The organism is Streptomyces sp. NPDC101393, from assembly GCF_044767385.1.
Taxonomy (GTDB): Bacteria; Actinomycetota; Actinomycetes; order Streptomycetales; family Streptomycetaceae; genus Streptomyces.
The window spans coordinates 1-459053 of record NZ_JBIWNU010000008.1 but is presented as its reverse complement, the minus strand read 5'-3'; the positions used below and the strand labels follow the sequence as shown (position 1 = coordinate 459053).

Genomic DNA, 459053 nt, shown 5'->3' with positions numbered 1-459053 from the left:
CGTCTCGGCCGCGGCATCCGGCTCCGCCACGCCCCAGAAACCCTCCGCCTCCTGCTGACCCTCACGGGCCTGGCGGAGGCGCTGCCCCTGGAGCATCCGCAGGAAGGCGAGCGCTAGGGCCTGTCGTCGGTATCAGGCCTGGCCCTCGTACCGCAGCGGCAGCCCGAACAGCGGGAACAGCCGGTCGGTGTCGAGGAATTGGTTCAGCGCGGTGATCCGGCCGCCCGCCATCTCGATGACCTGGATCCCCCAGGGCTCGCCGTCGGCGCGGTACTGCGCGAACGCGGGGCGGCCGTTCGCGGTGAGGGGCACCAGACGCGACCCCTCGCAGCCGTGGCCCGGCCCGAGCATCCACTTGACGATGTCGTCAGGACCCTGCAGCCACAGTTCGTACGGCGGCATGGAGAGCGTCGAATCCTCGTGCAGCAGCGCGGTCAGCGCCTCCATGTCGAAGCGTTCGAAGGCGTCGACATAGCGGGCGAGCAGCGCCTGCTGCGCCTCGTCCAGCGGCTCGGCCGCCGCCGTGGCGTGCGTGTCGCCGTCGGCGGCGAGGGTGGCGCGGGCGCGTTGCAGTGCGCTGTTGACCGAGGCGACCGAGCTGCCGAGCAGCTCGGCGACCTCGCTCGCCTGCCAGGCCAGCACCTCCCGCAGGATGAGCACCGCCCGCTGCCGGGGCGCGAGCCGCTGCAGGGCGGAGATGAAGGCCAGCCGGATCGACTCCCGGGCGACGGCCGCCTCGGCCGGGTCCCCGGCGGCCGCCAGCACCCGCTCGTCGGGCACCGGACCGATCCAGGTGGCCTCGGGCAGGCCGTTGCCGACCGGCGTTTCGACGCTCCAGGGGGCGCTGAGGTCCATCGGCCGGGCCCGGCGGCTGCTGCCCTTGAGCAGGTCGAGGCAGACGTTCGTCGCGATGCGGTAGAGCCAGGAGCGCAGCGAGGACCGGCCCTCGAAGCGGTCGTGGCTGCGCCAGGCCCGCACCATGGTCTCCTGCACGGCGTCCTCGGCCTCGAAGGCGGAGCCGAGCATGCGGTAGCAGTAGCCGGTGAGCTCGGTGCGGTGCGATTCGAGGCGGTCCACCAACTCCGGGGACTCCGTGTCCCCTTCGCCGCTCCGTTCGCCCCTCTGCTCGGTGCCGCTGCGCGGCGCGTTGCCCACTTCGCTCACCGAGGACCGCTGCATCGCACTCATCGAGGACCGCCCATCCGACGTCTGCCGACCACCGGCACGCGTGCGTAGAAGGTACCGGAGCCTCCGGCACCAGTCTGCTCCTTCGGAGACCGGTCCGCAGCGGGTGCGGGACGGGCCCGGCAGGCCCGGTGAGCCCGGCGGGCGCTACCCCCGTACCGCCGACGCCGACCGCCGCTCCGACAGCCGCGGCGCGCACAGGATGCGCTTGCGCCGGACCCGGCGGCCCTCGATGGCGGCGACGGCCAGGCGGGCGGCCTCCTTCGCGATGTCGGCGAGGCCCCAGTCGAGGGTGGTCAGCGGCGGGGTGAGGACGCGGGAGACGGGGTGGTCGTCGAAGCCGACCACGGACAGGTCCCGGCCGATGACGAGGGAGGCCTCGGCCGCCGCCGCGTAGACGCCGTAGGCGATGGAGTCGGAGAAGCAGAAGACGGCGGTGGGGGTGGGGTGCGGCGCCCCGTCGCCGGGCCCCTGTCCGTCCCTCGCCCCGGCCAGGACGCGCCGGGCGACCGCCGTCGCCTCGCCCAGCTCCTGTGCGCAGGGCAGCACCTCGACGTCGATGCCCAGGCGGTCGGCGGCCTCGCGGACGTACACGTCGGCGGGCCGGTCGGGGGTGGAGGGGCCGGTGGGGGTCAGGACGGTGACGCGGCGGTGGCCGAGGCCGCGCAGGTAGTCCAGGACGGCGTCGATGCCGGCGCGGTTGTCGAAGAGCACCTCACCGGCGGTACGGGCCCGGCTCAGCGCGTCGCCGATGGAGACCACCGGCACGGCGTCGGCGATCTTCGCCCAGCCCTCGGCCGACGGGTCGACGGGGGACACCAGCAGGCCGTCCACGCGCTGGTCGCGCAGCTGCTTGGCGAGGGCGAGTTCGCGTGCGGGGTCGCCGCCCGCGTCGAGGATCAGCGCATAGCGGTCGCCCGCCAGCAGCTCGCGTCCTATCGCCGCCATCAGCTGCTGCTGCCACAGGTCCTGGAGGTCACCGGCCAGCACACCGACCATGCTCGTGCGGCCGCTGGCGAGGGCGCGGGCGATCGGGTCGGCTTCGTATCCGAGGTCGGCGGCGGCCTTGCGCACCCGCTCCTCGGTCTCCTTGGAGACGTGCTTGCCGCGCAGCGCGTAGGAGACGGCTGCGGTGGAGAGTCCGGTGGCCTCGGCCACCTCGCGGAGGGTGGTGCGCTTGTGGGGCCTGGCCATGCCCGAAAGCCTACCCAAGGCGGCCGGGCCGCCCGCCCCACCGTGCGGGCCGGAGGCGGGCCGGATGCGGACCGGAGGGCGCGCGGCGGCGTACGGCGGCGTACGGCCGCTGCCGCGACCTTGACAGGCCGAGCTGTTAACCGCTTCACTTAACCGCATCAGTTAACCGGTTAAGTGAACGGCCGCGCCTCCCTGGCGCCCGGTTCACCAGCACCCGCCACCACGGAGGAGGCCCGTGCCCACCGACGTCCACCAGCACCTCTGGCCGCCCGGCTTCCTCGCCCTGCTGCGCGCCCGCACCACACCGCCCCGGCTCGACGGCTGGACCCTGCACCTGCCCGGCGAGGCGCCCTACGAGGTCGACCCCGCCGACCACGACCTCGCGGCCCGCGTCCGGCTCGCCCGCGCCGACGGCCTCGACCTGGCCCTGGTGTCGCTCTCCAGCCCCCTCGGCATCGAATATCTGCCGCCCGCCGAGGCCACGCCGCTGCTCACCGCCTTCCACGACGGGGCGCTGGACCTCCCCGCCCCGTTCGGCGTCTGGGCCTCCCCGTGCCTGTCCGCGCCCGAGCCGGACCCGGCGGCGCTGCGCCACGAACTGGCGCGTGGCTGCGCCGGCCTCCAGCTGCCGGCCACCGCCCTGCTCGACGCCGCCGGCTGGGCCCGCTGCGCACCGCTGCTGGACGTCGCCGCCGCGCTGGACAAGCCGCTGTTCGTACACCCCGGCGCGGCGCCCGCCGCCCCCGAGGGAACGCCCGCCTGGTGGCCCGCCCTGGTCCCGTACCTCCAGCAGATGCACGCCTCGTGGTTCGCCTTCCGCGCCTTCGGCCGGCCGCGCCACCCGGATCTGCGGGTCTGCTTCGCCGCGCTGGCCGGCCTGGCTCCCCTGCACGGCGAGCGGCTGACCGCGCGCGGGGGCGGCCGGGACCGCGGGCGGGTCGACTGCGACGCCTTCTACGAGACGTCCTCCTACGGCACCCGCGCGGTGGACGCGATGGTCCGCGCCGTCGGCATCGACGTCGTCGTCAGCGGCAGCGACCGCCCCTATGCCGACCCCGTCATCCCCGACCTGGGCGCGGACGCCGCCGCCCACGCCCTGCGTACCGCCAACCCGGCCCGCCTGCTGGGCCCGACGAAAGGAGCCCGCTCATGACGTACCGCACCTCCCAGGCCCCCACCGCCCGCGAGGTCCAGGACGCCGCAGCACCCCGCACCGCACCCACCGCACCCGAAACACCGCAGCCCTCCGAGCCGTTCGACGCGCTCCCCGAACGCACCCTCGACAAGCGGGAGTTGCGGGCGCTGGTGGACGGGCTCGCCGCCCGCCCCGGCCTCTGGCGCGAGGAGGTCGCGTTCTCCGACACCGACCGCCACTACGCGTCGCTGTACCGCGACGAGTACGTCGATGTCTGGCTGCTGTGCTGGACCCGGCAGAACGACACCGGCTGGCACGACCACGACATCTCCTCCGGGGCGGTCCGCGTCGTGCAGGGCGTGCTGACCGAGTCCAACCCGCGGATCGGCGGCGAACACCTGGCCACCGCCGTCGGCGCCGGCGCCTCGTTCGCCTTCGGACCGGACCACATCCACCGCCTCACCGGCGCCACCGACGACGCCGTTTCGGTGCACGCCTACTCACCGCCGCTGTGGCGCCTGGGCCAGTACGACATCACGGAGGACGGGCTGATGCGCCGGATCTCGGTCTCGTACGCGGACGAGCTGCGGCCGCTGGACTCCTCGGAGACGGCCGCCTGACCTGCGCGGACACCACCGCCGACGCCGCTGCCGACAGTGCGCCGGGCCGCCCCTGCGAGCTACCGGCCGGCCGGTCGGGAGCTCGCAGGGTAACCAGTGATTCACTCCCTGCCTATTGACCTTCCATTCATCGACCACCCATCCTGCATGGATTCATACAGTGAGGTGGCGCACATGGCAGGCCTGGTGGAGAAGCGCTCGATCGACGTCGTCCCCGATGACGAAAGGCACGGCAGCGCCGTCAGCCAGTTCACGCTCTGGCTGGGCGCCAACCTCCAGATCACCGCCGTCATCACCGGCGCGCTCGCCGTCGTCTTCGGGGCGAACGCCTTCTGGTCGCTGATCGGACTGCTGCTCGGCAACCTCCTGGGCGGCGCCGTGATGGCCCTGCACTCGGCGCAGGGCCCCCGCCTGGGACTGCCGCAGATGATCACCTCGCGCGCCCAGTTCGGGGTGCGCGGCGCGGTGGTCCCGCTCGCCCTCGTCATCGTCATGTACATCGGCTTCTTCGCCAGCGGCAGCGTGCTGGCCGGCCAGGCGGTCGGCGAGCTGACGCACCTCGGCGCGACGCCCGGCATCATCATCTTCGCGGCCGTCACCGCCTTCGCGGCGGCCGTCGGCTACCGCCTCATCCACACCCTCGGCCGGGTCGCCGGCCTGGTCTGCGCGGCGGCCTTCGTCTACCTCGGCATCCGGCTCCTGCAGCGCGCCGACCTCACCGACCTCCTCCACGACCGGGAATTCGGCCTGCCCGTCTTCCTGCTCGCCATCTCCCTCTCCGCCTCCTGGCAGCTCGCCTTCGGCCCGTACGTCGCCGACTACTCGCGCTACCTGCCGCGGCACACCTCGACGCGTGCCACCTTCTGGTGGACGCTGTCCGGCACGGTGCTGGGCTCGCAGTGGTCGATGACCTTCGGCGCGCTGGCCGCGGCCGCGGCGCCCGCCGCCTTCGTCGGCCACGAGGTGACATACATCGTGGGGCTGGGCGGCGTCGGCCTGATCGCCTCGGTGCTCTACTTCGTCATCGCCTTCGGCAAGCTCACCATCAACATCCTCAACACCTACGGCGGCTTCATGTCGCTGGTCACCAGCGTCAGCGGCTTCCGTGGGCAGCGCACGCTCTCGCCGCGCGCCCGGACCGCCTACATCACCGGAATCATGGTGGCCGGCACCGCCGTCGCCCTGCTGGGCAAGGACTCCTTCCTCACGTCGTTCAAGGACTTCCTGCTCTTCCTGCTGACCTTCTTCACCCCCTGGTCGGCGATCAACCTGGTCGACTACTACCTGATCTCCAAGGAGCGGTACGACATCCCGGCCCTCAGCGACCCCGCCGGCCGCTACGGCTCCTGGAACGTCCGCGCGCTGACCGTCTACACCCTCGGCGTGCTCGCCCAACTCCCCTTCCTGGCCACGCACTTCTACACCGGCCCCGCCGTCGGCCCGCTCGGCGGCGCCGACATCTCCTGGCTCGTCGGCCTCGCCGTGCCCGCCGTCCTCTACTGGGCCGTCACCCACCGCGACACGGCCCGCACCGCGGATCCGGACGCGTCGGACGGGGCACCCGCCCCCGCCGAATTGGGGGGTTAGCCCCACCGCGCGGCCCGCTCGGCGCCCGTAATCTCAGCAGCATGGCGACACATGACCCCGAGCTGCGGAAAGAACTCGACGCGACCCTCCAGACGCGCAAAGAACTGGGGTCGGAGTACGAGTCGGAACTGGTGGAGTCCTTCCTGGAGAAGCTGGACAAGGACGTCGACCGGCGGGTCCGCCGGCAGCTGGCCGAACAGCAGATCCAGGTGGCCCGCGGCACCCGGCCGACCCGCCGCGACGCGAGCGGCGGCCTCACCCCCGGCGGCTTCGGCGAGCGCTTCGGGGTGGCGATCGCCTCGATGGTGCTGGCCGTCCCGCTGTCCGCCATCGCGTCGGTGAATGCCGGCCTGGTGGGCCTGCTGGTGTGCTGGGTGGGCATCGTCGGCGTCAACGCCGTGCACAGCGTGGGCTTCCGCGCCCTGATAGGCCCCCGCGGGTCGCGCGAGCGGCGCGACGGCGAATGGGAGTGAGCGGGCGGGCGATCCAGCCGGCAGACCTGGATGTTGCGGGGACCGCCGCACCCCGGCCGGAGCCGGGGGCGGGACGACGGCGGTCCCCGCAAGGGAGGTGGCCCGGGTCAGAGCCGGTCGTCACCTCCTGGCGATCGTGAAAGTCCGGGAGCCGCTCCGGAAGTCCTTATCGCCGTGTCACCACTGTGACCGACCCGTGTTAAGCCCGTGCTGCGAGCAGATGACGCATACGTACACCTTGCGCGGACGGGCCGTTTTTGACGCCTGCCTGACGGAGCGTCGTGCCGCGCCACGCGGTATCGCGCCGGGCCGTGCGTGCTGTGCCGTGCTGTGGCCCTGCCCTGCCGCCGGCAGCACCCGCACGACGCGCGACGCCCCGTCCGGCCCGCGCTGCGCCGGGAGCGCGCCGGGGCGGGGAAGAATCGGACCGAGTCCCGCCCCGACCCGAAGGAGACCCCCGTGCCCACCACCCCGCTGACCGGTGCGGAACTGGATTCGGCCCTGACCGGCCTGCCCGGCTGGTCCGTGCAGGCCAGCAGCCTGACGGCGACGTTCAAGGCGGACCGGTCGGCCGTGCCCGGTCTGTACGCGGCCGTCGCCGCCGCCGAGGACGACGCCAACCACCACGCCAGGATCGAGATCCTCTACGGGACGATCAGCTTCGCGCTGAACACCCACGACGCCGAGGGCGCGATCACCGCGAAGGACACCGCGCTGGCCGCCCGCATCTCCGCGCTGGCCGCCCAGCAGGGTGCGCAGAACGCGGCCGGCTGACCCGCCCCGCCCGCGAAGACACCTACGGCCGGCCCCAGGACCTCGGGCCGGCCGTACGCGTCATCCGCGCTCCGCGCTCCGCTACTTGGCGACGCCGCGCGCCAGGTAGGCCAGCAGGTCCTGCCGGCTCACCACGCCCGTGGGCTTGCCCTCGACGAGGACGATCGCCGCGTCGGCGCCTTCCAGGACCGCCATCAGGTCGGCGACCGGCTCGCCGGAACCGACCTGCGGCAGCGGCGAGGACATGTGCTTCTCCAGCGGGTCGGTGAGCGAGGCGCGCTGGGTGAACAGCGCGTCCAGCAGCTCCCGCTCGACGACCGAGCCGATGACCTCGGCGGCCATCACATCCGGGTGGCCCGCGCCCGGCTTGACGATCGGCATCTGCGAGACGCCGTATTCGCGCAGCACGTCGATCGCCTCGCCGACGGTCTCCTCCGGGTGCATGTGCACGAGCGAGGGCAGCGCGCCCTCCTTGTACTGGAGCACCTCGCTGACCCGGGCGGCGGTGCCGTCCTCCTCCAGGAAGCCGTAGTCGGCCATCCACTCGTCGTTGAAGATCTTGGAAAGGTAGCCGCGGCCGCTGTCCGGCAGCAGGACGACCACGACATCGTCCGGGCCCAGACGGGAGGCGACCTCCAGACCTGCCACCACCGCCATCCCGCAGGAACCGCCGACCAGGAGGCCTTCCTCCTTGGCCAGCCGCCGGGTCATCTGGAAGGCGTCCTTGTCCGAGACCGCGACGATCTCGTCCGCGACGGTGCGGTCGTAGGCGGTCGGCCAGAAGTCCTCACCGACGCCCTCGATCAGATACGGGCGCCCGGATCCGCCGCTGTAGACGGAGCCCTCCGGGTCGGCGCCGATGACCTTGACCCGGTCCTCGCTGGCGTCCTTCAGATAGCGGCCGGTGCCGCTGATGGTGCCGCCGGTGCCGACGCCCGCCACGAAGTGGGTGATCCGGTGCTCCGTCTGCTCCCAGAGCTCGGGGCCGGTCGTCTCGTAGTGCGAGCGCGGGTTGTTCGGGTTGCTGTACTGGTCGGGCTTCCAGGCCCCGGGCGTCTCGCGCACCAGACGGTCGGAAACGTTGTAGTACGAGTCCGGGTGGTCGGGGTCCACGGCGGTCGGGCACACCACCACCTCGGCGCCGTAGGCACGCAGCACATTGATCTTGTCCGTCGACACCTTGTCGGGGCAGACAAAAATGCACTTGTAACCCTTTTGCTGGGCCACGATCGCCAGCCCCACGCCGGTGTTCCCGGACGTCGGCTCGACGATGGTGCCGCCCGGCTGCAACTCGCCCGACTGCTCGGCGGCCTCGATCATCCGCACCGCGATCCGGTCCTTGACCGATCCGCCCGGGTTGAAGTACTCGACCTTCACCAGGACGGTTGCCTGGATCCCTCGAGTGACGTTGTTGAGCCGCACGAGCGGGGTGTTGCCGACAAGCTCAATCATCGATTCGTAAAACTGCACGGTGGTCTCCGCGGTCGGGGGCACGCTCTCCTGCGCCCGTACGGCCAGCCTATTGCCCGTATCCGTTCGAGGCCCGCGTTGTGTTCCGTGCGCGACGGGGCAACAACCTGTTGTACGAGTTTGTTGTTGTTTCAGGAGCGCGTCGTCCGGCCCGCGGGGCCGCGGCGCGCACGCACTGCACGGGGAGGTGCCCGGCCTATGCCGATGACGATGTCCAGGGCGAGAGTGGCACGGCGGATCGCGACCGCCGCCGCGGTCGGCGGCGGCGGGATCGGCCTGCTGGGCGTCGCCACCGTCGGGGTGCTGCTGACCGAGGTCCGGCTGGCCCGCCGTACGGTCGGCGGTTCCAGCGACATCCCGCCCTGCGCCGACGGCCGCTACGGCGCCGCCTTCGGCCAGGGCACCGACCGCCCGCCGCTGCAGCTCGGCTTCCTCGGCGACTCCACCGCCGCGGGGCAGGGCGTCCACCGCGCCCGCCAGACCCCGGGCGCCCTCCTCGCCTCCGGCCTCGCCGCGCTCTCCGAACGGCCCGTCGACTTCCGCAACGTCGCCCTGCCCGGCGCCCGCTCCGACGACCTGGAACGCCAGGTCGATCTGCTGCTGGCGGACGGCGAGGCGCCGCCGGACGTCTGCGTCATCATGATCGGCGCCAACGATGTCACCCACCGGATGCCGCTCACCGAGTCGGTGCGCCATCTGTCCGAGGCGGTGCGCCGGCTGCACACATCGGGCTGCGAGGTCGTCGTCGGCACCTGCCCCGACATGGGCACGATCGAACCCGTCTACCAGCCGCTGCGCTGGGTGGCCCGCCGGCTCTCCCGCCAGCTCGCGGCCGCGCAGACCATCGGCGTGATCGAGAGCGGCGGCCGCACGGTCTCGCTGGGCGATCTGCTCGGCCCCGAGTTCGAGGCGCACCCGCGGGAACTCTTCGGCCCGGACAACTACCACCCGTCGGCGGAGGGCTACGCCACCGCCGCGATGGCCGTGCTCCCGACGCTGTGCGCCTCACTGGGCCTGTGGCCGGAGGCGGACCACCCGGAGCCGTCCCGCCGCGAGGGCATCCTGCCGGTCGAGCAGGCGGCCGCCCAGGCGGCTTCCGAGGGCGGTACGGAGGTCACGGCCTCGCGCGCCCCCTGGGCCCTGCTCAAGCACCGCAGGCGCCGCCAGCTGCCCACCACGGACGAGACCGAACGGCCGCCCGTCGCGCAGTGAGCACCGGGCGACGGGGCCGGGAGAGCGGGGCGCAGGCCGGCCCCGGGATGCGGGAGGGCGGGGAGCAAGGCCGGCCCCGAGGGTGCGGGCGGGAGGAGCCGGCGCCCCTCCCGCATCCCCATAAGCGCCCGCTTAGAAAAGAGGCCCTCATCACAGCGCGCACCCCGTGACCTCAGCACTACGTACAGGTAACTTCCCTCACAGTTCCGCCCGTCCGCCACCACTCGCCCTCATGGAGCCGTGATGCCCGAAGCCGTGATCGTCTCAGCCGCCCGCTCCCCGATCGGCCGCGCCTTCAAGGGATCGCTGAAGGACCTGCGCCCCGACGACCTGACCGCGCGGATGATCGAGACCGCCCTCGCCAAGGTCCCCGAGCTCGACCCCACCGACATCGACGACCTGATGCTCGGCTGCGGCCTCCCCGGTGGCGAGCAGGGCCACAACCTCGGCCGCATCGTGGCCGTCCAGATGGGGATGGACCACCTCCCCGGCTGCACCATCACCCGCTACTGTTCCTCGTCCCTCCAGACGACCCGCATGGCGCTGCACGCCATCAAGGCCGGCGAGGGCGACGTCTTCATCTCGGCGGGCGTCGAGACCGTCTCCCGCTCCGTCAAGGGCAGCTCCGACGGCATGCCCGACACCCATAACCCCCTCTTCGCCGACGCCGAGGCCCGCACCGCGGCCCGCGCCGAGCAGGAGGGTGCCGACTGGCACGACCCGCGCCAGGACGGCCTGATCCCCGACGCCTACATCTCCATGGGCCAGACCGCGGAGAACCTCGCCCGCCTCAAGGGCGTCACCCGCGCCGACATGGACGAGTTCGGCGTACGGTCCCAGAACCTCGCCGAGAAGGCGATCAAGGACGGCTTCTGGGAGCGGGAGATCACCCCCGTCACGCTCCCCGACGGCACCGTCGTCTCGAAGGACGACGGTCCGCGCGGTGGCGTCACCGTCGAGGGCGTCTCCGGCCTCAAGCCGGTCTTCCGCCCCGACGGCCTGGTGACGGCCGGCAACTGCTGCCCGCTGAACGACGGCGCCGCGGCCCTGGTGATCATGTCCGACACCAAGGCGCGCGAGCTGGGCCTGACCCCGCTGGCCCGCATCGTCTCCACCGGCGTCTCCGGCCTCTCCCCCGAGATCATGGGCTACGGCCCGGTCGAGGCGTCCAAGCAGGCACTGTCGCGCGCCGGCCTGTCGGTCTCCGACATCGACCTGGTCGAGATCAACGAGGCGTTCGCCGCCCAGGTGATCCCCTCCTACCGCGACCTGGGCATCGACCTGGACCGCCTGAACGTCAACGGCGGCGCCATCGCCGTCGGCCACCCCTTCGGCATGACGGGCGCCCGCATCACCACCACCCTCATCAACTCCCTCCAGTGGCACGACAAGCAGTTCGGCCTGGAGACCATGTGCGTGGGCGGCGGCCAGGGCATGGCGATGGTCCTCGAGCGACTGAGCTGAGCTGTAGCGGAGGGTAGGGGTCGCCCGACGAAGGAGGGCGGCACCTGCCCGTAGCGGAGGCGAAGCTCAGTGCGACCGGCAGGCACGAGCGACTGAGCTGAGCTGTAGCGGAGGGTGGAGGTCGGGTGCGAGGAACGAGTGCCCGGCACCTGCCCGCAGCGGAGGCGAAGCTCAGTGCGACCGGCAGGCACGAGCGACTGAGCTGAGCTGTAGCGAAGGGTAGGGGTCGCCCGACGAAGGAGGGCGGCACCTGCCCGTAGCGGAGGCGAAGCTCAGTGCGACCAGCTGGCACGAAGCTCAGTGCCACCGGCAGGCACGAGCTCAGTGCTCAGCCCGATCCGGCGCACCAGCTCACCCCGAACCAGCGGTCCGGCTGACCCCGCCGCGTCGCCCAGACCCACCCGCCCCACCCCGCCGGACCCCGTCCCTCCGCAGTCGTGATCGCAGCGCTCGGGCCGGGGCGGCCGTCCAACTCCCGCTCCGCGCGCACCCTTCGTCCCTGGTCAGGCACGCACAGCAACATCGCGTGACGTGGGTCACCTGATAACAAGATCGCGACCCAATAGCTCCCTGGATTGTGACCAACACCCCGCCCGCGCATGGTTCTTGCAGGTCAGTAGGGGCTCACCCGAACGTACGAGGCCCAAAGCACCTTCCATTTCGGGACATAGCGCACTGGGAACGGTCGCCGACGACCCGCACCCTGATGTAGGAAGTCGGGGGACATTCTGCTATCGGGAGTACGCCAGTGAGCGAGCGCAGCAAGGGGGTCACCCCGGCCGCCGGTCGGGTGCAGTCCATGAACACGTGCGCGCCCCGCGAATACGGGGTCGCCGAGCGAAGTGGGGAGGACGCATGAGCGTCATCACCTTCGTCCTGCTGCCGGTCGCGGCCACCGCGGTGGCGCTGGGCGCCGCCGCCCTGCACACCGCCCGCGGCCTGCGCCGCCAGATCGCCGAGCTGCACACCGAGCTCGTCGCCCGTACCGACGCCACCACCGTCACCGAGGCGGCAGGCACCGCCTCGATCCCGGCCGCCCGTGCGGCCACCCCGGCCGCCGAGACGCCGCTCGCGGCCATACGCGCCGCCGTCGCGGACGCGCTCGCCGAGGAGCGGGAGCGCGAGCTCGCCGAGGCCCGCGCGTTCTGGGCGGCCCAGGAGGCGCGGGACGCCGCCGACGCCCCGTCCCTGCTGGGCGGGATGGTCGGTCTCGGCGAGGAGAGCGTGCTGGATTCGCGTGCGGAGCAGCGCGAGCTGCCCGAGCGTTTCGACCTCCCCGAGCGTTTCGACTTCGACCGGCTCGACACCCAGCCGTTCCTGCCCCGCCAGGCGGACCTGGCCGGTCTGGAGCCGCTGCTGGGCCAGGATCCGCTGGAGCCGATGGGCACGCTGGAGCCCGTGGAGGCTCTGGAGCCCCTGGACACACCGGAGTTCGAGATCGTCGAGGAGACCGAGTCGGCCGAGCTGGCCGCCGCGCGTCGCCGCCACCCCTCGCACCCGGACTTCACCCCGTCCCCGGCCATCGGCGATCACGAGCGGACCGTCGCGCGCCTGGAGGAGCTCGCGGATCAGAGCACTCCGCTCGCGGACGTACGCCCCGGCCCGCTGGGCACCCTGGACGTCTACGTCTTCGCCGACGGCACCACGCTGTGCCTGACGCCGGGCCACCGTGAGACCGCGGAGAGCATCGCCGGCGCACTGCGCGCGGGCCACACCCCGGTGCTGCTGGGCGGTTCCGGTATCTCCGGCGCGTACGCCCTGACCTTCTCCTGGGGCGAGGGCCACCAGGAGAGCGTCTACATCCTGGCCGACCGCGTCATCGCCTCGCTCTGACCCGACCCGCGTCCCACCGCTTGACCCGCCCGGCCGCCGGAGCGCCCCTACCAGCGCTCCCGCGCCGCCCGCAGCAGACTCACGGCCTCCGCCAGCTCCTCGGCGGGGGCCCCTTCCGCTTCTGGGGCCGCCGCGCCCGCGGCCCGCAGCGCTTCGACGAGGTCATGACCGGCCACCGCCAGTTGGTCGCCGGCGGCGAACATCCCCGCGTCCGGAAGCACGTACGGCTCCTGCGCCGGGCGCTCGATCCGCTGCGCGCGCCGGGTCAACTCCTGGGCCAGCGCGAGCCCCTCGGCGGCGGCGCCGCGGCGCAGGGCGCTCTGCGGCAGCGCCCGGAGGCGGTCGGCGAGGGCGTCAACGGCACTCTGCAAAGGCATCACGTCAAGCACGCCGTGAGCCTATGCGCCACTCCCGGGTGGTTGCCAACGCCCCAACGCTCAGGCACGGTGTGCTGAAGAACCAGCATCGACCGCGTCCGGAGGCGCCGATGTCTCAGCTCTTCTCCGAAGAGACCCACCGGAACATGCTCTCCCGTATCCCGCACTGCACCGGCCGGGAAATCTCCGACTGGCTCCGCACCGTTGAAGAAGGACCGTCCCTCTTCCGCTTTGACGAAAAGGTCAGCTGGCTCCGTGGCGAGCACGACCTCGCCTACGGCCATGCCAAGGCGATCGTCCACGAATACGACCTGAGGCGCGCGGCCCGCAAGCTCTGACCGCCTGCGTCTCTCCGCCGGTAACCTCAACTCAACGCCGAGGGGCCCGTGGGCACTTGCCCACGGGCCCCTCGTATGCGCCGGCGCGCCGGCGTCAGTCGCCGCGCAGGATGGAGATCAGCCGCAGCATCTCCATGTAGATCCACACCAGCGTCAGCGTCAGACCGAACGCCGCCAGCCAGGACTCCTCGCGCGGAGCGCCGTAGGCGATGCCGTCCTCGACCTGCTTGAAGTCCAGGGCCAGGAACAGCGCGCCGAGGACCACGCCCACGACACCGAAGAGGATGCCGAGGCCGCCGCTGCGGAAGCCGAGGCCCTCACCCCCGCCGAACACCATGAACATCAGGTTGACCATCGACAGCAGCACGAAGCCGATGGCGGCGATCATCACGAAGCGGGTGAAGCGGGCGTTGACCCGGACGATCCGCGTCTTGTAGGCGATCAGCATGGCGACGAACACCGCCATGGTGCCGAGCACCGCCTGCATCGGGGCGCCGCTCAGCTTCGGGATGTTGTTGATGTAGCCGCTGAGCGCGCCGAGGAAGAGGCCCTCCAGCGCCGCGTACGCCAGGATCAGCGCGGGCGACGGCTTGCGCTTGAAGGACTGGACGAGCGCCAGCACCATCGCGACGAGACCGGCGCCGAGCGCGAAGCCGAGCCGTTCGGTCAGGAAGAGCCAGCCGACGGTCGCGCCCGCGATCACCGTGCCGAGCGTCATGCCGGTGCGCGTGACGACGTCGTCCATCGTCATGGGGCGCGTCTGCGGGGTGTACTGCGGCGGTGCCTGGGTGACGTCCTGCTGGACTCGGCCCTGGGGGTCGGTCACGGGCTGCGCGTAGGGGTTGCCGCCCTGCGCGTACGGGTTGGCTCCGGCGTAAGGGTTCGCTGCGGGGCCCCCGGCCTGCGGCGGCGCGTTGAAGCCCGCGTAGCCGGTGTCGCGGCTGAACCCCCGTCGCGAGAAGACCGGGTTACTGCTCCTCATCTCACTCCTCCATGGCCGCCCTGCGCGGCCTTGACGCAAGCGTAATGGCTTGGCAAAGACACGTCCCTAGTTCTTGAGCAGGATCTTCCCCCGTATCTGCGGACGATGCGCGCACCGGGTCCCTGCACGTGAGGGAGTACGTACGGGAGGCCTCAGACGTGCCCGGGAGGGGCGGGCGGGCCGTCCGGACCGGTGGCCCGCCCGCATCTGACGCCCTCTCCGCCTCTCACCCGTCGGATGGTTGTTCACCGCGCGGCAACAAATCCGCCGGCCCGTCGGCACGGGTTACGCGGAAAACGAACTCAGACCGTCGTGATCGAACTGTCATTTCCTTCCGGGGAAACCGATAAATGTCTCATCGCAACAGAAGCGGCAGGCAACCGAATGGCCGGAGCAGCCGTCTTCCCTGGTAGCCGGAACCTGCCCCGACGGGCCGGCACGGCAGTCACCGTCCGTAGCGTTCCAGGTGCGAGCTGTCCGCAAACCGAGGGTGCAGATGGGGCTATTCTGGCGGGAAACAGTAGCGAAAGAGGGTTGAGGTGCCTGTGCCTGACGTCTCCGTAGTCGTGATTGTCTACAACGACGCCGACCGGTTGCCGACCGCAGTCCAGTCCGTACTGGATCAAACGCTCCGGGACGTCGAGGTGGTGATCGTCGACGATTGCAGCACCGACCGTTCTTTCGATGTGGCACAGCAACTCGCCGCCGAGCACCCGGGCCGGGTCAGAGCCTTCCAGTTGCCGGAGAACAGCGGCGCGGGCGGCGAGCCCCGCAATGTCGGAATCCAGCACACGGCCGGGCAGTACGTCATGTTCCTGGACAGCGACGACGTCCTGGAACTCAATGCCTGCCGCAATATGCTGGAGGCTGCCGAAGAGACCGGCTCGGACATTGTTTCCGGCCTGTGCGTCCGGCTGCACAAGGACACCCGGAACCAGAAGCGCGACGAGTGGTACGCCTGGATGTACTCCGCCACGCGCACGCTGGAATCCGTCACGGAATACCCGGACCTCTTCGTCTGGGACACCTTGTCCACCAATAAGTGCTATCGCCGTGAATTCCTCATCGAGAACGACCTCCGGTTCCCGAAGGGCATGTTCTACGAGGACCTGATGTTCATCGCGGATGCCTATCTTGCGGCACGTCGCATCACGCTGATCCCGAACCAGGTCTACTTCTGGCACGTATACGAGCGGGCCGCCGTGAAGTCGGTGACGAACCGGCGCCACGAAATGACCAACTACGCCCACCGGCTGGAGATCCACCGCCGTATCGACGCGTTGCTGGCGGAGCGCGGGCTGAGCGAAATGAAGCTCGCCAAGGACGTCAAATTCCTCAAGCATGACCTGGTGCTCCATCTGCGGGACCTGCCGTTCCGGGACGCGGCCTACCGTGCGGAATTCGCCGAGCTGTCCAAGGAATACCTTTCGAGCATCGCCCCGGAGGCGTACGAACGCGTTCAGCCGATACAGGCCATCTGCGCGTACCTGCTGCAGCAGGGCGACTGGGAGAATCTGATCCCGGCGGTCGACACCCTCATCAACCGCGACAAGCTCTCCTCGCCGCTCGCCGAGCACGACGGCCGGATCTATTGGTGTGACGGCCATTTCGACGACGCGTTCGGGCGTGGCGTGCTGGATGTGACCGATATCGGTTACCACGAGAAGCCGGTCAACAAGCTCTTCCTGCGCAACCAGCTCAGTACGTTCTCCGAGTCCGGCACCGTCGTGTCGCTGACCGGCCGGATCACCAACCCGCTCGGCGTCATCCCGGCCGACGCGCAGCTGATCGGCCGGCTGGAGTTCAGCGCCCGCCGGCGCAGCCTGCAGTCCTTCGAGTTCCCGGTGCGTGTGGTGCGCCATGAAGGTGACGCGATCCACTGGGAGGCCGCGGCGGACCTCACCGCGCGGCTGCGCCCCCTGGGCATCGTCGACACCATCTGGGACGTACGGCTGTGCCTGGAGGTGGACGGCGTGCCGACCACGACCCGGCTCACCGTCGCGGACACCGAGCTGGCCGGCGGGCCGCTGCCGGTGCGGCCGCGGCTGACGCGGATGGTGGCCGACCACATCGAGCCGCACGTCTCCGCCAAGGGGCACCTCGCGTTCCGCCTGGTCAGCGAGAGCGGTAGCGGCGATCGGGTGCAGCAAATGATCACCCGCGGGGTGCACGGCAGGCCGGGGCGGCTGGCCAAGACCGGCTACCGCAAGGCGAAGGCGCTGCGCAAGAACCTCGTCTCCGGGGACAACAAACTCCGCGTGTACCACGAGGTGTTCAGCCGGCTTCCCGTCAAGAAGCGGACGGTCGTCTTCGAGAGCCATCTGGGAAAGCAGTACAGCGACAGCCCGCGCGCCCTCTACGAGGAGATGCGGCGGCAGGGCCTGGACTTCCAGGCGTTCTGGTCGTACTCGGGGTCCCCGAAGGATTTTCCCAAGGACGCCACGCTCGTACGGCGCTGGTCGCTGCCCTATCTCAAGGCCCTCGCGCAGGCGGAATTCTGGGTGGACAACCAGAGCTATCCGCTCAAGCTGACCAAGCGCCCGGAAACCACCTATATCCAGACCTGGCACGGCTCGGCGCTGAAGAACATGGGCTTCGACCAGCCGGCGCAGAAGGCGCTGACCCGGCAGCAGCAGGCCGACCAGCAGCGTTCGCTGGACCGCTTCGACCGTTTCCTGGTCCGGTCCGAGCACGATGTGCACACCCTCGCCAAGGCATTCCGGCTCCAGGAGAAGACGCTGCTGCGGGCGGGCTATCCGCGCAATGACGCACTGGTCCGCTCCCGGCTGCGGGAGGAGGCGTCCGGGAGTCGTGAACGCGGTGCGCTCGCGGCCGAGTTGGGAATTCCGGACGACCGGACCGTGCTGCTGTACGCACCGACCTTCCGCAAGGCGGGGGGCCGGCACGGCCGCTTCGAGCTGCCTTTCGACGTGGAGCGTTTCGCCGAGCAGTTCGGCGACCGCTATGTCCTGCTGGTGCGCTCGCACTACCTCAATCACGTCGTCCTGCCGCCGACGGTGCAGGGCCGGGTCATCGATGTGTCCGCCCGCCATGACGTGACACCCGTTCTCGAACTCGCCGACGGTCTCATCACGGACTACTCCTCCGTGATGTTCGACTACGCACTTCTCGACCGGCCGCTGGTGTTCTTCACCTACGACTACGACGCATACGTCCACGAGGGCCGCGGCACCTACTTCGACCTGCTGGAGCACGCCCCGGGCCCGGTGGTCCGTACAGAGGAGGACTTCTTCGGCGCCATCAAGTCCTTCGAGACACATTCCCTGGAATTCGCCGCGGCCCGACGGGAATTCGTCGCCAAGTTCGGAGAATACGACCGGGGCGACGCCGCACAGAGCATCGTCGATCAGTTCTTCGCGCAGTGGAGCCGTTGATGACCAAACCGCACGCAGCAGCCGAGCCACGGGACATCTTCTTCGTCTCCAACAGCGTCAACGAGCTGGGTGGCATTGCCAGTTGGTCGCACCAGATGGCGCGCCTGTTCAGCGAGCGCGGCCATCGGGTGCACATCATCGGTGTGACCCCGCCGCCGGAGGGGCGGGTCCACGAACTCGCCGCCGACCTCCCCTACCGCACCACCACGCTCTATTCGGAGCATCCGCCGACCGTCCGGCCGGTGCGCGGCTTCAAGGACAAGCTCAACCTCGTCGAGCAGCGCCGCCGGGCCGCCCGCGAGGCCGGGATGCACGAGCAGGCGGCGAAGCTGAGCGCGCTGTTCCGGGCGGCGAAGCCGGGCGGCATGATCATCGTCACCCAGGTGTGGGCGATGGAATGGGTGGCGCTCGCCGACACCGCGGGCCTGCCGGTGATCGGTATGAGCCACGAGTCGTTCGAGACCGCCCGCAAGTCGTCCCGTTTCGGCCGCGTGCAGCGGTTCTACAAGGACGTCGACCGGATGCTGACCCTCACCCGCGAGGACGCCGACCGCTGGATCAGGCAGCGGCTCGACAACGTCGGCTTCATGCCCAACCCGCTGCCGTTCTTCCCCCACGTCCCCTCCGACCGCTCCCGCAAGTGCGTGACCAGCATCGGCCGGCTGCACGAGGAGAAGGGCGTCGACCTGCTCCTGGAGGTCTGGGCGAAGGTCGCGCCGCGGCATCCGGACTGGACGCTGCGGATCTACGGCTCCGGCGCGGAGGAGGAGGCCTTGCGCAAGCAGGCCGCCGAACTCGGCGTCGCGTCCACCGTCGAGTGGATGGGGCGCACCGGCGACGTCCCCGGCGCGCTGCGCGAGAGCGCGGTGTTCGCCCTGAGCTCCCGCGGCGAGGGCTTCCCGCTGGCCCCGATGGAAGCCATGGCGACGGCCGTCCCGTGCGTGGCGTTCGACGTGGCCCCCGGCGTCCGCGAGATCATCACCGACGGCGAGGACGGTCTGCTGGCGCCCCCGGGCAACATCACCGAATTCGCCCGCCATCTCGACACGTTGATGTCCGACAAGGCCGTGCGCGACACCATGGGCGAAAAGGCCCGCGAGAACATCCAGCGGTTCTCCACCGACGAGATCGTTGGCCGCTGGGAGGCGCTGTTCGCGCTCGTGGAGCGCTGAGGGCGGGAGCGACGCGAGGGGAAGGGCCGCCGGGAGGACTCCGGCGGCCCTTCCGCCTGACGGCCCCGGCCCGCCGCGGGCACCCGGGAAGCTGCGGGTGGCCCGGCCGTCACCCCGCGCCGACAACCGGCGCCCGAGGCCGACACCGGTGCGGCAAGGGCCAGTTGACGCCCTGGCTCCGTTTTCTCCGCTCCGCGGGCGGTGTGATGGAATGCGCTCGCATGTCACAGTCGCACCGCCGGCGGAGCCGGGACCGGGCCGACGAGAAACGGCCCGGCCGTACCGGGCCCCGCGCGCCGTGGAGCGGCGGCGGATGAGGGGACGCAGGGTGCAGCAGACGGAAGAGATACGGCGGACGCCGCTCGCGGACGGCGGGCGGATGCGGGAGACCGACCTGGACGAGGTCTTCGACACCGACTACGAATACTTCATGAGCTCCGGTCACGACAGGGAGTTCAACCGCGCGGAGGCGGATATCGCGGTACGCGCCGGGAGGATGAAACCCGGCATGCGGGTGCTGGACGCGGCATGCGGCTACGGACGCATCGGCCTGGAACTGGCCCGCCGCGGCATCCACGTGCACGGCGTCGACCGCAACCCCGCGCTGGTGGCCTCCGCCCGCACCCGGGCCGGCGAGCAGCGCCTGCCCGCCGTCTTCGACGCCGCGGACCTGCGCGAACTGGATGCCGATGGCGCCTATGACGCCGCGTTGGTGTGGTTCACCTCCTTCGGATACAGCAGCGACGCCGACAGCCGTCTGATCCTGAGCAATCTGCGCGGCGCCCTGCGCCCCGGCGGCCGGCTGCTGCTGGACATCCTCAACCCGGCGCACCAGCGGGCCCTGGGAAGCTCCGGACGCCCGCAGTTGGGGCTCCAGCGGGTGGGGCCCGATTTCATGCTCGACGAGGTCACCTTCGACGCGGCCCGCAACCGGCTCGAATCCCGGCGCACGGTGGTACGCGACCGGATCCTGCGCGAATGCCGCTGGTCGCTGCGCATGCTCACACCGGACGAGATCGAGCAGTGGCTGCGCGAAGCGGGCTTCACCGACGTGCAGTTGCTCGGTGACGGCGGCCTGCCCTTCGAGCCCGCGCACCGCCGCATGCTGGCCGTCGCCCGGACTCCGGGCCACTCCCCGGCGGGTGCCGGGTCAACGGGCTGAGGCTTCCCCCGGCCCGGGGCGTACGCTGCCGCCACGACCGGAGGGACGGGTGGCGTACCGCGCTCCGGGGTACGCGGCAAAGGCGCCGGGGCGCATGCACGGGTGGATCCGCGGGGCGGGATGCACGAGGCGGATGTACGCGGCGAATGGACGAAACCGAGCGATATCGATTTCGGCGCGGTGAGCCGGGAAGCGCATTTCCTGCCGCATTCACCGGGCGCCGAAAAAATCCAAGATTCAAGCTCTTTTTGGTATCCGCAACGCGCCCGCGCGGCGAAGTCGCGGTGCGGTAGCGCCCCCGGACTCCGTCACACCGCTTGTCGAGAGGAGTGCCCGGAGCCGGACTTGAACCGGCACGGCCCGTAGGCCAGCGAGGTTTAAGCTCGCCGTGTCTGCATTCCACCATCCGGGCCTGGGATCCCCCATGCCACCTCAAAGAGGGCAGCACGAGCGTAGCCCGCAGGGCACCACGTAGATCGGCCGCTCTTCCCGAGGTTGTCTTATTTTATTGGCAACTGAGGGTGCATCAGTCACCGGGATGGGCCTTCGGCACATGCCTGAGCGCACTTCGCCGCCGGAGAACGCCGGGGCGAAATTCCTGCCCGAATTGACGGAAACTCGACGTCCGGTCGAGGCCCCTGCCGTGGGCCCGCCCTGACCCCGTCTCCGCACCCTTCCGTACCGCGTCCCGCGCCCCGTCCCGGGGGCCGGGCGCGGTACGGACGTCAGGGTTCGTCTCCTCCCCAGGTAGGAGCGGGCGGCGTACGGCTACGCCCAGGGGGTCGTGCAGGACGGTCACAGGGGTTGACGTCCGGGCCCGTTGCCGGGCTGACGATGGAAGCCGTCCGCTTTCCGCGGCCGGCCGGGCCACCGCGGCCCGGCCGGCCGACCGGATCCGCCGGCTCAGCCGGTCCGCCGTCCCGACAGGAGCTCCCGCCCGTGACCACCACCCACTCCGGCGTCTCGACCGCCACCCGCGCCACCGCGGTGGCCGCCCGCGCAACGGACCTGACCAAGGTCTACGGACAGGGCGAGACTCAGGTGGTCGCCCTGGACGCCGTCTCCGTCGACTTCCACCAGGCCCAGTTCACCGCGATCATGGGCCCCTCCGGGTCCGGCAAGTCGACCCTGATGCACTGCATGGCGGGGCTGGACGCGATCTCCGGCGGCTCCGCCCGGATCGGTGACATCGAGCTGACCGGGCTGAAGGACAAGAAGCTCACCCAGCTGCGGCGGGACAAGATCGGCTTCATCTTCCAGGCCTTCAACCTGCTGCCGACGCTGACCGCGCTGGAGAACATCACCCTGCCGATGGACATCGCGGGCCGAAAGCCCGACCGCGCCTGGCTGGACCGCGTCGTGGAGACCGTCGGACTGGCCGGCCGGCTCAAACACCGTCCCAGCCAGCTCTCCGGCGGCCAGCAGCAGCGCGTCGCGGTCGCCCGCGCGCTCGCCTCCCGGCCGGAGATCATCTTCGCCGACGAGCCCACCGGCAACCTCGATTCGCGCTCCGGTGCGGAGGTGCTGGGCTTCCTGCGCAACTCCGTGCGCGAGCTGGGCCAGACCGTGGTGATGGTGACGCACGACCCGGTCGCCGCCTCGTACGCCGACCGCGTCATATTCCTCGCCGACGGCCGGATCGTCGACGACATGCCCGATCCGACCGCCGACATGGTGCTGGAGCGGATGAAGGGTTTCGACGCCAAGGGGCGCACGAGCTGATCAGGCCCGACGCGACCTGACCTCGGCCCCCTCTACTCCGGACCTCACCTCCAGGACTGACTACCTCATGTTCCGTACCGCCTTGCGCAATGTGCTCGCGCACAAGGCCCGGCTGCTGATGACCGTCCTCGCCGTCATGCTCGGCGTGGCCTTCGTCTCCGGCACCCTGGTCTTCACCTCGACCATCTCCGACGCCTTCCAGTCCAGCTCCCAAAAGGGCTACGACAACGTCGACGTGGCCATCCAGCCGCACAGCTCCGACAAGGAGACCGGCCGGCCCGGCGCCGCCTCCAAGCTCGACCAGAAGCTGCTCGACAAGGCGGCCGCCGTGCCCGGCGCCGCCTCGGCCACCGGCAGCGTCTCGGGCTTCACCGCGGTCGCCGACAAGAGCGGCAAGCTGATCGGTGACGGCTTCTCGACCCGCGGCGGCAACTACTCTCCCGCCAAGGACGGCAAGGACGCCCGCTATCCGCTGCACGACGGCGTCGCGCCCCACGGCGCCCACCAGTTCGCGCTGGACGCGCACACCGCGCGGAAGGCCGGCTACAAGGTCGGCGACACCGTCCGGCTCTCCGTCGACGGCCCGGTCCGGGAGACCCGGCTGACCGGCATCTTCTCCACCGACGACGGCACCGTCGCGGCCGGCGGCAGCCTGGCGCTGTTCGACACCGCGACCGCGCAGAAGCTGTTCGCCGCCCCCGGGCAGTTCGACGAGATCGACGTGAAGGCGGCCGCGGGAACGTCCCAGAGCGCGCTGAAGGACGCCGTCGACAAGGTCCTGCCCAAGGACGGCGCCGAGGCCACCACCGGCAAGAAGCTCGCCGACGACCAGGCCGAGCAGATCGCCAAGGGCATGGACGGGATGAAGACCGGGCTGCTGGCCTTCGCCGGTATCGCCCTCTTCGTCGGCATCTTCATCATCGCCAACACCTTCACCATGCTCGTCGCCCAGCGCACCAAGGAGCTGGCGCTGATGCGCGCGGTCGGCGCCAGCCGCCGCCAGGTCACCCGCTCGGTGCTGCTGGAGGCGTTCGTGGTCGGCGCGATCGCCGGTGTCGCCGGGCTCGCGGCCGGTATCGGCATCGGCGCGGGGCTGCGCACCCTGATGAACGGCACCGGGGCGACGGTCCCGGACGGCCCGCTGGTCGTCGCGCCGTCCACGATCGTCGTCTCGCTGCTCGTCGGCATCGTCGTGACGGTCCTGGCCGCCTGGCTGCCGGGCCGCCGCGCCGCGAAGATCCCGCCGGTCGCCGCGATGAACAGCGTGCACGCCACCGCCACGACGAAGTCGCTGGTGGTCCGCAACTCCCTCGGCGCGGTCCTCGCCGGTGCGGGCGCCGCCGGTGTGCTGGTCGCCACCGGCATGGACGACGGCAAGGCGCTCATGGGCCTGGGCGCGGTGCTGCTGCTGATCGGCGTGTTCGTCCTGACGCCGCTGCTGTCCCGCCCGCTGATCGCGCTGGCCGCCCCCGTCCTGCGGATGTTCGGCATGCCGGGCAAGCTCGCCCGGCAGAACGCCGTCCGCAATCCGCGGCGTACGGCCGCCACGGCCTCGGCGCTGATGGTCGGGCTCACCCTCATCACGGGCCTCACGGTCATCGCGGGCAGCGTCCAAAAGGGCATCGACAAGATGGCCACCGCCTCCCTGAAGGCCGACTACGTCGTCTCCATGGCCGGGATGACGCCGCTCTCCCCGGACGTCGCGAAGAAGATCAGCGGCCTGGACGAGGTCACCGCCTCCAGCCCGCTGCGCAACTCCCCTGCGCGGATCGGCTCCGGCACCCAGTACCTCACCGGCGTCAATGGCAAGGACTTCGGCAAGCTCACCCAACTCGACTTCGCCAAGGGCTCGCTCGGCGATCTGCGCGGCGGCGGCGCCGTCGTGGACGACAGCATCGCCAAGGAGAAGGGCTGGAAGGTCGGCTCCCGCCTCCCGGTCACCTTCGAGGACGGCAAGAAGGGCACGCTGACGGTCTCCGGGGTCTACACCGGCAACCAGATGATCAAGGGGATCATCCTCGACAACTCCGTCCTGGCCCCGCACCAGAAGCAGATCACCGACATGCAGGTGATGGTCAAGACGAAGGACGGCGCCACCGACGCGACCAAGGACTCCCTGGTCAAGGCGCTGGGCAAGAACCCCGCGATCTCCGTCTCCGACAAGAAGGACGTCTCGGACGACATCGCGAAGATGTTCAACCTGATGCTGAACATGCTCTACGGCCTGCTGGCCATGGCCGTGATCGTCGCCGTGCTCGGCGTCATCAACACCCTGGCGATGTCGGTCTTCGAGCGCTCGCAGGAGATCGGCATGCTGCGCGCCATCGGCCTGGACCGGCGCGGCATCAAGCGCATGGTGCGCCTGGAGTCGCTGGTGATCTCGATGTTCGGCGGGGTGCTCGGCATCGGCCTGGGTGTGTTCTTCGGCTGGGCGGCCGGTGAGCTGATCGGCGGTTCGCTCGCGACGTACGAACTGGTCCTGCCGTGGGGCCGGATGGGCCTCTTCCTCGCGCTGGCCGCGGTCGTCGGGGTGCTGGCCGCCCTGTGGCCGGCCCGCCGCGCGGCCCGGCTGAACATGCTGGAGGCGATCAAGGCGGAGTGAACCGGCCCGACCCGCCGGACGGACCGGGGCCCGTGCCACGACATGGTCGTGACACGGGCCCCGGCCTTTGCGGACGGCGCTCTCAGCCCTGCCAGGCCCGCGGCCGCAGCGGCAGCCCGGCCGCCCCGGACTCCGGGGTCCGCACCGCCAGCACCTGGTTGATCCCTATCTTGTTGCGCTCGAAGGACAGCGCGGACGCGGCCATGTAGAGCCGCCACACCCGGGCCCGCCCGGGGGTGGTGAGCTTGACGGCCTCGGCCCAGTGGTTCTCCAGGTTGGCGACCCAGCGGCGCAGCGTCAGCGCGTAGTGCTCCCGCAGCACCTCGACGTCCCGCACCTCGAACCCGGCGTCCTCCAGGGCGCCCGCGGTACGGCCGATGGGTGCCAGCTCGCCGTCCGGGAACACATACCGGTCGATGAACTCGTCGACGTGGTAGGCCTCCTCGTCCTCCAGCGGGCGGCGGGCGATCTGGTGGTTGAGCAGCCGGCCGCCGGGCTTGAGCAGGGCGTACAGCGCACTCGCGTACTCGGCGTACAGCGACCGCCCGACGTGCTCGGCCATGCCGATGGAGGAGATCGCGTCGAACGGCTCGTCATGGATCTCGCGGTAGTCCTGCACCCGGATCTCGATACGGTCGGCGAGCCCGGCCTCGGCGATGCGCTTGCGGGCGTAGGTGGCCTGCTCCTCGGAGAGGGTGATGCCGACGGCCCGTACGCCGTATTCGCGCGCGGCGTGCAGCACCATCGAGCCCCAGCCGCAGCCCACGTCCAGCAGCCGCTGGCCCTCCTTGAGGCCGAGCTTGCGGCAGATCAGGTCGAGCTTGTCGCGCTGGGCGTCCTCCAGGGTGCCGTCAGGACTCTCCCAGTAGGCGCAGGAGTAGACCATCGACGGGCCGAGCACCAGCGCGTAGAAGTCGTTGCCGACGTCGTAGTGGTGGCTGATGGATTCCTTGTCGCGGAGCAGGGTGTGCAGCGGGCCGCGGCGGCTGCCGGCCTCCTCCGCCGGAGGCGCCGGCGGGAGCGGCAGACCGGACAGGCTCAGCAGTTCCCGGGCGGCGGAGCGGACCTCGGGGCGGGCCAGGGCGCGGAGCGCGGCCGCGCGCCGGGGCTTGGGGGCGGCGGTGCCGCGCTCCCAGATCAGTCCGGCCAGCACGTCGAGTGCGGCGTAGAGGTCGCCCTCGATATCGATGTCGCCGGCCACCCAGGCGCGGGCCAGGCCCAACTCGCCCGGCTTGAACAGCAGACGGCGCAGCGCCCGGCGATTTTTGATCACCAGGGTGGGTGCCCCCGGAGGCCCCGACTCGCTGCGGTCCCAGGCCCGGATGCGTACCGGGAGCGGGCATCCCAGCACCTCCTCGGCGAGCTTGGTGAGCCGTCCAGCGGCGTCGGCCATGTCGCACACCTCCGTGGTGAGAGCGTTGACGCGTGGGGCAAAGAAGTTTCACCCACCACGTAAACGCCAATTGGGCGCCGATATAGTCCCGTTCCTTCGTAAGGGAACAGCAAAGCGCCCACCGCCCGCCAGAGCGGACACGCCAAAGGGCGCCCGCCCCACGGATGGCGGACGCCCTTCGGGCTGGTCGGCGTAAGCCGACCGGAGGTTCAGGCCGAGGTCACCGGCCGGTCGTTCAGGAAGCCTTGGCCTTCGGCTTGTCGCCGGAGCCGGCCGCGGCCGGCGCGGGGGCCGGCTTGGCCGCCTCGTAGAACTCCTCGCGGGGGTTCTCCATGGCGCCGAGCGAGACGACCTCGCGCTTGAGGAACATGGCAAGGGTCCAGTCGGCGAAGACCCGGATCTTGCGGTTGAACGTCGGCATCGCCATGCCGTGGTACGCGCGGTGCATGTACCAGGCGAGACGGCCCTTGAGCTTGATCTTGGTCTTGCCCAGGACGATCATCGCGACGCCCTTGTGCAGGCCCAGACCGGCGACCGCACCCTTGTTGGCGTGGCTGTAGTCCTTCTGCGGGAAGCCGCGCATCCCGGAGATGACGTTGTCGCCGAGGACGCGGGCCTGCCGGAGCGCGTGCTGCGCGTTCGGCGGGCACCAGGCGTTCTCATTGCCGGCCTTGCGGCCGACCATGTCCGGGACCTGGGCGTTGTCGCCGGCGGCCCAGATGTAGTCGGTGCCCTGGACCTGGAGCGTCGTCTGGGTGTCGACGTGGCCGCGCGGGCCCAGCGGCAGACCGAAGCGGGAGAGCGCCGGGTTGGGCTTGACGCCCGCGGTCCACACGATGGTGTTGGAGTCGACCTCAAGGCCGTTGTTGAGCACGACGTGACCGTCGACGCAGGAGTCCATGCCGGTCTTGAGGTAGACCTCGACGCCGCGGCCTTCGAGGTGCTCCTTGCCGTAGGCGCCGAGCTTGGGACCGACCTCGGGGAGGATCTTGTCGGCGACGTCGACCAGCAGGAAGCGCATGTCCTCGCGCTTGACGTTGGTGTAGTACTTCGCGGCGTCGCGGGCCATGTCCTCGACCTCGCCGATGGTCTCCGCACCCGCGAAGCCACCGCCCACGAAGACGAAGGTCAGCGCCTTGCGGCGGACATCCTCGTCGGTCGTGGAGTCGGCCTTGTCCAGCTGCTCCAGGACATGGTTGCGCAGGCCGATGGCCTCTTCCACGCCCTTCATGCCGATGCCGTTCTCGGCCAGACCGGGAATCGGGAAGGTGCGGGAGACCGCGCCCATCGCGATGACCAGGTAGTCGAAGGGCAGCTCGTACGCCTCGCCGACCAGCGGGGCGATCGAGGCGACCTTGCGGTCCTGATCGATGGTCGTGACCCGGCCGGTGAGAACCTCCGCCTTGGGCAGCACGCGTCGTAGCGGAACCACGACGTGGCGGGGAGAGATGCTGCCGGCCGCAGCTTCAGGGAGGAAGGGCTGGTACGTCATGTACGAGCGCGGGTCGACGACCGTGACAGTCGCCTCGCCGTACCGCATCTTCTTGAGGATGCGGCGTGCCGCGTACAGGCCTACGTACCCACCGCCTACAACGAGGATCCTGGGACGCTCCGTGGTGCTCATGCAATCGAGTATCCACCCCCACATGGGGGGTCGCTCGTGAGCCCCTTCACAAGCACTGAGGGGGTATCTGCTACACTCCGCCGGCTTCGTGACCGACGCCATAGCGCGCCCGGGGAACCACCGTATAAGGCGAAGCGTTGGGAACCCCCACTGATCAGGGATTGTGGGCGCGCGAGCGACCGAACCAGGCCCCGCACAAGGGCGGCTGTAACGCCCCTGAAACCCCGCAATTTCCGGGCGCGAGGGGCCTAGGACCTTCGATTGAGGGCCAGAAGACGAGTTTCTTCGGCCAACAGGCGCCTTTTTCATGTGAAGGATTTCACGAACTTGGTCGCCGGACCCGGGTGCCAGGCCCTCCCAAGGCCCCCACGGAGCGCTCAGACGACACCCACCCCCGCTCAGAAGTCCGTGGTCAGCGGGGCGATTCGGGGCTCGGCGGAGGGGGCCGGACACGGGAAAACGAAAGGGCCGGCGCGCCTCCCGGGGATGCCCCCTGGCAGCGCGCCGGCCCCTGCCCGTTCACCGGCCCGTATCCCTCAGGCGATGCTCCAGGCGATCCCGTCCAGGATGTCGTGCTCGCTGACGACGACCTCCTCGGCGCCCGTCCGCTCCATGATCGACAGGAGGACGAGGGCGCCCGCGGCGATGACGTCGACCCGGCCCGGGTGCATGACGGGGTTCGCCGCCCGCTGCGCGTGCGTGGACGCCACCAGGTCGCCGGTGATCTCGCGGACCCTGGCCAGCGGGATCCGGGAGTGGTGGATGGCCTCGGAGTCGTAGCCCGTCAGGCCCAGCGCGATGGCGGCGATCGTGGTCACCGAACCGGCGAGGCCGACGAGGGTGGCGGCCTCGGCCAGCGGCACCGCCTCCTCGGCGTGGTCCAGCGCCCTGGCGATGTCGGCCTTTATGGCGGCGATCTGGTCCGGGGACGGCGGATCGGTGATCACGCCGTCGCGCAGCAGATGCCGCTCGGTCATCCGCACGCAGCCGACGTCCACCGAGCGGGCGGCGCGGACCGCGTCGCCGCCGAGGACGAACTCGGTCGAGCCGCCTCCGATGTCCACGACGAGGTACGGGAGTTCCAGGTCGGCGCGGCCGGTGAGTTCCTTGGTGGCGCCGGTGAAGGAGAACTCCGCCTCCTGGTCACCGGTGATCACCTCGGGCTCGACACCCAGGATGTCGACCACGCCGCGGACGAAGTCGTCGCGGTTGTCCGCGTCCCGCGACGCGGACGTCGCCACGAAGCGGACCCGCTCGGCGCTCAGTTCCTTGATCACCGCGGCGTACTCCCGGCAGGCCGCGAAGGTGCGCTCCAGCGCCTCGGGCGCCAGCCGGCCGGTGCGGTCCACGCCCTGGCCCAGCCGGACGATCTGCATCCGGCGGTCCAGGTCCTTCAGCTCCCCGGTCTCCGGGTCGGCGTCCGCGACCAGCAGCCGGATGGAGTTCGTACCGCAGTCGATGGCGGCGACCCGCTTCACTTGGCGTCTCCTTCGGCGGTGTCCTGGCAGAGGGTCACGCAGGGCCCCTTCCGCCACCACTCCGGCAGCATCGCGATCGCCTCGTCGCCGAGCGGGTTGACGCCCGGTCCGGCCGCGAGGGAATGGCCGACGAGCACGTGCAGGCACTTGACCCGGTCGGGCATCCCGCCCGCGCTCGGGAAGCCCTGCAGCACATCGATGGCGTCCCGCCGCCGGATGTAGTCCTCGTGGGCCGCGCGGTAGGCGGCGGCCAGCTCGGGGTCGCTCGCCAGCCGCTCGGTCATCTCCTTCATCACGCCGTTGGCCTCCAGCGTGCCGATCGCGGAGGCCGCGCGCGGGCAGGTGAGGTAGTAGAGCGTGGGGAAGGGGGTGCCGTCCTCCAGGCGCGGCGCCGTCTCGACGACGTCCGGCTGCCCGCAGGGGCAGCGGTGCGCGATGGCACGCAGCCCGCGCGGCGGGCGGCCCAACTGCTGCTTGAAGGCGGCGATGTCCGCGGCGGTGGGCTCGGTGGGCTCGGTCTGGGGCGGGGCGGTGTCCATGTGCGCTTTCGGTGAGGTGAGTGGTGCGGAGGGGGCGGGAGTGCGGTGCGGAATCCCGGCGTACGGGCTACCGCTTGTCGGCGGAGTCGACGCCGTCCCACAGGTTCTCGTACCAGGGGCGCTGTGCCGTCGGCGGCCCCTTCTTCGCTGTGGCCGTGCCGGAACCGTCCTGGACGATGTATCCGGTCTCCCCCGGCGCGACGAAGTGCAGATGCCGCCGGGCCTGCTGCCGGACGTACTCCGGATCCTGCCAGCGGGACTTCTGGTCGCGCAGCCGGTCCAGCTCCCGGCCGGCGGTCTCGGCTTCGCGACGCTGGTCGGTGATGTCCGAACGCTGCGAGATGTACTGCCTTATGGGATAGGCGAGCGCGACGACGAGCGAGCACATCACCATGGCCAGCAGCGCGGCGCGTCCGGTGAGGCGGTTGCGGCGGGGCTGCCGGGCACGGTAGACCCGGGCGGCCGCCTGCTCTCCGAGCGCCTTGAGCCGGGTCGCGGTCGAGAACCGGTCCGCGGGCACATCGCCTCCCCTGTGTCGCCGGCTTGAGAACCTACGCGGGGGCCCTGCTCCGTGCCGAGCTCTTCGGAAGCAAAGCCGTCCCCGGCAACGGTACGGGACCGTTGCCGGGGACGCTTCGAGGTGCGGCGGAGCCGCTGCCGATCAGCTCTTGAAGCGCGGGAACGCGGAGCGGCCGGCGTAGACCGCGGCGTCGTCGAGGATCTCCTCGATGCGCAGCAGCTGGTTGTACTTGGCGACGCGCTCGGAGCGGGCCGGGGCGCCGGTCTTGATCTGGCCGCAGTTGGTGGCGACGGCGAGGTCGGCGATGGTGACGTCCTCGGTCTCACCGGAGCGGTGCGACATCATGCACTTGAAGCCGTTGCGCTGGGCCAGCTCGACGGCGTCCAGGGTCTCGGTCAGCGAGCCGATCTGGTTGACCTTCACCAGCAGCGCGTTGGCGGAGTTCTCCTCGATGCCGCGGGCCAGGCGCTCGGGGTTGGTGACGAAGAGGTCGTCACCGACGAGCTGCACCTTGGCGCCGAGCTTCTCGGTGATGACGTTCCAGCCGGCCCAGTCGTCCTCGAACAGCGGGTCCTCGATGGACACGAGCGGGTAGTCCGCGACGAGGCCCTCGTAGTACTCGGTCATCTCGGCGGCCGAGCGGTTCTTGCCCTCGAAGGCGTACGAGCCGTCCTTGTAGAACTCGGAGGCGGCGACGTCCAGCGCGAGCGCGATGTCCTGGCCCGGGGCGTAACCGGCCTGCTTGATGGCCTCGAGGATCAGGTCGAGGGCCTCGCGGTTGGAGCCCAGGTTCGGGGCGAAGCCGCCCTCGTCGCCGAGACCGGTGGAGAGGCTGCGCTCCTTCAGGACCTTCTTGAGGGTGTGGTAGACCTCGGCGCCCCAGCGCAGCGCCTCGGAGAAGGACTCCGCGCCGATCGGGGCGATCATGAATTCCTGGATGTCGACGTTGGAGTCGGCGTGCGACCCACCGTTGAGGATGTTCATCATCGGGACGGGCAGGACGTGCGCGTTCGGGCCACCGAGGTAGCGGAACAGCGGGAGGTCACTGGCCTCGGAGGCGGCGTGCGCGACGGCGAGGGAGACGCCGAGGATGGCGTTGGCGCCGAGCGAGCCCTTGTTGTCCGTGGCGTCCAGGTCGAACATCGCCTGGTCGATCAGCCGCTGCTCGGTCGCGTCGTAGCCGACGAGCTCCGGGCCGATCTGCTCGATGACGGCCAGGACGGCCTTCTCCACGCCCTTGCCCTGGTAACGGCTCGGGTCGCCGTCGCGGAGCTCGATGGCCTCGAAGGCGCCGGTCGAGGCGCCGGACGGCACGGCGGCACGGCCCGTGCTGCCGTCGTCGAGGCCGACCTCGACCTCGACCGTGGGATTACCTCGCGAGTCGAGAATTTCGCGGGCTACGACGACGTCGATGGACGGCACGTTGTCTCCTTCGTGGGTGTCTGGAGTTGCAGCACGAGCCTAACGGGCTCGGGCCGATCCGCTTGCCCTCGGCCCGCTCAGCGGGACGAAAAGAGGCCCAAAGGCCCAGTTCACAGGGCGTATGGCGCATTGTTCGCGGAACGGGAAATCTCGAACTGAGCGGCCGGTCACGGGGCTGCGGGGCGCGCGGCCCGGGGAACGGAGAAGCCCCGCCCGGCGCGTCGGGGGTCGCGCCGGGCGGGGCCGTCTCACGGGGTCCCGATGAGGGGGACGACGGCTCAGACGTTGAGCTGCTGGCCGGGGAAGATCAGGTTCGGGTTGCCGCCGATGACGGACTTGTTCTCCGAGTAGACGGACTTCCAGTCCTTGCCGTGCGCCTTGGCGATCTTGGCGAGGGTGTCGCCGGCCTTCACGGTGTAGTTGCCGGAACTGTTGGACTTCTTCGGCGCGGGGGTCCGCTCGGGCGCCGGGGCCTCCTTGGCCTCGGGCTTGGCCGGGGCCTCCTGCTTCGGCGCGGAGTCGGTCTTCGCGTCGTTGCCGGAGGTGTCGACGTCGGCGGCGGGGCCACCGGAGGTCAGGTTGCCGGCGCCGGCGCAGGACCAGGCACCCGGGCCCTGGATGGCGAGGAGCTTCTCGGCGGCGGCTATCTGCTGGCTCTTGGTGGCCAGGTCGGCGCGGGCGGCGTACTGGGTACCACCGGCGGCGGCCCAGCTGGAGTTCGAGAACTGCAGGCCACCGTAGTAGCCGTTACCGGTGTTGATCGACCAGTTGCCGCCGGACTCGCACTGGGCGACCTGGTCCCAGGTGGAGACGGAGGCGGCGGAGGCGGAAGTGGCGCCCATCAGCGGGACGGCCACGGCGGCACCGGCGATACCCGCGAGGGTGGCGACGCGGACGGCCTTGGACGGACGACGGTGCTTGCCCTTGATGATCAGCATGGTTCGTTCGTTTCCTCACCGACGCCTACGAGGTGAGCTGTCGGGTTCGGGCCATGTGAGTTGCCCGGCCGTGTGTGCATGACACATGGCTTCACCCCAAGCCGGTTGACCCGCTTTCGCGGGTGGGGCCGGCACTTACCTTGGGTCCCCCGCTCCTGCCTTCGGCGCTTGCGCGTCGACTGCCTCCGACCGCCGGCAGGATTCGGCGATGCGATCGAAGGGCCCGCTTTGGCGAGCGGTCCTGACGTTAAGCAGGAACCCCCTTGGTGTTCAAACCCCACCTTCTGAACCAAGTTGACCCTTTTTGATCACGGGTTGCTCACATTTCCGCAGGTGGCACCCGGTATCGAATCGGGCGGCAGGTCGGACACCACGCCCCGGAACGAGATCCATGTCTCACTTTCCTCAAATGGGGCGAAGGTGTCCGAACTCCCCTTCTCAGTTCCCCAGATTGAGCAGCTGCCCCGGGTGGATCAGGTCCGCGTCGTCGCCGACGACGTCCTCATTGCGGTCGTACAGCGCGGTCCACCCGCCGGCCAGCTCATGGCGCTCGGCGATGGCTGACAGGCTGTCACCCGCACGCACGGTGTACTCGCCGTCGGCCGGCTCCGTGCGGTGCGCGTCGTCGCCGCGCGAGGCGTGCCGGCCCGACGGCCGGTCCTCGTCGCCCGAGCCGCCCGCGTCCGCGTCGCCCCGGCCGGCGCTCTTGCCGTCGCTCTTGTCCTCATCGGCGTCGTCGCTGCCGCCGCGGTGCTTGCCCTTGGTGGGTGTCTCGCTCGGCTCGCGGTCGGCGGAGCCGGAGTCGGAGGGCGAACCGCTCTCCCCGTCACCACGACCGCTGTCTTCCCCGCGGTCGTCCCCGCGGTCGCTGCCGTCGGTCCGGTCCCCGCGGTGGTCGCCCTCGTCGTCGCCCGGCGTCGCGGAGTCGGAGGGCTCGTCCGCCTCGGGCGCGTCGGAGGAGTCCGTGGGGTCGGTCGGTTCGAACGGGTCCGAGGCCTCCGGCGCGGGCGTCCCGTCGGAGGTGTCCGACGGGTCGGGGTCGTCGGACGACGAACCGGACGGGTCCCAGGGGTTCGAGGAGTCGTCGGTGTCCGAGGACTCCGACGGGTCGGGACGCGGGCTGCTGGTGCCGCCCGGGTCGACGCTCGGCGCGCGGCCGTCCTGGGTCAGCCCGGCGTTCACCGCGCAGCTCGGCCAGGCATCGGGGCCGAGGTCGTCGAGGATCGCCTCGGCCACGGATATCTGCTGGGAGCGGCTGGCGTAGTCGGGGCGCGAGGCGTAGGTCGCGCCGCCGTGGTCGTCCCACATGTCCTGCGTCAGCTGCAGGCCGCCGTAGAAGCCGTTGCCCGAGGCCGAGCTCCACACCCCGCCGCTCTCGCACTGGGCGACGCGGTCCCAGGTGGCGGTGTCGGCGGCGTGTGCGCTGCCCGCGCCGAGCAGGGGCAGCGCGATGGCCGAGCCGGTCACTCCCGCCGTGACAAAGATGGCCGGTGCTTGACGGGGGCGCCGGTGTCGGCCGTTCCCGGAACGCATGCGGTTGCCTTTCGAGCGGCGGTTGAGTTGTCCGTACGCCGATGCGCGGAACGCACCGTTGGACGGGTGCATCGTGCCATCGCTTCGGCCGATCGGGTGAAGCATGTCGATCGTGGGTGGAAAGGTAGCCGGGGTTACGGGTAGTCACAAGCCGGTGTAGTGGAGATCACGTAAAGGTCACGCGTCAGGAGGTTTGCCTGATGGCGCATCAGTCGTCGTCGGTCTGCGGGCCCCTCGGCGCGGGGGTGAACTCCACCGGCAGTGACCGCAGTCCGCGCATGATGAGCCCGCCGCGCCAGCGCAAATCGTCCGGATCCGCCGCAAGCCGGAGGTCCGGGAGCCGGGTCAGCAGCGTCGCGAGGGCGGTCTGCCCCTCCAGCCGGGCCAGCGGCGCGCCGAGGCAGTAGTGGATGCCGTGTCCGTATCCGAGGTGCTGGTTGTCGCGCCGGGTGAGGTCGAGGGTGTCCGGCTCGGCAAACCGCTCCGGGTCGCGGTCGGCGGCGGCCAGCACCACCAGGACCGGGTCCCCTTCGGCGATCCGCTGCCCGCCGAGCGTCAGGTCCTGGGTCGCGAACCGCCAGGTCGCCAGCTCGACGGGACCGTCGTACCGCAGCAGTTCCTCGACGGCGGTGGCCAGCAGCTCGCTGTCCCCCGCCGCGATCGACTTCTGCAGCAGTTCGCGCTGGGCGGGGTGGCGCAGCAGCGCGTAGGTGCCGTTGCCGATGAGGTTGACGGTGGTCTCGAAGCCGGCGAAGAGCAGGATGAACGCCATCGCGGCGACCTCGTTCTCACTGAGGTGCTCGCCGTGGTCGGAGGCCCGGATCAGGGCGGAGATCAGGTCCTCGTCGCCGTCCGCCCGCTCGCTCAGCGTTTCGCGCTTACGGTGGATCAGCTCGGCGAGGTAGCCGCGCATCTTCTTCACGGACTTCGCCACGCCGCCGCGCGGACCGCCGCTCTGCCCGGCCTTGGTGTGCCGCAGCATCATCCCGGCCCAGTCCCGGAAGTCGTCCTGGTCCTCGCGCGGGACGCCGAGCAGATCGCAGATCGCGTAGATGGGGAGCGGGAAGGCGAACTCGTGGAGGAGGTCGGCCTCGCCCCGTTCGGCGAAGCCGTCGATGAGGGCGTCGGTCAGCTCCTGTACGCGCGGCGCGAAGGCGGCGACCCGGCGCGGGGTGAAGGCCTTCGCCACCAGGCGGCGCAGCCGGGTGTGGTCCGGCGGGTCGATGTTGAGCAGGTGGGTCATGAGGTTGGCGCTGCGTTCGCCGGGGATGCCGACCTTGCCCTTGCCGTGGGCCGCCTCGCTGTGGTGCACCGGGTTCTTGGAGAGCCGGGCGTCGGCGAGTGCCTGCCGCGCGTCGTCATAGCGGGTCACCAGCCAGGCCTCGACGCCGCTGGGCAGCGCGGTGCGGTGCACCGGCGCGTGCTCCCGCAGCCAGGCGTACGCCGGGTACGGGTCGGTGGCGAACTCCCAGGTGAAGAGCTCGGGGGCGGGCGGGACGTGCGCGGCTGCGGGGCAGCTCGCGGGGGTGGCGGAGGGGGCTTCGGCGGGGCCGTCCGCAGGGCAGGTACCGGGCTTGTCGTGCACCTCCCGACCGTAACCGCCCGCCGCGCTCCGGCGTACCCGCGGACCTCACGGCGTACGCCGGGCCGCACCGGAGCCGTTGCCCGGTCCGTCTACCCGGGGGCCACCCCCAGCTGCTCCAGGAACGCCGCGGCCGCCGGCGACGGCCCGAGGCCGCTCCACACCAGCCGCTCGGTGCGCTCGGGCGCGGGCCGGACCCGCAGGGTGTGCAGCCCGGTCAGTTCGGAGGCGATGGCCTCGGGGACCATGCCGACACCGAGCCCGGCGCGCACCAGCTTCGCCAGGAACTCGACGGTGGTCACCTCGAACGCCACGTCCGAGGTGAGCCCCGCCGCGCGGAACGCCTCGTCGCGCTGGCGGCGGGCCGCCGACCCCGCGGTGAAGTCGACAAAGGTCTCCCGGGCCAGCCGCGACAGCCGCGTCGTGCGCTGCCCGGCCAGCGGATGCCCCGGTGCCACCACGGCGACCAGTTCGCCGCGGGCCAGCTCCTTCTCCCGCACCCCGGCGGTCCGGGCGCCCGGCACAAGACCGACGAACGCGACGTCCAGGGTGCCCTGCCGCACCTGCTCGATGAGCGGGTCGCTCATCTCCATCTGCAAGCTGATCCGCACCTGGGGGTGGGACGTACGGAAGACGCCCAGCTCCCGGGCGAGATCGACGGCGGAGACGGTCGAGATCGCCCCCACCGCGAGCCGCCCGCGTACCTCGCCGGTCGCCGCGGCCACCTCCGCGCGGGCGCGTTCGGCCGCCTGCAGCGCCTGCCGGGCGACCGGGACGAAGGCCTCGCCCGCGACGGTCAGCCGGACGCTGCGGCTGGTGCGGTCGAAGAGCCGCGCGCCCAGGTCCTTCTCCAGCCGGGCGATCTGGTGGCTGAGCGCGGACTGCACCACATGGCAGCGCTCCGCGGCCCGGGTGAACCCACCGGTCTCGGCCACCGCGACGACGTACCGCATCTGCTGGAGATCCATTCCCCGAGCGTAGCCATCCATCTCGATTCACGATCGATGCGATGAAAACGATGTGTTGGACTCATCGCTGCGCCGGCACGCAGGCTGGGGGTGCCCACGGTCACGACGGCGGCGGGCACCACGAGGGAGGGCATGTCATGGAGCAGGGGCAGGGACCGGCGCGGAGCCGGCTGGGGCGCGGCACGCTGCTGCTGATGTCGACCGCCACCGGCCTGTCGGTGGCCGGAAACTACTTCGCCCAGCCGCTGCTGGACGTCATCGGCCGCGATCTGCACCTGTCGTCGGCCACCGCCGCGCTGGTCGTGACCGTCGCCCAGGTCGGCTACGGCCTCGGGCTGCTGCTGCTCGTGCCGCTCGGCGATCTGCTGGAGCGGCGCCGGCTGGCCGTGGTGCTGACCACGGCGACCGCGGCCTTCCTGACCGTGACGGCGAGCGCCCCCAATGGCGCACTGCTGCTCATCGGCACCGCACTGACCGGCCTGACCTCGGTCGCCGCCCAGGTCGTGGTGCCGTATGCGGCGACCCTCGCCGCGCCGTCCGAGCGCGGCCGGACCGTGGGCACCGTCATGACCGGGCTGCTGCTGGGCATCCTGCTGGCCCGCACGGCCGCCGGGCTGCTCGCCGAACTCGGCGGCTGGCGCACCGTCTATTGGGTCAACGCCGCGCTGATGCTGCTGATGGCGCTGCTGCTGCGGCTCCGGCTGCCGACGCTGCGCACCACGGCGGGACTGCGCTATCCGGCGCTGCTGCGCTCCACGCTGGCGCTGTTCGCGCAGGAGCCGGTGCTGCGGTGGCGGGCGGCGCTGGGCGCGCTGGTCTTCGCGGGGTTCAGTGTGCTGTGGACGGCGATGGCGTTCTTGATGTCCGGTCCCGCCTACGGCTGGCAGGAGTCGGCGATCGGGCTGCTGGGGCTGGTGGGCGCGGCCGGTTCCCTGTCCGCTTCGGCGGCCGGCCGGCTCGCCGACCGGGGGCTCGTCCACCGGGTCACCGGCGTCGCGGCCTTCCTGCTGCTGGGTTCCTGGGGGCTGCTGGCGGCCGGCGGGGCGGGCGGCGCCTGGTCGCTGGCGGCGCTGCTGACGGGTGTGGTCGTGCTGGACGGGGCCGTGCAGGCGGTGCACATCAGCAATCAGAACCAGGTCTACGCGATCCGCCCCGAGGCTCGTAACCGGCTCAACTCCGCCTACATGACCAGCTACTTCGTCGGCGGCGCGGTCGGCTCCGCGCTGACGTCGGTGGTCTGGAGCGCGGCGGGCTGGGGCGGGGTGTGCACCCTGGGCGCGGCGCTGGCGGCAGCGGCGGTCGCGGTCTGGCTCGCCGACCGGCTCCGCCCCGGGAGCCGCAACGGGGACGGGACGGAGAACGGGGACGGGACAGCGCCGGGGACGGCGAAGCGGCTGGGGAGGCGGGCCGGGGGGCGGAAGGCACCCGCCGGGCCCGCGGCCGAACCCGACCCCACGGCTCAGCCCTCGTCCGCCTCTTCCTCCACCGCATCGGCGTCGTCCACCGCGTCCTCGTCGTCCGCCGTCTCCGCCGCGTTCCGCCGGCCGGCCGGAGGCAGTCCCTCCGCGGCCCGGATCGCGTCGCGGTAGGTGCGGGCGGCGGCGCGCAGCGCGGTCTCCGGGTCGAGGCCGGCGGCCTCGGCACGGACGGCGAGCGCCAACAGCTCATAGCCGATGCCGTCGCCCGCCGGGACGGCCTCGATACCGGCCGTACGGGCGCGGCCGGCGAGCTTGCCGGCCAGCGCCAGGGCGGGCTGGCCGAGCGGCACGCCCTCGGTCACCGAATCCCGCTGCTTCTCGACGGCCTTCGTCCGCAGCCAGTGGGCCTTCACGTCCTCGGGGGTCGTGGCGGTCTCGTCGCCGAAGACATGCGGATGGCGGTGGATCAGCTTCTCGACGAGGGTGGCCGCCACATCGTCCAGCGAGAACGGCTCGTCCGGGTCGTCCTGCGCGATACGGGCGTGGAAGACGACCTGGAGCAGCACATCGCCGAGCTCCTCGCGCAGCTCCTCGCGGTCGCCGTCCTCGATGGCCTCGACCAGCTCGTGCGCCTCCTCGATGGCGTACTTGGCGAGGTCCTGGTGGGTGCGGACACCGCTCCAGGGGCAGTCGGCACGGATCTGGTCCATCACCTGGACGAGATCCAGCAGCCGGGCGCCCGGCAGGTCGTAGGACCCGGGCAGCAACTCCAGGTCGGGCATGGACTCGCGGCCGGAACCGGCCAGCCGGGCCAGGCCGTCGGTCAGGGCACTCTCGCCGTCGGCGGAGGTCAGCACGACCGCGGTGCGGGCACCCGCGAGGCAGTAGTCGACCAGCTCACGCGCGCTGGGCGCGGCCCCCTCCACCTCGATGCCGGCCTCGCGCAGATACGGCAGCTGCGGATGATCCGCGTCGGCGCACAGCACCCGCCCGGCCGTCCGCAGCGTCTGCCAGGCCGGCCAGGACAGGAGTCCGGGCGCGACGCGGTGGCTGGTGGTGAGCAGGACCAGGCGTCCGGTGCCGTCGCCCTCGGGGCGGGCTTCGGCGCCGGCGTCGGCAAAGGAGGCGTCAGCGTTCACCCGTCGAACGTAACGCACCCCACCGACAACGCCCGGCGCGGGCGGTACGGACGATCTGCGGCCGGCACGTACGACCCGCGGGCGGTACGTACGACCCGCGGGCGGTACGTACGACCCGCGGGCGGTACGTACGTACGACCGGCGGGCGGCACGGACCCGGCCGTGGAACCGCCCGACAGCCCCCGTGATCCAAACGACCGGCCCTAGGCCTGCTGCTGCTTCTCCGCGGGGGCGGTGGTGATCCACGGGTCCTTGGTCTGGCCCAGGATGACCTCCTTGTCGTCCCACTCGCCGAACCGCGGGTTCACGTCGATCCCCATGGAACGCGAGGTCTTGGACAGCGCCTTGGCGAGCTGCTGCTGGCCCTGCGGCTGGGTGCGGTCGGCGCCGAGGCGCTTGGAGAGGCCGTCGAGCAGGAGCTGGTTGCGGACCATCGCGTCGATCTCGTCGGGGGCGATGGCCTGCTGGAGCCACATCGCCTTCAGCCGTGCGGCGCCGCCCGCCCGCTTCTCGGCCTGCGCCCGCCACTTCTGCACGTCGTTGCGGGTGACCGTCACCCCGGCGTCCTTCGCGCTGCGCGCCAGCACCTGGTCGAAGATCATGCCGTTGAGGGTGGCCAGGCTGAGCCGGCCGGTGTTCATGATCATCTGCCCGCCCTGCGGGGACTTGCCCTGCGCCTCGCGCACGTCCTTCACCCTCGCCTGCAGCTGCGAGACGCTGATCCGCTTCCCGTCGACGACGGCCGCGGCACCGGGGTGCGCGTCGCTGCCGCAGGCGGCCAGCAGCGGGGTCGCGGCCAGCAGGGCGGTGGTGGCGGATACGGAGAGCGCTGTCCTACGGCGGAACACTTGGCCTCCCGGCGGATGGTGCGACGGAGTCTCGACCTTGAGTGATCGATGTTATGGAGTCGGCGTGGCCTGGGCCACACCCTTGGCCAACAACGATCCGCGCCGTCGGCAGTTTCTCCGCACCCGGCGGGGCCCCCGCACGGCCTCTCCGACGACGCCCCGACGCCCGTCAGCCGCCGCACTGCCGCAGCATCATCCGCTTGTCGGGGGACGTCACCGGCAGCCGGTACTTGAGGGAGACCTGCGCGAAGCGCACCGCGTACGCGCACCGGATGGTCCGGTCCGGCGGGAGCCAGGACGCCGGACCCGAGTCGCCCTTGGAGCTGTTGGCCGGGCCGTCGACCGGAAGCAGGTTGAGCGGGTCGTTGGCGATCTGCTCCCGCTTGCCGGTGTCCCAGCGCGCGGCGCCCATCTGCCAGTCGTACGACAGCGGCATCACATGGTCGATCTGCACCGCCGTGGCCTTCGCCTTCCGCCACCGCAGGGTCGTGCCGGTATAGGGGTCGCGCAGGGTCATGGACTCCACGACGCAGGTCGATCCGGCGCGGTGGCGCAGCGCGTCGCCGTCCCGGGCGAGCAGGTCGTTGCGTGTGTCACATCCGTTGCGGGCCAGCGGTATCCCGTCGGCCGTGTCCTTCCAGGCGTAGCCGAACTTGTCCCGCTCGTAGCCGGTACGCGGTCCGCGGCCTTTCGTCGCCACCTGCCCGATGAGCGCACGGGCGCGGCTCAGCTCGGTCTTCGAGGTGAGGGCGGCCAGCCCGGGTTTCGTGCCGTCGGGGTTGTCCAGCGGGCTCACCGCCCGGCCCGCGCCGCCCGGCGGTGCGGGAACGGACGGGCGCGACTCGGCGTCTGAGTCGTTGCCCCCACTGCCGATGCCATGGGGGGTGCAACCGGTGAGCGTGAGCAGCGCGGCCAGCGCCGTGGCGGAGGCGGCGGCGAGGGGGCGGGCGGGGAGTGCGGTCCGTATCAAGTCGGTGTCCTGTCCGGGAGCCTGGGCCGGTGTGCCGTTTCGCGTATCTTTTCGGATCGGAGTGGAGAGTGAGGACCCCGATGGAAACGGCCGCAGCAACGGCAGCGAGCTCCCGTCCGGGAACGCCGGCCGCCACCGGCCCGGGGTCCCGCGTCCCGGAGCCCGCACGGCGGGCCGCACACCGGCTGCGGGAGCGGACCGCTGACCTGCGCGCGCCCCGCTTCGACCCGTACTGGATCGCCGGGTTCCTCTTCGTCGCGTTCGCCGTGCTGTCCTACAGCCGCTTCCGCACCCTGTCGATATCGTCCTGGGACCTGGGCATCTTCGAGCAGGCGGTACGCGGCTACGCGCACTTCCGGGCGCCGGTGGTCGACCTCAAGGGGCCCGGCACCAACATCCTCGGTGACCACTTCAGTCCCGTACTGATCGTGTTCGCCCCCCTCTACCGCCTCATCCCCTCCCCGGTGACCCTGCTCACCGCGCAGGCCGCGCTCTTCGCGGTGTCCGCGGTCCCGGTCACCCGCGCCGCCGCCCGCCACCTCGGCCGCGGTCCGGGCCTGGCCCTCGGCATCGCCTACGGCATGTCCTGGGGTGTCCAGAAGGCCGTCGACTTCGACTTCCACGAAATAGCCTTCGCGCTGCCGCTGATCGCCTTCTCCCTCGAAGCGGTACTGCGCGGCCGCTGGACCGCCGCGGTGTGCTGGGCCCTGCCGCTGGTGCTGGTCAAGGAGGACCTGGGGGTGACCGCGGCGGCCATCGGGGCCCTCGCCCTGATCCGCACCCGCCGCGCGTCCCCGCTGCCCATCGGCCTGGTCGCCTTCGGCATCACCGCCACCGCCGTCACCCTCGGCCTGATCATCCCCGGCTTCAACGGCAGCGGCTCGTACGACTACTGGAGCAAACTCGGCGGCGACGGCGGCGGGGCCCCCGGCATACCGCCCGGCACCGTCCTCCACACCCTCCTGTGGATCCTGCTGCCCACCACCGGCCTGCTCGCCCTGCGCTCCCCGCTGCTGCTGGTCGCGCTGCCCACCCTGGGCTGGCGGTTCCTCTCCCGCGAACCCCACTACTGGGGCATCGACTGGCACTACAACGCCGTCCTGATGCCCGTCGTCTTCCTCGCCCTGATCGACGCCCTCGCCCATACCCGCGTCTCCCCCCGCCCCTGGCTGCGCGCCTACGCCCTGCACCTGCCGACCGCCGTACTGGCCGCCGCCCTCGCGCTGACGACGACGCTCCCGCTGTCCCGCCTCACCGAGGACGCCACCTACCGCAAACCCGCGCCCGTCACCGCCGCCGAACACCTTCTGGACAAGATCCCCGACGGCGCGAGCGTCGAGTCCGACATCCGCCCGCTGAGCCGCCTCACCAGCCGCACCCGGGTCTTCTGGATGGGCGACACCCGCGGCATCGCCCCCGACTACATAGCCGTCCAGCTCCGCGACGGCCGCACCCCCCAACAGGCCCTCGCCGACGCGGCCCACCGCCACCCGAAGTCCACCTACGTCCCCCTCGGCGGCGCCGCGGATCTCGTCGTATTCCACAGGACATCCGCGCGCTGACTGCCTACGGTGACGCGATGACGACACACGTGATCGCCCTCAACGGCGGGTCCAGCTCCGGCACCTCGACCCTGGCCCGCGCCCTCCAGGACACCCTCACCGCCCCCTGGCTGACGTTCGGCGTCGACGCCTTCATCGCCGCTCTGCCGCCCCGCCTGCTGTCCTCCCCGGACGGCCTGCTGCTCGGCGCCGACGGACAGGTGTCGGCCGGCCCGGCGTTCCGCTCCCTGGAGACCGACTGGCGGCACGGCATCGCGGCGACCGCCCGCGCGGGCACCGGCGTCATCCTCGACGAGGTCCTCCTCGGCGGCCGCGCCGGCCAGGACGGCTGGCAGTCCGCCCTGGACGGCCTGAACGTGCTGTGGGTCGGCGTACGCTGCGCCCCCGAGATCGCCACCGCCCGCGAACGCGCCCGCGGCGACCGGGTGACGGGCATGGCCGCGGCCCAGGCCCACCTCGTCCACCAGGGCGTCCGCTACGACCTTGAGGTCGACAGCGGCCGCACCTCCCCGGCCGACTGCGCACGCGAGATCGCGGAGTGGGTGCGGTGAGCGCCCGGCCCGCACGGCGGGCACCAGGCACCTGGGCACCCCGCTCCCCCGGGCCGCCGGACGACGCCCTCTACGCCGCCTCCGGTCTCCGCCTCCCCTACGACCCCACGATCGTCGTCAGGAACTCCCCCACCCAGGACAGCAGTTCGCGCCCGACCAGCGGCTTGCCGCCGATCTTGCCGGTGGTGGGGCGGGGCACCAGGATCTGCCGGGTGGCCGGCTTGAGGACCGTGCGCGGGTGCAGCCGCTTGAGCCGCAGCTCCTGCGATTCACGCAACTCCACCGGCCCGAAGCGGACGTTGGAGCCCTGCAGCGTGATGTCGGCGACGCCGCAGGCGCGGGCCAGCATCCGCAGCCCGGCGACCAGCAGGAGGTTCTCGACCGGCTCCGGCAACTTGCCGTAACGGTCGGTGAGTTCCTCGCGGACCGCCGCGATGTCCTCCTCCGTCGAGGCGGAGGCGATGGCGCGGTAGGCCTGCAGGCGCAGCCGCTCACCGGGGGCGTAGTCGTGCGGGACGTGCGCGTCGACCGGCAGCTCGATCTTGACCTCCAGCGGCGGCTCCTCCTCCACACCGCCCTCCAGCGACGCCCGGTAGTCGGCGACCGCCTCACCGACCATCCGGACGTAGAGATCGAAGCCGACGCCCGCGATGTGGCCGGACTGCTCGCCGCCCAGGAGGTTGCCCGCACCGCGGATCTCCAGGTCCTTCATCGCGACGTACATACCGGCGCCCATCTCGGTGTGCTGGGCGATGGTCGCCAGCCGCTCGTGGGCGGTCTCGGTGAGCGGCTTCTCCGGCGGGTAGAGGAAGTAGGCGTAGCCGCGGTCCCGGCCGCGGCCGACCCGGCCGCGCAGCTGGTGCAGCTGGGAGAGGCCGAAGTTGTCGCCGCGCTCGACGATCAGGGTGTTGGCGTTGGAGATGTCGATGCCGGACTCGACGATCGTGGTCGAGACCAGCACATCGAACTTCTTCTCCCAGAAGTCGACGACGACCTGTTCGAGGGCCGACTCCCCCATCTGCCCGTGCGCGGTCTGGATGCGCGCCTCCGGCACGATCTCCCGCAGCCGGGCAGCCGCCCGGTCGATGGACTCCACACGGTTGTGGATGTAGAAGACCTGGCCCTCGCGCAGCAGTTCACGGCGGATGGCCGCACCGATCTGCTTCTGCTCGTACGGCCCGACGAAGGTCAGGACGGGGTGCCGCTCCTCGGGCGGCGTGGTGATCGTCGACATCTCGCGGATGCCGGTGACCGCCATTTCGAGCGTACGGGGAATGGGGGTGGCGGACATCGTCAGGACATCGACGTTGGCGCGGAGCTTCTTCAGCTGCTCCTTGTGCTCGACGCCGAACCGCTGCTCCTCGTCGACGATGACCAGGCCCAGGTCCTTGAACTTGGTCTCGGACGAGAACAGCCGGTGGGTGCCGATGACGAGGTCGACGGAGCCCTCCCGCAGCCCTTCGAGGACGGCCTTGGCCTCGGTGTCGGTCTGGAAGCGGGACAGTGCCTTGACGTTGACCGGGAACTGGCCGTACCGCTCGGTGAAGGTGCCGAAGTGCTGCTGCACCAGCAGCGTCGTCGGGACCAGCACGGCGACCTGCTTGCCGTCCTGGACGGCCTTGAAGGCCGCCCGCACCGCGATCTCGGTCTTGCCGTAGCCGACATCGCCGCAGATCAGCCGGTCCATCGGGACCGACTTCTGCATGTCCTCCTTGACCTCGGCGATCGTGGTGAGCTGGTCGGGCGTCTCCGCGTACGGGAACGCGTCCTCCAGCTCCCGCTGCCAGGGCGTGTCCGGCCCGAAGGTGTGACCGGGCGCCGCCATCCGGGCCGAGTACAGCTTGATGAGGTCCGCGGCGATCTCCTTGACCGCCTTCTTCGCCCGCGCCTTCGTCTTCGTCCAGTCGGCGCCACCGAGCCGGTGCAGCGTCGGGGCCTCGCCGCCCACGTACTTGGTGACCTGCTCCAGCTGGTCGGTGGGGATGTAGAGACGGTCGCCCGGCTGACCCCGCTTGGCGGGCGCGTACTCGACGAGGAGGTACTCGCGGGTGGCTCCCTGGACCGTGCGCTGCACCATCTCGATATAGCGGCCGACGCCGTGCTGCTCGTGCACGATGAAGTCGCCCGCCTCAAGGGTGAGCGGGTCGATGGTCTTGCGGCGGCGGGCCGGCATCCGGCCCAGTTCCTTGGCGGCCGCCTTCTGCCCCGACAGATCCGTCTCGGTCAGCACCGCCAGCTTGAGAGACGGGTCGATGAAGCCGTTGTCGAGCGAACCGCAGGCGACATGGACCAGCGCCGGGGAGATCTCCGCCAGCTCGGCGTCCAGCCGGGCGGCGATCCCCTCGCCGCCGAGCACCTCGACCGTACGGGCCGCCGGGCCGTGCGCCTCGGTGACGAAGACCGTGCGCCAGCCGTCGGCCAGCCACTGCTTGGTGTCGGCGAGCGCCCGCGCGGTGTCCCCGCGGTAGGTGTCCGGGGCGTGCATCCCCAGCTTCAGGGTGTCGCCCGCGTCCTCGACGGTCTCCTCGTCGGCGGCGAACTGGCTCACCGACCACCACATCATGCCCAGCTCGCGCGCCCGCTCCCGGACGTCCGCGATCCCCCGCAGCGACGCCGCGCCCACATCGATCGGCGCCTCGCCGCCGCCCGCACTCGCCGCCCACGACGCCTGCAGGAACTCCTGGCTCGTCGCCACCAGGTCGGCGGCCCGGGTCCGCACCCGCTCCGGGTCGCACACCATCGCCATGCTGCCCTTCGGCAGCACGTCCAGCAGCAGCTCCATGTCATCGACGAGGACCGGCGCGAGGGACTCCATGCCCTCGACGGCGATGCCCTCCGCGATCTTCCCCAGCAGCTCGCCCAGCTCCGGGTGCTGCTCGGCGAGCGCCGCCGCCCGCTCCCGCACCTCAGCGGTCAGCAGCAGCTCACGGCACGGCGGCGCCCACAGACCGTGCTCGGCGACCTCCAGGGACCGCTGGTCGGCGACCTTGAAATAGCGGATCTCCTCGACGTCATCGCCCCAGAACTCCACCCGCAGCGGGTGCTCCTCGGTCGGCGGGAACACGTCCAGAATCCCGCCGCGCACCGCGAACTCGCCGCGCTTCTCGACCAGTTCGACCCGCGCGTAGGCGGCCGCCGCCAGCCCGTCGACGATCTCCCCCAGGTCCGCGCTCTCCCCCGTCCGCAGACTCACCGGCTCCAGCTCACCCAGCCCCTTGACCTGCGGCTGCAGCACCGAACGGATCGGCGCGACCACGACCGACACCGGGCCCGCCGTCGGATCGTCCTCACGGGGGTGGGCCAGCCGGCGCAGCACCGCGAGCCGCCGGCCAACGGTGTCCGAACGCGGCGACAGCCGCTCGTGCGGCAGCGTCTCCCAGGACGGGTACTCGACGACGGTGTTGTCCTCGCCGGCCGGCATCAGCGTGCGCAGCGCGGCCGCCAGATCCTCGGCCTCCCGGCCGGTGGCGGTCACCGCGAGCACCGTACGCCCGGACTCCCTCGCCAGCGCGGCCACCGCGAAGGGGCGAGCGGCGGGCGGCCCCACCAGATCGATGTGCGGGCGGTGCCCGTCGGCCGCGGCCTGCACCGCTTCGGCGAGCGCCGGGTCCCGTACGACGGCGTCGAGCAGACCAGTCAGGCTCATGAGAAAGATCCGTTCCCAGCGAGGCGGCGCCGCCCCGGCGGGGGACAACGCGAGCGGCCCGACACGTGGTACGGGCCGGGGTCCCCACGATACGGGGCCCTGGCGGGGGCCGTCTCCCACGTTGTCGGGTGGCCCCGCCGTGCCTCATCTGTGGTCTTTTCCCGCCTGGCGGCGGGGGCGGGGTTTGTTGTGGGCCGGGCGCCCTCGGTGTGCTTGGTGGGTGCGGTGCCGGGCCTCCGGGACTGCGTCCCTGCGGCCCGGCCCCTCCTGTGAGCCGTGCGCCCGCCCCTGGTGGGGGGGTGGGGAGCGGTGGGGGTGACGGTGGTGCCGTACCCGTCGGCCCGGTCTTGGTTCTTTCACCCTCCCCCCACGGGGAGGGCGAGCAGGGGCGGGTGTGACGATGATCCCGCACCCGTCGGCCCGCCCCTTTTTCTTTCACCCCTCCCCCCACCGGGCGGAGGCCGTGCGCTCCGGGCGGGAGGCGGGGCTCCGCAGGGACGCAGTCCCGGAGGAGACCCGCCGCACCCACCACCAAGCTGACACGTCGGCCCCCGCCGCCGGAACCCCCCTCGTCAGCCCCCGCCGCCGGAACCCCCCTCGTCGGCCCCCGCCGCCGGAACTCCTCCCGCCGCCGGAACTCCCCGCGCCGCGGGCACGGACGGCGTCTCCGTCTCCAGGGTGTCCTCGTTGTCGGGATCGCCTTCGGGGCCACCCGACCCCGTCAGTGCCGCCAGGCTGTGGCGTACGTGTGTCATATGGGCCTGGACCTCGTCCCGCTCCTCCCTGTGCCGGGAGAGGGCCCGGTCCGTGGCCCGTTCGATGCGCTCGACCTCGACGGCGGCCTGGGCCAGGAGTTCGGCGGCCCGGTCCTCGGCGTCCTCCTGGCGGTGCCGGGCCGCCTCCTCGATCTCCGCCTGGAAGCGCTGCCACTCGGCCAGGTCGGCCCGCGCACGGGCCTCCCGGTCCACCAGACGCTGGTCGAGGTCCGACTCCAGCTCGGCGAGTTCCCGGCCGACCGCGTCCCACTCCTCGGCCTGCCGCTTCTCCTGGTCCATCAGCAGCTGGGTGGTCCGCCGGCTCGTCTCCTCCAGGGCGGCCACCGCTTCGCCGCGCCACTGCCCGGCGTCCGCGACCGCCGCCGCTGCCAGGCCCTCGGCCTCGCCCCTGGCACTCTCCTCGGTACGCCGCGCACGCTCGTCCGCCTCGGCACGGAGCGACTGCGCGGCCCGGTCCGCCTCGTCCCTGGTCCGCGTCGCGTGGGCGGTGGCCTCGGCGTGCGCCTGCCCGGCGGCCTCCTCGGCCTCCGTCCGCAGCCGAGCCGCCTCGGATTCCGCCGTGGTCAGGATCAGCCGGGCCTCGTTGCCGAGGGACTCGTACGTCTGGGGCGGCAGCTGCGCGGCATACGCGCGCAGCTGCGTCAGCTCCGACTCCATTTCCTGGGACAGGGCCGTGAGCCGCCCGGCCCGTTCCCAGCAGGAGTCACGGTCCACCGAGAGGCCCTCCACCCGCCGGTCCACGTCGTCCGGCCGGTAGCCACGTCCTCGTACGGTCTCGAACCCGTGAGGCGAAACCGATGTACTCATCCCTCAAGCCCCTCTCCGCCGCGCACAGCAGGAGCGCGGACCCGGACGGACAGTTCCGCACAGTCCCGCGCACATCTTCCGGATCGCCACGAAGCATTCTCATCGCGACGCTTCGCACGATCTCCCTCCAGGATGCGTCAATTAGTGCCGGAAGTCGGAATTGGATCATCGTCGCGCAGGGCACGGAAGAGTCGACCCGCCCGGGTTTCGTCCCACAGCAGCACGTCACCGGCGCCGGCGATCGTCACGCCAGGGGTGGAGACCGGGACCGTAGTCGCCGTCCCGCCGGCCCCGGAGACGTCCTTCATCGACCAGCCCAGGCCCACCAAGTCGCCCACCCCCGCGCCGTTGTCCACGGTCAGCGCCGACAGTGAGGCGTCCAGCACCGGCACCAGCCGGAACGGGTTGAGGAGCACCCCCGGGCCCAGCATCTCGGCGGAGACCGCACTGATCAGCTGCCGCTGCCGTTTCACCCGACCGAGGTCTCCCGCCGGGTCGCTGTAGCGGGCGCGTACGTAGGCGAGCGCCTGGGTGCCGTTCATCTCGCGGCAGCCCGCGGCGAAGTCCGCCCCCGACTTCTCGTCCTTGATCGGCTTGTCCACACACAGCTCGACCCCGCCCAGCGCGTCCACGACCTGCACCAACCCCAGGAAGTTCACCTCGCCGTAGTGGTCCACGCGCAGCCCGGTGGCCTCCTCCACCGTCCGGGTCAGCAGCTTCGGGCCACCGTCCGCATACGCCTCATTGATCTTCCCCTTGCCGTGCCCAGGGATCGGCAGATAGCTGTCCCGCGGCAGGCTCACCAGGTACGGGCCGTTGTCACCGGAGTGCAGCACCATGATCGTGTCGGTCCGCCGGCCCACGTCCTTGCCGACGTGCAGCTCCTTGCGCTGCGCGGGCGTCAGCCGCGCACGGCTGTCCGAGCCGACCAGCAGCCAGTTCGTGCCCTTGCCGGCGGCGGGCCGCCCGGCGTAATCGCCCAGGGCGTCCACATGGCGCACCTGCCTCCCCGCCCACACGTACAGCCCCACCCCGCCGGCCACCACCAGCACGACCAGCACCAGCAGCGCCACGAGGATCCGCCGACGCCATGACCAGCGAGGCCGCGGCCGTGCACCGCCCGGCCCACGCCGCTTTCGCCACCACGGCGTCCGCCCGGCGCGGTAAAGCGTCGTCGTGGACGGGGACGGCGACGGCGACGGCTGACGCGGCTGGCCCATAGAGGCATCGTCAGGGCGCCCGGTCCGGCCCGCAGCTCGAAGCGCGGACGCCGTCCGCCGGATGAGCCGCACCGGGAGCGGTCAGCCCACGGACCTGGGCCGGGCCGGCGTCTGGCCCGGTCCGGCGTCCGGGCCGGGCCGGCGTCGCCGTTCCCGTCGCCGCCGGACGGGCGGACCGGCCGACGGGCTCCACGCCTCGCGACGGGCAGGGCCGCCGAGGGGCAGCCGAACCCGGGCGGCATCCCCGGGCCTCAGGCGGCCCGGGGATGCCGCCCGGGGATCACGTCACAGCAGGCCGTCCCACATCTGTTCCAGCAGGACCGACCACCACGTCTCCGGCGAACCGAGCGCCGGCGGGTCCAGGGCGACCAGCTGCGCCTGGAAGTCGACGGTCCAGCGGCCCGCCTGCTCTGGCGTCAGCCCGAACCGCAGCCGCCACATCCGCCCCAGCATCGCGAGGCAGCGCACGAACTCCGGCAGCCCCGAATTCACGAACTGCGGCGTCGCGGGCTGCCCGCCGGGGCCGCCCTCCATCGGGATCGCCACGATGTTCGCGGTCCCGTACTGCACACACAGCTGACGGCCGAAGTCGTTGCCCATGACGAGATACGAGCCCGCGTCGGCGGCCGGCTGCACACCCCGCTCCGCCGCCAGCTCCGCGAGCGTCGGCACCGGACGTCCCGGCTGCGCCTGCGCCCAGAAGAACGGCCCGAAATCGACCGGCAGTCCGGCCCACACCAGCGTCTGCGCGACCACGTCCGGCACACCGTGCCGGGAGACCGCCCGCTGGTCGAAGCGGAAGATCCCCTGCTGTCCGAAGGACTGCTCCAGCTCCTGCCCGAACACCTGCGGCGGCACCGGAGGTACCGGCTGCACCTGCGAGGGGTGCGGCAATGGCACCCGCACCGGCGCGGGCCGCGCCGGACCGTCCGCGACCTGGTGCAACTCGCCCTGGTGCTCGACGAGATGACGCACACCCTGCTGTCGCGACGCATGGTCCCTGCCGTACGCGGCGGTGTGGCTGATCCGCACCTGCGGCCAGTTCTCCCGCACCATCCGGGCGCAGTAGCCGCCCGGCAGATCGCAGCTCTCCAGCTCGGTGTGCAGCTCCAGCACCTGCTGCGGCGGGATGTTCATCCCGCGCAGCTCGTGCAGCAGCTGCCATTCCGGATGCGGCGTGCCGGGCGCGGAGCGGCGCACGATCTTCTGCTCCGAACCGTCCGGTGCCCGGTAGCTCAGCACGGCCATGTAGCCGGGGCCGACGGTCGGCTGACCGCCGGGCGCCTGCGGATAGCCGTACGCACCCGGGCCACCCGGCCCCGGCGCGCCGGGCGGGCCCGTCGGCACACCCGGGGGCGGCACCGGCGGACCGGCGGCCGGCGGGGCCGCGGGGCCGGGGCCGCTCGGGCCCGGCATGTGGGCCTGCAGGGACGCGCCGTCGGCGAGCATCGTGGCGGCGGCGTGCACACCGCCGCCGGCCGCGGCCGGCGGGGCGGACGGCGGCGGGGGCGGCCCGCTCTGCCCACCGGAGCCACGGTGCGCAGCGGCCGCGGCGCCCGCGCCGGGCACCCCGGGAGGCTTGGGCGCACCCGGCACACCGGGCGGCGCGGGCGGCGGCGGCACGCCCGGCCCGCCGGCAGCGCCCGGACCGCCCTGGCCCAGGCTCGCCTGCAGGGCAGCGCCGTCGGCCATCATCGTCGCCGCGGCGTGCACACCCCCACCGGGAGCACCGGGAGCGTGGGGGGAACCCGTACCGCCGGGGCCCTCCGCACCTCCGGACACCTGCGCGTCGCCGGACGGACCGTCCACCGCGCTGAGATCCAGCTCCGCCGCGTCCAGCTGCGAGACCAGCTGCGTCGGCACATAACCACCCGCCGGCGCACCGGGCGCACCGGGGCCGGACGCCGAAGGCCCGCCGGGCGGCTGTACTTGGGCGCGGCTGGTCGCGGCATCCGCGATCCGCGCCGCGTCCTGCTGCTGCCCGGCACGGCCCGCGCCGGGCGTACCCGGCGCACCGGGAGGCGGCGGAGTACCGGCACCGGGCCGGCCGGGCGGGCGGGGTCCTCCAGCCGGCGGCGGACCGGGAGCCGGCGGCGGACCGGGAGGCGGCGGCGGACCGCCGGCGTTACCGGGCAGCGCGGAGCCATCGGCGAGCATCGTGGCGGCGGCGTGCACACCCCCGCCACCGGGGCCGGGCACACCCGGCACCGCGCCCGCGGGCGGCGGCACATCGGTGGCCGGCGGGCCGGACGGCGGCGGCAGATCCGGCAGCCCGGCCGCTGCACCGGCAGGCGGGGCGGGCGGCGCCGGGGGCGGCACCGGCAGTCCACCGGGGCCACCGGCCGGCGGCGGACCCGTGCCGTCGGACGCGTCGGGGTCCGGCAAGTCCAGTGCCGGTGCGACCTGCGTACGCGGCAACTGACTGCCGCCGCGCAGGAGTTCGGTCTTCGCCTCGGGCCGCACCCGCGGCGGCGCCGACGGGACGTCCTCCACCTCGTCGAACTCGGCGAGCGGCGGCGCGAAGACCGTCGCGGGCAGTCCCACCGACCGGTCCTCGGGGCCGTCGCCGGTCGTGTCCGTCCCGGCCCACGGCGTCTCATCGGACCTACCGGCGGTGCCACCCGGCACGCCCGCGGCCCCGGCGGCCGTCGCCGCGTCCGGGTCCCCGCCTACGGCAGAATCCCCGAACGGCACCGGAGGCACCTCTTCCGGGGCGGCCACCCCGGAAGGATCGGCACCCGCGCCGTCGGCACCGTTCACATTCACCTCGGCCCAGGCGTCGGAAGCCGATGCCGGAGCGCCCGCCGCCGACGCCGGGGCCTCGGCGGCCCGCCGCTCCGGAACGCCGATCGAGTCCGCCGCCTCCTGCAACCACTCGGGCGGCGTCAGCAGGAACGACGTGGCCTCCAGATCGATCCGCTGCGCCGGCTCCGGCGCGCCATGGCCCGCCTCGGCCACCGCGCCGTACTCCTCCTCGTACCGGCGGATCACCTCACCCACCGGCAGTCCCGGCCACAGCGTCGTCTCCCCGCTGTCGCGCGCGATCACCAGCCGGCTGCGGCCGCCGTCACTGCGCGGACCGTTCTCCCGGTCCTCCGCCCAGGCCACGAAGCCCAGATCGAATTCCCGCACCCGCACCTCGCGGTGCTGCGGCGCCGGCACCTCGCCGTTGACCCAGCGCTCCGCGCGCTCCTGCGCCTGCGCGAACGTCACCACCGCGCTCACCCCTCCACCGGAACGGCGGACGCGAATCCGCCGTCCACCATCAGGTTCGCCACCGTCTCCAACTCCGGCGGATTGCCCGCCAGCCGCTGCAAGAAGTCGTCGAAGTCCGCACCACAGGGCAACAGCAGCCGCTCCACCCGCTCCTGCACCGACCAGCCGTCCTGGTCACGCGCGTCGTCATACGGGCAGAACCACACCGTGCCCAGACCCTCGCCGCGCACCTTCACGGCGAGCACGCCCCCCTGCACGAACGCCACACCCAGATAGTCCTTGGTGAAGTGATCCCGCAGGCACTTGTTCACATAGACGAGATCGTTGACCGCCACGTCATCACGCACCGTGAAGAACGGCTGGTCCACCAGCAGCCCGAGATCCGCGTCCAGCGCCGCGCCCACCGGCGCGCACCCGCCCGCCGCCTTCAGGAACGAGCGGTACGCACCCGGCAGCCGGTAGCCCAACGACTCCTCGGCCTGCGCCACCTGGTCCTCGCCCACCGACAGATCGCGGTGCGGCAGCCCGAAGTGCGCCGGCCGTGTCTCCTGCAACGGCCGCGTACCGCGCTTGTCGTGCGCCACCTGAGCCGTCGCCAGCCCGCCGTGGTGCCGCAACAGCGCCTTCACCTCGACCGGAACCAGCTCCATCCGCCGGGTCCCGGCGACGTGATGCCATGTCCAGCCGTGCGGCGTCGCCACCGCCGGCACGTCCACCCACAGTTCATGGCCCTGCGCGTGCAACGCGGCATTCGCGGACACGTAGTCCGTCAGCCGCAGTTCGTCGACGCCGAAACCCTCCGGCGGCTCGGCGATCTCCGCGGCCGCCCTCGCATACGGCGAGAAATCCGGAAAACCGTTCCCGTCCATCCGCACACCCGCGGGATAGCGCGCCGCACGCACCGGGTCCGGGAAGTGCACGACCTGCCCGGCATAGGCCGTGTTCGGTGGCGCGGCCTGCTGCCCGAGCCGACCTGTCGTCATCGCGGTTGCCCCCTGGCTGAATCTGGGTTTGGGCACAGCCTATGCCGTGCCGCAACACCGTCCGCCCGCCCCCGGCCACCCTCGTCAGCTCACCGACACGCCATGGTCACCCCCTCAGCACCGGCCCGCACCGCACCGCCACACCACCCCGCCGACCAGGCCCGTTGCGCCCCCGCCGAGGAACTGTCACCCACCAGTGACATCGCCGACAGCACGTCCGACTACCGCAACACCCAGCACATTTGGCAGGCTGACCCACGCAACCGGGGGATTGCAGGGAGGGAAGCACCACCATGAACGCCACCGCACACCACACCACCGCCACGGGCGACCCCCGCATCGGCTGGACCGGCACCGCCGACACCGACCGCGCACCGGTCCTCCGGCACCGCCGCGACGGCATCCTCCCGACCGTCGGCGCCGCCCTGTCAGTACGCGGACAAACCCTCACCTGTACCGCCGGCAAAGGGGAGCAGCCCCCCGCCCTGCACCCCCTCGTCCAGGACTTCCTCGACACCCTCAACACCGCACAGCGCGAACGCTTCACCGGACGCTGCCCCGAAGCCGTCCTGCTCTCCCGCCACCTCGACTCCGTCGAGGTCAACCGCGGAAAACGCGCCTCCCGCAAACCCCTCACCAACGGCGAAGCCCGCCGCTCCCTGAAACACTCCAAGATCACCGCACGCCACATCCGCGAGGACGGCGACCCCCGGCACGGCAGTTACGCCCCGCCCTGCCGCTCCTGCGACGCGCTCCTCGCCCATTTCGGCGTCATGCCCGTCGGGGACACGACGCCCACAGGGAGCTGACCGCCACCATGCCGCCCGAGGCCACCGCCGCACCCACCACCGGCCCCACCCACGACCGCGCCGGCTCCACCCGCTTCTCCGCCGGCGTCGACGTCGCCCTCCAGGAAGCCGGCTGGCAGCCCGGCCGCTGGGACATAAAGCAGGCCGAGCACTGGGCCGACACCCTCCGCGCCCACGCCTCCCCCGCAGGCCACCGCCACACCGTCTTCCCCGCGGCCGTCGAGGCCTGGGCCGAATTCGGCGGCCTGCGCATCACCGGCCCCGGCCCCGGCCGCCACATCGCCCCCACCCCGTTCGTCATCGACCCGCTGCACGGCCTCCACCTCGCCCGCACCCTCGGCGACCTCGGCCGCGCCCTCGACACCCACATCGCCCCCCTCGGCCAGGAAGAAATCCCCACCGCCAACGGCACCACCACCGGCCAGGCCGTCCTCGCCATCGACGCCGAAGGCCGCGTCTACAGCCTCGACCACACCGGCGACTGGTACCTCGGCAAGGACATCGACCACGCCCTCGGCACGTTGGTGCTGGGCGCACGGCCCGGCCGACTGGTGGTTCCGGCGGCGGGGGGTTCCGGCGGCGGGGGCCGATGAGGGGGGTTCCGGCGGCGGGGGCTGACGTATGCGCCCGGTGGTGGGTGCGGCGGGTCTCCTCCGGGACTGCGTCCCTGCGGAGCCCCGCCTCCCGCCCGGAGCGCACGGCCTCCGCCCGGTGGGGGGAAGGGGGAAAGAAAAGGGGCGGGCCGACGGGTGCGGGATCACCGTCACACCCGCCCCTGCTCACCCTCCCCGTGGGGGGAGGGTGAAAGAACCAAGACCGGGCCGGCGGGTACGGCACCACCGTCACCCCCACCGCTCCCCACCCCCCCCCGGGGCGGGCGCACGGCTCACAGGAGGGCCGGGCCGCAGGGACGCAGTCCCGGAGGCCCGGCACCGCACCCACCCACACACCCAGGGCGCCCGGCCCACAACAACCCCCGCCCCCGCCGCCAGGCGGGTCCACAAACCACAGACGAGGCACGGCGGGTCACCCGGCAACGTGGGAGGCACCCGACAACGTGGGCGTCAGCCGACGACGTCGGAAGCAGGCACCACCGCTGAGACGCGAAAGCCCCCCGCCTCCGTAGGCCCCGATACGAACACTCCGCCCAGCGCGGCGACCCGTTCCCGCATGCCGACCAGGCCGTTGCCGCCGCTCGGCAGCCCCGCGTCCGTCGCGCCGCGGTCCGACGGGCCGTTCTCCACCTGGACGGCGATCTCACCGGCGCGGTGCGCCAGCCGGACCCGCGCCCGCGCGCCCGGCGCGTGCTTGTGGACATTGGTCAGCGCTTCCTGCACGACGCGGAACACGGTCTGCTCCACCCGCGCCGGATAGCGCCGCCCGGCCACCTCGGCCGTCTCCGCACCGGCCTCGTCCACCGAGAGTTCGACGGCCATTCCGGCGGCCCGCGACTGGCCCACCAGGTCCCCCAGATCCGCCAGGCACGGCCCGTCCGCTTCGGCATCGTCCGGCTTCACCGCCGTCGGACCGTGGCCCGCGGCGGGCAGTCCGCCGGAGCCCGCCGTACCCGTACCCGGCGCCCCGACCGCCGCGGAGGGCCCGGACGGCCCGGACGGATCCTCCGACGACACCGACCGCTTGGCCTTGGCCGCCACCGCGGCCAACCGCTCCGGGGCATCCGACGCCGGCACCCCGCGCACCGCCGCCCCCTCAGCCGTACGCAACACCCCCAGCATCTCCCGCAACTCGGTCAGCGCCTGGCGGCCCATGTCCCCGACCAGCGCGGCATTCTTCGACGCCTTCTCCGGGTCCTTCAGCGCCACCGCCTGCAGCGCCGCGGCGTGCACCACCATCAGGCTCACCCGGTGCGCGACCACGTCGTGCATCTCGCGGGCGATCCGTGTCCGCTCCTCGTTCCGGGCCCACTCCGCCCGTTCCTCGGCCCGGTCCGCCAGCAGCGACAGCTCCCGCTCCAGACCGTCCGCCCGCTCCCGCAGGCTCTCCACCAGCCGCCGCCGGGCCCCTACGTACAGACCCCACAGCACCGGCGGCGCGGTCAGCACCAGGCCCAGCGCCAACGCCGTCACCGGCACGAACCAGCCCGGCGGGTTGAAGTCCGGATCGGACGCCAGGTCCTGCCGCATGGTCAAGAACGTCGTGACCAGCGTCCCGACCACCGTCAGCGACGCCAGCAGCGCCGTCACCCGGCGCGGCACGTCCGAGGCGGCGAGGGTGTAGAGGCCCACCACGCTCAGCAGCGCGCCCATCTCCGCGGGCATCACCGCGAGCGAGACCAGCACCACGACGATCGGCCACCGCCGGCGCACCAGCAGCACCGGGCCCGCCAGCACGCCGAGCAGCACCCCGACCGGCACCGGCAGTCCCGCCTCGTGCGCGAACGGCACGCCCTCGAAGGCGCACTCCACGCCGGACGCGAACGCCAGCAGCACGTCGAGTACGGCGCTCCGTCGCCGGGTCCACCACCACGGGCCGCCTCTGGGCGCGCCCCTTGCCCCCGCTTCCGCACTTGCCCCCGTAGCACTCATACCGACCAGCCTACGGGCGCCGGCACACGATCTTCAGAGGCCTGCGCAGCACGTACCGGACCCGTTACGAACCCTTACCAACGGTCATCCTTCGAAGCTTTGCGTCGCCGGCACGGCCGTCCTCCCGCGCCGGTCGGGAGAGGGGCACCACGCACGCCCGGCGGTTCGGGTGCTACAAAGTGCGGAGCTGTACCGTCGCATCGAAGGCTGGTGGTACGGCATAGTGTTGGGGGCCAAGCGCCGGCATAAAGAAATGTCCGTTTCGGACGATTTCGCCATCCCCTGTGGTGTAATCGGCAGCACTGAGGCTTTTGGTGCCTTAAGTCCGGGTTCGAGTCCTGGCGGGGGAGCAGCGCACACTCCGGGTCCTGACCGATCGGTCAGGACCCGCCCGCGTTTCGGCAGCAATACGCACCGGTATCCTTCGGGTGACCACCACCCGAAGTAGCCAAGAAGCCGAAGGGCATCCCCGTGAGCGCCAACCGCCCGGCAGCCGTCGTCGTTCTCGCAGCGGGTGAGGGTACCCGCATGAAGTCGGCGACCCCCAAGGTCCTGCACGCGATCTGCGGCCGCTCCCTCGTCGGACATGTCGTCGCCGCCTCCCGTGATCTGTCCCCCGAGCACCTCGTCGTGGTCGTCGGCCACGCCCGTGAGCAGGTCCAGGCGCATCTCGCCGACGTCGATCCGAGCGTCCGCACCGCTGTGCAGCATGAGCAGAACGGCACCGGACACGCCGTCCGGATGGGCCTGGAGGAGCTGAGTGCCGACGGCGCCGCCCTCGACGGCACGGTCGTCGTGGTGTGCGGCGACACCCCGCTGCTGACCGGCGAGACGCTGCGGAAGCTCAGCGAGACGCACGCCGCCGAAGGGAACGCCGTCACCGTGCTGTCGGCCGAGGTCCCCGATTCGACCGGTTACGGCCGGATCGTGCGGGACGCCGGCGGCGCGGTCACCGCCATCGTCGAGCACAAGGACGCCACGGACTCCCAGCGTGCCATCCGGGAGATCAACTCCGGGGTCTTCGCCTTCGACGGCCGGCTGCTGACCGACGCCCTGGGGAAGGTCCGTACGGACAACAGCCAGGGCGAGGAGTACCTGACGGACGTGCTGGGGATCCTGCGGGAGGCCGGGCACCGGGTCGGGGCCGCGGTCGCCGACGACCACCGGGAGATCCTGGGGATCAACAACCGGGTCCAGTTGGCGCAGGCGCGGCGGCTGTTGAACGACCGGCTGCTGGAGCTGGCGATGCTGGCCGGCGTGACGGTGGTGGATCCGGCGACGACCTGGATCGACGTCTCGGTGGAGTTCGAGCCGGACGCGGTGGTGCAGCCGGGGACACAGCTGCTGGGTGCGACGCGGGTGGGCGCGGGCGCCGAGGTCGGGCCGAATTCGCGGCTGTCGGACACCGTGGTCGGTGCGGACGCGGTGGTGTCGTTCACCGTGGCGGACGGCGCGCGGGTCGGCGACGGCGCGAGCGTGGGTCCGTACGCGTACCTGCGGCCGGGTTCGGAGCTGGGCCCGCGGGCCAAGGCGGGCACGTACGTCGAGATGAAGAACGCGTCGATCGGTGAGGGCACGAAGGTGCCGCATCTGTCGTACGTGGGGGATGCGACGATTGGTGAGTTCACCAACATCGGCGCGGCCAGTGTCTTCGTGAACTACGACGGCGAGGCCAAGCACCACACGACCGTCGGTTCTCACTGCAAGACGGGGTCGGACAACATGTTTGTGGCTCCTGTCACGATCGGGGACGGCGCGTACACCGCGGCCGGCTCGGTCATCACCAAGGATGTGCCCCCGGGTTCGCTGGCGGTCGCGCGTGGCCAGCAGCGGAATATCGAGGGTTGGGTCGCGCGCAAGCGGCCCGGGAGCGCCGCCGCGCAGGCCGCTTCGACCGCTCGCCAGGAGTCCGAAGGCGAGCGGTGACCGTGCACTGGGTACGCCGTGCGGGGCGTTACCGTGATAAGCGCACGCAAACAGGGATTCGAGGAGATTTGCTGTGACCGGGATCAAGACGACCGGCGAGAAGAAGCTGATGCTCTTCTCCGGCCGCGCCCACCCCGAGCTGGCCGAGGAGGTCGCGCACCAGCTGGGTGTCGGCCTGGTCCCGACGAAGGCGTTCGACTTCGCCAACGGTGAGATCTACGTCCGTTATCAGGAGTCGGCGCGTGGTGCGGACTGCTTTTTGATCCAGAGCCACACGGCTCCGATCAACAAGTGGATCATGGAACAGTTGATCATGATTGATGCGCTGAAGCGAGCCTCGGCCCGCAGCATCACCGTGGTCGTTCCCTTCTACGGCTATGCCCGCCAGGACAAGAAGCACCGCGGCCGGGAGCCGATTTCGGCCCGGCTGATCGCGGATCTGATGAAGACGGCGGGTGCGGACCGTATCGTCACCGTCGATCTGCACACGGACCAGATCATGGGCTTCTTCGACGGACCGGTGGATCATCTGTTCGCCCTGCCGGTGCTTGCTGACTACGTCGGCGCGAAGGTGGACCGGGACAAGCTGACCGTGGTCTCGCCGGACGCCGGCCGGGTGCGGGTGGCGGACCGCTGGTGCGACCGTCTGGGCGCGCCGCTGGCGATCGTGCACAAGCGGCGCGACAAGGACGTGGCCAATCAGGTCACCGTCCATGAGGTCGTCGGCGACGTGAAGGACCGGGTGTGCGTCCTGGTCGACGACATGATCGACACCGGCGGCACGATCTGTGCGGCCGCGGACGCGCTGTTCGCGAACGGCGCGTCGGACGTGATCGTGACGGCGACGCACGGCGTGCTGTCGGGTCCGGCGGCGGACCGGCTGAAGAATTCGAAGGTGAGCGAGTTCGTGTTCACGAATACGCTGCCGACGCCTTCGGAGCTGGAGCTGGACAAGATCACGGTGCTGTCGATGGCGCCGACGGTGGCGCGGGCGATCCGTGAGGTCTTCGAGGACGGTTCGGTCACGAGCCTCTTCGAAGAGCAGTGACGCGGCCTCGCGCACGGTGTGACGTAGGTCGGCATTGATCGACTTTGGGGCGGCCTCCCGGCCGGGTAGACTCACGGAGTTGCTCGGCGAGGGAGGCCGCACTTCTTTGTGCGGTGAGTCCGTTATCGACGCGCTCTTCGTAGCAGGTCTGTCGTGGGCCGGGTAACGGTCAGCAGTTTCCTGAGATACGAGGAGTGCCGTCATGGCTGAGGTCAAGCTCACCGCCGAGATCCGTAACGATTTCGGTAAGGGTGCCGCCCGTCGCGCCCGCCGCGCGGACCTGGTCCCCGCCGTCATTTACGGCCACGGCGACAAGCCGCAGCACGTTGCCATTCACAACCACTCGCTGATGATGGCCCTGAAGACGCCGAACGTCCTGATCCGCCTGGACGTGGACGGCACCGACGCGCTGGTCATCCCGAAGGCCGTGCAGCGTGAGGCCATCCGTGGCTTCCTGGTCCACGTGGACTTCCTGGCCGTGCGCAAGGGCGAGAAGGTCACCGTCGAGATCCCGATTCTCACCGAGGGCGACCTGGCCCCGGGTGCGAACATCCTTGAGCACCTGCTCAACACCCTGCCGGTCGAGGCCGAGGCCACCCACATCCCGGAGTCGGTCACCGTCTCCGTCGCGGGCCTGGACGCCGGTGACACGGTCCTGGCGAAGGACATCAAGCTGCCGGCCGGTTCGACGCTGGCGATCGAGGACGACGTCGTCGCCCTGCAGGTTGTCGCGGCGCAGGCCGAGGCGCCGGCCGAGGAGTCCGCCGAGGGCGAGGGCGACGCGGCCTCCGAGGCCTGAGTCGCTGAGCGCGGCGGGCCCGCCCGCGGGTCGTCGTCGCGTTGAGGTGCTGTCCAGCCGCTGCCGCGCACTTTCGGGTGCGGGGCGGCGGTTGGGTTGTTTCCAGGCCAGTTGTTCGGTGACCGGTGGTGGAGTGCCGGCGGATGTGGGAGAGACGCAGAGATGACGGACGCTGACCCGTGGCTTGTGGTGGGGCTGGGTAATCCGGGGCCGGAGTACGCGGCCAATCGCCACAATGTGGGATTCATGGTGGCGGATCTGCTGGCGGAGCGGATGCGCGGCCGCTTCAAGGCGCACAAGGCGCGGGCGCAGGTGGTGGAGGGGCGTTTCGGTGCACCGGGGCTTTCGAGCCGCCGGGTGGTCGTGGCGAAGCCGTTGTCCTTCATGAACCTGTCGGGCGGTCCGGTCACCGCGTTGCGGGATTTCTACAAGGTGCCGGTGGCCAACATCGTGGCGATTCATGATGAGTTGGATATCGATTACGGTGCGCTGCGCTTGAAGCTGGGCGGCGGCGACAACGGCCACAACGGCCTGAAGTCGATCACGAAGTCGCTGGGTGCGGATTATCACCGGGTGCGGTTCGGCATCGGGCGGCCGCCGGGCCGTATGCAGGTGGCGGACTTTGTGCTGAAGGACTTCGGGTCGGTGGAGCGCAAGGAACTGGATTACTTCGTCGACCGGGCGGCGGACGCCGTGGAGACGTTGGTCGTGGACGGTTTGGAAAGGGCGCAGAGCACGTACAACACGTGAAGAGGACAGCCTGGGGCAGGCTCTGACGAATGGTGGGCGGAGGTTGACCGGGCGCTGTGGGATGGCCAAGTATCGCCGCCATGCCCAGAAGCAGTACGCGCACCAGTTCGGTCAGACGCAGCCGCACCCGGCGGGTCGGTGAGAGCGCCGTAGGAGCGCTGCTTGTTGCCCGGGTGGCCCTGATGGGTGCGTTGGCGCTGCTGTTGTTGGTGGCGGGTGTGTGGACGTCGTGGAGTTCGGCGCAGTACGCGATGCTCGTCAAGGCGCGGGAGCGCGGCACGATGACGGTGGTGTCGTGCCGGGGCGAGCGGTGCACGGGCCCGTATGTGCCGACGGGTGGGGACGGCGAGCGGCGGCCGAAGGTGTCGATAGCCGAGGCGGCGGCGCCGGACAAGGGTGCGGTGGTCGAGGTGACCGTGAAGCCGGGTACGGCGCACGCGGTGCGGACGGGGCCGGCCGGGATCCTGCACGCGTGGGTGCCGTTCGCGGGGTCGTTGTTGCTGGCGGCGCTGGTGGTGGCCGGGGGCATGCGGTTGCGGCGTACGGCGTGGGTGATGGGTTTGATCGGTGCGGTGCTGCTGGGGGCGGCGTTCGCGGCGCTGTAGGTACCCCGTACACGAAAAGGGCCCGCCCCTTCTCCGGTGTTCTCCGGTGAAGGGGCGGGCCGCTTTTCGTGTGCCGGGTGATCAGCCGGTGTTGCGCAGACCGGCGGCGACGCCGTTGACGGTGAGCAGCAGGGCGCGGGCGAGCACCGGGTCGGCCTCTTCACCGCGGGCGGCGGCTTCGCGCTGGCGGGCCAGCAGTGAGACCTGGAGGTAGCTGATCGGGTCGAGGTAGGCGTCGCGGATGTGGAAGGTCTGGCGCAGGACGGGGTTGGAGTCGAGGAGGGCGTCCTCGCCGGTGATGCGCAGCACTTCCTGGACGGTGAGCTCGTGTTCGGCCTTGATGACGTCGAAGACGTGCTTGAGGTCGTCGGGGACGAGGGTGTCGACGTAGTGCTGGGCGATCCGCAGGTCGGTCTTGGCCAGGGTCATGGCGACGTTGGACAGGAAGTTGCGGAAGAAGTGCCAGTGCTCGTGCATTTCGTCGAGGACGCTGTCGAGTCCCGCCTCGCGTGCGGCCTTGAGGCCGGTGCCGACGCCGAACCAGCCGGGGACGATCTGGCGGGACTGGGTCCAGCCGAAGACCCACGGGATGGCGCGCAGTCCGTCGAGTCCGGCGCCGCTGTCGGGGCGGCGGGAGGGGCGCGAGCCGAGGTGGAGTTCGGCGAGCTGGTCGACGGGTGTGGAGGCGAAGAAGTAGGCGGGCAGGTCGGGGTCCTCGACGAGCCGGCGGTAGGAGCCGTGGGCGGCGTCGGAGACGGTTTCCATGGCCGCGTCCCAGCGGGCGAGGGCTTCGTCGGACTGGCGGGGCCGGGTGTGCAGGGCGGAGGCCTGCAGGGTGGCGGCGACGGTCAGTTCGAGGTTCTCGCGGGCGAGGGAGGGGACGAGGTACTTGTCGGAGATGACCTCGCCCTGCTCGGTGACCTTGATCTCGCCTTCGAGGGTGCCGTAGGGCTGGGCGAGGATCGCGTCGTGGGAGGGGCCGCCGCCGCGGCCGACGGTGCCGCCGCGGCCGTGGAAGAGGCGCAGGCGTACGCCGTGCCGGTGGGCGACGTCGCGCAGCAGTCGCTGGGCGCGGTGGATCTCCCACTGCGAGGTGGTGATGCCGCCGAACTTGGAGGAGTCCGAGTAGCCGAGCATGACCTCCTGGACGTCGCCGCGGAGGGCGACCAGGCGGCGGTAGGACGGGTCGGCGAGCATCTCGTCGAGGAGCTGGTCGGCGATCTTCAGCTCGTCCGTCGTCTCCAGCAGCGGCACGATGCCGACCTTGGCCCAGCCGGCGTGCAGGTCGATGAGACCGGCTTCGCGGGCGAGGACCGCGGCGGCGAAGACGTCGTCCGAGCCGGCGCACATGGAGATGATGTACGACTCGATGACCTCGGGGCCGAAGGTGTCCTTGGCCTTGAGGATGGTGCGGAAGACGCCGAGGGTCTTGGCACCGGCTTCGTCGAGGGGCGCGGGGCTGGGGGCGAGCGGCCGGCGGGAGCGGAGCTCCTTCGCGAGGAGCTTGCGGCGGTAGTCGCGCGGCATGTCCACATACCGCCAGGACTCTTCGCCGAGGCGGTCGAAGAGCTGGCCGAGGGCGTGGTGGTGGGCGTCGGCGTGCTCGCGGACGTCCATGGTGGCGAGCTGCAGGCCGAAGGCGGCGATGGTGCGCAGGGTGCGCTCCAGGCGGCCGTCGGCGACCAGGCCGCCGCGGTGCTCCCGCAGCGAGGTCTGGATGAGGGCGAGGTCGTCGAGGAGTTCCGCGGTGCCGAGGTAGTCGCGGCCGGGGACGTGCGGGGTGTCGCCGGCGAGACGGTCGCGGGTGTTGACGAGCTTCTGGCGGACGCAGGTGGCCTTGAGGCGGTAGGGCTCTTCGGAGTTCAGGCGCTTGTAGCGGGGGCTGATCTCCGGGAGGAGTTCCAGGTCGTTCTGGAGGGAGGCGAGGAGCTCGTCGGTGGCGCCGCAGTTGCGGATGGAGTTGGAGAGGGCGCCGCGCAGGTCGTCGACGTGCTCAAGGGCGTCGGTGATGCCGTGCTCGTGCTGGAGGATCAGCACGTCCCAGGTGACCTGCGGGGTGACGTTGGGATTGCCGTCGCGGTCGCCGCCGATCCAGGTGCCGAAGGTCAGCGGGCGGGTGCCGGCGGGCAGCTCGGTGCCGGCGCGCTCCAGCTCGGCGGCGAGGTCTTCGAGGACATCGCCCACGGCGCCGCGGCCGAGCTCGTCGAGGTAGTAGATGGCGTTACGGGCCTCGTCGGTGGGCTCCGGGCGGGCAACGCGCAGCTCATCGGTCTGCCAGATGAGGTCGATGCTCTCGGCGAGGCGCAGGTCGGTGCGGCGGCGCTCGGTGGTGTCCGTGTGGTCCAGGAGCTCGGCGACCTTGCGGAGCTTGGTGAGGACGGAGCGGCGGGCTGCCTCGGTGGGGTGTGCGGTGAAGACGGGACGTACGCCGAGGTTGGCGGCGGTCTGCCGCAGGTGCTCGGGGTCCGCGTCCTTGAGCATGTCCGCGGTGCGGGCGAGGATGCCGCCTTCTTCGGCGCGGCGGGTGCGCAGCTCGCGGCCACGGTGGACCTGCTCGGTGACGTTCGCGAGGTGGAAGTAGGTGGAGAAGGCGCGGACGAGCTTGGTGGCGGTGGCGAGGTCGGTGTCGCCGAGGAGCCGGGCGGCGGCTTCGCCGTCGGAGCGGGTCAGAGCGCGGACCCGCTCGACGAGGTCCAGGAGATCTTGTCCCTCTTGGCGCACAAGGGTCTCGCCGAGGAGGTCGCCGAGGCGGCGGATGTCGGCGCGCAGGGCGATGTTGTCGCTCGCGTTGCCGTCCGTGGTGTCGGCGGTCGCGATCTCGGCGGAATTGTCGGCAGTGCTCACAGGTGCGGCTCCTTGCAGCTATAGCAGCGTCGCGCAGCGGCCCGGTTCCTACGGCGGGGTGGGCGACGCGTGGGCACGTCTGATTTGCGGGCGGGTTGCGGACCGCGCTGTCCGACGCCCCAAGGATAGGTCTCCCCACTCACAGCGGATCACACCGTCCGATTGCTGGGAATCCACCCCGTCCGACCTGGTATGCGGCCTGTGACAGTGGTCTCGGTGGGGAGTGCCGGCGAAGGTTCTGGCGCCGGGGGCGTGGCGCCGCCGCGGCGCTCTTGGGACGCTGCCGTACGACCCGCGCGACGGTGTCACGGCCTTGCCCGTGACGGCGTCGCTGCCATACTTACGAAACCGTAGGTTACGGTCCCGTAGCCGTAGCCGTTCCCCCGAGCCCCCCGACGAGGGACACCCACATGACCGCTGGTCCTGAAGCCGTCGAAGAGTCACCGGTTCCTGCCGATTCGCCGCAGCCGTTGGCGACGCTGGGCGGTGACAGCAAACGCTCTCTGGAGCAGATCACGCTGCTGTTGTTCATCACCGTGCCCTTCCTGGCGCTGCTCGCCGCGGTGCCGCTGGCCTGGGGCTGGGGGGTGAGCTGGCTGGATCTGGGGCTGATGGTGGCGATGTACTACATCGGCTGCCACGGCATCACGATCGGATTCCACCGCTATTTCACCCATGGCGCCTTCAAGGCGAAGCGTCCGTTGCGCCTCGCACTCGCGATCATGGGCTCGCTGGCGGTCGAGGGACCGCTGGTGCGCTGGGTCGCCGATCACCGCAAGCACCACAAGTTCTCCGACGCCGAGGGCGACCCGCATTCGCCGTGGCGCTTCGGTGAGACGGTGCCGGCGCTGATGAAGGGCCTGTGGTGGGCGCACATCGGCTGGATGTTCGACGAGGAGCAGACGCCGCAGCACAAGTACGCACCGGATCTGATCAAGGACCCGGCGATCCGCGCGATCTCCCGCCAGTTCATCGCCTGGACGGTGGTGTCGCTGGCGATTCCGCCGCTGGTCGGTGGCCTGGTGACCTGGTCCTGGCAGGGCGCGCTCACCGCGTTCTTCTGGGGTTCCCTGGTCCGCGTCGCCCTGCTCCACCACGTCACGTGGTCGATCAACTCCATCTGCCACGCCGTGGGCAAGCGCCCCTTCAAGTCCCGCGACCGCTCCGGGAACGTCTGGTGGCTGGCGGTCCTGTCGTGCGGCGAGTCGTGGCACAACCTTCACCACGCCGACCCGACGTGCGCCCGGCACGGCGTACTGAAGGGGCAGCTGGACTCCAGCGCCCGTTTGATCCGCTGGTGCGAGAAGGCCGGCTGGGCGTACGACGTCCGCTGGCCGAACACGGAACGCATCGACGCCCGGCGCAAGGACACGGCCGCTTCCGGGGTGCCGGGGAAGGCATGATTGACGGGTGGCGATCGACGGCAGCAGCGTGAGCAGCAGCAAGGGCAGTTCTTCCTCCGGCGCGGGCAACAGGCGGACCCGACGGGTCCGGATGACCGGTGCGGAGCGCCGTGAGCAGCTGCTGGACATCGGTCGCACGCTCTTCGCCGAGCGTGGTTTCGAAGGCACGTCGGTGGAGGAGATCGCGGCGAAGGCCGGGGTCTCCAAGCCGGTGGTCTACGAACACTTCGGCGGCAAGGAGGGGCTGTACGCGGTGGTCGTGGACCGCGAGATGCGCCAGCTGCTGGACATGGTGACGGGCGCACTGACCGCCGGCCACCCCCGCGAACTCCTCGAACAGGCCGCCTTCGCCCTCCTCGACTACATCGAGACCTTCACGGACGGCTTCCGCATCCTGGTCCGCGACTCCCCCGTCGCCCAGTCCACGGGCACCTTCGCCTCCCTGATCAGCGATATCGCCACACAGGTCGAGGACATCCTGGGCCTGGAATTCAAGGCCCGCGGCTTCGACCCGAAGCTGGCCCCGCTCTACGCCCAGGCCCTCGTCGGCATGGTCGCCCTGACCGGCCAGTGGTGGGTCGACACCCGCAAACCGAAAAAGGCCGAGGTGGCCGCCCACCTGGTCAACCTGGCCTGGCACGGCCTGGGCAACCTGGAGGCGAAGCCGCGATTGATAGGGCACCGGAAGAACTGAGCGCGGGGTCGCGGGACGGCGGCTGGGACTGCGTCCCGCGGCTTCGGCTTCGGCTTCGGCTTCGGCTTCGGCTTCGGCTGAATCGACGTCGCGGGGCGTCGTCCGGCAACGGTGGTTGGCCGACTGGCCGACTGGCCGACTGGCCGACTGGCCGACTGGCCGACTGGCCGACTGGCCGACTGGCCGACTGGCAATTCTCGCCCCGGTCGGTCCGCGAGGAATTCGCACCAAACATCTTCCGCTACGTGTTCTCCCGACCCGGAATATCACCCGCGCCGCAACTCCGAGGACACCAGGGGCTCCAGCAACTCCAAGGCCTCCAGGCACTCCAAGAACTCCAACCGGTTCCCCGCCGGGTCCGTCGAGTAGAAGCGTCGGCGGCCCGGCAGGTCGTGGTCCCAGGTGACCGGGGCGCCGGCTGCCGTCAGGCGGGCCGCGAGGGCGTCGATCGAGGTGACGCTCAGGCCCGGGTGGGCCTTGGCCGAGGGGTGGTGTGCGGGGTCGGTGCCGAGGTGGAGGTGGGCCGTGCCGGCCTCGAACCAGCAGCCTCCGCGGGCCGCGAGGGGTGCGGGCTTGAGGGTCTCCGTCATGCCGAGGACGCCGACGTAGTAGGCACGCAGGGCGTCTTCGGTGCCGGGAGGTGCGGCGAGCTGGATGTGGTCGAGGCCGGTGATCACGGCGGTCGCCTCCGGGGCCGGTGTCAGGACAGGGGTTTGTGGGCCACCGCGAAGATCCGGCGGAACGGGAAGACCGTGCCGTGGCGGCCTGTGGGGTAGGCCTGGCGCAGCAGGTCGCGGTATTCGGCGAGGAAGGCGCTGCGGGCCTCGGGATCGTGCTCCAGGGCGGTCAGGACGGGGCGCAGGGCGGTGCCCTTGACCCAGTCCAGGACGGGGTCGTCGCCCTGGAGGAGCTGGACGTAGGTGGTTTCCCAGGCATCGGTGGCGCAGCCGAGGTCGGTGAGGCGTTCCAGGTACTCGGCGGCGTCGAGGATGTGGACGAAGCGGCGGCCGTGGGTGTCGAGGCGTTCGCGCCACTGGGGGGCGTCGCACAGTTCGCCGAGGAGGGCGTGGCTGGGGGAGGTGAAGTTGCCGGGGACCTGGAAGGCGAAGGTGCCGCCGGGGGTGAGGGCGTCGATCCAGCGGGCGAAGGAGTCCGGGTGGTTGGGGACCCATTGCAGCGCGGCGTTGGAGACGATCAGGTCGTACGGCTCGTCGGGCGCCCAGTCTGTGGCGTCGGCGGGGGCGAAGTCGAGGTGGCCGCCCCCGGGGGTGGGCCCGGCGTAGGTCTCGGCTTCCTTCAGCATTTCCGGGGAGCTGTCGTAGCCCGTGATGTGCGCGTCGGGCCAGCGGGCGGCGAGGTGGACCGTGACGTTGCCGGGGCCGCAGCCGAGGTCGGCGATGCGGGCGGGGCGGTCCTGCGACGGCAGGTCGGGTATCCGGGTGAGCAGGTCGAGGAACGGGCGCGTCCGGTGTCCGGCGTGCCGGAGGTACTGCTGCGGATCCCAGATTGCTGCGTCGTGCATGTGCGAAACCCCTTTGCTGATGCAGGGCTGAGACTGTGCGTACGAGGAGCTGGTTCGGGCCACATCGATCCGGACCACATCGAATGGAACGTGAGCTTCCCTCCGACGATGCCCGCTACTCCGGATGGTCCAGGAAAATATATCTCGACGTCAAGAGACTTCACGTCGACAGACCCTTTACACTGATCGTCATGGAGGACGAGGTCGACCGACTGGTCGCAGCATGGCGCCGGGAGCGCCCGGACCTCGACGTGGAACCACTTGAGGTCCTCAGCCGGGTATCCAGGCTGGCCAGACACCTCGACCGGGCCCGCCGCATCGCCTTCTCCGAGGTCGGCCTGGAGCCCTGGGAGTTCGACGTGCTCACCGCGCTGCGGCGCGCGGGCGAGCCGTATCAGCTCTCCCCCGGCGCGCTGCTCACCCAGACCCTGGTCACGTCCGGCACGATGACCAACCGCATCGACCGGCTCGCCAAGAAGAACCTCGTCGAGCGGCTGCCCGACCCCAGTGACCGGCGCGGCGTACTGGTCCGGCTGACCCCCGAGGGCCGCGACAAGGCCGATGAGTCGCTGGCCGGGCTGCTGGCGCAGGAGCGCGCGATCCTCGCCGAGCTGTCCCGCCAGCAGCGCGGCGAATTGGCCGGTCTGCTGCGCAGGTTGACCGGGCCTTTCGACAACATTCCCGGCTGAGCCCCGACGGCCCTCGGCCCGTGCCCGGCGGCCCCGCCGGCAGGCGCGTGGCGCCCCGGCAGGAGCGCGCGGCCGCCCGGACGTCCCCTTGCCGGGTGCCGCGCCGTGGGCTTGGATCGCGGCATGAGCCAGCAGCACCCCGAGCGCCGGCAGCAGCAGTCCACCCGCCCCCTGCCGGGCGGTCCGCGACCCGCGTTCGGCGAGCCGTACGGCAGACGGTTCGAGGGGCGGACGGTCCTGGTGAGCGGGGCCGCGGCCGGCATCGGGGCGGCCACCGCGGACCGCCTGGCGGCCGAGGGCGCCGCCGTGCTGCTGCTCGACATCGACGACGGGCGGGGCGAGCACATCGCGCGGCGGATCCGGGCGGCCGGCGGCCGGGCCTCCTACGAGCACTGCGATGTGGCGCGCGAGGACCACTGGTCGGCCGCGGTCGACGCGGCCCGGCAGCGCTACGGGCCCGTCGACGGGCTGGTCAGCAACGCCTTCCTGCCGTACGTCGCGGCCGCCGGGGACACCCCGCTCGCGGACTGGGACCGGCAGCTCGCCGTCAACCTCACCGGCTCCTTCCTCGGGGTGCGGGCCGCGCTGGACGATCTGCGGGGGCACTCCGGCGCGGTGGTGCTGACCTCCTCGGTGCATGCGCTGATCGGGCTGCCGGGGCGCCCCGCCTACGCCGCGGCAAAGGCCGGACTGACCGGGCTGGGGCGGCAGTTGGCCGTCGAGTACGGCCCCGCGGTGCGGGTCAACAGCGTGCTGCCGGGGCCCGTGCTGACCGCCGCCTGGGACGGCGTCAGCGAGGAGGAGCGGCAGGCCAGCGCCGCGGAGACCGCGGCCGGGCGGCTGGGGCGGCCCGAGGAGGTCGCCGCGGCCATCGCGTTCCTGATGTCCGCCGAGGCGTCGTACGTCACCGGTGCGAGCCTGGTGGTGGACGGCGGCTGGAGTGTGTACAAGAACTCGTCATGAGTCTGTCCGTGTCCGGTTAACCCCTGGGGGATCCGATGGGCATCCAATTCGGCGGCGACTACAACCCCGAGCAGTGGCCCGAGGCGGTGTGGGCCGAGGATCTGAAACTGATGAAGGCGGCCCACGTCACGACGGTCACCGCGGGGATCTTCTCCTGGGCCAAGGTCGAACCCCGGCCCGGCGTATGGAACTTCGGGTGGTTCGACCGGGTGATGGACGGGCTGGCGGGCGCCGGGATCGATGTCTGCCTGGCGACGATGACCGCCTCGCCGCCGCCCTGGCTCAGCCGCGCGCACCCCGAGATGCTGCCCGAGGGCCCGGACGGGCAGCGCCGCTGGCCAGGCGGCCGTCAGCACTACTGCCCCTCCAGCCCCGTCTACCGCAGCCACGCCGTACGCCTCGTCGAGCAGCTCGCCGCCCGCTACGCCGGGCACCCCGCGCTCACCATGTGGCACGTGGGGAACGAGTACGGGTGCCATACGCGGCAGTGCTTCTGCGAGGTCTCGGCCGCCGACTTCCGGCGCTGGCTGCGCGAGCGGTACGAGAGCGTCGACGCGCTCAACGACGCCTGGTCGACGGCCTTCTGGTCGCAGGCGTACGGCGACATCGACGAGGTGCTGCCGCCGCGCGCGGCCCCCACCTTCCCCAACCCCGCCCAGCAGCTGGACTACCTCCGCTTCGGCGACGACGCGCTGCGCGCCTGCTACCTCGCCGAGAAGGCGGTGCTGGACCGGATCACTCCCGGCGTGCCCGTCACCACCAATCTGATGCCGCAGCACAAGCCGGTCGACGCGTTCGCCTGGGCCGCGCACATGGACGCGGTGGCGCTGGACTTCTACCAGGACCCGCACGCCGCCGACGACCACATCCGGGCCGGATACGTCTTCGACCTGATGCGCTCGGCGCGCTCCGGGCAGCCGTGGCTGCTGCTGGAACAGGCCCCGGGCGCCGTCAACTGGCGCCCCCGCAACGGCCCCAAGCCGCCCGGCGCGATGCGGCTGTGGAGCTGGCAGGCCGTCGCCCAGGGCGCGGACGCGGTGCTGTACTTCCAGTGGCGGCAGTCACTGGGCGGCGCGGAGAAGTTCCACTCGGCGATGCTGCCGCACGGCGGCACCGACACCCGCATCTTCCGCGAGGTCGCCGCGCTGGGAGCGGAGTTCGCCGCGCTGGGGGACATCGCCGGGACCCGGTCACGCGCCGAGGTGGCACTGCTGGCGGACTGGCACAGCTGGTGGGCGCTGGAGCTGGACTCCAAACCGTCGACCGCGCTGGACCACTCCCGGATCGCGCTGGACCACTACCGGCCGCTCTTCGAGGCCGGCGTGCCCTGCGACGTGGTGCCGCCGGACCGCGACCTGTCCGGCTACCGCCTCGTCGTGGTGCCGAATCTGTATCTGCTGACCGCGCGCGACGCGGAGCGGCTGGCGACCTATGTACGCGGCGGCGGCCGGCTGGTGGTGTCGTTCTTCACCGGGATCGTCGACGAGCACGACCGGGTGCACCCGGGAGGCTATCCGGCACCGCTGCGCGAGCTGCTGGGACTGCGGATCGAGGAGTTCTGGCCGCTGGACCAGGGCGTCGCGGTGGCGGTGGGCGAGGGGGGCACCACCCCTCACCGGCGCAACCGAGAGCCCGGGGGACCCTACAGCGGGCGCGCCGACCTGTGGTCGGAGGTCATCGGCCTCGAAGGGGCCGAGGCGCTGGCGCACTTCACCGACGGTGAGCTGGCGGGCCGCCCCGCGGTGACCCGGCACTCCTACGGGCAGGGCGCGGTGTGGTACCTCGGCACCCGGCTCGAACCGGCCCTGATGCGCGCCCTGTTGGACGACGTACGGGCCGAGGCGGGGGTACGGCCGCTGCTGCCGGGCCTGCCGGAGGGCGTCCAGGCGACCGTCCGGGCGGGCGCCGAGGGGCAGTTCCTGTTCCTGCTCAACCACGGCGACGCGGCCGTGGAGGTCCCCCTGCCCGCCGCGATGACCGACGCGCTGGCGGCCGCCACGGACGCGGAAGGGGGCGCGGGCCCCACGGACAGCGTCACCCTGCCCGCCCGCGGCGTCGCCGTACTGACGGAGCCGGCGGCCGGGACGGCGAGCACCCCGGCGGAAGGGTCCTAGGGGGTGTCCGCACGGGCCCGTCGTCCGCGCGGGGCGGACGCGCCTAAGGCACCGGCAGGGAGGCGGCCACCACCGGGGCCGCCTCCAGCTCGACCGGCCCCACCCCGGCCCGGCGGGCCAGGGCCACCGCGGCGAGCGTGGAGTGCACGCCGAGCTTGCCGAGCACGTTCTGCATATGGGTACGCACGGTGTGCGGGGAGAGGAACAGCCGCTCGGCGACCGCCTTGCGGCCGAGCCCCGCCACCATGCAGCGCAGCACCTCCCGCTCGCGCGGCGTCAGCGACTCCACCAGCCGCTCGCTCTCCGTACGGTGCTTGCGGGCCGCGGTCAGCTCCCGCAGCACGCCGGTGAGCAGCGCGGGCGGCAGATGCGTCTCGTCGCGCAGCACCCCGCGGATGACGGACAGCAGCCGGGAGAGCGAGCAGTCCTTGGCGACCCAGCCGGAGGCACCGGCCTGGAGGGCGGCTGCCGCGCGGCGTGGGTCGTCGCGCTCGGCGAGGACGACGGTGCGCAGGGCCGGATGGCCGCTGCGCAGGGCGGCGACCAGGGCGATGCCGTCGGCCGGGCCGCCGCGCGGTGCGCCGTCGCGGGCGGACGCCTGCGCGGGCACGGCGCTGAGCGGTGCGCCGGTGGCGCCGAGGTCGGCGTCGGCCAGCAGGACGTCGAAACGACGGCCCTCGGCGGCCGCCCGCTCCAGATTGCGCAGGGCGGCCGGGGCGCTGCCCGCCGCGGCCACCTCCACGTCCACCTCGGCCGCGAGCGCGGCTGCCAGGGACTCGGCGAAAATGCGGTGGTCGTCGACCACCAGAACCCGGATGCGTTGCACAGAGACCCCCTGTCTCGGTGAACGGACCATAGCGGGCACGACGCCCGGATTGTAGATCGCCTCGGCCGCACGGCCGCCGCCGTGCCCGCCTGACTCCCCCACCCGGAGCGCCGTGCCCGACGGTCTCGCCCCCTGATCGACACCGGCCCCCACCGGTGCTGAGCTCAGAGTACGGACAGGGTCCGGCGGGGGCAGCGGATTGGCGAAACTGCCGTGGCAGTACGGGCGGGACCGCGCGGAATGCCGTCCTGCGCCTCCTACTTCAGGCGGCGGGCGCCCGCGCTCGGTACGGCGGTGAAGACGCGCGGCGCGGCGTGGCCGGCCGCCGTGAACGCGTCGGTGACGGCGGTGGTGACGGCCGCCGCGTCGGCCTCCTCGACCAGCACGATCGCCGAACCGCCGAAGCCGCCGCCGGTCATCCGGGCCCCCACCGCGCCCGCCGCGTTGGCGGTGTCGACGGCGAGGTCGAGTTCGGCGCAGGAGATCTTGAAGTCGTCGCGGAGCGAGGCGTGTCCGGCGCTCAGCAGCGGGCCGATGGCGCGGGTCCGGCCCGCGTCGAGGCGGGCGATGACCTCCTCGACGCGCTGGTTCTCGGTGACGATGTGCCGCACCAGTGCCTGGACGACCGGTTCCCCGGACAGCTTTTCCAGGGCCTCGGGCAGATGCGCGTACGGCACGTCGCGCAGCGCGCGCACGCCGAGCGCCCGCGCGCCGCGCTCACATCCGGCGCGCCGCTCCGCATACGCGCCGTCCCCCAGCTCGTGCTTGACGCGGGTGTCGACGACCAGCAGCCGCAGCCCCTCCCCCGCCAGGTCGAACGGGACCTGACGCCGGGTGAGGTCGCGGGTGTCCAGGAACAGGGCGTGGCCGTCGGTGCAGCAGGCGGCGGCGGTCTGGTCCATGATTCCGCAGGGCACGCCGACGAAGGCGTTCTCGGCGCGCTGCGCGAGCTGCGCCAGCCGCTGCGGGGCCAGGCCCAGCGCGTAGAGGTCGTTGAGGGCGAGCGCGGTGACCACCTCCAGGGCGGCCGACGAGGACAGTCCGGCGCCGGTGGGCACCACGCTGTCGTAGTGCAGGTCCGCACCGCCCACCGGCAGGCCTGCCTCCCGCATCGCCCAGACGATGCCGGCCGGGTAGGCGGCCCAGCCGCCGTCGGGGGCCGGCCGCAGGTCGTCGACGCGCAGTTCGACGACGCCGCCGTCGGCGCCGCCGGAGTGCAGGCGCAGCACTCCGTCGGTGCGGGCCGAGGCGGCGGCGAGGGTGGTGTGCGGGAGGGCCAGCGGCATCACGAAGCCGTCGTTGTAGTCGGTGTGTTCACCGATCAGGTTGACCCGGCCGGGCGCCGCCCAGACGCCCGCGGGGGCGGCCGCGTACACCGCGCGGAAGTCCTCTTCGGTGCGGGCGGCGCTGTGTTCGCGCGCGGCGGTCGGGGTGACGGCTTCGTGAGCGGACATCAGGACTCCTTTGTCCCTTCGAGGTACTGCGCGAACTTCCAGGCGTCGGCGACGATGCCGGCGAGGTCGGCGCGGCTGGGCTGCCAGCCGAGCTTGTCGATGGCGGTCCGTGCGGAGGCCACCAGGACGGCGGGGTCGCCGGCCCGGCGGGGGGCGGCGATCTCCGGGACGGTGTGCCCGGTCACCTTGCGGACGGTCTCGATGACCTCGCGGACGGAGAAGCCGTTGCCGTTGCCGAGGTTGCAGATGAGGTGCTCGCCCGCGGTGGCCTTCTCCAGGGCGAGGAGGTGGGCCTGTGCGAGGTCCGCGACGTGGATGTAGTCGCGTACGCAGGTGCCGTCGGGGGTGGGGTAGTCGTCGCCGTAGACGGAGATGGCGTCGCGCTTGCCCTGGGCGACCTGGAGGACGAGCGGGATGAGGTGCGACTCGGGGTCGTGCCGCTCACCGCTGCTGCCGTAGGCGCCGGCGACGTTGAAGTAGCGCAGGGAGACGGCGGCCAGGCCGTGTGCCGTGGCCTCGCCGCTGATCATGTGGTCGACGGCGAGCTTGCTCGCGCCGTACGGGCTGGTCGGCGCGGTGGCGGCGGCCTCGGTGATGGGGGTGACGGTGGGCTCGCCGTAGGTGGCGGCGGTGGAGGAGAAGACGAGCGTGCCCACGCCCGCGGTGCGCATGGCGGCGAGCAGGTCCATGGTGCCGCCGACGTTGTTGCGCCAGTACTTCTCGGGGTCGGTGACGGACTCGCCGACCTGCGAGAAGGCGGCGAAGTGCAGCACCGCGTCGTACGAGGAATCCAGCCACCCGGCGCCGCTCGCGTCGGCGAGCGACTGGATGCGGCCCTCGATGAAGCGGGCGCCCGCGGGGATGCCCTCGCGGTGGCCGGTGGACAGGTCGTCCAGCACGGTCACCTCGTGTCCGGCCTCCAGCAGATGTGCCGCGACGACGCTGCCGACGTATCCCGCACCGCCTGTTACCAGGTACTTCTTGCTCACTCGCTCGCTACCTCTCGCAGTCGCTCGGCCGCGTCTTCCGGCGGCACGTCATTGATGAACACATTCATGCCAGATTCCGAACCCGCAAGGAACTTCAGCTTGCCGGAAGTGCGGCGAATGGTGAAAAGCTCAAGGTGAAGTGCGAATTCGGCGCGGTCCGCGGCGTTCACGGGCGCCTGGTGCCAAGCGGCGATGTAGGGAGTGGGTGTTTCGCCCTGGCCGGGCGTGCGGGCGCCGCCCGGACCGAAGATCCGGTCGAACCTCCGCAAGACTTCCAGGTAGATCTGTGGAAACTCTGTGCGCGCGGCGTCATCGAGCGCGAGCAGGTCGGGAACCCTCCGTTTGGGGTAGAGGTGCACCTCGTACGGCCAGTGGGCGGCGTACGGGACGAAGGCCGTCCAGTGTTCGCCGTCGAGGACGATGCGGCGGCCGTCGGCCTGCTCGTCGGCGAGGACGTCGTCGAAGAGGTTGCGGCCGCCGGTGCTCTCGCGGTGCGCGGCGAGCGAGGTGAGCATCCGCTCGGTGCGCGGTGTGACGAAGGGGTAGGCGTAGATCTGGCCGTGCGGGTGGCCGAGCGTGACGCCGATCTCGGCGCCGCGGTTCTCGAAGCAGAAGACCTGTTCCACACCCGGCAGTTGGGACAGTTCGGCGGTGCGGTCGGTCCAGGCGTCCAGGACGAGCGCGGCCTGCTCCTCGGTGAGGTCGGCGAAGGACGCGTCGTGGTCGGAGGTGAAGCAGACCACCTCGCAGCGTCCGCTGTCGCCGGCGAGCGAGGGGAAGCGGTTCTCGAAGACGGCGACGTCGTAGTCGGCGGCGGGGATCTCGGAGTGCCGGCCGTCGCGGGAGGGGCACAGCGGGCATTCGTCGGCCGGCGGGTGGTAAGTGCGGCCCTGGCGGTGCGAGGCGATGGCGACGCGGTCGCCGAGCAGCCGGTCGTGGCGGATCTCGGAGGCGGTGGAGACCGGGTCGAGGGGCCGCGGGTCGCTCGCGTCGCGGACGGTGTCGTCGCGGGAGTCGTAGTAGATGAGCTCCCGGCCGTCCGCCAGCCGGGTCGTCGTCTTCTTCACGCGCGAGCTCCTCATCACTCCGACCAAACATAAACAAACACAATGAAGCACAAGCAAACAGAGACGTCAACGCCTGGAGCGGGAGCGAGCAATCACAGGCAGTAGCGGGCACTCAGGGGGTATGCGGTCCGACATTCCCGGGCAAAACGACATCCGAGATCATGATCCAACAAATAGAACCAACAAAAGTGTTCAGTTTCTGATGGACCGCGCGTACGTTTTTGTTCGTTCAGATCGAGCACAACGCTGTGTCCTCTGGGGGGCCACCCCTCAGATCCTCGAAGAGAGTGCCCCATGATCACCTTGGCCGAAGGGCTCCGGCTCCCCACCAACGGGCTCGACTACACCATCCTGGCCATCTACTTCGTCGTCGTTCTCGGCATCGGATTCGCGGCCAGGCGCAGTGTGAAGACGAGCCTGGACTTCTTCCTCTCCGGCCGGTCGCTGCCCGCTTGGGTCACCGGTCTCGCCTTCGTCGCCGCCAACCTCGGCGCCACCGAGATCCTCGGCATGGCCGCCAACGGCGCGCAGTACGGCGCCTACACCGTGCACTGGTACTGGATCGGCGCCATCCCGGCGATGGTCTTCCTCGGCCTGGTGATGATGCCGTTCTATTACGGCTCCAAGGTCCGCTCCGTGCCGGAGTTCCTGCTGCACCGCTTCGGCCCCTCCTCCCACCTCCTCTCCTCGATCATCTTCGCCGTCTCCTCGGTGCTGATCGCGGGCGTGAACCTCTACGCCATGGCGATCGTGCTGCAGGCGCTGCTCGGCTGGCCGCAGTGGGTGGCGATCGTCATCGCCGGCTTCTTCGTGCTGGCCTACATCACCATCGGCGGCCTCTCCTCGGCGATCTACAACGAGGTGCTGCAGTTCTTCGTCATCCTGGCCGCGCTGATCCCCCTGACGATCGTCGGCCTCAAGCGCGTCGGCGGCTGGGACGGGCTGACGGACTCACTGTCGTCCTCGCACGGCGACGCGTTCCTGACCGCCTGGAAGGGCACCGGCATCGGTGAGGCCAACCCGCTCGGCGCGAACTGGCTGACCATCGTGCTCGGCCTGGGCTTCGTCATGAGCTTCGGCTACTGGACGACGAACTTCGCCGAGGTGCAGCGCGCCCTGTCGGCGAAGAATCTCTCCGCCGCCAAGCGCACCCCGCTCATCGCCGCCTTCCCCAAGATCTTCATCCCGCTGGTCGTCGTCGTGCCCGGCCTGATCGCGCTGGTCATGGAGCCGTCGCTGGGCAAGACCAAGGACGGCCTGCAGTACAACGACGCCATCCCGGTACTGATGCGCGACCTGCTGCCCAACGGTGTGCTCGGTATCGCCGTCACCGGCCTGCTGGCGGCGTTCATGGCGGGTATGGCGGCCAACGTGTCGTCCTTCAACACCGTCTTCACCAACGACATATGGGGCGCCTACCTCAAGAAGAACCGCCCCGACGCGTACTACCTGAAGACCGGCCGGGTCGTCACCGCCGTCGGCGTGCTGATAGGCATGGGCACCGCCTTCATCGCCTCGTCCTTCAGCAACATCATGAACTACCTCCAGACGCTGTTCTCCTTCTTCAACGTCCCGCTGTTCGTGGTGTTCATCATCGGCATGTTCTGGAAGCGGACCAGCGCCGCGGCCGGATTCTGGGGTCTGCTCTCCGGCACCGTCGCCGCGATGATCAATTACTTCTGGCTCTACAAGCAGGGCATCATCGCCATCCCCTCCGAGCAGGGCGCCAACTTCGTCTCCTCGATCGTCGCGTTCGTCGTCGGCGCCGTGGTGATGCTGATCGTCACCCTGGTCACGAAGCCCAAGCCCGCCGAGAAGCTCGCCGGACTGGTCTACGGCACCCGGTCGCCCGAAATGGAAGAGCTGCCTGCCGAGGGCGACGACGCCTGGTACCGCAAGCCGGCCCTGCTGGGCTGGGGCGCGGTCGTACTCGCCGCCATCTGCTACATCCCCTTCTCCTTCTGAGCCTGTCGAGGAACGCACCATGAGCGACTACCAGCACGAAGTCGAGGAACTGGAACGCGAGTCCGCGACCGCCGCGCGACTCTTCGACGTACGGCGCATCATCGGCGGCCTGTTCGTCGTCTACGGCGTGATCGTCACCATCGCGGGCATCACGGCCTCCGACGCGGACCTCAAGAAGGCCCAGGACATCAACATCAACCTCTGGACGGGCCTGGGCATGCTCGCCCTCGGACTGTTCTTCCTGGTCTGGCTCAAGCTGCGGCCGACGGTCCCGCCGACGGCCGAGGAACTCCAGGAAGCGGCCAAGCCGGCGGAGTGAGCCCGGGGCCGGGCAGGCGGTTCACGACGGCGGTGCCGGCAGGTCCGGTGCCGCCGCCGGGTCGTCCCCGGCGCCGTCGCCCCGCGCCTGCGCAGGCACCCGCGCCGCACGGTCCAGCAGGCCCGTACGCGCCGCCAGCGCCGTGGCCTCCAGCCGCGAACCGACCTCCAGCTTCATCAGCACCCGCTGCACATGCGTCCGCGCGGTGCTCGGCGCGATCGCCATCCCCGCCGCGATCAGCCGGGTGTCCTCACCGTCCGCGACCCGCATCAGCACCTCCGCCTCGCGCGGCGTGAGCAGCGACAACAGCCGCGCGCCCTCGTCGTCCGGCTGGGCGGCAGGGTGCAACAGCTCCTCGAAGGCCTGCTGCAACAACAGCGGCGCGACCGCCGCCTCCCCCGCCCGTGCCTTGAGCATGGCGCGTTCCACACCCTCGATCCGCTCGTCGTGACGGACGTAGCCGGAGGCCCCCGCCGCGAAAGCCGCCGCGATACCGCGCGGATCGGGCACCGGCCCCAGCACCACCACCGCGATCTGCGGACGCTCCTGCTTGATCCGTACGACGGGGTCGAAGGCGCCCGGCCGGGCCGGCGACGCGGTCCCCAGCAGGCACACCTCCGGCGCCCGGCTCACCACCAGGTCCGCTGCCCCGGCGCACGGCGCGGCCGCGGCCAGCACACGGTGCCCGCGCAACTTCAGGGCCGAGGCGAGCGCCTCGGCGAGCAGACGGTGATCGTCGACCACCATGAGCCGCACGCCCATCGAACCCCCTCACTCCCGGCGGACCCCGCCCCCGGCCCCCGCCGGGCCCCTTGTCCCCGATCGTCCCCGGAAGCTACACGCTCGGCTCCCCCCGCGCGCCCCCTACCGGGGAGAAGCCCCCCGGAATGCTGGAATCCCGGCCATTCGGGGCCGGTTGGCGAGGGCGGACCCGCGCCACGACGGCGGCGAGACCACTTCGTGAGGGGCGCCGGCCGTCGTGGTTCGCTGCCACGAAGGCTGACGGACTCGGCAGCCCCTGCACATCAGCCCCACAAAGAACCATTCCGCTCCCCCAATGATTGAACACAAAAAGACAATTGGGAAGGTTTTCGCGACCCGGAGCCCGAAGCAGCACTGTCAGTGCCATATGTCATGGTGGTGTCAGATCGAGGGGATCAGGGGAATCGGGGGAGGGGCCCGCTGTGTCATTGGCCGAAGAGGTAGCAGCAGTTCACGAAGGGCGGGCAGATCCGGCCGCCCTGGTGGGGGAATTCCGGCGCACGCACGTCTTGATGCCCCTCACCAACGATGCATTCATGTCAGCCGAGTTGAATGGAATCCGGTGGCTGTACGCCTTCACCGACGAGGAATCTTTGTCCCGGTTCGCAAGGGTTCGCGGCGGCGATCCGGGCGCGGAGTGGCAGTACATGACGATGGCCGGCGCCCGCGTCCTTGACGTGCTGATTCCAGCCATCGAGGGACCGACGGGCGTGGCGCTGGACGCGGGCAGCGAACAGGGGATGCTGTTTCCGCCGGTCACCGGCATCGTCCCGGACGAGGCAGCAGTGGACGCAGCACAAACGACGATGTCCGGGGGAATGGCGTAGTGGGCCTGTTGGGCGGGGACGGGTACAAGTTCGAGGCCGAAGCCTTCGAGCAGATCACCAACGGAATCAAAGCGGCGACAGCCGAGCTGAAGGAACTGGGATTCGATGTCGAAGCCCAACTGGGGCGTGGTTTCGACGAATTGGCGCTGGACAGCATGGAATGCGGCGACGACGCAGTGGCGTCCGCACTGGATTCCTTCTGTGAACGCTGGGGCTGGGGCGTGCGCACGATGATGCAGGACGCCAACGAATTCTCCAGGAAGCTGAATCTCACCGCCGGCCTCTACTACGAGCAGGAGCAGTACGCCTCCACCACGCTCAAGGTGGCGACCAACGCGGCGATGGGCGATCCATCACTGTCGGCAGAAGAAATCAAGAAGAAGTCCTGGGGCGATATCGGCGCGGACAACCCGTTCACCCAAATCCGTGACGCGGACTGGGACCCGACGTCGGCAGAGTCGCTGGAGGCGGGTGCACGCGTGGCCAAAACAGCTCATGACCTCGGACAGGATGTCGCCTCCGTGCCCGACCGGTTCGAAAACGGCGGCGAGGACCCGGCCGGCAAGCAGACCACGCTCGGCTCACCGAGGCCTGGCCACACCGGCGGGGGCGATGACAAGTAATGTGCTCAGTCAGGGCGCCGGTGAGATCGCCGAACACGGCTCCGACCTCGCCGGCGACGCACTCGAACTGGTCGGCGCGGACGACGCCGCACAGTCCGTACGCAAGGGCGGCGCCGACCTCGCCGGCGCCCTGGGCGCACACGTCAACGAGCGCCAGCTGGACGAGACCGACGACCCGAAGCAGCTGATCCATGGCGAGGCGGCCAAGATCCACGAATCAGCCTCGCACCTGAAGGACTTCTCGAAAGCCTTCGACCGGGTCGCCGACGGGATGCAGAAGATCGGCTCCGACCGGGGCTGGAGCGGCAAGGCCGCCGACGCCTTCCGTGAGAAATTCGAGATGCATCCCAAGCAGTGGATGCACGCCGCCGATGCCTGCGACGACGCGTCAAAGGCGCTGAAGTCCTATGCGGAAACCGTGACATGGGCGCAGGGCAAAGCAGTCGACGCCATCGACAAATACCGCAAGGCGAAGGACGCCAGCGAAAGGGCCGCCGACGCCCACGCGGCTGCGGTCGACACCTACAACTCCAAGGCCGGCGGCTGGAACGCAGCAGCGAAACTCGGAGGCGACCCCGGCCCCAAACCGCAAAAGCCCGCCGACTTCGTCGACCCGGGCACAGAGGGCCGCGAGGCCGCACAGGACATCCTCAAGAGTGCCCGCAGCCAGCGCAACGAAGCGGCCGAGCGGGCCTTTCGCGCCCTGACCAAGGCCACGGCCCACGCGCCCCAGAAGCCGGAATTCACCGACCTGGCGAGCGCAGCCCTCAAGGACGGCGCCACCGGGGCCGCCGTCGAGGCCACGCATCTGGCCGGAGGCGCCCTGCGCGGTGCCTCCGAAACCCTGAAGTTCGCCCGCACCGTGAACCCGCTCGACCCCTACAACCTCACCCACCCCTGGAAGTTCGCCGCCAACGTCTCCACCACCCTCATGGGCCTGGCGAACATTCCCCTCCACCCCATCGAAACCGCCAAAGGCATAGCCGGCGCCGGCTGGAGCAAAGACCCCGCCGACGCCCTCGGTGCCCTGATCCCCAACCTGCTCGGCGGCAAAGGCCTCGGCGGACTGGGAAAGAGCGCAGCACGAGCAGGCGCGAAGGACATAGCAAAGGGAACGGCTCGCAACGCGGTAGAAGAAGGCGGCAAACGCACCGTCCGCGACCGCCTGCGCACCGCCTGGTGCAAGACCTTCGGCAACGACCCGATCGACATGGCCACCGGCCGGATGATTCTGCCGCAGACCGACGTCGCCCTCCCCGGCAGCCTCCCTCTCTCCTTCACCCGCACCTTCGAATCCTCCTACCGGACAGGCCGTTGGTTCGGGCCCACGTGGATGTCCACCGTCGACCAGCGCCTGGAGATCGACGCCGAGGGCGTGATCCTCGTAGGCGAAGAAGGCAACTTCCTTCTCTATCCGCATCCGGCCGTAGGCGTCCCCACCGTTCCCGTAGAGGGCGAGGGCCGCCCACTCGAACGCACCCCGGACGGCGACTACGTCCTCACCGACCCCGCCACCGGCATGCGCTGGTACTTCACCACCTACACCGACGGCCTCGCCGTCCTCGACGAGATATCCGACCGCCGCGGCAACCACCACACCTTCGACTACACCGAAGACGGCACCCCCACCGCCATCACCCACAGCGCCGGCTACCGCCTCCTCCTCACCACCGAAGACGACCGCGTCACCGCCCTCCACCTCGCAGGCGCCGCCCCCGACGGCAGCGACCAGCTGCTGATGGCGTACGGCTACGACGACTTCGGCAACCTCACCACCACAACCAACTCCTCCGGCCTGCCCCTGCGCTTCACCTACGACGAAGTCGGCCGCATCACGTCCTGGACCGACACCAACAACAGCAGCTACACCTACGTCTACGACGGCGATGACCGCTGCACCTCACAGGGCGGCATCGACGGCCACCTCCGCGCCCACTTCACCTGGGGCGAGCCGGACCCCGTCACCGGCCTACGTACCAACCTCTTCCACAACTCCCTCGGCCACGTCACCGCGTACCAGGTCAACGACCGCCATCAAATCGTCGCGGAGACAGACCCCACCGGCGCCACCACCCGCACCGTCCGCGACGCCAACCACCGCATCCTGTCCACGACGGACCCTCTGGGCCGCAGCACCCACATCACCTACGACGACGAGGGCCGCCCCACCACCGTCACCCTCCCCGACGGCAGCACCTCCACCACCGTGTACGACGCCGACGGCCATCCGGTGAGCATGACGGGCCCCGACGGCACCACCTGGACCCAGACCTACGACACCGCCGGCAACCGCACCTGCACCGCCGACCCCACCGGCGCCACCACCACCTACAACCACGACCACCGCGGCCACGTATCCGCCGTCACCGACGCCCTCGGCAACACCACCCAGGTCTACTGCAACGCGGCCGGCCTCCCCCTGATGGTCACCGACCCCCTCGGTGCCGTCACCCACTACCGCCGCGACACCTTCGGCCGCGTCACCTCGATAACCAACCCCCTGGGCGAAACCACCCACATGCTGTGGACGGTGGAAGGGCAACTCGCCGCCCGCATAGACGCCCTCGGCGCGACCGAGCAATGGACCTACGACGGCGAGGGCAATCGCACCACCCACACCGACGCCATCGGCCAGACCACGTCCTTCGAGTACGGCCACTTCGACCTCCTCACGGCCCGCACCGACCCGGATGGCGTCCGCCACGAATTCACCCACGACACGGAGCTCCGCCTCGCCCAGGTCACCAACCCTCAGGGGCTGACGTGGAGTTACGTCTATGACGGTGCGGGGCTCCTGGCCTCCGAGACGGACTTCGATGACCGTGTTCTGACGTACACGCACGATGCGGCGGGGCAACTCGCCACCCGCACCAACACCATCGGCGAGGTCACGGCTTACACCCGCGACCCCCTCGGCCGCATCACCGAAAAGAACGCCGCAGGCCTGCTCACCACCTACGAGCACGACACCGCCGGCAACCTCCGCCAAGCCGCCAACGCCGACGCCACCGTCACCTACACCCGCGACATCCTTGGCCGCGTCACCGCCGAAACCGTGAACGACCGCACCATGACGTTCACCTACGACTCCCTCGGCCGCCGCACCTCCCGCACCACCCCCACCGGCCACACCACCACCTACACCTACGACGCTGCCGGCAACCGCACCGCCATGGACATCGCCGGCCACATCCTCACCTTCGACCACGACGCCGCAGGCCAAGAACTCACCCGCACCATCGGCGACCACCTGCAGCTCGCCCACGGTTGGGACCCAACTGGCCGTCTCACTACGCAGTCCCTCACCGCAGCAGCCACCGGCGCTGTGCAGGCGTCCTCTACCGGGGCGCTCCAGCCACAACACGCCGCCACCAACGCAGCACAGCGAGTCCTCCACCGCGGCTACACCTACCGCCCCGACGGCAACCTCACGTCCATCGATGACTCCCACACCGGCCGACGTACCTTCGACCTCGACCGCGCCGGCCGCGTCACTGCCGTCCATGCCGTCGACTGGACCGAAACCTACGCCTACGACGAAGCCGGCAACCAAACCCACGCAACCTGGCCTGACCGCCACCCGAGCCGCTCAGCCCGCGGCGAGCGAGCCTATACAGGCGCCCGCATGACCAGAGCTGGCGCCATCCGCTACGAACACGATGCCCTAGGCCGGGTGACCGTCCGCCAAAAGACCCGCATCTCCCGCAAACCCGATACCTGGCACTACACCTGGAACACCGAGGACCGACTAGCCACCGTCACCGCCCCGGACGGCGCTACCTGGCGCTACTTCTACGACCCCCTGGGACGCCGAATAGCCAAAAAACGGCTCGCCATTGCTGCAACCGCGATTGTTGAGCAATTTCACTTCACCTGGGATGGCCTCACTGTCACCGAACAAGCCAGCCATACTCGAGATAGCCCCGAATCTATCACGCTCACCTGGGACCACAAAGGACCAACCCCTATTTCCCAAACCGAACGAAAGATTCGTACCACAGCTTCCCGCGCTTCGCGACGCGAAATAGATGAACGCTTTTTTGGGATAGTCGCCGATTTGGTGGGCTCACCAACGACCCTCGTGTCAGAAAATGAAGGAATCTCATGGAACGCACAACGCACAATCTGGGGCACAACCACATGGAATAGCGACGCCACTGCCTACACACCACTGCGCTTCCCTGGTCAATACTTCGACCTGGAGACACAGCTCCATTACAACTTTTTTCGGTATTATGAACCAGAAACAGCGCATTACATTACGACCGACCCCTTGGGAATTACCCCTGCGCCCAACCCTGGCACCTATGTAGTTAACCCCCACACGACGTCCGATCCACTCGGCCTTACGCCGTGCAAGATCCACGCCTCGGTCGCCTACCAGGACTGGGGAAATAAGGGTGCCCATGTACATATCGGACCCAGAAGCGAGGTCCGCATCTTCCCAGACGACCGTGGCGGAATCTCTGGCGAGCCGATCAGACTTAGCAGTGGGACCTCAAGCCCAAAGGAAGTCCAAAAGGTGATTGATGCGATACATTCCGACAGGGAGTTGCGTGACGATATAATCAAAAAGGCGACATCGGCTCGCGACGCCATGAATCGAGGAGACTACGGAATGACTCAGAACAGGGCAGCCGAGATGCATTTCATAATAAAGAATCTTGAGAAAATTAACAGAGAGCAGGGAGGGTAAGATGACGGATCTGGAATTTTACGTCCAGGCCGCGATCCGCGCCGAGGTAGCCGGTGCAGCATTGGGCGCCGACGCTCTTCAATGGGCAGAGGCAATCGGCGATGACTGCGTGGAAGACGTACGCAGGTCACGCATGCGCAGAGACTACGGCTTGATCGAAATTTTCTTTGAAAGGCGTACCGGCACATGGCAATCCACAGGATTCTCCCTTCAGGTCCATCGCCTGGGGCTGGGGAAAGACATGGTGCCCGCAGCGCTATCTTCCCGGTACGGCGATTTTCGAAAACGAGTGGAATTCGAGAGTCTCTGCGAATCTATTCTCCACACGGGGAACGACATCGAAGAGTTGGAACGTGTGGGTGCGCATCGCCATTACAAGCTGCCCCGAAGTAACGTCTCAATCTACGTTGTAGGGGAATCTGACCCAGCATTGCCAGTTGCGTACGGGGACGTCTGGTCGATCAATGCCATGCCAACGCCCTGAGCAACGTAGAAGCGCTCACAGGCGTAAGTGTATTCGCGAATGGGACGCGTCGTTACGCGCCCATCCCAGTGACCTTGCCGGACCATGGACAGAATTGCGGAGAGGAGGAGAGGGCTGTCCCCCAACGGGCCGCCCTCTCCAACCTACAGATCGACCGCAGCTGGCTCAGTGAACCGGTGGTCGCTCCTCCCCCGCGAACTTGCAATTCATGCAACTAGGCACGCCTGGCCAAGGAGCACAAGTGCGGGCAGGTGAGCCAGGTGTGATTAGTGCCGCCAATGGAGGAACTGACTTCGACGAGGGCGTACCCGGGGTCATGAAGGGGGCCACGAGTCCTCACACGTCCTCCGCCAGCTCCAGCCACCGCATTTCCAGCTCATCGCGCTGACCCGCGAGCTCGCGGAGCTGGGCGTCCAGGCCCGCGACCTTCTCGAAGTCGGTGGCGTTGTCGGCGATCTGGGTGTGGAGCTTCTTCTCCTTGTCGCCGATCTTGTCCAACTGGCGCTCGATCTTCTGCAGTTCCTTCTGCGCGGCGCGGTTGACGGCCGCCGCCTTCTTCGGCGCCGAGTCCTGCGCCGCCGGGGCCGGGGCCGCCGCGTCGATGACCTGCTGGCGGCGCTCCAGGTACTCGTCGAGGCCGCGCGGCAGCATCCGCAGCGAGGCGTCGCCCAGCAGGGCGTGGACGCGGTCGGTGGTCCGCTCGATGAAGTACCGGTCGTGGCTGATGACGATGAGGGAGCCGGGCCAGCTGTCGAGGACGTCCTCCAGCTGGGTCAGGGTCTCGATGTCGAGGTCGTTGGTGGGCTCGTCGAGGAAGAGGACGTTGGGCTCGTCCATGAGGAGGCGGAGGATCTGCAGGCGGCGGCGCTCACCGCCGGAGAGGTCGCCGACCGGCGTCCACTGCTTCTCCTTCGTGAAGCCGAACTGCTCGCACAGCTGCCCCGCGGTCATCTCCCGGCCCTTGCCCAGATCGACCCGCTCCCGCACCCGCTGGACCGCCTCCAACACCCGCAGCGCCGGGTCGAGTTCGGCGACCTCCTGGGAGAGATAGGCCAGCTTGACGGTCTTGCCGACGGTGATCTTCCCGGCCGCCGGCTGCGCCTCGCCCTCCGTACGCGCCGCCTCGGCCAGCGCCCGCAGCAGCGACGTCTTGCCGGCGCCGTTCACTCCGACCAGGCCCACCCGGTCACCGGGGCCCAGCTGCCACGTCAGGTGCTTCAGCAGCACCTTCGGGCCGGCCTGGACCGTGACGTCCTTCAGCTCGAAGACGGTCTTGCCCAGACGGGAGTTGGCGAACTTCATCAGCTCCGCGGTGTCCCGCGGCGGCGGCACATCCGCGATCAGCTCATTCGCGGCCTCGATACGGAAGCGCGGCTTGCTCGTACGGGCCGGGGCACCGCGCCGCAGCCACGCCAGCTCCTTGCGCATCAGGTTCTGCCGCTTGGCCTCTTCGGTGGCTGCGATCCGGTCCCGTTCGGCGCGCGCGAAGACATAGTCGCTGTAGCCGCCCTCGTACTCGTGCACATCGCCGCGCTGCACGTCCCACATCCGCGTACAGACTTGGTCCAGGAACCAGCGGTCGTGGGTGACGACCACCAGCGCGGAGCGGCGGGCCCGCAGATGCCCGGCCAGCCACGAAATGCCTTCCACGTCGAGGTGGTTGGTGGGCTCGTCCAGGACGATCAGGTCCTGTTCGGCGATCAGGAGTTTGGCCAGCGCGATCCGCCGCCGCTCACCGCCGGACAGCGGTCCGATGACGGTGTCCAGGCCCTGGTCGAAGCCCGGCAGGTGCAGATCGCCGAAGAGGCCGGTCAGCACGTCCCTGATCTTGGCGTTGCCCGCCCACTCGTGGTCGGCCATGTCGCCGATGACCTCGTGCCGCACGGTGGCGGCCGGGTCGAGGGAGTCGTGCTGGGTCAGCACCCCGAGCCGCAGCCCGCTGTTGTGCGTGACGCGGCCGTCGTCCGCGCTCTCCAGCTTGGCGAGAATCCGGATCAGGGTGGTCTTGCCGTCCCCGTTGCGCCCGACGACGCCGATCCGGTCCCCCTCGTTGACGCCGAGCGAGACACCGTCGAGCAGGGCACGGGTCCCGTAGACCTTGCCGACGGCTTCCAGATTGACGAGGTTGGTGGCCATTGCGCTCCTTGCTGCCGGGCCCGCGCGGCTCTGGTCGGCGCACGCTCCTGGGCCCGTCCAGGATCCCACGACGCCTGCGAGCCCCCGAACGAGCCTGGTGAGGGGCGGTATGAGCCGGATGGTGCCGCTAAGGAACCGGACGCCTCACACGGGCCTCGCACACCGCGCGCCCCGGACGGAGCGCCTCACACCACCGTCGCCCCCGCCGCCGGGGAATCCGCCACCCGTACCTGGCGGCAGCTGCCCGAGGCCAGGAGGTCCTCCGCCACCCGGTGTGCCGACTCCGGGTCCTTGGTCAGGAAGGCGGTGGTGGGGCCCGAGCCCGAGACGAGGGCGGCGAGGGCGCCGGCCGCGCGGCCGGCGGCCAGGGTCGCGGCGAGTTCGGGGCACAGGGCGAGGGCCGCCGGCTGGAGGTCGTTGGCGAGGGTGGCGGCGAGCGCGGTGGCGTCGCCGGATTCCAGGGCGGCGAGGAGGGCGGGGGACGCCTGCGGTTCCGGTACGTCGGTGCCCGCCGTCAGGCGGTCGAACTCGCGGTAGACGTCCGGGGTCGACAGGCCGCCCTCGGCGACCGCGAAGACCCAGTGGAAGGCACCGCCGACCGTGAGCGGGGTCAGCAGCTCGCCCCGGCCCACGCCCAACGCGGCACCGCCGACCAGGCTGAACGGCACATCGCTTCCCAACTCGGCGCAGATGTCGAGGAGTTCGGCGCGCGAGGAGCCGGTGGACCAGAGCGTGTCGCAGGCCAGCAGGGCGCCGGCGGCGTCGGCGCTGCCGCCCGCCATGCCGCCCGCCACCGGGATGTCCTTGGCGATGTGGAGGTGGACGTCGGGGGCGATGCCGTGCCGGGCCGCGAGCAGCTCGGCGGCGCGCGCCGCCAGGTTCGTACGGTCCAGCGGGATCCGGTCGACGTCGTGGCCCTCGGCGGTGACCCGCAGGCCGTCGGCGGGGGTGGCGGTGACCTCGTCGTAGAGGCCGACGGCGAGGAAGACGTTCGCCAGGTCGTGGAAGCCGTCGGGGCGGGCGGCGCCGACGGCCAGCTGGACGTTGACCTTCGCCGGCACCCGGACGGTGACCGGACGGCCCATGTCTCGCGCGCTCATGCCGCGCCCTCCCCCGCCTGCCGGATGCCGGGCGCCCCGCCCGGCCCCTTGTGTTCCGCGATCCGTGCGAACTCCTCGACGGTCAGTGCCTCGCCGCGGGCCTGCGGCGAGACGCCGGCCGCGACCAGCGCGGCCTCCGCCGCCGCGGCCGAGCCGGCCCAGCCGGACAGCGCCGCCCGCAGCGTCTTGCGGCGCTGTGCGAAGGCGGCGTCGACGACCGCGAAGACCTCGGCGCGCGAGGCGGTGGTCTCGGGGGGCTGCGCGCGCCGTACGAGGGAGACGAGGCCGGAGTCGACGTTGGGCGCGGGCCAGAAGACATTGCGGCCGATGGAGCCGGCCCGCTTGACCTCGGCGTACCAGTTGGCCTTGACAGACGGCACGCCGTAGACCTTGTTGCCGGGGCGGGCGGCCAGCCGGTCGGCGACCTCGGCCTGGACCATGACCAGGGTGCGGTCGATGGTCGGGAAGGTGGCGAGCATGTGCAGCAGCACCGGCACCGCGACGTTGTACGGAAGGTTCGCGACCAGGGCGGTGGGCGCCCGGCCGGGCAGTTCGGTGACCTGCATCGCGTCGGCGTTGACCAGGGCGAAGCGGTCCGCGCGCTCAGGCATCCGGGCCGCGACGGTGGCGGGCAGCGCGGCCGCCAGCACGTCGTCGATCTCGACGGCGGTGACCCCGTCGGCGGCCTCCAGCAGGCCGAGCGTCAGCGAGCCCAGTCCCGGGCCGACCTCGACGACGACATCGTCCGGCCGCACGCCGGCGGTCCGCACGATCCGGCGGACGGTGTTGGCGTCGATGACGAAGTTCTGGCCGCGCTGCTTGGTGGGCCGCACGCCCAGCGCGGCGGCCAGCTCGCGGATGTCCGCGGCGCCCAGCAGGGGGCCGGATTCGTCGGTGGTGCTGCTCTTGCTCATGCCAAAGCCTCGCTGCGCTCGTTCACCCGTGAAGCTTACGGCCCGTGCTCCGGGAAGCTTGCGGCCCGCACCCCGTGGAGCCCCTGCCGCCTCGGCGCTCCGCCCCGTGGACGCCCGCGGCCCTCACCCGTGGAGCTTGCGGCCGCAGACCGGCCAGGGGCTCGCGCCCCGGGTGATGTAGAGCTTCTTGGCCCGGAAGGTCTGCTCGTGGGCGGAGGCGTCCTGCGGGCGGCCGCTGCCGCCCAGGCGCTGCCAGGTGCCGACGTCGAACTGGTAGAGCCCGCCGTAGGTGCCGGAGGCGTCGACGGCGTCCGGCCGGCCGCCCGCCTCGCACTGCGCGAGCGCCCGCCAGGCGAGGTGGTCGGCGCCCCGTACGGACGTCGGGAGGACCTTGGTGCCCAGGTGCACGATCTGCGCGCGCGGCCGGCGGACGAGTTCCACGGCCACCCGCTTGGGCCGCTCCTTGACGCCGTTGACGGTGCGCAGCCGGTAGGTGACCCGGCGGACTCCGGCCCGGCCCTGCTGGACCACCGCCTCGGTGCCGCGGGCCAGGTTCGGGTCGGCCCGTTTGACCGTACGGAACGGGACGCGTTCCTCACGGACCTCCTGGGAGCCGGTGATCCGCAGGACGGAGACGGTCTGGCCCTCGCGCGGGAAACTCTCGGCGGGCACCGAGGTGGTGTCCTGGTCGCGCAGCGCGAGTCCGGCGTGGGCGAGGGCTTCGCGGACGGTGGCGGCGTTGGTGCGAATGTGGTGTTCGCGGCCGTCGGCGACGAAGACCACCGAGCGTTCGGTGCGTACGGCGAGTTCCAGGCCGTGCCGCTCGATGCGCCGGGAGCGGGAGATGGAGAGGTGGGCGCCCTCGGCGCGGACGCCTAGCTGGCGCAGCGCGCCGGCGACGGTGTCCGCGGTGGTCCACACCTGGTGGCGCTGTCCGTCGATGGTCAGGACGACCGGGCGGCCGTGCCGGACGACGATCTCGTCGCCGCTGGTGAGTTCGGCGCCGGGGGCGGGCGCGACGATGTCGTGCGGGCCGATGTCGAGGTGCTCGTCGTCGAGCAGGTCGTCGATGTCATCGGCGAAGGTGTGCAGGGTGCGCGGGGTGCCGTCGACGGTGAGCTTGACGGCCTTGTCGTGCGCGACGAAGGCGGTGGTGCCGCCGGCGAGGAACGCGACGACCAGGGCCCTGGGGAGCAGCCGGCGCAGCGTTTCGGGCCCGGTGGCGGGGAGGGTGGAGAGTCCCGGAAGCCCGGCGAGACCGGAGAGCGCGGGGAGCCCGGCGAGTCCGGGGATCCTGCGGCGGCCGGCCGCGCGGGCGGCGCGGCGGGCGGCGGCCCGGCCTCCGGGGGGCGGTGCGGCGGGCGGCGCGGGGGGACCCGGCACCGGCGGCAGGCCCGTGACCGGCGGGAAGCCCGGGGCGGCCCCGGTCTGGCGGGGTACCAGGCGCCGGGGAGCGGCCACGGTCCGGGCCTCGTACACCTCGGGGGTGACGGCGGTGGCCGGACCCCGGCCGCGACGGCCGCGCGCGGCGCGGTGGCTGCCTTGCGAATGACTCACGACGCTCCACATGCCACAGATGCGGTTGACGGCCGGAATGTAGCGGAGTGGAGGTGACTCTCCAAAGTCACGCGAGCACGGAGCGTGTTCGCGTCGGATGGATCCGGGCCCTCGCCCCGGGGATCAGTAGGCGAACGCGCGTGCTGTGTTGGCGGCGACGGCGGTGGCCAGCGCGTCCTCCGTCATGCCCTTGACCTCGGCCATCGCCCTCAGGGTGACCGGGATGAGGTAGGGCGCGTTGGCCCGTCCGCGGTAGGGCGCGGGCGTCAGGAAGGGCGCGTCGGTCTCGACGAGCACCAGTTCGGGTGGGGCAACGGCGAGCGCATCGCGCAGCGGCTGGGCGTTCTTGAAGGTGACGTTGCCGGCGAAGGAGAGGAAGTAGCCGGCCTCGGCGCAGATCTTCGCCATCGCGGCGTCGCCGGAGAAGCAGTGGAAGACGACGCGCTCGGGTGCGCCTTCCTCGCGCAGGATCCGCAGCACGTCGTCGTGGGCCTCCCGGTCGTGAATGACCAGGACCTTGTCGTGCCGCTTGGCGATCTCGATATGGGCGCGGAAGGACCGCTGCTGGGCGGCCATGCCCTCGGGGCCGGTACGGAAGTGGTCCAGTCCGGTCTCGCCGACGCCGCGGACGTGCGCCAGCGCGGCCAGGGCGTCGATCGCGTCGAGCGCGGTGTCCAGCGCGCCGTCGCCGCCGGCCGCGCGCTCACCCTGCCGGGACCAGCCGTCGGGGTCGCCGAGCACGATGCGGGGCGCTTCGTTGGGGTGCAGGGCGACGGTGGCGTGCACGCTGTCGTGCGCGGCGGCGGTGTCCGCCGCCCACCGTGAACCGGCCAGGTCGCAGCCCACCTGGATCACGGTGGTGACGCCGACGGAGGCGGCCTTGGCGAGCGCCTCCTCGACCGTTGCCCCCTGCATGTCCAGGTGGGTGTGCGAGTCCGCGACCGGCACCCGAAGCGGTTCGGGCAGCGGCGGCGGGGTGTCCCTCTCGTGCTGAGCCATGGCCGCGATCCTACGAGGACCGCGGCCCCGGCCTCACTTGTGGTGGTGCTGGAAGGGGTGCAGCAGATCGGAGAGGTGCCAGTGGTGGCGCCCGGTGGCCCCGTCGGCCGGCGGCGAACTGCTGCCGGTGGCCTCCGTGCCCTCCGCTTCCTCGGCCGCCGCGCCGCGGCTCTTGTGGCTGCCGCCCTGCCGCTGCTGGTACATGCTCTCCATCGCGTGGGAGACCTTCGAGACCTGGCCCGCCCGCATGATCCGTACGACGTTGCCACCGCAGTTCAGACAGGTGGGCCGGGTCAACGGGGACGGCACCCGGCTGCCGTCCGCGTAGTAGATGACATGCATCTCGCCGGCGGCGTCGACCTGGTGGGCTATCTCGTAGGCCTGCTCCCAGCCGTGGCCGCAACTCATGCAGGCGAAGGCGTATGCCTCGTGCGCGGCGGGCTCGGGCCGGGGAATGGGGTGAACGCCGCTGGTGGTCGCAGTGCCGGCAGTACCGGCAGATTCCGCAAAATTGCTCATTGCCGCTCCTCTTGTCCGCTGGACAAGGTCTCCGGGAACCGAACGTCCCACGTCCCAGTGGACGCCTTTCCCGGCCGCGACGCAGCTGACGTGTCGGCTATTGGCCCAGATTTGGCAGGGTGCAGGGGAAACGCCCCGCTGCGCGGCCACGCGCTTTACCTTCCAGGTTAGTCATTTACCTTCTGAAGAGCCTGCTCGCGCCGCATTCTTTGCCGCGACCACCGCATCGAACACCTCGCGCTTGGGCAGCCCGGCATCCGCGGCGACCGCCGCGATGGCTTCCTTGCGCCGCTCGCCCGCGTCCTCGCGGACCTGCACCCGGCGCACCAGCTCGTCGGGGCCGAGATCGGCGGGCCCGGTGTCCGGGGCGCCCTCGACGACGACGGTGATCTCGCCGCGTACGCCCTCGGCGGCCCACGGCGCGAGCTCGCCGAGCGGGCCGCGCTTGACCTCCTCGTACGTCTTGGTCAGCTCGCGGCAGACGGCGGCCCGGCGGTCGGCGCCGAAGACCTCGGCCATCGCGGCGAGGGTGTCGTCCAGGCGGTGCGGCGCCTCGAAGTAGACCAGCGTGCGCCGCTCGTCGGCGACCTCGCGCAGCCGGGAGAGCCGCTCGCCGGCCTTCCGGGGCGGGAATCCCTCGAAGCAGAAGCGGTCGACGGGCAGTCCGGAGACGGCGAGCGCGGTCAGTACGGCGCTGGGGCCGGGGACGGCGGTGACCTTGATGCCGCGTTCGACGGCGGCGGCGACGAGGCGGTAGCCGGGGTCGGAGACGGACGGCATGCCCGCGTCCGTGACCAGCAGCACCCGCGCGCCGCCGGCCAGCGCGTCGGCCAGCTCGGGCGTCCGGGCCGCTTCGTTGCCCTCGAAGTACGACACGACCCGCCCGGTCGGCTGGACGTCCAGCGCCTGCGTCAGCCGGCGCAGCCGCCGGGTGTCCTCGGCGGCGATGAGATCGGCGGCGGCCAGTTCGGTCGCGAGCCGCGGCGGGGCGTCCGCGACATCGCCGATGGGCGTCCCTGCGAGTACCAGCGTTCCAGTCACGCCCCCATCCTCCCAGCCCGCCGACGCGGCACCGTCCCGGGCATTCCCCCGGCCCCCGGCGGCACCCGGCCGGCGCTCCGGAGCGCCCGGTCCACAGGCGGTTTCCCTACGATGGGCCGGGTGACGAGTGACACCACCGCGAGCGACGCCGACGCCCACCGCGCCAAGGAGCTGCGCAGGCAGCCCCCGACGTGGCAGCTGCGGCTCCGCCGCTTCGGTTATCCCGTCCGGCCGCAGGACGATGTCCGTACGCGGCTGGTGCCCGGCTTCCCGGAGCCGAGCGGGCGGATGTGGGAGGTGTTCGGCGCGGGCCCGGCCGCCGCCGCCCGGCTGACGCGCTGGGCTGCTTGGGGCGGGCCGCTGCTGGTGGCGCTGTTCGCCGGGGTGCTGCGGTTCTGGAACCTCGGCAGCCCGCGGAAGGTGATATTCGACGAGACGTACTACCCCAAGGACGCCTGGTCGCTGCTCCAGTACGGCTACGAAGGCACCTGGGCGAAGAACGCCAACGACGCGCTGCTGATGCATCCGCCGCAGATCCAGCTGACGCCGGAACACTCGTATGTCGTGCATCCGCCGATGGGCAAGTGGGTGATCGCGGTCGGCGAGTGGGCGTGGGGCATGAATCCCTTCGGCTGGCGCTTCACCGTCGCGCTGCTCGGCACCCTTTCGGTGCTGCTGATCTGCCGGATCGGTCGCCGGCTGCTGCGGTCCACGGCGCTGGGCTGTCTGGCGGGCGCGCTGCTGGCGGTCGACGGCCTGCATTTCGTGATGAGCCGGACCGCGCTCCTCGACCTGATCGTCATGTTCTGGGTGGTGGCCGCGTTCGGCTGCCTGCTGGTGGACCGGGACCGCACCAGAGCCCGGCTGACGGCGGCGCTGCCGCTCAGCCCGGACGGGCTCGCGCACCCCGAGCCGGAGGTCGGGGACCGGATGCGGCTGGGCTGGCGGCCGTGGCGGCTGGCGGCCGGGCTGTGCCTGGGCCTGTCCGCCGCGACCAAGTGGAACGGCCTCTATTACCTCGCGGCCTTCGCCCTGATGACGGTGCTCTGGGACGTCGCCGCGCGCCGTACGGCCGGTGCCCGGCACCCGTTCCGGGCCGTGCTGCGCCGCGATGTGGCACCCGCCTTCGGCGCCACCGTCGTCCTCGCACTCGCCACCTACCTGGCGTCCTGGTCGGGCTGGATCGCCACCAAGGGCGGCTACTACCGCGACTGGGCGACCACTCCGGAGGGCCACACCGGCGCCTGGACCTGGCTGCCGGACTGGCTGCGCAGCCTGTGGCACTACCAGACCGAGGTCTACTCCTTCCACACCGGACTGACCACCCCGCACACCTACCAGTCCAACCCGTGGAGCTGGCTGGTCCTGGGCCGCCCCGTCTCGTACTTCTACGAGGACCCCAAGGCGGGCGCGGACGGCTGCTCGGCTGCGGAGGGCTGCGCCCGTGAGGTGCTGGCGCTGGGCACCCCGCTGCTGTGGTGGGCGGCCTGCTTCGCGCTGCTCTACGTCCTCTACCGCTGGCTGTTCAAGCGGGACTGGCGGGCCGGCGCCATCGTCTGCGGTGTCGCGGCCGGCTATCTGCCCTGGTTCCTCTACCAGGAGCGGACGATCTTCCTCTTCTACGCGGTGGTGTTCATCCCGTTCCTGTGCCTGGCGCTGGCCATGATGATCGGCGCGATCATCGGCCCGCCGGGCTCCTCGGAGCGACGCCGGATCATCGGCGCGGTCGGCGCGGGCGTACTCGTCCTGCTCATCGTGTGGAATTTCATCTATTTCTACCCGATCTACACGGGCCTGCCGATCTCCAAGACCGCCTGGCACAACCGGATGTGGTTCGACAGCTGGGTGTGAGCGGGGACCGGCCCCGCTCGCGGCAACGCCCGCGCCCGGCGCGTAACGACAGAGCGACGGTGCGTCACCTGACCGTGCCCTGATCGAGACTCGCCGGGCTTCCCGTGTCCCATAGAGTGCGGTGGACGTTCTTGTGTGCGTATCCGAGGACGAGGCTCTGGGAGGGAATCGGTGGCATGCGCCGAGAGGTGAAGTACGGGCTGATCGGCGGATCGGTGGCCCTGGTCGCGGGAGTTGTCGGCGGTTTCACGCTGTTCGGCGGCTCGGACGAGTCGTCACCGCAGGAGGTCAGGTCCGCGGACGCCAAGCCGGGCGACAGTGCCCCCAAGGTCAAGACCGGGCCACTGTCCGCGAAGGAAGTGCACACCACGGCGCAGGGCTTCCTGACCGCCTGGCAGTCCGGCGACGCCGCCAAGGCCGCCGAGCTGACGGACCACCCCGATGCCGCGAAGGGCGCGCTGGAGACGTTCGCCAAGCGGGCGAAGTTCTCGAAGGTGACGCTCACCCCGGGCACCCCGGCAGGCGGCAAGGTGCCGTACACCGTCGCCGCCCAGATCGACTACAAGGGCACCAAAGCGCCCGTCTCGTACGGCACTTCGATGACCGTGGAGCGCGACACCCGGACCGGCAAGCCGCGGATCACCTGGAAGCCGGCCGTGCTGCACCCGGGCCTGGCCGAGGGTGACGAGCTGCGCACCGGCGAGGCCGAGGCGCCGCCGATCAAGGCCGTGGACCGCAACGGCGCCGAGCTGACGCCCCAGGCGCATCCGGCACTGGCCGGGGTGCTGGACAACCTGCGTGACAAGTACGGCGACAAGACGAACGGCAAGCCCGGCGTGGAGCTGTTCATCCACCGCGCGAAGGCCGCCAAGGCGTCCGCCCAGCAGCCCGACAAGACCCTGAAGGAACTCTCCAAGGGCACCCCGGGCACCCTCAAGACGACCCTGGACGCCGCCCTCCAGACGGCGGCCGAGAAGGCCGTCAAGGGCAAGAAGTCCGCGTCGGCCGCGGCGGTCAAGCCCAGCACCGGCGAGATCCTGGCCCTCGCCAACTCCCCGGAGAAGGGCTTCAATCTCGCCACCCAGGGGTCGCTGGCCCCCGGTTCGACGATGAAGATCGTCACCTCGGCGATGCTGATGGACAAGGGCATGACGTCGCCGGGCAAGGAACACCCGTGCCCCAAGTACGTGACGGTCGGCGGCTGGAAGTTCCAGAACCTCGACAAGACCGAGATCAAGCACGGCACCTTCGCGCAGAGCTTCGCCGCGTCCTGCAACAACGCCTTCATCGGCCAGGCGAAGGACCTCGCCGACGACGATCTGACGAAGGAGGCCCGGGACGTCTTCGGCATCGGCCTCAACTGGCAGACCGGCATCCCCACCTTCGACGGCGCCGTCCCCGTCCAGAGCGACGCGCAGATGGCGGCGTCACTGATCGGCCAGGGCGGCGTCCGGATGAACCCGCTCAACGTCGCCTCGCTGTCCGCGACGGTGCGCGCCGGCTCCTTCCACCAGCCGTACATCGTCGCGCCGTCGCTCGACAACCGGACCCTGGCCAAGGCGTCGCGCACCATGAAGCCGGGCACCGCGGCCGGCCTCAAGTCCCTGATGAAGCTGACCGCGACATCGGGCACGGCCGCCGAGGCGATGGCCGGGATCAGCGGCGACGTCGGCGCCAAGACCGGATCCGCCGAGGTCGACAGCCAGAAGAAGCCCAACGCCTGGTTCACCGCCTACCGCGACGACGTCGCCGCGGCGGCCGTCGTCCCGGCGAGCGGTCACGGCGGCTCCAACGCGGGCCCGCTGGTCCGCGCCATCCTCACCGCAAGCTGACCGACCCGGCCCGCCGGCGGGCCGGGAGAGTCCCACCCACCGGATTGTGGTCGCATGGCCCGTACAGCTTTCGCTAGCGTGCGGGCCATGAGCGATTCCCCGGACGTCTCCAGCGCCCCCACCGCACCGGCACCCGCCAGTTCCGCCGCGCACCCCCGGTTCGCCGAAGCCCTCGCCGCCCTCGGCCTGACCGTCGAGGTCCGCCGCTTCCCGGACGCCGCCCGCACCGCCCCCGAGGCCGCAGCGGCCATCGGCTGCGACCTCGCCCAGATCGTCAAGTCCCTGATCTTCTCCGCCGACGGCGAGCCGGTGCTGGTCCTCATGGACGGCGCCTCCCGCGTCGACCTGGAGCGGGTACGCGCCGAGCTCGGCGCCGCCACCGTCGGCCGGGCGAACGCCGACACCGTCCGCGAGACCACCGGCTACGCCATCGGCGGCGTCCCGCCGTTCGGCCACCGCACCCGCACCCGCGTCCTCGCGGACCGCGGGATCCTCGCCCACGGCACGGTCTGGGCCGCCGCCGGAACCCCGCACACCGTCTTCCCGCTCGACCCCACGTCGCTGGTCGAGCACGCCCAGGCCCGCATCGTGGACGTGCGCGAGCGCACCGCATGACCCCGCTCGTCGTCGCGGCCGTCCTCATCGCCGCCGTCACCCACGCCAGTTGGAACGCGATCGCGCACGGCATACGCGACCAGCTCCTCGCCTTCACCCTCGTCGGCGGCGGCGGCGCGGTCTGCGGCGCCCTGCTGGCCGCGTTCACACCGCTGCCCGCCGCTGCCGCCTGGCCCTACCTCATCGGCTCCGCGGTCCTGCACGTCGTCTACCAGGCCCTGCTCATGCAGTCCTTCCGGCTCGGCGAGTTCGGCCAGATGTATCCGATCGCCCGCGGCACCGCGCCGCTGGTCGTCACGGTCCTCGCCGCGGTCTTCGTCCACGAGATCCCCGGCGCCTGGGCCCTGGCCGGCGTCGCCCTGGCCTCAGCCGGCCTGGTCGGCGTCGCCCTCTGGGGCATCCGCGGCTCGGGCACCCGACCCCACTGGCCCGCGATCATCGCGGCCCTCGCCACCGGCCTGGCCATCGCCTCGTACACCACCGTCGACGGCCTCGGCGTCCGCGCCTCCGGCACCCCCCTCGGCTACATCGCCTGGTTGATGATCTTCGAAGGCCTGGCCATCCCCGCCTACGCCCTCGCCACCCGCCGCCGCGAACTCGCCACCCAGCTCAGGCCGATCGCGCTGCGCGGCCTGCTCGGCGGGGTCCTCTCCGTCTTCGCCTACGGCCTCGTCCTCTGGGCCCAGACCCGCGCCCCGCTCGCCCCCATCGCGGCCCTGCGCGAGTCCTCCATCATCGTCGGCGCCGCGATAGGCGCCCTCTTCTTCAAGGAACGCTTCGGCGCCCCACGCATCGCCGCCGCGGGTCTGATGGTGGTGGGCATCGGCATGATGCTCGCGTAGTTCCGGCGGCGGGAGGAGTTCCGGCGGCGGGAGGAGTTCCGGCGGCGGAGGCCGACGAGGGGGGTTCCGGCGGCGGGGGCCGATGATTGCGCCTCGTTGGTGGGTGCGGCGGGTCTCCTCCGGGACGAGTGGGTTCCGGCGGCGGGGCCGACGTATGCGCCCGGTGGTGGGTGCGGCGGGGAGTTCCGGCGGCGGGGGCCGACGAGGGGGGGTCCGGCGGCGGGGGCCGATGATTGCGCCTCGTCGGTGGGTGCGGCGGGTCTCCTCCGGGACGGGTGGGGTCCGGCGGCGGGGGCCGATGATGGCGCCTCGTTGGTGGGTACGGCGGGTCTCCTCCGGGACTGCGTCCCTGCGGAGCCCCGCCTCCCGCCCGGAGCGCACGGCCTCCGCCCGGTGGGGGGAGGGGTGAAAGAAAAAGGGGCGGGCCGACGGGTGCGGGATCACCGTCCCCCCGCCTCTTCACACCTTCCCCCGCGGGGGAAGGTGCTAGAACCAAGACCGGGCCGACGGGTACGGCACCACCGTCACCCCCACCGCTCCCCACCCCACCAGGGGCGGGCGCACGGCTCACGGGAGGGCCGGGCCGCAGGGACGCAGTCCCGGAGGCCCGGCACCGCACCCACCCACACACCCAGGGCGCCCGGCCCACAACAACCCCCGCCCCCGCCGCCAGGCGGGTCCACAAACCACAGACGAGGCACGGCGGGTCACCCGGCAACGTGGGAGGCACCCGACAACGTGGGAGTCAGCCGACAACGTCGGAGACGGCCCCCGCCAGGGCCCGCGCGCGGGGGTCCGCCGTCACATTCTTCTGCATGCCGTTGGTGATGTAGCCGAAGGCGACCCCGCTCTCGGGGTCGGCGAAGGCGAGGGCGCCGCCGCGGCCGGGGTGGCCGAAGGAGCCGGGGGCCAGGAGGGGCGAGGCGGGGCCGTGGAGCATGAAGCCGAGGCCGAAGCGGGTGTTGACGACGAGGGTGCGGTCGGGTCCTGCGGATTCCTCGGTGCGGGCGAGGGTGAGGGTCGCGGGGGCGAAGAGCCGCGGGTTGCCGTCGACGGCGCCGATCAGCGCGGCGTAACAGCGGGCCAGGGCACGGGCCGTGGCGATCCCGGCGGAGGCGGGGAGTTCGGCTGCACGGTAGGCGGGGTCGTTCTCGTCGGGGCCGGGGTCGATGGCGCCGAACGCACGGCGGGTCAGCGAGGACGGGTCCTGGTAGGCGTCGGCGACGGCGGTCTTGGCCCGTACGCGGAGGCCGGCGGAGGCTGCCGTGGGCGGCGGGGCGAGTTCGGCGAGCCGGCCGACGCGGGACCGTTCGGCCTCGGGGAGGCCGATCCACAGATCGAGGCCGAGCGGCCCGGCTATCTCCTCGGCGATCCAGTTGCCGATGGTGCGTCCGGTGATGCGCAGCACGAGTTCGCCGAGCAGCCAGCTGTAGGTCTGCGCGTGGTAGCCGTGGTCGTCGCCGGGGGTCCAGGCGGGGGCCTGGGCGGCCATCGCCGCGGGGCCGCTGACGCCGTCGATGGCCTGGGCGGGGGTGAGGGGGGTGTCCAGGACGGGGAGTCCGGCGCGGTGCGACAGGAGGTGGCGGACCAGGACGCGGTCCTTGCCGGCGGCCTTGAATTCGGGCCAGTACGTGCCGACGGGCGCGTCCAGGTCGAGCTGTCCGCGCTGGTGCAGGAGGAGCGGGACGATGGCGGCGATGCCCTTGGTGGCGGAGCGGATCACCTGGGCGGTGCCGGCTTCCCAGGGGGCGGGCGGGGTCGCGGCGTCCGGGTCGGCGTCGCCGTCCTTCACACCGCCCCACAGGTCGACGACCTTGCGGCCGTGACGGTAGACGGTGACGGCCGCCCCCCGCTCACCGCGCCGTGCGAAGTTCGCTGCGAAGGCGTCCCGGACCGGCTCGAAGCCGTCCTCGACCGTGCCCTGGACGTCCACCACTGATTCCTGCTTCCCACTCATCCGTCGCGTTGGTGACCCATCAATGGTGCAACGTGCGGATCAGTGCTGGTGACCAGGGCAGCGGCTCGTGGGCTTCATCACAGCACATCGTGGCGAATCACAGGGAATCGTGGGGAATTGGCGGGAATCGGCGGACATCAGCAATTCCCGGGATCACAGGGAGCACAGAGGTCACAGGGGGAGGGTCACCGAGCGGGGGTCGAAGCCGAAGGGCAGCTCCAGGCGGTGGGTGCGCATCAGCTCGGTGTCGCAGAGCAGGTCCTGGGTGGTGCCGTCGGCGACGATGACGCCGCCGGAGAGCACGACGGAGCGCGGGCACAGCTCCAGCGCGTACGGCAGGTCGTGCGTGACCATCAGCACGGTGACGTCCAACGACCGCAGGATGTCGGCGAGTTCGCGGCGGGAGGCCGGGTCGAGGTTGGAGGAGGGCTCGTCGAGGACGAGGATCTCGGGCCGCATGGACAGGACCGTGGCGACGGCGACGCGGCGGCGCTGACCGAACGAGAGGTGGTGCGGCGGGCGGTCGGCGAACTCCGCCATGCCGACCTGGGTGAGGGCCTCGGTGACCCGGGCGTCGAGTTCGGCGCCGCGCAGTCCGGAGGCGGCGGGCCCGAAGGCGACGTCCTCGCGGACGGTGGGCATGAACAGCTGGTCGTCGGGGTCCTGGAAGACGATGCCGACGCGGCGGCGGATCTCGGCGAGGTGGCGCTTGCCGACCGGGAGGCCGGCGACGGTGACGCTGCCGGCGCCCGCGTCGAGGATGCCGTTGAGGTGCAGCACGAGGGTGGTCTTGCCGGCGCCGTTGGGCCCGAGGAGGGCGACGCGTTCGCCCCGGCCGACCGTGAGGTCGACTCCGAAGAGGGCCTGATGGCCGTCGGGGTACGCGTAGGCGAGCCCGGCGACGTCGAGGGACGGGGCGGCGGGGGCGGGGTCGGTGGTGCTCAAAGGGTCCATCCCAGGAGGCAGACGGCGAGGGCGGCGGCGGGCAGCGCGGCCGCGCGGGTCCATTGTGTCCGGCTGGCGGTGGTCTCGGCGATGACCGGCATGGTGCCGGTGTAGCCGCGGCTGACCATGGCGAGGTGGACCCGCTCACCGCGTTCGTAGGAGCGGATGAAGAGGGCGCCGGCGGACTTGGCGAGCACGCCCCAGTGGCGTACGCCGCGTGCCTCGAAGCCCCGGGAGAGGCGGGCGATGCGCATCCGCCGCATCTCGTCGGTGATGACGTCGCCGTAACGGATCATGAACGACGCGATCTGGACGAGCAGCGGCGGCATCTTGAGGCGTTGCAGCCCCAGCAGGAGTTCGCGCAGCTCGGTGGTGGAGGCGAGGAGGACGGAGGCGGCGACGCCGAGGGTGCCTTTCGCGAGGATGTTCCAGGCGCCCCAGAGACCGGATGCGCTCAGGCTCAGCCCGATGACGTGGACGCGGGGGCCCTCGGCGACGAACGGCATCAGGACGGCGAAGGCGACGAACGGCACCTCGATGAGCAGCCGTTTGAGGAGGAAGCCGGGCGGGATGCGGGCGGCGCCCGCGGTGGCCGCGAGCAGCACGGCGTACAGCCCGAACGCCCAGATCGCCTCGCGCGGCGTGGAGACGACGACGAGGACGAAGCCGAAGACGGCGGCGATCTTGCAGTGCGGGGGCAGCGCGTGCACGGGTGAGTGCCCGTGCCGGTAGAGCTTGTGGGCGTGTCCGGCACCCATGTCAGGCCTTTTCGGAGTGCTGCTCGTCGCCGGCCGCGGCGGGCGCGGCGACGGCGTCCGCGGCCTTGCGGCGGCGCAGCACCACGAAGACTCCGCTGCCGACGGCGAGCGTCGCGCCGACGCCGATCACGCCGGCGAGGCCTCCGGAGAGCCGCGGGTCGGCGATGTCCTTGACGCCGTAGTCGGCGAGCGGGGAGTCCTTCGCGGCGTGGTCCTGTGCCTTGGCGTCGATGCCCTGGTCGTGGGCGACCTTCTCCAGGCCGTCGGGGCTGGCGGAGGCGTAGTAGCTGATGCCGCCGGCGCAGATCAGCGCGGCGGCGAGGCCGCCCAGCCAGACGGGGCGGGTGGAGCGGCGCGGGGCGGCGGGGGCCGGCTGCTCCTCGCGGGCGGCCGTGGTGACGTCGTCCTGCGATGCGGGGGCGGCGAGCGGCGAGGTGCGCAGTTCCAGGGGCTTGGTCAGGCCGCGGGCGCCGTGCACCAGGTCGGGGCGGACGGCGATGACGGCGCCGACGGTCAGGGCGGTGATCACGGCCTCGCCGATGCCGATCAGGACGTGCACGCCGACCATGGCGGTGAAGACCTTGCCGATCGGGACGTCGGCGGTGCCGCCCAGGGCGTAGATCCCGGTGAAGGCGACGGCGGCGGCCGGCACCGAGATCAGGGCGGCGACGAAGGCGGAGACGGTAATGGAGCGGCGGCGGCGCGGCAGCACCTTCACCAGGCCGCGGAAGAGCGCGTAGGCGACGACCGTCGTCACGATCGCCATGTCGGTGATGTTGACGCCGAGCGCGGTGAGGCCGCCGTCGGCGAACAGCACGCCCTGCATCAGCAGGACGACGGACACGCACAGGACGCCGGTGTACGGACCGACGAGGATCGCCGCGAGGGCACCGCCCAGGAGGTGTCCGCTGGTGCCTGCCGCGACGGGGAAGTTGAGCATCTGTACGGCGAAGATGAACGCGGCGACGAGGCCGGCGAGCGGGGCGGTGCGCTCCGCGCCGTGTACGCCGCCCGCACCCGCGAGTTCGCGACGGGCGCCGCGCAGGCTGACCGCGACGGCGGCCGCGGCGACGGCGCCGGTCGCGACCGAGACCGGTGCGTTGATGAATCCATCGGGTACATGCATCTCAGGGTTCTCCGCTTCAGGTGTGCAACCCACCAATGGTGGTGCCTGCTGCAAAGTGCTTGCAAGAGCGCCCAGGATGCGAAACGGCTACGACTGGGCGGGACACGCAGCGGCCCGGCGGCGGTCCCCGTCCCCACGGGTCCGTCGCCGGGCCGTTGTGCGCGCCGCTCCCGTCCCCACGGGCGGGCGCCCACTCCGGGATGCCGCTCCGCTCATACAGCGGTCCCGGAGGTCATCGGGGGCCGCGGTCAGCGGCCCCGGGGTGCGGGCCTCAGACCCGCACCGTCGCGCGTCCGGAGCGGTCCGCGCCGTCCGTGCCGTCCGGCCGGTGCGCCTCGCCGTCGCCGCTGCCGTCGCCGTCGCCGAGTTGCCGGCGCAGGCCCTCGCCCTCGACATCGACGTCGGGCAGGATCTTCTGCAGCCATCCGGGCAGCCACCAGGCGGCCTTGCCGAGCAGCCCGAGGACGGCGGGGACGATCGCCATGCGGACGACGAACGCGTCGAAGAAGACGGCGATGGCGAGGCCGAAGCCGATCATCTTGACCATCGACTCGGAGGAGCCGATGAAGCCGGCGAAGACGCTGATCATGATGACCGCGGCCGCGCTGACGACCCGGGCGCCGTGCCGGAATCCGGTGATGACGGCCTGCCCCGGCCGCTCCCCGTGGACGTATGCCTCGCGCATCCGTGTGACGAGGAAGACCTCGTAGTCCATGGCGAGGCCGAAGACCACGCCCACCATGAAGATCGGCATCATGCTCATGATCGGCCCGGTCTGCTCGACGCCGAACAGATCGCCCAGCCAGCCCCACTGGAACACCGCGACGACCGCGCCGAGCGCCGCCACCACCGACAGCAGGAACCCGAGCGCCGCCTTGAGCGGCACCAGCACCGAGCGGAAGACGACCATCAGCAGCAGGAACGCCAGGCCGACGACCAGCGCGAGGTAGGGCAGCAGCGCGTCGTTCAGCGTCTGCGAGACATCGACGTTCATCGCGGTGGTGCCGGTGACCAGGGTGGTGGCGCCGGTGTCGGACGCGATGCGGTCCGCCTTGTCCCTGATGGAGTGCACCAGGTCCTCGGTCTCGACGCTGCTGGGCTGGGACTTCGGTATGACGCTGAGCATCGCCGTGTCGCCGGGCTTGTTGAATGTCGCCGGGGTGACGGCGGCGACGTCGTCGAGCGCGCCGATCTCCTTCGCGACCCGCGCGGCGACGGACTTCGCGCCCTGCCCGTCCTGTGCGCCCTTGCCGTCGACGACCAGCATCAGCGGCCCGTTGAAGCCGGGCCCGAAGCCGTCCGACAGCAGGTCGTACGCCTTGCGCTGGGTGGTGCTGGTGGGCTGTGAGCCGTCGTCCGGCAGCCCCATTTCCAGCGATGCCGCGGGCACGGCGACCACGCCCAGGCCGATGACCGAGGCCAGCAGCACGGTGACCGGCCGGCGCAGCACGAAACGCGCCCAGCGGGTCCCCATGTTGGGGCGGTCGGCCGCCCGCGCCGTGGTGCCGTCCTGCTGTGCCGCACGCGCCTTGCGGTCCTTGCGCGACAGCACCCTCCTGCCCGCGAAGCCCAGCAGCGCCGGGATGAGGGTGAGCGCGATGAGGACGGCGATGACGACGGTGCCGGCCGCGGCCAGGCCCATCTTCGTCAGCATCGGGATGTTGACGACGGCGAGGCCGACGAGGGCGATGACCACCGTCAGACCGGCGAAGACGACGGCGGAGCCCGCGGTGCCGACGGCCCGTCCCGCCGCTTCCTCGCGCTCGCGCCCCTCGGCGAGTTCGGCGCGGTAGCGGGAGACGATGAAGAGCGCGTAGTCGATGCCGACGGCGAGGCCGATCATCATGGCCAGCGTCGAGGTGGTGCTGGAGAGGTCCAGCACGCTGCTCAGCGCGGTGATGGTGGAGACGCCGATGCCGACGCCGATCAGCGCGGTCAGCAGCGGCAGCCCGGCCGCGATCAGCGCGCCGAAGGTGATGACGAGGACCACCGCGGAGACCGCGATGCCGATGACCTCGGTGGCGCCGGTCTCCGGCATCGCCTGCAGCGCGTTGCCGCCGATCTCCACCGTCAGCCCCGCGTCCCGGCCGTTCTTCGCCGCGTCCTGGAGGGCGTCCTTGGAGGCGTCGGTCAGCTCGAAGCCGGTGACCTTGTAGCTGACCTGCGCGTAGGCGGTGGCGGCGTCCTTGCTGACGGACTTGCTGACGTAGGGGTCGCTGACCTGCGCGACCTGCCCGGACCCGGACTTCAGGGCGCCGACGGTCCGCTCGACCGCCGCCTTGTTGGCCGGGTCGGTCATCTTCTGGCCGTCGGGGGCGTGGAAGACCACCCGCGCGGTGGCGCCGTCGGCGTTCGCGCCGGGGAACCGCTGGTCGAGCAGGTCGAAGGCCTGCTGGGCCTCGGTGCCGGGGACCGAGAAGGAGTTGGAGGTCGAGGAGGAGGCGGTGGCGGCACCGACGCCCGCGACGGCGAGCAGTGCCACCCATATCAGGGCGACGACGCCGCGTCGCCGGAAGGCGAGACGTCCGAGCTTGTAGAGGAATGTGGCCACGAGGAGTGGTGCTCCCGTCGGATGAGGGGCGTACAGGGGCGTGCGGTACCGCCCCGGCGACGAGAGCGGCGCGCCGGATACGGGGTGAGGGTGGTGGGTGGGTGGGCTGGTGGGTCGGTCAGACGCCGAGGGCGGGGAGGACCACGGCGTCGACATAGGCGGACAGGAACGCCGCGTCGACGCAGCGGTCCTCGATGAGCTGACGGGCGACGAACGCGCCGATCAGCATGTGGGGGACGAAGGTCAGGGCGGGGCTGTCCGCGGCGATCTCACCGCGGTCGACGCCGCGTTGCAGCATCGCCGCCAGCCCCGTCATCTCGGGGTCGATGAGCACTTCGCGCAGTGCCTGGTGCAGGTCGGGGTTGCCGTGGATGGCCTGTCCCAGCCCGCGCATCAGGGCGGAGTCCTGCGCCATCTGCCGGTCGTCGGTGCGGCGGATGAATTCGGCGAAGTCACCGCGCACGCTGCCGGTGTCGATGTCCTGGGTGCTGACCGGCTTGCAGTGCCGCAGCGCCCTGGCGACCAGCTCGGGCTTGCCCTGCCACTGGCGGTAGAGGGTGGCCTTGCTGGAGCGGGTGCGGGTCGCGACGGCGTCCATGGTCAGCGCGTCGTAGCCGACCTCACGGAGCAGGTCGAGCACGGCGGTGTAGAGCTCGGCCTCCCGTTCGGGAGTCAGCCGGCTGCGCCCCATGGCACGCACCTCCTGGTCGGACCGTTCTCCCGGCGGCACCGTCGATGGACGAGCGGCGCACGACAGGCGAACGAAACGGTTTCGTACACATGACGGTACTCCCGTGCCGAGCGAAACGGCAACGTTTCGATGGTGGCCTGCGTCACTCCGCGCCCCCGCACCGCCCCGCTTCACCGCCCCTCGCCCGCGATGGCTCGATGAGGCGGCCCGGCCCCGGGCCGAGTTGCCGCGGTCCGCCCACGCCGAAACGATGGGTGAGTGAGCGACGCAAGCGAGGCCGTCGGGCCGCATACGGAGACGAACCCCGCCCTGCCTCATGGCCGGTTGCGCCGCATGCCCGCCCCGCCGGGCCCGCCCCCCGGCTCCTATCTGCGCTACCCCCACCTGCACGGCGACACCCTCTGCTTCGCCGCCGAGGACGACCTGTGGGTGGCCCCGATCGCGCCGGACGGCGAGGAGCCGGGCCGCGCCTGGCGGCTGACCGCCGACCGCACCCGCGTCGGCCACCCCCGCTTCTCCCCCGACGGCCGGCACATCGCCTTCACCACCTGGCGCAGCCTCGACCCCGAGGTGCACCTCGCCCCCGTGGACGGCGGCCCGGCCCGCCGGCTGACCTACTGGGGCAGCACCGACGCCCGGGTCTGCGGCTGGACGCCGCCCGACAAGGACGGCAACAGCCAGATCCTGGCGGTCTCCTCGCACGGCCAGCCGTTCTCGTACTACTCGTGGTCCTACACCCTGCCGACCGACGGCGCCCCCGGCGGCCAACTGCCCTGGGGCCCGGTCTCCGACATCGCCGTCGCCGACATCGACGGGGAGCACCTCACCCTGCTGCTGAGCGGCAAACCGCCGCACGAGCCGGCCGCCTGGAAGCGCTACCGGGGCGGTGCGATGGGCCGGATGTGGCTGCACGGCACCCGGCTGATGCCGGATCTGAAGGGGCATCTGGACGCGGTGATGTTCGTCGGCGGCCGGATCGCGTTCCTCTCCGACCACGAAGGCGTCGGCAACGTCTACTCCTGCCTGCCCGACAGCACCGACCTGCGCCGGCACACCGATCACGCCGACTTCTACGCCCGGCACGCCTCCACCGACGGCTCCCGCATCGTCTACCAGTGCGCGGGCGACATCTGGCTGATCGACGACCTGGGCCCGGCCGCGAAACCGCGCAAGCTGGCGGTGCGGCTCGGCGGTCCCCGGACCGGCCGCCGCACCTACCAGGTCCCCGCCGCCTCACACGTCACCTCGCTCGCCGTGGACTCCACCGGCCGGGCCAGCGCGGTCGGCGTCCGTGGCAGCCTCTACTGGCTCACCCACCGCGACGGGCCCGCCCGCACCATCCACGACATCCCCGGGGTCCGGGTCCGGCTGCCCGAAATGCTGGGCTCCAGCGGCCGGATCGCGTACGTCACCGACGCCGAGGGCGACGACACCATCGAGATCGCCGACCTGCCCCGGGCCAGCGGCGGCGGCGAGCCGCGCCGGCTGGCGTCCGGGGAGCTCGGCCGGGTGCACGAGATGGTCTCCTCGCCGGACGGCGAGCGGCTCGCGGTGGCCTCGCACGACGGCCGGCTGCTGCTGGTGGATGTGGCCCGGCCGGAGACGGACGGCGAGCGCGAGACGGGCGCCACGGCAGCCCCGGCGAGCCGGGGGGACACCGAGCGTGCGGACACCGCCGTTCCCGACGCCCCCGGCGCCCCGCCCTCCGTCGTCGCCGAGCTGATCCGCTCCGCCAACGGCCCGGTCCGCGACCTGGCGTTCTCCCCCGACTCGCGCTGGCTGACCTGGTCGCACCCCGGCATCGGCCGCTCGCTGCGGCAGATCAAGATGGCGCGGCTGTCCGACCGCACCGTCCTGGACGTCACCAACGGCCGCTTCGAGGACGAACAGCCGGTCTTCACCAGCGACGGCCGCTATCTCGCCTTCCTGTCCTGGCGCGGCTTCGACCCGGTCTACGACGTGCACACCGGCGATCTGTCCTTCCCCCTGGGCTGCCGCCCCTACCTCGTACCGCTCTCCTCCGCGACCCCCTCGCCCTTCGCGCTGTCCCCGGAGGGGCGGCCCGCGGCGGGCGGCCTCGACCCGGCGGAGAACCCGCCGGCCGGCGAGGGCCCGGTGCTGGTGGAGGTCGAGGGGCTGCCCGAGCGCGTCTCGCAGTTCCCGGTGGCGGCATCCAAGTACTCCTCGCTGCAGCCGGTCAGCGGCGGTGGTCTGGTCTGGCTGCGCTGGCCCATCTCCGGAGCGCTGGGCGAGACCTTCGCCAACCCCGACAACACCTCCGGCCAGCCCACCCTCGAACACTTCGACCTGACCAAGGCCAGGCGCACCGAACTCACCAGCTCCCTGGACTGGTTCGCGCTGAGCGGCGACGGTACCCGGCTGGTCATCAACGACGAGGGCGATCTGCGGGCGGTGCCGGCGAACGAGCAGCCGGACAGCGATTCCACGGTCTTCCTCGACATGCGGCGCATCCTGCACGACGTCGACCCGCCGGCGGAGTGGCATCAGGCGTACGACGAGGCGGGCCGGATCGTCCGCGCGTACTTCTGGGAGCCCCGGATGTGCGGCATCGACTGGGACGCGGTGCTGTCCCAGTACCGCCCACTGCTCGAACGGATCGCCTCCCCCGACGAGTTCGCCGATCTGCTGCGCGAGGTGCTCGGCGAACTGGGCACCTCGCACGCCTACGTCACCGGCGCCCGCCGCAACGAGGGCCCGCCGCACTACCAGCGCGCGATGGGCCTGCTCGGCGCCAACTTCGCCTGCCGGGAAGGCCGTTGGGTGCTGCGGCGGATCCTGCCCGGCGACTCGTCGGACTCCCGTGCCCGCTCACCGCTGGCCGGTACGGGCATCCGCGAGGGCGCCGCGCTGACCCATGTGGACGGCCGCCGGGTCGACCCGGTGGCGGGGCCGTTCCCGCTCCTGGCGGCGGCCGGCGGCACCACCGTCGAGCTGACCTTCGCCCCGGCCGACGGCGGACGCCCGGCCCGCCGGGTCGCGGTGGTCCCGCTCGTCGACGAACGGCCGCTGCGCTACCAGGACTGGGTGGCCAAACGCCGCGCCGTGGTACGGGAGTTGAGCGGCGGCCGGTGCGGCTATCTGCACATCCCCGACATGGGCGGCTCCGGCTGGGCGCAGTTCAACCGCGATCTGCGGATGGAGGTGTCGCGGGCCGCGCTGATCGTGGACGTACGGGGCAACGCCGGCGGCAACATCTCGGAGCTGGTGATCGAGAAGCTGACCCGCACGATCATGGGCTGGGACCTGACCCGCGACGCGCAGCCGGTCTCCTACACCAGCAACGCGCCGCGCGGCCCGGTCGTCGCGGTCGCCGACGAAATGACCTCCTCCGACGGCGACATGATCACCGCAGCGTTCAAGCTCCAGGGCATCGGCCCGGTGGTCGGCATGCGCACCTGGGGCGGCGTCGTCGGCATGACCGGCCGGCACCGGCTCGGCGACGGCACCTCGATCACCGTGCCGATGAACGCCGCCTGGTTCCGGCTGTACGGCTGGGGCGTGGAGAACCACGGCGTCGAGGTCGACATCGAGGCACTGCGCTCCCCGCTCCACTGGGCCGAGGGCCGCCACCCGCAGCTCGGTGTCGCGGTCCGTACCGCGCTGGACCTGCTGGAGCGCCACCCCGCGGCGATCCCGCCGGACCTCACGAACGTGCCCGACCTGCGCCGCCCGCCCCTCCCGCCCCGCGCGAGCTGATCCGGCCGCGAGAGCCGAGCCGTTGCCCCGTCGGATCCGTCGGTCCGTCCGATCCGTCTGCCAGGGCCCCGGCGGACACGACGAACGGCGACGAGAAAACGACGAGAGGCGCACCCGGACTCGTGATCCGGGTGCGCCCGCCGTCTTCAGCGCATGCGTTCAGGACATGCCGGACTCAGCGGTCCATGTTCCTCTGGGCGTCGTCCAGCGACTCCCGGCCCGGCTCGCGGGCCTGACGGGCACGGTCGCCGTCCTGCCGGCCACGCTCGCCGCCCTGCTGACCCTGCTCGCCGCCCTGCCGGCCGCGCTCCTGGGGCGCACCCTGGCCACGCTCCTTGGCGTCGCCCATCTGCTTCTCCGCCTGCTGCTTGAGCTGGTCGGCCTTGTCCTTGAACTGGTCTGAGAGACCCATGCTGTTCACTCCTGTTGGGGTGTGTGTGGATCGGGCTCGACCAGCCTTGCACGAGGTGACATACCTCGCATTTCGATCATCCGTCGGGGGCTAACGGTCCGTCCTGGCCTTCTCGTCGGCCTCGCCGCCGGCGCCCACCAGCCCGACGCGCATCCCGTCCACCCGGCTCCCGAAGCGGCGCATCTCCCGCTGGCCCACCGACCCGATGACCGACGGCAGATAGCCGCGGACCGACTGCATCCCACGCAGCCACCACTGGCCGTAGACATGGGCGGAGCGGCGCTCGATGCCCATGACGATCCGGTCGACGGCCGGGCCCAGCGGATACGTCTTGTTCGACGGCCACGGCAGCCGCGCCCGCAGCTCGCGCATGATGTCGTCCTGGTCGGCGCCGCGCACCATGTCGGTGTCGGTCCAGCTCAGATAGCCGACGCCGACCCGTACGCCCTTGTAGCCGACCTCGGCGCGCAGGCTGTGCGCGAACGCCTCGACGCCCGACTTGGACGCGCAGTACGCGGTCATCATCGGCGCCGGGGTGATGGCGGCCAGCGAGGCGATCTGCAGGAAGTAGCCGCGGGACTCCATCAGGACGGGCAGGAAGGCGCGTCCGGTGACCGCGCCGCCGATGAGGTTGACCTCGATGACCCGCCGCCAGGCGACCGGGTCGGAGTCGACGAACGGGCCGCCGGTCGCGACGCCGGCGTTGGCGACGACCGCATCGACCTTCCCGAAGCGGTCCTTGACCTCGCCGGCGATGCGGGCCATCGCCTCGTGGTCGGTGACGTCGGCGTGCCAGTGGTGCGCCGGGCCGTGCAGCGAGGCCGCGACCGCGCGCAGTTCGTCCGGCTCCAGCCCGACCAGCGCCAGGGTCGCGCCGCGCGCCGACAGCTTCCGGGCCAGCAGCTCGCCGACCCCGCGCGCCGCGCCGGTCACGACGATGACCTGACCGGTCAGGTTCTTGCGTGCGCTCATGCCGCCTTCTCCTTCTTCTGCCGCTTGCCCCGGGGTGCGGTGCCGTCGGTCTGCTCGGCCGGGGTGGCCAGGTGGTCCCGGACGAGGGCGCGCAGCCGCCCGCTGACCGCGTCCGGTTCCTCGATGGGCGTCATGTGCCCCCGGCCGGGCAGCTCGGTCACCCCGCGGCAGTCGGGGAGTACGGAGGCCAGCCGGCGGGCGTGCACGATCGGGGTGAGCCGGTCGGCGGTGCCCGAGACGACGGCCGTCGGCATCTCCAGGCGGGCCAGTCCCCCGGTCAGTTCGAGACCGGCCAGCACCTTGCCCCAGCGGGAGCGCACCCCCGGCGGGCAGGCGTGCACGATCCGCGCGCAGGCCTGGATCTGCTCGGCGGTGGCGCCGGCGCCCATCGTGGCGTATTTCAGGGCCCATTTGGCGACCGGTGAGACGGGGCCGAGAGGGGCGCGGGAGCGCAGCATCAGGCGGTGTGCGCGGCGCCGGCCGGCCGGGCTGCGCAGCGGGAACACCCGTGATTCGGCGGCCAGTTCGGCGCTGCCGGTGCTGCACAGCAGGGCGGCCGCGGCGCGTGCCCGCAGCTGCGGCCGGTCGGCGGCGGCCATGATCGTCATGCCCCCCATGGAGTGGCCGCCGACGACGGCCCGCTCGCCCGGCTCCAGCGTCGCCTCCAGGACGGCGACCAGGTCGTCGGCGAGCGCGCCGGTGCTGTAGCCGCCGGGCCCGGCGGCCGGGCTGCGGCCGTGGCCGCGCTGGTCGTAGACGATGACCTTGTGGTCGTCGGCGAGGTCGCGGACGACCGGGGCCCAGAAGGCGGTGGAGCAGGTCCAGCCGTGTGCGAGCACGACGGCGGGGGCATCCTTCGGCCCGTGGATCTCGGCGTACAGCCGGGCGCCGTCGGCCGAGGTGACGGTCAGCTCCTGGCGCGGCGCCGGGGGCGCGTACGGCCCGCTGGTGACACTCTTCGCGCGGCTCATGCGGCTACCTCCGTGGAGTCGTCGATGCCGGTGCCCGCGGCGCCGGCGGTGGGTTCCGTGGACGGCGCGGCGGCCGGGCGCCGCAGCACTTCGTACTCGGCGAGGTCGACCTGCCGGGTGACCTTCTTGAACTCGGCGGTGGTGCCCGGCCAGGCCGTGGTGTTGCGCCCGTTGGCGTCCAGGTACCAGCTGTCGCAGCCGCCGGTGTTCCACACCGTGCGCTGCATCCGCCGCTGGATCGTGCGGGTCCACTCCTGCACGGCGGCCGGCCGGGCGGAGAGCGCGATGCGGTCGCCGAGGACGTCGAGCTGGCGCATGTAGTCGCACAGGTAGTTCAGCTGGGCCTCGATCATCAGGATCATCGAGCTGTTCCCCAGGCCGGTGTTGGGCCCGATGATGGTCAGGAAGTTGGGGAAGTGGGCCGCGCTGGCGCCGCGCAGCGACTCCATGCCGTCCTTCCACTCCTCGGCCAGGGTCATGCCGTGGGCGCCGGTGACCCGGTGCGCGATCGGCATGTCCGTCACATGGAATCCGGTGCCGAAGACGACCGCGTCGACCTCCGTCTCGCTGCCGTCGGAGCCGATGAGGGTGTTGCCCCGCACCTCCTTCAGGCCGGACGCGACGACGTCCACATTGGGCTCGGCCAGCGCCGGGTAGTAGGCGTTGGAGAGCAGGATGCGCTTGCAGCCGATGCGGTAGTCGGGGGTGAGCTTGGCGCGCAGCTGCGGGTCCTTGACGGCCCGCTTCATGTGGTTGCGGCCCAGGAACTCGATCATGCCCAGCTCGTTGGGGCGCTTGGTGAAGGCGCTGACCTGGAGTTCGCGCAGGCCCCACAGCAGGCCGCGGCGGGCGGCGCGGGTCGCAGGGACCTTGGCGTGCAGCCACTTCTCGGCGGCCGAGATCTTCCGGTCGGCGCGCGGCAGGACCCAGGCCGGGGTGCGCTGGAAGAGCGTGAGCTGCTCGACGTCCGGCTGGATGGCGGGCACGATCTGGATCGCCGAGGCACCGGTGCCGATCATGGCGACGCGCTTGCCGGTCAGGTCGTAGTCGTGGTCCCACTGCGCGGAGTGGAAGACCTTGCCGGGGAAGGTGTCGAGCCCGGGGATGGCCGGGATCTTCGGGTCGGACAGCGGCCCGGTCGCCGAGACGACGACGTCAGCGGTCAGCGGCCCGCTCGCCGTCTCGATCTCCCACCACAGCTCCTCGTTGCTCCACCGCATGCTCTGCACTTCGGACTGGAAGCGGAGGTGCGGGCGCAGCCCGAAGGTGTCGGTGACGTGTTCCAGGTAGCTGCGGATGTGTGGCTGGCCGGAGAAGTTGCGCGGCCATTCCGCGTTGGGCGCGAAGGAGAACGAGTACAGGTGCGAGGGCACATCGCACGCGCATCCGGGGTAGGTGTTGTCCCGCCAGGTGCCGCCGACGGAGTCGGCCCGTTCCAGGACCACGAAGTCGGTGATCCCCTGGCGGCGCAGGCGCACGGCCGCCCCCAGACCACCGAATCCTGATCCGATCACCGCCACCCGCACGTGCTTGTGCTTGCGCTCGCCCATGCCGCCGCCTCCCGAGTTCGCCTCGCTCGTATCGACCCGCCGGCCGTCCCGGCCACGTCACCCGTATCAGGTATTCCACCGGATCCCGGATCACCCGGATCAATCGCGCCAGCAATCACTGGCACGATTGGAGAGTAGGCCAGCCACGTACCGAGCGGTAGGGGGTGGGCGCCAGGAAGTTACCGGCGGTCTCACCTCGGCCCCGCGCCCCGCCCCCGGCATAGGCTGAGCGTGTGGCAGCGAACCAGAACCCGAGCGAGCAGACGGACGAGCGCGCGACCGGACACCCGGACCAGGAAGGCACGGAGCCCCGGGCGCGCGAATTCCGGATGGCGGAACTCGCAAAGGAAGCCGGCATCACCGTCCGGACGCTGCGCTTCTACCGCGAACGCAAGCTGATCCCGCCGCCGCGCCGCGAGGGCCGCATCGCCTGGTACAACGACCACCACCTCGCCCGGCTGCGGACCATAGGCGGCCTCCTGGAGCGCGGCCACACCCTCGGCGGCATCGCCGAACTCCTCTCCGCCTTCGAATCCGGCAGGGACGTCGGCGAAGTCCTCGGCCTGCAGAGCGCCATCGTCTCGCCCTGGTCCGAGGAGACCCCGGTCCGCCTGACCCCCGAGGAGCTGGCCGACCACTTCAGCGGCGAGGTCACCGTCGAGAACCTCGCCGCCTCCATGGACATCGGCTATCTCGCCGTGGACGGCGACGAGTTCGTGCACATCAGCCGCCGCCTCCTGGACGCCTCCACCGAACTCGTCGACAAGGGCATCCCGCTGGCCGCCGTCCTCGAAGCCGGCCGCCAGGTACGCGTCCATGCCGACGCGCTCGCCGACCTCTTCACGAACCTCATCCGCACCCACGTCCTCGACGACATCCTCGACCGCACCGCCGCGGGCGAGCCCCCGGCCCCGCACGAGGTCGACCGCATCGCCGAAACCATCGAGAAACTCCGCCCCGTCTCCAAGGGCGTCGTCGAGGCCGAGATGTCCATGGCCATGGACCGCCGCGTCCGCGCGGAGCTTGAGGAGTGGGTACGCGCACACGGCTGCGCGGAGGAGCAGGGCCCCGACGGGCCCGCGGACACCCCCCGCACCGGGCCCTAGCCGGGCGCGCGAACCCTAGCCGAGCGCGCCCTCGAAGACCACCGTCACCGGCGCGTGGTCGCTCCACCGCTGGTCGTAGGCCGCCGCGCGCTCCACGAAGGCCTTCAGCCCGCGCCCCGCCAGGCCCGGCGTGCACATGGCGTAGTCGATCCGCCATCCCGCGTCGTTGTCGAAGGCGCGGCCCCGGTAGGACCACCACGAGTACGGCCCCGCGACGTCCGGGTGCAGCGCACGGACGACGTCCACATAGCCGCCCTTGTCCGCGTCGAGGACCTCCGACAGCCAGCCGCGCTCCTCCGGCAGGAAGCCGGACTTCTTCTGGTTGGCCTTCCAGTTCTTGAGGTCGGCCTCCCGGTGCGCGATGTTCCAGTCGCCGCACACCACGACCTCGCGCCCGTCCGCCGCCGCCCGCTTCCGCAGGCCGACGAGGTAGGGCAGGAACTCCGCCATGAAGCGTTCCTTCTCGTCCTGGCGCTCCGTACCGACCTCGCCGGACGGCAGGTAGAGGGAGGCCACGGTCACACCGGGCAGGTCCACCTCGGCGTACCGCCCGCTGTCGTCGAATTCCGCCGACCCGAAGCCCACCTGGACCCGGTCCGGTACGCGCCGCGTGTAGAGGGAGACCCCGGCCCGCCCCTTGGCGGCCGCCGGCGCGTGCACGGTGTGCCAGCCCGCGGGCTCGCGGACCTCGTCGGGCAGCTGGCCGGCCTCGGCCCGTACTTCCTGCAGGCAGACGACATCGGCGTCGGTCTCCGCCAGCCACGGCACGAAGCCCTTCTTGGCGGCGGCGCGCAGCCCGTTCACATTCACAGAGGTCACAGTGAGCATCCCGGCACGATACCGATCCCGGAAGCCTCGTCGCGCCGCCCGTCCACCCGCCCGTACGCTTGCCGAAATGGAGATACGTCCGGTCCGCTACGACCACCCCGACGCGATCAAGCTCAACGAGCTGGTCCAGCAGGAGTACGTACGCCGCTACGGCGACCCCGACAAGACCGTGCTCGACCCGGAGATGTTCGCGCCGCCGAACGGCACCTACCTCCTGGCGTACGAGGACGCGATGCCGCTGGCCACCGGCGGCTGGCGGCGGAACGAGAACCTCGCCGAGGGCTACGCCGTGGGCGACGCCGAGATCAAGCGGATGTTCGTGGTGACCGAGGCGCGCGGGCGGGGCCTGGCCCGGCGGATCCTGGCCGCGCTGGAAGCGGACGCCCGCGCCGCCGGCCGGACCCGCATGGTGCTGGAGACCGGCACCCAGCAGCCGGAGGCGCTGGCGCTGTACGCCTCCAGCGGTTATGCCCCCGCCGAGAAGTTCGGGTTCTACCGCGCCTACGAGGACAGCCGCTGCATGGCGAAGCCGCTCACGGACGCCTGACGCCGGCTGACGAACGCGCTGGTGGCCCGGCCGCCCCCGTCCCTTGTTGACAGGCGTCCGGGCCCCTCTTCATACTCATTCCACTAATCAACTAGCTAAAGGGGGGATCCGGATGAGCAACCCGAGCCCATGGGCGATCGAGGCCAACGGACTGGGAAAGAAGTACCGCCGCGGCTGGGCACTGCAGGACTGCTCGTTCCGGCTCCCCGCCGGCCACGTCTGCGCCCTCGTCGGCCCCAACGGCGCCGGCAAGAGCACATTCCTGGGCACCGCAACGCGGCTGGTGCAGCCGACCACCGGCACCCTGAAACTGTTCGGCGTCCCGATCTCCGACCCGGCCGTCCTGGAGCGGGTCTCCTTCCTCGCCCAGGACAAGCCCCTCTACCCGCGCTTCACCGTCGCCGAGACCCTCCGCCTGGGCCGCGAACTGAACCCGCGCTGGGACCAGGCACTGGCCGAGCGGATCGTACGGGCCGGCAATGTGCCCTTCGACGCACGGATCGGCACCCTCTCCGGCGGCCAGCGCACCCGTGTCGCCTTCGCGCTCGCCTTCGGCAAGCGGCCCGCCCTGCTGCTGCTCGACGAGCCGATGTCCGACCTCGACCCGCTCGCCCGGCACGAGATGTCCGGGCTGCTGATGGCCGAGGCCGCCGAGCACGGCACGACCGTGCTGATGTCGTCCCACATGCTCTCCGAGATGGAGGACATGTGCGACTACCTCGTCGTCCTCGCCGAGGGCCGGGTGCGGATGGCCGGCCAGACCGAGGAACTCGTCCCCGCGCACCTGCTGGTGACGGGCGTGACCGAGGACGGCGTCGTGCCCGAGGAACTGCGCCGCCGGCACACCGTCGTCGAAGCCCGCATCTCCGGACGGCAGTTCCATGCCCTGGTCCGGCCCTCCGGCCCGCTCTCCGACAGCTGGGAGGCGCTCCCCCCGAGCATGGAGGAGGTCCTGCTGGCCTATCTCCGCTCATCCGACGCCCCCACCCTGATCTCCGACGAGGCACGCGTCGAGGACCATGCCCACGACGGCAGGGCCGCATGAGCACGGCCGGCGGTACGAGCACCGCGAACGGGCCGGACACGGGCGACGCGGGTCTCGCGGCGGCGGGCGGTGCGACGGGCGAAACCGGCGCGGGCGGCACCGGGCGGCGCACCCTGCTGCGCGGACTGCCCTGGCTGGTGTGGCGCCGGCACCGCGGCGCGTTCCGCGTCGGCCTGCTCCTCACCGTCGCGGGCTGCGCGCTCTTCGCGTACCAGCGCATCGGGGTGATGGACTACCTCAACGCCCATGGCGTCACCCCCGACTCCAAGGGCAGGCTGCTCATGGAGTTCCAGGACAAGTTCAACGAGCTGTTCAGCAGCGACGCCCAGTTCCTGGCCTCCCTGCCCGCCCTCACCGCCGTCTTCCTGGGCGCACCGCTGATCGCCGGTGAGCAGGAGAGCGGCACCATCAAGCTGGTGACCACGCAGTCGGTCGGCCGCACCCGGTGGCTCGCCGCCACCCTCGGGCTGCCGCTGGCCCTCGCGGTGCTGTGCACCGCCCTGCTGACGGCCGCCTTCACCTGGCTGTGGTCCCCGGCCCACGAACTGGCGATGTTCGGGGACTGGCTCGGCGGCGGCGCGTTCGAGTCCACCGGCCCGGTCCTCGTCTCCATGACGCTGTTCCTGACCAGCTGTGGTATCGCCATCGGCATGCTGATCAAGCGGGTGGTCCCCGCGATGGCGGTCACCGCCGTCGTCGCCGTGGTGACCTCGGTGATCTGGACCGAGAAGGTACGCGTCCATCTCGGCACGCTGCGCAACCTCGTCTACCCGTACCACGCGCACACCCCCGATGTGCCCCGCGGCGCCGTACGGGTCGACAACTGGGTCTCCACCGCCGACGGCAAGCTCTTCGGCTACGGCACCTGCAGCAACGGTGGCAAGGCGTGCCTGGCGGAAAAGGGCATCGTCAACCGTGTGGACCAGTACTTCGACTACTCCCAGATGGCGGGGATGCAGTGGCTCGGCGCCGGATTCCTGCTGGCCCTGACCGCCCTCGTCCTCGGGTTCGTCGTGTGGCGCGCCCGCCGGCGGCCGCTCTGAACCGCACGGCGCACGCACCCGACGGTCCCCCGCACACGCCGGGTGGCGCTTTGACACCCGGCACGGGCGGCCCGATCATCAAGCGGTCGGGCAGCGCGCCCCCATGGGCGGGGGCAACAGCGGCACGGGCGGAAGCAGTGCGGACGGCAGCGGTTCGTGCGGAAGCAGCAGAGAGGTGGTGAGCGTCGTCGAGTTCCGTATCGACCGCCGTAGCGGCGTCGCCACCTACCTCCAGATCGTCCAACAGGTCCAGCAGGCACTGCGGCTGGGCATCCTGGTCGAGGGCGACCGCCTGCCGACGGCCGCGCAGGTGGCGGCCACGACCAAGGTCAACCCGAATACGACCCTCAAGGCGTACCGCGAGCTGGAGCGCGAGGGCCTGGTCGAACCCCGGCCCGGCCTCGGCACGTTCGTCAGCCGTTCGCTCGCCCGGCCCAAGTCCGCCGCGGACGCCCTGCTGCGCGAGGAGCTGCGCTCCTGGATGGACCGGGCCCGCACCGAGGGCCTGGACCGCGAGGACGTACAGGCCCTGCTCAACTCCGTTCTCCAGGACCGCTACCCGGACGGCTGAGCGGACACGGACGCGGGCGGCCGCAGACCCGCCCGCGTCCGCTTGACCCTCACCCGACGTCAGCCCCCACCCTGAGCCCAGGCATCACGCACCACCACCGGCACGAAAGGCGCCGCCATGGGCAAGGGCACAGATACGGATTCCGGACCGACTACGGGTACCGGCATGGGTGCGAGTACGGGCACGGGCTATTCGGTCGGCCAGGTCTCCGGCTTCGCCGGGGTCACCGTGCGGACCCTGCACCACTACGACACGGCCGGTCTGCTCTCCCCCAGCGGCCGCAGCCAGGCCGGCTACCGCCTCTACAGCGACGCCGACCTCGCCCGCCTCCAGCAGATCCTCTTCTACCGCGAGCTCGGCTTCCCGTTGGACGAGATCGCCGCCATCCTCGAAGACCCGCAGGCCGACGCCCTCGGCCACCTGCGCGCCCGGCACCGCCTGCTCACCGATCAGATCGGCAAGCTGCGGCGCCTGGTCGAGGTCGCCGAGCAGGCCATGGAGGTCCAGCAGACCGGGGTACGGCTGACGCCCGAGGAGCGCTTCGAGGTCTTCGGCGAGATCACCTTCGACCTCAGCTACGCCACCGAGGCCCACCTGAAGTGGCAGCACAGTGAGGGCCACCAGCGCGCCATCGCGCGGGCCGCCGCCCACTCCAAGGAGGACTGGGCGCAGCTGATGGCCGAGGCCGCCGAGTGGCGCCGGCACCTGACCGCCGCGTACGACGCCGGGGAGCCCGCGGACGGCGAGCGGGCGAGGGACCTCGCGGAGCAGCACCGGCAGCACATCAGCCGCTGGTTCACCGCCTGCCCCACCGATATGCACTGCCGCATCGCCGACGACTTCACCGCCGACCCCCGCGCCTTCGCCCTGGTCGTCCCCCCGACGGAACAGCGCCCCCGCCTCGCCCCCTACCTCCGCGGCGCCATCCACGCCAACGCGGCCCGCCGCCCGGCCCGCGAGCCGGACGCGCACGAGCCGAGCGGCCACGCTCCGCGCGCCCACGAGAAGGACGCCCCGCAGTGAGAATCCTGCTCACGGCCGCCGGATCTTACGGTGACATCGCCCCGTACACCGGTCTCGGCGCCCGGCTCCACACCGCCGGCCACGAGGTCACCCTCGCCACCCACCGCACCTACGCCCCTCTCGTACGCGCCGCCGGCCTGCACTTCCGCAGCCTGCCCGCCGACCCGCGCACCACCGGCCCGGACGCGACCGCCCGGACCCCGGCCGGCCACCCGCCGCGCGCATCCCGCCACGGCCAACGGGACCTGATGCGCCGGGCCGCCACCTTCATCCGCCACCTGGGCGACGGCCTCGCCGACGCCGCCGAGGCCACCCCCGGCACCGAACTGCTGCTGCTCTCCACCACCACGGCCCCGCTCGGCCGCCACCTCGCCGAGGCCATGGACATCCCGTCCCTGCACCTGCCCCTCCAACCCACCGCCCCCACCGGCGACTTCGCCCCCGTCATCAGCGGCGGCCGCTCACTGGGCCGCTGGGGAAACCGCGCCTCCGGCCACCTCTCGCTACGCGTCGTCGACCGCCTCTACGCCGGCGCGGTCCGCGATCTGCGCGCCCGCCTCGCCCTGCCGCCCACCACGCCCCGTACGCTCCGCCGGCACGCCACCGCAACCGGCCGCCCCGTCCTGCACGGCTTCAGCGAGGCCCTGGTGCCCCGCCCCGACGACTGGCATCCGGACCTGAAGGTCGTCGGAAACTGGTGGCCCTGGCACGCCCCCGACGCCCAACTCCCCACCCACATCGAAGAGTTCATCGCCTCGGGCCCGCCACCCGTCTTCATCGGCTTCGGCAGCATGGCGTCCGGCCACGGCGAACGGCTGAGCGCCCTGGCGGAACGCGCCCTGCGCCGCGCGGGGCTCCGCGGCATCCTCCAGTCCGGCTGGGCCCGCCTCACCCCTCCCACCGGCTCTGCCGCGTCCCCCGACCTCCTCACCATCGACGAGGTCCCGCACGCTCTCCTCTTCCCCCGCATGTCCGCACTCGTGCACCACTGCGGCGCGGGCACCGCCGCCGCGGGACTGCGCGCGGGCGTGCCCACCGTCCCCGTCCCGGTCACCGCCGACCAGCCCTTCTGGGCCGCCCGGCTGGCATCCCTGGGCGCCGCCACCACCCCGCTCCCCCTCCGGTCCCTCCTCACCGGCGCCCCCTCCGACGACGCCGCCGTGACCCGCCTCGCCGAAGCCCTCACCCAGGCCACCACCACCCCCGCCCTCCGCGTAGGGGCTGCCCGCGCCGCCCGCCGCATGGCGTCCGAGGACGGCGGCGACGCGGTCCTCGCAGCAGTCGCCGCCCAGCCGTCCTGACACCCCGTGGCCACCCGGCCCGCCGCCCGACCCCGTTCACCGATACGTGCACACCTACGGCGCGCCGCGTATCCCCGCCCCCACCTCGCCACATGCGCCGCCACACCGCCCCGCCGGCACTCCTCCGTTCGGCGGCCCGCCGACCCGCCCCCGGATGCGCCCGCCCGCCACAAGGCGTGGGCTCGCCTCTATGACCACGTCACTCCGCACACGCAAGCCTCTTCGCCGCATGCTCCTGCTCGCCCTGGCACCGGCGGCGATCGGAACCACCCTCGCGCTGACGGCCCCCGCGCCCGCCGTCGCCGGCTCCCCCGCCACCTGGACCCGACCCACCACGGCCCGCTACCAGGTCAGCGCGGCCTACGGGATAAGCGGCACCTGGCTGGCAGGCCACCACACCGGCGTCGACCTCGCCGTCCCCACCGGAACCCGGATCAGATCGGTGAGTTCCGGCACCGTCGTCCTGGCGAGGACCTCCGGCGACTACGGAAAGGCCGTCACCATCCGCATGTCCGACGGCAACTACACCCTCTTCGGCCACCTCTCCCGCATCACCGCCCACGTCGGCCAGAAGGTACGCGCCGGCACCCCCCTCGGCTACAGCGGCGCCACCGGCCGCGCCTTCGGCCCCCACCTCCACTTCGAGGTACGCACCGCCCGCGGCTACGGCTCCGACATCAACCCCCGCACCTACCTCGCCCACCACGGCGTCCACCTGCCCCGGTGACCACCCCGACCGGGCACGCGCCAACGCCCCCGGAAACGACGAATTCCCGCCCGATCAATGATCGGACGGGAACTCAGTTGCGCGGTGGACCTGAGGGGACTCGAACCCCTGACCCCCTCGTTGCGAACGAGGTGCGCTACCAGCTGCGCCACAGGCCCTTGCGACGAGTGAAACTCTAGCATCTCGGTCGCGGTGCTCGGAAATCGCTTCCGGTGCTGGTCAGCCGAGGGCTGTCACTCGTTCGCCGCCCGCGGTCGGTCCTCGTCCTCGTACTGGTCGAAGAGCGGGGTGCGGCCGCGGGTGCGGCGGCCGGGGGTGGCCGGGCGGTCGTGCTGGGGTGCCTCCGGCGGGGCCTGGTCGGGGGCGGCGCTGGAGCGGGCGGAGCTCCAGGCGTCGTCGGCTTCCAGGTCGACGTGGCTGGTCGCGCGCGGGGCGACGGGGGCGGTGACATACGTCGGGAGAGGTACGGGCACCGGCTCCCAGCTGCCGGACGCGGGGCGCGGGTGGTCGCGTTCGCGCTGCTGGTCGACCCACTCGGCGTGGTCGGTCTCCTCGACGAGGGCGCGGCGGCCCGCGGTGTGCGCGGGGGCCGCGGGGCGGTGCGGCTCGGGGGCGGCCTCGGCGGGGGTGTCAGCGCGAAGGTCGGCGGGGTGGTCGGCGGCGGGCGGCTGGTCGGCCGCCTGGTGAGGGCGGGTTCTGCCTTCCCGCAGTCGCTGCGCTGCCGCCTCCGCCTTGCGCTGGTCCATGGTGAAGGTGAAGCGCCGCCGCTCCTGGGCCCGGAGGTAGACGATGTAGGCGGTGAGGAGCAGGGCGGGCAGGGCCGGGGCCCAGAGGAAGGCGATACCGCCCACCGCGGCGACGATGGCGCCGATGGTGAAGGCGAGGAAGAGGACCGTGATGGTGCGCCGGCGGCGGGCCAGGACCTTGGCGCGCTTGGTCCGCTCGGCGGCGGAGGGGCGCGGGGCGGCCGGGATGCGGGGCTGCGGTGCGGCGGCGGGGGCCACGGGGTCGCTGAAGGGCCGGGCGTCGTCCGCGTCGGTCGCGGCGTCCGCTTCGCCCGGATCCTGCTCGTCGCGCGCATCGCCGGCGGGGCACTCCTCCTGCCCCTTGGCGTAACGGCGTTGCATGGCCGCACGACCGGACAGGAGCCGGATGGCAGTGCTGAAGCGCTCGGTCGGACGGGCCTCGTTGAGCTCGTCCTGCCTACGGAGCCACATCGGCACCAAATAGGCGGCCCAGGCCCCGACGATGACTGCGTAGATGAGGCCGCTGCTTCTCACGACTCACACGGTAGAGGGGTTTGCGTGGGGCCATCCGCCAATTGAGCCGGTGTGTCGCACGATCTGGCTGATATCTCGAACTTTTTTTGTGATTGTTGAGATCAGCTGGCTACGAATCCGGCCAATCGGCTGTCTATTTCGAACATATATTTTATTTGTGGGGTGTGCCGGGCGTGCTGGGCTTCTGCCGCCGCCAGCGGTTGAGCAGCCCCTCCTGCGCCTCTTCCGCGGTCAGCGCGAATACCGCGTGGTCGCGCCAGGCACCGTCGATGTGCAGATAGCGCGGCCTGATGCCCTCGTCGCGAAAGCCGAGTTTCTCCACCACGCGGCGGCTGGGAGCGTTCTCCGGCCGAATACAGATCTCGATGCGGTGGAGTCCGACGTAGCGGAAGCAGTGATCGACGGCGAGCGCGACGGCGGTCGGGATGACACCCCGTCCGGCCACTTCCCGGTCGACCCAGTAGCCGATGTGGCCCGAACACATGGACCCCCACGTGATCCCGGCGACCGTCAACTGGCCGACGAGTTGGCCGCGGTATTCGACCACGAACGGCAGCATGCGGCCGGCGTGTGCCTCGGCGCGCAGATGGCGGACCATCTGGCGGTAGGTGGGGCGGTGCGGCGGGGGAATGCCGGGCGGGGGCGGCGGGATGGTCGCTTCCCAGGGGCGCAGCCAGTCGCGGTTGCGGCGGTTGACCTCGCGCCAGGGCCGTTGGTCGCGCAGCTTTATCGGGCGGAGGCAGATGTCTCCGTCCCTCAGGACCACCGGCCAGGTCGCGTTCAGCTCGGGCTCCCGGACGGTCTGGGGTGGTCGCCGCCGCGCATCTGGTCGACGGCGTGCGGGAGGAGGTCGGCGAGGACCGTGAGGCCGTCGCGGACTCCGCCGGTGGAGCCGGGGAGGTTGACGATCAACGTGCGGCCGGCGACTCCGGCCAGTCCCCGGGACAGTGCCGCGGTGGGGACCTTGGCGCGGCCGGCGGCGCGGATCGCCTCGGGGATGCCCGGGACCTCGTGGTCGAGGACGGCGCGGGTGGCTTCCGGGGTGCGGTCGGTGGGTGACAGGCCCGTGCCGCCGGTGGTCAGGATGACGTCGTAGCGGGCGGTGGCGACGGCGGCGCGCAGGGCGGCGGCCAGCGGGTCGCCGTCCGGGACGACCTGCGGGCCGTCGACCTCGAAGCCCATGGCGGCGAGGCCTTCGGCGAGCAGCGGCCCGCCCTTGTCGGCGTAGACACCGGCGGCGGCGCGGTTGGAGGCCGTGACGACCAGGGCCCGGGGAGCGGCCGGGGGCGCCGGGGTGGTCATGTCCGTGTCCAGTCGCCGGACTTGCCGCCGGTCTTCGTCTCGACGCGGATGTCGGAGATGACCGCGGCCTTGTCGACGGCCTTGACCATGTCGACGACGGTGAGGGCGGCGACGGAGACCGCGGTCAGCGCCTCCATCTCGACGCCGGTGCGGTCGGTGGTCCTGACCGTCGCGGCGATCTCGACGGCGTCGTCGGTGACCGTGAGGTCGACCGTCACGCCGGAGACCGCGAGGGGGTGGCAGAGCGGGATCAGGTCCGGGGTGCGCTTGGCGCCCATGATGCCGGCGATCCGGGCGGTGGCCAGGGCGTCGCCCTTCGGCACGCCCTCGCCCCGCAGCAGCTCGATGACCTGCGGCGATACGAGGACGCGGCCGCGGGCGGCAGCTGTGCGGGCGGTGACGTCCTTCGCGGAGACGTCGACCATCCGTGCCGCGCCCGCCGCGTCGAGATGGGTGAGGTGTTGCTGGCCGCTGCTCATCGTTCTCCCGGTCCGGACTGCCGCCTGTGCGACGACACCGTACCCGCAGCGGGCGGGCGTCACATGGGCAGGAGACGCCTCGCCCCGGCCGGCGCCGGTCCGGCTAGCCGAGGAGCACGACGTCGACGGTGGTGCCTGCGGCGACCTCGGTGGTGTCCTCCGGGACGATGATCAGGGCGTTGGCGTGCGCGAGTGCCTTGATGAGGTGCGAGCCGGTGCCGCCGACGGGGGTGACCCTGCCGGTGTCCGCGTCGTAGGAGCCGCGCAGGAACTGCCGCTTGCCGCGGGGCGAGGAGGCGATGGCGTCGGTGCATTCGGCGGCGGTGGTGGCGCGGTGGACCTCGGCCAGTCCCATCAGGGTGCGGATGGCGGGGCGTACGAAGATCTCGAAGGAGACGTAGGAGCTGACCGGATTGCCGGGGAGCGCCAGGATCGGGGTGCGGTCGGGGCCGATGAGTCCGAAGCCCTGGGGCTTGCCGGGCTGCATGGCGAGCTTGCGGAATTCGACCTGGCCGGTGACGGAGGTCCGGCCGCCGTCCGGGTCCGCGGAGAGTGCGGTGAGGGTCTCTTTGACGACGTCGTACGCGCCGACGCTGACGCCGCCGCTGGTGACGAGGATGTCGGCCCGGATGAGCTGGTCCTCCAGGGTGGAGCGCAGCGTTTCGGGGTCGTCGGCGACGGCGCCGACGCGGTAGGCGATGGCGCCGGCGTCGCGGGCGGCGGCGGTCAGCTGGAAGCTGTTGGAGTCGTGGATCTGGCCGGGGCCCAACGCCTCGCCGGGCTGGATGAGTTCGCTGCCGGTGGACATCACGACGACGCGGGGGCGCGGACGGACCCGGACCGTGCCGCGGCCGATGGCGGCGAGCAGGCCGATCTGGGAGGGGCCGAGCACGGTGCCGGCGCGCAGCGCGGGCTCTCCCGCGCTGACGTCGCTGCCGCGGGCGCGGATGTGGGCGCGCTCGGCGACCGGGCGGTGCACGCGGACCTCGCCGGCGGCGTCCTGGGGGGCGGAGCTGTGGGCGCGCATCCCGGCGGCCGGGCCCTCGCCGGTGCCGCCGTCGGTCCACTCGACGGGGACGACGGCCTCGGCGCCGGGCGGCACGGGGGCGCCGGTCATGATGCGGGCGGCCTCACCGGGGCCGACGGACGGCAGCTCACCGCTGCCCGCCGCGACGTCGCCGATGACGGTGAGGGCGGCGGGGAACTCCTCGGTGGCGCCCGCGACATCGGCGACGCGGACGGCGTAGCCGTCCATGGAGCTGTTGTCGAAGGGCGGCAGGGAGACGGGGACGGTGATGTCCTCGACGAGGACGCAGCCCTGGGCGTCGAGGAGTTGCAGCTCGATCGGCTCCAGGGGGCGGATCTTCGCCAGGACGTCGTCGAGGTGCTCGGCCACCGACCAGACGCGGTCCTGGTAGCTGGTCTGGCCGGTGGTGCCGTTCAACGTCTTACATCTCCTCGGTGACGTAACTGCGCAGCCAGGACCGGAAGTCCGGGCCCAGGTCCTCACGTTCGCATGCCAGTCTGACAATGGCACGGAGGTAGTCGCCACGGTCACCGGTGTCATAGCGGCGCCCCTTGAAGATGACACCGTGCACGGGGCCGCCCAGCGCCGGGTCGGCGGCCAGCGACTGCAGGGCGTCGGTCAGCTGGATCTCGCCGCCGCGGCCGGGGTCGGTCTTGCGCAGCACCTCGAAGACGGCGGGGTCGAGGACGTAGCGGCCGATGATGGCGAGGTTGCTGGGGGCTTCGGTCGGGTCGGGCTTCTCGACGAGGTCGGAGACCTTGACGAGGTCCTCCTCGCCGGTGGGGGCGGCGGCCGCGCAGCCGTAGAGGTGGATCTGCGCCGGGTCGACCTCCATCAGGGCGATGACGGAGCCGCCGTGCTCTTCCTGGACCTCGACCATGCGCTGGAGCAGGGGGTCGCGCGGGTCGATGAGGTCGTCACCGAGGAGGACGGCGAAGGGCTGGTCACCGACGTGCGGGGCGGCGCAGAGGACGGCGTGGCCCAGGCCCTTGGGGTTGCCCTGCCGTACGTAGTGCATGGTCGCCAGGTCGCTGGATTCCTGGACCTTGGCGAGCCGGGATTCGTCGCCCTTGCGGTGCAGGGCTTCTTCCAGCTCGTAGTTGCGGTCGAAGTGGTCTTCGAGGGGGCGCTTGTTGCGGCCGGTCACCATCAGGACGTCGGAGAGTCCGGCGGCGGCCGCCTCCTCCACCACGTACTGGATGGCGGGCTTGTCGACCACCGGGAGCATCTCCTTGGGGGTGGCCTTGGTGGCGGGGAGAAACCGGGTGCCGAGGCCGGCTGCCGGGATGACAGCCTTGCTGATCCGCGTGTGCGATGGAGTCATGCGCGACACCATAACCGGCCCTATCGGAACGATGATGAGGCTTGGGTTAATAGAGCATGAGAGCGGGAGCAAGGGCGCACAGTGAGCGTTGATCACGATAGAAAGCGCAGGTTGCGGCGGGATCTCCTGGAGGTGAGGAGAGCGTTGCCGCCGGATGTCATCGCGGCGGCGGGGGCCGCGCTGGCGCGCCGGACCCTGGAGCTGGACGAGTTGCGGGCGGCGGGCGGAGGCGGTGCGGCGCGCGGCGCGCCCGAGGGGGAGGAAAGCCCCATTCCGGTCGCCGAGTTGACCGTCGCCGCGTATGTGTCGATCGGTGCCGAGCCGGCCACCGGGCCGCTGCTGGAGGGGCTGCGGGCGGCCGGGGTGCGGGTGCTGCTGCCCGTATTGCTGCCGGACAATGATCTGGACTGGGCGCCGTACGAGGGCCCCGACCGGCTGGTGAAGGCGGGGCGCGGGCTGTGGGAGCCGGCCGCCGCGCCCGTGGGGCCGGAGGCCGTCACGGCCGCCGATGTGGTGCTGCTGCCGGGCCTGGCGGTGGACCGCCGGGGGCTGCGGCTGGGGCGGGGCGGCGGCTCGTACGACCGGGTGCTGGCGCGGTTGGAGCTGGCCGGGGTGGATCCGGCGCTGGTGGTGCTGCTCTACGACACCGAGGTGCTGGCCACGGTCCCGGCCGAGCCGCACGACCGGCTGGTGCACGCGGCTCTCACGCCGTCGGGGGTGCACCGGTTCGCGCGGCCGGGCCGGACGGACAGCTGAGGGCCGGCGGGGCACCCGCCCACTAGGCCGTGGGGGGGGGGGGGGGGGGGGGGGGGGCCCCCCCCCCGCCCGGGGGGGGGGGGGGGGGGCCGCCCCCCCCCCCCCCCCCCCCCGGGCGTACTGGGTAGGTGCCCGACCGCCTACGGCGACAGGGTCAGCGTGTCCTTGCCGGTCTTCTTGACGGCTTCCTCGCTGAACGCCCAGGGCAGCAGTTCGCCCTTGGCCCACTTGTCGGTCTGGTCGTAGTAGTGCGCGTCGTAGGCGTGCCCGGAGGCGCCGGTGAGGTTGATCCAGCGGGACTTGTCGAGGTCCGCGAGGTTGACGACCATCCGCATCGACGGGACCCAGGTGACCTTGTAGCCGCCGGCGGCGTTCCAGCCGGTGGCGTCGACCGCGGCCTCGCCGCCGCCGAGGTTCCACGGGCCGCGGTTGAACAGGCCCTGCAGGAAGCCGGGTCCGTCGGTGCCCAGGGTCTGGTTCTTCAGGAACATCTGGTGCAGCCGTCCCCAGCTCCAGTTGTCGATGTTCTTGCCGAGCTTGGAGGTCAGCTCGTAACGCGCGTCCTTCATGGCGTGCGCGAGCAGCTGGTCGCGGTTCTTGTCGCCGGGGTTCTGGGGCCGGTCCTCGGTCTTCCACCAGGCGTTCTGCGGGTCGTCGAGGATCTTGCGGACGACCTCGAACCAGCGGTCGCCGCCGTCCGGCTGCGCCGAGTCGGCGGCCCGCTCGCCGCATTCGCGGACGAGCTTGTCGAGGTCGTCGGCGGGGCCGGTGTCACTGGCCGGGCGGACGGTGAGGCACTGGCCGTCGACCCGCAGTTCCTTGGGCATCTTGTTGCCGAAGGCGAGCTTGAGGGTGTTGCGCCAGACGGCGTTGAAGTAGGCGGCGGCCGCGGAGTCGGGCTCCTGGGTGAAGTCCCAGCCCTCCAGCAGCTGCTGGGCCTGGCGGACGTACGGATCCTTGATGTCGATCTTCGTCAGGTAGGGCGTCAGCAGCCGGGCGATCTCGCTGCTGTTGTCCTTCTGGAAGGTCTGCATGTCGTCCGTGGAGACCTTGCCGCCGTCCTTGATCTTCGACTCGATGAGGTCGTTGATCCGCTGGCTGCGCGAGCCGTAGCCCCAGTCCTTGGTGAGCAGGTAGGGGTACTTGTCCTCGTCGATGACGGCCTGGTTGGCGGTGACGATGAAGCCGCGCTTGGGGTTGTACTCGTACGGCAGGGCCTTTTGCGGGATGTAGCCGGTCCACTTGTACTTCGGGTCCCAGCCGGGCGCCGGGTAGGTGCCGTTGACGCCCTTGGCGCGGGTGGGGATGCGGCCCGGAGCCTGGTAGCCGATGTTGCCCTTGGTGTCGGCGTAGATCAGGTTCTGGGACGGCACCTCGAAGTGCGCGGCGGCCTTGCGGAAACCGTTCCAGTCCTTGGCGCGGTTGAGTTCGAAGACGGCGTCCATGGACTTGCCGGGGTTGAGCGCGGTCCAGCGCAGCGAGACGGCGTAGCCGTCGCCGCGGTCCGGGGCGGCGTTGCGGACGGGTGCGTCCTTGCCGACGGTGGACAGTTCGTCGTCGCGGTCGGAGACGACCGGCCCGTTGTCCGTGGACCGTACGGTGATCTCCTGGCTCTCCCCGCCGGCGACCTTGATGGTCTCCTTGCGGGTGGCGAAGGGCCGTCGACGGCCGTCGTAGAGGTACCCGTCGGCGTTGATCTTCTCCAGGTAGAGGTCGGAGACGTCGGCGCCGAGGTTGGTCATGCCCCAGGAGACGTCCTGGTTGTGGCCGATGACGACGCCGGGCATTCCGGAGAAGGTGAAACCGGAGACGTCGTAGTTGCACTTGGGGCTTGTGGTGCGGCAGTGCAGGCCCATCTGGTACCAGAGCGAGGGCATCTGCGGCGCCAGGTGCGGGTCGTTGGCGAGCAGCGGTTTGCCGGTGGTGGTGTGCTCACCGGAGACGACCCAGGAGTTGGAGCCGATGCCGCTGCCGTTGGGGCCGAGCAGTGCCGGGACCTCGTCGAGGGTCTTGGACAGCGAGGAGAGCTGCGACTGGAGGCCGGTGGCGGCGTTGCCGATGCCCGCCGGGGTGCTGTTGGCCGAGCCCTTGGGGCGGAACTCCTTGGTGGCCGGGTCGACCGTGCCGCCGTCGACGATCGGCTTGTTCCGCCGGTACGGGTACTCCGGGTACAGCTGGTCGATCTGCTTCTGGTCGAAGCGGCTGGTCATCAGGGAGCGGTCTATCTCTTCCTGCATGTTGCCGCGCAGGTCCCAGGCCATGGCCTTGAGCCAGGCCACCGAGTCGACCGGCGTCCACTTCTGCGGCTTGTAGTCGTTGTCGAAGTCCAGCGCCGCGTACTCCAGGGAGAGCGCCGAGCCCTCGTGGTCCTTGAGGTAGGCGTTGACACCCGCGGAGTAGGCCTGGAGGTACTTCTTCGTGCTCGGCGAGAGCTTGGTGTCGTATTCCTTCTGCGCCACGTCGTGCCAGCCGAGGGTGCGCAGGAACGAGTCGGTCTTGACCTGGCCCTTGCCGAACATCTCCGAGAGCCGGCCGGACGTCATGTGCCGCCGTACGTCCATCTCCCAGAAGCGGTCCTGGGCCTGGACGAACCCCTGGGCGCGGAAGAGGTCCTCGTCGGTGTCGGCGTAGATCTGCGGGATGCCGTGGGCGTCGCGGGTCACGTCGACGGGGTTGGAGAGACCCGGAAGCTTGAGCGAGCCGGTGGTCTCCGGGTACGAGGCGCGGACGGTGGTGACGCCCCAGAACGCACCGAATCCGATGCCCGCCACGAGCAGGAGCACGACCGTGATCAGTACGAGACGGCCGCGCCGCCCCTTCTTCTTCTTCGGGGCGGGACCGGACTTGTTGGCGGGCATCTCTGTCCTTCGAGGGGCAGGGTGGGAGTGCTGGAGCAACCATAGGCGCACGGGTTCGGCGACCCCTACGCGGAGTCACCGCCAGCACATCCAACTTTCAAGCAATGGTAAATTGTTAGGGTCAGTAACTAGATACGGTAAGGAACACCCACCCCCGGCACTGTGCGAGGAAGGACCAGCTCCTGACTGTCGACCACCTCAACGAACTCCTGCTGCTCTGCTCGCTCGTACTGCTCATCGCGGTGGCCGCGGTACGGCTCTCCTCCCGCAGCGGGCTCCCCAGCCTGCTCATCTATCTGGGGATAGGCATTGCCATAGGGCAGGACGGCCTCGGCGGCGTCGTCTTCGACAACGCCGAACTGACCCAACTCCTCGGCTACACCGCCCTGGTCGTGATCCTCGCCGAGGGCGGCCTCGGCACCAAGTGGAAAGAGATCAAACCGGCCCTCCCACGGGCGGCGGTGCTCTCGACGCTCGGTGTCGCGGTGAGCGTGGGGGTCACCGCGGCCGGAGCGCACTATCTCGCCGGGCTCGAATGGCGTCAGGCCCTGCTGATCGGCGCCGTGGTCTCCTCGACGGATGCGGCGGCGGTCTTCTCCGTGCTGCGCAGTGTGCCGCTGCCCGCGCGCCTGACGGGTGTTCTGGAGGCCGAATCGGGCTTCAACGACGCCCCGGTGGTCATCCTCGTCGTCGCCTTCTCCACGGCGGGACCGGTCGACCACTGGTACCACCTCATAGGCGAGATCGCGCTGGAGCTGGCGATCGGCGCCGCCATCGGACTGGCCATCGGCTGGCTCGGCTCGTACGGCATGCGGCATGTGGCACTGCCCGCCTCCGGCCTCTACCCGATCGCCGTCATGGCCATCGCGGTGTCCGCGTACGCGGCGGGCGCGCTGGCGCACGGCTCCGGCTTCCTCGCCGTCTATCTGGCGGCCGTACTCCTCGGCAACGCCAAACTGCCGCACTCCGCGGCCACCCGCGGCTTCGCCGAAGGGCTCGGCTGGATCGGCCAGATCGGCATGTTCGTGCTGCTCGGCCTGCTGGTCACCCCGCACAACCTCCTCGACGACATCGTGCCCGCGCTCGTCATCGGCCTGATCCTGACGATCGTGGCCAGACCGACGTCGGTGTTCGTGAGCCTGCTGCCGTTCCGGGTGCCCTGGCGGGAGAAGACCCTGCTGTCGTGGGCGGGCCTGCGCGGTGCGGTGCCGATTGTGCTGGCCACCATCCCGATGGTGACCGATGTGCCCGGCAGCGAACGCGTCTTCAACATCGTCTTCGTGCTCGTCGTCGTCTACACCCTCATCCAGGGGCCGACGCTGCCCTGGCTGGCCAAGCGGCTGCACATCGGCGACGAGGAGGAGGCCGCCGACCTCGGCATCGAGTCGGCACCACTGGAACGGCTGCGCGGCCATCTGCTGTCCACCTCGATCGGCCCTGCGTCCCGGATGCACGGCGTCGAGGTCGGCGAACTGCGGATGCCGGCCGGCGCCGCCGTCACCCTCGTCGTCCGCGACGGCACGAGTTTCGTGCCCGCGCCCACGACGGTGCTGCGGCACGGCGACGAGCTGCTGGTCGTCGCCACCGACCCGGTGCGGGACGCGGCCGAGAAACGGCTGCAGGCGATCTCCCAGGGCGGCAAGCTGGCCGGCTGGCTGGGGACCGGCAGCGGAGCCGGCGGCGGGGCCGAGGGCCACGGGGCCGTGGCACGCCGCCCCGGCGCCCCGAAGGAACGCCGCCCCAAGCGGCACGGCTCCTCTTCCTGAACGACGCTTCCTGAACGACGCTTCCTGAACGACGCTATCGACCGGATCCCGCTGATCTCGCCGTTACCGCCGATACCGCCGATCGCGCTGGGCGGCTGCTCGGGAATGTGCTGCATCTCTCCACGGATCCCAAGGAAATCCGCGTGAAGCCCTGGTTAATCCCAGGGCTTCACGCGGTGCGACCTGTAGTATGAAGATGCAAAATCAACGAACCACCTCTGCCTGACGCAGAGCTGGCGCGACCGCTCAGCGGCCGCGGTCCCCTGCCACACGCAGCCGCCCTCCCCGGGTGCGGACCACGCGGTATCACTCGGTCATGCGCGAGAGGACAGCTCTCGGCGCGTTACCCGTGACGACCTCGCGGCGGCGCGCTACCAGGCAGCAGAAAGGCCCGGCCGTGGCATCCGCGGTCAAGGATTCCCGTCCCGGTTACGGACAACTGCTGCGCACCCCCGGTGCATGGACATTCCTGCTGCCCGGCTTTCTGGCCCGGCAGCCGTTCGCGATGCTGACGATCGGCATCGTGCTGCTCGTCGAATCGACCACCGGCTCGTACGGCATCGCCGGCACCGTCTCCGCGGCGACCGGCGTCTCCATGGCGCTGTTCGCCCCGCAGAGCGGCAAGCTCGCCGACCGGTTCGGCCAGCGCGCGGTGCTGCTCCCCGGCGTGCTCGTCCACGTCGCCGGCGTCGCGGCGCTGATCACCCTGGCTCTCGCGCACGCCCCGCTGTGGGCGCTGATCGCGGTGGCCGTCCCCACCGGCGCCTCGACCCCGCAGGTCGGCCCGATGGTGCGGGCCCGCTGGGCCTCCCGGCTCGGCGGCAGCCCGCTGATGCCGACGGCCGCCGCCTTCGAATCGGTCACCGACGAATTCACCTTCGTGGTCGGCCCCGTACTGGCCACCGCGCTGTGCACCGGCATCCACCCGGCCGCCGGCCTGATCGCCGAGGCGGTGCTGTCGCTGGCCGGCGGTCTGCTCTTCGCCTCGCAGCGGCGCAGCCAGCCGCCCGTCCACCGGGCGCAGGCCGGCGACGGGCCGCGCGTCTCGGCGCTGTCGGTGCCCGGCGTACGCGTCCTGATCGTCGCGTTCCTCGGCATCGGCGCCGTCTTCGGCGGCATGCAGGTCTCGCTGACGGCCTTCACCCAGGACATCGGGCAGCCCGGCATCAACGGCGTGCTCTACGGCGTCTTCGCCGCCGGCAACATGCTCGCGGGCGTCGCCTGCGGCGCCATCGCCTGGAAGGTCGGCCCGCGCCGCCGGCTGCTGGTCGCCTACGGGCTGCTGGCGCTGGCCACCACCCCGCTGTGGGCGGTGACGGCCGTACCGCTGCTGGGCGCCGTCGGCCTGGTCGTCGGCCTGTGCATCGCCCCGGCCCTGATCACCGGCTACACGCTTGTCGAGTCGCTGGTGCCGGCCACCGCCCGCACCGAGGCCTTCACCTGGCTGACCGGCGCGGTCGCGCTGGGCCAGGCCGCCGCGGCGACCGCCGCCGGCCAGCTGGCCGACCGGTTCGTGCCGAGCACCGGATTCCTGGTGCCGCTGGCCGGCACCGCGCTGGCGCTGACCGTGCTGCTGGCGCTCCGCGCCCATCTGCTGCCGCGCTCGACGACCCGGATCGTCGGCACCGGGGGCGACGGCACCGGGTCCGCCCAGGCCACGGAGCCCGCCGAGGACCGGGACGAGGCTGTCACCGAGCCCGCCGGCCTGGCCGCTGACCTGCGCGCCGGCTCCCCGGAACGGGGAGGGTACGAGGGCCTCTCCGAGCGTGGAGTCGGTCACCGTACGCCGGTCACAGTGGACTGACGGGCCGGAATACTGCACTATGGAGCGTCGTTAGCACTCATCGAGTGAGAGTGCCAGGAGGAAGTCAAGTGCCGACCTACCAGTACCAGTGCACCGCATGCGGCGAGGGCCTCGAGGCGGTGCAGAAGTTCACCGATGACGCGCTCACGGTGTGCCCCAGCTGCGACGGACGCCTCAAGAAGGTGTTCTCCGCGGTCGGCATCGTCTTCAAGGGCTCCGGGTTCTACCGCAACGACAGCCGCGGCTCGTCGTCCAGCAGCACCCCCGCGAAGACCGCCTCCCCGGCGAGCGGCTCCGACTCGTCGAGCTCCTCGTCCTCCTCGTCGAGCGGCGGCTCGGACAGCAAGTCGTCGAGCTCCTCGTCGAGCTCCTCGTCTTCGTCCTCGTCGACATCCGGCAGCACCTCGGGCTCCAAGAGCAGCAGCTCGGCCGCCTGACCCGCACTTCTTCGGACCCCGCCGTCATCGACGGCGGGGTCCGCCGCGTTTGCGCACCGCATCGGCGACCCGCCGTATGTGCCGCGCCGCGCCCCGATAGTGTGACCGGCATGGCTGACGCGGAGATTGGTGTTATCGGCGGTTCGGGGTTCTACTCCTTCCTCGACAACGTGACCGAGATCACGGTGGACACCCCCTACGGGCGCCCCAGCGACTCACTGTTCCTGGGCGAAATCGCCGGCCGCCAGGTCGCGTTCCTGCCCCGGCACGGCCGCGAGCACCACCTGCCGCCGCACCGGATCAACTACCGCGCCAACCTGTGGGCGCTGCGCTCCGTCGGCGTACGCCAGGTCCTCGGCCCGTGCGCCGTGGGCGGGCTGCGCCCCGAATACGGCCCCGGCACGCTCCTCGTACCGGACCAGCTGGTCGACCGCACCAAGGCCCGCGTCCAGACCTACTTCGACGGCGAGCCGCTGGCCGACGGCAGCATCCCCAACGTCGTCCACCTGACCTTCGCCGACCCGTACTGCCCCGTCGGCCGCGAGGCCGCTCTGGCCGCGGCCCGCGGCCGCGGCTGGGAGGCAGTGGACGGCGGCACCCTCGTCGTCATCGAGGGCCCCCGCTTCTCGACCCGCGCGGAGTCGCGCTGGCACGCCGCACAGGGCTGGTCCGTGGTCGGCATGACCGGCCACCCCGAGGCCGTACTGGCCCGCGAACTGGGCCTGTGCTACTCCTCGTTGACGCTGGTCACCGACCTGGACGCGGGCACCGAGACCGGCGACGGCGTCTCCCACGAAGAGGTCCTGCGGGTCTTCGGCGAGAACGTCGGCCGGCTGCGCGAGGTCCTCTTCGACGCGGTCGCCGCCCTCCCCGACAACGCCGCCCGCAGCTGCCTGTGCCCACGCGCACACGACGGCTGGGACCTGGGCATCGAACTGCCGTAAGGGAGCGGGCGGGTACGGGCGCCCGGCACGGGAGCAGGCCACGGAAGCGGGATGCGGGATCCGGGATGCGGGATCCGGGATCCGGGATGCAGGATGCGGGATGCGGGATGCGGGATGCGGGATGCGGGGCAGCCTGAGGCGGGCCGGCCGCCCTCTCGCTACGTGGCGGCTTCCCTCTGACCCTGACGGGTGACCGAGTTGTCCACAAGCGCGGGGTTGTCCACAGCCAGGAGCGGGCCGCGACGGATTCGGGCACGGTGGTGATCGCCGGGTCCCAACTCCTCGCCACAGGTGGTGATCACCATGCCTCACCCCACCCTCGCGCCCACGCCGCCCCACCCACCCCTCCCACCGCCACCTTCGTGTGAAGTGCCCCACTTCGCGCCGGTTCGGGCCGGAGGGGGAAAGCCCTTCCGGCGGCGTACGACGCGACGGCAGCTGCTGGCCGCCTGCCTGGCCATGACCGCCGCAGCGCTGGTCACCGGGGTTTCCCTGGGCGGGCCGGGGCCGGCCCGGACGCCCGGCTGCCCGGCGCCCGCGGTCTCCGGAGGGCGATAGCAATGCCCCAAGATCGAGTGGCTTATCCACTCATCACACGCAAAACTTCTCCGAGTGGCAGGGCATCCGCCGCACGCGTCAGGGGCCACCAGGCCCGCACCGCCGGCACCGCCACACCGGTCCCCGCACCGGCACCGGACCCGCTTCCGAGCGTTCCGGCCCGCACGGCCCGAGCGATCCCCCCGACCCGTTCGGTCCGTCCGATCCGCATGATCCACCCGCCCTGTGCGGTGGTTCCGACCCACCGGGGCCGTCCGGTCCTGCCGACCGCCCGGCCCATCCGCACTGACGCGCCAGCCGATAGCTGGTTCGAGTGGCGCGATTGGACATCTCTGCCCTGCCCTGACGTAAATTTCGGTGCTGATTGTTGGAGCACCGTCCGTTGTGAGCGTGGAAAGAGGCTTTCAGGTGAGCGAGAACAAGGGCGTCCTTCAGGGATTCAAGGAATTCCTGATGCGCGGCAACGTCATCGAACTCGCGGTCGCTGTCGTCGTCGGTGCAGCCTTCACGAACATCGTCAATGCCGTGGTCAAGGGCGTAATCAACCCGATCATTGGCGCGCTCGGCTCGCAGAACCTGGACAACTACAAGTCCTGCCTCAGCGCCAGCTGCACCGTGGACCCGAAGACGGGCGATGTCACCGACGGCATCTACATCCTGTGGGGCTCGGTGCTCAGCTCGGCCCTGACGTTCGTGATCACCGCCGCGGTCGTCTACTTCCTCATGATCCTTCCGATGAACAAGTGGAAGGCACGCCAGGACGCCCGGAAGCCCGTCGACGAGACGCCGGTCGACCCGACCGAGATCGAGCTGCTCGCCGAGATCCGCGACGCCCTGGTCTCGCAGCGCAACGGCTCCTCCTCCGCCCCGGTGGGCGGCGTGGGCACGGTCATCACGCAGAAGACGCAGGAGTAGCAGGCGCTCCGGCCGCTGTCAGCCGCCCCCTCGCCTCGCTCAGAGGTGGTGGGGCGGCTTTTCGTCGAGGAAGCGCGCGAGATCGGCCGCGCGGTCGGCGGCGGAGTGGGTGGGCCGCTCGCCCCAGCCCCGGTCGGTGTCGTCGGAGGACTGCCGGCTCAGCGGATCATCGAAGATCAACGCGGCCCGCCGCGAAGCGGCCGTACGGGCGGGAGGCGCGGGGGCGGTAGGCGTGGGATCGGTAAGCGTGGGGTCGATAGGCGTGGGGTCGGTAGGCGTGGGTGCGCCGGGAGCGGCATTGCCTGCCTGGGCCTCGTCGGGCTCAGGGGCCGACAAGCTCTCGGTGGCGTCGGCGTCGGCCGCCTGCTCGGCCGGGCCGGGCTGCGGGGGCTGCTCCGCCCGCGCTGCCTGCGCTGCCTGAGCTGTTGCCTGCTCGGCAGCAGGAGCCTGTGCGGGCTTGGGCGTCGACGCGGGCTCGGGCGCGGACTCGGGCGCGAACTCGGGCGCGGACTCGGGCGCGGACTCGGGCGCGAACTCGGGCGCGGACTCGGGCGCGGACTCGGGCGCGAACTCGGGCGCGAACTCGGGCGCGAACTCGGGCGCGAACTCGGGCGCGAACTCGGGCGCGAACTCGGGCGCGGACTCGGGCGCAGGTGCCTTCTCGGGCTCGGATGCCGGTGCGGGTTCGGGGGCGGTGCTCACCCCTTCAGGGTACGGCGCACGGGCCGGCCCCTGAGCGGCCCTTTCAGCGGCGGCCTCTCCTGGGCAGCTGCCTCGCCATGGCCGGAGGCAAAGGCCGGGGCGGTGGCCCGGGGCGGGGCCCGGGGGCGGGGGCCGGGGCGGTGGCGAAGCCGGAGCGGGGTGCGGGGGCAAGGCCCGGGTGGGGCACGGCCGGGCAAAGACCAGGGCCGGGGCCAGGGCCAGGCCCGGGGCCAGGACCAGGGCCAGGCTCGGGCCGGGGCCAGGGCCCTGGCCAGGGACAGGCTCGGGGCCGGGACGGGCTCGCGGCAGGGCGGGGGTGGGGTGGGGTGGGGGCGGAGGTGGGGGCGGGGCGGGGCAAGGGCAGGGACCGGAGACAGGGCCTGAACGCGGTCAGCCGCCGCGGCATCGTCCCCCTGCTCGGCGAGCTGATCCGGGAGCGCTCCGGGATGGGCCTGCTGCTGATCACCCACGACTTGGACAGGGCGGCGGCGCCGGCGGACCGTATCGCGGTCCTGGATGGCGGGGCGGTCATCGAGACGGGCCCGGCCGGGCGGGTGCTGTCCGCGCCGGAGCAGCCCTTCACCGCCGAACTGGTGGCGGCCCGGTGGCCCGGCGCGGCGGAACGCCTGCAGCCTGCGGGGCGGCGGGAGTGAGGGCCGGACCGCTGGCGGGCGGGGCCGGCAGTGCGGTGCGCGGGAGGGGCGGGGCGGGCCGGTGGGCCGGTCGGCCGGTCGGCCGGATGCAGCGGGCCGGGAGGGCGAAGAGGGGTCGGGTGGAGCGGCGGCGTCGGGTAGGGCAGCGAGGCCGGGTGGAGCAGCGAGGCCGGGTGGAGCGGCGGCGTCGAGTGGAGCGCCGGCGTCAGGTGGAGCGGCGGACCCCGCGTGGAGCAGCAAGGCCGGGGTGGAGCGGCGGCGTCGAGTGGAGCGCCGGCGTCAGGTGGAGCGGCGGACCCCGCGTGGAGCAGCAAGGCCGGGTGGAGCGGCGGCGTCGGGTGGGTCAGCGGACTCCGCGTGGGACAGCGAGGCCGGGTGGAGCGGCGGCGTCGGGTGGGTCAGCGGACTCCGCGTGGGTCAGCAGGGCTTGGTGGACCTGTGGGATTAGATGGACCTGTGAGGCTAGACAGATCTGCGGGGCTGGACGGTCGTACGGGGCTGGACGGGCCTGCGGAGCCTGCGGGGCTCACAGCTCGCCGAGTGCCTCGTGCCACCAGCGGTCCCGGCCCGGGGTCCAGGACACCGGGCGCGCACACCGGTTGACCACCAGGACCGTACGGTCCTGTCCGCCCCCTGGGCCCGCTCCGCGCGCCAGCGCATGGTCGAGCAGCGCCTTCACCGGGCGTATCGCCCCGTCCCAGAACGCCGCGTCCGCGGTGATCAGCACCCGTGCCTCCGACTCCCGTATTCGCGCGACGAGTTCGGGTACGGTCAGCGAGACCGGCAGGGTGCTGCGCATCGCGTCGATCCGTCCGCAGGCGAGCGTCGCGATCACCGATTCGGGCACCAGCGGCAGATGCACCGCGACCCGGTCGCCGGCCCGCACGCCCAGCCGGGTCAGCGCCGCGGCGGCCCGTTCGGCCTGATCGAGGAGCGTGCCGTGCGTCAGCTCCTCCTTCCGCCCCGGTTCCCCGGACCAGGTGAGGGCGATCCGCGACTCCGGCGGCGACCCTTGCCCCTCACGGACGTCATCTGCATGCTCTGAGCTCACACGGCGCAACATGCGGTCCAGCCTGATGATCACCGATCAACGATCGCTGAACGTCCGATGTACGCGGCCGACGCCCGGCCTTCCCGCCGCCGTCCCCGCCGCCTGCTGCGCCCCTGCGGGGCCGTTCCGCTCTCCCGGACCGTACCGCTCTCGTGGGCCGTACCGCTCTCGTGGGCCATGGGCCTTTCTGCCCGTCTCCGGCCCGTCCAATCCCCCACCGGCAGGCATTCAGGAACCCATGTGAAGGGAGAAGGGCACACCCATGTCCGAAGCGGCACCGTCCGAAGCGGCATTCCCCGAAGCGGCACGCCCCCAAGCGGCATCACCCGGCGCCGCCCCGCACGCGCACCCGCACCCGCACGCCCGTTGGGCACTGGCGGCCGTCGCCACCGGTGCCTTCTGCGTCCAGTTGGACTCCTTCGCGCTGAACCTCGCGCTGCCCGTCATCCGCGACGACCTGGGCGGGCCGGCGACCGCCGTGCCGTGGGTCATCAGCGGCTACCTCCTCGCCGCCGGCTCACTGATGCCGCTCGCCGGACGGCTGGGCGACCTGTACGGCCGGCGCCGGATGCTGATCCTCGGCCTGGCGCTGTTCGGGCTGGCCTCCGCGCTGTGCGCGCTCGCCCCGGCCCTGTCGTTCCTGGTGGCGGCCCGGGTGCTGCAGGGCGCGGGCGGCGCGCTGATCATGCCCGCCGGACTGGCCCTGCTGACGCACGCCTACCCGGCGGGGCGCGCCGGCCGGCCGACCGGCCGGGCACTGGGCCTGGCCGGACTGGCCACCGTCTGCGGGCCGTTCCTCGGTGGCGCGCTCGCCCGGACGGGCTCCTGGCGCGCGGTCTTCTGGACGGCGGTACCGCTCGCCGTGGCGGCCGCGCTGTGCGCCCGCCGGGCACCCGCGTCGCGTGCTCCGGCCGCCGGCCGCCCGCTCGACGTCGGCGGCGCGGCCGCCGCGACGGGCGCCGTGGCCTGCCTGGCCCTCTCCTTGGAGCGCGGCACGTCCTGGGGCCAGACGGCGGGCGCGGCGCTGGGGGCCGCGGTGCTGGGGGCCGCGGTGTCCGTACGGGCCCGGGTGCGCGCCCCGTTGGTGCACCCCGGCCTATTGCGCAACCGCCTCTATCTGGCGCTGACCGCCGCAGGTGCGGTCGCCAACTCCGCGACCGTGGCGCTGCTGTACGTCGTCCCGCTGACGCTCCAACAGGCCCAGGGCCGGTCGCCCCTCGCGGCCGGGGTGGCCTTCGCCGCCCCGGCCGCCGTACTGGCCGCCGGCGGTCCGCTCGCCGGCCGGGTCCGCGCCACGTCGGCGGTGCCGGTGATGGCGCTCTGCCTGGGTGCGGCGGCAGCCAGCCTGTGGTTCGCCGGGTCCGCCGGGTCCACGCCCGCGCTGATCGCGGCCTCGACGGGCGCCGCGGCGGCGCTGGGCACGGCGGGCGCCCTGGCGCTCACCGGCACGCAGGCCGCCGTATCCCCCGAACTCACGGGTGAGGCTTCGGGGGTGACGAAGTCCGTGCTGACCGTCACGGCGGGCCTCGGTCTCACCCTCACGGAGGCCGGGGCAGGGGCCCGTGCGGGGGCCGGTGCGGGGGCCGGGCGCTCGCCGTCGTTGCTGCTGCCCGCGGTGGTGTGCCTGGGCGCGGCGGTCTGCCTGGGCGCGGCTCTCGTGCCGGTCGCCGTAGGAGGGCTACGCCGGCCGCGCCCGCCCCGCCGACGGCCCGCTCCCCCGAAATAGTCCCGGAACCGGCCCTTCCCCTCCCCTCGCCCCCTCACCTCACCCGACTCCGGCCGCCGCCTCCGCCGCCGCTCGGTACCCGTCCGCGACATCGCGTACGTCGGCGAACCCGCGGGCCTCCAGCAGGGCCGCCGCGATCACCGACCGGTTGCCGCTGCGGCAGTAGAGGACCACGGGGCGCTCCGGGTCCAGTTCCCCGATGCGGTCGCGGAGGGTGGCCAGGGGGATGTTGCGGGCGCCGGCCAGGGCGCCCGCGTCGTATTCGGCCGGGTTGCGTACGTCGACCAACTGCCCTTCCGCAGAGGCGATGTCGCGCATCCGCAGCCGGCGGCTGCGGGAGATCGGTGCGGGCTCGCGGGCCAGTGCGGTGAGCGGGTCGTGGAGGTGGCCGAGCACCCGGTCGTAGCCGATGCGGGCGAGGCGGAGGCGGGCCTCGGACTCGGTGCCCGGGTCGGCGATCAGCACGATGGGCGTGCCCGGGGGCACCACGCTGCCCGCGTACTCCGCGAACCGGGTGTCCAGTCCGGCGTGCAGGGAGCCGGTGAGATGGGCGGTGGTGTACGCGGCCAAGGGGCGGCAGTCGAGGAGGGCCGCGCCGTACCGGCTGCGGGCCGACAGCGCCTCGTCGAGGGTCAGCGCGGGCGGCGGCGCGGCTTCCAGGAGGGGGTGGCCGTCGCGGTTGAGGGCGGCGTCGTGCGCGAAGTAGCCGGGGGCGGCGGGCTGCCCGGCGGTGACCAGGCGGACGAAGTCGGCCTCCGGCATGGGCTGCAGGGCGTAGTTGAGGCGTCGCTGGTCACCGATGGTGGAGCTGGTCTCGGTGGAGAGGTTGCGGCCGCAGGCGGAGCCGGCGCCGTGTGCGGGAAAGACCCGGGTCGCGTCCGGGAGGGTCAGCAGTTTGGTGTGCAGGGAGCGGTACAGCCGGGAGGCCATGTCCTGCGGGGTGTGCCCGGAGGCGGAGAGCAGGTCCGGGCGGCCGACGTCACCGACGAAGAGGGTGTCGCCGGTGAGTACGCCGAACGGCTCGGTGGCGTCGGGCTGTTCGCTGACCACCAGGCAGACGGATTCCGGGGTGTGCCCGGGGGTGGCGAGGACGGTGAGGGTGACGCCGCTCGTCCCGTCGCCCAGGCAGATGCGCTCGCCGTCGCGTAACCGCCGTATGGGGAAGCCGGTTTCGGCGGCCTCGCCGAAGGCGATGGTGGCGCCCGTCGCGTCGGCGAATTCGAGATGGCCGGAGAGGAAGTCGGCGTGAATGTGCGTCTCGATGACGAGTTCGATGCGCAGTCCGGCCGCTTCCGCGTCGCCCAGATACTCGTCGATGTCGCGCCGCGGGTCGATGAGGACGGCGCGTCCGGTGGTCTCGTCGCCGATCAGATACGACGCCTGGGAAAGGCAGTCCAGGTAGTACTGCGCGAAGTGCACGGTCGGCCTCCAGAGGTGCGCGCGGCCCCGTCCGGCGGCACTCGGTCCGCGCGGGCGGGGTGCGTTGTGCGGATGCACGGATGTACGTACATTAAGGAGCCGGTTGGCCGGCGACAAGCCCGGGGCCGGTCGACAGCCCTGCCCGATGTCCGTACGCCCGCGGAGGTTTCGACCATGACGACCGAGTCGCCGGACGGCGCTCACCGGCCGCGTCCCCTGGACCGCCGCTCGCCGCTGCCCCTGTGGGCCCAGCTCTCCGCCGATCTGCGCCGCCGGATGGAAGCCGGGGCCTTCGCCGAGGAGTTCCCCGCCGAGCACCGGCTCACCGGCGAGTACGAGGTCAGCCGGCACACCGTCCGCGAGGCGCTGCGCAAGCTGCGCGCCGACGGCCTGGTGATCGCCGAACGCGGCCGGGCCAGCCGGCTGGACACCCGCCGCATACAGCAGCCGCTCGGCTCGCTCTACAGCCTGTTCCGCGAGTTGGAGGGCCAGGGCGTGGAGCAGCGCAGCGAGGTGCTGCGGCTGGAGCGGACGGCCGACGCGACGATCGCGGCCCACCTGGGCCTGATCCCGGACGCTCCGCTGGTGGTGCTGGAGCGGCTGCGGCTGGCGGACGGCGAACCCCTCGCGCACGACACCGCGTATCTCCCCGCCGAGATCGCCGAGCCGCTGCTGGACGCCGACTTCGGGCACACCTCGCTCTACGGCGAGCTGTCCGGGCGCTGCGGGGTGAAGGTCACCGGCGGCCGGGAGCGCATCCAGCCGTTCCTGCCGGACGTCCGGCAGGCGTGGCTGCTCGGGCTGGCGGACCGGCAGCCCGCGTTCGCCATCGAGCGGCTGGGGCGGGCCGGGGAGCGGCCGGTGGAGTGGCGCGAGACGGTGGTGCGCGGCGACCGGTTCACGTTCGTCGCCGAGTGGTCCGACGACAGCCGGGCCGTCGCTCTCGCGCCGCGGGCGTCGTGTCCCTCGTCATAGCCGCGGCGGCCCTGCCGTGCGGGTTACTGATCGGCCTGCTGCTGGGGGCACTCGGCGGCGGCGGTTCCCTTCTCGCCGTCCCGGCGCTGGTCTATCTGCTCGGGCAGTCGCCCCACGAGGCGACCGCGGGCGCGCTGGTGGTGGTCGCGGTGGGCGCCGTGACCGGCCTGGCCTGCCACGCCCGCGCCGGACGGATCCGCTGGGCGGCCGGCGCGGCCTTCGGCACGCTGGGCACCGCCGGCACCTTCCTCGGCTCCCGGTGGAGCGCCACCATCGGCCCGACCGTCCTGATGACGGCGTTCGCCGGTCTGATGCTCACGGTGGCGGCGGCCCTGCTGATACGGATCCCCCGCGAACGCGGCGCGCAGGCCGACCCCCTTCCTCTGGGGGACCTGGCCCGTCCGCAGGCCCCCGCCGGCGGGCAGCGGCCCACCCGTTCCCTCCGCCCCCTCCGCGTCGCCGCGACCGCCTCCGCCGTCGGCCTGCTGACCGGCTTCTTCGGTGTCGGCGGCGGCTTCGTCGTCGTGCCGGCCCTGACGCTGGTGCTGGGCCTGGAGATGCCGGTCGCCATCGGCACCTCGCTGCTGGTCATCCTCATCAACTCCGCCACGGCACTCGCCACCAGGGCCGGTACCGGCCCGCTGGACTGGCCGCTGCTGACCGGCTTCGCGGCCTGCGCCGCCCTCGGCAGCTACCTCGGCAACCGCCTCACCACCCGCCTGGCGCCGCAGACCCTGACCACGGCCTTCGCCTCGCTGGTCACCCTCCTCGCCGTCACCATGGCGGCCGCCGCCATCCCGCGCCTCTGACCCCGCACCCATCCCGATCGCCGTCCCCTCAGGAGGAGTCCCCATGCCGCCCGCAGCCCTCACCCCGCCCCACCACCATGTCGTCATCGTCGGGGGCGGTACGGCCGGCATCACGGTCGCCGCCCGGTTACGCCGCGCCGGGGTCCGCGACATCACCTTGCTGGAGCCGTCCGAGACGCACTGGTACCAGCCGCTGTGGACGCTGGTCGGCGGCGGGCAGGCCCCGCTGCGCGCCGCGCTGCGTACCGAGGCGGACGTGATGCCGCCCGGCGTCCGCTGGCTGCGCGAGCGCGCCGCCGCCGTCGACCCGGCTGCCCGTACGGTGACCACCGCGTCCGGCCGGGTGCTCTCCTACGGGCGGCTGGTCCTCGCGCCGGGGCTCCAGCTCGACTGGGACGGCGTGCCCGGCCTGGCCGCGGCCCTCGGCCACGACGGCGTGACCAGCAACTACCGGCCCGATCTCGCCCCGCACACCTGGGAGTTGATTCGCCGGATGCGGCGCGGCACGGCCGTCTTCACGATGCCGTCGGGGCCGGTCAAGTGCGGCGGCGCCCCGCAGAAGATCGCGTATCTGGCGGCCGACCACTGGCGCAAGCGCGGTGTGCTGGACGCGATCCGCATCATCCTGGTGATCCCCGAACCGGCGATGTTCAAGGTCCCGGTGTTCTCCCAGGCGCTGGAGGAGACCGCCCGGCGCTACGGCATCGAGGTGCGCCTGCGGTCGGAGATGACCGCGCTCGACGGCGCGAAGCGCACGGCGGTGATCACCGACCACGCCACCGGCACGGACGAGACGGTGTCCTACGACCTGCTGCACGCCGTACCGCCGCAGCGCGCCCCCGAGTGGCTCGCCGGCGGCCCGCTGGCCGACCCCGGCTCCCCCTACGGGTACGTCAGGGCCGACCGCGAAACCCTCCAACACCCCAACTTCCCGCAGATCTTCGCGCTCGGCGACGTCGCCAGCCTCCCCACGTCCAAGACGGGGGCGGCGATCCGCAAACAGGCGCCGGTCGTGGTCGCCAACCTCCTCGCCGGACTCCGCGGCCGGCCCGCCACCGCCCGCTACGACGGCTACACCTCCTGCCCGCTGGTCACCGCCCGGCACAAGATGCTGCTCGCCGAGTTCGACTACGACCTGCGGCCCACCCCGTCGATCCCGCTCATCGACACCACCCGCGAGCGCACCGACATGTGGTTCCTCAAGCGCTACGGCCTCCCGCAGCTCTACTTCCAGGGAATGCTCAAGGGCCGGGCCTGAAGCTCCCGTTGACCGGCCCTGGTGGCCGGCCCCGGCGGACGGCAGCCGTCCGCCGGGGCCTGCCACCGCCCGGTCACTCCCCGGCGAGCACGTCCGCCACCACGCAACTCACGTTGTCCGGTGCCCCGGCCCGGCGCGCCGGCGCCACCAGCCGCGCCACCGCCTCCTCGGGCCCGGCGGCCGCGGTCAGCACCTCCCGGATCGCCGCGGCCGCCACCACCCCGGACAGCCCGTCCGTGCACAGCAGGTACCGCTCACCGGGCCGCGCCTGGAGCAGTTGGAGATCGGGCGCGAACTCCGGGCCGCCGCCGAGGGTGCGCAGCAGCAGCGCACGCTGCGGATGCGACGGCACCTCCTCCGGGGTGAGCCGCCCCTCGTCGATCAGCGACTGGACCACGCTGTGGTCCTGGGTGATCCGGAACAGCCCCGAGTCCCGCAGCACATACGCCCGCGAATCCCCGATGTGCAGCAACGCCAGCCCCGCGCCGTACCGCAGCAGCGCGGTGAGCGTGCTGCCGGTGCCGTCGTCCGTACCCCCGTCCGGGCCGTCGCCCGCGGCGGCCGCCGCACGGTGGGCCCGGCGCCCCGCCTCCTCCAGTGCGGCCACCGGGTCGCCCCACGCCTCGTCGGCCGGTTCCGCCTGCCTGCCGGGCATCGGGCTCTCCAGGACCGCCAGCTCCGCGATCGCGGCGGTGGCGGCCGCACCGCCGCCCGCGCCGTGCCCGTCGGCCACGGCCAGCAGCCGCGTCCCCGCGTACACCGCGTCCTGGTTGACGGGCCGGACCAGCCCCCGGTCGCTCAGTGCGGCGCTGCGCATCAGCAACGAACTGTTCGTCATCACCGTGTCCTTCCTGATCAACTGATCGACGAGGAAGGCGGCCAGGTCCCGGCGTGCCGCGGTGTCGGATTCGACCTGCTCCCAGTACGCGGCGACCGCTGCGGCCGCCGCTCCCGGGTCCAGCTCGCCCACCTCGCGGATGCGGGCCAGCGGCATCCCGAGCCGGCGCAGCCAGGCGACGAGCCGGGCCCGCTCCAACTGGGCCGGTGCGTAGCGCCGGTAGCCGTTGAACGGGTCGACGCGGGCCGGTGTCAGCAGCCCGAGTTCGTCGTAGAGACGCAGTGCCTTCGGCGACAGCCGCGCGGCGCGCGCGAACTCCCCGATGGTCAGCAGCCCGGCGTCCATTTGTCCGCCCTCCTCGTACCGGGCGGGGCGCCCGGTGCGCCCGATGCTGGAGCTTGCCCCAAGGACAAGGTCAAGCACCGCAGGGAGGGCCGCACCGCGCGCGGGACTACGCCCCCAGCCGGTTCAGCGCGGCGACCGTCAGTGCCTGCACGCCCATGGTCAGCGTCGGCCGGGCGACCGGTGCGAAACGCGGCGAGTGGTTCGACGGGATGTCCTGCGCCAGCCGCCCCGCGGCCAGTGCCGTACGGAACTCCTCCGGGTCCCAGCCGCCCAGCCACCAGTAGTAGAGGGGCGCTCCGGCAGCGGTCGCCAGCACCCCGGCGTCCTCGCTCCCGGACGCCGGCCCGTAGGCGAACACCCGCTCCGTGCCGAAGAGTTCCACGAACTGCTCGTTGACCTCATGCAGCGTCGACGCGTCGTTGACCGTGACCGGGAAGGAGTCCAGCACTTCGATCTCCGGCGCGCGGTCCGCGCCCGAAGCGGCCGCCTCCGCCCGCGCGATGCGGTCGATCCCCGCCAGCACGGCCGTCCGTACCGTCTCGTCGAAGCTCCGCACGCTCAGCCGTACGACCGCGCGCTCCGGGATGACATTGGCCGTGTCCCCCGCGTGGAAGGACCCCACACTGACCACCGCCTGGTCCTTCGGCGCGACCTCCCGGGAGACCACCGACTGCACCCGCTGCACGAACGACGCCGCCATCAGGATCGGATCGACGGTGGTCTCCGGCCGGGAGCCGTGGCCCCCGGTGCCGTGAAAGGTGATCTCCAGGCTGTCCGCGGCGGCCATGCAGGCACCGGGGCAGTACGCGATCAGCCCGGCCCCGAACGGCGCGACGTGCTGGGCCAGCACCACATCCGGGGTGGGCACCCGCCCCTTGCTGTAGAGCCCGTCGTCCAGCATGGCCTGCGCGCCGCTGCCGATCTCCTCCGCCGGCTGGAACAGCACGACCACCGTCCCCGACCAGCGCTCCCGCCCCGCCGCCAGCAGATCGGCGGCGCCCAGCAGGCAGGTCACGTGCACGTCGTGGCCGCAGGCGTGCATCCGCCCGTCAACGGTGGACGCGTACTCCAGGCCGGTGTTCTCGGTGACCGGCAGCGCGTCCATGTCGGCACGCAGCAGCACCACCGGCCCGGCACCGTTGCGCAGCACACCCGCCACACCCGTCCCCGCGATACCGGTGGTGACGTCGTAGCCGAAGCCCGTCAGCCGGCGGGCGGCCTCGGCGGCCGTACGGGTCTCCTGAAAGCCGAGTTCGGGATGACGGTGCAGGTCCTCATAGAGCGCCACAAGGTCCGCGATGCGCGCATCGAGCGGAGCCAGAACGGAAGCACGGCCGGAGGCATCACTGTCACTCATCCACACATTCGATCACGCGAGGCCGCTCCGGGCACAGCGGCGGACGCCTCCTCGCTGGCCGGACTTGGCCGGTGCCCACCTGCCGTCCCGTGACACCACGGTCCACTCCTGTCACCGTGAATCAGCATGTCCAAGCCGATGACCGGAGGCTGACGTTGGCCACTGCATCCACCCAACCGACCGGCGAGCCCCACGACGTCGCGGCCCACCTGATGGACCAGGCCATGGGCCACCTCTTCTCCGCCGCACTGCGCACCGCGGCCCACTACCGCATCGCCGACCACCTCGCGGAGGGCCCGCGCACCCCCGAGCAGCTGGCGGTGGCCACCGACACCCACGCACCACATCTGCGCCGGGTACTGCGCTACCTCGCCGCCCGCGGCATCTTCCGGGAGGACGCCGCGGGCGCCTACCAGCTGACCCCCACCGCGAGACCCTTGCGCACCGACACTCCCGACTCCCTGCACGCCGCCGTCATGATGATGACCGACGAGTTATTCCTGCGGACCTCGGTCTGTCTGCCGGAGTCCGTAGGCCACGGCGACACGTCCTTCGAGCGCCTCGTCGGCGCCCCGTTCTACGCGCACCTGCTGTCGGATCCGGCCAAACGCGATCTCTTCGACGACGGCACGTCCGCCCTCTCCGTCCCCGTCGACGAAGCCGTCGTCGCCGCCTACCCCTTCCCCGCTGCCGGCACCGTCGTGGACGTCGGCGGCGGCCGCGGCGGACTGCTGCGCACGGTGCTCCGCCGCCACCCGGACCTGACCGGCGTCCTCTTCGACCAGGCCCCGCCGCTGGCCCGCCACCTCCTCGACGGCGACGACCTCAAGGGCCGCTGGCGCACCGAGGAGGGCGACTTCTTCAGCTCGGTCCCCCAGGGCGGCGACGTCTACGTCCTCAAGCACGTCCTGCACGACTGGGAGGACGACGCCTGCCGCAGCATCCTGCGCACCTGCCACACCGCGATGGCCAAGGGCACCCGCCTCCTGGTCATCGACTGCGTGCTGCCCCCCGGCAACGCCCCGCACTTCGGCAAGACCCTGGACGTCGCCATGATGGCCGTCGTCCACGGCCAGGAGCGCAGCGCCGAGGACTTCTCCACCCTCCTCTCGGCCGGCGGCTTCCGCCTCACCCGCGTCCTGCCGACCGCCGCCTTCCCCTCCATCGTCGAGGCGGTCGCCGAATAACGGGACCCGCCCCAGGAAGCCCGTGCGCCCCCGCCACCACACCGACCGGCTCCCCCCGCCCCCCTCCACCGCTGGCGGCTCCCCCCACCCCACGCTGTACTGGTCCCACCCCGCGCACCCCGCCCGAGGACCCGGAACAGCGCAAGGAGCCGCTATGACCAGCGCGTCCGCCCCGTCCGGCCCCGCCCTCCCGACACCCGTCGAACGCGCCCTGTACTGCGCGAACGGCGGCGACACCGACGGCTTCCTCGCCGCCTTCGCCGACGACGGCGCGGTCAACGACTGGGGCCGGGAGTTCCGCGGCCACCAGGCGATCCGGGGCTGGAGCGACGGCGAGTTCATCGGCAAGCAGGTCACCCTGGAGGTCACGGGCGCCCGCACCGAAGGCGCCACCACCACGGTCAGCACCCAGGTCGGCGGCAACGGCTACAACGGCCCGTCATCCTTCGCCTTCACCACGGACAAGAACCTCATCACTCTCATGCGCATCACGGGGTAGCCCCCGGCCCGCTCCCACCAACGGACGAAGAGCCTGCCCATGCCCCTCCTCATGCGCGAGCGCCCCCGCACGGAGCGCCACCGCGCCGCCACCCCCCTGGAACTCTTCTTCGACCTGTGCTTCGTCGTGGCGATCGCGCAGGCCGGCCGCCAGCTGGTGCACGACGTGGCCGAGGGCCATCCGGGCCACGGCGTTCCCGGCTTCCTCATGATCTTCTTCGGCATCTGGTGGGCCTGGGTCAACTTCACCTGGTTCGCGTCGGCGTACGACAACGACGACGCCCTCTTCCGTGTGATCACGCTCGTCCAGATGGCGGGCGTCCTGATCCTGGCCGCGGGCATCCCCCGCGCCTTCGACGGCGACTTCACCGTCACCTGGTTCGGCTATGTGGTGATGCGGCTGGCCCTCGTCACCCAGTGGCTGCGGGCCGCCTACGGCAGCCACGGCCCCGAACGGCGCACCGCGCTGCGCTACGCCCTGGGGGTGACCGTGTGCCAGGTCGGCTGGCTCGGCCTGGTGCTGCTCCCGGACGGCGACATCCCCTGGGTGTTCCTGGTCGTCGGCCTGCTGGAGCTGAGCGTCCCCGCGCTCGCCGAACGGGAGCGGCAGACGAGCTGGCACCCGCACCACATCGCCGAGCGGTACGGCCTGTTCACCATCATCGTGCTGGGCGAGACGATCGCCGCGGCCACCGTCGCCGTGCAGTCCGCGCTGGACGAGCACGACGAGCTGAGCACCCTGCTGCCGATCGCGGGCGGCGGCCTGCTGCTGGTCTTCACCGCCTACTGGATCTACTTCGCGGTCCCCATCCACCTGCATCTGCACTCCAACCGGCAGGCCTTCGCCTGGGGCTACGGCCACTACCTGGTGTACGCGTCGGCGGCGGCGGTCGGCGCGGGCATCGAGATCGCGGTGGAGGAGTCCGTCGGCACGGCGCATCTGTCGACGTTCGCGGCGTCCGCGTGGGTGACGGTGCCGGCCGCGCTGTTCATGTTCACGGTGTGGCTGATCCACTCCCGCCACCAGAAGCGCGGCCTGGCCCAGCAGCTGGTCCTGCCGGTGTCCTCGCTCGCGCTCCTGGCCTGTACGTTCGCCGGCCACTGGGCCGTGCTGCTGGCCGGCCTGGTGGCCTCCGCGACGGTCGCCGTCGGCGTCACCCTCACAGCCCGCCAGGGCACCGCCCTGACCGCCGGGCCGGACGAGGAGGAGTAGCGCCGCCCGGCCGGGCACCCGCTCTGCGATGCTGACGCGATGCCCCCCGCTCTCCCCTCCCCCGAGCCCGTCACCCCCGGCCCGCCCGGGTCGATCCCCCGGCCACTGCTCACCCAGTCCTGGCTCGACCTGGCATTCCTCCATTGGGCGGTGGCCCCCGAGGACGTGGCCGCTCTGCTCCCGCCGGGGACGGCGCCCGACACCCTCGACGGCGTCACCTACGTCGGCCTGGTCGCCTTCCGCATGCACCGCGTCGGATGGCTGCGACTGCCCGGCGTCCCCTATCTGGGCACCTTTCCCGAGACCAATGTCCGCCTGTACTCGGTGGACGGGCACGGCCGGCGCGGCGTGGTCTTCCGTTCGCTGGACGCCTCGCGCCTGATCCCGGTGCTCATGGCGCGGTACGGCTTCCGGCTGCCGTACGTGTGGTCCCGGATGGCGGTCCGCGCCGAGCGGGACACCCTCACCTACACCAGCACGCGCCGCCTGCCGGGCCCGCGCGGCGCGTACAGCCGCATCACGGTGCGCAAGGGCGAGCCGATCGCCGAGCCGACCGAGCTGGAGCACTTCCTGACGGCCCGTTGGGGCATGCACAGCACGTTCCTCGGCCGGTCGAGGTACTTGCCGAACGTGCACCCGAGGTGGCCGCTGTACCGGGCCGACCTGGTGGCGTGCGACGAGAATCTGGTGGCGGCGGCGGGTGTGCCGGCGCCGGTGGGGGATCCGGTGAGCGTGCTGTATTCGCCCGGCGTCCCGGTCCGCTTCGGCCGCCCGGCCCGCCCGGCCGGTATCCCGACCTCCTGACGCCCGCCACAGCCGGTGACCGTCCCGGGGCGCCCGGGGCCCGCGCGGGAGCCGCCCCGGCGGCCCGCCTGTCCGGCTCTCCCGGTGGGCCGTTCCCCCACAAGCGTGCCGAACGGTCGTACCCGGCATCAGATCCGGCCATCTTCGATGCCCCGCCCGACACCCCCCTCACCTGCGCCGCCACCCTCCCTCTTCCCCTCAACACCCCATCAATTACCCGCCAAAAGGCCCGACTTCCGGGGACTTCGCCCTCTTGTTCCCCCGCCTTCACCCGGGGCGGAGGCGGCCCCGACACCTGAACGCGGTAGGGTGCAGATTGCCCTTTTTATGCCCGCGCTACTCCATACGGGCACCACCCACGGGCCGTCCACCCGTCCGCAACTGAGGAGACGCCAGACATGGCCGCCCGCCACGCTCAGTCACGCGCACGCAAAAGGCTGTCCCGGCGCAGCAAGGCAGTGAGCGGATTCGCTGTCACCACGCTGGTCGGTACCGCCCTGTGGGCGTGGCCCGCCTCGGGTGACGACAACGACGGCCGGGTGGACGCCAAGAACGCCCCCACGGCCGCCGCCGGTCCGGAGAAACCCTCCGCCAGGACCGCGCCCAAGATGGCGCCGAACGCCGCCACCCGGGCCCCGCGCGCGATCCCCGGTCTGAGCGACGACGTACGCAAGCGCATACCGGCCAACTCTCGCCAGGTGCTGGTCGTCACCGGAGCGGGAGATGACTCCTACGACTCCCGGGTCGTCCTCTACACCCGCGACAAGGGCTCCAAGGACTGGCAACCGGGCACCGCCTGGGCCGCGCACAACGCCGCCCAGGGCTGGACGGACGATCACCACTACGGCGACCTCCGTTCCCCGCAGGGCGTCTACACCCTCACCGACGCGGGCGGCCGGCTGGCCGCCCCCGAGGGCACCAAGCTCCCCTACGACCACAACGGCAGCTTCGTCGCGAACGGCACCGGCGTGGAGGGTGAGCCCCTGGAGGGCGCTTTCGATTACGTCATCGCCATCAACTACAACCGGGTGCCGGGCACTTCCCCGCTCGACCAGCAGCGCCCCGAGGGCGACGCCAAGGGCGGCGGCGTCTGGCTGCATGTGGACCACGACGGCCCCACCCAGGGCTGCGTGAGCCTCAAGCCGAAGGTCATGCGGGAACTGCTGCGCACCCTCGACCCCGACCGCCATCCGGTCGTGGTGATGGGCCCGCCCGGTCACTGACCGGTACCCGCGCAGGGGCCCGCCGGGCCGCGCCGCGGCGTGGTACCCATGAGCCATGGCTGACACGGCACAGCAGGGCCCGCGTGACGCGTTGACGGACGTCCATGGGCTGCGGGTGGGCCATGCCCGGCGCGTCGGCGACGGCGCGCTGACGGGCACCACCGTCGTCCTCGCCCCCGAGGGCGGCGCGGTCGCGGCCGTCGACGTACGCGGTGGCGGCCCGGGCACCCGCGAGACCGACGCGCTGGACGCGCGCAATCTCGTGCAGCGCGTCGAGGCGGTCGTGCTGACCGGTGGGAGTGCCTTCGGGCTTGATGCCGCGTCCGGTGTGGCGTGCTGGCTGGAGGAGCAGGGCCGCGGATTCCACGTCGGCCCGGACCCGGCCCAGGTCGTACCGGTGGTCCCGGCGGCGGCCTTGTTCGATCTGGGGCGCGGCGGCGACTGGCGGGCCCGGCCGGATGCCGCGCTGGGGCGGTCGGCGGTCGAGGCCGCCGCCTGCACGCAGCCGGGTGCGCCGGTCGCGCAGGGCAACACCGGCGCCGGCACCGGCGCGGTGGCGGGCGGCCTGAAGGGCGGCATCGGCACCGCGAGCGTGCTGCTGCCGTCGGGTGCCACGGTCGCCGCGCTGGCCGCGGTCAACGCGAGCGGTTCGCCGGCCGATCCCCGCACCGGCGCGCTGTACGGGCGCCTGCACGACGGCCCCGGCGCCTTCCCCGCCCCCGAGGTGCACGCCCGCGCCGTACGCCGGCTCGCCGAGGCCGCGGAGCTCTCACAGGCCCGCTGGGCCGCCTCGGTACGTCCGCCGCTCAACACCACCCTCGCGGTCGTCGCCACCGACGCCGTTCTCACCCGCGCCCAGGCCCACAAGCTCGCGGGCACCGCGCATGACGGTCTGGCCCGAGCGGTGCGCCCGGTGCATCTGCTGTCCGACGGCGACACGGTCTTCGCGCTGTCCACCGGCGCCCGCCCGCTCGCCCCCGAAGGAGCGCTCGCCGACCCGGTGTTCGGGATGCATGCGGAGCTCGGCCCGCTGAACGAGATCCTGGCCGCCGGTGCGGACGTGCTCGCCCGCGCCGTCGTCTCCGCCGTCCTGACGGCGGAGACGGTGGACGGCCCGGGGGGCGTGTTCCCCTCGTACCGGGACCTGTACGGCGATCCGTTCGCGGACCGGTAGGACCGTACGGGTCCGGCGAGGCCACGTGCCGGGCTCCGCCTACCGTCCCGCTGCCCCCTCCTGCCGCCTCATACCCCCGACGCCCCGAGCGCCGCACCCGCCCCGTACGTCACCGCCATGGCCAGGGCGCCGCCCGCGACATTGCGCAGCATCGCGCGGCGGACCGGGGCGGCGCCCAGGCGGGCGCTGATCCAGCCGCAGAACGCGAGCGCGACGAGCACCGCGACGACGGTGACCGGCAGGCGCAGTGCGGACGGCGGCAGCACGATCGCCAGCAGGGGCAGCAGCGCGCCGGCGGTGAAGGCGAGGAAGCTGGCGCCCGCGGCGTGCCAGGGGTTGGTGAGGTCGTCGGGGTCGATGCCGAGCTCGACCTCGGCGTGTGCGCGCAGCGCGTCGTGTGCGGTGAGTTCCTCGGCGACCTCCCGGGCCAGTTCGCCGCTCAGCCCCTTGCCCTCCAACAGGCCGGTCAGTTCGATGAGTTCGGCCTGCGGCTCGGTGGCCAGCTCGCGCTTCTCCTTGACGAGTGCGGCCTTTTCCGAGTCCCGCTGGGTGGAGACGGACACGTACTCGCCCGCGGCCATCGACATCGATCCGGCGAGCAGTCCGGCCAGTCCGGCGGTCAGCAGCGCGCCGCGCGCGTCGGTGGCTCCGGCGACGCCGACGACGATTCCGGCCGTGGAGACGACCCCGTCGTTGGCGCCGAGCACCGCCGCCCGCAGCCAGTTGAGACGGCTGCCCAGCCCGCCGCCGTGCGCCTCGCCGTGCTCTGGGGTATCGGCAGTCATCATCCGCCGAGGGTCTCATCCGCGCTGGTCGCACCCCCGCCCGACGCCCCTGGGGCGTCCCGAATTCGCCGGTGGTAGGAAGGCTGCATGCCCGCACCGCCGTCCCCGCAGCCTCCGCCGCCTCCCCCGACGCTCGTCCAGCCGGAGCGCCGCGGGCCGGCTCCGCGCCGCCGGCTGTGGTGGCACCGGCTGATCCTCGGGCTCTGGTACCGGCCGGTGGAGGTCCTGGACGAGGCCCGGGACCGCAGCGCCTGGAGCGCCGCGGTGCTGCTGTGTCTGGTCAGCGGCGGCATCGGGGTGCTGACGGTGAGCGCGTTCCGGGACCAGTGGGCGGCCGATCGCACGATGGCCCTGCAGCTCGCCGGACTTGCCGTGGGTGGGGTGCTGGCCGCGAGCTTCGCGCTGGGGGCGGTCACGCACGCGATCGCCCGGACGCTCGGCGGGAACGGCCGCTTCTCGCCCACCGCGAGCCTGTTCATCGTGTTGTTCTGGGTGACCGATCTGCCGCGGCTGGCGATCGCCGCCTGGCTGCCGACCGGCGCCACCTTCGTCCAGGCCGCCACCTGGACGACCTGGGGCTTCGGTTACGTCCTCGCGGTGCTGCTCATCAGGGGCCAGCACCATCTCTCCACCCGGAAGTCGGCGACGGCGGTGTCGGTGCAGATGCTGGCCGCGCTGGCCCTGCTGAAACTGGGCCCCGTCCGCTGATCCCCGGCGAGGGACGCATCCCCGCCCCGGGCCGGTCAGCTGCCGCCGGTCAACTGCCGTACGAGGCCTGCGAACGCCTCACGCTCCGCGGCACTCAGCTCCACGCTCTCCGAGGGCGGCCCGGCGGGTCCCGTCTGCCGCGGGACCGCCCCGAGCAGCGGCGCCCCGGATCCGCGCGGCTGCGGCCGGCCGCTGCGCTGCGCCGCCCCGGGCCGCTTCCGCCCCCGCGTCGGTCCGGCCAGCAGGACCAGCCCGACGACCCAGACGACGGTCGCGACGAGGAGGACGGCGAGGCCGATCTGCTGCAGGATCGAAAAGGAGGGGAGCATGCGGTCCTCCAGGACGGCGGTCGGGGGCGGACAAGCGGTCAGGTGCTCGACCGGCGCGCAGGGCGGGTCAGTTCAGGCGCCGGAACCAGGGCGCCCGTCCGGATCGGGCCGGATGCGGGAGCGGGGTCCGGGACGTGCGGCCGCGATGCGGAGGAGCGGTCCACGCGAGGTGGCCGCGCCCTGCGGACGTCGGGGGTGACCGACGCGAACGCGGCGGGGCCCGCGCCTTCGAGGCGTGGTGGAGTGCCTGCCGGACCCCGCGCGCCCGGCATGACCCGAACGAGCGGTTCCGCCCCAGTAGACACCACCTCGCGGGAACTTCGACAGGGTGTTTTGGGACCGAAGTCCTGAAGTGACCCTTCTCCTACGACTTTTCGCCATTCTTGCGGTGTGCCCCTCGCTCCGGCACGGCAGGTTCCGCGGCGCCCCGTTGGACACCCCGGCGGCTTCCCCCGGGCGAAGATCGTCCCCGACGATGGCGGCACACCGTCCGCGACGTGAGGAGCACGCACGTGCCGCAGCCGCCCCAGCCGCAGCCCCAGCCGCCCACCGGCCCGGACCGCACCGCCCCCACCGCCGACGCCCTCACCCCGGGAGCACCGCGCCCCGCACGCGCCCTCGACGGCGTCCTCGTCGCCGACTTCAGCCGGGTGCTGGCCGGGCCGCTGGCCGCCGCGACACTCGCCGACCTCGGCGCCGAGGTGATCAAGGTGGAGCGGCCCGGCACCGGCGATGACACCCGCGCCTGGGGCCCGCCGTTCGCCGCCGACGGGACGGCCGCGTACTTCGACGCCGCCAACCGTTCCAAGCGCGGCCTCGCACTGGATCTGGGCGACCCCGACGACGCGGCGGCAGCCCGCGAGCTGGCGCGCCGGGCCGACGTACTCATCGAGAACTTCCGCCCCGGGTCGCTCACCAAATACGGCCTGGACCACGCCGCCACCCGTGCCGCCCACCCCGGACTGATCCACTGCACGATCACCGGCTTCGGGTCGGGTGCGGGCGCCCATCTCCCCGGCTACGACTTCGTCGTGCAGGCCGTCGGCGGCCTGATGAGCATCACCGGCGAGCCGGGCGGAACGCCGCTGAAGGCGGGCGTCGCGCTGGTGGACGTACTGACCGCCAAGGACGCCACGACCGGCATCCTTGCCGCGCTGCGGCACCGCGACCGGACGGGCGAGGGGCAGCTCGTGGAGGTGAACCTGCTCTCCTCCCTTCTCGGTTCGCTGGTGAATCAGGCGTCCGGGCATCTGGCGACCGGCCGCGACCCGGGCCCGATGGGCAACCGCCATCCGAGCATCGCCCCGTACGAGACGCTGGCCTGCCGGGGCGGGCTGCTCGCGGTGGCGGTCGGCAACGACCGCCAATTCCGGGCGTTGACGCAGGCGCTGGGCGCCCCGGAACTGGGCGAGGATGCCCGTTTTCTCCGCAATCAGGACAGGGTACATAACCGCAGAGAACTCATCAAAGCGCTGGAAGACCGACTCGCATCCGACACTCCGCAGGGCTGGACCGAACATCTGTCCGCGGCGTCCGTGCCGTGCGGTCCGGTCAACAGCCTGTCCGAGGCGCTGGAGTTGGCGGACCGGCTCGGACTCGATCCGGTCACCCCGGTCGGCGAGGGCCGCACACCCCAAGTCACCAGCCCACTCCGCCTCTCGGGGACGCCGGTTTCCCAACCCGCGGCACCACCCCGCCTGGACGAGGACGGCACCCCGCTGCGAACCTGGCTGTCAGGACCACCTGACCGCCCCCTCCCGCCGCGGCTGTGACCTTGGTCACATATCACCGCAACCCGCAACCAAATCTGCCCGTTGGTGCTGTTTACCAGCACGGAAACACAACACCCTTGTATGGAGCAGCTCGTGACATCGCCGGACAATCCCGCGCCCGCTCGGTCCCGCACCCCGCACCAGCTGCTCCAGCTCCCCGAGCAGCAGGCGGCCGGCGCCCCGCGCCGCACCCGCCGGATGCGTCGCACCCTGGCCGCCACCGCCCTGTTCGCCGCGGGAGCGCTCGCGCTGTCCGCCTGTGGCGGTGACGCCGGCGCCAGTGGCAACTCCGACGGCAAGAACGGCCAGGCCGGAGCGGATGCGGCGGCCGCCAAGGACGCCTCCGACGCGAAGATCAAGGTCTCCTCGAAGGACGGCGCCACCGACGCCAGCATCAACGACACCGGGGTGAAGGTCACCGGCGGCAAGTTGACCGATGTGAAGCTCACCGTGGCCGATTCCGGCGCGGACGTGGCCGGAGCCATATCGGCCGACGGAGCCTCCTGGAAGCCGGGCGTCCAGCTGGAGCGCGGCACGAAGTACAAGATCGTCGCGAACGCCAAGGACACCAAGGGCCGTTCGGCGACCGAGAACGCCACCTTCACCACCGTCTCCTCGGCGAACAGCTTCATCGGCAGCTACACCCCCGACGACGGCAAGACCGTCGGCGTCGGCATGCCGGTGTCGTTCAACTTCGACAAGGCGATCAGCAACAAGAAGGACGTCCAGTCCCACATCACGGTGTCGTCCAGCAGCGGCCAGCAGGTCGTCGGCCACTGGTTCGGCGCGCAGCGCCTGGACTTCCGGCCCGAGGACTACTGGAAGGCCGGCTCCAAGGTCACCATGAAGATCGACCTGGACGGCGTGAAGGGCGGCCAGGGCATCACGGGCGTGCAGTCCAAGACGGTCTCCTTCACCATCGGGCGCTCGCAGGTCTCCACGGTCGACATGGACACCCAGAACATGACGATCAAGAAGGACGGCGCGACCCTCAAGACCATCCCGATCTCCGGCGGCAGCGCCGACCACCCCACCTACAACGGCCAGATGGTGATCTCGGAGAAGTTCGAGCGGACCCGGATGGACGGCTCGACGGTCGGCTTCGGCGGTGAGTACGACATCAAGGACGTCCCGCACGCCATGCGCCTGTCGTCCTCCGGCACCTTCATCCACGGCAACTACTGGGGCTCCCCGTCGATCTTCGGCAAGTCCGGCACCAGCCACGGCTGCGTCGGCCTGCGCGACGCCAAGGGCGGCGGTGGCGACACCCCGGGCAAGTGGTTCTTCGACAACTCGCTGGTCGGCGATGTCGTCATCGTGAAGAACTCGCACGACGAGACGGTCAAGCCGGACAACGGCCTCAACGGCTGGAACCTGTCCTGGTCCGAGTGGCAGGCGGGCAGCGCGTCCTGACCCGCCCGCCGGGCCCGCGCGCCCGCTGACGGACACTCCACGGTGGCCGGTCCCGCAAGGGGCCGGCCACCGTTGTCGCAGGGACCCTAGCTCCGGGGCGCGGGTGCGGCCGCCCGGTGGCCGGGGCCGGGGTGCGGTTCCCCGGCGGTTGCCCCGGCGCCCTCAGCCATCGCGCCCCGGTCCGCCGCCCCGTCGCCCGTTACGCCCTCGCCGCGTCCGCCGCTGTTGTCGCCGCGCAGCGGCACCTCCCGTACGAACCAGGCCGCGGCGAAGGCCAGTACGGCCAGGACGGCGGCGCCGATGAGGACGCCGTGCAGTCCGCCGGTGACCGCCGCCCGGTAGGCGTCCCGCACCGGGCCGGTCACCCCCTGGAGCAGCTGCGGCGTCATCTGGTCGGCGCCCTCCGTCAGCCGTCGTGCCGTGTCCTGGCCCAGCCGGTCCGCGAGTCCGCTCTGCAGCCTGCCGGTGAAGACGGCGCCCAGCAGGGCGACACCGAGCGAGCCGCCGAGGGTGCGCAGCAGGGTGACGGTGCCGCTCGCGGCGCCCATGTCGCGCGGGTCGGCACTGTTCATCGTGATGACCATCGTGCTCTGCATGACCAGCCCGATCCCCGCCCCCGCGACGACGGTGAGCGCGGAGACGGCGGCCGTCGCGGTGTCGGTGCCGAGCCGCAGCAGGATCAGCAGGCCGAGGGTGAGGACCGCGCCGCCGAGGATCGGATAGCGGCGGTAGCGGCCGGTGCGGCTGATCAGCGCGCCGGTGGCGAGCTGCACCCCGAGCATCCCGAACATCAGCGGCACCAGCAGCAGCCCGCCGGCCGTCGGGGAGAGCCCCTGCACGAACTGCATGTACTGCGGCAGATAGCTCGTCGCGCCCAGCATCACCGCCCCGACCAGAAAGCTCAGGACCTGCGCGAGGGTGAAGTTGCGGTCGGCGAACAGCCGGGGCGGGATGACCGGTTCGGCGGCCCGCCGCTCCACCCTTACGAACCAGGCCGTCGCCACCGCGCCCACCGCGGCCAGGCCGAGGATCTGCGGCGAGGCCCACCCGTACCGGCCGCCACCCCAACTGGCCAGCAGCGTCAGCGCCAGGATGCCGAGGGACAGCAGCGCCGCCCCTGCGTAGTCGATCGGGGCGCGGTTCCGCTCGGTGCGCTCCAGCCGGACCCCGACCCCGACGATCAGCAGCGCGACCGCCCCGACCGGCAGGTTCACATAGAACGCCCAGCGCCAGCTCAGGTGGTCGGTGAGAAAGCCGCCCAGCAGGGGGCCGCCGATGAACGCGACCGGCATCATGGCGCCGATCATCGACTGCATGCGTCCGCTTTCGCGGGGCGGCACCAGCACCCCGATGATCGACAGCGCGCCGACCATCAGCCCGCCCGCGCCCAGCCCCTGGAGCGCCCGGAAGCCGATCAACTGGCCCATGTCCTGCGCCAGCCCGGACAGCACCGATCCGGCCAGGAAGAGGACGATCGCCGCCATGAAGATGCCCTTGCGGCCGTGCAGATCGCCGAGCTTCCCCCAGATCGGGGTGGCCACCGCCGCGGTGAGCAGATAGGCCGTCACCACCCATGACAGCTGTTCCAGCCCGCCGAGTTCTCCCACGATCGTGGGCAGCGCGGTGCCCACGATCATGCCGTCCACCATCCCCAGGAACATCCCGAGCAACAGCCCGAACACCCCGAACCGCAGCGACCTCGACCGCCGCCCCGCACCCCTCGCGCTCCCCTTGCTCACGGCGCCACTCCCCCTCATCCCGTCCGCACGTGTACGTCGTATTCTTGAGATACAACGTACACACCCAGGTGTACACCGTCTACCACTGATACGTTGTACGCACACGTGCGGAAGGGACGATGCGACGATGGCCAGGCAGAAGCGGCAGGCGCCCACGCCCCCGACCCCGGAGTCACCGGCCCCCGACGGGGAATCGCCCCCGGCCTCCCTCTGGGAGCGCCTGGACCAGCCCGCCCCCGCCCCGCGCGCCACCCTCACCCCGAAGAAGATCGCCGCGGCCGCCGTACGCCTCGCCGACACCGAAGGCATCGACGCCGTCACCATGCGCCGCCTGGCCGCCGAACTGGGCGTCGCCCCCATGGCGGCCTACCGCTACGTCTCCGGCAAGAGCGACCTGCTGGACCTGATGACTGACACGGTTTACGCCGACCTGGAACTCCCCCGCGACCTCAAGAGCTGGCGCGACGTCCTACGCGCGGGCGCCCTGCGCACCCGCGAGATCGTGCTGAACCACCCCTGGCTGACCCAGATCTCCTCGCCGCAGAGCCTGCGCACGCTGACCCCCAACCGGTTGGCCGCGGCCGAGCGCTCCCTCGCGTCGCTGGACGGTCTCGGGCTCGACATCGACGCGATGATGGCCGTCGTCGGCACCGTCAACTCCTATGTCCACGGCGCCGTTTCATCCGAGGTCGCGCACCAGCTCCTGATGGTGTCGGAGGGCTGGACCACCAACGACGACCTGCGGATCGCGCTCGCCCCGCAGATGACCTACCTCATGAGCACCGGCCGCTACCCGACCTACCGGCGCTACACGCACGAAGCGACCCGCAAGGACGACCCGCTGTGGCGCTTCGAGACCGGCCTGGACAGCGTCCTCGACGGCGTAGCCGCCCGCTTCGGCATCTGAGCGCACCGGCGGAGTCCGGCGCGGGGCCGCCCAACTCCCGTGCGCAGCACGGTGATCGGCGGTAAGGCACGCCACCGCGCACGGCTCGAACGCCACCGGACGGGGAAGCCTTCCCGTAGGGCGCGGCGACAGCACGCCCCGGCGCACGGAACGAAGGGTGGATACCCCATGAGCGAGCAGCTTCAGCTGTCGTGGCGGAAGTCCAGCCACAGCAACGACCAGCACAGCGCCTGCCTGGAGGTCGCCGCCGGCCCCGACGACCGGATCCACGTCCGGGACTCGAAGGGCGCCGGCAACGGCCCCCACCTCGTCTTCGCCGCCGCCTCCTGGTCCCTCTTCATCGCCCTGACGACGGCGGACTGAGCAGTCGGCGGAACGCCGCGACAAGGCCCCCCGGAAAGCGGGTCGCCGCGACGGCACCGAGAGGCCGCGTCGCTTCCGCCGGCCGCACCACGTAGGTCAGAGAACGTCTTTCAGCAGCAGGCAGAGCGCGATGGCCAGCGGGTAGCACCCCACGCCTGCCCAGGTGAGTGCCGGTCGTGACCTACGGCGTCCGACCCAGACGAGCGCCAGTCCGCCATGCATCACGACGGCCGCGATGACCGGAAGGTCCTTGCGCAGGTCGTATGCGAAGGAGAAGTAAAGCCACATCCAGGGGATGAGGAGCGCGAAGAAGGCGGCCATGTACGCCCACACGCGCACCTGGCGCTGCAGATACTCATCACCGGGGCTGCGCGTATCGTCGCTGAGTTCTAGCGGCGGCAGGCCTTTATCACCATCACCGAACATCGGTACCATCGCCGGAACATATCAACAGGCAATGACCGAGTCAACAAACGCTAAAGGGGTAGACGTGAGCTTTTCGGTCGATCCGGACGACTTGGAAGCATTTGGCAAGCAAATACACCGAGCGGTTGAAGACGTCGAGGAGGCAAGGGACTACGTCAAGAAGTCCTGCGAGATGATGCCCTCGGACGTGGGCCCGATATCCACCATCGCGCAATTGTGGGACGGCGGGCATCAGGATGTCATCGACCGCGTACAGAACACGATGAAGACACTGCAGAAAATACTGTCGGCATCGTCAGGCGAATTGCTCAGCTCGGCGAAACATTACCGCGCGACCGATCGGGATGAATCGCGGAAGATGGATTCCACCTACCCCGCATCAAAGCGGTAAGACGAGCCGACTGAAATAAGGGGGACCCCATGGGATTCACGGACGTCACCAAGCCGACCAGCCGCCTCGTACCGCCCGGAGTGGACGCCGACAAAGAGGAACCGGATGGCGGAGTCGTCAAGGACCTCTTGTCTTTCGGCGACGTCATCAGCCCATCCTGGCTGATAAGCAAAGGGCTGGAGTTGGCTTTCGACTTCAACCCCGTTGACGAGGCGAAGAAGCTGATCGCAGGCGACTGGGTCGAATATGCCCAGTGCGCGAAGGCGTGGAAGGCTCTCGGTGACTTCTGCGAGGACCTGTCGGAGAACATCAGGACAGGAAACAAATCGCTCGACAACAGCTGGAACGGTAACGCAGCGGACGCTGCATACATTTATTTTGACACGCTGGCCAAAGACATCGACGAGATGAAGGCATCCTTCACCTCACTGCAGAAGAACTACGAGAAGACATACGAAGAGGTATGGAATGCGGCCGAGGCATGCGGCGACCTGCTCAGCGGAATCCTGGACACCGCGGCGGTGGTGGGATTGACGGCCCTGGCGGGCGCGTCCACCAGCTTTACGCTGTTCGGCCCGGTCGTCGCGGCAGGTGCTGTCGCGGCAGAGATTGTCGCGATGATTAATATGTGGTCAAAGCTGACCACCACCATCGCCGCTCTGCAGACCTCCATCAATGGCGCCGTAGGAATCGTCTGCGGCGTGAGCGCATCCATCGAGAACAAGGCGATCAAATTCCCCATTCCAGGGAAGGCGTACGACAGCCCGGTGGCCCCGTAGTCACCGGACCGGACATCGAGGGAAGAACCGTGCAGCACGATACGCCGCCACGCGAAGTGGGCGACGAAGAATTCATGAGCCTGGCCAAGGATGAGGCAAAGGCCAGAATGCTCAGAAAGATGATGAAGAATCTCGCCAAAGGCGAATCCGGTGATCCGCTGACGGAGCTGGCGAAAGATGTCATGTCGGGACGCCAAGGCATCCGGGAAGCCCTCAACAGCGCCCCCCAGGATGAGTCCCTCGCCGTAAGGTTCGAGACTTTTCAGCAGCGTTGGGATGCGATGTCCGAAGCTGACCGGCTCGACGCGGAGCGAGAGGGAGCGAAGTACCTTCAGGAGCAGCGCCAGGAGATCACCGCCGAGCGCGAGATGGCCGAGCGCAAGCGGACGACACCCCCTCGGCACAGCGCCGGAGGCTGAGTCGGACCGGCGATCGGTCCGCGAAACGACGGAAACCCCAAGGCTCCACCGTGCGTTCCGGTGGAGCCTTGGGGTAGCGGGAAGAGGGCTGTCGGTGGCGCGCCGGTCCCCCGGGGTCAGGCAGCGACCGCCACTTGCTCCTCCTCGGATGCGGTGTCCGCCGCGGCCGCCGCCTGTGCGTCCCGGGACCTGCGGAGACCCTTGAGGACGATGACCAGGGCGGTGGTGACGCCCGTACCCGCGGCGACGGCCAGCAGGTAGAGGAACGGCTGGCCGATCAGCGGGACGACGAAGATGCCGCCGTGCGGGGCGCGGAGGGTGCAGCCGAAGGCCATCGACAAGGCGCCGGTCACCGCGCCGCCGGCCATGGCCGAGGGGATGACGCGGAGCGGGTCGGCGGCGGCGAAGGGGATCGCGCCCTCCGTGATGAAGGAGGCGCCCAGCACCCAGGCCGCCTTGCCGTTCTCGCGTTCGGTCTTGGTGAAGAGCCTGCCGCGGACGGTCGTCGCCAGGGCCATCGCCAGCGGCGGGACCATACCGGCCGCCATGACCGCGGCCATCACCTTCAGGCTCCCCTCGTTGGGGTTGGCGAGGCCGCCCACCGCGAAGGCGTACGCGACCTTGTTGAGCGGACCGCCGAGGTCGAAGCACATCATCAGGCCGAGAATCACGCCGAGGATGATCGCGTTGGCGCCGGAGAGACCGGACAGCCAGTCGGTCAGGGCCTTCTGGAGCGAGGCGATCGGCTTGCCGATCACCAGGAACATCAGGAAGCCGACGATCGCCGAGGAGATCAACGGGATGACGACGACGGGCATGATGCCGCGCAGCGCCGGCGGCACACCGACCCGCTGGATCGCCATCACCACCCCGCCCGCCAGGAGCCCGGCGATCAGCCCGCCGAGGAAACCCGCGTTGATGGTCAGGGCGATGGAGCCGCCGACGAAGCCCGGCACCAGGCCCGGCCGGTCGGCCATGCCGTACGCGATGTAGCCGGCCAGGATCGGGACGAGGAAGCCGAAGGCGACGCCGCCGACCTGGAAGAGCAGGGCCGCCCAGCTCGTGGACTCGGTCCAGATGAAGTGGTCGGCGACGGACGGCGCCTTGTCGATCGTGTAGCCGCCGATGGCGAAGGCGAGGGCGATGAGGAGTCCGCCGGCCGCGACGAACGGGACCATGTAACTGACGCCGGTCATCAGCCACTTGCGCAGCCGGGTGCCGAAGCCGTCGCTCGCGTCGCCGGTCTTGTCCATGGGCGCGGCGGCGTGCGCCGGTGCACTCGCCTCGCCGCGCTCGGCCTTCTCGCGCACCTCGGCGATGAGGGCGTCGGGGCGGTTGATGCCCGCCTTCACCCCGACGTCGACGGTCGGCTTGCCGGCGAACCGTTCCTTGTCGCGTACCTCGACGTCGTGCGCGAAGATCACGCCGTCCGCGTCCGCGACGATCCGCGGGTCCAGCCGCTTGAAGCCCGCCGAGCCCTGCGTCTCGACGACCAGCTCGACGCCCGCGGCCTTACCGGCCTTCTCCAGCGACTCGGCGGCCATGTAGGTGTGCGCGATGCCGGTGGGGCAGGAGGTGACGGCGACGATGCGGAAGACGGGGGTGGAAGTGGGGGTGGGGGCGCCGGAGGGTCCGGCGCGTTCCGGCTCTGGTGTCGGCTCCGGTGCCGCCGGACCGTCGCCCGCGTCCGTCTCCGGCGCCGCGTCCGGCGCATCCACCTGGGCCACCTCGGCCGTCTCCGGCGTCTCCGGCGTCTCCGGCTCCGCCTCCTCGCCGCGGATGAGGGCGGCCGCCTGTGCCGGTTCCGACGCCGAGCGGAGGGCGCAGGTGAAGGTCTCGTCCATCAGGTGGCGGGCCAGCGTCGAGAGGATCGACAGGTGATCCGCGTCGCCGCCGGCCGGGGCCGCGATCAGGAAGATCAGGTCGGCCGGGCCGTCGGGCGCACCGAAGTCGATGCCCGTGGCGCTGCGGCCGAAAGCCAGCGTCGGGGCGGTGACGTGCTCACTGCGGCAGTGCGGGATGCCGATGCCACCGTCCAGGCCGGTGGGCATCTGGGCCTCGCGCGCGGCCACGTCGGCGAGGAACCCCTCCAGGCCGGTGACACGACCGGACGCGACCATCCGCTCTGCCAGCGATCGGGCGGCGGCGTCCTTCGTTTCTGCGGACAGGTCGAGGTCGACCAGTTCCGCGGTGATCAGCTCACTCATCGCGGGCTCCCTTGCGGGCATGACCGCCGAAGAGGCGGTGGGGACGGGATATGCGGTGGGGACGGGGGTGCGGGTGATGCGGGTGATGCGGGTGATCTGGCTGATGCGGGTAGTGCGGGCCGTGGAGGAGGGCTTGCGGGTGGCGGGAGCGGGGCGGGACCCCGACCCCGTACGGCGCCCGGCAGAACCGGACCACGTACGGCGTCGAGCAGGACCGGACCACGTACGGCGTCAGGCAGGGCCGGCCGGTCATGGCGCCGGCTCCGTCAGCGGGCGGTCGAGCGGGACGGCGTCGGTCGTGGTGACCGCCTCCGGGTCCAGGTCGGCCGGTGTCGGCATCTGACTGCCGGGCAGTTGTACCGCCGCCGCGCCGTGCGCCACCGCCGCGGCAAGTGCGCGTACGCCCGTTCCGCCCGCCGCCAGGAAACCGGCGAGCGAGGCATCGCCCGCGCCGACGTTGCTGCGGACGGCGGCGACCGGGGCGCTGCCGAAGTGCGCGCCGTCCGCGTCGACCAGCAGTTGCCCGTCGGCGCCCAGCGAGGCGAGTACGGCCCGCGCGCCCCACTCCCGTAGTTCCTCCGCCGCCTTGACCGCGTCGCCGACGGTCGCGAGCGGGCGGCCGACCGCCTGCGCCAGCTCCTCGGCGTTCGGCTTGACGACGTCGGGGCGCTCGCGCAGCGCCGCGGTCAGCGACGGCCCCGAGGTGTCCAGCGCGATCCGGGCGCCGGCGCGGTGCGCGCGGGCGACGAGTGCCGCGTACCACTCGGGTGCGAGCCCCCGCGGCAGGCTGCCGCAGCAGGCGATCCAGTCGGCGCCCGCCGACCGCGCGCCGACCTCCGCGAGCAGCGCCTCCGACTCGTCGGCGGTCAGTTCGGGGCCGGTCGCGTTGATCTTGGTGAGAGTGCCGTCGGGTTCGGCGACCGAGATGTTGGAGCGGGTCTGGCCGGTCACCGTCACGCCCGCCACCTCGATGCCCTCGGCACCCAGCAGCCCCGCCAGCGCGGCGCCCGCGGGGCCGCCCAGGGGCAGTACCGCGAGGGTGCGGTGCCCGGCCGCGGCGACCGCGCGCGAGACATTGACGCCCTTGCCACCGGGGTCGATCCGGTCGGCGGTGGCCCGGAGAACGGCACCACGGTCCAGCGCCGGGATCTCGTACGTACGGTCCAGGCTGGGGTTGGGGGTGACGGTGAGGATCATGCGCGCACTACTTCCGTGCCCGCGCGCTCGATGGCGAGGGCGTCGTCGGGGCTCAGCCCGGTGTCGGTGATGAGCAGGTCCACGTCCGACTGCTCGCCGAAGCGGGCGAAGTGCTGCTGCCCGAACTTGGCGGAGTCGGCGAGGAGGACGACCCTGCGGGCGGCCGCGATCAGCGCCCGCTTGACCGCGGCCTCCGCTAGGTCCGGGGTGGTCAGGCCGCCGTCGAGCGAGAAACCGTTGGTGGCGAGGAACAGCACATCGGCGTTGATCTCGCGGTAGGCGCGCAGCGCCCAGTCATCGACCGCGGCCCGCGTACGGTGCCGGATCCGGCCGCCCACCAGGTGGAGGGTGAGGCCGGGGTGGTCGGCCAGCCGCGCGGCGACCGGCAGGCCGTGCGTGACGACGGTCAGCTCGGCCTCCAACGGGATCTCGGCGGCGAGCCGGGCGACCGTCGTACCGGCGTCCAGAATCACGCTTCCCGTGGCGGACCCGAGCCCGTTGGGGGCGGCTCCCCGATGGGCGTCCCTGGGGGCGTCCCTGCGGGCTTCCCTGTGGGACGGTTCGGCGCCGGGGAGCGCGGCGCCGGGAAGGACGGCGCCGGGGAGCACGACACCGGGCAGCTCGGCGAGCGCGGCGCGGGCGATGCGCTGCTTCTCGTCGGCGGCGACGACATCGCGCTCCGCGAGGTCCGGCTCGAAGTCGAGCCGGCCGGCCGGGATGGCGCCGCCGTGCACCCGGCGCACCAGACCGGCGCGGTCCAGGGCCTTGAGGTCGCGCCGTACGGTCTCGGCGGTGACCTGGAACTCCTCCGCGAGGGAGAGCACATCCACCCGCCCGCCCTCGCGGGCGAGGCGCAGAATCTCCTGCTGGCGCTCCGGTGCATACATCAGCGTGGGTGTCCGTTCGTGTGGGCCACATGCCCGAACCTGTGGTTTCGCCGGGACACTACGCCGCGATTTCGCCAAAGTAAACAGAAGTGGGCACAGGCCAGACCCAAACACACATCGAGCCGCCGCTCGCCGTGGACGCCCCACTAACTCAACGGGACTCCGGCGGCGGCCCCCCGGGCTTGAGGCGCCGGGCCCAGCCACCCAGCTCCCCAGCCCCGGACCCCGGCCCCCGGCCCCCGGCCCCCGGCCCCCGGACACACGAAAGAGCCCCGGCACCAGGGTGGTGGCACCGGGGCTCAGGCTCGGGGCTGGAGGCTCGACTTACAGGCTCGAATATCTGCTACGGGACGGGGACGGGGGCAAGCAGGAAGCGACAGGACACGACAGGCCTGGGCAGGGCAGGAGCGCGCAAGCCGCTCTCCATCCGCCGAGGAGGGGAGGGCTACGCCGCCGCGTCGAACCCCGTGTCACGCGCCATCCGCTTCAGCTCCAGCAGCGCATGCTTCTCGATCTGCCGGATCCGCTCGCGGGTCAGGCCGTGCTGCTTGCCGACCTCCGTCAGCGTGCGCTCACGGCCGTCCTCGATGCCGTAACGCGCCTTGATGATCGACGCGGTGCGGTGGTCGAGACGGTCGATCAGGCCGTCCAGCTCCTCGCTGCGCAGCAGGGTGAGCACGGACTGCTCGGGCGAGGCCGCGGAGGTGTCCTCCAGCAGGTCGCCGAACTGGGTGTCGCCGTCGTCGTCCACCGACATGTTGAGACTGACCGGGTCGCGTGCCCAGTCCAGGACGTCGGTGACGCGGGCGGGCGTGGAGCCCAGCTCACCGGCGACCTCCGCCGGCTCCGGGTCACGGCCGTTCTCGCGGTTGAACTCGCGCTGGACCCGGCGGATACGGCCCAGCTCCTCGACGAGGTGCACGGGCAGCCGGATCGTGCGCGACTGATCGGCGATGGAACGCGTGATGGCCTGCCGGATCCACCACGTCGCGTACGTCGAGAACTTGAAGCCCTTGGCGTAGTCGAACTTCTCCACGGCACGCACCAGGCCGGCGTTGCCCTCCTGGATCAGGTCCAGCAGCGGCAGTCCGGCGCGCGGATAGCGGCGGGCGACGGCGACGACCAGCCGCAGGTTGGAACGGATGAAGACGTCCTTGGCCCTGGCGCTCTCGGCGGCAAGTGCCTCGAGCTCCTCGCGGTCGGCACCTGCGGCATTGCCGTCGGTGATCTCGCCGTCCAGAATCTTCTGGGCGTAGACACCCGCCTCGATGGTCTGGGACAGCTCGACCTCCTTCGCGGCGTCGAGCAGGGGCGTGCGCGCGATCTCGTCGAGGTACATGCCGACCAGGTCGCGGTCGGCGATCTCCCCGCCTACGGCGCGAACACTGTTGGCCCCGTCAGAACCGCTGCTGCTGCTCTGACGACGGGCGACGGCACGGGTTGCCATGCGTGTGCTCCCTTTGCGATGAGTCGGTCGCGGGACGGTGGGGCGGGAAACCCGATCGTTGTCCGAGTGACCCGTCCGAAGGAAACAACGGCTGGAATCCGGACAGAATTCCCACGCAGCGCCCCTATTTTTGTGATCATGCAGTACCCTGCGCCGGCACCGAGGGAGGTCCTATGCAGCATCCGCACGGGGAAGTGCAGGTCAGAGCGGGAGTCGAAACGGACCTCCCGGCCCTCACGGACCTCTACAACCACTACGTCCGTGAGACGCCCATCACATTCGATACGGAGCCCTTCACGTCCGAACAGCGTCGTCCGTGGTTGCTCTCCCACCCCCAAGACGGCCCGCACCGTCTTCTGGTTGCCCGGGAGGCCGGCGACGACCCGAAAGACGGACCCGGCGACGGCCCGAAGGGTGGCCCCGGCCACGGCCCTCGCGGCGCGCCGGGTGGTGCTCTGCTCGGCTACGCGACCAGCAGCGCGTTCCGCCCCAAGCCGGCCTACGCCACCTCCGTCGAGGTCACCGTCTACTGCGCCCCGCACGCCGCCGGCCGCGGCGTCGGCACGCTGCTCTACGACGCCCTCTTCACGGCACTGGCCGGCGAGGACATACATCGCGCGTACGCGGGAATCGCCCAGCCGAACGAGGCGTCCCACGCCCTGCACACCCGCTTCGGCTTCCGGCACATCGGCACGTACACGGAGGTGGGCCGGAAGTTCGGCCGCTACTGGGACGTCGCCTGGTACCAAAAAGACCTGACCTGACCGACCTCCCCCCGACCCGCCCCCACCTGGTTCAGGGGACCTCACCTGATCCAGGGGACCTCACCCCACCCCACCTGACCTGACCTGACCTGACGGCCAACTGATCCAGTTGACGCGGGCGGCGGGCGGTGTCGCCTGGACATGAGGGGCAACTGAGAGGAGCCCGTCATGGAAAAGCACGCTCACCGCCGCGGCGCGACGGCCGCCCGTTCACACGGCGCGGTCGATCCGGAACACGGCGCGACGGCCGCCGATCCTCCGAACCGCTCCGCTCAAGGGACACGGCCGACCCGCTCCGCTCAAGGGGCACGGCGCCATATCCCACTCGCCCTGGCGCTGCCCGTCATCGCGGCGCTCGGCTTCGGCTGCTACACCCTCTTCCTGAACCACCTCGCCGGCGCCAAGGGCGCCCAGGCCGCGCTGCTCGGGCTGATCGCGGCCGTGGTCTCCGGGGCGCTGGGTCTGCTGCTGGTGCGCTACCAGTCGTCGATGCTCACCGAGACCCGGGCACTGGCTTATGGCGCGCTCTTCGGTACGGCGATGGGCTGGCTCTACAGCCTCGGTGGCGAGTCGGTCCTCAAGTCGTCGGTCTGGGGCATCATCATGGCCGCCGCGATGTTCGTCGTTTCCCTGTATCTGTTCCGCTCGCACCGCGTCCGCGAACCGCACGGCCTGCACCGACCGCACGCCGCACGCCGCCCGCACGGCGCCCACTGACCACGGACGACCGGGCACTTCACATGACCGCACCGAACCCACCGGGCCCGAATCCCCTGACCTCGCAGGAGCGCGCCTACCTGGCCGGGCAGGCCTTGGCCCGCCTGGCGACCACCGGACCGGACGGCGCCCCGCAGGTGCGCCCCGTCGGCTTCGTGCTGAACGACGACGACACGATCGACATCGGCGGGCCCGCACTGAGCCGCAGCCAGAAATACCGCAACGCCCAGGCCCGCCCCGAAGTCTCCCTGCTCATCGACGACATGGCGCCGCCCGACGATCCGATCGCACCCGGCTGGGGCCGTGGCGTGGAGATCCGGGGCCACGCCGAACTCCTGACCCTCGACGCGCCACCGATGGCACCCGATTTCTTCAGCAACGACGTGATCCGCGTCCACCCGCGCCGCATCATCAGCTGGCACCTGGAACGGGACAACGGCAGCCCCCAGGCCCGCAACGTCTCCTGACGGGACGCCCCCCGCCGAACCGCGCCATCGCGGCCGCCGGATCGGGCGGATCTTCGCGCTGCTGCTCGTTGCGGCCCGCTCCCATTCCGCCGCACACCCGGCCGCCGTACGACCAGCGGCGTAGGGCCGCAGCCCGTTACCCCGCGGCGCCGGCCCTCCTAGCCTCGAGCCATGGATACGACAGGTTCGACAGATCCGGCAGGCTCGGCAGGTCCGGCGGGGCCGACCGATGCACCTGGAGCACCCACCGCGCCGAGCGGCGCACTCGACGAGGCGCTGGAGCGGCTGCACACCACCGGCCCCGAATTCCACGGTTTTCTCAGCAACCACGGGCCGATGGCCGTCGAGGCCCTCGTCCGCCACGGACAGGCCCGCACCGTGCACCGCTGGGTCGACCGGTACGCCGCCAAACTGGAGGACGTACCGAGCCCTCGGGCGCCCGTCACCGACACCAACTGGCAGCAGGCGCTGGGCGATCCGCGCCGCGTCACCGACTGGACCACGTACATGGCGCGGCAGGTCGCCGACCGCCCCTGGCGCGCGGTGCTGGCCGAATGGTGGCCCCGGCTGCTGCCCGGTATCGCGGGCGCGGCGACGCACCCCGTCATCCGGGTCGGGCATGCCGTCCGGATGCTCGAACAGGGCGAAGAGGCGCCGCGCGTCGCCGAGTTGGCGCACGCCCTGGGCTACTGGGCGGCCCGCCACACCCCCCTCCCGGTCACCGTGCGGCCCACCGGCAATGCCTCGCCGGACGAGGCGCTCGCCGCCCTCCCGCACATCGCCGACCAGCGGGTCGGCGTCCTCGCGGGCCTCGCCCAACTGCCCGCCACCGAGGGCTGGCCGGCGGCCGCCGAGGCCGTCGCCGCCCCGGACGGACCGGAGGCCGCCCGTCGCCAACTCGCCGCGCTGGTGGCCGCCGCAACCCATCGCTATGTGGACTACGCCCATGGCGACGCGGTGCTGCTCGTGCACGCCGCCACCGCCCCGAACGCCGTCCTGCGCACCCTGCCCGCCCTCCCCCGCGCGCTCTGGGCACCTTCGTTCGCGGCGGCCTGGGCGGCGAGCGCGGCCCTCACCTCCGTCTACAGCGCCGCCGAACCGCTGCCGCCGCTACGGACCGGCCCGCTCGCTCCCGAGGAGGTCTTCGCACGCGCCACCGCGCACGGCGACGAACACGCGATCAAGCTGACCGATACGGCACTGGACGTGGCCTCCTGGACCCCGGCGGGCGACGACCGCGCCCTGACCGCCGCCCTCCGCTCCCTGGACCTGATCCGGCCACATTCCTGACGCCCCACGCCTCACACCCGCACGCGCACACCCGCGACGCACCTCCGCACCGGCCCGCCCCTCACCGGCCCGCCCGCCACCGGCCCACTCCTCACCCGAACTGCACCGACCGCTTCGCCAGCCCCATCCAGAACCCGTCGATCACACTGCGCCCGCCGCCCAACTGCCCGTGCGCGTCCGCCGCTCCGAGGGTCACGAACAGCGGCGCGAAGTGCTCGGTGCGCGGATGTGCCAGCCGCCCGGCCGGCGCCTTGTCCGCGAAGTCGAAGAGGGCGTCGATGTCCTGGGCCTCCAGGGCCCGATGTCCCCAGTCGTCGAACTCAGCCGACCAGGCGGGCGTGCCGCCCCCGACGTGGCGCAGCGCGGCCAGATTATGTGTGAAGAATCCGCTGCCGATGATCAGTACGCCCTCGTCGCGCAGCGGTGCGAGCCTGCGGCCGATCTCGTAGAGACGGCGCGGATCGAGGGTGGGCATCGAGATCTGGAGCACGGGGACGTCGGCATCCGGGAACATCTCGACGAGCGGCACATACGCGCCGTGGTCGAGCCCGCGGTCCGGGATGTCCTGCACGGGCGTGCCGGCCGTACGCAGGGTCTTACGGATCCGTTCGGCGAGCTGTGGCGCGCCGGGGGCGTCGTAGCGCACCTGGTAGTAGTGCTCGGGGAAGCCCCAGAAGTCGTGGACGAGCGGGACCGTCTCGGTGGCGCCGAGCGCGAGCGGGGCCTCCTCCCAGTGGGCGGAGACGATCAGTACGGCGTTCGGGTGCGGCAGGTCGGCCGACCAGGCCGCCAGCTGTCCCGGCCAGTGCGGGTCGTCGGCCAGCGGCGGCGCACCATGGCTGAGATAGAGGGCCGGCATCACGGACATGGCAACTCCAGAGCGTCAGACAGGGCGGGCAAGCGGTGCAGGGTGCATGAGCACGTCCATGGGCTCTTCCATGGACGCGTCCATGGGCTCTTCCATGGGCACTTGAACGGCCACGTGAACGAGCGCGAGAACGCACCCTCAGCACTACTTGAACTTTCAAGTGTAGATTTCCAGCCTACCCATGCATTGTTAAATCTTCAAGAACTCGCCGGGCGATGAGAGAATGGATGGCATGAGCAACGAACCCGCAGCGGAGCCGCGCTGGCTCAGCGACGAGGAGCAGTACGCCTGGCAGTCCTACCTCCACGCGACCACACTCCTGGAGGACCATCTCGACCGTCAGCTGCAACGCGACGCCGGGATGCCGCACGTCTACTACGGCCTGCTCGTCCAGCTCTCCCGAGCGCCGCGACGCCGGATGCGGATGACCGAACTGGCCCAGAACGCCAAGATCACCCGGTCCCGTCTCTCGCACGCCGTCGCCCGCCTGGAGAAGAACGGCTGGGTGCGCCGCGAGGACTGCCCGTCGGACAAGCGCGGCCAGAACGCCATCCTCACGGACGAAGGGATGCGGGTCCTGGAGAAGACCGCCCCCGGTCACGTCGCGGCCGTGCGCGGCGCTCTCTTCGACCGCCTCTCCCCGGAACAGGTCGGCCAGCTGGCCGAGATCTGCCGGCTGATGGCGGAAGGGCTGCAGCCGAAAGGCGCCGACCTCCCCTGGCTCCGCTGACGAATCAGCGAATCAGGGGAGACCGACGCCTCGGGGTGATGCTCAGCCGGAGCGGCGGGACCGGGCCGCGGCGGCCCGTAGCCGACGAGGGCTCAGTGCGCCATGACCGGGATCTGGACGTCCTCGCCCTCGGCGGCGTCCTTGCCCTGGCCGTCGGCCGACGAGGCGACCGGCGAACCGCCGCCCTGGTGCCCGGTGTTGACGAGCGTGAAGGCGATCACGGCTGCCAGCGCCAGGATGCCGACCGCCCACCAGATGGCGGTGGAGTACCCGTGCACCATCGACTGGAGCTTGAGCAGGTCCGGCGAACGCGCGCCGGCCGCGTGCGAGGCGGCGTACGCGGTGGTGGCGCTGGCCGCGATGGTGTTCAGCAGAGCGGTGCCTATCGCGCCGCCGACCTGCTGAGAGGTGTTGACCATCGCGGAGGCGACACCCGCGTCACGTGCCTGGACGCCGTGCGTGGCCAGCGACATGGCCGGCATGAACGCCGTACCCATCCCGAGGCCCATCAGCAGGAATCCGGGCAGGATCAGCGCGGGGTAGGAGGTGTCCATGTCGATCTGGGTCAGCACCAGCATGCCGATCGCGGCGACCCCGAACCCAGGAGCCATCAGCAGCCGCGGGCGGACGCGGTTCATCAGCCGCGCGCCGATCTGCGTCGAGCCGGTGATCATGCCCACGATCATCGGGAGGAAGGCCAGGCCGGTCACGACCGGGGTGTAGCCCTTCACGATCTGCAGGTAGTACGTGAGGAACAGGAAGAGGCCGAACATGCCGATCACGGCCAGCCCGAGCGAGGCGTAGACGCCGGCGCGGTTCCGCTCGGCGACCACGCGCAGCGGCAGCAGCGGCGCCTTCACCTTGGACTCGACCACCACGAACGCCAGCAGCAGCACAACGGCGGCGGCGAACAGGGCCAGGGTCGGGCCGGCCAGCCAGCCGTCCGACTCGGCGCGGGTGAAACCGTAAACCAGCGAGACCAGGCCGAGCGTGGCCAGGATGACGCCGGGGATGTCCAGCCGGGAGGGGTTACGGCTGCCCGCGGGCTCGCGGATGACCAGGAAGGCACCGGTCGCGGCGACCACGGCGAACGGAATGTTGACGAAGAACGTCCAGCGCCAGTTCATGTACTCGGTCAGCACACCGCCGAGGATGAGGCCGACGGCACCGCCACCACCGGCGATCGCACCGAAGATGCCGAACGCCTTGGCCCGCTCCTTGGCCTCGGTGAACGTCACCGCGAGCAGCGACAGCGCGGCCGGCGCCAGCAGCGCACCGAAGACACCCTGCAGCGCACGCGCGCCCAGCAGCATCCCCTGGTTGGCCGCGGCCCCGCCGATCGCCGAGGCGAGCGCGAATCCGACGAGCCCGATGATGAAGGTCCGCTTACGGCCCCACAGGTCGGCTATGCGTCCGCCGAACAGCAGCAGACCACCGAAGGCCAGGGCGTAGGCAGTGATGACCCACTGCCGGTTGGCATCGGTGATGCCAAGATCCGTCTGTGCGGAGGGCAGCGCGATGTTCACGATCGTCGCGTCGAGCACGACCATGAGCTGTGCGAGGGCGATGAATATCAGCGCTTTCCAGCGCCGCGGATCGACGTACTTGGCTGTTTCGGCCGTTTCAGGCATGACGAGGTCCACCTAGTGGTGCAGTGAGCGAATGACGGGACGTGTGAGGCGACGCGTAACGCCCCCGCGCAGGCGGGACGCACCAAGGGGCGCGGTGACGGGACGCGTCAAGAATTCGTGTGAAGGGATGTGGCAGTTGCTCGACTCAGCGGTTCGAGTCAGCGGTTTGTCGCAGTGGGTCGCAGCAGTGGTTCGTAGGCAATTGTTCGTGTCGAGGACGTGCGGGACTGAAGAGCTGGGTGCGGCGGGCCGCGGCGCGCCGACGTATGCGGCGACGACCTGAGCGGTGGCGGGGAAGGACAGCGGGCGTAGCGCCCCGTCCAGCCCCCTCCCCCGTTACGGGCGACGCCTCAGGTCGTCCAACGTGGCGGCGGTGCCGGGGAGTTCGGAGTGTGCGGGCGCCAGCATGCCGTCCAGAAACAGCTGAAGGTGCCGGTGCACGAACTTGTCGAAGTCGATACAGCCACTGCCCGGCAAGGGGCGCGTGAGCTGGGTCAGCGCGACCATCAGGTCACCGACGGCGATGTCGGTACGCAGCTGGCCGCTGTCGCGCGCGGCACCCATGACGGCCTCTATGGCCGCCTCCAGGCGTTCGCGCGCCGCGAGCAGTTCGGGATGGGCCGGGTCTATGCCGTCCGAGAGCAGCGGGCACAAGGCCCCTATCCGCTCCTCCACCGCAGTGTGGACGAAGCGCCTCAGCGCTTGGAAGGCATCAGGCTCCTCGGCAAGGGCACTCTCGGCACGGTCCGCGGTGCGGGACATGACGGAGAGCGTGACGTGGTGGATCAACTCCAGGCGATCCGCGAAGTGGCGATACAGCGTCGCATTGCCGACCCCTGCACGGCGAGCGATTTCATCGAGCGGGACCTCGGCCCCGAACTCGACCATCGTCTCGCGAGCGGCCGCTATGATCCGCTCCCTGTTACGCAGGGCATCGGCACGCAGACGCGGCTGCGCGGTCTTCGCGGGCTCCACAAGGCCGGCAGCCTCGCGGCCGACGGTCTCGCGACTGGCGGTCTTCGTCACGGCGGCACACTCCTCTCCTCGCTTGGCGGACGGCTCCGGGCCTCGGCCCTTCGGTCTCTCGGTCTCTTTGCTGTCTGGTGACGCTGATGCCTCTCAGCGTCAGCCGTGTCTTTCGGCGTCAGCTGCGCCTCTCGGCGCCAGCTGTGTCTCTCGGCGTCGGCGGGAAGTGGGGAGCAGTTCCCCGTTTCCTGCGAACACCTGGTTAAACGGGGACCACCTCCCCGGATATTTCCCACTCGAATGTGACCTGGGTCACATAGGTAGCCCGCCGTCAGCGACCCTCACAGGCCCCGACGCCCCCGGATGCCTGACACCCCTCGGATACCTCCCGGGGACCACTGAAGGTCACCGAGAGCCACCAAAGATCACCAAAGATCACCAAAGACACGAGAGATCACCGCACAGCACCGAAGGTGTCGCGGACGCTCCACCGAAAGCGTCACCGCACCAGCGCACCGCCCGCGCCGCACCCGCACCACCTTGTTACTTTGACGCGTATGCGCCGAAGGCTCCACTTTGCCGCCCCGCAGGCCCTCGCCCCCACCCATGGCCGTGCCCCCGTCCCCGCCGCCCTCATCCGGACCTGGGCATACATCCGCCGTGCCCCCGGCACGTACATCTGGCTGACGATCCTGCTCGTGACGTCGGTGGTCATGCACCACCTCACGCCGGACGCGCTGGAAAGCGTTCTGCAGCGCCGCTCGACCAACATCCACAACCTGCTGCTCAACCCCGGACGAGTGCTGCTCACCAGCGCCCTGTGGCTCGACGGCGGCAGCTGGCCGCTCTACTTCGCGCTCTACAACGTCTTCCACGTACCCGCGGAACGCTGGCTGGGCACCAAACGCTGGCTCGCCGTACTGACCACCGCGCACATCGGCGCGACGTATCTGAGCGAGGGCATCCTGGCCCTCGCCATCCACACCGACGCCGCCCCACACTCGGCCGTCAACACCCTGGACGTGGGCGTCAGTTACGCCCTGGCCGGCATCATCGGCGTCCTCACCTACCGCATCGCCCGCCCCTGGCGCTACGGCTACCTGCTCGGCGTGCTGGCCTTCTACGCCGTCCCGCTGATCACCGGCCGCAGCACCTTCACCGACGTGGGCCACTTCGCCTCGGTCCTCATCGGCCTGGCCTGTTACCCGCTCACCCGCGCCGACCCCGGCACCTGGAGCCCCCTCTCCCCCTTGCGCACCAGCCCACCGACGCCGGCCCCCACGACGGACGCCCCTTAGCCGCGCCCCTGCGCCCTCAGCCCCGGCCCCCCATGCCTCGGGCCCCATGCCCCCGGATGACGTAATCCGGCGCGCGGGCGATCGCCCGGCGACACAGGGTGATCGGTATGAAGCTGAAGATATCCGCGGTGCTGGCTGCGGGCGCGGCCACCGCGGCCATAGCCGTGGCAGTGGGCTCACCGCCCACGGCAGCGGCCATACCCCCGGTGGCCGGCGCGCCCCCCAGCGGCCCGTGCGCGCTGCGCGGCATCGCGGACAACGTCGGCGAATCGGCCGCCACCCCTGCCGGTTTCGCCCGCTCCTCCGGCACCGTGAAGGCGCTCACCCTCTTCGTCGACTTCCCCGACGCCCACGCGACGATCACCCCCCAGGCCCGCTTCGACGAGTTCTTCCCGGCCGCGACGGAGTTCTTCCGCATCAGCTCGTACGGCAGGCTCAGCTACCGCCCCGCGCCGCTCCTGCGGTGGATCCGGATGCCGCGCCCCCTGACGGCGTACGCCATCAAACGCGGCGACGCCTTCGACCCGGCCTCGGACACCGGGTATCACGCGCTCTCCCGGGACCTGGTGCGCGCCGTCGACTCCTCCGTCGACTTCCGCAAGTACGACGTCATCAATGTCCTGGCCACGCCCAACGCGGGGCCGTCGGCGACCCGTACGGTCCTCTCGGTCACCTTCAGCGGCGGCGACATGGGCCTGAGGACCGCCGACGGGGTGCCCTTCCGGAACGCCTCGTTCATCTGGAGCCGGCAAACCGGGGACAGCGCGTACCGCGTCCTCAACCACGAGAACGCCCACAACTTCGGCCTGCCCGACCTCTACTACACCGACGGCCGCAGCGCGCCGCCCGCGGCCGGCCACTGGGACCTGATGGACGAGGACTGGGGGCCGGACAACGACTTCCTCGGCTGGCACAAGTGGAAGCTCGGCTGGCTGGCCGCCGACCAGGTGCACTGCACACCGCGCCACGGAACCGCCGCCGAACACACCCTCACCCCGGTCTCGACACCCGGCGGCACGAAGATCGTCGTCGTACCGACCTCCCCGCGCACCGCCCTCGTCGTGGAAGCCCGCACCCGCGGCCCTCTCGATCCGACGGTCTGCCGCCCCGGCGTGCTGGTCTACCGCGTCGCCACCGAGGTGGCTTCGGGCCACGGCCCGCTCCGCGTCGTCGACGCCACCCCGCACAGCGGCGGCTGCTTCCGCCGGAACAAGTACGTGGACGCGGAACTGACCGACGCGACCTTCCGCCCCGGCAGCACCTACACCGACCCGGAGAGCGGCGCCTCGGTCAGCGTCCTGCACACCAACAGAAACGGCACGTACCGCGTACGCATCACCCCCGCCCGCACCTGACCCAACTCCCCGCTCCCCACTCCCCCTCTACCGCTGCCCTCCCCCATCCCCCTTCTCCTCCCCCTCCCCTTTCTCCTCCTCCCCTTTCTCCTCCCGCCAGTGACGCCGCCCGATGTTGATGAGCCGCAGTTGACGCCGCGCCACCTGCACCACCCGCTCAGCCTCCCCCGGCTCGCCGTCCTCGGCGTCGAGCAGCGCCGCGGCCGTCGTCACCAGCCGGTCCACATACAGCTCGGACAGCATCCGCAGATCGCTCTCACTCCACCCCTCCGACACCGGATGGGACGTGAGCGCCACCGCCACCTCCTCGGTGAACCGGTCCAGCTCATCGGCGATGGCCTGCCGCACGGCCCGTACGCCGCCGTGCCTCTCGCGCGCCACGAACCGTACGTGCGCGGGATGTTCGCGCACATGCCGCTCCACGACCGCGACCGTACGGTCGATCCGCTCCTCGGCCGCCGCCTGCTCGACGAGGATCGCCCGCACCATCGCGTGCAGGCTCCCCAGCGCCTCCTCGACCAGGGCGACGCCCAACTCCCCCAGATCCCGGAAGTGCCGGTAGAACGCGGTCGGGGCGATCCCCACCACCCGCGTCACCTCCCGCAACCCCAGGCTGCTCAGGCTCTGTTCCTCCAACAGGCCGAGCGCCGCATCGAGCAGCGCCTGACGGGTCTTCTGCTTCTGTGCCTGCCGGACTCCAAGGGTGTGACTCATATCATCCAGTAAACAACCGTTCTCCGAACCTTTCCACTCGCGGGCACCCCTAGACTGAGGGAGTCAGTGAACAACTGTCCTCCGAAACGGAAAGGCAGATCATGCTCTTCCTCGTCGCAGCCCTCCTCCTGATGGGGATCATGCTGGGCACCGCGGCACACCTCCCCGTCCCGGTCTCCCTCATCGCGGCAGCCGTCATCGCCGGCTGGCTGCTCGTCTTCTACCTCCGCGAACGCCACCACAAGGCCGAGGAGACCTCCTGATGACCACGCTCAGTGCCTTCCGCACCCACACCGACACCACCCCGGAGACCACCGGGACCCCGACCGCCGAGAACCCGACGGCCGAGAATCCGACGGCCGAGAATCCGACCACCGAGACCCCGGCCGCCGGCCCCGCGGAAACGGCTCCCGAGCCGACCGCGCCCGACCGGAAGCGCTCGCACGCCGACGGCATGGCCGTGGCCTCCTTCATCCTCGGCCTGCTCGGCACTCTGGTCCTCAACGTCCTCCTGGGACCCTGCGCCCTGGTACTCGGCGCCCTCGCCCTGGCCCGCGGCACCCACCGCCGCGGCCGCGCCCTCCTGGGCATCACCCTCGGCGCCGCCGACCTGATCATCCTCGCCACCCTCGCCACCACGGACGGCACCATCAGCTGGCACCTGGGCGGCTGACACAGCCCTGCCCCTTGAGCAGCTGACGCGGCCTGCCCCCTGGGCGGCTGACGCGACCCTGACCCCTGAACGGCTGACACGGCTGACGCGGCCCTGGCCCCTGAACGGCTGACACGGCTGACACGGCTCCCTAGAGGCGCTCTCCCGGAGCCCCCCTCATCCCGATGGAGACAGGGCGGGGCCCGCACATCAAGGGAGTCAGGGCGGGCCCGCGGACCAGACGAGCCTGCCGAAGCGTGGGTCCAACCGAAGCGCGGAATCGACCGCGCCGGACAACACGGGTCACCTCACACGGCTACCGAGGCGCCGACCGGAACGCCACCCAGCCGGCGCAACCCAAGGGCGGCCCGTAGCCGCGCGCCTGAGCCTCCCTCCGCGCTCCACAAGTGGCCACCGGTCGGCACCCATCGCCCCCGTTTGTGCTGGGCACGACACCACAAGGTGCTTCCGAGGCGACGGAAGCACCTGCCCCCGGCCACCCCTCCACCCCTCCGCGCCTCCCGAAGCGATGCCCGAACGCGCGCGCCACGGCCCCGAACCCGAACCCGAGCAACAGAACGCCATTCGGGGCCACCGGGACCCTTCAGCCACCAGTCGCCTTACGCGGACAGTCATGAGCCGCATGCCGTATTACGCAGAGACCTTGACTCCCCCGTCGGCGACCGGTGCGGCCCCTACGGACGGGGCCGGGCGCTTGCGGCCCCAGCGAACCAGCGTCAGGTGCAGCACCAGGGCGGCGAAGGCGACCGGTGCGGTGCAGTACGGCAGGCCGGACGGGGACACGCCCGACGCCAGGACGAGACCGCCGAGCGCCGAACCGGTGGCGCTGCCCAGATACACGGCCGAGCTGTTGAGGGAGACGGCGACAGAACTGTGCTCCGGCTCGGCCGCGATCAGCTCGTGCTGCTGGGGGACCTGAAGTGCCCAGCCGGCGGCGCCCCAGACGATCAGCGGCAGGATCAGGCCCCAGCGGGTGGAGGCGACGCCGGGCAGGGCCACTTGGGACACGGCCAGCAGGACGAAGAGGACGGTGGCGATGCCGTACGCCTTCTTGGTCCGGTCCACCAACGGGCCCACGCACAGGCTGCCCACCACACCGCCGATGCCCCAGGCCCACAGGTACCCGGTCGGGTCCGACAGACCGGCGGAGTCGGAAAGGAAGGAGGCCAGGTAGGTGTACAGGCCCAGGCTCGCGACGCCGGCGAGGAAAGAGACCAGCGCGATGGGGGCGACCCGGCGGTTGGCCAGGACGCCGATGCGCTCCTTGAACGCGGGCGGGGGCGAGGCGGGGAGCTTGGGCAGCAGGGTGGCCGCGCCGAGCAGGGCGATGAATCCCAGCGCGGTGACCAGCCAGAGGGTGCCGCGCCAGCTGATGTGGTGGGCGAGCACCACACCGACCGGAACGCCGACGACCGTGCCGACGCTCATGCCGCCCATGACGATCGCCAGCCCCCGGCCGCGCCGCTCGGGCGGCGACAGCGAGGCCGCGGTGGCCGCGGCGAGCGGGGAGTAGACACCCGCGCCGATACCCGCCACAGCCCGCGCGATGAGCAGCACGATCAGTGAAGTCGCCAGCGCGGAGAGCGCGTTGGCGAGCGTGAAGACGAGGAGCGCCAGGGAGAGGATCACGCGGGCGGGCCGCCCGGCGAGCACGGTGGCGAATACGGGGGCCGCGAGGGCGTAGCAGAGCGTGAAGACGGTGACCATCTGGCCGGCGGCCGACGCGGAGACATGAAGGTCACCGGCGACGACCGGCAGCAGACCGGCCATGACATAGGCGTCCAGCCCGAGGGCGAACGCCCCCAGGGCCAGCAGCAGTATGCGACGCATGCGTCGTGACTCCTGACGATTGTTCGAAGTTCGAGAACATTGAACATAGCAGGTGGGAGGGTCACCGGCGGCCGTGTGTGCGATCCTGGCGAGGTGCGCAGATACCGACACCCCGCCACGGGGGACATCAAGCTCGCCGACGTACTGCACGCGCTGAGCGACGACACACGACTCGGCATGGTCGCCCGGCTGATGGACGGGCAGGAGTACACATCCGGCGAGCTCAGCGGCGAAACCCCCAAGTCAACGGCCTCGCACCACACGAAGATCCTTCGAGAGGCGGGGGTGACCCGCACCCGCTCGGAGAGCACCCGCTGCTGGATCTCGCTCCGCAGGGACGACCTGGACGCCCGCTATCCAGGACTGCTCAAGACCCTCGTCGGCAGCTTCCACGCCGAGCAGGGGGCCTGCGGGCAGGGGACTGGCGGGCAGGCAGCCAGCGGGCAGGCGGCCGACGGGCACATGGCAGGCGAGACCACAGACGAGCGCTGAGCCGGGGACGGCGCCCCTCCCCTCCCTGCCCCGGCCACCCGGCCACCCGGCCACCCGGCCACCCGGCCACCCGGCCACCCGGCCACCCGGTACCAAACGATCCATGGACGCTCAACTGGCAACCTAGGCACGTGGTTTGACCTCTCATCGGATCCCGGCCAACCGCGTACTGAGCCCCGCCCCCGCCCTCTCGCAGCGCACGAACTCGGCGAGATCACGGCCCCGTCGAGGACACGGCGCCGGCAGCCGCGGGCGAGCACTCCGCCGAGACGGGGCGCGGACGGCGATCCGCCCCGCCACCCACTCCTACGAGAGCCGGCCGCCACGGAACCGAATGCGGATCAAGCCCCACCCGCTACACTGTCCGCGGTGGCCCAGGCCTCGTAGCCAGGCCACCACAGCCCTGTCCGCAAGACGGCCTGGATCATCGTGTCCGCTTGGACCGATTTTCCAACACGTTTTCCGACAGATCCCCGCCTCCGTCGCCTCCGTGGGCCTTGCGGATAATTGCGAAACTGCAGGTCAGAGCCCCGTCGCAGTAGGGCCTCGAAACGCCTCTGCATCGAATCGGGAACGCGTGGAACGTCATCGCAGGTCAGCTGTGTAGCGCCGCGTGACTGACGCCGCAGCGCCGTTTGAGGCTCCGCACTGAGGCACTGCGAGTGCGGCCGGGCCGCACATCCAGCACCGAGGCTGCACTGTTCATGCTGTGATCACAGTTGACTGGCCTGCCGCCGAGACAGGCTGGTCGGTGCTCAGCGCGAGGCGTTGCACTGTGCGGTGGCGTCGCTTTCTACTGGGCATCGATTTCGGCGATGAGGACCTCGATGCTGGGCTTGATCTCGTCGCGGATGGGGCGAACGGCGTCGACTCCTGCCCAGCCGGATCCGCCAGCTCCCAGTCAAGGCACTTCTTGCGGGGAAGATCGGGCAGGCGTCGCCGCAGCCCATCGATCTCGACTCCGCCAATCTCTTTGACCGTGGCGCGGTCGTCGCCCAGGACTCCTACAGGTAGCCATTCACGGCCCGGATCACCTTGGCCATCGGACACGCTCTCGCGGCTCCGATACCCTGCTGGCCCATTACAAGGCAGGTCATCAGATCTCCGGCGTTCAATGGCAGCGCATCGGGATCGCTCGAGCTCACCACAGGGATGCCCAGATCGCGGTGGTCGATGAGCCGACCAGCTCGCTCGATACTGAGGCTACGCAGCGGATATTCGACCAGATTCGCAGCCGTGCGGCCAAGGGGCAGACGATCATCCTGACTACCCATCGCCTCCACAGCGTCCGGCATGCCGGCGAGATCTACGTCCTCGATCGCAGCCGCGTCACCGAACACGGCCGCTTCGCCGATTTGATGCGCCACGACGACGGCGATCTTGGAAACTTCCGCCGCATGTGCTTGGTGCAGTCCGAGCAGTACCGCCTAGACGGGTACGCCCTCCCGGCACAGAGCGCTCAGGGAGGGAGAGAGCGCAGCTAAGCTAGGCGAAGCTCACTGAGTCGCGCCAAGAGTTGGTGCCATCGCGGAGCGTCCTACTCACCTGCTCACGTTGCCCAGCCAGACGGTGCAGAGGCCGAAGCCACCTCGTGCTTCGGCCATCTGCGCTCTGCTCTTCTCCCGCTGGGTAGCGCCCATTTCCAAGTCCAGCGCCGGCACCGCCTCAAGGACGTCGACAATCTCCTCCGGAGCTGTCTCTGGGGTAGCGCCCAAAAACTCTGATGATGATGTCTGGGATTCGATCCCGCACGAATTTGCCGCGCACTGGCACCAACTACCCTTCTTCTTCGGTAGCACTCCCATCTAGGCTGATTCCCATACCGACACGCGTGGATCACGATCGGTCTTCAGCCTGGAGCGAGTGTGCTCAGGTCGAGGCGACTAAGGACCGACAATGTGGGTTCCGTCTTGAGTAGGCACTCATTTCCCAGCCACTCAAGCCCGAAGTTTGCATACTCCATGGCCAGCCCAACGACCCGTCGTGGCTCCGTCAAGACATCGTCGCCCTCTTTCGTAAGAGCAAGCAATTCCAGGTGAGTCACCCGCCACGGGTCACTGTTGAAGATGGAGCCGTCCATGAACTTAACGCGCTGAGCGTCTGACTGAAACGGCAGACGTTCACCCTTTCTGACGCCGATGCACAGCCCAAGCCACCATCCGTCAATCTGGCGACTAAATATCTTCCCTTGGCCGGTGCAGTTTCGAATGACTCGATGCGCATCTTCCGGCATGTAGAGATCAATGCTGGCGTACGGTGCCACCGTCACTGCGGGACCCCCTGTTCACGGTACTGAAGATGCTCGACGTCACCGTGCCGGGCACACACGCCACAAATTTCTCGATGCGTGCATGCACAGGTTCGTGATACCGGAGCTTCAACAAGCCAGTTGTTCGATAGGTCCCGCGGGTAGTGATGGCTGCACGAGAGCGTTATGAATGAGCCGGCGCGATCATCCAGGATGTCTTCGATGCCGGCAATCTCCGACCTTGTAAGCAAGAGGACAACCTGAAAGGGCGTCTCCGATCGATTTGCGGGGCGGGTTATAGCCTCGACCATGCGGCGTTTTGTATCGCCGGATACCATCCCAAGAGGCGTGTCAATGAAACGTGGAGCGACGACGCCAGCCACCTCCATGAGCGACCATACGAATGAGAGGGTCAAAGCTCGCTGTGACGCCCCGTTGACTTCAAAGTCGGGATCGAAAAAAGCACCCCTTTGACTCATTACTTTAATGTCAAAAGAATCCGTGATCGTTACGCCCGTATAGACCCCTTGCGTAGCAGAACTATCAGTGCCAATGATTTCCAGAAACATTACTTGCAGTCTACCCGAGACACGATTGACGTATTCGCCCTCCAAGCGATGACGCACGGCAGAAACAAGAGTCTTCAGATCGTGGGCAATATCGCGCTTGGTGGCAATATCTGCACTGATTTGAGCGTCGCGCTGAGCCTTCTCCAGAGCCTTTTGCTTAACGGCGAGGTCCTGCCGCGCGGCCTCGACCTGGTTGCTGAGATTGCCGTGCTCATAGATGGCATCTTTAATCTTCTCGTCCAGGTCGCTCAAGTCACCCTGAAGCCAGCGGACCCTTTCGTCATCAATCCGCCCCCGTCGCTCCTTTGTAACATTAAGCAAAGCACCTTTACGTTCAATCTCTTGCGTGATTGTCGTATACTCCGCGAGGAGTTCAGTCCTTCGCTCGGGGAATCTATCTGACTGGCCCCCAATATCGCGAAGGGCGCGTGCGCGGTATCTCGTATTGGAGAGGCATTCACCTACCTCGCTCCTTTTCTGTTGCTCAGCGAGAAGGCCCTGCACGTGGTTTCGGTGGGAGGTGCCACGGTCTAGCGACTCCCCACAGATGCACCGGTAGTCGTCAAGGCAGTCATGAAGGACCTGGATTGAGTGGCTCGGGATAATTCTCTTGTCTGCGAGTTCATCGAGGCGCTCGAGCCCGGCAGCGAGGGACTCGCTCATCAAAGACCAGGAGGTGATCTCGCTGCGCAACAACAGGGACATCTCGCGCAGACATTCATTCCTGCGGGAGTCCAGTGCTACGCAATCGCGCTCGAGGTCAGAAATCTGGGCATTGAGGATCTCAAGGTCCCCAACATCCTTGATCGCCTCAAGTTCGCGCCGCTTTTGAGCCTGGGTGTCTTCCATGTTCTTCTGGCGTGCCGAAAGTACGTCTACCCTGGCGACGAGTTCATCGTACTTATTCTTTCGCGTATCTCTCTGATCTGCTAGCGCTTCAACCTTAGAGCCCGCGTCTTTCGCGGCGCGCTTCTCGTAGATTTCGTATACAGCAGCGGCGTCATCGGCGGCTTTCCGAAGCATGCCGATTCCTAGAAGGCTTTCGATAGCCAGGTGCACTTTCTCCTGGCGCTTGTGTGCATTCTGCCGACCGCTAATGAACCTCTGAACGTCGTCACCATTCGTGAAGAAGACATCGGCGAGGCGTTCGGGTAGCCGGTGCGCTATCCATCGCTCGGGCAACGCCGTCGGCTCCCCTCCGGCCTCAGTCAGTCGAGTGAGGCGAACGATTTCATTGCCTCGCTCGAATTCATCTCCCTCCGCAGGAGTCTCGCTCACCGTCCGCTGAAGTCGATAGCGAGCTAGTACACCATCGTCCTCGACTTCGAAGTCAAGGCTGACCTCGACCATGACGGGTATTCCTGCCGGACTGGCCGTGGAAGTTAGGCGGATCTTCTCTATGCCTGTCACTGCTCTGAGGCCGCTCACGCCATAGAGCCCCCACAGGATTGCGTAAAGTAGAGATGTCTTACCTGAGCCGTTCTCGGCGCGGATGACAGTCAGTGGGCGTTCGGGGTCCACTGAGAGGTCAATTCGGACATCTAGCAACAACTTAAAGTTGTGCACTTGGATACGATGCAGCCTCATCAGGCTTCGTTCCTTCCGAGGTTGATCGCCTGTGCCCCGAGTTTCTCAATGACCTTCTGGAGATTGTCCTGGCGTTGTCTTGGGCTCGTGTGGTCCTGTTGCCGCACAAGGACATTGAGAGCTGAAACAAGGTCATCGTGATATCCGGTGTACCGTTCGCTGCGCGCGGCTACTTCCTCGTGTGCAACTTGACCAATTCGCGGCGATGTAGTCATCGATCCCTCCCCGTTAGAGCGTTCGCTCATGCCTGTCGATGACGGCCCGGGGGCCATTCGAGTCGTATTCGTTATCGGCCGCACTCGCGAACTCTCGCGCCCTCTTCAGTTCACCGATTAGGAGCGCGCGCCCTTCTCTCGTTCCCAGCGTTGGCGGGAGCACTAGGAAATCATGGAGATTGGCAGTCTCCTTACCTTCCGCACGTCGGAGAATCCTGCCTCGCCTCTGAACCCATTCCCTGCGCACGGTGCTCGAAGCCAGCAGATAGGCGGTGTCAGTTTGCGGAATGTCAATTCCTTCGTCCAGGACCGCCATGGCTGTCAGGACCTGATACTCCCCTCGCTCGAAGGCTTCCAGGTATTTCCCTGATCCACGCTTGGCAGTCTCTGCATGAGTGAACTGGTGAAAACTGATGCGCAACTCGTCGAGCATCCGATTAGCGGCATCAATCTGACGCTCGCGGGTGAGCACAGGGGGCTTCGCTGATGTATAGATGAGCGTCTTACTCACATCGCGCGATCCGTGCATAGCGAGGAGCTGACGTAGGGCTGGGATCTTCGCTTCGGCATGCTCAAGAAGAGCGCGCCGGCGGCGGAGTAGATGCTCGATCTGCGCCTGCAGATCGGAATCTTTACCATCGTCCGCTTGCTGGAACCCCTTCCGTTGCAGCTGTCGAGTCAAGTTTTCATACTCTGCCATCTCATCCTCGGAGAGAGGGATTTCATGGAGATGGTAGTTGTATGGACTCAGGCAACCGGATCGGATGGCGTCTTTGAGCGTGAATTCGAATAGCTCCGGACCGAAGTAGCCGAGCAGGCCTGCGGTGCCTTCAGGGTCGTACTGCCGACTCGGAGTTGCTGAGAGGCCCAAGCGGACGTCGAAGCGTTCGGGCTTCTGTGACATGAAGCTCTTTGAGCCGAGGTTGTGGACTTCGTCCCCGATGACCATCGCGAGAACCGATGGGGGGAGGGTGTCGATGAACCCCCGGAAAGACGCGTCCGTAGTGAAGAGCTTCTGGGTGCACACGATCACCGATGTGTACGATCCTTGTGTAGCAAGTCCAGCCTTAATTTCCTCGAGACGGGCTTCTCGCTTAGGCCCGGAGCTGCCGCTTGGTAGAAATGGTTCGGTCCCGAAACGCCGGACAATATCGGACCATTGCCGTACCAGTGGCGCACTCGGGACGATCACGATCACAACCATTGGCCCTTTGTGACGGTCTTGCTGTTGGACTGCAGCAATCAAGGACGTCTGGGTCTTGCCTCCCCCCGTGGCGATGGCCAGAATCCCCCGAGAGCCGTTGACCGAGAAGGCTTCGACTGCTGCCGCTTGGTGTGCGTAGCGGCCATTGCGCCACTCGATATCGGGCGGGATCGAAAGAAGCCTTGGCTGAGCAAGACTCACGCCGGGAGGCAGTGGGGGTTCCAAACCTCGTACGTGATCGGCGTGCCATGCCCGCCAGAAGTCATCAATGGTCGGCGCCTGCGCCGTATTACGTTGCCGTCCTGCCAGTCGGAGGCCATCGTTGAGATCCACGGCTAGCACGTGTGGACTCTCGTTGTGCCATTGCCTTTCCCAGCCTGCCAGGAGCTTGGACACGCGCTCCGAGGCGATGTGTCCATCACGCCAGGGTTGATCAACCGTCATCTGCTCGCCGTTTACGAGCAGTCCTCGTGCGGTCGCATTGCCCGAGCCATGCACCGCGGCCCACTCCGAGTCTGACCTGATGAGCCACTGCTTCTTGTGGTACATGCCGGACTTCATGAGGGCGAAGCGGACCTTCAGGCGTCCGGTTGCGACAAGGTATGAGAGACATTCGAGGGTGTGATGCACAAGAGCATGCTCGGAGAGGGCTGCTTCATCAAGCAGGCGATCGAGGGAAGCTTCAATGACCTGCTCAGGGCTCCGGCCCCCTCGCTCCATCGCTGCTAGGTCGGTCGCGTCGACCGCCGGACTGATCAGGAGCTGAAGTGTGCCGGTGTCTCGGCGCAAAAAGTCTGCTAGGCCCGGCGCGATCTGCGCGAGGCACTGAGAGCTGAAGAAGCCGGCAGCGATCCGAACGTCATCCGACACCTTGATCGCTGGAATGAGAACTTCCCCTACGAGGTCGTCCTCTGGGATCTCGTAGATCGGATGAGCTCGCCGAAGGGCTGCGATCAGTTGCTCGTTCATCGCGCCTCGCCCCCGTTCGCGGCCATACTGCCTGCTGCGTTTGACCGCTACTGAAGACGGTTGCCGACGGTCAGGGTCGGCGGACCTGCGTGTTCACGGCACCGGATCAAGCCTAGCCCTGACGGCTTAAGGGTGGGGGGTGCTCCGGTAGATCTGTGGCCCGGAGTGGCTGAAACTCGCGGCTCCGGCGAGCCTGCCTCAAGGGGTTGGTGAGTCCGTTAGGATCTCAGGGCACTCCTGGTGGAAGATGAGCTAGCTACGAGAACAGTCACCAGGAGCGACGTAGGGAGCCAATCTCAGCAGGCGGGGGCACTCCATGAACACAGGCTCATACGCCGCGCAGGCGGTGTACCTCGACTACAACGCGACCGCACCCATGCGCCCGGAAGCGCTGCGGGCCACGCACGACGCGCTTCAGGCGGTAGGCAATGCCTCCAGCATCCACGATCACGGTCGCGATGCCGCAGGAAGGGTGGATCGGGCGCGTCAGCAAGTCGCAGATTTGCTGAACTGCTCTCGCGGCGAACTCATCTTCACATCGGGCGCGACAGAAGCCAACAACCTTGCGCTGCACGCCACTTACGCAAGCCAAGGGAGCATCGTCACTTCTGCAGTCGAGCACCCGGCAGTTCTGGAGACTGCTCGGGCCCTGACTGCTGAGGTTCCGGACTCTCTAATGATCTTGCCCGTCGACGGTGAGGGGAAGATCGACTATGGCGCGTTCAGAACCGAGGTCGAGCAGCGTGGAACGGCCCTCGTCTCGATCATGCTGGCGAACAACGAGACAGGGGTCGTCACCGATCTCGCCCCCATTGCAGAGATAGCGCACTCGGTCGGCGCGTTGGTTCACACAGACGCGACACAGTATGTCGGTCGGCTCCCCCTCGACCTGGGGGATCTCCACGTGGACCTGCTCTCCCTGTCTGCCCACAAGTTCGGCGGCCCACCGGGAGTCGGCGCGCTCTACATCAGACGCGGCACCCCGCTGCCGCAGCGACCGCTCATGTTTGGAGGGGGACACGAGCGAGGTTGGCGTGCCGGCACGCTCAACGTTCCTGGGATCGTCGGCCTGGGCGCTGCTGCCGAGGCTGCCCACCGTGAGCTCGATGCCGAGGCATCTCGCATCGGAAAGTTGCGTGATCTTCTGGAGGGCGCGATCCTCGCGCAACTCCCTGGGAGCTACGTCAATGGTGTCGGCTCCACACGTCTGCCCGGCGTCTCCAGTGTCACCTTCCCTGGCTGCCCCGCCGACGCGCTCCTCACGTCGATGCCCGACATCGCTGTGTCCGACGGAAGCGCCTGCTCTGCTGGCGCGCCCACCCCGAGTCACGTCCTGTTGGCCATGGGGCTAGGCCGGGAGGCTGCCGACTCCACCCTCCGTTTTTCGCTGGGCTACGCCACCACGGAGCAGGAGATTCGCAAAGCCATCGACGCCACCGTACGAGCTGTGACATACGTACGGGCCGTCATGGATGCGCCTGGCCATCCTTGATCTCGACTTAAGACTTCGCACTCATACCTTGAACTGAAGGGTTCGACCGTAATGCCAGAAGGCCGCCTCTCCTCCGACGTCGTCGGACTGAAATTCAACAGGCACGAGAGTTTCCCTCCGCGCTTCGGTTGGCTGCACAAGGCATACCTACAGGTGAAAAAGGACGAGATGCTCTTCCACGCCCCTGATGCGCTTGTGCGTCTGGGCGTGGGAAAGAACATGGTCGATTCCATGAGGTATTGGGCGCAGGCGTTCAAACTCACCCACGAATACCGCAGTGCCGATGTGCAGGCACGCGCGCTCGCGGCAGCCCCAACTTGGCGTGCGCGGTGGCTCCTTGACGAGGATGGCGCAGACCCCTACCTCGAGGACACCGGAAGCCTCTGGCTATTGCACTGGTGGCTCGTCTCTGGCGAGAGGGAAGCCAAGTGCCTCGTGCCGAGCTGGTATGTGATGTTCCACCTCGCGCCGCTTGCTCGCGTCACGGTGGACGAGATGGCTACCCTCATTACACGAGAGGTGCACAGCAGCTTCGATCGCGATAAGTGGCCGGCGCCCGACTCGATCAGCCGGGACGTCCAGTGCTTCGTCAAGATGTACGCCCCGGACATGGACGCGAATCCACTCTCCCCGGGCAGCTTTGAGGACTCGTTGCTCTGCCCCTTCAAGGAGCTCGGCCTGCTCGAGTATCAAGGAGGCCGCGGCAAGGAACGCACTTACCGCTTCACCAGCGGCATCCGCCCGAGCTTGCCACCGAGCGTGCTCGTGCACACCTGCCTCGACTACGCTGCTCGATTTTCTCGTAAGCCCGACTCCATTTCGTTGGCCCGCCTTGCCAGTGAGCCCGGCGCTCCTGGCCGTGCCTTCCACATGCGTGAGCCCGAACTCGCTAGGTCGATCGAAGGCTTCGTCGAGAACCACCCCCAGTTGGAGATCGTGGAGTCGCTCGGGCAGCGGAGCCTCCGTTTCGCGGACAACCCGGAAACCTTGGCTTGGGACATCCTCGACGAGCAGTACGGTCGCGTGCGTGACCGTACCGGGTTCCCGACCCCCGAAGAGTGGGCGCGGCAGAACCCAGGCCTTAAGAAGAGTACGGACGATGCTGAGGCCACGCAGGGGCAGATCCCCCAGCAGGCCACCATGATCGAGGAGCTCGCGTGACCACGGCGACCAAAACATCTCCCAGCGCCAAGCGGAAGGGCGCGGCTCTCCAGATCCCTGCTGGAATCAGCTTCGTTGGAACGGAATTCCGTTCCACCAATCTGGAGCGCGACGTCCGCGCGCAGGACTTGCACTCCCCATACGTGGGCGTGCGCGCCCTCGATGTCCTGGACCGGGTGGGTAACGCGCTCGGAGACCTCAAGCGCACTCGCGCCTGGTCGTTTACTGGCCCGTACGGCTCCGGAAAGTCGACACTCTCCAACCTGATTGACGCCCTTCTCGGCCACGACTCCGAACGTCGAGCCAATGCCTACGAGGCGGTCGCAGCCACCAACCCTGCACTGGCGCAGGAGATTGCTGAGAATCGCGAGGCGCTTGCGGCTGATGGCTTCTTGGGCGCTGTCACAACGGCACGCAGAGAGCCGCTGGCGGCCACCATCCATCGGGCGCTGCAGACCGCGGTGGAGCGGAAGTGGAAGAAGCGTGTCCCGAAGGACGTCTCCACTGTCATGGCGGCTTGTGCCGAGACGGACGTCCCAACTACCGACAGCCTGCTCAACGCGGTTACGACGCTGTGCGACAAGGCGCCACTCCTCCTCATCATTGATGAGTTCGGCAAGACGCTGGAGTATCTGGTCTCCGTCAGCGAGAGCAATAGCTCCGAGAGTGATGTGTTCCTCCTGCAGCTCCTCGCGGAGAAGGGCGCTGGCGCCAAGGGGCTGCCGCTCTTCATGTTCACCCTGCAGCACCTGGCCTTCTCCGACTACGCTTCGCGGTCCAGTTCCGTGCAGACCCAGGAGTGGGCCAAGGTCCAGGGCCGATTCGAGGACGTCACCTTCGCTCCCAACCTGGGTGATGCGGTCTACCTTCTCCAGCGGAAGCTGGCCCATTCCGAGGTGCCGGCGCAGGGCCGCAAGCTGGTTGAGTCTCAGGCGCAGGCGGCGTACGGCATCTGGCGCCAGCAGTCGCTGCACTCGGTAGTTGACATCTCGGCAGAGTCGTTCGCCCAGCTGTACCCACTACACCCTCTTACTGCCGTCGCGGCTCCGCTCATGGCAGCGCAGATCGGCCAGAACGATCGAAGCCTCAGCGGCTTCCTGGTCAACGATGAGCCATTCACAGTACGGCGCAGCCTCGACACCTGCGCCGTCGAAGCAGCGGAGCTCGCCTCGACGATCCGTCTCCCGCAGCTATACGACTTCTTCTTCTCTGCAGGGCGCACCACGATCCTCGCGTCTTCGAAAGCAAGCCGGTGGCTGGAGATCAACGCTCGCCTTGAGGAGGCCAACGGGCTCCCCGAAACGGACCAGGAGCTGCTCAAGGCGATCGGCGTCCTCAATCTCATTGACGCTGATGGGCTGTTGCGCGCTACGCCGGCAATGATCCAGTTCGCGCTGAACGACCCGACCGACGCCACCGACACGAAGCGGTTTGACCAGTTGCGGGAGCGGCTGGACAAATTGGTGGAAGACGGATTGGTCGTCCACCGTTCGTACAGCGACGAGTACCGGATCTGGCAGGGCACCGATGTCGACATCGACGCCCGGGTTCGAGAGATCGCCACTCAGCTGCAGCCTGATGACGTGGTGCGCTACTTCAACAAGCACCTCGGGACGAATGTCCTCCCGAACGCGGTGGCCGCTGGCGCACACAGCCAGCTCACCGGTATGCAGCGGCACTTCGTCACCGCGGTCAGCCATCGGACGGAAAAGCTGCGCGGCCCGAAGGTCGTTCAGGACGCGGCAGACGGGATGCTCGTCTTCCACTTCGGTGGCCTGAACAGCAGCCCTCGGGTGGACTCGCCACTCCCAGTCGTCGTGGGCGTCACCAAGAATCCCCAGGCGGTGCTGGACGTCGGCAACACCCTGGTGGCGCTCCAGGACCTCATCAGCGACGAGGACCTAGACCATGTCGCTCGGCGGGAGATCAACGAGCGAGCTGGTGAGTTCTCCCAGCGCATCACCGCCATGCTCGCCGAGGCGTTCCGCCCGGGAAGCGACGAGTCGAGCTGGTTCCTGTGGAATAGCGGTGAGGACACCGACGGTGAGCCCGCCCGGCAACTCAAGGCCCGCAGCTACGCAGGGCTCGTATCCGAAGCATGCAACGTGGTCTACGACCAGACCCCGCACGTACGGAACGAGATGGTGGGACGTCACCAGCTCACCAGTAACGCCGCTCGAACACGCCGTGAAGTCCTCACGTCGATGATCGAGAAGACCGGCTTGCCTCTGCTCGGCTGGCCCCACGACAAGTTCCCGGCAGAGCGTGCCCTGTACGACGGCGTCGTTGAGCACCTCGGACTGCACCGTGCCGCTGGCGAGATCACTGGCGGAAGGAACTCTGAAGGCAGCATTCATACCCACGGGATGTCTCGCCCGACAGTCGCCACGAACGCGAGTGTTATGCCTGTTTGGGAGGCGCTTGAGGAGGCATTGAGCGATGCAAAGGAGCCGACCAACATCGTAGAGATCTACGAGCGGCTCATGGCTCCTCCGTACGGCGTCAAGGCCGGTGTCGTCCCGATCCTGGTAGTTGCCGGACTCGTCATCCGGGGCAACGATGTAGCCCTCTTTGAGGAAGGCAACTACTGCCCGCGCCTCACCGCTCCGATCATGGAGCGCTTGAACGTCAACCCCGAGCGGTTCGCGCTCAAATCGACCCCGTTTGATCGCGGTCAGCGGCGACTCGTACTCGACGGTCTCGTTAAGTCGCTCGGCGTTGATATCCCGCGCAGCCGTGCCAATCGGAACCCAGCGTTGCTTGCGGTAACCCGCGGGATGCTGGAACGGATCATGGTCCTCGACCAATACTCGCGGAAGACGAAGCGTCTTAGCGACGACACCCTCGTCGTTCGCCGAGTACTGACCGAAGCGACCGACCCCGACCAGCTGGTCTTTGAGGAGCTCCCGGAAGCCCTGGGCTTCGAGGAGATCACTCCGGGCACGCAGAAGGATCCCGAGGCCGCAGAGGCATACGTCGCACGCCTCACCGCCGCGCTCAACGAACTTACGGATGCCAGCGCGAACCTGTCCCGGTATGTAGTCGAGACACTGGCGCAGGAATTCAGGCTCCCTGCATCGAGTACCGGCGAACTGCGGACAGGTCTGGCCGAGCGCATGCGTGGCTTCGCCGATGCCTCGCTCGAGGTCAGTCTCCATGGCTTTGTGACCCGAGTGCTAAACGAGATGCTGCCCGACGACGACTGGCTCGGCACAGTCGTGGTCCAGCTCGTCAATCAGGCGCTCGGTGACTGGACTGACCGGAACATGGAGGTCTTCCCTCGTGTCGTACGGGACAGGGCACGTGCACTTGACCGCGTGAGCCATCTGTACGACGTCGCGGAGGAGGTAGTCGATGAGCCTGCCGTGGCGTCCCTTAATCGCGCGAAGCCGAAGCAGCGCCAGATCGACACCCACCTGCTGACGCTCACCACTCCCCAAGGGACGGAGGAGCGCACGCTCATCCACGTCCCGAAGAAGTCGCGAAATGCAGCTGACAAGCTCGTTGTCAGTGTCATCAGGCAAGCTGAGGAAGCACTGGGCCCCGACGGCGCACGCATCCTGCTCGCCGCCCTGGCCGAGCGCCTGTCCGGCCAGGGCAGCGCCACATCTGAGAAGAAGGAGCAGCTGTGACAGACACCGACGGCTCCCAGCGCAAGAAGCGCCACGTTCTCGGGATCTCGGGGGGCAAGGACTCCTCATCTCTCGCGATCTACATGCGCGATCGTGTACCGGAGATGGAGTACTTCTTCTGTGACACCGGGGCCGAGCTGCCAGAGACGTACGAGTACCTCAACCGTCTTGAGGGCGCCTTGGGTAAGCCAATCGAGCGCCTGAACTCCTCCCGAGACTTCGATCACTGGCTCGAGGTCTACCAGGGCACGCTGCCGAGCCCTCAAATGCGCTGGTGCACCAAGAACCTGAAGATCAGGCCACTTGAGGAGTGGATCGGCGACGACGAGGCCATCTCGTACGTGGCCATCCGCGCAGACGAGAACCGGCTCGGCTATGTCAGCACCAAGCCGAACATCACTGCGGTCTTCCCCTTCCGCGAGGATGGGATTGACCGCGCGGGCGTGGACCGTATCCTCGACGAAGCTGGCATCGGCCTCCCCGGCTATTACGAGTGGCGCACGCGCTCCGGCTGCTACTTCTGCTTCTTCCAGCGCAAGCACGAGTGGGTCGGCCTCAAGGACCGGCACCCGGATCTCTACGAAAAGGCTGTTGAGTACGAGGACAAGGTCAGGCACCAGGACACGGCCATGCAAGACCGAAAGTACACCTGGTCTCAGGGCGAGTCGCTGGGAGAGCTGATAGGACGTCGCGACGAGATCGAGGCGAAGCATCAGGCGGCGCTCGATCGGGCAGCCAAGAAGGTGAAGCCGAACAGGCCGCTGCTTGAGGTCCTGTCCGACGCGCTCGACGATGACAGCGACGAGGCCGGCTGCGCCGTTTGCCACCTCTGATCCACATTTAGCGAGGGGCCCAGTTGACGGAACGCTCCGCGAACTGGGCCTCTTGCGTTTTCCGCTGATTGTTTGTCAGTCCTACCTGTCACACTGAGCTCCATCAAGGTCACTCAGCGGGGGAGGGCTCCTGACATATGGCTGGCTCAGGCACAGCGAACTCGAACTCACTCAGCCGAATAGTCCAGAGGTACCGGGAGGAGGACAGCCCCGCCCTCCAGGTGGAGCTGGGATTGCTCCGCATGCTCGACGCCGAGCACTGTGAGCAACTCACCCAAGACCTCTTGGAGTTCGCTGACCCATGGGAAGTCCACCGCGCCACGGAGGACCTGGCTCCGGCGCTCCCGGACGCTCCTGGCCTGTACATGTTCGTCTGGCGGCCGCCGTTCCAGTTTCAGGTCGGCAGCGTGCCGACTCACGGCACGTTCCCTCAACTCCTGTACATCGGGCAGGCCGGGGCGTCGCAGACCGACTACGGAAACACGATCCGCCAGCGATACAAGGACTACCGGAAGTTCCTTCGCGGCGACCCCGAAAGTCTGTGGACCGACACGGAGCCCACCAACCGCAATCAGCGGCTAGCGCGATACCTCATCCTCCAGCCCATGGAGTTCTGGTGCGCCACCGTGCAGGAGCGCAACAGGATCGAAGGGCTGGAGAAGCGCCTCATTCGCCTGCACAATCCACCTCTCAATGACCGGGGACGCCCCAAGCTCCGTGGGCGCCTCGGTACTCCGCGCTCCGCCTGGCAGTCCTGATCAACTCCCAACGAAGCAGAGGAACTCATGCCCTCGAAGACGTTCGTCCCGGCCTTTGAAGCGAAGGTTGGGAACTGGACCTACTACTCATGCCTCATGAGCTACGCCGCCGTCGCGCGGGAGATCAACTTCGCACACGACCTCGGTGGGAACCAGGACCTAGGGACGATGATCCAGCGCGGTGTCGGTGCCCGCACAGCTGAGATCACCAACTACCTGCTCACAAACGAGAATCGCTTCCTCGGAGCCATCATCGTCGCGGCTTGGGGTGGCGCCCCCGAGTACATCCCCTTGGAGATGGAGAAGAACTCCGAGAACGGCGACGTCTTGTCCGGCATGGACCGCAACTTTGGTGTGTTGACATTCGATGGCACTCATCAGTTCTTCGCACTCGACGGTCAGCATCGCCTCAAGGCGATCAAGGACGCTGTGAAGCGTGACCCCGAGCTGGGCCGTGAGGACATCAGCGTCATAGTGGTCCCACACTTCGACAACGAAGCCGGCCGCCGTCGCACCCGCCGACTCTTCACGAACATCAACCGCAACGCGGTAAAGACGACGGCTCAGGAGAACATCGCCCTGGACGAGGACGACGGCTTCGCCATCCTGACCCGTCGACTGCTCGACGACCACGACTTCCTCCGCCGTGACGGTGTGGTGCAAGTGTTCAGCAAGGTCGGGACCGATGGTGAACTCAAGCTTGCTACCCGGCAGGTCGGGGTCACCGGTACAGCCTGGACCACGATCGGTGTCCTCTACGACGTTCTCACGGACCTCGGCTTCGGGCTCCACGACAGCATGAACAAGACCTCGCAGCGCGCCGCCGATGACGTCCTCGACGAGAGCTACGAAATTCTTGCCGGGCGCATCGACGAACTCCTCGAAGCCTGCGGCAAGATGCGGGAGCGATATGAGGCACATGCGGCACCCAAAGACCTGCGTGCCCCTAAGGGACGTGACGGAGAGGGCCACTCGTTCATGCGGCCCGCGGTCCAGGTGCAAGTCGCGCGCGCCGTACGCCACATCATCGAGCAGCGCCTGCTCGACTGGCCCAAGCTGCTTGAGCGGCTGTCCGAGCTGGAATGGCGAATGTCGGCCGCTCCGTTCTCGGCTGTTTGGCAGGAGACACCGGATGGTGCCTCCCGCAAGGGCAAGATGATCCCAGCGAAAGACAACAACCAGGCCCTTTACGAGTTGCTGCTGGTCCATCTCGCACCGAACTCTCGGGCTCAGATCGACAGGGCACTGCGGGCTTACCGCACGGTCAAGAATGATCGCTACCCCGTGACCGCAGACGAGCTGGCAAAGCGGCTGACTGCTCCGGAGGCATCCTGAACATCACCGTCCATCCTGGGCAGTGCGCGTATGTCAGAACTTAGTCTCATACCAGCTGCGACCCTTGGCCTTCTCGCCCAGGCGGCGGGTGAGGAGGCCTGCGGCCAGGGGGATGCCTAGGAAAATCAGCACGCTGCGGGCGATCTCCCACGCCGAGATATTCAGCCTGGTCTGCTGCAGGCCCCGCCAGCCGGGCAGGACGGAGAGGTAGAACCAGGCCAGCAGGCTGAAGGCTAGGACCTGGAAGACGGAGTTCAGGGCGACCAGGGCGGCAGCGGCCTCGCGGTCACCGCAGGCCAGGTCGTTCCAGATGATGACCATGGCGATGCAGCGGGCCAGCTCGGCGATGATCAGCCCGGGCAGGTGCTCCGGCAGGTCGGGCTGGAAAGATCCACGCGAGCGCGAACATCACGGCGGGGCCGACGATCCAGTTGATCACCAGTGAGGGAATCAGCAGGCGGCGGTCGCGGGTGACGCTGTCCAGACGGTCGTATCGGACCTTGGCCAGCGCCGGATACATCATCACCAGCAGCCCTTCCCGATCTTGAGGCGTCGGTGGAGTTCTGCTCCGAGCTGTTCGGCGTCGAGTCGGCCAATCACCTACCGGGATATGCTAATTTCGCCGTCCTCGAGCCGCCGCTGAAGCTCGTCCTCATCGAAGGCGAGGCGGACCAGGAGACCGCCTGGACGACCTCGGTGTCGAGGTCGACTCCACCGAGCAGGTCAACGCCGCCACCGACCGCCTGCGGAAGCGGGGCTTGCGACCTTCAAGGAGAACGACACCTCCTGCTGCCACGCACTCCAGGACAAGGTCTGGGCGCACGGCCCCGGCAAGGAGCCCTGGGAGGTCTACGTCCTCAAGGCCGACGCCGGCCAGATGGGCAAGAGCGAGATCCCCGGCAGCGACGCCTGCTGCGGCAGCCAACCCGCCACCGGACCCGCCGAGCCGGCTTCCGGGTGCGCCTGCGGCAGCAGCTGACCGGCTCGCCCGGGCACCCCGCGCGTCGCACGAGCGCTGAGCCGCCGGTGCCTGACGGGCAGCGCTACTGCAGGGTGATCCAGCCGTCCGGGATCCAGCCGTCCACGTATCCCTCCAGAAACAGCCTCAAGTCGCCGACCGCCAGGTGCCCGATATGGTCGGTGATTTGGTTGTACGGGAGCCAGACGACCGGTACACCGACGTCGCACAGGGCGCCCGGCGAGGCTGCGTGCCCGGTGAAGATGCGGCGCCCGCCCCGCCGCTGCGGCCGGGAGCCAGATGCGGCAGCAGGGATGCGGCCGGTGACCGCCCCGAGGTGGATGGCCCCCGCGGGAGCCATCGCGCGCACAAGGCGCTGCGCGGCCCGCCAGTACGGCTCGGATTCCCTGCGCCGCACAGCCGGCAGGCCCCAGGGGTGACCGGCATTCGGCGGTCCAGGGCGGATCAGGGCGACCCGGTGCCACCGGTCGAAGCAGACAAGGTAAACGTCGCCACTCCCAGGCGGTGCATACATGCACATGGCGCGAGCGTAGGGGCGGCGTGTGCGCCGCGCGCGCCCACGCGGGCGGACGGGGGATGCGGCACACCCGCCCACACTCCTCCTACCGAGAAGGGGGAGGAGCCGGCAGCGCGCCGGGGCCCGGCCAGACCTGGAAGCCGAAGGCGGCCTCCAACCGGGCCAGGGTGCCAAGGTCGGGCATCACTTTGCCGTGGATGACGCGGCTGATGGTGGAGTGTGTGACCCCCGTCGCCTCTGCGAGAGTCCGCAGGCTGTGCCCGCTGACGGCGAGGGCATTCTCCAGGTTGCGGGCGAGTGCCTGGCCATAGTGGGCGCTAACGGGGGCATCGGGCACGAGAGCGGCGTGCGGCCAGGCTTCGTCGACGACATAGTCGCGCGGCACCTTGTCGTTACTGCTCCGGGGCATGGCCGGATCATCCCACGCACGCGTCATCCGCCGCCCCTCTTCCTCACTCCTTGGCAGCCACCCACCGCTGCCATGGTGCATACATACACCATTTTGCGCACTCTCGCGTAGAGACCCTTCGATGCACCGGTACAACCTCATCCACACAGCTCAGCCCTCGCCGCTACGCCTTTCGTTAGCACCGCACCGGCTCACAGGCTTCACTCACTGCCGCCGGACTGCCGGGCTTCCCCGCCACCGCGTGAGCGCCCGTTTCACTACCGTGCGCCCCCTCCTTTTTCAGCGCCCGCCACACTGACAGTGAGTAACTGAGGCAATGGAATGAAAGACCAGGCCAGAGTGCATGTGAGGCGCGAAATGCTGCTTTCCCGCATGGGGCGACCCATTCCATTTCGGATTTCGTTCGATGCGGATTTGCCTCGCCGACTGTGGCGTTGAGGGGGCATTTCCGGGAGAAGATCTACGGGACTGAGAAGTCGCTGGATACGCTCCTCAGTGTTTCGCCGAATTCTGGATACCTGTGGGGAGGTTCTTCCATGCGGTCGCATCGGGCACTGGCCGTCCTCGATCAGCTGAGGTCGTTGGCCGCAGACGACGCATCGCTGCTGACGCAGGCGAAGGGCCGACTCGCCCGGGCGGAGAAAGAACTGTCGGCGGCCCGCTCGGCGTTCGACTCGGCATACACGCGGGCTGAGGTCTCCCAGCGTGTCGTGCGCGGCGCCGAGGAGCTGCTGCCGGCGGCGGACCAGAGCTCGGCAGCGGACGGGGATCGCACCGCAGGTGTCCCTGAGGGGCGGCCGCGGACGATCGCCCAGGAGGTCGTGACCTTCCTCCGCCCCCGCCTCCGCGCCGCCCGGGAAGAGATCACCCACCACATGGAGACCACACGCCCGGACGTCAAGCCCGCCAGCTTGCGGCGGGAGTTGAGCCGGATGGTCACCAACGGGACACTGACCCGCACAGGCGGGGTCTACGCGATGGCATCCGGGGCCGCGGGCGGTGATGCGTAGCGCAAGCCCGCCACGTCGAAAACGTCCGCACACGCGTACGTGCCGCCGAGGTCGATTCGGCGGCACGTGGATACGCGGTCTTGGGCTCACGCATCGCCTTGATTCTATGTGCCTTTCGGCGCAGGTGCGAGAGCCTCACAGTAATTCGGCCCCACCGGGCCAGGAATTGGGCTCAACGTGTCTTTTTCTTCCTCTCATCGCGCAGATTCAGGTAGCGACCGGAACGCGGACTTCCGCACATCCGCAAAACACCGCGGCCAACGGCGTGCTGATAAGTCGCCTGCACGTCGCACGCTGCCCAGCTACCGCGCGAATCCCCGCAAGCAGGTCAACGTCTTTCTGGGGCTCGCCGACCTCGTCATCGGCACCGCCCCGGTGCAGCGGGCGGCGCTGGCGGAGCATGTCGGCATCGGTGCGGCCACCGTCGGCGACTGTATGGCGTTCCTGGCGGACATCGGGCTGGTCGAGGCCGGCCGGGGCCAGTACTTGATCACCGAGCGGGGGCGGGCCTTCGCCGACGCGTGGCGGCGGGACCGGGACCAGGCTCGACAGGTACTTCGCCCGCTTCTCGCCGCGCACTGGTCGGCCGCCGCGGCGAGTCGCCATCTGGCCCGCGGGCCCGTGCGGCAGGAGGAGTTGGCCCGCCTGTTGCGCGCCGGCCTGCCCGGTGTGCCCATGCGCGGCCACTACATGGTCGAGTGGCTGGAGATCGCCTTGATCGTGGAACGCGACGAGGAGCGGCTCGAAGTCCACCTGCCCGGCCGGCACGCCCCCAGGCCACCGCAGTCACCGGACTCGAGCGGTGAACAGGAGGGCAAGGAAGGCGCGGGGCAGGAGGAGGGGGCGGGGGTCAAGGACCGAGACGGCAGCGCCGCGGACGGCACCCGCGCCGACGCCGCTGACTCCCGGAGCATCGCCGGTGCCGCTCTGCTGCTCGGCATGTCCCGCCAGGAGATCCAGGAGCTGCCCGACGCCCGCTACAGCGCCTTCCTCGAAGGCATCCTGCAGACGCTGCACGGCGCTCTGGCACCGACCGCCTGACCGCCCGGAACCACAAGGGCGCCGGTCCGAGTGGACCGGCGCCCTGAGGGTGGCGGCTGGTGCTCGCGGCCGGCTTCTGGATCCTGCCCGCGGAGGGTTCGATCCCCTCGCCATCCACCACGTAACGATCAGCATGTCAGCCCGCCCCGGAAGGGAACCAGCGCCCATGTTCAGCCGCCCAGTTCGCCCAGGTTTCTGACAGCACATCAGGCCGCACCCCGAAAGGGTGTACCCGTCACCGGTACGGCCCGTTCCTGTTGCCGAATCCCTCCGACCTCCCCACGGTGCATGTATGCACCGATCGTGTGGAGGTCACCCCATGCCGGAAACCGCGCATCCGCCCGCCCCGGCACCCTGCCGACCGGGCCGCTTCGTCGTATCGGCGGCGGCGCATGGCCGATGAGGTCCCGCTCGCCGCAGCCGTCACAGCCGTCCTGGCCGCCTGGCAGGAACTCGTCGCGCGCGGCGAGATGTCCCAGCAGACGTTGAGCCGGTTCGGTCAGCTGCTGCGCCGCTTCGAAGCCTTCGCCGCCGTCCGCGGCGCGCCGCTGCTCGCCGATGTCGATGCTGCGGTTGCCGCGCAGTTCATCGACGCGCACGGCCGCACCCGTCACCGGCACGTCGCGCCGGCTTCGCTGTCCACCCGGCATCTGCGCCGCAGCGTGCTGCGGATGTGCTTCGCCACCGCCCGCCGTCTCGCCCTGACCGACACCGACCCGACCCGCGACATCGACCTGCCGGCCCGTCTGTGCGGCGCCACCCGGCCACTGGACGAGGCGGAGGCGGTCGAACTACGCCGCGCGGCCGACTTCACCGACCGCCCCACCCGTCACTCCGCCGCGGCAGCCCTGGCCCTGGCCGGCGGATTCAGCGGCGAGATCGGCCACATCGCGCCCCGCGACATCGACCTGGCCTATGCGCGGGTGTGGATGCACGGCTCGGCCAAGACGCAGCCGCGCTGGTGCCCGCTGGATACCTGGAGCGCCCAGGTGCTGGCCGCCCGCGCCCACCACCTCCACGCGACGGCACCACCCGAACAAGCCCCGCACCGGCTACGGCTGGCTGTCTCGGTGCGAGGCGGTACCGACGAGCAGGTCCAGGCCCGGGTCTGCGTCGCCCTGCGCGACATGCTCAAACGCATCGGCCTGGGCGCCGACCGCTCAGTGCGGCCCGCCTCGATCACCGCATACGCGGGCCGGGCGGTCTTCACCGCCACCGGCCGTATCGAGGCCGCAGCCCGTCACCTGGGCATGGCCTCCCTCGACAGCACCGCAGCCCTCATCGGCTACCAGTGGCGCGCCGAGGCGACACACCACACACCACCGAACGGGGGCGACTTCGATGCCTGATGACCTCTTCGGCGACCGCGTCCCGCGCGCAGCCCGCAAGAAGACCGCACGCCGCGCCGCCGAAGCCGACCTACGCACCGTCTCCCAGCGCATCACCGACGTGGCCCGCTTCGACGACCTCTACCGCCTCGCCGACACCCTCGCTCCCGCTCCCGGCCCGCGCCGCGGGCGCCCGCCCCACTACCCGCCCTACATCTACCTGCTCTTCCTCGCTCTGCGTGGCATCCACGGCTCCGCCCGCTACTGCGCCGGCGACCTGCAAGAACCCAGCGTGTGGACGACGATCCGAGGCAGCGTCGCCCGACACCTCGGCCACGACGAAGCCGCCCGCCTGCCCGAGGCCGGGCCCTCCCGCCACCAGTGGCAACACGCCCAGCGCACCCTGCTCATCCCCCGCCTGGAAGAACTGAGCGAAACCTTCGCCGACCTCGCTCTGGCCCAAGCCCTGCGCCAGGGTCTGCTGCCCACCGACGCCAAACGCTCCTGGAGCAGCCCGCAGCGCCACCAACTCATCGCCGGCGACGGCACCGTCGCCAAATCCCCCACCCTGTCCACCGCCCCCTTCAGCGTCGACCCCACCACCGGCGAAGTACGCCGCCACCGCGTCGACCCCGCCTCCTCCTGGCAGAAGGAAGGCGGCGCCGACCGCAACGGCAACAACGCACAGAATGCAACGCTGGCCGGAACAACAGCCGGCACCGACATCCACGCCCACGCCGGCGAGGGCGCGATGGTGCTGGGCACCAAGTTCGTGGTCTTCTCCACCCGCCACCGCGGCTACTTCCGCCGCGTCTTCCTGCGCTACGCCCACGTCCCCCACAACCAGCCCGGCGGCGAAGCCACCGTCGCCCTCGACCTCGCCTGCGCCATCCTCGACGCCGCCGAGGGCTGCATGGGCGTCCTCTACGACGGCGCCCTGCGCGGCATACACCGCGACGTCATCGCCCGCCGCGGGCGCCTACTGGTCAACAAACAGCACAAAGGCGCAAGCCCCCGCTACATCCGCACCCTCGACTTCGGGCGCTGCCGCCACGAACTGTGGTCCAACAGCGGCCGCGTCCACGAACGCGCCTTCCTCGACGACGGCACCAGCACCCTCATCCCCCTGTCCGTCGGCAAACTCGAACGCCGCGCCAGCACCCACACCCACCGCTGGTACCACCTGCTCGACATCCCCTGCCCCCGCGGCCCCCACAAGCACCGCGAATCCGTCGGCGTCACCAGCACCATCGGCGAACAGAGCCAAGGCCAAAGCGACACCGAGACCGGCTTCCACCGCGCCGAAAACCTCCTCCAGATCCCCGACAACACCGCCGTCCACCAGACCCTCTACGGCGGCCGCGAAGACACCGAAGCCGGCTTCTCCCAACTCGACCGCTCCCTGTGGAACCGCCGCATGATCGCCTTCGGCGCCGAAGCCCAAAGCCTCGTCATCCTCGGCTTCCTCCTCGCCCAGAACGCCACCAGCGCATCCCGCTACCAAGGAGACCCCACCTACTCCGACACCGACACAGTCACAGCTGGCCTCAGCAGCGACCGACCAGAGCCCTCACGATCATGAAGTGACCCGCGGCGCCCACCGCACCCCAGCCCCATCCGCTACGCTGTCTGGGGCCGCCGCACGCGGCGGTCCGCTCCCTTGCCCGGAACCGGATGAATGATTACTCAGAGTATTCATCCACGTTTTACGCAAGGCCCCGCCTCCGTAGCTCAGGGGATAGAGCACCGCTCTCCTAAAGCGGGTGTCGCAGGTTCGAATCCTGCCGGGGGCACCAGCGCAAAGACCCCCAACCGATCATGGTTGGGGGTCTTTGCATGCTCGGAAGCATTGAAGCGTTGAATCGTTGGGCCCGCTGCCCGTCCGCGCCCGGTCGGTCGGTCGGTCGGAACGAGCGAGTACCACGGAGAAGCGCGGCCTGCAGCCCGTCGCCTCCTCCCGGGGCTGCGGGCGTCGGCGTCCAAGTCCCGCAGATGTCGCAGGGCTTCGCCGGTGAGCAGCCCCAAAGCGCCGGTCAGGGCCGAACTGCGGATCAATGGCTTCAGGTGCACCTGGCGACGCTTCCTCCGGGACCCGCCTCAGGAGTTCGCCGTCTGCGGCCCGCAGCTGTCGCGCCGATCGCGGGCAGCCTTGGGGTTGCGGCCCATTCCCTGCGCTGCGGCGTTCCGAGCACTCGGCGTTTTCGGCCACCACCAACAGGTCTATCGGAGGACCCGTTCGCTACCCAACCGCTCGTAGGCCGCAGTCTGGGCGGGCACTCCATTGCGGTAGGTGAAGGCAACCGATGCGGATCCGGCCGGCCGGCCGCCAGGCCTAAGCGGCGCGAGGGCCGGTGGGTGGAAGCAGTGGCTCATGGCGGTGCCAGATGAGGTAGCGGTCCTCGCGGCGCAGCTCTGCGGTGCCCCATTCGACGCGCATGACGCCTCGCTCCATCGAGCAGGCGTACGCGATGGTGATCAACTGGTACTCCGGTGGGAGAAGGGCGATGTCGGGGTGCACTTCCGGTGCGTCGAGTTCATCGAGGCCCAGGTCGAACGCCTGCTGCCGAGGTTCGGGCCCGTGGCGCCTGATCAGGTCCGCGCGGAAGCCGAAGGCACGACGCAGTCGCGCCGTGGTCACAGGGTCATCCTTCTTTGCATACCTGATCGGGTAGATGACCTTGCCGTCGATGACCATCACCGTGCGGCCCTGCAGCCGTATGGCCGTTGCGCCGTCGAACGCTGCCAGACCGGCGGCCAGCGCCTCGTACTGCACCGCGTGCAACCCGTGACCGTACGCTTCCAGCGTCTGAGTATGGACGCCTTCATGACCATGACGGGCCCTGTCATGTGCCTGCATGAGACATGCCGGGATGGCTTCGGCCAGCTCACCGGCAAGGCTTCCGAACGTCTCCCTCGCCCATGGAGTTACCGGGCCCACACCGCACCGCCCCCCTGAGGCGTCAAAACGCCGAGCAGTATCAACTCAAACGATGAGTTGCGCCCACGAGTTGCACAAGGGGGGCACGCGTGCACAGACCGCGCACGTCCTCCATCTCCGACGTCCGCGGGTGCCATCGACATCAACGGCGGCGGATCGCGGGTAGCGCCGAGCACCCCTCCCGTCCTTAAGGCCCGGAGCCGGGTGTGGACCGGTAGGCCTGCTCGTCCCCCGCCCTTCTTCTCGTCGGGCCCTCGTCGGCGGTGGGGCTTGTCGGCCAGGGCGCGTCCCACCGTGTGAGCGGATTCTGGCGGTGGTGGGGTGGCGTGCGGGTGTGGAGTTATCCACAGGGTCAGCGAGGGTGGTCGGGAAGCTCGTACGCTTCAGGGATGGCTCTGGCGGACGTGGACGTGGACGTGGAAGTGGAAGTGGTCGAGGACATGGCTGGGGAAGGCGCGACGGACGCGAGCGCGGCGGTGCAGGTGCTGCGGCGGGTGTTCGGGTACGACGCCTTCCGCGGCAGCCAGCAGGAGATCATCGAGCACGTCATAGGGGGCGGCGACGCCGTCGTCCTGATGCCGACCGGTGGCGGCAAGTCGCTCTGCTATCAGATTCCGTCGCTGGTGCGGGGCGGCGTGGGTGTGGTGGTCTCGCCACTCATCGCGTTGATGCAGGACCAGGTCGACGCGCTGCGGGCGCTCGGTGTGCGGGCCGGCTTCCTGAACTCCACGCAGGACATGGACGAGCGCCGGCTGGTGGAGGCCGAGTTCCTCTCCGGGGAGCTGGATCTGCTCTATCTGGCCCCTGAGCGGCTTCGGGTCGAGCAGACGCTGAATCTGCTCGACCGGGGAAAGATCTCGCTCTTCGCCATCGACGAAGCACACTGTGTCGCCCAGTGGGGCCACGACTTCCGGCCGGACTATCTGGCCCTGTCGATGCTGCACGAGCGCTGGCCCGAGGTGCCGCGGATCGCCCTGACGGCCACCGCCACGGAGGCCACACACACCGAGATCACGTCGCGGCTGAAAATGCAGGACGCCCGCCATTTCGTGGCGAGCTTCGACCGTCCCAACATCCAGTACCGCATCGCCGCGAAGAACGAGCCGAAGCGGCAGCTGCTGGAATTGCTGCGCACCGAGCACCCCGGGGACGCCGGCATCGTCTACTGCCTCTCGCGGGCCTCGGTGGAGAAGACCGCCCAGTTCCTGGTGCAGAACGGGATCGACGCACTGCCGTATCACGCAGGTCTGGACGCGCGGACGCGTGCCGAGCACCAGTCGCGGTTCCTGCGCGAGGACGGCATTGTCGTGGTCGCCACGATCGCGTTCGGGATGGGTATCGACAAGCCGGATGTGCGGTTCGTGGCACATCTGGATCTCCCGAAATCGGTGGAGGGCTACTACCAGGAGACCGGCCGCGCGGGGCGTGACGGTCAGCCGTCCACGGCCTGGCTGGCGTACGGGCTGCAGGACGTGGTGCAGCAGCGGAAAATGATCGACGGTTCGGACGGTGACGACGCCCACCGGCGACGGCTCTCCGCCCATCTGGACGCGATGCTCGCGCTGTGCGAGACGGTGCAGTGCCGTCGGGTGCGGTTGCTGGACTACTTCGGGCAGCAGAGCGAGCCCTGCGGCAACTGCGATACGTGCCTCGCACCCCCGCAGACCTGGGACGGCACGGTGCCCGCGCAGAAGCTGCTGTCCACGGTCGTGAGGCTGCAGCGCGAGCGGGGGCAGAAGTTCGGGGCCGGCCAGATCACCGACATCCTGATGGGCCGCAAAACCGCCAAGGTCATCCAGTTCGACCACGACGGGCTGAGCGTCTTCGGCATCGGGGAAGATCTGCGGGAAGCCGAATGGCGGGGTGTCGTACGGCAGTTGCTCGCTCAGGGGCTGCTCGCCGTCGAAGGTGACTACGGCACGCTGGTGCTGACCGAGGCGAGCGGCGAGGTGCTGCAGGGGCAGCGCCAGGTGCCGATGCGGCGCGAGCCGGAGAAGGCGCCGCGTGCGGCGAAGGCCAAGGGCAAGCGGGCGGCGCCGGTGGATCTGCCCGAGGAGGCGCTGCCGGTCTTCGAGTCGCTGCGCGGCTGGCGTGGGCGTACGGCCAAGGAGCAGGGCGTGCCCGCGTACGTGATCTTCCATGACGCGACGCTGCGGGAGATCGCCCTGGCCCGGCCGACGACGACCCGCGAGCTGGGAACGATCAACGGCGTCGGGGAGAACAAGCTCGCCAAGTACGGGGAGCAGATTCTGGATGTCCTGGCCGGCCGGGAACCGTCCGGCCAGGAGACTCAGGAGAGTGAGGGAACGGCGAGCGGGCCCGCCCCCGGGCGGGGCGAGTCAGCCAAGGCAACGGTCGAGGCGGAGCCGCCGCCGGCGGCTGACGAGTACGACGCACCAGAGCCGCCGGATGACATCGATTGGTGAGTTGGGGAGTAGTTGAGCTGGTGAGTAGTTGAGTGGGTGAGCTGGACAGGGGGCAGGTGACGGTGGGGGCTGCTGATCACCCGTTGCGCCTCATCGCCCTCATCCGCCCGCCGTCATCAGCCCTCATCAGTCGTGATTCGTCCTGATCCGTCGTGACCCATCGTGACCCGTTGTGACCCGTCGTGATCAGCGGGTGGGAGGTGCCGGGGGACTGCCCGGTGACGGCCGTCCGTCGGGGAATGGGGCCAAGGGAGGCACGGGGCCGAGGTGCCGAGAGGCCGAGAGGCCGAGAGGCCGAGAGGCAGGGGGCCGAGAGGCAGGGGGCCACAGGCTGAGGGGCAGGGGCGCGTTAGTCATTCGTGCTGGGAGGGCGGTTCGGTAGCCGGAGGAGGGTGCGGGCGCCGCCGTCGGGGGCGTTGCTGAAGCGCAGGTCGATGCCGAGGACGGCGGCCTGGCCGACCGCGATGGTCAGGCCGAGGCCGTGCCCCTTGCCACGGCCCGGCGCGTCGGTGCGGAAGCGCTGCGGACCGTGGTGCAGCAGCTCGTCGGGGTAGCCGGGGCCGTGGTCGCGTACCTCGATCGTCGGGTTGCCGCTGGGCGATACGTCGACGGTGACCGTGACCGGGGGGCTGCCGTGCCGGTGCGCGTTGATGACGAGGTTGGCGATGATCCGGTCGAGACGGCGTCGGTCGGTCTCGATGACGATGGCGTCGGGGATGGCTGCGGGGATCTCGGCAGCCCTGTCGGCGGTGGAACGGGTACGCCTGTCGGCGGTTGAAGCGGCGGACCTGTCAGCGGGTGTTGCGGCGGTTGAAGCGGCGGGCCTGTCGGCGGGTGTTCCGGAGGGTGTGCCTTGGGGCGGATGGGTGTCCGCGCCCGTGGGCGTTCGGGTGTCCGCGCCCGTGGGCGGCCGGGTGTCCGCGCCCGTGGGCGGCCGGGTGTCCGCGCCGGTCGGCGCCCCGGTGGGTGTTTCCGTGCGGGGGCCGGTGGATTTTTCGGGGCTCGTGTCCGGGTGGGCGGCTGCGCTGGATCCCGTGCGCGCTTCACCGTCGGCGCGGGGCGGCGCGTCGGGGCCGACGCCTGTGGCCATGGCGGAGCCTGGGCCGGTGGGGCTGGTGTCGCTGGAGGAGCTGGTACCGGTGGAGGCGTCGTCGTCAGTGGCGGCGCTGCTCCCGGTAGCGGCACTGCTTCCGGTAGCGGCACTACTGCCTGTGGTGGCACTGCTGTCGGTGGACTTGGTGGTGTGGGTGGCGGCGGACCTCGTGCCGGCGCTCGTGCTCGTGTGCGTGGTGGCGCTGGTGTGAGTGGTGGCACTGCTGCCGGTGCCGGTGCCGGTGGCGATGCGTACGTCGGTGTCGAGGCCGGTGGCGCGTACGGAGCGTTCGACCAGTGCGCCGAGTTCGTAGGCGGCGAGGTCGGCGTGCTCGGAGCCGGAGTCCAGGCGGGAGATCTCCAGCAGGTCCTCGGTGAGCCGGTGCAGGGCCCGCAGCCTGTCGTTGATCATCTCCTTGGGGCGGCCCTCGGGAAGCAGTTCGGCCGAGGCGAGGATGCCGGTGAGGGGGGTGCGGAGTTCGTGGGCGACGTCGGCGGTGAAGCGCTGTTCGGCGTGCAGACGGCTCTGCAGGGAGCCGGCCACCGAGTCCAGCGCGGCCGCGACCGCCGCCACCTCGTCGCGGCCCGCCGGCCCTCCGCCCGGCCCCCGGCCTGCGGCGTCGCCGACCCTGGCGTCCAGATCGCCGGCGGTGATCCGCCGGGCGACCGCCGCTGTGGTGCCCAGCCGACGGCTGATGCGCTGGGCGAGGAACAGCCCCGCGAGCGCGACGGCCGTGGCGGCGAGCACGGCCGAGCCCAGGATGGCCGTGTCGAGCTTTTCGAGGGAGCGGCGGGTGCTGCCGTACGGCGACCAGACCGCCATGACCTGGTCGCCCGCGGGCGCCGCCGCCCACATCACCGGCTGTCCGTGATACCTGCCGACCATGCTGCCGCTCTTGCCGTCGCGCGCCAACTTCTGTAGTTCGTCGGGGAGTTCCGGGGGGTCGAGGACGGAGTTGATGCCCTCGCGCGAGGTGCCGTACTCGAAGAGGTCCAGCGCGGTGTCGAGGTCCGCGCGGGCTTCCTTGCGGACCTGACCGACGGTCTGGCGGGCCACCGCGTTGTGTACGAGGACGCCCAGCACGGCGGCGACCGCGCAGCACACCGCCGTCACGGTCAGCGCGATCTTCCAACGGAGCGAGACCGCCGCGCGCCTCACGACCCGCCGCCGGAGGCCCGGGCCGCGCCGGAAGAGCCGGAGGAGCTGGAGGACGGGCCGAAGGAACCGGAAGAGCCGGAAGAGCCGGAGGATGCAGCGGAGACGGACGAGGCGGAACGAGCGGAAGAGGCGGAGGAAACGGAGGCGGCGGAGGAACCGGAGGTGGTAGGGGAACCGGAGGTGGTGGGGGAAGCGGAGGGGGTGGGCTGGGTCGGGAGGGCCGGTGACGGGCTCTGGAGGCTGCCGTCGGACGAGGTCTGCGGCTTGCGGGGCTCGTCGAGGGTGAGGTCCCACAGGGCCATCGAGTCGCCGTCCCAGACATAGTCGGTCACGCTGACGTAGCGCGGGTCCTTGGTGGGCTCGCGCACGGAGAGGTGCCCGGCCGCCAGTTCCACACCGGCCAGCACGCCGTTCATCGCCAGCACCCGGGTCACCACCTGATTCCGGACGCTGTAGACGCGCAGCTCGCTCATACGGCTGTCCACGTCGACGGCCATGATCAAATCGGGTTTGCCGTCGTCGGTGAGATCGTGCAGGACGGGGCGGCGTACGGACTTCGGGGCGGGCGGCGTACGCCCCTGTCCGGCCATGTCCGCGTCCAGGACGGCGAGCGGGTCGGCGTCCGCCATGGAGCCGCTGGGGATGTGCGGGACGTCGGGTACGGGCTTGAGCGCCGCCGGGTTCTCGTCCCGGCCGAGCGGGGCGGGCGAATACTCCGGCCACAGGGGAACCGGCGCCTTCACGTCACGCGCCTGCCCGTCGCTCTTGAGCCCATCGAGCCCCGCGCATCCGGCGACGAGAACGAGCGAGGACAGCACGGCGAGGGAGGCCGACACCGCCCGTGCCTGCCCTGCCCGCCCGGCCCGCCGTTGCCGCATCCGCCTTCACCGCCTCCATCGCCTCGGCCACCTGAGCTGCCCGCGCCCCTATACCGCCCGAGCTGCCCGACCTTCCTGATCCGCCGAGCCCGTCAGAGCCCGTCAGTGCCCGTCAGTGCCCGTCAGTGCCGCCTTCGGGGCTCGGCTCAACTCCGCATCATCCGCACCATCCGCACCATCCGCACTATCCGCATCAGTCGCACGTCGCCTACGTGTAAGCATGTGCAGCCGCCGCACACAGATCTCACGTACAGCCACCTCGTACAGGCCCCGCACACAGCTCACGTGACAGGCCCCGCACACAGCCCGCGTGTACAGGTCCCGCACACAGCTCGCGTCTGCGGGTCGCACATGCCTCGCATCTCGCACATTTGCCTGACTCGACCAAGTTACCCAAGGTCGCGGCGGGGGGAATCTCAAGAGCGGCCATGCCGGGACAACGCCGATGCCGCCTCGCTCACAGCGGTCCTCCCCCTCACAGCGGTCCTCCCCCTCACAGCGGCCGTCCCTATCGCACCGGTCGTCCCTCTCACCGCAGTCGCCTCGGGCGCACGTCCCGCCCCCATCGCCCCGCTTCGTCACAGGACTGACCCCAGAGAGCTTGGTGGCTGTTACACAACGTATGGGTTGCCGTTAAGGACGCTCCGTAGCGTTCCTCGTATCAGGCTCAGGCGGCTCATCGGAGTCCGCGGCCAGTTTCGTCAGAGGAGAGAACCCATGGGGGCCCAGCGCCGTTCCGTGATCCGTTCCGCCGTCGTCGCGACCGGTGCGCTGGCCGTCCTGCTGCTTCCCTCGGGCGCCGCCTTCGCCGCTTCCACGGTCCCCACGGACGACCGGACGTCGATCATGCTGCCCGACAACGGGCTCGCGGGCCTGGCCGAGAAGGCCGGCCACCTGCCCACGGTCGCGCTCGTGGGCGGCATGGTCGTACTGGCCGCGGTAGGCGCGGGGCTGATGGTGCGACGTCGTCGCCAGGAGCAGGCAGGTCACCAGGGGCCCACGGGGCACGAGGGCCGCCGCCACCGGGGATACGTGGCGGCGACAGCCCCCGCAGCACACTCCGCCCAGGTGGCCGAGTCCCGGTAGACCCTGCACCCCTGCCGCTGCCGCCACCGCTGCGACTTCCCCTGCCGCTGAAACCACAGCGCCGTCGGGCTACGCCTCCCCGGCGATCAGCCGCTGCACGTCCCCGTACCCCGGTACGCCGTCCGCCGAGCCGCCCGGAGCGCGCGCCCCGCGGAGGGACGCCGCCGCGGCGAGGGCGGACTTCAGCGCCGTACGGAAGAGCAGTGAGCCGGTGCTGATGCGGCGTACGCCGAGATCCGCCAGACGGCTGACGGTGTGGCGCCCCGGGGCGAAGAGGACGTTCACGGGGACGGGGATCGCTGCGACGAGGGCCGAGATGTCTTCGTCGCAGGCGACACCCGGTACGAAGATGCCGTCCGCGCCGGCGGCCAGATAGGTCTCGGCGCGTGCGAGTGTCACCGACAACGACGGTGGCGTGTCCACGAGCCAATGGGTGTCGATCCGGGCGTTCAGGAAGAGACCTGGCGCACGTTCCTTCACCGCGCCGATCAACTCGGCCTGGCGGACGGGGTCCTGCAGCCCTGCACCGGCTTCACGGCCCGGCAGCCCGTCCTCCAGGTTGATGCCGGACGCCCCGCACTCCCACAACTCGGCTGCCAGCACGGCGACTTGCTCAATCCGGGAGCACCCCTCCCCCGTCGCGCCCCATCCGTTCCCGCCGCCCCATCCGTTCCCGCCGCCCCATCCGTTCCCGCCGCCCCATCCGTTCCCGCCGCGGGATCCGTTCCCGCCGCGGGATCCGTTCCCGCCGCGCAGTCCCTTCCCATTGCCGCCTCCGTTCCCGTTGGCGAATCCGGCCTCGATGTCGACCGTGTACGGGCAGGGCAGTCGGCCCGCGAGCCGCCGCGCCAAGGCCAGGGTCGCGTCCCGGACCCCGGGGAGGGCCTGCCCATCGGGCCATCCGTGGGCCGCCGCGACGCCCAGGCTCGTCGTGCCGATCGCCGCGTACCCGGCGTCGGCGAGCGCGACGGCCGAGGCGACGTCCCAGGCGTTGGGCAGCAGGAGCGGCTCATCGCCGTGGTGCAGGGCATGGAAGGCCGCGGCAGCGGAAGCTACGGAAGCAGCAGACGGGGAACGGTGCTCAGGAGTGGCGTCCGTGGGGGTGGAGCCCGTGGGGGTGGAGCCCGTGGGGGTGGAGCCCGTGGGGGTGGGGCCCGTGGGACTGGAGTCCGTGGGACTGGAGTCCGTGCGGGTGGAGCCCGTAGGGATGACGTCCACAGGGGACGGGGAGCGGTGTGCGGGGGCGGGGTCAGGGGCCATGCGGGCACCGTAGGCGGGGGTTGGTTCGGTGGTCGCCGAAGCGTTGCGGCGGACAATGGAGCCATGACGACTCCGGCGTACAGCTCCGAGCTCGCCCGGCTGGCCGCCCTCCTGGCGGACCGCACCAGGGCGGCGTTCTGCCTGGCACTGCTGGACGGGCGGGCCTGGACCGCCGGCGAACTGGCGGCGTACGCGCAGGTCGCGCCCTCGACCGCGAGCGAGCATCTGACGCGGCTCACTGAGGGCGGACTGCTCGTCGAGCGGCGCCAGGGCCGGCACCGTTACGTACAGCTCGCCGGCCCGCGCGTCGCCGAGCTGCTCGAATCCCTCACCGCCCACCTCGACCCGCCGGCCGCCGTGCCGCACGGGTTGCGTGCGGCCGGTGCGTCCGCGGCGCTGGCGCGCGGGCGCACGTGCTACGACCACCTGGCGGGGCGGCTCGGCGTGACCATCACCGACGCGATGACCGGACGCGGGCTGCTCGACCAGGACGGCGGATTCGCCCTCACCGGCGCGGGGCGGGACTGGCTCGCCGACGGCCTGGGCATCGAACCCTCCGCGCTGCGGACCGGTCGCCGCCCTCAGGCCCGAGGCTGCCTGGACTGGACCGAACGCCGCCCGCACCTGGCGGGCACGGCCGGCGCCCGAATGTGCGACCAGTTGCTGGCGCGACGCTGGGTCCGCCGCGTCGGCAGCGGACGCGCCGTACGCCTCACCCCGGACGGCGCGACGGCACTCCACGACCTGCTGGGCATCGACAGCGCGGAGGCGGGACTGGCGTAGCCGACGGGCCCGCCCCACCAACCCCGCGCCACCCACCAACTCCCGCACCAGCCACCAACTCCGCGCCACCCACTGGCCCCGCGCCACCCACCACACCCACCAACTCCATGCCCCCCGATATCCCCGCGCGCCCGCCCCGCGCTCGCCCGTACCGTACGGCCATGATCGAGACGTCCCACCACGAGAACGCTCCCGCCACCCGCACGCTCTGGCGCCCCACCGGCCCCGAGGAACTCGCGCTGGTCGAGGCCTCCGGATGGCGCGCCTGGCCCCCGCGGCTGCCTGACCAGCCGATCTTCTATCCCGTACTGAACGAGGACTACGCGATACGGATCGCCCGTGACTGGAATGTGCCGGCGTCCGGCATCGGCCATGTCACCCGCTTCGAGGTGGAGGCCGACTTTCTCGACCGCTACCCGGTGCGTCAGGCCGGCGGCGAGACGATCCTCGAACTGTGGGTACCAGCGGCGGAGTTGGACGACTTCAACCGCCATATCGTCGGCCGCATCGAGCTCGTCCGCAGCTTCCACCCGCAGCCCTAGATGGGACCCGCAACCCACAGCTATGGCCATAGCCGGACCCGCAAGCCGTCGCCGCGACTCGCAGCCATGGCCAGGCATGACGCGCCCCGCCCGCACGACCTCCGCCCCCACGACCTCCGCCCGTACCAGCTCCGGTCCCCGCTCCGAGATCCCGGCGCTGCTACCGCCCGCACCCCCCCGCCCGCGCGTACTCCGTGATGCGGGCGCCGCGGACCTCGGTGCTGCGGCAGGCGTGGAACGCGTCGCGCAGGGTGACGCGTTTGGCGATTTCCTGGTCGCTGCCGTCGACGGGCTGGTCGTTCGGGTCGCCGGCGACGATGATGCGGCGGGTGGCGAGCATCCGGTCCCGGATCGTGTCGCCGGAGCGTTCGGTTCCGTAGAGGGTGTGTGACGCCAACGGGCTCTGGGCCAGGGCGAGATCGTGCAGGCCGCGGAATGCGGACGGATGCGCCGCGATCCAGATCCGCCGCCGGGACGGCATGAACAGCAGTCCGTCGCCCGGCGTGGCCATCTCGGCCACGGTCCGGGCGACCGCGGTGACATCGTCGACCCGGCTGTCCGGGCTGCGCAGATGGACGTTGACGGGCAGCAGTGCCACCAGGGCCAGCAGCAGCGCCAGTGTCCGCCGCGACCGCCGCCCGCGGGTCTGGCCCCGCTCGCCGACCGGTCGCAACAACCGGGCGAGCGCGGCGCCGGCGAGCAGCGCGAATCCGGCCACGTAGTAGAGGACGTACCGGTCGACGTATGCGGGCTCAACGTGCGAGAGCAGCATCAGCAGCAGGGTCGGAAGCAACAGCAGCGGGACCGCGACGGCACGCAGGCCGACCGGGCCGCGGGAGCGCACCCGGACCCGGGCGCAGGCGACGCCGAGGACGGCCAGCACGGCGAACGTCAGCAGCTGGAGGGGATCGGGCCACATGAGCCAGCTGATCTGGTCCGACTGCCGGGTGCTGAACACCGCGAGCGGCGCGAGCCCGGCCAGGACGGCGACGGCGGCGAGCGCCCAGCCGCGCAGCACGCGGCGCGGCCGGCGGGCCACCACCAGCGCGGCGCCGTGCGCGGGGAGCGCCAGTGACGCGAACTCGTGCAGCAGACAGGCGAACAGCATCAGGGCGGCGTAACCGAGCCAGCGCTTCCTGCTCGGGCGGTCGGCGGCGAGCACGACGACGTAGGTGGCCCAGATGACCAGCGCACAGACCGTGGCGTAGGAGCGCCCCTCCTGTGCGTACTGCTGCACCACGGGGATCAGCGCGAAAGCGACGCCGGCGAACAGCCCGGCCCGGCGCCCCACAAGCCGCTGCCCGAGCAGGGCGATGCCGGCGGCGGCCACCGTCATGGCGACGACGGAGGGCAGCCGCAGGCCGATGACGTCCCCGAGGACGCCACCGAGCGTGGCGTCATAGACGGCGAACCAGAGGTGCATCAGCGCGTAATACAGGCCGTGTACGACATCGACGTGCAGCAGCGTCGCCCACAGGTCGGCGAGGCCGCGGTGCGCCATGTCGTACGTGACCGCCTCGTCCCGCCACAGGGCGTCCTGCCGACGGATCCCCCACGCCCCCAGGAGCAGCATCAGCCCCGAGGGAATCAGCACCACCGCGCTGTGCGCCCAGCGTGCGTTGCGGGCCGCGACGGCGGACACGTAACTCTTCGGCGCCGGGACGACGTCCGCGCCCGCGGCCGCATCCGATACCGGCACCGGCATCGGCACCTGGGCATGAGCCTGCACCTGGGCCTGGAAGGAGGAGAGAGGAGAGGCGGCCGGGGCCCCCTCTCCTCTCCTCTCCCGCTCTCCTTCTCTCACCCGATGCGCGTCAGCTTGGATCCGAACGACGGCTCGGCCAGGTCCTTCTGCAGGGCCACCGGCACCTTCTGCTCGCTCGCGCCGTTGCCGACGGTCAGTTCACCGACCTCGGTACCGGCCTTCGCCGTGTGCGGGATGGTCTTGCCGGCGTCGTCCATCGAGAAGGTCGCCTTCATCCCGGGCCAACCGACCGCCTTCAGCGCCTTGGTCGCGACCACGGGCGTCTGTCCGCCGAGCCCGTCGTCCACATAGCCGACGACCTGCCCCTTCTTCACCACGGTGGCCGAGACCAGCGCGTCCTTACCCGCAGTGATGATCTTGGAGCTGTTCTCCAGGGCGAGGGCGAGATGGGCGTTGGGGTCGGTGCTGCCGGTGTGCTGATCCATCGTCACACCGAGCAGCAGCTGGTCCTTGCCGCCGATGGTGCGGTAGGCGGACCACATGAACGCGCCGCCGGCCGGCGTGCTCGACCCGGTCTTGATGCCGCGCACCACGCCCGGCATCGTCGTGAGCAGGCTGTTGTTGTTGTACAGCTTCTCCGGCAGACCGTCGATCTTGACGTTCTCCGTGGTGACGACCGCGCGGAACGCGGCGTTCTTCATGACCTCTTCGGCGAGCTTGAGCTGATCGACCGCGGTGCTCACGGTCGACTTGTCCAGGCCGCTGGGGTCGGTGTACGTCGTCTTCGTCATCCCCAGCTTCTTGGCGGCCGCGTTCATCTTCTTCACGAACGCCGCTTCCGAGGACGCATCCCAACGAGCCAGCTGACGGGCGACGTTGTTGCCCGACGGGATCATCAGCATCTGCAACATCTGGAACTGGTTGAAGGTCTGATTCGCCTTGAGCGGCACCCGCGACTCGTCCTTCTTCTGCGAGTCCGCCTCGGCCTGCGCGTCGATCGTGATCGTCGCGCCCTTCTCGTCCTTCTTCAGCGGGTGGTCGCGCAGGATCACATACGCGGTCATCACCTTGGCGACGCTCGCGGTCGGTACGGGCTTCGCCGCGCCCGACGTACCGAGGCTGCCCACCCCGACGACCTCCGCCGCCGACTGCCCCTGGTCGGGCCACGGCATGGCGAGCTTGCCGCCCCCGAAGGTGAACGCGGTCGACGAGCCGACGGTCGGCACGGGCGCCGGCAGCGTCCGCACCGACTGGACGATCACGAAGATGATCGCCAACAGCACCACCAGCGGCGTCCAGATCTTGAACCGGCGTACGACCGTCCGCAGCGGGGTCTCGGGCGGCGGCGGGGTATTCGTGAGCTTCGCCAGCAGGTCGAGCGGCGGCAGCGGCTCCTGCCGCGTCCGCTCGGACTCGGGCAGCGCACCGGGCTGCGCCTGGGGACCGCCCTCGGGCCGCGACTCGGGACGGGCCTCGGGCTGCGGCCGCGCGGGGGCACCCGCTCCGGTGGCGGCCGACGCTCCGGTGGCTGCCTTGGATCCGGCGGTGGGCGGGGTGCCGGGCTTGGCGGGCGCGGCGGGGGGCATGGCGCCCGGTCCCTTGGCGGTCGCCTTGCCGGCGGACTTGTCCGGGGCCTCGGCGGGCCTGTCGGGCGTCCGGGCGGGGGTAGCGGCCGCGGTCTTGCCGATCGACCTCTCCGCGGCATCGACGTCGGTCGACTTCAGCGCCACGAACTGGCTGGTCCGCTCGGCAGGCCGCTCCGACTTCGGCGCACCGGAATCGGACGCGGACGCGGACGCGGAATCGGTCCCGGACCCGGACCCGGACCCGGCCTTACCGTCGGTCGCGCCCTTGTCGCCCTTGTCGCCCTTGCCGTCCTTGTCGCTGTCGGCATCTCCGCCGACCTTGCCATCGGCTTTGCCGTCGCTCTTGGCGTCGGTCTTGTGATCGACCTTGCTCTCGGCCTTGTTCTCGGCCTTGTTCTCGACCTTGGCGTCGGGCTTGTCCTCAGCCCCGCCGCCGGTCTCGGCATCGGGCTTGGCGTCGGACTTGGGGTCGGTCTTGGCGGGCGGCGTGATCTTGAAGGTGGTGGTCGGCTGGTCGACGGATTCCCCGCCACCCGCACCCTTGCCCTTCGCGAAGGCAAACACTCGTGTGGCGCTGTCGGCGTGCTGCTCATCCGCCTCGGCGCTCTCCTCGCCGTCGCCGTCACCGGCATCACGCGCTTCGGCCTCACCGGCCTCACCGGCTTTGCCGTCAGCGGCGCCGACGACCTTGGCGTCAGCCTTGGCGCCGGACCTCTGCTGACCGATGGTGAAAACGGCCGTCGGCTGATCCACGACGACCGCCTCGGCCGCCCCCGAATCCGACTCCGAAGCCGACTTCGACCCCGACGCGGAATCCGACTCGGCCGCCGCATCCTCCTCGGGCTTCTCCGCGGCCTTGGCGGCGCCCGGCTTTGCACCGGCACCGCCTTCAGCTCCGGCATCGGCGGCGTCCGCGGCATCGGCGTCGGCGCCGTCCGCGTCCCCAGCAGCGGCATCGGCACCGGCATCGTCCGCGTCAGCATCGGCGGCGTCGGCGTCCCCGGCGGGATTCCCTTCACCGGACTCACCCGGCTCACCCGACTCACCCGACTTCGCCACCCACGCGGCCACTGCGGCCCGGAGGCGATCGTCGCCTCCCCCGGAGCCCTCGCCGCCGTCCGCGACCTCCTGCGACGGCTCAGCGGCCTCCTCGGCGCCCTTCTCGGGCCCGGCCGCGGCCTTCGCCGCAGCCCCCGCCGCGTTCCCCGCCTCAGCGGCCTCCGGCGCGTCCGCCGCTTCCGGTGCGTCCGGCGTGTCCGCCTCCGCAGCAGCAGCCGTCTCCTTCACCGCGTCGCCGGCGGTCGCCTTCTTCGCCTCGCTCGGCGTCGCCGCCTTCTTGGCGGCAGCCTTCTTCGCCGTGGCCTTCTTGGCGGTCGCCTTCTTCGCCGCGGCCTTCTTCGCCGGCTTCTTCGCGGGCGTGCTCTTGGCCGACTCGTCCGCCACCGGCTCGTCCGTCACCGACTCATCCGCCGACTCTTCCGTCACCGGCTCACCCTTCGCCGGATCGTCCGGCTCTTCTCGGAAGACGGTCAGACGCGGATCGCGTTCACTCCGCGCCGTCTTCCCCGACGACTGCTTCTTGTCCGACTTGTCGGGGGACTCGCCCGCCACCGATGTCTCCTTCGTACGTCGCACTGCTGCCTGGCCCAGTGTTCCCAAGTGTCCTGTGTACGCGTGGCGCCGCCTCGCCGCCACGCGAAACATGACGCGCCGCACCCCACGGAAGATGTCGCCGACGTGCTAGACGAGGACGACATACCTACCGGTTCCCTACCTAACCCCCCACGCACCCTCGACAGATGAATGTGAGAGGGGTCACCCTGTCACTCATCCACGCGGGGAGGCATGGATGGGCAGGAGCCGTAGAACAATTCCGGAGGAGCTTCTGCTGCTCGCTTTGGACCCGACCACGGGCACCACAGCGCAGCCGCAGTCGCTCGACCTCGGCCTGGCCGGGGCCCAGCTAGTAGAGCTGGCTCTGGCAGGACGGATAGCCCCAGATGGGGATCGTATCGCCGTGGTGATGCCACGGCCGACAGGAGATCCGACTCTGGACTCCGCGCTCGAACTGCTGCGCCGACGCGGCAGCCCGGTGCGCGCGGTCCACTGGATCGGCGGGCCCCGACTGGGGCTGCGCCAGACGTATCTCTCGCATCTGGAACGGTGCGGCATGGTGCATGCCGTGGCGGGACAGATGTGCGGAGTGTTGCCGACGACGCGCTACCAGGCGTCGGAGTCGGCGGTCAGCCGGGAAATCAGGGCCCGGCTGGACAACGCGATCCGCACCGGCGTACCCCCGGACCCGCGGACCGCGGCGCTCGCCGCGCTGGCCCATGCGGTCGGTCTCGGCAAGCACCTCTACCCAGGGAACGAAGGGCGTTCATCGCGCTCCCGCCTCCGGGATCTGATCCGGCACGACCCGATGGGCGGGCTGGTCGCACACGCAGTCATGGATGTACAGAACGGCGTCGCGGCGCAGCCTCGGCGGGCCCAGCCCGCAGGCGCGGCACCGGGCGCCGTCCCGGGACCGGTCAGGCAGCCCGCGGCTCGGGCCACGGCGGAAGCGGCCGGTATGCCGGTCCCGTCGCGGCACGGGCACGGGCACGGCAGCATGGCCCGGGTGGGCGCCCGCTGACGCACGGCGCCGCAGCAGCGGACACCGCCGGGCAAGCGGACACCTCACCCAGGTTCCACGCATCACCGTTCACCACCGCACCACCCGCACCACGCAGCCGCACCCGCAGGCGCACACCGCAACGTGTGCGCCTGCGGGTGCGGCTGTGCGTCTGCCGTCGGGCCGACCCGGCTGTGCTCCGTCGTCGCGCCGTCGCGCCGGCTCGGTACGCACGCACGCGTACGTGCTCGGACAACGAATTCGGGCAGTGCGCCCTCTGCCGCCGGCCGGGCTTCAGGTATACGTCCGACTTCACCCTCCGACCCCGAATCTCCACCCTGAGCAACCTTGTCGGGCCATTTCCCAGCGCGGCGCCGACCAGTGGTGGCAATCTGCTGAGCAGGAAAAAACAGCAGTACGGAGCCGGAGGTGCACTTACCGTGGCGTCCAACGTCAATCCCACTGTCAGGCGACGCCGATTGGGTCAGGAGCTGCGCAGGCTTCGTGAAGCCAAAGGCATGACAGCGGAAGAGGTGGCGGAGCGGCTGCTTGTCTCGCAGTCGAAGATCAGCCGCCTGGAGAACGGCCGTCGCAGCATCAGCCAGCGCGATGTCCGCGATCTGTGCGGGGTCTATGAGGTCGAGGACCAGCACATGGTCGAATCTCTTATGCAAATGGCCAAGGAGTCCCGGCAGCAGGGCTGGTGGCACGCTTTCGGGAGTCTCTCGCCGACCTACAGCGTCTACATCGGCCTGGAAGCCGATGCGCTGTCCGTGCGGAATTACGAGTCGCTACTGGTTCCCGGGCTCCTCCAGACACCCGAGTACGCGGAGGCCGTGATCCGCGGGATGTGGCCCGAAGCCACTCCGGACGATGTCGAGAGCCGGGTCGGCGTGCGGCTCAAGCGGCAGCAGCGGCTGCACGCCGCCGAGAATCCGCTGCGCTTCTGGGCCGTGATCGACGAGTCGGCCACCCGCCGGGTCGTCGGCAACCGCCAGACGATGCGCGAACAGCTCGATCATCTCGTCGAGTTGAGCCAGCTCCCGCACGTCACCCTGCAAGTGGTTCCGTATGCCGGCGGTTCTCATCCCGGAATGACCGGAACGTTCTCCATCCTGGAGTTCGACGACCCCTCCGACTCCACCACGGTCTATTTGGAGGGCGTCACCAGCGACCTCTACTTGGAGAAGCACGGCGATGTCCACAAGTACGGAATCATGTACGAGCACTTGCGGGCCCAGGCGCTGAACGCGGACCAGACGCGGAAGTTTATCCAGGACGTGGCCAAGGAGTACGCCTCCTGACGTCACCGTGACTGCGGGGCGCGCAAAATACACCACCACCCTGCCCCCGCGGGGTGCACTTTGGCATATGTCATCCGGTCGAGTGATCCACTCACGCGCATTAGCGATGTTGGAGCGTAGCGTCGTCAGCACTCCGAGAAGTCACCGCTTCTCGCCAACCCGAACACACGGGAGTAAGCATGACGAGGCAGCTCAGCACCGATCTGATGTGGCGGAAGTCGACATACTCGGGTAAGGACGGTAATTGCGTCGAGGTCGCCCCTCTGGACGGTGCGGCCGTGGCCGTTCGCGACAGCAAGGCCTCGCACGGCCCGGTCCTGGCCTTCTCCGGGACGGCATGGGCGGCCCTGCTCTCGGACATCGACTGCGGGCGCCTTCACAAGGCCTAGCGCAGCGGGCATCCGTATACGCGATGCAAGCCCTCTCGACTGGTTCGCCGTCCTGGCCGAGGGGGCCCTGTCACCCTCACGGCCACGCGTCCTCGCCCCGCCCCCCGCATACGCATACCCGCCGAGGGAAATTCAGCGGAGCTCGTCGACATAGCGGTCGGTTCCCGGGACGGTCGGGATAAAGGGGGCGACCAATTCCACCGAACCCAGACCGCGCTGCGCCACGACCGAGTCCAGGCCCGTGAAATGCTCGCGCCAGCATGTACGCGGGTCCTGCTCCAGGAACCACAGCAACGTCACACGATTCCCCACCCCCTCCACCTGCTTGACGTAGGACATTCGGTCGTCCGGCAGTGGGTGCGGGGTAAAGGCCAGCACCATGGCCGCAGGGGAATTCGACAGCCTCTCCTTGAGGTGCTCCCCGCGCAGCCATTCAAGAAGGTCCGCACGCCGCTCGGGCCCCTCGGTATCGATGACCTCCATGACCAGACCCGCGTACGGATAATCCAGCGCATGGAAATCGCGGGGGCCGGTCTCTCCGTCCCGGTACACCGTGTCCACATGTTCATGGAATGCCGTGAAAACATGCGTACGGTCGTGATGGACGCGGCCATCCGCATTGAGCCGCTGGTTGATGCCCACACTCCACTTCAGGTGCTCGGCATAGCGGCCTTCGGTGAGCCAATAGGTCGAGAGATAGCACCCGCTGGTCACCGGCCGGGCGACGGCGGAATCCGCTGGATATCTGAGCAGCTGGAGTTCGCGGGTCGCCACCCACCGGCGCCCCGCGAACATCCATGGCATCGCCATCGCACCGGCGATGAAGTGGTCGTCCTCGTACCACCTGTTGTAGGCGCGCTCCTGGCCCGGATGGGGCTCGACCATGGTGATCAGCGCATGCCCGGGACGGACGCCGTACGGGCCGACGCCGGCCAACCGGGCGTACGCCTCCCCTTGCCCGCCCTCTCGCATGCCGTCCTGCTCCTGCGTGCGCTCACTCACCGCGTCCTCCTCCTGGCGCCCATTCCTGACGAGGCGTCAGTTTGGCGCTCCAGCAGGTGAATGGCTAGAGGTGAGGCGGTGGCTGTCGCGCGACCCGCGCCGACGGCGCGTCCCGTTCAGGGCTCAGAAGGGGTGCCTCGTACGGCTTCGCCTCACGCCTCGTGGATGGTCTGGTGGCCGCCCGCCTGATAGATGCGTGCGTGACCGGAGGCGGTCGCGTTCATCTGCACCGATCCGGGTTGCACCTGGTCGCCGGGGGCCAGCAGCGGGTTCAGTTCCTCGTCGAGCACGCGGCGCAGCTCATCGGCGAGCGAAGGGTCGTCCCGCAGCAGCCTGCGCAGCCGGCGCTGCCAGTCGGCGGCGAGCTCTTCCTCGGCCTGGACGTCGCCCTCCTCGCGGGCGGCGAGCAACTCGGCCCGGACCTCGCCGAGTTCGGCTTCGACGGCGGGCACCCGTTCCGGGTGCACCCGGCGCCACAGCGTCACCGCCGCATCCCGGGCGTGCTGCCAGGCGTCGGTCGCCATGCTGCTCACCAAGGCCGTTCCCGCAGCGACCACCAAAGGATCCATGTCCGTGCCCCCATTCGACGCGATGCGCTCCGGTCGCCACCGTAGCCGGACCGGCGGACATCCTCCTCCGGGTTCCCGCACGACGGAGCTCACCATGCGGGCACCCCTGCTCTTCCCCGGCCGGCCGCGTTAACCTCCGTTCACCTCCCCGGCGTGGGCTCGGCACGAACGATGGGACTGCCATGCTGAAGACCTCTTCCACCCCCGTCCCCCCTTTGGCCGCCCGTGCGGCGCGGACCGGTAGTTCACCGGTACGGGAGTTGCTCGCACTCACCGCCCGGCCGGAGGTGATCTCGTTCGCCGGGGGGCTGCCCGCTCCTGCGTTGTTCGACGCGGCAGGCATCGCGGACGCCTTCGCGCAGGTGTTGAGCGCGGACCCGCACCGGGCGTTGCAGTACTCGACCAGCGAGGGTGATCCGGCGCTGCGGGCGGCCGTCGCGGCGCGGGCGGGCGGGCGCGGGCTGGCCACCGACGCCGACGATCTGATCGTGACCACCGGGTCCCAGCAGGGCCTGTCGCTGCTGGCCGGGACGCTGCTCGAACCGGGCGACGTGGTGCTGGTGGAGGACCCCTGCTATCTCGCCGCACTGCAGATATTCTCCTTCGCCGGCGCCCGGGTGGTGCCGGTGCCGACCGACGACGAGGGCCTGGACCCGGCCGCCCTGGACGAGATCGCGGCCCGTGAACACCCCAAGCTGCTCTACGTCGTGCCGACGTTCCAGAACCCCACCGGCCGGACGCTGTCGGCCGAGCGGCGGGCCGCGGTCGCCGAGGTGGCGGCCCGGCGCGGTCTGTGGATCGCCGAGGACGACCCGTACAGCGAGCTGCGCTTCGAAGGGGAGCCGGTGCCGTGGATCGCGGGGTTCCCCGGCGCCGAGGACCGTACGGCGCTGCTCGGCTCGTTCTCCAAGGTGATGGCGCCCGGACTGCGGCTGGGCTGGCTGCGTGCGCCGGCCGCCCTACGGCGTGCCTGTGTCATCGCCAAGCAGGCCACCGATCTGCACACCTCGACGATCGACCAGGCCGCGGTGGCCCGGTACTTGGCGGTCGCGGACCTGGACGCGCATCTGGAGCGGGTCCGCGAGGCGTACCGCGAGCGGCGGAACGCGCTGGTCGACGGGCTGTCCGCGGCGCTCCCTGACGGGTCGCGGTGGAACCGCCCGTCGGGTGGGATGTTCGTGTGGGCGACACTGCCGGACGGGCACGACGCGACGGCGCTGCTGCCGGAGGCGCTGCGGCATGACGTGGCGTACGTCCCGGGCGCACCCTTCTTCGCGGGGCCGCCGGACGCCTCGGCCATGCGCCTGTCGTTCGTGACGCACTCCCCGGACGAGATCCGGGAGGGCCTGGAGCGGCTGTCGGTGGCACTGCGGGGTGCGCACCGGGAGGGGTGAGCGGCGCGGCCCCGGGCCGGTCGGCCGGTGTCGTCGGCGGCCTTCACTTACCGGCCCGGTGGGCCTACCCTGACGCCGCACTGACACATCGTCAGCTCTGGCCGTCGGGGCATCTCCGGGAGGCACGCATGCTGCTGCGGAACAAGACCGTCCTCGTCTCGGGCGTCGGGGCGGGACTCGGCCACCAGGTCGCCGCGGCCTGCGTACGGGACGGCGCGAACGTCGCTCTCGGCGCCCGCACGGAGGCGAACCTCGCCAAGTCCGCGGCGCAGATCGACCCTTCGGGGTCGCGTACGGTCTGGCGGGCGACCGATGTGGGCGATGAGGCGCAGTGCGAGGCGCTGGTCGCGCTCGCCGTGGAGCGGTTCGGCGGCATCGACGCGGTGATCCATGTGGCGGCCCTCGACTCCCTCTTCGGCGGGCTGCGGGACGCCGACTTCGACTCCTGGGCCGATGTCGTCGACGTGAACCTCTTCGGCACGCTGCGGATGACCCGCGCCTGCCTGCCCTCGCTCACCGCGCGCGGGGGCGGCTCGGTGGTGATGATCGGCACCCAGTCGTCGCTCGCCGCCCCCTCGCAGGTGCAGCAGGCCGCGTACGCGGCGTCCAAGGGCGGCCTGGTCTCGGCGATGTACTCGCTGGCACGCGAGCTGGGGCCGGACCGGATACGGGTCAACACCGTGCAGCCGGGCTGGATGTGGGGCCCGCCGGTGGAGGCGTACGTACGGTTCACCGCGCATTCCGAGGGCGTCGCGGAGTCCGAGGTGCTGGGCCGGCTCACCGAACGGATGGCGCTGCCGGAGCTGGCGACGGACGCCGATGTGGCCGAGACCGCGGTCTTTTTGGCCTCGGACCGGGCGCGCGCCATCACGGGCCAGTCCCTGCTGGTCAACGCGGGCGAGCTGATGCGCTGACGCGGGGTTCGCCCCCCTGATCCGTCCGCTGCTTCCCCTTCCCCCCTGCTCTCCCCTCTCCCGCTCCCCTTCCGTTCCTGGTGCGCCCTGCCCGGCCGCGCGGGATCCCGCTCCCGGGCGACTCGCGCGCGGGCGACGGTGGCGATCGCGCGTACTCGGGTGTGCTGTGGTGACGTTCGGGCGATCGGCGCCCGGCGAAGTGTCCGTTCATCGTGGGTTCGGCGGCACGGGCGGGACAACGGCCCCGTGGGTCAAGAGAAAGCAAAATCGTTCGCTTTGCTGATCCTGATTCACATCCGTGACCGCGTTGACTCTTGACCGGGCCGCTCGATGGACGGTTCAATCCCCCAAGTCCCCGCTCCCGCGCGGGGCCCCGCCCCACAGGACGTCACGGCGAAGTGATTCCACGTTCACAAGGCGGACCCCTGGAGGGGGCATGAACAGTCTCGACTGGGCCGTGCTCATCGGCTACTTCGGCGTGATGATCGCGATCGGTGTGTGGTCGCACAAGCGCGTGGACGACGTCAGCGACTTCTTCACCGCGGGCGGCAAGATGCCGTGGTGGCTGTCGGGCATCTCCCATCACATGTCCGGCTACAGCGCGGTGATGTTCACGGGCTACGCCGGTATCTCCTACCAATACGGCATCACCTCCTACGTCACCTGGTCCTTCCCCATCGCCATCGGTATCGCCATCGGCGCCCAGCTGTTCGCGGGGCGGCTGAACCGGCTGCGGTCGCGGCTCGGCGTCGCCTCACCGCTGGAATACCTCAAGAACCGCTACAACGTGCCGACGCAGCAGGCGCTCGCCTGGTCCGGTGTGCTGCTGAAGATCGTGGACGTGGGCGCCAAGTGGGCGGCCATCGCCACCCTGTTGTCCGTGTTCACCGGCATGTCCCTCAACCAGGGCATCCTCATCACCGGGGTGATCACCGGCATCTACTGCACGGTCGGCGGGCTGTGGGCGGACGCGCTCACCGAACTGGGGCAGTTCATCATCCAGTTGCTGGCCGGTATCGCGATGCTGGTCACCGTCATGGGGGAGCTCGGCGGCTTCAGCTCGCTGTGGACCGTGTGGGACAAGCTGCCGGACTCCCACACCCAGCCCACCGTCGGCCCGTACACGCTCACCTTCCTGCTGGCCTATCTCTTCATCAAGACCTTCGAGTACAGCGGCGGCATGTGGAATCAGGCCCAGCGCTACATGGCCACCCGCAACGCCCAGCAGGCCAAGCGCTCGGCGCGCCTGTCGGCCGCACTGTGGTTCATCTGGCCGGCGGTGCTCTTCTTCCCGATGTGGGTGGCGCCGCTGCTGGTCAAGGCGCAGAAGCCGGACGCCTCCGACTCGTACGCGCTGCTGACCGAACGCCTGCTGCCGCACGGCCTGCTGGGCCTGGTCATCGTCGGCTTCTTCTCGCACACGATGGCCATGTGCTCCTCGGACGCCAACGCCATCTCCGCGGTCTTCACCCGCGATATCGCGCCCGCGCTGCCGAAGCTGGGCGAGAAGGCCCGCAACTGGTCCCACCGGGCGGGGCTGCTGGCCGCGCGGCTGTCGACCGTGTCGTTCCTGGCCCTGTCGATGGCGATCGCGACCCAGGTCAACTCCCCGACCTTCAAGGACATCATCACCGTCGTCATCAAGTGGGTGGCCGGGCTCGTCGGGCCGATCTCCATCCCGTTCCTCTTCGGCATGCTGCCGATGTTCCGCCGGTCCGGGCCGACGGCGGCGCTGACGTCCTGGGCGGCCGGACTGTTCGCCTTCTGGCTGACGAACTACGGGCTGAGCGAGGTCCAGCTGCAGATCCAGATCGTGGCGCCGGTCGCGACCTCACTGGTCCTCTTCATCCTCATCGGCCTCATCAGGCCGGAGGCCACACCGGAGCGGGACGCGCTGCTGGCCCGTATCAACTCCGGTGACGACAGCGACGGTTCGCGGGCGGCCGAGGTGCCGATTCCCGCGCAGGCGGCGCCGGGCGCCGGGGTGCAGGACACCGGGGGCGTCGAGGGTGAGGCGCCGAAGCGCCGGTGAGGTGCCGGGGGCGGGGCCGGGTGCGGGAGTCCGTGGCCGGCCCCGCCCCCGGGCGCGTGCCTGGCCCCGCCCTGGGCTCACGCGCGCGGGTAGCGTGCCAGCCAGCCCGGCGCCGAGCCGGCCGGGCCGTGCAGGGCGGGGCCCTGGGTCATCTCCAGCGCGAAGTCGTCGGCGAGCTGAAGGATCGTGTCCCGGCCCTCCAGCTCGACCAGCCACACCGGCGGCAACGCCGTCTCGCCGTGCAGTGTGCCCAGCAGATTGCCGCAGATCGCGCCGGTCGAGTCGCTGTCGCCGCTGTGGTTGACGGCCAGCAGCAGGCCGTGCCGGATGTCCTCCGCGACCAGCGCGCAGTACACGCCGATCGACAGCGCCTCCTCCGCCGTCCAGCCCTCCCCCAGCGACTCCACCCGGGACGGCGTCGGCATGCCCTGCCGTACGGCGCCGAGCGCGCGCTTGAGGGCGTCGGTGGTCTCCTCGTGGCCGGGGCGGGTCGCCAGATGCGCCAGCGCCTTCTGGACGGCGCCGTCCAGGTCCTCACCGCGGGCCAGTGAGTGGCTGATGACCGCGAAGGCGCCGGCCGCCAGGTAGCCGGTGGGGTGGCCGTGCGTCTGGGCCGCGCACTCGGCGGCGAGCTGGAAGACCAGCTGCGGCTCCCAGCCGACCAGCAGGCCGAACGGCGCGGAGCGCATCACGGCGCCGCAGCCCTTGGAGTCGGCGTTCTTGGGCTTGTCGAGGGTGCCCATCACCTCGTCGCCCAGGCCGGTCAGGCAGGCCCGTCCGGGCGCCCGCCGGGAGTACAGCCACTCCTCGCGGGCGAGCCAGCCGTCGTCCTGGTTGCGCTCGTCCGGGCCCCAGTCGCGCTGGGTGGCGGCCCAGCGCAGGTAGGCGCGGTGGACGTCGGTGGGCGGGTGCCAGGCGCCGGTGTCGCGGCGGACCTGCGCGCGGATCAGTCCGTCGACCGTGAACAGCGTCATCTGGGTGTCGTCGGTGACCGCACCGCGCCGCCCGAAGGCCGGGACGAAGTCCGTCACCCCGTCCTGCCCGTGTGCCTCGCGGATCGCGTCGAGGGCATCGAATTCGATCCCCGCGCCGAGCGCATCGCCGATGGCGCCGCCGAGCAGGCAGCCGCGTACCCGGCTGCGGAAGTCCTGCTGTTCGGCGCGGCCCCAGATAGCGGTGCTGCCTGCCGCTGTACTCACTGCGCCCCTCCCGAAGCTCACCACGTCCCGGGGCCTTGCGGACGCCCCTGGCGCAGCACTGTAATCGACCTTGAATGATCAACTTAGGGCCGGGATCGCATTGGGAAGAGTCACCCTCGGGGCGGCTTTTGACCGGTACGGTCCCGATCGGTAGAAGTCTGCTCGGTACGCGACCGATCGGTACCCGTCCCGCCGACGCGTACGCCCTGCCGCCGCGAGCCGTCCACCCGCCGTCCACCACCACCTCGCCCCGGGAGCACCCACGATGACGCTGCGCTGTGCCGTACTCGACGACTACCAGGACGTCGCCCTCACCCTGGCCGACTGGTCCGTTCTGGACGGCGCCGTGGACGTCCGTACGCTCGGTCTGCCGTTCCGCTCCGCGGACGAGGTCGTCGAGGCGATCGGCGACTGCGAGATCGTCGTGGCGATGCGCGAGCGCACCCCGTTCCCGGCCTCGCTGCTCGCCCGGCTGCCCCGCCTCCGGCTGCTCATCACCTCCGGGATGCGCAACGCATCCATCGACCTGAGCGCCGCCGCCCAGCACGGCGTCACCGTCTGCGGTACGGGCAGCAACACCGAACCGCCCGTCGAACTGACCTGGGCACTCATCCTCGGCCTGGCCCGCAACGTCGTCGCCGAGAGCACCGCGATGCGCACCGGCGGCCCCTGGCAGTCCACCCTGGGCACCGATCTGCACGGCCGCCGGCTCGGGCTGCTGGGCCTGGGCAAGATCGGCACCCGGGTGGCCCGGATCGGTCAGGCCTTCGGCATGGACGTCGTCGCCTGGAGCCGGAATCTGACCGCCGAACGCGCCGCGGAGGCGGGGGTGACCGCCACCGCCACCAAGGAAGAGCTGCTGGAGACCAGCGACTTCGTCTCCGTGCACCTCGTTCTCGGCGACCGCACCCGCGGCCTGCTCGACGCCGACGCACTCCGCCGGATGCGGTCCACCGGCTATCTGGTCAACACCTCGCGCGCGGCCATCGTGGATCAGCCGGCGCTGCTGCGGGCCCTGCGGGAGAACTGGATCGCGGGCGCCGGCCTGGACGTCTTCGACCACGAGCCACTGGCCGCCGACGACCCGTTGCGCACCCTCCCGAACGTCCTCGCCCTGCCGCACCTCGGCTATGTCACCCGGCGCAACTACGAGGGCTACTTCCAGCAGGCGGTCGAGGACATCACCGCCTACCTGGCCGGGACTCCGGTACGGCAGCTCGGCTGACCCGGCCCGGATCGGCCGCGCGCCACGCGTCCGGCCGGAGCCGGTCATGCGTCCGGCCGGAGCCAGTCACGCGTTCGACCTTGCGGCGGCCGCCTGCGGGGCATGCTTCCCCCATGTCCGAGTACGAGTGGGATCGCACCACCATGGCCGTCGTCGCCTCTGCGCTCTCCGGCGACAGCGACGGTGCGGTGGAACTCCTCCGTCCGCTCCCGCAGCGCGACGTGTGTCATATCGCGGTGCGGCTGGCCGCCATGGCCGCCGACGCGCTGATCGTCGCCGCCCAGGACAGCGGGGGCGACCGCGAGGAGGCACTGTCGCAATGGCAGCAGTGCATCCTGCAGCACGAGTCGGAGTACGAAGGGGAGTAGGCGGCGCGGGGGCAGTTCATCCGCCCCCGCGCCGCCTCCTCGCACCGTCGGCTACTCCAGTACCGGCAGCAGCTCCGGCAGATGCCCGTCCGAGGCGAGCGCCGCGGACTGCCGCTCGTCCGTGACCGGTCCGTAGGTCGTGGTGCGGGGGCGGGCCGGGCGGCCCGCCGCGTCGGCGATGGCGATCAGGTCCTGGATGGAGCGGTAGGAGCCGTAACTCGACCCCGCCATACGGGAGATGGTCTCCTCCATGAGGGTGCCGCCGAGGTCATTGGCACCGGAACGCAGCATTTCGGCGGCGCCCTCGGTGCCGAGCTTGACCCAGCTGGTCTGGATGTTGGTGATGTACGGGTGGAGGAGCAGCCGCGCCATGGCCGTCACGGCGCGGTTGTCGCGGGTGGTGGGGCCGGGCCGGGCGATACCCGCGAGGTAGACGGGGGCGTTGGTGTGGATGAACGGGAGAGTGACGAACTCCGTGAAGCCCTCGACCCCCTTGGCCAGCGCCTCCCGCTGGATGTCGGCGAGCACCCGGAAGTGGCCGAGCCAGTGGCGCGGCTGGTCGACATGGCCGTACATCATCGTCGAGGAGGAGCGGATGCCCAGCTCATGGGCGGTCTTGATGACCTCGACCCAGGTGGCGGTGGGGAGCTTGCCCTTGGTGAGGATCCAGCGGACCTCGTCGTCGAGGATCTCGGCGGCCGTGCCGGGGATGGTGTCGAGACCCGCGGCCTTGGCTTCGGTGAGCCATTCGCGAATGGACATGCCCGTGCGCGTCGCGCCGTTGACGACCTCCATCGGGGAGAAGGCGTGCACATGCATGCCGGGGACGCGTTCCTTGACGGCCCGCGCGATGTCGAAATAGGCCGTGCCGGGCAGGTCGGGGTGGATGCCGCCCTGCATGCAGACCTCGACGGCGCCGACGTCCCAGGCCTGCTGGGCGCGGTCGGCGACCTGGGAGAGGGAGAGGGTGTAGGCGTCGGCATCGGTGCGGCGCTGCGCGAAGGCGCAGAAACGGCAGCCGGTGTAGCAGACGTTGGTGAAGTTGATGTTCCTGGTGGTGATGTAGGTGACGTCGTCGCCGACCGTGGCGCTGCGCAGGTCGTCGGCGATGCGGCAGAGCGCGTCCAGGGCGGGGCCGTCGGCGTGCAGCAGGGCCAGGGCTTCGTCGTCGGTGAGCCGGGTGGGGTCGTCGGCTGCCTGCTTCAGCGCCTGGCGGACGTCCGCGTCGATGCGGGACGGCACCATGCCGGGGGCCGCGGCCTCGCGCAGCGCCTCCCAGTCGCCGTAGACCTCGTCGAAGTCGTCCCGGCGGTCGGCGGTGCGGCCTTCGGTGTCGATGGTGTGGTGCAGGTCCGTACGGCCCGTGGCGCTCATCGAGAAGCCCTCGTCGGGCTCCTGCCAGGGGCGGCCCTCGACGACGGCGTCCTCGACGGCCAGGCCGGTGACCGGGTCGGCGAGCGCGCGGACGTGCGGCACCAGCCGGGGGTCGAGCCAGGGCTCGCCGCGCTGGATGAACTCGGGGTAGATCGGCAGCCGTTCGCGCAGCTCGAAGCCGCAGCCGGCGGTGCGCGCGGTCAGGTCGTCGATCTGCGGCCAGGGGCGCTCGGGGTTCACGTGGTCGCGGGTCAGCGGGGAGACGCCGCCCCAGTCGTCGATGCCGGCGCCGATGAGCAGCTCGTACTCCCCGTCGACGAGATTCGGCGGGGCCTGGATGCGGGTCGAGGGACCCATGATGTGCCGCGCCACCGCGATCGTCGCGGCCAGCTCCTCCAGCTCGGCGTCCGGCATTCCGCGCATCGCCGTGTCCGGCTTGGCGCGGAAGTTCTGCATGATGAGTTCCTGGATGCCGTGGTAGGCGCGCTGGACGCGGCGCAGCGCGAAGATCGACTCGGCGCGCTCCTCGTACGTCTCGCCGATCCCGATCAGCAACCCGGTGGTGAAGGGGACGTTGGAGCGGCCGGCGTCCTCCAGGACGCGCAGCCGGACGGCCGGTTCCTTGTCGGGCGAGCCGTGGTGCGGGCCGCCGGGCTCGCTCCACAGCCGCTCGGCGGTGGTCTCCAGCATCATGCCCAGGGAGGGCGCGACGGGCTTGAGCCGCTGGAAGTCGGTCCAGGACATCACGCCGGGGTTGAGGTGCGGCAGCAGCCCGGTCTCCTCCAGGACGCGGATGGCCATGGCGCGTACGTAGGAGAGCGTGTCGTCGTAGCCGTGCGCCTCCAGCCATTCGCGGGCCTCGGGCCAGCGGTCCTCGGGCCTGTCGCCGAGCGTGAACAGCGCTTCCTTGCAGCCCATTTCGGCGCCGCGGCGGGCGATGTCGAGCACCTCGTCGGGCGAGAGGAACATGCCGTGGCCGTCGCGGCGCAGCTTGCCGGGGACGGTGACGAAGGTGCAGTAGTGGCACTTGTCGCGGCAGAGCCGGGTGAGGGGGATGAACACCCCTTTGGAGTACGTGATGACGCCGGGGCGGCCGGCCGCCTCCAGGCCGGCATCGCGCACCCGGGCGGCCGAGGCGCACAGGTCCCGCAGGTCATCGCCGCGGGCCTGGAGCAGCACCGCGGCCTCGACGACATCCAGCGCCACGCCGTCGCGGGCGCGCCGCAGTGCCCGGCGCATGGCGTTCGCCGTCGGCGGCGCCGGGCGGTCGGCGGCCGTCCCGGGGTCGGTCCCTCGGTCGGATCCCTGGTCAGGTCCCTGCGCGCTGGAAGTCATCCTCCGAGCATACGAGCGCCCGCCGACAAGGCCGCCGTCCGGCAACCGGCGTCCGGTGTGCCACTGATCACGTCAGACGGAGGTTCCCTCCGTACCGCGGGCGGGCACTTCCCGGTGGCGGCGCCCCGCACGCTTCGCAGGCCTTGGCGGCCCTTGGCGGGAACAGGAAGCGGTCCCGGCCCCGCCGCAGCGGCGCGCCGGCCGCTACATGCTGTTCAGCAGCTCGTCGGAGTAGGTCCGGGTCAGGAACTCCATGTTGTGGCCGTCCGGGTCGTTCAGGTAGAGACCACGGCCGCCGTCCAGGGTGTTGATGACCTGGGGCCGGGTGTGCCGGGGGTCCGCCCAGTACGGCAGCTCACGCGCCTCTATACGGGCAAGGATCGCGTCGAACTCCTCCTCCGTCACCAGGAACGCGTAGTGCGTGGGCAGGAAGTCCCGCCCGGCGGCGACATGCTCCGCGTAATCCAGGGCCACCCCGTTGTCCAGCCGGAGAGCGGCGAACGGACCGAACGCCTGAGGCTCGGGGGCGTCCAGCAGGTCCGCCAGGAACTGCGCGGAGGCGAAACGGTCGGTGCTGTGCACGATCGTGTGGTCGAGTCGCGGCATGAGGATCTCCTTGGGCCGTAGGTCTGCGTGACGCACCGCCCGTGCGGTGCGGTACGTCGCGCTCGACGCTACGACCGGCCGGCCCACCGGGGATCGGTCCCGGGTACCTACCTGCCGCGCGGTCGGTACACCGATGGTCCTAGGGCCTTCGGTTGGATCAGGCCGTCGGGGTCAGGCCGTTGGGATCAGGCCGTTGGGATCAGGCCGGGTGTGTCACAAATACTGCGCGAAGTCGTCCAGCGTCCGCAGGACCTCCGCCTCCCCGGCCGGCGGCAGTTGCAGTACCACCTCCGGCAGGCCCAGCTCGCGGTAGTGCGCCAGCTTCCCCGCCGACGGGCGCACGGCGTACGGCACCACCACCGGCGCGCCCTCGCGCCCGGCGTCCGCCCATGCCTGCCGCAGCACCGGAAGGTTCTCGGCCAGCCCCCGGCCGCCGATCGGCAGCCAGCCGTCCGCGTACTCGGCGATCTGCCCGAAGAGCTTGGGGCCGGCCGCGCCGCCGATCAGGGTGCGCGGTGCGCCGTGCACGGGCTTGGGGTGCGCCAGGGAGGCGCGTACCGAACCGAACTCTCCCTTGTAGGACGTGGGCTCGTCGGCCCACAGGGCGCGCATCAGCGCCACCCGGTCGCGCGTCAGCTCGCGCCGGGTGGACCACTGCACTCCGTGGTCGGCGGCCTCCTCGACGTTCCAGCCGTAGCCGACACCGAAGGTGAAGCGGCCGCCGGAGAGGAAGTCGAGTGTCGCGATCTGCTTGGCGAGGCCGACCGGGTCGTGCTGGCCGACGAGCGTGATGCCGGTGCCCAGCCCGAGTCGCTCGGTGACGGCGGCGGCCTGGCCGAGCGCCACGAACGGGTCGAGGGTCCGGCCGTATTCGCGGGGCAGCGGCTCCCCCATGGGGGCGGGGGTGTCCCGGCTCGCCGGGATGTGGGTGTGCTCGGGGAGATAGAGCCCGGCGAAGCCGCGCTGCTCCAGTTCACGGGCCAGCCGGTCCGGCCGGATCGTCTCGTCGGTCAGGAAGATCGTGGTCGCGATCCGCATACGGGAACACCTCCGCGTAAGGCGTGTGGGCACCGAATGTTGCCCTACCGACCGCCGGTTATCCACAGGCCTTTCGCTCCGTGTCACACCCGCGTACAACAGTTTTCACGCGAGGACACGAGGCGGATACGCACCGATACGCGACGACACATCCATCCGATGCCTGGGGGGACGGGAATGGACCGGCGTGACGTTCTGAGGCTGTCGGCGGTTGCGGGCGCGGCAGGCGCGCTTACGCTCAAAGCTGTGAGCTTCGCCGACGCAGCACCCGCGGGCGGGGGCCCGGCGGAAGACGAGGGCGGCGGCCGCACCGGCGGTGAACAGCGCCGCACGGTGACCGGCCATCTGCCCGTGGGCGCGCCGGACTTCGTCTATCTGCCCGTCGAAGTGCCCGAGGGCGTCCGGGAGATCGCCGTCTCCTACCGCTACGACAGGCCCACCGTCCCCGAGGGCACCGCCGGCAACGCCTGCGACATCGGCATTTTCGACGAGCGGGGCACGGACCTGGGCGGCGCGGGCTTCCGCGGCTGGTCGGGCGGGGCGCGCTCGGAGTTCTTCCTGCGCGCCGACGACGCCACTCCGGGCTACCTCCCGGGCCCTGTCCACGCCGGCACCTGGCACCTCGCCCTCGGCCCGTACACCGTCGCGCCCCAGGGCCTCGCCTACGAGGTCACGATCACCCTCCGGTACGGCCCCCGGGGCCACACTCCGGTGCCCGTCTACCCTCCCGAGCGCGCCCGGGGCCGCGGCCGCGCCTGGTACCGCGGTGACAATCACGTGCACTCCGTGCACTCCGACGGCAGACGCACCCCCGCCGAGATCGCCGCACTGGCCCGCGCCGCCGGGCTGGACTTCCTCACCACCGCCGAGCACAACACCACGTCCTCGCACCGCGCCTGGGAGCACCTCTGGGGCGATGACCTGCTCATTCTCACCGGCGAGGAGATCACCACCCGCAATGGCCACGTCGTGGCGATGGGCACCGACCCCGGCGTCTTCATCGACTGGCGCTACCGCGCCCGCGACAACGCCTTCGGCACGTACGCCCGCGCCGTGCGCCGGGCCGGCGGTCTGGTGATCCCGGCCCATCCGCACGCCACCTGCATCGGCTGCAACTGGAAGTTCGGGCTCAACGACGCCGACGCCGTGGAGGTCTGGAACGGCCCGTACACCCCCGATGACGAGATCACCCTCGCCGAGTGGGACAACACCCTGGTGGCCCACACCCGCGGCCGCGCCGCCTGGCTGCCCGCCGTCGGCCACAGCGACGCCCACCGCGACCCGGACGTCATCGGCCTCCCGCAGACCGTCGTGCTGGCCGACGACCTGTCCCGCCGCGCCGTGCAGGACGGCATCCGCGCAGGCCGGGTCTGGATCGCGGAGTCCTCGAAGATCGACCTCTCCCTCACCGTCACCGGCGAGCGCGGCGAACACGCCGGTATCGGCGGACGCCTGGAGGCACCTCGCTCCTCGAAGGCCACCGCCCACCTCACCGTCTCCGGAGCCCCGGGCTGCACGGCCTCCTTCGTCACCGACCAGGGCACCCTGTTCACCGCCACCCTCCCCGCATCCGGCACCGGCAAGGTCTCCTGGCAGACCACCCCCGACAACGCCGCCTACATACGCGCCGAGGTCCGCCACCCCGCGACCACCCCCGGCCTCCCGGGCCCGATGGCGGCCCTCACCAACCCGGTGTTCTTGGACCGCCGGGACTGATCCGGGGGGGGGCGGAGCAGAAACCGGGTGCGGAAGCCGAGGGCGGAAGCCAGGAGCGGATGCCGGGAGCGGAAGCCGGGAGCGGAAGCCGAGGGCGGAAGCCGGGAGCGGAGCCCGAGGGCGGAGGCAGGGAGCGGAAACCGGGAGCGGAAGCCGAACGCGGATGCCGGGAGCGGAAGCCAGGAGCGGAAGCCGAGCGCGGAAGCCAGGAGCGGAGCCCGAGGCCGGAGGGCGGGGAGCGGAAGCCGGGAGCGGAAGCCGAACGCGGATGCCGGGAGCGGAAGCCGAGCGCGGAAGCCAGGAGCGGAGCCCGAGGCCGGAGGCAGGGAGCGGAAGCCGAGCGCGGAAGCCGGGAGCGGTGGCCTGGAGCGGTGGCCTGGAGCCGTAACCCCGAGCAGACCCCTGAGCCCGAGCAGGCCCCGTAACCCGGGCAGGCCCTGAGCCGGAGCAGACCCCGGAAACGGAGCAGCACCGCAGTCGTCGCCGGCCCCGCAGCCGAAGCAGACCCGGAGCCGGAGTCAGAGCAGCACCGCAGCCGAAGCAGACCCCGGAGCCGGAGCAAACCGGCAGTCGGAGCAGGTACCGGGCACCGAACGCCGGGCACCGGGCCCCGAACGACGGGCACCGAACGCCGGGCTCCGGGCACCGGGCCCCGGGCACCGGGCACCGAACGCCGGGCACCGGGCACTGCGCACCGCGCACCGGGCACCGGGCACCGGGCACCGCGCACCGCGCACCGCGCACCGCGCACCGCGCACCGCGCACCGGCCCCGAACGCCAGGCTCCTAACGCCGATGGCTCGAACTGCCCCGACGCGCGGGAACAACCGGAGCCTGCCGCCGGTTACACCACATCAGTTCCGCCCCCATGAGGAGGATTTACGATGCGCGCCCTTGTAGTCGACCACTCCGCCGCCGGCCGTCTCGCCCTCGGCACCGTTCCCGACCCGGTTCCCGGCCCCGATGAAGCGCTCGTCAAGATCGCCGCGATCTCGCTGAACTACGGCGAGCTGCCCAAGTCCGACGACGCCGCCGAAGGGACCGTCCCCGGCTGGGATGCCGCCGGCGTGGTCGAGCGGGCCGCCGCCAACGGCCGCGGCCCCCAGCCCGGCGACCGCGTCGTCACCTGGGGCCTCAACGCCGGCTGGGCCGAGTTGCGCGCCGTCCCGGTCGGCGAACTCGCCGTGCTGCCCGCCGCGGTGACCTTCGCCGACGCCGCCGCGCTCCCCGTGGCAGGACTCACGGCGCTCCGCGCACTGCGCACCGCCGGCGTCCGACCGGGACAGCGTGTCGCCATCACCGGCGCGTCCGGTGGCGTGGGGCGCTTCGCCGTCCAGCTCGCCCACCTGGCGGGCGCCGAGGTGTACGCCCTCGTCGGCAGCCCGGCCCGCGGTGCGGGGCTGGCCGCGCTCGGCGCCGACCACGTCCTGACCGGGGCGGAAGGGATCGACACCCCGGTCGACGTGGTCCTCGACAACGTCGGTGGCTCCCTCCTCGCCGAGCTGCTCGGCCATATCGCTCCCGACGGCAAGGTCATCTCGATCGGCGCCACTTCGGGCGAGCCGACCCCGATCCAGCCCTACCAACTCGTCCTCAACCGCCTGACCCTCGTGGGCATCCAGGCGGGCGGCGACACCGGTGCCGATCTCGGCCACCTCGTCCGCCTCCTGGCCGAGGGCCGGCTCCAGCCGAGCGTCGACCGGGTCGCCAGCTGGGAGGAGGCAGGCAAGACCGCCCTCGCCCTCCTCGACCGCGAGATCCGCGGCAAGGCCGTCCTCACCGTCAGCTGAGCGGTCCGTCAGCTGAGCGGTCCGCCAACTGAGCGGACCGTCAACTGACCTGCCAGGTCCGGCGGATCAGCCGCACAGAGGGAGAAGCGGCCGGCACGAAGAAGCAGGCCGGTGCCACGGTGCTGCTGAAGGGTTCCGCGAAGGGGCTGAGCGGCACCGGTTCGCAGGTGTGCGACCAGGGACACCGCGCAGGGTGCCGGGGGCCGTCGAAGCGGGCGACCTGTTCGGCGGCAACACCCGTCTGCCGGACTTCGGCAAGGACGGCAACGCCGACCTCGCGGTGTCCGCACCCGGCGAGAACGGCCACAGCGGCGCCGCGTGGTCCCTGCCGGGCAGCTCCGGCGACACCACCGCACGGGGAGCGGTCGCGTCCACCCCACGCCGACTGGGGACGGCCGCGGCCCCGAAGGCCACCTTCGGCAGCAACGTCGCCGGCTCGACCGACACCCCGCTGAAGGGGAGGGAAGCCAACTGACGTCCGCACGGCAGAGACCGGGGCGGGAACCGGGGCGGGAACCGGACCCCGCTTCCCGCCCCGGTCGGCGGCCTCCCCTCCCAGTGACCGCGCCTACTCCTCCACCACCAGTGCCGGCGTCGACCGCGTCAGCACCTCGCCGCGGAAGAAGGCGGGGCTGCGGCGCTGCATCACCAGCATGATCACGAAGCCGACGAGCAGCAGTCCGACGCCGATGACGAAGACCGAGCCGACGCCGAAAACGGAGCTGCCGGATCCGTAGGCCGGGTTCCACATGTCGATCAGCGTCTTGAAGAAGACGGCCGCCAGGAGCACCCCGCCCAGAGCCGGGAAGATGCCCTTGAACAGCAGATCCCGCATCGAGTTGCGCAGGTCGCGGCGGAAGAACCAGGCGCAGGCGAAGGCCGTGATCGCGTAGTAGAAGCAGATCATGAGGCCGAGCGCGTAGATGGTGTCGATGAGGACGTTCTCGCTGAGGAAGCTCATCACCGCGTAGAAGACGCCGGTGGCCGTGCCCGCCGCGATGGTCGCCCGGCCCGGCGAGCGGAACCGCGGGTGGATGCGGGCGAAGGACGGCGGCAGGGCCTCGTACGCGCTCATCGCCAGCACGGTGCGCGCCACCGGGATGAAGGTGGTCTGGAGGCTGGCGGCGGCCGAGGCGAGGACCGCGACGAACAGCAGCACGCCGAGCACGGTGCCCATGACGGGGTTGGCGAGCGCGGCGAAGACATTGTCGGAGGTGGCCGGGTTGCCGAGCCCGGCGCCCTTGTCGCCGACGCCGGAGAACATCTGCGAGGCGACCGCGGTGAGCAGGTACGAGCCGATCAGCACCAGCATGGCCAGCAGGGCGGCGCGGCCCGGCGTCTTGGCGCTGCCGGAGGTCTCCTCGTTGACGGTGAGACAGGCGTCCCAGCCCCAGAACATGAAGATGGAGAGCGACAGGCCGGCGGTGAAGGCGGAGAAGGACTGGACGGCGAACGGGTCGAGCCAGGTCCAGGAGAAGTCGATGGAGCCGGCGAAGTCGCCGGACTGCGCCTTGATCACGGCCATCACGATGAAGACGGCGAGTACGGCGAGCTGCAGGCCGACCAGGGCGTACTGGACGCCCTTGGTGGCGGTCATGCCGCGGTAACTGATCGCGGTGGCAGCGGCGATGAAGACCAGGCAGGTCAGGACGTGGGCGGCTTTGTTGCCGTCCAGGTCGGCGATGAACTGGCTGCCGGTGAGTTCGCCGAGCAGGAGATAGAAGAACGAGGTGGCGACGCCGGCCAGGTTGGAGAGCACGATGATCGTCGCGATCACCAGCCCCCAGCCGCACATCCAGCCGATGCGGGGCCCGAAGGCCTTCACCGTCCAGGTGAAGGAGGTGCCGCAGTCGGGGACCGCCTTGTTGAGCTCGCGGTAGGCGAAGGCGACCAGCAGCATCGGCAGGAAGCCGGCGAGGAAGACGGCGGGCATCTGCACCCCGACCTCGCCGACGGTGGGGCCGAGCGTCGAGGTGAGGCAGTACACGGGCGCGACGGTCGAGACGCCGATGACCGCGCTGCCGAGCAGCCCCACGGAGTTGCCGCTGAGGCCTTTGCCGCGGGTGTCGCTGCCGGTGGCGGCGACGCTCGTTACCGTGTCTCCGGTCTGGGGCCGGGGGTCTACCTGAACCATGAAAAGGACGTTAGGCCCTGCTGTATCCGTATCCGGAGGATCAGACTCCGCCACACACACCTTCACTGCAAAGGTGAATTCCTCATGTCGACGTGATGACGACAGAGCGAAGCGCGATTTCCCCTTTGAGTCGAAGGTGGTGACTCAACTCTTCCGCATTGCGGGAATCGCAGCACTGTCCGTTTTGTCACGGTTCAAAAATTTCCCATCCGATTTTCGGACGCCTCCCTCCCCCGGTCCCTCGCCCGGCCCCTCGCCCGGTCCCTCCCCCGGTCCCTCCTCCGCTCCCCTCCCGGCCCCGTCCTCACCGCGGGGTCTCACCCGGGCCACACGACCGACTGGGTCTCGCTGTACGCGTGCAGCGCGTACGAACCCACATCGCGGCCGACCCCGCTGCGTTTGAACCCGCCGAACGGCGCCTCCATGTTCCGGCCGACCGTGTTGATCCCGACGCCGCCGGCCCGCAGCCGCCCGGCGACCCGGAAGGCGCGGGAGACATCGCCCGACCAGACGTAGTCCAGCAACCCGTAGTCGCTGTCGTTGGCCAGCGCGATGCCCTCCTCCTCGTCGTCGAAGGGCACCACCACGACCACCGGGCCGAAGATCTCCTCCCGGACCGCCCGCATCTCGTTCGTGCAGTCGGCGAAGAGCGTCGGCGCCACATAGAAGCCGCGCTCCCGCTCCGGCCGCTCACCGCCCGCCACCAGCCGCGCGCCCTCCTTCACCGCCAGCTCCACATACGCCTCGATACGGTCGCGGTGCGCCGCGGAGATCACCGGGCCGACGACCGTGCCGGGGTCCCTCGGATCCCCGACCGTCAGCCGCCCCGCGTGCCGCGCCAGGCCGTCGACCAGCCGCTCGTAGATGCCGCGCTGTGCCAGCACCCGGGTCGGGGCGGTGCAGATCTGCCCGCTGTAGAAGGAGAAGGTGGTGCCGATGCCGGCCACCGCCGAGGCGAGCCCCGCGTCGTCCAGGTCGTCGAAGACGAGCGCCGCGCCCTTGCCGCCCAGTTCCATCAGCTGTCGCTTCATCCCGCGGCCGCACACCTCGGCGATCTTCTGGCCGACGGCCGTGGACCCGGTGAAGCTGACCATGTCCACGCCGTCCGCCGCGACCGCGGCCTCGCCGACCTCCGGCCGGGCTCCGGTGACGACATTGACCACCCCCGGCGGAACCCCGGCCTCCGCCAGGGCCTCGGCCATCCGGTAGACCGACAGCGGGTCCTGCGGCGCCGGTTTGACGACGACGGTGTTGCCCATCGCCAGGGCCGGCGCCACCTTGCCCGCCGGGTTCGCCCACGGGTTGTTGTACGAGGTGATGCAGGTGACGACACCCACCGGGCGGCGCACGGCGAGCGCCCCGAAGACACCCGCCTTCCCCATCGGCCCGGCCTCGTTGATCTGCGGCGGCAGCGCCGTCTCCACCGGCTCCAGGGCGCCGCGCGCGTACCGCGCGAAGCGCGCGACGGACACCCCCACCTGCATCGCGCGGGCGGTGCCGGTCGTCGCGCCGCTCTCGGCCTGTGCCAGCTCGGCATAGCCGGCGAACTCCCGGCGGATCACCGCGGCGGCGCGGTCCAGCACGGCGGCGCGCTCCTCGGGTGCGGTGCGTGACCAGCTCCCGAACGCCGCTCGCGCCGCGTCCACCGCCGCCGTCACCTGCGCCGCACTCGCCTCGGGGGCCCGCCCGACGACCTCCTCGGTCGCCGGGTTGACGACGTCGTAGTGGCCACCGTCCGGCTCCACCCACTCCCCGCCGATGAACAGCCGCTCACCGGCGGCCGCGCCTCCTTGGCCCGCGCCCCGACCGGCCATGCCGCCCCCGCCCCCGCTCACCTGGTACTCACCGTCTCCGTGTCCCGCCCCGACCGCAGCAGCGTGCCCGGCACCGCGCCCGTCACCACGTCGTCCCGGATCGTCTCGACGCCGTTGACCCGTACGCTCACGATCCCGATCGCCTTCGAGTCCAGCCGCGGGCTGTCCCCCGGCAGGTCGTGCACCAGGGTCGCGGGCCCGGCGTCGATCCGTTCGGGGTCGAAAAGCACCAGGTCGGCGTGGTAGCCCTCGGCGATCCGCCCGCGGCCCCGCAGCCCGAACAGCCGGGCCGGGTCGTCGGTCAGCAGCTGCACGGCGCGCTCCAGGCCGACGAGTTTGCGGCCGCGCAGGCAGTCGCCGATGAAACGGGTGGTGTACGGCGCCCCGCACATCCGGTCCAGGTGCGCGCCGGCGTCCGAGCCTCCCAGCATCACGTCCTCGTGCTCCCAGGTCTTCTGCCGCAGCGCCCAGCTGTCCGGGTCGTTGTCGGTGGGCATCGGCCACAGGACGGTGCGCAGTTCGTCGTGGGCGCAGATCTCGACCAGGCAGTGGAAGGGGTCCTGGCCGCGTTCGGCGGCGATGTCGCGCACCACCCGGCCGCTGAGCCCGTCGTTGGCCGCGGAGTAGGTGTCGCCGATGACGTAGCGGTCGAAGTGGGTGAGCCGGCGGAAGACCCCGGCCTCCTTGCTCTCCGCCCGGCGCAGCATCTCGGCGCGTACGTCCGCGTCGCGCAGCTTCGCGAGGCGTTCGGGCACCGGGAGGCCGAGGATGTCGCCCCAGCCGGGGATGAGGTTCAGTGCGCAGAAGGTGCCCAGCGACATGTTCATCGGGGTGAGGATCGGCATGGTCAGCGCCACGATCCGGCCGCCGGCCTTGCGGGCCCGTTCGCTGGGTATCAGCTGGCGCGGCACCCGTTCGGGGACGGCCGCGTCGATGGTCAGTACGTTCCAGTTGAGGGGCCGGCCGGCGGCCGCCGACATCTGGACGAACAGCTCGATCTCGTCGTCGTCGAACTGGTCCAGGCAGCCGCCGACGATGGCTTCGAGCTGGGTGCCCTCGTGTTCGGCCACCGCCCTGGACAGCGCCAGCAGTTCGTCGGGGCGGGCGTGCCGGGAGGCGACGGGCTGCCCGTCGCCGTCCGAGTGGGTGGACGACTGGGTGGTGGACAGCCCCCAGGCTCCGGCCGCCATCGCGTCGTGGAACAGTGCCAGCATCTCCGCCATCTGCTCCTCGGTCGGCTGCCCGCCGACCGCGTCTTCGCCCATGACGTGCCGGCGGAGCGCGCAATGGCCCACCATGAAGCCGGCGTTGACCGCGATCCGGCCCTCCAGCGCGTCGAGGTATTCGCCGAAGGTGTGCCAGTTCCAGGGCGCGCCCTCCTCCAGCGCGACCAGCGACATGCCTTCGACCTTGCTCATCATCCGCCGGGTGTAGTCGGCGTCCTCGGGCCGGTCGGGGTGCAGCGGGGCGAGCGTGAATCCGCAGTTGCCGCCCGCGACGGTGGTGACCCCGTGGTTGAGCGAGGGCGTGGCGTACGGGTCCCAGAACAGCTGGGCGTCGTAGTGCGTATGCGGGTCGACGAAGCCGGGCGCGAGGATCAGGCCGGTGGCGTCCTCGCTGGTCGCGGCCGCTTCGGTGACGGTCCCCGGCTCGGCGACGACCGCGATCCGCCCGTCCCGGATGCCGAGGTCGGCGAGGTAGGAGGGGGCGCCCGTCCCGTCCACGACGGTCGCGCCCTTGATCAGGTGGTCGAGCATGGCGTGGATCCCTTTCCCCTTCTTCTTCAGCTCCCCGCCGCCTGGCGGAAGCGGCTGGTGCGGTGCACGGGGTCGGTGTCGATCTTCGGGATGACGTGCTCACCGATCAGCTTGATCGAGTTGAGGGTGTCGGCGTGGCTCACCCCGATCGGCAGGCCGAAGGAGAGCTGGTCCGCGCCTGCCTGCTCCCAGCGCTTGCACTGCCCGAGCACCTCGTCCGGGTCGCCGCAGATCATCAGTTCCTCGGCGATCAGCAGCTCGATGATCTCCTCGGTGTATTCGGGGAGCAGCTCTGGCCATTCGGGGATGCCCTCGGGCCGGGGGAAGGTGTCGTGGTAGCGGAAGAGCAGCGACTGCAGGTAGTTCAGCCCGCCGCCGACCGCGATCTCGACGGCCTTCTTGTGCGTCTCCGCGCAGATCGCGGTGGACGTCACCATGACGTTGTCGTTGACGAAGTCCCCGACCGGCTCCGCGTCCTTCACGGCGTTCTTGTACGAGTCGACGACCCATTCCATGTCGGAGACCTTCTGCACGCTGAAGCCGAGGACGCCCAGCCCTTTCTTGCCGGCCATCGCGTACGAGGAGGGCGATCCGGCGGCGTACCACATCGCCGGGTGCGATTTCCCGTACGGCTTGGGCAGGATCTTGCGCGGCGGCAGCTCCCAGTGCTTGCCCTTGAAGCCGACGTACTCGTCCTGGAGCCACATCTTCGGGAACTCCGCGATGGTCTCTTCCCACAGCTCCTTGGTGTGGTTCATATCGGTCACGCCCGGCATAAACCCGAGGATCTCGTGGCTGCCGGCGCCCCGCCCGGAGCCGAACTCGAAGCGTCCGGCGGAGAGATGGTCGAGCATGGCGACCTTCTCGGCGACCTTCACCGGGTGGTTGACCGGCGCGAGCGGGTTGAAGATGCCGGAGCCGAGGTGGATGCGCTCGGTGGCGTGGGCGAGGTAGCCGAGGTAGACGTCGTTCGCGGAGAGGTGTGAGTACTCCTCCAGGAAGTGGTGCTCGGAGGCCCAGGCGTATTTGAAGCCGGACTTGTCCGCCTGGATGACGTACTCGGTCTCCTCCATCAGCGCGTGGTGCTCGGCCTCGGGGTCCGCCTTCGCCCGAGCGGCCGGCACGTATCCCTGCACAAAGAGCCCGAATTCCAAGGGAGTTCACTCCTTCGGGGTGCGGGGGTCGCCCCCCGGAAGATTGCGGTGACCGGGTGCCCGGTGACGTTCCCACGAGCTGCGGTTGTTCCCGGTGATGGTTTCTGACGTACCGTCAGTTCTTGTCAGTTCGTGACTCTGGCACCGCCGCTGTGCGTCGTCAATACCTGACGAAGCATCAGCTGAGAGCGGTGGCCGGGTCCGCAACGGCCGGCGGGCCTCAGAGCACCGACACGCCCGCCAGCCATCCCCCGTCGATCACGAAGGGCTGCCCGGTGATGTACGACGAGTCCTCGCACGACAGGAAGAGCGCCAGCCGGGCGACCTCCTCCGGCTGTCCGATCCGCCCCATCGGGACGACCTTCCCGTAGAACTCGTCCAGCCCCGCGGCGGCCGCCTCGTCCACCGCCTTCGGCCCCCCGTCCGCGGCCACCCGGTCCGGGTTGGTCATCGGCGTATCGATCGCCCCCGGGCACATCGCGTTGACCCGGATCCCCTTGTCCGCCAGCTCCATCGCGGCGACCCGGGTCATCCCGACGATCGCTGCCTTCGTCGCCGCGTACGAGGTCAGAAACGTCATGCCGGTCAGCGCCGTGTACGAGGCGGTGTTCACGATCGTGCCGCCGCCGGCCGCCAGCAGGGCGGGCGTGACCGCCTTCATCCCCAGGAACGCGCCGACCTGATTGACCTGTACGACCTGCTGGAATTCGTCCAGCGGCGTGTTCACCAGCTCGTTGAAGCGCAGGATCCCGGCGTTGTTGACCAGCCCGTCGACCTTCCCGAAAGCCGAGGTGGCGGACGCGACCGCCGCCGCCCAGTCCTCCTCCCGGCTCACGTCCAGGTGGACGTACCGGGCCTGCTCCGCGCCCAGCTCCTCGGCCAGCGCCTCCCCGGGCCCGTCCAGCACATCGCCGAGCACCACCCGCGCCCCCTCCGCCACGAAGAGCCGCACCTCCTGCTCGCCCTGCCCACGCGCCGCACCCGTGACGACGATGACCCGCCCGTCCAGCTTTCCCATGCCCGCCTCCGGCTCTCCAGTGATGCCCCACGCCGTACACCCGGCCGCCTCGCGTCCCGTCAGTCCCGCAGGTGCACCGCCACCTCCTCCCCGAACGCCGCCATCTGATCGGTCAGTTCGGTCACGCTCCTGCTGCGGAAGCGCACCTGGATCTGGCCCACCCCCATCGCGCGGTACTCCCGCAGCGACGCGGCGATCCGCTCCGGCGCGCCCGACAGCGTCCGCCGGCCGACGGCCCATCCCGGCTCGCCCACATACAGCGGCTCCGCGATGGTCCCGATCTCCACCGGCTCCTCGATCCCGGCCTCCTCCCGCAGCCGCCGCAGCTTCGCGATCTGCGCGGGCAGCTGCTCGCGCCGGTCGCCCTGCGGCAACCAGCCGTCCCCACGGACGGCGGCCCGGCGTACGGCGGCGGGCGAGGAGCCGCCCACCCAGACCGGCGGCCGCGGCGTCTGCACCGGACGCGGGGCCTGCCCGAGCCCCGAGAACCCGAACCGCTCCCCCTTGAACTCGGGAAACTCCTCGGGGCCCAGCGCGGCCTTCAGCGCGTCGATCGTCTCGTCGAGCACCGCGCCCCGCCGCTCGAACTCCACCCCCAGCGCGGCGAACTCCTCCTGCACATGCCCGGCCCCGACCCCGAGGATCAGCCGGCCACCGGACAGCCGGTCCAGCGTCGCGTACTGCTTCGCGCTGATCAGCGGATGCTTGAACCCCACCACCGCGACATGGCTCAGCAACCGGACCCGCTCCGTGACGGCGGCCAGATGCGCGAGGGTGGCGACCGGGTCGTACCAAACGGTGCTCATCGCACCCGCCAGCCGCCGCGGAATGGCGACGTGCTCACAGCAGGCGATGTACGCGAACCCGCTCCGCTCGGCCGCCCGCGCCACCCCGACCAGCTCGGCGGGCCCCGCCGCCGCCTCCCACCCCTCCGCGTAGAGCGTGCTCTGCGACTGCACCGGAAGCTGCATCCCGTACGCCAACCGCCCCTGCGGCAAGACCTGCACCATCCCGGACCCCTTCATCTGGCGACGCTTACCTGACGGACCGTCAATTTCCGAGCCCGGTCATCGTGATACCTGGGGAGGCAACAGGCAAGGGGTGGGGGCGTGCGCACCGTGCGGCGGCTCGCGCGGGACGTCAGCCGGCGGCCCGGATCACCCCCTCCGGCGCGCGCAACCAGACCTGGTCACCGGCCGATGACACCGTCAGCCCGAAGTCGCTGACTGCCGGGCCGCCAAGGCGGGCGAACTCCGCGTGGACCCGCGCGACTTCCGCCCACAGGTCCCGGGGCCCGAACTCGGTCACCGACTCCGCGTCGGCGACGGCCCCCGAGCGATCCCCGTCCCGCAGCCAGACCCGCACCTCGCCGCCGCCCCCGGCGTCCGCGCCCGCCACGAGGGACACACCCGGCATACGGGCTCCCGCGTACAGCGCGAACGGCAGGGTCAGCAGGGCCCGGGGTCCGGGGCCGGTCGTCCAGCGGGATCGTGGCGAGGTCGGGTCCACCGCCGCGCCACCGCCACCGGCCCGGTGCGACCGCATCGGCATGTACGAGGCACCGCCCCGGAACCGCCCCCGGGCGGTTCCGTCGCGCCGCACGGTGAGCTGCACCAGCGCCCCGCTCCAGAAATCGCGCGCGAGCGGCGCCACGATGACCCCGCCCGGCTTCACCTGCCGCACCAGCCCGTACGGCACATGCCGGAGTGCGCAGGTGACGATGAGCCGGTCATACGGTGCCCGCGCGGGGAACCCCTGCTCGCCATCGGCGACCACCAAGGTGGGCGAGTGTCCGCAGGCCGCGAGGTTGCGTTCCGCCTGCGCGGAGAGCGAAGGATCGATCTCGACACTGGTCACGTGCCGGTCGCCGAGCCGCGCGGAGAGCAGTGCCGCCACCTGCCCGGTCGCCGTACCGATCTCCAGTACCGTGTCGCCGTCCCGCACCTCCAGCAGGCCGAGCATCCGCGCCACCATGGACGGCATCGAGTTGGACGAGGTGGCAACGCCGGGCCCGCCCTCCTGCCCGTCGTCCACCTGCGTCACGACCGGCTCATCGCTGTGCACCAGCCGCCACCGGTCGGCGTCCGCGGTGACCGGCTCACATCGCTGCGGGCCCTGCCGCCAGATCCGTCCGGGGATGAAGCGGCTCCGCGGCGTGCGCTCCCACACGTCGCGCCATACCGGGGACAGCAGGCCGCGCCCGTCCAGGGACTGAACGAGCGCGGCGTACCCCGCCTGGGAGTCGGTCACCTACTTACCGCCGGAGCCGTTGCCGTCGGGGCTCGGTGGGGTGGGCGGCGGGGTCCACTCCTTGTCAGAGGGCTGACCGGCGTGCTTGCCGTCGTCCGCCATGCGCGAGGTGTTCATGATCATGATCCCCTCCATGGTTGCTGGTTCACTCCCGCCGAGCGCCCGGTTCTCGGCCACCCGGCACACCTCCCGCAGCGCCTCGACCAGGCGACGTCCGAGGAAGCGCAGCTCTTCGGCGGTCGCCTTGCGGTCGTCGAGCATGTCCGCCGCGTGGCCGAGGAGATCGTCGGCCATGTCCAGCTGCACCGACTCGATACCGTCCGCGAGCCGCGCTACGAACCCCGTACCGTCGCCCACCAGAAGGCAGGTCTTCCCGTCCGGCGTCGCCCACGGCAGCAGCCGCGCCGCCTGCGCTCCGCTCATCGCGCGATCGCCCCCGCACCGATGTCCACGCCGTGCACGGCGATCCGGAAGGTACGGGGATGAGGCTCCAACCGCCGCCGCGCCAGCTGACGTTGCTCGTACGCCACGAGATACGGCCGCACCATGACGGTGTCCTCGCCGCGCAGCACCGGGTCCCGGGTCGGATGGCCGACCACAGGAGCGGCGACGTGGGGTGCGGCGGGCCAGGTGTGAGGCGTGCGGTGGCGGCCCGTTGCCGGCCGTAACAGCCGCCAAAGCGACCCGGAGACCCGAACGAGGGCGTCGGCGGCAAGGTGTGATGCAGCGCCGATAGGCGTGCACGGGCGGGGAATTCGACGTTGTCGGGACAGAGGCATGGTGAACCACCACCTTGATCATTGACTTCAACCGCAATCACCGTACTGCTTTTCACGAAAACCAGCAAGGTCGGGGGTCGAGGTGTCGCCAAGGGGGCGTCGCTTACGGTGTATGCGAAGGGTTGAGGCCATCAAGCGCGCAGGAGGATGCCGTGAGCACCAGCGAATGGGTCAGCACCTCGATGCCGTACCTGACGCCCAGGGAAAAGGGGCAGCCCGACGCATGGGGTGAGGAGACGGCGGCCCGCGGCCGCCGGGGCAGGCAACGCATCGTGCACGCCGGGGAGATCGCGGCACCGGCCGACATCGCGCAACTCCTGCGAGTCGCGGAGGGCGAGGACGTCGTTGTACGCCGCCGAGTGATGTATCTCGACGACACACCCTGCGAGTTGACTGACACTTACTACCCCGCCCGGATCGCCCGAGGCACTCGCCTGGCCGGCACTGCCAAGATTCCCGGCGGCGCGGTCTCCCTGCTCGCCGAGCTAGGGCACATCGGCGCCCGGGTCCAAGAGGACGTGACCGCGCGGATGCCCGGCGAAGAGGAAAGCACCACCCTGCTGACCGGTACGGACGAGCCTCTGCTTGAGCTGACCCGGGTCACCCTGGACCGCAACGACCAGCCGATCCAGGTCGACAGGATGGCAATGCCGGGCAATCTTCAGCGGCTGCGCTACGAGATCAGGATCGGTTGACCGTGCCGAGAACCGAAGACCCCGCGTACGACCGGCGCTCCCTGCATGAGCGGATCGCCGCCGATCTGCGCGACCAGATCATGTGCGGAGATCTGGAGCCAGGAGCCAGGCTGCCCTCCACGGCGCAACTCAAGACAAGGTTCGCCGCCTCCAACGCCACCGTGCAAAAGGCACTGCAACTCCTCAAGGAAGAACGCCTCGTGATCGGCCGGGCAGGATCCGCGGTCACCGTCCGGGAACACCGACAGCGGACCATGAGGCCGGCCTCCTCAACATCACCGGCTGGCCCTGGCGAGCCGTATCGCTGGCTCACCGAGGCGGTGAAGCCCGGGTCACAGGCCCGTAGCAAGCTGCTGGAGGTCACCGAGACCGTGCCGCCCTGCGATGTCGCGGACGCTCTGAGGCTCGCGAACGGCGGCACGGCCCTACTCCGCCGCCAGATCCTCATGATCGACGACGAACCTGTCGAGCTGGTCAAGTGCTACTACCCGCTGGACATCGCCCGTGGCACCGCAATCACGGAACGCCGCAGAATCAGGGGCGGCACACCGACCCTCCTGACAGAACTGGGGTACCCACCCAGGTTCAGCATCGATCGGGTCTCCGCACGCGTACCCACCCAAGAGCAGTACGAGGCTCTCCGCCTTCCTGGCAATCTGCCCATCCTGCGAACGTTGCGCGTCGTCCTCAGCGATCACGAGCGCCCCATCGAGGCCACCGTGATGGTCAAGGCAGGTCACCTCTACGAGCTCCAGTACGAGTTCGCGCAGGAATAGCGCCCGAGAAGCCAGGGCGCCCACTCAGGTCGCGTCGACGTAGACCACCCGGCCGTCCGGGTCCGCGAGTTGGTGTCGGCCGGGCGGAAGTGGGGGCGTCGCCGTGGCGCCGGTGATCGCGAAACCCAGGCGCAGGGCTCCGGTCTCGCGGCCGGGGCGGGCGGGGTAGATCTCGAAGACCGTGCCGCCCGCGAGGACGGCCGCGTAATGACGCGGGCCACGGCCGTGCTGTTCGGCGGTGAAGCGCAGCCCGAGTCCGCTGTAGAACCGTTGGCAGTCTTCGAGCCGGGGCGAGTACACGACCAGGAGAGTCGCGCGGCTGCTGCTCGGTTCGCTCACCTGGTGTCCTGCCCCTGGCTCCTCGCGCCTGCGGGCCGCACGGTCACTCGAAGTCGTCGAACGCGTCGCGCAGCCGCGCCGGATCGTGGCCGTACTTCGCGCTGTCCTTCCAGAACAGAAGGGTGAAGTGGGTCAGCGGGTACACCAGGTCTTCCTCCTGGAAATGCCATTGGGTGAGGTACGGAGTGTCGAGTTCGTCGTCGGCGCCAGAGGCGAACAGAGGGAAGGGGATGTCGTCCGCCTCCACGAGGAACGGGTCGTACCCCCAGGACGTCTCCTGCGTCGACCGGCGGATCACTTCCCCGAGGTACCAGACAGCGCCCTGCACGAACAGGCCGTCGCGCTCCACCTTGATCTCCTCTTCGCTGCCGTACCTGCCGCGCACGACCTCTTCGAGCACATCCACCGATTCCGGGGAGAAGTCCCAGCTCTCCGCCTGCCCGGTCTCGCGCGACCACTCCTCGAAGCCCGCCGCCCGCGCCCGGAGCCAGTCTGCGAGCTGCTGGTACCTGACGCAGTCGTACACCACGCCGCGCAGGCCCTGCTCGATCGGATCGCCGAACTCGTCGTGTGACCAGAACAGTTGGTAGATCGAGCCCATCACGTACAGCCTGTCCTGCGTGCTGTCGCCCGTCGGGCCCAGACAGGGAGTGTCGATGGTGCCCGCCTCGCGCTCTTCGGCGAACAGGGGCGGCAGGGGTGAGCCTTCGTATCCGAACGGCTCGTACCTCCAGACCACACCGGCGGATCGGCAGGCCACTTCGCCGAGGTACCAGACCGCCCCCTGGAGGAACGCACCGCACCGCAGCTCGTCGATGTCCTCCTCGCCAGGGACGGCCTGCTTCACGAGGCCTTCGAGGGCGTCCAGGGAGGCGGGAGTGAAGTCCCAGCGCTCGGGAGTTCCGGTGCCCAGCGCCCACTCATCGAAGCCGGCAGCTCGCTCGGACAGCCACGCCAGCAGTTCCGGGTGATTTTGGGAGTCCGTGGCGTCGTCGACTATGCGGTCAGTCATGGGCGTCACCGTAGCGAAGGGGTCCGACAGTGGCATCAACCAGCATTACAGAAAGGTCAGTTGCTGCATTGCTGCGATCCTCGGGCGGGCCGAACCGCTCGCGTTGCCCGTGCGCGGGCGCCTGCCTCGCCGCGAGCTACCGGCCGGTGGCGTCCGGCTCGTTCCCTTCCGCGGCAGGTGCGGACCGGGCGCGGACGCGGCCCAGCAGGGCGGTTCCGGTGAGGACCAGGCCGATGGCGATGACCTTGGCGGCGCCGTAGTAGCCCGTTGCCAGGTTCTCCGGGGTGCCGGGCAGCCGGAAGAACACCCAGGCCGCCGCGAGCCCCCCGAAGGCGATCAGTGCGACAGCTCCCCACGTCCCGAGCTCCGTCCACCAGGGCCCTGTGCCGTCCGCCCGCTCGTCGGCCTGCTGGTCATCCCTGTCGGTCACGGCCTGTTCTCCTGTGCGTGTCGTGGCAAGGTCCGCCAGGGAGGACGCGACAACGGCGCGGCCGGTTCAGCGGACCGGCGCCCCTTCCCCCGGAGCCGCTACCCCGTCACCCCGCCCACAGCCCGTCCCCCGTGAGCCCCAGTAGCTCGATGGCGTTGCCCCGCACGATCCGGTCGACGACGTCCGGCGCGAGGTGGCCCATCTGGGACTCGCCGACCTCCCTGGACTTCGGCCAGGTGGAGTCGGAGTGCGGGTAGTCGGTTTCGTAGAGGACGTTCCCGACGCCGATGGCGTCCAGGCTCTTGAGGCCGAAGGCGTCGTCGAAGAAGCAGCCGTAGACGTGCTCGGTGAAGAGCTCGGACGGCGGGCGGAGGACCTTGTCGGCGACGCCGCCCCAGCCGCGGTTCTCCTCCCAGACGACGTCCGCGCGCTCCAGGATGTACGGGATCCAACCGATCTGGCCCTCCGCGTACATGATCTTGAGGTTCGGGAAGCGGTCGAACTTGCCGCTCATCAGCCAGTCGACCATCGAGAAGCAGCAGTTGGCGAAGGTGATGGTGGAGCCGACGGCGGCCGGCGCGTCCGCCGAGGTGGACGGCATCCGGCTGGACGAGCCGATGTGCATGGCGACGACCGTGCCGGTCTCGTCACAGGCGCGCAGGAAGGGGTCCCAGTAGTCGGTGTGGATGCTGGGGAGCCCCAGATGTGGCGGGATCTCGCTGAAGCAGACGGCCCGAACGCCGCGTGCCGCGTTGCGCCGCACCTCCGCGGCGGCCAGCTCCGCGTCCCACAGCGGTATGAGGGTGAGCGGGATCAGCCGGCCCCCGGCCTGGGGACCGCACCACTCCTCGACCATCCAGTCGTTGTACGCGCGCACTCCCAGCAGCCCCAGTTCGCGGTCCTTGGCCTCGGTGAAGGTCTGGCCGCAAAAGCGCGGGAAGGTGGGGAAGCAGAGGGCGGACTGGACGTGGTTGACGTCCATGTCGGCGAGCCGCTCGGGCACGGAGAACGACCCGGGGCGCATCTGCTCGTAGGTGATGCCTTCGAGTTTGATGTCGTCGCGTGAGCAGCCGACGGCGGTGTCGAGGCGGGTCAGCGGCCGGCGCAGGTCTTCGTAGACCCACCAGTCGGCCATCGGCCCGTCATCGTCCGAGACACCCATCTTCGGGGCGAATTTCCCGCCGACGAAGGTCATTTCCTTCACCGGCGCCCGCACGATGCGCGGCCCGATGTCGTGGTACTTCGACGGGAGCCGGTCCCGCCAGACGTGGGGGGGCTCCACGGTGTGGTCGTCCACCGAGATGATCTTCGGGAAGGTCTCCATGTCCGCCACGGTAGCGCCGATCTGACGATCCGTCAGCAATGTGGGAGGTGCGGGAATGGAGGCTCGTCCGGAGCGAGGTGCGCGGCGGGCCGTGAAGGAAAGGCGACTCCGGAACGCGAAAACCGGCCAGGGGGGCGCACGGAAGCAGCCCCTCCGCGCCCCCGCATGCTCCCTCGTGCCCCGGCACCCCAGCAGCCGAGGAGGCTTTGTGCACGCCGTGGACCCCTACTGACGTAAGGGGCCCTGACAAGGCAGACTGGCCGATGCGAACAGCGCGAACGAATGGCACAGGGTAGGGGGACGACACCATGGACGACGGTCCGGGGCAGAGGCGGGAGCGGCTCCGCTTCACCGTGCTCGGTCCCGTACGGGCCTGGCGCGGCGAAACGCCGCTGGCGGCGGGCTCCCCGCAGCAGCGCGCACTGCTCGCCGCACTGCTGCTGCGCGGCGGACGCACCGCCACAGCAGCCGAACTCGTCGACGCCCTCTGGGGCGACGCGCCACCGCACGCCGCGCTCGCCGCCCTGCGCACGTACGCCTCCCGGCTCCGCAAGGCACTGGGCGCGCACGCCGACGTACTCGTCAGCGAATCCGGCGGCTATGCCCTCCGCGCGACGGACGGGCGCCCGCTGGACCTCGACCACGACCACGCCGAGCAGTACGCCGGCGAGGCCGAGAAGGCCAAGGCCCAAGGGGACCGCGCCCGCGCCCGGGAACTCCTCGACGACGCACTGTCCCTGTGGGACGGCGAACCACTCGCCGGACTCGCCGGCCCGTACGCCGACACCCAGCGCACCCGCCTGGAGGAGTGGCGGCTCTCCCTCATGGAGACGCGGCTCGAACTCGACCTGGAATTCGGCCACCACGCCGAGGCCGTCTCCCAGCTGACCGCCCTCACCGCCGCCCACCCGCTGCGCGAACGCCTGCGCGAGCTCCACATGCTCGCCCTCTACCGCAGCGGCCGGCAGGCCGAAGCCCTCGCCGTCTACGCCGACACCCGCCGGCTGCTCGCCGACGAACTGGGCGTCGACCCCCGCGCCTCGCTCTCCGACCTCCACCAGCGGATCCTGGAGGCCGACACCTGCCTGGACGCGCCCGCCGACCTCCAGGACGCCGCGGGCTCCGCCGAACCCGTCTTCGTCCGGCCGCAGCAACTCCCCGCCACTGTCTCCGACTTCACCGGCCGGACCGCCTTCGTCGCCGACCTGAGCCGGCAACTCGCCACCGCCGAGGGGCGCGTCATGGTCGTCTCCGCGCTCACCGGCATCGGCGGCGTCGGCAAGACCACCCTCGCCGTCCATGTGGCGCACGCCGCGCGCGAACGCTTCCCGGACGGCCAGCTCTACGTCGACCTCCAGGGCGCCGGCCACAGCCCGTCCGAGCCGGAAGCCGTCCTCGGGGCGTTCCTCCGCGCTCTGGGGACGCCCGCCGCCTCCATCCCCGACGGCGTCGAGGAACGCGCCGCGCTCTACCGCTCCGCCCTCGCCGGACGCCGGATACTCGCCCTCCTCGACAACGCCCGCGACGCCGCACAGATCCGGCCACTGCTGCCCGGCTCCGAAGGCTGCGCCGCACTGATCACCAGCCGGGCCCGCATGATCGACCTGGCCGGTGCGCACCTCATCGACCTCGACGTGATGAGCCCGGACGAGGCCTTCACCCTCTTCAGCGTCATCGTCGGCGAGGAGCGGGTGCTCGCCGAGCGCGAGGCGTCGATGGACGTGGTCGGCGCCTGCGGCTTCCTGCCGCTCGCCATCCGCATCGCCGCCTCCCGCCTGGCCTCCCGCCGCACCTGGACGGTCTCCGTACTCGCCAGCAAGCTCGCCGACGAGCGCCGCCGCCTCGACGAACTCCGGGCCGGCGACCTCGCCGTCAAGGCCACCTTCGAGCTCGGCTACGGCCAGCTGGAACCCCAGCAGGCCCGCGCCTTCCGGCTGCTGGGTCTTGCCGACGGACCGGACATCTCGCTGGCGGCCGCCGCCGCCCTGCTCGACATGGACACCGACACCGCCGAGAGCCTGCTCGAATCCCTCGTCGACACCTCGCTCCTGGAATCCGCGGCCCCCGGCCGCTACCGCTTCCACGACCTCGTACGCCTCTACGCCCGCGCCTGCGCGGAACGCGACGAGCAGCCGCCGACGGAGCGCGACGCGGCCCGCTCCCGCCTGCTGGACTTCTACCTCGCGACCGCCGCGCGCCTGTACGCCCTGGAGCGCCCCGGCGACCGCCTCGTCGACCACATGGAGACCCCGCACTACCCCGGCCTGGACTTCACCGACCGCTCGGAAGCGTTGACCTGGCTGTTCAGCGAGACCCGCTGCGTGATCGCCTGCGCCCTGCAGAACACCGGCGAGGGCTCCCTGCGGCGGGCCGTCGACCTGCTGCTGCTCACCCGCGACATGGCCGAATCCGGAGCCAACAACCGGCAGTACGAACAGGCCAACCGCACCCTGCTCGACGCCGCGCTGGAGGTCGACGACAAGCACGCCGCGGGGCGGGCCCACTGGTCCCTGTCGCCCATCTACACCCAGCTGGGCAAGCTCAGCGAGGCCGACGAGCACGCGAAGCTGGCGACCCTGCTCGGCATCGCCGCCGGGGACTCCTTCACCTCCGCCAACGGCCTCAACGACCGCGGCATCATCGCCAGCATCGAGCACAAGCTCGACGAGGCCGAGGCCTACCTCAACGAGGCCCTCATCGCCTTCCGCGACAACGACAACAAGCAGTCCGAGGCGAGCGCGCTGTGCAACCTCTCGCGCGTCCACCTGGACACCGGACGGGTCGACAGCGCCATCCACCTCGCCGAACAGGGCGTCTCCTGCTACCGGCAGGCCGGCGCGTCACGACGGCTGGGCAACGGCATGTACGCGCTGGGGATGGCCCTGACCCTCGCGGGCCGTTTCGACGAGGCCACCCAGCAGCTGACCGAGGCGCTGGTCATCTTCCGGGACAGCAGGCAGCGGTTCTGGGAGGGCATGACCTACCTCCGCCTCGCCGAGGTCGAACTCGCCGCCCGCCGCCCGGCCGGCGCGGCCAACTACGCCGAGCAGGCGCTCTCCGCACTCCGCGGCATCGGCGGCGGCCAATGGCGCGCCAATGCCCTGACGACCCTGGGCCACGCGCTCAACCAGGTCGGCCACACCGGGCGGGCGAAGGTGTGCTGGCAGGAAGTGGTGTCCATCCACGAGCAGATGGACCTTCCGGTGGACACCGAACTGCAGAATCTCATCTCCCCGGTGGCCGTCGCCTAGGCTCTGTCGTTCGGATCACGCCGGGCTCGCGGGGTCTGGCGTGATCCACACGACAGACCGTGGGTCGCGGGACTCCGTCGGTGGCCGGTGCGGACTCCGCCGCGGGCCGACGAGGTCCGCCCCTGCCCGGCCCGGACCGACCGTGCGCCGGAAAATCTCCGGCGGTCGTCGTGGGGATCAGGCAGAATCCTGGGCGTGCCGGAGGACGGATTCCGGCCCGGTCAGCGGTCGTCGGCAGACATAGTCGCGGACGTTTATCGATCGTTCATCGCTGACCGTCACTCTCTTACTACCGAACCGCCGCCTCGGGGGGCAAGCGGCTCGGTGACTGGCCACCACCACCAAGGTGTTCGGCCCTGGCCCGCCCGTCCGGCGACCCACGGGGGAGTTGCCGGCCGGGCGGACCGCACAGCGCCCATACACAGGAGTGACCATCATGAGCAGCGAAAACCAGGCCGAAAAGAGTGGCGACAAGGACATCGTCAAGCCGCTCGACAGCAATCGCCCCATTCGGCCCATGGACAGCAACCGACCAATCCAGCCCATGGACAGTAATCGGCCCATCCAGCCCATGGACAGCAACCGCCCCATCACCGACGCCGCGCTCGCGGGCGACAGCAACCGTCCCGCACCCGGTGAGGGCATCGTCACGGCCAAGGACAGCAACCGTCCGATCGCCGAACCGAAGCCGTAAGCGCGGCCGTAAAACGCCGGCCGACAGGCGGCGGGCCGTGGACGGCAGTCCAGGAACGAACTGCCGTGAGCGACTCGCCGTAAGGGCCGGAAGCAGGACCCCGCACTGACACACGCGGATCCGGGGGGATCCCAGGGGGCAGTGCGGGGCGCCCCGGGGGGCGGGGGAAAACGGGGGCTCGGGGGAGCTCGGGGGAACGGGGGAAATCGGGGGAACGGGGGGAACGGGGGCCCGAGGGGGCAAGGGGGAACCGGCGGGACCGGTGTCGATGGCGCCTAAGGGGGGAGCCATCGAACCCGGTCCCTTCGGCATGCCACATTCCGGTCGACACGCCGCACGGCACGCGGTCGCAGCCCGGAGCACGTCACACCACGCACGTAGCGCGTAGCGCGTAGCACGCAGCAGCCGACAATCCCTAAGGCAATGTCAGATCGGCTCATTCTTCGGCTATTTCAGGACACCTGGTCGAACATTTGCCCGTCCGACGGCTAGCGTTTCTCACCAAGAGACCTTCTGTACCAAGGAGTTGGAATGACCCGAATGAAGCGCACCCTCGTCACGATCGCCCTCGCGACCGCCGCCGCAGCAGCCGCAGCCACTCCCGCGATGGCCGACAGTCACACGCCGATATCCGGCACGTTCTCCACCCAGGACAACCACATCCCGGTCTCCGGAGCCTTCACGACCCCGGACAACCACATCCCGAACGCCCCGCAGGGCCTCGCACGCTAGTGGTCAGGTCGGCAGGGGCCACGCCGACCGCGCGGCCCCTGCCGACGCGAGCGCGACCGCGCTCATTCCCGGCCGGTTTCGCGGAGCTTTCGGAAGAAGGTCCGTACGTCGCCGACCAGTAGGTCGGGCTGTTCCATGGCGGGGAAGTGTCCGCCGCGGTCGTATGACGTCCACTGCACGATGTGGTTGGTGCGGTCCGCGATGTGGCGCAGCGGGATGAAGTTGTCGTGGGGGAAGTCGGCCAGGGCCGTGGGGGCCGTCGACGGCTCGGGCGGCGTGCCCGCATCGTCGGCGTGTGCCCGCTCGTAGTAGATGCGGGCCGATGAGCCGGCCGTGCCGGTCAGCCAGTAGAGCATGACGTTGGTGAGCATCCGGTCGCGGTCGACGGCGTCCTCCGGCCGGTCCCGGGAGTCGGTCCATTCCTTGAACTTCTCGACGATCCAGGCCAGTTGTCCCACCGGGGAGTCGGTCAGGCCGTAGGCGAGCGTATGCGGGCGGGTGGACTGGATATCGGCGTATCCCTGGCGGTTCCGGCTCCACTCCTGGAAGCGTTCCCAGGAAGCCAGGGTGCGTTTGCGCTCGTCCGGGCTCAGCCGCGCCAGCTCCTCGCCGCCGGGCTCCTGTGTGGCGCACGAATTCGGCAGCAGGTTCAGGTGGACGCCGATGACCCGGTCGGGCCGGGTGCGTCCGATCTCGCGGGAGATGCCCGCTCCGTAGTCGCCGCCCTGAACGCCGTACTTCTCGTAACCCAGCCGCTCCATCAGCTCGGTGAAGGCTCCGGACACCCGACGGATCTCCCACCCCGTCTCCCGCGTCGGCCCGGAGAGCCCGAACCCGGGGATGCCGGGCAGCACCAGGTGGAACGCGTCGGACGGGTCGCCGCCGTACGCGCGCGGATCGGTCAACGGACCTGCGACGTCGAGGAATTCGACGATCGAACCCGGCCAGCCGTGCGTCATGAGCAGGGGCGTCGCGTCCGGTTCCGGTGACCGGACATGGGCGAAGTGGATGTTCGCGCCGTCGATGGTGGTGGTGAACTGCGGCCACTCGTTCAGCCGGGCCTCGGCGGCACGCCAGTCATAGACGTGCCGCCAGTGGTGGACCAGCTCTTTGAGGTAGCCGACCGGGATGCCGTATGCCCAGCCCGCGCCGGGCAGTTCGTCCGGCCACCGGGTGCGATCGAGTCGTTCCCGCAGGTCGTCCAGGTCGCCCTGGGGGATGTCGATACGGAACGGATGGATGGCCTGGTCAACCGAGGTCGTCATGCGTGTGGATGCTACGTCCGGGTGCCGGAGCACGCCTCTCAGTTACGCGCGGGCGGATCCAGGGGCAGCCGCAGGTGCCCCAGTACGGAGCGCACCGCGTGCCGCACGGCGTCGCGGGCCTGGTCGGTGTGGTCGATCGTCTCGAACCCGTGATGGCCGAGCGGGACCTCGATCACCTCCACCCGCGCCGCGGAGTCCTTGGCAGCGGTCAGGAATTCCTCTGCCGTCGCGGCGATCTCCGGGATCTCCAGCTCCACCCGGGTCAGCACGATCGGCAGTGCGCCCGCGGTACGCACCGCGGCCGTCGGGCGGAACCGGGAATCGGTGAGCCCCCAGCTCGGCATCGGCGCGAGGACCGGATAGGTCGCCGCCACACACCGCAGCCACGGCGGGGGCGCCGCCAGCCAGTCCGCCGACAGCAGCCCGCCACCGGAGAAGAACCACAGGGCGACGCGCTCCCCGTCGACGCGCGGGTCGGCCCGTACCTGCTCGACGGCGTCGGCGACGTCCTCGGCGGCACGCCCGAAGTCGGTGAGGTCGTGCATCCGGTGGTCCAGCGTGACACCGACCGCCCCCAGGCTCGCGACGTACCGGCCGTAGCCGACGAACGCCGGCCAGTCCCGCGGCGTCGGCCGCACGTCCGCGGGAACCGGACCGCCGTGGACGAACACCACCGCCGGGCGGGGCCCCTCGGCATCCGGCAGATAGAGATCGACCCGCCCCCTCCGCTCGCGGCTCCGCTCCGTTACGTCCAGGAGGAACGGCCGGAGGTGGCCGGGCTGCGCGCTCCCGGCAGGCTCGATACGGTGCCCCTCCCCGGCCACCGCCCGGAGCAGCACCTCCGCCAGCTCGTCGGGGGCGGAGAGCATCGGCCAGTGACCGGTGGCGAGTTCGAAGAAACTGACCTGGGGTTCGGTGAGTACCTGGAGGCGGGGGTCCCCCAGCCCCACCTGGGACTCGACCATGGCGATGCTCGATCCGTTGGCGGTGCACAGGACTCCGGTGGTCGGGATCCCGGCGGCCGCCCCGGAGAGCCGGAGCGGCTGGGTGAGCGTCCCCACCGGCTGCGGCGCGGCCAGCCGGGTCAGCCGCTCCAGCGCGTCGGCCGGGACGCCGGCGACGCTGCCCGAGCGCTGCCATGCGTCGAGCGCCGGCGGGGCGATCTGCCAGTCATCGCCCCCGTACGGCTCGGTCTGCTGCCCCAGCCGGTCGCGAACTGCCTGGTCAGGCACCAGCGCAAGGGCCGGGACGCCGTCCTGGGCCAGCCCCGCATCCAGATTGACGACCCGGACGACCCGCTCCGGGCGGCGGTCGGCGGCGCCGAACACCGGGTGGATGCCGTAACCGTGTCCGACGAGCACCACCCGGCAGGCCGACGCGGCTTCTCCGACCTCGCCGACCTCGCCGGCCTCACTGGCCTCGCTGGCCTCACCGGCCGGGTCGATCTGGTCGATCAACTGCACCAGGTCCTCAATGTGCGTTTCCAGGTCCGTGCCGGGTCCCGCCAGATCGCGGCGATCGCCCATGCCGGTGAGCGACACCGGATACACCTCGGCCCCCGACTCCCGCAGCCGCGCCGCCACGTCCTGCCAGACCCAGCCGCCGGTGTAGGTGTCCGATACCAAAACGAATGCCGTCATGAGCGTCTCGCCTCCTCGCACGCCGTGGTCCGCGGGGCGGTCCGCCCTGGCCGTCCGGCCGGGCTGTCGGCGCTCGCCGGTACCGTAGAAGTTCCCCCAGAGGGAGGTTCAAGCCGTGTCATACGTGTCATCCGTGTCAGCCGGACCGCCCGTGCCATCCGGGCCGCCCGAGTCGCCCGAGTCGCCCGAGTCGCCCGACAGCATGTGGAGCATCGGCGAGCTCGCCGAACACGCGGGCGTCACCGTCAAGACCGTCCGCTTCTACTCGGACCGCGGCCTGCTGCCCGAAGACGCCCGCAGCTCCGGCGGTCACCGCCGATACGGCCCGGCGGCGCTCGACCGCCTCCGCACGATCCGCTCACTGCGCGCCCTCGACCTGTCGGTCCCTGATGTCGGCCGGGTCCTCGGCCAGGAGGACCCGTTGGAGGATGCCCTGGAGGACGTCATCGCCGGGCAGTTGCGGGACGTCGGCTCGCGGCTGGCCGCCCTGCGCTGGCAGGAGGCCGCCCTTCAGCTGCTGCGGGACTGCACTCCTGAAGAACGCCTCGAACGGCTGCGCCTGATAGGCGCCGTCCCCGCTCCGCCCAACACCGCCGCAGCGGCGCGCTTCTGGCGCCGCTGGCTGCCCCCACGGCTGCCGGCCCGGGTGGTCTCCGCCATCCTCGAACGAGCCGTCCCGCAGCTCCCGGACGCACCGACTCCGGCCCAGGTACTCGCCTTCGCCCGGCTGCACGCCTTCACCACCGGCGACTGCACCGGCGGCCCCGGTCACTGCCAGCCCGCCGCGCACCGTCCCGATGAGGGCTACCGCCCGGCCGTGCTCTACGACGGCCTCGTCGAGGCGTACACGCTCGCCTCGCCCGCGATCCGGGCGCAGCGGCCGCCGCACGACGGCGAGGCGCTCGACTGCTTCGTCTCCGCCTACGCCCGCTCCCACGGCACACGCGACACCCCCGTCTTCCGCCACGGGCTCAGCCGCCAACTCGCCGCGGACCCCCGCGTCGACCTCTACTGGCAGCTCATCGCCGAACTGGCCGGCCCTTCGGAACCGACCCCCGGCGCCGCCCACGACTGGCTCCTCACCGCCTTGGACAGCGAGCTCGCGCGCCAGTGAGCCCTACAGGCCCCTGCCCCGGGCCCGTACCCGTACGTGGACGTGGACGGGTACCTCTACCTTTGCACGGACCGGACCTATACCTGACGACCCATCAGTTCTACTCTTACCGTCCTGCGCGCCCCGTCCACCCAACCCCCACGGCTCACCACTCACCACTCACCTCTCCCCCACTCCACTCCGCCCCACCCCACCCGTCCGGCACCCCCACCCCTGGCAGCCAGGAGGCGCGCCGTGTTTGAGTCCGCTCGTATCGCTCGTATACAGACGCTGTGGGAACTGGTCGAGTACCGGGCGCGGGTCTCGCGCGGGGCGCCGATGTTCTTCGACGAGGACGGGCGGTGCCTGACCTTCGACGAGGTGCGGGACGAGGCGTTGCGGGTGGCGGCCGGTTTCCGGGAGTGGGGGATCGGGGCGGGCTCGCGGGTGGCCTGGCAGTTGCCGACGCGGATCGGGACGGTGATCGCTTCGCTCGCGCTGGCGCGGCTCGGGGCGGTGCAGACGCCGATCATTCATCTGCACCGGGAGCGTGAAGTCGGCTTCATCCTGGCGGAGTCGGCGGCCGAGTTCGTCCTTGTACCGGGTGTGTGGCGGGGGTTCGACTTCACCGCGATGGCGCGCAAACTGGCGGGGGACGGGGTCCGGGTGATCTCGCTGGAGGGCGGATTGCCGAGGGCCGATCCGGGTGACCAGGCGGGTTGGCCGCAGCCCCCGGAATCCCCGGAGTGCGAAGCGTCCGCAGACCCTGCGGGCCGCCCGGAGCCCCTGGCCCCCCTGGACCACCCGGAAACCTCGGAATCCCCTGAACCCCCTGCGTCCCCTGAGTCCCTTGAGTCCTCTGAGTCCTCTGAGTCCCCGCGAGAAGTCGACAGTCACCGGGGCAGTCACCGGGGTGCCACCACCTGGATCTACTACACGTCCGGGACGACGTCCTCCCCCAAGGGCGTCGAGCACACCGATGCCGGTCTTCTCGCGGGCGGGGCCGGGCTGGCGACGGCGCTGGGCATGTCGTCGCAGGACATCGGGTCCATCGCGTTCCCGTACGCGCATATCGCCGGCCCGGACTACGTCATCGCGATGCTGGTGAGCGGGTTTCCCGCGGTGGTGCTGGAGACGTTCGAGGCGGACCGGGCGGCCGCCGTCTACCGGCGGCGCGGGGTGACGATGGCGGGCGGGAGCACGGCGTTCTACCAGGCGTTCCTGGACGCGTCGCGCCGCTACCGGCAGGCGCAGCCGCAGGCCGGACGGCTGATCCCGTCGCTGCGGCTGCTGTCCGGCGGTGGGGCCCCGATGCCGCCCGAGCTGTACGAGGCGGCCGGGCGGGAGCTGGAGTGCGCGATCGTGCACGGCTACGGGATGACGGAGTGCCCCATGATCGCGATGGGCACGCCGTACGACAGTGACGAGCAGTTGTCGCGGACGGTGGGCAGGCCGGTGGCGGGGGTGCGGGTGCGGATCGCCCGGCCGGACGGGAGCGAGGCAGAGCCCGGAGAGGCCGGCGAGGTGACGCTCAAGGGGCCGATGGTCTTCCGCGGCTACACCGATCCGGGGCTGACGGCGGAGGCGTTCGACTCCGAGGGGTTCTTCCACACCGGTGACCTGGGTCTTTTGCGGTCCGACGGGCACCTCGTGCTCACCGGTCGGCTCAAGGACATCATCATCCGCAAGGGCGAGAACATCTCGGCGCAGGAGATCGAGGACCTGGTGCACACCCATCCCGCGGTGGCGGAGGCGGCCGTGATCGGGCTGCCGGACCGCGAGCGCGGCGAGCGGGTGTGCGCGGTGGTCACCCTCGCCGATCCGGCGGGCCCACCGCTGACCCTGACCGCGCTCACCGGCCATCTGCGGGCGGCCGGGCTGATGACGCAGAAGCTGCCGGAGCAGCTGGAGATCGCCGACGAGCTGCCGCGCGGCGGCCCGCTCCACAAGGTCCTGAAGGCGGCACTGCGGGAGCGCTACACGGGGTAGCGCGAGCCTCCGGCCGAACACCGGGCGAGCACCGGCCGAGAACCGGGCGATCCGGTGTCCCGCCGGTCCCGGGCGGGGCACGGTGCGGCGGACGGATTCCGGTGTGGCGATGAGATCCGGGTGGGACGGGAGTCTTCACTAGGGAGGCCCCAGGGCTGTCCGGTCGGCGACGGCCGGACCGCACGCCCAGGGGCCAGTGAAGCGGGCCGCCACCCGGGCGGCCCCGGTAGGACGTAAGGCGGCCCGGACATGACCGAAACGATCGACTTCGCACCGCAGGCACGACTGGTGGCACGGGTCGCGGAGCAGACCGCCGACGGGCAGCTGGACGCGCCGACGCCGTGCGAGCAGTACGCCGTACGCCAGATCCTGGGGCATCTCGTCGGGCTCAGCGGCGCCTTCGCTGCCGCGGCGCACAAGGACTTCGGCCCGGCCACCAGTACGGATCCCGGCTCGGTGGTGCCGGATGTCGAGCCCGGATGGCGCGGGGAGCTGGAGCGGAACCTCACGACGCTGGTGGCCGCCTGGCAGGCGCCGGAGGCCTGGGAGGGCGAAACCCAGGCGGGCGGCATCCGCTTCCCCGCCGCCATCGCGGGCCGCGTCGCGCTGAACGAACTGGTGCTGCACGGCTGGGACCTCGCCCGCGCCACCGGCCAGGACTACGCACCCGACGCGGCGAGCCTCGGCGTCTCGTACGCCCTGCTCGCGCCGTCGGCCGACGCCCCGGAAAGCAACCCCATGTTCGGCCCTCCGGTCCCGGTCCCGGAGGGCGCCCCCCTGCTGGACCGCGTGGTGGCGCTCAGCGGCCGCCGCCCGGACTGGACGCCTGCGGGAGCGTAGGCCTGCCGGGTCCCGCGCGGCCGCACCCCTACCCGTGCCACGCGGCCGCGCCCGCACCCGTCCCGCGTGGCCGCGCCCATGCCCCGCCCCCATGCCCCGCCCCCGGGCCCGGCCCCTCGGCCCGCCCGGCATCCGCCCCCTCGTCCGCCCCTTCGGCCGCCCCCGCGTCGTCCACCAACAAGGTTTATTCTGACCCCAGTTCAGCAGACCACGCGGGACAAACGGGGGCGGCAAAACAGCGTGAACAGGGCCAACGGCGACGACGACCGGGACGAGTCCCGGGACGACGACCAGGACGACCGATTCGGGGGCATCGCACCGCTCGCGGCCGGCGACCCGCAGCGCATCGGGCCCTATCTGCTGCTCGGGCGGCTGGGCGCCGGCGGCATGGGGCGGGTGTACCTCGCGCGCAATGAAGGTGGTCGCACCGTAGCCGTCAAGGTGGTCCACGAGGAGCACACGTCGGACGCGCAGTTCCGGGCCCGCTTCCGCCGGGAGGTCAGCGCGGCGCGGCGCGTCGGCAAGCGCTACACGGCGCCCGTGCTCGACGCGGACCCGGACGCCGAACGGCCCTGGGTGGCCACCGGATACGTGCCCGGCCCCTCCCTGGAGCAAGTCGTCCGTCGGTACGGGCCACTACCGGCGGACTCCGTGCACGCGCTCGCCGTCGGCCTGTTGGAGGCCCTGAAGGAGATCCACGCGGCCGGCATCGTGCACCGCGACCTCAAGCCGTCGAACGTGATGCTGACCGTCGAGGGCCCCCGCGTCATCGACTTCGGCGTCGCCCGCGCCCTGGACACCACGGAGTCGCTGCTGACCACCGCCGGCATGGTCATCGGCTCCCCGGGGTTCATGTCGCCCGAGCAGGTCCGCGGCCAGAGCGCCGAGCCGAAGAGCGACGTCTTCACGCTCGGCTGCGTCCTGATGTACGCGGTGACCGGGCTGCTGCCGTTCGGGCAGAACGCCAGCAATCAGCATGCGGTGATGTATCAGATCGTCGAGGACGATCCGGACCTGGACCAGGTGCCGGACGAGCGTCTGCGCGGCCTGATCGGCCGGTGCCTGACGAAGCGCGTCAGCCAACGTCCTGATGTGGAAACCCTGTTGGCGGAGCTGGAGGACGCCGAGGGCCAGACGCGGCGCCCCGCCGAACGCGGCGCCTGGCTGCCGGCCGCGCTGGTCGCCGACCTCGCGCAGCAGGCGGCGCGGCTCCTGGACGCGGACGCGCCGATCCCCCGGGAGGCGGAAGCGGCCGACCCGCGCACCTCGCGGGCCCTCGACCGCCCTACGGCCGCCCTACGGCAGAAGGAACCGGCCGAGGAGCCGGGCGCGGGCGCCGCGCCGGGAGCCGTGAAGCCGGAAGGGGGACCGCCCGGAGAAGGGCCGGCGGGGGCCGCGGCGGCGGATACCGGGAAACCGGAGGAGGCGGCGGGCAAGGCCGCCGAGCCGGAACGGCGTACCCGTAAGCGGACCTGGCGCCTCGCGATGCCGGTCGTCGCCGTGGTGGTGGTCGGCGGCGGATCGGTGCTCATGCTCCAGCCCTTCAGCGGCCGGCAAGGGTCGCCACCGGCGGACAGCAGCACCGCGACTCCCGGCCCCGGCGACTCCGCCGGGGCGCCCTCCCCCTCAACGCCCAAGGGCGCGAAGGGTCCCAAGGGGCCCGACGGCAAGGGCGACAAGGCCAAGGACGGCGCCAAGGGGAAGGACGGCGCCGGCACGTCCGGCCCGGCCTCCGGCGGCGACGGCGGAGGGACGGCCTCGGGCGGCGCCCCCGCCCACGCGGATACCTCCGGCGGCTCCACGGGCGGCGGCAGCTCGTCGGACGGCGGGGGATCCGGCGGCTCGTCGGGCGGCGCCTCCGGCGGCACCAGCGACGGCGGCAAGGTTCCCTCGTACTTCGTCGGCACCTGGGCCCTCACCACGCAGTACGCCCAGCAGCCCAACAAGGTGATCATCTCCCGGGTCGGGCCCGGCGAGCACGCCGTGCGGCTCATCACCGAGGAGAGCCCCGGAACGAGTCACTGCGAGCACGTGGCCAAGCTGGTGTCCGTGGCCGACGGCGGCAAACGGATCAACCTCGGCTCCGCCCCGGCGGACCAGTCCCGCTCCGGACAGTTCTGCGGAACGCTGGACCCGTCCTCCTTCACGGTCTCCGACCCCAGCGGCCTGCAGCACGATGTGGGCCCCTCCCACGGCGACGGCTACCACTACGAGCGGGCGAGCTAGGGCCTGTCGTTTGGATCATGCCGGATCAGGCCCTAACTCCCCTTCCGTAGCGTCCTCTTGAGCACCTTGCCGCTCGCGTTGCGGGGGAGTTCCGGGACGAAGGTGACTTCGCGCGGGACCTTGTAGTTGGCCATTTCCCGGCGGGACCAGGCGATCAGGTCGTCCGCGGTGAGGGCGGAGCCGGTGCGGCGGACGGCGTAGGCCTTGCCGACCTCGCCGAGACGGGGGTCGGGGATGCCGACGACGGCGACGTCGGCGATGTCCGGGTGGCGGGCGAGGAGCTGCTCTATCTCGGCGGGGTAGGCGTTGAAGCCGCCGATGATGAACATGTCCTTGATGCGGTCGGTGATGCGGAGGTTGCCGTCCGCGTCGAGGACGCCGACGTCGCCGGTGCGCAGCCAGCCGTCGGGAGTGAGAGCGCGGGCGGTGCCGGCCGGGTCCTCGAAGTAGCCGGACATGACGTGGTAGCCGCGGACGTGGATCTCGCCGGGGTCGCCGGGCGCCATCCGGCGGCCCGAGGGGTCGACGACGCGGACCTCCGTCCCGGGTATGGCGCGGCCCGAGGTGGAGGCGATGGTCTCGGGCGGGTCGCTGCGGCGGCACATCGTGACGATGCCGGAGGACTCCGAGAGGCCGTACGCGGTGAGGACGGTGGAGATCTTCAGCTCGCTGCGCAGGCGTTCGACCAGAGCCAGGGGGACGACGGCGGCGCCGGTGACGACGAGGCGCAGCGCGGAGAGATCGTGGCCGGGGCGCGCGGGGTGGTCGAGGATCTGCTGGTGGAGGGTGGGCGGCCCGGGGAGGACGGAGACGCGCTCGGCGGTGATGTTGGCGAGCGCGGTCTCCACGCCGAAAACGGGCTGCGGGATCATCGTGGCGCCGCGCAGCAGGCAGGCGATGATGCCGGCCTTGTAGCCGAAGGTGTGGAAGAACGGGTTGATGATGAGGTAGCGGTCGGCCTCCTGGAGGCCGGCGAGTTCGCTCCAGACGTCGTAGGCGCGCAGGGTCTGGGAGTGGGTGATCACGGCGCCCTTGGGGTGGCCTGTGGTGCCGGACGTGAAGATGATGTCCGAGGGGTCGTCGGGGCGCAGGCTGTCGGCCCGGGTGTGGACCGTGGCCGCGGGGACCGTCTCGCCCTGGGCGAGGAAGTCACGCAGGCTGTCGAAGTCGGCGGGGGCGTCGTCGGAGAGCACCACGACGCGTTCCAGATGCGGCAGTCCCGGCAGTGGGCCGCTGCCGGTGCCCTCCCGGGCGGCGCGGCGGAGGGAGGCGACGTAGGACGTGCCGAGGAAGGTGCCGGTGATGAAGAGGATCTTGGCGCGGGTGCGCGCCAGGACGTAGGCGGCCTCGGCGCCCTTGAAGCGGGTGTTGACGGGGACGAGGACGGCGCCGGCCGTCACGGCGCCGAGGGCGGAGACGATCCAGTCGAGGGTGTTGGGCGCCCAGACGGCGACCCGGTCGCCGGTCGCGACGCCGGCGGCGATGCAGGCGGCGGCGGCCCGCTCGACGCGCTTGCCCAGCTCGGCGTACGACACCCGGGTGCGGCCCTCGACCACGGCCTCGCGGGGGCCGTGGCGCTCCGCGGCCGTGCGCACGAGCCGGGGGATGGAGCCGTACTCCAGATCCGCCCGCATTTCCAGGTCACCGCGCATCGCACTACCTCCCGCGAAAGAGCTGACTGTCCGTCAGATTAGCGGTAGCCTCCTCCGCTGTCAGCACTGACGACCGACCACGGAGGTGGCGATGGGGGCGACCCTCAAGGACGCTACGGCAATAGCCGGCATCGGACAGACGCCCTTCGCGAAACAACTCCCCGACTCCGAGAAGACGTTGGCCTGCAAGGCGATCATCGCGGCGCTGGACGACGCGGGCATCGCCCCCTCGGAAGTGGACGCCTTCGCCTCCTACACCATGGAGGAGACCGACGAGGTCGAGGTCGCCAAGGCCATCGGCGCCGGCGACGTCACCCACTTCTCCAAGGTCGGCTACGGCGGCGGCGGTTCCTGCGCGACGGTGGCGCATCTCGCCGCCGCCATCGCCACCGGACAGGCGAACGTCGGCGTCGCCTGGCGCTCGCGCAAACGCGGCTCCGGGCCCCGCCCCTGGAAGAACACCCAGGTCCAGCTGCCCACCCCGGGACAGTGGACCCGGCCCTTCGGGCTGCTGCGCCCCGCCGACGAGATCGGCATGCTGGCCCGCCGCTACATGCACGAATACGGCGCCACCCGCGACCACCTCTTCAACGTCGCCCTCGCCTGCCGCAACCGGGCCAACCAGAACCCCGCCGCGATGATGTACGAACGCCCGCTGACCCGCGAGATGTACATGACCGCCCGCTGGATCAGCGAACCGCTCTGCCTCTTCGACAACTGCCTGGAGACGGACGGCGCGCTGGCGTGTGTCGTGGTCTCCGCGGAGCGGGCCCGGGACTGCCGGCAGCGGCCCGCCTACATCCACTCCGCCGCCCAGGGCCTGCCCGCCCAGCACCACGGCATGGTCAACTACTGGAACGACGACCCGCTCACCGGCCCCGCATGGACCGCCGCCCGGCACCTCTGGAAGGGCGCCGATCTCGGCCCCGAGGACGTCGACGTCGCGCAGATCTATGACGCCTTCACCCCCCTGATCCCCCTCTCCCTGGAGGGCTACGGCTTCTGCGGGCGCGGTGAGGGCGCGGCCTTCACCGAGGGCGGCGCGCTGGAGAGCGGCGGCCTGCTGCCGATCAACACCGGCGGCGGCGGTCTCTCCGAGGCGTACGTCCACGGCTTCAACCTGATCACCGAGGGCGTCAAGCAGCTGCGCGGCACCAGCACCGCGCAGGTGCCGGACGCCACCACCTGTCTGGTCACCGCGGGCGAGGGCGTCCCCACCTCCGCCCTGCTGCTGAGGAGTTGAGAGGCGATGAGCGCGATACGCGGCCGGAAGGCCCTTCCTGACGGCGCCGACCCCGCCGGCGCGGCCGCCGGTGCCGCTGCTGCGGCACCTGCCGGAAATCCCCGTGTGGTCGATCCCATGCCCCCGAGCGTGCCACCCGCCACTGACAATCGCCCGGAGAGCAGCGATGACCTGCTGCTTCCCGTCCCCGACGACGACGGGGCACCGTTCTGGGCGTACGCCGCGCAGGGACAGCTCCGCGTCCAGACCTGCTCCGACTGCGACGAGCCGCGCTTCCCGCCCCGCCCCTGCTGCCCGCACTGCCAGTCCTTCGCCTCCCACTGGCGGCGGATGAGCGGCCGCGGCCGCATCTGGTCCTACGTCGTGCCGCACCCACCGCTGCTGCCCGCGTACGCCGCCCTGGCGCCGTACAACGCGATCATCGTGGAGCTGGCCGAGGCCCCGCGCATCCGCCTCGTCGGCAATCTCGTCAGCGCCGCCGACGCCGCGCTCGACTCCGTCGACCCGGCGCGGCTGCGCATCGGCGCCCCGGTGAAGGTCGCGTTCCACACCCTGCCCGGTGGCGTGACGGTGCCGCGCTGGCTGCTGGAGCGGCCATGACCGTCCGCACCGAGATCAACGTCCGCACCGAGATCCGGGATGGGGTCGCGCTCGTCACCCTCGACCGGCCCGCCCGCCACAACGCTGTCGACCTCGCCACCGCCGATGAACTCGCCGCCACCTGGCGGGGGTTCCGCTTCGACGACACCGTGCGGGCCGCGGTGATCACCGGAGCGGGCGGCCGGGCCTTCTGCACCGGCATCGACCGCTCCGTCGATGTCCCGCAGCCGCCCTCCCCCTACTCCCTCGACGACCCGATGATCCGCATCGGCCCCAAGGCCAACGACCTGTGGAAACCGGTGGTAGCCGCGGTCGACGGAATGGCCTGCGGCGGCGCCTTCTACCTGCTGGGCGAGGCCGAGTTCATCGTCGCCTCCGAGACCTCCACCTTCTTCGACCCGCACACCACCTACGGGATGGTCAGCGCCTACGAGGCCATCCTCATGGCGCAGCGGATGCCCCTGGGGGAGGTCGCCCGGATGTCCCTGATGGGGACGGCGGAACGGCTGGGGGCCCGGCGCGCGTACGAGATCGGCCTGGTCTCCGAACTGACCGGGCCGGGTGCCGCAGCCGAGGCGGCGCTGCGCTGTGCCGCGGTGCTCGCCGCGCAGCCGACGGAGGCGGTCCAGGGCACCGTACGGGCCCTGTGGGCCGCCAAGGAGGCGGCCAGGTCGCAGGCGCTGGCGCAGGCCCCGCAGCTGATCGCGCTGGGCAACCTGCCACCGGACCGCCAGGCCGGACTGTTCGCCGCCCGCCGGCGGGACGGCGGCGGACAGGGGCGGGGGGAGGACGTCAGGGTCCGGTGACGCGCGCGCTCGGGGACGCCCCCGAGCGCCCCCGTCGAGAGGCAGCCCACGCGCGGGTCACCCGCGGGTCACATACGGGTCTTCTGCGCCCGCGAGACCTGGCAGTTGAACCAGAAGCGGCCCACGGCCGGCTCGCCGTTCACGGTGTAGCGGGCGGTGTACGTCTCGGTGTCGCCGGGGCCCACGACGATGCTGCGCTGGTGCAGCCCGTACGCCTTGCCGTCCGCCGGCTTCGCCCGCATCCAGTTGATCGCCATCTCGTAGGAGTAGCTGTCGACCGACGACGGGTTGGTGACCGAGACCTCGTAGGTGAACTGGTGCAGCGACTCGGAGTAGTCGCAGTCGCTGCCGTCGACGTCGGACCGGCCGTCCGGGTCGAACGTCTCCATGGTCGGCGAGGGCGAGTAGGAGGGCGTCGAGTAGTCGTCCTCGTACGTCGAGGTCTCGTAAGGGGTCGGGGACGAGTAGGGGGACGGCGCCGAATGGTCCGAACCGCCGCCGATGCCGCCGATGAGCCCGCCGCCCCGGCCGTGGCGCCCGCAGCCGCCGACCGCGGCCACCGTGGCGAGCACCAGCCCGGCCACGACGACCGCCCGGGTGCCCCTGCGAGCGGTCATACGGGTGCCCGTACGTGTGCGCTGCTTCATTCGCTTGCCCATCCCCCGTGAAAACGTCCGTGCCGCGCCACCCCTGGGGATTGACGCGTGCACGGCACCTTAGCAAGGGCGGATGACAGCCCGTACGGGTCCCGGGAATCAGCACCCAAGGGCCGCAGAACCTCCTTGGGCGTACTTGTCTCGCGGGGGTGCGCGGTCAGGCGTAGCGTCGATCACGGAGGACGTCAGACGAATCGAAGCGAGGCTACGCCAGTGGTGCGCAACGTACTCGGCTCCCTGATCGCCCTCATCGGAGCGACGGCCGCCGTCTGGAGCCCCTTCCGTCCCTGGTACGACGGCCGTCACGGAAGCGATGTCCGGATCGAGGACCTCTTCAGCGGCATCAGCGGCAAGAGCTCGGAACTCTTCGGTTCGGTCTTCCTGCCGATGGCCTTCGCCGCGCTGGTCACCCTGATCGGTGTCGCGCTGCGCTCCCGGGTGCTGCTCGTCATCGCCGGCCTGGTGGTGCTCGGCTTCACCATTTTGTGGATGGTCCGCCAGGGGCAGGCGTCCGGCGAACTCACCACCGGATCGGGCGGCTTGGGCATCGGTGTGGCCGCCGCGCTCGGCGGCGGCGTGCTGCTGTTGCTCGGCGCGCTGGTGATGCGCGGGCGCGGCGGCCGGGCGCGCGGGCGCGGGGACGTCCGCCGTGACGAGGATGCGCGCGAGCCCTACCCGGCGGCGGCACCCGAACCCTGGGACCCCGGCCGCCCGGTGACCCAGGAATGGAACCCGGAGCCCTTCGCCGGCGACCCCGCCGGCCGGGGCGGCCACTACGGCTCCGGCGAGGAACACACTCCGCCCGACCCCGGAATCCCGGCCGTGGGCGGCGCGCGGCAGGACCCGTCGCCCGATCCCTGGCCGGGCCCGCCGCAAGCGCCGCATGACGAGACCCAGCAGATCCCCAGGACCCAGCAAGCCCCGCAGCCTCAGCAGGACCGGCAGCCGCCGTCCCCACCCCCACCCCCGCCCCAGCCACACCCACCGACACGGCCGGACCGTCCCCAGCCCCCGACGCCCCCCGTCGAATGGGGCAAGGAACACCGCCAGACCGGCCCCCGGCAGAGCGACCCGGGCCATCAACAGCCGCCCGACGAACGGGAGTAGGGCGTCTGAGCACCGTCCCGTGGTCCGCCCGGAGGGCGGGGCCCGCGGCGTGCGGTGCGCACCCTCGCCAGGCGGAGGGTCTCCGCGGTACCGGTCCGTGCCGGGGAGACGCCGACACCGCCGCGAGGGTGCGCGCCGGACGCCGCGAGCCGAGCCGGCGCAGGGAGGCGCACACACGCCCTACGGGCACACACGCCACTGGCCCGCACGCGCTGCGAGCGGACCCGCGCTACCTGCGCACACACCTACGTGCGCCGCGCCAGCCCCGTCCCCTTGGCCGCGTCCAGTGCGTACACACAGCGGTCCTTGCTGCACGCGTAGACCACGCCGCCCACCGCCACCGGCGACCCGGTGATCTCGCCGCCGGTCGCGAGCTTCCAGCGCAGCTGCCCGCCCATCGCGTCGAGGGTGTAGAGGCAGTGATCGGCGGAGCCGAAGTGCACCCGGCCCTCGGCGACGACCGGGGCGCCCACCACCTCGGCGCCGGCCTGGAAACGCCAGCGCGGCGTCCCGGTCACCGCGTCCAGGGTGTAGAGCGCCTTGCCGCTGCCCAGGTGGACCGCGCCATGGGCGACCAGCACCGGTTCCGTGGACTGCCGTGCCTCGGTGGCGATCCGCCAGCGGTCCCGGCCGTCCGCCGCGTCCAGGGCGTAGACCGTGCCGAGGTAGTCCACGAGGTAGAGACCGCCGCCGGTGACGGCGGGGCCGGGCGCGAAGGCCGGCGGGCCGAGGAACACCGCGGGTGCCTCGAAGTGCCAGCGCACATCGCCGCGTGCGATGTCGATCGCCAGCACCCGGGTGCCGGCGACGACGTAGACCAGGCCGTCCTGAGCGGGCAGCAGCCGCATCGGCACACCGCCGCAGGACGCCGCGTCACCCACCGGGTACGACCAGCGTTCGGCGCCGGTACGCGCCTCCAGCGCCTTCAGCCGGGCGTCGGCCCAGACGAACACCGTGCCGTCGTGCACCATCGGCCCGGCCTCGGCCGTCTCGAAGTCGGTCTGGACGCCGCCGATCTCCCACAGCAGTTCGCCGTTGGCGGCCTCCCAGGCCTGGACGCCGCCGCCGCGCGTGCCGGTGACGACGGTCCCGCGGTCGGCCTTGAGGGTGTAGACCCAGCCCTCGGTGTTCAGCCGCCAGCGTTCGGTGCCGTCGGCCGCGTCCAGGGCGTAGAGGCTCGGGCCGTCCGAGGCGTGGATCCGCCCGTCGGCGACGGCCATCGCCCAGGCGACGTCGCGGGTCTTGAACTTCCGGCGCCCGCTGGCCACATCGAGGGCGTGCACCTCGAAGGACGTGACGTACAGCAGCTCGCCGTCGACAACCGGGGTGCCCCACACGTCGTTCGACATCCGGAACCGCCAGGGGCGCCAGCGGCCCGGCTCGGCGGCGGGCGCCTCGGCCGGGGCGGGCGCGGGCTCGACGGCGGCGGCGTGGGCCGCACCCTGCTGGGGCACGCCGGCGGTCGGTCCGGCGCCGGGCGGCCGGACCCAGTTCGTGGCGGCACCGGCCGCCTGCCCGCGCGGCTGCGCCTCAGCGGCACGCGGCCCCGGCCCTATCGGGGCGGGCGAACCGCCCAGGTGTACGGGACCTCCGGTGCCGTCCGCCGGGGGCGCGGAGGACACCGCGGCGGCCGGCATCGGCGCGGAGACGGGCGGCGCGGCGGAGACCGGGGTGGCACGGACCGTCGCGACGTCCGGGCCGAGGGCCGCGGCCTGCGGCATCGGGCCGGGGCCCGCGCCGCGCGGGTCGCCGCCGCGGTGCGCACCGGGGCCCGCACCGACATGGCCGGGCCAGCCGGACTGCGCCGCCGCCCGGTCGCCGCCCACCGGCATCCCGTCGGGCATCGGAGGCTGCTGTGCGGGCTGCGGCGGCGCCATCGGGGGCGGGGGCGGCGCCTGCGCCGGTCGGCCGGAGCTGCGGCCACGCGGGGCGCTCCTGGGGACGGTGGCACGACCGCCGCGCCGTCCCTCTATGAGCGCCACCGCACCGGCCGGCAACCAGGCGGAGGCCGTACCGCTGTCGTCGCTGCCGGAGCCGAAGAGGTGCGGGGCGAGCTGCGACTGCAGATCGGCGGGGGACGGCCGCAGGGGCGCCTCCATCTGCATACAGGACTCCAGCAGCGGACGCAGTTCGTCCGGGAGTCCTGCCAGGTCGGGGCCCTCGCGCAGCAGCATGAAGACGGTCTCGACGGGGTTGGCGCCGTGGAAGGGCGCATGCCCGGTGGCAGCGAAGACCAGCGTCGAGCCGAGCGAGAAGACATCGCTCGCGCCGGTGACGCTGCGCGAGTCGCGGGCCTGCTCGGGCGACATGTAGGCGGGCGTGCCGACGGCGACGTTGGTCATCGTCAGCCGGGTGTTCGACACCCCGGAGGCGATCCCGAAGTCGATCACCCGGGGGCCGTCCTCGACGACCAGGACGTTCGACGGCTTGAGGTCGCGGTGCACCAGGCCCGCGCCGTGGATGGACTGCAGCGCCTCGGCGATCCCGGCCGCCAGCCACCGCACCGCCTGGGCCGGCAGCGGCCCGCACTCATTGACTATTTCCTCAAGGGAGGGCGCGGGGACGTAGGCCGTCGCGAGCCAGGGCACCGCCGCCCGCGGATCGGCGTCGACCACCGCCGCGGTGTAGAAGCCGCTGACCGCGCGGGCCGCCTCGACCTCGCGGGTGAAGCGCACCCGGAACAGCTGGTCCTCGGCGAGCTCCGTGCGCACCGTCTTGATGGCCACGCGCCTGCCGGACGCCGAACGCGCCAGATAGACCAGTCCCATGCCACCGGCCCCGAGACGGCCGAGCACCTCGAACGGGCCGATCCGACGGGGATCGTGCTGCGTCAGCTGTGTCAGCTGCTCCACCACTTGCCTGCCACCTCCCCGTGGGGCGTAAAAAAAGAGACTCTCAAAAGCCACGAGCCGCCGAGAGCCACTGCCCCGTGCAGCGTCTCCCCGCCTGCGGCGAGGACTGTCGAAACGGCCGTACGCGTACTGATTGTTCCTGGCCGGGCCGACGGTTGCGAACCCGGGGCCCGCACGTCGTGTCACGGATCACCCCCAGCAGTACGCATCGATGCCGTTACCGGGCGTAATGCACCCCCGCCTGACCTGCTCCGATACGTCCCCGAACGTGAGTGGCCGGGTGGTTACCGGCCGGTTGCGGAACCCCCCTGCGCACCCCCGATTCCGCACGCTCGCCCAATTCTGCGGTGCCGGGGGCTATTTCGGGGCCATGACTCCGAAGGTGGCGCCTTGATTGTCACGGAAGACCGCAAACGGACCGCCCGAGGTCTCCTTCGGTTCGACCACGACACTGCCGCCGAGGCCGGTCGCGGTCCGCACGGCGGACGCCATGTCGTCGACCAGGAAGCAGACGGTGAAGGACGCCGGCACGTCCGAGGGCGCGCCCTCGTCCCGCGCGATACGGCAGCCGATCTCGCGGGGCGCTCCGGGCACCCGCCAGGGCAGCAGGCCGGGGCGGGCCAGCGAGCTGTCGGCGGCGCCCTGGAAGCCGAAGACCTGCTCGTAGAAGGCGTCGGCCCCGTCGGGGTCGGGGGTGTGCAGGCCCATCCAGATGTAGCCGCCGGGCTCGTCCACCGTCTCGAAGCCCTGGTGCTCGCCCGCCTGCCAGGCGCCGAAGACCGCTCCGGCCGGGTCGGTCGCGATCATCATCGAGCCCAGGTCGGCGACCGCCATCGGGCCCGCGACGATCTGCCCGCCCGCCGCGCGGACGGCGGCCTCGGTCCGCCCGATGTCGTCGGTGGCGAAGTAGATCCCCCACGCCGTGGGCATCGACGCGTCCTGCACCGGCATCAGCCCGGCGGCCTTCTTGCCGTTGCGGAGGGCCTGGGTGTAGCCACCGAACTCCGGGGCGCCTTCGGTGAACGTCCAGCCGAGGACTTCGCCGTAGAAGCGCTTGCCCTTTTCGAGATCGGGCAGCGAAGCATCCGCCCAGCAGGGCGCGCCGGCCACAAATGCACTCATAGGCCCACGCTAGCGCCGGTTCGCGCATGCCGCCCGGCAAGGAGGTCGCCGGACGACCCCGCCGGATTCGGGGTTCCGGCCTTCGGAACCGTGATCAACAAGCCGCACCGACCCCGCACTTGATGTGCTCGACCGTTCACTTGTCCACCGAAGTTTTCCACAGCCTGTTGATAAGGCCATTCACCGGTTCGGGTCAACCGGACGCATTCCATGAAACCCGCAGGCGCATCCGCCGGATCTGGTGCGCCGCACCCGCGCCGGGGCCGCCACCAGGGCGGCAAGGGCGGCAAGGGAGGAAGCCGAGCGCCCTGAACTGCCCCATCCCCATTTGCAGGCAGCCAAATCGCGCTCCGATCACCCCTCGGTAAGCTGACGGCATGACAGGACAAGTGCGAACCGTCGACGGCAGAGTTGCCGGCCGCCGCGGACAGGCGACGCGGCAAAAGCTTCTCGACTGCCTCAGCGAAATGCTCAGTTCGTCCCCCTATCGGGACGTCAAAGTCATCGATGTGGCCCGAAAAGCAGGGACTTCACCCGCTACGTTCTATCAGTACTTCCCGGACGTGGAGGGCGCCGTCCTCGAAATCGCCGAGGAGATGGCCAAAGAAGGCGCAAGTCTGACCGATCTCGTCGCCGAACGCTCCTGGGTGGGCAAGTCCGGCTGGCAGGCGGCAGAGGACCTGGTGGACGGCTTCCTCTCCTTCTGGCGCAAGAACGACGCCATTCTGCGCGTCGTCGACCTGGGCGCCGCCGAGGGCGACAAGCGGTTCTACAAGATCCGCATGAAGATCCTCAACGCCGTCACCAACTCCCTTACGGACTCCATCCAGGAGCTCCAGAGCAAGAACAAGGTCGACAAGGACGTGAGCCCGGCGGCCATGGCCGGCTCGATCGTCGCCATGCTCGCGGCGGTCGCCGGACACCAGAAGGGCTTCCAGAGCTGGGGCGTCAAGCAGGCCGACCTGAAGCCGAACCTGGCACTGCTGGTGCACTTCGGCGTCACCGGCAAGAAGCCGACGAAGTAGCCCGTGCCGCCGAAGTAGCCGCCCGTACGATCGCGTTCGTGCGGCGCGTCGTGAACCTCCGTCGTGCGACGGCCGGTTCGCGGCCCGTCCCCCATCCGTCCTGCCATAACCGCACCACCGCAGACACCGCGGGTGCCGCCCCGCCCCCAGGGCCCGGGCGGCACCCGCTGCGCATGCCCGCGGCGGCACGGCGGCGGCCCCGAAGACGCAGCGGGCGGGCCCTCCGGCAGGATCAGCGTCGCTCCAGCCGGAACAGCCGGATCTCCCGCTCCACCCGCGCCTGATACGCGGCGTAAGGCGGCCAGAAGGCGAGCGCCGCCCGCCATGCCCGCTCCCGTTCGACGCCGGTGAGCAGCCGGGCCCGTACGGGAATGTCCCTGCCGCGCCAACTCACCTCGGCTTCGGGATGCTTGAGGAGATTGCCGGTCCAGGCCGGATGTCCCGGCCGGCCGAAGTTGCTGCCGATCAGCAGCCAGCTCCCGCCGTCCTCCGGCATGCAGGCCAGCGGTGTACGCCGCGGCAGCCCGCTTCTGGCGCCGGTCACCGTGAGGATCACCCCGGGCAGCAGCTGCGCGCTGAGCAGCACCCTGCCCCGGGTCAGCCGGTGCACCGTGCGGTCCATCGCCGGGATGACATGCGGCGCGAGGCGCGCGAACGTGCGGGTCGAGGAGACCCTCTGCACCAGCCGTACCCCCGCCGCCATCAGGCACCGACCGCAGCCGGGGACGCACCGGCCGCCGCGTTCCCGGCCGCCGCGAACAGCCCGGCCTCCTCGGCGGCCCGTGCCCGCAGCCGGTGCACGGGCCCCAGCAGCAGTTCGTCGCAGGCCGCCCGCTTGAAGTACAGATGCGCGTCGTGTTCCCAGGTGAAGCCGATCCCGCCGTGCAGCTGTACGGCCTCGGCCGCCACCGCGCGCAGCGTCTCCAGCGCCTGCGCGAGCGCCAGAGCGCCCACCCCGGGCTCGGCGGCGTCCCGCCCGGCCCCCGAGCCCGCCGACCAGGCCGCGTAGTAGGCGGCCGAGCGCGCCGCCTGCACGGCCACGTACAGATCGGCCAGCCGGTGCTGGACGGCCTGGAAGGAGCCGATGGGCCGGCCGAACTGCTCGCGCGCCCGGACGTGGGCGACGGTACGGGCCAGCGCCGCGTCGGCCGCCCCGACCGCTTCCGCCGCGAACGCCGCGGCCGCCGTCGCACCGGTGGCCGCGAGCGCGCCCGTCACCCGCGCGGCGCCCGCGCCCCCGCCGCCCTCATCGCCGTCGTCGCCCAGCAACTCCGCTTCCACTTCGCGCAGTTCGATGCGCGCCACCGGCCTGGTTTCGTCCATCGCGGTCTGCCGGGTACGCAGCAGACCGGGCGCCCCACCCCGCTCGCCCCCGCCCGCAGCGGTCCGTACGAGGAAAAGCTGGGTGCGGCTGCGCGCGAAGCCGCCGGTGTGCGCGGCCACCAGCAGCACCTCGGCGGTGTGCCCGTCCAGGACCTGCCCCGCCTCCCCGTACAGCCGCCAGCCGCTGCCCTGCTGCCGCGCCTGGATCCCGCCGGCCCGGCCGCCGCCTGCCCAGTCGCCGTCGTTCGGCCCGGTCAGGGCCAGCGCGGTGGCCAGTTGCCCGCCCGGCACGGCCAGCGCCGCGGTCAGCTCACCGGCGGCGATGGCCGGCAGCAGTGCGGTGCGCTGCCGCTCGCTGCCCAGCGCCAGGATCAGCGGCGCGGCGAGCGCGGCGGTGGCGATGAGCGGCGAGGGGAGCAGGGCCCGCCCGGTTTCCTCGCAGGCCAGGGCGAGTTCGGTGGGTCCGCAGCCGACTCCTCCGTATCCCTCGGGCAGGGCGAGGCCGGGCAGCCCGAGTTCGCGCGCGAGCAGCCTCCACAGCTCCCCGTCATGCCCCTGCGGGGTGCGTACCGCGGCCTTGACCCCGTCCGGTCCGCAGCGTTTGTGCAGCAGGTCGCGCAGCGTGCGGCGGATCTCGTCCTGCTCCTCGGTGAACGCGGCATCCATCGGCGGGCTCCTCCCGGCCGTACGGCAGCGGCACCGCCCATCTGTCCGACGGGCCCGGCCCCGGCATTCGATCTGACGGGGCGTCATGGTAAGTACGGGCGGCCGACTTTCCTAGAGCCTGTCGCCAAACTCCCGCGGCCGGCCCGAAGGGCGGGCGGGAGTTCGGCGAGGGGGTCCAGGGTCGTGCCGGGCAGGCGTATCTGATGTACCGTCAGATTCATGACTTCAGGGAACCGGACGCCGTCCGGGAATCGCCGTCGCAAGGTCGCCGTCGCCGGAGTCGCCCTGTCCGACTGCGGACGCGTGGACGGCGCCACCCCCTACGCCCTGCATGCGCAGGCCGCCCGTCGGGCGCTCGCCGACTCCGGCCTGGACCGCTCGGTGATCGACGGCTTCGCCTCGGCCGGGCTCGGCACCCTCGCCCCCGTCGAGGTCGCCGAATATCTCGGCCTGCGCCCCACCTGGGTCGACTCGACCTCGGTCGGCGGCGCCACCTGGGAAGTACTGGCCGCGCACGCCGCCGACGCGATCGCCGCGGGCCACGCCCGTGCCGTCCTGCTCGTCTACGGCTCCACCGCCCGCGCCGACATCAAGGCCGGGCGGCGCACCGCGAACCTCTCCTTCGGCGCCCGCGGCCCCCTGCAGTTCGAGGTCCCCTACGGGCACACCCTGATCGCCAAGTACGCGATGGCCGCCCGCCGCCATATGCACCAGTACGGCACCACGCTGGAACAGCTGGCGCAGATAGCCGTCCAGGCACGCGCGAACGCCGCGGCCAACCCGGAGGCCATGTACCGCGATCCGATCACCGTCGACGACGTCCTGGGCGGCCCGGTGATCGCCGACCCGTTCACCAAACTGCACTGCTGCATCCGCTCCGACGGCGGCTGCGCGGTCCTGCTCGTCGCTGAGGACCTCGTCCCCGACCTCGCCAAACCCCCTGTCTGGGTGCTCGGTTCGGGCACCGCCGTGTCCCACACCACGATGTCCGAATGGGACGACTTCACCGTCTCCCCCGCGGCGGTCTCCGGCCGCCTCGCCTTCGAGCGGGCCGGCGTCCGCCCGTCCGAGATCGACCTCGCCGAGATCTACGACGCGTTCACCTACATGACCCTGGTGACGCTGGAGGACCTGGGATTCTGCGCGAAGGGCGAGGGCGGCGCGTTCGTCGGGAAGGGCCGGCTGCTGCGGGACGGCGAGCTGCCCGTCAACACCGACGGCGGCGGCCTGGCCGCCTGCCACCCGGGCATGCGCGGCCTGTTCCTGCTGGTCGAGGCGGTGCGCCAGCTACGCGGCGAGGCCGGCCCGGACCGCCAGGTCCGCAAACCCGACGGCCGGCTGCCGCAACTCGCCGTCGCGTCGGGCACGGGCGGCTGGTTCTGCTCCTCGGGGACGGTGGTGCTGGGGAGCGGGTAGGACCCTTCGCGGGGATCAGGCCCGGCGAACCCGGCCTGATCCTCACGACGGGCCTGGCCCGCGTCTTCCCGGCACCACCGCGCCCGCGGTGGATCAGGCCAGCCGCTCCTCGATGAGGTCGGCGGCCCGGACGGCCCCGCCCTCGCCGCGCGCCGCGGCACGGAGTGCGGCGGAACGCGCGGCGACCCGCGGATCCGAGGTGAGCTCCAGCAGCGCCGTGCGCAGCGCGGCGGGCGTGGCGTCCGCGGTATCGATACGGCGGCCGACACCGAGCTCGACCAGCCGGTCGGCGTTGAGGAACTGCTCGGCTCCCTGCGGGACCGCGATCATCGGCACACCGGTGAACAGCCCCTCGCTGCTGCCGCCCATCCCCGCATGCGTCACGAACGCGTCCGCCTGCTCAAGGATCTCCAACTGGGGTACCCACGACCGTACTTCGACCGTCGGCGGCACCTCCCCCAGCTCCGCCGGATCGGTGTACCTGCCGATCTGCAGGACCACGTGCCAGCCCGGCAGCTCACCGAACGCCGCCACACACCGCCGGTAGAACTCCGGCTGCCGCGTGAACGCCGAGCCGAGTGACACCAGCAGCACCTTCTCGGCACCGGCCGGACGCGTCCAGCCCTCCTGCCCCGTCTCTCGACCCGTCTCCTGACGCGTCTCCTGACCTGGCGCCGGCTGGGCCTTACGGCCACCGATGCACGGGCCCACGAAGGTGACGGCCGCGTCGTCGACCCGGTCGGCATGCGGCTGCATGGCCCGCGGGATCATGGCCAGCGCCCTGCGCGGCCGGCCGGAGAACTCGTCCATGTCCGTGGTGACCGCACCGCATTCCGCGAGCCACGCCGCGAACCGCTCCCGGTAGACGTCCACCCCCGGCAGCGCCGCGAACGCCGCGTTGAACTCCTCCTGAGCCCCTTCCCAGCCCACGAAGGTCGGCGACAGCTGAACGATGTCCCGGCCCTGCGACTCGGCCAGCGCGCGGGCGGCGTAGGCACCGACGTCGTAGAGGTACAGGTCCGCGGGATCGTCGTCGTACACGGCGCGCAGTTGCGGCAGCACCGCGATCGCGTCGTCGAGGAAGAGCGAGGACGCGGCGATGGGGTCCTGCGGCCAGTCGTTGGTGGCGACCGGCAGGGTGGAGGCGTAGCGGACGAACGCGGCGCCGGTGGGCTCGATCAGCGCCGCCGCGTGGTCGGTGTTCGCGTACGTGACCCGATGGCCGCGGGCCACCAGCTCCCGGATGATCTCCAGGCTGGGCAGGACGTGACTGACCATGGGCGTACCGACCATGGCGATATGCGCGCGGCGAACCGGCGGGCGGGAAGAGGACTGCCGGGACGGCTGGGACGGCTGGGAACGCTGAGGCATGAGGCTTCCTTGAGTGCGGAGCTACGACGGAGGGACACGACGGCCCGGCATCCGAGGCATGGCAGCGCTACGCACCGGCCCTGACTCGGGCGGGGCGCGAGGGCGCGACGCACCGGCCCTCACTCGGGCGGGGCGCACCTGGATGCGGGCGGGGGCGGAAAAACCGCCCTCGGCCGTGTCAGCCGTAGATCTGGCACTGGAAGTACATGGCGCGAGGGTAACCGGGCGCGCAGCGGCAGGCGAACGAATTTCCGCGGCTCCCGTCCCGCCGGCCTCCGCCCCCGCGCCCCTCTCCCGTGCTCCCCCTGCCGACCCCTCCATCCTCCCCATCTATACAAGCGTCATAGACATACGTTTATGACGCTTGTATAGTTCGCGTGGTCGCACCACCCCGTCCATCCCGTCATTCCAGGAGCACCACCGAAGGGACACCGCCATGCCCGGCACCCAAACCCCCGCCCGCACCGTGCTGATCTCCGGCGCGAGCATCGCCGGCCCCGCACTCGCGTACTGGCTGCACCGCCACGGATTCGCGGTGACCGTCGTCGAGCGGGCCCCCGAACTGCGGACCGGCGGCTACAAGGTCGACATCCGGGGCGTTGCCGTCGAAGTGGCCGACCGGATGGGGATCCTGGACGACATCCAGGCCGCCGGCACGGACATGCGGACCGGCACCTACGTGAACGGCGCCGGCAAGCGGATCGCCACCCTGCCCGCCGACATCTTCGGCGCCCGCCTCGACCGCGACGACGAGATCATGCGCGGCGACCTGGCGCGCATCCTCCACGCACACACCCGGTCCGGCGTCGAGTACGTCTTCGGTGACTCGATCACCTCGCTCACCCCGACCGCCCCGGGCGGCGGGGTCACGGTGACGTTCGCGCGGGGCGCCCCGCGCGATTTCGACATCGTCGTCGGCGCCGACGGGGTGCATTCGACCGTGCGGCGGCTGGCCTTCGGACCGGAGGAGCGGTTCTCCCGCCACCTCGGTTCGTACATCGCGGCCTTCTCCCTGCCGAACACCTTCGGGCTGGACCGCGAGGAGTTGTACCACGCACTGCCCGGCAAGCTGGCCTGCGTCTACAGTTCGGCGGGCGATCCGGCGGCCAAGGGCCTGCTGTGCTTCCGCTCGCCCCGGCTGACGTACGACCACCGGGACGTTCCACGGCAACTCACCCTGCTGGAGAGCGCGTTCGCAGCAGACGGCTGGGAGATCCCGCGGCTGCTGCGGGCGGCCCGCGAGGCGACCGACTTCTACTTCGACGCCATGCACCTGATCGAGATGGACCGCTGGTCGCGCGGGCGGGTGGTCCTGCTCGGCGACGCCGCGCACTGCGCCTCACCGGCCTCCGGGCAGGGCACGGGGATGGCGCTGGTCGGCGCGTATGTCCTGGCCGGGGAGCTGGCGGCGGCCGACGGCGACCCGTCGGCGGCCTTCGCCCGCTACGAAGCGGAGATGCGCGGCTATGTCGCGGTCAACCATGAGACGGCGCAGAAGTTCGCCAAGGAGATGACGGCGGCGACCTGGCGGGAGATCCGGTTCCGGCATCTGATGTTGCGGATGCTGCCGCACATGCCGTGGAAGAACCTGATAGCGAGGAAGATCGCCGAGGACGTGCAGCGGGCCGCCGGTGCCCTCACCCTCAAGGACCATCCGGCACCCACCCCGCTCACCCCGGCGGCAGGCCCGCCGTACGCTGCCTGACATGGCCCCTCACCCCGAAGCCGAGCACCCCGCCCACCGCCACGCCCCGGACGGCGACGCCGCCGCACATGCCTTCCACGACCTGCTGCGCGGGCTGCGGGTCTGGGAGGGAGAGCTGCCGCCGTTCGACCCGGCGCAGGCTCCGGCCGCACCGCTGCCGCTCTACCGGCAGTGGCTGCGGGAGGCCGCGGAGGCCGGTGTGCCCGAGCCGCACACCATGACGCTGGCCACGGCGGACGCCGCCGGCGACCCTTCCGTCCGCACCCTGATGCTGCACGACGCCGATGAGCGCGGCTGGCACTTCGCCTCCCACCGGGGCAGCCGCAAGGGCCGCGAGCTGGCCGCCCGGCCGCGCGCGGCGCTGGGCTTCTACTGGCCGGCGGTCGGCCGCCAGATCCGTATCCGCGGGACGGTGACCGCTGCGGGCCCCGAGGAGAGCGCGGCCGATCTGCACCGCCGGTCCACGGGCGCGCTGGCCGCGGCGCTGGTCGGGCACCAGAGCGAGGTCCTCGGCTCGGCCGATGAGCTGGACCGCGCGTCGGTGGCCGCGTGGGAGAAGGCCCGGCGCGAGCCGGACGCGCCCGTGCCGAGCTGGACGCTGTACGTGCTGCACGCCGAGGAGGCCGAGTTCTTCCAGGGCGATGCGCAGCGCCGCCATGTACGGCTCAACTACCGGCGCGTGGCGGGCCGTTGGGAGCGGGAGCTGCTCTGGCCGTAGCGGTTACGGCAGGAGCGGCCGGGCGGGGCTCGTCACGGCGCCCGCCTCACAGCTGCCGGTACATGATGTGCAGTCCGACGTATCCCTTGGTGGGGTGCCGGAAGCCCTCGGGGAGGGTGGTCATGATCGTGAATCCGAGGGATTCCCAGAGGGCGACGGCGCCGGTGTTGGTCTCCACCACGGCGTTGAACTGCATCGCGCGGTAGCCCTCGGCGCGGGCCCAGGCCAGCGCGTACTCGCCCAGCGCCCGGCCGACGCCGCGGCGGCCACGCCCCTGATCGACCATGAAACTGGCACTCGCGATGTGCGAGGCGGCACCCATGTGGTTGGGGTTCATCTTGGCCGTCCCCAGCACCGCCCCCAAGTCGTCGACGGCGACGACCGTGCGTCCGGGAGGAGACAGCATCCACAGCTCGCGGGCCGACGGTTCGTCGAGGTCACGCGGGTAGGTGTAGGTCTCGCCGGCCGCCACGATGGTGTGGAGGAAGGGCCAGATGGCGGGCCAGTCGGCAGCGGTCGCTTCTCGGATCAGCACCGCCACAGCATGCCGCGATCGGCCCCGCCCCGCCACCGGCTTTCACGGGCCGAAGGACCCACCGGGATTCACGCGGGCCGGAAGACGGGGACCGCCACGGCCTTCCCGGCGCCCGCCGCGCCACTGCCCGCCGCGCCCTCCGCCGCGTCCTGCGTACGGAAGCCCACCGTGAGCGGCATGCCGATCCGCAGATCCTGCTCGTCGCACTCCACGACCTCGGTCATCATCCGGGGGCCCTCGGCGAGGTCCACCACGGCTGCCACATACGGGACCCGGCCCCCGAAGGGCGGCAGGTCGTTACGGTGCACGACGGACCAGGTGTAGAGGGTCGCGCTGCCGCCGGCCGGCTCCCACAGGACGTCCTCGCTCCAGCAGTACGGGCAGAACTCGCGCGGATAGTGATGCGCCGCGCCGCACCCCGCGGCACGGCAGCGGCGCAGCAGCAGCCGCCCCTCGGCCGCCGCGTCCCAGTAGGGCCGGGTGAATTCGTCCACCTCCGGCAGATCGAAGCGCGCCGTCACCGCGACACCCCCGGGGCCGGGTCGGGCGACCACGGCTGCCCGCACCTCGCAGCGAGGGCGACGCCGGGCATCCCCTTCCCCTTGCCCTTGCCGCTGTGAGGCAGGCTCGCCGGCCGCCATGGGCCTGGGCCGACGCGGAGCACGGCCGGCCGTTCGGCCCCACCGAGCCGGATCGTCTGCATTCCGTACGCCCTCCCACCGCCCCGACCACACTTCTGACGTAGCGTCAGTTAGGCCAGTCCAGCGGATGACGGCGCCGTGCGCAAGAGGCCGGCCCGATCGGGCCTGCCGCCTCCCCGCCCCCGTCCGCACCGGCGACACGCCCGCCCGGCGCGGCTACGCTCACCGGCATGCCGGGATCAGCAGCCCCCACCGACTCCGCCGCCGCGCCTGTCTACGTGATCGGCGGCGGGCCCGGCGGCCTCGCCACCGCGGCGGCGCTGCACCGGCGGGGTGTCCGGGCGGTCGTCCTGGAGAAGGCCGACGCGGTGGGCGCTTCCTGGCGCGGGCACTACGACCGGCTGCATCTGCACACCACCCGGCGCCTCTCCGGGCTCCCCGGCCTGGCGATCCCCCGCGCGTACGGGCGCTGGGTGGGCCGGGACGATGTGGTGCGCTATCTGGAGCGGTACGCCGAGCACCACGGCATCGAGGTCGTCACGGGCGTGGACATCCACCGCATCGACCGGACGCCGCCACCCTCCCCCCACACCTCGCCCGGCCCCGCCTCCTGGACGCTGACCGCCGCCGGGGGCCGCACCTTCGTCTCGCCGTCCGTCGTGATCGCCACCGGCTTCAACCACACCCCGCACCTGCCGGACTGGCCGGGCCGCGACACCTACCCCGGGGACCTGCTGCACGCGGGCCACTACCGCGACGCCGGCCCGTACGCGGGCAAGGACGTACTGGTCGTCGGCACCGGCAACACGGGGGCGGAGATCGCGGTGGACCTCGCCTCGGGCGGGGCGGCCCGGGTGCGGCTGGCGGTGCGTACGGTGCCGCATATCGTGCGCCGCTCGACGGCGGGCTGGCCCGCGCAGGCCACCGGCATTCTCGTGCGCCGACTGCCGCCGCGGTTCGTGGACCGGGCCGCCCGCGCCATACGCCGGCTGTCCATCCCCGACCTCGCGCCCTACGGCCTGCCCTATCCGGAGACCGGGCTCTACACACGGGTGCTGGAGGGCGCGATCCCGGTCCAGGACGTCGGACTGATCGACGCCGTACGGGCGGGCCGGGTGCTGCCGGTGGCCGCGGTGGAATCCTTCGACGGCGGCACCGTCCACCTTTCGGACGGCAGCGCCATCGAACCCGACGCCGTCATCGCCGCCACCGGATACCGCCGCGGCCTGGAAGGTCTCGTCGGACACCTCGGCGTCCTGGACCCGCGCGGACGACCGCTCACACACGGCCCGCGGACCCTCCCCGAGGCGCCCGGCCTGCGCTTCACCGGATACACGAACCCGATCAGCGGGATGTTCCGCGAACTGGCCCGCGACGCACGGAAGATCGCCCGCGCGGTCGCCCGCGAACCGCATCCGGACACCTCGCGGGTGGGCCGCTGACACGAGGCTCGCCGCACGGGCATCCGGCGCCGCTTCGGGCGGTGGTGTCGCGCGTGGCACGGTCAGTCAACTCCCCTCCTATCACTCAACGTTGACGCGCCCCGGTCCATCAGACGCCCTCCGTCGCACCGCCCGAGCGGCCTGCCCCCCCCCGCACCCGAAGGGGCGGAGAAGCCGCACGCACACCCTGTACGCGTCGCACCCCTCCGCCTTCCGGCGACCCCCGCCACAGGACCCCTCCGACTGCGCCGCAGCCTGCCCCCAGCCCCGGTGGACGGCCCCCTGTCGACCCGTCACCAACCCGCCGGAGACGGGACTCGGGGCCCGCACGCCACGCCCGGCTTCGCCCCGGGGTTACCCGTATGCGCGCCCTGACGAGCAGTCACGAAATATTCGTATTAGCTTCATAAGCGTACGAAGTGGATCTTTTGGGATCCCACATCCGCGCTCCATCCATGGAGGAGAAATGCGCAAGCTTCGCAAGGCCGCCGTCGTCACGGCCGCCGTTCTCGGCACTGTCGGATTCCTCGGTGCCGGCGCCGGCACCGCCTCGGCCAACGGCGGAGGCTCCTACTGCAAGTCGCACGACTTCGACATCAACCTCCTCAACAACATCGGGGTCCTGAACGGACTGGCCGGGAACGTGCTCAACGGCGAGGGCAACCCGGGCGCACAGTGGAACGACAACGGCTCGGACATGGGCTGCGGCCATGGCGGCTGGTGAGTACCGGACAACCGTGTAGTGGCGGGGTGGGACCCGACGCCCGCGCCGTAGACCCGGCGCCGGGTTTCCTCCGCCGACCCCCCTCAGGGGCGTAGGCCGACTCGCGGCCCTGACGCCCAGGCATCGATCGCAAGGGAGCGCAGCAGATGTTCAGTAGGTAGAGGAACGCAGCCGTCTCGGCGCTCCTGGGCAGCCACACCGTGACCTGTGCCGGCACCCACCCCAGGAGCCCGCCGGAGGAACCCGGACGACCAGGGCCTCCCGCGCGAACACTGCACCCTCCTCTGCGATCGGCTTGCACGCCGGAACCCGGTCACCGCCACCCGCACGACGGGTGGCGGTGACCTGGCGTTGCCCGACGTCGGCACGAGTGCCACGGAGTGCCGTCAGGGTGCGGACCGTGCCGCGGCACCGGGCCCCCGCAACCGACCACGCCACCCGAAGCTTTACCGTGCAGGCCTATTCCTGACATGCCGTCAGTTCAGTAATCTGACTAAGCGTCAGGTAATGAGAGCCGTCACACAGGAGCGGGCGTCTGCGATGCTTGGATCGACTCACGGCACCCTCACCACTCACTCCCGGCCGGCCCGCGTCGTGGCCTGTGGGGAGCAACCACCGCACACCGTCCACGGCGTGAGCGATCCACCGCACGGCGGCGGACCGCACTCCGACGGCGACCCCGCCCGTGACGTCGACCGCGACGTCAGCGGCCGCCCCCTGCACGCGCACGTCCCCGACCTGGACCGCTTCTTCCGGCCCGAGTCGGTGGCCGTGGTCGGCGCCTCGGACAGTGCGGGCCGCCCCAATACGGGCATCACCCGGCAGCTGATCGCCTGGGCCGAGCGCGTCGGGGCCCGGTTGCACCCCGTCAACCCCGGGCGCGACCAGGTCTTCGGACGGCCCTGCCACGCCACCGTCGCCGATCTGCCGGAACCGGTCGACCTCGCGGTCCTGCTGGTCGGTGACCCGGTTCCGGTGATCGAGCAACTCGCCGAGGCCAAGGTGAAGTTCGCCGTCGCGTTCGCCTCCGGCTTCGCCGAGACCGGTGAGGACGGCGCGGCCGCCCAGGCCCGGCTGGCCGAGGCCACCGGCCGCTCGGGGGTGCGGCTGCTCGGCCCGAACACCAACCTCAACGCCTTCGAGAACTTCCGCGACGACCTGACGGGCCCGGCGATCGCCCTGATCACCCAGTCCGGCCACCAGGGACGCCCCGTCTTCGCCCTCCAGGAGCTGGGCATCCGGCTCTCCCACTGGGCGCCGACCGGCAACGAGGCCGACCTGGAGACCGCCGACTTCCTCTCCTACTTCACCTCCCGCCCCGAAGTGGGCGCCATCGCCGCGTACGTCGAAGGCCTCAAGGACGGGCGGAGCTTCCTGCTGGCCGCGGACCGGGCGGCCCGCAACAAGGTCCCGGTCGTCGCCGTCAAGGTCGGCCGGACCGAGGCCGGGGCCCGCACGGCCGCCTCCCACACCGGAAAACTCACCGGCGCGGACGGTGTCGTGGACGCCGCGATGCGGCAGTTCGGCGTGATCAGGGTGGACGGGCTCGACGAGCTGCAGGACACCGCGGCGCTGTTGGCCCGCGCCAGGAAACCCGTCGCGGAAGGCATCGCCGTCTACTCGATATCCGGCGGCACCGGCGCCCACTTCGCCGACCTGGCGTCCGCCGCGGGATTGCCGCTGCCGGATCTGCCGGACGCCAAACAGGCCGAACTGCACCAGTGGATACCGGACTACCTGAGTGTCGCCAACCCGATAGACAACGGCGGGCACCCGGTCGGCGACTGGCGCGGCCGGAAGATCATCGACGCGATCCTCGCCGACCCGTCCATCGGCGTACTGATCTGCCCGATCACCGGCCCCTTCCCGCCGATGAGCGACAAGCTGGCGCAGGACCTGGTGGACGCGGCGGAGCAGACGGACAAGCTGGTGTGTGTGGTGTGGGGTTCGCCCGTCGGCACCGAGGACGCCTACCGCACCACCCTTCTGGGCTCCTCACGGGTGGCGACCTTCCGCACCTTCGCCAACTGCATCACGGCCGTCCGGGGCTACCTCGACCACCACCGCTTCGTCGCCGGCTACCGCTCCCCCTTCGACGACGCCCCGCGGGTGCTGTCCCCCTCCGCGCCCAAGGCGCAGGCGCTGATGCGGCCAGGCCGGCAGCTCAGCGAGCACGGGGCGAAGCAGCTGCTGCGCGCGTACGGCATCCGGGTCCCGCGCGAACAGCTGGTCACCAGCGCGGCGGCGTCCGTGCGCGCGGCGAGCCTGGTCGGCTATCCGGTGGTCATGAAGGCCTCCGGACCGCAGCTGGCACACAAGACCGAACTGGGGCTGGTCAAGGTCGGTCTGACCTCCGCCAGCCAGGTCCGGGACGCCTACCGCGAACTCACCGACATCGCCCGCTACGAAGGCGTCCCGCTGGACGGTGTGCTGGTCTGCCAGATGGTCGAGCGGGGCGTCGAGATGGTCGTCGGCGTCACGCACGACAGCCTCTTCGGACCGACGGTGACGGTCGGGCTCGGCGGGGTGCTGGTCGAGGTCCTGCGGGATGTCGCGGTGGGGGTGCCGCCCTTCGGGGAGGACCAGGCGCGCGCGATGCTCGGCGAACTGCGCGGCCACGCCCTCCTGGAGGGGGTGCGGGGCGCCCCGCCCGCGGATGTCGACGCGCTCGTCGAGGTCGTGCTGCGGGTGCAGCGGATGGCGCTCGAACTGGACGGCGACCTCGCGGAGTTGGACATCAATCCGCTGGTGGTGCTGCCGCGCGGGCAGGGGGCGGTAGCACTGGACGCGCTCGCGATCTGCCACTGACCGCACTCGCCGTACGCCCACCGACCGCACCCTCTGGAGCCGCTCCCCCATGACGCCCTCCCCCGCACCCCCCGACCGCACCGGCGCCCCTGGCACCTCTGACCCTTCATGGGTACTCGATGCCACTGACAACGGCGTCCGGTGGATCACGCTGAACCGGCCCGAGGTGCACAACGCCGTCACCTGGGACCAGCGCGAACGCATCATCGAGCTGCTCGCCGACGCCTCCGCCGACCCGGGGATCCGGGCCGTGGTGATCACCGCGACCGGCAAGGGCTTCTGCGCCGGCGCCGATCTGCGCGGATCCCCTTCGGCGGACGAACGGGTCGCCGGCGACGTGACGCGGATGATCCGGCGCGGCGCACAGCGGTTCATCGCCGCGGTGCTGGACTGCGAGAAGCCCGTGATCGCCGCCGTCAACGGCACCGCGGCCGGCATCGGCGCGCATCTCGCGCTCGCCTGCGATCTGGTGCTGGCCGCCGAATCAGCGCGGTTCATCGAGGTGTTCGTCCGCCGGGGGCTGGTCCCCGACGGGGGCGGCGGCTACCTTCTGCCGCGGCTGATCGGCCCGCAGCGCGCGAAGGAGCTGATGTTCTTCGGCGACGCGGTACCCGCCGCCGAGGCCGAGCGGCTGGGACTGGTCAACCGGGTCGTCCCGGACGGCGAGTTGGCGAAGACCGCACGGGAGTGGGCCGAGCGGCTGGCGGCGGGCCCGACCCGGGCCCTGGCGCTCACCAAGCGGCTGGTCAACGCGTCCCTCGACGGCGGCCGGGCCGCCGCGTTCGATGCCGAGGCCACCGCCCAGGAGATCAACATGACGACCGCGGACGCACAGGAAGGAGTCGCCTCCTTCGTGGAGCGGCGCACTCCGCGCTACCGGGGGCGTTGAGACCTGGAGCCTGGAGACCGGGGGCGTGGAGACCGGGAACGTCGCGCGCCGCTACTGCGGGCGTTGAGCGCCGTGAGACACCCCGGAGGCCGCAGCGGCCCCAGCCGCCCCAACAGCCCCCGCGGCCCCGGAAGGTCCGGAAGCCCCCGAGGCCGCCGGACCCTCCTCGGCGTCCCCCAGCGCGCCCGCCGCCACCAGCAGCCCGGCCGCGAGGACCCCGGCCACCACGGCCCCGCGGAACCGGTCGGATACGGATCGCTTCATCGCTGACTCCCGTGCCACCTGTCGCCCGCGCCGCCGCACCGGCAGGACCGGGCGGCTCACACGGGCGCTCGCCTGACAGACCCGTCCCTCACCACACGGGCGACGCACCCGCCCCGTATGACCATGACGGCTGTGGCGTGCGTCACATCAGGTGCGCCACAGCAGGCACTTCACTTCAGCGCACGCCACTCAGGTCCGCGCCACCTCACGACCGCGTCACGTCACGTCCGCGGGGCAGAGCGGCACCTCGCGGGTGTTGCGGGTCCGCACGCCGGGCAGCCAGCCCCGCACACCTGCCGCGGTGCGGACCAGATACCAGCGGGTGGAGGTGACGCCCTCCTCGTCGCGGACCATCCGGCCGTTGGTGACCACGCAGCTCGCGGCCAGGACGTCGCCGTGCCAGACCCGGCCGGCGGCGTTCTGGCGAGCGGCGTACGTCGCGTACGGATCCTTCGCCAGCCGCAGCGCGCACTCCAGCGAGTGGGTCGTACGGCAGGCCGCCTCGCTGTTGTGCACGGTCATCGGCACCGTCCGCCCCGTGGCCGCGGGCGTCGGCACCGCGGGGCCCGGCCGCACCAGCCACCACACCCCCAGCGCGACGGCCGCCACCGACGCGGCGACCACGAGCGCGGCGGCATACGGGCGGCGGCGCGGCAGTGCGACGGCGACGGGCGCCGCCCTCCGTTCCGGTTCCCTGATCCGGTCCCACAGCCCCGCCGGGGTCTCGATCTCCTCATCGGCGAGGCGCAGGCGCGCGCGCAGCAACGCCTCGGCGTCGTCACCGGGACCGCCGGAGGCCGGGCCGCCGGCACCTCCGGAGCCACCTCCGGATCCGCCCCCGAAGCCGCTTCCGAAGCGGTCCGCGTCACCGTCCGCGCCGCCGTACCGTGGCCCCGCGCCCACCGTGCCGCTCACCTCCCAGCCCGCCCGTGCTCCGATTCAACGAGGAAGCCGCGCAGCTTGTCCAGCGCCCGGCTGCGGTGCCGGGCGGCGGTGCCGCGGTGCACCTTCATGATCTGCGCCGCCTGGTCGATGGTGTAGCCGTCGAGGTCCACGAGGATGACGATCCCCGCCTGACGGTGCGACAACCGGCTCAGCATCCGCACCGCTTCCCACTCCGCGTGCCGTCGCTCCATCCCGCCGTCCCAACTCGCCGGGTCCGCCCCGGATCCGGCGCCGCCGCCCCCACGAACCCCGCCCGCGCCGACCTCCTCCATCCCCTCCATCGCATCGACCAGCACCTGGCGCCGGTCCTTGCGGTGCGCGTCGCGGGCGACGTTGAGCACGGTGGTGAAGGCGTAGGCGTACGGCTCGGGGTGTGCGAGGAAGCGCTGCGGGCGGGCGGCGAGCTTGAGGTACGCGTCATGGACCACGTCCTCGGCCGACTGCCGCGACCCCGCCAGCATGACCGCGCGGCGGTAGAGCCGGGGCAGCAGTCCGCAGAACACCTCGTCGAAGGAGGGTGAAGCGGCGGACGGCGGTGACGGCGGCGTCGCATCGGCCATGCGGCTGGTCTCCCCGTGTTCGGCTACGGGCGTGGCCGAGGTGGAAGCTACCCGGGCGGTCGGCAGCCAATCACCCCTCCACCCCCCATCTGTCATGAATCACCCGCATATCACCCCATGGGGTATCCCAAACCACCCTTGAGAGTGGCCGCCCCCCGCCCGCGCCCACCGCGACCCGGGGGGTTTTCATCTGACGCAGCATCAGATTCAATGGAACGCATGATGGGACACGCTGGAATGGCGGCCACGGCCGTGCGGTATCTGCGTTCGGTCGGTGCGCCGACCACGGCCGCCACCCCGGCCACCGACCCCTCGGCCCCTCTCCCCCGCCCCTCCCTGCGCGCCGTACGCGAGGACGAGCGCGCCCCGCTCGACCCGGCCGCGTTCCGTTCGGTACTGGGCCACTTCGCCAGCGGCGTCACGATCATCACCGCGCCCGGGGAGGCCGGACCGGCCGGATTCGCCTGCCAGTCGTTCGCCTCGCTCTCCCTCGACCCGCCGCTGGTCACGTTCATGGTGGCGCGGACCTCGACCACCTGGCCGCGGATCGCCGCCGCCGGAGTCTTCTGCGTCAACATCCTCGGAGCCGACCAGCGGGAGCTGTGCCTCGGCTTCGCGGTCAGCGGCGGCGACAAGTTCGCCGGTGTCGACCGCACGGCGGCTCCCGCGACCGGTTCGCCGCGGCTGGCGGGCGTCCCCGCCTGGATCGACTGCACGATCCAGGCGGTGCACACCGGCGGCGACCACCTCATCGTGGTCGGCCGGGTCGAAGCCCTCGGCACGGACACCACGGACGCCGGCAGCGGTCCGCTCCTCTTCCACCGGGGCGCCTTCGGCCGGCTGGGCGCCCCGGACGCCTGAGGCGGCGTACCCGGGCCATCCCGGTGCGCCTCCCCCTCACCCCACCCGGCGACGCTGCCGGAGCACCAACGCCATCAGGGCAGCGAGCGCGCACAGGGCGCCCGAGGCGTACCAGACGGGGTCGTAGGTGCCGAGAGCGTCGCGTGCCAGGCCGCCGAGGAAGGCGATGACGGCGGCGCCCACCTGGTGGGCGGCCAGCACCCAGCCGAAGACGATCGCGCTGTCCTCGCCGTAGTACTCGCGGCACAGGGCGAGGGTCGGCGGAACCGTCGCGACCCAGTCGAGGCCGTAGAACACGATGAAGAAGACCATCGGCGGACGCACGGAGTCCGCGAGCAGCAGCGGCAGGAACATCAGCGACAGCCCGCGCAGGCCGTAGTAGACGGCGAGCAGCCTGCGGGTGTCGAAGCGGTCGGTGAACCAGCCCGAGGCGATGGTGCCGACGATGTCGAAGACGCCGATCACCGCGAGCAGCGAGGCGGCGGCCGTCATCGGCATGCCGTGATCGTGCGCCGCCGGTACGAAGTGCGTCTTCACCAGGCCGTTCGTCGTGGCGCCGCAGATCGCGAAGGTGCCGGCCAGCAGCCAGAACGGGCCGGTGCGCGCCGCCGAGACGAGTGCCCGCACCGCGCGCCGGGCCGCGCCGCGCTGCGGCGCCGGCTTGGGCACGAACTCCGGCGCCCCGTACGGCGCGACGCCCACATCCGCCGGGTGGTCCCGCAGCAGCAGCCACACCAGGGGGACGACGGCGAGCGCGGTCAGCGCCACGGTCACCGCGGCCGGCCGCCAGTCGTGCCGGTCGATGATCCAGGACAGCAGCGGCAGGAAGACGAGCTGGCCGGAGGCGCCGGCCGCGGTGAGCACTCCGGTGACCAGGCCGCGCCGGGCGGTGAACCAGCGGTTGGTGACCGTCGCCGCGAACGCCAGCGCCATCGAACCGCTGCCGAGGCCGACCAGCACGCCCCAGTACAGGATGAGTTGCCAGCTGGTGGTCATGAAGACGGTCAGCCCGGCGCCGGTTGCGATCAGCGTCAGGGCGGCGGCGACGACCCGCCGGATGCCGAAGCGGTCCATCAGGGCGGCGGCGAACGGTGCGGTCAGCCCGTAGAGCGCGAGGTTCACCGACACCGCGAGGCCGATCGTGCCGCGCGACCAGTGGAACTCGGCGTGCAGCGGGTCGATGAGCAGGCCGGGCAGCGAGGCGAAGCCGGCCGCGCCGATGATCGTGAGGAAGGTGACGGCCGCCACCGGCCAGGCCCGGTGCGGGCCCCTGCGGCGTCGCGGCGGCGGCCCCTGGAGGACGGCAGGGGCTGCCGCGGGGGCCGCCGCCGCGGGGGCGTGCTGCGTGGCTGCCGCCCCCCGCGCCGGTCCGGCCGTTCCTAGGGGCAGTTCGGGTATCTGGGTCACAGGAGCAGCCTGGGTCACGCCGTCCCGGGGAACGAGTGGCCGGAGGGCCAGGCTTCGCCAGGATCGGGCCAGGGGCGTCGTGACGTCCGGGCCGCCGGCTCAGAACACCAGCACCCCCCGCGCCACCCGCCCGTGATGCGCGTCGTCCGCCGCCTTCGCGAAGTCCTCGACCGGATACGTCCGGGTCACCAACTCGTCCAGCAGCAGCCGTCCCTCGCGGTACAGCCGGGCGTAGAGCGCGATGTCCCGCTGCGGGCGGGAGGAGCCGTAGCGGCAGCCCAGAATCGACTTGTCGAGGTACATCGACGACACCAGGAACGACGCCTCTGCGGTGGCCGGAGGCACGCCGAGCAGGACCGCCTGGCCGTGTCGGTCCAGCAGATCGACCGCCTGCCGGATCAGCCGCGTACTGCCCACGCACTCGAAGGCGTGGTCGGCGCCGGTCGGCAGGACGGCCTTCACGGCCTTGACGCTGTCGGCCACCGCCGACGCGTCGATGAAGTGCGTCGCCCCGAACTTCCGGGCCGCCGCCTCCTTCGCGGGATTGGCGTCCACCGCGACGATCACCGAGGCCCCGGCGAGCCGTGCCCCTTGCAGCACGTTGAGCCCGATTCCGCCGGTGCCGATCACCACGACCGAGTCGCCTCGGTCCACCTTCGCGCGGTTGAGCACCGCGCCGACGCCGGTCAGCACCCCGCATCCGATCAGCGCCGCCGAGGTCAGCGGAATATCCTCGGCGATCTTCACGGCCTGCACCGCCTTGACGACGGTACGTTCCGCGAAGGCCGAGTTCGAGGCGAAGTTGAACAGCTCCGTCTCCCCCCGCCGAAACGGTTTGCCCGGCATCCCGATCGCCTTCCGGCACATCGTCGGCCGCCCGCGGTCGCATTCCGCGCAGGCACCGCAATTGGCCAGCGTCGACAGCGCGACATGGTCGCCGGGTGCCACATGGACCACCCCCGGCCCCACCGCCTCGACCACCCCGGCCCCCTCATGCCCCAGCACCACCGGCAGCGGAAACGGAATGGTCCCGTCGACCACCGAGAGATCGCTGTGGCACAGTCCGGCGGCCCGGATCCCGACCAGTACCTCGCCCGGCCCCGGATCCCTTACCTCCAGATCGTCCACGACCTCGGTCTGTTCTCCGTCGAAGATGACGCCTCGCATCACCGCTCCCCTCTGGGCAGGCCGAGCACGCGCTCGGCGATGATGTTGCGCTGGATCTCGTCCGAGCCGCCGTAGATCGTGTCGGCCCGGCTGAACAGGAACAGCCGCTGAAGCGCGTCGAGTTCGTACGGCGCCCCCGCGGACCAGTCGGACGGACCCAGCGCGGCCGCGGCCCCGCGCACCCGCATCGCCAGTTCGCCGAGGCGGCGGTGCCAGCCGCCCCACAGCAGCTTCGCGACGCTGGGGGACCCCGCGTCACCGGCGGCTCCCAGGGTCCGTAGCGCGTTCCATCGCATGACCTTCAACTCGGCCCATTGGGCCGTGAGTTGAGTGCGAAGCACGGGGTCCTGGACCGCCCCCGCACGGAGCGCGACGCCGAGCACCTCGGCCAGCTCCGCCGCGAAGCCGATCTGCTGGACGAGCGTGGAGACACCGCGTTCCCGTGCGAGCAGCCCCATGGCCACCGGCCAGCCGGCCCCCTCCCCGCCGACCAGGTGCCCGGCCCGCGCCACCGCCCCGTCGAAGAACACCTCGTTGAACTCGGCCGTCCCCGACATCTGGCGGATCGGCCGCACCTCGATCCGTCCCGGCTGGTCCATGGCCACCAGCAGGAACGACAGGCCGCGGTGGCGCCGCTCGCCCGGGTCCGTCCGCGCCAGCACGAAGCACCAGTCGGCCTCCACGGCCAGCGAGGTCCAGATCTTCTGGCCGGTGATCCGGTAGTGGCGGCCGTCCCTGACCGCCGCGGTGCGCAGCCCGGCCAGGTCCGATCCGGCGTCCGGCTCGCTGTAGCCCTGGCACCACAGCTCCTCGCCGCGCGCGATGGCCGGCAGGAACCGCCGCCGCTGCGCCTCGTCGCCGTGCGCGATCAGGGTCGGCGCCAGCAGGTTCTCCCCGATGTGGCCCACCCGCCCCGGCGCCCCGGCCCGCGCGTACTCCTCGGCCCACACCACCTGCTGGGTGAGCGTCGCGGCACGGTTCCCGTACGTACCCCGCTCCCGGTCCCACCCCGTTCCGATCCAGCCGCCAACGCCCAACTCCCGCTCCCAGGCGCGCCGTTCCGCGACACCCCGGTGCTCGCTGCCGGGCCCTCCGACGCCCGCCAACCCGGCGTACGGGCCGACCAGATGGCCCTCCAGCCAGCCACGGGCCTCCTGCCGGAAGGCCTCATCCGTCCCGTCGAACCCGAAGTCCACGCCGCCTCCCCGACCCTCGCCCCGGCCCCGCCCCGCGGCGGCGCGGCCCGCTACGCATTGGGCCGCTGCTTCGCCGCCGCCGCGGCGCTCATCGCCCCGAGCTGCTCCAGCATCGGCATCGGGTCGACCCCGACCGACCCGGGGAGGAAGTCGGCGATCTTCTCCGGAGTCCAGCTGCCGTCCGCGTAGGCGGAGCGCAGTTCGCGCGGCTGGGCCCAGAGGGCGATCTTCGGTCCTGCGACGGTGTAGACCTGCCCGGTGATCCCGGCCTCCTTGGCCTGGCCGCTCAGCAGGTAGACGACGAGCGCGGCGACGTCTTCCGGCTCACCGATCTCCTTCAGTTCCATGGGGACGTTCGCCGACATCCGGGTGCGGGCGACCGGGGCCACCGCGTTGGCGGTCACGCCGTACTTGTGGAGCCCGAGCGCCGCGCTGCGCACCAGCGAGATGATGCCGCCCTTCGCGGCGGAGTAGTTGGCCTGGGCGACGCTGCCCTGGTGGTTGCCGCTGGTGAAGCCCACCAGGGTGCCCGAGCCTTGTTTGCGCATCACCGCGGCGGCCGCCTTGAAGACGGTGAAGGTGCCCTTGAGGTGGGTGGCGACGACCGGGTCCCACTCCTCCTCGGACATGTTGAAGAGCATCCGTTCGCGCAGGATGCCGGCCACGCACACGACGCCGTCGATCCGCCCGTACCGGACGAGGGCGGTGTCCACGATGCGCTGGCCGCCGGCCATCGTGGACACGTCGTCGGCCACCGCGACCGCCTCCCCGCCCGCCGCCTCGATCTCCTTCACCACGGATTCGGCGACCTCGCTGCTGGGCTCGCCGCCCTCCATCGAGACGCCGTAGTCGTTGACGATCACCTTCGCGCCGTGCTCCGCGCAGGCGAGGGCGACCGCCCGGCCGATACCGCGCCCCGCTCCCGTTACGGCGATGACCTTGCCGGCCAAGAAGTTCCCCATGCCGCGACCCTCCCAGAGTTTCTGACGGACCGTTAGATTCTTGGGCGGACATCGCGCGAGCACAAGACCCCTAGGGACTTTCCTTGGGTTCGGGCCCCGCGAGCCCGGCCCGGTCCGCACGAAAGCCCTGGCCGACACCGCCCACCGAGGAGGGCCCGTGACCCTGCCGCAGGAGTTCCACGACATCGCCAAACGCCTCAACAACTGGGGGCGCTGGGGAGCCGACGACGAGATCGGCACGCTCAACCTGATCACCGAGCAGGTCGTCCGGGAGGCCGCCGGCCGCATCCGCACCGGCCTGCGGATACCGCTCGCCCTGCCGCTGCGGCAGGACGGCGTGCAGACCGGCATGATCCCCGGCCGGGTGAACCCGCTGCACACCATGACCGCGATCAACCACGAGATGTTCGGCCCCGGCACGGTCGCCACTTCGGACGACGCGGTCACCATGGGCCTGCAGTGCGCCACCCACTGGGACGGCCTCACCCACGTCTCACACGGCGGCCGGCTCTACAACAACCGCCCCGCCGACAGCATCACCGCCCATGCGGGCGCCACCAGCCTCGGCATCGAGAAGGCGCCCCCGATCGCCTCCCGGGGCGTACTCCTCGATGTGGCCCGCGCCCACGGCACCGACCGGCTGCCGGGCGGCCACCCGGTCACCCCCGAAGACCTGGACGCCGCCGAGGAGTTGGCGGGGGTCACGGTGCGCTCCGGCGACATCGTGCTGATCCGGACCGGGCAGGTCGGGCACTATCTCGCGGGCGACCGGCAGGCGTACGCGTTCCCGTCCCCCGGCCTCTCGCTGCGGACCCCGGAGTGGTTCCACGCGCGCGATGTCGCGGCCGTCGCCAACGACACCCTGACCTTCGAGATCTTCCCGCCGGAGATCGAGGGCCTGTGGATGCCGGTGCACGCCCTCGATCTGGTCGAGATGGGCATGCTGCAGGGCCAGAACTGGAACCTGGAGGAACTGTCGGAGGCCTGCGCGGCCGAGGGGCGCTGGGAGTTCTTCCTGTCCGCGGTGGCCGAACCCTTCGTCGGGGCAGTGGGCGCGCCCGTCGCGCCGGTGGCGGTGCTCTGAGGCGGAGCCCCGACGCGGCGGCCTACCGGCCGGGTGGCGGTGCGCCCGTGCGCGCCCCGAGCGCGGCACCCGCGGACCGCCACCCGACTCCGGCCACGACCCGCGTTCGCCGAGACCTCGGACCGGTTGCCCGGCGCCCCCCTCGGCCTCGGCGCCCCCTCACGGCGGATCGCTCCACCCCAGCGTGATCAACAGCGCACGCCACGTCAACACCTGGTCTGGACTAATTCACCGCGCCCCGCATGTCAGGGCGCGGTGAGGTTCATCCGCCCGAGATCGGAGCCCGCCGCCATCAGCAACGACTGACAGCGGTCCACCTCGCACCAGATGCGCTTGCCGGCACCCTCCTGCTGCCACCCCCAGCGGTCCGCGAGCCCGTCGACGAGCTCCAGGCCGCGGCCGTTGGTGTCCTCGCCGTCGGCGTGCCGCTGGCGTGGCGGGCGGGCGCTGGCGTCCAGCACCTCGACGCGGACGGTCGCCACGACGGCACCCGACCCCGAGAAGCACATCCGCAGCTCGGCGGCGGAGCCGGTGTGTACCACGGCGTTCGTGACGAGCTCGGAGATCAGCAGGATCAGCGTCTCCGCGAGTGGCTCGTCGACCCCTATACCGGACCCCACGAGCCGCGAACGGGCCCATCGCCGGGCCCGCCCCACCTCCGCGGGGTCGGGCCGGACCTCCAACTGCACCTGAAGCACCTGCACCGCTCACACCATCCGAACCGGCGGAAACTTCGCCTTGCGCCTCCAAGGAGTCACGGTGCGTGACCCCGGTGAAGCACAGCATGGTTGACGTTCAGTCACCCCAACAAGCGCTTCGGGCATATTCCAGCGCAAGGGAGTATGCGTACCGCATACTGTGCGACGCACTTCGCGGGGAGTCGAACAAGGGGGAAACCCGGGCCCTGGCCCGGAAGGAGCGGCACGCAGTCCGTACCGCGGAGCCGTCATACCGACGACACCGCGACCGTTGCGCCACAGAACCACTCGCACCCGACGGAGCGTACCCGAGCAGAACGCCGACTCCCGGCTGTGACGAGTCACACCTAGGACACAACCCGATATCGACACTCCGTGACCACTTATGCCTGCGGAGTCCGACATTTCGCACACGGGTTGCCAGAGTCTGACATTGCTGGCGCCGGGACGCCCCCTCAACGCCCCTCAGCCCTCAGTCATTACGCGATCAAGCCCGCGGCCAGCGCTTCCTCCGCCTCGGCCGCCGTGCCCCAGCTCTCCGCCCGCACCCACGCCCGCTTGAGATGCAGATGCACATCGGCCTCCCAGGTGAACCCCATACCGCCGTGGACCTGCAGACAGTCCCGGGCGTTGCGCACCGCGGCCTCGTCGGCGAGCAGTTTCGCCCCCGTCACCTCCAGCGCACCCTGGGTGACGGACGCCGCGTACACCGCGCCGCGGGCCGTCTCGGCGCGCACCAGCATCTGCGCGCAGAGGTGCTTGACCGCCTGGAAGGAGCCGATGGGCGCGCCGAACTGCTCGCGCCCGCGCGCGTAGGAGACCGCCATCTCCAGCGTGCGGGCCGCGCTGCCCAGCTGCTGGGCGGCGGTGAGCAGCGCGGCCTCACGGCGTAGCGCGGCGGCGTCCAGGGCCAGGGGGGCGCCGCGCGGGACGTCCGTGACGCGGGCCAGTGGGGTGAGGGGGTCGACGGAGGTGAGACGGGCGCAGGAGACCTCGGACGCCGCGCTTCTGTACGCCCCGCCCGTGCGCCCCTTACCCGCCCCCAACGCGGCGTCCGGCCTGACTTCCGCCCCGACTTCCGAGCCGTCCGGCGCCTCGATCAAGATCAATTCATCGCAGTGGTCCGGGTGTTCCCACAGCGCCCGCCCCCCCGCCGCCTCGCACAGCCCGGCGGTCCGCTCGCCGCTCGCGACACCGTCCACCACCCCGGCCAGCAGTTGGCAGCCGACCAACGGTCCGGGCAGCAGCGCCCGCCCGGCCTCCTCCATGACCAGGACCGCCTCCGGCAGCCCGAGCCCGACGCCGCCGGCCTCCTCCGCGAGCCGCAGCGCGAAGAACCCGGCCGCGCCCAGCTCCCGCCACAACGCGCGGTCCGGCGCCGGGTCGTCGACGGCGGCGCGCAGCCGTTCGCGGCCGAACCGCCCGGCCAGCAGTTGCCGCGTACCGTCGCGCAACGCCCGCTGATCGTCGGTGAGTTGGAAATCCACCGGCCGCTCACCGCCCCTTCGGAAGGCCGAGGATCCGCTCGGCGACGATGTTCTGCTGGATCTGCGAGGTGCCGGCCGCGATGGTGTACGAGAGGGCGGAGAGCCGGTCGGCGACCCATTCGTGGTCGGCGTCCAGCGCACCGGCCCCCAGCACCTCGGCCGCCGCGTCGTACAGCTCCTGACGGGCGTGCGAATAGCGCAGCTTGAAGACCGATCCGCCGGTGCCCGGCATACCGCCGGACGCCTGCGCCTCGCTGACGTTCCACTGCGTGAGCCGCCACAGCGCCGCGAACTCCGCGCTGAGCCTGCCGAGTCTGCGGCGCAGCACGGCGTCGTCCCAGCGTCCGTTGGCGCGAGCCGTACGGGCCAGCGCGCCCAGCACCCGGCGGCAGGCCACGACCTCGCCGACGAAGGCGGTGCCGCGCTCGAAGGACAGCGTCACCATCGTCACCCGCCAGCCGTCGTTCTCCGCACCGACGCGGTTGCCCACCGGCACCCGCACCTCGTCGAGGAACATCTCGGCGAACTCCGTCGAACCCGCGAGGGTGCGCAGCGGCCGGACCGTGACGCCCGGCGCGTCCATCGGCATCGCGAGCCAGCTGATGCCGCGGTGCTTGGGGGCCGTGGGGTCGGTGCGGACCAGGAGCTCGCACCAGTCGGCGACCTCGGCGTGCGAGGTCCAGATCTTGGCGCCGCTGACCACGTACGCATCGCCGTCGCGCACCGCCCTGGTCCGTAGCGCGGCGAGGTCGGAGCCGGCGTCCGGTTCGCTGAAGCCCTGGCACCAGATCTCGTCGCCGCGCAGGATCGGCGGCAGCCAGCGGGCGCGCTGCGCGGCGGTGCCCTCGGCGACGACGGTCGGCCCGGCGTGCAGCAGCCCGACGAAGTTCGCACCGACATAGGGCGCGCCGGCGCGCTCCGTCTCCTCCAGGAAGATCAGGTGCTGGGTCGGGGTGGCACCCTGCCCGCCGGCGTCCACCGGCCAGTGCAGGCCCGCGTATCCCTCGTCGTACAGCAGCCGCTGCCAGGCCGTGTCGTAGGCCCGGCGGCCGGGCCAGTCGGCCGCCGCGGGCTTCGCCGGGAGCTTCGGCAGCACCTTGCCCAGCCACTGCCGCAGCCGCGCCCGGAAGTCCTCCTCCTCGTCCGTGTACGTGAGGTCCACTACCGGCCCCGGGCCGGGTCCGTACGCCGGCCGAGGCCCGCTCCGAGACCTCCCGCCCGGCCGCTGCCCCTGATGGTGCGTGGTGGCTCCACCGGATTCCCCATGGCTTCCCCTCGCCCGTTGACCGCATCTGATGTATCCGATGCATCTGAACCATCAGACCTATCTGATACTCCGTCAGATTCTGTTCCCAAGGCTAGCCACGGCCCCCTGGACCGGCAAGACGCGGGCCCCTACTCTCAGGACGCAATCTGACGGCACGTCAGCCAATGGGAGGGCCGCGATGAACGGCAGCACCCCGCCCGGCGCCACCTCACCCGGCACCACCCTCTGGGACCTGGTCGCCTGGCGCGCCGCGCGCACCCCCGACGCCCCCGCCCTCCTCCAGGGCGCCGCATCCGCCCGCCACGACCGCCGCATCACCTTCGGCGCCCTGCACCGCCGGGCCGAACGCGTCGCCGCCGGCCTGTACGCGCGGGGCGTACGCCCCGGCACCCGGGTCGTCTGGCAGCTGCCGACCCGCATCGAGACCGTGCTGTTCAGCCTGGCGCTGGCCCGCCTCGGCGCCGTACAGAGCCCGGTCGTCCCGCTCTACCGCGACCACGAGACCGGCCAGGTCCTGCGCCGCACCCGCGCGGCCTTCTTCGCCGTCCCCGGCACCTGGCGCGGCTTCGACCACACCGCCATGGCCCACCGCCTGGCCGCCGGGCTCCCCGACCCGCCCACCGTCATCGACGCGTACGACACCCTCCCGGACGGCGACCCGTCCGTACTGCCCCCGCCGCCCGCCACCGACGACGAGGTCCGCTGGATCTACTGGACGTCCGGCACCACCGCGGGCCCCAAGGGCGTCCTGCACACCGACCGCAGCCTCCGCACCGCCGGCGCCTGCCTCGCCGCCGCCCTGCGCATCGGCCCGTCCGACATCGGCTCGATGGCCTTCCCGTACGCCCATGTCGCGGGCCCCGACTACACCGTCATGCTGCTCCTGCACGGCATCCCGGCCCTCCTGCTGGAGCACTTCGCACTGCCCGGCTCGCTCGCCGCCTACCGCCGCCACCACGTCACCGTCGCCGGCGGCTCCACCGCCTTCTACGCCGCCTTCCTCGCCGCCCAGCGCGCCCTGCCCCCGGGCCGCCGACTGCTCCCGTCGCTGCGCCTGCTCGCCGGCGGCGGCGCGCCCCTGCCGCCCGCGCTCTACGACGACATCGTCACCGCACTCGGCTGCCGGCTGGCCCACGGCTACGCCATGACCGAGGCCCCCATGGTCACCATGGGCGACCCGCACGACACCGACGCCCACCTCGCCACCACCGACGGCCGCCCGCCGGACGGCATGGAGGTCCGCATCACCCCCGGCACCGGCGAGATACGCCTGCGCGGCCCGGCCGTCTGCAGCGGCTATCTGGACGAGCCGTCCCCCTTCGACGCCGACGGCTTCCTTCCCACCGGCGACCTCGGGCACCTCACCCCCACCGGCCACCTCGTCATCACCGGACGCCTCAAAGACATCATCATCCGCAAGGGCGAAAACATCTCCGCCCAGGAAATCGAGGAGCTGCTCCACCGCCACCCGGCCGTGGCCGATGCGGCCGTCATCGGACTGCCGGACCCGGAGCGAGGGGAGCGGGTCTGCGCCGTCGTCGAACTGACCCCTGCCGCACGGGGTTTGACACTTCCCGAGACTGCCGCGCACCTCCGCGCCCAGGGGCTGGCGCCACACAAGCTCCCCGAGCAGCTGGAGGTGCTGGCCGCCCTGCCGCGCGGGGCGACCCTGCACAAAGTGCTCAAGCAGGAGCTACGGGAGCGGTTCGGGTCCGCCGGTTCAGACGGTGAACTCCCCGTCCACGACGGCAGCGACAAACGCTGACCAGCCGTCCGCCGGTATGACCAGCACAGGACCGTGCGGGGCCTTCGAGTCACGGACGGGGACGACGCCGGGTACACCGGGGGCGACTTCGATGCAGTTGCCGCCGTCGCGGTCGCTGTAGCTGCTCTTGACCCACGTCGTCACGAACGACGACCACGCCGACCGCTCGAAGACCAGCACCGGTCCCTCCGGAGCCTTGCTGTCACGGACGGGGACGACGCCGGGGAATCCTGGGGCCACCTCTACGCAGTCGCCGCCGTTGTCGCCGCTGTAGGTGCTCTTGATCCAGGTCGCCGCGCTCAGCAGGTGCTTGTCCATGCTGCCCGTACCCCTCCATCGCCTTACTGATCACAGCGGCGGACTCCCGGGCTGATAGAGCGTCCGCCCTGAGCACATCATAGGTCTGGCCATGGCGCGCGTAGACGGCCGGATCGTCGTTGAAATGGCCGCAGTCCAGCGACTCCGAGTAGACCCAGTCATGCCCGTCAGGCAGCGTGATCAGCGACATGGAAGTGTTGGGGCGGGCGAGCCCGGCCAGGTCGGGAGTCACGACCTGGATCCGGACGTTGGGGCGCTGCCCCACGGTCAGCAGATGCGCGCACTGGTCACGCATGACGGTCGCACTCCCCACCACGCTGCGCAGACAGCTCTCGTCCAGGACGGCGACGTACAGGGGGCCGTCGTCGGTGAGGAACCGCTGCTGACGGCTCAGCCGCGCTCGAACCCGCTCCTCCACCTCGCCGCGGTCCTGGATGCGACGGGAGAACAACGCATCGGCGTACCCCTCCGTCTGCAACAGCCCCGGCACGACCTGTGTCTGATAGGCGCGCACGGCTACCGCCACCGCATCCATATCGGCGCGGCGCTGGAACCAGTCCGGATGCTCCACCTCGGGGTACCAGTCGATCCGGCCCCACATCCGGATCAACACCCCACCCGTGCCGAGGATGTCGTCGCAGGTCTTGGCGAAGGTGTCCTGCGGTACGCGCTTGCCTCCCTCGATGCGCGCCACATGGGACCGGTCGCAAGGGATCTTGCTCGCCAGCCCGTCCTGCGTTAATCGCGCCGCCTGACGGAAGTGCTTCAACACCTCCCCGAACACCGCGGCATTGGTGGCTCCCGGCCGCTCACCCGTGGCATTGCGTCGGCTCACCGCATCCATCCCCCTTCGTTCGTGACAGTTGGCGAGTGGCACGCGTCGGGCATTGCGACCCGCCGCTTCGCAGAGCGAAGCTTTACTCACCCAGCGTAACGAGACCCACTGACGGCCACAGGGAGTTGGACGACGTGAACACCCTTCGAAAGGTGACCCGATGAGCTACGACCGGAACACCGTCACCGCGCCCGGTCCGGGATGGCGGCTGCTGCCGTGGGAGAGCGGCCGGGGCACCCCGTGCTTCCTGAGCAGCGACACACCCGCCGGCGTGCTGTCCCTGCTCGCCGACGACATCGAGGAGGAGCAGTTGCGCGACGGTGCCGAGGTGCTCGATGGCGCGAGGGCCGTACTCCGCGACCACAAGGCCGGGGAGTACGCGCTGCGCCGGACGCTCCATGCGGCGACGCAGTGCCTCGGCGATGTGCTGCGCGTCGCGGACAGCCGGGGAGCGCGCCTTCCTGTGGTGGATGACGGCGATGCCGACGGTCAGTAGGGCCAGAGGCGCCTGGGAAGGCCCTGCTGCGCGGTCAGTTGGGGCGGTAGGAGTCCGTCGCCTGCTCGTAGAGGTGATCGATCTCGCGGCGGTCGTTGTCCGGGCCGATGACCAGGACCAGGTGGTAGCGGCCGTTGTGGATCATCGCGAGGTTGCGCACATACACCTCGCGGCCGCTGCCGTCCCGCCAGGTGAAGGTGCCCTCCGCCATCGCCGTCTTGCCGACATCTATGCGCCGCAGGCCGGAGGCGGAGGACCAGCTGGAATCGCGGTACGGCGCCAGCTCCGACTCCTTGTTCTGCTGGTAGGCCATCGGATCGGCGCCGAAGTGCGCGGTCGTGTCCCGGCCGGGCACGATCACCAGCTCGTAGTCGCCGCCGACATACCGCACCTGGCCCCGGTCGTTCGCCCCCCGGCGCTGCCAGTCCTTGCGCACCCCGACCTGGAAACCCTTGGGGTCGCTGCGCACCACGAAGCCCTTGTCGAGACCGGCGGGCTCGGTGGTCTGCGGGTCCTGGGTGCCCGCCGAACCGCCGTTACCGCTGCCGTCCCGGCCACCGTCCGGGCCCTGGGACGGCGCCGGGCTGGCCGCGCCCGACGCGCCCGTACTCGTGCCCGTGGAGCCGTCGCCCTTCCGCCCGGACTCGGTGTCCGCACCCGACCCGGGCAGGAACATCACCGCGTAGACCACGGCCGCCACCAGCAAGAGCAGCACCAGCCCGAGCAACAGCCGGCCCAGATGGCGCGGCCCGCCGCCCGCTCCCGGTCGGCGCGGTGCACGGGCCCCCCGCTCCGGCGCGGGGCCCACGCCCACCTGACCGGGCAACTGCTGCTCGTACGGCGGGTCGTAGGCCTGGTCAAACGGCTGGTCGTACCCCTGGTCGTACGCCTGGTCGTAGAGACCCCCGGCCGCTTCCCGCTGGGCACGCGGGGCCGTCGGCCGCTTCGGGGCCTTGGCGAGCCGGACCGGCTTGGGCGGCGCGGCGGCCCTGGACGGCTTCGGCTGCCGCAGCGGCTTGGGCTGCTTCGGCAGCCGCTGCAAAGGAGGCATCGCAGGGGCGGGCGGCGGTTCCACCGGGGCCGTGGCCTGCGCGGCCGGTGGGGCCGCCGCGGGGTGGCGTTCGCGGCGGGCCCGGCTCTTCTTGTGCCGCCCCCTGCGGACGAGTTCGCCGCGCCGCCGCACGATCGGCAGCCGCCGCGGATCGGTTTCCCGCTCCAGCGCCGGCACGGTCACCACACCGCTGCCGAGCTCCGGCTCCGGAGCCGTACGGATCAACGACCGCAGCCAGCCGCACAGCACCTCGAAGTCCGGCCGCTCCGCCGGGTCCTGGCGCAGCAGCGACTCGACGACGGGCCGGAGCGCCCCGCACTCCTCGGCGGCCGCCGGCTGCCGGGCGCACACCAGCTGCGCCAGCTCGGCGGCGCTGTCCTCGGGGTAGGGCGGATGGCCCTGCACGCTCCGGAACAGCAGTACGCCGACCGCCCACAGATCCGTGGCCCGGCCGACCGGCGGCGCCAACTGCCACCGCTCGTGCACCGGTCCGGCCTGCTCGGGCGCCCAGCGTTCGGTGACCGGACCGATGACGTTCAGCCGCGCCTGGCGCGCCCGCTCGGCGGCCAGCCCGGCGGAGGGACGGCCGTAGGCGGTCGGTGGCGCGGTGGCCGGCCGGGACCCTGCGGGCTCGGGCTCGGGCTCGTCCGCCGGCTCGGCAGCGGCACCCGCCTCGGCCCCGTTGGCGTTCGCGTTCGCGTCTCCCTGGTCCTTCCCGTTCCCGCTCCCGTTCCCGATGTGGTCCTGGTACGGGCTGAACCATGCTCCGTCGTGCGCCACTTGACGCGCGGCGGGCCGCGGGGCGGGGACCGGGGCATCGTCCGGCCCGTCCGGGCTCTCCGTGGCCACCGCCGCCGCGCGGGCGCCCGCGCGGTACGCGGCGATGGCGCCCGCCCGCGCCCGCCGCGGATCGTCCGGCTCCGCTTCGGGCGCCGCATCCGCCGCGGCTTCCGGAGCGCCCTTCGACGCGGCGGCCGGCTCGGCTGTCGGCTCGGCTGTCGACGTGGCTTCCGGAGCGCCTTCCGCAGGGGGCTCCGACCTCGCGGGGCCGTCCTGATCGCTGCCAGGGCCATCGCCGCCAGGGACCGCCGGGCCCGGCACCGGCGCGTAGCCGCACAGCGCTTCCTGGGCCGCGCCGACCGCCAGGCCGGTCAGGATGGCGCGGCCGTCGTCGCAGACCAGGACCGTGCGGGGGGTGATGTTGCGGTGCAGCCAGCCGTGCCCGTGCAGGGCGCGGAGGGCCGCGAGGACGTCGGCGGCGATCTCGGCCGCGCGGTGCGGGGAGAGCGAACGGTCGGCGAGCAGGGCGGCCAGCGGACGGGCCGCGACGAGTTCGCCGACGATCCACAGGCTGCCGTCCTGCGCGAAGACGTCGAAGACCTGGTCGAGACCGGGGTGATCGGGCAGCGCCGCGGCGGCCGTCGCGGCTTCCCAGGCGCGTCGTACGGCGGGATCGCGTGGGCTGCGGTCCGCCCCGCCCGCCCCGGCGCCTACCGTCCGGGCACGTACCTGAGCGATACCGTCCGCCCCCGGGAAACCCGGGCCTGCCGCCTCCGCGTCGAGCACCTCCGCGTCCACGACCTCCGGCAGCGGCACCTGGCGGACCAGGACTTCCTGCCCGCTGTACGTGTCGAAGGCGCGGGTCTCGGTGAAGTCGTCGTCACCGGCCGGGCGCAGCGGGAGGCGGTAGCGCTCGGCGAGCACTCTTCCCGCGTACTCGTCCACGACGCCTCCCCGCAGCGCGCGCTGTTCCGCGTCCTCCGGAGCCGGCGATGGTGCCGACACCTTCGGTCACTTCCGGTCGTCATACCGCCCAATTGCGGATACGTACGGTCTTCGACGTCTCACGATACGTGCCGGAGGCGGAGGTTGCGGCCCGCTCGGCCCAACCCCCGCCCCGATGGCACATTCAGTCCTTCACCTGGAACGTGCGGAACGCCGTCTCGCGCAGTTCCTTGCACTCCTTGTCCGACCACGTGCCGGCCTTGCAACTGATCATGATGGCGAAGCCGTGCCGGTCGTCGGCCTTGAAACCACGGTTGAGCACCCGCACCTTCTGACCGTTCTGGCTGCGGGTGAACGACCAGTCGGCGACGGTCGGGTAGCCCCGCCACTTCACGGACTCGATGCCGATCAGGTGGTAGTCGTCGCTGCTGCCGCGCACACTCGGCTCCAGACTGCGCCACGAGGCCGCGGCGTCCGTGCCGGGCTTGGCGTTGTAGTCGATCTGGATCCGCGGGAAGCCGCCCGAGCCGCTGTATATGGCGCCGGAACCCTGGCCTGCCGTACCGGTCTTCTTGAAGCCCTTGGGCATCGCCATGGCGAAGCGGAACCGGCCGTTGGAGACCGAGCCGTAGCCCTTCGGCAGGGCCTTGGCGTCGTCCGGGGAGGCGCTCGGCTCCGCCGGGGCCGGCGGACCCGGCTTCTCCTTCACCGTCGCGTCGTCGGACGCCTCGGACGGATCGGCGGAGTCCTTGTCCTTCGACGGCTTCGCGCGGCCCGCGGACGCCTTGTCGTCCCGGCCGGCCGGCTTGCCGCCCTTGCTGTCGTCGCCGCCGAGGGCGAAGGCCAGGACCGTGCCCACCACCGCCAGCGCCACGACGACAGCAATGATGATCAGCGTCCGGCGCGGGACGACATCGGTCACGGACGCCCGCGTCGTGGACGGCCGGCGGCCGTCGCCGGGTCTGGAATCCGGCCGGGCCGTCGCCGCGGCGTTGCGTACGGACTGCAGCGCGCCGCGCATCCGCTCCTTGGCGGCGTCCGCGTCGAAACCGGGACGCCCGCCCGGACGGCCACCGGAACGGCCCCCGCCCGCGGCGCCCGGCTGCCCGGCACCGGCGGACGTACCGCCCGAGGACTTGGATCCCGCCGCGGCACCCGGCGTCCGGGCCTCCTCCTCGGCGCGCGAGGTGGCATCCGACGGCGTACGGCCCGGACCGGCCGGTGCCTGCGCCCGCCCGGCACGCTCCGGCGCCCCGGGCCTCGCGCCCGCCGCGCCACTCTTCGCCCCGGCCCGGGAACCGGGCTTGGAGCCGGACTTCGCGCCGGGCTTGGAGCCGGCCGGGGAAGCCGCCTGCGTCCCGCCCCCGGCAGCGCCCGCCGCGGCGCCGCCCGCGGGCTTGGCCTTCGAGCCGCGCGTCATCCGGGACTTGGCGGTGCCCTTCGGCTTCGCCGGGGCGCGCTCCTCGGGGACCGTCGGCAGCGTCATCGCGTGTGTCTGGTCCATCGGTTCGGGCGCCTGCGGCCCGGTGTCCTCGGGGGCGTGGATGACATCCAGCAGCAGCGCCCGCGCGCCCTCGTCGTCCAGCCGGCCCGCCGGGTCCTTCACCAGCAGGCCGTAGATGACCTCTTCCAGCGCGCCCGCGCTCTTCGGCGGCTCGACCGGCTCGGTCATCACCGCCGTCAGGGTGGCGATCGCCGACCCCTTGTCGTACGGCGGGACGCCCTCGACGCAGGCGTACAGCAGCCCGCCCAGCGACCACATGTCGGCCGGCGGGCCCGGCTTCTGGCCGCGGGCCCGCTCCGGGGAGATGTAGGAGGGCGCGCCGACGAGCATGCCCGTCGACGTCACGGAGGGGTCACCCTCGACCTGTGCGATACCGAAGTCGGTCAGCACCACCCGGCCGTCGTCCGACATCAGGACGTTGGACGGCTTCACATCGCGGTGCAGGATGCCCTCGCGGTGCGCCGCCTTCAGGACGTCCAGCACGGCCAGGCCGACCTCGGCGGAGCGGCGTGGGGTGAGCGGCCCGTCGTCGCGGACCTGCTCGGCGAGCGAGCGGCCCTCGACCAGCTCCATCACGATCCACGGCCGGTCGTCCTCGTCGACCACGTCGTAGACGGTCACGGCGCCGTTGTTGCGGATCCGGGCGATCGCCTTGGCCTCACGCAGCGTACGGGTGATCAGACGACGCTTCTCGTCCTCCTCGACCCCGCCGGGAAAGCGCAGTTCCTTCACCGCGACCGTACGGCCCAGGACCTCGTCGCGAGCCCGCCAGACCGTGCCCATACCGCCCCGGCCGAGAACATCGGCGAGCCGGTACCGCCCGGCGAGCAGCCTGCCCTCCTTGCCGTCCATCTCGACCTCGTCGCCCACTGAATCCCCTCTGCAATCCAGCCGAGTTGGCAGCTTCGGCTTTCCATCGATCACCAAACTGGCCCAACTCGGACAACCCACCCTGGCAGAGCCTTCATTCTCCCTCATCCGCAGCCATGGGGAAGGCCCGGGTCCAAGCGGGTCGGCGGCACGGCCACCCGTCATGATGGCCTCGACGAACGGGAGTCCCGATGACGATGCGCCCGCCCCGGGCCGCCGCGGCCGGTGCCTGCCGCCCGGCGCCGCCGCACACGGCCGGGCGCCGGGCCGTCTTCCGTACGCCCGCGTTCGCCGCCCGTCCGCCCGTGCTCGCCGTCCAGGCCACCCTGACCGCGCTGGCCCTGACGGCCTGTACGACCGCGGTCCCGCCCGCGCCCCTCCCCCTGGAGGTCAGGGAGCCGCCCCCGACGACCGTGCGCGCCCTGCACCGCCTGGTCGCCGACGGCGCCCCGGGAGCCGCCTCCCTCATCACCCACGACGGCGACTTCCACGCCGCACGTTTCTCCACGGCCGGCGTCTCCGACCTGCGCAGCGGGCGCCCCATGGGCCCCGGTGACCACTTCCGGGCGGGCAGCCTCACCAAGACCGTGATCGCCACCGTCATCCTGCAGCTCGTCGCCGAGGGGAAGCTCGCCCTGGACGACACCGCGGCCGGGCACCTGCCCGCCGGTGTGCCGTCCACCGGCACGGGAGAGAAGGCGAGCGACCTCCGGCGGGTGACCATCCGCCAGCTCCTGAGCCACACCAGCGGTCTGTTCAACTACACCGAGGACCCCCGGCTCTCCCGGCAGCTGAGCGGCAACGGCTTCGGCGCACACCGCTACGACAGCCACACCCCGGCCGAACTGCTGCGCATCGCCCTCAGCCACCCGCAGGTGACCGCACCCGGCACCGGCCCCCACGACCAGCACGGCCCGCACGGCCCGCACGGCCGGGGAGGCGGCCCCTTCGCCTACTCCTACTCCAACACCAACTACCTCGTGCTCGGCCTGATCATCGGGGAGGTCACCGGGCACCGCTACTCCGAGGAGGTCCGGCGCCGCGTCATCACGCCCGTAGGGCTCGACGAGACCACCTTCCCCGGCACGGACCCGGTGCTGCCCGCCCCGCACGGCCGCGCGTACTCCCGGATCGGCGACCGCCAGGTGGACACCACCTCGCTGGATCCCAGCCGGGCCGGCGCCGCGGGCGAGATGATCACCACCCTCGGCGACCTCAACCGCTTCTTCGCGGCCCTCCTCGGCGGCAAACTGCTGCCGCCGCGCCAAATGACCCAACTGCGCAACGAGAAGATCTCCGACGGCACCTACGGGCTCGGCCTCTACGCCACCGAACTGCCCTGCGGCCGCACGGTCTGGGGCCACAACGGCGACATCAACGGCTCCTACGCGCAGACCGCCGGCACCGCCGACGGCCGCCGCCTGCTGAGCTACCGCATCAACACCGACACGCTCACGAAGCCGGGCGACGGCACGGCGGTCCTGGAGGCCGAGTTCTGCCCGCCGACGCGAAGCCGGAAGTCGCCCGGGCGGGAAGTCTCCGGGTGAGAAGGCGCCGGGCGGGAAGTCTCCGGGCCGGGCAGCGCCCTGAGTGCCGGGCAGGCGCCGGCCCGCCTTCCCCCGTCGCCCGCCGCCCGCCGCCCGCCGCCCGCCGCCCGGACACTCCGGCTGCCGCATGCCTACAGCGGCACGATGTCCGGCGCGCCCAGCCGTGCCGCATCCGCCGTCAGATCGTCCGGCTGGCGCTGCGATTCGCGTTCCGCCTCGACCCGCTTCTCGTAGTGCGCGACCTCCCGGTCGATCTGGCCGGCGTCCCAGCCCAGCGCGGGCGCGATCAGCTCGGCCACCTCGCGGGCGCAGCGGGTGCCCCGGTCGAAGGTCTCGATGGAGATCCGGGTCCGCCGGGTCAGTACGTCGTCGAGGTGCCGGGCGCCCTCGTGCGTGCAGGCGTAGACCGCCTCGGCCCGCAGATAGTCATCGGCCGACGTCAGCGGTTCGCCCAGTGAAGGATCGGCCACCACGAGCTCCAACAGCTCCTCGGTCAGCGAGCCGTAACGGTTCAGCAGATGCTCGATCCGCGCCACGTGCAGCCCGGTACGCGCCGCGATCCGCGCCCGCGCGTTCCACAGCGCCTTGTAGCCCTCGGCGCCGACCAGCGGCACATCCTCCGTGACGCAGTCAGCGACCCGCTGGTCGAGACCGTGCACCGCCTCGTCCACGGCGTCCTTGGCCATCACCCGGTACGTCGTGTACTTGCCGCCGGCGACCACCACGAGCCCCGGCACCGGATGCGCGACGGTGTGCTCGCGTGACAGCTTGCTGGTGGCGTCCGACTCCCCGGCCAGCAGCGGCCGCAGCCCGGCGTAGACACCCTCCACATCGTCCCTGGTCAGGGGGGTCGCGAGCACCGAGTTCACATGCTCCAGCAGATAGTCGATATCGGCGCTCGACGCCGCCGGGTGGGCCTTGTCCAGGTCCCAGTCGGTGTCCGTCGTCCCGACGATCCAGTGCCGCCCCCACGGAATGACGAACAGCACGCTCTTCTCGGTCCGCAGGATCAGCCCGGTCGTCGAATGGATCCGGTCCTTGGGGACCACCAGGTGGATCCCCTTCGAGGCACGGACATGGAACTGCCCACGCTCATTGATCAGCGCCTGGGTGTCATCGGTCCACACCCCGGTGGCGTTGACGACCTGCCGGGCCCGGATCTCGTACGTACCGCCCCCCTCGACGTCCTCCACCCGCGCGCCGACCACCCGCTCGCCCTCGCGCAGAAAACCCACCACGCGCGCCCGGTTGGCGACCTGCGCGCCGTAGGCCGCGGCCGTCCGCACCATCGTCGCCACATACCGCGCGTCATCCATCTGCGCGTCGTAGTACTGCAACGCCCCGACCAGCGCGTCCTTCTTCAGGCAGGGCGCCACCTGGAGGGCGCGCTTGTGCGACAGATGCCGGTGGACGGGCAGTCCGCGGCCGTGTCCGGACGAGATCGACATGCCGTCGTAGAGCGCGACGCCCGAACCGGCGTACCAGCGCTCCCACCCCTTGTGCCGGAGCGGATAGAGGAACGGCACCGGCTTCACCAGATGCGGCGCCAGCCGCTCCAGCAGCAGCCCGCGTTCCTTCAGCGCCTCCCGCACCAGCGCGAAGTCCAGCATCTCCAGATACCGCAGTCCGCCGTGGATGAGCTTGCTCGACCGGCTCGACGTCCCCGAGGCCCAGTCACGCGCCTCGACCAGCCCGGTGGCCAGCCCGCGGGTCGCCGCATCCAGTGCCGTACCGGCGCCGACGACTCCGGCGCCGACCACCAGAATGTCCAGCTCCCGCTCCGCCATTCGAGCGAGCGCCTCGGCACGCTGCGCCGGTCCCAGTGTCGCTGTCTTCACCACTGCCTCCCGCTGTGATCGGGGCCACACCCCCCGTCCGTCGATTCTGTCCGCGCTACGAGCCGCTATCCACCCTCCGTCCCGGACGACAACACCCCGCCACCTTGATCCACCAATCCCCATTCTGATCCAAATGTCGGCTTAGTCTACTTATGCGCCATCCGGAATCGCTCGGGAAGGACGGCAGCAGCCATGCCCGCAGACCTCGCCGTCATCGGACTCGGTCACCTCGGCCTCCCCCTCGCACAGGCCGCCACCGCAGCCGGCATCAGCACCATCGGCTACGACCCCGACCCACCCGCCGCGTCCTGCGGCGCCGGCGGGCCGCTGTCCGCGACCGAACTGCGCCGGCTGCTCTCAGCCGGCTTCCGCACCACCACCGAACCCGCCGCACTCGGCAAGGTCCGTACGGCCGTCATCTGCGCACCCACGCCACTCGGCGAGGACCGCGCCCTGGACCTGACCGCCATCGCCGACGCGGCCCGCACGCTCGCCGCGCACCTGCGCCCGCACACCACGGTCATCCTCGAATCGACCGCATACCCGGGCACCACCGAGGAATTCCTGCGCCCGCTCCTCGAATCGGGCTCCGGCCTCACCGCGGGCCGCGACTTCCACCTCGCGTACTCCCCAGCCCGCCACGACCCCGGCAACCGCACCCACGGCCACGCCAACACCCCCAGGGTCATCGGCGGCCTCACCCCCGCCTGCACCGAGGCCGCCGCCGCCTTCTACAGCCGGCTCACCGACAAGGTCGTACGTGCCCGGGGCCCCCGCGAGGCGGAAACCGCCAAACTCCTGGAAACCAACTACCGCCACATCAACATCGCCCTGATGAACGAGATGGCGGTCTTCTGCCACGACATCGGCGTCGACCTCTGGGACGTCATCCGCTGCGCCGAAACCAAACCGTTCGGCTTCCAGGCCTTCCGCCCCGGCCCCGGCGTCGGCGGCCACGCCGCCCCCATCGACCCCAACTACCTCGCCTACAAAGGCCGTTCACTCGGCTACCCGCTCCGCATGGTCGAACTCGCCCAAGAGGTCAACGGCCGGATGCCGCGCTACGTCATCCAGCGCTGCGCCACCCTGCTCAACGAACACGGCAAGTCCGCCCGCGGCGCCCGCGTCCTCCTCCTGGGCGTCACCTACAAACCGGACATCGCCGACCAGGAGGGAGCCCCGGCCCACGAGATCGCCTCCCGCCTCATGGAACTGGGCGCACACCTCACGTACCACGACCCCTACGTCCCCCAGTGGAACGTCCTCGACCGCCCCGTCCCCCGCGCCGACTCCCTCTACGAGGCCGCCGCCGCCGCCGACCTGACGGTCCTCCTCCAGCCCCACCGCACGTACGACCTCCAGGGCCTGTCGGTCAAGGCCCAACTCCTCCTGGACACCCGGGGGGCCACCCCGACCGGTGCGGCGTATCGGTTGTAGCCCCACGCTTTCGGCTGCGGCGCCGTACCTGTTCCCGCCTCCGGCGGGAGGGGGGATGTTCCGGCGGCGGAGGCCGACCACCGCGCCTCGGGTATGGGTGCGGCGGGTCTCCTCCGGGACTGCGTCCCTGCGGAGCCCCGCCTCCCGCCCGGAGCGCACGGCCTCCGCCCGGTGGGGATGAGGCGACAAGACGAAAGGCCGGGCCGCCGACTTCTCGTCGGCGGCCCGGCCTCCGTCTTCCTGCCTCATCCCCACTCAGGGGCGGGCGCCCGGCTCACGGGAGGGGCCGGGCCGCAGGGACGCAGTCCCGGAGGCCCGGCACCGCACCCGCAATCACACCCAGGGCACCCGCCCCACAACCCTCCCCGCTCCCGCCGCAGGCGGGCACAGGACAGCCTCAGCCCGCACGGCGGTGCAGACGGCAGCGTGGGCGGAAAGAACCCCGCGTCAGCGGTTGTCGTGCTGCGACGGCGCGACCGTCACCTCGACGCGCTGGAACTCCTTCAGCTCGGAGTAGCCCGTCGTGGCCATCGCCCGACGCAGCGCACCGAAGAAGTTCATCGACCCGTCGGGCGTGTTCGACGGACCGAGCAGCACCTCTTCCGTCGTGCCGACCGCACCGAGGTCCATCCGCTTGCCGCGCGGCACGTCCTCGTGGACGGCCTCCATGCCCCAGTGGTGGCCCCGGCCGGGCGCGTCCGTGGCACGGGCCAGCGGGGAGCCCATCATCACGGCGTCCGCGCCGCAGGCGATCGCCTTCGGGAGGTCGCCGGACCAGCCCACGCCGCCGTCCGCGATGACGTGGACGTAGCGGCCGCCGGACTCGTCCATGTAGTCCCGGCGCGCCGCGGCGACGTCGGCGACCGCGGTCGCCATCGGGACCTGGATGCCCAGGACGTTACGGGTGGTGTGCGCGGCGCCGCCGCCGAAGCCGACGAGCACACCGGCCGCGCCGGTCCGCATCAGGTGCAGCGCCGCGGTGTACGTGGCGCAGCCGCCGACGATGACCGGGACGTCCAGCTCGTAGATGAACTGCTTGAGGTTCAGCGGCTCGGCGGCCGACGAGACGTGCTCGGCGGAGACGGTCGTGCCGCGGATCACGAAGATGTCGACGCCCGCGTCCACGACGGCCTTGGAGAACTGGGCGGTGCGCTGCGGCGAGAGCGCCGCGGCGGTGACGACACCGGAGTCGCGCACCTCCTTGATCCGCTGGCCGATCAGGTCTTCCTTGATCGGCGCGGCGTAGATCTCCTGCAGCCGCTTGGTGGCCGCGTCGCCGTCCAGCTCCGCGATCTCCGCGAGCAGCGGCTCCGGGTCCTCATAGCGGGTCCACAGACCCTCCAGGTTGAGGACGCCCAGGCCGCCCAGCTCGCCGATGCGGATGGCGGTCTGCGGGGAGACCACCGAGTCCATGGGAGCGGCCAGGAACGGCAGCTCGAAACGGTAGGCATCGATCTGCCAGGCGATCGAGACCTCCTTCGGGTCGCGGGTGCGGCGACTCGGTACGACGGCGATGTCGTCGAAGGCGTATGCCCGGCGGCCGCGCTTGCCGCGCCCGATCTCGATCTCAGTCACGTGTGGTGGCCTTTCCCTCTACGTCTGCCGTCCCAGTATCCCCGACACAGTGAAGCCCGCGGCCGGGGTCCGGCTGCGGGCTTCACGGTAGGCGCGTGCTAGCGCCGGGAGTAGTTCGGTGCCTCGGTGGTCATCTGGATGTCGTGCGGGTGGCTCTCCTTGAGGCCCGCGGAGGTGATGCGGACGAAGCGGCCCTTGTCCTTGAGCTCGGGGATGTCGGCGGAGCCGACGTAGCCCATGGAGGCACGCAGGCCACCGACGAGCTGGTGGGCGACCGAGGCGAGCGGGCCGCGGTAGGGCACCTGGCCCTCGATGCCCTCGGGGACCAGCTTGTCCTCGGAGAGGACGTTGTCCTGGAAGTAGCGGTCCTTGGAGAAGGAGCGGCCCTGGCCGCGGGACTGCATCGCGCCGAGCGATCCCATGCCGCGGTAGGACTTGAACTGCTTGCCGTTGATGAAGACCATCTCGCCGGGCGACTCCTCGCAACCGGCCAGCAGCGAGCCCAGCATGACGGTGTCCGCGCCGGCCGCGATGGCCTTGGCGATGTCACCGGAGAACTGCAGGCCGCCGTCACCGATCAGCGGGACGCCCGCGGCGTGCGCGGCCTGCGCGGCCTCGTAGATCGCGGTGACCTGCGGGACACCGACGCCGGCGACGACGCGGGTGGTGCAGATGGAGCCGGGGCCGACGCCGACCTTGATGCCGTCGACGCCCGCGTCGATCATCGCCTGGGCGCCGTCACGGGTGGCGACGTTGCCGCCGACGACATCGACGGTGATGTTCGACTTGACCTTGGCGATCATGTCGAGGATGCCGCGGCTGTGGCCGTGCGCGCTGTCCACGACGAGGAAGTCGGCACCGGCCTCGACGAGCGCCTGCGCCCGGTCGTACGCCGCGTCGCCGACGCCCACCGCGGCACCGACGACCAGCCGGCCCTCGGCGTCCTTGGCGGCCATCGGGTACTTCTCCGCCTTGACGAAGTCCTTGACGGTGATCAGGCCCTTGAGGATGCCCGCGTCGTCGACCAGCGGCAGCTTCTCGATCTTGTGGCGGCGCAGCAGCTCGATGGCGTCCTCACCGGAGATGCCGACCTTGCCGGTGACCAGCGGCATCGGCGTCATGACCTCGCGGACCTGACGGCTGCGGTCCATCTCGAAGGCCATGTCGCGGTTGGTGACGATGCCCAGCAGCTTGCCCGCGGCGTCGGTGACCGGCACACCGGAGATCCGGAACTTCGCACAGAGCGCGTCGGCCTCGGTGAGCGTGGCGTCGGGGCGGACCGTGATCGGGTCGGTGACCATGCCGGACTCGGAGCGCTTGACGAGGTCGACCTGATTGGCCTGGTCCTCGATCGAGAGATTGCGGTGCAGCACACCGGCGCCGCCCTGACGCGCCATGGCGATGGCCATCCGCGCCTCGGTGACCTTGTCCATCGCGGCCGACAGCAGCGGGATGTTCACGGTGACGTTCCGCGAGACCCGGGAGGCGGTGCTCACCGCATTGGGCAGCACCTCCGACGCGCCGGGCAGCAGCAGCACGTCGTCGTATGTCAGCCCGAGCATGGCGAATTTGGCGGGCATACCGTCGACGTTGTCACTCATGACACCTTCCCCAATGCTCTTGCCTCAGCGCGGACTCCCATGCTAACGGCCTGAAGAGGTGTCCCATTCCACGATCGATGAGGGCCTCATCACTCGTACGTTTCTACGGCCACTTCCCGCCAGGCCCACGGGCTGCGCAGCAGGCCGGACTACTGCTCGGCGAGCGCCCGCAGCCTGCTGAGCGCGCGGTGCTGGGCGACCCGCACCGCACCGGGCGACATCCCCAGCATCTGGCCGGTCTCCTCGGCGGTCAGCCCGACGGCGACCCGCAGCAGCACCAGCTCACGCTGATTGTCCGGCAGATTCGCCAGCAGCTTCTTGGCCCACTCCGCGTCGCTGCTCAGCAGCGCCCGCTCCTCGGGGCCGAGGGAGTCGTCCGGCTGCTCGGGCATCTCGTCGGACGGCACGGCCGTGCTGCCCGGACCGCGCATCGCGGCCCGCTGCAGATCGGCGACCTTGTGGCCGGCGATGGCGAAGACGAACGCCTCGAAGGGCTTGCCGGTGTCGCGGTAGCGCGGCAGCGCGCAGAGCACCGCGACACAGACCTCCTGCGCCAGGTCCTCGACGAAGTGCCGGGCATCGCCCGGCAGCCGCGAGAGCCGGGTGCGGCAGTAGCGCAGGGCAAGGGGATGGACATGGGCCAGGAGATCGTGCGTGGCCTGCCTGTCACCCTCGACGGCGCGTGCGACGAGATCGCCGATCTCCTGATTCCCGTCATCGCGCATCGGTCCATGGTGCCTTGACGCGGGACGATCCGCGGCACCAGGTCCGTACTTGTGCACTGAAGCGTTATGCGCGGCAGGTGCGCCGGCTGTCATGTCCTGCGCCCTCCCCTCGTGCCCGACCGACCCGTCCCCGAGGAACTCCATACTTCAAGGATGCGGCACCGCGCGGGGAATCGGACCGCGGATGCGGGCCGGCGGCTTGCGGGGCGCCGTGTCGCCCCGCCCGCCGACGGGCGGGCGGGGATCTTCGCTCCCCCGCATCGCTGCACGTCACAATGGCCTAGCGGACCAGTCCCCAGCGGAAACCGAGCGCCACGGCATGGGCTCGGTCGGACGCCCCGAGTTTCTTGAAAAGGCGCCGGGCGTGGGTCTTGACGGTGTCCTCGGAGAGAAACAACTCACGCCCGATCTCGGCGTTGGAGCGGCCGTGACTCATGCCCTCCAGCACCTGGATCTCGCGTGCCGTCAGGGTCGGCGCGGCACCCATCTCGGCGGACCGGAGCCGGCGCGGGGCGAGCCGCCACGTCGGATCGGCGAGCGCCTGGGTCACCGTCGCGCGCAGCTCGGCGCGCGAGGCGTCCTTGTGGAGATAGCCGCGGGCACCGGCGGCGACCGCGAGCGCGACACCGTCCAGATCCTCGGCCACCGTGAGCATGATGATCCTGGCGCCGGGGTCGGCGGACAGCAGTCGGCGCACGGTCTCGACACCGCCGAGTCCGGGCATCCGTACGTCCATCAGAATCAGATCCGAGCGATCGGCGCCCCAGCGGCGGAGGACTTCCTCGCCGTTGGCCGCGGTCGTCACACGCTCGACGCCGGGCACGGTCGCAACCGCCCGTCGGAGCGCCTCTCGGGCAAGCGGGGAGTCGTCGCAGACGAGGACGGATGTCATGACCGCCCTCCGCAGCTGATGCGCGTCACCTTGAGCCTCCAGGCTGGTACGTATCGTCACCTGTGCGATTGACGGCCTCGGACATCTGCCCGACGGCTACCTCTGCCAATCGCCTCAGCACACTCAACGACGGTCACTCGAAAGAGTTACGGCTTCGGCGACCGTCTTCAGCACGCTCCGTGAGGAGCCGGATACGCAGACGGCTCATCGGGCGACCGGCATCCGCGCGTGCACCCTATGCCCTATTTGGCTGCCTTTCTTCCATTTTCGCATCGTCTATGACTAGATTCGCAATGAGTAATATTTACATCTACTTGGATAGTAGATGTACGGTCTTGAGCACCGAGCCCGATCAGCATCGCTTCGAGGGGACAAGCAATGGCAGATTTCTCCCGCCTCCCGGGCCCGAACGCAGACCTCTGGGACTGGCAGCTGCTCGCCGCCTGCCGCGGCGTGGACAGTTCGCTCTTCTTCCACCCCGAGGGTGAGCGCGGAGCGGCCCGTAGCGCGCGTGAGACATCGGCGAAGGAGGTCTGCATGCGCTGCCCCGTGCGGGCCGAATGCGCGGCGCATGCTCTGGCCGTCCGCGAGCCCTACGGGGTCTGGGGCGGTCTGACAGAGGACGAACGCGAGGAACTCATGGGCCGGGCCCGCCACCGGCTGATCCCCGCGACGTCACTGACCAGCCACCACGCGGGTGTGACCAACGGCTGAACACCGGGAGTCGATCACTTCTGAAGAAACGTTTCTGCACGGCGTGCGCGACCGCCGGGCCGAGCCCTCCCGGGATCGTGGGCCACTACCGGCCCGCGGACCGTCAGCGGCCCACGGCCTGCGCGAGCTGTTCGAGCATCGCCTCGACCGCCGGGACCCGGGCCAGGTCCGGCAGCGTGAGCGCGACGATCTCGCGGTGCACCGCCGGCTCCATACGCAGCGCCGTGGCCCCCTTGGGGCGTACGGACTCAAGGGCCAGCTCGGGCAGCGCGGCGACGCCCAGGCCCGCGCCGACCAGGCCGACCACCGCCGGATAGTCGTCGGTGGCGAAATCGATACGCGGAGTGAAGCCCGCGCTCTCGCAGACCTCGACGAGGTGCCGGCGGCAGCGCGGGCAGCCGGCGATCCATGCCTCGTCGGCCAGCTCGGCGAACCGGGCGGTGCCGGCCCCGGCCAGCCGGTGGCCGTCCGGGACGAGGCCGATCAGCCGGTCCGCGAGGATCGGCCGGACCACCAGGTCGTCCCACTCCGCGCAGGCCGCCGGGTCCGCACCGCGGACCTCCGGATAGCGGAAGGCCAGCGCGATCTCGCAGTCGCCGTTGCGCAGCATCTCGATCGAGCGCGGCGGCTCGGCCTCGACCAGGGAGACCCGGGTGGCGGGGTGCGCCGCGCGCATCTTGGCCAGCGCGGTCGGCACCAGGGTCGAGCTGCCGGACGGGAAGGACACCAGCCGCACCCGGCCCGCGCGCAGCCCCGCGATGGCCGCGACCTCCTCCTCGGCGGCGGTGAGCCCGGCCAGGATGCCGACGGCGTGCCGCACCAGCGACTCACCCGCCTGGGTCAGACGCATCTCGCGGCCCGTACGGACCAGCAGCGGGGTGCCGGCCGACTGCTCCAGCGCCTTCATCTGCTGGCTCACGGCGGGCTGGGTGCAGCCCAGGTCCCGGGCGGCGGCGGAGAAGGAGCCGGTCCGGGCGACGGCGCGCAGTACGCGGAGATGTCGGGCCTCGATCATTCTTCGAGCATAAGGGAATCTTGGGGGGATCGGGAAAATCGGGTTCGCGGCTTTGGTCGGGCGGGCATAGCGTGGGGACGTGACCAGGAAGCACCGGAGCGTTGTATGAAGCTGCTGACCGTGAACGTGGGGCGGGCCGTCCCGTCCGAGCACACCGACGCCGAGGACGGCACCGGTATCGACAAGCGGCCGGTCGACGGCCCGGTGGCCGTCGCGCCGCCCGGCCCCAAGGGTGTCGCGGGCGGCGGGCTGGCGGGCGATTCGGTGGCCGACCGCCGGCACCACGGCGGCGACGACCAGGCCGTGTACGCCTACGCCCGCGAGGACCTGGACGTATGGCAGCGGGAGCTGGGCCGTGCGCTGCACAACGGCGCCTTCGGCGAGAACCTCACCACCTCGGGTGTCGAGGTCAGTGGCGCCCTGATCGGGGAGCGCTGGCGGATCGGCGGCGGACCGCTGCTGGAGGTGACCTCGCCGCGTATCCCGTGCCGGACGTTCCAGGGATGGCTCGGGGAGCAGGGCTGGATCAAGCGCTTCACGCAGGCGGGGGTGCCCGGCGCGTATCTGCGCGTACTGGTGCCGGGCGAGTTGCGCGCGGGCGACGCCGTCGACGTGGTGCACCGTCCGGACCACGGGGTGACCGTCGCGCTGACGTTCCGGGCCCTGACGACGGAGCGGGCGCTGCTGCCGCGGCTGCTGGAGGCGGGGGACGCACTGCATCCGGAGGCGCGCACCAAGGCGCTGAAGTATGTCCGACAGAGGGCGAGTTGAGCAGGATGAGCCGGTTCTGAGGCGGGCGCCCGGCGGCCCACCAGGGGGAAGGCGTCATTCCGGGGGCGGATAGCGTGCCCCGTATGACGACTGCATTGATCACGGGAGCAACCGCGGGCATCGGGGCGGCGTTCGCCCGGCGCCTCGCGAGCGACGGCCACAGCGTGGTGCTGGTGGCGCGCGACGAGAAGCGGCTGCGCGAGCAGGCCACCGAGCTGCACGACCGGCACGGCATCGAGGCCGAGGTGCTGAGCGCCGACCTGTCGACGGAGGAGGGCATCGCCGCCGTCGAGGCCCGGCTGACGCAGGCCAAGCACCCCGTGGACGTGCTGGTGAACAACGCGGGCTTCGGCAACAAGGGTGAATACCTGGAAGTGCCGATGGCCGATGAGCTGACGATGCTGAAGGTGCACTGCGAGGCGGTGCTGCGGCTGACCACGGCGGCGGTGCGCGGGATGCGGGACCGGCGGCGGGGCGCCGTCGTCAATGTCGCGTCGGTGGCGGCGTTCGTCCCGCGCGGCACCTACGGCGCGAGCAAGGCGTGGGTGGTGCAGTTCACCCAGGGCGCCGCCCGGGACCTGGCGGGCAGCGGGGTGCGCCTGATGGCGCTGTGCCCCGGTTTCGTACGGACGGAGTTCCACGAGCGGGCCGGGATGGGGACGGACAACATCCCCGGCTGGATGTGGCTGGACGCCGACAAGCTGGTGGCGGCGGCGATGAAGGACCTGACGCGCGGCAAGTCCCTGTCCATCCCCGACCCGCGCTACAAGGCGCTGATGGGCGCCGTGAAGCTGGCTCCGCGCGGGGTGCTGGGCGGCATGACGTCCCGCACGGGGCGCAAGTACGGGCCCCGTTAGGGCTGTCGTCACACTCCCGTCGTTTGCCCGAAGGGCAGGCCTTGCGGCGCCCGGTGCGCGTGAGCGCAAGGCGGAGGTCGCCCCGGTACTGGGCGTACCGGGGCGATCCGACAAGGCGGCGGCACGCGCGCCAGACGCCGCAAGGCTGGGGGCACCTCCCGGGCGTGAGCCAGGGGGAGTTTGAGGCCAGGGCCCAGGGCGGACACGGCCCAGGGCCGCTATGCGGTGTCCCCGGGGGCGGGCGGTACGGGGAAGGGCAGGCGGGTGCGGGTGCCGTCCTGCCAGGTGACCTGGATGCCGTCCCCGGTGGCCGCCACCGTGGCCAGCGTGTCGACGGGGGCGGGCGACGCGTCCGCCGTCAGGGACGCCAGGGCCAGGAAGAGGGTTCCGGCAGCGGCGTCGGCCACGGTGCCGTCCAGGTAGGCGGTACGGGTACACGGCCCCATGAGGGTGCTGCCGGTGACGGCGTGACGGACCGTCTCGTCGTAGCCCCGTACGGGGTGGAGCTGGGCGGTCGGCCCGTCGGGGGTGGTGGCCCAGCCGGTCTGGCGTACGGGGGTGCCGGGGGCGGCGCCGGTGACCAGGTGGGCGCGCAGTTCGGCGCGGCCGTGCACGAGCGTGGCGGACAGCACCTGCACGCCGGGGAGTTCGCTGCCGTCGGCGCGGCGCGGGAGGTGCAGGGAGGCCGCGCTGTCCGGCCCCGCCGGGTAGGGGGTGGCAGGGCCCCGGGTGGTGGGCCGGCCGTCGACGAGCAGCGCGAAGTGGTTGTCATCGGCCGGGAGGTCGGCGGCGGTGGTCGTGGTGTCGGTGGTGGTCGTGGTGTCGGAGGTGGTCGTGGTGTCGGTGGCGGCGGCCGTGGCTTCGGTGGTGGTCGTGGTGTCTGAGGTGGCGGGCCCGGTGGGGCCGGTGCGCGTGGAGTAGGCGTAGCGGGAGTAGTACGGGTCCGGGGTGGTGTGGACGGAGTTGCTGCCGTGGTTGTGGAGGCGTACCAGGCCGTCGGACGCGGTGGACTGGACGAGCAGCCCGGTCCGCCCCAGGGGCAGCGCGGCATCGGCGGTCTCGGCCGGGAGCGGTTCCTCGCGAGCCGTCCATGCCGGGTGGCCGGCGGGCAGCAGCAGGCCCAGGAAACCCTTGGCGGCCCAGTAGGGCGAGGCCGGGCCCGAGTAGCTCTGCAGCATGGGCGGGTAGGGCCCGTACCAGCCGAGCGGCAGCAGACCGTCCCGGGTGACGGTGCCCCGGTCGAGGAAATGGCGCAGTGCCCCGGTGGCGAGACGGCGGGTGGCGCCAGGGGTGAGCGGGGTGTGGCCGGTGAGGGCGCCGAGCCAGGGGGCGGCGGTGGCGGCGAAGCGGTAGGTGAGCGAGCGCCCGAAGGGGAGGGGCGCGCCGTTGGCGTCGAAGAGGCGGGTGTGGTGGGCGAGTTGGGCGCGCAGCCGGGCGCCATGGGTGGCCAGGAGCGCGTGGTCGGCCGCGAGGTGGGCGTGCAGGACCGGGTAGAAGTGCAGCGCCCAGCCGTTGTAGTGGTCGAAGGCGCGGTTGTCGCCGTCGCTGTACCAGCCGTCGCCGCCGTACCACTCCTCGACGCGGGCCAGCGCGCGGTCGACGGCGGCCCGCGCCCGTACGGTCTCGATGCCCACGTCGAGGAAGAAGCCGCCGACGGTGAGGCCGAAGAGCCACCAGTTGTTGTCGACGGGGGACGGGGTCAGGGCGGGCAGCAGCCAGTCGGCGACGCGGGCGCGTACCGGCTCGTCAAGGGTGTCCCAGAGCAAAGGGCGGGTCAGACGCAGCGCGAGGGCGATGGAGGCGGCTTCGACGCGGGCCTGGCGGGTGGTGTCGATGCGCGGCCAGGAGTCGGGGTGCTGTGACGTCATGTGCGCGTCGTCGGTGGGGTGCCGGGTGCCGGACGCGAGGCCCTCGGCGTAGCGGGCGAGGTGTGCGTGGGGGGCACGCGAGTGGTGGGGGTCGTGGCGGCCCTGGTGCGTGTGGGGATCGGGTCCGTGATGGCCGGCGGCATGGAGGGCGGCGAGCAGGAAGGTGCGCGCGAAGCCTTCGAGGCCGTCCGAGCGGGGGCCGGAGGAGCTGGGGCGGGCGCCGGGGAAGTGGATCAGACCGTGCCGCGGGGAGGCGTACGGGGCGGTGGCGCGCAACAGGCCGTCGGCCGCCGCCTCCCAATGGGCGCGGGTCCACCCCGTGTAGGGGCTGAGCTGCCGGTCTTCCTGTGGGAGGGGGAAGGGGAGCGGGCGGGGCGCGGCGGGTGTGGCCGGTGCGGTCATGGGCTCCCCCTGGGGGCGGTGGGTGGCCGGGCGACGCGGGAATCCTTCAGCCACGGACGATCGAACGTCAAGAGAAGGTGATCGAACGTCGCGGGAAAGGATCGAATGATCGATTGGTGTATCGGGCGATCGGGCCGACGGCTAGGCTCGGCCGCCATCGGCGCGCGAACGGCCCCTCGCGCGGCGGTCCGTCAGCTCATGGGCCCGTCAGCTCCTGGGCCCGTCAGCTCCTGGGCCCTCGGCTCGCGGCTCCGGGGCGCAGCGCCTGCCGTCCGGCCACCCCGGCCGCCCGGCCGCCACCTGGAGCCGGGGGCTGGCCTTGGGCCTGCGCCTTGGGCCTGCGCCTTGGGCCTGGAGGCGCGGGCCGTTGATGGCGGGCCGCTGAACGCCTGTCTGGACACGGGACTTGGAACATGGGACTTGGGAGGGAATGCCGTGCGGGAGAGCGCAGTGCAACGCCACGACCGTCTGCTGGCGCTGGTCCGGGAGCACGGCACGGCACGGGTCACCGACCTCGCCGACCGGCTCGGGGTGTCGCCGGTGACCGTGCGCCGGGACGTCGAGACGCTGACCCGTAAGGGCCTGGTCGACCGGGCGCACGGGTCGGTGTCCTGGCCGCGGGCACGCCCCGGGGAGGCGGCGGGCGGCGGCGCGGTGCCGGTGATCGGGCTGCTCGCGCCGTCGGCCACGTACTACTTCGCCGAGGTGATCCACGGCGCGCACGAGGCGGCGGCGCGGGCCGGGGCCCGCCTGATCCTGCGGATCTCCGACTACCGGCCCGAGGAGGACCGGGCGCGGGCCGAGGGGCTGCTGGCGGCGGGCGCCGAGGGGCTGCTGATCGCGCCGGGATGGCGCGGCGGCTCCGACGCGGCGGAACACGGAGGCTGGATCGCCGAACTCGCCGTACCCACCGTCCTGTTGGAGCGGGACGCCGATCCCGGCGGGCCGCTGGCGGGGCTGGACCGGGTGTGTTCCGACCATGCGCACGGGGTGCTGCTCGCGCTACGGCATCTGGTGGGGCTGGGGCACGCGGCGCCGCTGTTGATGGCGCGCGCGGACAGCCCGACGGCGTTCGCGGTGCGCGCTGGTTACGACCGGGCGCTGCGAGCCCTGGGGCTGGAGCGGCCGCACCCGGTGATCGACGCCCCGGCCGACCGCGCCTCCGAGGGGTTCGAGCGGGGCGTCCAGGCGCTGTGGACGGCGGTGACGTCGGGCCGGGCGACGGCGGCGCTGGTGCACAACGACGTGGACGCGATCCAGCTGGTGCAGCGGCTCGCCGAGCTGGGGGTGCGGGTGCCCGGGGATCTGGCGCTGATCGCGTACGACGACGAGGTGGCGGCGCTGGCGGACACCCCGCTGACGGCCGTGGCACCACCCAAGCGCGAAGTCGGCCGGCGGGCGGCCGAGTTGCTGCTGGAACGGCTGGGGCTGCCGGGGCGGCCGGAGGGTCCGGGGACGGGGCGGCCGCTCGGCGGGACCGGGTCCGCGCACGCGGACGAGGGCGACGGGGCGGAGCCGGCGCCGCGCCGCCATGTCACGGTACTCCCCCGGCTGCGCGTACGGGCCTCGTGCGGCGCGGCGGCGGCTGCGGGTGCGGCTGCGGCTGCGGCTGCGGCTGCGGACGGGTCCGCGAACACGGAGGGGATCGCGGGGCCTTGAGGCGGCCGCGGAGTCTTGAGGCAGCCGTGGGGCCCTGAGGCGGTCGTGGGCCCCTGAGACGCGCTCGGGGAACGCTCACCATTTGTTCGTTTTTCGATCATTCAATCGTTCGCTCTTGACTTCGCTCAGTACGGGCCCAAGGATCGCGGCCATCGCCCCGCCCCGACGTCACCGCCGCTCTCCCTTCGTCAGGTCGCCAGGTCGCCATCCCAGGAGTCGTGTCAGGAGCCGTGTCCATGAGTCGTGTCATGAGCAGTGCCAAGCGCCGCGTCAAGAAGCGCACCCTCACGCGCAGTTGGGGCCGGAGGTCCCTCGCGCTGGCCGGCACCGCGACCGCCCTCGCCGTACTGGCGGGCTGCGGCGGCGGGGGCGGGAGTGACGCCGGAGACGGCGGGCCCGTCACGATCACGTACTGGGGCTGGACGAAGGGCACCGAGCAGACCGTCGACCGGTTCAACGCCACCCACGACGACATCACGGTGAAGTACGAGGAGATACCCGCGGGCGGCGCCGGCGGCTACGCGAAGATCTCGAACGCGGTGAAGGCGGGCAACGCCCCCGACCTCGTCAGCATCGAATACCCCTCGCTGCCGGAGTTCGTCAGCCAGGGCGCCCTCAAGGACATCAGCCCGTACGTCACCGGCGCTCTGAAGAAGAAGCTGCTGCCGCAGGCGGTGGAGCTGACCACGCTCGGCGGCAGGAACTGGGCGGTGCCCTTCGACGCGGCGCCGCAGATGTACTACTACCGCAAGGACTTCTTCGACCGGCACAAGATCAAGGTGCCGGAGACCTGGGCGGACTTCCGGACCGCGGCGGCCGCCGCGAAGAAGGCCGACCCGAAAGCGCGGATCGGCACCTTCTTCCCGGACGACCCCACCACCTTCGAGGCGATGGTCTGGCAGGCCGGCGCCCGGTGGTTCGCGACCCAGGGCGACGCCTGGAAGGTCGACACCGGCGACCCGGCCACCAAGAAGGTCACCGCCTACTGGCAGGGCCTGCTCGACGACGGTCTGATCAACAGCGCCACCTCCTTCAGCCCCGGCTGGACCCACGCCCTCAAGGCGGGCGACACCGTCGGCTACCTCGGCGCCTCCTGGGGCGCGGGCGTCCTGAAGGGACTCGTACCCGACCAGAGCGGCAAGTGGGCCGCCGCCCCGATGCCGACCTGGGACGGGAAGCCCGCCGGCGGCATGCTCGGCGGCTCCACCTGGGCGGTCACCAAGAACAGCGAACAGGCCGCTGCGGCGGTGAAGTTCGCGACCTGGATGTCCACCTCACCGGATGCGGTGAAGGCCCGGCTCTCCTCCGGCGAATCCAGCGCCTACCCTGCCGCGAAGGCACTCCGGCCGGTCGCGAAGAAGGCGTTCGACGCCCGCTTCTACGGTGACCTGGACCTGTTCGGCCTCTTCGACCGCTCCGCCGCCGCCATCGGGCAGCACTGGGCATGGGGGCCCACCGGCGGCACCACCAACGCCGCCCTCAAGGACGCCTTCGGCACGGCGGCCGACGGCGACGGCACCCTCGCCGATGCCGTGCGGGCCGCCGAGGACGCGACGGTGCGGGAGATGCACAAGCGCGGGCTGAAGGTCGCCGGGCGGTGAGCGCCAAGTCCCGTGCCGTATCGGTCCTGCTGGCGCCGTTCTTCGTGGTGTTCACCGTGGCGATGGTGCTGCCCATCGGCTACGCGCTGTGGCTGAGCCTCTTCACCGAACAGCAGTCGGGGCTCGGCTTCGGCGGCACCGAAACGGTCTTCACCGGTCTCGGCAACTACCTCACCGCGCTCGGCGACCGCACCTTCCGCGACGGCTTCCTCGTCCTGGTCGGCTACTGCGCCTGCTACATCCCGCTGCTGCTGGCCGGCGGTCTCGCCCTCGCACTGCTGCTGGACTCGGCGCTGGCGCGGGCCCGGCGCTTCTTCCAGCTGGCGCTCTTCCTGCCGCACGCCGTGCCCGGCATCATCGCCGCGCTGATCTGGGTCTACCTCTACACCCCGCAACTCAGCCCGGTGGTCGGCGCATTGCGGAGCGGCGGCCTGGACTTCTCCTTCCTCTCGCCGTCCGGCGCACTGCCCGCCGTCGTCAATATCGCGCTGTGGGAGTGGCTCGGCTACAACATGGTCATCTTCTACGCCGCCCTCCAGGCCATCGACCGTTCGGTGATCGAGGCCGCGACGGTGGACGGCGCGGGCGCCTGGCGGATCGCCACCGGCATCAAGATCCCGCTGATCCGCTCGTCCGTGGTGATGGTGGCCCTCTTCACCGTGATCGGCTCGCTCCAGCTCTTCACCGAACCACTGATCATCAACCAGGCGTCGTCCGCCGCGCTCAGCTCCTCCTGGACGCCGAACATGTACGCCTACACCGCGGCCTTCACCCGCAACGACTACGGGCTGGCGGCCGCCGCGTCCGTCCTCCTCGCGCTCGTCGCCGCGGCGCTGTCCTTCGCCGTCACCCGCCTCGCGCAGCGCGCTCCACGGCCGCGGACCCGGCCGCGGACCGGACCGCGGCCCCACCCCCGGAAGAAGGTCAGGCCGACGTGACGGACACCGACACCTCCGCTCTCGCCCCGGCGGCCACCGGCACCGCACGACGGCCCTCCCGCCACCCCGTACGCGCCGCCGCCCGCCCCTCCCGCAGCCGCTGGCTGTCCCGGACCGCCGTCAACGGCACGCTCGTGCTCGCCGTCCTCTACACGCTCTTCCCCCTCGCCTGGCTGGTCACCGCCGCCACCAAGGACGCCGGCGGGCTGCTCGCCGGCGACGCCTTCACCTTCGACGGCTTCGATCTCGGCGGCAATCTCTCCCGGCTGGCGTCCTTCCACGACGGCATCTACTTCCGGTGGTACGCCAACAGCCTGCTCTACGCGGGCGGTGGCGCCCTGCTCTCCGCGCTGATCTCGGTGGCGGCCGGCTATGCCTTCCACACCTACGAATTCCCCGGCAAGGAGCGGCTGTTCGGTGTCGTGCTGCTCGGGGTGCTGGTGCCCACCACCGCGCTCGCCCTGCCGCTCTATCTGCTCGCGAGCCGGACCGGCCTGGTCAACACCTACTGGGCGGTGCTGATACCCGTCCTCGCGCACCCCTTCGGGGTCTACCTCGCCCGGGTCTTCAGCGCCGGCTACCTGCCCGCCGAGGCCGTCGAAGCCGCGCGTATGGACGGCGCGAGCGAGCTGCGGATCTTCTGGTCCATCGGCCTGCGCATGGTCATGCCCGGCGCGGTGACCATCTTCCTCTTCCAGTTCACCGCCATCTGGAACAACTTCTTCCTCCCCCTGGTCATGCTTTCCGACCCACACCTCTTCCCGCTCAGCCTCGGGCTGTACGCATGGAACAGCAACACCCACGCCGAGCCGTCCTACTACCCTCTCGTCGTCACCGGCTCGCTCCTCGCCGTCATCCCGCTGATCATCGCCTTCGTCGCCCTCCAGCGGCACTGGAAGGCCGGCCTCGCCGCCGGCAGCGTCAAATGACGGCCAATGTCGGGCGGCCGCGAAGGAGTTCCGGTACCACCATGCACCCCACCACTGACAGTCCCCTCGGACCTGCGGAGATCCCGCCCACCAGGCCCTCCCTGCTGCTCGCCATGGGCCCCGGTGTCGCCGACCGGCTGCTCGCCGACCATCACCACACCCGCCTCACGACGCTCACCCGTACCGACTCCCGCCGCGTCGCCCACGAGCTGGCCGACCCCGCACCGGAGATCGCCGCCGCACTCGCCGACGCCGAGGTGCTGCTCACCTGCTGGGGCGCCCCGCAGCTCACCGCCCAGGTGCTGAAGGCGGCCCCCCGGCTGCGCGCCGTCGTCCACGCCGCCGGTTCCGTCAAACACCACATCACCGACGCCTGCTGGGAACGCGGCATCACGGTCACCTCGGCCGCCGCCGCCAACGCCCTGCCGGTCGCCGAATACACCCTCGCCGCGATCCTCTTCGCCAACAAACGGGTGCTGCACGCGGCCCACCGCTACCGCACGCTGCGCGACCGCCCGTACGACTGGCAGCGGGAGTGGGAGGGCTCCGGCAACTACGGCCGTACCGTCGGCGTCATCGGCGCCTCCCGCATCGGCCGCCGCCTCATCGCCCTGCTGCGCCCCTTCGACCTGCGGATCCTGCTGTACGACCCGTACGTGGACGCCACCGAGGCCGCCCGGCTGGGCGCGACGCGGGTCCCCCTGGACGCCCTCTGCGCCGACAGCGACATCGTCACCGTGCACGCCCCGCAGCTCCCCGCCACCCACCATCTGCTCGGCGCCCGCGAGCTGGCCCTGATGCCCGATGGCGCGACCCTCATCAACACCGCACGCGGCTCGCTCGTCGACGAGTCGGCCCTGCTCCCCGAGCTGACCACCGGCCGCCTCAACGCGGTCCTGGACGTGACGGATCCCGAACTCCCGCCCGCCGATTCGCCGTTGTACGACCTGCCGAACGTGCTGCTCACCCCGCACATCGCGGGTTCGCTCGGCGGCGAACTGCACCGGATGGCCGACCTGGCGCTGGACGAGGTGGAGCGGTTCGCCACCGGCCGCCCGTTCGCCGATCCGGTCCTCCCCGGGGCGCTGCACCATTCGGCCTGACACTTCCGGGCGGGCACACCGACCGCAGGGTGGACATTCCTCGCTAAACTGGCCTTATCCCCTCCTTCACGAGGCCCGCACGCGACGCGGGAGGCGCCATGAAATTCGTACAAGTGATCGATTTCAAGACCGATCAGATCGACGGCATGAACCAGCTCATGGACAAGTGGATGGAGCAGACCAAGGGCAGGCGGAGCGCCACCCACAGCGTCGTCGGCAAGGACCGTTCCGACAGTTCGCACTTCGTCGAGATCGTCGACTTCCCGTCGCACGAAGAGGCGATGAAGAATTCCCGCCTCCCGGAGACCGGCCAGATCTTCCAGGAGATGGTGGCGCTCTGCGATGGCGCGCCCTCCTTCACCGACCTCGACGTGGTCCGCGACGAACAGCTCAACACCGCCGCCGCGCGCCGCTTCTTCGGCGAGATCGCCGTCGACGGCAACCTCGACGCCATCGACGAGCTGTTCGCGCCCGACTACCGGGACCACGACATCAGCAAGGACGTGGACGCCACGATCGGCTCCGCCGAGATCCGCAAGGACGTGACCGGCTGGCGCGGCGCCTTCGACTTCACCTTCACCATCAACCGCCAGATCTCCGAGGGTGACGACGTCGTGACGCTGTGGTCCTGGACCGGCACGCACCGGGGTGAGTTCATGGGCATCGCCGCCACCGGCAAGCGCTGCACCATGACCGGCACCACGGTCTTCCGCTTCCGCGACGGAAGGATCCAGGAAGGCTGGTGGCACTACGACATCATGCAGATCATGCGGACGCTCGGCGTGCTGCGCTGACCACGGCACGACGCCGCGCGGGCGGCCGCACCACGCAAAACGCCCCTGCCCCGCCGCAGAACCGCGGCAGGACAGGGGCGTCTTGACGACGCGCGATGTCGCTACGCGAGCGACATCATGCGGAGCGTGGTCAGTGGCTGTGGCCGTGACCGTGGCCCGCGTCGGCCTCTTCCTCGGCCGGCTTCTCGACGACCAGGGTCTCGGTCGTGAGCAGCAGCGACGCGATGGACGCGGCGTTCTCCAGGGCGGAGCGGGTGACCTTGACCGGGTCGATGACGCCGGCCTTGACCAGGTCGCCGTACTCGCCGGTGGCGGCGTTGAAGCCCTGGCCCTTGTCCTGCTCGGCGACCTTCGCGGTGATGACGTAGCCCTCAAGGCCGGCGTTCTCCGCGATCCAGCGCAGCGGCTCGACGACGGCGCGACGGACGACGGCGACACCGGTGGCCTCGTCGCCCTCCTTGCCGAGGGAGCCCTCCAGCACCTTGGCGGCGTGCACCAGAGCGGAGCCACCACCGGAGACGATGCCCTCCTCGACCGCGGCGCGGGTCGCGGAGATGGCGTCCTCCAGACGGTGCTTCTTCTCCTTGAGCTCGACCTCGGTGGCCGCACCCACACGGATGACGCAGACGCCACCGGCGAGCTTGGCGAGGCGCTCCTGGAGCTTCTCGCGGTCCCAGTCCGAGTCCGTGGACTCGATCTCGGCCTTGATCTGGTTGACGCGGCCGAGGACGTCCTCGGACTTGCCGCCACCGTCGACGACGGTGGTGTCGTCCTTGGTGACCGTCACGCGGCGGGCGGTGCCGAGCACGTCGAGACCGGCCTGGTCGAGCTTGAGGCCGACCTCTTCGGCGATGACGGTCGCACCGGTGAGGGTGGCCATGTCGCCGAGCATCGCCTTGCGGCGGTCACCGAAGCCGGGGGCCTTGACGGCCACGGCGTTGAAGGTGCCACGGATCTTGTTGACGACCAGGGTCGACAGGGCCTCGCCCTCGACGTCCTCGGCGATGATCAGCAGCGGCTTGGAGGAGCCGGCCTGGATGACCTTCTCCAGCAGCGGCAGCAGGTCCTGGATCGAACCGATCTTGCCCTGGTGGATCAGGATGTACGGGTCGTCGAGGACGGCCTCCATACGCTCCTGGTCGGTCACCATGTACGGCGACAGGTAGCCCTTGTCGAAGGCCATGCCCTCGGTGAAGTCCAGCTCCAGACCGAAGGTGTTGGACTCCTCGACGGTGATGACACCGTCCTTGCCGACCTTGTCCATCGCCTCGGCGATGAGCTCGCCGACCTGCTTGTCCTGCGCGGACAGGCCGGCCACGGCAGCGATGTCGGACTTGTCGTCGATCGGGCGGGCGGTCGCGAGGAGCTCCTCGGACACGGCCTTCACGGCGGCGTCGATGCCCTTCTTCAGGGCGGCCGGGGAGGCGCCGGCGGCGACGTTGCGCAGGCCCTCGCGGACCAGCGCCTGGGCCAGCACGGTGGCGGTGGTGGTGCCGTCACCCGCGATGTCGTTGGTCTTGGTCGCCACCTCCTTGACGAGCTGGGCGCCGAGGTTCTCGTACGGGTCGTCGACCTCTACCTCACGGGCGATGGTGACGCCGTCGTTGGTGATGGTCGGGGCACCGAACTTCTTGTCGATGACGACGTTGCGGCCCTTGGGGCCGATCGTCACCTTGACGGTGTCGGCAAGCTTGTTCACGCCGCGCTCGAGGGCGCGACGGGCGTCCTCGTCGAACTTCAGGATCTTCGCCATGGGTTGCTTCAAGTCCTCTCGTTGCGATCCTCGGCCACGCAGCGGTGGCCGCTATCGCTCAAACGAACTGCGCCCCTGCCCCGGGTTGTTTAGACGCGGGAACCAGGGGCGCAGATCTAGGCAATTCTGGGTGAATTACTTCTCGACGATCGCGAGAACGTCGCGAGCCGAGAGGACGAGGTACTCCTCGCCGTTGTACTTCACCTCGGTGCCGCCGTACTTGCTGTAGAGCACGACGTCGCCGACGGTGACGTCGAGCGGAAGACGGTTGCCGTCCTCGAAGCGACCCGGGCCCACGGCCAGGACGACGCCCTCCTGGGGCTTCTCCTTGGCAGTGTCCGGGATGACCAGGCCAGAGGCCGTGGTCTGCTCGGCGTCGAGCGGCTGGACCACAATGCGGTCCTCGAGCGGCTTGATGGCAACCTTGGTGCTGGCGGTCGTCACGATCCGACCTCCCCCTTCGGAGATCTCACGGGGTTAACTGTCTGGGGTGGCGACCAGGAGGAACCGTCGTCGCGGGTGCCGGAACAGCCCGTCGCCGTGTTTAGCACTCCCCTGCGGAGAGTGCCAACGCCGAGACTATGACGCGGTTAGCACTCGGTCAAGCGGAGTGCCAGGTGTGGCGTTGCCGGGTCCCCCGCGGCCGTCCGCCCCGCCGCGTCTCGTCCGTTGTTCTTCCCCGCCTGACGGCGGGGCGGGGATGGTTGTGGGCCGGGCGCCCTCGGTGTGCTTGGTGGGTGCGGTGCCGGGCCCCCGGGACTGCGTCCCTGCGGCCCGGCCCCTCCCGTAAGCCGTGCGCCCGCCCCTGGTGGGGGTGAGGAAAGGCGGAGGGGCGACGGTGGTCCCGTACCCGTCGGCCCGTTCCTGTCCTTCCCCCCTCGCCTGGGCCGGAGAGCCGACAACGTGGGGCAAAGAGCACACCCGCCCCGCAACCGTGCCTACCCCCCAGCCGTCTACCTTGCCGACTGTTGTGGCGAAGGCCGGAGGAATTGCGTGCGGGGACTGACGAGCGCCACCCGGGGTGGCGGGGCGCCGGAGAGCGATGCCGAGCGCACGATGACGTTCGCCGCCCTGGCCCGTGCGCCGGACCGGCGCCGGACCGAGGCCTGGCTGCTCGTGCTCAGCGTCCTGATCACGGTCTTCGGCTACGCCTGCACCGGCCTGTCGATGACCGGGCAACTGCCGGGCGGACTGTCCGGGTTCGCGGTGAGCATGTTCTTCGTGGCGCTGGTCCCGCACCTCGTCGTACGCCGCTTCGCGCCGCGCGCCGACCCGTTGATCCTGCCGCTGGCCACCCTGCTGACCGGCATCGGCCTGGTCCTGCTGCACCGGCTGGACATGACCTACGCCGTGACGCCGCGGCTGAGCATCGCCGAGGCGGCCAGCGGACAGCTGGTGTGGACCGTGATCGGGGTGGCCGCCTGCATCGTGATCCTCATGGTGCTGCGCGATCACCGGATACTGCAGCGCTACATCTATCTGACGATGGTGGTCGCGCTGGTGCTGCTGATGGCTCCGGCGTTCTTCGGTGCCGATAGGTACGGCGCCAAGCGCTGGATCCTGCTCGGGCCGCTGTCGCTGCAGCCGGGCGAGTTCGTGAAGATCATGATCTCGGTGTTCTTCGCGGGCTATCTCACCGTCAACCGCGATGCGCTCGCGCTGTCCGGGCGCCGGGTGATGGGCGTCCAGCTGCCGCCGGGACGGCAGCTCGCACCGATCTTCACGATCTGGGTCATCAGCCTGCTGGTGCTGGTCTTCGAACGCGACCTGGGCACCTCACTGATCTTCTTCGGCGTCTTCGTGATCATGCTCTACATGGCCACCGAGCGCACCAGTTGGGTGATCTGCGGACTCGCGATGGCCGCGGTCGGGGCGGCCGTGGTCGGCTCCACCGAACCGCACGTCAAGGGCCGGATCATGGCCTGGCTGCACCCCATGGACATCTTTCTGCCCCCGTCCGAACGCCCGCCGGGGCTGATCTCCGACCAGGCCGCGCAGGCGCTGTTCAGCTTCGGCAGCGGCGGCATCGGCGGCAGCGGTCTGGGCCAGGGACACCCGGAGCTGGTCGGTTTCGCGGGGAACAGCGACTTCATCCTCACGACCGTCGGGGAGGAACTGGGCCTGGCGGGGGTGATGGCCGTACTGCTGCTGTACGTACTGCTCGCCCAGCGGGGGCTGCGGGTGGGGCTGACCGCCCGCGACCCGTTCGGCAAGCTGCTGGCGGTCGGGCTGGCCGGGGCGCTGCTGCTCCAGGTGTTCGTCGTCTCGGGTGGTGTGACGGGGCTGATCCCGCTCACCGGCAAGGCGCTGCCGTTCCTCGCGAAGGGCGGTTCGTCGCTCGTCGCGAACTGGGTGATGGTGGCGCTGCTGCTGCGGATCAGCGACAGCGCGCAGCGGCGCCGGGAGCCGGTGGCCGCGGGGAGCGGCCGGCCCTCGCGGCGGCACCGCGGACACCGCGAGCCGGCACCCGGGCCGGCGGCATGAAGCCCGGGGCGCCGGCCGCGGCCCGCCCTCAGACGTAGTCCTCCAGCCGGGCGATGGCGAAGCCCTGTTCGGTGGCCGTACGCACCACCCGGCGCGCGACGTCGGGCATGGTCCCGGGCCAGTCGTGGCGGCCCCGGAAGTGGGTCAGGATGATGTCGCCGGGGTGCAGCCGCTGGTCCAGGTCGCGGTATTCCATCCGGTCGGGGAACGCTTCCTGGGTCCACAGCGGGACGACCTCGACACCGCAGGAGGCCGCGATGTGCAGCGTCTCCTCGGTGAAGTTGCCGTAGGGCGGGCGGAAGAGGCGCGGCCGTTCGCCGATCTCGCGTTGCAGGATGTCCTGTTGGCCGCAGATCTCCTTGCGCTGACCGTCCGCGTCGAGGCCGGGCAGATAGCGGTGGTGCAGGGTGTGGTTGTGCACGCCGTTGCCCAGCTTCCGCATACCGCGGAAGTAGCCGTAGTTCGCACTGGCGAGGTAGTCGCTGAGGAACGCGCTGTAGGGGACGTCCAGTTCGCGCATCATCCGCACGAACTCCGGGTCCTTCTCGTCACCGTCGTCGATCGTCAGGAACACGACCTTGTCGTCGGTCGGCACCCGGGAGATCACCGGCGGCAGCCCCGGGCCGCCCCGGGAGTAGCGCGCCTCACTGGCCAGGAACGGCTTACGGGCCGGCGGCCGGGGCCGGGACAGGGGCGCCGTGTCCAGCCCCCAGTGCTTGGCCGCCGCCACTTCGCGGGCCTGCGCCCGCTCCAGGGTGCGGGCCTGGGTGACGAGGGCGCGGGCGGCGGGGGCGGCCATCCGGCTGCCCGCCGGTTCGTTGTCCTGTTGACCGTCGGTGGCGATCGTGCCGCAGCCCGCGGCCAGCAACCCGAGTGCGCACAGCGCGAGCAGGCCCCGCGCCCGGAAAAGTCCGACAAGATGCATAGCGCCGGATTCTGGCAGCGCGCCCGCCCGTCGTGGTTGTGCCGCCGCCCGCCACGCGGAGACCGTCCACCGTCCGGCCCACACCGCCCCGCCGACCCGCCGCCGGCTCCCGTCGCCCCCGCCGCCGTTCGCCTCGCCGTCCAGGAGGAATGATGGGCGGGTGACCGATCTCGACACCTTCTCCGCACTGCTCGCCCCCGAGGGACAGGCGCTGCTGGCCGCACTGCGTGACCACGATCCGGCCGACGAGCTGGCCACCGCGACCCGGCTGCGCCGCGACCACCCGGCGCCACTGGTCTCCGCCGCGCTCGGGCAGGCCCGGCTGCGGCAGCGCGCGGCGGCGAAGTTCGGGGCGGACGCGCGGCTCATGTACTTCACGCCCAACGGCGTCGAGCAGTCCACCCGCGCGACGGTCGCCGCCCACCGCGCGGCCCGGCTCGCCGCGCTGGGCGTGCGCACCCTGGTCGACCTCTGCTCCGGGATCGGCGGCGACGCGCTGGCGCTGGCGCGGGCCGGGATCTCGGTGCTCGCCGTCGACCGCGATCCGCTGGCCTGCGCCGCGGCCCGCGCGAACGCCGAGGCGCTGGGGCTGGCGGAGCTGGTGGAGGTGCGCTGCGCGGATGTGACGGAGGTGGACACCGCCGGGTACGACGCGGTGTTCGTCGATCCGGCGCGGCGGGGCGGGGGGCGCGGGGGCCGGATCTTCGATCCGGAGGCCTATTCGCCGCCGCTGTCCTGGGCCGTCGAGGCGGCCCGCAAGGCGCCGTACGCGGCGTTGAAGATCGCGCCCGGTGTGCCGCACGACGCGCTGCCGGACGACGCCGAGACGGAGTGGATCTCCGACTCCGGTGACGTGAAGGAAGCCGTGCTGTGGTTCGGGGCGGCCCATGATGCGGCCGCCGGCCCCGCCCTGGCTCCCGCCGGCCGGCGCGCCACCCTGCTTCCGGCCGGCGACTCGCTGCTCGGCGCGGGGCTGCCCGACCCGGAGCCGGGGCCGGTCGGGGACTGGCTGTACGAGCCGGACGGCGCGGTCATCCGGGCCCATCTCGTCGCGGACGTCGCCCAGCAGGTCGGCGGCCGGCTGATCGATCCGACGATCGCGTACGTCACCGCTGACCGGCTGGTGGCGACCCCGTACGCGACCGCCTACGCCGTCACGGACGTGCTGCCGTTCAACGTCAAGAAGCTGAAGGCGCTGCTGCGGGAGCGGGAGGTGGGGGTGGCGGTGATCAAGAAGCGGGGGTCGGCGGTCGAGCCGGAGGAGCTGCGCAAGAAGCTGAAGCTGGGCGGCGGGCGGCGGTCCTGCACGATCTTCCTCACCCGGGTCGCCGGCGCCCCCACCATGCTGCTGGGGCACCCCGCGGAATCGCCGGAGGCGCCCCTCACGCCAGGTCGGTGAGGTCCTCGGCGTAGATCTGGGAGAGCGGCTGCGGGCCGACGTACTGCTGGCAGGTGCACTGGCCCGCTTCGTACTGCACCGGCTTGTGGTCCGCGTCCCAGGCGACCGGCACCTCGACGCGCTCGTGACACTTGCCCTTTTTGTCGTGCTTGGCGAGGTGGTGGGTGCACCCGCACACGGGCTCCGGCGGCTTGTGTGCGGCGGCCAGCTCCTGCCGCTCCTGACGGGCGGTCTCCAGGCGTTCCATCGTGCGTTCGTGCCGGGTGCGCAGGGCCGTGCGCGCGGTGTCGGCGACCTTGGCGAAGCCGCCCGCCATGAAGAAGATGAAGACCCACCAGAACCAGTCCACAGCTCTCCGCCTCCCCACACGCGCGCCCGGTGCTGCTTGCCAGGGTAAGACCTCCGCGCGGGCCCCGGGGCGGTGAGCGGCGGGAGTGCTCCCAGGAAGACAAAACACGCCCTCCGGGGAGCCGCCCGGGGCGGTGCGCCTCAGGAGTAGAGGTTGGCCTTGCTCACCTCGTGCACATGGTCGTGGTCATGTGCGTGGCTGTGACCGTGCTCCGGCGCCGTGCCGGGGACGTGCGGTTCGGTGACCGGCAGGGACGAGTCCGCCGACAGGTCCCAGTCGGAGGCCGCGCGGTTGCGGGCGACCATCTCGGCGCCGAGGGCGGCGACCATCGCGCCGTTGTCGGTGCAGAGCTTGGGCCGCGGCACCCGCAGGGTGATGCCGGCGTCCTCGCAGCGGCGCTGGGCCATCGCGCGCAGCCGGGAGTTGGCCGCGACGCCGCCGCCGATCATCAGGTGGTCCACGCCGTTGTCCTTGCAGGCCCGGACGGCCTTACGGGTGAGCACGTCCACCACGGCCTCCTGGAAGGACGCCGAGACGTCCGCCACCGGAATGTCCTCACCGGCCGCCCGCTTGGCCTCGATCCAGCGGGCCACCGCCGTCTTGAGGCCGGAGAAGGAGAAGTCGTACACCGGGTCGCGGGGGCCGGTCAGGCCGCGCGGGAAGCGGATCGCGTCGGGGTTGCCCTCGCGGGCGTAGCGGTCGATGACCGGGCCGCCGGGGAAGCCGAGGTGCAGCACCCGCGCGATCTTGTCGAACGCCTCCCCCGCCGCGTCGTCGATCGTCGCACCCAGGGGGCGTACGTCGGAGGTGATGTCGGGCGCGAGCAGCAGGGAGGAGTGGCCGCCGCTCACCAGCAGCGCCATCGTCGGCTCGGGGAGCGGGCCGTGTTCGAGCTGGTCGACGCAGATGTGCGAGGCGAGGTGGTTGACGCCGTAGAGCGGCTTGCCGAGCGCGTAGGCGTACGCCTTGGCCGCCGAGACGCCGACCAGCAGTGCGCCCGCGAGACCGGGGCCCGCGGTGACCGCGATGCCGTCGAGGTCGCGCGCGCTGACCCCGGCGTCCTTCAGGGCGCGCTGGATGGTGGGGACCATCGCCTCCAGGTGCGCCCGCGAGGCGACCTCGGGGACCACGCCGCCGAAGCGGGCGTGCTCGTCGACGCTGGAGGCGACGGCGTCGGCGAGCAGGGTGTGGCCCTGGACGATGCCGACACCGGTCTCGTCACAGGAGGTCTCGATCCCGAGGACCAGCGGTCCGCCGCGTGCGTCAGCCATATCTCTCAAGTTCCTTGTGCGAAGGGGGAGTCGGGGGCGGTGTCGGAGGCGGACGTGGCGTCGCCCCCGGTGCCCGGTTCGGTGCCGGCTTCGGTGTCGGGGTCCGTGGCCGGGCGGCGCATGACCAGCGCGTCGACATTGCCCGGCTGGTAGTAGCCGCGCCGGAAGCCGAGCGGCGCGAAGCCGAAGCGCTCGTAGAGCCGCTGGGCGCGGAGATTGTCGACCCGTACCTCCAGCAGCACCTCGTGGCATTCGAAGGCGGTGGCGGCGGACAGCAGCTCGCCCAGCAGGCGGCCGCCCAGGCCGCTGCCCCACTGGTCGCGTGCGGTGGCGATGGTCTGGATGTCACCGGTGCCGTCGACGGCGGCGAGCCCGCCGTAGCCGACCAGCCGGCCGTCCAGCTCGGCGACGAGATAGCGGCGGTTGGCGTCGGAGCCCCGGGCGCGCGCCAGCTCGGACCAGAACATCCCCGGCGACCAGGCGTCGTCCGGGAAGAGCGCGTTCTCCAGGGCGAGCACCGCGTCCAGGTCCCACCAGCGCATCTCGCGCAGGGTGGCGGTGCCCGCGGGCGCGACCGTGTCGGCGGGGGGCGTCACTTCGGGGTGACCACCTTGTAGTTGGCGGGCACCTGCGCGTCCGGGCGGCGCAGATACAGGGGCAGGGCGGGCAGCAGCTCCTCGCCCGCCGCGAGCTTCTCGGCGGCCAGCGAGGCGAGCGCGCCCGCGGACTGGTGCTCGGGGCCCTCGCGGCGTACGCCGGTGAACACCGCGTCGTAGAGCAGCGCGCCCGCGCCCACGGCCGGGACCCCGGCCATCTCGTCGGCGAGGTCGGCGGGGCGGTCGACGGCGGGGTCGGTCAGCCGGGTCCTGGAGTCGGCGTAGCGGGCCCAGTAGACCTCTTTGCGGCGGGCGTCGGTGGCCACGACGAACGGCTCGTCCAGCCCGGCGGCGTACGCCAGGCCGTCGAGCGAGCACAGGCCGTGGACCGGGACGTCGAGCGCGGCCCCGAAGGTCGCCGCGGTGACCAGACCGACCCGCAGTCCGGTGTACGGGCCGGGGCCGACGCCGACCACGAGGTCGCTGACCGCGTCGAGCTTCACACCCGCCTCGGCGAGGACGCGGTCGACGGCGGGCAGCAGAAGTTCGCCGTGCCTGCGCGCGTCGACCTGTCGGGACTCGGCGAGGACGCGGGAGCCGTCGTGGAGCGCGACGGTGACGGCGGGGGTGGCGGTGTCAAGAGCTAGCAGCAGCACGCCCTCAAGACTACGGCGCGGCCGGTGCTCCCCGTTCCGGTGCTACCGTCCCCTCCGTAGCCAAGGAGTCATCGACCGGGCGTGGGGATCCCCGCCGGCGGCCGGTGGGAGTACGGAAAGGTGGCACAGCGGTGCCCGCTAAGAGCAGCTCGATCGTCACCGCTCTCACCGCGGCGGCGCTGGTCGTGGTCGGCGTACTCGGCTACCAGGCCTCGGCGTCCGCACCGGAGTCCCTCACCCAGGCCCGCAAGGACAACGGCCACTCCACCCCGAAGCCTCCCGCGGGCCACGACCGGCCCGGGAAGAAGGACAAGAGCGCCGGCCCCACCGCCATCCCGCCCGCCTCGGGCAAGGGCCAGCGGGTCGTCTACTCCCTCAGCGGCAAGCGGGTCTGGCTGGTCAGCGCCCAGGGCCGGGCACTGCGGACGTACAAGGTCGCGCCGAGCACCGTCAGCCCGCCGCTGGGGACGTACGCGGTCACCTCGCGTTCGGTGAGCGTCACGGGCTCCGACGGCATCGCGATCGAGCACGTGGTGCGGTTCGCGGACGTCGACAGCGTCACGGTCGGCTTCAGTGCCGCGGTGGACGGATCGAAGCCGAACCCGGGTGCGTCGAAGAGGACCGGCGGGATCCGTGAGTCGCGCGAGGACGGCGCCGCGCTGTGGGACTTCGCCCTGCACGGCACCAAGGTCGTCGTCGTTTCCTGAGCCTCGTCGTCGTTTCCTGAGCCGCGCCGCCGTGTCCTGAGCGGGGCGTTGCCCGGTCCGGACGCTTCGCCCCTACGGGCTACGCCGCGTCCCGCTCCGGGGTGGACGCGGGCGCGCTCCCGGCCGCCTCATCCGTCGCGTCGGCGCGCTGCGCGGACTCGGCCTGCGCGGCGGGGGCTTCCGGTGGCGTGGAGACGGCACTGGCCGCGGCGCAGGCCGCCAGCAGTTCGTTCATGGTCGGCGGCGTCTCGCGCTCGGCGCGCCGAGCCGCGGCGACGGGGCTCTCCACGCGGCGTTCAGGCGCGGGGGATGGCTGGTGGGCCGACATGGACGCCTCCCGGGCTCCTGGGGCAAGCAGCGGACGTTAGGCTCTACTTAGGCTGACCTAACCGGGCTCGGTAACCATGTGACCATGCCCGGCACCACGGGCGCAACATCTTACCGACGGCTTGTCGGAAACTACGGACAGATACGGGCCGATACGGGACAGCACGTGGGACCGATGGCCGGATCCCGGCCCGTCCGCGCATGCCGAAGGCCGCCGCGGCCCCTTCACGGGCACCGGACCACGGCGGCGGTCAGCGGGAAAGGTCAGCCGGCGAGCGCGGCCAGCCCGGCGTCCGTCCAGCGGGCACCGAGCCCGGTGACCGTCACCTCGCGCACATCGTCGGTGTCCTCCACCGGAGCGCCGTCCGTGCCGCCCGGGGCGTCCGCGCCCACGGCCCGGCCGATGACGACATGCAGCCGGTCGTCGGACAGCTCCTCGACCTTGCCGTCGCCCCACTCCACGACCACCACCGAGTCCGGCAGCGAGACATCGAGGTCCAGGTCCTCCATCTCGTCGAGCCCGCCTCCGAGGCGGTAGGCGTCGACGTGCACCAGGGCGGGGCCGCCGCTGAGCGAGGGGTGGACCCGGGCGATGACGAAGGTCGGGGAGGTGACGGCGCCGCGCACGCCCAGGCCCTCCCCCAGGCCCCGGGTCAGCGTCGTCTTGCCCGCGCCCAGCTCACCGGTGAGCAGCACCAGGTCGCCGGGGCGCAGCAGGGTGGCCAGTCTGCGGCCCAACTCCTGCATCTGATCGGGAGACTTGACGGTGACGTGGGCGATCTCGCCGGTGGTGCTCATGCCGCAAATGGTACGGCCCGGACGGCCCGCCGGTCAGACCCCTGTCCCGGACGGGGCCGGCTCTGACCGGCTGCGGCGGCGGTCCGCCGCCGGGCTCAGGCGCGTGCGGAGCGTGAGCTGCGGGCCGCCGCGCTCGCCCGTTCCACCAGCGACACCAGCTGGTCGTTGACCAGCTCGGGGCGCTCCAGCATCACCAGATGCCCGGCGTCCGGGACACACACCAGCTCGGCGTTGGGGAGCAGTTCGGCGATCGCCTGGCTGTGGTCGGCGGGGGTGATCAGATCCTGCTCACCGGCCAGCACCAGCGCGGGCACCGTGTCGTACGCCACCAGCGCCTCGGTCTTGTCGTGCACGGCGAACGCCGGGAAGAACTCGGCGACCACGTCGATCGGCGTGGCCTCGATCAGCCGCTCGGCGAAGCGCGCGATCCCCGGATCGACGTCCGCAGGCGTCCCGAACGAATACCGCTTGATGAGCCCCGCGAACAGATCGGCGGTGGCCCGCCGTCCGCGCTCGACGATCTCGCTCTGCGACCCCAGGGCCTTGAGCACACCCGGCGCGAAGCGGTGGAAGGCCTTGACGCCGAGCGACGGCAGTCCGAAGGCGACCTCGCTCAGCCGGCCCGCGGAGGTGCCGATGAGGGCCACGCCGACGACCCGCTCCGCGACGTACTCGGGGAACTGGTCGGCGAGCGCCATCACCGTCATCCCGCCCATGGAGTGCCCGACCAGCACGATCGGGCCCTCGGGCACGGCGGCGTCCAGCACCGCCTTCAGGTCCCGGCCCAGCAGGTCGATGGTGACCGGTTCGGTGCCGTCGAGCTGGCTGTGGCCGCGCTCCGAGCGGCCGTGGGCACGCTGGTCCCAGTGGACCGAGCGCACCGTGCCGCGCAGCGTCGCGCGCTGGAAGTGCCAGGAGTCCTGGCTCAGGCAGTAACCATGGCTGAAAACGACGGTGGGGGCCGGGCCGCGCCGCCCCACCGCCGCCTGAAGCCGCTTGCGGAAGCCGCCCTGCGCCTCCTGTGCGGCGCGGGCCTCCTTGCCGCGGGCCGCGCCCTTCGCGCCCTTCGCCGCCTTCGGCTTCTCCGGCGCCTCGCCCTGCTCGTCCACCTCGTAGTACAGCTCGGTGCCGTCCTCGGCGATCGCCGCACCCGGTGTGCCGCGCAGCGTGCCGTACGGCCCGGCCGCGTCCAGCGCCAGGCGCGCCTTGCGGCGCATGCCGCGGCCGACCGTCATCCGCTCTATCGCCACACCGGCGGCCGCGCCCGCGGCGACCACGCCGATCGCCGCGCCGGCGATGCCCGCGTGGCGTCCCGCCCTGGCCCAGTTGCCGGCCACCTCGCCCGCCGCCTCGACCGCGTGTACTGCCACTTCCGTGCCGTCGGTCATGCCGTACCCCCCGTGACAGCTGTCTCCACGCTGGTTCCGTTCCGTTCCACCGCGTGCGCCCCGCCTTCGGCGGCGTGCGCCGCGTCGCTGTCGGCATGGACGCGTGGCACGCGGGATCCGATCCGGGTGACGATCTCGTAGCCGATGGTTCCGGCCGCGCCGGCCCAGTCCTCAGCGGTCGGTTCGCCGCCGTCGCCGGGCCCGAACAGCACCGCCCGGTCCCCCGGCTGTGCGCTGTCGCCGCCCAGGTCGACCACGAACTGGTCCATCGCGATCCGCCCGGCGACCGTCCGCAGCTTGCCGGCGACCAGCACCGGGCCGGTGCCGGAGGCGTGCCGCGGGATGCCGTCGGCATAGCCGAGCGGGACCAGCGCGAGGGTGGTCTCGCCGGGGGTCGTGTAGTGGTGCCCGTAGGAGACGCCGTGGCCGCCGGGGACCCGCTTGACCGAGGCCAGCGACGCCTCCAGCGTCATCGCGGGCCGCAGCCCGAGGTCCGCGGACGTACCGACCTCGGGGCTGGGCGAGATGCCGTAGATGCCGATGCCGGCGCGGACGAGGTCGAAATGCGCCTCGGGGAGGGTGAGCAGTGCCGGGGTGTTGGCGATGTGCCGCACCTCGGGGCGCAGCCCGGCCGCCTCGGAGACCGCCAGCACCTCGGCGAAGACGGTGAGTTGGGCGGCGATGGAGGGGTGACCGGGCTCGTCGGCGCAGGCGAAGTGCGACCAGATGCCGGTGACCCGGAGCGTGCCGTCCAGTTCGGCGGCACGGGCCGCGGCGGTCAGTTCCGGCCAGTCGGCGGGCTGGCAGCCGTTGCGGCCGAGCCCGGTGTCGGCCTTGAGCTGCACGCGGGCCGTACGGCCGCAGGACCGCGCGGCGGCGATCACCTCGCGCAGCGCCCACAGCCCGCTCACACCGACGTCGATGTCCTGCTCGACCGCCTTGCGCCAGGGCCCGCCCGGGGTCCACAGCCAGCACAGCAGCCGGCCCGTGTCGCCGGCCGCGCGCAGCGCGAAGGCCTCCTCGGGGAGGGCCGTGCCCAGCCAGCTCGCGCCGGCCTCGCGGGCGGCGCGGGCACAGCGCACCGCGCCGTGCCCGTATCCGTCGGACTTGACCACGGCCATCAGCTCGGCCCGGGGTGCGCGCTCCCGCAGCGCGCGCACGTTCGACCGCACCGCGGCGAGGTCGATGGTGGCGCGGGCGCGCTTCGCTGTCTCGTTCATCCCCCTCAGTGTCTCAGGCGGCCCCGCGGCACCCCCCGGGACGGGCGCCACCGCGCGCCGCCGGGTCGCCGTCCAGGGCTTCAGAGCGCGGTCCGGTGCCCCCAGATGTGCACGACGTCGCCCTTGTCCAGCAGGTCCCACAGTTTCTTGGCGTCCGACCACTTGAGGTTGATGCATCCGTGCGAGCCGGGGGGTGCGTAGATGTCCTCGTAGATGCCGTGCAGGGCCTCGCCGCCGTCGAAGAACTGGGCGAACGGCATGGGCGTGTTGTAGAGCGAGGAGACATGGTCCTTGTGCCGCCAGTAGATGCGATACGTACCCGTACGGGTCTCCATGGTCGGCTGCCCCGAACGCATCGCCACCGGCTGGAAGATCACCTCCCCGTCCTGCTGCACCCACACGATCTGCCGGTTCAGGTCGACGCAGACCACCCGCTCCACGCGCTCCGGGCACTTGCCGGCCCGGTTCGGGTCCTCCTGGGCGCGCAGCAGCCGCAGCACGGCGCCGGTCACCGGGCCCGCGAAGCCGCTCGCCGGCTCGATGTGCTGCCGCTTCTGGAACGTCCGGATCGCCGCGCAGTCCGCCGCCGACTGCCGCCCGTCCCGCGCGAGCCCCAGATAGCGCTCGGCCTGCCGCTGCGCGGGACCCGTCGAGCGGCTGCAGGGCTGCGGCACGGCGCGGTCGGGCACCGCCTCGAAGGGCGGTACGTACTCGATGTGCCGCGGCGGCCCGGCGGCCGGCTCCGGAAGCGGCATCTCGGCGACCGTCCGCCACGGCCCGACCGGCGGCAGCGCCCGGTCGGGCAGGCCCTGCCGGTCCGCGCCGGGGCCACGCGCGATGCCGGGGACGAGCCCCGATGCGGCGCCCGTGCCGGGGCCGGGCTCCGCCGGCGCGGCCACCGCGGGCGAGCCACCGAGGGTGAGCAGGAGGACGCCGGTCAGCAACGCCGGGAGGGCGCGTCCCAGGAAGGTGCGCGGCGTCGCGGTCCGCGGTGTCGGGGTGCGTGTCATGCAGTGAGCCATGCCGTGGCCGGGGCCCCGCGCCGCCGGTGCCGCGGTGGATTCGCCCTCCCGGCCCCCGGCGTTCCCTCGCGGGGCGTAACCGGGCGCGGGAGGAAGCGGGGATCCGCCCCTTCGTCCCGCCCTCGGTCCCGCCCTCAGTCCCGCTGCACGTCCCGCCAGGCCGCGCCCAGATGCCCGGCGACCTCCGAGGCCGTGACCGGCGCCCCCTCGCGGCCCGCGGCGCGGCGGGCCGCCAGGCCGTGCAGATACGCGCCGACGGACGCCGCGTCCCGGGCCGGCAGCCCGGCGGCGAGCAGCGATCCCGTCATGCCCGAGAGCACATCGCCGCTGCCGGCCGTCGCCAGCCACCCCGTCCCGGTGGAGTTGACGCGTACGGGGCCTTCGGCGTCCGCGATCAGCGTCGTCGAGCCCTTGAGCAGCACGGTCGCGCCGTATTGCCCGGCCAGCTCCCGCACGGACCGCAGCCGGGCCGCCTCGATGTCCTCCCGGGACCGGCCGAGCAGCGCGGCGGCCTCACCGGCGTGCGGGGTGAGCAGGGTGCCCGCCGTCCGGGCGCGGACCCGCTCGGGCGTCAGGAAGCGCAGCCCGTCGGCGTCCACCAGCACCGGCACGTCCGCGGCGAGCACCTCCTCCAGCGCCCCCGATTCGTCGCCGATACCGGGCCCGATCACCCACGACTGCACCCGGCCCGCCTTGTCCGGCGGCCCGGCGTGCACCAGCGTCTCGGGGAAGCGCGCGAGCACGGCGTCGGCAGCCGGGCCGACGTACCGTACGGCCCCGGCGCCGCCGCGCAGCGCGCCCGCGACCGCCAGCACCGCCGCGCCCGGGTAGCGCGCGGAGCCGGCCACCACCCCGACCACGCCCCGCCGGTATTTGTCGCTCTCGGCGGCGGGCCGCGGCAGCAGCTCGGCCACCTCCGCGTGCTGGAGCGCTTCGGCCTCGGCCCGCTCCGGCAGTTCGAGGCCGATGTCCACCAGCCGCAGCGCGCCCGCCCGCCCCCGTGCCGGATCGATGAGCAGCCCCGGCTTGTACGCGCCGAAGGTAACCGTCGCATCGGCGCGTACGGCGTCCCCGGCCACCTCCCCGGTGTCCGCGTCCACGCCGCTGGGCAGATCGACCGCCACCAGCATCGCCGACTCCCGTACGTATCCCAGGAGTTGGGTCGCCTCCGGGCGTAGCCCGCCGCGCCCGCCGATGCCCACGATCCCGTCCACGACCAGATCGGCCCACCCGAGGTCCCGCCGGAAGTCGGCGGACACCCGCCCGCCGGCGGCGCGCAGCGCGGACAGGCCGCCCTGGTGTGCCCGCTCCGGCGACAGCAGCACGGCCACGACCCCGGCACCGCGCTTGGCGAGCCGGGCTCCGGCGTAGAGGGCGTCACCGCCGTTGTCACCGCTGCCCACCAGCAGCACCACCCGGGACCCGTACACCCGCCCCAGCAACTCGCCGCAGGCCACGGCCAGTCCGGCCGCCGCCCGCTGCATCAGGGCCCCATCGGGCAGCTCGGCCATCAGCTGCTGCTCGGCGGCCCGTACGGTCGAAACGCTGTAGGCAGTCCTCATACGGCCAGTCTCACACCCGGCCGAGCGCGGACCCCGCACCCACGCGCGGACCGGACGCGCGCCCGGCCTGATCCACACGCCAGGCCGCCGGCCCCTCCAGGCCTAGTCCCCCTCGGCGATGACCACGGCGGAGGCGACGCCCGCGTCATGGCTGAGCGACACATGCCAGGACCGCACGCCCAGTTCGACCGCGCGCGCCGCGACCGCCCCGCTCACCCGGAGGCGGGGGCGGCCGCTGTCCTCGACGACCACCACGGCGTCGGTCCAGTGCAGCCCGCCGGGCGCACCCAGCGCCTTGGCCACCGCCTCCTTCGCGGCGAACCGGGCCGCGAGCGAGGCGGTCCCGCGCCGCTCACCGCTGGGCAGCAGCAGCTCCTCCTCGGCGAACAACCGCCGCGCCAGCTCCGGCGTCCGCTCCAACGCCGCCCCGAACCGCTTGATCTCGGCGACGTCGATCCCCACCCCGATAATCACGCACTCACTCCACTCGACACTCGCTCAGCCCCCGTACTCACCCAACATCCAGCACCCGGCACTCACTCCACCGTCACCGACTTGGCGAGGTTGCGCGGCTGGTCGACCTCGTTGCCGCGGGCGGTCGCCAGCTCGCAGGCGAACACCTGCAACGGCACCGCGGACACCAGCGGCTGCAGCAGCACCGGCGTACGCGGGATCCGTACGAGGTGATCGGCGTACGGCACCACCGCCTCGTCCCCCTCCTCCGCGATCACGATGGTCCGCGCCCCACGCGCCCGGATCTCCTGGATGTTGGACACGATCTTGTCGTGCAGCACCGACCGCCCGCGCGGCGACGGCACGACCACCACCACCGGCATGCCCTCCTCGATCAGCGCGATCGGCCCGTGCTTGAGCTCCCCGGCGGCGAAGCCCTCCGCGTGCATGTACGCGAGTTCCTTCAGCTTCAGCGCGCCCTCCAGCGCCACCGGGTAGCCGACGTGCCGCCCCAGGAACAGCACGGTGTTCTTGTCCGCGAGCCCGCGCGCCAGCTCCCGCACCGGTTCCATGGTCCCCAGCACCGTCTCCACCTGGGTCCCGATGGCCGCCAGCTCCCGCACCACGTCCCGGATCTCGTCGCCCCACTTGGTCCCCCGTACCTGCGCGAGGTAGAGCGCGACGAGATAGCAGGCCACCAGCTGCGTCAGGAACGCCTTCGTCGACGCCACCGCGACCTCGGGCCCGGCGTGCGTGTAGAGCACCGCGTCCGACTCCCGCGGGATGGTCGAACCGTTGGTGTTGCAGATGGCGAGGACCTTCGCGCCCTGCTCTCGCGCGTGCCGCAGCGCCATCAGCGTGTCCATGGTCTCGCCGGACTGGCTGATGGCGATCACCAGCGTCCGGGGCCCCATGATCGGGTCGCGGTAGCGGAACTCGCTGGCCAGTTCCGTCTCGCAGGGGATCCGCGTCCAGTGCTCGATCGCGTACTTGGCGATCATGCCCGCGTGATACGCGGTCCCGCACGCCACGATGACGACCTTGTCGACCTCCCGCAGCACCGACGTCGGGATCCGCACCTCGTCCAGGGACAGCACCCCCGAACCGTCGACCCGCCCCAGCAGCGTGTCGGAGACGGCCTTCGGCTGCTCGGCGATCTCCTTCAGCATGAAGTAGTCGTAGCCGTCCTTCTCGGCGGCCGACGCGTCCCAGTCGACGTGGTACTCCCGCACCGGCGCGGGCGCCCCGTGGAAGTCCGTCACCGTCACACCGTCCCGGCGCAGCTCGACGACCTGGTCCTGGCCCAGCTCGACGGCTTCCCGGGTGTGCGCGATGAACGCCGCCACATCCGACGCCAGGAACGCCTCGTCCTCCCCGATACCCACCACCAACGGCGAATTACGGCGCGCCCCGACCACCAGATCCGGCACATCGGCATGCACCGCGACCAGCGTGAACGCGCCCTCCAGCTGCCGGCACACCTGCCGCATCGCCTCCGGCAGCTCACCGCACGACGAATACGCCTCGGCCAGCAGGTGCGCCACGACCTCGGTGTCGGTCTCGGAGGCCAGCTCGTGTCCGCGGTCGGTCAGTTCGGCGCGCAGCCGGGCGAAGTTCTCGATGATCCCGTTGTGGACGACCGAAACCCGCCCCGCGTTGTCCAGATGCGGATGCGCGTTCTCGTCGGTCGGCCCGCCGTGCGTCGCCCACCGGGTGTGCCCGATGCCCGTCGACCCGGTCGGCAGCGGACGGTCCGCCAACTCCTTCTCCAGATTGGCGAGTTTCCCCGCCTTCTTGGCCGCCGCCAGCCCCCCGTCCGCCAGCACGGCGACCCCGGCCGAGTCGTACCCGCGGTACTCCAGCCGCTTCAGCCCGGCAAGAACGACGTCCAGGGCAGGCTGCCCACCCACGTATCCCACGATTCCGCACATGGGGGCAGGGTACGACGGAGGCCGGTCCCTGAGCGGTACCGCGCACCGGCCCTGTCCCTCATCCGGTCACCGCCCCCGCTCTATCCGGTCCACCGCCTCCCGCACCCGCTCCAGGAGTTCCTCGCACTCGTCGCCGTCCGCGCCTTCGCACTCGCCTGAGTCCGGGCCGCGGTCGCGTTCGTAGTCGTCGAGGGTGTCGGCGAGGTCCTCCCCCAGGTCCTCGTCCGGCAGCTCCTCGGAGAGCTCCGCGTGCACCCGGGCGGCGAAGCCGTACCGGGCGGATTCCAGGCGTTCGCTCCGGTGCTTTTCCCTGGTCCGCTGCCGCATCAGCCCTAACAGGCGCATTCGTACGCCACCCCCAAACATCCGCCGGCACCCTCTCCCGGCGCCGTCCCCGGAGCGACCGTACCGGCGAATACCTGCCGGGTACAGACATGCCGGACGAGACACGCACAAGCCGGTGCCGAGGCCCCACGGAGCCACCCCGAGATGAAGCGCCGGGCGCTCCTGCGCACAATGGGCGCGTGCCCCTCACGACAGAGCCGCAGCAACGACGCCGCAGCGACAGCTCCCCGTACGTCGACCTGACGCGCGAGCAGTGGAGCGCGCTCCGCGAGAAGACCCCGCTGCCGCTGACCGCCGACGAGGTCGAGAAGCTGCGCGGCCTGGGCGACGTCATCGACCTCGACGAGGTCCGCGACGTCTACCTCCCGCTGTCCCGGCTCCTCAATCTCTACGTCGGCGCCAGCAGCAATCTGCGCGGCGCCCTGAACACGTTCCTCGGCGACGCCGGCGGCGGCCACGGCGCGCAGCCCGGCACCCCGTTCGTCATAGGGGTCGCGGGCAGTGTCGCGGTCGGCAAGTCGACCACCGCCCGACTGCTGCAGGCGCTGCTTGCGCGCTGGCCCGAGCACCCCCGCGTGGAGCTGGTGACCACCGACGGGTTCCTGTTCCCCAACGCCGAGCTGCACCGGCGCGGCCTGATGTCCCGCAAGGGCTTCCCGGAGTCCTACGACCGCCGGGCACTGACCCGCTTCGTGGCCGATGTGAAGTCCGGCAAGGCGGAGGTCACGGCGCCGGTCTACTCGCACCTCATCTACGACATCGTGCCGGGCGAGCGGCTGACCGTGCACCGCCCGGACATCCTCATCGTCGAGGGCCTGAACGTCCTCCAGCCGGCGCTGCCCGGCAAGGACGGCCGGACCCGGCTGGGGCTGGCCGACTTCTTCGACTTCTCCGTCTACGTCGACGCGCGCACCGAGGACATCGAGGGCTGGTACCTCGGCCGGTTCCGCAAGCTGCGCGAGACCGCCTTCCAGAACCCGTTCTCGTACTTCCGCAAGTACACCCAGGTCTCCGAGGACGAGGCACTGGACTACGCCCGGATGATGTGGCGCACCGTCAACAAGCCCAATCTGCAGCAGAATGTCTCCCCGACCCGGGGCCGGGCCAACCTGGTGCTGCGCAAGGGCCCCGACCACAAGGTGCAGCGGCTGTCACTGCGCAAGCTCTGACCCCGGAGCCACGACCGCTGAGCCACGACCCCTGGGAGCCGCGCCGTGCTGCACCTGCGTCTGATCGTCCCGGTGGACAGCACGCCGGACGTACTACGGCTGCTGGAGGACACCGTCGGCACCGCCCACCTCGTGGTGCTGACCGGCGCCGCCCGCGATCCGCAGGGCGATGTGGTGCTGTGCGACGTGGCGCGCGAGGCCGGGGACCGGCTGCTGGCCGAGCTGCGGGCGCTGGGACTGGACCGGACGGGCTCGATCGCCGTCGACCACATCGATCTGTCGCTGTCCCGGCGGGCCGAGCACGCGGAGGACGCCGCGCCCGGCGAGGGCGTCGACGCCGTGCTGTGGGAGTCGCTGACCGACGTCACCCACGAGGAGTCCACCCTCTCCGTCACCTACCTGGCCTTCCTCACCCTCGCCACGATGATCGCGGCCTGCGGCGTGGTCCTGGACAACGCGATCCTGATCGTCGGCGCGATGGCCGTCGGACCGGAGTTCGGCCCGGTGGCCGGCATCTGCACGTCGCTGGTGCGGCGCGCGCCCCGGCTGGCCTGGCGCTCCCTGGTGGCGCTGGTCGTCGGCTTCGCGGTGGCGATGGCGCTGACGGTCGTGTTCGCCCTCTTCATGGACGCGGTGGGGCTCTTCGGGGCCGACGCCCTGGCGGCGGCCCGGCCGAACACGAACTTCATCTACCGGCCCGACTGGTTCTCGTTCGTCGTCGCCGTGCTGGCGGGTGTCGCGGGTGTGCTCTCGCTGACGTCCGCGAAGTCCGGCGCGCTGGTCGGCGTGGCGATCTCGGTGACCACCGTCCCGGCCGCCGCCAACGCCGCGGTCGCCCTCAGCTACGGCCAGTACGGCCAGGCCCGCGGCTCATCGGAGCAACTGCTGCTCAACCTCGCGGGGATCGTGCTGGCGGGGGTGACGACCCTGCTGGCACAGAAGGCGTTCTGGGCGGGGCAGCGGCGGCGGCCGGGCCGCACGGCCACCGCCGGGGCGGCCGGCGGGACCGGCGGTTCACCGGGGGACGGCGCTCCCTAGGCGGCGCCGTCGGCCCGCCCTAGGAAGCCCGCCACCCCTTCGGCCGCAGCACCCCGATCAGCATCAGCAGCAGCTCATCGACGATCTCGTCCAGGGAGGCGTCGATGGCACCCGCGGTCCAGTCGTGCAGCAGCCCGTTGACCGCGCCGATGAAGGCCGTCGCGGCCACCCGGTAGTCGCGCTCCGCCGCTTCGCCCCGGACGGCGGCCCGCTTCAGCTCGTGCAGCATCACCTCGGCCCACCGCCCGCGGCGCGCCAGCCGCTGCGCTTCGAGCTGCGGGCTGACGCCGACCACCTCGACGAAGGCGATCCTGATCCGCCGCGGGTCGCAGGTCGCGCAGCTCGCGTACGCACGGAACGCGGCGGCGGCGCGCTCCTCGACGCCGCCCTCCGGCATCGTCGCGAGCGCGCTCATCGCGGCCTCCTCCGCCCACTTGTTGATGAGGGTGTGGAGTGCGGCGAGTACCTCTTCGAGGTTGCTGAACTCCTCGTAGAACTGCCGGGTGGACAGGCCCGCTTCCTCGCACAGCGCGCTCACCGAGGTGGCGCGGTATCCGGGGCCGCCGCCGAAAAGGTGCAGTCCCGCGTCGAGCAACCGCTGCCGGCGCTCCGCGCGTCGTTCACCAGCGGTTCTGCCGCCGTACCTACCGGTGGGCTGCTTCGCTCCGGCCGCCACCGGACCTCCCTGGGTCGTCGTCCGGCGATTCTCCCCCTGCACGAGTCTTGTCACCGGCCAGGGGCCGCCTTACCGTCAGGTAACACAGTCTGAACATGAACCTTTTCGCACTTCGTCCATGGCGAGGCAGGTTTTATGGCAGTCGCAACTCCCGGAGCAGGAATGGCAGTTGGTCCCCTCAGGGCAGATGGGTCCGGTGCGGGACCGCGACCGCTGCCGTGAGAAGCACGGCATGACCTGAGCGTCACGGCCTCCGTACGGCCGTGATCGCGGTGCCCCGGGGACCCGTCCACACGGCCGCGGGACCTCCGCTCGCCCGCCCTCACCCGCCACACCTTCACCCCCCACTCACCCGCACCCTTCACGCACGTGCGCACGCGCACTCCGGCACGCGCCCGGCCCCTCCCGGCCTGCCCTGCCGCGCGCAACTCCCCCACCAGGCCCCGGCGCGCTCCGTCATGCCCGGAACCGGCCTGCCCACCCTCTGGAGGAATCTTGAAGGCTCCCCTCGTGCGCCGCCCCCGCCGCTCCCACCGCCCGGTGCGGCACTGGATCGCCGCGACCGGCACCGCGCTGTGTCTGGGCGCGGCCACCCTCACCACCGCGACGGCCGCCCAGGCCGCCCCGGTGCCGGCACCGGCACCGGCACCGGCACCGGCCAAAGCGGAGGCCCCGGCGCAGGCGCCCCCGGCCACCACGACCACGGCCACCACCACCTCCAAGAGCAGCGCCCACGCCACCGCCGACGGCCGCTATCCGGTGGGCGGCCTCGGCACCGCCGTACACAACTTCTTCTTCAGCCCGGACGCCGTGGCCGGCGCCAACGACTGGACCTGCAAGCCGAGTTCGGCCCATCCCTACCCCGTCGTGCTCTCCCACGGCACGTTCGCCAACGCGGGCGACAACTGGGTGGCGCTGGCCCCGACGCTCGCCAACCAGGGCTACTGCGTCTACGCCTTCAACTTCGGCATGAACCACCTGTCGCTGGGCCGCGTCGGCGGCCTCGACGACAACGTCCGGTCCGCCGCCACCCTGAGCGCCTTCGTGGACAAGGTGCTCGCCTCCACCGGCGCCCGGAAGGTCGACATCGTCGGCCACTCGCTCGGCGGGATGCTGCCGAACTACTACCTCAAGCGGCTGGGCGGCGCCGACAAGGTACGCACCCTGGTGGGGATGGGCCCCAGCAACCACGGCACCACCCTCTCCGGACTCGTGGGCCTCGGCCGGAAGTTGAACGCGCTCGGGTTCGTCAACGGCCTCTTCGACCACGCCGGGCTCACCAGCCTCAAGCAGCAGGAAACCGGCTCGGACTTCCAGACGGACCTGTGGAAGGACGGCGACACGGTGCCCGGCGTGCGCTACGTCGTGATCGCCACCGAGCACGACCAGGTCGTCACCCCGTACGCCAACGCCTTCCTGCACGGCGACCAGGTCACCAACATCCGCCTCCAGGACCAGTGCCCCAAGGACAACGTCGGGCACATCGGCCTCTTCCTCGACAGCCCGACCCTGCAGAACATCGAGAACGCGCTGGGCCCCAACACCCCTGGCTTCACGCCGACCTGCAGCGGCTACGGCCCCTCCTTCTGACCACGGCCGCACAGCACAGCGGGCCCGCACCCCTCGGACGAGGGAGGCGGGCCCGCTGCGGTGATTCCACCGGGCGGGAGCGGGAAGCCCCTATCCCAGCGCCGACTTCACCGCATCCGCGAGCCGCTCCGCGACCGCCCGCGCCTGCTCGATGTCCGCGGCCTCGACCATCACCCGCACCAGCGGCTCGGTGCCGGACGGGCGCAGCAGCACCCGGCCGGTCGCGCCGAGCTCCCGCTCCGCCTCGCTGACCGCGGCGGTCAGCTCCGGCGAGGTCGCGACCCGCGACTTGTCGACGTCGGGGACGTTGATGAGGATCTGCGGCAGCCGCTCCATGACGCCCGCGAGATCCGCGAGGGTCCGGCCGGTCGCGGCGACCCGGGCCGCCAGCATCAGACCGGTCAGCGTGCCGTCACCGGTCGTGGCGTGGTCCAGCACGATGACGTGGCCGGACTGCTCGCCGCCCAGTGCGAAGCCGTTCGCCTTCATCTCTTCGAGGACGTACCGGTCGCCGACCGCGGTCGCGACGCACTCGATGCCCTCGCGCTCCATCGCCAGCATGAAGCCCAGGTTGGACATCACGGTGGCCACGACGGTGTTCTTGCGCAGCGCTCCGGACTCGCGCATGCCGAGCGCGAGGACGGCCAGGATCTGGTCGCCGTCGATCTCGTTGCCGTCGCGGTCCACGGCCAGGCAGCGGTCCGCGTCGCCGTCATGGGCCACGCCCAGGTCGGCGCCGTGCTCGACCACGGCCTCGCGCAGCAGCGTCAGGTGCGTGGAGCCGCAGCCGTCGTTGATGTTCAGGCCGTCGGGGTCGGTGCCGATCGTGACGATGTCGGCGCCGGCCCGCGCGAACGCCTCGGGCGAGACCCGCGCCGCCGCGCCGTGCGCACCATCGATGACGATCTTCAGACCGTCCAGGCGGTTGGGCAGCACGCCGACGAGGTGGGCGACGTAGTTGTCGAAGCCCTCGTCGTAGACGGTGACCCGGCCGACGCCGTCACCGGTCGGCCGCTGCCACGGCTCGCCGGTGCTGTGGCCGTGGTAGGTCTTCTCGATCCGGTCCTCCAGCTCGTCGGCGAGCTTGTGGCCGCCCCGGGCGAAGAACTTGATGCCGTTGTCGGGCATCGGGTTGTGGCTGGCGGAGAGCATCACGCCGAGGTCCGCACCGAGCGAGCCGGTCAGATACGCGACCGCCGGGGTCGGGAGAACCCCCACCCGCAGTACGTCCACACCGGCGCTCGCCAGGCCCGCGACGACCGCGGCCTCCAGGAACTCCCCGGACGCGCGTGGATCGCGGCCGACCACGGCCACCGGCCGGTGCCCCTCGAAAGTGCCTGCCTCGGCGAGCACATGCGCCGCAGCGACCGACAGACCGAGCGCCAGCTCCGCCGTCAGATCCGCATTGGCGACACCGCGCACCCCGTCCGTGCCGAAGAGTCGTCCCACTGGTGTCCTCCGAGTATCTGAGCTTGGACCAGAGCCTTAAGTCCAGGTATACGCCCCTGGTCCCGGATAGCCGAACGCCCCGGCAGCACGGAAAGTGCCACCGGGGCGTTCGCCAAGAGCTGCATGTCGCAGCAGGCGTGATTAGCGCTTGCTGTACTGCGGCGCCTTGCGGGCCTTCTTGAGACCGGCCTTCTTGCGCTCGACCGCACGGTCGTCACGCTTGAGGAAGCCGGACTTCTTCAGGGCGGCGCGGTTGTTGTCCACGTCGGCCTCGTTCAGCGCACGGGCGACGCCCAGACGCAGCGCACCGGCCTGGCCGGAGATGCCGCCACCGGAGATGCGGGCGACGACGTCGTAGCGGTTGTCCAGCTCGAGCACCTTGAAGGGCTCGTTGACTTCCTGCTGGTGCACCTTGTTGGGGAAGTAGCCCTCAAGGGTGCGACCGTTGATCTTCCACTGACCGGTGCCCGGAACGATCCGGACGCGGGCGATGGCGTTCTTGCGACGGCCCAGGCCGGCAGCCGGCTGCGGGTCGCCGAAGCGGGAGGCGAGGGACTCGGAGGTGTACTCACCCTCCAGCGGCGCCTCGGACTCGGTGGTGTACTCCTCGACGGCCGCCTCTTCTTCGATGGCGGGGGTCTCGGGGGTGGTCTCGGCCACGATGCTCCTCAGATTCTGTTCGTCTTAGGGGGTGGCCGGACTTACTGCGCGACCTGGGTGATCTCGAACGGGACCGGCTGCTGCGCAGCGTGCGGGTGCTCGGCGCCCGCGTAGACCTTCAGCTTCGAGAGCATCTGACGGCCGAGGGTGTTCTTGGGGATCATGCCCTTGATGGCCTTCTCGACGGCCTTCTCGGGGTTCTTGTCGAGCAGCTCGTCGTAGCGGACGGAGCGCAGACCACCCGGGAAACCGGAGTGGCGGTAGGCCATCTTCTGGCTCCGCTTGTTGCCGGACAGGTGCACCTTGTCGGCGTTGACGATGATGACGAAGTCACCCATGTCAACGTGCGGCGCGTACACCGGCTTGTGCTTGCCCCTCAGGAGGGACGCGGCCTGGGTGGCCAGACGGCCCAGGACAACGTCCTGCGCGTCAATGATGTGCCACTGGCGCTGGACATCGCCGGGCTTGGGGCTGAACGTACGCACGGTCGTAGCCTTCGCTTCTTCGGAGGTGGGGTTTCCCCGGGTCCGTGAGAACCATGGGGAAGGGTCCTGTACTGGTCACCACAGCTGATGACATCGGCTGTGACAGCGCTACGGGTGACGCAACCCGATCGTCTGTCGCCGGTCATCGGCCCGGTGGACCGCGTAAGGGCCCCCTCACGTGAGATAGAGCAAGCCAATACGCATAACGAAATCGCAGAATACCGGGCTGCACCCGGCCGGGTCAAAACGCACCCCGAACCGGTGTACGGTCCCGCCCCGGCTCCACCGCCGTCACCGGCAGGAGCACCCGCCGTACGGGGCAGGTCCCGGGCCACCGCGGGCGGCAGCCACGACGCCCGCGCGCCCCGCAACCCACCGTACGCGGCACCGCGCCGGCCACCGGGCACGGCCGGGCCGGGGCGGCCGTACGGCGGCCCCGGCAGCACCGGACGCGAGAGCACCCGCCCGCTACCGCTTCCGCTCGACGCGGCGCTCGTCCCACACCGGCTCCGGCGTCTCGCGGACCCGCCCGTCCTGCCCGAAGACCAGGTACCGGTCGAAGGAGCGCGCGAACCACCGGTCGTGCGTCACCGCCACCACCGTCCCGTCGTACCGCTCCAGCCCCTCCTGCAACGCCTCGGCGCTCTCCAGGTCCAGGTTGTCGGTCGGCTCGTCCAGGAACAGCGCCGTCGTCCCCGACAGCTCCAGCAGCAGGATCTGGAAGCGCGCCTGCTGACCGCCCGAGAGCTTCTCGAAACGCTGCTCGGCCTGCTTCTCCAGCTCGTAGCGGCGCAGCGCCGACATGGCCTGCCCCTTGTCCTTGGCGTGCTCCGTCCACAGGATGTCCAGCAGCGGGCGGCCCAGCAGCTCGGGGTGCGCATGCGTCTGCGCAAAATGGCCGGGAATCACCCGTGCGCCCAGCTTCCACATGCCCGTGTGCGACACGGGATTCTCGGTGTCGCCAGCCATCAGCCGCAGGAAGTGCGACTTGCCGGAGCCGTTGGAGCCGAGGACCGCCACCCGCTCGCCGTAGAAGATCTCCAGGTCGAACGGCTGCATCAGCCCGGTCAGCTCCAGGCCCTCGCAGGTGATCGCCCGCACCCCGGTCCGCCCGCCGTGCAGCCGCATCGTGATGTCCTGCTCACGCGGCGGCTCCGGCGGCGGCCCGGCCTCCTCGAACTTCCGCAGCCGGGTCTGCGCGGCGGCGTAGCGCGAGGCCAGCTCATGGCTGATGGAGGCCGCCTGCCGCAGCGACAGCACCAGCTTCTTGAGCTGGGCATGCTTCTCGTCCCAGCGCCGCCGCAGCTCCTCGAAGCGGGCGAACCGCTCCTTGCGCGCCTCGTGATACGTACCGAAACCGCCGCCGTGCACCCAGACGTCCGAGCCCGCCGGCCCCGGCTCGACGCTGACGATCTTCTCCGCGGACCGGGCGAGCAGCTCCCGGTCGTGCGAGACGAACAGCACCGTCTTACGGGTCTCCCGCAGCTGCTCCTCCAGCCAGCGCTTGCCCGGCACGTCCAGATAGTTGTCCGGCTCGTCCAGCAGCAGCACCTCGTCCGTGCCCCGCAGCAGCGACTCCAGCACCAGGCGCTTCTGCTCGCCCCCGGAGAGCGTGCGCACCTGCCGCCACTGCGCCTTCTCGTACGGCATCCCCAGCGCCGCCATCGTGCACATGTCCCAGACCGTCTCGGCCTCGTAGCCCTGCGCCTCCGACCAGTCACTGAGCGCCTGCGCGTACGCCATCTGCACGGACTCGTCCTCGGACGTCATCATCGCCAGCTCGGCGGCGTCCACGGCCGCGGCCGCCTGCCGGATCCGCGGCTGCGCGACGGAGACCAGCAGATCGCGCACCGTGCGCTCATCGCGTACCGACCCCACGAACTGCGGCATCACCCCCAGCCCGCCGCTGACCGTCACCGACCCGCCGTGCGGCTGCAGTTCACCCGCGATCAGCCGCAACAGCGTCGTCTTCCCGGCGCCGTTGGCCCCCACCAACGCGACCGAGGCCCCTTCACCCACCCGGAAGGACACATCCCCCAGCAGGGCCCTCCCGTCCGGCAGGTAGTACTCCACATGCCCGGCTTCCAGATGTCCCATGGGGTGGATTGTCACGGCCCACCGCGCATTCCACCAATCGGTTTAGGATGCGCGGCATGAGCTTTGGGCAAGGTGGGCCGTTCGACGGCCCCGGGGGGTCGACCCCTGACTGGGACGCGCTGGCCGAGGAGAGCGAGGCACGCGCCCGCCGCAAGCGCTGGATGCTGATCGGCGGCAGCGCACTCGCGGCGGTCGTGGTGGCCGGCATCGTCGCCGCCGCCGTCATGACCAGCGGCAGTGACACACCGCAGAGCAAGGCGTCCGCGTCGCCCACGGCGCCCGACGCCCCCGAGGCCCCGGACGACAAGCCGTCGTTCCCGGACGTCTCGGTGCCGCCGCCGCCGAATCCGCAGGACTACATCACCGACCCCAAGAAGGACCGGGCCCCGCTCACCCCCGCGACCCTCTTCCCGCAGAAGACCATGGTCATCGGCGAGCACACCTACCCCCGTACGAACACCGCCGTCGCCAAGGACTGCACCGCCGCCGCCCAGGGCACCCTCGGTTCACTGCTGTCCCACAACGGCTGCAAGAAGCTGCTGCGCGCCACGTTCTCCAAGGGCGGCGTCTCCGTCACCGTCGGCGTCGCGCTCTTCGACTCCCCCGCCCAGGCGACCACCGTCAAGAACAAGCTGGGCACGGACGGCAATGTCACCCCGCTCCCCGGCGGCGGCGTCCCCTCGACCTTCTGCCAGGGCACCAAGTGCCGTACGACGGTCAACTCCGCCGGCCGCTACGCCTACTTCACGATCTCCGGCTACGACAACGGCAAGGCCGTCGTGACGTCCGAGACCAAGGCGCAGCAGATCGGCCGGGACGGCGGCTGGTACGGATACAACCGCATCATGCAGCGCGGCAAGGACCAGGCCGCGCAGGCCGCCAAGAAGCAGCTGGACGAGGCGCGCGCCAAGGCCGAGGCCCAGTCCTGACACCCGGCACCCGAAGCAGCCCCGGGGGCGCCGCCACCACAGGCGGCGCCCCCGGTCGTTCTCAGCAGCAGCCGGCGCCCGGCAGCGTGCGCTTGTTCCGCGCCTCCTGGTTGCGCGCCATCAGCAGCCCGTCGGCCGGATAGCCGACCTCCTCCAGCGTCAGCCCGTGCGGCCGCACCACATGCACCGCCGAGTCCCGCACGCCCGCGGCCAGCACCTTGCCCGGCCACTCCACCGGCCGGTGCCCGTCGCCCACGAACAGCAGCGCGCCCACCAGCGAGCGCACCATGTTGTGGCAGAAGGCGTCGGCCCGCACCGTGCCGGTCAGCACGCCCGCCGCGTCCCGCTCCCAGCTGAGCTGCTGGAGCGTACGGATCGTCGTCGCCCCCTCCCGCCGCTTGCAGTACGCCGCGAAATCGTGCTCCCCCAGCAGCGGCTGCGACGCGGCGTTCATCGCGTCGACGTCCAGCTCCCAGTCGTGCCACAGCACGTGCCCGCGCAGCAGCGGATCGACGCCACCGGGGTGATCGGTCACCCGGTACGCGTACCGCCGCCAGATGGCCGAGAATCGCGCGTTGAAGCCGTACGGGGCCTCCTCGGCCCGCCATACCCGCACGTCCTTCGGCAGCCGCCCGGCCAACCGGCGCAGCAGCCGCTCACCGTGCTCGGCCCACACCGCCTCCGGCAGGTCGACATGCGCCACCTGACCGCGCGCGTGCACCCCCGCGTCGGTCCGCCCGGCGACGGTCAGCTCGAACGTCTCGTCCGACCGGGTCACCGTCCGCAGCGCCGTCTCCACCTCACCCTGGACGGTGCGCCGTTCGCGCTGCTTCGCCCAGCCGGAGAAGTCCTTGCCGTCGTAGGACACCGCCAGCCGCACCCGGACACAGCCCTCGTCCGGGAGATTGCCCCCGGGGCCCCGCCCGGACTCCACCTCATCGCTCACCCGTAGATCCTCTCAGCGCAGACACCGGCACGGACGCCGGTGGGGACATCAGTGGCGGACAAACGGAACGGGCCCGCTCCCCGAAGGGAACGGACCCGTCCGCAGACTCAGCGGCCTCAGGCGTCCTTGGACTCCTCGGCCGGCGCCTCGGCGGACGTGGCCTCGGCGGCCTCGTCCTTCTTCAGCGCGTCTTCCTTGACCGCACGCTTGGTGGCGGCCTCGGCCTCACCGGTGGCCTGCTGGGCCACGGTCAGCGCCTCCACCAGCTCGATGACAGCCATGGGAGCGTTGTCGCCACGACGGTTACCGATCTTGGTGATACGGGTGTAGCCACCCGGGCGGTTCTCGAACCGCGGACCGACCTCGGTGAAGAGCGTGTGGACGACGCTCTTGTCGGAGATCAGCTGCATGACCTGACGGCGGTTGTGAAGGTCGCCCTTCTTCGCCTTGGTCACCAGACGCTCCGCGTACGGGCGCAGACGACGGGCCTTGGCCTCGGTCGTGGTGATACGACCGTGCTCGAAGAGAGCGGTGGCCAGGTTCCGCAGCATGAGACGCTCGTGCGCGGCGCTGCCGCCCAGACGGGCACCCTTGGCGGGCTTCGGCATGGTGTTTCTCCTTCATTGCTGCACCGGCCGTATCAGGTACCGGTGTCAGTTCCCACGAGGCGGCCGCCCCGCGGAAGATTTCATGCGACCGGGGCCCGGATGACGCTCCGGGCCCCGGCCGTACACGCTCAGTACTGCTCGGTCTCCACGAAACCGGCGTCCGCGTCGTCGTCGGCGCCGAAGGCGTCGGCGGCGGCGGTCGGGTCGAATCCGGGCGGGCTGTCCTTGAGCGCAAGGCCCATGCCGGCCAGCTTCGCCTTGACCTCGTCGATCGACTTCGCACCGAAGTTGCGGATGTCGAGCAGGTCCGCCTCGGAGCGGGCCACCAGCTCGCCCACCGAGTGGATGCCCTCGCGCTTGAGGCAGTTGTACGAACGGACCGTGAGCTCGAGCTCCTCGATCGGCAGCGCCAGATCGGCGGCGAGCGCGGCGTCCGTCGGGGACGGGCCCATGTCGATGCCCTCGGCGTCGATGTTGAGCTCGCGCGCCAGACCGAACAGCTCGACCAGGGTCTTACCGGCCGACGCCATGGCGTCACGCGGACGCATGGCCTGCTTGGTCTCGACGTCGACGATCAGCTTGTCGAAGTCGGTGCGCTGCTCGACACGGGTCGCCTCGACCTTGTACGTGACCTTGAGCACCGGCGAGTAGATGGAGTCGACCGGGATACGGCCGATCTCCTGGCCCACCTGCTTGTTCTGCACGGCGGAGACGTAGCCGCGACCGCGCTCGACGGTCAGCTCCATCTCCAGCTTGCCCTTGCCGTTGAGCGTGGCGAGGACCAGGTCGGGGTTGTGCACCTCGACACCGGCCGGGGGCGCGATGTCAGCAGCGGTGACCAGGCCGGGACCCTGCTTGCGCAGGTACATCACGACCGGCTCGTCGTGCTCCGAGGAGACGACCAGCTGCTTGATGTTGAGGATGAGGTCGGTGACGTCCTCCTTGACGCCCGGCACGGTGGTGAACTCGTGCAGGACACCGTCGATGCGGATGGACGTGACCGCCGCACCCGGGATCGAGGAGAGGAGCGTACGACGCAGGGAGTTGCCGAGGGTGTAGCCGAAGCCCGGCTCCAGCGGCTCGATCACGAACCGGGAGCGGTATTCGTCGACGACCTCTTCGGTCAACGAGGGACGCTGAGCAATCAGCATGGTGTTCGATCCTTCAGTCGTGGACGCCCGCTATTTGACGCCCGCTGTACTTCAAAGGGTACGGGCGGTACGGCGCCGATGGCTCCGTACCGCCCAGACCATTGCGCTACTACTTCGAGTAGAGCTCAACGATCAGCTGCTCCTGCACCTGGGTGTCGATCACCTGGCGCTCGGGCATGCTGTGCACGAGAACCCGCAGGTTCGACGGGATCGCTTCCAGCCAGGCCGGAACCGTCCTGTCGCCGGCCTCGGCCTGCGCCACCGCGAACGGTGTCAGGTTCCGAGAGCCCTCGCGGACCTCGATGATGTCGTTCGCAGCCACACGCGCCGACGGAATGTCGGTCTTGTGGCCGTTCACGTTGATGTGTCCGTGTCGGACCAGCTGACGAGCGTGGTCGCGGGACTTGGCGAAGCCGGCCCGGTAGACCACGTTGTCCAGTCGTGTCTCAAGGATGCGCAGAAGGTTCTCACCGGTCTTGCCGGTCTTCTGGTTCGCTTCCTTGTAGTAGTTCACGAACTGCTTCTCAAGGACACCGTAAATACGGCTGCACTTCTGCTTCTCACGAAGCTGGAGCAGGTACTCGCTGTCCTTGGTGCGCCCGCGTCCGTGCTCACCCGGGGGGTAAGGACGAATCTCGATCGGGCACTTTGCGCTCTCACACTTGCTGCCCTTGAGGAACAGCTTCTGCTTCTCCCGACGGCAACGCTTGCAGTCGGCCCCGGTGTATCGCGCCATATGTTGTTGTCTCCTACTTCAGCTGGTCAGACGCGGCGACGCTTGGGCGGCCGGCATCCGTTGTGCGGAGTGGGGGTGACGTCCTGGATCGAACCCACCTCGAGGCCGGTGGCCTGGAGGGAGCGGATCGCGGTCTCACGGCCGGAGCCGGGACCCTTGACGAAGACGTCAACCTTGCGCATGCCGTGCTCCTGCGCGCGGCGGGCGGCCGACTCGGCGGCCATCTGCGCGGCGAAGGGGGTGGACTTGCGCGAGCCCTTGAAGCCGACGTGGCCGGCAGAGGCCCAGGAGATCACGTTGCCGGTGGGGTCGGTGATCGAAACGATGGTGTTGTTGAACGTGCTCTTGATGTGAGCGTGCCCGTGGGCAACGTTCTTCTTCTCCTTGCGGCGCACCTTCTTGGCGCCGGCCGTACGGCCCTTCGGAGGCATTCATTACTCCCGTGGAGGTGGTCGGTCCTACTACTCGGACCGCGATGGCCTGCGGTGATCTGGGGTCGCCCCTCGGAACACCGCAGTGCGTCCGGTAGGACTACTTCTTGCCCGGCTTCTTCTTGCCGGCGATCGCGCGACGCGGACCCTTGCGGGTACGAGCGTTGGTGCTGGTGCGCTGACCGTGCACCGGCAGGCCGCGACGGTGACGCAGACCCTGGTAGCAGCCGATCTCGACCTTGCGGCGGATGTCGGCCTGAATCTCGCGACGGAGGTCACCCTCGGTCTTGAGGTTGTTGTCCACGAACTCGCGGATCTTGATCAGGTCTTCCTCGGCCAGATCGCGGACCCGGGTGTTGGGGTCCACGCCGGTGGCAGCGAGGGTCTGCTGAGACAGCGTCCGCCCAATGCCGAAGACATAGGTGAGGGCGACCTCCACACGCTTTTCGCGCGGGAGATCAACGCCTGCGAGGCGTGCCATTGATGTGGCTCCTGATGGCTATTCGGAGGTCTTCCGCAGCACCGTTCCCGTAAAACTCTGAAGAATTACGAGCCGGGTCCCCGGCCTCCGAGCCGGGGGTGTCGTCCCCACGCGACAGATGCGGGGGTCGGGTGACTGCGTATATGTGTGCTTGCTTGCGTCGCGCGAAAAACTGCGAAATGCAGGTTGGTCGGCGTGCGTCAGCCCTGGCGCTGCTTGTGGCGCAGGTTGTCGCAGATGACCATGACCCGGCCGTGACGGCGGATCACCTTGCACTTGTCGCAGATCTTCTTGACGCTCGGCTTGACCTTCATGGGTGTGAGGTTCTCCGGGTCAGTGCCGACACCCCACGGGAGCGGGGCGGCGACAAGATCTACTTGTAGCGGTAGACGATCCGGCCACGCGTCAGGTCGTACGGAGAGAGCTCCACCACGACCCGGTCATCGGGCAGGATTCGGATGTAGTGCATCCGCATCTTGCCGCTGATGTGCGCGAGGACCTTGTGACCGTTCTGGAGCTCTACCTTGAACATTGCGTTCGGCAGAGACTCGATCACGGTGCCCTCGATCTCGATGGCACCTTGCTTCTTGGCCACGCTTCGCCTTTCGAATCGGCTACCTTGATCAGCTCTCCTGCGGCGCCCCGCTCGAAAGCAGGCACACGGATGCACGAGAGCCGACGCGTCAGTCTACTTCAGCGGTATCGAAAAGACGAATCCACGATTATTGCCCACTGAGGCTGATCCTTAAGCCAAGGGGTCGGGCGCGACCGTGATCCCCAGCTCCGCCAGCCTGGACTTTCCCCCGTCCGGCGCAGTCAGCACCAGGGGCCCTTCCTCGGTCAGCGCGATGGAGTGCTCCCAGTGCGAGGACCAGCTGCCGTCGTTCGTCTTGACCGTCCACTCGTCGTCCAGGACGTGCGTCTTCGCCGTGCCGAGATTGATCATCGGCTCGATGGCGAGGCACAGGCCGGGCACCAGCTTCGGGCCCCGGCCGCGCTTGCGGTCGACGTAATTCAGCACATGCGGGTCCATGTGCATCTGCGAGCCGATGCCGTGGCCGCCGTAATCCTCGACGATGCCGTACTTCCCGCTCGTCGGACGCGGCTGGCGGCGGATGTACCCCTCGACCGCCTTGGAGATGTCCACCAGACGGTTGCCCTTGCTGACGGCCGCCAGGCCCGCCCAGAGCGACTCCTCGGTGACGCGGTTCAGCTCGACGACCTCGGCGGAGTGGCCGGAGCCGACGAAGGCGGTGTACGCGGCGTCGCCGTGCCAGCCGTCGATGATCGCGCCGCAGTCGACGGAGATGATGTCGCCGTCCTGCAGCACCGTCTCGGCGTCGGGGATGCCGTGGACCACGACGTCGTTACGCGAGGTGCAGATGGTCGCGGGGAAGCCGCCGTACCCCAGGAAGTTCGATGTGGCGCCGTGCTCGGCGAGCACCTTGCGCGCGGCGTCGTCCAGGTCCTTGGTCGACGCGCCGGGCACCGCGACCTTCCGGGTCGCCGCGTGAATGGCGGCGACCACCAGCCCCGCCTCGCGCATCTTCGCGATCTGCTCCGGGGTCTTGATCTCGACCATGGGGGGCCTTCCGCCTTCAGTAGCTTCTGCTTGCCGTGCCCTGACAACAGTACGGCCGCGGCGCCCTCCGGGGCACCGCGGCCGTTCCGTATAACAGGTTGATCGCTATGCGTCGCGCTGCAGCGCCGCCATCGACCGCTGGGTGACCTCTTCGACCTTGCCCAGCGCCGGGATCGTCACGACGAGATCCTGGGCCTTGTAGTAGTCGATGATCGGCTCGGTCTCCGTGTGGTAGACCTCCAGCCGCTTGCGGACGGTCTCCTCGCGGTCGTCGTCACGCTGGTACAGCTCGCCGCCGCAGGCGTCGCAGACGCCCTCGCTCTTCGGCTTGTTGTACTCGGCGTGGAAGACGTGGCTGCTGTCGTTGCGGCAGATCCGGCGGCCGGCGATGCGCTTGACCACCTCGTCCTCGGGGACCTCGAGGTCCAGGACCGCGTCCAGCGTCAGGCCCTTGGCCTTGAGGTAGTCGTCCAGCGCCTGCGCCTGACCCAGGTTGCGCGGGAAGCCGTCCAGCAGGAAGCCGCCGCTCGCGTCGTCCTGGTTCATCCGGTCCTCGGCCATCCCGATGGTCACCGAGTCGGGTACCAGATTTCCGGCGTCCATGTAGGACTTCGCCTCGACACCCAGCGGGGTGCCTTTGCTGATGTTGGCGCGGAACAGGTCCCCCGTGGAGATGTGCGGGATCTGGAGGTTCTTGGCGAGGTACGCAGCCTGAGTACCCTTGCCGGCCCCCGGAGGTCCGACGAGGACGATTCGCATCAGCGGAGGAACCCTTCGTAGTTGCGCTGCTGGAGCTGGCTCTCGATCTGCTTCACGGTCTCCAGACCCACACCCACGATGATCAGGATGCTCGTCCCGCCGAACGGGAAGTTCTGGTTCGCGTTGAAAAGCACCAACGCCACTGTTGGTACGAGCGCGATCAGCCCCAGGTACAGCGAGCCCGGCCACGTGATCCGGTTGAGCACGTAGCTGAGGTACTCGGCCGTCGGGCGACCAGCCCGGATGCCCGGGATGAAGCCACCATACTTCTTCATGTTGTCGGCAACTTCTTCGGGGTTGAAGGAGATGGCGACGTAGAAAAACGCGAAGAAGACGATCAGCAGGAAGTACGTAACGATGTAAACCGGGTGATTTCCCTTGGTGAAGTTGGTGGCGATCCACGTCGCCCAAGCCGCCTTCGACCCGCTGAACTGTGCAACGAGGGCGGGAATGTAGAGCAGCGATGACGCGAAGATGACGGGAATCACACCCGCCTGGTTCACCTTGAGCGGGATGTAAGTGGACGTACCGCCATAGGAGCGGCGGCCGATCATCCGCTTCGCGTACTGCACCGGAATGCGCCGCTGGGCCTGCTCGACGAAGACCACCAGGGCCACCATCGCGAGCCCCACGGCAATGACCGCGAAGAACTCGATCCAGCCGTCGGCCAGCTTGCCGGTGAGCTTGATCTGCCACAGCGCGCCCGGGAAGCCGGCGGCGATCGAGATGAACATCAGGATCGACATGCCGTTGCCGATACCGCGGTCGGTCACCATCTCGCCGAGCCACATGACCACGGCCGTACCGGCGGTCATCGTGATGACCATCGTGATGGTGGTGAAGATCGAATCGCTGGGCACGATCTCGCTGGCGACCGGGCAGCTCTGGAAGAGCGCACCACTGCGGGCGGTGGCCACCAGGCCGGTGCCCTGCAGGATCGCGAGCGCCACGGTCAGATAGCGCGTGTACTGGGTGATTTTCGCCTGGCCGGTCTGCCCCTCTTTCTTGAGGGCCTCCAGACGGGGGATCACGACGGTCAGCAGCTGAAGGATGATGCTTGCCGTGATGTACGGCATGATCCCCAGCGCGAAGATCGTGATCTGGAGCAGCGCACCACCGCTGAACATGTTCACCAGGGCGAACAACCCGCTGTTACCGCCGGCCTGCTTCATGCAGGTCTCGACGTTCGCGTAGTTCACCCCGGGGACCGGGATATGCGCTCCGATCCTGTAGAGCACCACGATGCCCAATGTGAACAGCAGCTTCTTGCGCAGGTCGGGCGTCTTGAACGCTCGGGCGAACGCGGTGAGCACGGTGCCTCCTGCGCCTCCCGCCTCGAGTGCGAGAGGTGACGGTCTTGAGGATCGACGAATAGATAGCGGCCTTGATCCGCACAGGCACGCCCGCGCGGGTGGGGGGTCCGGAGTCAGACCCCGGAAACAACAGTGCACGCCACCTTACCGGCGACCGTACCCCCCTAGGAACGACCAACCGGGGATGCCCCAATCAATGGGCATCCCCGGTCAGTTGAACCAACGGACTCAGATGAGTTCGTTGACGGTGCCGCCGGCAGCGGCGATCTTCTCCTTGGCGGAGCCGGAAACGGCGTCAACCGTCACCTGCAGCGCCACGGAGACCTCGCCGGCGCCGAGCACCTTGACGAGCTCGTTCTTGCGCACCGCGCCCTTGGCGACCAGATCGGCCACCGTAACCTCGCCACCCTGCGGGTAGAGCTCGGCCAGCTTGTCCAGGTTCACGACCTGGAACTGCTTGTGGGCGGGGTTCTTGAAGCCCTTCAGCTTCGGGAGGCGCATGTGGAGGGGCATCTGCCCGCCCTCGAAGCGCTCCGGAACCTGGTAACGGGCCTTCGTGCCCTTGGTACCACGACCAGCGGTCTTACCCTTGGACGCCTCACCACGACCCACACGGGTCTTGGCGGTCTTGGCGCCCGGGGCGGGCCGGAGGTTGTGGACCTTCAGCGGGTTGTTCTCCGCCATGTCAGTCGACCTCCTCAACCGTCACGAGGTGGCGGACGGTGTGCACCATTCCGCGGAACTCGGGGCGGTCCTCCTTGACAACCGAGTCGTTCAGGCGCTTGAGCCCGAGCGACCGCAGGGTGTCACGGTGGTTCTGCTTGCTACCGATGAAGGACTTCGTCTGCGTGATCTTGAGCTGCGCCATTACGCGGTCACCCCTGCACGCGCCCGCAGCAGAGCTGCGGGAGCAACGTCCTCCAGCGGCAGGCCACGACGGGCCGCGACCTCTTCGGGGCGCTGAAGGCCCCGAAGCGCGGTCACCGTGGCGTGCACGATGTTGATCGGGTTCGACGAACCGAGCGACTTGCTCAGGATGTCGTGGATGCCCGCGCACTCCAGTACGGCACGCACGGGTCCACCGGCGATCACACCGGTACCGGGGGAAGCAGGCTTGAGCAGGACAACGCCCGCAGCCTTCTCGCCCTGGATCGGGTGAGGGATGGTGCCCTGGATACGCGGGACCTTGAAGAAGCTCTTCTTGGCCTCTTCGACGCCCTTGGCGATGGCCGCGGGAACTTCCTTGGCCTTGCCGTATCCGACACCTACGGTGCCGTCACCGTCGCCCACCACGACCAGCGCGGTGAAGCTGAAACGGCGACCACCCTTGACAACCTTGGCGACACGGTTGATCGCGACAACGCGCTCAACGTATGCGGTCTTCTCGGCGGCAGCGCCACCGTCGCGACCCTTCCGGTCCCGCCGCTCGCCGCCACCGGCACCGCTCCCGCGGCGCTGGGGTCCAGCCATTGGATTTACCTCTCTCTGTTACGTCCGCTAGCTCCGGAACCGGGGCTTAGAACTTCAGCCCGGCTTCGCGGGCGGCGTCCGCCAGAGCGGCAATGCGCCCGGCGTACTGGTTGCCACCGCGGTCGAACACGACGGTCTCGACACCCGCGGCCTTGGCGCGCTCGGCGACCAGGGACCCGACCTGCTTGGCCTGGTCGCCCTTGCTGCCTTCGCCACCACGGATCGACGCGTCCAGGTGCGACGCCGACGCGAGCGTGTGGCCCGCGATGTCGTCGATGACCTGGGCGGTGATGCCGCGGTTGGAACGCGTCACGACGAGGCGCGGACGCGCCGGCGTACCCGCAATCCGCTTACGGATGCGGATGTGGCGCCGCTTGAGGGCGGCACCCTTACGGGCGTTGCCCTTGGCGATCTTCACACCGTATGCCATGGCTTACTTACCAGCCTTTCCGACCTTGCGGCGGATGACCTCGCCGGCGTACTTGACGCCCTTGGCCTTGTACGGGTCAGGCTTGCGGAGCTTGCGGATGTTGGCCGCAACCTCGCCCACCTTCTGCTTGTCGATGCCCTCGACGCTGAGCTTGGTCGGGGACTCGACCTTGAAGGAGATGCCTTCGGGTGCCTCGACGACGATGGGGTGGCTGTAGCCCAGCGCGAACTCCAGGTTGGAGCCCTTCGCCTGAACTCGGTAGCCGACACCGCTGATCTCAAGTGCCTTGCTGTAGCCCGTGGTCACGCCGGTGATCATGTTCGCCACCAGCGTGCGGGACAGGCCGTGCAGGGCCTTGTTCTGACGCTCGTCGTTCGGGCGGGTGACGGCGATGACGCCGTCTTCACCCTTGGCGACCTCGATGGGCGCGGCGACGGTGTGCTCAAGGGCGCCCTTGGGGCCCTTGACCGACACCTTGCGGCCATCAATGGTGACGTCCACACCAGCGGGAACCTGGATGGGCAGCTTGCCAATACGCGACATTAGCTATTCCTCCGTTCCCTGGTTACCAGACGTAGGCGAGGACTTCCCCACCCACGCCCTTCTTGCTGGCCTGCTGGCCGGTCAGGAGACCGTGGGACGTGGAGATGATCGCCACGCCCAGGCCGCCGAGAACCTTCGGCAGACTTGTGGACTTTGCGTAAACCCGCAGGCCCGGCTTCGAAATCCGCTTGATGCCGGCGATCGAGCGCTCGCGGTTCGGGCCGAACTTCAGGTCGAGGGTGAGGTTCTTGCCAACCTCGGCGTCCTCGACCTTCCAGCCGGTGATGTAGCCCTCCTGCTGGAGGATCTCCGCGATGTGCGACTTGATCTTGCTGTGCGGCATCACGACGGTGTCGTGGTATGCCGAGTTCGCGTTCCGCAGACGGGTCAGCATGTCTGCGATGGGATCAGTCATGGTCATGAATTGGCCTTCGGCCTCTCTCGCCGGGGTTTCCTATGTGCGCCATCCCTCTCCCCGATCAGAGTCGGGACGGGTGCGGCGCGGGGACCTACGGCGTAGTAAGCGACGTTATGCGGGCGGTGCCCGCGGTCGGTCTCGGGCGGCGGGGCGCCCAACCCTTCTACCCTACGGGATAAAGGGCGGGGCGCCTGCCGACCGATGCTTACCGAGAGTCTCCAGGTATCCCAACTAGGGGATTACCAGGAGCTCTTGGTCACGCCCGGCAGCTCGCCACGGTGAGCCATCTCACGAAGGCACACGCGGCACAGGCCGAACTTGCGGTAGACGGAGTGCGGCCGGCCGCAGCGCTGGCAACGCGTGTACGCGCGGACAGCAAACTTCGGCTTACGAGCCGCCTTAGCGATCAGAGCCTTCTTCGCCACGGTCAGTTCTCCTTGAACGGGAAGCCGAGGTGACGAAGCAGGGCGCGGCCCTCATCGTCGTTGGACGCCGTGGTGACCACGGTGATGTCCATGCCCCGCGTCCGGTCGATCTTGTCCTGGTCGATCTCGTGGAACATGACCTGCTCCGTGAGACCGAAGGTGTAGTTGCCCCGACCGTCGAACTGCTTCGGGGACAGACCACGGAAGTCGCGGATGCGCGGCAGCGCGAGCGACAGCAGGCGGTCCAGGAACTCCCACATGCGGTCACCGCGGAGGGTGACGTGGGCACCGATCGGCTGGCCCTCACGCAGCTTGAACTGCGCGATGGACTTACGGGCCTTGGTGACGGCCGGCTTCTGGCCGGTGATCGTGGTGAGGTCCTTGATGGCACCGTCGATCAGCTTGGAGTCGCGGGCGGCGTCGCCCACACCCATGTTGACCACGATCTTGGTCAGGCCGGGGATCTGCATGACGTTCTCGTACGAGAACTCGTCCTTCAGCTTCCCGGCGATTTCTTCGCGGTAGCGCTGCTTGAGGCGCGGCGCGTTGGTGGTGGCAGTCATCAGATGTCCTCACCGGTCCGCTTGGCAACGCGGATCTTGTTGCCGTCATCGTCGAACCGGAACCCGACGCGGGTGACAACCTTGTTGCCGTCCTTCTCCACAACCAGCTGAACGTTGCTGACGTGGATCGGGGCCTCGGTGGTGACGATGCCGCCGGTCTGCGAACCGCGGGCGGTCTGGCCGGCCTTGGTGTGCTTCTTGACCCGGTTGACACCCTCGACCAGGACACGGTCCTCGCGGGGGAAGGCCTGAATGACCTTGCCCTGCTTGCCCTTGTCCTTACCGGTGATGACCTGGACCAGGTCGCCCTTCTTGATCTTCATCGGTTACAGCACCTCCGGCGCGAGCGAGATGATCTTCATGAACTTCTTCTCGCGCAGCTCCCGGCCCACGGGGCCGAAGATGCGGGTGCCGCGGGGGTCGCCATCGTTCTTGAGGATGACGGCCGCGTTCTCGTCGAAGCGGATGTACGAGCCGTCGGGACGGCGGCGCTCCTTGACGGTGCGAACGATGACGGCCTTGACGACGTCACCCTTCTTCACGTTGCCACCGGGGATCGCGTCCTTCACGGTGGCGACAATGACGTCACCGATGCCCGCGTAGCGGCGACCCGAGCCACCGAGAACACGGATGGTGAGAATTTCCTTCGCACCCGTGTTGTCGGCGACCCGAAGTCGCGACTCCTGCTGGATCACGTCTATCTCCTGATCGTCTGCCGGTTCCCGGCAGGGACTTCGAACGAAGTCCCTGCCGAGCCTGGCGGAACTGACCTGAGCGGAAACGCTCAGGCTGAACTAACGGTAATTCCCTTGCGGGAACTGCCTACTTGGCCTTCTCGAGGATCTCGACGATGCGCCAGCGCTTGGTGGCGGACAGCGGCCGGGTCTCCATGAGGAGGACACGGTCGCCGATGCCGGCAGCGTTCTGCTCGTCGTGCGCCTTGAGCTTGTTCGTACGGCGGATGACCTTGCCGTACAGCGCGTGCTTGACACGGTCCTCGACGGCGACGACGACGGTCTTGTCCATCTTGTCGCTGACGACGAGACCCTCGCGGGTCTTGCGGAAACCGCGGTCGTTGGTCTCAGTCACATTCTTCTCGCTCATCAGGCGCTCTCCACCGTCTCGATGCCCAGCTCGCGCTCACGCATCAGGGTGTAGATCCGGGCGATGTCCTTACGGACGGACTTGAGCCGACCGTGGTTTTCGAGCTGTCCGGTCGCCGCCTGGAAGCGGAGGTTGAACAGCTCCTCCTTGGCCTCACGAAGCTTTCCGACGAGGTCCTCGTCATTCAGCTCGCGCAGCTCGGTCGCCTTGATACCGGCCGCCATCACGACTCACCTGCCTCGCGCCGCACAATGCGGCACTTCATCGGAAGCTTGTGGGCGGCGCGGGTCAGCGCCTCCTTGGCAACCTTTTCGTTCGGGAAGGACAGCTCGAACATCACCCGACCGGGCTTGACGTTCGCGACCCACCACTCAGGAGAACCCTTACCGGAACCCATGCGGGTCTCGGCAGGCTTCTTCGTGAGCGGGCGGTCCGGGTAAATGTTGATCCAGACCTTGCCGCCACGCTTGATGTGACGGGTCATCGCGATACGAGCGGACTCGATCTGACGGTTCGTCACGTAAGCCGGGGTGACGGCCTGAATGCCGTACTCACCGAAGGCCAGCTCGGTGCCACCCTTTGCCATACCACTGCGCTTGGGGTGGTGCTGCTTGCGGTGCTTGACCCTGCGAGGGATCAGCATGTCGGTCAGGCCTCCGTTCCGGGGGTCTCCGCCGGAGCAGCGGCAGCGGCCTCGGCCTTGGGGGCCTCGGCTGCGGCATTCTGCTGCGGCTTGCGGCCACCGCGGCCGCCACGCTCGCCGCCACCGCCGCGACGGGGACGGTCGCTGCCGCCACCGCCACCGCGAGCCGGGCGGTTACCCGCACGGGCGGCAGCGTTCTCGGCGCGAACCTCGGCGATGTTCTTGACGTCGCCCTTGTAGATCCAGACCTTCACGCCGATACGGCCGAAGGTCGTCTTGGCCTCGAAGAAGCCGTAGTCGACGTTCGCACGGAGCGTGTGCAGGGGCACGCGGCCCTCGCGGTAGAACTCCGAGCGGGACATCTCGGCGCCGCCGAGACGGCCACCGCACTGGATCTTGATGCCCTTGGCGCCGGCCTTCATCGTCGACTGCATGCTCTTACGCATGGCGCGACGGAAGGAGACGCGGGAGGACAGCTGCTCGGCGACGGCCTGGGCCACGAGCTGAGCATCGGTCTCGGGGTTCTTGACCTCGAGGATGTTCAGCTGGACCTGCTTGCCGGTCAGCTTCTCCAGTTCGCCGCGGATGCGGTCGGCCTCGGCGCCGCGGCGGCCGATGACGATGCCCGGACGAGCGGTGTGGATGTCAACGCGGACGCGCTCACGGGTGCGCTCGATCTCCACCTTGGAGATACCGGCGCGCTCCATGCCCTTCGTCATCATGCGACGAATGGCGACGTCTTCCTTGACGTAGTCCTTGTACAGCTTGTCGGCGTACCAGCGCGACTTGAAGTCGGTGGTGATGCCGAGTCGGAACCCGTGCGGGTTAACCTTCTGGCCCATTACCGGGTTCCTTCCTTGCTGCTGACGACCACGGTGATGTGGCTGGTCCGCTTGCGGATCCGGTAGGCACGGCCCTGGGCACGCGGACGGAACCGCTTCAGGGTCGGGCCCTCGTCGACGTACGCCTCGGAAATGACGAGGCTGCCGGCGTCGGTGTGGTCGTAGTTGTGCGCGGCATTGGCAATGGCGCTGTCCAGCACCTTGCCAACCGGCACGCTCGCGGCCTGCGGGGCGAAACGCAGGACCGCCTGAGCCTCCGTGGCATCCATGCCACGGATAAGGTCCACCACGCGGCGGGCCTTCATGGGCGTGACGCGGATGTACCGCGCCTGGGCCCTGGCTTCCATGGTTGTCCCTTCGGTGTCAGTCATAGTCTTCGCACTCCGCCGATCAACGACGCCGCGACTTGCGGTCGTCCTTCTCGTGGCCGCGGAAGGTGCGGGTCGGCGCAAACTCGCCGAGCTTGTGGCCGACCATCGACTCGGTGACGAACACCGGGACGTGCTTGCGGCCGTCATGCACCGCGATCGTGTGGCCGAGCATGGCCGGGACGATCATGGAGCGGCGGGACCAGGTCTTGATGACGTTCTTGGTGCCGGCTTCGTTCTGGACATCCACCTTCTTGGTGAGATGACCGTCGACGAAGGGCCCCTTCTTGAGACTGCGCGGCATCTAAACCCGCTCCTAGCGCTTCTTGTTCGTCTTGCGGCGGCGGACGATGTACTTGTTGCTGGCCTTCTTCGGCGAGCGAGTACGACCCTCCTTCTTGCCCCAGGGCGAGACCGGGTGGCGACCACCGGAGGTCTTGCCCTCGCCACCACCGTGCGGGTGGTCGACCGGGTTCATCACGACACCACGCACGGTCGGGCGGACGCCCTTCCAGCGCATACGGCCGGCCTTGCCCCAGTTGATGTTCGACTGCTCGGCGTTGCCGACCTCGCCAACAGTGGCGCGGCAGCGGGCGTCGACCAGGCGAATCTCGCCGGAGGGCATACGAAGGTGGGCCATGGTGCCCTCCTTCGCCAGCAGCTGCACGGAGGCACCCGCGGAGCGGGCGAACTTCGCGCCGCCGCCGGGCCGCAGCTCGATGGCGTGGATGGTCGTACCCACGGGGATGTTGCGCAGCGCCAGGTTGTTGCCGGGCTTGATGTCGGCGCCAGGGCCGTTCTCAATCCGGGCACCCTGGGCCAGGCCGCGGGGAGCGATGATGTAGCGCTTCTCGCCGTCTGCGTAGTGCAGAAGCGCGATGCGCGCGGTGCGGTTCGGGTCGTACTCGATGTGCGCGACCTTGGCCGGCACGCCGTCCTTGTCGTGACGACGGAAGTCGATCACGCGGTAGGCGCGCTTGTGGCCACCACCCTGGTGACGTGTGGTCACACGACCGGCGTTGTTACGGCCGCCCTTGCTGTGCAGCGGGCGGACCAGCGACTTCTCCGGCGTGGACCGCGTGATCTCGACAAAGTCGGCGACGCTGGAGCCACGACGGCCCGGGGTCGTCGGCTTGTACTTGCGGATACCCATTTCTCAGTCCTCGTCCGATTCCGGACGACTCGGACTCCGTTAGGAGACCGGGCCGCCGAAGATGTCGATACGGTCGCCCTCGGCGAGGGTCACGATGGCGCGCTTGGTGTCTGCGCGCTTGCCGAAACCGGTCTTGGTGCGCTTGCGCTTACCCTGACGGTTGATCGTGTTGACCCCGGTGACCTTGACCGAGAAGACCGCCTGAACGGCCTCCTTGATCTGCGTCTTGTTGGTGCCCGGCGCGACGATGAACGTGTACTTGTTCTCGTCCAGCAGTGCGTAGCTCTTCTCCGAGACAACCGGCTTGACGAGAACGTCACGCGGGTCCGAGAAGGACTTGCTCAGCGGAGTGGGCTCAACAGCCTCGGGTGCCTTGGCGGCCTTGACGGCACGCGCCGCCTTGGCGGCCTTGGCGGCCTTCGCGGCAATGCTGTGGTGGCGAGTAGCCATCAGGCCTCGCTCCCTTCGGTCTCAGCGGCCTTGGGGCCAGACACGAAGGACTCGAAAGCGGCCTTGGTGAAGACCACGTCGTCCGAGACGAGCACGTCGTACGTGTTCAGCTGGCCCGGCTCCAGGATGTGAACCTGGGGCAGGTTGCGGGCGGACAGCCACGCGGCCTCGTCGCTGCGCTCGACGACCAGGAGCACGTGCTTGCGCTCGCTGACCTTGCCGAGGAGGTCCTTGGCGGACTTCGTGGAGATCGCGCCCTCGACCACGCCGGAAACGACGTGGATGCGGCTGTTGCGGGCCCGGTCGGTGAGGGCACCGCGCAGGGCGGCAACCTTCATCTTCTTGGGCGTCCGCTGCGAGTAGTCACGCGGCACGGGGCCGTGGACGACGCCACCGCCGGCGAACTGCGGCGCACGGGTCGAACCCTGGCGCGCACGGCCGGTGCCCTTCTGGCGGTAAGGCTTGCGCCCACCACCGCGGACCTCCGCGCGAGTCTTGGTCTTGTGCGTGCCCTGACGGGCAGCGGCCAGCTGGGCGACAACGACCTGGTGGATCAGCGGAATGCTGACCTTGGCGTCGAAGATCTCCGTGGGGAGCTCGACGGTCCCGGCCTTGTCACCTACCGGCGAAAGGATGTCAATGGTGCTCATCGGTTACCTCAGGCCCCCTTGGCCGCGGTACGGACCAGGACGAGGCCGCCGTTCGGACCAGGAACTGCGCCCTTGATGAGCAGCAGACCCTTCTCCGCGTCAACGGCATGGACGGTCAGGTTCTGGGTGGTGACCCGCTCATTGCCCATACGGCCGGCCATCCGCATGCCCTTGAACACGCGGCCCGGGGTGGCGCAGCCACCGATGGAGCCAGGCTTACGGTGCACACGGTGGGCACCGTGGGAGGCCTTGCCGCCGGCGAAGCCATGACGCTTCATGACACCGGCGAAGCCCTTGCCCTTGCTCTTACCGGTCACGTCCACCTTGACGCCGGACTCGAAGGCCTCGGCATTCACTTCCTGGCCGAGGGTGTACTCACCGGCATCGGTGGTACGGACCTCGACGAGGTGGCGGCGGGGCGTGACGTCGGCCTTGGCGAAGTGGCCCTTGAGGGGCTTGTTCACCTTGCGCGGGTCGATCTCGCCGAAGGCGATCTGGACGGAGTCGTAACCGTCCTGGTCATTGGTGCGCACCTGGGTAACGACGCAGGGGCCGGCCTTCACCACGGTCACCGGGACGACACGGTTGTTCTCGTCCCAGACCTGGGTCATGCCGAGCTTCTCGCCCAGGATGCCCTTGATCTGCTTAGCCATCTGTTCCGCGCCTCTCAGAGCTTGATCTCGATGTCAACGCCGGCCGGAAGGTCCAGGCGCATCAGCGAGTCAACGGTCTTGGGCGTCGGGTCGAGGATGTCGATCAAGCGCTTGTGCGTGCGCATCTCGAAGTGCTCGCGCGCGTCCTTGTACTTGTGCGGCGACTTGATGACGCAGTACACGTTCTTTTCAGTGGGCAGCGGCACCGGGCCCGCGACCGACGCACCAGTCCTGGTCACCGTCTCGACGATCTTCTTCGCCGAAGAGTCGATGACCTCGTGGTCGTAGGCCTTGAGCCGGATGCGGATCTTCTGTCCCGCCATGGCTACTCAGTAGTCCTGTCTCTCGTAACGCTCTGGGACCCGGTGCGCCGTGCTCCGCGAGGAACACTGTCCAACCTCCGACCCACGCGGTCGGGCGTGTCGCATCCCTTCCCGCGTATCTCCGCAGGGGAGATCCTTCGAGAAGGAGAAAGGGGGGTAGAACACCCACCGGGTGCCTGGCTGGTACCCCGCTGACACTTCCCGGAAGATTCCCGTATTTCCGCCCCTGATAAGGGACGACGAATACCTGGGACTCGCTTCCGGTCCTCCCGGCGGGAGGCGCGCAGCATCGGCACTCAACCGAGCAACCTGGCTAGTGTGCCATACGGGCTACCACAGTCGCCAATCGAGCGGAACACAGTACCCGAGTCTGACGCGAGTCAACCCCGGAGGACACACAGAGTCAGGAGCCGGCGGGAGACATACACGGCGAAAACGCACCCCGCGGCGGCCGGAAAGGCGATCCGGTGCGGGGCGCCGGCGACCTCTCCGCACGTGACGGAGGTCTCCGCACGCCAAGTCGCGGATGATCGCGCGCCCCGCGGACTCCCCCGCTACGCGCAGAAGCCACCCGAGCCCCGAAGCGCCCGGCTACCGCCGCGCCACGGCCCCCGGCCCCCGGACCGCCCCGCTCCCGGGCGCCGGCTCCGACGCGTCCGCCCCGAGGCCCACGATGCGGTTCCCGGCGTCCACGTGCACCACACGCGGCCGCAGCATCCGCGCCTCCGCGTCGTCCACCTGCGCGTAGCTGATGAGGATGACGAGATCGCCGGGGTGGACGAGGTGGGCGGCTGCGCCGTTGATGCCGATCACGCCCGAGCCGCGCTCGCCCTCGATGGTGTACGTCTCCAGGCGCGCCCCGTTGGTGATGTCGACGATGTGGACCAGTTCGCCGGGGAGCAGATCGGCGGCGTCCAGCAGGTCGGCGTCGACGGTGACCGACCCGACGTAGTGCAGATCGGCCTGGGTCACGGTGGCACGGTGGATCTTGGACTTGAACATGGTGCGCAGCACGGCGTCACTCCTGGGGGAAATGGGTCGCGCCTCCGCGAGGGAGTACGCGCCTACCCGCCCATGGTCGGCGAGCCCGCTCCTGCTGACAAGCCCCGGCCGCGGACAGCAGAAAGCGCCCGCACGACCGAAGTCGTACGGGCGCTTTCCCTGAACCAAGGCTGAGCCGAGGCTCAAATGCTCCGGGGAGCTACCGGGTTACCCCGATCAACAATTACTTGTTGATCTTGGTGACCTGGCCGGCGCCGACGGTCCGGCCACCCTCACGGATGGCGAACTTCAGGCCCTCTTCCATGGCGACGGGCTGGATGAGCTCGACGCTCATCTCGGTGTTGTCGCCCGGCATGACCATCTCGGTGCCCTCGGGGAGGGTCACGACGCCGGTCACGTCCGTGGTACGGAAGTAGAACTGCGGGCGGTAGTTGTTGAAGAAGGGGGTGTGACGGCCACCCTCGTCCTTCGACAGGATGTACGCCTGGGCCTCGAACGAGGTGTGCGGCGTGACCGAGCCGGGCTTGATGATGACCTGGCCGCGCTCGACGTCCTCGCGCTTGATGCCGCGAAGCAGCAGACCGACGTTCTCACCGGCCTGGCCCTCGTCGAGAAGCTTCCGGAACATCTCGATACCGGTGACCGTGGTGGTGGTCTTGTCGGTCTTGATGCCGATGATGTCGACGGTCTCGTTGACCTTGAGGACACCACGCTCGATACGACCGGTGACAACGGTGCCACGGCCGGTGATCGTGAAGACGTCCTCGATCGGCATCAGGAACGGCTTGTCGACGTCACGCTCGGGCTGCGGGATCGACTCGTCGACCGCGGCCATGAGCTTGAGGACGGAGTCGCCCCACTCCTTGTCGCCCTCGAGCGCCTTGAGCGCCGAGACCTTGACGACCGGCAGGTCGTCGCCCGGGAACTCGTACTCGGAGAGGAGCTCACGAACCTCGAGCTCGACGAGCTCCAGGATCTCCTCGTCGTCCACCATGTCGGCCTTGTTCAGCGCGACAACGATGTAGGGGACGCCGACCTGGCGGGCCAGGAGCACGTGCTCCTTGGTCTGCGGCATCGGGCCGTCGGTGGCGGCAACCACGAGGATGGCGCCGTCCATCTGCGCCGCACCCGTGATCATGTTCTTGATGTAGTCCGCGTGACCGGGGCAGTCAACGTGGGCGTAGTGACGGTTCTCCGTCTGGTACTCGACGTGCGCGATCGAAATCGTGATACCGCGCTGGCGCTCCTCAGGAGCCTTGTCGATCTGGTCGAAGGCCGAGGCCTCGTTCAGGTCCGGGTACGCGTCATGCAGCACCTTGGTAATGGCGGCCGTAAGGGTCGTCTTACCGTGGTCAATGTGACCGATGGTGCCGATGTTGACGTGCGGCTTAGTCCGCTCGAACTTCGCCTTCGCCACTGGTTCCTCCTGAAGTGGTTCTGTACGCCTTACTCATCGGCGCCAGGTGATCTTTGCTGGGATGCCGGCTGCCGGGGTATTCCTCACGGATTGCGGGGTCTACCCCGGCAGACGGTGTCAAGCCTAAAGCGTGTTCCGACTATCGGGAGACGGAGCTATTCGCCCTTGGCCTTCGCGATGATCTCCTCGGCGACGTTCCGGGGAACCTCGGCGTAGGAGTCGAACTGCATCGAGTAGCTGGCGCGACCCGATGTCTTGCTGCGGAGGTCTCCGACGTAGCCGAACATCTCCGAGAGGGGAACCAGGCCCGTGACGAGCTTGGCGCCGCTGCGCTCCTCCATGGACTGAATCTGTCCACGGCGGGAGTTGATGTCGCCGATCACATCGCCCATGTAGTCCTCGGGCGTGGTGACCTCGACCTTCATCATCGGTTCGAGCAGAGCCGGGGAGGCCTTGCGTGCGGCCTCCTTGAAGGCCATCGAACCGGCGATCTTGAACGCCATCTCGGAGGAGTCGACCTCGTGGTACGCACCGTCGAGGAGCGTGACCTTGACGCCGGTCAGCGGGTAGCCGGCGAGAACACCGAACTCCATGGCCTCCTGGCAGCCCGCGTCCACGGACGGGATGTACTCCCGCGGGATACGGCCACCGGTGACCTTGTTCTCGAACTCGTACCCGTCGCCCTCGAGAGGAGCGATGGCAATCTGCACCTTCGCGAACTGGCCGGAACCACCAGTCTGCTTCTTGTGCGTGTAGTCGAGGCGCTCGACCGGCTTGCGCAGCGTCTCGCGGTACGCGACCTGCGGCTTGCCGACGTTGGCCTCGACCCGGAACTCACGGCGCATACGGTCGACCAGCACGTCGAGGTGCAGTTCGCCCATACCCGCGATGATGGTCTGGCCGGTCTCGTCGTCGGTGTGGACCTGGAACGACGGGTCCTCTTCGGCGAGGCGCTGGATGGCGACACCCAGCTTCTCCTGGTCGCCCTTGGACTTGGGCTCAATGGCGACCTGGATGACCGGGGCCGGGAAGTCCATCGACTCCAGGATCACCGGCGACGCCGACGACGAGAGGGTCTCACCGGTGGTGGTCTGCTTCAGACCCATGACGGCGACGATGTCACCGGCACCCACCGACTCGATCTCCTCACGCTTGTTCGCGTGCATCCGATAGATCTTGCCGATGCGCTCCTTCTTGCCCTTCACCGAGTTCTGCACCTGCGTGCCGGCCTCAAGGCGGCCCGAGTACACCCGGATGAAGGTGAGCTTGCCCAGGTGGGGGTCGCTCGCAATCTTGAACGCGAGCGCGGCGAGCGGCTCCTCGTCAGAAGGCTTACGGACGATGACCTCGTCCGCGTCCTTGACCGAGTGGCCCTCGACGTCACCGACGTCAAGCGGGGAAGGAAGGTAGCGGGCAACACCGTCGAGCAGGGGCTGAACGCCCTTGTTCTTGAAGGCGGTACCGCAGAACACCGGAGTGACGGTGACGGAACCCTCGGCGCCGGTCGACGCGATGGTGATCCGACGGATCGCCTCGTGCAGCTGCTCCTCGGTGGGCTCCTGGCCCTCGAGGTACAGCTCCATCATGGCTTCGTCGTTCTCCGCGACGGCTTCGAGCAGCTTGCCGCGCCACTCATCGGCCGCCTCGACGTGCGTGGCCGGGATGTCGACGGTGTCGTACATCTCGCCCTTCGCAGCCTCGGCGGACCAGACGAAGGCCTTCATGCTGACGAGGTCGACGACGCCCTTGAAGTCCATCTCGGTGCCGATCGGCAGCTGCATGACCAGCGGCACCGCGCCAAGGCGGTCCACGATCATGTCGACGCAGCGGTGGAACTCCGCGCCGGTCCGGTCGAGCTTGTTGACGAAGCAGATGCGCGGAACGCCGTAGCGGTCCGCCTGACGCCAGACGGTCTCGGACTGCGGCTCAACACCGGCGACACCGTCGAACACCGTCACGGCACCGTCGAGGACGCGCAGGCAGCGCTCCACCTCAACGGTGAAGTCGACGTGACCCGGCGTGTCGATGATGTTGATGGTGTGGTCGACGTTGTTCAGCGGCCAGTGGCAGGTCGTCGCGGCAGACGTGATCGTGATGCCGCGCTCCTGCTCCTGCTCCATCCAGTCCATCGTGGCAGCGCCGTCGTGGACTTCACCGATCTTGTAAGAGACACCGGTGTAGAACAGGATCCGCTCGGTGGTGGTCGTCTTGCCCGCGTCGATGTGGGCCATGATCCCAATGTTGCGGACCTTGGCCAGGTCAAGCGAAGTGGTGGCCATATCGGCTCAATCTTCTCTCGGTCTCGATGTGGGTTGCGACTACCAGCGGTAGTGCGCGAAGGCCTTGTTGGACTCGGCCATCTTGTGCGTGTCCTCACGCTTCTTGACCGAAGCGCCGAGGCCGTTGGAGGCGTCGAGCAGTTCGTTCATGAGGCGCTCGGTCATGGTCTTCTCGCGACGGGCGCGGGAGTAGCCCACGAGCCAGCGGAGCGAGAGGGTGCCGGCACGGCCGGGCTTGACCTCGACCGGAACCTGGTAGGTCGCGCCACCGACACGGCGGGACTTGACCTCAAGGGTCGGCTTGATGTTTTCCAGCGCGCGCTTGAGCGTGATGACCGGGTCGTTACCGGTCTTCTCGCGCAGACCCTCCATGGCGCCGTAAACGATGCGCTCAGCAGTGGAGCGCTTTCCGTTCAGCAGCACCTTGTTGATGAGGGAGGTCACCAGAGGAGAACCGTAGACCGGGTCAATGATGACCGGGCGCTTCGGGGCGGGGCCCTTACGAGGCATTCTTACTTCTCCTTCTTGGCGCCGTAGCGGCTGCGAGCCTGCTTGCGGTTCTTGACGCCCTGCGTGTCGAGGGAGCCGCGGATGATCTTGTACCGAACACCCGGCAGGTCCTTCACACGGCCGCCACGCACGAGCACGATCGAGTGCTCCTGCAGGTTGTGGCCCTCACCCGGAATGTAAGCGGTGACCTCGATCCCGCTGGTCAGACGCACACGCGCGACCTTACGCAGGGCCGAGTTCGGCTTCTTCGGGGTGGTCGTGAAAACACGCGTGCAGACGCCACGGCGCTGGGGCGAACCCTCGAGCGCGGGCGTCTTGTTCTTCTCGACCTTGTCCTGCCGGCCCTTTCGGACCAGCTGCTGGATCGTAGGCACCGTTTCTCCGGTTTCTGTGTGCCAGTCTCGGTAAAGCTAACCTGGAACATTTCCCGACCCACGCGGTCGGGTGTGTCGAATACTGCAGACCGCTCGCTGGAATGAGAGCGGCGGCAGATTGCGGTGCAGAAACCTGGCTGCGGCGGTCATCTCCCGGCCAGTGGCTGGGGGAGATTGTGCGCACGGCAGCCCAGGGACACCCCAGGCACAAGGTCAGAGCGTACCTACCGCATGGGCTGCGGTCAAAACAAATGCACACGCGAAGGACACGCCGGACTCCTCACGGCGTACAGGTCACCGTAGTGCGATCCACGGCCCTACGGAAGAAGGCCGGTGACCGGCCACGCCGGTCCTCAGCGCTCAACTGACCGCGGCCAGCAACACGAACACCAGGAAGAACAACGCCCAGGCGCCGATCCCCAGCCAGCCGAGCACCAGCCCCGCGATGGCCTGCCCGTCCCCGCGCTCCCCGGACCTGCGGATCTCGGCCCGCGCCTTGTGCCCCAGGATCACGGCCGGGATCGCCGTCAGCCCCCAGGTCACCGGCGCCATGATGCCGCAGACCAGCGCACCCGTGGCGGAACTGTTGGTGTGCACCGGCATCGGCATCGGCATGGGCATCGGCATGAACGTCGCCGGCAGCGGCCGCGGCTGGAACTGCGCCTGCGGCACCGGCCCCTGCGGAAGATCCGCGACCAGCATCTGCAGCTCGGAATGCGTTTGTGCCTGATAGGCCCGGGTGATCCGCTGCTCGTACTCCGACTGCCCGAGCCGCCCCTCGGCGAACCCCGCCTTCAGCACATCGACCGCACGCTCACGATCGGCATGCGAGGCACGCATGGCCGGCACCTGATTCGACGGCTGAACCGGCCCACCCTGCCACGGCTGGAATGCCACTTCGCGACCCTCCCCCCGCTCGACAGTTCTCCCCATCTTCTCATCAGAGACGCAGCAATGGGAGGACAAGTTCCCTCGGGGGGCCTGGTGGCGGGAAGGACGGCGGAGGCCGCGCACCCACGGCGACCGGAGGAGCCCCGTGGGTGGCTCGGAACGCGGCCCGGAGGAATCCGCACGTACCGTCCGCGTTCCGCGCCTCCTGCCCCCACAACGCCGCAGGGCGGCCACCCTCAACGGGTGACCGCCCTGCGTGCAGCGCGTTCCGGGACGTGCCCGGGACGGGCTTACTGGTTGTACGGACCGTAGTCGTAGTCCTCCAGCGGGACCGCCTGGCCGGAGCCGGTGCCGAAGGGCGAGTAGTCGATGTCGTCGTAACCGACGGCCGAGTACATCGCGGCCTTGGCTTCCTCGGTGGGCTCGACCCGGATGTTGCGGTAGCGGGACAGGCCCGTACCGGCCGGGATGAGCTTACCGATGATGACGTTCTCCTTGAGGCCGATCAGGGAGTCCGACTTGGCGTTGATCGCCGCGTCGGTCAGAACCCGGGTCGTCTCCTGGAAGGACGCCGCCGACAGCCAGGACTCGGTGGCCAGCGAAGCCTTGGTGATACCCATCAGCTGCGGACGGCCGGAGGCCGGGTGGCCGCCTTCCGCCACGACGCGACGGTTCTCGCCCTCGAACTTCGTGCGCTCCACCAGCTCGCCCGGCAGCAGCTCCGCGTCGCCGGACTCGATGATCGTCACACGGCGCAGCATCTGCCGGATGATGATCTCGATGTGCTTGTCGTGGATCGCCACGCCCTGGCTGTTGTAGACCTTCTGGACTTCGCCGACCAGGTGGACCTGGACCGCGCGCTGACCGAGGATCCGCAGCACGTCGTGCGGGTTGATCGCGCCCACGGTCAGCGGCTGGCCGACCTGGACGTGGTCACCCTCGCCGACCAGGAGACGGGCACGCTTCGAGACGCCGAAGGCGGTCTCGTCGCTGCCGTCGTCCGGGGTGACGACGAGCTTCTTGGTCTTCTCGGTCTCCTCGATACGGACGCGGCCGGCCGCCTCCGAGATCGGGGCGACGCCCTTGGGCGTACGGGCCTCGAAGAGCTCGACGACACGCGGCAGACCCAGGGTGATGTCGTCACCCGCCACACCACCGGTGTGGAAGGTACGCATCGTCAGCTGGGTGCCGGGCTCACCGATGGACTGGGCGGCGATGATGCCGACCGCCTCACCGATGTCGACCAGCTTGCCGGTGGCCAGCGAACGGCCGTAGCAGAAGGCACAGGTGCCGACCGCGGACTCACAGGTCAGGACCGAACGCGTCTTGACCTCCTCGACGCCGTGCGCGACCAGCTGGTCGATGAGCACGTCACCGAGGTCGACGTTCGCCGGGCCGACGACCTTGCCGTCGATGACGACGTCCTCGGACAGCATCCGCGCGTACACGCTGGACTCGACGTCGTCCGCCTTGCGCAGGACACCGTCGGCGCCCTTCGTGGCGATCCGCAGCTTGAGGCCACGCTCCGTGCCGCAGTCCTCCTCGCGAATGATGACGTCCTGGGAGACGTCGACCAGACGACGGGTGAGGTAACCGGAGTCGGCGGTACGAAGAGCGGTGTCCGCCAGACCCTTACGGGCACCGTGCGTGGAGATGAAGTACTCCAGCACGGAGAGACCCTCACGGAACGACGCCTTGATGGGTCGCGGGATGGTCTCGTTCTTGGCGTTGGACACCAGACCACGCATACCCGCGATCTGACGCATCTGCATCATGTTTCCGCGCGCACCCGAGTCCACCATCATGAAGATGGGGTTGGTCTTCGGGAAGTTCTCATTCATCGCCTCGGCAACCTCGTTGGTCGCCTTGGTCCAGATGTTGATGAGCTCCTGCGTGCGCTCGTCCTTGGTGATCAGACCGCGCTCGTACTGCTTCTGGACCTTCTCGTCCTGGTCCTCGTAGCCCTTGACGATGGCCTTCTTGGCCTCGGGGACGACGATGTCCGAAACGGCGACGGTGACGCCGGAACGGGTGGCCCAGTGGAAGCCGGCCGCCTTCAGGTTGTCGAGCGTCGCCGCCACGATGACCTTGGGGTAGCGCTCGGCCAGGTCGTTGACGATCGCGGAGAGCTGCTTCTTGCCCACCGAGTAGTCGACGAACGGGTAGTCCTCGGGCAGCAGCTCGTTGAAGAGCGCGCGGCCCAGGGTCGTACGCAGCCGGAAGCTGTCACCCTGCTGCCACTCGGGCTCGCCCTCTTCCGGAACCGGCGGGGTCCAGCCACGGGGCGGGACGGTGCCGATCGGGAAGCGGATGTCGACCTTCGCCTGGAGCGACAGCTCCTTGGCGTCGAAGCCCATGATCGCTTCGGCGGTCGAGCCGAACGCCCGGCCCTCGCCGATGACCTTGCGCTCCTCTTCATCCGTGGTGAGGAAGAAGAGGCCGAGCACCATGTCCTGGGTGGGCATGGTGACCGGACGGCCGTCGGCCGGCTTGAGGATGTTGTTCGAGGACAGCATCAGGATGCGGGCCTCGGCCTGGGCCTCCGCGGACAGCGGGAGGTGGACGGCCATCTGGTCACCGTCGAAGTCCGCGTTGAACGCGGTGCAGACGAGCGGGTGAATCTGAATGGCCTTGCCCTCGACCAGCTGCGGCTCGAAGGCCTGGATGCCCAGACGGTGCAGGGTCGGCGCACGGTTCAGCAGCACCGGGTGCTCGGCGATGACCTCTTCGAGCACGTCGTAGACGACCGTGCGGCCGCGCTCGACCATGCGCTTGGCCGACTTGATGTTCTGCGCGTGGTTGAGGTCGACCAGGCGCTTCATCACGAACGGCTTGAAGAGCTCCAGCGCCATGGCCTTGGGCAGACCACACTGGTGCAGCTTGAGCTGCGGGCCGACGACGATGACGGAACGCGCCGAGTAGTCGACTCGCTTACCGAGCAGGTTCTGACGGAAACGACCCTGCTTGCCCTTGAGCATGTCGCTCAGGGACTTCAGCGGGCGGTTACCGGGACCGGTGACCGGGCGACCACGACGGCCGTTGTCGAACAGCGCGTCGACGGCCTCCTGCAGCATCCGCTTCTCGTTGTTCACGATGATCTCGGGGGCACCGAGGTCAAGGAGACGCTTGAGGCGGTTGTTGCGGTTGATCACACGGCGGTACAGGTCGTTCAGGTCGGAGGTCGCGAAGCGGCCACCGTCCAGCTGCACCATCGGACGCAGGTCCGGCGGGATCACCGGGATGCAGTCCAGCACCATGCCCTTGGGGCTGTTGCGGGTCTGCAGGAAGGCGGAGACGACCTTGAGGCGCTTGAGCGCACGGGTCTTCTTCTGGCCCTTGCCGGTCCGGATGATCTCGCGGAGGCGCTCGGCCTCCTCCTCGAGGTCGAAGGTCTCCAGGCGCCTCTGCAGGGCAGCGGCACCCATGGAGCCGTCGAAGTACGTGCCGAAACGGTCACGCAGCTCGCGGTAGAGCAGCTCGTCGCCCTCGAGGTCCTGGACCTTGAGGTTCTTGAAGCGGTTCCAGACCTCGTCGAGACGGTCGATGGCACGCTGCGCGCGGTCACGCAGCTGCTTCATCTCACGCTCGGCACCTTCGCGCACCTTGCGGCGCACGTCGGCCTTGGCGCCCTCGGCCTCCAGCTCGGCCAGGTCGGTCTCGAGCTTCTTGGCGCGGGCCTCCAGGTCGGAGTCACGACGCTGCTCGATCTGCTGACGCTCGACGGAGACGTGCGCCTCCAGCGACGGCAGGTCACGCGTACGGCGCTCCTCGTCCACCCACGTGATCATGTAGGCGGCGAAGTAGATGACCTTTTCGAGGTCCTTGGGCGCGAGGTCCAGCAGGTAGCCCAGCCGGCTCGGCACGCCCTTGAAGTACCAGATGTGGGTAACGGGAGCGGCAAGCTCGATGTGGCCCATCCGCTCACGACGCACCTTGGCGCGAGTGACCTCGACGCCGCAGCGCTCGCAGATGATGCCCTTGAAGCGGACGCGCTTGTACTTACCGCAGTAGCACTCCCAGTCCCGGGTCGGACCGAAGATCTTCTCGCAGAAGAGTCCGTCCTTTTCGGGCTTGAGGGTGCGGTAGTTGATGGTCTCCGGCTTCTTGACCTCGCCGTGCGACCACTGACGGATGTCGTCAGCGGTAGCGAGGCCGATCCGCAGCTCGTCGAAGAAGTTGACGTCGAGCACTGTCGTCAATCCCTCTTTCAGGGTCGAGTCTCAATCATGGTCTGACTGGGGGTCCGGGGACGGCGGGGGCTCCTTGTGAGAGCCCCCGCCAGACCCGTCAGACCTCTTCGACGCTGCTCGGCTCGCGCCGGGACAGGTCGATACCGAGCTCTTCCGCTGCACGGAAGACGTCCTCGTCGGTGTCCCGCATCTCGATGGACATGCCGTCCGAGGACAGCACCTCCACGTTGAGGCACAGGGACTGCATCTCCTTGATGAGCACCTTGAACGACTCGGGGATGCCGGGCTCGGGGATGTTCTCGCCCTTGACGATGGCCTCGTAGACCTTCACGCGGCCGGTCACGTCGTCGGACTTGATCGTCAGCAGCTCCTGGAGGGCGTACGCGGCGCCGTATGCCTCCAGCGCCCACACCTCCATCTCACCGAAGCGCTGGCCACCGAACTGGGCCTTACCACCCAGCGGCTGCTGGGTGATCATCGAGTACGGACCGGTCGACCGCGCGTGCAGCTTGTCGTCGACCAGGTGGTGCAGCTTGAGGATGTACATGTAGCCGATCGAGATCGGCTCCGGGAACGGCTCACCGGAGCGGCCGTCGAACAGCCGCGCCTTGCCGGAACCCTTGACCATCCGCTCGCCGTCGCGGTTCGGGATCGTCGACTCGAAGAGACCGGAGATCTCGTCCTCGCGCGCACCGTCGAACACCGGGGTGGCGACGTTGGAGCCGGGCTCCACCTCGTCGGCGGCGATGGCGTGGAGACGCTTCTTCCACTCCTCCTCGACACCCTCGACCTTCCAGCCCTGGCTGGCGAGCCAGCCGAGGTGGATCTCCAGGACCTGCCCCGGGTTCATTCGGGACGGGACACCCAGCGGGTTGAGGATGATGTCGACCGGGGTGCCGTCCTCCAGGAACGGCATGTCCTCGACCGGCAGGATCTTCGAGATGACGCCCTTGTTGCCGTGACGGCCGGCGAGCTTGTCACCGTCGGTGATCTTGCGCTTCTGGGCGACGTAGACGCGGACCAGTTGGTTCACGCCAGGGGGCAGCTCGTCGCCCTCTTCGCGGTCGAAGACGCGGACGCCGATGACCTTGCCGATCTCACCGTGCGGCACCTTCAGCGAGGTGTCGCGCACCTCGCGCGCCTTCTCACCGAAGATCGCGCGGAGCAGGCGCTCCTCGGGGGTCAGCTCGGTCTCACCCTTGGGCGTGACCTTGCCGACGAGGATGTCGCCGGCGACGACCTCGGCACCGATACGGATGATGCCGCGCTCGTCGAGGTCGGACAGGACCTCTTCGGAGACGTTCGGGATGTCCCGGGTGATCTCCTCCGGGCCGAGCTTGGTGTCACGGGCGTCGACCTCGTGCTCCTCGATGTGGATCGAGGAGAGGACGTCGTCCTGCACGAGGCGCTGCGACAGGATGATCGCGTCCTCGTAGTTGTGACCCTCCCACGGCATGAACGCCACGAGCAGGTTCTTGCCCAGCGCCATCTCGCCCTCGTCCGTGGACGGACCGTCGGCGAGGACCTGGCCCTCGATGACGCGCGCGCCCTCGTTGACGACGACCTTCTGATTGAAGGAGGTGCCCTGGTTGGAGCGGGTGAACTTGGCGACGCGGTACGTGGTGTACGTGCCGTCGTCGTTGGCGACGGTGATGTAGTCCGCGGAAACCTCCTGGACCACACCGTCCTTCTCCGCCTTGATGACGTCACCGGCGTCGACCGCACAGCGGTACTCCATGCCGGTGCCGACCAGCGGGGACTCCGCCTTGATCAGCGGAACGGCCTGGCGCATCATGTTCGATCCCATGAGCGCGCGGTTGGCGTCGTCGTGCTCGAGGAACGGGATCATGGCGGTCGCGGCCGACACCATCTGGCGCGGCGAGACGTCCATGAAGTCCACCTCGTCGACGGTGACGAGGTCGACCTCGCCACCACGACGGCGGACCAGCACACGCTGTTCGGCGAAGTGCATGTCCTCGGTCAGCGGCGCGTTGGCCTGCGCGATCAGGAAGCGGTCCTCCTCATCGGCGGTGAGGTAGTCCACCTCCTCGGTGACCTGGCCGTCGACAACCTTGCGGTAGGGCGTCTCGATGAAGCCGAAGACGTTGACCCGGCCGTAGGAGGCCAGCGAACCGATCAGACCGATGTTGGGACCTTCAGGGGTCTCAATCGGGCACATGCGGCCGTAGTGCGAGGGGTGCACGTCACGGACGTCCAGGCCGGCCCGCTCACGGGACAGACCACCGGGGCCCAGCGCGGACAGACGACGCTTGTGGGTCAGGCCCGACAGCGGGTTCGTCTGGTCCATGAACTGGGACAGCTGGCTGGTGCCGAAGAACTCCTTGATGGAGGCGACGACCGGCCGGATGTTGATCAGGGTCTGCGGCGTGATCGCCTCGACGTCCTGGGTGGTCATGCGCTCACGCACGACGCGCTCCATACGAGCCAGACCCGTACGGACCTGGTTCTGGATGAGCTCGCCGACGTTACGCAGACGACGGTTGCCGAAGTGGTCGATGTCGTCGGTCTCGACGACGATCGTCCGGCCGGACTCGCCGGTCGTCTCGGTCTCACCGGCGTGCAGCTTGACCAGGTACTTGATCGTCGCGATGACGTCGTCCGTGGTCAGCACACCGGCGTCGAGCGGCTCGTCGCCACCGAGCTTCTTGTTGACCTTGTAGCGGCCGACCTTCGCGAGGTCGTAGCGCTTGGGGTTGAAGTAGAGGTTCTCGAGCAGCGTCTGCGCGGCCTCACGGGTCGGGGGCTCGCCCGGACGCAGCTTGCGGTAGATGTCGAGCAGCGCGTCGTCCTGGCCCTGGGTGTGGTCCTTCTCCAGGGTGGCGCGCATGGACTCGTACTCGCCGAACTCCTCAAGGATCTGCTCGGTCGTCCAACCGAGAGCCTTGAGCAGGACGGTGACCGACTGCTTACGCTTACGGTCGATGCGCACACCGACCATGTCGCGCTTGTCGATCTCCAGCTCCAGCCAGGCACCACGGGACGGGATGACCTTGGCCGAGAAGATGTCCTTGTCGGACGTCTTGTCGATGGAGCTGTCGAAGTAGACGCCCGGCGAGCGGACCAGCTGCGAGACGACGACACGCTCGGTGCCGTTGATGCAGAAGGTGCCCTTGTTCGTCATGAGCGGGAAGTCGCCCATGAAGACCGTCTGGGACTTGATCTCGCCGGTCTCGTTGTTGGTGAACTCCGCGGTGACGAAGAGCGGAGCCGCGTACGTGAAGTCGCGCTCCTTGCACTCGTCGATGGAGTTCTTGGGGGGCTCGAAACGGTGGTCGCGGAACGTCAGCGACATCGACCCGGAGAAGTCTTCGATCGGGGAGATCTCTTCAAAGATCTCTTCGAGACCGGACTTGGTGGGAACTTCCTGCCCACTCTCCAGCGCAGCCTCGACGCGACCCTTCCATGCGGCATTGCCGAGCAGCCAGTCGAAGCTTTCGGTCTGCAGCGCAAGGAGGTTCGGAACCCCGAGGGGCTCCTTGATCTTCGCAAAAGAGATGCGCAGCGGGGCGGTGCTGTCGCCGTTGTTCGTATTGGCAGTCGAGGCGTTGCGCGAGGCGGCCAAGAGGGGGTCCTTCCGAGGGCTCGGACTCACTACGCGCGTACCGGTCCCGAATCGAGCAGGCGGGGGGAAGGCCCAGGTCAGGGCGGATCATCCAGCTTTGCTCGGGCTCGGGTATGCCCCTGGTGACGGGCAGGGAGCAGCTAACAGGCAGCGCAAAGGGTCAGTGTAGCCACTTGGCACACTGATGTCCAGAGCGAGGTTCCGGAGACCGGTTCAGCACCGTGATACCGATCTTCTCCCTCCGGGAGGTCGCGCCCTCCCAGATGGAGGAGCCCCTCGTTGTTCTTCTCTACGCCCATGCCCTGCGCCTGCCGAAAGCCCTGCGCCAGTGGCGCACACCGATGCTTCCCTCTTCGTCCGCGATCCATGCCTCGGACCCTGGATCGCTTCTGCGTCGCGTCCCGAGAATTGCGCGCCGCGTCCGGTTCGTCAAGGCCCCCCGCCTCAGGGAGAACGTCACATCGGACACGTCCGGGCAACGATGATCACCATACTCGCACGCCGGCCCGGGACAACGCAGCAGCGGCGGAGAGCGCCGAAGGGCGACCACCCGCATGGGTGATCGCCCTTCGCTGTGTCCGCGTACGCCAGAGGCGCACAGGACGTGAGTCAGAGACTCAGTGAAGTCACTTGACCTCGACCGAGGCGCCGGCGCCCTTGAGGGCCTCGGCAGCCTTGTCGGCGGCGGCCTTGTCGACCTTCTCGAGGACGGGCTTCGGGGTGCCGTCGACGAGGTCCTTGGCCTCCTTCAGGCCCAGGGAGGTCAGCTCACGCACGACCTTGATGACCTGGATCTTCTTGTCGCCGGCGCCGGTGAGGACGACGTCGAACTCGTCCTGCTCCTCGGCCTCGGCGGCGGCGGGGGCACCGGGGACACCGGCGGCAACGGCGACCGGGGCGGCAGCCTCGACGTCGAACTTCTCCTCGAAGAGCTTCACGAACTCGGAGAGCTCGATGAGGGTCATCGTCTCGAACTGCGCGAGCAGGTCTTCCTGGCTGAGCTTCGCCATGGTGGCGGTCCTTCCACTAATTCGGCTGGTGCCGGATGTACATGTCGGCGGGCGTACGGGCCCGCTGGACTGGGGAGTGGGTTACTCCGCAGCCTCGGCGGGAGCCGGCGTACCGGCACCGCCCTGCTCCTCGACCTTGCTGCGAAGCGCGTCCGCGGTGCGGGCGAACTTCGTGAGCGGGGCCTGGAAGGTCGCCGCGGCCTTGGCCATGGACGCCTTCATGCCACCCGCCAGCTTGGCGAGCAGAACCTCGCGGGACTCGAGGTCCGCAAGCTTCTTGATCTCGTCGGCGGACAGCGCCTTGCCATCAAGGACACCGCCCTGGATGACGAGAGCGGGGTTCTCCTTGGCGAAGTCACGAAGACCCTTCGCCGCCGTGACCGGGTCACCGGTAACGAAGGCAACAGCGGTCGAGCCCTTGAGGTGCTCGTCCAGCTGAATCCCGGCCTCATTGGCCGCGATCTTGGTCAGCGTGTTCTTCACCACACGGTACTGAGCGTTCTCACCGAGCGAACGACGCAGCTCCTTGAGCTGCGCAACGGTAAGACCGGTGTACGCGGTCACTACAGCAGCGTTGGAGTTACGGAACTTGTTCGTAATCTCCTCGACGGCTGCGACCTTGTCGGGCCTCGCCATGAGCCTCGGCCTCCTTCCGGGTGATGAGGACCGCGCAGAAGGGGCTGGGCAAAACAAACGCCCCGGCGCAGGCGCACGGGGCGTGACTCGACCGGACAGACCTCACCCGGGAGTTCAACCACACATACCTGCGCAGGCCGTCCGCAATAGCTAGCGGATCCTTCGGCCACCACACGCCCGAGAATCGGACGCGTAGAGACAACCAGCGGTCTTTGGCTTCTCGGGTACGGTACGGGAACGGTCTGCCATCAGGCAAATCGGCTGAGCGGGGGCATCGACCACGCCCCCGCCCGCGACACTACGGACGCTGCAATTACTTGTATTCGGTCGTCTCGCTCGCCGGCGGCTCGGTCACCGTGACCTTGGTGCCGTAGTCGGAGTAGAAGAGCGTCGAGTCGTACGGAGCGGACTTGCTGTCCATCTGCTCGCGCTTCTTGACGAGCAGGTTGTCAGCGCCGATCCACAGGTCGATGGTCTCGTTCTTCGCGCCGATCGTCTTCAGCTGCTTCTCCAGCGACTGGAGGTCCGCCTCGCTGACGTCCTTCGACTGCATACGGGCCATCTCGCTCACGCCGAGGGTCCCGGAGTAGTGGGTCGCCTGGACGCCGCGGACGGACTCCTTGCCCACTTCCTTGACCTTGCCCGAGGCGAGCAGCAGATCCACGGACCGGCCCGGGTTGTTGTTCTGCAGCCCGTCCTTCAGCAGGGCGCCGGCCGGGCCCATCTTCTTGGCCATGACGTCGTAGTCGTACTTCACCCACGGCTTGCCGCCCAGACCGGCCGCGCCGAGGTTCATGTACATCGCGTCCGCGGTGTAGAGCGCCTTCATGGGCTTGCCACCGCCCACCCCGCCCGACTGCGTGATGTCGACGGTCATCCGCACGCCCTGCGACCAGTCGAGAGCGCCCTTGAGCTTCTGCTCGGCGCCACCGCTCTTGGTCGTGCCGTCGACCTTCGCGGACTGCTTGCCGGTCGTCTGCTGGGAAGCCTTCTTCAGCGAGGCCAGCGCGGCGTCCAGCGGCGACTGCTGCTTGCCCGCGGCGTCGCCTCCCCCGCCGCTGCTGCCGCCACTGCCGCCCGCGGCCTTGCCGGCGTCGTCGTTACAGGCGCTGAGACCGCCCACCAGCAGGACAACTCCCGCCACGGCGGCGGTGATTCGCATGCTTCGCATCTGAGGCTCCCCCTTAGATCTTCCTTATGGAACTCGGGGCCGACTTTAGTGCAGAGCACTGACACCACATGCGTCAGGCCCCGATTCTCCCTGGGGAGAATCGGGGCCTGACGGGGTGAACTGCGCGCTAGGCGCCGTTGATCAAGGAGATCAGACGGCGTCTTCCTCGACGAGGAGGTTGCGGGTGCGGTTCGCGTCCAGCGCGATGCCGGGGCCCATCGTGGTGGTGATGGTGGCCTTCTTGATGTAGCGGCCCTTGGCGGCGGACGGCTTGAGACGGTTGATCTCCTCCAGCGCCGCGGCGTAGTTCTCCACCAGCTTGGTCTCGTCGAAGGAGACCTTGCCGATGATGAAGTGGAGGTTCGCGTGCTTGTCCACGCGGAACTCGATCTTGCCGCCCTTGATGTCGGTGACAGCCTTGGCGACATCGGGGGTGACGGTGCCGGTCTTCGGGTTCGGCATCAGACCACGCGGACCGAGCACGCGGCCGAGGCGGCCGACCTTGCCCATGAGGTCCGGGGTGGCGACGACGGCGTCGAAGTCCAGACGGCCCTTGGAGACCTCGTCGATCAGTTCGTCGGAGCCGACAATGTCGGCGCCGGCGGCTTCCGCGGCCGCTGCACGGTCGCCGGTCGCGAAGACCAGGACCCGGGCGGTCTTACCGGTGCCGTGCGGGAGGTTCACGGTGCCACGGACCATCTGGTCGGCCTTGCGCGGGTCAACGCCCAGACGCATGGCAACCTCGACGGTCGCGTCGAACTTGGCGGACGAGGTGTCCTTGGCGATACGGACGGCTTCGAGCGGGGCGTACACACGCTCCGCGTCGATCTTCGCGTCCGCGTTGCGAAGATTCTTGCTGCGCTTCACTGCTGCTCCTGAGTGCTGGAGATGGAGTCGTGGTGCGGGCCAGCGCCTGGCCCTGCCACGGGCTGCGACGGTGTTCGGCTACCGCCACGGCCTACGGGACGGCGGTCAGCCCTCGACCGTGACGCCCATGGAACGCGCGGTGCCGGCGATGATCTTCGCCGCGGCGTCCAGGTCGTTCGCGTTCAGGTCGGGCATCTTGGTCGTGGCGATCTCGCGCACCTGGGCGTCGGTGATCTTCGCGACCTTCTTGGTGTGCGGCTCGCCGGAGCCCTTCTCCACACCCGCGGCCTTGAGGATCAGCTTCGCGGCCGGCGGAGTCTTCGTGATGAAGGTGAAGGAGCGGTCTTCGTAGACCGTGATCTCCACCGGCACGACCATGCCACGCTGCGACTCGGTCGCGGCGTTGTAGGCCTTGCAGAACTCCATGATGTTGACGCCGTGCTGGCCCAGCGCGGGGCCGACCGGCGGAGCCGGGTTTGCGGCGCCGGCACTGATCTGGAGCTTGATAAGCCCCGTGACCTTCTTCTTCTTGGGAGGCATGCTCTCTCCGGGTCCTAGTGAGAGTTGTTTCGCCCCGCAATCCGGTCATCCGGATGGAGGCATACCGCACAACGATAACGGGTATAGTCGCGCGGCCAAAAACCGAGCAGGTCAGACGGGCCGCGAAGCCCGTCTGACCTGCTCGGTATGGCTGGTGTTCCGGAAGAAACTAGTTCTTCTGGATCTGGTCGAAGCTGAGCTCGACCGGGGTCTCGCGGCCGAAGATCTCGACGAGGCCCTTGACCTTCTTCGAGTCGGCGTTGATCTCGTTGATCGTGGCCTGCAGCGTCGCGAACGGACCGTCGGTGACGGTGACGGAGTCGCCCACCTCGAAGTCCAGCACCTGGACCTCGACCTTGCGGGACGGCGCCGGCTTGCCCTCGGCCGCAGCGGCCTCCTTGGCGGCCTTCTCCTCGGCCTCCGGGGCGAGCATCTTGACGATCTCGTCCAGCGTCAGCGGGTACGGGTCGTAGGCGTTGCCCACGAAGCCGGTGACGCCCGGGGTGTTACGGACGACGCCCCAGGACTCATTCGTCAGGTCCATGCGCACGAGCACGTAGCCCGGGAGCTTGTTCTGGCGGACGGTCTTGCGCTCGCCGTTCTTGATCTGGGCGACCTCTTCCTGCGGCACCTCGGCCTGGAAGATGAAGTCCTCGACGTTCAGCGAGACGGCACGCTGTTCAAGGTTGGTCTTCACGCGGTTCTCGTAGCCCGCGTAGGTGTGGATGACGTACCACTCGCCGGGGAGGGTGCGCAGCTCGTCACGGAGTGCGGCCACCGGGTCGACCGGCTCCTGCTCCTCCTCGGGCTCCGCGTCCTCGCCCTGCTCGACCTCTGCGGCGGCCTCGTCCTCGGCGACCTCTGCGGCGGCCTCGGCGTCACCGTCGACATTGACCGCGGCCTCTTCGGCGGGCTCGCCGGCAGCGGCGTCCTCGGCGTCGAGCTCGTCGGTGCCGTCGGCGTTCTCGACGATCTCCAGAGCGGTGTCGTCGCCCTCGACCTCGGCCGAGACAGCCTCGTCAACGTCGGCCTCTGCAGCCGCCGCGACGGGCTCGGCGGCGTCGTTCAGGTTCGGGTCAGACACGTGGCTGCTTCTTCCTTGCTTCAAGGGGTTGAACATGCGAAAAGGCGCCCGCTGAGGCGCCCTCCGCGGGATCAGCCGAAGACGTACCCGACGACTCGGTTGATACCCAAGTCAATCACGGTTACGAGACCGATGATGATGACAACGAAGACGATCACCACGCTGGTGTACGTCGACAGCTGGTTGCGCGTGGGCCAGACGACCTTGCGGAGTTCCGCCACAACCTGGCGGTAGAACAGCGCGAGACGCGCGAAGGGGCCCTTCTTGCCGCGCTTGCCGCCACGGCGGGGCTTCTTCTGGGATTCCGCGGTTTCGTCCTCGGAACGACCGCGCTCAGGCATGTCGATGGAGCCCAGGGCGTCCGTCACTCGTCCTCACCTGAATCCGGGTCGTGGCCGTGCCGCGCCCGGTTGAGCCGCACGGCGGTGCATTTCAGTACGTACGCGTGCACGCACTCTGGTGACGAAGTGCGTGTAGCAGGGCCGGAGGGACTTGAACCCCCAACCGCTGGTTTTGGAGACCAGTGCTCTACCAATTGAGCTACGACCCTTTGTGGTTCCCCCAACCTACCGCATGCGACCGACTGCACTGAGTGCGGCAGCCGCGGCGACCTGTTGGGAGCCAACGGTCAGCGAGTGTACGTGCTTCAGGGCCGGGCGTCGAACAGAAACGTCCTGGGGGCCGCCGTGAAACCGATGTGCCGGGCTCGTCGGCGGTCTGGGACGATGCATGTATGAGCGCTGCTACTCCTTCTGCATCGTCCCCCACCGAGCGCCGGGTCTCCGCCCGCGTCGGTTCGATCTCCGAGTCCGCGACCCTCGCCGTCGACGCCAAGGCGAAGGCCCTCAAGGCCGCCGGGCGTCCGGTGATCGGCTTCGGCGCCGGTGAGCCCGACTTCCCCACGCCCGACTACATCGTCGAGGCGGCCGTCGAGGCCTGCCGCAACCCGAAGTTCCACCGCTACACCCCGGCCGGCGGCCTCCCCGAGCTGAAGGCCGCGATCGTCGCCAAGACGCTGCGCGACTCCGGCTACGAGATCGAGGCCGCCAACGTCCTGGTGACCAACGGTGGCAAGCAGGCCATCTACGAAGCGTTCGCGGCCATCCTCGACCCGGGCGACGAGGTCATCGTCCCGGCGCCGTACTGGACCACCTACCCCGAGTCGATCCAGCTCGCCGGCGGTGTCCCGGTGGACGTCGTCGCGGACGAGACCACCGGCTACCGCGTGAGCGTCGAGCAGCTGGAGGCGGCCCGCACGGAGCGCACCAAGGTGCTGCTCTTCGTCTCGCCGTCCAACCCGACCGGCGCGGTCTACACCCGCGAGCAGGTCGAGGCGGTCGGCCGCTGGGCCGCCGAGCACGGCCTGTGGGTGCTGACCGACGAGATCTACGAGCACCTGGTCTACGGCGACGCCGAGTTCTCCTCGCTGCCCGTCGTCGTGCCCGAGCTGCGCGACAAGTGCATCGTCGTCAACGGCGTGGCGAAGACGTACGCGATGACCGGCTGGCGCGTCGGGTGGGCGATCGGCCCCAAGGACGTCATCAAGGCCGCCGCGAACCTCCAGTCGCACGCCACGTCCAACGTCGCCAACGTCTCGCAGGCCGCGGCCATCGCTGCGGTCTCCGGCGACCTGACGGCCGTCGAGGAGATGAAGGTCGCCTTCGACCGGCGCCGCAAGACGATCGTGCGGATGCTCAACGAGATCGACGGCGTGCTCTGCCCGGAGCCCGAGGGCGCGTTCTACGCCTACCCGTCGGTGAAGGAGCTCCTGGGCAAGGAGATCCGCGGCCGGCGCCCGTCGTCCAGCGTCGAGCTGGCCGAGATCATCCTGGAGGAGGCGGAGGTCGCCGTCGTACCGGGTGAGGCCTTCGGCACCCCCGGCTACCTGCGGCTCTCGTACGCGCTCGGCGACGAGGACCTGGTCGAGGGCGTCTCGCGGATCCAGAAGCTGCTGGCGGAGGCCAAGTAGCAGTCACCTGCTGATGACCTAGGTGTCAATTGCGCGTGCGGGCCGGAATGTCTTCCGGCCCGCACGCGCATTTGGTGGTGCCTTCGTTCGGGGCGGGCCCTACCGGCCGGGTGGGTGGATGCGGCAAGATCTCCGGATGGAGAGCGTTCGTGATGTGCGTCAGTTGCCGAAGGCCCACCTGCACCTGCATTTCACCGGATCGATGCGGGCCACGACCCTGTTGGAGCTCGCCGACAAATACGGCGTGCATCTGCCGGAGGCGCTCAAGGGCGGTGAGCCGCCCCAGTTGCGGGCCACCGACGAGCGCGGCTGGTTCCGTTTCCAGCGGCTGTACGACATCGCGCGGTCCTGTCTGCGCTCGCCCGAGGACATCCAGCGGCTGGTGCGCGAGGCCGCCGAGGAGGACGTCAGGGACGGCGCGGGCTGGCTGGAGATCCAGGTCGACCCGACCTCGTACGCCCCGCGGCTGGGCGGGCTGATCCCGGCGCTGGAGATCATCCTGGACGCGGTGCGCAGCGCCTCCCAGGAGACCGGCCTCGGCATCCGCGTCCTGGTCGCGGCCAACCGCATGAAGCACCCGTTGGACGCCCGGACCCTGGCCCGCCTGGCGGTGCGCTACGCCGACCAGGGCGTCGTCGGATTCGGCCTGTCCAACGACGAACGCCGGGGATTCGCCAGGGACTTCGACCGCGCCTTCGCCATCGCCCGGGAGGGCGGCCTGCTGGCGGCGCCGCACGGCGGCGAGCTGTCGGGGCCCGCGAGCGTGCGGGACTGCCTGGACGATCTGCACGCCGGCCGGATCGGGCACGGCGTACGGGCCGCGGAGGACCCCAGGCTGCTGGGACGGCTGGCGGAGCGCGGCGTGACGTGTGAGGTGTGCCCGACGTCGAATGTGGCGCTGGGGGTGTACGAGAAGCAGGAGGACGTCCCGCTGCGGACGCTCTTCGACGCCGGGGTGCCGATGGCGCTGGGCGCGGACGACCCGCTGCTGTTCGGCGCACGGCTGGCCGCGCAGTACGACATCGCCCGCAGCGCGCACGGCTTCACGGACGCCGAACTCGCCGAGCTGGCCCGCCAGTCGGTCCGTGCCTCGCGCGCCCCGCAGGACGAGCGGCAGCGGCTGCTGACGGGCATCGACACCTGGCTGGCGGGCGACTAGCCGGCCGGGGACCAGGTGGCTGGGCTGCTGGGCTCTTGGGCGGCTAGAGGTCGACGCCGATCGTCACGGGTTCGTTGACGAGCGTGACGCCGAAGGCGGCCTGCACGCCGTCGCGGACCTCGCGGGCCAGAGCGAGCAGGTCCTCGGTGGTGGCCGCGCCGCGGTTGGTGAGCGCGAGGGTGTGCTTGGTGGAGATCCTGGCCGGGCCGCTGCCGTACCCCTTGGTGAAGCCGGCGCGGTCGATGAGCCAGGCCGCCGACGTCTTCACCCGGCCCTCCCCCGCCGGGAAGGCGGGCGGTGCGGTGTCGGGGCCGAGGCGGTCGTGGACGCGCCGCACGAAGGCGGCGTGCTCGTCCTCGGTGAGGATCGGGTTGGTGAAGAAGGAGCCGGCCGACCAGGTGTCGTGGTCGTCGGCGTCCAGCACCATGCCCTTGCCCGCGCGCAGCCGCAGGACGGTCTCGCGGGCGGCGGCCGCAGCGACGCGCTCACCGGCCTCGACGCCCAGGGCGCGGGCGGTCTCCAGGTACTTCAGCGGTGCGGACAGGCCGCCCGCGTCCTCCAGCTCGAACCGCACCCGCAGCACGACGAACCGCTCCGGGTCCTGCTTGAAGCGGCTGTGACGGTAGGAGAAGGCGCACTCCGCGTGCGGGATCGTGACGGTCTCGGCGATCCGGCGGTCGTAGGCCACGACCTCGGTGAGGGTGGCGGAGACCTCCTGGCCGTACGCGCCGACGTTCTGGATCGGGGTGGCGCCGGCCGATCCGGGGATGCCGGCCAGGCATTCGACACCGGCCAGTCCGGCCTCGACCGTGCGGGCGACGGCGTCCGACCAGTTCTCGCCCGCGGCGAGCGTCAGGGTCGTGCCGTCGAGCGCGAACCCGCGAGTGGCGATGCGCAGGGCCGTGCCGTCGAAGCCCTTGTCGCCGATGACGAGATTGCTGCCGCCGCCGATGATCAGCAGCGGGGTGCCGGCGTCGTCGGCGGCGCGGACCGCGGCGATGACCTCGTCGTCGGTGGTGGCCGTGACGAGGCGGGTGGCCGGGCCACCGAGCCGGAAGGTGGTCAGCGGGGCGAGGGGGGCGTCATGGAGTTCCTGCACGCGCCCAAGGGTACGGGGGCGGTCCGGCATCCCTCGCCGGACCGCCCCCGTACGCCGCGGGCTCAGGCGAGGCGGACCACGGCGCGGGACATGCCCAGCACCTTCTGGCCGTCGCTCATCGCGATGAGGTCGACCCGGACCGTACGGTCGTCGTCGTCCAGCTTGGCCGCGACCTTGCCGCTGACCTCGATGAGCGCGCCGGTGTCGTCATTGGGGACGACGACGGGCTTGGTGAAGCGCACGCCGTACTCGGCGACGGCGGCCGGGTCGCCGGCCCAGTCGGTGACCACACGGACCGCTTCGGCCATGGTGAACATGCCGTGGGCGATGACGTCGGGGAGCCCGACCTCCTTCGCGAACTTCTCGTTCCAGTGGATCGGGTTGAAGTCGCCGGAGGCGCCCGCGTAGCGGACGAGGGTGGCGCGGCTCACCGGGAAGGACTGTGCCGGGAGTTCGGTGCCGACCTCGACCTCGTCGTAGGAGATCTTCGCGGTCATCTCAGGCCTCCTCGGCGCGTCGGGCGACCAGCTTGGTGAAGGCGGTGACGACGTGTTCGCCCGCCTCGTCGTGCACCTCGCCGCGGATATCGATGATCTCGTTGCCCGCCATGGTCTTGATGGCCTCGATGGTGGAGGTGACCGAGAGCCGGTCCCCGGCGCGCACCGGCCGGGCGTAGGCGAACTTCTGGTCGCCGTGCACCACCCGGCTGTAGTCCAGCCCCAGTTGCGGGTCCTCGATGACCTGGCCCGCGGCCTTGAAGCTGATCGCGAACACAAAGGTCGGCGGCGCGATCACGTCGGCGTGGCCGAGGGCCTTGGCCGCCTCGGTGTCGGTGTAAGCGGGATTGCTGTCACCGATCGCCTCGGCGAATTCGCGGATCTTTTCCCGGCCGACCTCGTACGGGTCGGTGGGCGGGTACGTGCGTCCGACAAAAGACTGGTCGAGCGCCATGGGCTCGCAACCTCCCTGTACTGATGTGGATAACGCCGTGAGGCCGCCCCCAAAAAATGGGGACGGCCTCACGAACGAGCCTGTGTTATCGCGTCTCGCGGTGCGCAGTGTGCGAGTTGCAACGGGGGCAGTGCTTCTTCATCTCAAGACGGTCCGGGTCGTTACGCCGGTTCTTCTTGGTGATGTAGTTCCGCTCCTTGCACTCCACGCAGGCCAGCGTGATCTTCGGGCGGACGTCTGTGGCAGCCACGTGAGTGCTCCTTGACGGACGGATGAACGGATGAACGCATAAAAGAGTAGCCGATCGGAGGACCGACCCCACAATCGGCTACTGTCAGTAGCGGTGACCGGACTTGAACCGGTGACACAGCGATTATGAGCCGCTTGCTCTACCGACTGAGCTACACCGCTGTGATGCGAGTTGCACCTCGCCCGAGGGCGAGGTACCTCACACATCAGAGCCCCAATACGGAATCGAACCGTAGACCTTCTCCTTACCATGGAGACGCTCTGCCGACTGAGCTATTGGGGCGAGCGATGAAGACATTACACGGACGGCAGCCAAAGGTGAAATCCGTATCGGGGCCGTGCCCCAACGACCCCGCGCACCACACCGGTACGACTATTTCGCGCCTGCTCGAAGCTCTCCCGGTGGCCCCCTAGGCTCGGAAGAACGCTGCGTGATCTTGCACGCCCGTGCCTTCGAGGAGCGCGATGTCCGACAGCAGTTCACCGCAGCCACCGCCCCAGCCGGGCAAGCCGGAAAACCCCGGCCGGCCGACCGGCTCCGGCCGCCCGGCCAGGCCGGATACCGGTGCGCTGGTCCTGTGCGGCGCCCGGCTCGCCGACGGCCGCACGGTCGACGTCCTCCTCGCCGGCGGCCGCATCGAAGCCGTCGGCACCGCCGGAAGCCTCGCGCCCCAGGGCGCCCGCGTGGACCTCGCCGGATACCTCCTGCTCCCCGCCCCCGTCGAGCCGCACGCGCACTGCGACACCGCACTGACCGCGGACTCCGAGGGCCCCGCCTCCGACTCCCCCGAGGACGTCCAACGGCGCACGACGGAGGCCGCACTGCTGCAACTGGGGCACGGCGCCACGGCGTCCCGCAGCCACGTCCGGATCGGCGGCGTCCAGGGCCTGCGCTCGCTGGAAGCGGTGCTGCAGGCCCGCAGGTCGCTGCGCGGACTCGCCGACCTGGCGGCGGTCGCGGTGCCCCGGGTGCTGACCGGGGTGGCCGGGGCGGACGGGCTGGCGATGCTGCGGGACGCCGTGAAGATGGGCGCCTCCGTCATCGGCGGCTGCCCGGACCTCGACCCGGACCCGACGGGGTACGTCGAGGCCGTCCTGGAGCTGGCCGGGGAGCACGGCTGCCCGGTGGATCTGCACACGGACGGTGACGACCCGGGGCGGCTGTCCCGCTTTGCCACGATGGCCGGCGGGCTGCGGTCCGGCGTCGCCCTCGGGCCGTGCGCCGGGATGGCCCGGATGCCGCGCAGCGTGGCCGCCAGGGTCGCCGAACAGCTCGCCGCCGCCGACGTCACCGTCGTCTGCCTGCCGCAGGGCGACTGCACCGGCCTGGAGCGCTACGGCTCGCGGGTGTCACGGCCCGCGCCGGTGCGGCTGCTGCGCGCCGCCGGGGTGCGGGTCGCGGCCGGCAGCGGGGCGCTGCGCGATGTGGCCAACCCCGTGGGGCGTGGCGATCCCCTGGAGGCCGCGTATCTGCTGGCGTCCCTCGGGGAGGCCACACCGGAGGCCGCGTACGAGACGGTGAGTTCGGCCGCGCGGGCGACGCTGGGCCTGCCGGAGGTACGCGTCGAGGCGGGCTTCCCCGCCGAACTCCTCGCCGTACGCGGGGAACGCATCGCCGGGGTGCTGTCGCTGGCCTACAGCCGGATCGTGGTGCACCGGGGGCGGGTGGTCGCCCGCACCAGCGCGGTGCGGGAGTACTGCGACTCTGCGGCGGAGGTGGCGCTGGAGCTGCCCCGGCAGTCGCAGCGCTGAACGGGTTGCCCGGCGGGGCGTTGAGGTGGCTGTGGCGGGGTGGTGCGGGCCGCACCGGCCGGTCCCGCGCTGCCCGCGTCCGGTTCGGCGTACGGTCGGGATCATGCGCATTGTCATCGCAGGTGGACATGGTCAGATCGCGCTTCGGCTGGAGCGGTTGCTCGCCAAGCGCGGGGACGAGGTCGCGGGCATCATCCGCCGGCCGGAGCAGGCCGGCGACTTGCTGGCCGCGGGAGCCGAACCGGTGGTCTGCGACCTGGAGTCGGCGTCGGTGGAGGATGTCGCGCGGCATCTGGCGGAGGCGGACGCGGCCGTCTTCGCCGCCGGCGCGGGGCCGGGCAGCGGCAGCGACCGCAAGGACAGCGTGGACCGCGGCGCCGCGACGCTGTTCGCCGACGCGGCCGAGGCGGCGGGCGTACGCCGCTTCCTCGTCGTCTCGTCGATGGGCGCGGACCGCGAGCCCCCGGAGGGCACCGACCCGGTCTTCGCGTCCTATCTGCGCGCGAAGGGCGCGGCGGACAAGGACGTACGGGCCCGCGCCGGCCTGGACTGGACGATTCTGCGGCCGGGCCGGCTGACCGACGACCCCGGGACCGGCCTGGTGACCCTGGCCGACGCGACCGGACGTGGCGAGGTGACACGTGACGACGTGGCGGCCGCGCTGGCGGAACTGATCGGCGAGCCGGGCACGGTCGGCCGTTCGCTGGAACTGATCAACGGAGATGTGCCGGTGGCGGACGCCGTACGCGCCGTGGCGGCGCACTGAGCTGCGACGCGCGGCAGGGGCCCTCGGTGGCCTCGCCGCCCTCGTGACCTTCGTGGCCGCTCTCAGGTGTGCGGGCCGGGGGCCCTTCAGGAGGTGGGGGCTTCGGGCGTGATCGTGCGGCGGGCCGGAAAGCCGTGTGTCCGGGCGGCGGTCACCACGATCAGCACCGGTACGAGCAGCGCCAGCACGCTCCAGGGGAAGGCGGCGGAGCCGAGCAGACCGAGGAGGATGCCGCCGACGACTCCGCCGCCGGCCATCGCCACGTTCCACAGCGTGACGAGCATGGCCTGCGCGGCGTCCGCCGCCCCTCCCGCCGCGTCGCCCACGGCGGTCTGCAGCAGCGTCGGGGCGCCTCCCCAGCCGAGTCCCCACAGCGTCACCGCGACATAGACGGCGGCGGGGCTGTCGGCCAGGACGGCCAGCACGGCGGCGGCGACCGCGACCAGGAGGGTGCCGGCGAGGGTGAGGGAGCGCAGCCGGCGGTGAATCCGGGCGCCCACGATCCAGATGCTCACCAGGGAGGCGGCGCCGAAGACCAGCAGGACGAGGTCGGTGGAGCCGCCCATGCCGAGCCGGTCGAGGAACGTGGCGATGAAGGTGTAGAGGATCGTGTGGGCCAGCACGAAGACCAGGGTGACGAACAGGACCGGCGGCACACCGGGGATGCGCAGCGTCCGCAGTACCGGCATCCGTCCGCCCTTCCCCCGGCCGGGATGGTCCGGAACCGCCGCGGCGATCCATCCGAGCAGGACGACGGTGAGCCCGGTCATGCTCAGGAACGCCGTCCGCCAGCCAACTGCCGTACCGAGGAAGGTTCCTGCGGGCACTCCGAGCGACAGCGCGACGGGGATACCGGCCATGGCGATGGCGATCGCCCTGCCCTGCAGAGGGGCGGGCGCCAGGCGGCGGGCGTAGCCGGCCAGCAGTGCCCAGGCCAGGCCCGCGGCCACACCGGCGACGAACCGGGCCGCCATGGTCAGGGAGTAGTCCGCGGAGAGCGCGGTGACCGTATTGGCGGCGCCGAATCCGGCCATGGCCGTCAGCAGCAGGCGCTTGCGGCGCCACCCCGCGGTGGCGGTGGTCAGCGGGATCGCGGTGAGCGCGGTGCCGATGGCGTAGATCGTCACCGACTGGCCGGTCGCGGCCTCACTGACCTGCAGGTCCGCGCTCATCGCGGGCAGCAGTCCGGCGGGCAGCGTCTCGGTCAGGCTGGTGAGGAAGACGGCGGTGGCCAGCGCGAGCAGGGCGGTCAGCGGGAGCTTGCGGCTCCCGGCTCCGGAGGCGGCTTCCGTCCGGGCGGCGGATTCGGCAGGTGCGGTGGACTCGGCAGGTGCGGTGGATTCGGCAGCTGCGGTGGATTCGGCAGGGGGCGCGGATGCGGATCCGGAACGGGGTACGGATGCTGCGCGGGGTGAGGTGTGGTGTCGCATGGTCCGTATGGTCGAACCCTCACATTGATGTGAAGGTCAACGCGACGGAACGTGAGGGCGGTCACATGCGCATCGGAGTGCTGTCGGAACGCACCGGCACACCGCGGCGGTTGCTGCGCTACTACGAGGAGCAGGGGCTGATCGTCGCCGACCGCTCCCCCAACGGCTACCGCGATTACGACGAGTCCTGCGCGGACCGCGTCCTGCAGATCCGGGGCCTGCTCGACGCCGGCCTGCCGACCCGGATCATCAAACAGATCCTCCCCTGCCTCAACAAGCCCCGGATCATCCACTTCCCGGACGCGACACCGGAGATGATCGCCACCCTGCGGCACGAACGCGACCGGATGACCGAACGCGTGGAATGCCTGACCCGCAACCGCGACGCGATCGCCGAATACCTCGCCGCGGTCTGCGGCACCATCCGCCCGCCCGACGCCGCCCAGGGGCCGCCCCCGGCGAGGTGACGGGCCGAGGGGGCGGGCCGGACGGGACGGCGGGACGGGGCTGTGGGACGGGTCGGTGACGGGCCGGCGGGACGGGCCGTGCGTCGCGGCCGAAGAGAGACGCGCCATCCGCCCCCCTTCCGCCTACTTTTGACACATGGACAGCTCGCCACGTGACACTCCCGCCTCCGACCAGGCCAACCCGCTGTGCCGCCTCTCGCTGGAGCAGCTCCGGCGGCGTACGAGCATGAAGTGGCGCACCTACCCGGACGACGTACTGCCGCTGTGGGTCGCCGAGATGGACGTCCCGCTGGCCGAGCCGGTCGCGCGGGCGATCGTCGACGCCGTCACCCTCGGCGACACCGGCTATCCCGCCGGGACGGCATACGCCGAATCGCTCGCCGCGTTCGCGGCCCGGCGCTGGCACTGGGACGGGCTCGCGGTGGAGCGCACGGCGATCGTGCCCGACGTGATGCTGGGCATCGTCGAGATGCTGAAACTCATCTCGGAGCCGGCGGCGCCGGTCATCGTCAACTGCCCTGTCTACCCGCCGTTCTACCAGTTCATCGGCAACCTCGGCCGACCGGTCGTCGAGGCGCCGCTGGGTCAGCACGGACGGATCGACTTCGACGCGCTGGAGAAGGCGTTCGGGCAGGCCCGCACCAGCGGACGGCGGCCGGTGTACCTGCTGTGCAGCCCGCACAACCCGACCGGAACCGTGCACACCGCCCACGAGTTGGCGGACGTGGCAGCGCTGGCCCGTGCGTACGGCGTCCGGGTCGTGGCCGATGAGATCCACGCCCCGCTCGTGGCGGCCGGTGCGACCTTCGTGCCGTATCTGAGCGTCCCCGGGGCCGGGAACGGCCTGTCGCTGATGTCGGCGTCCAAGGCCTGGAACCTCGCCGGGCTCAAGGCCGCACTCGCCGTGGCCGGGCCCGACGCGGCCGACGACCTCGCGCGCCTCCCCGAAGAGGTCAGCCACGGCCCCAGCCACGTCGGCATCATCGCCCACACCGCCGCGCTCCGGGAGGGCGGCGACTGGCTCGACGCGCTGCTCACCGGCCTCGACCACAACCGCCGGCTGCTCGCCGGCCTCCTGGCCGAGCACCTGCCCGCCCTCCGCTACGAACCGGCCCAGGCCACGTTCCTCGCCTGGCTCGACTGCCGACCGCTGAACCTCCACGCCGACCCGGCCACCGTGTTCCTGGACCGCGGCCGCGTCGCCCTGAACTCCGGCCGCCCCTTCGGCACCGGGGGCACCGGCTTCGCCCGCCTGAATCTGGCCACCTCCCCGGACGTGCTCACGGAGGCGGTGCGGCGCATGGCGAGGGCGGTGGAATGACGGGCGCGGCCGCCCCACGTCGCGCGCCCTGGGGGACCTGGGGGCGCTGAGGGCCGCTCCACGCGCGACCGCCCGGCTCTGCGCGAGAGCCGGGGCGGTGCAGGGCTCCGAAGCCGGCCCTCCGGGACGGTCAGCCGATCCCAAGGAGCCGGGTGCCGTCCGGGTTCGGGGAGCACCTCCAGGGTCAGGATCACTCACGCGCAGTGCGGCGGCCGACGTAAGCCCGCATCGCCGCACTGCGAGCGGGCGCCCCTTCATCGCTGGATCGCCGCGAAGCGCACCGGAGTTACCTGCCAGGTGGCGGTCGGGGGCGCCCCGGGCGGACGAAGCGGCTTCTCAGCCGGCCAGGCGCCGTTACGGCCTTCGCCACGCGGGTCTCCCGCGGGCTCAGCTCAGGAGCGGGCGGTGGGAGGCGGGTCCCGGAACGCGCCCCACAGGTGCCCCGCACACCCTGATCGGCGTGCGACACAGGGTGAGACGGAGTGGTGAGACGGAGCGGGGAATAACCACCCGGCGGTGGCGGCCCCGGCATCACGACAGAAAAAAAGAGGTCCGTGACCAGCATTTACGCTGGTCACGGACCTCTTCTACACCTGTGGCGGCGCCAGGATTCGAACCTGGGAAGGCGAAGCCGGCAGATTTACAGTCTGCTCCCTTTGGCCGCTCGGGCACACCGCCAGGGTTTGCTGCCGGGAGTTCCGCTGTGGGCGGCGCTCTGTGGCAACGACGTAAACCATACCCGATGGCTGGGGGTGGTTCGCCACTCGATTGCGGAGCGCTTGATCATGGGCGGGTGGCTAGGCTTGCGGGGCGGCCCGGACAGGGCCGTACCCCTGACGGATCTACGTACGAGGAGCCAACTCAACATGGCCGACTCCAGTTTCGACATCGTCTCGAAGGTCGAGCGGCAGGAGGTCGACAACGCCCTCAACCAGGCCGCCAAGGAGATCTCGCAGCGCTACGACTTCAAGGGCGTGGGCGCGTCGATCGAGTGGTCGGGCGAGAAGATCGAGATGAAGGCCAACGCCGAGGAGCGGGTGAAGGCCGTACTCGACATCTTCCAGTCCAAGCTGATCAAGCGCGGGATCTCGTTGAAGGCGCTGGACGCCGGCGAGCCGCAGGCCTCGGGCAAGGAGTACAAGATCTTCGCCTCCATCGAGGAGGGGATCTCGCAGGACAACGCGAAGAAGGTCGCCAAGATCATCCGCGACGAGGGCCCGAAGGGCGTCAAGGCGCAGGTGCAGGGCGATGAACTGCGGGTCAGCTCGAAGAGCCGGGATGACCTGCAGACCGTGCAGCAGCTGCTCAAGGGCCAGGATCTGGATTTCGCGATCCAGTTCGTGAACTACCGGTAGCCCTGTAGGTGGCGCAGCCGGCGGTAGGTGTGAGCCGGCTGACGAGCGTGGTCGGGTGGGGCGGTGTGCCGTGGGCGCACCGCCCCACCGGCGTCAGCGGGTGGCGAAGGGCTGGTCGGTGGAGACGATGTCGCGGCCGAGGGGCATCAGCGAGATGGGGATCATCTTGAAGTTGGCGATGCCGAAGGGGATGCCGATGATCGTGACGCACAGGGCGATGCCGGTGACGATGTGCCCCAGGGCCAGCCACCAGCCCGCGAAGATGATCCAGATGACGTTGCCGATGGCAGATCCGGCGCCGGAGTCGTGGCGTACGACGGTGGTGCGGCCGAAGGGCCACAGGGCGTAGGCCGCCATCCGGAAGGACGCGATGCCGAAGGGGATCGTGATGATCAGGATGCAGCAGATGATGCCCGCGGCGATGTAGCCGAGCGCCAGCCAGAAGCCGCTGAGGATCAGCCAGAGGATGTTGAGAAGGAACTTCATGATCGGCAGCCTTCCACGGGCACGGCAGAGAGAGTGAATGTGTCTGCCCTGCTGGACGCTCCGGACCGGGTGAAACGTTGCGCGGAGGCGGGAGCCGGCGGCGGGGCGCGGTTCAGGGGCGGTGGCCCGCCTGCTGTTCCAGGCGGGCGATGCGTTCGCTCATCGGGGGGTGGGTGGAGAAGAGCCTGGACATGCCGTCACCGGCCCGGAACGGGTTGGCGATCATCATGTGGCCTGCGGTTTCGAGGCGCGGCTCGGGCGGCAGCGGGAGCTCCTGGGTGCCTCTCTCCAGCTTACGCAGCGCGGAGGCGAGGGCGAGTGGATCGCCGGTGAGCTGGGCTCCCGAGGCGTCCGCCTGGTATTCGCGGGAGCGGCTGACGGCGAGCTTGATGAGGCCGGCCGCGACCGGGCCGAGGATCATGATCAGCAGCATGCCCAGGATGCCGGGGCCCTCGTCGTCGTCGGAGCGGCCTATGGGGATCAGCCAGGCGAAGTTGACCAGGAACATCACCACCGAGGCGAGGGCTCCCGCGACGGAGGAGATGAGGATGTCGCGGTTGTAGACGTGGCTCAGCTCATGGCCGATGACGCCGCGCAGCTCGCGTTCGTCGAGGAGCTGGAGGATGCCGTCGGTGCAGCAGACCGCGGCGTTCCGGGGGTTGCGGCCGGTCGCGAAGGCGTTGGGGGCCTGGGTCGGGGAGATGTAGAGCCGCGGCATGGGCTGGCGGGCGGTGGTGGAGAGCTCGCGGACCATGCGGTAGAGCTGCGGGGCCTCGAACTCGCTGACCGGGCGGGCGCGCATGGCTTTGAGGGCGAGTTTGTCGCTGTTCCAGTACGCGTAGGCGTTGGTGCCCAGGGCGACGAGGACGGCGATGATCAGGCCCGTACGGCCGAAGAGGCCGCCGATGACGATGATGAGTGCGGACAGTCCCCCGAGGAGTACGGCGGTCTTGAGCCCGTTGTGCCGGCGGTGCACGGCAGCCCTCCAAGCGGTGCGGCAGGGGAACCCTTGGCTTCGTTTCTCCACTCTCCAGTGGACCCTTACTCACTGGTCAACGCGAGATGGGGAAGGCTGGTTCCCTTGTGCACGCGCCACGGGCCGGGCAGGCGCGGTGCGGCGCCGGGCGGGGCGCGGTGGGCGCCGGGCGGGGGTGTGCCGCCGTATGGGTGGTGTGGCGCCGTGCGGACGGCCGGGGCGTCGTACAGGGCCGGTCAGGATGCCGGGCGGGAGTTAGAGGAGCGCCCCGGAGGCGAAGCGGAGGACCAGCTGCGGCGCGCCGGAGAGGGCGATGCCGAGGACGGCGGCCAGGGCGATGGCGGTGGTGAGGGCGGCCGGGGTCCGGGGGTGCGCGGGGCGGTCGGCCGCCGCTGTCCCGTCGGCCGCCACGGGCTGCGTGGCTCCGTTGCCGCGGAACAGCACGGTGGTCCACTGGAGGTAGTAGTAGAGGGCGATCACGACGTTGATGGCCATGATCACGGCGAGCCAGCCCAGGCCCGCGTCGACGGCCGCGGAGAAGACCGTGACCTTCGCGAAGAGGCCGATGATGCCCGGGGGCAGACCGGCGAGGCAGAGCAGGAAGAAGCCGAGGGCGAGGGCGGCCAGGGGGCGGCGGGCGTACAGGCCGCGGTAGTCGCTGATGCGGTTGGCGGGGCTCGTACGTGCCACCAGGGCGGCGACGGCGAAGGCGCCGAGGTTCACCGCCGCGTACATCAGCGCGTAGGCGACGGTGGAGCCGATGGCGTGCGCCGGGTCGTCGGCGTAACCGGCCGCCCCGATGGGGACCAGGAGGTAGCCGGCCTGGCCTACGGAGGACCAGGCGAGCAGGCGTACGGCGCTGTGGGCGCGGTCCGGGTTCTGGCGGAGGGCGGCGACGTTGCCGACGGTCATGGTGAGCGCGGCTAGCACGGCCAGCGCCGGGCCCCAGACGTGTGCGTACGAGGGGAAGCCCTGGACCGTGACGAGGATCAGGCCGGAGAAGCCGACGGCCTTGCCGACCACGGAGAGGTAGGCGGCGATCGGGAGCGGCGCGCCGACGTAGGTGTCGGGGACCCAGAAGTGGAAGGGGGCCGCCGCCGTCTTGAAGGCGAAGCCGACGAGGGTGAGGGCGACGCCGGCGGTCGCGAGGGTGGCGAGCCGGGGGTCGGGGAGGTCCGTGAGGGTGTGCGCCACCCTGGAGAGGTGGAGGCTGCCGGTGGCCGCGTACAGGAAGCTCACGCCGAGCAGCATCACGGCGGTGGCCGCCACCGAGGACAGGAAGAACTTGAGGGCCGCCTCCGAGGAGAGCCGGTCGCCGCGGCGCAGGCCGACCAGCGCGAACGCGGGCAGCGAGGCGACTTCGAGGGCGATGACCAGGGTGGCGAGGTCCCGGGAGGCGGGCAGCAGGGCCGCGCCGGCCGCCGAGGAGAGCAGCAGGAACCAGTATTCGCCGGCGGGCAGGCCGTGGTCCTTGACGGTGTCGACGGAGAGCAGCGCGGTCAGCAACGCACCGGCGATCACCAGGAATTGGATGACCAGCGCGAACGGGTCGGCGGCGTAGCTGCACACGTCCGGGTGGCCGGTCAGGCAGAAGGTGCGGCGGTCGCCGCCCAGGAGCGGCAGCAGGGACAGCGCGGCGAGCGCGAGGCCGCCGATCGTGAGCAGGCCCAGCAGCGGCTTCCGGGCGGCGGGCAGGAAGAGATCGGCGACGAGCACGACGAGGGCGAGCGCGGCCGTAACGGTGGGCGGCGCGATGGCGAGCCAGTCGATGGACTGGACCAGAGAGGTCATCGAGCTCATCACTTACCGCCTCCGAGAAGCTGCTGGACGGCCGGGTCGGTGAGGCCGAGGAGGGCCGCGGGCCACAGTCCGGCGAGGACGGTGAGGACGGCGAGGGGGGTCCAGGCCGCGTATTCATGGCGCGCGATGTCGGGGATGACGGGGCCCGGTTCGGCCGGGCGCACGGTGGTGGCCTCGGCCGGGGTGGCGATGCCTTCCTCGACGGCGGGGACGGCTTCCTCGACGGCTGGGGTGCCGCCCATGCAGACGCGGCGGACGACGAGCAGCAGATACGCGGCGGTCAGCAGGGTGCCGATGCCGGCCAGCACCATGAAGGTGAGGAAGGCGGGGCGGCTGAGGCCGGCGGCGGGCCGGAAGGCGCCGAACATCGCGAGCATCTCGCCCCAGAATCCGGCGAGTCCCGGGATGCCCAGGGAGGCGACGGCGCCGAAGGCGAGGAGGCCGCCGAAGCGCGGGGCCCTGCCGTACAGGGCGGCGCCCGTGGTCCCGGCGAGGGTGTCGAGGTCGGTGCTGCCGTAGCGGTCCTTGAGGGCGCCGACCATGAAGAAGAGCAGGCCGGTGATCAGGCCGTGCGCGATGTTGGCGAACAGTGCGCCGTTGACGCCGGTGGGGGTCAGGCTGGCGATGCCGAGCAGGACGAAGCCCATGTGGCCGACGGAGCTGTACGCGATCAGCCGCTTGAGGTCGCCCTTGGCGCCCCGGCGGACCAGCGCGAGGCAGGCCAGCGATCCGTAGATGATGCCGACGGCGGCGAGCGCCGCGAGATACGGCGCGAAGGTGTGCATGCCTTCGGGCGCGATCGGCAGGGCGATGCGTACGAAGCCGTACGTGCCCATCTTCAGCAGCACACCGGCCAGCAGCACCGAGCCGACGGTGGGGGCGGCGGTGTGCGCGTCGGGCAGCCAGCTGTGCAGCGGCCACATCGGGGCCTTGACGGCCAGGCCGAGGCCGATCGCGAGCACCGCGACGAGCTGAACGGTGTGGCTGAGCTGGGATTTCGGGCCGTTGTCAGTGGCGAGTGCCACCATGTCGAAGGTGCCGGATTTCACGCCGATGAGGAGGAGGCCGAGCAGCATCACGACGGAGCCGAGCAGCGTGTAGAGGATGAACTTCCAAGCGGCCGCCTGCTTTTGCGCACCGCCCCAGCGGGCGATGAGGAAGTACATCGGGATGAGGACCATCTCGAAGGCGAGGAAGAACAGCATCAGGTCGAGGACGGCGAAGGTGGCGAGGGTGCCGGCCTCCAGGAGCAGCAGCAGGGCGACAAATGCCTTGGGTGACGGGCCCGTTGGCATGTGGAAGTAGGAGTAGAGCGCGCAGAGGAAGGTCAGCAGCGCGGTCAGGACGACAAGGGGGAGCGAGATGCCGTCGACGCCGAGGTGGATGCGGATGTCGAGCGCCGGGATCCAGCTGATGTCGGTGGTGGCCTGCATACGGGCCGGGTGGTCGTGGTCGAAGCCGGCGGCCAGCGCGATGGACGCGGCGAGGACGACACCGGTGACGGTCACACCGTGGCGGAGTACGGCCTGGTCGGGGTTGCGGCCCCGGAGACCGGGCGGCGGGGGCAGCAGGGCTCCGAGCGCGCCCAGCAGGGGGAGCACGACGAGCGCCGCGAGGAGGAGTTGCAGAGCGGTGGGGTTCACGGGTCAGGCCCTCCTCAGGGGTTCGGCTCCGGCGAGCGTGGCCGCGAGGGGTGCCGGCAGGCGGTGCGGGGTGCGTGCCCCGGGGGTTTGCAGCATCGGTCAGGCTCCCGTGCCCGTAGCGACGAGGACGGCGGCGATGGCCAGCACGAGCGAACCCGCGATCAGGGCACCGAGGTAGGTCTGCACGTTTCCGGTCTGGGCGCGGCGGACGGCGGCACCCAGCAGCCGCGGGGCGAGGCCCGCGCCGCGGACGTAGGTGTCCACGACCTCGCGGTCGAGGAAGCGGACGAGCTTCGCCGCGGCGCGTACGGGCCGTACGAACAGGGCGGAGTAGACCGCGTCGAGGTGGAAGCCGACGGCGGCGTGGGGATGCAGCGGGCCGAGGAGGAGGCGGCCCGGGTCCGCGGGGTCGGCGGCGCCGGCGATGTTGCCGTAGGCCGGGGTGTGGGAGGCGATGGCCAGTTCCTCGGAGACCGCGGGCGCGGCGTCCGGGGCGACGGCCACGGCTCCCATGGGGGTGCCGGCGGCGAGCGCCGTGGTGTGCCGCCAGGCCGCGTAGGTGACCAGGCCGCCGACGAGGGCGATGCCGGTCCCCAGGACGGAGGTGGTGAGTGTCGGGGTGAGCGAGCGCCCGTCGAACCAGTCGGGCAGGAAGGGGGCTGCCAGGCCGAGCGCGGCCGTGGGGAGGAAGAGCACCCACAGCACGACGTTCATGACGACGGGCTGCGGTCCGTGGTCGGGGGCCTCGGTGCCCTTGCCCTTGAAGGCGAGCAGCCAAAGGCGGGTGGCGTAGCCCGCGGTGAGGAGGGCGGTGAGCAGACCGGAGATCAGTACGGTCCAGCCGGCGGCGCCGGGGATGCCCTGCACGTCACCGGAGGCCGCGTGTTCGGCGGCGCCCAGGACGGCTTCCTTGGAGAAGAAGCCGGCGAACGGCGGGATCGCGGCGAGAGCCAGCAGGGCGACGGTGACCGTCCAGAAGGCGTCCGGGACGCGCCGGGACAGGCCGCTCATCCGGGACATGGCGGCCAGCGAGTTGGTGCCCGCGGCGTGGATGATCACGCCCGCGCCGAGGAAGAGGAGGGCCTTGAACGCACCGTGCGCGATGAGGTGGAAGACCGCGGCACCGCGGTCGCCCACGGCCAGCGCACCGGTCATGTAGCCGAGCTGCCCGACCGTCGAATAGGCCAGCACCCGCTTGATGTCGTCCTGGGCGAGCGCGGCGAGCCCCGAGCCGACCATGGTGATCGCGGCCATCACGGCGAGCACGACCATCGCGGCCGCGGAGGCGGCGAAGACCGGAAGGAGACGCGCCACGACATAGACACCGGCCGCGACCATCGTCGCGGCGTGGATCAGCGCCGAGACGGGCGTCGGGCCGGCCATCGCGTCCGGCAGCCAGGTGTGCAGCGGGAACTGCGCCGACTTGCCCGCCACTCCGGCCAGCAGCAGCAGCGCGATCAGGGTCGGGTGGTCCAGTCCGTCGCGGGCGACGGAGCCGAGGATGCCGCTGATGCGGAAGGTCCCGGTGTCGGCGGCCAGCGCGAAGATGCCGAAGAGGAAGGGGACGTCACCGAGCTTCGTGACGAGGAAGGCCTTGAGGGACGCGGCGCGTGCGGCCTCGGTCTCCCAGTAGTGGCCGACGAGGAAGTACGAGCAGATGCCCATGATTTCCCAGCCGACCAGCAGCACCATCAGATCGCCGGTGTAGACGACCAGCAGCATCGCTGAGGTGAAGAGCGAGACCAGCGCGGCGTAGGAGGGGTAGCGCGGATCGTCGCGCAGATAGCCCGTGGAGTAGAGCTGCACGCAGGTCGCGACGACACCGACGAGGACGGCGATCAGCGCGGCGAAGCCGTCGATGTGCAGCGCCAGGTCGATGGGGATCGAGCCGGTCGGGGTGAGCCGGGTGGCGACGTCGGTGGCCGGGCCGCCGCCCTGGTCGACGGCGACGGAGATGGCGAGCGCGGCCGCGGCGAGCGTCGGCAGGATGGCCAACGGCCGGACGAACCCTGGCGTACGGCGCCCCAGCAGGAGGCCCGCGACGGCCCCGAGGAAGGGCAGGAGGGGAACGAGGACGGCGGTGGTCGTGAGCGTCACGCGGTGGCCTCCGCCTCGGTGTCCGGCTGCGGCTGCTGCGGGTCCCGGTCCGCCGCGCCCGCTTCGCCCGCCTTCTCGGCGAGGTCACGGAGCCGGTCGATGTCGGAGCTGCCGCGGTTGCGGTAGACGAGCAGCACGATCGCCAGGCCGATGCCGATCTCGGCGGCGGCGACGGCGATGGTGAAAAGGGTGAGCGCCTGGCCGGCGTGCAGGGCGTCGCGCAGCCAGACGTCGAAGGCGACGAGGTTGAGGTTGACGGCGTTGAGCATCAGCTCGACGGACATCAGCACCAGGATCGCGTTGCGGCGGGCGAGCACGCCGTACAGACCGACGCAGAAGAGGAGGACGGCGAGGACCGCGGGATAGGCGAGATGCATCAGCGCTGCTCCTCTCGCGGGGCGGGGGTGGAGGTGCCGGCGCTGACGGGGGTGTCGCCGTCGCCCTTCCGCCGGGAGAGCACGATCGCGCCGACGAGCGCGGCCAGCAGCAGCACGGACAGCGCCTCGAAGGGCAGCACCCAGTGCTGGAAGAGGCTGCGCCCGGAGGCCGCGGTGGAGCCCTGCACAGCACCGTCGAGGTTGATCCAAGTGGCCCGGAAGGCGTCGACCACCACCCAGACCAGGGCCGCCGCCGAGGCGATCGCCACCGCGAGGGCCGCCCAGCGGTTGCCCGAATCGGCGTCCGGGGAGCGTCCGATGGGCGCCTTGGTGAGCAGCAGTCCGAAGAGGAGGAGGACGACGACGGAGCCGACGTAGATCAGGACCTGGACCCAGGCGATGAACTCCGCGGTCAGCAGCAGGTATTCGACCGCGATACCGCCGAGGGCGACCACCAGCCACAGCGCGGCGTGCACCAGTTGCTTGGTGGTGACGGTCACCAGGGCCGCGCCGAGGGTGACGATGCCGACGAGGACGAACGCGATCTCGACCCCGGTGGGCGAGAGGAAACCGTGCCCGGAGGCGGAGGCCGGGGCAGCCAGGGAGGCAGCGGCCGGGGCGGACGCGAACATCATGACTCCTCCCCCGGCTCGGCCTGCTCGGCTTCCTGCTCGGCTTCCTGCCGGGCCCGTTCCTGGGCGGCGAGTTTGTCCGCCGCCTTGCGAGCGGCCGCGATCTCCTTGGGCTCTTCGGCTGCCGGGTCGAGCGCGGGCGGCTCGGGCACCGTCCACATCCATTCGCGCAGCTTGTCGCGCTCGTGGGTCAGCTCGTGGATGTCCGTCTCGGCGTACTCGAACTCCGGGGACCAGAAGAGCGCGTCGAAGGGACAGACCTCGATGCAGATACCGCAGTACATGCACAGCGCGAAGTCGATCGCGAAGCGGTCCAGCACATTGCGGCTGCGCTCCCGGCCTCCGGGGGCGGCCGGCGGCACCGTCTCCTTGTGGGAGTCGATGTAGATGCACCAGTCCGGGCATTCACGGGCGCACAGCATGCAGACCGTGCAGTTCTCCTCGAACAGCCCGATGACGCCACGGGTACGCGGCGCGAGGTCGGGCTGCACGTCCGGGTACTGCTGGGTGACGGTCCGCTTCGTCATCGTCCGAAGGGTCACGGCCAGGCCCTTGGCGAGCCCGGACCCGGGAAATCCGGACTTCTTGGCCGACGGCTGGTGGCCGTGCCCCTGGCTCCGGCCATCGCTGTGACTGTGGTCGTGACTGTGGTCGTGATCGTGTTTGTGGCTGTGGTCGTGGCTGTGGTCGTGGCTGTCGGCCATCAGGAGATCACCACCTTGACGACGCCGGTGACGGCAATCTGAGCGAGTGCGAGCGGGATGAGGACCGTCCAGGCGAGCTTTTGCAACTGGTCCTCGCGGAGACGGGGGTAGGTGACGCGCAGCCAGATGACGCCGAAGGCGAGGATCACGGTCTTCAGCAGCATCCACACCCAGCCGAGGCCGTCAGCGCCGAACGGCCCGTGCCAGCCGCCGAGGAAGAGCACCGAGGTCAGCGCGCACAGCACGACGATCCCGGCGTACTCGGCGAGCAGGAACAGCGCGAACCGCAGCCCCGTGTACTCGGTGTAGGCACCGAAGATGATCTCCGAGTCGGCGACCGGCATGTCGAACGGCGGTCGCTGCAGCTCCGCGAGACCCGCGACGAAGAAGACCACGCCGCCCACGATCTGCCACGGCACCCACCACCAGTGGAAGGCGCCGAGGATGCCGGTCAGGGACAACGTGCCGGCTGCCATCGCGACCGACGCGGCCGTCAGCAGCATCGGCAGCTCGTACGCGAGCAGCTGCGCGGCCGTCCGCAGACCGCCGAGCAGCGAGAACTTATTGGCCGACGCCCAGCCCGCCATGATCGAACCGAGCACGCCGACGCCCATGACGGCGAGCACGTAGAAGATGCCCGCGTCGAGATCCTGTCCCACCGTGTTCGGGCCGATCGGGATGGCGACGAGCACCAGCAGGTACGGCAGCAGGGCGACGGCGGGCGCGAGTTGGAAGATCCGCCGGTCGGCGCCCGCCGGGACGATGTCCTCCTTCTGCGCGAACTTGACGCCATCCGCGACGAGTTGCGCCCAGCCGTGGAAACCGCCCGCGTACATGGGGCCGAGCCGCCCCTGCATATGGGCCATGACCTTGTGCTCGGTCTGCCCGATGACCAGGGGGAAGACCAGGAAGGCGACAAAGACGGCGACGAGGCGCAGCGCAATCTCCAGAGCGTCGCTCATGGGGTGTCGCCTCCTGCCGGGTCTTGGGGGTGGGGCTGCCCGGGGCCGGGGGCATCCGGCTCCGCACCGGTTTCGGGGCCGGATGCGGGGGCGTCGGGCTCCGGTTCGGAGGTGGAACCGGGGGCGTCGGGTTCGGACTCCGGCGCGCTGCCCGGCTTCGTCTCCGGCTCAGGAGCGGGCTTTTGCTCAGGAGCCGGCTTGGGCTCAGGAGCCGGCTTGGGCTCAGGAGCCGGCTTGGGCTCGGGAGTCTGCATGGGCTCGGGAGCCGGCTTGGGCTCAGGAGTCTGCTTCGGCTGCCCCGGGTCCGGCTTCTGCGTCGGCTCGGTGAAGGCCGGGCGGGCGTGGTGCCAGGGGGCGTCGGCGGCGGATTCCCTCGCCCGCGGCCGTGCCTCCACGTCCGGCTGCGCGGCCTCGGGCTCTGCCTTGGTCTCGGGCTCTGCCTTGGTCTCGGGCTTTGCCTTGGTCTCGGGCTTTGCCTTGGTCTCGGGCTTTGCCTTGGTCTCGGGCTGTGCCGCCGCTACGGGGTCTGCCCCCGCGGCCGGTCCTGCCCCCGCGGCCGGTCCTGCCTTCGCATCGCGCTCCGCCGACGCCTCCGGCCCTGCCTTCGCGTCCGGCACCGCCGTCGCCTCCGAAGTACCCGCAGCCGGGGACGTTCGGGGCCCCGGCGATGCCTGGGGTGCCTGGGGCACCGGGGCCGCCGGGCTCTGCTCGGTCTCCGCCGGCGCCGGGCTCTGTTCCGCCCCCGCCGCCTGCTGGCTGGCCGAGCCCGCGCTCACGCTCCGCGTACGCCGCGCCGGCCGCTCGCCCGCTCCGGCACCACCGGCCGCAGCGGCACCGGCCGCACCCGCCCGCGCACCGGCCGCACGCGCACCGCGCGCCGGCCGGGCGGGCGCGGGCGGCAGCTGGCCCTTCAGCGGACCCCATTCGTTCGGGTCCGGCACACCTGGCGGCAGCATCTGGCGGCGCTTGGGTCCGCCGTGCTCGGACTCGCCCGGTTCCTTCGCGCCAGGCCATGCCTTGGCGACCCGGGCCGCCAGGACGAAGTCCTTGCGCAGCGGGTGTCCCTCGAAGGTGTCCGGCAGCAGCAGCGGTACGAGGTGCGGATGGCCGGTGAAGTCCACGCCGAACATCTCGTGGGTCTCCCGCTCGTGCCAGCCGGCGCCCGCGTACACGCCCACAGCGGTCGGCAGCGCGGCGGCGTCGTGCGGCACGGTCGTCCGTACGATCAGCCGGCGGACGGTCCCGGGGCGCGCCACATCCGCGAGGTGCGCGCAGATCCGGAAGCCGGTGCCGGGTTCGTCGACGGCGCTCAGCCAGTCGAAATAGGTGCAGCCGAGGTCGTCGCGCGCGGCTGTGAGGGCGTCGAGCCAGCCCTCCACCGGGACATCGACCGTCAGCAGGTCGTACGCCAGCTCCGCAGTGGCGCCGGCGCCGAAGATGTCGCTCGCGGGCCGCGGCAGCCAGCCGACGGGCGGCTCGGCCACCGGCTCGGCCACCGGCTCCGCGACCGGCTCGTCGACCGGCGGGCCGGCGGCAGGCTGGTCACCCTGCGGGACCCGTCCGCTCTCCGGGGCCTGCTCACTCCGCGAACTCGCGTCGCTCCGTGGGCTCGGGTCGCTCTGCTGCTCGGGCGGCTGCTCACTCATCGGGATCCTTCCCCGCCGCCTCAGGGGCCGGCGGCGCCACCAGCCCGCTGCGCAGCGCGGCCGTCGAGGGGCGCTTGCCGCCGCGCGCGTAGCGCTCGCCCAGCGACTCGCGCGCGATCTTCTCCTGCAGCTTGAGGATGCCCTGAAGGAGCGCTTCCGGACGCGGCGGGCAGCCCGGTACGTACACGTCCACGGGGATGATCTGGTCGACGCCCTTGGTCACCGAGTACGAGTCCCAGTAGGGGCCGCCGCAGTTGGAGCAGGCCCCGAAGGAGATGACGTACTTCGGCTCGGGCATCTGCTCGTAGAGCCGCTTGACCGCGGGCGCCATCTTGTCGGTGACGGTGCCGGAGACGACCATCAGGTCGGCCTGGCGCGGGCCGGGCGCGAACGGGATGACGCCGAGCCGGATGAAGTCGTGCCGGGCCATGGACGCGGCGATGAACTCGATGGCGCAGCAGGCGAGACCGAAGTTGAAGACCCACAGGCTGTAGCGGCGGCCCCAGTTGAGGACCACCTTCATCGGTTCGGGCGCGAGCCGGGCCAGCGTGCCCAGGCGCCGCGGCTCCGGCAGGTATTCGGGGGCGGAGCCCTCGGACGCGGCTGCGGAGCCGTGGGAGGCGGGGGTCACGTCCATTCCAGGACGCCCTTCTTCCATGCGTAGAGCAGTCCGACGGTGAGGAAGCCCAGGAAGATGAACATCTCCACGAGCGTCACACCGCCGAAACCGGGTGCGGCGAAGATCGTCGCCCAGGGGAACAAGAAGATCGAGTCGACGGCGAAGATGACGTAGAGGAAGGCGTAGACGTAGTAGCGGACTTGGGTGTGCGCCCAGCCCTCGCCGACCGGGTCCACGCCGCATTCGTACGTCAGCATCTTCTCGCGCGTCGGCACCACGGGCCGCAGCAGCCGACCCGCCCCGAAGGCTACGGCGACGAAGAGCACCCCGATCACGGCGATGATCCCGACGACCGAATAGCCCTGGAAATAGTCCGCGGCGATGGTGGTGCGTACGGTCGCGTCCGGCACGTCCGCCCCTCGCTCCCTGACTGCGCTTGTTCAACGACTCCGACGATCTGTACGCACGGGAGTCTAGGCCCTGCCCCGTCCGCCCAGAGCAGCCGCGTCGCGCCGACGGTGGGGTTGTCCCCACTTCGCCCCACCTGGGCAGCTCGTACCCGACGGGGGCTCCTTCCTACCCGCGCGGGGACGGCGCCCCCGGAGGCGGCGGCGAGGGCGGGGCTCCGTAGGACGGTGTTCCGTAGGACGGGGCGCTCTCGGGCGAGGCTCCGTACGGCGGGGTTCCGTAAGGCGGGGCCCCCTCGGACGGGGCTCCGTACGGCGGGGTTCCGTAGGGCTGCGCGGAAGCAGGGGCGGGGCCGGATGCGGAGGCGGAGCCAGGACCAGGACCAGGACCAGGACCAGGGGTGTGGCCGGGGCCGGGGGCGTGGCCTCCTGGAGCCGCCGACGGTCCGCCCTGGCCCGGCCGCTGCTTTCCCGGGCCACGCGAGACCGCGCGGTTCATCACCTCGGCCGCGATCCTGGCCGCGGCCTGCAGCGTCCGCTCGCCGAGCAGTTCCGTACGGATCGCGCCGCCCGCCGCGAGGTGGCGGTCGTACGGGAGGGGGAGCACCACCGCGCCGCCGATCCCCAGATGCTCGACGGCCTTGCGCAGGTCAAGTCCCGTATCGGGCGCGACGTGGCTGAGCACCACCACCGTCGTCGGCAGCATGCCCGGATGCACACCGCCCACCCAGTCCAGGATCGAGCGGGTGGCCACCACGCCCTCCGGAGTCGCCGGGGAGACCAGCACCCGCGCCTGAGTGGTCACGAGCGCGGTGCGCGCCACCTCGGTGGGCAGCGTCTCGCAGTCCACCACCGTGGTCGCGAAATACCGGCGCAGCGAGGTCATCACCACCCGGTACGTGTCGATGTCCAGCCGCGTACCGATGGCGCCCTGGCTGCCGGGCAGCAGCCAGCCGCCGCCGGGGAACGGCAGCAGATAACCCGTCAGGTCCGTGATCAACATCGACGGATCGACTATCTGCGCCAGGTCCGTGCCCGACCAGCGCACCTCCCGCGCGCCCAGCCGGTGCGGCAGCGTCCCGAGCGCCGGGTCGGCTTCGACCGCCAGCACCGGATCCGAGCGGTAATGCGCATACGTGAGCGCGAGCAGCGCGGCGACCGTGGACTTGCCCGCACCGCCCCGAATGCTGGTCACGGAGATCTGCCGACCGCTGGTCACCGGCTGCTGGATGGCGTACGCGGCCTCGGTGACGGCAGCGGTCTCGGCGGCGGGCGACGACGCGATCGCCCGGCGCACGGCCCGCCCCGCACGCTGCGCCACGGTCTCTCCGTGCCGCGGCTTGGCACGCAGGTCGTCCAGCTCGGGGGGCAGCAGCGGAACGGAGACGGGAGTCGGGCCACCCGACCGGTGAACGGGGGCAGACCGGCGGACGGGCGTGGGCGTGTGCACCGGCGCGGGGGCGGAGGTGCCGCGTGGTGGGGGCGTGGGGCCCGGCGCGGACTCGGGGGCCGCGGCCGACGCGGGGGCGGGGCCTGACGAGTCGGCGACGGGGCCGGGCGGGGGAGGCGAAGCGGGAGTAGCGGGAGTAGCGGGAGTAGGCGTGGGGGCGGCGGTGGGGAGCGGGCGGGGAGTGAGGAGGGGAGTTGACGGAGAGAAAGGATCCGGCGGGGAAAACGGGTCCGGCGGAGAGAAAGCATCCGGCACGGAGAACGGGTCGATGGCACGGGCGGGGCCGGGGGCGGGGTCCGTATGGGGCTCGGCGGCGGTGGCGGGCTCGGGGGCGATGCCGGCCTCGGCGGCGCGCGCGCCGGCCGAAGTGGCGGGCTCCTGCACGGGCGCCGCCGCCTCGGCGGGCGCCTCCACGGACGCCTGCGCGGCATCGGGAGCGGGCATCGGGTCGGAGGTCGGCGTCGCGTCGGAGGCCGGCATCGCGTCGGAGGTCGGCATCGCCTCTGGCGTCGGGAACGGGGCTGCCGTCGACGTCGCCTCCGGCGTCGAGAACGAGGCTGCCGCCGAGCTCGGCTCCGCCGTCGAAGCCGAGCCAGTTGTCCGCAACAGGTCGCCGCCCAACGCGTCTGTGGTCAGCATCGGGTCTGCCACGGACGTCGGAGCCACCGTCGGCACCGGCTCCGCCGTCGGCACCGCCTCGGCCGTCGACAGAGGACCGGTGGCCGAGATCGGGTCGCTGCTCGACGAAGCTGTGGCCGAGATCGGGTCGCTGCCCGACGAAGCTCTCGACGGACCTGTGGCCGAGCTCGGGCCTGTGGCGGAGATCGAGGCTGCCGTCGACGTCGGGTCCGGCGGCCGGATCGGGCCCGGCGTCCGGATCGGGTCCGTCGGCGGCATCGAACCGTCGGCCGCCATCGAGGTGGCGGCCGAGGCCGAACTGACGGGCGGCGGCGGGCTGGTAGCGGGCATCGGGCCCGGTACGGAGGGCGGCTGCAATGGGTACTCCCCCGCGTCGAGGTCGTGCTCCGGCCCCCCGGCCGTCTCCCCGCCGTCGGCACCCACCGGCGCGGTCTTCGACAGGTCGACGCCCCCGCCTCGCTTGGTGCTCGTTCCCGACGCCATCACTCCACCGCCCAAACCGCCCGTACCGCCCGTACCACCTGTACTGCCCCTACCACCCAGTTGATCCTGCTGATCCAGGTGATCCTGCTGCCGCTCCCCCGGCCCCGGTGCCGGACCCGATACGGCCGACCCACCCGATGCGACCGGACCGGCCGAGTCACCACCACCACCGCCACCGCCAGCGTCACCGACACCGGGCATCGGCGCACCTGGCCCGTCGCTTCCGGGCATGTGCTGACGTCCCGGCGAACCCTGTGTTCCGTTACCTGACATGGTCCCGCTGCCGCCTTTCCGGCTCAGAACGTGCGCAGCAGCAGCGTGTAGACCCCGAACGCCCCAAGAGCGACCGGGATCAGCGCCACCACGCTGACCGACTCGACGAGATTCAGCAGCCGGCGCAGCCGGACCTGAAGGTGACCGGGTACGCGGCACGCAAGCACCGTCAGCGGCGCCAACGCAAGTACGCACAGGGCCGCCAGCGCACCCGCCGTGGCCCCCGCGCCGGAAGCCCACTGAAGCAGCAGGCACACCGCCACCGCCGTACCGGCCGCCAGCAGCACAACGACCTCGGCCGCGAGCGGGTAGGCACGGGCGCGCGACAGCAGCACGACGGACAGCAACACCGCGGCAGCCACCGACCAGCCGTCACCCGAGCCGGCGGCGAGGATTCCCGACGCCCCGGCGGAGACCGCCATGGCCACGCCGGCCGGGGCGAGTTCCCGGTGGGTCGAACCCAGCGCGGTGGCCACCTGGTGCCGGCTGACCGGTGTATCGCCGGATCGCCGGTCGTCGAGCCGCGTCAGGCCGGCTGCCGTCAGCGCCAGACGGGGCAGCTGGCCCAGCACGAGCACCGACACCATGCCGAGGGCAACTCCCGTGCGCGCGGGGCCGGTCATCGCCAGTCCGGCTTCCCAGCACCCCACCGCCGACGCCACCGCGCCCGCACCGATGAGCCCGCCACGCCCGAGGGGCGTGCACAGGCCGAGCAGCGCCAAGAGGACCGCTGCCGTCAGGCCGACAGCTGCCAGCCGCGCCGCGCCGGTGCCGGTGGCCTGCCACGCGGCGAGGAGCCCCAGGGATCCGCCCACCAGCAGCAGCGCGGCGCCCAGCGCACCCCGCCCCGGCGAGACCCGTCGCGACACCCCGCAGACGGCTCCCACCGCCGCGAGGACGGCAGCCGCGATGCCCAGCCAGAGCGCGGCTTGCCCGCTGCCGTACCAACGGGCGGCGCAGGCCCCGGCGATCAGCGCCAGCGCCACGCTCCCCGCGCCCGCGGTCCATGTGCGGCTCCGCTCGCCCCATCGCCAGCCGCGCACGTCCAGCTCGTCGGCCACTTCATCGCCGGCGTCGTGCGTCACCGCTGCCGCCGACGAATCGTGCTCCGGCGTCTCCTGCTCCCGTACGAGACGCAGCACGGCACCGTCCGCCACCTGGGCCGATGCCAGCGAGTCGGCCGGCGAGAGCACCGTCCCCTCCACGGTCACCAGACGGCGCGGCTGCGCGCCCTGCCGGTCGCCCAGCGCCCGCAGAATGTCGGGGAGCAGGACCCCGATGGTCTCCTGCGCGGGCACGACGAGTTCGACCCGCCGCCGCTCGCCGACGAGGGTCACCCGGCCGAGGGTCCGCCGCCCGGCCCCCGGCTCCATCCCCGCACTCACACTCACCATGCCGACGCGGCCCCTGTACTACTGGTGTTGCTGTCGTTGCTGGTGTTACCGCCAGCCGGACTCACTCCGGGAGTATGCGAACCGTTCGCGATCTTGTCGACAGCGGACACCGCAGGCTCCTCGCCCGGACTCCGCCGCGCGGAACCCGACTCTCCCACCCGGCTGCCGTCATCCCGCGCCATGCCCTCACCCTCCCCATCCCTGGCGCAACACGATACGGGGCGCCGACGACAACCGACCCGGCGCCGCCGACGACGCGAACTCCCCCGTTCTCCGGCCGGTCTCCGCCTGATCTCGCCCGATCTCCGCCCGATCTCCCCCTGTTGTCCGGTGGCGCTCGCCCGCCCCGGACAGGTCCCTGCCACGCCCCGGGCCGATCGCTGCCCGGGGTAGGGCAAACCCCACCCCCTGAGCCCCGCATACCCCATGGCACCCGGGCCCGCGGCCGGGCAGGCTGGGCCCATGACGGACAGATCCCAGCCCGGCCCCGTTCGTGGCGCCCATGGTGCTCGTGGTGCTCGTGCTGCCGAGGACGCTCCTGGTGGAGCCCTCGGCCGCGACCTCGACTGCGGCCCCGACGGCGACCTCAACGGTGATCTCGGCGGCACCCTTGACGGTGTTTCACCACCGTCGCCCAGAGCGCCGCTCAGCGCCTGGACCTGGCGGGAGATCGCGTACCTGCTGTCCAACTTCCCGTTGGGGGTCCCCGCGTTCGTGGTGATCGTGGTGTGGCTGGCCCTGGGGCTGGCCCTGTCCGTCACCGTGATCGGGCTGCCCCTGTTGGCCACGGGGCTGATGGCGTGCCGGCACTACGGAAAGCTGGAGCGGGCGCGGGCACGGGCGTTGCTCGGGCTGCGGGTGGAGGAGCCGAGTGCGCTGCGGCCGCGCGAGCGGGGATTCTTCCCGTGGTTGTGGACGTGTCTGAAGGATCCGGTGGCCTGGCGGCATGCGCTGTTCGCGTTCGGCCGGCTCCCGTGGGCCGTCCTCACCTTCACGGTCGCCTTCGTGTCGCTCTTCGTGGGGTGGCCGGCGCTGCCCTTGGTGGCGCGCTGGCTGTCGAACGTGGACCGGGCGATGGCGCGCGGACTGCTCTCCCCGTCCGACGAACTGGAGCGGCGGATCGCCGAGCTGGAGTCGGACCGGGTGACGGTCACCGATACCGCGGCGGCCGACCTGCGGCGTATCGAACGCGATCTGCACGACGGCGCGCAGGCCCGGCTCGTCGCCCTCGCCATGGGGCTCGGCCTGGCGAAGGAGAAGCTGCTGGAGGATCCGGACGCGGCGGCGGCGATGGTCGACGAGGCACACGGCGAGGTGAAGCTGGCGCTGCAGGAGCTGCGGGATCTGGCCCGCGGCATCCATCCGGTGATCCTCACGGACCGTGGCCTGGGGCCCGCCCTGACCTCGCTGGCCGGGCGCTGCACGGTGCCGGTCACCACCGCCGTGGATCTGACCGAGCGCCCCGCTCCGGCCATCGAGGGCATCGCCTACTTCACGGTTTCCGAGCTGCTGCAGAACATCTCCAAGCACAGTGCGGCCCGTCAGGCGTCCGTCGAGGTGTGGCGGGTCAAGAACCGGCTGCTGATCCAGGTCCAGGACGACGGGCGGGGCGGGGCGCGGCTGGACGGCGGCAGCGGGATGGCGGGGCTGGCCGAGCGGCTGGGTTCGGTGGACGGGCTGTTCGTGCTGGACTCCCCGGCCGGCGGACCGACCAGGGTGACGGCGGAGCTGCCGTGGCGTGCGAGGACGGCCACGAGGTCCTAGGACGTGTCCGCACCGGCGGGCGGCAGCAGCGGCGGCAGCGCCGGTGCGGGGCCCCGGACCGGAACCACCTGAAGGGCGGACCGGGGCTCCCGGTCCGCCCTTGCGCGGATGCGCGCATGCCGCGCATCGCTCATGTCGCGTACGCCGCGATGGGCCGCGTACGCCGCGATGGGCCGAACCTCAGCTCCGGGGGTGGGGAAAACCCCAGGAGAAGACTGCGCCGGGCCTCATGGTGCGCAAGGCGCCGGTCGCGGAACCTTGCGTCATGAGTCAGCGGACGGAGCCGGCCGCGCAGCGCGAAGAAGCCGCGCAGAAGCCGGCACGGCGGACGACGGCTCGCAGAAGAAAGCACCTTCAGTCAGCACGTACACATAAGGGACAGCCCCGGACGCGGGCGCTGAGCGGGCCGGACCTCCCGGACCGGATACGGCAGAACGGACGACGAGACGATGGATTCCGCATACGCACCACAGCCCCGCGGCTCCCGTGTGCCCGTGGGGCTGCGCGCCCCGTTCTCCGGGCGCACCTGGCGGGAGTTCCTCCACCTCCTCCTCAGCCTCCCGATGTCCGTCGTGATGTTCTCCTACGCGATCACGGTCATCTCGCTCAGCGCCGGCCTGCTGGTGACGTTCCTGGGGATCCCGGTGCTGGCGGCCGGGCTGGCGGGGAGCCGGGCGCTGGGCAGCGTCGAGCGTGCCCGCGCCCGCGCGCTGCTGGATCTGGACGTGGCCGACCCCGCGCCTCTCCGTGCCGCGAAGCCCGGCCTGATGGGGTGGGTGGGCGCCGTGCTGAAGAGCGGCGTCTCCTGGCGGCACCTCCTCTACTCCCTTCTGCACTTCCCGTGGGCGCTGTTCGCCTTCGTCTTCTCGGTGACGTTCTGGACCGTGGGCTGGAGCCTGCTGACCTACCCGCTGTGGCAGTGGACGCTCACCGACCATCTCGGGCAGCCGGGCATCCAGATGTGGGGCGACGGCCACGGCAACGGCCTCTATGTCGACTCCCCGTCGGAGATCGGGATCACCAGCGCCATCGGCCTGCTGATCGTGCTGGCCGGCCCCTGGGTGATCCGTGGGCTGACGCAGGTGGACCGGGTCCTGGTGCACGGTCTGCTGGGCCCGTCGTCCCTGGCCAACCGGGTGACGGAGCTGGAGTCGGACCGGGGCGTGGTGGTCGACACCGCGGCGGCCGATCTGCGGCGCATCGAACGCGATCTGCACGACGGCGCGCAGGCCCGGCTCGTCGCGCTCGCCATGGATCTGGGTCTGGCCAAGGAGAAGCTGACGGAGGACCCCGAGGCCGCCGCGAAGATGGTCGACGAGGCGCATGGCGAGGTGAAGATCGCACTCCAGGAGCTGCGCGATCTGGCCCGCGGGATCCACCCGGCGATCCTCACCGACCGCGGGCTCGGCCCGGCGCTCTCCGCCCTGTCCGCGCGCTGCACGGTGCCGGTGAAGGTGACCGTGGACCTGTCCCACCGGCCGGCCGCCGCCATCGAGGGCATCGCGTACTTCACCGTCTCCGAGCTGCTGCAGAACGTCTCGAAGCACGCCGGGGCGACGAGCGCGACGGTGGATGTCTGGCACACCGCGGACCGGATCATGCTGCTGGTGACGGACAACGGCCACGGCGGCGCGAGCTTCGGCGCCGGCACCGGCCTGGCCGGCCTTGCCGAGCGGCTCGACTCGATCGACGGCCTGCTGGTCATGGACTCCCCGAAGGGCGGACCGACCTCCGTCACCGCCGAACTGCCCTGGCGGGGCTAAGGGCTGTCATTGGGCCGTAGGCAGCGGACCGGGCTCGCCTCCGCGGTCGGCGCCCCTGGGTGCGGAGGCCGCCCGCCGGTGAGGCCGGTGAGCGCTCCAGGAACCTCCCTGGTGAGCGGCGGCCGCCGCGCCGAGACCATCCGCCATACGGACCAGCCGCTGGTGGGCGGGGCCGGGACGGGGGTCCGGCCCCGCCCACCAGCGGCCACGCCCGCCCCACCCCACCGGCCCCCGGCCGCACCCCACCGGTCCTGATGCTCACGTCAATCCACGTCACCCGCCCCGGTCCGGTCCGGATGCTGGGATGCTGGGGGCTGACAGGGCGGGGCCCGGGGACTGACGAGGCGTGGGGGAATCTGAGTCGTGGAGGACAAGGTGCGGGTGGTCATCGCCGAGGATTCGGTGCTGCTCCGGGAGGGCCTGACCCGGCTGCTCACGGACCGCGGGCATGACGTCGTGGCGGGCGTCGGCGACGCCGAGGCGCTGATCAAGACGATCGGCGAGCTGGCGGACGAGGGGGCGCTGCCGGATGTGGTGGTGGCGGACGTACGGATGCCGCCGACGCACACCGACGAGGGCGTACGGGCCGCGATCCAGCTGCGCCGGGAGCACCCCGGCCTGGGGGTGCTGGTGCTCTCGCAGTACGTCGAGGAGCAGTACGCGACGGAGCTGCTGGCGGGTTCGAGCAGGGGTATCGGCTATCTGCTGAAGGACCGGGTGGCCGAGGTGCGGGAGTTCGTCGACGCGGTGGTGCGGGTCGCCGGCGGCGGGACCGCGCTGGATCCGGAGGTGGTCGCGCAGCTGCTCGGCCGCAGCCGTCAGCAGGATGTGCTGGCCAAACTGACGCCGAGGGAGCGGGAGGTGCTGGGGCTGATGGCCGAGGGCCGGACGAACTCCGCGGTCGCCCGGCAGCTGGTGGTCAGTGACGGTGCGGTGGAGAAGCACGTCAGCAACATCTTCCTGAAGCTGGGCCTGTCGCAGAGTGACGGGGATCACCGTCGGGTGCTGGCCGTGCTCACCTACCTCAACTCCTGATGATCTGACACCCTGTCAGATATGCAGGCCGGGGCGACGCAGGGGCGATATCCACCCAAACCGACACCTGGCCGCAGGCCCGGTCACCGGTCCAGCCGTAGGTCCGGTCGTAGGCCCAATGGAGGAGCCCGGAGCGTCCTGGGCCGGGGGAAACCAAAGTAATGATTTCATGACAAATCATGCCGGATCGATGTCTCATTAAGGCGTCCATTATCTGATCGCCCCAGGGAAGGCCCCCCTTACTCCCTACGATGGACATGGGACAAGCGGTCCGCACGACACGTCCCGGGCCCTGCCTCCGGCGGGGACGCCGTACCCCTCGAGGGAGGTCCGAAGCAGTGACGAGCCAGGTCAGTAGCCCAGCCGAGCAGGCCGACGGAACGCTTGTCGGGGAGCAGCGCACATCCGGCGACGGCAGCGGAGACAAGGAAGTCCGCCGGCTGGACCGGGTCATCATCCGGTTCGCGGGTGACTCCGGTGACGGTATGCAGCTCACGGGCGACCGGTTCACGTCCGAGACGGCGTCGTTCGGGAACGACCTGTCCACACTGCCGAATTTCCCTGCCGAGATCCGTGCGCCCGCCGGCACCCTGCCGGGCGTCTCCAGCTTCCAGCTGCACTTCGCCGACCACGACATCCTCACCCCCGGCGACGCGCCGAACGTCCTCGTGGCGATGAACCCGGCGGCCCTGAAGGCGAATCTCGCGGATGTGCCGCGGGGCGCGGACATCATCGTGAACACCGACGAGTTCACCAAGCGCCCGATGGCGAAGGTGGGGTACGCGACCAATCCGCTGGAGGACGGGTCGCTGGAGGCGTACAGCGTCCATCCGGTGCCGCTGACGACGCTCACGATCGAGGCGCTCAAGGAGTTCGGGCTGTCCCGGAAGGAGGCCGAGCGCAGCAAGAACATGTTCGCGCTGGGCCTGCTGTCATGGATGTACCACCGCCCGACGGAGGGCACCGAGAAGTTCCTGCGGACGAAGTTCGCGAAGAAGCCGGATATCGCGGAGGCGAACGTCACGGCGTTCCGGGCGGGCTGGAATTTCGGGGAGACGACGGAGGATTTCGCCGTCTCGTACGAGGTCGCACCCGCCACCAAGGCCTTCCCGACCGGTACATACCGCAACATCTCGGGCAATCTCGCGCTGTCGTACGGCCTGGTCGCGGCCGGCCAACAGGCCGATCTGCCGGTCTACCTGGGCTCGTACCCGATCACCCCGGCGTCCGACATCCTGCACGAGCTGTCCAAGCACAAGAACTTCGGCGTGCGGACGTTCCAGGCGGAGGACGAGATCGCGGCCATCGGGGCGGCGCTGGGCGCCGCGTTCGGCGGACAGCTCGCGGTCACCACGACGTCCGGCCCCGGTGTCGCGCTGAAGTCGGAGACCATCGGGCTCGCGGTGTCGCTGGAGCTGCCGCTGCTCGTGGTCGCCATCCAGCGCGGCGGCCCCTCGACGGGCCTGCCGACCAAGACCGAGCAGGCCGACCTGCTGCAGGCGATGTACGGGCGCAACGGCGAGGCGCCGGTGCCGGTCGTGGCGCCGAAGACGCCCGCCGACTGCTTCGACGCGGCACTGGACGCGGCCCGCATCGCGCTCACGTACCGCACCCCGGTCTTCCTGCTGTCCGACGGCTACCTGGCCAACGGCTCCGAGCCGTGGCGGATCCCTGACCTCGACGAACTCCCCGACCTGCGCGTCCAGTTCGCCTCCGGCCCCAACCACCAGCTGGCGGACGGCACCGAGGTGTTCTGGCCGTACAAGCGGGACGAGCAGACCCTGGCCCGCCCCTGGGCGGTGCCGGGCACGCCGGGCCTGGAGCACCGCATCGGCGGCATCGAGAAGCAGGACGGCACGGGCAACATCTCCTACGACCCCGCCAACCACGACTTCATGGTCCGCACCCGCCAGGCGAAGATCGACGGCATCGAGGTCCCTGACGTCGAGGTCGACGACCCCGCCGGCGAGACCGGCGAAGGCGCCAACACCCTGGTTCTGGGCTGGGGTTCGACGTACGGCCCGATCACCGCTGCGGTACGGCGCGTACGGGGCGCAGGGGAGCGCATCGCGCAGGCCCATCTGCGCCACCTCAACCCCTTCCCGGGGAATCTCGGCGAGGTCCTGGCGCGTTACGACAAGGTGATCGTGCCGGAGATGAACCTCGGACAGCTCTCCACCCTGCTGCGCGCCAAGTACCTCGTGGACGCGCGGTCGCACACCCAGGTCAGCGGAATGCCGTTCAAGGCCGAGCAGCTCGCGGAGGTCTTTAAGGAGGCCATCAATGACTGAGACGATCTCGGAGAGGTCCTCGCAGATCGAGTCTCTCTCCCTGGTTCCCAAGGCCGACGCCAAGCAGTCCATGAAGGACTTCAAGTCCGATCAGGAAGTGCGCTGGTGCCCCGGCTGCGGTGACTACGCCGTCCTCGCCGCCGTGCAGGGCTTCATGCCCGAGCTCGGCCTGGCGAAGGAGAACATCGTCTTCGTCTCCGGTATCGGCTGCTCCTCCCGCTTCCCGTACTACATGAACACCTACGGGATGCACTCCATCCACGGCCGCGCCCCGGCCATCGCCACCGGGCTGGCGTCCTCGCGGCGTGACCTGTCCGTATGGGTCGTCACCGGGGACGGCGACGCACTGTCCATCGGCGGCAACCACCTGATCCACGCCCTGCGCCGCAACGTCAACCTCAAGATCCTGCTGTTCAACAACCGGATCTACGGCCTGACCAAGGGCCAGTACAGCCCCACCTCCGAGGTCGGCAAGATCACCAAGTCGACGCCGATGGGCTCGCTGGACGCGCCCTTCAACCCGGTCTCGCTGGCGCTAGGCGCCGAGGCGTCCTTCGTGGCCCGTACGGTCGACTCCGACCGCAAGCACCTCACCTCGGTGCTGCGCGAGGCCGCCGCCCACCCCGGCACCGCGCTGGTGGAGATCTACCAGAACTGCAACATCTTCAACGACGGCGCCTTCGAGGTCCTCAAGGACAAGGAGAAGGCCGAGGAGGCCGTCATCCGCCTGGAGCACGGCCAGCCGATCCGCTTCGGGGCGCTCGCCCCGGACGGCTTCGGATCCAAGGGCGTCATCCGCGACCCGGCCACCGGCGACCTCAAGGTCATCGACGTCCGCGAGGAGGGCACGGGCGGTGTGCTGGTGCACGACGCACACAACCCCTCCCCCACCACGGCCTTCGCCCTCTCCCGCCTCGCCGACGCCGACACCCTGCACCACACCCCCATCGGCGTGCTGCGCAGCGTCGACCGGCCGGTCTACGACACGCTGATGTCCGACCAGCTGGACGCCGCCATCGAGCAGAAGGGCAAGGGCGACCTCGCCTCCCTGCTGGCCGGCAACGACACCTGGACGGTGGTCGGCTGACCGGCTGACCCACCATCGGGGCGGGTGTTCCGCGAGTGCCGCACGGCGCTCCCGGAGCACCCGCTTTCGTCTGCGGGCAAGCGGGCACCCCGGCGGTCGGGCGGCGGTCGCGGGCGCGGCGACGACCGGCGGTGGCCGTACACCGGCCGCGCCTCGATGCCGGTGCGCCCTGGGCTGCCTGGCGCGTCCGCTGCGGGTGCACGGCGCCGGTGCCATGCTGACGGGCGAGGGGCGAACACAGGCCGAAAGGTGAGGTACCGAGCAGCTATACATCCGTCATAGACATTTGTGTAGACGGCCGTTCGGCACAGAGGTACCGTCGCGATGCCCGCAGTCAGCTGCCGACGGCAGCTGCGCCCACAGGAGGTCACGCATGAGCATCGTCGTCACCGGCGCCACCGGAGCACTCGGCCGCCTCGTCATCGGGGCGCTGCTGGAACGGACCCGGCCGGACGACATCGTCGCCGTCGCACGTGACCGGGCCAAGGCGGCGGAGCTGGCGGCGCGCGGCGTCGAGGTGCGGATCGCCGATTACAGCAGGCCCGAGACGCTGGAAGGCGTCTTCGCGGCCGGCGACCGGGTGCTGTTCATCTCCGGGAACGAAGCGGGGCGGCGCCTGGCACAACACCGGGCCGTCATCGACGCCGGCCGCGAGGCGCACATCGCGCTGCTCGCGTACACCAGCGTGCTGGGCGGCCCGACCGCCACCTTCTCCATCGCGGAGGAACACCTCGCCACCGAGCAGGCGTTGCTCGCGTCCGGCGTGCCGTACTGCCTGCTGCGCAACGGCTGGTACCACGAGAACTACACCGGGGCGCTGCCGCTCACCCTGAAGACGGGCACGGTGGTCGGCAGTGCGGGCGAGGGCCGGGTGGCCACCGCGGCGCGCCGCGACTACGCGGAAGCGGCGGCCGTGATCCTCACCGGTGAGGGCCGGCCCGCGGCCGGCGATGCCGGTACGGGCCACGCCGGGGCCGGGCACGCCGTTACGGGGCACGAGAACTCCGTGTACGAGTTGAGCGGCGACACCGCATGGTCCATGGCCGAGTACGCGGCCGAGGTGTCGCGGCAGACCGGCCGGAAGATCTCGTACCAGGATCTGCCGAAGGACCGGTATGTGGCGCTGCTGGTCGAGGCCGGAGTGCCCGCGCTGGGCGCCGAGATGGTGGCCGACGCCGATGCCGGGATCGCCCGCGGCGAACTGGATGCGACCCCCGGCGATCTCTCCCGGCTCCTCGGCCGCCCGACCACGCCGATCGCCGACGCCATCGCGGACGCACTGAAGGACCTGCCGGCGGGCGGCTGACGCACCCGCTCCCCGCCTCCCGCGGTCTCCCCGCCCCCGCGGCCGCCACCCCTCACCCAGCCACCCCTCACCTGCTGTCATGACCGTATGTCGGAACGGGCATGACACACGCGGCGTGCGGCGCTACCTTCGCAGGGTCGACGCACCACCAGGAGGGCCCCTTGCAGTCACCAAGCGATCAGCGCACCGGCCTCGCCTACGGCTTCGCCGCGTACGGCATGTGGGGGCTGCTCCCTCTCTACTGGCATCTGCTGGATGCCACCTCCCCGTCCGAGATCCTGGCCCACCGCATGGTGTGGTCGCTGCCCGTCGCCGTCGTCATCCTGGCGGTACTGCGGCGCTGGTCATGGATACGTCCGCTGCTGCGGCAGCCCAGGCGCCTCGGACTGATCCTGGTCTGCGCCGTGATCATCTCGGTGAACTGGTTTCTCTACATCTGGGCGGTGAACTCCGGGCATGTCCTGGAGGCCTCGCTCGGCTACTTCATCAACCCGCTGGTCAGCATCGCCTTCGGCGTGCTGGTGCTGCGCGAGCGGCTGCGTCCGCTGCAGTGGACGGCGGTGGGCGTCGGCGCCCTCGCCGTCGTCGTGATGACCGTCGCCTACGGCAAAGTGCCGTGGATCGCGCTCGGCCTCGCGTTCTCCTTCGCGACGTACGGGCTGGTCAAGAAGGGCATCAAGCTCGACGGCATCGACGGCTTCAGCGCGGAGACCGCCATCCAGGTGCTGCCCGCGCTGGGCTTCTTGCTCTTCCTCGGTGCGCGGGGCGAATCCAGCTTCGTCACCGGCGGGGTGGGGTCGGCGCTGCTGCTCGCGGGCTGCGGAATCGCGACCGCGGTGCCGCTGATCTGCTTCGGCGCCTCCGCCGTACGGCTCCCGCTGACGACGATCGGGATGATGCAGTATCTGGCGCCGACCTTCCAGTTCGTACTGGGGCTCACGGTCTTCCACGAGGCGATGCCGCCCGAGCGCTGGGCCGGTTTCGTGCTGGTGTGGCTGGCGTTGGTGGTGCTGACCTGGGACGCGCTGCGAACCGCGCGACGGGGGCGGGCGGCGCTCGCCGACGCCGGTGCGCGGGCGGGCGAGGCGGCCGTGGAAGCGGCGGTCGCCGAGGCGGCGGCCGTGAAGGCCGCGGTACGCGAGGCCCCGGACACGGACCTGGGGCCGACGGCCGGCTCGGCCAAGCCCTGACGGTCGGAGCCTTGACGGCCGGCCGGCCGCCTCAGGCCGTGATGTCGCGCGTCGTGAAGCGTGCCCACGCCGCCGAGCCGAAGACCACCGCGTACAGCGCCTGAAGGCCGAGGTTCTTCTGCACCTGATCCCAGTAGACCGGATCGCGCAGCAGGTCGGCGAAGGACAGCCAGTAGTGCGGGAAGAGGTACGGCTGGATGGCGTCCAGCTGCGGGATCGTGTCCAGGATCTGCACCGTGATCAACAGGCCGACGGTGGTGGCCATCGCCGCGATACCGCTGTTGGTGAGCGTCGATATGAACAGCCCGACGGCGGCCACCCCGATGAGGGACAGCGCCACCACCCCCGCGATGGCCAGCGCCCGCAGCAGCCCCTCGCCGAAGGACACGGTGGTGCCGGAGAGCAGGGTGACCTCGCCCAGGGGGAAGAGCAGCGCGCCCGTCACGAGCGCGGAGAGCGCCACCACCAAGGTGCCGACCAGGCAGAACGTCATGGTCGTCGCGTACTTGACCAGCAGCAGGCGGGTACGGCCGGCAGGGGCCACGAGGAGGTAGCGCAGCGTCCCGGCATTGGCCTCGCCGGCGAGGGAGTCCCCCGCGATCACCCCGATGGACATCGGGAGGAAGAACGGCAGTGTCGCGGCGAGTGAAGTGAACACCAGGAAAAGGCCGTTGTGGGTGATCTGCGAGAGGAACGCCGGGCCGCCCTCGCCTCCGCCGCCCCCGGCCGATCCGCCGTCGCCGGTCTCGATCTTCACGGCGATACCGACCAGGACCGGTACGCCCGCGAGCACCGCCAACAGCGCGAGAGTGCGCCACCGCCGGAAGGTCGTCCCGATCTCACTGCGCAGCAGCCCCAGCGACCACAGCGGGCGGGGGCGGGACGGGGGGTGAGGCCGGGTGTGGGGGTGGGGATGGGGATGGGGGTGGTCCCGGAGGCGGCCGGGCGGGGTCTCGGCGGGTGGCACGGCGTGTGTCTCCGCGCGCGCCTCGGTGTGCGGCCCAGCGGGCGGCTCGCTGGACCGAGGCACGGCGGGCGGCTCGCTGGACGGTGGCACGGCGTCAGCCTGCGACATCGAAGCCCTCCCCGGTCAGATGCACGAAGACGTCCTCCAGGGAGGCGCGTTCGGTGCCGAAGGCGCGGACGCGGACCTCGGCGCGGACGAGTGCGGCGTTCAGATCCGCGAGCTCCAGGGGCGCAGTTGCGTGGCTGCCGGGCTCCCGGCGCTCCGGCGGTCCGGTGGGCAGCTCGCCCGTCACCCGGTCACCGGTGACCTGCAGGTCGGTCACGCCGTGCTCCTTCAGGACGCGGACCGCCTCGTGCGTGTCGGGAGTCGTCACCGTCAGCCTGCCGCGGCCGCGCGAGTCCAGCACGGTGGCGGAGAGGTCGGCGACCGTGCCCTGGGTGATCAAACGGCCGCGGGCCATCACCGCGGCGTGCGTACAGACCTGTTCGATCTCGTCGAGGAGGTGCGAGGAGAGGAAGACGGTGGTGCCGTCCGCGGCCAGCTCCCGCACCAGGGAGCGGATTTCCCGCATCCCCTGGGGGTCGAGGCCATTGGTCGGTTCGTCAAGAACCAGCAGCTCACGGGGCTGGAGCAGAGCCGCGGCCAGCCCGAGGCGCTGCTTCATGCCGAGGGAGTAGGCGCGCGCCTTCTTGCCGGCCGCGGCCGCCAGGCCCACCCGCTCCAGCGCGCGGCCGACCCGCTCGGCACGGCTGCGGGGGTCGGCGGCCGGATCGGCGGCGTCGAAGCGCAGCAGATTGTCGCGGCCGCTGAGGAAGCCGTAGAGGGCCGGGCCCTCTATCAGGGCACCGACCCGGGGGAGCACCCGGCGGCCCGCTTTGGGCATGGGCTCGCCGAGCACCCGCGCGCTGCCGGCGGTCGGTTCGATCAGTCCCATCAGCATGCGGATGGTGGTGGTCTTGCCGGAGCCGTTGGGGCCGAGGAAGCCGAAGACGCTGCCGCGCGGTACGGCCAGATCCAGGCCGTCGACGGCGAGCTGGCCGCCGCGGTAGGCCTTGGTCAGCCCTCGGGTCTCGATCACCCGGTCCCCGGCGGACGGCTGTGACATCGGCTCCCCCAACGTCGTGACGCGCGATCTGTGACGTGACCTGCAAGGTGTGACGTGATGCGTGGTGTCTGCGTGACGTGATGCGTGAGGTGGCGGGCGGGTTGAGGGAGGCGCCGCGCCCCGGACGGAGGCGCGGCGGTCCCTCGGGTGGTGCGGTGGCCCAGCGGCCACGGCCTGGGCGCTGCCGTGGCCACTGTCCCGATGCGCCGCCGGCTACTTGGCGGCGTTGGCGGCGTCGATCAGGGTCTGCTTGTCGACCGCGCCGGCGTAGACCGTGCCGTGGTCCGTCATCAGGACATTGACCAGGCGGGTGCTGAAGACCCGGCCGGAACCGAAGGAACCGGTCACCTTGTCGCCGATGCTGTCCAGGAAGCCGGCGGCGTCGCCACCGGCACCGTCGGCCTTGCCGGAGGGCAGACCGGAGCCGGCGCCCTTGATCGTGGCGATCGACGTCCAGCCCTTGCCGATGATGTTCAGTCCGCCGGCGCCCTTGAGGTCCTTCGCGCCCTTCGCGTCCTTCAGGCCCTTGAGGTCCTTCAGGTCCTTGCCGGGGTGGAGGCCCTCGGCTCCCTTGGGGGCCTTCGCGCGCTGCTTGTCGCCGTCGACGACCTTGGCGCCCTTGGGCGGGGTGAAGGCGAACGTGCTCGCGGCGGGCTTGGCGAAGTCGACGTCGGTATAGCCCACGTCGACAGCGGCGGCGCCACCGCTCTTGGGCGTCAGCGTGAACTTCAGCGGCACGCCGTTGTCGGCGTCCACCGAGACCCGGATCGAGCCGATCGTCGAACCGGACTGCTTGGGCTTGATGACGAGTTGGTAGGCGTCCTGCCCGGCGACCTTGGCCGTCCCGTCGACGGTGACCGAGGTGGTGTCTCCCGCCGCCTTCAGGGCCTCCTTGGCGAGGTCCTGCGGGGTGGCGTCCTTCAGGGCCTTCGGGAGGCCCTTGGGCATGTCGTGGGTCTTGCCCGCCTCGGCGCGGCCGCCCGCCTTGGAGTGGATGGCGGTGTTGCTGCCGCTGTCGTAGGCCCAGACCTCGCCGCCGTTGTGGATCAGGCTGTATTCGGCGGCCTTGTCGACGATCGACACACGCTGCTTGTCGGGGCCGTCGGCGGCGACGTGCAAGGTGTGCTCGCCGGAGGCCAGCTCCATCAGCTTGCTCTGCGGGGACGCGGCGTCCGCGCCCTTCTCGCGGCCGGCCTGGCCGCCGCCGAGGGCGCCGGCGCCGCCCGGCAGGGACGGCAGGCCGAGGTCCGTGCTGACCCGGACCGTGCCGGACAGCTGCTGGGCGTCGGATTTCGCCATCTTGGCTATCAGGTCCTGGGCCGAGATCTCCGGCAGGTCGGGCGAACCGGAGCCGGCGAATGCCGGGACCAGCCCGATCGTCGCCGCCGCGATCCCCGCCACTGCGACCGGCACGGCGTACCGCACGGCCTTACGGCGTCGCGGCGAACGCCCCCCGTCCCATCCGTCGCCGGCAGTACCGATGCCGTCTGTCGGTTCGTTCAGTGGCATGTGCCTTACCTCCGTCGTATGCGGCGGTTCTGCGCTGTGCACTCGCCCACCCCTCGGGCTCATTGTGACCCCGTCCGCCGTGTTGTGGTGATTCCCATCCCATCAAACCGACGGACGCAAAACGTCAGCCCGCGGGAGCAACTGCTCCTACTGCTGAGGTATGACGCCCGGTCACCGAACCCTGGCACCCGTATGGCGAGAGTCCGCTCTTCCCCTAGGGGTCGGAAAGGGGCGCTCGGAAAGCGGCGCCCGGATGGGCGCGACGGGACCGCACGACGGCATGGGCGACGCGGTCGGGTGGCGTGTCCGGGTGGTGGCCGGGCGACGCCGCCGAGTGGAGCGCGGCCGGGCGACGCGGTCGAGGGGCGCGGTCGAGTGGCGTGCTCGGCCGGCGGGATCGAGGGACACGCTCGGGTGACGCGCTCGGGCGGCAGTGACCGGCCGGGACGGGATCCAGTGACGGGCCGGGGCGAAGTGACCGGCCGACGAGACCGAGCGACGGGCCGGGGCACAGCGACCGGCCGACGGACCGACGGACCGACGGACCGGGTGATCCGATCAGGCGACTAGACCGCGTGACCCGATGAGACAGCGACCTGATCAGACAGCCGCCCGATCAGGCAGTCATCCGATCCGGTAGCCCGCGGACGGACCGGCCCGCTCCCTCTGACGCGGACCCGCTCATCCCGCGCGGTGCACCACCGCGTCGCACAGGCCCTCCAGGGCCGCCTTGGCCGTGCACTCCGGCAGCGGCGCCAGCGTCGCACGGGCCTCTTCCGCGTAGCGGACGGTGTCGCGGCGGGCCTGCTCCAGCGCCGGGTGGGCGCGCAGCCGGGCCAGCGCGTCGGCGTGCCGGGCGTCGTCGGTGAGGTCGCCGGCCAGCAGGTCGCACAGCGCGCGGTCCTCGGCGGTGCCGGATTCGCCCTCGGCCTGGGCGCGCAGGTGCAGTACGGGGAGCGTGGGGACGCCTTCGCGCAGGTCGGTGCCGGGCGTCTTGCCGGACTCGTGCGAGTCGCTGGCGATGTCCAGAACGTCGTCCGCCAGCTGGAACGCGGTGCCGAGCCGCTCGCCGTACTGGGTGAGGATGTTGACGGTCGACTCGTCGGCGCCCGACATCATGGCGCCGAAGCGGCCCGCGACGGCGACCAGCGAGCCGGTCTTGCCGGCGAGGACGTCCAGATAGTGGTCGATGGGGTCACGGCCGTCGCGTGGGCCCGCGGTCTCCAGGATCTGGCCGGTCACCAGGCGTTCGAACGCCTCGGCCTGGATCCGGACCGCTTCGGGGCCGAGGTCGGCGAGGATGTGCGAGGCGCGGGCGAAGAGGAAGTCGCCGGTCAGCACGGCCAGGGAGTTGCCCCAGCGGGCGTTGGCGCTGGCCACGCCGCGGCGCACATCGGCTTCGTCCATCACGTCGTCGTGGTAGAGCGTCGCGAGGTGCGTCAGCTCCACGACGACCGCCGACGGCACCACACCGGGCGTGTACGGATCACCGAACTGGGCGGCGAGCATCACCAGCAGCGGCCGGAAGCGCTTGCCTCCCGCGCGGACGAGATGCTGCGCGGCTTCGGTGATGAACGGCACGTCGCTTTTGGTGGCCTCCAGCAGGCCCTCCTCGACAGCCGCCAACCCGGCCTGGACATCGGCCTCAAGAGCCTTGTCCCGCACGCTCAGCCCGAAGGGCCCGACGACGGTCACGAGGGGTACTCCTGTCTGCTGACGATCAAACGGAATGTCGATCTGTCGCTGTCTCCACCGTTGGCCAGCGTATCCGGTCGCACTTCGATCACCGTGAGCGCCCGCCCCCCGAACCACCCCGGAAGCGCGCCGATACCACGACCGACATATCCCTTATCGCCCATTGGAGGCCATTTGCCGCTAACGGGAGCCGTCACCGCGACGGCCCGAAGCGGGCACGGAAATCCGCCCCGGTCCCTGGTCCCTGGTCCCAGGTTCCTGGTTCCTGGTCCCAGGTTCCTAACGGGAGAACCGACCGGCGCTCCGCCCGAATCTCCGCCCGAGCCTCTTGCCTGGACTTCTCCGGCTGAACTTCCAGCAGAACTTCTCGCAGAACTTCTCGGAGTGCTTCTCGCAGGAACTCTGGCTGAGTCTCCGCCCGAACCTCCGACTGGGCCTTCGACTGGACCCCGGACTGAGCCTCCGATCGGGGAACGGGGTGTCCGCGAGGATCATTCCTGCCTCCCCGTCCGGGCGTCCACCCCTCTCCCCTCCCCTGCCCTTTTCACCGCCCTTCTTGCGCCACCCTCCGCCCCCGACTCCTCCCTCCCCCACGCCTCCTCCGCCCCCTCCGCCTCACCCGTATGTCCGCGCCACCGCCCGTGCCAACCGCGGGGCGGCGAATTCCGTACCGCACACGAACCGCATCACCGGCCCGAACGACGCGGCCGCCGACAGGCCCGTGAAATACAGCCCCGGCACGGACGAGCCGAAGCCGGCGTCCAGCAGTGGCCCGCCCGCCCGCACCGCGATCTCCGTACGCAGGCCCTGATCCAGGAAGTCCAGGGCTGCCAGGTCCATCCGGTAGCCGGTCGCGGCGAGCACATGGTCGGCGGCGAGTTCACCGCCCTGGCCGTCCTCGCCGCGCAGCGCCAGCACCGGACGGCCGTCCCGTACCCGGGCCCGTACGATCCGCCGCCCCTCGGTCACCTGCACCCGGCCCACGAAGCGGTCCCGCAGCCACCACGCGCCCAACGGGCCGAGCACCCGCCGCACCAGGAACCGCCGTGTGGGCACCGGCAGATGACGGAACGACCCCGCGTGACGCGTCAGCGCGTACAGCGACCAGGCGTTGCCGAACGGCGAACGCGGCCGGAAATGGGGCTGGCGGTCCGGGGGCGCCCCGAAGCCCACCGCCGACCGCCCGCGTGCCACCACCCGGACCGACGCCGCGCCTGACTCCGCCAGCAGCACCGCGCTCTCCAGCGCCGACTGCCCGGCGCCGACCACCACGACGTCCTTGCCGGCCAGAGCGGAAAGGTCGTGGTGCTGCGAACTGTGCGAGACGGGCCCGGCGGCGGACGGCCCGTCCGGGATGGCGGCGGCCAATTCGGGCGGCAGCTGCGCGATCCCGCTCAGCCCGGTGGCGACGACCACCGCCCGCGCACCGACCTGCTCGCCGCTGCCCAGTTTCAGCTCGAAACCGTCGGCGACACGGTCGACGGACGCCACCCGCACCCGCTCCAGTTCCGGAACAAGTCGCTCCTGAAGCCACTGTCCATACCTGACGAACGTCTCGACGGGGATGAGGTCCCAGTCGGACTCGTAGCGGCCCTCCCCTGTGTGCGTGCAGTAGTCACCGAGGGTGTGCCCGGCCTGCGGGGTGTCGATGGACGACGCCGCGGGCGTCGACTTCAGCAACATGCCCGCGGGCATGTTCTCGCGCCAGCTCACCATCGGCTGCCCGAAGACCCGCACCGGCACACCGCGCGCCCGAAGATGCGCGGCCACCGACAGGCCATACGGACCGGCCCCGATGACTGCTACGGGAGTGCCCAACGTGATTCCTTCCCAAGGTTGTTGATCAGCCGACGGACAGCTGCTCAGCGAAGACCCGCTGACCGGCGAAGAAACGGCCGCTCCACTGGACGGGAGCTCGCTCCGCCGGACAGGGGACGAACGGTCGATACGCCGGACGGGCACAAGTGGTCACTCCGCCGGACGGGCACAAGTGGTCACTCCGCCGGACGGGCACAAGTGGTCGCTCCGTCGGACGGGGAGGCGCCGTTGATCGCGCCCCGCCGGAGGGGCAGCGACCGGGTCGACGGGGCGACGGGGTCGGCATGCGCGCGCATCTGTACGTGCGCGTAGGCGAGAAGCGCCGGTTCACGACTGCGTCGCGCCCGCGCGGCGGCCCTCCCTCCGCAGCTGCACCAGATGGCGCACGCCCGGCCCCACGCTGCGCGCAAGCATCGTGAAGAAGGGCAACGGATCGTCGCCCGCGAACCAGGCCAGCTCCGTACCGGCTGTACGCGGCGCCGCCCCGGAGGAGGACCCGCCGTCCGGAGGGGGCCTGCGGTACGGAGTCGCACGTCGCGGACCCGTCCGGCCGGCGCTGCGCCGATAGGCGAGGAGCGCGGGCAGGTCGATGTTCTCGACGACGAAACGATGTCCGGCCAGCTGCTCTCCCGCGGGGACGGTCCGCCCGGTGAGATCCAGATGCTGGGCCCGGATGACATCGACTCCCGCAGTGTTCTCGAAGAGCCGGAACTGGGCGCCCATACGGGGGTTGAAGTCCAACAGCTTGTACAGGCCGTCACGGCGGTCGAACCGCCAGTCCAGATCGGCGGTCCCGGTGAAGCCGATCCGTTGGATGAACCGGGCCGTCATCCGGGCAAGTTCGGGATTCCCGGCCACGTACGCACACGCCGTCATCCCCGCGTACGGCGGCCACGAGCGCACCTTGACGCCCGTGAACAGGGCGAGCGGGGCGCTCTGCGCGTCGAAGCAGCCGTGCACGATCCAGTCCTCGGCCTCCTCCTGCGGCAGATACTCCTGCAGGATCACGCCCGGCCGCGGCCCCCAGTCCCGCGCCAGGTCGAGCAGTTGGGCCGGGCCGGCAATCCGCGTCGTTCCGGAGACCGCCGGGCTGCGGCGCCGGAGGAATGCCTCGCGATTCTTCGCCACCACCGGGAAGCGGGCCTGTCCCGCATACGCCTCGATGTCCGCGTACGAGCCGGGGAAAGCGGCGGCGGGCGAGGGCACGCCGTGTTCGACGCACAGCTCGTGAAGCCCCTGCTTGCTGGCCAGCCGGCGCGGCAGGTCCGCCGCGACCCGGGGCAGCAGGAACGATCCGGCCAGCGCCCCGGCATGCTCGGCGATCAGCACGGCCGCTTCCTCGTCGGTCGGGACCAGCACCGTCGGCCGACCGATCCGCCGCCCGATCCGCAGCAGACCCTCCACCAGCCGGCCCGGCTCCTCGCGCCCTGTGGTCGGCCACACGAAGCGGCCGCTGAGGTAGCGGGAGGTCGCCGCCGGCGTGCAACGGTCCTCGGTGACGGCGTACATGGGTACGCCGAGCCGGCCCAGACTGCGGATCGCCCCTACCCCGCCGTGATGCAGCGGATAGTCACCGATCTTCACGATCAGCCCCGGAACGCTCCGGTCGATCGCAAGCCGTGCGCCACTGCGAGCCACCTGTCCCCCCAACGGCGACGGCCCCACTCAGGTCCGTGCCCGGGAGGGACGCTAGGCCCGAATTGCGTAGTGCGACAAGGCTTTTCCGGACATTGTGAAGAATTGGGGGAGGAGAGGGGGTCGGGGAGAGGAGAGCGAGAGGGGAGAAACGGAGAGGAAGGGGAGCAGGAGGGAAACGGGAGGAGAGCGGGAGGAGAGGCTGGGCAGGGCGGAGGTCGTGTGCCACGCGGGGTGGCGGGGGCTGGGGCGTTGGGGGCTGGGGTGCTGGGGCGTTGGGGTGCTGGGGCGTTGGGCGTTGGGGTGCCGGGGGCGTCGTCGCGGGGGTTCAGCAGACGGGCGGGACGGGCGGTGCGGCGGTGCGGCGGTGCGGCGGTGCGGCGGTGCGGCGGTGCGGCGGTGCGGCGGTGCGGCGGTGGGAGCGGACCCCGCCGGACGGTGCGAGTACCGGCCGGGCGACCGCCGGTAGACCACCGCCCGGCCGCCGCCCGACCTCCGGCCGTTCGCCTGCCGGCTCCTGCCACCGCATGCCGCCCCATGCCGCCCGCGTCCCCACCGCCTCCGGACCGCCACCACCTCCGCCACCACCTCCCGATCGCCTCCCGATCGCCTCCCGGCCGATGAGTTATCCACAGGCCCGACCACTGATCGCCGCCCGGCCGTACTCTGATCGACAGACCCACCGGCCCACCGCCGAACGGCCCACGGACCCCACCGGCCCACCCGGCTGGCGACCCCGGCCGCCCACCGGCGAGACGAACGCGAGGAGCTGTCCATGCCCGACCAGCGTCCGGAGCACAGCGCGGAGCAGAGCCCGTTCGAGCTGGCGGAAGGCGATCCCTTCGGCCCGCACACCCTCCCCTACGGCGTCTTCAGTACGGCCGACGAGCCCGCCCGGCGCCGCATCGGCGTCCGCCTCGGCCACCACGTCCTCGACGTCGGCGCCCTGCCCGCCGCCGTCCGGCCGCCGCATGCCGAGCTGCTCGGCGCCCCGACCCTCAACCCGCTGCTGGCCGCCGGCCGCCCCGTCTGGCGAGAGGTCCGCGCGGCCCTGCACACCGCCGTGACGGACCCCGCGCACCGCGCGGAGGTCGCCCCGCTGCTCCACCCCCTGGCCGATGTCACCCTGCACCTCCCCTTCGAGGTCGCGGACTACGTCGACTTCTACGCCAGCGAACACCACGCCACAAACGTCGGCCGCATCTTCCGCCCCGACAGCGCGGCCCTCACCCCCAACTGGAAGCATCTGCCGATCGGCTACCACGGCCGGTCCGGCACCGTTGTCGTCACCGGCACCCCGGTGGTACGCCCCAACGGCCAGCGCAAGGCCCCCGCGGACGCCGCGCCGTCCTTCGGCCCGTCCGCCCGCCTGGACATCGAGGCCGAGGTCGGCTTCGTCGTCGGCGCCGGATCGGCACCGAACGAACCGGTCGGCCTCAACAGCTTCCGCGACCACGTCTTCGGCGTCTGCCTCGTCAACGACTGGTCCGCACGCGACATCCAGGCCTGGGAGTACGTGCCCCTCGGCCCCTTCCTGGGCAAGTCCTTCGCCACGTCCGTCTCCGCCTGGATCACCCCCCTCGACGCCCTGGACGAGGCCCGTACGACGCCGCCCGCCCGGGACTTCCCGCTGCTCCCCTACCTCGACGACTCGGCCGCCGAGCCGGGCGGCATCGACCTGCGCATAGAGGTGACCCTCAACGGCGAGACGATCTCCCGGCCCCCGTTCTCCGCGATGTACTGGACGGCCGCCCAGCAGCTCGCCCACATGACGGTCAACGGCGCCTCGCTGCGCACCGGCGACCTGTTCGCCTCCGGCACCGTCTCGGGGCCGGAGCCCGACCAGCTCGGGTGCCTGCTCGAGGTCACCCAGGGCAAGGGCCCGTACCTCAAGGACGGCGACGAGGTCACCCTCACCGCTTGGGCCCCCGGACCGGACGGTGCCCGCATCGGCCTCGGCGAGGTCACGGGCCGCATCCTGCCCGCGCCGGAGGTTCGGGCAGGCGCCGACGCCACGGGACACCACGCGCCATGACCGGCCCGCCCGCACCTCCGCTGTCCCTGCCCGAGGAACTGCTGCTGCTCTCGCTCGACCGGGCGAGGGGCCGGCCCGTCTGCCAGACCAAGTTCCTGCGGTACGGACTGGCCGGCGCGGCTCTGGCCGACCTGGCGGTGGCCGGGCGCATAGCCGTCGAGCGCGGCGACCGGGTCGTGGTGGTCAATCCGCTGCCGCTGGCCGACCCGGTGCTGACGGGCGCGCTCGCGGCCCTGCCCGACCCGGCCAAGGGCAGCCGCGGCGTCAAGGCACACCGCTGGGTGCGCACGGCAGGCAGATCGGTCCAAGAGCTGTGCCTGCTCCGGCTGCAACAGCGCGGCGCGGTGCGCCGGGAGACGAAGCGGGCCCTGGGCCTGTTTCCGTACGACCGCTATCCGGTCGGCGCGGTGGACCTGACGGAGCCCGCACGCTTCCACTTCCGGGCCGCGGTGGAGGGCGGGCTGGCCGACGGGCGGGCCCGGACGCTCGCCGGCCTGGTCGCGGCCATCGACCTGGACACGAAGCTGTTGCCGGGCAGCGGCTTCCGTCCCACCCGCCGCAGTCTGCGGGGCCTCGCCAAGACGGAGTGGCCCGCACGCTCCGCGTACCACGCCGTCCGGCAGGACAAGGCCTCGGCAGCAAACGCGGGCGGCGGCGGATAGGCAGAGCAGCGGGCTGCCGGCAGCGGGCAGCCGGCAGCCGGCAGCGGGCAGCGGGCAGCGGGACAGAACGGACCCAAAGGCGTCCGGGGGTGGGGTGGGCGGGGGGGGAGGGCCCCGGGGGGGGAGGAGGGGAAGGGGGAAGCCGAGAATGCCGACTTCCGGGCCCCCCCCCCCCCCCCCCCCCCCCCCCCCCCGGCCCCGGCGCGGCCCCCCCCCCCCCCCCACCCCCCCCCCCCCCCCCCCCCCCCCCCCCCCACCCCCCCCCCCCCCCCCCCGCCCCCCCCCCCACCCAACGGCGCTGCGGCACCAACC

The 459053-nt window shown here is 70.9% G+C and carries 399 protein-coding genes, 8 tRNA genes, 4 pseudogenes and 1 riboswitch (1 of these 412 running past the window's edge); of the genes and pseudogenes, 173 read left to right on the top strand and 238 right to left on the bottom strand.

What is annotated here, in order from left to right; translation table 11 throughout:
• Window positions 1-117, top strand: the end of a protein-coding gene (locus ACIRQ7_RS26845) for an STAS domain-containing protein (RefSeq protein ID WP_404265236.1). Its footprint begins 246 nt before the window's first position; 117 of the gene's 363 nt are visible here — the last part of the coding sequence; its start codon lies beyond the left edge, outside the window; its stop codon occupies window positions 115-117.
• Between the two features lie 15 nt (window positions 118-132).
• On the opposite strand, the gene ACIRQ7_RS26840 is transcribed toward ACIRQ7_RS26845, so the two are convergent.
• Both ACIRQ7_RS26840 and ACIRQ7_RS26835 read right to left on the bottom strand, forming a co-directional pair.
• On the bottom strand, window positions 133-1188 hold the full coding sequence (locus ACIRQ7_RS26840; RefSeq protein ID WP_404265235.1) for a sigma-70 family RNA polymerase sigma factor: 1056 nt from the start codon (window positions 1186-1188) through the stop codon (window positions 133-135).
• Between the two features lie 144 nt (window positions 1189-1332).
• The gene (locus tag ACIRQ7_RS26835) at window positions 1333-2379 is read right to left on the bottom strand and encodes a LacI family DNA-binding transcriptional regulator (protein WP_401472988.1); all 1047 of its coding nucleotides are present in this window, start codon (window positions 2377-2379) and stop codon (window positions 1333-1335) included.
• 235 nt (window positions 2380-2614) lie between these two features.
• Between ACIRQ7_RS26835 and ACIRQ7_RS26830 the strand changes: the two genes are divergently transcribed.
• The 5 genes from ACIRQ7_RS26830 to ACIRQ7_RS26810 all read left to right on the top strand — a co-directional run bounded on the left by ACIRQ7_RS26830 (window position 2615) and on the right by ACIRQ7_RS26810 (window position 6968).
• Window positions 2615-3532 (top strand): amidohydrolase, encoded by a 918-nt coding sequence (locus ACIRQ7_RS26830; protein WP_404265234.1) that lies wholly within the window; start codon window positions 2615-2617, stop codon window positions 3530-3532.
• Entirely contained in the window at window positions 3529-4134 is a 606-nt protein-coding gene (locus ACIRQ7_RS26825) for a cysteine dioxygenase (protein ID WP_404265233.1), read from the top strand. Before ACIRQ7_RS26830 ends, ACIRQ7_RS26825 begins: the two co-directional genes overlap by 4 nt.
• Before the next feature lie 174 nt (window positions 4135-4308).
• Window positions 4309-5721: a purine-cytosine permease family protein gene (locus ACIRQ7_RS26820; protein ID WP_404265302.1), complete on the top strand. Its 1413-nt coding sequence runs from the start codon at window positions 4309-4311 to the stop codon at window positions 5719-5721.
• A 41-nt stretch (window positions 5722-5762) separates the two neighbouring features.
• Complete coding sequence (locus ACIRQ7_RS26815; protein ID WP_404265232.1) at window positions 5763-6194, top strand: hypothetical protein; 432 nt, start codon at window positions 5763-5765, stop codon at window positions 6192-6194.
• Between the two features lie 459 nt (window positions 6195-6653).
• On the top strand, window positions 6654-6968 hold the full coding sequence (locus ACIRQ7_RS26810) for a 4a-hydroxytetrahydrobiopterin dehydratase (protein ID WP_401472976.1): 315 nt from the start codon (window positions 6654-6656) through the stop codon (window positions 6966-6968).
• A gap of 81 nt (window positions 6969-7049) precedes the next feature.
• Here the strand turns inward: ACIRQ7_RS26810 and ACIRQ7_RS26805 are convergent, their stop codons facing one another.
• On the bottom strand, window positions 7050-8438 hold the full coding sequence (locus tag ACIRQ7_RS26805) for a cystathionine beta-synthase (protein WP_404265231.1): 1389 nt from the start codon (window positions 8436-8438) through the stop codon (window positions 7050-7052).
• 198 nt (window positions 8439-8636) lie between these two features.
• Between ACIRQ7_RS26805 and ACIRQ7_RS26800 the strand changes: the two genes are divergently transcribed.
• From ACIRQ7_RS26800 to ACIRQ7_RS26790, 3 genes are all read left to right on the top strand, one after another.
• Entirely contained in the window at window positions 8637-9650 is a 1014-nt protein-coding gene (locus ACIRQ7_RS26800; RefSeq protein WP_404265230.1) for an SGNH/GDSL hydrolase family protein, read from the top strand.
• A 243-nt stretch (window positions 9651-9893) separates the two neighbouring features.
• The gene (locus ACIRQ7_RS26795; protein WP_404265229.1) at window positions 9894-11114 is read left to right on the top strand and encodes an acetyl-CoA C-acetyltransferase; all 1221 of its coding nucleotides are present in this window, start codon (window positions 9894-9896) and stop codon (window positions 11112-11114) included.
• A gap of 855 nt (window positions 11115-11969) precedes the next feature.
• On the top strand, window positions 11970-12947 hold the full coding sequence (locus ACIRQ7_RS26790) for a hypothetical protein (protein ID WP_404265228.1): 978 nt from the start codon (window positions 11970-11972) through the stop codon (window positions 12945-12947).
• A 47-nt stretch (window positions 12948-12994) separates the two neighbouring features.
• On the opposite strand, the gene ACIRQ7_RS26785 is transcribed toward ACIRQ7_RS26790, so the two are convergent.
• Entirely contained in the window at window positions 12995-13336 is a 342-nt protein-coding gene (locus ACIRQ7_RS26785) for a hypothetical protein (RefSeq protein WP_404265227.1), read from the bottom strand.
• Window positions 13337-13434: 98 nt separating this feature from the next.
• Between ACIRQ7_RS26785 and ACIRQ7_RS26780 the strand changes: the two genes are divergently transcribed.
• Window positions 13435-13662, top strand: coding sequence for a DUF4287 domain-containing protein (locus ACIRQ7_RS26780; protein ID WP_401472958.1), 228 nt, complete (start codon window positions 13435-13437; stop codon window positions 13660-13662).
• A gap of 94 nt (window positions 13663-13756) precedes the next feature.
• Here the strand turns inward: ACIRQ7_RS26780 and ACIRQ7_RS26775 are convergent, their stop codons facing one another.
• Window positions 13757-14644 (bottom strand): Bax inhibitor-1/YccA family protein, encoded by an 888-nt coding sequence (locus tag ACIRQ7_RS26775; RefSeq protein ID WP_404265226.1) that lies wholly within the window; start codon window positions 14642-14644, stop codon window positions 13757-13759.
• Window positions 14645-15189: 545 nt separating this feature from the next.
• On the opposite strand from ACIRQ7_RS26775, the gene ACIRQ7_RS26770 reads away from it, so the two are divergent.
• The 3 genes from ACIRQ7_RS26770 to ACIRQ7_RS26760 all read left to right on the top strand — a co-directional run bounded on the left by ACIRQ7_RS26770 (window position 15190) and on the right by ACIRQ7_RS26760 (window position 20373).
• Complete coding sequence (locus tag ACIRQ7_RS26770; RefSeq protein ID WP_404265301.1) at window positions 15190-18039, top strand: CDP-glycerol glycerophosphotransferase family protein; 2850 nt, start codon at window positions 15190-15192, stop codon at window positions 18037-18039.
• Window positions 18039-19211 carry a glycosyltransferase gene (locus tag ACIRQ7_RS26765; protein ID WP_404265225.1) on the top strand — a complete coding sequence of 391 codons (1173 nt, stop codon included), beginning with the start codon at window positions 18039-18041 and terminating at the stop codon, window positions 19209-19211. Before ACIRQ7_RS26770 ends, ACIRQ7_RS26765 begins: the two co-directional genes overlap by 1 nt.
• Window positions 19212-19539: 328 nt before the next feature.
• A complete protein-coding gene (locus ACIRQ7_RS26760; RefSeq protein ID WP_404265224.1) occupies window positions 19540-20373 on the top strand; it encodes an SAM-dependent methyltransferase in 834 nt (277 codons plus the stop codon).
• Window positions 20374-20703: 330 nt separating this feature from the next.
• Here ACIRQ7_RS26760 and ACIRQ7_RS26755 read toward each other — a convergent pair.
• A tRNA-Leu gene (locus ACIRQ7_RS26755) sits at window positions 20704-20785 on the bottom strand.
• A gap of 527 nt (window positions 20786-21312) precedes the next feature.
• Between ACIRQ7_RS26755 and ACIRQ7_RS26750 the strand changes: the two genes are divergently transcribed.
• Together ACIRQ7_RS26750 and ACIRQ7_RS26745 are read left to right on the top strand one after the other, a co-directional pair.
• A complete protein-coding gene (locus ACIRQ7_RS26750; protein ID WP_401472946.1) occupies window positions 21313-22095 on the top strand; it encodes an ABC transporter ATP-binding protein in 783 nt (260 codons plus the stop codon).
• Window positions 22096-22162: 67 nt separating this feature from the next.
• Window positions 22163-24697 carry an ABC transporter permease gene (locus ACIRQ7_RS26745; RefSeq protein ID WP_404265223.1) on the top strand — a complete coding sequence of 845 codons (2535 nt, stop codon included), beginning with the start codon at window positions 22163-22165 and terminating at the stop codon, window positions 24695-24697.
• Window positions 24698-24779: 82 nt separating this feature from the next.
• Here the strand turns inward: ACIRQ7_RS26745 and ACIRQ7_RS26740 are convergent, their stop codons facing one another.
• The 10 genes from ACIRQ7_RS26740 to ACIRQ7_RS26695 all read right to left on the bottom strand — a co-directional run bounded on the left by ACIRQ7_RS26740 (window position 24780) and on the right by ACIRQ7_RS26695 (window position 36694).
• The gene (locus tag ACIRQ7_RS26740; protein WP_404265222.1) at window positions 24780-26090 is read right to left on the bottom strand and encodes a class I SAM-dependent methyltransferase; all 1311 of its coding nucleotides are present in this window, start codon (window positions 26088-26090) and stop codon (window positions 24780-24782) included.
• Between the two features lie 235 nt (window positions 26091-26325).
• Window positions 26326-27714, bottom strand: coding sequence for an NAD(P)/FAD-dependent oxidoreductase (locus tag ACIRQ7_RS26735; RefSeq protein WP_401472937.1), 1389 nt, complete (start codon window positions 27712-27714; stop codon window positions 26326-26328).
• Between the two features lie 536 nt (window positions 27715-28250).
• On the bottom strand, window positions 28251-29192 hold the full coding sequence (locus ACIRQ7_RS26730) for an exopolyphosphatase (protein WP_404265221.1): 942 nt from the start codon (window positions 29190-29192) through the stop codon (window positions 28251-28253).
• Window positions 29189-29731, bottom strand: coding sequence for a DUF501 domain-containing protein (locus ACIRQ7_RS26725; protein WP_401472931.1), 543 nt, complete (start codon window positions 29729-29731; stop codon window positions 29189-29191). The genes ACIRQ7_RS26730 and ACIRQ7_RS26725 overlap by 4 nt, the downstream gene beginning before the upstream one ends.
• Before the next feature lie 67 nt (window positions 29732-29798).
• Window positions 29799-30251, bottom strand: coding sequence for a septum formation initiator family protein (locus ACIRQ7_RS26720; RefSeq protein WP_404265220.1), 453 nt, complete (start codon window positions 30249-30251; stop codon window positions 29799-29801).
• Between the two features lie 141 nt (window positions 30252-30392).
• A complete protein-coding gene (gene eno / locus ACIRQ7_RS26715) occupies window positions 30393-31673 on the bottom strand; it encodes a phosphopyruvate hydratase (RefSeq protein ID WP_401472925.1) in 1281 nt (426 codons plus the stop codon).
• 278 nt (window positions 31674-31951) lie between these two features.
• On the bottom strand, window positions 31952-32611 hold the full coding sequence (locus tag ACIRQ7_RS26710) for a transglycosylase family protein (RefSeq protein WP_404265219.1): 660 nt from the start codon (window positions 32609-32611) through the stop codon (window positions 31952-31954).
• 7 nt (window positions 32612-32618) lie between these two features.
• A riboswitch (cyclic di-AMP (ydaO/yuaA leader) is annotated at window positions 32619-32788 on the bottom strand.
• A 261-nt stretch (window positions 32789-33049) separates the two neighbouring features.
• Window positions 33050-34078, bottom strand: a complete 1029-nt coding sequence (locus tag ACIRQ7_RS26705; protein WP_404265218.1) for a transglycosylase family protein — start codon at window positions 34076-34078, stop codon at window positions 33050-33052.
• A gap of 274 nt (window positions 34079-34352) precedes the next feature.
• Window positions 34353-35729 carry a cytochrome P450 gene (locus ACIRQ7_RS26700; protein WP_404265217.1) on the bottom strand — a complete coding sequence of 459 codons (1377 nt, stop codon included), beginning with the start codon at window positions 35727-35729 and terminating at the stop codon, window positions 34353-34355.
• Window positions 35730-35818: 89 nt separating this feature from the next.
• The gene (locus ACIRQ7_RS26695; RefSeq protein ID WP_401472908.1) at window positions 35819-36694 is read right to left on the bottom strand and encodes a LysR family transcriptional regulator; all 876 of its coding nucleotides are present in this window, start codon (window positions 36692-36694) and stop codon (window positions 35819-35821) included.
• 137 nt (window positions 36695-36831) lie between these two features.
• Here ACIRQ7_RS26695 and ACIRQ7_RS26690 point away from each other — a divergent pair.
• Window positions 36832-38022 (top strand): annotated as a pseudogene (locus tag ACIRQ7_RS26690) (MFS transporter); the annotation flags it as partial.
• Window positions 38023-38153: 131 nt separating this feature from the next.
• On the opposite strand, the gene ACIRQ7_RS26685 reads toward ACIRQ7_RS26690, so the two are convergent.
• The 3 genes from ACIRQ7_RS26685 to ACIRQ7_RS26675 all read right to left on the bottom strand — a co-directional run bounded on the left by ACIRQ7_RS26685 (window position 38154) and on the right by ACIRQ7_RS26675 (window position 41069).
• Window positions 38154-39251: a nucleoside triphosphate pyrophosphohydrolase gene (locus ACIRQ7_RS26685; protein ID WP_404265216.1), complete on the bottom strand. Its 1098-nt coding sequence runs from the start codon at window positions 39249-39251 to the stop codon at window positions 38154-38156.
• A 203-nt stretch (window positions 39252-39454) separates the two neighbouring features.
• A complete protein-coding gene (locus ACIRQ7_RS26680; RefSeq protein WP_404265215.1) occupies window positions 39455-40099 on the bottom strand; it encodes a SurA N-terminal domain-containing protein in 645 nt (214 codons plus the stop codon).
• A gap of 169 nt (window positions 40100-40268) precedes the next feature.
• Complete coding sequence (locus ACIRQ7_RS26675; protein ID WP_404265214.1) at window positions 40269-41069, bottom strand: HNH endonuclease family protein; 801 nt, start codon at window positions 41067-41069, stop codon at window positions 40269-40271.
• A gap of 80 nt (window positions 41070-41149) precedes the next feature.
• Here ACIRQ7_RS26675 and ACIRQ7_RS26670 point away from each other — a divergent pair, with 80 nt between their 5' ends.
• Window positions 41150-42631, top strand: a complete 1482-nt coding sequence (locus ACIRQ7_RS26670; protein WP_404265213.1) for a DUF2079 domain-containing protein — start codon at window positions 41150-41152, stop codon at window positions 42629-42631.
• 17 nt (window positions 42632-42648) lie between these two features.
• A complete protein-coding gene (locus tag ACIRQ7_RS26665) occupies window positions 42649-43182 on the top strand; it encodes a chloramphenicol phosphotransferase CPT family protein (RefSeq protein WP_404265212.1) in 534 nt (177 codons plus the stop codon).
• Between the two features lie 97 nt (window positions 43183-43279).
• Here ACIRQ7_RS26665 and mfd read toward each other — a convergent pair whose 3' ends face one another.
• From mfd to ACIRQ7_RS26640, 5 genes are all read right to left on the bottom strand, one after another.
• Window positions 43280-46828 (bottom strand): transcription-repair coupling factor, encoded by a 3549-nt coding sequence (mfd, locus tag ACIRQ7_RS26660; protein ID WP_404265211.1) that lies wholly within the window; start codon window positions 46826-46828, stop codon window positions 43280-43282.
• A gap of 572 nt (window positions 46829-47400) precedes the next feature.
• Window positions 47401-48411: a cellulose-binding protein gene (locus ACIRQ7_RS26655; RefSeq protein ID WP_404265210.1), complete on the bottom strand. Its 1011-nt coding sequence runs from the start codon at window positions 48409-48411 to the stop codon at window positions 47401-47403.
• Between the two features lie 137 nt (window positions 48412-48548).
• Entirely contained in the window at window positions 48549-49484 is a 936-nt protein-coding gene (locus ACIRQ7_RS26650; protein WP_404265209.1) for an LCP family protein, read from the bottom strand.
• 432 nt (window positions 49485-49916) lie between these two features.
• Window positions 49917-52847 carry an SUKH-4 family immunity protein gene (locus tag ACIRQ7_RS26645; protein ID WP_404265300.1) on the bottom strand — a complete coding sequence of 977 codons (2931 nt, stop codon included), beginning with the start codon at window positions 52845-52847 and terminating at the stop codon, window positions 49917-49919.
• A gap of 5 nt (window positions 52848-52852) precedes the next feature.
• On the bottom strand, window positions 52853-53830 hold the full coding sequence (locus ACIRQ7_RS26640; RefSeq protein ID WP_401472878.1) for an SMI1/KNR4 family protein: 978 nt from the start codon (window positions 53828-53830) through the stop codon (window positions 52853-52855).
• A gap of 293 nt (window positions 53831-54123) precedes the next feature.
• On the opposite strand from ACIRQ7_RS26640, the gene ACIRQ7_RS26635 reads away from it, so the two are divergent.
• Window positions 54124-54639, top strand: a complete 516-nt coding sequence (locus ACIRQ7_RS26635; protein WP_404265208.1) for a YwqJ-related putative deaminase — start codon at window positions 54124-54126, stop codon at window positions 54637-54639.
• An 8-nt stretch (window positions 54640-54647) separates the two neighbouring features.
• On the top strand, window positions 54648-55232 hold the full coding sequence (locus tag ACIRQ7_RS26630; RefSeq protein ID WP_404265207.1) for an SUKH-3 domain-containing protein: 585 nt from the start codon (window positions 54648-54650) through the stop codon (window positions 55230-55232).
• 471 nt (window positions 55233-55703) lie between these two features.
• On the opposite strand, the gene ACIRQ7_RS26625 is transcribed toward ACIRQ7_RS26630, so the two are convergent.
• The gene (locus ACIRQ7_RS26625) at window positions 55704-57185 is read right to left on the bottom strand and encodes a sensor histidine kinase (protein WP_404265206.1); all 1482 of its coding nucleotides are present in this window, start codon (window positions 57183-57185) and stop codon (window positions 55704-55706) included.
• 278 nt (window positions 57186-57463) lie between these two features.
• Between ACIRQ7_RS26625 and ACIRQ7_RS26620 the strand changes: the two genes are divergently transcribed.
• From ACIRQ7_RS26620 to ACIRQ7_RS26595, 6 genes are all read left to right on the top strand, one after another.
• Window positions 57464-57535: transfer RNA gene (locus tag ACIRQ7_RS26620), tRNA-Gln, on the top strand.
• 121 nt (window positions 57536-57656) lie between these two features.
• Complete coding sequence (gene glmU, locus ACIRQ7_RS26615; protein WP_404265205.1) at window positions 57657-59111, top strand: bifunctional UDP-N-acetylglucosamine diphosphorylase/glucosamine-1-phosphate N-acetyltransferase GlmU; 1455 nt, start codon at window positions 57657-57659, stop codon at window positions 59109-59111.
• A 73-nt stretch (window positions 59112-59184) separates the two neighbouring features.
• On the top strand, window positions 59185-60159 hold the full coding sequence (locus ACIRQ7_RS26610) for a ribose-phosphate diphosphokinase (RefSeq protein ID WP_393683161.1): 975 nt from the start codon (window positions 59185-59187) through the stop codon (window positions 60157-60159).
• A gap of 202 nt (window positions 60160-60361) precedes the next feature.
• Window positions 60362-60958 carry a 50S ribosomal protein L25/general stress protein Ctc gene (locus tag ACIRQ7_RS26605; RefSeq protein WP_404265204.1) on the top strand — a complete coding sequence of 199 codons (597 nt, stop codon included), beginning with the start codon at window positions 60362-60364 and terminating at the stop codon, window positions 60956-60958.
• A 162-nt stretch (window positions 60959-61120) separates the two neighbouring features.
• Window positions 61121-61708, top strand: coding sequence for an aminoacyl-tRNA hydrolase (gene pth / locus ACIRQ7_RS26600; protein WP_404265203.1), 588 nt, complete (start codon window positions 61121-61123; stop codon window positions 61706-61708).
• Window positions 61709-61788: 80 nt separating this feature from the next.
• Window positions 61789-62313: a hypothetical protein gene (locus ACIRQ7_RS26595; protein WP_404265202.1), complete on the top strand. Its 525-nt coding sequence runs from the start codon at window positions 61789-61791 to the stop codon at window positions 62311-62313.
• Window positions 62314-62394: 81 nt separating this feature from the next.
• Here ACIRQ7_RS26595 and ppc read toward each other — a convergent pair whose 3' ends face one another.
• A complete protein-coding gene (gene ppc / locus ACIRQ7_RS26590) occupies window positions 62395-65130 on the bottom strand; it encodes a phosphoenolpyruvate carboxylase (RefSeq protein WP_401473210.1) in 2736 nt (911 codons plus the stop codon).
• Between the two features lie 437 nt (window positions 65131-65567).
• Between ppc and ACIRQ7_RS26585 the strand changes: the two genes are divergently transcribed.
• Both ACIRQ7_RS26585 and ACIRQ7_RS26580 read left to right on the top strand, forming a co-directional pair.
• On the top strand, window positions 65568-66560 hold the full coding sequence (locus ACIRQ7_RS26585) for an acyl-CoA desaturase (protein ID WP_404265201.1): 993 nt from the start codon (window positions 65568-65570) through the stop codon (window positions 66558-66560).
• Between the two features lie 7 nt (window positions 66561-66567).
• On the top strand, window positions 66568-67254 hold the full coding sequence (locus tag ACIRQ7_RS26580; protein WP_401472853.1) for a TetR family transcriptional regulator: 687 nt from the start codon (window positions 66568-66570) through the stop codon (window positions 67252-67254).
• Between the two features lie 266 nt (window positions 67255-67520).
• On the opposite strand, the gene ACIRQ7_RS26575 is transcribed toward ACIRQ7_RS26580, so the two are convergent.
• Both ACIRQ7_RS26575 and ACIRQ7_RS26570 read right to left on the bottom strand, forming a co-directional pair.
• Window positions 67521-67931, bottom strand: coding sequence for a VOC family protein (locus ACIRQ7_RS26575; protein WP_404265200.1), 411 nt, complete (start codon window positions 67929-67931; stop codon window positions 67521-67523).
• Window positions 67932-67954: 23 nt separating this feature from the next.
• Window positions 67955-68776 carry a trans-aconitate 2-methyltransferase gene (locus tag ACIRQ7_RS26570; RefSeq protein ID WP_404265199.1) on the bottom strand — a complete coding sequence of 274 codons (822 nt, stop codon included), beginning with the start codon at window positions 68774-68776 and terminating at the stop codon, window positions 67955-67957.
• 191 nt (window positions 68777-68967) lie between these two features.
• Between ACIRQ7_RS26570 and ACIRQ7_RS26565 the strand changes: the two genes are divergently transcribed.
• The 3 genes from ACIRQ7_RS26565 (at window position 68968) to ACIRQ7_RS26555 (ending at window position 72542) form a co-directional block, all read left to right on the top strand.
• A complete protein-coding gene (locus ACIRQ7_RS26565; RefSeq protein WP_401472839.1) occupies window positions 68968-69465 on the top strand; it encodes a MarR family winged helix-turn-helix transcriptional regulator in 498 nt (165 codons plus the stop codon).
• A gap of 123 nt (window positions 69466-69588) precedes the next feature.
• Complete coding sequence (locus tag ACIRQ7_RS26560) at window positions 69589-70428, top strand: SDR family NAD(P)-dependent oxidoreductase (protein WP_404265198.1); 840 nt, start codon at window positions 69589-69591, stop codon at window positions 70426-70428.
• Between the two features lie 35 nt (window positions 70429-70463).
• Window positions 70464-72542, top strand: coding sequence for a beta-galactosidase (locus ACIRQ7_RS26555; RefSeq protein WP_404265197.1), 2079 nt, complete (start codon window positions 70464-70466; stop codon window positions 72540-72542).
• Window positions 72543-72585: 43 nt separating this feature from the next.
• Here ACIRQ7_RS26555 and ACIRQ7_RS26550 read toward each other — a convergent pair whose 3' ends face one another.
• From ACIRQ7_RS26550 to galT, 4 genes are all read right to left on the bottom strand, one after another.
• On the bottom strand, window positions 72586-73368 hold the full coding sequence (locus tag ACIRQ7_RS26550; RefSeq protein ID WP_401472831.1) for a LuxR C-terminal-related transcriptional regulator: 783 nt from the start codon (window positions 73366-73368) through the stop codon (window positions 72586-72588).
• Between the two features lie 257 nt (window positions 73369-73625).
• The gene (gene galK, locus ACIRQ7_RS26545; protein ID WP_404265196.1) at window positions 73626-74822 is read right to left on the bottom strand and encodes a galactokinase; all 1197 of its coding nucleotides are present in this window, start codon (window positions 74820-74822) and stop codon (window positions 73626-73628) included.
• Window positions 74822-75811 (bottom strand): UDP-glucose 4-epimerase GalE, encoded by a 990-nt coding sequence (galE, locus tag ACIRQ7_RS26540; RefSeq protein ID WP_404265195.1) that lies wholly within the window; start codon window positions 75809-75811, stop codon window positions 74822-74824. Before galE ends, galK begins: the two co-directional genes overlap by 1 nt.
• The gene (gene galT, locus ACIRQ7_RS26535) at window positions 75808-76878 is read right to left on the bottom strand and encodes a galactose-1-phosphate uridylyltransferase (protein WP_404265194.1); all 1071 of its coding nucleotides are present in this window, start codon (window positions 76876-76878) and stop codon (window positions 75808-75810) included. The genes galE and galT overlap by 4 nt, the downstream gene beginning before the upstream one ends.
• 294 nt (window positions 76879-77172) lie before the next feature.
• On the opposite strand from galT, the gene ACIRQ7_RS26530 reads away from it, so the two are divergent.
• Together ACIRQ7_RS26530 and ACIRQ7_RS26525 are read left to right on the top strand one after the other, a co-directional pair.
• On the top strand, window positions 77173-78843 hold the full coding sequence (locus ACIRQ7_RS26530; protein ID WP_401472819.1) for a sodium:solute symporter family protein: 1671 nt from the start codon (window positions 77173-77175) through the stop codon (window positions 78841-78843).
• Between the two features lie 19 nt (window positions 78844-78862).
• A complete protein-coding gene (locus ACIRQ7_RS26525) occupies window positions 78863-79162 on the top strand; it encodes a hypothetical protein (RefSeq protein WP_401472816.1) in 300 nt (99 codons plus the stop codon).
• 21 nt (window positions 79163-79183) lie between these two features.
• On the opposite strand, the gene ACIRQ7_RS26520 is transcribed toward ACIRQ7_RS26525, so the two are convergent.
• Window positions 79184-79924: a response regulator transcription factor gene (locus ACIRQ7_RS26520; protein ID WP_404265193.1), complete on the bottom strand. Its 741-nt coding sequence runs from the start codon at window positions 79922-79924 to the stop codon at window positions 79184-79186.
• 422 nt (window positions 79925-80346) lie between these two features.
• Between ACIRQ7_RS26520 and ACIRQ7_RS26515 the strand changes: the two genes are divergently transcribed.
• Genes ACIRQ7_RS26515 through ACIRQ7_RS26500 form a run of 4 tightly spaced genes read left to right on the top strand, consistent with a single transcriptional unit; the run spans window position 80347 to window position 86554 of the window.
• Window positions 80347-80751: an SseB family protein gene (locus ACIRQ7_RS26515; protein ID WP_401472810.1), complete on the top strand. Its 405-nt coding sequence runs from the start codon at window positions 80347-80349 to the stop codon at window positions 80749-80751.
• Complete coding sequence (locus ACIRQ7_RS26510) at window positions 80751-81374, top strand: hypothetical protein (protein ID WP_404265192.1); 624 nt, start codon at window positions 80751-80753, stop codon at window positions 81372-81374. The genes ACIRQ7_RS26515 and ACIRQ7_RS26510 overlap by 1 nt, the downstream gene beginning before the upstream one ends.
• Window positions 81364-86070, top strand: a complete 4707-nt coding sequence (locus ACIRQ7_RS26505) for a putative T7SS-secreted protein (RefSeq protein WP_404265191.1) — start codon at window positions 81364-81366, stop codon at window positions 86068-86070. Before ACIRQ7_RS26510 ends, ACIRQ7_RS26505 begins: the two co-directional genes overlap by 11 nt.
• A gap of 1 nt (window position 86071) precedes the next feature.
• Window positions 86072-86554 (top strand): hypothetical protein, encoded by a 483-nt coding sequence (locus ACIRQ7_RS26500; protein WP_404265190.1) that lies wholly within the window; start codon window positions 86072-86074, stop codon window positions 86552-86554.
• A 336-nt stretch (window positions 86555-86890) separates the two neighbouring features.
• Here ACIRQ7_RS26500 and ACIRQ7_RS26495 read toward each other — a convergent pair whose 3' ends face one another.
• The 7 genes from ACIRQ7_RS26495 to rsmI form a co-directional block, all read right to left on the bottom strand.
• Window positions 86891-88690 carry an ABC-F family ATP-binding cassette domain-containing protein gene (locus tag ACIRQ7_RS26495; protein WP_404265189.1) on the bottom strand — a complete coding sequence of 600 codons (1800 nt, stop codon included), beginning with the start codon at window positions 88688-88690 and terminating at the stop codon, window positions 86891-86893.
• A gap of 185 nt (window positions 88691-88875) precedes the next feature.
• On the bottom strand, window positions 88876-89775 hold the full coding sequence (locus ACIRQ7_RS26490; protein ID WP_404265299.1) for a 4-(cytidine 5'-diphospho)-2-C-methyl-D-erythritol kinase: 900 nt from the start codon (window positions 89773-89775) through the stop codon (window positions 88876-88878).
• Window positions 89776-89786: 11 nt separating this feature from the next.
• A complete protein-coding gene (gene rsmA, locus ACIRQ7_RS26485) occupies window positions 89787-90704 on the bottom strand; it encodes a 16S rRNA (adenine(1518)-N(6)/adenine(1519)-N(6))-dimethyltransferase RsmA (RefSeq protein ID WP_404265188.1) in 918 nt (305 codons plus the stop codon).
• A gap of 123 nt (window positions 90705-90827) precedes the next feature.
• Entirely contained in the window at window positions 90828-92261 is a 1434-nt protein-coding gene (locus ACIRQ7_RS26480) for a ubiquitin-like domain-containing protein (RefSeq protein WP_404265187.1), read from the bottom strand.
• Between the two features lie 123 nt (window positions 92262-92384).
• Window positions 92385-93260, bottom strand: a complete 876-nt coding sequence (locus tag ACIRQ7_RS26475; protein WP_404265186.1) for a TatD family hydrolase — start codon at window positions 93258-93260, stop codon at window positions 92385-92387.
• Between the two features lie 33 nt (window positions 93261-93293).
• Complete coding sequence (locus tag ACIRQ7_RS26470) at window positions 93294-93779, bottom strand: hypothetical protein (protein ID WP_404265185.1); 486 nt, start codon at window positions 93777-93779, stop codon at window positions 93294-93296.
• 171 nt (window positions 93780-93950) lie between these two features.
• Window positions 93951-94820: a 16S rRNA (cytidine(1402)-2'-O)-methyltransferase gene (gene rsmI, locus ACIRQ7_RS26465; RefSeq protein WP_404265184.1), complete on the bottom strand. Its 870-nt coding sequence runs from the start codon at window positions 94818-94820 to the stop codon at window positions 93951-93953.
• Window positions 94821-94931: 111 nt separating this feature from the next.
• On the opposite strand from rsmI, the gene ACIRQ7_RS26460 reads away from it, so the two are divergent.
• The 4 genes from ACIRQ7_RS26460 to ACIRQ7_RS26445 all read left to right on the top strand — a co-directional run bounded on the left by ACIRQ7_RS26460 (window position 94932) and on the right by ACIRQ7_RS26445 (window position 99960).
• A complete protein-coding gene (locus ACIRQ7_RS26460; protein WP_404265183.1) occupies window positions 94932-96671 on the top strand; it encodes a dolichyl-phosphate-mannose--protein mannosyltransferase in 1740 nt (579 codons plus the stop codon).
• 176 nt (window positions 96672-96847) lie between these two features.
• Entirely contained in the window at window positions 96848-98503 is a 1656-nt protein-coding gene (locus ACIRQ7_RS26455) for a penicillin-binding transpeptidase domain-containing protein (RefSeq protein WP_404265182.1), read from the top strand.
• An 87-nt stretch (window positions 98504-98590) separates the two neighbouring features.
• Entirely contained in the window at window positions 98591-99118 is a 528-nt protein-coding gene (locus tag ACIRQ7_RS26450) for a YbaK/EbsC family protein (RefSeq protein ID WP_404265181.1), read from the top strand.
• Window positions 99115-99960: an EamA family transporter gene (locus ACIRQ7_RS26445; protein ID WP_404265180.1), complete on the top strand. Its 846-nt coding sequence runs from the start codon at window positions 99115-99117 to the stop codon at window positions 99958-99960. The genes ACIRQ7_RS26450 and ACIRQ7_RS26445 overlap by 4 nt, the downstream gene beginning before the upstream one ends.
• 745 nt (window positions 99961-100705) lie before the next feature.
• On the opposite strand, the gene ACIRQ7_RS26440 is transcribed toward ACIRQ7_RS26445, so the two are convergent.
• The 6 genes from ACIRQ7_RS26440 to ACIRQ7_RS26415 form a co-directional block, all read right to left on the bottom strand.
• On the bottom strand, window positions 100706-101917 hold the full coding sequence (locus tag ACIRQ7_RS26440; RefSeq protein ID WP_404265179.1) for a serine hydrolase domain-containing protein: 1212 nt from the start codon (window positions 101915-101917) through the stop codon (window positions 100706-100708).
• Between the two features lie 171 nt (window positions 101918-102088).
• A complete protein-coding gene (locus ACIRQ7_RS26435; protein WP_404265178.1) occupies window positions 102089-102871 on the bottom strand; it encodes an energy-coupling factor ABC transporter ATP-binding protein in 783 nt (260 codons plus the stop codon).
• Window positions 102859-103620: a cobalt ECF transporter T component CbiQ gene (gene cbiQ / locus ACIRQ7_RS26430; RefSeq protein ID WP_404265177.1), complete on the bottom strand. Its 762-nt coding sequence runs from the start codon at window positions 103618-103620 to the stop codon at window positions 102859-102861. Before cbiQ ends, ACIRQ7_RS26435 begins: the two co-directional genes overlap by 13 nt.
• 1 nt (window position 103621) lies before the next feature.
• Window positions 103622-104746, bottom strand: a complete 1125-nt coding sequence (locus ACIRQ7_RS26425) for an energy-coupling factor ABC transporter permease (protein ID WP_404265176.1) — start codon at window positions 104744-104746, stop codon at window positions 103622-103624.
• A 271-nt stretch (window positions 104747-105017) separates the two neighbouring features.
• Complete coding sequence (locus tag ACIRQ7_RS26420) at window positions 105018-107297, bottom strand: MMPL family transporter (RefSeq protein WP_404265175.1); 2280 nt, start codon at window positions 107295-107297, stop codon at window positions 105018-105020.
• A gap of 118 nt (window positions 107298-107415) precedes the next feature.
• Window positions 107416-107988, bottom strand: coding sequence for a TetR/AcrR family transcriptional regulator (locus tag ACIRQ7_RS26415; RefSeq protein WP_404265174.1), 573 nt, complete (start codon window positions 107986-107988; stop codon window positions 107416-107418).
• Window positions 107989-108321: 333 nt separating this feature from the next.
• Here ACIRQ7_RS26415 and ACIRQ7_RS26410 point away from each other — a divergent pair, with 333 nt between their 5' ends.
• Window positions 108322-111705: a S41 family peptidase gene (locus tag ACIRQ7_RS26410; protein ID WP_404265298.1), complete on the top strand. Its 3384-nt coding sequence runs from the start codon at window positions 108322-108324 to the stop codon at window positions 111703-111705.
• Window positions 111706-111880: 175 nt separating this feature from the next.
• On the opposite strand, the gene ACIRQ7_RS26405 is transcribed toward ACIRQ7_RS26410, so the two are convergent.
• The 4 genes from ACIRQ7_RS26405 to ACIRQ7_RS26390 all read right to left on the bottom strand — a co-directional run bounded on the left by ACIRQ7_RS26405 (window position 111881) and on the right by ACIRQ7_RS26390 (window position 115610).
• The gene (locus ACIRQ7_RS26405) at window positions 111881-112117 is read right to left on the bottom strand and encodes a hypothetical protein (protein WP_404265173.1); all 237 of its coding nucleotides are present in this window, start codon (window positions 112115-112117) and stop codon (window positions 111881-111883) included.
• Between the two features lie 90 nt (window positions 112118-112207).
• Window positions 112208-113089, bottom strand: coding sequence for an SDR family oxidoreductase (locus tag ACIRQ7_RS26400; RefSeq protein WP_404265172.1), 882 nt, complete (start codon window positions 113087-113089; stop codon window positions 112208-112210).
• A complete protein-coding gene (locus tag ACIRQ7_RS26395; RefSeq protein WP_404265171.1) occupies window positions 113086-114060 on the bottom strand; it encodes an alpha/beta fold hydrolase in 975 nt (324 codons plus the stop codon). Before ACIRQ7_RS26395 ends, ACIRQ7_RS26400 begins: the two co-directional genes overlap by 4 nt.
• A complete protein-coding gene (locus ACIRQ7_RS26390) occupies window positions 114057-115610 on the bottom strand; it encodes a flavin-containing monooxygenase (protein WP_404265170.1) in 1554 nt (517 codons plus the stop codon). Before ACIRQ7_RS26390 ends, ACIRQ7_RS26395 begins: the two co-directional genes overlap by 4 nt.
• 329 nt (window positions 115611-115939) lie before the next feature.
• Here ACIRQ7_RS26390 and ACIRQ7_RS26385 point away from each other — a divergent pair, with 329 nt between their 5' ends.
• On the top strand, window positions 115940-116716 hold the full coding sequence (locus tag ACIRQ7_RS26385; RefSeq protein ID WP_404265297.1) for a MerR family transcriptional regulator: 777 nt from the start codon (window positions 115940-115942) through the stop codon (window positions 116714-116716).
• Between the two features lie 15 nt (window positions 116717-116731).
• On the opposite strand, the gene ACIRQ7_RS26380 is transcribed toward ACIRQ7_RS26385, so the two are convergent.
• Window positions 116732-117544 carry an exodeoxyribonuclease III gene (locus ACIRQ7_RS26380; RefSeq protein WP_404265169.1) on the bottom strand — a complete coding sequence of 271 codons (813 nt, stop codon included), beginning with the start codon at window positions 117542-117544 and terminating at the stop codon, window positions 116732-116734.
• A 67-nt stretch (window positions 117545-117611) separates the two neighbouring features.
• On the opposite strand from ACIRQ7_RS26380, the gene ACIRQ7_RS26375 reads away from it, so the two are divergent.
• From ACIRQ7_RS26375 to ACIRQ7_RS26345, 7 genes are all read left to right on the top strand, one after another.
• Window positions 117612-118091 (top strand): GNAT family N-acetyltransferase, encoded by a 480-nt coding sequence (locus tag ACIRQ7_RS26375; protein WP_404265168.1) that lies wholly within the window; start codon window positions 117612-117614, stop codon window positions 118089-118091.
• A gap of 112 nt (window positions 118092-118203) precedes the next feature.
• Window positions 118204-119136 carry an ABC transporter ATP-binding protein gene (locus ACIRQ7_RS26370; RefSeq protein ID WP_404265167.1) on the top strand — a complete coding sequence of 311 codons (933 nt, stop codon included), beginning with the start codon at window positions 118204-118206 and terminating at the stop codon, window positions 119134-119136.
• Window positions 119133-120179, top strand: a complete 1047-nt coding sequence (locus tag ACIRQ7_RS26365; RefSeq protein WP_404265166.1) for an ABC transporter permease subunit — start codon at window positions 119133-119135, stop codon at window positions 120177-120179. Before ACIRQ7_RS26370 ends, ACIRQ7_RS26365 begins: the two co-directional genes overlap by 4 nt.
• 175 nt (window positions 120180-120354) lie before the next feature.
• On the top strand, window positions 120355-120750 hold the full coding sequence (locus ACIRQ7_RS26360; RefSeq protein ID WP_404265296.1) for a GntR family transcriptional regulator: 396 nt from the start codon (window positions 120355-120357) through the stop codon (window positions 120748-120750).
• 165 nt (window positions 120751-120915) lie between these two features.
• Window positions 120916-121773, top strand: coding sequence for a MerR family transcriptional regulator (locus ACIRQ7_RS26355; RefSeq protein ID WP_404265165.1), 858 nt, complete (start codon window positions 120916-120918; stop codon window positions 121771-121773).
• Window positions 121770-123074 (top strand): glycosyltransferase, encoded by a 1305-nt coding sequence (locus ACIRQ7_RS26350; protein ID WP_404265164.1) that lies wholly within the window; start codon window positions 121770-121772, stop codon window positions 123072-123074. The genes ACIRQ7_RS26355 and ACIRQ7_RS26350 overlap by 4 nt, the downstream gene beginning before the upstream one ends.
• Before the next feature lie 229 nt (window positions 123075-123303).
• Entirely contained in the window at window positions 123304-123801 is a 498-nt protein-coding gene (locus ACIRQ7_RS26345; protein WP_404265163.1) for a M23 family metallopeptidase, read from the top strand.
• A gap of 85 nt (window positions 123802-123886) precedes the next feature.
• Here the strand turns inward: ACIRQ7_RS26345 and ACIRQ7_RS26340 are convergent.
• The 7 genes from ACIRQ7_RS26340 to galU form a co-directional block, all read right to left on the bottom strand.
• Window positions 123887-123959: transfer RNA gene (locus tag ACIRQ7_RS26340), tRNA-Ala, on the bottom strand.
• 75 nt (window positions 123960-124034) lie between these two features.
• Window positions 124035-125081 (bottom strand): hypothetical protein, encoded by a 1047-nt coding sequence (locus ACIRQ7_RS26335; protein ID WP_404265162.1) that lies wholly within the window; start codon window positions 125079-125081, stop codon window positions 124035-124037.
• Between the two features lie 151 nt (window positions 125082-125232).
• Window positions 125233-125847 (bottom strand): GNAT family N-acetyltransferase, encoded by a 615-nt coding sequence (locus ACIRQ7_RS26330; protein WP_404265161.1) that lies wholly within the window; start codon window positions 125845-125847, stop codon window positions 125233-125235.
• 14 nt (window positions 125848-125861) lie between these two features.
• A complete protein-coding gene (locus ACIRQ7_RS26325; protein ID WP_404265160.1) occupies window positions 125862-126383 on the bottom strand; it encodes a molybdenum cofactor biosynthesis protein B in 522 nt (173 codons plus the stop codon).
• Entirely contained in the window at window positions 126380-126862 is a 483-nt protein-coding gene (gene moaC / locus ACIRQ7_RS26320; protein WP_404265159.1) for a cyclic pyranopterin monophosphate synthase MoaC, read from the bottom strand. Before moaC ends, ACIRQ7_RS26325 begins: the two co-directional genes overlap by 4 nt.
• 103 nt (window positions 126863-126965) lie before the next feature.
• The gene (glp, locus tag ACIRQ7_RS26315; protein WP_404265158.1) at window positions 126966-128306 is read right to left on the bottom strand and encodes a gephyrin-like molybdotransferase Glp; all 1341 of its coding nucleotides are present in this window, start codon (window positions 128304-128306) and stop codon (window positions 126966-126968) included.
• Between the two features lie 4 nt (window positions 128307-128310).
• Window positions 128311-129213 (bottom strand): UTP--glucose-1-phosphate uridylyltransferase GalU, encoded by a 903-nt coding sequence (galU, locus tag ACIRQ7_RS26310; RefSeq protein WP_401472706.1) that lies wholly within the window; start codon window positions 129211-129213, stop codon window positions 128311-128313.
• A 111-nt stretch (window positions 129214-129324) separates the two neighbouring features.
• On the opposite strand from galU, the gene ACIRQ7_RS26305 reads away from it, so the two are divergent.
• Window positions 129325-129969, top strand: a complete 645-nt coding sequence (locus ACIRQ7_RS26305; protein ID WP_404265157.1) for a 5-formyltetrahydrofolate cyclo-ligase — start codon at window positions 129325-129327, stop codon at window positions 129967-129969.
• A gap of 140 nt (window positions 129970-130109) precedes the next feature.
• On the opposite strand, the gene ACIRQ7_RS26300 is transcribed toward ACIRQ7_RS26305, so the two are convergent.
• Window positions 130110-132827, bottom strand: coding sequence for a penicillin acylase family protein (locus ACIRQ7_RS26300; protein ID WP_404265156.1), 2718 nt, complete (start codon window positions 132825-132827; stop codon window positions 130110-130112).
• Window positions 132828-133009: 182 nt separating this feature from the next.
• On the opposite strand from ACIRQ7_RS26300, the gene ACIRQ7_RS26295 reads away from it, so the two are divergent.
• The 6 genes from ACIRQ7_RS26295 (at window position 133010) to mscL (ending at window position 139251) form a co-directional block, all read left to right on the top strand.
• Window positions 133010-134593, top strand: a complete 1584-nt coding sequence (locus tag ACIRQ7_RS26295) for a potassium/proton antiporter (RefSeq protein ID WP_404265295.1) — start codon at window positions 133010-133012, stop codon at window positions 134591-134593.
• 397 nt (window positions 134594-134990) lie between these two features.
• Window positions 134991-136397 (top strand): MFS transporter, encoded by a 1407-nt coding sequence (locus tag ACIRQ7_RS26290; protein ID WP_404265155.1) that lies wholly within the window; start codon window positions 134991-134993, stop codon window positions 136395-136397.
• A 68-nt stretch (window positions 136398-136465) separates the two neighbouring features.
• Window positions 136466-136834, top strand: coding sequence for an FmdB family zinc ribbon protein (locus ACIRQ7_RS26285; protein WP_404265154.1), 369 nt, complete (start codon window positions 136466-136468; stop codon window positions 136832-136834).
• A gap of 110 nt (window positions 136835-136944) precedes the next feature.
• On the top strand, window positions 136945-137778 hold the full coding sequence (locus tag ACIRQ7_RS26280; RefSeq protein WP_404265153.1) for an S-methyl-5'-thioadenosine phosphorylase: 834 nt from the start codon (window positions 136945-136947) through the stop codon (window positions 137776-137778).
• 303 nt (window positions 137779-138081) lie between these two features.
• On the top strand, window positions 138082-138336 hold the full coding sequence (locus ACIRQ7_RS26275) for a twin-arginine translocation signal domain-containing protein (protein ID WP_404265152.1): 255 nt from the start codon (window positions 138082-138084) through the stop codon (window positions 138334-138336).
• A gap of 408 nt (window positions 138337-138744) precedes the next feature.
• A complete protein-coding gene (gene mscL / locus ACIRQ7_RS26270) occupies window positions 138745-139251 on the top strand; it encodes a large conductance mechanosensitive channel protein MscL (protein WP_404265151.1) in 507 nt (168 codons plus the stop codon).
• A gap of 39 nt (window positions 139252-139290) precedes the next feature.
• On the opposite strand, the gene ACIRQ7_RS26265 is transcribed toward mscL, so the two are convergent.
• The gene (locus ACIRQ7_RS26265; protein WP_404265150.1) at window positions 139291-139953 is read right to left on the bottom strand and encodes a hypothetical protein; all 663 of its coding nucleotides are present in this window, start codon (window positions 139951-139953) and stop codon (window positions 139291-139293) included.
• A 326-nt stretch (window positions 139954-140279) separates the two neighbouring features.
• On the opposite strand from ACIRQ7_RS26265, the gene ACIRQ7_RS26260 reads away from it, so the two are divergent.
• Complete coding sequence (locus ACIRQ7_RS26260) at window positions 140280-140606, top strand: hypothetical protein (protein ID WP_404265149.1); 327 nt, start codon at window positions 140280-140282, stop codon at window positions 140604-140606.
• 526 nt (window positions 140607-141132) lie between these two features.
• Here ACIRQ7_RS26260 and ACIRQ7_RS26255 read toward each other — a convergent pair.
• Window positions 141133-141657 carry an AMP-binding protein gene (locus ACIRQ7_RS26255; protein ID WP_401472679.1) on the bottom strand — a complete coding sequence of 175 codons (525 nt, stop codon included), beginning with the start codon at window positions 141655-141657 and terminating at the stop codon, window positions 141133-141135.
• Between the two features lie 262 nt (window positions 141658-141919).
• Here ACIRQ7_RS26255 and ACIRQ7_RS26250 point away from each other — a divergent pair, with 262 nt between their 5' ends.
• The gene (locus ACIRQ7_RS26250; protein ID WP_404265148.1) at window positions 141920-143383 is read left to right on the top strand and encodes an MFS transporter; all 1464 of its coding nucleotides are present in this window, start codon (window positions 141920-141922) and stop codon (window positions 143381-143383) included.
• 39 nt (window positions 143384-143422) lie between these two features.
• Here ACIRQ7_RS26250 and ACIRQ7_RS26245 read toward each other — a convergent pair whose 3' ends face one another.
• Complete coding sequence (locus ACIRQ7_RS26245) at window positions 143423-144802, bottom strand: rhodanese-like domain-containing protein (RefSeq protein WP_404265147.1); 1380 nt, start codon at window positions 144800-144802, stop codon at window positions 143423-143425.
• Between the two features lie 174 nt (window positions 144803-144976).
• Between ACIRQ7_RS26245 and ACIRQ7_RS26240 the strand changes: the two genes are divergently transcribed.
• From ACIRQ7_RS26240 to ACIRQ7_RS26230, 3 genes are read left to right on the top strand one after another with little or no spacing between them, the layout of a single operon-like run.
• Complete coding sequence (locus ACIRQ7_RS26240; protein WP_404265146.1) at window positions 144977-145777, top strand: GntR family transcriptional regulator; 801 nt, start codon at window positions 144977-144979, stop codon at window positions 145775-145777.
• The gene (locus ACIRQ7_RS26235) at window positions 145762-146586 is read left to right on the top strand and encodes a sulfite exporter TauE/SafE family protein (protein ID WP_404265145.1); all 825 of its coding nucleotides are present in this window, start codon (window positions 145762-145764) and stop codon (window positions 146584-146586) included. Before ACIRQ7_RS26240 ends, ACIRQ7_RS26235 begins: the two co-directional genes overlap by 16 nt.
• A 43-nt stretch (window positions 146587-146629) precedes the next feature.
• Window positions 146630-147844, top strand: a complete 1215-nt coding sequence (locus tag ACIRQ7_RS26230; RefSeq protein ID WP_404265144.1) for an FAD-dependent oxidoreductase — start codon at window positions 146630-146632, stop codon at window positions 147842-147844.
• A gap of 73 nt (window positions 147845-147917) precedes the next feature.
• Here ACIRQ7_RS26230 and ACIRQ7_RS26225 read toward each other — a convergent pair whose 3' ends face one another.
• Both ACIRQ7_RS26225 and ACIRQ7_RS26220 read right to left on the bottom strand, forming a co-directional pair.
• Window positions 147918-149027, bottom strand: coding sequence for a MerR family transcriptional regulator (locus tag ACIRQ7_RS26225; RefSeq protein ID WP_404265143.1), 1110 nt, complete (start codon window positions 149025-149027; stop codon window positions 147918-147920).
• Window positions 149028-149133: 106 nt separating this feature from the next.
• Window positions 149134-150384, bottom strand: coding sequence for an amidohydrolase (locus ACIRQ7_RS26220; protein WP_404265142.1), 1251 nt, complete (start codon window positions 150382-150384; stop codon window positions 149134-149136).
• A gap of 155 nt (window positions 150385-150539) precedes the next feature.
• On the opposite strand from ACIRQ7_RS26220, the gene ACIRQ7_RS26215 reads away from it, so the two are divergent.
• The 6 genes from ACIRQ7_RS26215 to ACIRQ7_RS26190 all read left to right on the top strand — a co-directional run bounded on the left by ACIRQ7_RS26215 (window position 150540) and on the right by ACIRQ7_RS26190 (window position 156483).
• On the top strand, window positions 150540-151571 hold the full coding sequence (locus ACIRQ7_RS26215; protein ID WP_404265141.1) for a methyltransferase: 1032 nt from the start codon (window positions 150540-150542) through the stop codon (window positions 151569-151571).
• 154 nt (window positions 151572-151725) lie between these two features.
• Window positions 151726-152070, top strand: a complete 345-nt coding sequence (locus tag ACIRQ7_RS26210) for a nuclear transport factor 2 family protein (protein ID WP_404265140.1) — start codon at window positions 151726-151728, stop codon at window positions 152068-152070.
• Between the two features lie 39 nt (window positions 152071-152109).
• A complete protein-coding gene (locus tag ACIRQ7_RS26205) occupies window positions 152110-153282 on the top strand; it encodes a low temperature requirement protein A (protein WP_404265139.1) in 1173 nt (390 codons plus the stop codon).
• A gap of 39 nt (window positions 153283-153321) precedes the next feature.
• On the top strand, window positions 153322-154086 hold the full coding sequence (locus tag ACIRQ7_RS26200; RefSeq protein ID WP_404265138.1) for a YqjF family protein: 765 nt from the start codon (window positions 153322-153324) through the stop codon (window positions 154084-154086).
• 398 nt (window positions 154087-154484) lie between these two features.
• A complete protein-coding gene (locus tag ACIRQ7_RS26195; protein WP_404265137.1) occupies window positions 154485-155309 on the top strand; it encodes a hypothetical protein in 825 nt (274 codons plus the stop codon).
• 55 nt (window positions 155310-155364) lie between these two features.
• Window positions 155365-156483: a P1 family peptidase gene (locus ACIRQ7_RS26190; RefSeq protein ID WP_404265136.1), complete on the top strand. Its 1119-nt coding sequence runs from the start codon at window positions 155365-155367 to the stop codon at window positions 156481-156483.
• A 68-nt stretch (window positions 156484-156551) separates the two neighbouring features.
• Here the strand turns inward: ACIRQ7_RS26190 and ACIRQ7_RS26185 are convergent, their stop codons facing one another.
• Window positions 156552-157268, bottom strand: coding sequence for a VIT family protein (locus ACIRQ7_RS26185; RefSeq protein WP_401473189.1), 717 nt, complete (start codon window positions 157266-157268; stop codon window positions 156552-156554).
• 87 nt (window positions 157269-157355) lie between these two features.
• Between ACIRQ7_RS26185 and ACIRQ7_RS26180 the strand changes: the two genes are divergently transcribed.
• Complete coding sequence (locus tag ACIRQ7_RS26180) at window positions 157356-157976, top strand: Yip1 family protein (RefSeq protein WP_401472642.1); 621 nt, start codon at window positions 157356-157358, stop codon at window positions 157974-157976.
• A gap of 35 nt (window positions 157977-158011) precedes the next feature.
• Here the strand turns inward: ACIRQ7_RS26180 and ACIRQ7_RS26175 are convergent, their stop codons facing one another.
• Complete coding sequence (locus ACIRQ7_RS26175; protein ID WP_401472639.1) at window positions 158012-158305, bottom strand: hypothetical protein; 294 nt, start codon at window positions 158303-158305, stop codon at window positions 158012-158014.
• A 512-nt stretch (window positions 158306-158817) separates the two neighbouring features.
• Between ACIRQ7_RS26175 and ACIRQ7_RS26170 the strand changes: the two genes are divergently transcribed.
• A complete protein-coding gene (locus ACIRQ7_RS26170) occupies window positions 158818-160077 on the top strand; it encodes a CaiB/BaiF CoA transferase family protein (RefSeq protein ID WP_404265135.1) in 1260 nt (419 codons plus the stop codon).
• An 81-nt stretch (window positions 160078-160158) separates the two neighbouring features.
• Window positions 160159-161490, top strand: a complete 1332-nt coding sequence (locus ACIRQ7_RS26165; RefSeq protein ID WP_404265134.1) for an Ig-like domain-containing protein — start codon at window positions 160159-160161, stop codon at window positions 161488-161490.
• 86 nt (window positions 161491-161576) lie between these two features.
• Here ACIRQ7_RS26165 and ACIRQ7_RS26160 read toward each other — a convergent pair whose 3' ends face one another.
• Window positions 161577-163151 carry a DHA2 family efflux MFS transporter permease subunit gene (locus ACIRQ7_RS26160; protein ID WP_404265294.1) on the bottom strand — a complete coding sequence of 525 codons (1575 nt, stop codon included), beginning with the start codon at window positions 163149-163151 and terminating at the stop codon, window positions 161577-161579.
• Window positions 163152-163356: 205 nt separating this feature from the next.
• On the opposite strand from ACIRQ7_RS26160, the gene ACIRQ7_RS26155 reads away from it, so the two are divergent.
• A complete protein-coding gene (locus tag ACIRQ7_RS26155) occupies window positions 163357-164136 on the top strand; it encodes a TetR/AcrR family transcriptional regulator C-terminal domain-containing protein (RefSeq protein ID WP_404265133.1) in 780 nt (259 codons plus the stop codon).
• Between the two features lie 168 nt (window positions 164137-164304).
• Window positions 164305-164499 (top strand): DUF397 domain-containing protein, encoded by a 195-nt coding sequence (locus tag ACIRQ7_RS26150; RefSeq protein WP_401472624.1) that lies wholly within the window; start codon window positions 164305-164307, stop codon window positions 164497-164499.
• 96 nt (window positions 164500-164595) lie between these two features.
• Here the strand turns inward: ACIRQ7_RS26150 and ACIRQ7_RS26145 are convergent, their stop codons facing one another.
• Entirely contained in the window at window positions 164596-164934 is a 339-nt protein-coding gene (locus tag ACIRQ7_RS26145; RefSeq protein ID WP_404265132.1) for a hypothetical protein, read from the bottom strand.
• Between the two features lie 55 nt (window positions 164935-164989).
• Here ACIRQ7_RS26145 and ACIRQ7_RS26140 point away from each other — a divergent pair, with 55 nt between their 5' ends.
• From ACIRQ7_RS26140 to ACIRQ7_RS26130, 3 genes are read left to right on the top strand one after another with little or no spacing between them, the layout of a single operon-like run.
• Window positions 164990-165316 (top strand): WXG100 family type VII secretion target, encoded by a 327-nt coding sequence (locus tag ACIRQ7_RS26140; protein WP_401472618.1) that lies wholly within the window; start codon window positions 164990-164992, stop codon window positions 165314-165316.
• A gap of 29 nt (window positions 165317-165345) precedes the next feature.
• The gene (locus ACIRQ7_RS26135; RefSeq protein WP_404265131.1) at window positions 165346-166095 is read left to right on the top strand and encodes a hypothetical protein; all 750 of its coding nucleotides are present in this window, start codon (window positions 165346-165348) and stop codon (window positions 166093-166095) included.
• A 29-nt stretch (window positions 166096-166124) separates the two neighbouring features.
• The gene (locus ACIRQ7_RS26130; protein WP_404265130.1) at window positions 166125-166514 is read left to right on the top strand and encodes a hypothetical protein; all 390 of its coding nucleotides are present in this window, start codon (window positions 166125-166127) and stop codon (window positions 166512-166514) included.
• A gap of 116 nt (window positions 166515-166630) precedes the next feature.
• On the opposite strand, the gene ACIRQ7_RS26125 is transcribed toward ACIRQ7_RS26130, so the two are convergent.
• From ACIRQ7_RS26125 to ACIRQ7_RS26110, 4 genes are all read right to left on the bottom strand, one after another.
• Window positions 166631-168721: a fructose-specific PTS transporter subunit EIIC gene (locus ACIRQ7_RS26125; protein WP_404265129.1), complete on the bottom strand. Its 2091-nt coding sequence runs from the start codon at window positions 168719-168721 to the stop codon at window positions 166631-166633.
• Between the two features lie 249 nt (window positions 168722-168970).
• Window positions 168971-169918, bottom strand: a complete 948-nt coding sequence (pfkB, locus tag ACIRQ7_RS26120; RefSeq protein ID WP_404265128.1) for a 1-phosphofructokinase — start codon at window positions 169916-169918, stop codon at window positions 168971-168973.
• A complete protein-coding gene (locus ACIRQ7_RS26115; protein WP_404265127.1) occupies window positions 169915-170805 on the bottom strand; it encodes a DeoR/GlpR family DNA-binding transcription regulator in 891 nt (296 codons plus the stop codon). The genes pfkB and ACIRQ7_RS26115 overlap by 4 nt, the downstream gene beginning before the upstream one ends.
• 445 nt (window positions 170806-171250) lie before the next feature.
• Window positions 171251-172252 (bottom strand): RNA polymerase sigma factor RpoD/SigA, encoded by a 1002-nt coding sequence (locus ACIRQ7_RS26110; RefSeq protein ID WP_401472601.1) that lies wholly within the window; start codon window positions 172250-172252, stop codon window positions 171251-171253.
• A 173-nt stretch (window positions 172253-172425) separates the two neighbouring features.
• Here ACIRQ7_RS26110 and ACIRQ7_RS26105 point away from each other — a divergent pair, with 173 nt between their 5' ends.
• The 4 genes from ACIRQ7_RS26105 (at window position 172426) to ACIRQ7_RS26090 (ending at window position 175490) form a co-directional block, all read left to right on the top strand.
• Window positions 172426-173016: a GNAT family N-acetyltransferase gene (locus ACIRQ7_RS26105; RefSeq protein ID WP_404265126.1), complete on the top strand. Its 591-nt coding sequence runs from the start codon at window positions 172426-172428 to the stop codon at window positions 173014-173016.
• Window positions 173017-173184: 168 nt separating this feature from the next.
• A complete protein-coding gene (locus ACIRQ7_RS26100; RefSeq protein ID WP_404265125.1) occupies window positions 173185-173733 on the top strand; it encodes a hypothetical protein in 549 nt (182 codons plus the stop codon).
• Between the two features lie 23 nt (window positions 173734-173756).
• Complete coding sequence (locus ACIRQ7_RS26095; RefSeq protein ID WP_404265124.1) at window positions 173757-174200, top strand: PPOX class F420-dependent oxidoreductase; 444 nt, start codon at window positions 173757-173759, stop codon at window positions 174198-174200.
• A 171-nt stretch (window positions 174201-174371) separates the two neighbouring features.
• Window positions 174372-175490 carry a questin oxidase family protein gene (locus ACIRQ7_RS26090; RefSeq protein WP_404265123.1) on the top strand — a complete coding sequence of 373 codons (1119 nt, stop codon included), beginning with the start codon at window positions 174372-174374 and terminating at the stop codon, window positions 175488-175490.
• Window positions 175491-175581: 91 nt separating this feature from the next.
• Here the strand turns inward: ACIRQ7_RS26090 and ACIRQ7_RS26085 are convergent, their stop codons facing one another.
• A complete protein-coding gene (locus tag ACIRQ7_RS26085) occupies window positions 175582-176358 on the bottom strand; it encodes a dioxygenase (protein WP_404265122.1) in 777 nt (258 codons plus the stop codon).
• A 232-nt stretch (window positions 176359-176590) separates the two neighbouring features.
• On the opposite strand from ACIRQ7_RS26085, the gene ACIRQ7_RS26080 reads away from it, so the two are divergent.
• On the top strand, window positions 176591-177088 hold the full coding sequence (locus tag ACIRQ7_RS26080) for a MarR family winged helix-turn-helix transcriptional regulator (RefSeq protein ID WP_401472590.1): 498 nt from the start codon (window positions 176591-176593) through the stop codon (window positions 177086-177088).
• A 92-nt stretch (window positions 177089-177180) separates the two neighbouring features.
• On the opposite strand, the gene ACIRQ7_RS26075 is transcribed toward ACIRQ7_RS26080, so the two are convergent.
• The gene (locus ACIRQ7_RS26075) at window positions 177181-178719 is read right to left on the bottom strand and encodes an MFS transporter (protein ID WP_404265121.1); all 1539 of its coding nucleotides are present in this window, start codon (window positions 178717-178719) and stop codon (window positions 177181-177183) included.
• 336 nt (window positions 178720-179055) lie between these two features.
• Window positions 179056-179694, bottom strand: coding sequence for a TetR/AcrR family transcriptional regulator (locus ACIRQ7_RS26070; RefSeq protein ID WP_401473183.1), 639 nt, complete (start codon window positions 179692-179694; stop codon window positions 179056-179058).
• A gap of 548 nt (window positions 179695-180242) precedes the next feature.
• Between ACIRQ7_RS26070 and ACIRQ7_RS26065 the strand changes: the two genes are divergently transcribed.
• A complete protein-coding gene (locus ACIRQ7_RS26065) occupies window positions 180243-180983 on the top strand; it encodes a rhomboid-like protein (RefSeq protein ID WP_404265120.1) in 741 nt (246 codons plus the stop codon).
• Window positions 180984-181090: 107 nt separating this feature from the next.
• Entirely contained in the window at window positions 181091-182338 is a 1248-nt protein-coding gene (locus tag ACIRQ7_RS26060; RefSeq protein WP_404265119.1) for a M6 family metalloprotease domain-containing protein, read from the top strand.
• 27 nt (window positions 182339-182365) lie between these two features.
• On the opposite strand, the gene ACIRQ7_RS26055 is transcribed toward ACIRQ7_RS26060, so the two are convergent.
• On the bottom strand, window positions 182366-183052 hold the full coding sequence (locus tag ACIRQ7_RS26055; RefSeq protein ID WP_404265118.1) for a TetR family transcriptional regulator: 687 nt from the start codon (window positions 183050-183052) through the stop codon (window positions 182366-182368).
• Between the two features lie 101 nt (window positions 183053-183153).
• On the opposite strand from ACIRQ7_RS26055, the gene ACIRQ7_RS26050 reads away from it, so the two are divergent.
• Together ACIRQ7_RS26050 and ACIRQ7_RS26045 are read left to right on the top strand one after the other, a co-directional pair.
• On the top strand, window positions 183154-183315 hold the full coding sequence (locus ACIRQ7_RS26050) for a hypothetical protein (protein WP_404265117.1): 162 nt from the start codon (window positions 183154-183156) through the stop codon (window positions 183313-183315).
• Window positions 183315-183725, top strand: coding sequence for a hypothetical protein (locus tag ACIRQ7_RS26045; protein ID WP_404265116.1), 411 nt, complete (start codon window positions 183315-183317; stop codon window positions 183723-183725). The genes ACIRQ7_RS26050 and ACIRQ7_RS26045 overlap by 1 nt, the downstream gene beginning before the upstream one ends.
• A 630-nt stretch (window positions 183726-184355) precedes the next feature.
• Here the strand turns inward: ACIRQ7_RS26045 and ACIRQ7_RS26040 are convergent.
• The gene (locus ACIRQ7_RS26040) at window positions 184356-185555 is read right to left on the bottom strand and encodes an MFS transporter (RefSeq protein ID WP_404265115.1); all 1200 of its coding nucleotides are present in this window, start codon (window positions 185553-185555) and stop codon (window positions 184356-184358) included.
• A 93-nt stretch (window positions 185556-185648) separates the two neighbouring features.
• Between ACIRQ7_RS26040 and ACIRQ7_RS26035 the strand changes: the two genes are divergently transcribed.
• The gene (locus ACIRQ7_RS26035; RefSeq protein WP_404265114.1) at window positions 185649-186047 is read left to right on the top strand and encodes an ArsR/SmtB family transcription factor; all 399 of its coding nucleotides are present in this window, start codon (window positions 185649-185651) and stop codon (window positions 186045-186047) included.
• A gap of 793 nt (window positions 186048-186840) precedes the next feature.
• Here ACIRQ7_RS26035 and ACIRQ7_RS26030 read toward each other — a convergent pair.
• The 5 genes and pseudogenes from ACIRQ7_RS26030 to ACIRQ7_RS26010 all read right to left on the bottom strand — a co-directional run.
• Window positions 186841-187000 (bottom strand): annotated as a pseudogene (locus tag ACIRQ7_RS26030) (phosphotyrosine protein phosphatase); the annotation flags it as partial.
• Between the two features lie 51 nt (window positions 187001-187051).
• On the bottom strand, window positions 187052-187414 hold the full coding sequence (locus ACIRQ7_RS26025; RefSeq protein WP_404265113.1) for a hypothetical protein: 363 nt from the start codon (window positions 187412-187414) through the stop codon (window positions 187052-187054).
• A gap of 482 nt (window positions 187415-187896) precedes the next feature.
• Window positions 187897-188316: a hypothetical protein gene (locus tag ACIRQ7_RS26020; protein ID WP_404265112.1), complete on the bottom strand. Its 420-nt coding sequence runs from the start codon at window positions 188314-188316 to the stop codon at window positions 187897-187899.
• Window positions 188313-190430, bottom strand: a complete 2118-nt coding sequence (locus tag ACIRQ7_RS26015) for an AAA family ATPase (protein WP_404265111.1) — start codon at window positions 190428-190430, stop codon at window positions 188313-188315. The genes ACIRQ7_RS26020 and ACIRQ7_RS26015 overlap by 4 nt, the downstream gene beginning before the upstream one ends.
• Before the next feature lie 249 nt (window positions 190431-190679).
• Window positions 190680-192839: a DEAD/DEAH box helicase family protein gene (locus tag ACIRQ7_RS26010; RefSeq protein ID WP_404265110.1), complete on the bottom strand. Its 2160-nt coding sequence runs from the start codon at window positions 192837-192839 to the stop codon at window positions 190680-190682.
• A 316-nt stretch (window positions 192840-193155) separates the two neighbouring features.
• Between ACIRQ7_RS26010 and ACIRQ7_RS26005 the strand changes: the two genes are divergently transcribed.
• From ACIRQ7_RS26005 to ACIRQ7_RS25980, 6 genes are all read left to right on the top strand, one after another.
• On the top strand, window positions 193156-194331 hold the full coding sequence (locus ACIRQ7_RS26005; protein ID WP_404265109.1) for a cysteine desulfurase family protein: 1176 nt from the start codon (window positions 193156-193158) through the stop codon (window positions 194329-194331).
• Window positions 194332-194382: 51 nt separating this feature from the next.
• A complete protein-coding gene (locus ACIRQ7_RS26000) occupies window positions 194383-195492 on the top strand; it encodes a DUF4007 family protein (RefSeq protein ID WP_404265108.1) in 1110 nt (369 codons plus the stop codon).
• Window positions 195489-199124, top strand: a complete 3636-nt coding sequence (locus tag ACIRQ7_RS25995; RefSeq protein WP_404265107.1) for an ATP-binding protein — start codon at window positions 195489-195491, stop codon at window positions 199122-199124. The genes ACIRQ7_RS26000 and ACIRQ7_RS25995 overlap by 4 nt, the downstream gene beginning before the upstream one ends.
• Window positions 199121-199957: a phosphoadenosine phosphosulfate reductase family protein gene (locus tag ACIRQ7_RS25990; protein WP_404265106.1), complete on the top strand. Its 837-nt coding sequence runs from the start codon at window positions 199121-199123 to the stop codon at window positions 199955-199957. The genes ACIRQ7_RS25995 and ACIRQ7_RS25990 overlap by 4 nt, the downstream gene beginning before the upstream one ends.
• A gap of 242 nt (window positions 199958-200199) precedes the next feature.
• Window positions 200200-200715, top strand: a complete 516-nt coding sequence (locus ACIRQ7_RS25985) for a hypothetical protein (protein ID WP_404265105.1) — start codon at window positions 200200-200202, stop codon at window positions 200713-200715.
• Window positions 200716-200742: 27 nt separating this feature from the next.
• Window positions 200743-202050 carry a DGQHR domain-containing protein gene (locus ACIRQ7_RS25980; RefSeq protein ID WP_404265104.1) on the top strand — a complete coding sequence of 436 codons (1308 nt, stop codon included), beginning with the start codon at window positions 200743-200745 and terminating at the stop codon, window positions 202048-202050.
• A gap of 39 nt (window positions 202051-202089) precedes the next feature.
• Here the strand turns inward: ACIRQ7_RS25980 and ACIRQ7_RS25975 are convergent.
• Window positions 202090-202585, bottom strand: a pseudogene (locus ACIRQ7_RS25975) (arsenic resistance protein); the annotation flags it as partial.
• Here ACIRQ7_RS25975 and ACIRQ7_RS25970 point away from each other — a divergent pair.
• Window positions 202543-203029 (top strand): annotated as a pseudogene (locus ACIRQ7_RS25970) (ArsI/CadI family heavy metal resistance metalloenzyme). The pseudogenes ACIRQ7_RS25975 and ACIRQ7_RS25970 overlap by 43 nt on opposite strands.
• A gap of 64 nt (window positions 203030-203093) precedes the next feature.
• Here ACIRQ7_RS25970 and ACIRQ7_RS25965 read toward each other — a convergent pair.
• Together ACIRQ7_RS25965 and ACIRQ7_RS25960 are read right to left on the bottom strand one after the other, a co-directional pair.
• Window positions 203094-203369 carry a hypothetical protein gene (locus tag ACIRQ7_RS25965; RefSeq protein ID WP_404265103.1) on the bottom strand — a complete coding sequence of 92 codons (276 nt, stop codon included), beginning with the start codon at window positions 203367-203369 and terminating at the stop codon, window positions 203094-203096.
• A gap of 262 nt (window positions 203370-203631) precedes the next feature.
• Window positions 203632-203955, bottom strand: coding sequence for a helix-turn-helix domain-containing protein (locus ACIRQ7_RS25960; protein WP_404265102.1), 324 nt, complete (start codon window positions 203953-203955; stop codon window positions 203632-203634).
• Between the two features lie 536 nt (window positions 203956-204491).
• Here ACIRQ7_RS25960 and ACIRQ7_RS25955 point away from each other — a divergent pair.
• The 5 genes from ACIRQ7_RS25955 to ACIRQ7_RS25935 all read left to right on the top strand — a co-directional run bounded on the left by ACIRQ7_RS25955 (window position 204492) and on the right by ACIRQ7_RS25935 (window position 209130).
• Window positions 204492-204965, top strand: coding sequence for a hypothetical protein (locus tag ACIRQ7_RS25955; RefSeq protein ID WP_404265101.1), 474 nt, complete (start codon window positions 204492-204494; stop codon window positions 204963-204965).
• 177 nt (window positions 204966-205142) lie between these two features.
• Window positions 205143-206006: a hypothetical protein gene (locus tag ACIRQ7_RS25950; RefSeq protein WP_404265100.1), complete on the top strand. Its 864-nt coding sequence runs from the start codon at window positions 205143-205145 to the stop codon at window positions 206004-206006.
• Window positions 206007-206398: 392 nt separating this feature from the next.
• Window positions 206399-207355, top strand: a complete 957-nt coding sequence (locus tag ACIRQ7_RS25945) for a hypothetical protein (RefSeq protein ID WP_404265099.1) — start codon at window positions 206399-206401, stop codon at window positions 207353-207355.
• Window positions 207348-208916 (top strand): hypothetical protein, encoded by a 1569-nt coding sequence (locus ACIRQ7_RS25940; RefSeq protein WP_404265098.1) that lies wholly within the window; start codon window positions 207348-207350, stop codon window positions 208914-208916. Before ACIRQ7_RS25945 ends, ACIRQ7_RS25940 begins: the two co-directional genes overlap by 8 nt.
• A 138-nt stretch (window positions 208917-209054) precedes the next feature.
• A tRNA-Arg gene (locus ACIRQ7_RS25935) sits at window positions 209055-209130 on the top strand.
• A 536-nt stretch (window positions 209131-209666) separates the two neighbouring features.
• Here the strand turns inward: ACIRQ7_RS25935 and ACIRQ7_RS25930 are convergent.
• Window positions 209667-210107 carry a hypothetical protein gene (locus ACIRQ7_RS25930; RefSeq protein WP_404265293.1) on the bottom strand — a complete coding sequence of 147 codons (441 nt, stop codon included), beginning with the start codon at window positions 210105-210107 and terminating at the stop codon, window positions 209667-209669.
• Window positions 210108-210712: 605 nt separating this feature from the next.
• Between ACIRQ7_RS25930 and recQ the strand changes: the two genes are divergently transcribed.
• Window positions 210713-212698 carry a DNA helicase RecQ gene (gene recQ / locus ACIRQ7_RS25925; RefSeq protein WP_404265292.1) on the top strand — a complete coding sequence of 662 codons (1986 nt, stop codon included), beginning with the start codon at window positions 210713-210715 and terminating at the stop codon, window positions 212696-212698.
• 349 nt (window positions 212699-213047) lie between these two features.
• Here recQ and ACIRQ7_RS25920 read toward each other — a convergent pair whose 3' ends face one another.
• Together ACIRQ7_RS25920 and ACIRQ7_RS25915 are read right to left on the bottom strand one after the other, a co-directional pair.
• Window positions 213048-214949 (bottom strand): ATP-binding protein, encoded by a 1902-nt coding sequence (locus tag ACIRQ7_RS25920; protein WP_404265097.1) that lies wholly within the window; start codon window positions 214947-214949, stop codon window positions 213048-213050.
• Window positions 214946-215785 (bottom strand): hypothetical protein, encoded by an 840-nt coding sequence (locus tag ACIRQ7_RS25915; protein WP_404265096.1) that lies wholly within the window; start codon window positions 215783-215785, stop codon window positions 214946-214948. The genes ACIRQ7_RS25920 and ACIRQ7_RS25915 overlap by 4 nt, the downstream gene beginning before the upstream one ends.
• Before the next feature lie 759 nt (window positions 215786-216544).
• Here ACIRQ7_RS25915 and ACIRQ7_RS25910 point away from each other — a divergent pair.
• Window positions 216545-216913, top strand: a complete 369-nt coding sequence (locus tag ACIRQ7_RS25910) for a hypothetical protein (protein ID WP_404265095.1) — start codon at window positions 216545-216547, stop codon at window positions 216911-216913.
• A gap of 69 nt (window positions 216914-216982) precedes the next feature.
• On the opposite strand, the gene ACIRQ7_RS25905 is transcribed toward ACIRQ7_RS25910, so the two are convergent.
• Window positions 216983-218173, bottom strand: a complete 1191-nt coding sequence (locus ACIRQ7_RS25905) for an isocitrate lyase/phosphoenolpyruvate mutase family protein (RefSeq protein WP_404265094.1) — start codon at window positions 218171-218173, stop codon at window positions 216983-216985.
• Between the two features lie 63 nt (window positions 218174-218236).
• On the opposite strand from ACIRQ7_RS25905, the gene ACIRQ7_RS25900 reads away from it, so the two are divergent.
• Entirely contained in the window at window positions 218237-218956 is a 720-nt protein-coding gene (locus ACIRQ7_RS25900) for an ArsR/SmtB family transcription factor (protein WP_404265093.1), read from the top strand.
• A 161-nt stretch (window positions 218957-219117) separates the two neighbouring features.
• On the top strand, window positions 219118-219498 hold the full coding sequence (locus ACIRQ7_RS25895) for an ADP-ribosylation/crystallin J1 (protein WP_404265092.1): 381 nt from the start codon (window positions 219118-219120) through the stop codon (window positions 219496-219498).
• A gap of 160 nt (window positions 219499-219658) precedes the next feature.
• On the opposite strand, the gene ACIRQ7_RS25890 is transcribed toward ACIRQ7_RS25895, so the two are convergent.
• Together ACIRQ7_RS25890 and ACIRQ7_RS25885 are read right to left on the bottom strand one after the other, a co-directional pair.
• On the bottom strand, window positions 219659-221203 hold the full coding sequence (locus tag ACIRQ7_RS25890; RefSeq protein ID WP_404265091.1) for a glycosyltransferase family 39 protein: 1545 nt from the start codon (window positions 221201-221203) through the stop codon (window positions 219659-219661).
• Between the two features lie 95 nt (window positions 221204-221298).
• The gene (locus tag ACIRQ7_RS25885) at window positions 221299-224400 is read right to left on the bottom strand and encodes a D-alanyl-D-alanine carboxypeptidase (RefSeq protein ID WP_404265090.1); all 3102 of its coding nucleotides are present in this window, start codon (window positions 224398-224400) and stop codon (window positions 221299-221301) included.
• Between the two features lie 238 nt (window positions 224401-224638).
• Between ACIRQ7_RS25885 and ACIRQ7_RS25880 the strand changes: the two genes are divergently transcribed.
• From ACIRQ7_RS25880 to ACIRQ7_RS25870, 3 genes are all read left to right on the top strand, one after another.
• Window positions 224639-225424, top strand: coding sequence for a GPP34 family phosphoprotein (locus ACIRQ7_RS25880; RefSeq protein WP_404265089.1), 786 nt, complete (start codon window positions 224639-224641; stop codon window positions 225422-225424).
• Between the two features lie 419 nt (window positions 225425-225843).
• Entirely contained in the window at window positions 225844-226707 is an 864-nt protein-coding gene (locus ACIRQ7_RS25875) for a helix-turn-helix domain-containing protein (RefSeq protein ID WP_401472406.1), read from the top strand.
• A gap of 179 nt (window positions 226708-226886) precedes the next feature.
• Window positions 226887-227096 carry a DUF397 domain-containing protein gene (locus tag ACIRQ7_RS25870; protein WP_401472403.1) on the top strand — a complete coding sequence of 70 codons (210 nt, stop codon included), beginning with the start codon at window positions 226887-226889 and terminating at the stop codon, window positions 227094-227096.
• A gap of 132 nt (window positions 227097-227228) precedes the next feature.
• On the opposite strand, the gene ACIRQ7_RS25865 is transcribed toward ACIRQ7_RS25870, so the two are convergent.
• Together ACIRQ7_RS25865 and ACIRQ7_RS25860 are read right to left on the bottom strand one after the other, a co-directional pair.
• Window positions 227229-228068, bottom strand: coding sequence for a hypothetical protein (locus ACIRQ7_RS25865; RefSeq protein ID WP_404265291.1), 840 nt, complete (start codon window positions 228066-228068; stop codon window positions 227229-227231).
• Between the two features lie 182 nt (window positions 228069-228250).
• A complete protein-coding gene (locus ACIRQ7_RS25860; RefSeq protein WP_404265088.1) occupies window positions 228251-228622 on the bottom strand; it encodes a hypothetical protein in 372 nt (123 codons plus the stop codon).
• Window positions 228623-228849: 227 nt separating this feature from the next.
• Here ACIRQ7_RS25860 and ACIRQ7_RS25855 point away from each other — a divergent pair, with 227 nt between their 5' ends.
• The 3 genes from ACIRQ7_RS25855 (at window position 228850) to ACIRQ7_RS25845 (ending at window position 233007) form a co-directional block, all read left to right on the top strand.
• A complete protein-coding gene (locus ACIRQ7_RS25855; protein WP_404265087.1) occupies window positions 228850-230061 on the top strand; it encodes a PLP-dependent aminotransferase family protein in 1212 nt (403 codons plus the stop codon).
• Window positions 230062-230189: 128 nt separating this feature from the next.
• A complete protein-coding gene (locus ACIRQ7_RS25850) occupies window positions 230190-230975 on the top strand; it encodes an SDR family oxidoreductase (protein ID WP_404265086.1) in 786 nt (261 codons plus the stop codon).
• Between the two features lie 436 nt (window positions 230976-231411).
• Complete coding sequence (locus tag ACIRQ7_RS25845; protein ID WP_403673241.1) at window positions 231412-233007, top strand: sodium:solute symporter family protein; 1596 nt, start codon at window positions 231412-231414, stop codon at window positions 233005-233007.
• 77 nt (window positions 233008-233084) lie between these two features.
• Here the strand turns inward: ACIRQ7_RS25845 and ACIRQ7_RS25840 are convergent, their stop codons facing one another.
• The gene (locus ACIRQ7_RS25840; RefSeq protein WP_404265085.1) at window positions 233085-234206 is read right to left on the bottom strand and encodes an ADP-ribosylglycohydrolase family protein; all 1122 of its coding nucleotides are present in this window, start codon (window positions 234204-234206) and stop codon (window positions 233085-233087) included.
• Between the two features lie 265 nt (window positions 234207-234471).
• Here ACIRQ7_RS25840 and ACIRQ7_RS25835 point away from each other — a divergent pair, with 265 nt between their 5' ends.
• On the top strand, window positions 234472-235431 hold the full coding sequence (locus ACIRQ7_RS25835) for a D-2-hydroxyacid dehydrogenase family protein (RefSeq protein WP_404265084.1): 960 nt from the start codon (window positions 234472-234474) through the stop codon (window positions 235429-235431).
• A gap of 113 nt (window positions 235432-235544) precedes the next feature.
• Window positions 235545-235799, top strand: coding sequence for a hypothetical protein (locus ACIRQ7_RS25830; RefSeq protein ID WP_066931369.1), 255 nt, complete (start codon window positions 235545-235547; stop codon window positions 235797-235799).
• A 51-nt stretch (window positions 235800-235850) separates the two neighbouring features.
• Here the strand turns inward: ACIRQ7_RS25830 and ACIRQ7_RS25825 are convergent, their stop codons facing one another.
• The 3 genes from ACIRQ7_RS25825 to ACIRQ7_RS25815 all read right to left on the bottom strand — a co-directional run bounded on the left by ACIRQ7_RS25825 (window position 235851) and on the right by ACIRQ7_RS25815 (window position 240152).
• A complete protein-coding gene (locus tag ACIRQ7_RS25825) occupies window positions 235851-238508 on the bottom strand; it encodes a bifunctional FO biosynthesis protein CofGH (RefSeq protein ID WP_404265083.1) in 2658 nt (885 codons plus the stop codon).
• A 204-nt stretch (window positions 238509-238712) separates the two neighbouring features.
• The gene (locus tag ACIRQ7_RS25820; RefSeq protein WP_404265082.1) at window positions 238713-239114 is read right to left on the bottom strand and encodes a VOC family protein; all 402 of its coding nucleotides are present in this window, start codon (window positions 239112-239114) and stop codon (window positions 238713-238715) included.
• 213 nt (window positions 239115-239327) lie between these two features.
• Window positions 239328-240152 (bottom strand): TIGR03619 family F420-dependent LLM class oxidoreductase, encoded by an 825-nt coding sequence (locus ACIRQ7_RS25815; RefSeq protein ID WP_404265081.1) that lies wholly within the window; start codon window positions 240150-240152, stop codon window positions 239328-239330.
• A gap of 177 nt (window positions 240153-240329) precedes the next feature.
• On the opposite strand from ACIRQ7_RS25815, the gene ACIRQ7_RS25810 reads away from it, so the two are divergent.
• The 3 genes from ACIRQ7_RS25810 to ACIRQ7_RS25800 all read left to right on the top strand — a co-directional run bounded on the left by ACIRQ7_RS25810 (window position 240330) and on the right by ACIRQ7_RS25800 (window position 244132).
• On the top strand, window positions 240330-241868 hold the full coding sequence (locus ACIRQ7_RS25810) for a CehA/McbA family metallohydrolase (RefSeq protein ID WP_404265080.1): 1539 nt from the start codon (window positions 240330-240332) through the stop codon (window positions 241866-241868).
• Window positions 241869-242751: 883 nt separating this feature from the next.
• Window positions 242752-243657, top strand: a complete 906-nt coding sequence (locus ACIRQ7_RS25805; protein ID WP_404265079.1) for a zinc-binding dehydrogenase — start codon at window positions 242752-242754, stop codon at window positions 243655-243657.
• 193 nt (window positions 243658-243850) lie between these two features.
• Window positions 243851-244132: a hypothetical protein gene (locus ACIRQ7_RS25800; RefSeq protein ID WP_404265078.1), complete on the top strand. Its 282-nt coding sequence runs from the start codon at window positions 243851-243853 to the stop codon at window positions 244130-244132.
• Window positions 244133-244225: 93 nt separating this feature from the next.
• Here ACIRQ7_RS25800 and ACIRQ7_RS25795 read toward each other — a convergent pair whose 3' ends face one another.
• From ACIRQ7_RS25795 to ACIRQ7_RS25755, 9 genes are all read right to left on the bottom strand, one after another.
• Window positions 244226-245791, bottom strand: a complete 1566-nt coding sequence (locus ACIRQ7_RS25795) for an APC family permease (RefSeq protein WP_404265077.1) — start codon at window positions 245789-245791, stop codon at window positions 244226-244228.
• Window positions 245792-246108: 317 nt separating this feature from the next.
• The gene (locus tag ACIRQ7_RS25790; protein ID WP_404265076.1) at window positions 246109-247605 is read right to left on the bottom strand and encodes an aldehyde dehydrogenase family protein; all 1497 of its coding nucleotides are present in this window, start codon (window positions 247603-247605) and stop codon (window positions 246109-246111) included.
• A gap of 17 nt (window positions 247606-247622) precedes the next feature.
• On the bottom strand, window positions 247623-249362 hold the full coding sequence (locus ACIRQ7_RS25785; protein WP_404265075.1) for an amidohydrolase family protein: 1740 nt from the start codon (window positions 249360-249362) through the stop codon (window positions 247623-247625).
• 26 nt (window positions 249363-249388) lie between these two features.
• Window positions 249389-250516: an LLM class flavin-dependent oxidoreductase gene (locus ACIRQ7_RS25780; protein WP_404265074.1), complete on the bottom strand. Its 1128-nt coding sequence runs from the start codon at window positions 250514-250516 to the stop codon at window positions 249389-249391.
• Between the two features lie 220 nt (window positions 250517-250736).
• Window positions 250737-251534: an SDR family NAD(P)-dependent oxidoreductase gene (locus ACIRQ7_RS25775; protein ID WP_404265073.1), complete on the bottom strand. Its 798-nt coding sequence runs from the start codon at window positions 251532-251534 to the stop codon at window positions 250737-250739.
• Between the two features lie 59 nt (window positions 251535-251593).
• Entirely contained in the window at window positions 251594-252544 is a 951-nt protein-coding gene (locus ACIRQ7_RS25770) for an LLM class F420-dependent oxidoreductase (protein ID WP_404265072.1), read from the bottom strand.
• Between the two features lie 130 nt (window positions 252545-252674).
• The gene (locus ACIRQ7_RS25765; protein ID WP_404265071.1) at window positions 252675-253784 is read right to left on the bottom strand and encodes a methyltransferase domain-containing protein; all 1110 of its coding nucleotides are present in this window, start codon (window positions 253782-253784) and stop codon (window positions 252675-252677) included.
• The gene (locus ACIRQ7_RS25760) at window positions 253785-254207 is read right to left on the bottom strand and encodes a hypothetical protein (RefSeq protein ID WP_404265070.1); all 423 of its coding nucleotides are present in this window, start codon (window positions 254205-254207) and stop codon (window positions 253785-253787) included.
• Window positions 254204-254383: a hypothetical protein gene (locus ACIRQ7_RS25755; protein WP_403673263.1), complete on the bottom strand. Its 180-nt coding sequence runs from the start codon at window positions 254381-254383 to the stop codon at window positions 254204-254206. The genes ACIRQ7_RS25760 and ACIRQ7_RS25755 overlap by 4 nt, the downstream gene beginning before the upstream one ends.
• A 332-nt stretch (window positions 254384-254715) precedes the next feature.
• Here ACIRQ7_RS25755 and ACIRQ7_RS25750 point away from each other — a divergent pair, with 332 nt between their 5' ends.
• Together ACIRQ7_RS25750 and ACIRQ7_RS25745 are read left to right on the top strand one after the other, a co-directional pair.
• The gene (locus tag ACIRQ7_RS25750; protein WP_404265069.1) at window positions 254716-255258 is read left to right on the top strand and encodes a GntR family transcriptional regulator; all 543 of its coding nucleotides are present in this window, start codon (window positions 254716-254718) and stop codon (window positions 255256-255258) included.
• Entirely contained in the window at window positions 255255-256034 is a 780-nt protein-coding gene (locus ACIRQ7_RS25745) for a GntR family transcriptional regulator (protein WP_403673267.1), read from the top strand. The genes ACIRQ7_RS25750 and ACIRQ7_RS25745 overlap by 4 nt, the downstream gene beginning before the upstream one ends.
• A gap of 24 nt (window positions 256035-256058) precedes the next feature.
• Here the strand turns inward: ACIRQ7_RS25745 and ACIRQ7_RS25740 are convergent, their stop codons facing one another.
• From ACIRQ7_RS25740 to ACIRQ7_RS25725, 4 genes are all read right to left on the bottom strand, one after another.
• Window positions 256059-256373 carry a glyoxalase/bleomycin resistance/dioxygenase family protein gene (locus tag ACIRQ7_RS25740; RefSeq protein WP_403673269.1) on the bottom strand — a complete coding sequence of 105 codons (315 nt, stop codon included), beginning with the start codon at window positions 256371-256373 and terminating at the stop codon, window positions 256059-256061.
• Window positions 256374-256416: 43 nt separating this feature from the next.
• The gene (locus ACIRQ7_RS25735) at window positions 256417-257385 is read right to left on the bottom strand and encodes a hypothetical protein (protein WP_404265068.1); all 969 of its coding nucleotides are present in this window, start codon (window positions 257383-257385) and stop codon (window positions 256417-256419) included.
• Between the two features lie 136 nt (window positions 257386-257521).
• The gene (locus ACIRQ7_RS25730; protein WP_404265067.1) at window positions 257522-257815 is read right to left on the bottom strand and encodes a hypothetical protein; all 294 of its coding nucleotides are present in this window, start codon (window positions 257813-257815) and stop codon (window positions 257522-257524) included.
• A 106-nt stretch (window positions 257816-257921) separates the two neighbouring features.
• Window positions 257922-259139 carry an amidohydrolase family protein gene (locus tag ACIRQ7_RS25725; RefSeq protein WP_404265066.1) on the bottom strand — a complete coding sequence of 406 codons (1218 nt, stop codon included), beginning with the start codon at window positions 259137-259139 and terminating at the stop codon, window positions 257922-257924.
• A gap of 308 nt (window positions 259140-259447) precedes the next feature.
• Between ACIRQ7_RS25725 and ACIRQ7_RS25720 the strand changes: the two genes are divergently transcribed.
• The 3 genes from ACIRQ7_RS25720 (at window position 259448) to ACIRQ7_RS25710 (ending at window position 263816) form a co-directional block, all read left to right on the top strand.
• On the top strand, window positions 259448-262390 hold the full coding sequence (locus tag ACIRQ7_RS25720) for a BTAD domain-containing putative transcriptional regulator (RefSeq protein ID WP_404265065.1): 2943 nt from the start codon (window positions 259448-259450) through the stop codon (window positions 262388-262390).
• A gap of 436 nt (window positions 262391-262826) precedes the next feature.
• Window positions 262827-263084 (top strand): laminin G, encoded by a 258-nt coding sequence (locus ACIRQ7_RS25715; protein ID WP_404265064.1) that lies wholly within the window; start codon window positions 262827-262829, stop codon window positions 263082-263084.
• Window positions 263085-263615: 531 nt separating this feature from the next.
• Window positions 263616-263816 carry a hypothetical protein gene (locus tag ACIRQ7_RS25710; protein ID WP_404265063.1) on the top strand — a complete coding sequence of 67 codons (201 nt, stop codon included), beginning with the start codon at window positions 263616-263618 and terminating at the stop codon, window positions 263814-263816.
• A gap of 62 nt (window positions 263817-263878) precedes the next feature.
• Here the strand turns inward: ACIRQ7_RS25710 and ACIRQ7_RS25705 are convergent, their stop codons facing one another.
• Complete coding sequence (locus ACIRQ7_RS25705) at window positions 263879-265081, bottom strand: epoxide hydrolase family protein (protein WP_404265062.1); 1203 nt, start codon at window positions 265079-265081, stop codon at window positions 263879-263881.
• Between the two features lie 38 nt (window positions 265082-265119).
• Window positions 265120-266721 (bottom strand): alpha/beta fold hydrolase, encoded by a 1602-nt coding sequence (locus tag ACIRQ7_RS25700; RefSeq protein WP_404265061.1) that lies wholly within the window; start codon window positions 266719-266721, stop codon window positions 265120-265122.
• A gap of 202 nt (window positions 266722-266923) precedes the next feature.
• Here ACIRQ7_RS25700 and ACIRQ7_RS25695 point away from each other — a divergent pair, with 202 nt between their 5' ends.
• The 4 genes from ACIRQ7_RS25695 (at window position 266924) to ACIRQ7_RS25680 (ending at window position 272869) form a co-directional block, all read left to right on the top strand.
• On the top strand, window positions 266924-267835 hold the full coding sequence (locus tag ACIRQ7_RS25695) for a MerR family transcriptional regulator (RefSeq protein ID WP_404265290.1): 912 nt from the start codon (window positions 266924-266926) through the stop codon (window positions 267833-267835).
• 234 nt (window positions 267836-268069) lie between these two features.
• Window positions 268070-269803 carry a class I adenylate-forming enzyme family protein gene (locus ACIRQ7_RS25690; RefSeq protein WP_404265060.1) on the top strand — a complete coding sequence of 578 codons (1734 nt, stop codon included), beginning with the start codon at window positions 268070-268072 and terminating at the stop codon, window positions 269801-269803.
• Window positions 269804-270052: 249 nt separating this feature from the next.
• Window positions 270053-270643, top strand: coding sequence for a TIGR03086 family metal-binding protein (locus ACIRQ7_RS25685; RefSeq protein WP_401474747.1), 591 nt, complete (start codon window positions 270053-270055; stop codon window positions 270641-270643).
• A 240-nt stretch (window positions 270644-270883) separates the two neighbouring features.
• The gene (locus tag ACIRQ7_RS25680) at window positions 270884-272869 is read left to right on the top strand and encodes a protein kinase (RefSeq protein ID WP_404265059.1); all 1986 of its coding nucleotides are present in this window, start codon (window positions 270884-270886) and stop codon (window positions 272867-272869) included.
• A gap of 32 nt (window positions 272870-272901) precedes the next feature.
• Here the strand turns inward: ACIRQ7_RS25680 and ACIRQ7_RS25675 are convergent, their stop codons facing one another.
• Window positions 272902-274521 carry a FadD3 family acyl-CoA ligase gene (locus ACIRQ7_RS25675; protein ID WP_404265058.1) on the bottom strand — a complete coding sequence of 540 codons (1620 nt, stop codon included), beginning with the start codon at window positions 274519-274521 and terminating at the stop codon, window positions 272902-272904.
• Window positions 274522-274612: 91 nt separating this feature from the next.
• Between ACIRQ7_RS25675 and ACIRQ7_RS25670 the strand changes: the two genes are divergently transcribed.
• The 3 genes from ACIRQ7_RS25670 to ACIRQ7_RS25660 all read left to right on the top strand — a co-directional run bounded on the left by ACIRQ7_RS25670 (window position 274613) and on the right by ACIRQ7_RS25660 (window position 277170).
• Window positions 274613-275764, top strand: coding sequence for a lipid-transfer protein (locus ACIRQ7_RS25670; RefSeq protein ID WP_404265057.1), 1152 nt, complete (start codon window positions 274613-274615; stop codon window positions 275762-275764).
• Between the two features lie 117 nt (window positions 275765-275881).
• Window positions 275882-276364, top strand: a complete 483-nt coding sequence (locus ACIRQ7_RS25665) for a Zn-ribbon domain-containing OB-fold protein (RefSeq protein WP_401474849.1) — start codon at window positions 275882-275884, stop codon at window positions 276362-276364.
• A complete protein-coding gene (locus ACIRQ7_RS25660; RefSeq protein ID WP_404265056.1) occupies window positions 276361-277170 on the top strand; it encodes an enoyl-CoA hydratase/isomerase family protein in 810 nt (269 codons plus the stop codon). The genes ACIRQ7_RS25665 and ACIRQ7_RS25660 overlap by 4 nt, the downstream gene beginning before the upstream one ends.
• 68 nt (window positions 277171-277238) lie before the next feature.
• Here the strand turns inward: ACIRQ7_RS25660 and ACIRQ7_RS25655 are convergent, their stop codons facing one another.
• Window positions 277239-277787 (bottom strand): hypothetical protein, encoded by a 549-nt coding sequence (locus tag ACIRQ7_RS25655; RefSeq protein WP_404265055.1) that lies wholly within the window; start codon window positions 277785-277787, stop codon window positions 277239-277241.
• Window positions 277788-278039: 252 nt separating this feature from the next.
• On the opposite strand from ACIRQ7_RS25655, the gene ACIRQ7_RS25650 reads away from it, so the two are divergent.
• A complete protein-coding gene (locus tag ACIRQ7_RS25650) occupies window positions 278040-278933 on the top strand; it encodes a hypothetical protein (protein WP_404265054.1) in 894 nt (297 codons plus the stop codon).
• 245 nt (window positions 278934-279178) lie between these two features.
• Here the strand turns inward: ACIRQ7_RS25650 and ACIRQ7_RS25645 are convergent, their stop codons facing one another.
• Together ACIRQ7_RS25645 and ACIRQ7_RS25640 are read right to left on the bottom strand one after the other, a co-directional pair.
• Window positions 279179-281776, bottom strand: a complete 2598-nt coding sequence (locus ACIRQ7_RS25645) for a PQQ-binding-like beta-propeller repeat protein (protein WP_404265289.1) — start codon at window positions 281774-281776, stop codon at window positions 279179-279181.
• Window positions 281777-282142: 366 nt separating this feature from the next.
• Window positions 282143-282907 (bottom strand): VOC family protein, encoded by a 765-nt coding sequence (locus tag ACIRQ7_RS25640; RefSeq protein ID WP_404265053.1) that lies wholly within the window; start codon window positions 282905-282907, stop codon window positions 282143-282145.
• A gap of 377 nt (window positions 282908-283284) precedes the next feature.
• Between ACIRQ7_RS25640 and ACIRQ7_RS25635 the strand changes: the two genes are divergently transcribed.
• Window positions 283285-283932 (top strand): TetR family transcriptional regulator, encoded by a 648-nt coding sequence (locus ACIRQ7_RS25635; RefSeq protein ID WP_401474724.1) that lies wholly within the window; start codon window positions 283285-283287, stop codon window positions 283930-283932.
• A gap of 232 nt (window positions 283933-284164) precedes the next feature.
• On the opposite strand, the gene ACIRQ7_RS25630 is transcribed toward ACIRQ7_RS25635, so the two are convergent.
• Window positions 284165-284635, bottom strand: a complete 471-nt coding sequence (locus tag ACIRQ7_RS25630; RefSeq protein ID WP_404265052.1) for a nitroreductase family deazaflavin-dependent oxidoreductase — start codon at window positions 284633-284635, stop codon at window positions 284165-284167.
• Window positions 284635-285921, bottom strand: coding sequence for an acyl-CoA dehydrogenase family protein (locus tag ACIRQ7_RS25625; RefSeq protein WP_404265051.1), 1287 nt, complete (start codon window positions 285919-285921; stop codon window positions 284635-284637). The genes ACIRQ7_RS25630 and ACIRQ7_RS25625 overlap by 1 nt, the downstream gene beginning before the upstream one ends.
• A 219-nt stretch (window positions 285922-286140) precedes the next feature.
• Here ACIRQ7_RS25625 and ACIRQ7_RS25620 point away from each other — a divergent pair, with 219 nt between their 5' ends.
• Window positions 286141-287337, top strand: coding sequence for a thiolase C-terminal domain-containing protein (locus tag ACIRQ7_RS25620; RefSeq protein ID WP_404265050.1), 1197 nt, complete (start codon window positions 286141-286143; stop codon window positions 287335-287337).
• A 93-nt stretch (window positions 287338-287430) separates the two neighbouring features.
• Here the strand turns inward: ACIRQ7_RS25620 and ACIRQ7_RS25615 are convergent, their stop codons facing one another.
• Window positions 287431-288708 carry a macrolide family glycosyltransferase gene (locus ACIRQ7_RS25615; protein ID WP_404265049.1) on the bottom strand — a complete coding sequence of 426 codons (1278 nt, stop codon included), beginning with the start codon at window positions 288706-288708 and terminating at the stop codon, window positions 287431-287433.
• A gap of 436 nt (window positions 288709-289144) precedes the next feature.
• Here ACIRQ7_RS25615 and ACIRQ7_RS25610 point away from each other — a divergent pair, with 436 nt between their 5' ends.
• Window positions 289145-290413 carry an FAD-dependent monooxygenase gene (locus ACIRQ7_RS25610; RefSeq protein ID WP_404265048.1) on the top strand — a complete coding sequence of 423 codons (1269 nt, stop codon included), beginning with the start codon at window positions 289145-289147 and terminating at the stop codon, window positions 290411-290413.
• A gap of 1 nt (window position 290414) precedes the next feature.
• Window positions 290415-291131, top strand: a complete 717-nt coding sequence (locus tag ACIRQ7_RS25605; RefSeq protein ID WP_404265047.1) for a pyridoxal 5'-phosphate synthase — start codon at window positions 290415-290417, stop codon at window positions 291129-291131.
• A 46-nt stretch (window positions 291132-291177) separates the two neighbouring features.
• Here the strand turns inward: ACIRQ7_RS25605 and ACIRQ7_RS25600 are convergent, their stop codons facing one another.
• Complete coding sequence (locus ACIRQ7_RS25600) at window positions 291178-291666, bottom strand: GNAT family N-acetyltransferase (protein WP_404265046.1); 489 nt, start codon at window positions 291664-291666, stop codon at window positions 291178-291180.
• Window positions 291667-291734: 68 nt separating this feature from the next.
• On the bottom strand, window positions 291735-292220 hold the full coding sequence (locus ACIRQ7_RS25595; RefSeq protein WP_404265045.1) for a Zn-ribbon domain-containing OB-fold protein: 486 nt from the start codon (window positions 292218-292220) through the stop codon (window positions 291735-291737).
• A gap of 317 nt (window positions 292221-292537) precedes the next feature.
• Between ACIRQ7_RS25595 and ACIRQ7_RS25590 the strand changes: the two genes are divergently transcribed.
• The 4 genes from ACIRQ7_RS25590 (at window position 292538) to ACIRQ7_RS25575 (ending at window position 298170) form a co-directional block, all read left to right on the top strand.
• Window positions 292538-293749, top strand: a complete 1212-nt coding sequence (locus ACIRQ7_RS25590) for a flavin-containing monooxygenase (RefSeq protein WP_404265044.1) — start codon at window positions 292538-292540, stop codon at window positions 293747-293749.
• Between the two features lie 466 nt (window positions 293750-294215).
• Window positions 294216-294473 carry a hypothetical protein gene (locus ACIRQ7_RS25585; RefSeq protein WP_404265043.1) on the top strand — a complete coding sequence of 86 codons (258 nt, stop codon included), beginning with the start codon at window positions 294216-294218 and terminating at the stop codon, window positions 294471-294473.
• A gap of 540 nt (window positions 294474-295013) precedes the next feature.
• Window positions 295014-297281, top strand: coding sequence for an acetate--CoA ligase family protein (locus tag ACIRQ7_RS25580; RefSeq protein ID WP_404265042.1), 2268 nt, complete (start codon window positions 295014-295016; stop codon window positions 297279-297281).
• A gap of 49 nt (window positions 297282-297330) precedes the next feature.
• Window positions 297331-298170, top strand: a complete 840-nt coding sequence (locus ACIRQ7_RS25575) for an enoyl-CoA hydratase/isomerase family protein (protein WP_404265041.1) — start codon at window positions 297331-297333, stop codon at window positions 298168-298170.
• A 480-nt stretch (window positions 298171-298650) separates the two neighbouring features.
• Here ACIRQ7_RS25575 and ACIRQ7_RS25570 read toward each other — a convergent pair whose 3' ends face one another.
• Together ACIRQ7_RS25570 and ACIRQ7_RS25565 are read right to left on the bottom strand one after the other, a co-directional pair.
• On the bottom strand, window positions 298651-299337 hold the full coding sequence (locus tag ACIRQ7_RS25570) for a hypothetical protein (RefSeq protein WP_404265040.1): 687 nt from the start codon (window positions 299335-299337) through the stop codon (window positions 298651-298653).
• 8 nt (window positions 299338-299345) lie between these two features.
• The gene (locus ACIRQ7_RS25565; RefSeq protein WP_404265039.1) at window positions 299346-299939 is read right to left on the bottom strand and encodes an RNA polymerase sigma factor; all 594 of its coding nucleotides are present in this window, start codon (window positions 299937-299939) and stop codon (window positions 299346-299348) included.
• Window positions 299940-300176: 237 nt separating this feature from the next.
• On the opposite strand from ACIRQ7_RS25565, the gene ACIRQ7_RS25560 reads away from it, so the two are divergent.
• On the top strand, window positions 300177-300800 hold the full coding sequence (locus tag ACIRQ7_RS25560) for a flavin reductase family protein (RefSeq protein ID WP_404265288.1): 624 nt from the start codon (window positions 300177-300179) through the stop codon (window positions 300798-300800).
• Between the two features lie 36 nt (window positions 300801-300836).
• Here ACIRQ7_RS25560 and ACIRQ7_RS25555 read toward each other — a convergent pair whose 3' ends face one another.
• The 4 genes from ACIRQ7_RS25555 to ACIRQ7_RS25540 form a co-directional block, all read right to left on the bottom strand.
• On the bottom strand, window positions 300837-302207 hold the full coding sequence (locus tag ACIRQ7_RS25555; protein ID WP_404265038.1) for an MFS transporter: 1371 nt from the start codon (window positions 302205-302207) through the stop codon (window positions 300837-300839).
• A 99-nt stretch (window positions 302208-302306) separates the two neighbouring features.
• The gene (locus tag ACIRQ7_RS25550; protein WP_404265037.1) at window positions 302307-303374 is read right to left on the bottom strand and encodes a Zn-dependent alcohol dehydrogenase; all 1068 of its coding nucleotides are present in this window, start codon (window positions 303372-303374) and stop codon (window positions 302307-302309) included.
• Window positions 303374-304570 (bottom strand): acyl-CoA dehydrogenase family protein, encoded by a 1197-nt coding sequence (locus ACIRQ7_RS25545; RefSeq protein WP_404265036.1) that lies wholly within the window; start codon window positions 304568-304570, stop codon window positions 303374-303376. Before ACIRQ7_RS25545 ends, ACIRQ7_RS25550 begins: the two co-directional genes overlap by 1 nt.
• Before the next feature lie 50 nt (window positions 304571-304620).
• Window positions 304621-305532 carry an SDR family oxidoreductase gene (locus tag ACIRQ7_RS25540; protein ID WP_404265035.1) on the bottom strand — a complete coding sequence of 304 codons (912 nt, stop codon included), beginning with the start codon at window positions 305530-305532 and terminating at the stop codon, window positions 304621-304623.
• A gap of 157 nt (window positions 305533-305689) precedes the next feature.
• Here ACIRQ7_RS25540 and ACIRQ7_RS25535 point away from each other — a divergent pair, with 157 nt between their 5' ends.
• Entirely contained in the window at window positions 305690-306616 is a 927-nt protein-coding gene (locus ACIRQ7_RS25535; RefSeq protein WP_404265034.1) for a cyclase family protein, read from the top strand.
• A gap of 245 nt (window positions 306617-306861) precedes the next feature.
• On the opposite strand, the gene ACIRQ7_RS25530 is transcribed toward ACIRQ7_RS25535, so the two are convergent.
• From ACIRQ7_RS25530 to ACIRQ7_RS25520, 3 genes are all read right to left on the bottom strand, one after another.
• The gene (locus ACIRQ7_RS25530; protein WP_401474668.1) at window positions 306862-307320 is read right to left on the bottom strand and encodes an ATP-binding protein; all 459 of its coding nucleotides are present in this window, start codon (window positions 307318-307320) and stop codon (window positions 306862-306864) included.
• Window positions 307321-307793: 473 nt separating this feature from the next.
• Window positions 307794-308801, bottom strand: coding sequence for an acyl-CoA dehydrogenase family protein (locus ACIRQ7_RS25525; RefSeq protein ID WP_404265033.1), 1008 nt, complete (start codon window positions 308799-308801; stop codon window positions 307794-307796).
• A 7-nt stretch (window positions 308802-308808) separates the two neighbouring features.
• Window positions 308809-309963 (bottom strand): acyl-CoA dehydrogenase family protein, encoded by a 1155-nt coding sequence (locus ACIRQ7_RS25520; protein ID WP_401474662.1) that lies wholly within the window; start codon window positions 309961-309963, stop codon window positions 308809-308811.
• 283 nt (window positions 309964-310246) lie between these two features.
• On the opposite strand from ACIRQ7_RS25520, the gene ACIRQ7_RS25515 reads away from it, so the two are divergent.
• On the top strand, window positions 310247-311833 hold the full coding sequence (locus tag ACIRQ7_RS25515) for a class I adenylate-forming enzyme family protein (RefSeq protein WP_404265032.1): 1587 nt from the start codon (window positions 310247-310249) through the stop codon (window positions 311831-311833).
• Here the strand turns inward: ACIRQ7_RS25515 and ACIRQ7_RS25510 are convergent.
• On the bottom strand, window positions 311789-312151 hold the full coding sequence (locus ACIRQ7_RS25510) for a DUF397 domain-containing protein (RefSeq protein ID WP_404265031.1): 363 nt from the start codon (window positions 312149-312151) through the stop codon (window positions 311789-311791). The genes ACIRQ7_RS25515 and ACIRQ7_RS25510 overlap by 45 nt on opposite strands.
• Window positions 312036-312986, bottom strand: coding sequence for a Scr1 family TA system antitoxin-like transcriptional regulator (locus ACIRQ7_RS25505; protein WP_404265287.1), 951 nt, complete (start codon window positions 312984-312986; stop codon window positions 312036-312038). Before ACIRQ7_RS25505 ends, ACIRQ7_RS25510 begins: the two co-directional genes overlap by 116 nt.
• A 160-nt stretch (window positions 312987-313146) precedes the next feature.
• Between ACIRQ7_RS25505 and ACIRQ7_RS25500 the strand changes: the two genes are divergently transcribed.
• Window positions 313147-313482 (top strand): hypothetical protein, encoded by a 336-nt coding sequence (locus ACIRQ7_RS25500; RefSeq protein ID WP_404265030.1) that lies wholly within the window; start codon window positions 313147-313149, stop codon window positions 313480-313482.
• A gap of 34 nt (window positions 313483-313516) precedes the next feature.
• Here ACIRQ7_RS25500 and ACIRQ7_RS25495 read toward each other — a convergent pair whose 3' ends face one another.
• Together ACIRQ7_RS25495 and ACIRQ7_RS25490 are read right to left on the bottom strand one after the other, a co-directional pair.
• Window positions 313517-316258 (bottom strand): hypothetical protein, encoded by a 2742-nt coding sequence (locus ACIRQ7_RS25495; RefSeq protein WP_404265286.1) that lies wholly within the window; start codon window positions 316256-316258, stop codon window positions 313517-313519.
• Between the two features lie 184 nt (window positions 316259-316442).
• Window positions 316443-318614 carry a protein kinase gene (locus tag ACIRQ7_RS25490; RefSeq protein ID WP_404265285.1) on the bottom strand — a complete coding sequence of 724 codons (2172 nt, stop codon included), beginning with the start codon at window positions 318612-318614 and terminating at the stop codon, window positions 316443-316445.
• Window positions 318615-318823: 209 nt separating this feature from the next.
• On the opposite strand from ACIRQ7_RS25490, the gene ACIRQ7_RS25485 reads away from it, so the two are divergent.
• Complete coding sequence (locus ACIRQ7_RS25485; protein ID WP_404265029.1) at window positions 318824-320179, top strand: serine hydrolase domain-containing protein; 1356 nt, start codon at window positions 318824-318826, stop codon at window positions 320177-320179.
• Window positions 320180-320310: 131 nt separating this feature from the next.
• Here the strand turns inward: ACIRQ7_RS25485 and ACIRQ7_RS25480 are convergent, their stop codons facing one another.
• Window positions 320311-322017 carry a glycerol-3-phosphate dehydrogenase/oxidase gene (locus ACIRQ7_RS25480; RefSeq protein WP_404265028.1) on the bottom strand — a complete coding sequence of 569 codons (1707 nt, stop codon included), beginning with the start codon at window positions 322015-322017 and terminating at the stop codon, window positions 320311-320313.
• A gap of 192 nt (window positions 322018-322209) precedes the next feature.
• On the opposite strand from ACIRQ7_RS25480, the gene ACIRQ7_RS25475 reads away from it, so the two are divergent.
• Window positions 322210-323454 (top strand): nucleotide sugar dehydrogenase, encoded by a 1245-nt coding sequence (locus ACIRQ7_RS25475; RefSeq protein WP_404265027.1) that lies wholly within the window; start codon window positions 322210-322212, stop codon window positions 323452-323454.
• A 447-nt stretch (window positions 323455-323901) separates the two neighbouring features.
• Here ACIRQ7_RS25475 and ACIRQ7_RS25470 read toward each other — a convergent pair whose 3' ends face one another.
• From ACIRQ7_RS25470 to ACIRQ7_RS25455, 4 genes are all read right to left on the bottom strand, one after another.
• Complete coding sequence (locus ACIRQ7_RS25470) at window positions 323902-325029, bottom strand: GuaB3 family IMP dehydrogenase-related protein (RefSeq protein ID WP_401474633.1); 1128 nt, start codon at window positions 325027-325029, stop codon at window positions 323902-323904.
• Between the two features lie 98 nt (window positions 325030-325127).
• On the bottom strand, window positions 325128-326630 hold the full coding sequence (gene guaB, locus ACIRQ7_RS25465) for an IMP dehydrogenase (RefSeq protein ID WP_401474630.1): 1503 nt from the start codon (window positions 326628-326630) through the stop codon (window positions 325128-325130).
• 149 nt (window positions 326631-326779) lie between these two features.
• Window positions 326780-327355, bottom strand: coding sequence for a sigma-70 family RNA polymerase sigma factor (locus tag ACIRQ7_RS25460; protein ID WP_401474627.1), 576 nt, complete (start codon window positions 327353-327355; stop codon window positions 326780-326782).
• A gap of 280 nt (window positions 327356-327635) precedes the next feature.
• Complete coding sequence (locus ACIRQ7_RS25455; protein ID WP_003948568.1) at window positions 327636-328247, bottom strand: response regulator transcription factor; 612 nt, start codon at window positions 328245-328247, stop codon at window positions 327636-327638.
• A 378-nt stretch (window positions 328248-328625) separates the two neighbouring features.
• On the opposite strand from ACIRQ7_RS25455, the gene ACIRQ7_RS25450 reads away from it, so the two are divergent.
• The gene (locus tag ACIRQ7_RS25450; protein WP_404265026.1) at window positions 328626-328961 is read left to right on the top strand and encodes a WhiB family transcriptional regulator; all 336 of its coding nucleotides are present in this window, start codon (window positions 328626-328628) and stop codon (window positions 328959-328961) included.
• Between the two features lie 103 nt (window positions 328962-329064).
• On the opposite strand, the gene ACIRQ7_RS25445 is transcribed toward ACIRQ7_RS25450, so the two are convergent.
• A complete protein-coding gene (locus ACIRQ7_RS25445; RefSeq protein ID WP_401474621.1) occupies window positions 329065-329976 on the bottom strand; it encodes a LysR family transcriptional regulator in 912 nt (303 codons plus the stop codon).
• Between the two features lie 105 nt (window positions 329977-330081).
• Here ACIRQ7_RS25445 and ACIRQ7_RS25440 point away from each other — a divergent pair, with 105 nt between their 5' ends.
• On the top strand, window positions 330082-330747 hold the full coding sequence (locus ACIRQ7_RS25440) for an MOSC domain-containing protein (protein WP_404265025.1): 666 nt from the start codon (window positions 330082-330084) through the stop codon (window positions 330745-330747).
• A gap of 83 nt (window positions 330748-330830) precedes the next feature.
• Window positions 330831-331604, top strand: a complete 774-nt coding sequence (locus tag ACIRQ7_RS25435; RefSeq protein WP_401474615.1) for an SDR family NAD(P)-dependent oxidoreductase — start codon at window positions 330831-330833, stop codon at window positions 331602-331604.
• A gap of 218 nt (window positions 331605-331822) precedes the next feature.
• On the opposite strand, the gene ACIRQ7_RS25430 is transcribed toward ACIRQ7_RS25435, so the two are convergent.
• Window positions 331823-333874, bottom strand: coding sequence for a DUF2264 domain-containing protein (locus tag ACIRQ7_RS25430; protein ID WP_404265024.1), 2052 nt, complete (start codon window positions 333872-333874; stop codon window positions 331823-331825).
• Window positions 333875-334309: 435 nt separating this feature from the next.
• Between ACIRQ7_RS25430 and ACIRQ7_RS25425 the strand changes: the two genes are divergently transcribed.
• From ACIRQ7_RS25425 to ACIRQ7_RS25400, 6 genes are all read left to right on the top strand, one after another.
• Window positions 334310-335533 carry a LacI family DNA-binding transcriptional regulator gene (locus ACIRQ7_RS25425; protein ID WP_404265023.1) on the top strand — a complete coding sequence of 408 codons (1224 nt, stop codon included), beginning with the start codon at window positions 334310-334312 and terminating at the stop codon, window positions 335531-335533.
• A gap of 236 nt (window positions 335534-335769) precedes the next feature.
• Window positions 335770-337134 (top strand): ABC transporter substrate-binding protein, encoded by a 1365-nt coding sequence (locus tag ACIRQ7_RS25420; protein ID WP_404265022.1) that lies wholly within the window; start codon window positions 335770-335772, stop codon window positions 337132-337134.
• Window positions 337131-338072: a carbohydrate ABC transporter permease gene (locus ACIRQ7_RS25415; RefSeq protein ID WP_404265021.1), complete on the top strand. Its 942-nt coding sequence runs from the start codon at window positions 337131-337133 to the stop codon at window positions 338070-338072. Before ACIRQ7_RS25420 ends, ACIRQ7_RS25415 begins: the two co-directional genes overlap by 4 nt.
• Before the next feature lie 104 nt (window positions 338073-338176).
• The gene (locus ACIRQ7_RS25410) at window positions 338177-339001 is read left to right on the top strand and encodes a carbohydrate ABC transporter permease (RefSeq protein ID WP_404265284.1); all 825 of its coding nucleotides are present in this window, start codon (window positions 338177-338179) and stop codon (window positions 338999-339001) included.
• Window positions 339002-339042: 41 nt separating this feature from the next.
• Window positions 339043-340104 (top strand): hydroxyacid dehydrogenase, encoded by a 1062-nt coding sequence (locus tag ACIRQ7_RS25405; RefSeq protein ID WP_404265020.1) that lies wholly within the window; start codon window positions 339043-339045, stop codon window positions 340102-340104.
• A 98-nt stretch (window positions 340105-340202) separates the two neighbouring features.
• Complete coding sequence (locus ACIRQ7_RS25400) at window positions 340203-340898, top strand: ester cyclase (protein ID WP_404265019.1); 696 nt, start codon at window positions 340203-340205, stop codon at window positions 340896-340898.
• A 130-nt stretch (window positions 340899-341028) separates the two neighbouring features.
• On the opposite strand, the gene groL is transcribed toward ACIRQ7_RS25400, so the two are convergent.
• Both groL and groES read right to left on the bottom strand, forming a co-directional pair.
• Window positions 341029-342651 (bottom strand): chaperonin GroEL, encoded by a 1623-nt coding sequence (groL, locus tag ACIRQ7_RS25395; RefSeq protein ID WP_401474594.1) that lies wholly within the window; start codon window positions 342649-342651, stop codon window positions 341029-341031.
• A 135-nt stretch (window positions 342652-342786) separates the two neighbouring features.
• Window positions 342787-343095 carry a co-chaperone GroES gene (gene groES / locus ACIRQ7_RS25390; protein ID WP_401474591.1) on the bottom strand — a complete coding sequence of 103 codons (309 nt, stop codon included), beginning with the start codon at window positions 343093-343095 and terminating at the stop codon, window positions 342787-342789.
• A 612-nt stretch (window positions 343096-343707) separates the two neighbouring features.
• Between groES and ACIRQ7_RS25385 the strand changes: the two genes are divergently transcribed.
• Window positions 343708-345135 carry an FtsW/RodA/SpoVE family cell cycle protein gene (locus ACIRQ7_RS25385; protein ID WP_404265283.1) on the top strand — a complete coding sequence of 476 codons (1428 nt, stop codon included), beginning with the start codon at window positions 343708-343710 and terminating at the stop codon, window positions 345133-345135.
• A gap of 28 nt (window positions 345136-345163) precedes the next feature.
• Here the strand turns inward: ACIRQ7_RS25385 and ACIRQ7_RS25380 are convergent, their stop codons facing one another.
• A complete protein-coding gene (locus ACIRQ7_RS25380) occupies window positions 345164-346060 on the bottom strand; it encodes a polysaccharide deacetylase family protein (protein ID WP_404265018.1) in 897 nt (298 codons plus the stop codon).
• 160 nt (window positions 346061-346220) lie between these two features.
• On the opposite strand from ACIRQ7_RS25380, the gene ACIRQ7_RS25375 reads away from it, so the two are divergent.
• A complete protein-coding gene (locus ACIRQ7_RS25375) occupies window positions 346221-347459 on the top strand; it encodes a methyltransferase domain-containing protein (protein WP_404265017.1) in 1239 nt (412 codons plus the stop codon).
• On the opposite strand, the gene ACIRQ7_RS25370 is transcribed toward ACIRQ7_RS25375, so the two are convergent.
• The 4 genes from ACIRQ7_RS25370 to tsaB all read right to left on the bottom strand — a co-directional run bounded on the left by ACIRQ7_RS25370 (window position 347443) and on the right by tsaB (window position 350331).
• Entirely contained in the window at window positions 347443-347808 is a 366-nt protein-coding gene (locus tag ACIRQ7_RS25370; RefSeq protein WP_404265016.1) for a hypothetical protein, read from the bottom strand. The genes ACIRQ7_RS25375 and ACIRQ7_RS25370 overlap by 17 nt on opposite strands.
• Window positions 347809-347948: 140 nt before the next feature.
• Window positions 347949-349079, bottom strand: a complete 1131-nt coding sequence (gene tsaD / locus ACIRQ7_RS25365; RefSeq protein WP_401474579.1) for a tRNA (adenosine(37)-N6)-threonylcarbamoyltransferase complex transferase subunit TsaD — start codon at window positions 349077-349079, stop codon at window positions 347949-347951.
• Between the two features lie 5 nt (window positions 349080-349084).
• Complete coding sequence (gene rimI / locus ACIRQ7_RS25360) at window positions 349085-349621, bottom strand: ribosomal protein S18-alanine N-acetyltransferase (protein WP_404265282.1); 537 nt, start codon at window positions 349619-349621, stop codon at window positions 349085-349087.
• A 50-nt stretch (window positions 349622-349671) separates the two neighbouring features.
• On the bottom strand, window positions 349672-350331 hold the full coding sequence (gene tsaB, locus ACIRQ7_RS25355) for a tRNA (adenosine(37)-N6)-threonylcarbamoyltransferase complex dimerization subunit type 1 TsaB (protein ID WP_401474576.1): 660 nt from the start codon (window positions 350329-350331) through the stop codon (window positions 349672-349674).
• 131 nt (window positions 350332-350462) lie between these two features.
• Here tsaB and ACIRQ7_RS25350 point away from each other — a divergent pair, with 131 nt between their 5' ends.
• Window positions 350463-351038 (top strand): L,D-transpeptidase, encoded by a 576-nt coding sequence (locus ACIRQ7_RS25350; protein ID WP_404265015.1) that lies wholly within the window; start codon window positions 350463-350465, stop codon window positions 351036-351038.
• Between the two features lie 79 nt (window positions 351039-351117).
• On the opposite strand, the gene ACIRQ7_RS25345 is transcribed toward ACIRQ7_RS25350, so the two are convergent.
• From ACIRQ7_RS25345 to ACIRQ7_RS25305, 9 genes are all read right to left on the bottom strand, one after another.
• Complete coding sequence (locus ACIRQ7_RS25345) at window positions 351118-351366, bottom strand: hypothetical protein (protein WP_404265014.1); 249 nt, start codon at window positions 351364-351366, stop codon at window positions 351118-351120.
• A gap of 263 nt (window positions 351367-351629) precedes the next feature.
• Window positions 351630-352163 carry a tRNA (adenosine(37)-N6)-threonylcarbamoyltransferase complex ATPase subunit type 1 TsaE gene (gene tsaE / locus ACIRQ7_RS25340; RefSeq protein WP_401474568.1) on the bottom strand — a complete coding sequence of 178 codons (534 nt, stop codon included), beginning with the start codon at window positions 352161-352163 and terminating at the stop codon, window positions 351630-351632.
• A 95-nt stretch (window positions 352164-352258) separates the two neighbouring features.
• Window positions 352259-353551, bottom strand: a complete 1293-nt coding sequence (locus ACIRQ7_RS25335) for an alpha/beta fold hydrolase (protein WP_404265013.1) — start codon at window positions 353549-353551, stop codon at window positions 352259-352261.
• Window positions 353548-354771 carry an alanine racemase gene (gene alr / locus ACIRQ7_RS25330; protein ID WP_404265012.1) on the bottom strand — a complete coding sequence of 408 codons (1224 nt, stop codon included), beginning with the start codon at window positions 354769-354771 and terminating at the stop codon, window positions 353548-353550. Before alr ends, ACIRQ7_RS25335 begins: the two co-directional genes overlap by 4 nt.
• 80 nt (window positions 354772-354851) lie before the next feature.
• Entirely contained in the window at window positions 354852-355781 is a 930-nt protein-coding gene (locus ACIRQ7_RS25325; protein WP_404265011.1) for a L,D-transpeptidase family protein, read from the bottom strand.
• Between the two features lie 146 nt (window positions 355782-355927).
• Window positions 355928-357355, bottom strand: coding sequence for an NAD(P)H-hydrate dehydratase (locus tag ACIRQ7_RS25320; RefSeq protein WP_404265010.1), 1428 nt, complete (start codon window positions 357353-357355; stop codon window positions 355928-355930).
• Window positions 357356-357457: 102 nt separating this feature from the next.
• The gene (locus tag ACIRQ7_RS25315; protein WP_401474553.1) at window positions 357458-357829 is read right to left on the bottom strand and encodes a holo-ACP synthase; all 372 of its coding nucleotides are present in this window, start codon (window positions 357827-357829) and stop codon (window positions 357458-357460) included.
• 62 nt (window positions 357830-357891) lie between these two features.
• Window positions 357892-359739 (bottom strand): glutamine--fructose-6-phosphate transaminase (isomerizing), encoded by a 1848-nt coding sequence (glmS, locus tag ACIRQ7_RS25310; RefSeq protein WP_404265009.1) that lies wholly within the window; start codon window positions 359737-359739, stop codon window positions 357892-357894.
• Between the two features lie 66 nt (window positions 359740-359805).
• The gene (locus tag ACIRQ7_RS25305; protein WP_404265008.1) at window positions 359806-360084 is read right to left on the bottom strand and encodes a hypothetical protein; all 279 of its coding nucleotides are present in this window, start codon (window positions 360082-360084) and stop codon (window positions 359806-359808) included.
• 179 nt (window positions 360085-360263) lie between these two features.
• Here ACIRQ7_RS25305 and coaA point away from each other — a divergent pair, with 179 nt between their 5' ends.
• Entirely contained in the window at window positions 360264-361253 is a 990-nt protein-coding gene (coaA, locus tag ACIRQ7_RS25300) for a type I pantothenate kinase (RefSeq protein WP_401474545.1), read from the top strand.
• Window positions 361254-361298: 45 nt separating this feature from the next.
• A complete protein-coding gene (locus tag ACIRQ7_RS25295) occupies window positions 361299-362291 on the top strand; it encodes a DUF389 domain-containing protein (protein ID WP_404265007.1) in 993 nt (330 codons plus the stop codon).
• Between the two features lie 19 nt (window positions 362292-362310).
• On the opposite strand, the gene ACIRQ7_RS25290 is transcribed toward ACIRQ7_RS25295, so the two are convergent.
• Window positions 362311-362967, bottom strand: a complete 657-nt coding sequence (locus ACIRQ7_RS25290; RefSeq protein ID WP_403673362.1) for a TetR/AcrR family transcriptional regulator — start codon at window positions 362965-362967, stop codon at window positions 362311-362313.
• A gap of 495 nt (window positions 362968-363462) precedes the next feature.
• Here ACIRQ7_RS25290 and ACIRQ7_RS25285 point away from each other — a divergent pair, with 495 nt between their 5' ends.
• Window positions 363463-364557: an esterase/lipase family protein gene (locus ACIRQ7_RS25285; protein ID WP_404265006.1), complete on the top strand. Its 1095-nt coding sequence runs from the start codon at window positions 363463-363465 to the stop codon at window positions 364555-364557.
• Window positions 364558-364647: 90 nt separating this feature from the next.
• Here the strand turns inward: ACIRQ7_RS25285 and glmM are convergent, their stop codons facing one another.
• From glmM to ACIRQ7_RS25265, 4 genes are all read right to left on the bottom strand, one after another.
• Window positions 364648-366006, bottom strand: coding sequence for a phosphoglucosamine mutase (gene glmM / locus ACIRQ7_RS25280; protein WP_404265005.1), 1359 nt, complete (start codon window positions 366004-366006; stop codon window positions 364648-364650).
• Window positions 366007-366147: 141 nt separating this feature from the next.
• A complete protein-coding gene (gene rpsI / locus ACIRQ7_RS25275) occupies window positions 366148-366666 on the bottom strand; it encodes a 30S ribosomal protein S9 (RefSeq protein ID WP_401474518.1) in 519 nt (172 codons plus the stop codon).
• 41 nt (window positions 366667-366707) lie between these two features.
• Window positions 366708-367151, bottom strand: a complete 444-nt coding sequence (rplM, locus tag ACIRQ7_RS25270) for a 50S ribosomal protein L13 (RefSeq protein WP_401474515.1) — start codon at window positions 367149-367151, stop codon at window positions 366708-366710.
• A gap of 468 nt (window positions 367152-367619) precedes the next feature.
• Entirely contained in the window at window positions 367620-369248 is a 1629-nt protein-coding gene (locus tag ACIRQ7_RS25265) for an ABC-F family ATP-binding cassette domain-containing protein (RefSeq protein WP_404265004.1), read from the bottom strand.
• Window positions 369249-369304: 56 nt separating this feature from the next.
• Between ACIRQ7_RS25265 and ACIRQ7_RS25260 the strand changes: the two genes are divergently transcribed.
• On the top strand, window positions 369305-370177 hold the full coding sequence (locus ACIRQ7_RS25260) for a hypothetical protein (protein ID WP_404265003.1): 873 nt from the start codon (window positions 369305-369307) through the stop codon (window positions 370175-370177).
• Window positions 370178-370238: 61 nt separating this feature from the next.
• On the opposite strand, the gene truA is transcribed toward ACIRQ7_RS25260, so the two are convergent.
• The 48 genes from truA to ACIRQ7_RS25020 form a co-directional block, all read right to left on the bottom strand.
• A complete protein-coding gene (gene truA / locus ACIRQ7_RS25255; RefSeq protein WP_404265002.1) occupies window positions 370239-371123 on the bottom strand; it encodes a tRNA pseudouridine(38-40) synthase TruA in 885 nt (294 codons plus the stop codon).
• A 116-nt stretch (window positions 371124-371239) separates the two neighbouring features.
• Window positions 371240-371731 (bottom strand): 50S ribosomal protein L17, encoded by a 492-nt coding sequence (gene rplQ, locus ACIRQ7_RS25250; protein ID WP_401474505.1) that lies wholly within the window; start codon window positions 371729-371731, stop codon window positions 371240-371242.
• 128 nt (window positions 371732-371859) lie between these two features.
• A complete protein-coding gene (locus tag ACIRQ7_RS25245; protein WP_003956430.1) occupies window positions 371860-372882 on the bottom strand; it encodes a DNA-directed RNA polymerase subunit alpha in 1023 nt (340 codons plus the stop codon).
• 109 nt (window positions 372883-372991) lie between these two features.
• Complete coding sequence (rpsD, locus tag ACIRQ7_RS25240) at window positions 372992-373618, bottom strand: 30S ribosomal protein S4 (protein WP_404265001.1); 627 nt, start codon at window positions 373616-373618, stop codon at window positions 372992-372994.
• Window positions 373619-373644: 26 nt separating this feature from the next.
• Window positions 373645-374049, bottom strand: coding sequence for a 30S ribosomal protein S11 (gene rpsK, locus ACIRQ7_RS25235; RefSeq protein WP_004571845.1), 405 nt, complete (start codon window positions 374047-374049; stop codon window positions 373645-373647).
• 100 nt (window positions 374050-374149) lie between these two features.
• Complete coding sequence (rpsM, locus tag ACIRQ7_RS25230; protein WP_129295752.1) at window positions 374150-374530, bottom strand: 30S ribosomal protein S13; 381 nt, start codon at window positions 374528-374530, stop codon at window positions 374150-374152.
• Window positions 374531-374730: 200 nt separating this feature from the next.
• Entirely contained in the window at window positions 374731-374844 is a 114-nt protein-coding gene (rpmJ, locus tag ACIRQ7_RS25225; RefSeq protein WP_003956441.1) for a 50S ribosomal protein L36, read from the bottom strand.
• 59 nt (window positions 374845-374903) lie between these two features.
• The gene (gene infA, locus ACIRQ7_RS25220; protein WP_003956442.1) at window positions 374904-375125 is read right to left on the bottom strand and encodes a translation initiation factor IF-1; all 222 of its coding nucleotides are present in this window, start codon (window positions 375123-375125) and stop codon (window positions 374904-374906) included.
• Window positions 375126-375275: 150 nt separating this feature from the next.
• Complete coding sequence (gene map, locus ACIRQ7_RS25215; protein WP_404265000.1) at window positions 375276-376112, bottom strand: type I methionyl aminopeptidase; 837 nt, start codon at window positions 376110-376112, stop codon at window positions 375276-375278.
• A gap of 105 nt (window positions 376113-376217) precedes the next feature.
• Window positions 376218-376871, bottom strand: a complete 654-nt coding sequence (locus tag ACIRQ7_RS25210; protein ID WP_404264999.1) for an adenylate kinase — start codon at window positions 376869-376871, stop codon at window positions 376218-376220.
• Window positions 376871-378184 (bottom strand): preprotein translocase subunit SecY, encoded by a 1314-nt coding sequence (gene secY, locus ACIRQ7_RS25205; protein WP_404264998.1) that lies wholly within the window; start codon window positions 378182-378184, stop codon window positions 376871-376873. Before secY ends, ACIRQ7_RS25210 begins: the two co-directional genes overlap by 1 nt.
• Before the next feature lie 228 nt (window positions 378185-378412).
• Entirely contained in the window at window positions 378413-378868 is a 456-nt protein-coding gene (rplO, locus tag ACIRQ7_RS25200) for a 50S ribosomal protein L15 (protein ID WP_401474488.1), read from the bottom strand.
• Between the two features lies 1 nt (window position 378869).
• The gene (gene rpmD, locus ACIRQ7_RS25195; RefSeq protein ID WP_401474485.1) at window positions 378870-379052 is read right to left on the bottom strand and encodes a 50S ribosomal protein L30; all 183 of its coding nucleotides are present in this window, start codon (window positions 379050-379052) and stop codon (window positions 378870-378872) included.
• On the bottom strand, window positions 379052-379654 hold the full coding sequence (gene rpsE / locus ACIRQ7_RS25190; protein WP_401474482.1) for a 30S ribosomal protein S5: 603 nt from the start codon (window positions 379652-379654) through the stop codon (window positions 379052-379054). The genes rpmD and rpsE overlap by 1 nt, the downstream gene beginning before the upstream one ends.
• Window positions 379655-379700: 46 nt before the next feature.
• Complete coding sequence (gene rplR, locus ACIRQ7_RS25185; RefSeq protein WP_393892698.1) at window positions 379701-380084, bottom strand: 50S ribosomal protein L18; 384 nt, start codon at window positions 380082-380084, stop codon at window positions 379701-379703.
• A gap of 3 nt (window positions 380085-380087) precedes the next feature.
• Window positions 380088-380627 (bottom strand): 50S ribosomal protein L6, encoded by a 540-nt coding sequence (rplF, locus tag ACIRQ7_RS25180; protein ID WP_401474479.1) that lies wholly within the window; start codon window positions 380625-380627, stop codon window positions 380088-380090.
• 22 nt (window positions 380628-380649) lie between these two features.
• Entirely contained in the window at window positions 380650-381048 is a 399-nt protein-coding gene (gene rpsH / locus ACIRQ7_RS25175) for a 30S ribosomal protein S8 (protein ID WP_398553599.1), read from the bottom strand.
• Between the two features lie 236 nt (window positions 381049-381284).
• Complete coding sequence (locus ACIRQ7_RS25170; protein ID WP_004571834.1) at window positions 381285-381470, bottom strand: type Z 30S ribosomal protein S14; 186 nt, start codon at window positions 381468-381470, stop codon at window positions 381285-381287.
• A 2-nt stretch (window positions 381471-381472) separates the two neighbouring features.
• On the bottom strand, window positions 381473-382033 hold the full coding sequence (gene rplE, locus ACIRQ7_RS25165) for a 50S ribosomal protein L5 (RefSeq protein WP_393892701.1): 561 nt from the start codon (window positions 382031-382033) through the stop codon (window positions 381473-381475).
• The gene (gene rplX, locus ACIRQ7_RS25160) at window positions 382033-382356 is read right to left on the bottom strand and encodes a 50S ribosomal protein L24 (RefSeq protein ID WP_393892702.1); all 324 of its coding nucleotides are present in this window, start codon (window positions 382354-382356) and stop codon (window positions 382033-382035) included. The genes rplE and rplX overlap by 1 nt, the downstream gene beginning before the upstream one ends.
• Window positions 382357-382359: 3 nt before the next feature.
• The gene (gene rplN / locus ACIRQ7_RS25155) at window positions 382360-382728 is read right to left on the bottom strand and encodes a 50S ribosomal protein L14 (protein ID WP_003974257.1); all 369 of its coding nucleotides are present in this window, start codon (window positions 382726-382728) and stop codon (window positions 382360-382362) included.
• Between the two features lie 127 nt (window positions 382729-382855).
• Complete coding sequence (gene rpsQ / locus ACIRQ7_RS25150) at window positions 382856-383137, bottom strand: 30S ribosomal protein S17 (RefSeq protein WP_401474470.1); 282 nt, start codon at window positions 383135-383137, stop codon at window positions 382856-382858.
• Window positions 383137-383361, bottom strand: coding sequence for a 50S ribosomal protein L29 (gene rpmC, locus ACIRQ7_RS25145; protein WP_030074787.1), 225 nt, complete (start codon window positions 383359-383361; stop codon window positions 383137-383139). The genes rpsQ and rpmC overlap by 1 nt, the downstream gene beginning before the upstream one ends.
• Window positions 383361-383780, bottom strand: a complete 420-nt coding sequence (gene rplP, locus ACIRQ7_RS25140) for a 50S ribosomal protein L16 (RefSeq protein ID WP_006604880.1) — start codon at window positions 383778-383780, stop codon at window positions 383361-383363. Before rplP ends, rpmC begins: the two co-directional genes overlap by 1 nt.
• A 5-nt stretch (window positions 383781-383785) precedes the next feature.
• Entirely contained in the window at window positions 383786-384622 is an 837-nt protein-coding gene (gene rpsC, locus ACIRQ7_RS25135; RefSeq protein ID WP_404264997.1) for a 30S ribosomal protein S3, read from the bottom strand.
• On the bottom strand, window positions 384622-384969 hold the full coding sequence (rplV, locus tag ACIRQ7_RS25130; protein WP_006604878.1) for a 50S ribosomal protein L22: 348 nt from the start codon (window positions 384967-384969) through the stop codon (window positions 384622-384624). Before rplV ends, rpsC begins: the two co-directional genes overlap by 1 nt.
• Before the next feature lie 43 nt (window positions 384970-385012).
• A complete protein-coding gene (gene rpsS, locus ACIRQ7_RS25125; RefSeq protein WP_052859621.1) occupies window positions 385013-385294 on the bottom strand; it encodes a 30S ribosomal protein S19 in 282 nt (93 codons plus the stop codon).
• A gap of 12 nt (window positions 385295-385306) precedes the next feature.
• Window positions 385307-386143: a 50S ribosomal protein L2 gene (gene rplB, locus ACIRQ7_RS25120; protein WP_401474462.1), complete on the bottom strand. Its 837-nt coding sequence runs from the start codon at window positions 386141-386143 to the stop codon at window positions 385307-385309.
• Between the two features lie 39 nt (window positions 386144-386182).
• On the bottom strand, window positions 386183-386593 hold the full coding sequence (gene rplW / locus ACIRQ7_RS25115; protein ID WP_401474459.1) for a 50S ribosomal protein L23: 411 nt from the start codon (window positions 386591-386593) through the stop codon (window positions 386183-386185).
• Window positions 386593-387243 (bottom strand): 50S ribosomal protein L4, encoded by a 651-nt coding sequence (gene rplD / locus ACIRQ7_RS25110; RefSeq protein ID WP_401474456.1) that lies wholly within the window; start codon window positions 387241-387243, stop codon window positions 386593-386595. Before rplD ends, rplW begins: the two co-directional genes overlap by 1 nt.
• Window positions 387244-387251: 8 nt before the next feature.
• On the bottom strand, window positions 387252-387896 hold the full coding sequence (rplC, locus tag ACIRQ7_RS25105) for a 50S ribosomal protein L3 (protein WP_404264996.1): 645 nt from the start codon (window positions 387894-387896) through the stop codon (window positions 387252-387254).
• 14 nt (window positions 387897-387910) lie between these two features.
• Entirely contained in the window at window positions 387911-388219 is a 309-nt protein-coding gene (gene rpsJ, locus ACIRQ7_RS25100; protein ID WP_014054162.1) for a 30S ribosomal protein S10, read from the bottom strand.
• Window positions 388220-388810: 591 nt separating this feature from the next.
• Window positions 388811-389233: an aspartate 1-decarboxylase gene (gene panD / locus ACIRQ7_RS25095; protein ID WP_404264995.1), complete on the bottom strand. Its 423-nt coding sequence runs from the start codon at window positions 389231-389233 to the stop codon at window positions 388811-388813.
• 211 nt (window positions 389234-389444) lie between these two features.
• Complete coding sequence (tuf, locus tag ACIRQ7_RS25090; protein WP_401474446.1) at window positions 389445-390638, bottom strand: elongation factor Tu; 1194 nt, start codon at window positions 390636-390638, stop codon at window positions 389445-389447.
• 155 nt (window positions 390639-390793) lie between these two features.
• The gene (fusA, locus tag ACIRQ7_RS25085; protein WP_404264994.1) at window positions 390794-392917 is read right to left on the bottom strand and encodes an elongation factor G; all 2124 of its coding nucleotides are present in this window, start codon (window positions 392915-392917) and stop codon (window positions 390794-390796) included.
• Between the two features lie 39 nt (window positions 392918-392956).
• Entirely contained in the window at window positions 392957-393427 is a 471-nt protein-coding gene (gene rpsG / locus ACIRQ7_RS25080) for a 30S ribosomal protein S7 (RefSeq protein ID WP_085925683.1), read from the bottom strand.
• Between the two features lie 2 nt (window positions 393428-393429).
• Window positions 393430-393801 (bottom strand): 30S ribosomal protein S12, encoded by a 372-nt coding sequence (gene rpsL, locus ACIRQ7_RS25075; protein ID WP_003948652.1) that lies wholly within the window; start codon window positions 393799-393801, stop codon window positions 393430-393432.
• A 360-nt stretch (window positions 393802-394161) separates the two neighbouring features.
• Window positions 394162-394641 carry a DUF1707 and DUF4190 domain-containing protein gene (locus tag ACIRQ7_RS25070; protein WP_401474828.1) on the bottom strand — a complete coding sequence of 160 codons (480 nt, stop codon included), beginning with the start codon at window positions 394639-394641 and terminating at the stop codon, window positions 394162-394164.
• A gap of 341 nt (window positions 394642-394982) precedes the next feature.
• The gene (locus ACIRQ7_RS25065) at window positions 394983-398882 is read right to left on the bottom strand and encodes a DNA-directed RNA polymerase subunit beta' (protein WP_401474825.1); all 3900 of its coding nucleotides are present in this window, start codon (window positions 398880-398882) and stop codon (window positions 394983-394985) included.
• Between the two features lie 97 nt (window positions 398883-398979).
• Complete coding sequence (gene rpoB, locus ACIRQ7_RS25060) at window positions 398980-402465, bottom strand: DNA-directed RNA polymerase subunit beta (protein WP_401474439.1); 3486 nt, start codon at window positions 402463-402465, stop codon at window positions 398980-398982.
• A 626-nt stretch (window positions 402466-403091) separates the two neighbouring features.
• On the bottom strand, window positions 403092-403475 hold the full coding sequence (rplL, locus tag ACIRQ7_RS25055; protein ID WP_401474436.1) for a 50S ribosomal protein L7/L12: 384 nt from the start codon (window positions 403473-403475) through the stop codon (window positions 403092-403094).
• 81 nt (window positions 403476-403556) lie between these two features.
• A complete protein-coding gene (rplJ, locus tag ACIRQ7_RS25050) occupies window positions 403557-404111 on the bottom strand; it encodes a 50S ribosomal protein L10 (protein WP_401474433.1) in 555 nt (184 codons plus the stop codon).
• Between the two features lie 313 nt (window positions 404112-404424).
• Window positions 404425-405282 (bottom strand): hypothetical protein, encoded by an 858-nt coding sequence (locus ACIRQ7_RS25045; RefSeq protein ID WP_404264993.1) that lies wholly within the window; start codon window positions 405280-405282, stop codon window positions 404425-404427.
• 150 nt (window positions 405283-405432) lie between these two features.
• Complete coding sequence (gene rplA, locus ACIRQ7_RS25040; protein WP_404264992.1) at window positions 405433-406149, bottom strand: 50S ribosomal protein L1; 717 nt, start codon at window positions 406147-406149, stop codon at window positions 405433-405435.
• 105 nt (window positions 406150-406254) lie between these two features.
• On the bottom strand, window positions 406255-406689 hold the full coding sequence (rplK, locus tag ACIRQ7_RS25035) for a 50S ribosomal protein L11 (protein ID WP_401474424.1): 435 nt from the start codon (window positions 406687-406689) through the stop codon (window positions 406255-406257).
• A 169-nt stretch (window positions 406690-406858) separates the two neighbouring features.
• The gene (gene nusG / locus ACIRQ7_RS25030) at window positions 406859-407773 is read right to left on the bottom strand and encodes a transcription termination/antitermination protein NusG (protein WP_404264991.1); all 915 of its coding nucleotides are present in this window, start codon (window positions 407771-407773) and stop codon (window positions 406859-406861) included.
• A 71-nt stretch (window positions 407774-407844) separates the two neighbouring features.
• The gene (gene secE / locus ACIRQ7_RS25025; protein WP_136741286.1) at window positions 407845-408141 is read right to left on the bottom strand and encodes a preprotein translocase subunit SecE; all 297 of its coding nucleotides are present in this window, start codon (window positions 408139-408141) and stop codon (window positions 407845-407847) included.
• Window positions 408142-408250: 109 nt separating this feature from the next.
• Window positions 408251-408323: transfer RNA gene (locus tag ACIRQ7_RS25020), tRNA-Trp, on the bottom strand.
• Window positions 408324-408506: 183 nt separating this feature from the next.
• Here ACIRQ7_RS25020 and ACIRQ7_RS25015 point away from each other — a divergent pair.
• Together ACIRQ7_RS25015 and ACIRQ7_RS25010 are read left to right on the top strand one after the other, a co-directional pair.
• Complete coding sequence (locus ACIRQ7_RS25015) at window positions 408507-409742, top strand: pyridoxal phosphate-dependent aminotransferase (protein WP_401474418.1); 1236 nt, start codon at window positions 408507-408509, stop codon at window positions 409740-409742.
• Window positions 409743-409878: 136 nt separating this feature from the next.
• Entirely contained in the window at window positions 409879-410901 is a 1023-nt protein-coding gene (locus tag ACIRQ7_RS25010) for an adenosine deaminase (protein ID WP_404264990.1), read from the top strand.
• Window positions 410902-410944: 43 nt separating this feature from the next.
• Here ACIRQ7_RS25010 and ACIRQ7_RS25005 read toward each other — a convergent pair whose 3' ends face one another.
• The 6 genes from ACIRQ7_RS25005 to ACIRQ7_RS24980 all read right to left on the bottom strand — a co-directional run bounded on the left by ACIRQ7_RS25005 (window position 410945) and on the right by ACIRQ7_RS24980 (window position 413483).
• Entirely contained in the window at window positions 410945-412000 is a 1056-nt protein-coding gene (locus ACIRQ7_RS25005) for a UDP-N-acetylmuramate dehydrogenase (RefSeq protein ID WP_404264989.1), read from the bottom strand.
• A gap of 62 nt (window positions 412001-412062) precedes the next feature.
• Window positions 412063-412497 carry a MaoC family dehydratase gene (locus ACIRQ7_RS25000; RefSeq protein WP_401474410.1) on the bottom strand — a complete coding sequence of 145 codons (435 nt, stop codon included), beginning with the start codon at window positions 412495-412497 and terminating at the stop codon, window positions 412063-412065.
• Window position 412498: 1 nt separating this feature from the next.
• On the bottom strand, window positions 412499-412951 hold the full coding sequence (locus ACIRQ7_RS24995; RefSeq protein WP_404264988.1) for a MaoC family dehydratase N-terminal domain-containing protein: 453 nt from the start codon (window positions 412949-412951) through the stop codon (window positions 412499-412501).
• An 85-nt stretch (window positions 412952-413036) separates the two neighbouring features.
• Window positions 413037-413201 carry a 50S ribosomal protein L33 gene (gene rpmG / locus ACIRQ7_RS24990; RefSeq protein ID WP_006604855.1) on the bottom strand — a complete coding sequence of 55 codons (165 nt, stop codon included), beginning with the start codon at window positions 413199-413201 and terminating at the stop codon, window positions 413037-413039.
• 88 nt (window positions 413202-413289) lie between these two features.
• Window positions 413290-413362, bottom strand: a tRNA-Met gene (locus tag ACIRQ7_RS24985).
• Window positions 413363-413410: 48 nt separating this feature from the next.
• A tRNA-Thr gene (locus ACIRQ7_RS24980) sits at window positions 413411-413483 on the bottom strand.
• Between the two features lie 182 nt (window positions 413484-413665).
• Between ACIRQ7_RS24980 and ACIRQ7_RS24975 the strand changes: the two genes are divergently transcribed.
• Together ACIRQ7_RS24975 and ACIRQ7_RS24970 are read left to right on the top strand one after the other, a co-directional pair.
• On the top strand, window positions 413666-414952 hold the full coding sequence (locus ACIRQ7_RS24975) for an amidohydrolase family protein (RefSeq protein ID WP_403673386.1): 1287 nt from the start codon (window positions 413666-413668) through the stop codon (window positions 414950-414952).
• Window positions 414953-415055: 103 nt separating this feature from the next.
• Complete coding sequence (locus tag ACIRQ7_RS24970; protein WP_401474401.1) at window positions 415056-415718, top strand: SDR family oxidoreductase; 663 nt, start codon at window positions 415056-415058, stop codon at window positions 415716-415718.
• Window positions 415719-415804: 86 nt separating this feature from the next.
• On the opposite strand, the gene ACIRQ7_RS24965 is transcribed toward ACIRQ7_RS24970, so the two are convergent.
• Complete coding sequence (locus ACIRQ7_RS24965) at window positions 415805-417148, bottom strand: MFS transporter (RefSeq protein ID WP_404264987.1); 1344 nt, start codon at window positions 417146-417148, stop codon at window positions 415805-415807.
• 65 nt (window positions 417149-417213) lie between these two features.
• On the opposite strand from ACIRQ7_RS24965, the gene ACIRQ7_RS24960 reads away from it, so the two are divergent.
• Together ACIRQ7_RS24960 and ACIRQ7_RS24955 are read left to right on the top strand one after the other, a co-directional pair.
• Window positions 417214-417615 carry a MerR family transcriptional regulator gene (locus tag ACIRQ7_RS24960; RefSeq protein WP_404264986.1) on the top strand — a complete coding sequence of 134 codons (402 nt, stop codon included), beginning with the start codon at window positions 417214-417216 and terminating at the stop codon, window positions 417613-417615.
• Window positions 417616-417751: 136 nt separating this feature from the next.
• Complete coding sequence (locus ACIRQ7_RS24955) at window positions 417752-418936, top strand: MalY/PatB family protein (RefSeq protein WP_404264985.1); 1185 nt, start codon at window positions 417752-417754, stop codon at window positions 418934-418936.
• 596 nt (window positions 418937-419532) lie between these two features.
• Here ACIRQ7_RS24955 and ACIRQ7_RS24950 read toward each other — a convergent pair.
• A tRNA-Tyr gene (locus ACIRQ7_RS24950) sits at window positions 419533-419614 on the bottom strand.
• Between the two features lie 188 nt (window positions 419615-419802).
• On the opposite strand from ACIRQ7_RS24950, the gene ACIRQ7_RS24945 reads away from it, so the two are divergent.
• Window positions 419803-420291 (top strand): YajQ family cyclic di-GMP-binding protein, encoded by a 489-nt coding sequence (locus ACIRQ7_RS24945; RefSeq protein ID WP_401474396.1) that lies wholly within the window; start codon window positions 419803-419805, stop codon window positions 420289-420291.
• Between the two features lie 93 nt (window positions 420292-420384).
• Here the strand turns inward: ACIRQ7_RS24945 and ACIRQ7_RS24940 are convergent, their stop codons facing one another.
• From ACIRQ7_RS24940 to ACIRQ7_RS24880, 13 genes are all read right to left on the bottom strand, one after another.
• Window positions 420385-420777: a YccF domain-containing protein gene (locus ACIRQ7_RS24940; protein ID WP_401474393.1), complete on the bottom strand. Its 393-nt coding sequence runs from the start codon at window positions 420775-420777 to the stop codon at window positions 420385-420387.
• Window positions 420778-420889: 112 nt separating this feature from the next.
• Window positions 420890-421753: a zinc metalloprotease HtpX gene (gene htpX / locus ACIRQ7_RS24935; protein ID WP_401474390.1), complete on the bottom strand. Its 864-nt coding sequence runs from the start codon at window positions 421751-421753 to the stop codon at window positions 420890-420892.
• A gap of 255 nt (window positions 421754-422008) precedes the next feature.
• Entirely contained in the window at window positions 422009-423553 is a 1545-nt protein-coding gene (locus ACIRQ7_RS24930; protein WP_404264984.1) for an NADH-quinone oxidoreductase subunit N, read from the bottom strand.
• Complete coding sequence (locus ACIRQ7_RS24925; protein WP_404264983.1) at window positions 423553-425196, bottom strand: NuoM family protein; 1644 nt, start codon at window positions 425194-425196, stop codon at window positions 423553-423555. The genes ACIRQ7_RS24930 and ACIRQ7_RS24925 overlap by 1 nt, the downstream gene beginning before the upstream one ends.
• A gap of 99 nt (window positions 425197-425295) precedes the next feature.
• A complete protein-coding gene (locus tag ACIRQ7_RS24920; RefSeq protein WP_404264982.1) occupies window positions 425296-427293 on the bottom strand; it encodes an NADH-quinone oxidoreductase subunit L in 1998 nt (665 codons plus the stop codon).
• Window positions 427290-427670, bottom strand: a complete 381-nt coding sequence (gene nuoK, locus ACIRQ7_RS24915) for an NADH-quinone oxidoreductase subunit NuoK (RefSeq protein WP_404264981.1) — start codon at window positions 427668-427670, stop codon at window positions 427290-427292. The genes ACIRQ7_RS24920 and nuoK overlap by 4 nt, the downstream gene beginning before the upstream one ends.
• Window positions 427670-428302: an NADH-quinone oxidoreductase subunit J gene (locus tag ACIRQ7_RS24910; protein WP_404265281.1), complete on the bottom strand. Its 633-nt coding sequence runs from the start codon at window positions 428300-428302 to the stop codon at window positions 427670-427672. Before ACIRQ7_RS24910 ends, nuoK begins: the two co-directional genes overlap by 1 nt.
• Window positions 428302-428829 (bottom strand): 4Fe-4S binding protein, encoded by a 528-nt coding sequence (locus ACIRQ7_RS24905; RefSeq protein ID WP_404265280.1) that lies wholly within the window; start codon window positions 428827-428829, stop codon window positions 428302-428304. Before ACIRQ7_RS24905 ends, ACIRQ7_RS24910 begins: the two co-directional genes overlap by 1 nt.
• A gap of 176 nt (window positions 428830-429005) precedes the next feature.
• Window positions 429006-429968 (bottom strand): NADH-quinone oxidoreductase subunit NuoH, encoded by a 963-nt coding sequence (gene nuoH, locus ACIRQ7_RS24900; RefSeq protein WP_404264980.1) that lies wholly within the window; start codon window positions 429966-429968, stop codon window positions 429006-429008.
• Entirely contained in the window at window positions 429965-431614 is a 1650-nt protein-coding gene (locus tag ACIRQ7_RS24895; protein WP_404264979.1) for an NADH-quinone oxidoreductase subunit C, read from the bottom strand. Before ACIRQ7_RS24895 ends, nuoH begins: the two co-directional genes overlap by 4 nt.
• Window positions 431607-432251 (bottom strand): NADH-quinone oxidoreductase subunit B, encoded by a 645-nt coding sequence (locus ACIRQ7_RS24890; protein ID WP_401474372.1) that lies wholly within the window; start codon window positions 432249-432251, stop codon window positions 431607-431609. The genes ACIRQ7_RS24895 and ACIRQ7_RS24890 overlap by 8 nt, the downstream gene beginning before the upstream one ends.
• Complete coding sequence (locus tag ACIRQ7_RS24885; RefSeq protein ID WP_401474369.1) at window positions 432242-432643, bottom strand: NADH-quinone oxidoreductase subunit A; 402 nt, start codon at window positions 432641-432643, stop codon at window positions 432242-432244. Before ACIRQ7_RS24885 ends, ACIRQ7_RS24890 begins: the two co-directional genes overlap by 10 nt.
• Before the next feature lie 166 nt (window positions 432644-432809).
• On the bottom strand, window positions 432810-433961 hold the full coding sequence (locus tag ACIRQ7_RS24880; protein ID WP_404264978.1) for a hypothetical protein: 1152 nt from the start codon (window positions 433959-433961) through the stop codon (window positions 432810-432812).
• Window positions 433962-434358: 397 nt separating this feature from the next.
• Here ACIRQ7_RS24880 and ACIRQ7_RS24875 point away from each other — a divergent pair, with 397 nt between their 5' ends.
• Window positions 434359-435276: a hypothetical protein gene (locus tag ACIRQ7_RS24875; protein ID WP_404264977.1), complete on the top strand. Its 918-nt coding sequence runs from the start codon at window positions 434359-434361 to the stop codon at window positions 435274-435276.
• 232 nt (window positions 435277-435508) lie between these two features.
• Here ACIRQ7_RS24875 and ACIRQ7_RS24870 read toward each other — a convergent pair whose 3' ends face one another.
• Window positions 435509-436879, bottom strand: coding sequence for an EsaB/YukD family protein (locus ACIRQ7_RS24870; RefSeq protein WP_404264976.1), 1371 nt, complete (start codon window positions 436877-436879; stop codon window positions 435509-435511).
• Window positions 436880-437341: 462 nt separating this feature from the next.
• Here ACIRQ7_RS24870 and ACIRQ7_RS24865 point away from each other — a divergent pair, with 462 nt between their 5' ends.
• From ACIRQ7_RS24865 to rarD, 7 genes are all read left to right on the top strand, one after another.
• The gene (locus tag ACIRQ7_RS24865) at window positions 437342-438643 is read left to right on the top strand and encodes a sensor histidine kinase (RefSeq protein ID WP_404264975.1); all 1302 of its coding nucleotides are present in this window, start codon (window positions 437342-437344) and stop codon (window positions 438641-438643) included.
• Between the two features lie 449 nt (window positions 438644-439092).
• The gene (locus ACIRQ7_RS24860) at window positions 439093-440406 is read left to right on the top strand and encodes a sensor histidine kinase (protein ID WP_404264974.1); all 1314 of its coding nucleotides are present in this window, start codon (window positions 439093-439095) and stop codon (window positions 440404-440406) included.
• A 375-nt stretch (window positions 440407-440781) separates the two neighbouring features.
• Window positions 440782-441441 (top strand): LuxR C-terminal-related transcriptional regulator, encoded by a 660-nt coding sequence (locus ACIRQ7_RS24855; protein ID WP_401474817.1) that lies wholly within the window; start codon window positions 440782-440784, stop codon window positions 441439-441441.
• Between the two features lie 338 nt (window positions 441442-441779).
• Window positions 441780-443732 (top strand): 2-oxoacid:acceptor oxidoreductase subunit alpha, encoded by a 1953-nt coding sequence (locus ACIRQ7_RS24850; protein WP_404264973.1) that lies wholly within the window; start codon window positions 441780-441782, stop codon window positions 443730-443732.
• Complete coding sequence (locus tag ACIRQ7_RS24845) at window positions 443725-444819, top strand: 2-oxoacid:ferredoxin oxidoreductase subunit beta (RefSeq protein ID WP_403673414.1); 1095 nt, start codon at window positions 443725-443727, stop codon at window positions 444817-444819. The genes ACIRQ7_RS24850 and ACIRQ7_RS24845 overlap by 8 nt, the downstream gene beginning before the upstream one ends.
• Before the next feature lie 373 nt (window positions 444820-445192).
• Window positions 445193-446125, top strand: a complete 933-nt coding sequence (locus tag ACIRQ7_RS24840) for an SDR family oxidoreductase (protein ID WP_404264972.1) — start codon at window positions 445193-445195, stop codon at window positions 446123-446125.
• Window positions 446126-446286: 161 nt separating this feature from the next.
• Window positions 446287-447315: an EamA family transporter RarD gene (rarD, locus tag ACIRQ7_RS24835; protein ID WP_404264971.1), complete on the top strand. Its 1029-nt coding sequence runs from the start codon at window positions 446287-446289 to the stop codon at window positions 447313-447315.
• A gap of 31 nt (window positions 447316-447346) precedes the next feature.
• Here rarD and ACIRQ7_RS24830 read toward each other — a convergent pair whose 3' ends face one another.
• From ACIRQ7_RS24830 to ACIRQ7_RS24805, 6 genes are all read right to left on the bottom strand, one after another.
• On the bottom strand, window positions 447347-448282 hold the full coding sequence (locus tag ACIRQ7_RS24830) for an ABC transporter permease (protein ID WP_404264970.1): 936 nt from the start codon (window positions 448280-448282) through the stop codon (window positions 447347-447349).
• 94 nt (window positions 448283-448376) lie between these two features.
• Window positions 448377-449387, bottom strand: coding sequence for an ABC transporter ATP-binding protein (locus ACIRQ7_RS24825; RefSeq protein WP_404264969.1), 1011 nt, complete (start codon window positions 449385-449387; stop codon window positions 448377-448379).
• A gap of 213 nt (window positions 449388-449600) precedes the next feature.
• The gene (locus ACIRQ7_RS24820; protein WP_404264968.1) at window positions 449601-450896 is read right to left on the bottom strand and encodes an outer membrane lipoprotein carrier protein LolA; all 1296 of its coding nucleotides are present in this window, start codon (window positions 450894-450896) and stop codon (window positions 449601-449603) included.
• A gap of 681 nt (window positions 450897-451577) precedes the next feature.
• Entirely contained in the window at window positions 451578-452591 is a 1014-nt protein-coding gene (locus ACIRQ7_RS24815; protein WP_401474332.1) for a polyprenyl synthetase family protein, read from the bottom strand.
• A 615-nt stretch (window positions 452592-453206) separates the two neighbouring features.
• A complete protein-coding gene (locus ACIRQ7_RS24810) occupies window positions 453207-454409 on the bottom strand; it encodes an FAD-dependent oxidoreductase (protein ID WP_404264967.1) in 1203 nt (400 codons plus the stop codon).
• Between the two features lie 327 nt (window positions 454410-454736).
• Complete coding sequence (locus ACIRQ7_RS24805) at window positions 454737-456047, bottom strand: ATP-grasp domain-containing protein (protein WP_404264966.1); 1311 nt, start codon at window positions 456045-456047, stop codon at window positions 454737-454739.
• Between the two features lie 772 nt (window positions 456048-456819).
• Here ACIRQ7_RS24805 and fahA point away from each other — a divergent pair.
• Together fahA and ACIRQ7_RS24795 are read left to right on the top strand one after the other, a co-directional pair.
• A complete protein-coding gene (fahA, locus tag ACIRQ7_RS24800; RefSeq protein ID WP_404264965.1) occupies window positions 456820-458079 on the top strand; it encodes a fumarylacetoacetase in 1260 nt (419 codons plus the stop codon).
• Complete coding sequence (locus tag ACIRQ7_RS24795; RefSeq protein WP_404264964.1) at window positions 458076-458741, top strand: GPP34 family phosphoprotein; 666 nt, start codon at window positions 458076-458078, stop codon at window positions 458739-458741. Before fahA ends, ACIRQ7_RS24795 begins: the two co-directional genes overlap by 4 nt.
• The last annotated feature ends 312 nt before the right edge of the window (window positions 458742-459053 follow it).

Excerpts from the sequence above, each read along its gene's own strand:
- ACIRQ7_RS25615 (WP_404265049.1), bottom strand. The coding sequence starts at position 288,708 with ATGCCTCAGCGTTCCCAGCCGTCCCAGCCGTCCCGGCAGTCCTCTTCC.
- ACIRQ7_RS24795 (WP_404264964.1), top strand. The coding sequence starts at position 458,076 with ATGACCGGCCCGCCCGCACCTCCGCTGTCCCTGCCCGAGGAACTGCTG.
- ACIRQ7_RS25965 (WP_404265103.1), bottom strand. The coding sequence starts at position 203,369 with ATGGCTCCCGCGGGGGCCATCCACCTCGGGGCGGTCACCGGCCGCATC.
- ACIRQ7_RS26075 (WP_404265121.1), bottom strand. The coding sequence starts at position 178,719 with ATGCCTGAAACGGCCGAAACAGCCAAGTACGTCGATCCGCGGCGCTGG.
- recQ (WP_404265292.1), top strand. The coding sequence starts at position 210,713 with ATGGCTGGGGAAGGCGCGACGGACGCGAGCGCGGCGGTGCAGGTGCTG.
- ACIRQ7_RS25380 (WP_404265018.1), bottom strand. The coding sequence starts at position 346,060 with ATGCATCTTGTCGGACTTTTCCGGGCGCGGGGCCTGCTCGCGCTGTGC.
- ACIRQ7_RS25420 (WP_404265022.1), top strand. The coding sequence starts at position 335,770 with ATGAGTCGTGTCATGAGCAGTGCCAAGCGCCGCGTCAAGAAGCGCACC.
- ACIRQ7_RS25245 (WP_003956430.1), bottom strand. The coding sequence starts at position 372,882 with ATGCTGATTGCTCAGCGTCCCTCGTTGACCGAAGAGGTCGTCGACGAA.
- ACIRQ7_RS26520 (WP_404265193.1), bottom strand. The coding sequence starts at position 79,924 with ATGGGCGTGCGGCTCATGGTGGTCGACGATCACCGTCTGCTCGCCGAG.
- ACIRQ7_RS26825 (WP_404265233.1), top strand. The coding sequence starts at position 3,529 with ATGACGTACCGCACCTCCCAGGCCCCCACCGCCCGCGAGGTCCAGGAC.
- guaB (WP_401474630.1), bottom strand. The coding sequence starts at position 326,630 with ATGAGTGACAACGTCGACGGTATGCCCGCCAAATTCGCCATGCTCGGG.
- ACIRQ7_RS25795 (WP_404265077.1), bottom strand. The coding sequence starts at position 245,791 with ATGGTTCAGGTAGACCCCCGGCCCCAGACCGGAGACACGGTAACGAGC.
- rplV (WP_006604878.1), bottom strand. The coding sequence starts at position 384,969 with ATGGAAGCCAGGGCCCAGGCGCGGTACATCCGCGTCACGCCCATGAAG.
- ACIRQ7_RS25490 (WP_404265285.1), bottom strand. The coding sequence starts at position 318,614 with ATGGACGGCAAGGAGGGCAGGCTGCTCGCCGGGCGGTACCGGCTCGCC.
- ACIRQ7_RS26820 (WP_404265302.1), top strand. The coding sequence starts at position 4,309 with ATGGCAGGCCTGGTGGAGAAGCGCTCGATCGACGTCGTCCCCGATGAC.
- ACIRQ7_RS25045 (WP_404264993.1), bottom strand. The coding sequence starts at position 405,282 with ATGCGAAGCATGCGAATCACCGCCGCCGTGGCGGGAGTTGTCCTGCTG.
- rpsS (WP_052859621.1), bottom strand. The coding sequence starts at position 385,294 with ATGCCGCGCAGTCTCAAGAAGGGGCCCTTCGTCGACGGTCATCTCACC.
- nuoK (WP_404264981.1), bottom strand. The coding sequence starts at position 427,670 with ATGCATCTCGCCTATCCCGCGGTCCTCGCCGTCCTCCTCTTCTGCGTC.
- ACIRQ7_RS26635 (WP_404265208.1), top strand. The coding sequence starts at position 54,124 with ATGAACGCCACCGCACACCACACCACCGCCACGGGCGACCCCCGCATC.
- ACIRQ7_RS25320 (WP_404265010.1), bottom strand. The coding sequence starts at position 357,355 with ATGAGGACTGCCTACAGCGTTTCGACCGTACGGGCCGCCGAGCAGCAG.
- ACIRQ7_RS26735 (WP_401472937.1), bottom strand. The coding sequence starts at position 27,714 with ATGAGCACCACGGAGCGTCCCAGGATCCTCGTTGTAGGCGGTGGGTAC.
- fahA (WP_404264965.1), top strand. The coding sequence starts at position 456,820 with ATGCCCGACCAGCGTCCGGAGCACAGCGCGGAGCAGAGCCCGTTCGAG.
- ACIRQ7_RS25820 (WP_404265082.1), bottom strand. The coding sequence starts at position 239,114 with ATGCCGCGACTCGACCACACGATCGTGCACAGCACCGACCGTTTCGCC.
- ACIRQ7_RS26095 (WP_404265124.1), top strand. The coding sequence starts at position 173,757 with ATGACCGCACCGAACCCACCGGGCCCGAATCCCCTGACCTCGCAGGAG.
- ACIRQ7_RS26135 (WP_404265131.1), top strand. The coding sequence starts at position 165,346 with ATGGGATTCACGGACGTCACCAAGCCGACCAGCCGCCTCGTACCGCCC.
- ACIRQ7_RS24860 (WP_404264974.1), top strand. The coding sequence starts at position 439,093 with ATGGATTCCGCATACGCACCACAGCCCCGCGGCTCCCGTGTGCCCGTG.
- ACIRQ7_RS25785 (WP_404265075.1), bottom strand. The coding sequence starts at position 249,362 with ATGCTCGACCACCTGATCAAGGGCGCGACCGTCGTGGACGGGACGGGC.
- galU (WP_401472706.1), bottom strand. The coding sequence starts at position 129,213 with ATGACTCCATCGCACACGCGGATCAGCAAGGCTGTCATCCCGGCAGCC.
- ACIRQ7_RS24910 (WP_404265281.1), bottom strand. The coding sequence starts at position 428,302 with ATGTTCGCGTCCGCCCCGGCCGCTGCCTCCCTGGCTGCCCCGGCCTCC.
- ACIRQ7_RS25550 (WP_404265037.1), bottom strand. The coding sequence starts at position 303,374 with ATGCGAGGCGTCATCTTCGACGGAGAACAGACCGAGGTCGTGGACGAT.
- ACIRQ7_RS25725 (WP_404265066.1), bottom strand. The coding sequence starts at position 259,139 with ATGGAGACCTTCCCGAAGATCATCTCGGTGGACGACCACACCGTGGAG.
- ACIRQ7_RS25335 (WP_404265013.1), bottom strand. The coding sequence starts at position 353,551 with ATGACCGACGGCACGGAAGTGGCAGTACACGCGGTCGAGGCGGCGGGC.
- ACIRQ7_RS25500 (WP_404265030.1), top strand. The coding sequence starts at position 313,147 with ATGAGCTACGACCGGAACACCGTCACCGCGCCCGGTCCGGGATGGCGG.
- ACIRQ7_RS26815 (WP_404265232.1), top strand. The coding sequence starts at position 5,763 with ATGGCGACACATGACCCCGAGCTGCGGAAAGAACTCGACGCGACCCTC.
- rplD (WP_401474456.1), bottom strand. The coding sequence starts at position 387,243 with ATGAGCACCATTGACATCCTTTCGCCGGTAGGTGACAAGGCCGGGACC.
- ACIRQ7_RS26085 (WP_404265122.1), bottom strand. The coding sequence starts at position 176,358 with ATGTCCGTGATGCCGGCCCTCTATCTCAGCCATGGTGCGCCGCCGCTG.
- ACIRQ7_RS25605 (WP_404265047.1), top strand. The coding sequence starts at position 290,415 with ATGGCCCCTCACCCCGAAGCCGAGCACCCCGCCCACCGCCACGCCCCG.
- ACIRQ7_RS24820 (WP_404264968.1), bottom strand. The coding sequence starts at position 450,896 with ATGCCACTGAACGAACCGACAGACGGCATCGGTACTGCCGGCGACGGA.
- ACIRQ7_RS25880 (WP_404265089.1), top strand. The coding sequence starts at position 224,639 with ATGGGCAGGAGCCGTAGAACAATTCCGGAGGAGCTTCTGCTGCTCGCT.
- ACIRQ7_RS24955 (WP_404264985.1), top strand. The coding sequence starts at position 417,752 with ATGGACAGCTCGCCACGTGACACTCCCGCCTCCGACCAGGCCAACCCG.
- glmS (WP_404265009.1), bottom strand. The coding sequence starts at position 359,739 with ATGTGCGGAATCGTGGGATACGTGGGTGGGCAGCCTGCCCTGGACGTC.
- rpsD (WP_404265001.1), bottom strand. The coding sequence starts at position 373,618 with ATGGCGCGATACACCGGGGCCGACTGCAAGCGTTGCCGTCGGGAGAAG.
- ACIRQ7_RS25805 (WP_404265079.1), top strand. The coding sequence starts at position 242,752 with ATGCGCGCCCTTGTAGTCGACCACTCCGCCGCCGGCCGTCTCGCCCTC.
- ACIRQ7_RS25705 (WP_404265062.1), bottom strand. The coding sequence starts at position 265,081 with ATGACGACCTCGGTTGACCAGGCCATCCATCCGTTCCGTATCGACATC.
- ACIRQ7_RS26165 (WP_404265134.1), top strand. The coding sequence starts at position 160,159 with ATGGAGCAGCTCGTGACATCGCCGGACAATCCCGCGCCCGCTCGGTCC.
- ACIRQ7_RS25210 (WP_404264999.1), bottom strand. The coding sequence starts at position 376,871 with ATGCGAATCGTCCTCGTCGGACCTCCGGGGGCCGGCAAGGGTACTCAG.
- ACIRQ7_RS25760 (WP_404265070.1), bottom strand. The coding sequence starts at position 254,207 with ATGAGCGGAGCGCAGGCGGCGCGGCTGCTGCCGTGGGCGACGCCGGAC.
- ACIRQ7_RS26490 (WP_404265299.1), bottom strand. The coding sequence starts at position 89,775 with ATGGGCCGTCCGGTCACCGTCCGGGTGCCGGCGAAGGTCAACGTCCAG.
- ACIRQ7_RS25590 (WP_404265044.1), top strand. The coding sequence starts at position 292,538 with ATGCCGGGATCAGCAGCCCCCACCGACTCCGCCGCCGCGCCTGTCTAC.
- ACIRQ7_RS25070 (WP_401474828.1), bottom strand. The coding sequence starts at position 394,641 with ATGCGTGCCTCGCATGCCGATCGTGAGCGTGCGGTCGATGTGCTGAAG.
- ACIRQ7_RS25000 (WP_401474410.1), bottom strand. The coding sequence starts at position 412,497 with ATGACCGCGAAGATCTCCTACGACGAGGTCGAGGTCGGCACCGAACTC.
- ACIRQ7_RS25700 (WP_404265061.1), bottom strand. The coding sequence starts at position 266,721 with ATGACGGCATTCGTTTTGGTATCGGACACCTACACCGGCGGCTGGGTC.
- ACIRQ7_RS26385 (WP_404265297.1), top strand. The coding sequence starts at position 115,940 with ATGGCGGAACTCGCAAAGGAAGCCGGCATCACCGTCCGGACGCTGCGC.
- ACIRQ7_RS25985 (WP_404265105.1), top strand. The coding sequence starts at position 200,200 with ATGCTCGACGCCGAGCACTGTGAGCAACTCACCCAAGACCTCTTGGAG.
- ACIRQ7_RS26470 (WP_404265185.1), bottom strand. The coding sequence starts at position 93,779 with ATGAGCAATTTTGCGGAATCTGCCGGTACTGCCGGCACTGCGACCACC.
- ACIRQ7_RS25345 (WP_404265014.1), bottom strand. The coding sequence starts at position 351,366 with ATGTCGGCCCACCAGCCATCCCCCGCGCCTGAACGCCGCGTGGAGAGC.
- ACIRQ7_RS25845 (WP_403673241.1), top strand. The coding sequence starts at position 231,412 with ATGAACAGTCTCGACTGGGCCGTGCTCATCGGCTACTTCGGCGTGATG.
- ACIRQ7_RS26410 (WP_404265298.1), top strand. The coding sequence starts at position 108,322 with ATGCCCGCCCCGCCGGGCCCGCCCCCCGGCTCCTATCTGCGCTACCCC.
- ACIRQ7_RS25945 (WP_404265099.1), top strand. The coding sequence starts at position 206,399 with ATGGCCGATGAGGTCCCGCTCGCCGCAGCCGTCACAGCCGTCCTGGCC.
- ACIRQ7_RS26325 (WP_404265160.1), bottom strand. The coding sequence starts at position 126,383 with ATGACCACCCCGGCGCCCCCGGCCGCTCCCCGGGCCCTGGTCGTCACG.
- ACIRQ7_RS26355 (WP_404265165.1), top strand. The coding sequence starts at position 120,916 with ATGGGTGCGAGTACGGGCACGGGCTATTCGGTCGGCCAGGTCTCCGGC.
- ACIRQ7_RS24905 (WP_404265280.1), bottom strand. The coding sequence starts at position 428,829 with ATGACGAAGCGGACCGTCACCCAGCAGTACCCGGACGTGCAGCCCGAC.
- ACIRQ7_RS26300 (WP_404265156.1), bottom strand. The coding sequence starts at position 132,827 with ATGCCCGCCAACAAGTCCGGTCCCGCCCCGAAGAAGAAGAAGGGGCGG.
- rplQ (WP_401474505.1), bottom strand. The coding sequence starts at position 371,731 with ATGCCGAAGCCCGCCAAGGGTGCCCGTCTGGGCGGCAGCGCCGCGCAC.
- moaC (WP_404265159.1), bottom strand. The coding sequence starts at position 126,862 with ATGAGCAGCGGCCAGCAACACCTCACCCATCTCGACGCGGCGGGCGCG.
- ACIRQ7_RS26625 (WP_404265206.1), bottom strand. The coding sequence starts at position 57,185 with ATGAGTGCTACGGGGGCAAGTGCGGAAGCGGGGGCAAGGGGCGCGCCC.
- ACIRQ7_RS25405 (WP_404265020.1), top strand. The coding sequence starts at position 339,043 with ATGCACCCCACCACTGACAGTCCCCTCGGACCTGCGGAGATCCCGCCC.
- ACIRQ7_RS26775 (WP_404265226.1), bottom strand. The coding sequence starts at position 14,644 with ATGAGGAGCAGTAACCCGGTCTTCTCGCGACGGGGGTTCAGCCGCGAC.
- ACIRQ7_RS25980 (WP_404265104.1), top strand. The coding sequence starts at position 200,743 with ATGCCCTCGAAGACGTTCGTCCCGGCCTTTGAAGCGAAGGTTGGGAAC.
- ACIRQ7_RS26695 (WP_401472908.1), bottom strand. The coding sequence starts at position 36,694 with ATGGATCTCCAGCAGATGCGGTACGTCGTCGCGGTGGCCGAGACCGGT.
- ACIRQ7_RS25260 (WP_404265003.1), top strand. The coding sequence starts at position 369,305 with ATGAGCTTTGGGCAAGGTGGGCCGTTCGACGGCCCCGGGGGGTCGACC.
- ACIRQ7_RS26390 (WP_404265170.1), bottom strand. The coding sequence starts at position 115,610 with ATGGGCGAGCGCAAGCACAAGCACGTGCGGGTGGCGGTGATCGGATCA.
- ACIRQ7_RS26185 (WP_401473189.1), bottom strand. The coding sequence starts at position 157,268 with ATGACTGCCGATACCCCAGAGCACGGCGAGGCGCACGGCGGCGGGCTG.
- ACIRQ7_RS26090 (WP_404265123.1), top strand. The coding sequence starts at position 174,372 with ATGGATACGACAGGTTCGACAGATCCGGCAGGCTCGGCAGGTCCGGCG.
- ACIRQ7_RS26500 (WP_404265190.1), top strand. The coding sequence starts at position 86,072 with ATGACGGATCTGGAATTTTACGTCCAGGCCGCGATCCGCGCCGAGGTA.
- ACIRQ7_RS25850 (WP_404265086.1), top strand. The coding sequence starts at position 230,190 with ATGCTGCTGCGGAACAAGACCGTCCTCGTCTCGGGCGTCGGGGCGGGA.
- ACIRQ7_RS25630 (WP_404265052.1), bottom strand. The coding sequence starts at position 284,635 with ATGGCGGCGGGGGTACGGCTGGTGCAGAGGGTCTCCTCGACCCGCACG.
- ACIRQ7_RS26225 (WP_404265143.1), bottom strand. The coding sequence starts at position 149,027 with ATGGACGCCGGGCTGCTGACCATCGGGGAGTTCGCGCGCGCCGCGCGG.
- ACIRQ7_RS25475 (WP_404265027.1), top strand. The coding sequence starts at position 322,210 with ATGCCCGCAGACCTCGCCGTCATCGGACTCGGTCACCTCGGCCTCCCC.
- ACIRQ7_RS25655 (WP_404265055.1), bottom strand. The coding sequence starts at position 277,787 with ATGACCGCTCGCAGGGGCACCCGGGCGGTCGTCGTGGCCGGGCTGGTG.
- ACIRQ7_RS26220 (WP_404265142.1), bottom strand. The coding sequence starts at position 150,384 with ATGAGTGACAGTGATGCCTCCGGCCGTGCTTCCGTTCTGGCTCCGCTC.
- ACIRQ7_RS26375 (WP_404265168.1), top strand. The coding sequence starts at position 117,612 with ATGGAGATACGTCCGGTCCGCTACGACCACCCCGACGCGATCAAGCTC.
- ACIRQ7_RS25450 (WP_404265026.1), top strand. The coding sequence starts at position 328,626 with ATGGCAGATTTCTCCCGCCTCCCGGGCCCGAACGCAGACCTCTGGGAC.
- ACIRQ7_RS26115 (WP_404265127.1), bottom strand. The coding sequence starts at position 170,805 with ATGTATGCACCGGAGCGCCAGCAGGAGATTCTGCGCCTCGCCCGCGAG.
- ACIRQ7_RS25900 (WP_404265093.1), top strand. The coding sequence starts at position 218,237 with ATGACGACTCCGGCGTACAGCTCCGAGCTCGCCCGGCTGGCCGCCCTC.
- ACIRQ7_RS25660 (WP_404265056.1), top strand. The coding sequence starts at position 276,361 with ATGACCGTCCGCACCGAGATCAACGTCCGCACCGAGATCCGGGATGGG.
- ACIRQ7_RS26630 (WP_404265207.1), top strand. The coding sequence starts at position 54,648 with ATGCCGCCCGAGGCCACCGCCGCACCCACCACCGGCCCCACCCACGAC.
- ACIRQ7_RS26040 (WP_404265115.1), bottom strand. The coding sequence starts at position 185,555 with ATGCGTCGCATACTGCTGCTGGCCCTGGGGGCGTTCGCCCTCGGGCTG.
- ACIRQ7_RS25895 (WP_404265092.1), top strand. The coding sequence starts at position 219,118 with ATGATCGAGACGTCCCACCACGAGAACGCTCCCGCCACCCGCACGCTC.
- ACIRQ7_RS26455 (WP_404265182.1), top strand. The coding sequence starts at position 96,848 with ATGCGCCGAGAGGTGAAGTACGGGCTGATCGGCGGATCGGTGGCCCTG.
- ACIRQ7_RS26435 (WP_404265178.1), bottom strand. The coding sequence starts at position 102,871 with ATGGACCCTTTGAGCACCACCGACCCCGCCCCCGCCGCCCCGTCCCTC.
- ACIRQ7_RS26150 (WP_401472624.1), top strand. The coding sequence starts at position 164,305 with ATGAGCGAGCAGCTTCAGCTGTCGTGGCGGAAGTCCAGCCACAGCAAC.
- ACIRQ7_RS24940 (WP_401474393.1), bottom strand. The coding sequence starts at position 420,777 with ATGAAGTTCCTTCTCAACATCCTCTGGCTGATCCTCAGCGGCTTCTGG.
- ACIRQ7_RS26440 (WP_404265179.1), bottom strand. The coding sequence starts at position 101,917 with ATGAGTGGGAAGCAGGAATCAGTGGTGGACGTCCAGGGCACGGTCGAG.
- fusA (WP_404264994.1), bottom strand. The coding sequence starts at position 392,917 with ATGGCCACCACTTCGCTTGACCTGGCCAAGGTCCGCAACATTGGGATC.
- ACIRQ7_RS26105 (WP_404265126.1), top strand. The coding sequence starts at position 172,426 with ATGCAGCATCCGCACGGGGAAGTGCAGGTCAGAGCGGGAGTCGAAACG.
- rplO (WP_401474488.1), bottom strand. The coding sequence starts at position 378,868 with ATGGCGGAGAACAACCCGCTGAAGGTCCACAACCTCCGGCCCGCCCCG.
- ACIRQ7_RS26605 (WP_404265204.1), top strand. The coding sequence starts at position 60,362 with ATGGCTGAGGTCAAGCTCACCGCCGAGATCCGTAACGATTTCGGTAAG.
- ACIRQ7_RS26795 (WP_404265229.1), top strand. The coding sequence starts at position 9,894 with ATGCCCGAAGCCGTGATCGTCTCAGCCGCCCGCTCCCCGATCGGCCGC.
- ACIRQ7_RS26005 (WP_404265109.1), top strand. The coding sequence starts at position 193,156 with ATGAACACAGGCTCATACGCCGCGCAGGCGGTGTACCTCGACTACAAC.
- rplP (WP_006604880.1), bottom strand. The coding sequence starts at position 383,780 with ATGCTGATCCCTCGCAGGGTCAAGCACCGCAAGCAGCACCACCCCAAG.
- ACIRQ7_RS26835 (WP_401472988.1), bottom strand. The coding sequence starts at position 2,379 with ATGGCCAGGCCCCACAAGCGCACCACCCTCCGCGAGGTGGCCGAGGCC.
- ACIRQ7_RS26145 (WP_404265132.1), bottom strand. The coding sequence starts at position 164,934 with ATGGTACCGATGTTCGGTGATGGTGATAAAGGCCTGCCGCCGCTAGAA.
- ACIRQ7_RS26570 (WP_404265199.1), bottom strand. The coding sequence starts at position 68,776 with ATGCACGACGCAGCAATCTGGGATCCGCAGCAGTACCTCCGGCACGCC.
- pth (WP_404265203.1), top strand. The coding sequence starts at position 61,121 with ATGACGGACGCTGACCCGTGGCTTGTGGTGGGGCTGGGTAATCCGGGG.
- ACIRQ7_RS26740 (WP_404265222.1), bottom strand. The coding sequence starts at position 26,090 with ATGGCCGACGCCGCTGGACGGCTCACCAAGCTCGCCGAGGAGGTGCTG.
- ACIRQ7_RS26100 (WP_404265125.1), top strand. The coding sequence starts at position 173,185 with ATGGAAAAGCACGCTCACCGCCGCGGCGCGACGGCCGCCCGTTCACAC.
- ACIRQ7_RS26415 (WP_404265174.1), bottom strand. The coding sequence starts at position 107,988 with ATGGGGCGCAGCCGGCTGACTCCCGAACGGGAGGCCGAGCTCTACACC.
- rpsE (WP_401474482.1), bottom strand. The coding sequence starts at position 379,654 with ATGGCTGGACCCCAGCGCCGCGGGAGCGGTGCCGGTGGCGGCGAGCGG.
- ACIRQ7_RS25670 (WP_404265057.1), top strand. The coding sequence starts at position 274,613 with ATGGGGGCGACCCTCAAGGACGCTACGGCAATAGCCGGCATCGGACAG.
- ACIRQ7_RS26425 (WP_404265176.1), bottom strand. The coding sequence starts at position 104,746 with ATGCATGTACCCGATGGATTCATCAACGCACCGGTCTCGGTCGCGACC.
- ACIRQ7_RS24865 (WP_404264975.1), top strand. The coding sequence starts at position 437,342 with ATGACGGACAGATCCCAGCCCGGCCCCGTTCGTGGCGCCCATGGTGCT.
- ACIRQ7_RS26745 (WP_404265223.1), top strand. The coding sequence starts at position 22,163 with ATGTTCCGTACCGCCTTGCGCAATGTGCTCGCGCACAAGGCCCGGCTG.
- rpsH (WP_398553599.1), bottom strand. The coding sequence starts at position 381,048 with ATGACCATGACTGATCCCATCGCAGACATGCTGACCCGTCTGCGGAAC.
- ACIRQ7_RS26380 (WP_404265169.1), bottom strand. The coding sequence starts at position 117,544 with ATGCTCACTGTGACCTCTGTGAATGTGAACGGGCTGCGCGCCGCCGCC.
- ACIRQ7_RS26230 (WP_404265144.1), top strand. The coding sequence starts at position 146,630 with ATGCCGCCCGCAGCCCTCACCCCGCCCCACCACCATGTCGTCATCGTC.
- ACIRQ7_RS26065 (WP_404265120.1), top strand. The coding sequence starts at position 180,243 with ATGCGCCGAAGGCTCCACTTTGCCGCCCCGCAGGCCCTCGCCCCCACC.
- ACIRQ7_RS26780 (WP_401472958.1), top strand. The coding sequence starts at position 13,435 with ATGTCTCAGCTCTTCTCCGAAGAGACCCACCGGAACATGCTCTCCCGT.
- ACIRQ7_RS26725 (WP_401472931.1), bottom strand. The coding sequence starts at position 29,731 with ATGGACACCGCCCCGCCCCAGACCGAGCCCACCGAGCCCACCGCCGCG.
- ACIRQ7_RS25665 (WP_401474849.1), top strand. The coding sequence starts at position 275,882 with ATGCCCCCGAGCGTGCCACCCGCCACTGACAATCGCCCGGAGAGCAGC.
- ACIRQ7_RS26585 (WP_404265201.1), top strand. The coding sequence starts at position 65,568 with ATGACCGCTGGTCCTGAAGCCGTCGAAGAGTCACCGGTTCCTGCCGAT.
- ACIRQ7_RS24945 (WP_401474396.1), top strand. The coding sequence starts at position 419,803 with ATGGCCGACTCCAGTTTCGACATCGTCTCGAAGGTCGAGCGGCAGGAG.
- ACIRQ7_RS24845 (WP_403673414.1), top strand. The coding sequence starts at position 443,725 with ATGACTGAGACGATCTCGGAGAGGTCCTCGCAGATCGAGTCTCTCTCC.
- rpmC (WP_030074787.1), bottom strand. The coding sequence starts at position 383,361 with ATGGCGGCCGGTATCAAGGCGACCGAGCTGCGCGAGCTGAATGACGAG.
- ACIRQ7_RS25685 (WP_401474747.1), top strand. The coding sequence starts at position 270,053 with ATGACCGAAACGATCGACTTCGCACCGCAGGCACGACTGGTGGCACGG.
- ACIRQ7_RS26125 (WP_404265129.1), bottom strand. The coding sequence starts at position 168,721 with ATGAGTGAGCTGATCACCGCGGAACTGGTCGACCTCGACCTGTCCGCA.
- rplC (WP_404264996.1), bottom strand. The coding sequence starts at position 387,896 with ATGGCTAAGCAGATCAAGGGCATCCTGGGCGAGAAGCTCGGCATGACC.
- ACIRQ7_RS26205 (WP_404265139.1), top strand. The coding sequence starts at position 152,110 with ATGCCCCTCCTCATGCGCGAGCGCCCCCGCACGGAGCGCCACCGCGCC.
- ACIRQ7_RS26450 (WP_404265181.1), top strand. The coding sequence starts at position 98,591 with ATGAGCGATTCCCCGGACGTCTCCAGCGCCCCCACCGCACCGGCACCC.
- ACIRQ7_RS25305 (WP_404265008.1), bottom strand. The coding sequence starts at position 360,084 with ATGCGCCTGTTAGGGCTGATGCGGCAGCGGACCAGGGAAAAGCACCGG.
- ACIRQ7_RS26060 (WP_404265119.1), top strand. The coding sequence starts at position 181,091 with ATGAAGCTGAAGATATCCGCGGTGCTGGCTGCGGGCGCGGCCACCGCG.
- ACIRQ7_RS26640 (WP_401472878.1), bottom strand. The coding sequence starts at position 53,830 with ATGACGACAGGTCGGCTCGGGCAGCAGGCCGCGCCACCGAACACGGCC.
- ACIRQ7_RS25565 (WP_404265039.1), bottom strand. The coding sequence starts at position 299,939 with ATGGCCGATGCGACGCCGCCGTCACCGCCGTCCGCCGCTTCACCCTCC.
- ACIRQ7_RS25890 (WP_404265091.1), bottom strand. The coding sequence starts at position 221,203 with ATGCCGGTGCCGGTATCGGATGCGGCCGCGGGCGCGGACGTCGTCCCG.
- ACIRQ7_RS25455 (WP_003948568.1), bottom strand. The coding sequence starts at position 328,247 with ATGACATCCGTCCTCGTCTGCGACGACTCCCCGCTTGCCCGAGAGGCG.
- ACIRQ7_RS25955 (WP_404265101.1), top strand. The coding sequence starts at position 204,492 with ATGCGGTCGCATCGGGCACTGGCCGTCCTCGATCAGCTGAGGTCGTTG.
- ACIRQ7_RS25620 (WP_404265050.1), top strand. The coding sequence starts at position 286,141 with ATGACTTCAGGGAACCGGACGCCGTCCGGGAATCGCCGTCGCAAGGTC.
- pfkB (WP_404265128.1), bottom strand. The coding sequence starts at position 169,918 with ATGATCCTCACCGTCACCCCCAACCCCAGCCTGGACCGTACGTACGAG.
- ACIRQ7_RS25610 (WP_404265048.1), top strand. The coding sequence starts at position 289,145 with ATGCCCGGCACCCAAACCCCCGCCCGCACCGTGCTGATCTCCGGCGCG.
- ACIRQ7_RS25635 (WP_401474724.1), top strand. The coding sequence starts at position 283,285 with ATGACAGGACAAGTGCGAACCGTCGACGGCAGAGTTGCCGGCCGCCGC.
- ACIRQ7_RS25720 (WP_404265065.1), top strand. The coding sequence starts at position 259,448 with ATGGACGACGGTCCGGGGCAGAGGCGGGAGCGGCTCCGCTTCACCGTG.
- ACIRQ7_RS26460 (WP_404265183.1), top strand. The coding sequence starts at position 94,932 with ATGGGCCGGGTGACGAGTGACACCACCGCGAGCGACGCCGACGCCCAC.
- ACIRQ7_RS26160 (WP_404265294.1), bottom strand. The coding sequence starts at position 163,151 with ATGTTCCTGGGGATGGTGGACGGCATGATCGTGGGCACCGCGCTGCCC.
- ACIRQ7_RS26280 (WP_404265153.1), top strand. The coding sequence starts at position 136,945 with ATGGCTGACGCGGAGATTGGTGTTATCGGCGGTTCGGGGTTCTACTCC.
- ACIRQ7_RS26000 (WP_404265108.1), top strand. The coding sequence starts at position 194,383 with ATGCCAGAAGGCCGCCTCTCCTCCGACGTCGTCGGACTGAAATTCAAC.
- ACIRQ7_RS25325 (WP_404265011.1), bottom strand. The coding sequence starts at position 355,781 with ATGACACGCACCCCGACACCGCGGACCGCGACGCCGCGCACCTTCCTG.
- ACIRQ7_RS24875 (WP_404264977.1), top strand. The coding sequence starts at position 434,359 with ATGGCACGGGCGGGGCCGGGGGCGGGGTCCGTATGGGGCTCGGCGGCG.
- rplL (WP_401474436.1), bottom strand. The coding sequence starts at position 403,475 with ATGGCGAAGCTCAGCCAGGAAGACCTGCTCGCGCAGTTCGAGACGATG.
- ACIRQ7_RS26560 (WP_404265198.1), top strand. The coding sequence starts at position 69,589 with ATGAGCCAGCAGCACCCCGAGCGCCGGCAGCAGCAGTCCACCCGCCCC.
- ACIRQ7_RS25695 (WP_404265290.1), top strand. The coding sequence starts at position 266,924 with ATGTGGAGCATCGGCGAGCTCGCCGAACACGCGGGCGTCACCGTCAAG.
- ACIRQ7_RS25835 (WP_404265084.1), top strand. The coding sequence starts at position 234,472 with ATGACGCTGCGCTGTGCCGTACTCGACGACTACCAGGACGTCGCCCTC.
- galK (WP_404265196.1), bottom strand. The coding sequence starts at position 74,822 with ATGTCCGCTCACGAAGCCGTCACCCCGACCGCCGCGCGCGAACACAGC.
- ACIRQ7_RS26395 (WP_404265171.1), bottom strand. The coding sequence starts at position 114,060 with ATGAGCCGCGCGAAGAGTGTCACCAGCGGGCCGTACGCGCCCCCGGCG.
- rpmD (WP_401474485.1), bottom strand. The coding sequence starts at position 379,052 with ATGGCGCAGCTCAAGATCACGCAGACGAAGTCCTTCATCGGTAGCAAG.
- ACIRQ7_RS25815 (WP_404265081.1), bottom strand. The coding sequence starts at position 240,152 with ATGCGGATCGCGACCACGATCTTCCTGACCGACGAGACGATCCGGCCG.
- ACIRQ7_RS25905 (WP_404265094.1), bottom strand. The coding sequence starts at position 218,173 with ATGGCCCCTGACCCCGCCCCCGCACACCGCTCCCCGTCCCCTGTGGAC.
- ACIRQ7_RS25510 (WP_404265031.1), bottom strand. The coding sequence starts at position 312,151 with ATGGACAAGCACCTGCTGAGCGCGGCGACCTGGATCAAGAGCACCTAC.
- ACIRQ7_RS26655 (WP_404265210.1), bottom strand. The coding sequence starts at position 48,411 with ATGAGTACATCGGTTTCGCCTCACGGGTTCGAGACCGTACGAGGACGT.
- ACIRQ7_RS26045 (WP_404265116.1), top strand. The coding sequence starts at position 183,315 with ATGACCACGCTCAGTGCCTTCCGCACCCACACCGACACCACCCCGGAG.
- ACIRQ7_RS24840 (WP_404264972.1), top strand. The coding sequence starts at position 445,193 with ATGAGCATCGTCGTCACCGGCGCCACCGGAGCACTCGGCCGCCTCGTC.
- ACIRQ7_RS26530 (WP_401472819.1), top strand. The coding sequence starts at position 77,173 with ATGATCACCTTGGCCGAAGGGCTCCGGCTCCCCACCAACGGGCTCGAC.
- ACIRQ7_RS25580 (WP_404265042.1), top strand. The coding sequence starts at position 295,014 with ATGCTTGGATCGACTCACGGCACCCTCACCACTCACTCCCGGCCGGCC.
- ACIRQ7_RS26790 (WP_404265228.1), top strand. The coding sequence starts at position 11,970 with ATGAGCGTCATCACCTTCGTCCTGCTGCCGGTCGCGGCCACCGCGGTG.
- tsaD (WP_401474579.1), bottom strand. The coding sequence starts at position 349,079 with ATGGCTGACGCACGCGGCGGACCGCTGGTCCTCGGGATCGAGACCTCC.
- ACIRQ7_RS26475 (WP_404265186.1), bottom strand. The coding sequence starts at position 93,260 with ATGGCTCAGCACGAGAGGGACACCCCGCCGCCGCTGCCCGAACCGCTT.
- nuoH (WP_404264980.1), bottom strand. The coding sequence starts at position 429,968 with ATGAGCGACGCTCTGGAGATTGCGCTGCGCCTCGTCGCCGTCTTTGTC.
- ACIRQ7_RS25560 (WP_404265288.1), top strand. The coding sequence starts at position 300,177 with ATGGCGGCCACGGCCGTGCGGTATCTGCGTTCGGTCGGTGCGCCGACC.
- ACIRQ7_RS26240 (WP_404265146.1), top strand. The coding sequence starts at position 144,977 with ATGACGACCGAGTCGCCGGACGGCGCTCACCGGCCGCGTCCCCTGGAC.
- cbiQ (WP_404265177.1), bottom strand. The coding sequence starts at position 103,620 with ATGGGTGCCGGACACGCCCACAAGCTCTACCGGCACGGGCACTCACCC.
- ACIRQ7_RS26250 (WP_404265148.1), top strand. The coding sequence starts at position 141,920 with ATGTCCGAAGCGGCACCGTCCGAAGCGGCATTCCCCGAAGCGGCACGC.
- rplW (WP_401474459.1), bottom strand. The coding sequence starts at position 386,593 with ATGGCTACTCGCCACCACAGCATTGCCGCGAAGGCCGCCAAGGCCGCC.
- ACIRQ7_RS26050 (WP_404265117.1), top strand. The coding sequence starts at position 183,154 with ATGCTCTTCCTCGTCGCAGCCCTCCTCCTGATGGGGATCATGCTGGGC.
- ACIRQ7_RS26155 (WP_404265133.1), top strand. The coding sequence starts at position 163,357 with ATGGCCAGGCAGAAGCGGCAGGCGCCCACGCCCCCGACCCCGGAGTCA.
- ACIRQ7_RS26365 (WP_404265166.1), top strand. The coding sequence starts at position 119,133 with ATGAGCACGGCCGGCGGTACGAGCACCGCGAACGGGCCGGACACGGGC.
- rplB (WP_401474462.1), bottom strand. The coding sequence starts at position 386,143 with ATGGGTATCCGCAAGTACAAGCCGACGACCCCGGGCCGTCGTGGCTCC.
- groL (WP_401474594.1), bottom strand. The coding sequence starts at position 342,651 with ATGGCGAAGATCCTGAAGTTCGACGAGGACGCCCGTCGCGCCCTCGAG.
- ACIRQ7_RS26405 (WP_404265173.1), bottom strand. The coding sequence starts at position 112,117 with ATGGGTCTCTCAGACCAGTTCAAGGACAAGGCCGACCAGCTCAAGCAG.
- ACIRQ7_RS26055 (WP_404265118.1), bottom strand. The coding sequence starts at position 183,052 with ATGAGTCACACCCTTGGAGTCCGGCAGGCACAGAAGCAGAAGACCCGT.
- ACIRQ7_RS24895 (WP_404264979.1), bottom strand. The coding sequence starts at position 431,614 with ATGAGTGAGCAGCCGCCCGAGCAGCAGAGCGACCCGAGCCCACGGAGC.
- ACIRQ7_RS25625 (WP_404265051.1), bottom strand. The coding sequence starts at position 285,921 with ATGGATGCCGCGTTCACCGAGGAGCAGGACGAGATCCGCCGCACGCTG.
- rplJ (WP_401474433.1), bottom strand. The coding sequence starts at position 404,111 with ATGGCGAGGCCCGACAAGGTCGCAGCCGTCGAGGAGATTACGAACAAG.
- ACIRQ7_RS26670 (WP_404265213.1), top strand. The coding sequence starts at position 41,150 with ATGGAAACGGCCGCAGCAACGGCAGCGAGCTCCCGTCCGGGAACGCCG.
- ACIRQ7_RS25265 (WP_404265004.1), bottom strand. The coding sequence starts at position 369,248 with ATGGGACATCTGGAAGCCGGGCATGTGGAGTACTACCTGCCGGACGGG.
- ACIRQ7_RS25400 (WP_404265019.1), top strand. The coding sequence starts at position 340,203 with ATGAAATTCGTACAAGTGATCGATTTCAAGACCGATCAGATCGACGGC.
- ACIRQ7_RS25775 (WP_404265073.1), bottom strand. The coding sequence starts at position 251,534 with ATGGGAAAGCTGGACGGGCGGGTCATCGTCGTCACGGGTGCGGCGCGT.
- tsaE (WP_401474568.1), bottom strand. The coding sequence starts at position 352,163 with ATGAGCACCACCGGCGAGATCGCCCACGTCACCGTCAAGTCTCCCGAT.
- rpsC (WP_404264997.1), bottom strand. The coding sequence starts at position 384,622 with ATGGGCCAGAAGGTTAACCCGCACGGGTTCCGACTCGGCATCACCACC.
- ACIRQ7_RS26010 (WP_404265110.1), bottom strand. The coding sequence starts at position 192,839 with ATGAACGAGCAACTGATCGCAGCCCTTCGGCGAGCTCATCCGATCTAC.
- ACIRQ7_RS26210 (WP_404265140.1), top strand. The coding sequence starts at position 151,726 with ATGACCAGCGCGTCCGCCCCGTCCGGCCCCGCCCTCCCGACACCCGTC.
- ACIRQ7_RS25010 (WP_404264990.1), top strand. The coding sequence starts at position 409,879 with ATGGAGAGCGTTCGTGATGTGCGTCAGTTGCCGAAGGCCCACCTGCAC.
- ACIRQ7_RS24975 (WP_403673386.1), top strand. The coding sequence starts at position 413,666 with ATGTCCGACAGCAGTTCACCGCAGCCACCGCCCCAGCCGGGCAAGCCG.
- ACIRQ7_RS24965 (WP_404264987.1), bottom strand. The coding sequence starts at position 417,148 with ATGCGACACCACACCTCACCCCGCGCAGCATCCGTACCCCGTTCCGGA.
- ACIRQ7_RS26275 (WP_404265152.1), top strand. The coding sequence starts at position 138,082 with ATGCCTCACCCCACCCTCGCGCCCACGCCGCCCCACCCACCCCTCCCA.
- rplR (WP_393892698.1), bottom strand. The coding sequence starts at position 380,084 with ATGGCATACGGTGTGAAGATCGCCAAGGGCAACGCCCGTAAGGGTGCC.
- ACIRQ7_RS24890 (WP_401474372.1), bottom strand. The coding sequence starts at position 432,251 with ATGGACGTGACCCCCGCCTCCCACGGCTCCGCAGCCGCGTCCGAGGGC.
- ACIRQ7_RS25430 (WP_404265024.1), bottom strand. The coding sequence starts at position 333,874 with ATGACCGCACCGGCCACACCCGCCGCGCCCCGCCCGCTCCCCTTCCCC.
- ACIRQ7_RS25515 (WP_404265032.1), top strand. The coding sequence starts at position 310,247 with ATGAACGGCAGCACCCCGCCCGGCGCCACCTCACCCGGCACCACCCTC.
- ACIRQ7_RS26525 (WP_401472816.1), top strand. The coding sequence starts at position 78,863 with ATGAGCGACTACCAGCACGAAGTCGAGGAACTGGAACGCGAGTCCGCG.
- ACIRQ7_RS25575 (WP_404265041.1), top strand. The coding sequence starts at position 297,331 with ATGACGCCCTCCCCCGCACCCCCCGACCGCACCGGCGCCCCTGGCACC.
- ACIRQ7_RS25585 (WP_404265043.1), top strand. The coding sequence starts at position 294,216 with ATGCGCAAGCTTCGCAAGGCCGCCGTCGTCACGGCCGCCGTTCTCGGC.
- alr (WP_404265012.1), bottom strand. The coding sequence starts at position 354,771 with ATGAACGAGACAGCGAAGCGCGCCCGCGCCACCATCGACCTCGCCGCG.
- rpmJ (WP_003956441.1), bottom strand. The coding sequence starts at position 374,844 with ATGAAGGTCAAGCCGAGCGTCAAGAAGATCTGCGACAAGTGCAAGGTG.
- ACIRQ7_RS24825 (WP_404264969.1), bottom strand. The coding sequence starts at position 449,387 with ATGTCACAGCCGTCCGCCGGGGACCGGGTGATCGAGACCCGAGGGCTG.
- ACIRQ7_RS24995 (WP_404264988.1), bottom strand. The coding sequence starts at position 412,951 with ATGGCGCTCGACCAGTCTTTTGTCGGACGCACGTACCCGCCCACCGAC.
- map (WP_404265000.1), bottom strand. The coding sequence starts at position 376,112 with ATGGTCGAGATCAAGACCCCGGAGCAGATCGCGAAGATGCGCGAGGCG.
- ACIRQ7_RS25485 (WP_404265029.1), top strand. The coding sequence starts at position 318,824 with ATGACGATGCGCCCGCCCCGGGCCGCCGCGGCCGGTGCCTGCCGCCCG.
- ACIRQ7_RS25735 (WP_404265068.1), bottom strand. The coding sequence starts at position 257,385 with ATGACTGACCGCATAGTCGACGACGCCACGGACTCCCAAAATCACCCG.
- ACIRQ7_RS25015 (WP_401474418.1), top strand. The coding sequence starts at position 408,507 with ATGAGCGCTGCTACTCCTTCTGCATCGTCCCCCACCGAGCGCCGGGTC.
- ACIRQ7_RS26370 (WP_404265167.1), top strand. The coding sequence starts at position 118,204 with ATGAGCAACCCGAGCCCATGGGCGATCGAGGCCAACGGACTGGGAAAG.
- ACIRQ7_RS25790 (WP_404265076.1), bottom strand. The coding sequence starts at position 247,605 with ATGGCCGGTCGGGGCGCGGGCCAAGGAGGCGCGGCCGCCGGTGAGCGG.
- rimI (WP_404265282.1), bottom strand. The coding sequence starts at position 349,621 with ATGCGCTGGTGGGACCTGGACGCGGTGCTCGCCCTGGAGAACGCGCTC.
- ACIRQ7_RS25385 (WP_404265283.1), top strand. The coding sequence starts at position 343,708 with ATGACGTTCGCCGCCCTGGCCCGTGCGCCGGACCGGCGCCGGACCGAG.
- ACIRQ7_RS26175 (WP_401472639.1), bottom strand. The coding sequence starts at position 158,305 with ATGCTCCCCTCCTTTTCGATCCTGCAGCAGATCGGCCTCGCCGTCCTC.
- ACIRQ7_RS25640 (WP_404265053.1), bottom strand. The coding sequence starts at position 282,907 with ATGAGTGCATTTGTGGCCGGCGCGCCCTGCTGGGCGGATGCTTCGCTG.
- ACIRQ7_RS25940 (WP_404265098.1), top strand. The coding sequence starts at position 207,348 with ATGCCTGATGACCTCTTCGGCGACCGCGTCCCGCGCGCAGCCCGCAAG.
- rpsJ (WP_014054162.1), bottom strand. The coding sequence starts at position 388,219 with ATGGCGGGACAGAAGATCCGCATCCGGCTCAAGGCCTACGACCACGAG.
- ACIRQ7_RS25435 (WP_401474615.1), top strand. The coding sequence starts at position 330,831 with ATGACGACTGCATTGATCACGGGAGCAACCGCGGGCATCGGGGCGGCG.
- ACIRQ7_RS25860 (WP_404265088.1), bottom strand. The coding sequence starts at position 228,622 with ATGGCGACCGACGCCTGGCAGCACGCCCGGGATGCGGCGGTGACGCTG.
- ACIRQ7_RS26190 (WP_404265136.1), top strand. The coding sequence starts at position 155,365 with ATGGCTGACACGGCACAGCAGGGCCCGCGTGACGCGTTGACGGACGTC.
- ACIRQ7_RS25540 (WP_404265035.1), bottom strand. The coding sequence starts at position 305,532 with ATGGGGAACTTCTTGGCCGGCAAGGTCATCGCCGTAACGGGAGCGGGG.
- ACIRQ7_RS26495 (WP_404265189.1), bottom strand. The coding sequence starts at position 88,690 with ATGGCCACCAACCTCGTCAATCTGGAAGCCGTCGGCAAGGTCTACGGG.
- ACIRQ7_RS25675 (WP_404265058.1), bottom strand. The coding sequence starts at position 274,521 with ATGCGCGGTGACCTGGAAATGCGGGCGGATCTGGAGTACGGCTCCATC.
- rplK (WP_401474424.1), bottom strand. The coding sequence starts at position 406,689 with ATGCCTCCCAAGAAGAAGAAGGTCACGGGGCTTATCAAGCTCCAGATC.
- ACIRQ7_RS26665 (WP_404265212.1), top strand. The coding sequence starts at position 42,649 with ATGACGACACACGTGATCGCCCTCAACGGCGGGTCCAGCTCCGGCACC.
- ACIRQ7_RS26505 (WP_404265191.1), top strand. The coding sequence starts at position 81,364 with ATGACAAGTAATGTGCTCAGTCAGGGCGCCGGTGAGATCGCCGAACAC.
- ACIRQ7_RS26840 (WP_404265235.1), bottom strand. The coding sequence starts at position 1,188 with ATGAGTGCGATGCAGCGGTCCTCGGTGAGCGAAGTGGGCAACGCGCCG.
- ACIRQ7_RS25870 (WP_401472403.1), top strand. The coding sequence starts at position 226,887 with ATGACGAGGCAGCTCAGCACCGATCTGATGTGGCGGAAGTCGACATAC.
- ACIRQ7_RS26710 (WP_404265219.1), bottom strand. The coding sequence starts at position 32,611 with ATGCTGATCATCAAGGGCAAGCACCGTCGTCCGTCCAAGGCCGTCCGC.
- ACIRQ7_RS25830 (WP_066931369.1), top strand. The coding sequence starts at position 235,545 with ATGTCCGAGTACGAGTGGGATCGCACCACCATGGCCGTCGTCGCCTCT.
- ACIRQ7_RS25770 (WP_404265072.1), bottom strand. The coding sequence starts at position 252,544 with ATGGTGCAGGTCTTGCCGCAGGGGCGGTTGGCGTACGGGATGCAGCTT.
- ACIRQ7_RS25440 (WP_404265025.1), top strand. The coding sequence starts at position 330,082 with ATGAAGCTGCTGACCGTGAACGTGGGGCGGGCCGTCCCGTCCGAGCAC.
- ACIRQ7_RS25715 (WP_404265064.1), top strand. The coding sequence starts at position 262,827 with ATGAGCAGCGAAAACCAGGCCGAAAAGAGTGGCGACAAGGACATCGTC.
- rsmA (WP_404265188.1), bottom strand. The coding sequence starts at position 90,704 with ATGAGCAAGAGCAGCACCACCGACGAATCCGGCCCCCTGCTGGGCGCC.
- ACIRQ7_RS25960 (WP_404265102.1), bottom strand. The coding sequence starts at position 203,955 with ATGCCCCGGAGCAGTAACGACAAGGTGCCGCGCGACTATGTCGTCGAC.
- ACIRQ7_RS25825 (WP_404265083.1), bottom strand. The coding sequence starts at position 238,508 with ATGACTTCCAGCGCGCAGGGACCTGACCAGGGATCCGACCGAGGGACC.
- ACIRQ7_RS25445 (WP_401474621.1), bottom strand. The coding sequence starts at position 329,976 with ATGATCGAGGCCCGACATCTCCGCGTACTGCGCGCCGTCGCCCGGACC.
- ACIRQ7_RS24970 (WP_401474401.1), top strand. The coding sequence starts at position 415,056 with ATGCGCATTGTCATCGCAGGTGGACATGGTCAGATCGCGCTTCGGCTG.
- ACIRQ7_RS26595 (WP_404265202.1), top strand. The coding sequence starts at position 61,789 with ATGCCCAGAAGCAGTACGCGCACCAGTTCGGTCAGACGCAGCCGCACC.
- ACIRQ7_RS25810 (WP_404265080.1), top strand. The coding sequence starts at position 240,330 with ATGGACCGGCGTGACGTTCTGAGGCTGTCGGCGGTTGCGGGCGCGGCA.
- ACIRQ7_RS26555 (WP_404265197.1), top strand. The coding sequence starts at position 70,464 with ATGGGCATCCAATTCGGCGGCGACTACAACCCCGAGCAGTGGCCCGAG.
- rplX (WP_393892702.1), bottom strand. The coding sequence starts at position 382,356 with ATGAAGATCAAGAAGGGCGACCTGGTCCAGGTCATCACCGGTAAGGAC.
- rplF (WP_401474479.1), bottom strand. The coding sequence starts at position 380,627 with ATGTCGCGTATTGGCAAGCTGCCCATCCAGGTTCCCGCTGGTGTGGAC.
- ACIRQ7_RS26200 (WP_404265138.1), top strand. The coding sequence starts at position 153,322 with ATGCCCCCCGCTCTCCCCTCCCCCGAGCCCGTCACCCCCGGCCCGCCC.
- rpsM (WP_129295752.1), bottom strand. The coding sequence starts at position 374,530 with ATGGCACGCCTCGCAGGCGTTGATCTCCCGCGCGAAAAGCGTGTGGAG.
- ACIRQ7_RS25710 (WP_404265063.1), top strand. The coding sequence starts at position 263,616 with ATGACCCGAATGAAGCGCACCCTCGTCACGATCGCCCTCGCGACCGCC.
- ACIRQ7_RS26765 (WP_404265225.1), top strand. The coding sequence starts at position 18,039 with ATGACCAAACCGCACGCAGCAGCCGAGCCACGGGACATCTTCTTCGTC.
- ACIRQ7_RS25910 (WP_404265095.1), top strand. The coding sequence starts at position 216,545 with ATGGGGGCCCAGCGCCGTTCCGTGATCCGTTCCGCCGTCGTCGCGACC.
- ACIRQ7_RS26345 (WP_404265163.1), top strand. The coding sequence starts at position 123,304 with ATGCTCCTGCTCGCCCTGGCACCGGCGGCGATCGGAACCACCCTCGCG.
- ACIRQ7_RS26445 (WP_404265180.1), top strand. The coding sequence starts at position 99,115 with ATGACCCCGCTCGTCGTCGCGGCCGTCCTCATCGCCGCCGTCACCCAC.
- ACIRQ7_RS26110 (WP_401472601.1), bottom strand. The coding sequence starts at position 172,252 with ATGGCAACCCGTGCCGTCGCCCGTCGTCAGAGCAGCAGCAGCGGTTCT.
- ACIRQ7_RS26195 (WP_404265137.1), top strand. The coding sequence starts at position 154,485 with ATGGCCGCCCGCCACGCTCAGTCACGCGCACGCAAAAGGCTGTCCCGG.
- rpsK (WP_004571845.1), bottom strand. The coding sequence starts at position 374,049 with ATGCCTCCGAAGGGCCGTACGGCCGGCGCCAAGAAGGTGCGCCGCAAG.
- ACIRQ7_RS24870 (WP_404264976.1), bottom strand. The coding sequence starts at position 436,879 with ATGGTGAGTGTGAGTGCGGGGATGGAGCCGGGGGCCGGGCGGCGGACC.
- ACIRQ7_RS25855 (WP_404265087.1), top strand. The coding sequence starts at position 228,850 with ATGCTGAAGACCTCTTCCACCCCCGTCCCCCCTTTGGCCGCCCGTGCG.
- ACIRQ7_RS25460 (WP_401474627.1), bottom strand. The coding sequence starts at position 327,355 with ATGCGCGATGACGGGAATCAGGAGATCGGCGATCTCGTCGCACGCGCC.
- ACIRQ7_RS24960 (WP_404264986.1), top strand. The coding sequence starts at position 417,214 with ATGCGCATCGGAGTGCTGTCGGAACGCACCGGCACACCGCGGCGGTTG.
- rpsQ (WP_401474470.1), bottom strand. The coding sequence starts at position 383,137 with ATGAGCGAGAAGAATGTGACTGAGACCAACGACCGCGGTTTCCGCAAG.
- ACIRQ7_RS26565 (WP_401472839.1), top strand. The coding sequence starts at position 68,968 with ATGGAGGACGAGGTCGACCGACTGGTCGCAGCATGGCGCCGGGAGCGC.
- ACIRQ7_RS26080 (WP_401472590.1), top strand. The coding sequence starts at position 176,591 with ATGAGCAACGAACCCGCAGCGGAGCCGCGCTGGCTCAGCGACGAGGAG.
- ACIRQ7_RS26180 (WP_401472642.1), top strand. The coding sequence starts at position 157,356 with ATGCCCGCACCGCCGTCCCCGCAGCCTCCGCCGCCTCCCCCGACGCTC.
- ACIRQ7_RS25865 (WP_404265291.1), bottom strand. The coding sequence starts at position 228,068 with ATGCGAGAGGGCGGGCAAGGGGAGGCGTACGCCCGGTTGGCCGGCGTC.
- ACIRQ7_RS26800 (WP_404265230.1), top strand. The coding sequence starts at position 8,637 with ATGCCGATGACGATGTCCAGGGCGAGAGTGGCACGGCGGATCGCGACC.
- ACIRQ7_RS26400 (WP_404265172.1), bottom strand. The coding sequence starts at position 113,089 with ATGAGCGCACGCAAGAACCTGACCGGTCAGGTCATCGTCGTGACCGGC.
- ACIRQ7_RS24930 (WP_404264984.1), bottom strand. The coding sequence starts at position 423,553 with ATGAGCTCGATGACCTCTCTGGTCCAGTCCATCGACTGGCTCGCCATC.
- mfd (WP_404265211.1), bottom strand. The coding sequence starts at position 46,828 with ATGAGCCTGACTGGTCTGCTCGACGCCGTCGTACGGGACCCGGCGCTC.
- rplE (WP_393892701.1), bottom strand. The coding sequence starts at position 382,033 with ATGACTGCCACCACCAACGCGCCGCGCCTCAAGCAGCGCTACCGCGAA.
- rpsG (WP_085925683.1), bottom strand. The coding sequence starts at position 393,427 with ATGCCTCGTAAGGGCCCCGCCCCGAAGCGCCCGGTCATCATTGACCCG.